The sequence below is a fragment of the Streptomyces sp. NPDC055239 genome (assembly GCF_053606205.1).
Window position 1 is genome coordinate 227287 of record NZ_JBSGRD010000003.1, and the last position, 461373, is coordinate 688659.

General features: G+C 69.8%; 368 protein-coding genes, 1 tRNA gene and 8 pseudogenes (2 of these 377 cut by a window edge). 166 read left to right on the plus strand and 211 right to left on the minus strand.

What is annotated here, in order from left to right:
* A protein-coding gene (gene qcrB, locus ACWFRJ_RS11975; protein ID WP_453527752.1) for a cytochrome bc1 complex cytochrome b subunit crosses the window boundary here: on the minus strand, positions 1 to 887 show its 5' portion. Its footprint begins 763 nt before the window's first position; only the first 887 of its 1650 coding nucleotides appear in the window; its start codon is at positions 885 to 887; its stop codon lies off the left edge, out of view.
* 159 nt (positions 888 to 1046) lie between these two features.
* On the opposite strand from qcrB, the gene ACWFRJ_RS11980 reads away from it, so the two are divergent.
* Entirely contained in the window at positions 1047 to 1190 is a 144-nt protein-coding gene (locus tag ACWFRJ_RS11980; protein ID WP_453527755.1) for a hypothetical protein, read from the plus strand.
* A 76-nt stretch (positions 1191 to 1266) separates the two neighbouring features.
* Positions 1267 to 2496 (plus strand): methyltransferase, encoded by a 1230-nt coding sequence (locus tag ACWFRJ_RS11985; protein ID WP_453527757.1) that lies wholly within the window; start codon positions 1267 to 1269, stop codon positions 2494 to 2496.
* On the opposite strand, the gene ACWFRJ_RS11990 is transcribed toward ACWFRJ_RS11985, so the two are convergent.
* The 3 genes from ACWFRJ_RS11990 to ACWFRJ_RS12000 all read right to left on the minus strand — a co-directional run bounded on the left by ACWFRJ_RS11990 (position 2402) and on the right by ACWFRJ_RS12000 (position 4673).
* Positions 2402 to 3496, minus strand: coding sequence for an LLM class flavin-dependent oxidoreductase (locus ACWFRJ_RS11990; protein WP_453527760.1), 1095 nt, complete (start codon positions 3494 to 3496; stop codon positions 2402 to 2404). The two genes, ACWFRJ_RS11985 and ACWFRJ_RS11990, sit on opposite strands and share 95 nt — an antisense overlap.
* Positions 3496 to 4071, minus strand: coding sequence for an SRPBCC family protein (locus tag ACWFRJ_RS11995; protein ID WP_453527762.1), 576 nt, complete (start codon positions 4069 to 4071; stop codon positions 3496 to 3498). Before ACWFRJ_RS11995 ends, ACWFRJ_RS11990 begins: the two co-directional genes overlap by 1 nt.
* A gap of 104 nt (positions 4072 to 4175) precedes the next feature.
* Positions 4176 to 4673 carry a winged helix-turn-helix transcriptional regulator gene (locus ACWFRJ_RS12000; RefSeq protein WP_453527765.1) on the minus strand — a complete coding sequence of 166 codons (498 nt, stop codon included), beginning with the start codon at positions 4671 to 4673 and terminating at the stop codon, positions 4176 to 4178.
* Between the two features lie 247 nt (positions 4674 to 4920).
* Here ACWFRJ_RS12000 and ACWFRJ_RS12005 point away from each other — a divergent pair, with 247 nt between their 5' ends.
* Both ACWFRJ_RS12005 and ACWFRJ_RS12010 read left to right on the plus strand, forming a co-directional pair.
* Positions 4921 to 5781: an AAA family ATPase gene (locus ACWFRJ_RS12005; RefSeq protein WP_453527768.1), complete on the plus strand. Its 861-nt coding sequence runs from the start codon at positions 4921 to 4923 to the stop codon at positions 5779 to 5781.
* Positions 5778 to 7241 carry a VWA domain-containing protein gene (locus ACWFRJ_RS12010; RefSeq protein ID WP_453527771.1) on the plus strand — a complete coding sequence of 488 codons (1464 nt, stop codon included), beginning with the start codon at positions 5778 to 5780 and terminating at the stop codon, positions 7239 to 7241. Before ACWFRJ_RS12005 ends, ACWFRJ_RS12010 begins: the two co-directional genes overlap by 4 nt.
* Positions 7242 to 7344: 103 nt before the next feature.
* On the opposite strand, the gene ACWFRJ_RS12015 is transcribed toward ACWFRJ_RS12010, so the two are convergent.
* Genes ACWFRJ_RS12015 through ACWFRJ_RS12025 form a run of 3 tightly spaced genes read right to left on the minus strand, consistent with a single transcriptional unit; the run spans position 7345 to position 10350 of the window.
* Complete coding sequence (locus ACWFRJ_RS12015) at positions 7345 to 8169, minus strand: ABC transporter ATP-binding protein (RefSeq protein WP_453527775.1); 825 nt, start codon at positions 8167 to 8169, stop codon at positions 7345 to 7347.
* A 4-nt stretch (positions 8170 to 8173) separates the two neighbouring features.
* Positions 8174 to 9265, minus strand: a complete 1092-nt coding sequence (locus ACWFRJ_RS12020; protein ID WP_453527778.1) for a FecCD family ABC transporter permease — start codon at positions 9263 to 9265, stop codon at positions 8174 to 8176.
* On the minus strand, positions 9262 to 10350 hold the full coding sequence (locus ACWFRJ_RS12025) for a FecCD family ABC transporter permease (RefSeq protein WP_453527781.1): 1089 nt from the start codon (positions 10348 to 10350) through the stop codon (positions 9262 to 9264). Before ACWFRJ_RS12025 ends, ACWFRJ_RS12020 begins: the two co-directional genes overlap by 4 nt.
* A gap of 157 nt (positions 10351 to 10507) precedes the next feature.
* Between ACWFRJ_RS12025 and ACWFRJ_RS12030 the strand changes: the two genes are divergently transcribed.
* The 8 genes from ACWFRJ_RS12030 to ACWFRJ_RS12065 all read left to right on the plus strand — a co-directional run bounded on the left by ACWFRJ_RS12030 (position 10508) and on the right by ACWFRJ_RS12065 (position 20316).
* Positions 10508 to 11497 (plus strand): ABC transporter substrate-binding protein, encoded by a 990-nt coding sequence (locus ACWFRJ_RS12030; RefSeq protein WP_453527784.1) that lies wholly within the window; start codon positions 10508 to 10510, stop codon positions 11495 to 11497.
* Complete coding sequence (locus ACWFRJ_RS12035) at positions 11494 to 12294, plus strand: 2,3-dihydro-2,3-dihydroxybenzoate dehydrogenase (protein ID WP_453527787.1); 801 nt, start codon at positions 11494 to 11496, stop codon at positions 12292 to 12294. Before ACWFRJ_RS12030 ends, ACWFRJ_RS12035 begins: the two co-directional genes overlap by 4 nt.
* A 39-nt stretch (positions 12295 to 12333) precedes the next feature.
* Positions 12334 to 13554 carry an isochorismate synthase DhbC gene (dhbC, locus tag ACWFRJ_RS12040; protein ID WP_453527790.1) on the plus strand — a complete coding sequence of 407 codons (1221 nt, stop codon included), beginning with the start codon at positions 12334 to 12336 and terminating at the stop codon, positions 13552 to 13554.
* Positions 13551 to 15221 (plus strand): (2,3-dihydroxybenzoyl)adenylate synthase, encoded by a 1671-nt coding sequence (locus ACWFRJ_RS12045; RefSeq protein WP_453527792.1) that lies wholly within the window; start codon positions 13551 to 13553, stop codon positions 15219 to 15221. The genes dhbC and ACWFRJ_RS12045 overlap by 4 nt, the downstream gene beginning before the upstream one ends.
* Positions 15222 to 15352: 131 nt before the next feature.
* Positions 15353 to 15985, plus strand: a complete 633-nt coding sequence (locus ACWFRJ_RS12050) for an isochorismatase family protein (protein ID WP_453527795.1) — start codon at positions 15353 to 15355, stop codon at positions 15983 to 15985.
* A gap of 1 nt (position 15986) precedes the next feature.
* Positions 15987 to 16217 carry a phosphopantetheine-binding protein gene (locus ACWFRJ_RS12055; protein ID WP_453527800.1) on the plus strand — a complete coding sequence of 77 codons (231 nt, stop codon included), beginning with the start codon at positions 15987 to 15989 and terminating at the stop codon, positions 16215 to 16217.
* Entirely contained in the window at positions 16214 to 20116 is a 3903-nt protein-coding gene (locus ACWFRJ_RS12060; RefSeq protein ID WP_453527803.1) for an amino acid adenylation domain-containing protein, read from the plus strand. Before ACWFRJ_RS12055 ends, ACWFRJ_RS12060 begins: the two co-directional genes overlap by 4 nt.
* The gene (locus ACWFRJ_RS12065) at positions 20113 to 20316 is read left to right on the plus strand and encodes an MbtH family NRPS accessory protein (protein WP_453527806.1); all 204 of its coding nucleotides are present in this window, start codon (positions 20113 to 20115) and stop codon (positions 20314 to 20316) included. Before ACWFRJ_RS12060 ends, ACWFRJ_RS12065 begins: the two co-directional genes overlap by 4 nt.
* A gap of 76 nt (positions 20317 to 20392) precedes the next feature.
* Here the strand turns inward: ACWFRJ_RS12065 and fes are convergent, their stop codons facing one another.
* Positions 20393 to 21682 (minus strand): enterochelin esterase, encoded by a 1290-nt coding sequence (fes, locus tag ACWFRJ_RS12070; RefSeq protein ID WP_453527809.1) that lies wholly within the window; start codon positions 21680 to 21682, stop codon positions 20393 to 20395.
* A gap of 127 nt (positions 21683 to 21809) precedes the next feature.
* Between fes and ACWFRJ_RS12075 the strand changes: the two genes are divergently transcribed.
* Complete coding sequence (locus tag ACWFRJ_RS12075) at positions 21810 to 22691, plus strand: hypothetical protein (protein ID WP_453527812.1); 882 nt, start codon at positions 21810 to 21812, stop codon at positions 22689 to 22691.
* Between the two features lie 2 nt (positions 22692 to 22693).
* Here ACWFRJ_RS12075 and ACWFRJ_RS12080 read toward each other — a convergent pair whose 3' ends face one another.
* The 4 genes from ACWFRJ_RS12080 to ACWFRJ_RS12095 all read right to left on the minus strand — a co-directional run bounded on the left by ACWFRJ_RS12080 (position 22694) and on the right by ACWFRJ_RS12095 (position 27596).
* The gene (locus ACWFRJ_RS12080; RefSeq protein WP_453527815.1) at positions 22694 to 23359 is read right to left on the minus strand and encodes a response regulator transcription factor; all 666 of its coding nucleotides are present in this window, start codon (positions 23357 to 23359) and stop codon (positions 22694 to 22696) included.
* Between the two features lie 47 nt (positions 23360 to 23406).
* A complete protein-coding gene (locus ACWFRJ_RS12085; RefSeq protein WP_453527818.1) occupies positions 23407 to 24603 on the minus strand; it encodes a sensor histidine kinase in 1197 nt (398 codons plus the stop codon).
* Positions 24604 to 24709: 106 nt separating this feature from the next.
* Positions 24710 to 26953 (minus strand): MMPL family transporter, encoded by a 2244-nt coding sequence (locus ACWFRJ_RS12090; RefSeq protein WP_453527821.1) that lies wholly within the window; start codon positions 26951 to 26953, stop codon positions 24710 to 24712.
* A 166-nt stretch (positions 26954 to 27119) separates the two neighbouring features.
* A complete protein-coding gene (locus ACWFRJ_RS12095) occupies positions 27120 to 27596 on the minus strand; it encodes a MarR family winged helix-turn-helix transcriptional regulator (RefSeq protein WP_383285615.1) in 477 nt (158 codons plus the stop codon).
* A 181-nt stretch (positions 27597 to 27777) separates the two neighbouring features.
* Between ACWFRJ_RS12095 and ACWFRJ_RS12100 the strand changes: the two genes are divergently transcribed.
* Complete coding sequence (locus tag ACWFRJ_RS12100; protein WP_453527824.1) at positions 27778 to 28545, plus strand: SDR family NAD(P)-dependent oxidoreductase; 768 nt, start codon at positions 27778 to 27780, stop codon at positions 28543 to 28545.
* Positions 28546 to 28654: 109 nt separating this feature from the next.
* Here the strand turns inward: ACWFRJ_RS12100 and ACWFRJ_RS12105 are convergent.
* From ACWFRJ_RS12105 to sucC, 4 genes are all read right to left on the minus strand, one after another.
* Positions 28655 to 28739: transfer RNA gene (locus tag ACWFRJ_RS12105), tRNA-Leu, on the minus strand.
* A gap of 287 nt (positions 28740 to 29026) precedes the next feature.
* Positions 29027 to 30604, minus strand: coding sequence for an aldehyde dehydrogenase family protein (locus tag ACWFRJ_RS12110; RefSeq protein WP_453527827.1), 1578 nt, complete (start codon positions 30602 to 30604; stop codon positions 29027 to 29029).
* Between the two features lie 133 nt (positions 30605 to 30737).
* Positions 30738 to 31616, minus strand: coding sequence for a succinate--CoA ligase subunit alpha (gene sucD / locus ACWFRJ_RS12115; RefSeq protein ID WP_453527830.1), 879 nt, complete (start codon positions 31614 to 31616; stop codon positions 30738 to 30740).
* 11 nt (positions 31617 to 31627) lie between these two features.
* On the minus strand, positions 31628 to 32767 hold the full coding sequence (sucC, locus tag ACWFRJ_RS12120) for an ADP-forming succinate--CoA ligase subunit beta (protein WP_453527834.1): 1140 nt from the start codon (positions 32765 to 32767) through the stop codon (positions 31628 to 31630).
* A gap of 201 nt (positions 32768 to 32968) precedes the next feature.
* On the opposite strand from sucC, the gene ACWFRJ_RS12125 reads away from it, so the two are divergent.
* The 5 genes from ACWFRJ_RS12125 to ACWFRJ_RS12145 all read left to right on the plus strand — a co-directional run bounded on the left by ACWFRJ_RS12125 (position 32969) and on the right by ACWFRJ_RS12145 (position 40948).
* The gene (locus ACWFRJ_RS12125; RefSeq protein ID WP_453527837.1) at positions 32969 to 34663 is read left to right on the plus strand and encodes a thiamine pyrophosphate-binding protein; all 1695 of its coding nucleotides are present in this window, start codon (positions 32969 to 32971) and stop codon (positions 34661 to 34663) included.
* A 12-nt stretch (positions 34664 to 34675) separates the two neighbouring features.
* Complete coding sequence (gene frc, locus ACWFRJ_RS12130) at positions 34676 to 35908, plus strand: formyl-CoA transferase (protein ID WP_453527840.1); 1233 nt, start codon at positions 34676 to 34678, stop codon at positions 35906 to 35908.
* 3 nt (positions 35909 to 35911) lie between these two features.
* Positions 35912 to 38056, plus strand: a complete 2145-nt coding sequence (locus ACWFRJ_RS12135; RefSeq protein WP_453527843.1) for an acetate--CoA ligase family protein — start codon at positions 35912 to 35914, stop codon at positions 38054 to 38056.
* Between the two features lie 125 nt (positions 38057 to 38181).
* Entirely contained in the window at positions 38182 to 39570 is a 1389-nt protein-coding gene (locus ACWFRJ_RS12140; RefSeq protein WP_453527846.1) for an OFA family MFS transporter, read from the plus strand.
* Between the two features lies 1 nt (position 39571).
* Positions 39572 to 40948 (plus strand): OFA family MFS transporter, encoded by a 1377-nt coding sequence (locus tag ACWFRJ_RS12145; RefSeq protein ID WP_453527849.1) that lies wholly within the window; start codon positions 39572 to 39574, stop codon positions 40946 to 40948.
* A gap of 78 nt (positions 40949 to 41026) precedes the next feature.
* Here ACWFRJ_RS12145 and ACWFRJ_RS12150 read toward each other — a convergent pair whose 3' ends face one another.
* The 16 genes from ACWFRJ_RS12150 to ACWFRJ_RS12225 form a co-directional block, all read right to left on the minus strand.
* Entirely contained in the window at positions 41027 to 42190 is a 1164-nt protein-coding gene (locus tag ACWFRJ_RS12150; protein WP_453527852.1) for a sugar phosphate isomerase/epimerase family protein, read from the minus strand.
* Between the two features lie 150 nt (positions 42191 to 42340).
* Entirely contained in the window at positions 42341 to 43717 is a 1377-nt protein-coding gene (locus tag ACWFRJ_RS12155; RefSeq protein ID WP_453527855.1) for an alkaline phosphatase family protein, read from the minus strand.
* Entirely contained in the window at positions 43714 to 44883 is a 1170-nt protein-coding gene (gene eboE / locus ACWFRJ_RS12160; RefSeq protein ID WP_453527859.1) for a metabolite traffic protein EboE, read from the minus strand. The genes ACWFRJ_RS12155 and eboE overlap by 4 nt, the downstream gene beginning before the upstream one ends.
* Positions 44884 to 44886: 3 nt before the next feature.
* On the minus strand, positions 44887 to 45735 hold the full coding sequence (locus ACWFRJ_RS12165) for a TatD family hydrolase (RefSeq protein WP_453527863.1): 849 nt from the start codon (positions 45733 to 45735) through the stop codon (positions 44887 to 44889).
* Complete coding sequence (locus ACWFRJ_RS12170; RefSeq protein WP_453527866.1) at positions 45735 to 46418, minus strand: EboA domain-containing protein; 684 nt, start codon at positions 46416 to 46418, stop codon at positions 45735 to 45737. The genes ACWFRJ_RS12165 and ACWFRJ_RS12170 overlap by 1 nt, the downstream gene beginning before the upstream one ends.
* The gene (locus ACWFRJ_RS12175) at positions 46415 to 47347 is read right to left on the minus strand and encodes a sugar phosphate isomerase/epimerase family protein (RefSeq protein ID WP_453527869.1); all 933 of its coding nucleotides are present in this window, start codon (positions 47345 to 47347) and stop codon (positions 46415 to 46417) included. Before ACWFRJ_RS12175 ends, ACWFRJ_RS12170 begins: the two co-directional genes overlap by 4 nt.
* Positions 47344 to 48408 carry an SCO3242 family prenyltransferase gene (locus ACWFRJ_RS12180; RefSeq protein ID WP_453527872.1) on the minus strand — a complete coding sequence of 355 codons (1065 nt, stop codon included), beginning with the start codon at positions 48406 to 48408 and terminating at the stop codon, positions 47344 to 47346. Before ACWFRJ_RS12180 ends, ACWFRJ_RS12175 begins: the two co-directional genes overlap by 4 nt.
* Complete coding sequence (locus tag ACWFRJ_RS12185; protein ID WP_453527875.1) at positions 48405 to 49574, minus strand: inositol-3-phosphate synthase; 1170 nt, start codon at positions 49572 to 49574, stop codon at positions 48405 to 48407. The genes ACWFRJ_RS12180 and ACWFRJ_RS12185 overlap by 4 nt, the downstream gene beginning before the upstream one ends.
* 156 nt (positions 49575 to 49730) lie before the next feature.
* The gene (locus ACWFRJ_RS12190; RefSeq protein WP_453527877.1) at positions 49731 to 51113 is read right to left on the minus strand and encodes a ThuA domain-containing protein; all 1383 of its coding nucleotides are present in this window, start codon (positions 51111 to 51113) and stop codon (positions 49731 to 49733) included.
* A gap of 18 nt (positions 51114 to 51131) precedes the next feature.
* Positions 51132 to 53633, minus strand: coding sequence for a PQQ-dependent sugar dehydrogenase (locus ACWFRJ_RS12195; RefSeq protein WP_453527880.1), 2502 nt, complete (start codon positions 53631 to 53633; stop codon positions 51132 to 51134).
* Positions 53634 to 53873: 240 nt separating this feature from the next.
* Positions 53874 to 54875 carry a sugar phosphate isomerase/epimerase family protein gene (locus tag ACWFRJ_RS12200; RefSeq protein ID WP_453527883.1) on the minus strand — a complete coding sequence of 334 codons (1002 nt, stop codon included), beginning with the start codon at positions 54873 to 54875 and terminating at the stop codon, positions 53874 to 53876.
* Between the two features lie 12 nt (positions 54876 to 54887).
* On the minus strand, positions 54888 to 56105 hold the full coding sequence (locus ACWFRJ_RS12205) for a Gfo/Idh/MocA family protein (protein WP_453527886.1): 1218 nt from the start codon (positions 56103 to 56105) through the stop codon (positions 54888 to 54890).
* 48 nt (positions 56106 to 56153) lie between these two features.
* Positions 56154 to 57194, minus strand: coding sequence for a substrate-binding domain-containing protein (locus ACWFRJ_RS12210; RefSeq protein ID WP_453527889.1), 1041 nt, complete (start codon positions 57192 to 57194; stop codon positions 56154 to 56156).
* Positions 57195 to 57212: 18 nt separating this feature from the next.
* On the minus strand, positions 57213 to 58232 hold the full coding sequence (locus ACWFRJ_RS12215; RefSeq protein WP_453527892.1) for an ABC transporter permease: 1020 nt from the start codon (positions 58230 to 58232) through the stop codon (positions 57213 to 57215).
* Positions 58229 to 59746, minus strand: a complete 1518-nt coding sequence (locus tag ACWFRJ_RS12220; RefSeq protein ID WP_453527895.1) for a sugar ABC transporter ATP-binding protein — start codon at positions 59744 to 59746, stop codon at positions 58229 to 58231. Before ACWFRJ_RS12220 ends, ACWFRJ_RS12215 begins: the two co-directional genes overlap by 4 nt.
* A gap of 176 nt (positions 59747 to 59922) precedes the next feature.
* Positions 59923 to 61104, minus strand: coding sequence for an ROK family transcriptional regulator (locus tag ACWFRJ_RS12225; protein WP_383274458.1), 1182 nt, complete (start codon positions 61102 to 61104; stop codon positions 59923 to 59925).
* 268 nt (positions 61105 to 61372) lie between these two features.
* On the opposite strand from ACWFRJ_RS12225, the gene ACWFRJ_RS12230 reads away from it, so the two are divergent.
* Positions 61373 to 61792 carry a PaaI family thioesterase gene (locus ACWFRJ_RS12230; protein ID WP_453527899.1) on the plus strand — a complete coding sequence of 140 codons (420 nt, stop codon included), beginning with the start codon at positions 61373 to 61375 and terminating at the stop codon, positions 61790 to 61792.
* Positions 61793 to 61804: 12 nt separating this feature from the next.
* Here the strand turns inward: ACWFRJ_RS12230 and ACWFRJ_RS12235 are convergent, their stop codons facing one another.
* The 4 genes from ACWFRJ_RS12235 to ACWFRJ_RS12250 all read right to left on the minus strand — a co-directional run bounded on the left by ACWFRJ_RS12235 (position 61805) and on the right by ACWFRJ_RS12250 (position 65092).
* Entirely contained in the window at positions 61805 to 62485 is a 681-nt protein-coding gene (locus ACWFRJ_RS12235; RefSeq protein WP_453527902.1) for a GntR family transcriptional regulator, read from the minus strand.
* 87 nt (positions 62486 to 62572) lie between these two features.
* Positions 62573 to 63520, minus strand: coding sequence for a beta-ketoacyl-ACP synthase III (locus ACWFRJ_RS12240; RefSeq protein WP_453527905.1), 948 nt, complete (start codon positions 63518 to 63520; stop codon positions 62573 to 62575).
* Between the two features lie 122 nt (positions 63521 to 63642).
* Positions 63643 to 63786 carry an MFS transporter small subunit gene (locus ACWFRJ_RS12245; protein WP_453527908.1) on the minus strand — a complete coding sequence of 48 codons (144 nt, stop codon included), beginning with the start codon at positions 63784 to 63786 and terminating at the stop codon, positions 63643 to 63645.
* On the minus strand, positions 63755 to 65092 hold the full coding sequence (locus tag ACWFRJ_RS12250) for an OFA family MFS transporter (RefSeq protein WP_453527911.1): 1338 nt from the start codon (positions 65090 to 65092) through the stop codon (positions 63755 to 63757). The genes ACWFRJ_RS12245 and ACWFRJ_RS12250 overlap by 32 nt, the downstream gene beginning before the upstream one ends.
* 217 nt (positions 65093 to 65309) lie before the next feature.
* On the opposite strand from ACWFRJ_RS12250, the gene ACWFRJ_RS12255 reads away from it, so the two are divergent.
* The 7 genes from ACWFRJ_RS12255 (at position 65310) to ACWFRJ_RS12285 (ending at position 75444) form a co-directional block, all read left to right on the plus strand.
* On the plus strand, positions 65310 to 66287 hold the full coding sequence (locus ACWFRJ_RS12255; RefSeq protein WP_453527914.1) for a 2-dehydropantoate 2-reductase: 978 nt from the start codon (positions 65310 to 65312) through the stop codon (positions 66285 to 66287).
* A gap of 22 nt (positions 66288 to 66309) precedes the next feature.
* Positions 66310 to 68232 carry a molybdopterin oxidoreductase family protein gene (locus ACWFRJ_RS12260; protein ID WP_453527917.1) on the plus strand — a complete coding sequence of 641 codons (1923 nt, stop codon included), beginning with the start codon at positions 66310 to 66312 and terminating at the stop codon, positions 68230 to 68232.
* 13 nt (positions 68233 to 68245) lie between these two features.
* Positions 68246 to 70309 (plus strand): NADH-ubiquinone oxidoreductase-F iron-sulfur binding region domain-containing protein, encoded by a 2064-nt coding sequence (locus tag ACWFRJ_RS12265; protein ID WP_453527919.1) that lies wholly within the window; start codon positions 68246 to 68248, stop codon positions 70307 to 70309.
* On the plus strand, positions 70306 to 71166 hold the full coding sequence (locus ACWFRJ_RS12270) for a 2Fe-2S iron-sulfur cluster-binding protein (protein ID WP_453527922.1): 861 nt from the start codon (positions 70306 to 70308) through the stop codon (positions 71164 to 71166). The genes ACWFRJ_RS12265 and ACWFRJ_RS12270 overlap by 4 nt, the downstream gene beginning before the upstream one ends.
* Positions 71167 to 71171: 5 nt before the next feature.
* Positions 71172 to 72035, plus strand: coding sequence for a formate dehydrogenase accessory sulfurtransferase FdhD (gene fdhD / locus ACWFRJ_RS12275; RefSeq protein ID WP_453527925.1), 864 nt, complete (start codon positions 71172 to 71174; stop codon positions 72033 to 72035).
* Between the two features lie 243 nt (positions 72036 to 72278).
* A complete protein-coding gene (locus tag ACWFRJ_RS12280) occupies positions 72279 to 74177 on the plus strand; it encodes an exo-alpha-sialidase (RefSeq protein WP_453527928.1) in 1899 nt (632 codons plus the stop codon).
* Between the two features lie 10 nt (positions 74178 to 74187).
* Positions 74188 to 75444, plus strand: a complete 1257-nt coding sequence (locus ACWFRJ_RS12285; protein WP_453527931.1) for a DUF4185 domain-containing protein — start codon at positions 74188 to 74190, stop codon at positions 75442 to 75444.
* On the opposite strand, the gene ACWFRJ_RS12290 is transcribed toward ACWFRJ_RS12285, so the two are convergent.
* On the minus strand, positions 75380 to 76438 hold the full coding sequence (locus ACWFRJ_RS12290; protein WP_453527934.1) for a bile acid:sodium symporter family protein: 1059 nt from the start codon (positions 76436 to 76438) through the stop codon (positions 75380 to 75382). The two genes, ACWFRJ_RS12285 and ACWFRJ_RS12290, sit on opposite strands and share 65 nt — an antisense overlap.
* A gap of 126 nt (positions 76439 to 76564) precedes the next feature.
* Here ACWFRJ_RS12290 and ACWFRJ_RS12295 point away from each other — a divergent pair, with 126 nt between their 5' ends.
* Positions 76565 to 77440 carry a LysR substrate-binding domain-containing protein gene (locus tag ACWFRJ_RS12295; RefSeq protein WP_453527937.1) on the plus strand — a complete coding sequence of 292 codons (876 nt, stop codon included), beginning with the start codon at positions 76565 to 76567 and terminating at the stop codon, positions 77438 to 77440.
* Here ACWFRJ_RS12295 and ACWFRJ_RS12300 read toward each other — a convergent pair.
* Entirely contained in the window at positions 77428 to 78441 is a 1014-nt protein-coding gene (locus tag ACWFRJ_RS12300; RefSeq protein ID WP_453527940.1) for an Lrp/AsnC family transcriptional regulator, read from the minus strand. The genes ACWFRJ_RS12295 and ACWFRJ_RS12300 overlap by 13 nt on opposite strands.
* A gap of 120 nt (positions 78442 to 78561) precedes the next feature.
* Between ACWFRJ_RS12300 and ACWFRJ_RS12305 the strand changes: the two genes are divergently transcribed.
* The 5 genes from ACWFRJ_RS12305 to ACWFRJ_RS12325 all read left to right on the plus strand — a co-directional run bounded on the left by ACWFRJ_RS12305 (position 78562) and on the right by ACWFRJ_RS12325 (position 87171).
* Positions 78562 to 80130, plus strand: a complete 1569-nt coding sequence (locus ACWFRJ_RS12305; protein WP_453527943.1) for an MFS transporter — start codon at positions 78562 to 78564, stop codon at positions 80128 to 80130.
* A gap of 204 nt (positions 80131 to 80334) precedes the next feature.
* Positions 80335 to 82158 carry an AMP-dependent synthetase/ligase gene (locus ACWFRJ_RS12310; protein ID WP_453527946.1) on the plus strand — a complete coding sequence of 608 codons (1824 nt, stop codon included), beginning with the start codon at positions 80335 to 80337 and terminating at the stop codon, positions 82156 to 82158.
* Between the two features lie 121 nt (positions 82159 to 82279).
* Positions 82280 to 83542, plus strand: a complete 1263-nt coding sequence (locus ACWFRJ_RS12315; protein WP_453527949.1) for an ABC transporter substrate-binding protein — start codon at positions 82280 to 82282, stop codon at positions 83540 to 83542.
* Positions 83543 to 83557: 15 nt separating this feature from the next.
* Positions 83558 to 86371, plus strand: coding sequence for an ABC transporter permease subunit (locus ACWFRJ_RS12320; RefSeq protein ID WP_453527952.1), 2814 nt, complete (start codon positions 83558 to 83560; stop codon positions 86369 to 86371).
* Complete coding sequence (locus ACWFRJ_RS12325) at positions 86368 to 87171, plus strand: ABC transporter ATP-binding protein (RefSeq protein WP_453527955.1); 804 nt, start codon at positions 86368 to 86370, stop codon at positions 87169 to 87171. The genes ACWFRJ_RS12320 and ACWFRJ_RS12325 overlap by 4 nt, the downstream gene beginning before the upstream one ends.
* A gap of 12 nt (positions 87172 to 87183) precedes the next feature.
* Here the strand turns inward: ACWFRJ_RS12325 and ACWFRJ_RS12330 are convergent, their stop codons facing one another.
* Positions 87184 to 88212: a chitinase gene (locus ACWFRJ_RS12330; protein ID WP_453527958.1), complete on the minus strand. Its 1029-nt coding sequence runs from the start codon at positions 88210 to 88212 to the stop codon at positions 87184 to 87186.
* Between the two features lie 330 nt (positions 88213 to 88542).
* Between ACWFRJ_RS12330 and ACWFRJ_RS12335 the strand changes: the two genes are divergently transcribed.
* A complete protein-coding gene (locus tag ACWFRJ_RS12335) occupies positions 88543 to 89334 on the plus strand; it encodes an aldo/keto reductase (RefSeq protein WP_453529592.1) in 792 nt (263 codons plus the stop codon).
* Between the two features lie 21 nt (positions 89335 to 89355).
* Here the strand turns inward: ACWFRJ_RS12335 and ACWFRJ_RS12340 are convergent, their stop codons facing one another.
* The 4 genes from ACWFRJ_RS12340 to ACWFRJ_RS12355 all read right to left on the minus strand — a co-directional run bounded on the left by ACWFRJ_RS12340 (position 89356) and on the right by ACWFRJ_RS12355 (position 91726).
* A complete protein-coding gene (locus ACWFRJ_RS12340) occupies positions 89356 to 89541 on the minus strand; it encodes a tetratricopeptide repeat protein (RefSeq protein WP_453527961.1) in 186 nt (61 codons plus the stop codon).
* 111 nt (positions 89542 to 89652) lie between these two features.
* On the minus strand, positions 89653 to 90558 hold the full coding sequence (locus tag ACWFRJ_RS12345; RefSeq protein ID WP_453527964.1) for a methyltransferase: 906 nt from the start codon (positions 90556 to 90558) through the stop codon (positions 89653 to 89655).
* Between the two features lie 82 nt (positions 90559 to 90640).
* Complete coding sequence (locus ACWFRJ_RS12350; RefSeq protein WP_453527967.1) at positions 90641 to 91414, minus strand: class I SAM-dependent methyltransferase; 774 nt, start codon at positions 91412 to 91414, stop codon at positions 90641 to 90643.
* A gap of 6 nt (positions 91415 to 91420) precedes the next feature.
* Entirely contained in the window at positions 91421 to 91726 is a 306-nt protein-coding gene (locus ACWFRJ_RS12355) for a 4a-hydroxytetrahydrobiopterin dehydratase (protein WP_453527970.1), read from the minus strand.
* Positions 91727 to 91905: 179 nt separating this feature from the next.
* On the opposite strand from ACWFRJ_RS12355, the gene ACWFRJ_RS12360 reads away from it, so the two are divergent.
* Complete coding sequence (locus ACWFRJ_RS12360; RefSeq protein WP_453527973.1) at positions 91906 to 92715, plus strand: helix-turn-helix domain-containing protein; 810 nt, start codon at positions 91906 to 91908, stop codon at positions 92713 to 92715.
* A gap of 20 nt (positions 92716 to 92735) precedes the next feature.
* A complete protein-coding gene (locus ACWFRJ_RS12365; protein ID WP_453527976.1) occupies positions 92736 to 93146 on the plus strand; it encodes a winged helix-turn-helix transcriptional regulator in 411 nt (136 codons plus the stop codon).
* Between the two features lie 12 nt (positions 93147 to 93158).
* Here ACWFRJ_RS12365 and ACWFRJ_RS12370 read toward each other — a convergent pair whose 3' ends face one another.
* Positions 93159 to 93584 carry a hypothetical protein gene (locus ACWFRJ_RS12370; protein ID WP_453527979.1) on the minus strand — a complete coding sequence of 142 codons (426 nt, stop codon included), beginning with the start codon at positions 93582 to 93584 and terminating at the stop codon, positions 93159 to 93161.
* 244 nt (positions 93585 to 93828) lie between these two features.
* Here ACWFRJ_RS12370 and ACWFRJ_RS12375 point away from each other — a divergent pair, with 244 nt between their 5' ends.
* The 4 genes from ACWFRJ_RS12375 to narI are packed head-to-tail and all read left to right on the plus strand — an operon-like array spanning position 93829 to position 100422.
* On the plus strand, positions 93829 to 97521 hold the full coding sequence (locus ACWFRJ_RS12375; RefSeq protein WP_453527984.1) for a nitrate reductase subunit alpha: 3693 nt from the start codon (positions 93829 to 93831) through the stop codon (positions 97519 to 97521).
* On the plus strand, positions 97521 to 99134 hold the full coding sequence (narH, locus tag ACWFRJ_RS12380) for a nitrate reductase subunit beta (protein WP_453527987.1): 1614 nt from the start codon (positions 97521 to 97523) through the stop codon (positions 99132 to 99134). Before ACWFRJ_RS12375 ends, narH begins: the two co-directional genes overlap by 1 nt.
* Positions 99131 to 99700 carry a nitrate reductase molybdenum cofactor assembly chaperone gene (narJ, locus tag ACWFRJ_RS12385; protein WP_453527990.1) on the plus strand — a complete coding sequence of 190 codons (570 nt, stop codon included), beginning with the start codon at positions 99131 to 99133 and terminating at the stop codon, positions 99698 to 99700. Before narH ends, narJ begins: the two co-directional genes overlap by 4 nt.
* Entirely contained in the window at positions 99700 to 100422 is a 723-nt protein-coding gene (narI, locus tag ACWFRJ_RS12390) for a respiratory nitrate reductase subunit gamma (RefSeq protein WP_453527993.1), read from the plus strand. Before narJ ends, narI begins: the two co-directional genes overlap by 1 nt.
* Before the next feature lie 39 nt (positions 100423 to 100461).
* Here narI and dnaK read toward each other — a convergent pair whose 3' ends face one another.
* Complete coding sequence (dnaK, locus tag ACWFRJ_RS12395; protein ID WP_453527996.1) at positions 100462 to 102339, minus strand: molecular chaperone DnaK; 1878 nt, start codon at positions 102337 to 102339, stop codon at positions 100462 to 100464.
* A 137-nt stretch (positions 102340 to 102476) separates the two neighbouring features.
* Positions 102477 to 102902 (minus strand): OsmC family peroxiredoxin, encoded by a 426-nt coding sequence (locus ACWFRJ_RS12400; protein ID WP_389900772.1) that lies wholly within the window; start codon positions 102900 to 102902, stop codon positions 102477 to 102479.
* A 248-nt stretch (positions 102903 to 103150) separates the two neighbouring features.
* On the opposite strand from ACWFRJ_RS12400, the gene ACWFRJ_RS12405 reads away from it, so the two are divergent.
* Complete coding sequence (locus ACWFRJ_RS12405) at positions 103151 to 104782, plus strand: DUF6345 domain-containing protein (RefSeq protein WP_453528000.1); 1632 nt, start codon at positions 103151 to 103153, stop codon at positions 104780 to 104782.
* Positions 104783 to 104869: 87 nt separating this feature from the next.
* Here ACWFRJ_RS12405 and ACWFRJ_RS12410 read toward each other — a convergent pair whose 3' ends face one another.
* Positions 104870 to 106957 (minus strand): phage holin family protein, encoded by a 2088-nt coding sequence (locus ACWFRJ_RS12410; protein ID WP_453528003.1) that lies wholly within the window; start codon positions 106955 to 106957, stop codon positions 104870 to 104872.
* Between the two features lie 78 nt (positions 106958 to 107035).
* Entirely contained in the window at positions 107036 to 107440 is a 405-nt protein-coding gene (locus ACWFRJ_RS12415) for a hypothetical protein (protein WP_453529595.1), read from the minus strand.
* 117 nt (positions 107441 to 107557) lie between these two features.
* Here ACWFRJ_RS12415 and ACWFRJ_RS12420 point away from each other — a divergent pair, with 117 nt between their 5' ends.
* Positions 107558 to 108346, plus strand: a complete 789-nt coding sequence (locus tag ACWFRJ_RS12420) for an MBL fold metallo-hydrolase (RefSeq protein ID WP_453528006.1) — start codon at positions 107558 to 107560, stop codon at positions 108344 to 108346.
* A complete protein-coding gene (locus tag ACWFRJ_RS12425) occupies positions 108343 to 108960 on the plus strand; it encodes a DedA family protein (protein WP_453528009.1) in 618 nt (205 codons plus the stop codon). Before ACWFRJ_RS12420 ends, ACWFRJ_RS12425 begins: the two co-directional genes overlap by 4 nt.
* Here the strand turns inward: ACWFRJ_RS12425 and ACWFRJ_RS12430 are convergent.
* From ACWFRJ_RS12430 to ACWFRJ_RS12440, 3 genes are all read right to left on the minus strand, one after another.
* On the minus strand, positions 108957 to 109994 hold the full coding sequence (locus ACWFRJ_RS12430) for an MBL fold metallo-hydrolase (protein ID WP_453529598.1): 1038 nt from the start codon (positions 109992 to 109994) through the stop codon (positions 108957 to 108959). The genes ACWFRJ_RS12425 and ACWFRJ_RS12430 overlap by 4 nt on opposite strands.
* Positions 109995 to 110143: 149 nt before the next feature.
* Complete coding sequence (locus ACWFRJ_RS12435) at positions 110144 to 111391, minus strand: aminotransferase class I/II-fold pyridoxal phosphate-dependent enzyme (RefSeq protein ID WP_453528012.1); 1248 nt, start codon at positions 111389 to 111391, stop codon at positions 110144 to 110146.
* Positions 111392 to 111417: 26 nt separating this feature from the next.
* Entirely contained in the window at positions 111418 to 112164 is a 747-nt protein-coding gene (locus ACWFRJ_RS12440) for an ANTAR domain-containing response regulator (RefSeq protein ID WP_453528015.1), read from the minus strand.
* A 124-nt stretch (positions 112165 to 112288) separates the two neighbouring features.
* On the opposite strand from ACWFRJ_RS12440, the gene ACWFRJ_RS12445 reads away from it, so the two are divergent.
* Positions 112289 to 113467 (plus strand): PAS domain-containing protein, encoded by a 1179-nt coding sequence (locus ACWFRJ_RS12445; RefSeq protein WP_453528018.1) that lies wholly within the window; start codon positions 112289 to 112291, stop codon positions 113465 to 113467.
* On the opposite strand, the gene ACWFRJ_RS12450 is transcribed toward ACWFRJ_RS12445, so the two are convergent.
* Entirely contained in the window at positions 113464 to 114261 is a 798-nt protein-coding gene (locus tag ACWFRJ_RS12450) for an RNA polymerase sigma factor SigF (protein ID WP_453528021.1), read from the minus strand. The genes ACWFRJ_RS12445 and ACWFRJ_RS12450 overlap by 4 nt on opposite strands.
* Before the next feature lie 286 nt (positions 114262 to 114547).
* On the opposite strand from ACWFRJ_RS12450, the gene ACWFRJ_RS12455 reads away from it, so the two are divergent.
* Complete coding sequence (locus ACWFRJ_RS12455) at positions 114548 to 114919, plus strand: CBS domain-containing protein (RefSeq protein ID WP_453528024.1); 372 nt, start codon at positions 114548 to 114550, stop codon at positions 114917 to 114919.
* A gap of 392 nt (positions 114920 to 115311) precedes the next feature.
* On the opposite strand, the gene ACWFRJ_RS12460 is transcribed toward ACWFRJ_RS12455, so the two are convergent.
* From ACWFRJ_RS12460 to ACWFRJ_RS12470, 3 genes are all read right to left on the minus strand, one after another.
* Entirely contained in the window at positions 115312 to 116304 is a 993-nt protein-coding gene (locus ACWFRJ_RS12460) for an AraC family transcriptional regulator (protein WP_453528027.1), read from the minus strand.
* A 45-nt stretch (positions 116305 to 116349) separates the two neighbouring features.
* Positions 116350 to 116961, minus strand: a complete 612-nt coding sequence (locus ACWFRJ_RS12465) for a TIGR03086 family metal-binding protein (protein WP_453528030.1) — start codon at positions 116959 to 116961, stop codon at positions 116350 to 116352.
* Between the two features lie 93 nt (positions 116962 to 117054).
* Positions 117055 to 118674 (minus strand): ABC-F family ATP-binding cassette domain-containing protein, encoded by a 1620-nt coding sequence (locus tag ACWFRJ_RS12470; RefSeq protein WP_453528033.1) that lies wholly within the window; start codon positions 118672 to 118674, stop codon positions 117055 to 117057.
* Positions 118675 to 118859: 185 nt separating this feature from the next.
* Between ACWFRJ_RS12470 and ACWFRJ_RS12475 the strand changes: the two genes are divergently transcribed.
* The 3 genes from ACWFRJ_RS12475 to ACWFRJ_RS12485 all read left to right on the plus strand — a co-directional run bounded on the left by ACWFRJ_RS12475 (position 118860) and on the right by ACWFRJ_RS12485 (position 121498).
* A complete protein-coding gene (locus ACWFRJ_RS12475; RefSeq protein ID WP_453528036.1) occupies positions 118860 to 120317 on the plus strand; it encodes a phosphatase PAP2 family protein in 1458 nt (485 codons plus the stop codon).
* 94 nt (positions 120318 to 120411) lie between these two features.
* Entirely contained in the window at positions 120412 to 121221 is an 810-nt protein-coding gene (locus tag ACWFRJ_RS12480) for a class I SAM-dependent methyltransferase (protein ID WP_453528039.1), read from the plus strand.
* A gap of 106 nt (positions 121222 to 121327) precedes the next feature.
* On the plus strand, positions 121328 to 121498 hold the full coding sequence (locus tag ACWFRJ_RS12485; RefSeq protein ID WP_453528042.1) for a hydrophobic protein: 171 nt from the start codon (positions 121328 to 121330) through the stop codon (positions 121496 to 121498).
* Positions 121499 to 121521: 23 nt separating this feature from the next.
* Here ACWFRJ_RS12485 and ligD read toward each other — a convergent pair whose 3' ends face one another.
* The gene (ligD, locus tag ACWFRJ_RS12490; RefSeq protein ID WP_453528045.1) at positions 121522 to 122487 is read right to left on the minus strand and encodes a non-homologous end-joining DNA ligase; all 966 of its coding nucleotides are present in this window, start codon (positions 122485 to 122487) and stop codon (positions 121522 to 121524) included.
* A gap of 207 nt (positions 122488 to 122694) precedes the next feature.
* On the opposite strand from ligD, the gene ACWFRJ_RS12495 reads away from it, so the two are divergent.
* Complete coding sequence (locus ACWFRJ_RS12495) at positions 122695 to 123234, plus strand: hypothetical protein (protein ID WP_453528047.1); 540 nt, start codon at positions 122695 to 122697, stop codon at positions 123232 to 123234.
* Between the two features lie 6 nt (positions 123235 to 123240).
* Here ACWFRJ_RS12495 and ACWFRJ_RS12500 read toward each other — a convergent pair whose 3' ends face one another.
* Entirely contained in the window at positions 123241 to 125088 is a 1848-nt protein-coding gene (locus ACWFRJ_RS12500; protein WP_453528050.1) for a transketolase, read from the minus strand.
* Between the two features lie 337 nt (positions 125089 to 125425).
* Between ACWFRJ_RS12500 and ACWFRJ_RS12505 the strand changes: the two genes are divergently transcribed.
* The 6 genes from ACWFRJ_RS12505 (at position 125426) to ACWFRJ_RS12530 (ending at position 130944) form a co-directional block, all read left to right on the plus strand.
* The gene (locus ACWFRJ_RS12505; RefSeq protein WP_453528053.1) at positions 125426 to 126526 is read left to right on the plus strand and encodes an enolase C-terminal domain-like protein; all 1101 of its coding nucleotides are present in this window, start codon (positions 125426 to 125428) and stop codon (positions 126524 to 126526) included.
* A complete protein-coding gene (locus ACWFRJ_RS12510) occupies positions 126523 to 127032 on the plus strand; it encodes a hypothetical protein (protein ID WP_453528056.1) in 510 nt (169 codons plus the stop codon). Before ACWFRJ_RS12505 ends, ACWFRJ_RS12510 begins: the two co-directional genes overlap by 4 nt.
* A gap of 10 nt (positions 127033 to 127042) precedes the next feature.
* A complete protein-coding gene (locus ACWFRJ_RS12515; protein WP_453528059.1) occupies positions 127043 to 127396 on the plus strand; it encodes a VOC family protein in 354 nt (117 codons plus the stop codon).
* Between the two features lie 67 nt (positions 127397 to 127463).
* Entirely contained in the window at positions 127464 to 128150 is a 687-nt protein-coding gene (locus tag ACWFRJ_RS12520; protein WP_453528062.1) for a GntR family transcriptional regulator, read from the plus strand.
* Between the two features lie 161 nt (positions 128151 to 128311).
* Positions 128312 to 129595, plus strand: coding sequence for an amidohydrolase family protein (locus tag ACWFRJ_RS12525; RefSeq protein WP_453528065.1), 1284 nt, complete (start codon positions 128312 to 128314; stop codon positions 129593 to 129595).
* A 53-nt stretch (positions 129596 to 129648) separates the two neighbouring features.
* Positions 129649 to 130944 (plus strand): amidohydrolase family protein, encoded by a 1296-nt coding sequence (locus tag ACWFRJ_RS12530; RefSeq protein ID WP_453528068.1) that lies wholly within the window; start codon positions 129649 to 129651, stop codon positions 130942 to 130944.
* A 54-nt stretch (positions 130945 to 130998) separates the two neighbouring features.
* Here the strand turns inward: ACWFRJ_RS12530 and ACWFRJ_RS12535 are convergent, their stop codons facing one another.
* The 9 genes from ACWFRJ_RS12535 to ACWFRJ_RS12575 all read right to left on the minus strand — a co-directional run bounded on the left by ACWFRJ_RS12535 (position 130999) and on the right by ACWFRJ_RS12575 (position 142783).
* Positions 130999 to 132978, minus strand: coding sequence for a DUF5107 domain-containing protein (locus tag ACWFRJ_RS12535; protein WP_453528071.1), 1980 nt, complete (start codon positions 132976 to 132978; stop codon positions 130999 to 131001).
* A gap of 40 nt (positions 132979 to 133018) precedes the next feature.
* Complete coding sequence (locus ACWFRJ_RS12540) at positions 133019 to 133639, minus strand: GNAT family N-acetyltransferase (protein WP_453528074.1); 621 nt, start codon at positions 133637 to 133639, stop codon at positions 133019 to 133021.
* A 52-nt stretch (positions 133640 to 133691) separates the two neighbouring features.
* Complete coding sequence (locus tag ACWFRJ_RS12545) at positions 133692 to 133937, minus strand: DUF1049 domain-containing protein (protein WP_453528077.1); 246 nt, start codon at positions 133935 to 133937, stop codon at positions 133692 to 133694.
* A gap of 132 nt (positions 133938 to 134069) precedes the next feature.
* Positions 134070 to 135878: a CocE/NonD family hydrolase gene (locus ACWFRJ_RS12550; RefSeq protein WP_453528080.1), complete on the minus strand. Its 1809-nt coding sequence runs from the start codon at positions 135876 to 135878 to the stop codon at positions 134070 to 134072.
* 164 nt (positions 135879 to 136042) lie between these two features.
* Complete coding sequence (locus ACWFRJ_RS12555) at positions 136043 to 136966, minus strand: S66 peptidase family protein (RefSeq protein WP_453528083.1); 924 nt, start codon at positions 136964 to 136966, stop codon at positions 136043 to 136045.
* The gene (locus ACWFRJ_RS12560; protein WP_453529601.1) at positions 136963 to 138948 is read right to left on the minus strand and encodes a prolyl oligopeptidase family serine peptidase; all 1986 of its coding nucleotides are present in this window, start codon (positions 138946 to 138948) and stop codon (positions 136963 to 136965) included. The genes ACWFRJ_RS12555 and ACWFRJ_RS12560 overlap by 4 nt, the downstream gene beginning before the upstream one ends.
* Before the next feature lie 36 nt (positions 138949 to 138984).
* Positions 138985 to 140337 (minus strand): M20/M25/M40 family metallo-hydrolase, encoded by a 1353-nt coding sequence (locus ACWFRJ_RS12565; RefSeq protein WP_453528086.1) that lies wholly within the window; start codon positions 140335 to 140337, stop codon positions 138985 to 138987.
* Positions 140330 to 141163, minus strand: coding sequence for a M55 family metallopeptidase (locus ACWFRJ_RS12570; RefSeq protein ID WP_453528089.1), 834 nt, complete (start codon positions 141161 to 141163; stop codon positions 140330 to 140332). Before ACWFRJ_RS12570 ends, ACWFRJ_RS12565 begins: the two co-directional genes overlap by 8 nt.
* 237 nt (positions 141164 to 141400) lie before the next feature.
* Positions 141401 to 142783 carry an MFS transporter gene (locus tag ACWFRJ_RS12575; protein ID WP_453529604.1) on the minus strand — a complete coding sequence of 461 codons (1383 nt, stop codon included), beginning with the start codon at positions 142781 to 142783 and terminating at the stop codon, positions 141401 to 141403.
* Between the two features lie 191 nt (positions 142784 to 142974).
* Between ACWFRJ_RS12575 and ACWFRJ_RS12580 the strand changes: the two genes are divergently transcribed.
* Positions 142975 to 143916, plus strand: coding sequence for a LysR family transcriptional regulator (locus tag ACWFRJ_RS12580; protein WP_453528092.1), 942 nt, complete (start codon positions 142975 to 142977; stop codon positions 143914 to 143916).
* Between the two features lie 45 nt (positions 143917 to 143961).
* Here the strand turns inward: ACWFRJ_RS12580 and ACWFRJ_RS12585 are convergent, their stop codons facing one another.
* The 4 genes from ACWFRJ_RS12585 to ACWFRJ_RS12600 form a co-directional block, all read right to left on the minus strand.
* A complete protein-coding gene (locus ACWFRJ_RS12585; protein ID WP_453528095.1) occupies positions 143962 to 144687 on the minus strand; it encodes a class I SAM-dependent methyltransferase in 726 nt (241 codons plus the stop codon).
* Positions 144688 to 144833: 146 nt separating this feature from the next.
* Positions 144834 to 147305 carry an ATP-binding SpoIIE family protein phosphatase gene (locus ACWFRJ_RS12590; protein ID WP_453528098.1) on the minus strand — a complete coding sequence of 824 codons (2472 nt, stop codon included), beginning with the start codon at positions 147303 to 147305 and terminating at the stop codon, positions 144834 to 144836.
* A gap of 107 nt (positions 147306 to 147412) precedes the next feature.
* On the minus strand, positions 147413 to 149827 hold the full coding sequence (locus ACWFRJ_RS12595; RefSeq protein WP_453528101.1) for an MFS transporter: 2415 nt from the start codon (positions 149825 to 149827) through the stop codon (positions 147413 to 147415).
* Positions 149828 to 150031: 204 nt separating this feature from the next.
* Positions 150032 to 150475 (minus strand): SRPBCC family protein, encoded by a 444-nt coding sequence (locus tag ACWFRJ_RS12600; protein WP_453528104.1) that lies wholly within the window; start codon positions 150473 to 150475, stop codon positions 150032 to 150034.
* 191 nt (positions 150476 to 150666) lie between these two features.
* Here ACWFRJ_RS12600 and ACWFRJ_RS12605 point away from each other — a divergent pair, with 191 nt between their 5' ends.
* Both ACWFRJ_RS12605 and ACWFRJ_RS12610 read left to right on the plus strand, forming a co-directional pair.
* Positions 150667 to 151719, plus strand: a complete 1053-nt coding sequence (locus ACWFRJ_RS12605) for an Rv2578c family radical SAM protein (RefSeq protein ID WP_453528107.1) — start codon at positions 150667 to 150669, stop codon at positions 151717 to 151719.
* Positions 151720 to 151733: 14 nt separating this feature from the next.
* Positions 151734 to 152126, plus strand: coding sequence for a RidA family protein (locus ACWFRJ_RS12610; protein ID WP_453528110.1), 393 nt, complete (start codon positions 151734 to 151736; stop codon positions 152124 to 152126).
* 36 nt (positions 152127 to 152162) lie between these two features.
* Here ACWFRJ_RS12610 and ACWFRJ_RS12615 read toward each other — a convergent pair whose 3' ends face one another.
* Entirely contained in the window at positions 152163 to 152732 is a 570-nt protein-coding gene (locus tag ACWFRJ_RS12615) for an adenylosuccinate lyase (RefSeq protein WP_383270603.1), read from the minus strand.
* A gap of 349 nt (positions 152733 to 153081) precedes the next feature.
* Between ACWFRJ_RS12615 and ACWFRJ_RS12620 the strand changes: the two genes are divergently transcribed.
* The 9 genes from ACWFRJ_RS12620 to pssA all read left to right on the plus strand — a co-directional run bounded on the left by ACWFRJ_RS12620 (position 153082) and on the right by pssA (position 163986).
* Entirely contained in the window at positions 153082 to 154863 is a 1782-nt protein-coding gene (locus ACWFRJ_RS12620) for a 3-hydroxyacyl-CoA dehydrogenase family protein (RefSeq protein ID WP_453528114.1), read from the plus strand.
* A gap of 124 nt (positions 154864 to 154987) precedes the next feature.
* The gene (locus ACWFRJ_RS12625) at positions 154988 to 155797 is read left to right on the plus strand and encodes a TetR family transcriptional regulator (RefSeq protein ID WP_453528117.1); all 810 of its coding nucleotides are present in this window, start codon (positions 154988 to 154990) and stop codon (positions 155795 to 155797) included.
* Between the two features lie 419 nt (positions 155798 to 156216).
* Positions 156217 to 157554: a crotonyl-CoA carboxylase/reductase gene (gene ccrA, locus ACWFRJ_RS12630; protein ID WP_453528120.1), complete on the plus strand. Its 1338-nt coding sequence runs from the start codon at positions 156217 to 156219 to the stop codon at positions 157552 to 157554.
* Positions 157555 to 157571: 17 nt separating this feature from the next.
* Entirely contained in the window at positions 157572 to 159611 is a 2040-nt protein-coding gene (locus ACWFRJ_RS12635) for a protein meaA (protein WP_453528123.1), read from the plus strand.
* A complete protein-coding gene (locus tag ACWFRJ_RS12640) occupies positions 159608 to 160582 on the plus strand; it encodes an HpcH/HpaI aldolase/citrate lyase family protein (RefSeq protein ID WP_453528126.1) in 975 nt (324 codons plus the stop codon). The genes ACWFRJ_RS12635 and ACWFRJ_RS12640 overlap by 4 nt, the downstream gene beginning before the upstream one ends.
* Position 160583: 1 nt before the next feature.
* A complete protein-coding gene (locus tag ACWFRJ_RS12645) occupies positions 160584 to 161111 on the plus strand; it encodes a MaoC family dehydratase (protein WP_451221791.1) in 528 nt (175 codons plus the stop codon).
* Between the two features lie 2 nt (positions 161112 to 161113).
* Entirely contained in the window at positions 161114 to 162319 is a 1206-nt protein-coding gene (locus tag ACWFRJ_RS12650) for an acyl-CoA dehydrogenase family protein (protein ID WP_453528129.1), read from the plus strand.
* 169 nt (positions 162320 to 162488) lie between these two features.
* The gene (locus tag ACWFRJ_RS12655) at positions 162489 to 163145 is read left to right on the plus strand and encodes a phosphatidylserine decarboxylase (RefSeq protein ID WP_453528132.1); all 657 of its coding nucleotides are present in this window, start codon (positions 162489 to 162491) and stop codon (positions 163143 to 163145) included.
* Complete coding sequence (gene pssA, locus ACWFRJ_RS12660; RefSeq protein ID WP_190080876.1) at positions 163132 to 163986, plus strand: CDP-diacylglycerol--serine O-phosphatidyltransferase; 855 nt, start codon at positions 163132 to 163134, stop codon at positions 163984 to 163986. Before ACWFRJ_RS12655 ends, pssA begins: the two co-directional genes overlap by 14 nt.
* Before the next feature lie 109 nt (positions 163987 to 164095).
* On the opposite strand, the gene ACWFRJ_RS12665 is transcribed toward pssA, so the two are convergent.
* From ACWFRJ_RS12665 to ACWFRJ_RS12685, 5 genes are all read right to left on the minus strand, one after another.
* On the minus strand, positions 164096 to 165385 hold the full coding sequence (locus ACWFRJ_RS12665) for an ABC transporter substrate-binding protein (RefSeq protein WP_453528134.1): 1290 nt from the start codon (positions 165383 to 165385) through the stop codon (positions 164096 to 164098).
* The gene (locus ACWFRJ_RS12670; protein WP_453529606.1) at positions 165382 to 166428 is read right to left on the minus strand and encodes a branched-chain amino acid ABC transporter permease; all 1047 of its coding nucleotides are present in this window, start codon (positions 166426 to 166428) and stop codon (positions 165382 to 165384) included. The genes ACWFRJ_RS12665 and ACWFRJ_RS12670 overlap by 4 nt, the downstream gene beginning before the upstream one ends.
* A 61-nt stretch (positions 166429 to 166489) precedes the next feature.
* On the minus strand, positions 166490 to 167380 hold the full coding sequence (locus tag ACWFRJ_RS12675) for a branched-chain amino acid ABC transporter permease (protein WP_453528137.1): 891 nt from the start codon (positions 167378 to 167380) through the stop codon (positions 166490 to 166492).
* Positions 167377 to 168225: an ABC transporter ATP-binding protein gene (locus tag ACWFRJ_RS12680; protein ID WP_453528140.1), complete on the minus strand. Its 849-nt coding sequence runs from the start codon at positions 168223 to 168225 to the stop codon at positions 167377 to 167379. The genes ACWFRJ_RS12675 and ACWFRJ_RS12680 overlap by 4 nt, the downstream gene beginning before the upstream one ends.
* Complete coding sequence (locus ACWFRJ_RS12685; RefSeq protein WP_453528143.1) at positions 168222 to 169034, minus strand: ABC transporter ATP-binding protein; 813 nt, start codon at positions 169032 to 169034, stop codon at positions 168222 to 168224. The genes ACWFRJ_RS12680 and ACWFRJ_RS12685 overlap by 4 nt, the downstream gene beginning before the upstream one ends.
* A gap of 223 nt (positions 169035 to 169257) precedes the next feature.
* Here ACWFRJ_RS12685 and ACWFRJ_RS12690 point away from each other — a divergent pair, with 223 nt between their 5' ends.
* Complete coding sequence (locus ACWFRJ_RS12690; RefSeq protein WP_453528146.1) at positions 169258 to 170457, plus strand: PucR family transcriptional regulator; 1200 nt, start codon at positions 169258 to 169260, stop codon at positions 170455 to 170457.
* A 156-nt stretch (positions 170458 to 170613) separates the two neighbouring features.
* Here the strand turns inward: ACWFRJ_RS12690 and ACWFRJ_RS12695 are convergent, their stop codons facing one another.
* Both ACWFRJ_RS12695 and ACWFRJ_RS12700 read right to left on the minus strand, forming a co-directional pair.
* Positions 170614 to 171765, minus strand: a complete 1152-nt coding sequence (locus tag ACWFRJ_RS12695; protein ID WP_453528148.1) for a glycerate kinase — start codon at positions 171763 to 171765, stop codon at positions 170614 to 170616.
* Positions 171766 to 171953: 188 nt separating this feature from the next.
* The gene (locus tag ACWFRJ_RS12700; RefSeq protein WP_453528151.1) at positions 171954 to 172166 is read right to left on the minus strand and encodes a hypothetical protein; all 213 of its coding nucleotides are present in this window, start codon (positions 172164 to 172166) and stop codon (positions 171954 to 171956) included.
* A gap of 131 nt (positions 172167 to 172297) precedes the next feature.
* Between ACWFRJ_RS12700 and ACWFRJ_RS12705 the strand changes: the two genes are divergently transcribed.
* Both ACWFRJ_RS12705 and ACWFRJ_RS12710 read left to right on the plus strand, forming a co-directional pair.
* On the plus strand, positions 172298 to 173359 hold the full coding sequence (locus tag ACWFRJ_RS12705) for an ADP-ribosylglycohydrolase family protein (RefSeq protein WP_453528154.1): 1062 nt from the start codon (positions 172298 to 172300) through the stop codon (positions 173357 to 173359).
* Positions 173360 to 173399: 40 nt separating this feature from the next.
* Positions 173400 to 173891 (plus strand): NUDIX domain-containing protein, encoded by a 492-nt coding sequence (locus ACWFRJ_RS12710; protein WP_453528156.1) that lies wholly within the window; start codon positions 173400 to 173402, stop codon positions 173889 to 173891.
* Positions 173892 to 173930: 39 nt separating this feature from the next.
* Here ACWFRJ_RS12710 and ACWFRJ_RS12715 read toward each other — a convergent pair whose 3' ends face one another.
* The 3 genes from ACWFRJ_RS12715 to ACWFRJ_RS12725 form a co-directional block, all read right to left on the minus strand.
* Positions 173931 to 174431: a methylated-DNA--[protein]-cysteine S-methyltransferase gene (locus ACWFRJ_RS12715; RefSeq protein WP_453528159.1), complete on the minus strand. Its 501-nt coding sequence runs from the start codon at positions 174429 to 174431 to the stop codon at positions 173931 to 173933.
* Between the two features lie 30 nt (positions 174432 to 174461).
* The gene (locus ACWFRJ_RS12720) at positions 174462 to 175943 is read right to left on the minus strand and encodes an AlkA N-terminal domain-containing protein (protein ID WP_453529609.1); all 1482 of its coding nucleotides are present in this window, start codon (positions 175941 to 175943) and stop codon (positions 174462 to 174464) included.
* 172 nt (positions 175944 to 176115) lie between these two features.
* Positions 176116 to 177525, minus strand: coding sequence for a phytoene desaturase family protein (locus ACWFRJ_RS12725; protein ID WP_453528162.1), 1410 nt, complete (start codon positions 177523 to 177525; stop codon positions 176116 to 176118).
* Positions 177526 to 177623: 98 nt separating this feature from the next.
* Here ACWFRJ_RS12725 and ACWFRJ_RS12730 point away from each other — a divergent pair, with 98 nt between their 5' ends.
* Positions 177624 to 178223: a hypothetical protein gene (locus ACWFRJ_RS12730; RefSeq protein WP_453528164.1), complete on the plus strand. Its 600-nt coding sequence runs from the start codon at positions 177624 to 177626 to the stop codon at positions 178221 to 178223.
* Here the strand turns inward: ACWFRJ_RS12730 and ACWFRJ_RS12735 are convergent.
* Complete coding sequence (locus ACWFRJ_RS12735; RefSeq protein WP_453528167.1) at positions 178159 to 178989, minus strand: inositol monophosphatase family protein; 831 nt, start codon at positions 178987 to 178989, stop codon at positions 178159 to 178161. The genes ACWFRJ_RS12730 and ACWFRJ_RS12735 overlap by 65 nt on opposite strands.
* A 231-nt stretch (positions 178990 to 179220) precedes the next feature.
* Here ACWFRJ_RS12735 and ACWFRJ_RS12740 point away from each other — a divergent pair, with 231 nt between their 5' ends.
* Both ACWFRJ_RS12740 and ACWFRJ_RS12745 read left to right on the plus strand, forming a co-directional pair.
* Complete coding sequence (locus tag ACWFRJ_RS12740) at positions 179221 to 180315, plus strand: baeRF3 domain-containing protein (protein ID WP_453528169.1); 1095 nt, start codon at positions 179221 to 179223, stop codon at positions 180313 to 180315.
* A 58-nt stretch (positions 180316 to 180373) separates the two neighbouring features.
* Positions 180374 to 181006 (plus strand): hypothetical protein, encoded by a 633-nt coding sequence (locus ACWFRJ_RS12745; RefSeq protein ID WP_453528172.1) that lies wholly within the window; start codon positions 180374 to 180376, stop codon positions 181004 to 181006.
* A 23-nt stretch (positions 181007 to 181029) separates the two neighbouring features.
* Here ACWFRJ_RS12745 and ACWFRJ_RS12750 read toward each other — a convergent pair whose 3' ends face one another.
* Positions 181030 to 182322, minus strand: coding sequence for an arginine deiminase (locus ACWFRJ_RS12750; RefSeq protein ID WP_453528175.1), 1293 nt, complete (start codon positions 182320 to 182322; stop codon positions 181030 to 181032).
* Positions 182323 to 182374: 52 nt separating this feature from the next.
* Entirely contained in the window at positions 182375 to 183844 is a 1470-nt protein-coding gene (locus tag ACWFRJ_RS12755; RefSeq protein ID WP_453528178.1) for a basic amino acid/polyamine antiporter, read from the minus strand.
* Positions 183845 to 184029: 185 nt separating this feature from the next.
* Here ACWFRJ_RS12755 and ACWFRJ_RS12760 point away from each other — a divergent pair, with 185 nt between their 5' ends.
* The gene (locus ACWFRJ_RS12760; RefSeq protein WP_453528180.1) at positions 184030 to 185085 is read left to right on the plus strand and encodes a lipoyl protein ligase domain-containing protein; all 1056 of its coding nucleotides are present in this window, start codon (positions 184030 to 184032) and stop codon (positions 185083 to 185085) included.
* On the opposite strand, the gene ACWFRJ_RS12765 is transcribed toward ACWFRJ_RS12760, so the two are convergent.
* The 3 genes from ACWFRJ_RS12765 to ACWFRJ_RS12775 are packed head-to-tail and all read right to left on the minus strand — an operon-like array spanning position 185051 to position 187737.
* Positions 185051 to 185800, minus strand: a complete 750-nt coding sequence (locus tag ACWFRJ_RS12765; protein ID WP_453528183.1) for a DUF4232 domain-containing protein — start codon at positions 185798 to 185800, stop codon at positions 185051 to 185053. The genes ACWFRJ_RS12760 and ACWFRJ_RS12765 overlap by 35 nt on opposite strands.
* A gap of 54 nt (positions 185801 to 185854) precedes the next feature.
* Positions 185855 to 186547 (minus strand): response regulator, encoded by a 693-nt coding sequence (locus ACWFRJ_RS12770; RefSeq protein WP_453528186.1) that lies wholly within the window; start codon positions 186545 to 186547, stop codon positions 185855 to 185857.
* Complete coding sequence (locus ACWFRJ_RS12775; protein ID WP_453528189.1) at positions 186544 to 187737, minus strand: sensor histidine kinase; 1194 nt, start codon at positions 187735 to 187737, stop codon at positions 186544 to 186546. Before ACWFRJ_RS12775 ends, ACWFRJ_RS12770 begins: the two co-directional genes overlap by 4 nt.
* A gap of 252 nt (positions 187738 to 187989) precedes the next feature.
* Here ACWFRJ_RS12775 and ACWFRJ_RS12780 point away from each other — a divergent pair, with 252 nt between their 5' ends.
* Positions 187990 to 189027, plus strand: coding sequence for a carboxymuconolactone decarboxylase family protein (locus ACWFRJ_RS12780; RefSeq protein WP_453528192.1), 1038 nt, complete (start codon positions 187990 to 187992; stop codon positions 189025 to 189027).
* A gap of 101 nt (positions 189028 to 189128) precedes the next feature.
* Here ACWFRJ_RS12780 and tatA read toward each other — a convergent pair whose 3' ends face one another.
* Complete coding sequence (gene tatA / locus ACWFRJ_RS12785) at positions 189129 to 189362, minus strand: Sec-independent protein translocase subunit TatA (RefSeq protein ID WP_453528195.1); 234 nt, start codon at positions 189360 to 189362, stop codon at positions 189129 to 189131.
* A gap of 154 nt (positions 189363 to 189516) precedes the next feature.
* Between tatA and ACWFRJ_RS12790 the strand changes: the two genes are divergently transcribed.
* Complete coding sequence (locus tag ACWFRJ_RS12790; RefSeq protein WP_453528198.1) at positions 189517 to 191028, plus strand: LCP family protein; 1512 nt, start codon at positions 189517 to 189519, stop codon at positions 191026 to 191028.
* Here ACWFRJ_RS12790 and mgtA read toward each other — a convergent pair whose 3' ends face one another.
* The 3 genes from mgtA to ACWFRJ_RS12805 all read right to left on the minus strand — a co-directional run bounded on the left by mgtA (position 191029) and on the right by ACWFRJ_RS12805 (position 195611).
* Entirely contained in the window at positions 191029 to 193665 is a 2637-nt protein-coding gene (gene mgtA / locus ACWFRJ_RS12795; RefSeq protein WP_453528201.1) for a magnesium-translocating P-type ATPase, read from the minus strand.
* Complete coding sequence (locus ACWFRJ_RS12800; protein ID WP_453528204.1) at positions 193619 to 194029, minus strand: ArsR/SmtB family transcription factor; 411 nt, start codon at positions 194027 to 194029, stop codon at positions 193619 to 193621. The genes mgtA and ACWFRJ_RS12800 overlap by 47 nt, the downstream gene beginning before the upstream one ends.
* 61 nt (positions 194030 to 194090) lie before the next feature.
* Entirely contained in the window at positions 194091 to 195611 is a 1521-nt protein-coding gene (locus tag ACWFRJ_RS12805) for an NCS1 family nucleobase:cation symporter-1 (protein WP_453528207.1), read from the minus strand.
* Between the two features lie 390 nt (positions 195612 to 196001).
* On the opposite strand from ACWFRJ_RS12805, the gene ACWFRJ_RS12810 reads away from it, so the two are divergent.
* The 3 genes from ACWFRJ_RS12810 to ACWFRJ_RS12820 all read left to right on the plus strand — a co-directional run bounded on the left by ACWFRJ_RS12810 (position 196002) and on the right by ACWFRJ_RS12820 (position 200100).
* The gene (locus ACWFRJ_RS12810; RefSeq protein WP_453529612.1) at positions 196002 to 197918 is read left to right on the plus strand and encodes an NAD-binding protein; all 1917 of its coding nucleotides are present in this window, start codon (positions 196002 to 196004) and stop codon (positions 197916 to 197918) included.
* Between the two features lie 150 nt (positions 197919 to 198068).
* The gene (locus ACWFRJ_RS12815) at positions 198069 to 198584 is read left to right on the plus strand and encodes a hypothetical protein (RefSeq protein WP_453528210.1); all 516 of its coding nucleotides are present in this window, start codon (positions 198069 to 198071) and stop codon (positions 198582 to 198584) included.
* Between the two features lie 85 nt (positions 198585 to 198669).
* The gene (locus tag ACWFRJ_RS12820; RefSeq protein WP_453528213.1) at positions 198670 to 200100 is read left to right on the plus strand and encodes a flotillin family protein; all 1431 of its coding nucleotides are present in this window, start codon (positions 198670 to 198672) and stop codon (positions 200098 to 200100) included.
* Between the two features lie 17 nt (positions 200101 to 200117).
* On the opposite strand, the gene ACWFRJ_RS12825 is transcribed toward ACWFRJ_RS12820, so the two are convergent.
* From ACWFRJ_RS12825 to ACWFRJ_RS12860, 8 genes are all read right to left on the minus strand, one after another.
* Positions 200118 to 201173, minus strand: coding sequence for a PucR family transcriptional regulator (locus ACWFRJ_RS12825; RefSeq protein WP_453528216.1), 1056 nt, complete (start codon positions 201171 to 201173; stop codon positions 200118 to 200120).
* Between the two features lie 178 nt (positions 201174 to 201351).
* Positions 201352 to 201507 carry a hypothetical protein gene (locus ACWFRJ_RS12830; RefSeq protein ID WP_453528219.1) on the minus strand — a complete coding sequence of 52 codons (156 nt, stop codon included), beginning with the start codon at positions 201505 to 201507 and terminating at the stop codon, positions 201352 to 201354.
* Between the two features lie 348 nt (positions 201508 to 201855).
* Positions 201856 to 202875, minus strand: a complete 1020-nt coding sequence (locus ACWFRJ_RS12835; protein ID WP_453528222.1) for a TIGR03842 family LLM class F420-dependent oxidoreductase — start codon at positions 202873 to 202875, stop codon at positions 201856 to 201858.
* A gap of 38 nt (positions 202876 to 202913) precedes the next feature.
* Positions 202914 to 204317: a dihydropyrimidinase gene (gene hydA, locus ACWFRJ_RS12840; RefSeq protein ID WP_453528225.1), complete on the minus strand. Its 1404-nt coding sequence runs from the start codon at positions 204315 to 204317 to the stop codon at positions 202914 to 202916.
* 66 nt (positions 204318 to 204383) lie between these two features.
* Positions 204384 to 205667 (minus strand): aspartate aminotransferase family protein, encoded by a 1284-nt coding sequence (locus ACWFRJ_RS12845; RefSeq protein ID WP_453528227.1) that lies wholly within the window; start codon positions 205665 to 205667, stop codon positions 204384 to 204386.
* A complete protein-coding gene (locus ACWFRJ_RS12850; protein ID WP_453528230.1) occupies positions 205664 to 206506 on the minus strand; it encodes a nitrilase-related carbon-nitrogen hydrolase in 843 nt (280 codons plus the stop codon). Before ACWFRJ_RS12850 ends, ACWFRJ_RS12845 begins: the two co-directional genes overlap by 4 nt.
* A gap of 182 nt (positions 206507 to 206688) precedes the next feature.
* The gene (locus tag ACWFRJ_RS12855; protein ID WP_453528233.1) at positions 206689 to 208485 is read right to left on the minus strand and encodes a hypothetical protein; all 1797 of its coding nucleotides are present in this window, start codon (positions 208483 to 208485) and stop codon (positions 206689 to 206691) included.
* Positions 208486 to 208593: 108 nt separating this feature from the next.
* A complete protein-coding gene (locus tag ACWFRJ_RS12860) occupies positions 208594 to 209253 on the minus strand; it encodes a TetR/AcrR family transcriptional regulator (protein WP_453528235.1) in 660 nt (219 codons plus the stop codon).
* Between the two features lie 59 nt (positions 209254 to 209312).
* Here ACWFRJ_RS12860 and ACWFRJ_RS12865 point away from each other — a divergent pair, with 59 nt between their 5' ends.
* Together ACWFRJ_RS12865 and ACWFRJ_RS12870 are read left to right on the plus strand one after the other, a co-directional pair.
* On the plus strand, positions 209313 to 209798 hold the full coding sequence (locus ACWFRJ_RS12865) for a nuclear transport factor 2 family protein (RefSeq protein WP_453528238.1): 486 nt from the start codon (positions 209313 to 209315) through the stop codon (positions 209796 to 209798).
* Positions 209795 to 210646 (plus strand): NmrA family NAD(P)-binding protein, encoded by an 852-nt coding sequence (locus ACWFRJ_RS12870; RefSeq protein ID WP_453528241.1) that lies wholly within the window; start codon positions 209795 to 209797, stop codon positions 210644 to 210646. Before ACWFRJ_RS12865 ends, ACWFRJ_RS12870 begins: the two co-directional genes overlap by 4 nt.
* Before the next feature lie 19 nt (positions 210647 to 210665).
* Here the strand turns inward: ACWFRJ_RS12870 and ACWFRJ_RS12875 are convergent, their stop codons facing one another.
* Positions 210666 to 210926: a helix-turn-helix domain-containing protein gene (locus ACWFRJ_RS12875; protein ID WP_389900916.1), complete on the minus strand. Its 261-nt coding sequence runs from the start codon at positions 210924 to 210926 to the stop codon at positions 210666 to 210668.
* 128 nt (positions 210927 to 211054) lie between these two features.
* Here ACWFRJ_RS12875 and ACWFRJ_RS12880 point away from each other — a divergent pair, with 128 nt between their 5' ends.
* Positions 211055 to 212896, plus strand: a complete 1842-nt coding sequence (locus ACWFRJ_RS12880) for a WD40 repeat domain-containing protein (protein ID WP_453528244.1) — start codon at positions 211055 to 211057, stop codon at positions 212894 to 212896.
* Between the two features lie 44 nt (positions 212897 to 212940).
* Here the strand turns inward: ACWFRJ_RS12880 and ggt are convergent, their stop codons facing one another.
* Positions 212941 to 214752: a gamma-glutamyltransferase gene (ggt, locus tag ACWFRJ_RS12885; RefSeq protein WP_453528247.1), complete on the minus strand. Its 1812-nt coding sequence runs from the start codon at positions 214750 to 214752 to the stop codon at positions 212941 to 212943.
* A 104-nt stretch (positions 214753 to 214856) separates the two neighbouring features.
* Here ggt and ACWFRJ_RS12890 point away from each other — a divergent pair, with 104 nt between their 5' ends.
* The 3 genes from ACWFRJ_RS12890 to ACWFRJ_RS12900 all read left to right on the plus strand — a co-directional run bounded on the left by ACWFRJ_RS12890 (position 214857) and on the right by ACWFRJ_RS12900 (position 218683).
* Positions 214857 to 215615 (plus strand): hypothetical protein, encoded by a 759-nt coding sequence (locus ACWFRJ_RS12890; RefSeq protein ID WP_453528250.1) that lies wholly within the window; start codon positions 214857 to 214859, stop codon positions 215613 to 215615.
* A gap of 145 nt (positions 215616 to 215760) precedes the next feature.
* Entirely contained in the window at positions 215761 to 216963 is a 1203-nt protein-coding gene (locus ACWFRJ_RS12895; protein WP_453528252.1) for an Ig-like domain-containing protein, read from the plus strand.
* Positions 216964 to 217075: 112 nt separating this feature from the next.
* Complete coding sequence (locus ACWFRJ_RS12900) at positions 217076 to 218683, plus strand: alpha/beta fold hydrolase (protein WP_453528255.1); 1608 nt, start codon at positions 217076 to 217078, stop codon at positions 218681 to 218683.
* 38 nt (positions 218684 to 218721) lie between these two features.
* Here ACWFRJ_RS12900 and ACWFRJ_RS12905 read toward each other — a convergent pair whose 3' ends face one another.
* From ACWFRJ_RS12905 to ACWFRJ_RS12925, 5 genes are all read right to left on the minus strand, one after another.
* Positions 218722 to 219591 (minus strand): amino acid ABC transporter permease, encoded by an 870-nt coding sequence (locus ACWFRJ_RS12905; protein WP_453528258.1) that lies wholly within the window; start codon positions 219589 to 219591, stop codon positions 218722 to 218724.
* Positions 219588 to 220232, minus strand: coding sequence for an amino acid ABC transporter permease (locus tag ACWFRJ_RS12910; protein ID WP_453528261.1), 645 nt, complete (start codon positions 220230 to 220232; stop codon positions 219588 to 219590). Before ACWFRJ_RS12910 ends, ACWFRJ_RS12905 begins: the two co-directional genes overlap by 4 nt.
* Positions 220233 to 220241: 9 nt before the next feature.
* Entirely contained in the window at positions 220242 to 221147 is a 906-nt protein-coding gene (locus tag ACWFRJ_RS12915; RefSeq protein ID WP_453529615.1) for a glutamate ABC transporter substrate-binding protein, read from the minus strand.
* Positions 221148 to 221163: 16 nt separating this feature from the next.
* A complete protein-coding gene (locus tag ACWFRJ_RS12920) occupies positions 221164 to 221907 on the minus strand; it encodes an amino acid ABC transporter ATP-binding protein (protein ID WP_453528264.1) in 744 nt (247 codons plus the stop codon).
* Positions 221908 to 222041: 134 nt separating this feature from the next.
* On the minus strand, positions 222042 to 222482 hold the full coding sequence (locus ACWFRJ_RS12925) for a DUF6278 family protein (RefSeq protein ID WP_453528267.1): 441 nt from the start codon (positions 222480 to 222482) through the stop codon (positions 222042 to 222044).
* A gap of 342 nt (positions 222483 to 222824) precedes the next feature.
* Here ACWFRJ_RS12925 and ACWFRJ_RS12930 point away from each other — a divergent pair, with 342 nt between their 5' ends.
* On the plus strand, positions 222825 to 224609 hold the full coding sequence (locus ACWFRJ_RS12930; protein WP_453528270.1) for an SGNH/GDSL hydrolase family protein: 1785 nt from the start codon (positions 222825 to 222827) through the stop codon (positions 224607 to 224609).
* A gap of 62 nt (positions 224610 to 224671) precedes the next feature.
* Here the strand turns inward: ACWFRJ_RS12930 and ACWFRJ_RS12935 are convergent, their stop codons facing one another.
* From ACWFRJ_RS12935 to ACWFRJ_RS13015, 17 genes and pseudogenes are all read right to left on the minus strand, one after another.
* On the minus strand, positions 224672 to 225451 hold the full coding sequence (locus tag ACWFRJ_RS12935) for an exodeoxyribonuclease III (protein WP_453528273.1): 780 nt from the start codon (positions 225449 to 225451) through the stop codon (positions 224672 to 224674).
* A 45-nt stretch (positions 225452 to 225496) separates the two neighbouring features.
* Positions 225497 to 226129, minus strand: coding sequence for an MBL fold metallo-hydrolase (locus ACWFRJ_RS12940; protein ID WP_453529618.1), 633 nt, complete (start codon positions 226127 to 226129; stop codon positions 225497 to 225499).
* Between the two features lie 33 nt (positions 226130 to 226162).
* Positions 226163 to 227461, minus strand: coding sequence for a bifunctional 3-oxoadipate enol-lactonase/4-carboxymuconolactone decarboxylase PcaDC (gene pcaDC / locus ACWFRJ_RS12945; RefSeq protein ID WP_453528276.1), 1299 nt, complete (start codon positions 227459 to 227461; stop codon positions 226163 to 226165).
* A gap of 151 nt (positions 227462 to 227612) precedes the next feature.
* On the minus strand, positions 227613 to 228641 hold the full coding sequence (locus tag ACWFRJ_RS12950) for a methyltransferase (protein WP_453528279.1): 1029 nt from the start codon (positions 228639 to 228641) through the stop codon (positions 227613 to 227615).
* A gap of 47 nt (positions 228642 to 228688) precedes the next feature.
* Positions 228689 to 229882 carry a cytochrome P450 gene (locus ACWFRJ_RS12955; protein ID WP_453528282.1) on the minus strand — a complete coding sequence of 398 codons (1194 nt, stop codon included), beginning with the start codon at positions 229880 to 229882 and terminating at the stop codon, positions 228689 to 228691.
* Positions 229883 to 229926: 44 nt separating this feature from the next.
* Positions 229927 to 230946 (minus strand): cytochrome P450, encoded by a 1020-nt coding sequence (locus tag ACWFRJ_RS12960; RefSeq protein WP_453528285.1) that lies wholly within the window; start codon positions 230944 to 230946, stop codon positions 229927 to 229929.
* Between the two features lie 430 nt (positions 230947 to 231376).
* On the minus strand, positions 231377 to 232219 hold the full coding sequence (locus tag ACWFRJ_RS12965; RefSeq protein WP_453528288.1) for an ABC transporter permease: 843 nt from the start codon (positions 232217 to 232219) through the stop codon (positions 231377 to 231379).
* On the minus strand, positions 232216 to 233175 hold the full coding sequence (locus ACWFRJ_RS12970; protein ID WP_453528291.1) for an ABC transporter ATP-binding protein: 960 nt from the start codon (positions 233173 to 233175) through the stop codon (positions 232216 to 232218). Before ACWFRJ_RS12970 ends, ACWFRJ_RS12965 begins: the two co-directional genes overlap by 4 nt.
* Positions 233176 to 233368: 193 nt before the next feature.
* A complete protein-coding gene (locus ACWFRJ_RS12975; protein ID WP_453528294.1) occupies positions 233369 to 234220 on the minus strand; it encodes a DUF4097 family beta strand repeat-containing protein in 852 nt (283 codons plus the stop codon).
* A 34-nt stretch (positions 234221 to 234254) separates the two neighbouring features.
* Positions 234255 to 234770 carry a toxin-antitoxin system HicB family antitoxin gene (locus ACWFRJ_RS12980; protein ID WP_453528297.1) on the minus strand — a complete coding sequence of 172 codons (516 nt, stop codon included), beginning with the start codon at positions 234768 to 234770 and terminating at the stop codon, positions 234255 to 234257.
* Between the two features lie 165 nt (positions 234771 to 234935).
* Positions 234936 to 236132, minus strand: a complete 1197-nt coding sequence (locus ACWFRJ_RS12985; protein WP_453528300.1) for a cytochrome P450 — start codon at positions 236130 to 236132, stop codon at positions 234936 to 234938.
* Positions 236133 to 236156: 24 nt separating this feature from the next.
* The gene (locus ACWFRJ_RS12990; protein WP_453528303.1) at positions 236157 to 236372 is read right to left on the minus strand and encodes an MbtH family protein; all 216 of its coding nucleotides are present in this window, start codon (positions 236370 to 236372) and stop codon (positions 236157 to 236159) included.
* Positions 236369 to 237676 carry a lysine N(6)-hydroxylase/L-ornithine N(5)-oxygenase family protein gene (locus tag ACWFRJ_RS12995; RefSeq protein ID WP_453528306.1) on the minus strand — a complete coding sequence of 436 codons (1308 nt, stop codon included), beginning with the start codon at positions 237674 to 237676 and terminating at the stop codon, positions 236369 to 236371. Before ACWFRJ_RS12995 ends, ACWFRJ_RS12990 begins: the two co-directional genes overlap by 4 nt.
* 58 nt (positions 237677 to 237734) lie before the next feature.
* Positions 237735 to 252731 (minus strand): annotated as a pseudogene (locus tag ACWFRJ_RS13000) (amino acid adenylation domain-containing protein); the annotation flags it as partial.
* A gap of 364 nt (positions 252732 to 253095) precedes the next feature.
* Complete coding sequence (locus ACWFRJ_RS13005; protein WP_453528308.1) at positions 253096 to 256899, minus strand: SDR family NAD(P)-dependent oxidoreductase; 3804 nt, start codon at positions 256897 to 256899, stop codon at positions 253096 to 253098.
* On the minus strand, positions 256896 to 257678 hold the full coding sequence (locus tag ACWFRJ_RS13010; RefSeq protein ID WP_453528311.1) for a thioesterase II family protein: 783 nt from the start codon (positions 257676 to 257678) through the stop codon (positions 256896 to 256898). The genes ACWFRJ_RS13005 and ACWFRJ_RS13010 overlap by 4 nt, the downstream gene beginning before the upstream one ends.
* Before the next feature lie 13 nt (positions 257679 to 257691).
* On the minus strand, positions 257692 to 263811 hold the full coding sequence (locus ACWFRJ_RS13015) for an amino acid adenylation domain-containing protein (RefSeq protein WP_453528314.1): 6120 nt from the start codon (positions 263809 to 263811) through the stop codon (positions 257692 to 257694).
* 486 nt (positions 263812 to 264297) lie between these two features.
* Here ACWFRJ_RS13015 and ACWFRJ_RS13020 point away from each other — a divergent pair, with 486 nt between their 5' ends.
* The 5 genes from ACWFRJ_RS13020 (at position 264298) to ACWFRJ_RS13040 (ending at position 270885) form a co-directional block, all read left to right on the plus strand.
* On the plus strand, positions 264298 to 264966 hold the full coding sequence (locus tag ACWFRJ_RS13020) for a thioesterase II family protein (protein WP_453528317.1): 669 nt from the start codon (positions 264298 to 264300) through the stop codon (positions 264964 to 264966).
* Between the two features lie 20 nt (positions 264967 to 264986).
* The gene (locus ACWFRJ_RS13025) at positions 264987 to 265817 is read left to right on the plus strand and encodes a mycofactocin-coupled SDR family oxidoreductase (RefSeq protein WP_453528320.1); all 831 of its coding nucleotides are present in this window, start codon (positions 264987 to 264989) and stop codon (positions 265815 to 265817) included.
* Between the two features lie 50 nt (positions 265818 to 265867).
* On the plus strand, positions 265868 to 268801 hold the full coding sequence (locus ACWFRJ_RS13030; RefSeq protein ID WP_453528323.1) for an amino acid adenylation domain-containing protein: 2934 nt from the start codon (positions 265868 to 265870) through the stop codon (positions 268799 to 268801).
* A gap of 67 nt (positions 268802 to 268868) precedes the next feature.
* Positions 268869 to 269414, plus strand: a complete 546-nt coding sequence (locus ACWFRJ_RS13035) for a hypothetical protein (RefSeq protein WP_453528326.1) — start codon at positions 268869 to 268871, stop codon at positions 269412 to 269414.
* A 790-nt stretch (positions 269415 to 270204) separates the two neighbouring features.
* A complete protein-coding gene (locus ACWFRJ_RS13040) occupies positions 270205 to 270885 on the plus strand; it encodes an LmbU family transcriptional regulator (protein WP_453528329.1) in 681 nt (226 codons plus the stop codon).
* A gap of 131 nt (positions 270886 to 271016) precedes the next feature.
* On the opposite strand, the gene ACWFRJ_RS13045 is transcribed toward ACWFRJ_RS13040, so the two are convergent.
* Positions 271017 to 271661 carry an FMN-binding negative transcriptional regulator gene (locus tag ACWFRJ_RS13045; protein WP_453529621.1) on the minus strand — a complete coding sequence of 215 codons (645 nt, stop codon included), beginning with the start codon at positions 271659 to 271661 and terminating at the stop codon, positions 271017 to 271019.
* Between the two features lie 326 nt (positions 271662 to 271987).
* Between ACWFRJ_RS13045 and argJ the strand changes: the two genes are divergently transcribed.
* From argJ to ACWFRJ_RS13085, 8 genes and pseudogenes are all read left to right on the plus strand, one after another.
* A complete protein-coding gene (gene argJ, locus ACWFRJ_RS13050) occupies positions 271988 to 273142 on the plus strand; it encodes a bifunctional glutamate N-acetyltransferase/amino-acid acetyltransferase ArgJ (protein WP_453528332.1) in 1155 nt (384 codons plus the stop codon).
* Positions 273139 to 274009 (plus strand): annotated as a pseudogene (argB, locus tag ACWFRJ_RS13055) (acetylglutamate kinase). Before argJ ends, argB begins: the two are co-directional and overlap by 4 nt.
* Entirely contained in the window at positions 274006 to 275244 is a 1239-nt protein-coding gene (locus ACWFRJ_RS13060) for an acetylornithine transaminase (RefSeq protein ID WP_453528335.1), read from the plus strand. The pseudogene argB and the gene ACWFRJ_RS13060 overlap by 4 nt, the downstream one beginning before the upstream one ends.
* Before the next feature lie 529 nt (positions 275245 to 275773).
* Entirely contained in the window at positions 275774 to 275986 is a 213-nt protein-coding gene (locus ACWFRJ_RS13065) for a hypothetical protein (RefSeq protein ID WP_453528338.1), read from the plus strand.
* Positions 275987 to 276119: 133 nt separating this feature from the next.
* Positions 276120 to 278366: an MMPL family transporter gene (locus tag ACWFRJ_RS13070; protein ID WP_453528341.1), complete on the plus strand. Its 2247-nt coding sequence runs from the start codon at positions 276120 to 276122 to the stop codon at positions 278364 to 278366.
* Between the two features lie 88 nt (positions 278367 to 278454).
* A pseudogene (locus ACWFRJ_RS13075) lies at positions 278455 to 278703 on the plus strand (TerD family protein); the annotation flags it as partial.
* A gap of 11 nt (positions 278704 to 278714) precedes the next feature.
* Positions 278715 to 279650, plus strand: coding sequence for an ornithine cyclodeaminase family protein (locus ACWFRJ_RS13080; protein WP_453528344.1), 936 nt, complete (start codon positions 278715 to 278717; stop codon positions 279648 to 279650).
* Positions 279651 to 280672: 1022 nt separating this feature from the next.
* Complete coding sequence (locus ACWFRJ_RS13085) at positions 280673 to 282685, plus strand: TerD family protein (protein ID WP_453529624.1); 2013 nt, start codon at positions 280673 to 280675, stop codon at positions 282683 to 282685.
* Here the strand turns inward: ACWFRJ_RS13085 and ACWFRJ_RS13090 are convergent.
* From ACWFRJ_RS13090 to ACWFRJ_RS13130, 9 genes are all read right to left on the minus strand, one after another.
* Entirely contained in the window at positions 282682 to 283674 is a 993-nt protein-coding gene (locus tag ACWFRJ_RS13090; protein WP_453528347.1) for a hypothetical protein, read from the minus strand. The two genes, ACWFRJ_RS13085 and ACWFRJ_RS13090, sit on opposite strands and share 4 nt — an antisense overlap.
* A 110-nt stretch (positions 283675 to 283784) precedes the next feature.
* On the minus strand, positions 283785 to 285098 hold the full coding sequence (locus ACWFRJ_RS13095) for a sulfite oxidase (RefSeq protein ID WP_453528350.1): 1314 nt from the start codon (positions 285096 to 285098) through the stop codon (positions 283785 to 283787).
* A gap of 53 nt (positions 285099 to 285151) precedes the next feature.
* A complete protein-coding gene (locus tag ACWFRJ_RS13100) occupies positions 285152 to 285763 on the minus strand; it encodes a sugar kinase (protein ID WP_453528353.1) in 612 nt (203 codons plus the stop codon).
* A gap of 3 nt (positions 285764 to 285766) precedes the next feature.
* The gene (locus tag ACWFRJ_RS13105; protein ID WP_453528356.1) at positions 285767 to 286924 is read right to left on the minus strand and encodes an ROK family glucokinase; all 1158 of its coding nucleotides are present in this window, start codon (positions 286922 to 286924) and stop codon (positions 285767 to 285769) included.
* Between the two features lie 196 nt (positions 286925 to 287120).
* Positions 287121 to 287954, minus strand: coding sequence for an ATP-binding cassette domain-containing protein (locus tag ACWFRJ_RS13110; RefSeq protein WP_453528359.1), 834 nt, complete (start codon positions 287952 to 287954; stop codon positions 287121 to 287123).
* On the minus strand, positions 287951 to 289021 hold the full coding sequence (locus tag ACWFRJ_RS13115; protein ID WP_453528362.1) for an ABC transporter permease: 1071 nt from the start codon (positions 289019 to 289021) through the stop codon (positions 287951 to 287953). Before ACWFRJ_RS13115 ends, ACWFRJ_RS13110 begins: the two co-directional genes overlap by 4 nt.
* Entirely contained in the window at positions 289018 to 290031 is a 1014-nt protein-coding gene (locus tag ACWFRJ_RS13120; RefSeq protein WP_453528365.1) for a sugar ABC transporter substrate-binding protein, read from the minus strand. Before ACWFRJ_RS13120 ends, ACWFRJ_RS13115 begins: the two co-directional genes overlap by 4 nt.
* A 95-nt stretch (positions 290032 to 290126) precedes the next feature.
* The gene (locus tag ACWFRJ_RS13125; RefSeq protein WP_453528368.1) at positions 290127 to 291149 is read right to left on the minus strand and encodes a sugar ABC transporter substrate-binding protein; all 1023 of its coding nucleotides are present in this window, start codon (positions 291147 to 291149) and stop codon (positions 290127 to 290129) included.
* A gap of 175 nt (positions 291150 to 291324) precedes the next feature.
* Positions 291325 to 291498 carry a CsbD family protein gene (locus tag ACWFRJ_RS13130; protein WP_453528371.1) on the minus strand — a complete coding sequence of 58 codons (174 nt, stop codon included), beginning with the start codon at positions 291496 to 291498 and terminating at the stop codon, positions 291325 to 291327.
* Between the two features lie 225 nt (positions 291499 to 291723).
* Between ACWFRJ_RS13130 and ACWFRJ_RS13135 the strand changes: the two genes are divergently transcribed.
* Positions 291724 to 291894 (plus strand): hydrophobic protein, encoded by a 171-nt coding sequence (locus ACWFRJ_RS13135; RefSeq protein ID WP_389901562.1) that lies wholly within the window; start codon positions 291724 to 291726, stop codon positions 291892 to 291894.
* A 54-nt stretch (positions 291895 to 291948) separates the two neighbouring features.
* On the opposite strand, the gene ACWFRJ_RS13140 is transcribed toward ACWFRJ_RS13135, so the two are convergent.
* On the minus strand, positions 291949 to 292698 hold the full coding sequence (locus ACWFRJ_RS13140) for a GntR family transcriptional regulator (RefSeq protein ID WP_389901564.1): 750 nt from the start codon (positions 292696 to 292698) through the stop codon (positions 291949 to 291951).
* 127 nt (positions 292699 to 292825) lie between these two features.
* Here ACWFRJ_RS13140 and ACWFRJ_RS13145 point away from each other — a divergent pair, with 127 nt between their 5' ends.
* Positions 292826 to 293845, plus strand: coding sequence for a Gfo/Idh/MocA family protein (locus ACWFRJ_RS13145; protein ID WP_453528376.1), 1020 nt, complete (start codon positions 292826 to 292828; stop codon positions 293843 to 293845).
* A 36-nt stretch (positions 293846 to 293881) separates the two neighbouring features.
* On the opposite strand, the gene ACWFRJ_RS13150 is transcribed toward ACWFRJ_RS13145, so the two are convergent.
* On the minus strand, positions 293882 to 294553 hold the full coding sequence (locus tag ACWFRJ_RS13150; RefSeq protein ID WP_453528379.1) for a response regulator: 672 nt from the start codon (positions 294551 to 294553) through the stop codon (positions 293882 to 293884).
* 10 nt (positions 294554 to 294563) lie between these two features.
* Positions 294564 to 295886 carry a sensor histidine kinase gene (locus tag ACWFRJ_RS13155; protein WP_453528382.1) on the minus strand — a complete coding sequence of 441 codons (1323 nt, stop codon included), beginning with the start codon at positions 295884 to 295886 and terminating at the stop codon, positions 294564 to 294566.
* A 159-nt stretch (positions 295887 to 296045) separates the two neighbouring features.
* Between ACWFRJ_RS13155 and ACWFRJ_RS13160 the strand changes: the two genes are divergently transcribed.
* Complete coding sequence (locus ACWFRJ_RS13160) at positions 296046 to 296252, plus strand: hypothetical protein (RefSeq protein ID WP_453528384.1); 207 nt, start codon at positions 296046 to 296048, stop codon at positions 296250 to 296252.
* 3 nt (positions 296253 to 296255) lie between these two features.
* Here the strand turns inward: ACWFRJ_RS13160 and ACWFRJ_RS13165 are convergent, their stop codons facing one another.
* The 4 genes from ACWFRJ_RS13165 to ACWFRJ_RS13180 all read right to left on the minus strand — a co-directional run bounded on the left by ACWFRJ_RS13165 (position 296256) and on the right by ACWFRJ_RS13180 (position 299001).
* Positions 296256 to 296675: a ribonuclease domain-containing protein gene (locus tag ACWFRJ_RS13165; protein ID WP_453528387.1), complete on the minus strand. Its 420-nt coding sequence runs from the start codon at positions 296673 to 296675 to the stop codon at positions 296256 to 296258.
* A gap of 92 nt (positions 296676 to 296767) precedes the next feature.
* Entirely contained in the window at positions 296768 to 297199 is a 432-nt protein-coding gene (locus ACWFRJ_RS13170) for a hypothetical protein (RefSeq protein ID WP_453528390.1), read from the minus strand.
* 102 nt (positions 297200 to 297301) lie between these two features.
* Positions 297302 to 298216 carry a DMT family transporter gene (locus tag ACWFRJ_RS13175; protein WP_453528393.1) on the minus strand — a complete coding sequence of 305 codons (915 nt, stop codon included), beginning with the start codon at positions 298214 to 298216 and terminating at the stop codon, positions 297302 to 297304.
* A gap of 176 nt (positions 298217 to 298392) precedes the next feature.
* Positions 298393 to 299001 (minus strand): dihydrofolate reductase family protein, encoded by a 609-nt coding sequence (locus tag ACWFRJ_RS13180; protein WP_453528396.1) that lies wholly within the window; start codon positions 298999 to 299001, stop codon positions 298393 to 298395.
* 222 nt (positions 299002 to 299223) lie between these two features.
* Between ACWFRJ_RS13180 and ACWFRJ_RS13185 the strand changes: the two genes are divergently transcribed.
* Positions 299224 to 299964 (plus strand): SDR family NAD(P)-dependent oxidoreductase, encoded by a 741-nt coding sequence (locus tag ACWFRJ_RS13185; protein WP_453528399.1) that lies wholly within the window; start codon positions 299224 to 299226, stop codon positions 299962 to 299964.
* A 111-nt stretch (positions 299965 to 300075) separates the two neighbouring features.
* Here ACWFRJ_RS13185 and alc read toward each other — a convergent pair whose 3' ends face one another.
* Both alc and allB read right to left on the minus strand, forming a co-directional pair.
* Positions 300076 to 301194, minus strand: coding sequence for an allantoicase (alc, locus tag ACWFRJ_RS13190; protein ID WP_453528402.1), 1119 nt, complete (start codon positions 301192 to 301194; stop codon positions 300076 to 300078).
* 5 nt (positions 301195 to 301199) lie between these two features.
* The gene (gene allB / locus ACWFRJ_RS13195; RefSeq protein ID WP_453528405.1) at positions 301200 to 302534 is read right to left on the minus strand and encodes an allantoinase AllB; all 1335 of its coding nucleotides are present in this window, start codon (positions 302532 to 302534) and stop codon (positions 301200 to 301202) included.
* Between the two features lie 381 nt (positions 302535 to 302915).
* Between allB and ACWFRJ_RS13200 the strand changes: the two genes are divergently transcribed.
* Positions 302916 to 303731 carry an IclR family transcriptional regulator gene (locus tag ACWFRJ_RS13200; protein ID WP_453528408.1) on the plus strand — a complete coding sequence of 272 codons (816 nt, stop codon included), beginning with the start codon at positions 302916 to 302918 and terminating at the stop codon, positions 303729 to 303731.
* Between the two features lie 97 nt (positions 303732 to 303828).
* Here ACWFRJ_RS13200 and ACWFRJ_RS13205 read toward each other — a convergent pair whose 3' ends face one another.
* Positions 303829 to 304488, minus strand: coding sequence for a response regulator (locus ACWFRJ_RS13205; protein WP_453528410.1), 660 nt, complete (start codon positions 304486 to 304488; stop codon positions 303829 to 303831).
* Positions 304485 to 305735: a sensor histidine kinase gene (locus ACWFRJ_RS13210; protein WP_453528413.1), complete on the minus strand. Its 1251-nt coding sequence runs from the start codon at positions 305733 to 305735 to the stop codon at positions 304485 to 304487. Before ACWFRJ_RS13210 ends, ACWFRJ_RS13205 begins: the two co-directional genes overlap by 4 nt.
* A gap of 342 nt (positions 305736 to 306077) precedes the next feature.
* On the opposite strand from ACWFRJ_RS13210, the gene ACWFRJ_RS13215 reads away from it, so the two are divergent.
* Together ACWFRJ_RS13215 and ACWFRJ_RS13220 are read left to right on the plus strand one after the other, a co-directional pair.
* Positions 306078 to 307163, plus strand: coding sequence for an ABC transporter permease (locus ACWFRJ_RS13215; RefSeq protein ID WP_453528416.1), 1086 nt, complete (start codon positions 306078 to 306080; stop codon positions 307161 to 307163).
* Positions 307160 to 307900, plus strand: coding sequence for an ABC transporter ATP-binding protein (locus ACWFRJ_RS13220; protein ID WP_453528419.1), 741 nt, complete (start codon positions 307160 to 307162; stop codon positions 307898 to 307900). Before ACWFRJ_RS13215 ends, ACWFRJ_RS13220 begins: the two co-directional genes overlap by 4 nt.
* A gap of 34 nt (positions 307901 to 307934) precedes the next feature.
* Here ACWFRJ_RS13220 and ACWFRJ_RS13225 read toward each other — a convergent pair whose 3' ends face one another.
* On the minus strand, positions 307935 to 308282 hold the full coding sequence (locus ACWFRJ_RS13225; RefSeq protein ID WP_453528421.1) for a DUF5955 family protein: 348 nt from the start codon (positions 308280 to 308282) through the stop codon (positions 307935 to 307937).
* Positions 308283 to 308472: 190 nt separating this feature from the next.
* Between ACWFRJ_RS13225 and ACWFRJ_RS13230 the strand changes: the two genes are divergently transcribed.
* Together ACWFRJ_RS13230 and aceB are read left to right on the plus strand one after the other, a co-directional pair.
* Positions 308473 to 309102, plus strand: coding sequence for a nucleotidyltransferase family protein (locus tag ACWFRJ_RS13230; RefSeq protein ID WP_453528424.1), 630 nt, complete (start codon positions 308473 to 308475; stop codon positions 309100 to 309102).
* A gap of 226 nt (positions 309103 to 309328) precedes the next feature.
* Positions 309329 to 310948, plus strand: a complete 1620-nt coding sequence (aceB, locus tag ACWFRJ_RS13235) for a malate synthase A (protein ID WP_453528427.1) — start codon at positions 309329 to 309331, stop codon at positions 310946 to 310948.
* A 113-nt stretch (positions 310949 to 311061) separates the two neighbouring features.
* On the opposite strand, the gene ACWFRJ_RS13240 is transcribed toward aceB, so the two are convergent.
* The 3 genes from ACWFRJ_RS13240 to ACWFRJ_RS13250 form a co-directional block, all read right to left on the minus strand.
* Positions 311062 to 311967 (minus strand): HipA family kinase, encoded by a 906-nt coding sequence (locus tag ACWFRJ_RS13240; RefSeq protein ID WP_453528430.1) that lies wholly within the window; start codon positions 311965 to 311967, stop codon positions 311062 to 311064.
* Positions 311968 to 312024: 57 nt separating this feature from the next.
* Positions 312025 to 312207: a hypothetical protein gene (locus ACWFRJ_RS13245; protein ID WP_453528433.1), complete on the minus strand. Its 183-nt coding sequence runs from the start codon at positions 312205 to 312207 to the stop codon at positions 312025 to 312027.
* Positions 312208 to 312395: 188 nt separating this feature from the next.
* Complete coding sequence (locus tag ACWFRJ_RS13250; protein ID WP_453529627.1) at positions 312396 to 315665, minus strand: S8 family peptidase; 3270 nt, start codon at positions 315663 to 315665, stop codon at positions 312396 to 312398.
* A gap of 288 nt (positions 315666 to 315953) precedes the next feature.
* Between ACWFRJ_RS13250 and ACWFRJ_RS13255 the strand changes: the two genes are divergently transcribed.
* Together ACWFRJ_RS13255 and ACWFRJ_RS13260 are read left to right on the plus strand one after the other, a co-directional pair.
* On the plus strand, positions 315954 to 316634 hold the full coding sequence (locus tag ACWFRJ_RS13255; protein ID WP_453528436.1) for a response regulator transcription factor: 681 nt from the start codon (positions 315954 to 315956) through the stop codon (positions 316632 to 316634).
* Positions 316621 to 318135: a sensor histidine kinase gene (locus ACWFRJ_RS13260; RefSeq protein ID WP_453528439.1), complete on the plus strand. Its 1515-nt coding sequence runs from the start codon at positions 316621 to 316623 to the stop codon at positions 318133 to 318135. The genes ACWFRJ_RS13255 and ACWFRJ_RS13260 overlap by 14 nt, the downstream gene beginning before the upstream one ends.
* 128 nt (positions 318136 to 318263) lie before the next feature.
* Here ACWFRJ_RS13260 and ACWFRJ_RS13265 read toward each other — a convergent pair whose 3' ends face one another.
* Together ACWFRJ_RS13265 and ACWFRJ_RS13270 are read right to left on the minus strand one after the other, a co-directional pair.
* Positions 318264 to 319766, minus strand: a complete 1503-nt coding sequence (locus ACWFRJ_RS13265; protein WP_453528442.1) for a cytochrome P450 — start codon at positions 319764 to 319766, stop codon at positions 318264 to 318266.
* The gene (locus ACWFRJ_RS13270; protein ID WP_453528445.1) at positions 319763 to 320737 is read right to left on the minus strand and encodes an SDR family NAD(P)-dependent oxidoreductase; all 975 of its coding nucleotides are present in this window, start codon (positions 320735 to 320737) and stop codon (positions 319763 to 319765) included. Before ACWFRJ_RS13270 ends, ACWFRJ_RS13265 begins: the two co-directional genes overlap by 4 nt.
* A gap of 134 nt (positions 320738 to 320871) precedes the next feature.
* On the opposite strand from ACWFRJ_RS13270, the gene ACWFRJ_RS13275 reads away from it, so the two are divergent.
* The gene (locus ACWFRJ_RS13275) at positions 320872 to 321351 is read left to right on the plus strand and encodes a nuclear transport factor 2 family protein (RefSeq protein ID WP_453528448.1); all 480 of its coding nucleotides are present in this window, start codon (positions 320872 to 320874) and stop codon (positions 321349 to 321351) included.
* Between the two features lie 46 nt (positions 321352 to 321397).
* Here ACWFRJ_RS13275 and ACWFRJ_RS13280 read toward each other — a convergent pair whose 3' ends face one another.
* The 12 genes from ACWFRJ_RS13280 to ACWFRJ_RS13335 form a co-directional block, all read right to left on the minus strand.
* Positions 321398 to 321817, minus strand: a complete 420-nt coding sequence (locus ACWFRJ_RS13280; protein ID WP_453528451.1) for an ester cyclase — start codon at positions 321815 to 321817, stop codon at positions 321398 to 321400.
* Between the two features lie 95 nt (positions 321818 to 321912).
* Positions 321913 to 324336 (minus strand): KR domain-containing protein, encoded by a 2424-nt coding sequence (locus ACWFRJ_RS13285; RefSeq protein WP_453528454.1) that lies wholly within the window; start codon positions 324334 to 324336, stop codon positions 321913 to 321915.
* Between the two features lie 42 nt (positions 324337 to 324378).
* Complete coding sequence (locus ACWFRJ_RS13290; protein ID WP_453528457.1) at positions 324379 to 330435, minus strand: SDR family oxidoreductase; 6057 nt, start codon at positions 330433 to 330435, stop codon at positions 324379 to 324381.
* A 60-nt stretch (positions 330436 to 330495) separates the two neighbouring features.
* Positions 330496 to 331986, minus strand: coding sequence for an acyltransferase domain-containing protein (locus tag ACWFRJ_RS13295; RefSeq protein WP_453528460.1), 1491 nt, complete (start codon positions 331984 to 331986; stop codon positions 330496 to 330498).
* A 65-nt stretch (positions 331987 to 332051) separates the two neighbouring features.
* The gene (locus tag ACWFRJ_RS13300; protein ID WP_453528463.1) at positions 332052 to 333401 is read right to left on the minus strand and encodes an NAD(P)/FAD-dependent oxidoreductase; all 1350 of its coding nucleotides are present in this window, start codon (positions 333399 to 333401) and stop codon (positions 332052 to 332054) included.
* A 65-nt stretch (positions 333402 to 333466) separates the two neighbouring features.
* Positions 333467 to 334930 (minus strand): MFS transporter, encoded by a 1464-nt coding sequence (locus tag ACWFRJ_RS13305; protein WP_453528466.1) that lies wholly within the window; start codon positions 334928 to 334930, stop codon positions 333467 to 333469.
* Between the two features lie 71 nt (positions 334931 to 335001).
* Positions 335002 to 336297, minus strand: a complete 1296-nt coding sequence (locus ACWFRJ_RS13310) for a wax ester/triacylglycerol synthase domain-containing protein (protein WP_453528469.1) — start codon at positions 336295 to 336297, stop codon at positions 335002 to 335004.
* Positions 336298 to 336346: 49 nt separating this feature from the next.
* On the minus strand, positions 336347 to 336601 hold the full coding sequence (locus ACWFRJ_RS13315; RefSeq protein WP_453528472.1) for an acyl-CoA carboxylase epsilon subunit: 255 nt from the start codon (positions 336599 to 336601) through the stop codon (positions 336347 to 336349).
* Positions 336598 to 338241, minus strand: coding sequence for an acyl-CoA carboxylase subunit beta (locus tag ACWFRJ_RS13320; RefSeq protein ID WP_453528475.1), 1644 nt, complete (start codon positions 338239 to 338241; stop codon positions 336598 to 336600). Before ACWFRJ_RS13320 ends, ACWFRJ_RS13315 begins: the two co-directional genes overlap by 4 nt.
* Positions 338242 to 338402: 161 nt before the next feature.
* On the minus strand, positions 338403 to 338603 hold the full coding sequence (locus ACWFRJ_RS13325; protein WP_453528478.1) for a helix-turn-helix domain-containing protein: 201 nt from the start codon (positions 338601 to 338603) through the stop codon (positions 338403 to 338405).
* A 454-nt stretch (positions 338604 to 339057) separates the two neighbouring features.
* The gene (locus ACWFRJ_RS13330; protein WP_453528481.1) at positions 339058 to 339876 is read right to left on the minus strand and encodes an IclR family transcriptional regulator; all 819 of its coding nucleotides are present in this window, start codon (positions 339874 to 339876) and stop codon (positions 339058 to 339060) included.
* Between the two features lie 238 nt (positions 339877 to 340114).
* Positions 340115 to 340759 (minus strand): winged helix-turn-helix transcriptional regulator, encoded by a 645-nt coding sequence (locus ACWFRJ_RS13335; RefSeq protein ID WP_453528484.1) that lies wholly within the window; start codon positions 340757 to 340759, stop codon positions 340115 to 340117.
* 84 nt (positions 340760 to 340843) lie between these two features.
* On the opposite strand from ACWFRJ_RS13335, the gene ACWFRJ_RS13340 reads away from it, so the two are divergent.
* The 11 genes from ACWFRJ_RS13340 to ACWFRJ_RS13390 all read left to right on the plus strand — a co-directional run bounded on the left by ACWFRJ_RS13340 (position 340844) and on the right by ACWFRJ_RS13390 (position 350621).
* Positions 340844 to 342055, plus strand: a complete 1212-nt coding sequence (locus ACWFRJ_RS13340; protein WP_453528487.1) for a pyridoxal phosphate-dependent aminotransferase — start codon at positions 340844 to 340846, stop codon at positions 342053 to 342055.
* Positions 342056 to 342096: 41 nt separating this feature from the next.
* Positions 342097 to 342705, plus strand: a complete 609-nt coding sequence (locus ACWFRJ_RS13345; protein WP_453528490.1) for a C39 family peptidase — start codon at positions 342097 to 342099, stop codon at positions 342703 to 342705.
* 35 nt (positions 342706 to 342740) lie between these two features.
* Complete coding sequence (locus ACWFRJ_RS13350) at positions 342741 to 343964, plus strand: FAD-dependent monooxygenase (protein ID WP_453528493.1); 1224 nt, start codon at positions 342741 to 342743, stop codon at positions 343962 to 343964.
* A 94-nt stretch (positions 343965 to 344058) separates the two neighbouring features.
* On the plus strand, positions 344059 to 345357 hold the full coding sequence (locus ACWFRJ_RS13355; protein ID WP_453528496.1) for a VWA domain-containing protein: 1299 nt from the start codon (positions 344059 to 344061) through the stop codon (positions 345355 to 345357).
* Positions 345357 to 346142 carry a hypothetical protein gene (locus ACWFRJ_RS13360; RefSeq protein WP_453528499.1) on the plus strand — a complete coding sequence of 262 codons (786 nt, stop codon included), beginning with the start codon at positions 345357 to 345359 and terminating at the stop codon, positions 346140 to 346142. The genes ACWFRJ_RS13355 and ACWFRJ_RS13360 overlap by 1 nt, the downstream gene beginning before the upstream one ends.
* Positions 346143 to 346208: 66 nt before the next feature.
* The gene (locus ACWFRJ_RS13365; protein ID WP_453528501.1) at positions 346209 to 346802 is read left to right on the plus strand and encodes a histidine phosphatase family protein; all 594 of its coding nucleotides are present in this window, start codon (positions 346209 to 346211) and stop codon (positions 346800 to 346802) included.
* A gap of 53 nt (positions 346803 to 346855) precedes the next feature.
* Complete coding sequence (locus ACWFRJ_RS13370) at positions 346856 to 347440, plus strand: TerD family protein (protein ID WP_453528504.1); 585 nt, start codon at positions 346856 to 346858, stop codon at positions 347438 to 347440.
* A gap of 103 nt (positions 347441 to 347543) precedes the next feature.
* Positions 347544 to 348449, plus strand: a complete 906-nt coding sequence (locus ACWFRJ_RS13375; protein ID WP_453528507.1) for a TIGR03619 family F420-dependent LLM class oxidoreductase — start codon at positions 347544 to 347546, stop codon at positions 348447 to 348449.
* Between the two features lie 104 nt (positions 348450 to 348553).
* On the plus strand, positions 348554 to 349201 hold the full coding sequence (locus ACWFRJ_RS13380; RefSeq protein ID WP_453528510.1) for a hypothetical protein: 648 nt from the start codon (positions 348554 to 348556) through the stop codon (positions 349199 to 349201).
* A 58-nt stretch (positions 349202 to 349259) separates the two neighbouring features.
* Positions 349260 to 349682, plus strand: a complete 423-nt coding sequence (locus ACWFRJ_RS13385; protein WP_453528513.1) for an acyl-CoA thioesterase — start codon at positions 349260 to 349262, stop codon at positions 349680 to 349682.
* Positions 349683 to 349808: 126 nt separating this feature from the next.
* Positions 349809 to 350621 (plus strand): SAM-dependent methyltransferase, encoded by an 813-nt coding sequence (locus ACWFRJ_RS13390; RefSeq protein ID WP_453528516.1) that lies wholly within the window; start codon positions 349809 to 349811, stop codon positions 350619 to 350621.
* A 35-nt stretch (positions 350622 to 350656) separates the two neighbouring features.
* Here ACWFRJ_RS13390 and ACWFRJ_RS13395 read toward each other — a convergent pair whose 3' ends face one another.
* Positions 350657 to 351046: a winged helix-turn-helix transcriptional regulator gene (locus ACWFRJ_RS13395; protein WP_453528519.1), complete on the minus strand. Its 390-nt coding sequence runs from the start codon at positions 351044 to 351046 to the stop codon at positions 350657 to 350659.
* A gap of 160 nt (positions 351047 to 351206) precedes the next feature.
* Between ACWFRJ_RS13395 and ACWFRJ_RS13400 the strand changes: the two genes are divergently transcribed.
* Positions 351207 to 352634 (plus strand): MFS transporter, encoded by a 1428-nt coding sequence (locus tag ACWFRJ_RS13400; RefSeq protein ID WP_453529630.1) that lies wholly within the window; start codon positions 351207 to 351209, stop codon positions 352632 to 352634.
* A gap of 115 nt (positions 352635 to 352749) precedes the next feature.
* Positions 352750 to 353682, plus strand: coding sequence for a hypothetical protein (locus ACWFRJ_RS13405; RefSeq protein WP_453528522.1), 933 nt, complete (start codon positions 352750 to 352752; stop codon positions 353680 to 353682).
* 33 nt (positions 353683 to 353715) lie between these two features.
* Here the strand turns inward: ACWFRJ_RS13405 and ACWFRJ_RS13410 are convergent, their stop codons facing one another.
* Together ACWFRJ_RS13410 and ACWFRJ_RS13415 are read right to left on the minus strand one after the other, a co-directional pair.
* Complete coding sequence (locus tag ACWFRJ_RS13410; protein ID WP_453528525.1) at positions 353716 to 354900, minus strand: glycosyltransferase family 4 protein; 1185 nt, start codon at positions 354898 to 354900, stop codon at positions 353716 to 353718.
* Entirely contained in the window at positions 354897 to 356069 is a 1173-nt protein-coding gene (locus ACWFRJ_RS13415) for a glycosyltransferase 87 family protein (RefSeq protein WP_453528528.1), read from the minus strand. Before ACWFRJ_RS13415 ends, ACWFRJ_RS13410 begins: the two co-directional genes overlap by 4 nt.
* A 142-nt stretch (positions 356070 to 356211) precedes the next feature.
* On the opposite strand from ACWFRJ_RS13415, the gene ACWFRJ_RS13420 reads away from it, so the two are divergent.
* From ACWFRJ_RS13420 to ACWFRJ_RS13430, 3 genes are all read left to right on the plus strand, one after another.
* A complete protein-coding gene (locus ACWFRJ_RS13420; protein ID WP_453528531.1) occupies positions 356212 to 357408 on the plus strand; it encodes a sensor histidine kinase in 1197 nt (398 codons plus the stop codon).
* Between the two features lie 14 nt (positions 357409 to 357422).
* On the plus strand, positions 357423 to 358160 hold the full coding sequence (locus ACWFRJ_RS13425; protein ID WP_453528534.1) for a response regulator: 738 nt from the start codon (positions 357423 to 357425) through the stop codon (positions 358158 to 358160).
* 183 nt (positions 358161 to 358343) lie between these two features.
* A complete protein-coding gene (locus tag ACWFRJ_RS13430) occupies positions 358344 to 359081 on the plus strand; it encodes a dienelactone hydrolase family protein (RefSeq protein ID WP_453528536.1) in 738 nt (245 codons plus the stop codon).
* Positions 359082 to 359139: 58 nt separating this feature from the next.
* On the opposite strand, the gene proP is transcribed toward ACWFRJ_RS13430, so the two are convergent.
* Positions 359140 to 360609, minus strand: coding sequence for a glycine betaine/L-proline transporter ProP (gene proP, locus ACWFRJ_RS13435; RefSeq protein WP_453528538.1), 1470 nt, complete (start codon positions 360607 to 360609; stop codon positions 359140 to 359142).
* 200 nt (positions 360610 to 360809) lie between these two features.
* On the minus strand, positions 360810 to 362702 hold the full coding sequence (locus ACWFRJ_RS13440; RefSeq protein WP_453528540.1) for an alpha-L-fucosidase: 1893 nt from the start codon (positions 362700 to 362702) through the stop codon (positions 360810 to 360812).
* 413 nt (positions 362703 to 363115) lie between these two features.
* On the opposite strand from ACWFRJ_RS13440, the gene ACWFRJ_RS13445 reads away from it, so the two are divergent.
* The gene (locus tag ACWFRJ_RS13445) at positions 363116 to 363781 is read left to right on the plus strand and encodes a response regulator (protein WP_453528543.1); all 666 of its coding nucleotides are present in this window, start codon (positions 363116 to 363118) and stop codon (positions 363779 to 363781) included.
* Positions 363782 to 363848: 67 nt separating this feature from the next.
* Here the strand turns inward: ACWFRJ_RS13445 and ACWFRJ_RS13450 are convergent, their stop codons facing one another.
* The 9 genes from ACWFRJ_RS13450 to ACWFRJ_RS13490 all read right to left on the minus strand — a co-directional run bounded on the left by ACWFRJ_RS13450 (position 363849) and on the right by ACWFRJ_RS13490 (position 370952).
* Positions 363849 to 364655, minus strand: coding sequence for a cyclase family protein (locus tag ACWFRJ_RS13450; protein WP_453528546.1), 807 nt, complete (start codon positions 364653 to 364655; stop codon positions 363849 to 363851).
* A gap of 50 nt (positions 364656 to 364705) precedes the next feature.
* Positions 364706 to 365698 carry a carbohydrate kinase family protein gene (locus ACWFRJ_RS13455; protein ID WP_453528548.1) on the minus strand — a complete coding sequence of 331 codons (993 nt, stop codon included), beginning with the start codon at positions 365696 to 365698 and terminating at the stop codon, positions 364706 to 364708.
* A gap of 7 nt (positions 365699 to 365705) precedes the next feature.
* Positions 365706 to 366149 (minus strand): SRPBCC family protein, encoded by a 444-nt coding sequence (locus ACWFRJ_RS13460; protein WP_453528551.1) that lies wholly within the window; start codon positions 366147 to 366149, stop codon positions 365706 to 365708.
* Between the two features lie 4 nt (positions 366150 to 366153).
* On the minus strand, positions 366154 to 366408 hold the full coding sequence (locus ACWFRJ_RS13465; protein ID WP_453529633.1) for an acyl carrier protein: 255 nt from the start codon (positions 366406 to 366408) through the stop codon (positions 366154 to 366156).
* Positions 366409 to 366489: 81 nt separating this feature from the next.
* Positions 366490 to 366918: a holo-ACP synthase gene (acpS, locus tag ACWFRJ_RS13470; protein ID WP_453528554.1), complete on the minus strand. Its 429-nt coding sequence runs from the start codon at positions 366916 to 366918 to the stop codon at positions 366490 to 366492.
* Positions 366897 to 368138, minus strand: coding sequence for a beta-ketoacyl-[acyl-carrier-protein] synthase family protein (locus tag ACWFRJ_RS13475; protein WP_453528557.1), 1242 nt, complete (start codon positions 368136 to 368138; stop codon positions 366897 to 366899). Before ACWFRJ_RS13475 ends, acpS begins: the two co-directional genes overlap by 22 nt.
* Entirely contained in the window at positions 368135 to 369439 is a 1305-nt protein-coding gene (locus ACWFRJ_RS13480) for a beta-ketoacyl-[acyl-carrier-protein] synthase family protein (RefSeq protein ID WP_453528560.1), read from the minus strand. The genes ACWFRJ_RS13475 and ACWFRJ_RS13480 overlap by 4 nt, the downstream gene beginning before the upstream one ends.
* A complete protein-coding gene (locus ACWFRJ_RS13485; RefSeq protein WP_453528563.1) occupies positions 369439 to 370521 on the minus strand; it encodes a methyltransferase domain-containing protein in 1083 nt (360 codons plus the stop codon). The genes ACWFRJ_RS13480 and ACWFRJ_RS13485 overlap by 1 nt, the downstream gene beginning before the upstream one ends.
* Positions 370518 to 370952 carry a cupin domain-containing protein gene (locus ACWFRJ_RS13490; RefSeq protein WP_453528566.1) on the minus strand — a complete coding sequence of 145 codons (435 nt, stop codon included), beginning with the start codon at positions 370950 to 370952 and terminating at the stop codon, positions 370518 to 370520. The genes ACWFRJ_RS13485 and ACWFRJ_RS13490 overlap by 4 nt, the downstream gene beginning before the upstream one ends.
* A gap of 232 nt (positions 370953 to 371184) precedes the next feature.
* Here ACWFRJ_RS13490 and ACWFRJ_RS13495 point away from each other — a divergent pair, with 232 nt between their 5' ends.
* The gene (locus ACWFRJ_RS13495; protein WP_453528569.1) at positions 371185 to 371598 is read left to right on the plus strand and encodes a hypothetical protein; all 414 of its coding nucleotides are present in this window, start codon (positions 371185 to 371187) and stop codon (positions 371596 to 371598) included.
* On the opposite strand, the gene ACWFRJ_RS13500 is transcribed toward ACWFRJ_RS13495, so the two are convergent.
* A complete protein-coding gene (locus tag ACWFRJ_RS13500; RefSeq protein ID WP_453528571.1) occupies positions 371567 to 371944 on the minus strand; it encodes a winged helix-turn-helix transcriptional regulator in 378 nt (125 codons plus the stop codon). The genes ACWFRJ_RS13495 and ACWFRJ_RS13500 overlap by 32 nt on opposite strands.
* A 182-nt stretch (positions 371945 to 372126) precedes the next feature.
* On the opposite strand from ACWFRJ_RS13500, the gene ACWFRJ_RS13505 reads away from it, so the two are divergent.
* From ACWFRJ_RS13505 to ACWFRJ_RS13520, 4 genes and pseudogenes are all read left to right on the plus strand, one after another.
* Complete coding sequence (locus ACWFRJ_RS13505) at positions 372127 to 374346, plus strand: alpha-N-acetylglucosaminidase (RefSeq protein ID WP_453528574.1); 2220 nt, start codon at positions 372127 to 372129, stop codon at positions 374344 to 374346.
* 149 nt (positions 374347 to 374495) lie between these two features.
* Positions 374496 to 375341: a chitosanase gene (locus tag ACWFRJ_RS13510; RefSeq protein WP_453528577.1), complete on the plus strand. Its 846-nt coding sequence runs from the start codon at positions 374496 to 374498 to the stop codon at positions 375339 to 375341.
* A gap of 114 nt (positions 375342 to 375455) precedes the next feature.
* A complete protein-coding gene (locus ACWFRJ_RS13515; RefSeq protein ID WP_453528580.1) occupies positions 375456 to 376100 on the plus strand; it encodes a LysE family translocator in 645 nt (214 codons plus the stop codon).
* 1885 nt (positions 376101 to 377985) lie between these two features.
* A pseudogene (locus ACWFRJ_RS13520) lies at positions 377986 to 378134 on the plus strand (transcriptional regulator); the annotation flags it as partial.
* 111 nt (positions 378135 to 378245) lie between these two features.
* On the opposite strand, the gene ACWFRJ_RS13525 reads toward ACWFRJ_RS13520, so the two are convergent.
* From ACWFRJ_RS13525 to ACWFRJ_RS13570, 10 genes are all read right to left on the minus strand, one after another.
* A complete protein-coding gene (locus ACWFRJ_RS13525) occupies positions 378246 to 379445 on the minus strand; it encodes an MFS transporter (RefSeq protein WP_453528582.1) in 1200 nt (399 codons plus the stop codon).
* Between the two features lie 112 nt (positions 379446 to 379557).
* The gene (locus tag ACWFRJ_RS13530; RefSeq protein ID WP_453528585.1) at positions 379558 to 380964 is read right to left on the minus strand and encodes a nucleobase:cation symporter-2 family protein; all 1407 of its coding nucleotides are present in this window, start codon (positions 380962 to 380964) and stop codon (positions 379558 to 379560) included.
* Positions 380965 to 381101: 137 nt separating this feature from the next.
* Positions 381102 to 382460 (minus strand): nucleobase:cation symporter-2 family protein, encoded by a 1359-nt coding sequence (locus ACWFRJ_RS13535; protein WP_453529636.1) that lies wholly within the window; start codon positions 382458 to 382460, stop codon positions 381102 to 381104.
* A 392-nt stretch (positions 382461 to 382852) separates the two neighbouring features.
* Positions 382853 to 384241: an 8-oxoguanine deaminase gene (locus tag ACWFRJ_RS13540; protein WP_453528588.1), complete on the minus strand. Its 1389-nt coding sequence runs from the start codon at positions 384239 to 384241 to the stop codon at positions 382853 to 382855.
* Positions 384242 to 384289: 48 nt separating this feature from the next.
* Complete coding sequence (locus ACWFRJ_RS13545) at positions 384290 to 385747, minus strand: nucleobase:cation symporter-2 family protein (protein ID WP_453528591.1); 1458 nt, start codon at positions 385745 to 385747, stop codon at positions 384290 to 384292.
* Positions 385748 to 385814: 67 nt separating this feature from the next.
* The gene (pucL, locus tag ACWFRJ_RS13550; RefSeq protein ID WP_453528594.1) at positions 385815 to 386738 is read right to left on the minus strand and encodes a factor-independent urate hydroxylase; all 924 of its coding nucleotides are present in this window, start codon (positions 386736 to 386738) and stop codon (positions 385815 to 385817) included.
* Between the two features lie 5 nt (positions 386739 to 386743).
* Positions 386744 to 387154, minus strand: coding sequence for a hydroxyisourate hydrolase (gene uraH, locus ACWFRJ_RS13555; RefSeq protein WP_453528597.1), 411 nt, complete (start codon positions 387152 to 387154; stop codon positions 386744 to 386746).
* Positions 387154 to 387672 (minus strand): 2-oxo-4-hydroxy-4-carboxy-5-ureidoimidazoline decarboxylase, encoded by a 519-nt coding sequence (uraD, locus tag ACWFRJ_RS13560; protein ID WP_453528600.1) that lies wholly within the window; start codon positions 387670 to 387672, stop codon positions 387154 to 387156. Before uraD ends, uraH begins: the two co-directional genes overlap by 1 nt.
* A 168-nt stretch (positions 387673 to 387840) precedes the next feature.
* On the minus strand, positions 387841 to 388215 hold the full coding sequence (locus ACWFRJ_RS13565) for a helix-turn-helix domain-containing protein (protein ID WP_453528603.1): 375 nt from the start codon (positions 388213 to 388215) through the stop codon (positions 387841 to 387843).
* Complete coding sequence (locus tag ACWFRJ_RS13570) at positions 388212 to 388472, minus strand: hypothetical protein (RefSeq protein WP_389901044.1); 261 nt, start codon at positions 388470 to 388472, stop codon at positions 388212 to 388214. Before ACWFRJ_RS13570 ends, ACWFRJ_RS13565 begins: the two co-directional genes overlap by 4 nt.
* A gap of 125 nt (positions 388473 to 388597) precedes the next feature.
* Between ACWFRJ_RS13570 and ACWFRJ_RS13575 the strand changes: the two genes are divergently transcribed.
* The 3 genes from ACWFRJ_RS13575 (at position 388598) to ACWFRJ_RS13585 (ending at position 392096) form a co-directional block, all read left to right on the plus strand.
* Positions 388598 to 389425, plus strand: a complete 828-nt coding sequence (locus tag ACWFRJ_RS13575; RefSeq protein WP_453528606.1) for a TIM barrel protein — start codon at positions 388598 to 388600, stop codon at positions 389423 to 389425.
* Between the two features lie 78 nt (positions 389426 to 389503).
* Positions 389504 to 390394, plus strand: coding sequence for a 2-hydroxy-3-oxopropionate reductase (locus tag ACWFRJ_RS13580; protein ID WP_453528609.1), 891 nt, complete (start codon positions 389504 to 389506; stop codon positions 390392 to 390394).
* Between the two features lie 244 nt (positions 390395 to 390638).
* Entirely contained in the window at positions 390639 to 392096 is a 1458-nt protein-coding gene (locus ACWFRJ_RS13585; RefSeq protein ID WP_453528611.1) for a catalase, read from the plus strand.
* Between the two features lie 326 nt (positions 392097 to 392422).
* Here ACWFRJ_RS13585 and ACWFRJ_RS13590 read toward each other — a convergent pair whose 3' ends face one another.
* Positions 392423 to 393001: a YdeI/OmpD-associated family protein gene (locus ACWFRJ_RS13590; RefSeq protein ID WP_453528614.1), complete on the minus strand. Its 579-nt coding sequence runs from the start codon at positions 392999 to 393001 to the stop codon at positions 392423 to 392425.
* Positions 393002 to 393082: 81 nt separating this feature from the next.
* On the minus strand, positions 393083 to 394870 hold the full coding sequence (gcl, locus tag ACWFRJ_RS13595; RefSeq protein ID WP_453528617.1) for a glyoxylate carboligase: 1788 nt from the start codon (positions 394868 to 394870) through the stop codon (positions 393083 to 393085).
* A gap of 643 nt (positions 394871 to 395513) precedes the next feature.
* Between gcl and ACWFRJ_RS13600 the strand changes: the two genes are divergently transcribed.
* The gene (locus ACWFRJ_RS13600) at positions 395514 to 396254 is read left to right on the plus strand and encodes a hypothetical protein (protein ID WP_453528620.1); all 741 of its coding nucleotides are present in this window, start codon (positions 395514 to 395516) and stop codon (positions 396252 to 396254) included.
* A gap of 118 nt (positions 396255 to 396372) precedes the next feature.
* On the opposite strand, the gene ACWFRJ_RS13605 is transcribed toward ACWFRJ_RS13600, so the two are convergent.
* The 5 genes and pseudogenes from ACWFRJ_RS13605 to ACWFRJ_RS13625 all read right to left on the minus strand — a co-directional run bounded on the left by ACWFRJ_RS13605 (position 396373) and on the right by ACWFRJ_RS13625 (position 400627).
* The gene (locus ACWFRJ_RS13605; protein WP_453528623.1) at positions 396373 to 397998 is read right to left on the minus strand and encodes an AMP-binding protein; all 1626 of its coding nucleotides are present in this window, start codon (positions 397996 to 397998) and stop codon (positions 396373 to 396375) included.
* A 128-nt stretch (positions 397999 to 398126) separates the two neighbouring features.
* Positions 398127 to 398390 carry a GlsB/YeaQ/YmgE family stress response membrane protein gene (locus tag ACWFRJ_RS13610; RefSeq protein WP_453528626.1) on the minus strand — a complete coding sequence of 88 codons (264 nt, stop codon included), beginning with the start codon at positions 398388 to 398390 and terminating at the stop codon, positions 398127 to 398129.
* A gap of 33 nt (positions 398391 to 398423) precedes the next feature.
* Positions 398424 to 399362, minus strand: a complete 939-nt coding sequence (locus ACWFRJ_RS13615) for an ion transporter (RefSeq protein ID WP_453529639.1) — start codon at positions 399360 to 399362, stop codon at positions 398424 to 398426.
* Between the two features lie 80 nt (positions 399363 to 399442).
* A pseudogene (locus tag ACWFRJ_RS13620) lies at positions 399443 to 399613 on the minus strand (alpha/beta fold hydrolase); the annotation flags it as partial.
* 282 nt (positions 399614 to 399895) lie between these two features.
* Positions 399896 to 400627 carry an HAD family hydrolase gene (locus ACWFRJ_RS13625; RefSeq protein WP_453528629.1) on the minus strand — a complete coding sequence of 244 codons (732 nt, stop codon included), beginning with the start codon at positions 400625 to 400627 and terminating at the stop codon, positions 399896 to 399898.
* A 520-nt stretch (positions 400628 to 401147) separates the two neighbouring features.
* Between ACWFRJ_RS13625 and ACWFRJ_RS13630 the strand changes: the two genes are divergently transcribed.
* On the plus strand, positions 401148 to 403073 hold the full coding sequence (locus tag ACWFRJ_RS13630; RefSeq protein ID WP_453528632.1) for a GmrSD restriction endonuclease domain-containing protein: 1926 nt from the start codon (positions 401148 to 401150) through the stop codon (positions 403071 to 403073).
* A gap of 308 nt (positions 403074 to 403381) precedes the next feature.
* Here the strand turns inward: ACWFRJ_RS13630 and ACWFRJ_RS13635 are convergent, their stop codons facing one another.
* Positions 403382 to 405067, minus strand: a complete 1686-nt coding sequence (locus ACWFRJ_RS13635) for an AMP-binding protein (RefSeq protein ID WP_453528635.1) — start codon at positions 405065 to 405067, stop codon at positions 403382 to 403384.
* A 193-nt stretch (positions 405068 to 405260) separates the two neighbouring features.
* On the opposite strand from ACWFRJ_RS13635, the gene ACWFRJ_RS13640 reads away from it, so the two are divergent.
* Complete coding sequence (locus ACWFRJ_RS13640; RefSeq protein WP_453529641.1) at positions 405261 to 406067, plus strand: response regulator transcription factor; 807 nt, start codon at positions 405261 to 405263, stop codon at positions 406065 to 406067.
* A gap of 15 nt (positions 406068 to 406082) precedes the next feature.
* Here the strand turns inward: ACWFRJ_RS13640 and ACWFRJ_RS13645 are convergent, their stop codons facing one another.
* Complete coding sequence (locus tag ACWFRJ_RS13645; protein ID WP_453529644.1) at positions 406083 to 407300, minus strand: winged helix DNA-binding domain-containing protein; 1218 nt, start codon at positions 407298 to 407300, stop codon at positions 406083 to 406085.
* A 170-nt stretch (positions 407301 to 407470) separates the two neighbouring features.
* On the opposite strand from ACWFRJ_RS13645, the gene ACWFRJ_RS13650 reads away from it, so the two are divergent.
* Complete coding sequence (locus tag ACWFRJ_RS13650; protein ID WP_453528638.1) at positions 407471 to 408646, plus strand: magnesium and cobalt transport protein CorA; 1176 nt, start codon at positions 407471 to 407473, stop codon at positions 408644 to 408646.
* A gap of 254 nt (positions 408647 to 408900) precedes the next feature.
* Here ACWFRJ_RS13650 and ACWFRJ_RS13655 read toward each other — a convergent pair whose 3' ends face one another.
* From ACWFRJ_RS13655 to ACWFRJ_RS13670, 4 genes are all read right to left on the minus strand, one after another.
* A complete protein-coding gene (locus ACWFRJ_RS13655) occupies positions 408901 to 413313 on the minus strand; it encodes a hypothetical protein (RefSeq protein ID WP_453528641.1) in 4413 nt (1470 codons plus the stop codon).
* Positions 413314 to 413770: 457 nt separating this feature from the next.
* Complete coding sequence (locus ACWFRJ_RS13660; protein WP_453528644.1) at positions 413771 to 415021, minus strand: tyrosine-type recombinase/integrase; 1251 nt, start codon at positions 415019 to 415021, stop codon at positions 413771 to 413773.
* A 46-nt stretch (positions 415022 to 415067) separates the two neighbouring features.
* Positions 415068 to 415385, minus strand: a complete 318-nt coding sequence (locus tag ACWFRJ_RS13665; protein ID WP_453528647.1) for a helix-turn-helix transcriptional regulator — start codon at positions 415383 to 415385, stop codon at positions 415068 to 415070.
* Between the two features lie 209 nt (positions 415386 to 415594).
* Positions 415595 to 415879 carry a helix-turn-helix domain-containing protein gene (locus ACWFRJ_RS13670; protein ID WP_453528650.1) on the minus strand — a complete coding sequence of 95 codons (285 nt, stop codon included), beginning with the start codon at positions 415877 to 415879 and terminating at the stop codon, positions 415595 to 415597.
* A 254-nt stretch (positions 415880 to 416133) separates the two neighbouring features.
* Here ACWFRJ_RS13670 and ACWFRJ_RS13675 point away from each other — a divergent pair, with 254 nt between their 5' ends.
* The 5 genes from ACWFRJ_RS13675 to ACWFRJ_RS13695 all read left to right on the plus strand — a co-directional run bounded on the left by ACWFRJ_RS13675 (position 416134) and on the right by ACWFRJ_RS13695 (position 421636).
* Positions 416134 to 417018 (plus strand): hypothetical protein, encoded by an 885-nt coding sequence (locus ACWFRJ_RS13675; RefSeq protein ID WP_453529647.1) that lies wholly within the window; start codon positions 416134 to 416136, stop codon positions 417016 to 417018.
* Positions 417015 to 417731 (plus strand): ATP-binding protein, encoded by a 717-nt coding sequence (locus ACWFRJ_RS13680; RefSeq protein ID WP_453528653.1) that lies wholly within the window; start codon positions 417015 to 417017, stop codon positions 417729 to 417731. Before ACWFRJ_RS13675 ends, ACWFRJ_RS13680 begins: the two co-directional genes overlap by 4 nt.
* A gap of 411 nt (positions 417732 to 418142) precedes the next feature.
* The gene (locus tag ACWFRJ_RS13685; RefSeq protein ID WP_453528656.1) at positions 418143 to 419165 is read left to right on the plus strand and encodes a DUF2637 domain-containing protein; all 1023 of its coding nucleotides are present in this window, start codon (positions 418143 to 418145) and stop codon (positions 419163 to 419165) included.
* A gap of 117 nt (positions 419166 to 419282) precedes the next feature.
* Positions 419283 to 419948 carry a plasmid mobilization relaxosome protein MobC gene (locus ACWFRJ_RS13690; RefSeq protein ID WP_453528659.1) on the plus strand — a complete coding sequence of 222 codons (666 nt, stop codon included), beginning with the start codon at positions 419283 to 419285 and terminating at the stop codon, positions 419946 to 419948.
* Positions 419945 to 421636: a relaxase/mobilization nuclease domain-containing protein gene (locus ACWFRJ_RS13695; RefSeq protein WP_453528662.1), complete on the plus strand. Its 1692-nt coding sequence runs from the start codon at positions 419945 to 419947 to the stop codon at positions 421634 to 421636. Before ACWFRJ_RS13690 ends, ACWFRJ_RS13695 begins: the two co-directional genes overlap by 4 nt.
* A gap of 25 nt (positions 421637 to 421661) precedes the next feature.
* On the opposite strand, the gene ACWFRJ_RS13700 is transcribed toward ACWFRJ_RS13695, so the two are convergent.
* The 4 genes from ACWFRJ_RS13700 to ACWFRJ_RS13715 all read right to left on the minus strand — a co-directional run bounded on the left by ACWFRJ_RS13700 (position 421662) and on the right by ACWFRJ_RS13715 (position 424710).
* Positions 421662 to 422246: an HAD domain-containing protein gene (locus tag ACWFRJ_RS13700; protein ID WP_453528665.1), complete on the minus strand. Its 585-nt coding sequence runs from the start codon at positions 422244 to 422246 to the stop codon at positions 421662 to 421664.
* A gap of 28 nt (positions 422247 to 422274) precedes the next feature.
* Positions 422275 to 422970 (minus strand): class I SAM-dependent methyltransferase, encoded by a 696-nt coding sequence (locus ACWFRJ_RS13705; protein ID WP_453528668.1) that lies wholly within the window; start codon positions 422968 to 422970, stop codon positions 422275 to 422277.
* Positions 422971 to 423885 carry an aminoglycoside phosphotransferase family protein gene (locus tag ACWFRJ_RS13710; protein WP_453528671.1) on the minus strand — a complete coding sequence of 305 codons (915 nt, stop codon included), beginning with the start codon at positions 423883 to 423885 and terminating at the stop codon, positions 422971 to 422973. It lies immediately after the preceding gene.
* A gap of 75 nt (positions 423886 to 423960) precedes the next feature.
* Positions 423961 to 424710, minus strand: coding sequence for a hypothetical protein (locus ACWFRJ_RS13715; protein WP_453528674.1), 750 nt, complete (start codon positions 424708 to 424710; stop codon positions 423961 to 423963).
* A 230-nt stretch (positions 424711 to 424940) separates the two neighbouring features.
* Here ACWFRJ_RS13715 and ACWFRJ_RS13720 point away from each other — a divergent pair, with 230 nt between their 5' ends.
* From ACWFRJ_RS13720 to ACWFRJ_RS13740, 5 genes and pseudogenes are all read left to right on the plus strand, one after another.
* Complete coding sequence (locus ACWFRJ_RS13720; protein ID WP_453528677.1) at positions 424941 to 426296, plus strand: helix-turn-helix domain-containing protein; 1356 nt, start codon at positions 424941 to 424943, stop codon at positions 426294 to 426296.
* Between the two features lie 24 nt (positions 426297 to 426320).
* Positions 426321 to 426842, plus strand: coding sequence for an NUDIX domain-containing protein (locus ACWFRJ_RS13725; RefSeq protein WP_453528680.1), 522 nt, complete (start codon positions 426321 to 426323; stop codon positions 426840 to 426842).
* A 79-nt stretch (positions 426843 to 426921) separates the two neighbouring features.
* The gene (locus ACWFRJ_RS13730; protein WP_453528683.1) at positions 426922 to 427266 is read left to right on the plus strand and encodes an effector-associated constant component EACC1; all 345 of its coding nucleotides are present in this window, start codon (positions 426922 to 426924) and stop codon (positions 427264 to 427266) included.
* A pseudogene (locus tag ACWFRJ_RS13735) lies at positions 427259 to 427915 on the plus strand (caspase family protein); the annotation flags it as partial. The gene ACWFRJ_RS13730 and the pseudogene ACWFRJ_RS13735, both read left to right, overlap by 8 nt.
* Positions 427916 to 428122: 207 nt before the next feature.
* A complete protein-coding gene (locus ACWFRJ_RS13740; protein WP_453529650.1) occupies positions 428123 to 429079 on the plus strand; it encodes a serine/threonine-protein kinase in 957 nt (318 codons plus the stop codon).
* Between the two features lie 189 nt (positions 429080 to 429268).
* On the opposite strand, the gene ACWFRJ_RS13745 is transcribed toward ACWFRJ_RS13740, so the two are convergent.
* Entirely contained in the window at positions 429269 to 429817 is a 549-nt protein-coding gene (locus ACWFRJ_RS13745) for a hypothetical protein (RefSeq protein WP_453528686.1), read from the minus strand.
* 156 nt (positions 429818 to 429973) lie between these two features.
* Here ACWFRJ_RS13745 and ACWFRJ_RS13750 point away from each other — a divergent pair, with 156 nt between their 5' ends.
* From ACWFRJ_RS13750 to ACWFRJ_RS13765, 4 genes are all read left to right on the plus strand, one after another.
* On the plus strand, positions 429974 to 431455 hold the full coding sequence (locus tag ACWFRJ_RS13750) for a 5'-methylthioadenosine/S-adenosylhomocysteine nucleosidase family protein (RefSeq protein ID WP_453528688.1): 1482 nt from the start codon (positions 429974 to 429976) through the stop codon (positions 431453 to 431455).
* A 719-nt stretch (positions 431456 to 432174) separates the two neighbouring features.
* A complete protein-coding gene (locus ACWFRJ_RS13755) occupies positions 432175 to 432702 on the plus strand; it encodes a hypothetical protein (RefSeq protein WP_453528691.1) in 528 nt (175 codons plus the stop codon).
* Between the two features lie 298 nt (positions 432703 to 433000).
* Positions 433001 to 435241 carry a hypothetical protein gene (locus ACWFRJ_RS13760; protein WP_453528694.1) on the plus strand — a complete coding sequence of 747 codons (2241 nt, stop codon included), beginning with the start codon at positions 433001 to 433003 and terminating at the stop codon, positions 435239 to 435241.
* A 299-nt stretch (positions 435242 to 435540) separates the two neighbouring features.
* A complete protein-coding gene (locus tag ACWFRJ_RS13765; RefSeq protein ID WP_453528697.1) occupies positions 435541 to 436020 on the plus strand; it encodes a hypothetical protein in 480 nt (159 codons plus the stop codon).
* 183 nt (positions 436021 to 436203) lie between these two features.
* Here the strand turns inward: ACWFRJ_RS13765 and ACWFRJ_RS13770 are convergent.
* The 3 genes and pseudogenes from ACWFRJ_RS13770 to ACWFRJ_RS13780 form a co-directional block, all read right to left on the minus strand.
* Positions 436204 to 436828: pseudogene (locus ACWFRJ_RS13770) on the minus strand (LacI family DNA-binding transcriptional regulator); the annotation flags it as partial.
* Entirely contained in the window at positions 436828 to 437496 is a 669-nt protein-coding gene (locus tag ACWFRJ_RS13775) for a hypothetical protein (protein ID WP_453528700.1), read from the minus strand. The pseudogene ACWFRJ_RS13770 and the gene ACWFRJ_RS13775, both read right to left, overlap by 1 nt.
* Positions 437493 to 441068 carry a CHAT domain-containing protein gene (locus ACWFRJ_RS13780; protein ID WP_453528703.1) on the minus strand — a complete coding sequence of 1192 codons (3576 nt, stop codon included), beginning with the start codon at positions 441066 to 441068 and terminating at the stop codon, positions 437493 to 437495. The genes ACWFRJ_RS13775 and ACWFRJ_RS13780 overlap by 4 nt, the downstream gene beginning before the upstream one ends.
* 260 nt (positions 441069 to 441328) lie before the next feature.
* Between ACWFRJ_RS13780 and ACWFRJ_RS13785 the strand changes: the two are divergent.
* Positions 441329 to 441514, plus strand: a pseudogene (locus ACWFRJ_RS13785) (CorA family divalent cation transporter); the annotation flags it as partial.
* A 567-nt stretch (positions 441515 to 442081) separates the two neighbouring features.
* Here the strand turns inward: ACWFRJ_RS13785 and ACWFRJ_RS13790 are convergent.
* Both ACWFRJ_RS13790 and ACWFRJ_RS13795 read right to left on the minus strand, forming a co-directional pair.
* Positions 442082 to 442927, minus strand: a complete 846-nt coding sequence (locus ACWFRJ_RS13790) for an SDR family oxidoreductase (protein ID WP_453528706.1) — start codon at positions 442925 to 442927, stop codon at positions 442082 to 442084.
* 43 nt (positions 442928 to 442970) lie between these two features.
* The gene (locus ACWFRJ_RS13795) at positions 442971 to 443417 is read right to left on the minus strand and encodes a MarR family winged helix-turn-helix transcriptional regulator (protein ID WP_453528709.1); all 447 of its coding nucleotides are present in this window, start codon (positions 443415 to 443417) and stop codon (positions 442971 to 442973) included.
* Between the two features lie 495 nt (positions 443418 to 443912).
* On the opposite strand from ACWFRJ_RS13795, the gene ACWFRJ_RS13800 reads away from it, so the two are divergent.
* The 6 genes from ACWFRJ_RS13800 (at position 443913) to ACWFRJ_RS13825 (ending at position 456012) form a co-directional block, all read left to right on the plus strand.
* Positions 443913 to 445790 carry a non-ribosomal peptide synthetase gene (locus ACWFRJ_RS13800; RefSeq protein WP_453528712.1) on the plus strand — a complete coding sequence of 626 codons (1878 nt, stop codon included), beginning with the start codon at positions 443913 to 443915 and terminating at the stop codon, positions 445788 to 445790.
* A gap of 66 nt (positions 445791 to 445856) precedes the next feature.
* Positions 445857 to 450506, plus strand: a complete 4650-nt coding sequence (locus tag ACWFRJ_RS13805) for a non-ribosomal peptide synthetase family protein (protein WP_453528715.1) — start codon at positions 445857 to 445859, stop codon at positions 450504 to 450506.
* A gap of 83 nt (positions 450507 to 450589) precedes the next feature.
* A complete protein-coding gene (locus ACWFRJ_RS13810; RefSeq protein ID WP_453528718.1) occupies positions 450590 to 451807 on the plus strand; it encodes a 3-deoxy-7-phosphoheptulonate synthase in 1218 nt (405 codons plus the stop codon).
* Entirely contained in the window at positions 451804 to 453828 is a 2025-nt protein-coding gene (locus ACWFRJ_RS13815; protein ID WP_453528721.1) for a chorismate-binding protein, read from the plus strand. Before ACWFRJ_RS13810 ends, ACWFRJ_RS13815 begins: the two co-directional genes overlap by 4 nt.
* Positions 453815 to 454423: a flavin reductase family protein gene (locus tag ACWFRJ_RS13820; protein WP_453528724.1), complete on the plus strand. Its 609-nt coding sequence runs from the start codon at positions 453815 to 453817 to the stop codon at positions 454421 to 454423. The genes ACWFRJ_RS13815 and ACWFRJ_RS13820 overlap by 14 nt, the downstream gene beginning before the upstream one ends.
* Positions 454424 to 454518: 95 nt before the next feature.
* Entirely contained in the window at positions 454519 to 456012 is a 1494-nt protein-coding gene (locus ACWFRJ_RS13825; protein WP_453529653.1) for a 4-hydroxyphenylacetate 3-hydroxylase family protein, read from the plus strand.
* Positions 456013 to 456095: 83 nt separating this feature from the next.
* Here ACWFRJ_RS13825 and ACWFRJ_RS13830 read toward each other — a convergent pair whose 3' ends face one another.
* Positions 456096 to 456800: an O-methyltransferase gene (locus ACWFRJ_RS13830; protein ID WP_453528726.1), complete on the minus strand. Its 705-nt coding sequence runs from the start codon at positions 456798 to 456800 to the stop codon at positions 456096 to 456098.
* Between the two features lie 202 nt (positions 456801 to 457002).
* Between ACWFRJ_RS13830 and ACWFRJ_RS13835 the strand changes: the two genes are divergently transcribed.
* The 5 genes from ACWFRJ_RS13835 to ACWFRJ_RS13855 all read left to right on the plus strand — a co-directional run.
* Positions 457003 to 457506, plus strand: a complete 504-nt coding sequence (locus ACWFRJ_RS13835) for a VOC family protein (RefSeq protein ID WP_453528729.1) — start codon at positions 457003 to 457005, stop codon at positions 457504 to 457506.
* Complete coding sequence (locus tag ACWFRJ_RS13840; RefSeq protein WP_453528732.1) at positions 457503 to 458459, plus strand: hypothetical protein; 957 nt, start codon at positions 457503 to 457505, stop codon at positions 458457 to 458459. The genes ACWFRJ_RS13835 and ACWFRJ_RS13840 overlap by 4 nt, the downstream gene beginning before the upstream one ends.
* A gap of 59 nt (positions 458460 to 458518) precedes the next feature.
* Positions 458519 to 459493: an LLM class flavin-dependent oxidoreductase gene (locus tag ACWFRJ_RS13845; protein ID WP_453528734.1), complete on the plus strand. Its 975-nt coding sequence runs from the start codon at positions 458519 to 458521 to the stop codon at positions 459491 to 459493.
* Positions 459490 to 460353: a PhzF family phenazine biosynthesis protein gene (locus ACWFRJ_RS13850; protein ID WP_453528737.1), complete on the plus strand. Its 864-nt coding sequence runs from the start codon at positions 459490 to 459492 to the stop codon at positions 460351 to 460353. Before ACWFRJ_RS13845 ends, ACWFRJ_RS13850 begins: the two co-directional genes overlap by 4 nt.
* 72 nt (positions 460354 to 460425) lie before the next feature.
* A protein-coding gene (locus tag ACWFRJ_RS13855; protein ID WP_453528740.1) for a gamma-glutamyltransferase family protein crosses the window boundary here: on the plus strand, positions 460426 to 461373 show its 5' portion. Its footprint extends 846 nt past the window's final position; 948 of the gene's 1794 nt are visible here — the first part of the coding sequence; its start codon is at positions 460426 to 460428; the stop codon falls past the right edge of the window.

Genomic DNA, 461373 nt, shown 5'->3' on the forward strand with positions numbered 1-461373 from the left:
GTCCACACGGGGTTGATGGTGGCGACCGCGCCCATGAGCGCGAGGACGCCGAAGACGAGGAAGAAGAAGCCGCCCGCCTTGGCGATGTAGATGGGCATGAAGGGCGCGCCCACCACGTTCTTCTCGGTCTTTCCCGGCCCGGCGAACTGTGTGTGCTTGTGGTAGAAGACCAGGATCAGGTGGGCGACGACGAGCCCCAGCATGATCCCCGGCAACAGCAGCACATGCACGCTGAAGAGCCGCGGAATGATGGCGTCGCCGGGGAACTGTCCGCCGAAGAGGAAGAGGGAGATGTACGTCCCCACCACCGGGATGGCCAGGATCGCGCCCTGCGCGAAGCGGATGCCGGTGCCCGAGAGCAGATCGTCGGGGAGCGAATATCCGGTGAGCCCGGTGATGAGGCCGAGGAACAGCAGTGTCCAGCCGAACACCCAGTTGAGCTCACGCGGCTTGCGGAACGCGCCGGTGAAGAACACCCGCATCATGTGCACGAGCATCCCGGCGACGAAGACGAGCGCGGCCCAGTGGTGGATCTGCCGGATCAGCAGACCGCCGCGCACCTCCATGCTGATGTCGACCGTCGACTCGTACGCCCTGGTCATCTGGATGCCCTTGAGCGGCGTGTAGACGCCGTCGTAGATGACTTCGGAGCCGCTCGGCTCGAAGAAGAACGTCAGATAGACCCCGGTGAGGATCAGGATCAGGAAGCTGTAGAGGCAGATCTCCCCGAACATGAAGGACCAGTGGTCCGGAAAGATCTTGCGCATCTGGGTCTTGGCCAGGGTGTGGATGCCGAGGCGGCCGTCCGCCCAGTCGGCGAGCCGCTCTCCCTTGCCGGCCGGAGCCCGCCTTGTGCTGTCCCGGGTGTGCTCGACGCTTTCGCTCATGCGACCCCCTCAGGCGGCTACCAGGTTAGATCGCGAGACCCCCTGAGCCAACAGGCCTTTCTGGACTGGTAGTTGACGATCAACGGGTGCGCTGGTCGGGCCCGGTGCGGGGTGGCCACGTCCGGGGCCGAGAAACGAATTGCCCGGCTGTGTCTTCCTATGAGAGATTCACTGTTCTCCGCGGCTCGTCTCTTCGCCGCCCCTCTCCTCAAGGAGCTCGCCATGACACTCGGCACGGTGCCCGGCCTGGTGCTCGGCGACGCCTCCCGCACTTCGACGCGGGAGCCGCTCCACCTGGCCTGAGCCGCACGGCTCCTGTTCCCGCTCCTCGTCGAAGTGCTGTTCGTGCCCCTGCACGTTCACTCTCTGAGGAGTCCTTATGTCCGACCTTGCGTCCGACCTTATGTCCGACCTTGTGTCCGAGATCCACTGGATCGACGGCGACGCCGAACACACCGCCCGCTGGCACTCCGAGACCGGAATGCCCGCACCCCGCCATGTCGTCCCCGCCGACGACCGCATGAACGCGTCCACCGCCCACCGCCTGGCCTGCGAAGGCACCGCCCTGCTGTGGCAGGGCGACTACCACCAGGCACGCCAGCTGCTGCGGGCGCTCGGCCGCCGGATCGACCGCAAGGCCCCTTCCGCGGCCTCGTCCCCGAACGCCGCCTTCCACCTCCAGCGCCGCGCAAGTGGCCACCGGGCCCGCGTGCTCGGCAGGATCCTCGTGCCCCTTGACGCGGACCACACGCTCGCCCTGCGCAGGGCGCCGGATGTCCGGGCCGCCTGCGAGGAGGCGTACGGCCCGCCACGGACGACCCCGTCGGTGGTGTCGCTGCGGGAGCTGCTCGGTGTGCTCGGCGCGCACCAGTGGCGCACGAAGGGCGTGGACGTCTCCGCGATCGGCGCCCGGATCCACCCGCACTACGGGGTGTTCTCACCGGTCAGGGGCGAGTACGTCGACCTGGTGGCACGGGCTCCCCTGCCCCGCCCCGCGTCGCACGGCGGCTCCGCCTTCGACCTGGGCACCGGCACCGGCGTCCTCGCCGCGGTCCTGGCCCACCGGGGCGTGAGCCGTGTCGTGGCCACCGACAACAACCGCCGCGCGGTGGACTGCGCCCTCGCCAACATGAGCCGCCTCGGCCTGACCGGGCAGGTGGAGATCACAGGCGGCGGCGAACTCTTCCCGCCCGGCCGCGCGGGGCTCGTCGTATGCAATCCGCCCTGGCTTCCCGCAAAGCCCAACTCGGCGCTCGAGCAAGGTGTGTACGACCCCAGGGGCGCCATGCTCCACGCCTTCCTGACGGGCCTGGCCGCGCATCTGCTGCCCGGCGGCGAGGGCTGGCTGATCATGTCGGACCTGGCTGAACACCTGGGCCTGCGTGCTCCCGGCGAACTCCGCGCGGCCATCGCGGCGGCGGGCCTGCGTGTCGCCGACCGCCTCGACACCCGGCCCGAACACCCCCGGGCCTCCGACACCGCGGACCCCCTGCACGCGGCACGCGCCGCCGAGGTCACATCACTGTGGCGCCTGACGCCCGAGCGGCCGGAGCACTCCCCTGCTCCTCCATGTCGCGCACAAGGTCGATCGCCCGTCCCAGAGTCGTGAGCCGCGCCTGAAGGCTCTCGCCCGCCGGGTAGAAACGGACCGTGTCCACACCCGCGTCACGCCACACCCTCAGCCGCTCGCGGACCATGTCCTCCGTGCCGATGAGGGTGGTGGCGAGGACCATGTCGTCGGTGATCAGGGAAGCCGCGCCGTCGCGGTCACCGGACTGCCAGCGGGTGTGGACCTCCGCTGCGATCTCTGCCCAACCCTGCCTGCTGTAGGCGTTGTTGTAGTAGTTGGTGGTGGCGGAGCCCATGCCGCCCAGACTGAAGGCGAGCTCCTTCTTGCGGGCCGCGACCATCGTGCGCAGCGCGTCCTCGTCGTCGGCGAAGGCCACTTCGGCGCCCTGACAGATGTTCAGGTCGCCGCGTACGCGGCCGGAGGCGGTAAGGCCCGCGTCGAGGTGGTCGAAGTAGGCCTCCTTCGCGCCTTCGGGGACGAAGCTGGTGCCCAGCCAGCCGTCGGCGATCTCGCCGGTCAGGCGCAGCATCTTGGGCGAGAGGGTGGCCAGGTAGACGGGGAGTTCGTGCTCGGCGCGCATGGACAGGCGCATGGGCTTCGCCTCGCCGCCGGGCAGGGGGATGGTGAACTCCCGCCCCTCGTACGAGATCTTCTCCCCGGTGGCCGCCAGACGGATGATCTCCACGGTCTCCCGCATCCGGGTGAGCGGCCGCGCGAACGGCACTCCGTGCAGGCCCTCGATCACCTGCGGCCCCGACGGTCCGAGCCCGAGGATGAAGCGGCCGTCGGAGATGTTCGAGAGGGTGATCGCCGCGCGGGCGATGGCCGCCGGGGTCCGGGTCGCGAGCTGGATGATGCCGGATCCGAGCAGCATGCGTTCGGTGCGGGCGGCCAAGTAGCCGAGCGGGGAGGGCGCTTCGGAGCCCCAGGCCTCGGCCACCCAGCAGATGTCCATCCCCAGCTTCTCGGCCTCGGTGACGAAGTCGACGGTCTCCCGCCAGTTCGCCCCGGACGCCTCGATGGTCGTCGACGTGCGCATCAGGCGTCCGCCTCTCCGGAGCCGGGAGCAGCGGGAGTGGCGGGAATGGCGGGAGCGGCTGGAGTGGCGCCCTCGGCCAGTTTCTTGATCGCGTCAAGCGTGGCCGCCATGTTCTGCTCGAACTCCCGCATCCGTACGTACACGATCTTCTGTTCCTTCTCGGGCATCCGGTCGATCGCGTACGACAGACCCGAGCGGCCGGGGCCCATCCGCATCCACTGGGTGAGCTCGGTGCCGCCGTCGTCCGTCGCGGTGAGGCTGAACCGCCAGAGCGCGCTGGGCCGTTCGGGGTCCTCGACCGCCCAGGCGAACACACCCGGGGCCTCGCACTCGACGACGTACGACGTGGTCTGCCACGCTCCGAACGACGCGTGCTCGCTGTGGCCGACGAACCGGGCGCCGAGCGCCGGCCAGGCCGCCTGGTCCAGCCACTCGACCGACTTGAGTTCCGTGCTCAGCGTGGGCATCAGGCCGATGTCGGAGACGAGCTCCCACACGCGTTCCGGTGACGCGGCGATCCGTGTGCGCACCTCGACCGTCGGCCTGTCCGCGTAGCGCGCGCCTGTCCACTCCATCGTGGGTTCGCCTCTCTGCAGTCGTTTTCGTAGCTGCTGACCACGAGAGTTGCGTAGATAGACTCACTCGTCAAGGGTGAGCGGGCGGTAGAAGGGCAGTGGGTTCAGCGGTTGAAGCGGTCCCGGACGTCAGGGCGTTCGGCGAGGCGTGCGGGGTAGCCGGGGCCGAGGCGCGGATGCGTGTCGGCGGCCGACATCGGCTCCTTGCAGTGACCGCAGACCACCTCGGCCTCTGCCTCGTGCCCGCAGCGTTCGTGCGCGAAGACGACAGGCGCCCCCTCGTCACCGCTCAGCCAGCGGTTGCCCCAGCTGTTCATCACGGCGAGCACGCCGAAGAAGTCGCGGCCCTTCTCGGTGAGCACGTAGTCGTAGCGGACCGGCTCGCTCTGGTAAGCGCGCTTCTCCATGAGGCCCTCGTCGACGAGGCGGCGCAGCCGGTCGGTCAGGGTGTTGCGCGCGATGCCGAGCTCCTGCTGGAAGACGTCGAACCGCTTGATCCCGTAGAACGCCTCGCGCAGCACGAGCGGGGTCCACCAGTCGCCCAGCAGGTCCATGGTGCGGGCGATGGAGCAGGGCCAGTCGGCAAAGGAGGTCCGCCTCATGCCGCAAGGATACGAGAAGGGACCACGGGCGCGGCGGGTCTCGGAACTGGACTCAGCAGACCGCGGCGGGTGCGCGGGTACCGACGCGCGCCCACGTGACGTTCGACGCAAACGCGGCGGCACCGTTGTGGAGGGGCCGGGCGGACTGATCGAGTGGCGGAAGTCGCTCTGCTCCACGCGTCCGCACGACCCGACTCACCCGCATAACCCGACGCACCCGACGCACCCGCACAAGCCGGAGGCCCCGTTGCTCTTCTCATCAGTGGACGATGTCGCCACGCGGCTCGCCGAGACGGGCTATCTGGCCTCGCCGGCCGTCGCCACCACCGTCTTCCTGGCCGACCGCCTGGGCAAACCGCTGCTCGTGGAGGGCCCGGCGGGCGTCGGCAAGACCGAGCTCGCCAAGGCCGTCGCCGAGGTCGCGGACGCCACGCTGGTCCGGCTCCAGTGCTACGAGGGCGTGGACGAGTCCCGCGCGCTCTACGAGTGGAACCACGGCAAACAGCTCCTGCGCATCACCGCGGGCCGCGACGAGTCGTGGGACGAGACGCGCACGGACATCTTCAGCGAGGAGTTCCTGCTCCCGCGCCCGCTGCTCACCGCCATCCGCGGCAACGAGCCGAAGGTGCTCCTGATCGACGAGACCGACAAGGCGGACGTCGAGGTGGAAGGGCTCCTCCTCGAAGTCCTGAGCGACTTCCAGGTCACGGTCCCCGAGCTGGGCACCATCACCGCGACGCGCCGCCCCTTCACCGTCCTCACCTCGAACGCGAGCCGCGAGCTCTCCGAGGCGCTGCGCCGTCGCTGCCTCTTCCTCCACATCGGTTTCCCCGAGGAGGAGTTGGAGCGCCGCATCGTGCGCCTGAAGGTGCCCGGACTCGACGAGGCGCTCGCCCGGTCCGTCGTCCGCGTGGTCGGCGCGCTGCGCGCGATGGATCTGCGCAAGGTGCCGTCGGTCGCCGAGACCATCGACTGGGCCCGTACGCTGCTCGCCCTCGGCGCCGACTCCCTCGACGAAGAGGTCGTACGCGACACTCTCGGCGTCGTCCTCAAGCATCAGGACGACGTACTGAAGGCGGCGGCCAAACTGGACCTGGACGCCGTGTGAGCGCGACGGCCACCGGAGCCGGAGTCCCGGAGCGTCTGACCGCACTCGTGCAGGCGCTGCGCTCGCACGGCATCCGGATCGGCACGGGCGAGACGGTGGACGCCGGTCTGGCCCTGGAGGCGCTCGGCCTGACCGACCGGGAGCGGGTACGGGAGGGACTCGCCGCCGCTCTGCTGCACAGCGAGGGGCAGCGCCCGGTGTTCGACCCCGTCTTCGATCTGTACTTTCCGCGCGCTGTCGGCGCTCCGGACGCGCTGGATGACTCCTGCGCCCCGGGCCGGGAGTTCGACAGGGACGACCTGCGCGATCGCCTGGCCGCCGCGCTCGCCGCCAATGACCAGGCGCTGCTCGCCCAGTTGGCGGCCGAGGCGGTCGACAGCATGGGCGGATACGGAACGCGTCCGGGCTCCGGAGGGACGGGCGGTTCGGGCGGGTCGGACGGGTCCAGCGGTTCGAGTGGGTCGAGTGGTTCGGACGGGTGGTCGTCGCACCAGACGCTCTCCCGGCTCCGCCCGGAGACCCTGCTTGCCCGGATCCTGGCCGGTATCCGCCAGGGAACCGGCGAAGCAGACGAAGCCGAGTTCACCGACCGCCTCACCGCCGACGAGATCCGCCGCCGCATCGAGAGCTTCCGCGACGCGGTACGCACCGAAGCGCGCCGCCGGGTCGCCGAGCGGCGCGGCGCGGACGAGATCGCCCGGCGCGCCATCGCCCCGACGGCCGACCGGGTCGACTTCCTCATCGCGGGCCGCGCCCAGCTCGACGAGCTGCGCCGGACGGTCCAGCCCCTTGCCCGCAAACTGGCGACGCGCCTGGCCGCACGCCGCCGCCGCGCCGCTCGCGGCCGGATCGACCTGCGCAGGACGCTGCGCGGCTCGCTCTCCACGGGCGGCATCCCGATGCGCCCGGTCCTGAAGCGGCGGCGCCCCGCACGTCCCGAACTGGTCCTCCTGTGCGACGTGTCCGGCTCGGTCGCGGGCTTCGCGAACTTCACGATGCTGCTCGTCCAGGCGCTGCACGACCAGTTCAGCAAGGTGCGGGTCTTCGCCTTCGTCAACCGCGTCGACGAGGTGACCGACCTGATCGCGCGGGGCACGGCCGACCCCGAGGGCCTCGGCAGCCGCATCATCTCCGGAGCGGCGGTCACCGGCTACCACGGCAGCAGCGACTACGGCTCCGCCCTGGGCGAGTTCGCCGAGCGCTACACGGAAGCGGTCACCTCGCGCTCCACGGTCTTCGTGCTCGGCGACGCCCGCACGAACATGAGCGACCCGAACGTCCACGCCCTGCGCACCATCGCCGCCCGCGCCCGCCGCGTGTACTGGCTCAACCCGGAGCGCCACGCCCAGTGGCAGACGGGCGACTCGGCGGCCGGCACCTACGCCGAGCTCGTGGAGATGTACGAGTGCCGCAACGCGCGGCAGCTCAGCGCGCTGATCGGACGGTTGCTGCCGGTCTGACACCGGGCCGACGCCGGTTCGACGCCGGTCCGACCCGGTTGGCTGCGGGCTCAAGGAGGAGATCCGGGCCTCACGAACGCCGGTCAGCCGGGCTCGGCTGCCTTCACGGGGCCGTGGTGGATTCCGCTTCGGCTGCCGGCTCGGGCGTCCTCGCGGTCATCGTCGGTACGACCACCGGGGAGCCGTCGCCCGGCGCCTGAAGGATGTCCGCGTCGATCCCGTACAGCTCCTTGACCAGCTCGGCGGTGACCACATCGCGGGCCGGGCCGTTCGCGACGATCTTGCCCGCGTTCATGGCGATGACGGTGTCGGCGTAACGGGCGGCGCTCGCCAGGTCGTGCAGGACCATGACGACGGTGCGGCCCGCGGCGGCCACCTCCCGTACCAGGGAGAGGACTTCGACGGCGTGCCCGAGGTCCAGGGCGCTTGTCGGTTCGTCGAGGAGCACGATCGGCGTCTGCTGCGCGAGGACCATCGCGAGCCAGCAGCGCTGGCGCTGACCGCCGGAGAGGTGGTCGAGGCGGCGCGTGGCGAGGTCCGTGGTGCCCGTGGCTTCGAGTGCCTCGCGCACGGCGTCCTCGTCCTCGCGCGACCACTGGCGGAACAGGCCCTGGTGGGGATGGCGGCCGTAGCGGACGAGTCCGGCGACCGTGACCGCCTCGGGGGCCTGCGGCGACTGCGCGAGCAGCGCGATGCGGTGGGCCGCGCGGCGCTGGGTGAGCTGCCACACGTCCTCGCCCCCGGCGCGTACCGTCCCCGAACTCGGCTTGTGGAGCCGGGCGATGGAGCGGAGCAGCGTCGACTTGCCGCAGCCATTGGGGCCGACGACGGCGGCGACCTGTCCACTTGCGATGGTCAGGTCGACGCCGTCCACGGCGGCCGTGTGGCCGGGGTAGCCGGAGGTGAGCGCCTCGACGGTCAGTTGCACGGGGTCAGGCCTTTCCGGTCTGCTCGGAGTTTTTGCCGAAGAGGACCCAGAGGAGGAAGGGTCCGCCGAGGACGCTGGTGATGACGCCCACCGGGATCTCCACGGGGGCGACGACGCGGCCCAGTGCGTCGGCGGCGCCCACGAGGGCCGCGCCGACCAGGGCCGAGCCGATGATCGGGACGCGGGTCGGGCCGCTGAGCCGGGTGGCGACGACGGGTGCGGCGAGCGCGACGAACGCGATCGGTCCTCCGATGCCGACGGCCACGCCGGACAGGGCGACGGCGAGCGCGAGGGTCACGGCGCGGACGCGGCGGACGTTGACGCCGAGGGTGGCCGCCATGTCGTCGTCGAACCGCAGGAGTTGGAGGCGGCTGCCCGCGACGAGGGAGAGCGGTACGAGGGCGAGCAGGATGAGTGAGAGGGGCGTGCCGACGCTCCAGTCGCGGCCGCTGAGCGAGCCGACGGTCCAGAGGAAGACGCCGCCCGCGGTGTTGTCGTTCTCGCGGGACATGACGAGGTCGGTGACGGCGCCGATGACGGTGGAGACGCCGATGCCCACGACGAGGATCCGGTATCCCCCGCTGCCCGCGCCGCCCGCGCAGGCGACGACGACCATGGCCGCGGCGGCGGCGCCGAGCGGCCCGAGCCACCAGTCGCCGATCATGCCGGTGGACGAGCCGACGACGGAGGCGACGACGGCCGCGGTGGCGCCTTCGTTGACGCCGATGATGTCGGGGGTGGCGAGCCGGTTGCCCGCGAGCGTCTGGGTCAGGCACCCGGCGATTCCGAGCGCCGCGCCCACCATGAGGCCCACGGCGATCCGCGGGAGCCGGAAGTCCCGCACCAGCATGACGGTGGCGGAGTCGCCGGTTCCGAGCAGCCCGGAGAGGCTGTCGGAGAAGCTCATCCCGGTGGAGCTCGCGAAGGTGGCGAGGGAGACGACGATCCCGATCACCAGCGTGAGTCCGACGGCGGCGAGGGCGCTGCGGTAGGGGAAGAGCCAGGAGAGGGTCCCGACGCGGACGGCGGTGGAGTCCGGCGGGGTGATGTCGGGCGAAGACGCGGGCCCGGAACCGGGCAGGCGATCCGTGCTCACGCGGCGACCCCCGCCGTGGACATCCGCTGCGACCGTGCGATCCAGATGAGCAAGGGGCCTCCGATGAAGGCGAGAAGCACGCTCACCGGGGTCTCCCAGGGGCGGATCACGATCCTGGCGAGGAGGTCGGCGGCGATCATCACGTTCGCGGCGACCAGCGCGGAGAGCACCAACTGGCCCGCCATACGGGGGCCGGTGACGGCCCGCGCCGCGTACGGAGCGAGCAGACCGAGGAAGGCGATGGGTCCCGCGAGGGCGACCGCCGACCCCGCGAGCAGGGTCACCGCCGCCGCGACGACCAGGCGGATCCGCCCCGGGTGGTGGCCGAGCGAGCGTGCGCTGTCGTCGCCGAGTGCGAGCGCGGAGAGCGGGCGTACACAGCAGAAGGCGATCAGGAGTCCGACCGCGATCAGCGGGATCAAGGGGTAGGTCTCCGACGTCTTGATGCCCGCGAGCGAACCGATGGTCCAGTAGCGGTAGGTGTCGAAGGTGGCCTGCTCGCCAAGGAGGACGTACGACGTCATGCCGTGGAACGTCGCTCCGAGCGCCGATCCGGCGAGGACGAGCCGCAGCGGCGAGCCCGCGGCACGCCCGGACGCGGCGAGCAGGAGTACCACCGCGCTCGCGGCCGTGCCGCCGACCAGGGCCCACACCAACACGCCGTAGGCCGAAGTCACTTGGAAGTACGTGAGGCCGATCACGACACCGAGCGCCGCACCCGAGTTGACCCCGAGGAGGCCCGTCTCGGCGAGCGGGTTGCGCGTGACGGCCTGAAGGAGGCAGCCCGCCGCGCCGAGAGCGACGCCGACCAGGGCGCCGGCGAGCGTACGCGGAAGGCGTACGTCCATGACGGCGAGCCGGATCTGCGCGTCGGCCCGCGCGGACGGATCCCCGGTGAGGAAGTCCCAGGCGCGGCCCATCGGCGTCGACCCGGACCCGACAAGGAGCGAGAGCAGTCCGAGCAGCAGGAGCAGGACGACGAGGGCGATGGCCGCCCACAGCGTGGGGCGGTGCGTGTTCGCCGAGCCCGGTATCGGAGGTCTGGATCCGGACGTTGGATCCCTGCCCTCTTGCGCAACCAACATGAGGTTAGCCTAACCTAAGCTCGACCTGGAGCCCCGAGTCGAGGCGTCGGCGAACTCCCTGCCCCGGCAGGGGTGATTCGTCATGCCTCGACACGGCCAGGGATGACCCTTATGTCCGGACTGACCCCCGGACGACAGAAGCATGGAGATCACGGACATGTCCTCGAACCACACCCCGCGTACCCGGCTGACCGCGGTTGCGGCCCTTGCTCTGGCCTCCGCGCTCGCCCTCTCCGCCTGCGGTTCCGACTCGTCCGACGACTCCGGCTCCAGTTCCGGCGACAAGGCGAAAAACGCCGCGAAGAACGTCACCGTCACCGACGCCTCCGGCGCGCAGGTGAAGGTTCCGGCCAACCCCGGGAAGGTCATCGCGCTGAGCGAGATGGACCTGGACTCCGCCCTCGCCCTGAAGGTCGAGCCCGTCGGCCTCTCCGCGGGCAGAGGCCAGAAGGGCGCCCCCGAGTATCTGACCGACCAGGCCAAGGACATCCCCGTCGTGGGCGCGGTCACCGGACCTGACATCGAGAAGGTCCTGCAGGCCAAGCCGGACGTCATCCTCGCAGGACAGCTCGCCGACCAGCAGGTGCTCAAGCAGCTCAAGGCGATAGCGCCGACGGTCGTCACGATCGACAGGACCAAGGACTGGAAGAAGTCCCTGGAGCTCACCGGCGAGGTGCTCGGCAAGTCCGACGAGGCGAGCGCGTTCCTGAAGGACTACGACACCAAGGCCGCCGCGGTGAAGAAGAACCTCGGCGCCAACGCGGGCGCGAGCGTCTCCGTGGCGCGCTACTCCGCCAAGGGCACCGCCGTGATGCAGCAGGGCGTGTTCATCTCCGACGTCCTGAAGGACCTGGGCTTCAAGCGGCCCGGCATCCAGAACAAGAAGGGCGAGGGTCACTCGACGCCGCTCAGCGACGAGGACCTGAAGCAGATCGACGCCGACTGGCTGTTCATCGGCACGCTCGGCTCCGCGGGTCCGGACGCCGACCTCTTCAAGGAGCTCAAGGGCAAGGCCGCGTACAAGCAGCTCGACGCGGTCGAGAAGGACCACACCACCGAGATCGACGGCTCGAAGTGGACCAGCCTCGGCGGCGCGCAGGCCGCCGTCTCCGTCCTTCAGGACGTGGAGAAGGCGATGGGCAAGTGACCTCCGGCATAACCGACTTGGAGCTCGAAGGCCGACTGGCCCTGGTCACCGGCGCGGGCCGGGGCATCGGACAGGCAGTGGCCCGCGCGCTCGCCGAACGCGGCGCCCGGGTCGTGGCCGCCGACCGGTCGCCCGACGTGAAGGAGCAGGACCTCACGGTGCAGGCCGAGGGCGGCCGCGTCACCGGCATGGTCCTCGACGTCACCGACGCGGCAGCCGTGGACGCGGCGTTCGAGGAAGTCGAGCGCACCGCGGGGCCGTTGGACATCCTCGTCAATGTCGCGGGCATCCTGCGGCCCGCCCCGGTCGTCGAACTCACCGACACCGACTGGGCGGAGACCTTCGCCGTCAACACGAACGGCGTCTTCCACACCTCGCGCGCCGCGGCCCGCCGCATGACCGCTCGGGGCAAAGGATCCATCGTGACGGTCGGCTCGAACGCCGCAGGGGTGCCCCGCACCCAGATGGCCGCGTACGCCGCGTCGAAAGCCGCCGCCACGATGTTCACCAAGTGTCTGGGCCTTGAGGTCGCCCGCGACGGCGTGCGCTGCAACGTCGTGTCGCCGGGCTCCACCCACACAGACATGCAGCGGCAGCTGTGGACGGACGACCACGAGCAGGCCGCGGCCAGGGTCATCGAGGGCGACTCCGCCTCGTACCGGGTCGGCATTCCGCTCGGCCGGATCGCCGACCCCTCCGACATCGCCGACGCGGTCGCCTTCCTGGTCTCCGACCGGGCCCGGCACATCACCCTGCACGACCTGTACGTGGACGGCGGCGCCACCCTGCGCGCCTGAAAGCCGCGCCGCCCTCCCTTACTTGACGAGGAGTCACCAGTGACACCCCCCAACGACGTGGTCGCACTCGCCGCCCCCACCACCCCCGGGGCCGTCGGCGCGGCAACCGCGCTGCTCGACGCCTACCGACCCGGCGACACCCGGTTCTTCGCGTCGCCCACCCGCACCCTCCTGGCCCATGGCACGGCCGCCGAAGTCCCGCACGACGAGCGGCCGTTGACGGAGCGGGTCGCCGCGACGCTCGACGCACAGCGGCGCGCGGGCAACAAGGCCCCCGTCGTGGTGGGCTCCATCCCCTTCGACCCCAGCGCACCCGCCGTGCTCGCCGTGCCCGAAGCGGCACGCTGGGCGCCCGCGCTGCGTACCGACCCGCTCGTCGCGCTGCCCACCGAGCCGCCCGCCACGGCCGGCGGCTGGCAGGTGCGTGAAGTGCCGTCGGGCGAGGAGTACGCCGCTTCGGTCGAGGCCGCGGTGGCGCGCATGAAGAGCGGTGAGTTCGACAAGGTCGTGCTCGCCCGCACGCTGGAGCTGTCCACGGAGGGACCGCTCGATCTGCCCGCCATGCTCCAGCGCCTGGCCCGCCGCGATCCGCGCGGCTACTCCTTCGCCGTGCCCACGGGCGCGGGCCGCACTCTCCTGGGCGCGAGCCCGGAGCTGCTCGTCTCGCGGCACGGAACCCGCCTGACCGCGAACCCCCTGGCAGGTTCGACGCCCCGCTCGGCGGATCTCGCCGAGGACGTGCGCCGGGCCGCCGCGCTGCTCGAATCGGCGAAGGACCTGCACGAGCACGCCGTCGTCGTGGACGCCGTGCACAAGGCACTCGCGCCGTTCTGCACCGACCTCGATGTGCCGGAGCGGCCCACCCTGGTCCGCACCGCCACCATGTGGCACCTGTCGACGACGGTCACCGGCGTACTCGCCGAACCGGCCGCATCCGCACTGGAGTTGGCCACCGCCCTGCACCCGACCCCGGCCGTGTGCGGCACCCCGACCGGGCACGCCCGTGACGTCATCGGCGAGCTTGAGCCGTTCGGCCGCGGGCACTACACCGGCATGGTCGGATGGAGCGACGCACGCGGCGACGGCGAGTGGGTCGTCACGATCCGCTGCGCGGAGGCCGAGGAGACGGAGAGCGGCAGCGGACGGCTACGGCTCTTCGCGGGCGCGGGCGTCGTGGCCGACTCCTCGCCGGAGGCCGAACGCGCCGAGACGGGCGCCAAGTTCCGTACGTTCCTGGATGCGGTGGGGGTCGACCGATGACGACGACAGACAGCCTCAGGGCGGACAGCCTCAGGGCGGGCGGCCTGAGGACGGACGGCCGCAGGGACGCACCACCCATCCCCGAGGTGTTCGCCGAGCGGTACCGCGCCGCCGGGTACTGGCGCGGCGAGACGTTCGGCGGCATGCTCCGCGAGCGCGCCGACGCGCACCCCGCCCGGGTCGCGATCACCGACGGGGACCGGTCCTGGACGTACGGCGAACTGGACGTACGCGCGGATCAGTTGGCCGCCGGATTCGCCGCACGCGGCATCACCAAGGGTGACCGGGTCGTCGTCCAGCTGCCGAACGTCGCGGAGTTCTTCGAGGTGATCTTCGCGCTCTTCCGGATCGGCGCCCTGCCGGTCTTCGCGCTGCCCGCGCACCGCGAGACGGAGATCCACTACTTCTGCGAGTTCACCGAGGCCGTCGCCTACGTCATCCCGGACCGCGTCGGCGGCTTCGACCACCGTGACCTCGCGTCGAAGGTCCGCGCCGAAGTACCCACGCTGCGCGACGTGTTCGTGGTGGGCGACCCCGGCGAGCACACGGCGCTGTCCGACGTGCCGTGCGAGCCGACCCCGATCGACGCCCCGGTGCCGTCCGACCTCGCCTTCCTCCAGCTGTCGGGCGGCAGTACGGGCGTACCGAAGCTGATCCCCCGCACCCACGACGACTACATGTACTCGCTGTGGGGCTCGAACGAGATCTGCGGTGTGACGGAGGACTCCGTCTTCCTGGTGGCGCTGCCCGCCGCCCACAACTTCCCGCTGTCGTCACCCGGTTCGCTGGGCGTGCTCTACGCGGGCGGCCGTGTCGTGATGTGCCCGCAGCCCGATCCGGACACCGCGTTCCCCCTCATCGAGCGGGAGCGGGTGACGATCACGGGTCTCGTTCCGCCGCTCGCCCTGGTGTGGACGGACGCGGGGCGCTCGACGCCGTACGACATCTCCAGCCTCGAGGTGCTCCTCGTGGGCGGCGCGAAGTTCAGCGAGTCGGCGGCGCGCCGGGTCACCCCGGCGCTCGGCTGCACGCTCCAGCAGGTCTTCGGCATGGCGGAGGGCCTGGTCAACTACACGCGTCTGGACGACCCGGCCGAGCTCGTCGTCACCACGCAGGGCCGTCCGATCTCCCCGGACGACGAGGTCCGCATCGTCGACGACCTCGACCAGGAGGTGCCGGAAGGGGAGGCGGGCCATCTGCTGACCCGCGGCCCGTACACCATCCGCGGCTACTGGCGCGCCCCCGATCACAACGCCCGCTCGTTCACCGCCGACGGCTTCTACCGCACCGGCGACATCGTGAGCCGCACCCCCACCGGGCATCTGGTGGTGGAGGGCAGGGCGAAGGACCAGATCAACCGAGGCGGCGAGAAGATCGCACCGGAGGAGGTCGAGAACATCATCCTCGGCCACCCCCACGTCCATGACGTGTCGGTCGTCGCCGTGCCCGACGATTACCTCGGCGAGCGGACCCTCGCGTACGTGATCCTGCGCGCGGACGCCGAGCCGCTGAAGCCCGTCGTCATCAAGAAGTTCGTACGGGAGCGCGGTCTCGCCGCGTACAAGGTCCCCGACCGGGTCGAGTTCGTGACCGTCTTCCCGCAGACCGGCATCGGCAAGATCAGCAAGAAGGACCAGCGGTCGACCGCCGCCGCTCCGGGCAACTGACCCGCCGCCCCGGGCAGCCGCCCCGGGCAGCCATCCCGGCGACTGCGCGACTGACCTCCGCGCGCTCTCCCCTGCCCGGCAGGCAGCCGCGATCCACCCAGCTTTCCTGAATTCCCCGAAAGGCCCCCACCATGGCGCTCCCCGCCGTCACGCCGTACGCGATGCCCTCGTCCGACGAGCTGCCCGACAACCGGGTCGCGTGGACCGTCGACCCGCAGCGGGCGGTACTGCTCGTCCACGACCTGCAGAACCACTTCCTGACCGCCTACACCCCCGACACGTCGCCGACCACCGAACTCCTCACCAATGTGGCCGAGTTGACGAAGTCAGCGCGCGCGGCCGGCATCCCCGTCCTGTACTCCGCGCAACCGGGCGGCCAGTCGCCCGCCGAGCGCGGCCTCCAGCAGGACTTCTGGGGTCCGGGCCTGCCCGACGACGAGCACGCGAAGGCGATCGCGGGCCCGGTCGCGCCGGAGCCCGGCGACACCGTGCTGACGAAGTGGAAGTACAGCGCGTACGTCCGTACCGACCTCGAGGAGCGTATGCGCGAGGCGGGCCGGGACCAGATCGTCATCGTCGGCGTGTACGCGCACATCGGCGTCCTGATGACGGCCTGCGACGCGTGGATGCGTGACGTGCAGGCGTTCGTCGTCGCGGACGCGGTGGCCGACTTCTCCCGCGACGGCCACGACATGGCGCTGCGCTACGCGGCCGGCCGGTGCGCGGTCGTCACCACCACCGACACGGTTCTGAAGGGCATCTGACATGGCGCTCAGCGTGGAACTCATACGGGCCGACGTGGCCGATGTCCTGGGCGAGGACCCTGCGGACATCCCTCTCGACGAGAACCTCGTCGACTACGGCCTCGACTCGGTGCGCATCATGTCGCTCATCGAGCGCTGGCGCCGCGAGCACGGCATCACGGCCACCTTCGTGGACCTGGCCGAGCAGCCCGCCATCGAGGCCTGGGCGCCGATTCTGGGAGCCTCGGCATGAGGCTCACCGCTGCCCAGTCGGGCATGTGGTTCGCGCAGGCGCTCGACCCCGGAAGCCCGGCCCAGAACACGGCCGAGTGCCTGGAGATCCACGGCCCCATCGACCCGTCCCTGTTCGCGCGGACGCTGCGTCAGGTGGTCTCCGAGGCCGATGCCCTGCGCGTACGGATCATCGAAGGGGCCGAAGGACCGAGCCAGTTGGAGGTCCCCGACCCGACGCTCCCGCTGAAGGTGCGCGATCTGCGGGCCGCGTCCGACCCGGACGCCGACGCGCAGGCGTGGATGCGCGAGGACCTTGCCACGCCGTTCGACCTGGCTGCCGGGCCGCTGTTCGCGCACGCGCTGTTCCGCGTCGGCGACGAGCGCTGGCTGTGGTACCAGCGGGTGCACCACATCGTGATGGACGGCTTCGGCTACTCGCTGCTCGCCCGCCGCACCGCCGAGATCTACACCGCGCTCGCAGCGGGCGAGACACCCGGGACGAGCCCCTTCGGACGACTTGAGGACCTGGTCGCCGAGGACACCGCGTACCGCGCCTCGCAGACGTACGACACGGACCGGCGCCACTGGGACGGCGCCTTCGCCGACCGCCCCGACGCCCCCAACCTGGCCGGGCGCACCGCGCTGCCGTCCCGCACCTTCCACCGCCGCAGCGCCCGCCTCTCCCCCGAGGCGACGTCCCGGCTGCGGGAGTCCGCGTCCTCGATGCGGGCGACCTGGCCGGAGGTCCTGATCGCCGCACAGGCGCTCTATGTATCCCGGGCCACCGGCTCCGCCGAGGTCGTGCTCGGCCTGCCGATGATGGGCCGCATGGGCTCGGTGGCGCTCCGCGTGCCCGGCATGGTGATGAACGTGCTTCCGCTGCGGCTCACCGTGACCCAGCAGGCGACGTTCGCCGAGCTGACCCGGCAGGTGGTGCTCGGCATCCGTGCCGCCCGCCGCCACCAGCGCTACCGCTACGAGGACATCCGCCGCGACCTGGGCCTGCTCGGTGATGGCCGGTCCCTGGTCGGGCCGCTGATCAACGTCATGCCGTTCGACTACGGCCTGACCTTCGCGGGCGCCCGCACCGACGCCCACAACCTGTCGGCGGGCCCGGTCGACGACCTGACGGTCAACGTCTACGACCGTGCCGACGGCAGCGGCCTGCGCATCGACTACGACGGCAATCCCGCCCTGTACGAGCCGGATGAACTCGGCGTCCACCAGGCACGGTTCATGGAACTCCTGGAGCGCATCGCCGATGCGGGTCCGCACACTCCGCTCGCCGAGCACACGATCGCCCGCCACGGTGAACTGACGCTGGTGGTCGACGAGTTCAACGCCACCGCGCACCCGGTGCCGCCCACCACGCTGATCGGCCCGATCGAGGGCCAGGTGGTCCGCACCCCGGACGCCACCGCCCTGGTCTTCGGCGACGAGGAGCTGACGTACGCCGAGCTGAACGCCCGCGCCAACCGGCTCGCCCACCATCTCATCGAGGTCGGCGTACGTCCGGGCGCGCTCGCGGCGGTCGCCGTGCCGCGCTCCCTGGACCTGGTGATCACGCTGCTCGCCGTGCTCAAGGCGGGCGGCGCCTATCTGCCCCTGGACCCGGACTATCCGGCGGACCGTCTCGCGTACATGCTCAAGGACGCGGGCCCGGCCTGCGTGATCGCCGACCGCGCCGACCGGGTGCCCGCGTCGGGTGTCCCGCTCGTCGCCCTCGACCGCCTGGACACGACGCCGTACGGCACGTACGACCCGCCGCGCGCACTCACCCCGCACCACGCCGCGTACGTCATCTACACGTCAGGGTCCACCGGCCGCCCCAAGGGCGTCGTCGTGCCGCACTCGGCGATCGACAACCGGCTGCGCTGGATGCAGGGCCAGTACGAACTCACTGCCGGTGACAGGGTGTTGCAGAAGACGCCGTCCGGGTTCGACGTGTCGGTGTGGGAGTTCTTCTGGGCGCTGCGGGTGGGCGCGACGCTCGTCGTCGCCGAGCCCGGCGGCCACAAGGACCCGGCGTACCTCGCGCGCGTCATCCGCGAACAGGACGTCACCGTCTGCCACTTCGTGCCGTCGATGCTCCAGGTGTTCCTTTCGGAACCGGCCGCGGCCGACAGTGCGGGACGGCTGAGGCACGTCTTCTGCAGCGGGGAGGCGTTGCCGCGCGAGACGGTACGGGAGTTCGGGCGCGTGCTCGACGGCGTACCGCTGCACAATCTGTACGGTCCGACCGAGGCCGCCGTCGACGTGACGTACCACCCGTGCTCCACCGACGGCACGGGCCCGGTGCCGATAGGCAAGCCCGTCTGGAACACGCGCCTGTACGTCCTGGACGCGGCGCTCCAGCCGTGCCCGCCCGGTGTGCAGGGCGAGCTGTATCTGGCGGGCACCCAGCTGGCAGCCGAGTACCTGGGGCGGCCCGAACTGACCGCGGCCCGTTTCGTCGCCGATCCCTACGGTCCGCCCGGCACCCGCATGTACCGCACGGGCGACCTGGCGCGGTGGACCGAGCACGGCGAGATCGAGTACCTGGGCCGCACCGACCACCAGGTGAAGCTGCGCGGTCTACGTATCGAACTGGGCGAGATAGAGGCCGAGTTGGCGGCAGATCCCGCGGTGGGCGCGGCCAGCGTCCTGGTCCGCGAGGACCGGCCCGGCGACCAGCGGCTCGTCGGGTACGTGACGCCCTGCGACACCGGAGCCGTCGCCGACCCCGAGGAGCTGCGCGCCCGGCTCGCCCGTACGCTGCCCGACTACATGGTTCCCGGCGCGATCCTCGTCCTCGACGACTTCCCGCTCAGCCCGAACGGCAAGCTGGACCGGCGCGCCCTGCCCGCCCCCGCCTTCGAGGGGTCGGGGGACGGTGGCCGGGTGCCGAGCGGCCACCGCGAGGAGACGCTCACCCGGCTCTTCGCCGAGATACTCGGCGTGCCCCAACTCGGCGTGCAAGACGCCTTCTTCGACCTCGGCGGCACCTCGCTCCTGGCGGCTCGTCTGGTCTCCAGGGTCCGCGACACGCTGGGCGCCGAGCTCACCATCGGCACGCTCTTCCAGGCGCAGACCCCGGCGGCGCTCGCCGCCCACCTGGACGCGGACCACAGCGAGGCCGACCGCTCCCTGGACGTGCTGCTCGCCCTGCGCGCGGGCGGCGACCGCACCCCGCTGTTCACCTTCCACCCGGCGGGGGGCATCAGCTGGTGCTACTCAGGGCTGCTCTCGCGGCTCGATCCGGGCCAGCCGGTGTACGGGCTCCAGGCACGTGGCCTGCACGGTTCGCACGACTCGCACAGCGAACTCCCCTCCACTATGGAGGAGATGGCGGCCGAGTACGTCGCCGCGTTGCGCGCCGTGCAACCGCACGGACCATACCGGCTGCTCGGCTGGTCGGTGGGTGGCGTCCTGGCCCACACGGTCGCCGTTCTCCTCCAAGAGGCTGGCGAGGAGGTCGAGTTGCTCGCGCTGCTCGACGCCTACCCGTCCGACCAGTGGCGCGATGCCGCTGTCCCGGCGGAGGCGGACGCCCTGAAGGCGCTGCTGCGGATGGCCGGTTACGACCTGACGGACGAGCTGACCCGCGAGGACGTCCTCGCCACCCTGCAACGCGAGGGCAGCGCCCTGGCAGGCCTTCCCGACCGGACGCTGTCGGCGGTGCTCGACATCGTCATCAACAACGCCCGCCTGATGCGCGAGCACGAGCACCGCCCCTTCGACGGCGACGCCCTGTTCTTCACGGCCTCCGCGCCACGCGCCGAGGACTGGCTGACGAGGGAGGCCTGGGCACCGTACGTCAGTGGCGCGATCGGCAACCACGACGTGGACTGCCTGCACCCGGAGCTGACGCAGCCGCGCCGCCTCGACGAGGTCTGTGCCGTCCTCGCCGCCCGCCTCAAGGAGCTGGACCACGCATGACGACCACGCCCGGCCCGTTCGACCCGGTCGACAGCGGCACCGACGCCGACACCGAGCCGACCCACCTGGTCCTGGAGAACGCGCTCGGGGAGTACTCCCTGTGGCCTGTCTTCCGCCGCGCCCCCGAGGGCTGGACCACGGTGTACGGCCCGGAGACGTACGGCCGTTGCGTGGCCCGCCTCCAGGATCCGCCCATGTGACGGAGATCCGGCTCGTCCGCCCGGCCCCGCTCGACCTTTCGCACTGGGGTGTGCGGGACGCGGCCGTCCCCGAGGGCTACGCGGCGGACTGATCGCCGAGCAGCCCTACGAGTCCGTCCGCGAGCTCGGTGCGCCAGCACAAGTAGTCGTGCCCGCCGTTGAACTCGCGGTACACGGCGTCGTCGTACCCCTTCTCCCGCAACGTGGCGCGCAGCCTGCGCATGGCGGGCAGCGCGACCCACTCCTGTTCACCGGCCGAGAGCCAGAACCGCACGGGCAGCTTCTCGCTCGCGGCGATGCGTCCGGTCAGCCACTCGGAGCGTTCCGGGTCGGGTCCGTCGGGCCACCAGAAGGAACCCGACTGCGCCAGGACGCGGCCGAACCTCCCCGGCGCGATCACGGCGGCGTACGCGGCGGTGAGGCCGCCGAGGCTCTGGCCCGCGACGACGGTCCGCGCGGGATCACCGGTCAGGGACAGCCGCTCGCCCGCCCAGGGCAGCAGCTCGGTCTCCAGGAACCGGACGAACCGCTCGTTGCAGGCGAGCTCTTCCCAGCGCTGGTCGGCGCTCAGGGATTCGGGCAGCAGGGCGGCCAGGGGCGGGATGCCGCCGTCGGCGATGAGGTTGTCGAGGAGGGTCGCGATGTCGAGCCCCGGCTGCCACATCTCACCGTCCATGAGCACCAGGACGGGCAGGTCGCGCCCGCCGCCCGGTGGCTCGTACAGGTGCACCTGCCGTTCGTTGCCGAGCAGTTCGCTGCGGACGGTGTGTGTGCTGACGGTGCCGCGCGCCACGCCGTCGCGGCGCCGCCAGTCGTCGCAGGTGGGAGCCTGCGGCAGCTCTACGTAAGAGACCGGGTCACCGCCCCAACGCCGGGTGAGCGTGCGCGAGTTGAGCGGGTCGGTCCGCTGCTGCTGCCGCAGCCAGGGCCAGTACGCGCCGTCCTCCGCCAGTGGGCCGTCCCCCTCGTCCACACACAGGCTGTAGGTCGCACGCCAGTCCTCGCGCATGCGGACCGACCAGTGCCAGATGTCCGTGCCCGGCACTCGTTCCATCAGGTTGGGGGCCATGTCACGCGGGTCGACGATCTTGTTCGGCATCACGAGGACGGCGCGGGTCGCGTCCGTGCCACGCCACAGGAAGGTGACGACCCGGTACTCGTCGTCGCCCTGCGGATCGGGCTCGACGAGCGGCGCCCCACCGGCCTCCCGTACGGCATCCCAGAAGTCACCGTGCCCCACGCCCCGCTCCACGCCCTGCTCCACGGCCCGGGCCACCCACGCACTGTCCACCGGCTCGACGGGCTGCGGCCGCGGGATGCGGGGCGGCCGGCGGGTCGCCCCCTCGGGAGGAGCGGTGAGCGGCATGAGGGAGCCTCCAGGGTTCACTACGTACACATATAGCTAAGGGTGACCTTACTTGAGCCGGTCACCCCTGGGACGACCAGGGCGGGGCCGCCTCCTCCTGGCCCAGGCCACCGGTACATTGCCGCCTATGTCGATACCGAACCCCCAGCCCAACCAGCCCAACCAGCCCAATCCGTACCAGCAGAACCCGAATCCCTACCAGCAGCCCCCGGGCGCGGTCCCGCCTCAGGGTTCACCTCAGGGTTCGCCTCAGCCCTACGGTCAGCAGCCCGGCCCGTACGGACAGCAGCCGGGCCCCTACGGCCAGCCGCCCGCCCCGCCCGCGCCCCCGGCCGGTCCGCGCAAGCCGACGCCGGGCTGGGTGTGGGGAATCGGCGGCGTAGTGGTCGCGTCGGCGCTGTGGGCGGGGGCGCTCTTCGCCACCGGCAACCTCGGTTCCGACAGCGGCGACGGCGCGAAGGCGGACCTCGCCGGATACCGGTACGCGAAGAACCTCTGCGACGTCTCCTCGCTGGACGCCTTCAAGAAGAAGTACGAGATCGACACGGACTCCACCTCGACGACCCACTACGGCTCGCAGCAGAAGGGGCTCGACCAGAGCTACTGCAGCCGCAAGCTCAAGGACCCGAAGGCGGCCAAGGACACCTACTCGAGCATCTACGTCTACTCCACCGCCCGGTGGCACAAGACGACGGCCCCGGAGGGCGAGTTCGCCTCGGAGTACAAGGCGTACGAGGACCAGTCGCAGAAGACGTACAGCTACAAGACCAAGGCCGTGAGCGGCATCGGCGACGAGGCGTACCTGGTGACCGAGACGAACGGCACGGACAATGACAACCTCGCGGGCATGACCCTTGCCGTGCGCGAGGGGTGGTTCACCGTCGAGACGCGCTGGAGCTATTTCGGCGGCGGCCCGGACGACAAGGTCGAGCCGCCGACCGCCTCGGAGGTCGAGGAGATGCTCACGTCGGACACCCGCGCGGAGATGGAAGGGCTCAAGAAGTCCTGAGCTCAAGGGCGGACGAGGCCCGACTGGTAGGCGATGACGACCAGTTGGGCGCGGTCACGGGCGTCGAGCTTGGTCATGGCGCGCTGGACGTGGGTACGCACGGTCAGCGGGCTGACGAAAAGGACGTCGGCGATCTCGGCGTTGGACTTCCCCTCGGCGGCCAGGGCCATCACCTCGCGCTCGCGGGCGGTGAGCGCGGTGAGGCGTTCGGGCGGCGCCAGGTGGCCGTCGCGGTCGGGGGCGGCGAGGAAGCGGGTGATGAGGGCGCGGGTGGCCGACGGCGAGAGCAGGGACTCGCCCGCGACCACGGTACGGATCCCGCCGAGGAGTTCGTCGACGCCCACGTCCTTGCCGAGGAAGCCGCTCGCGCCTGCGCGCAGAGCACGGGCCACGTACTCGTCGGTCTCGAAGGTCGTGAGGATGAGGACGCGGGTGGCCTGAAGGTCCGGGTCGGCGCAGAGGGCGGCCGTCGCGGCGAGGCCGTCGGTGCCGGGCATGCGGATGTCCATGAGGACGATGTCGGGGCGGTGGGTCCGGGTGAGGGCCACGGCATCCTCGCCGTCGGTGGCCTCGGCGACCACCTCCATGTCCTCGCAGGAGTCGATGAGGATGCGGAAGGTCGCCCGGAGGAGGGCCTGGTCGTCGGCGAGCAGGACGCGGATGGTCATCGGGTGCGGTTCTCTTCCGGTTTCTGTGGGTGCGGCTATGGGTGCGGCTATGGGTGTGGCGGCAGTACGGCGGTGACTTCGAAGCCGCCTTCGGGGCGGTGACCCGTGTGCAGGCTGCCGCCGACGGAGTGGGCGCGTTCGCGCATGCCGATGAGGCCGAAGCCGTGACCGGCGGCGGGCACGGTGGGGGTGGTGTGGTGTCCGTGGTCGGTGACTTTGAGAGTCAGGCCTTCGGGCGCGTAGGCGATGTGGACGTACGCCGTCTTCGTGTGGGCGTGCTTGCTGACGTTCGTGAGTGCTTCCTGCACGATCCGGAATGCTGTCAGATCGACCGCCGCCGAGAGCTCCTGCGGCTCGCCCTCCGTGGTGACGGTGACCGTGAGCCCGGTGGACGCGAACGACGCGGTGAGGTCGTCGAGCCGCGCTAGTCCGGGCGACGGTTGCAGCTGCAGTTCCTGTTCCTGTTCCGATTCCAGTTCCGATTCCGATTCCGATTCCGATTCCGGGGAGGTTTCGGTGTCGTTCGTCTGGCGCAGCAGTCCTACGGTGGCCTTGAGTTCACGCAGCGCCGACGCGGTGGTGCCCGTGAGCTCGGTGAGCATCTGCTGCGCCTGGTCGGGGTGGGTGCGGGCGAGGTGAGCCGCCGTACCGGCCTGGGCGTTGGCCAGGGTCAGGTGGTGGGCGACGACGTCGTGCAACTCGCGGGCGATGCGCATGCGTTCGGCGTGCGCGGCACGGGACTGCAGGGCTGCCAGATAGGCGCGGCGCAGCTGGACGCCGCTGCCGAACACGGCCGACAGCAGAATCCAGGCGATGGGGTTGAGCGTCTTGAGAAGTATCGAGTGGTTGACGGGGTCCGCGAACATCGCCGTGGCCCCCACCAGCACCGCGACGCTGAGGGTGTAGCGGCGGGTGGTCGTCCGGTCGGTTCCGGCGGCGAGCCAGTAGAGCGCCGACATGACCGGTCCGAGGAGCAGGGGCGTGAGCAGGAAGCCCATCGCGCTCGTACCCATGGCACAGACCGTGGTCACCACGACAACGGTGCGGGGACGGCCGCGCTGCCACGGCAGGGCCGCGCACGCGACGGCCGAGATCAGGACGCCGGTCCACCACGCGGGCCGTTCGGAGGGGGCGGTGGCCCTGAGGATGCTGCCGGAGAAGGAGACACCGAACAGCAGGACGGCCAAGGCCGCGTCGGCGGCTCGTGGGTGGGTCTGCGCGTAGCGCTGCCATCTGGTGAGCATCGAGTTCTCCGATCAGGGTGCTTGTTCCATGGTCCGTGACACGGCCGCCCCACGGACGTAGGGCCGCCCGTGTCCCGCACGGGCGGCCCTGCGTCGTGCGGGTCCGTCAGACGCCCACCGACTCGCGATCGGTGGTTTCGGGCTCGGGTGCGGCCCGAAGACCGGCGGACCGCTGACTCAGCGCCTCGCCCTCCACGTCGACGCGGGGCAGCAGCCGGTCGAGCGGACGGGGCAGCCACCACGCGGCCTTGCCGAGCAGGGCGAGGACGGCGGGAACGAGCGCCATGCGGACGACGAACGCGTCGAACAGGACGGCCACGGCAAGCCCGAACCCGATCGTCTTGATCATCGATTCACCGGCGCCGATGAACCCGGAGAACACCGCCATCATGATCAGCGCGGCCGCCACCACGACACGCGCGCTGTACCGGAAGCCGCTGACGACGGCCTGACCCGGCCGGTCCCCGTGCACGTACGCCTCCCGCATGCGCGCGACGAGGAACACCTCATAGTCCATGGCGAGTCCGAAGACGATGCCCACCATGAAGATCGGCATCATGCTCATGATCGGCCCGGTCTGCTCGACGCCGAGGAGTTCGGCGCCCCAGCCCCACTGGAAGACGGCGACGACCGAGCCGAGTGCGGCGCCGACCGACAGGAGGAAGCCGAGGGCCGCCTTGACCGGCACGAGCACGGAGCGGAAGACCACCATCAGGAGCAGCACGGCGAGGCCCACCACCACGGCGAGATACGGGATGAGCGCGTCCTGGACCTTCTGAGCCATGTCGATGTTCATCGCGGTGGTTCCGGTGACCTCGAAGGAGGCTCCCCCGATGGTGGACTCGATCGCGGGACGTTCGTCGCGGATGGTGTGGACGAGGTCCTTGGTCCGCTGATCGGTGGGGGCGTCGGCCGATACGGCGCTGAACATCGCGGTGTCACCGGCGGGATTGAACTGTGCCCCGGACACGGAGACGACCCCCTCCGTGGCGCCGATCTTCTGCTCGACGGTCGACACGGCGGCCTTCGGATCCGCGGCGCCCTTGGCGTCCACGACGATCGTCAGAGGCCCGTTGAAGCCGGGGCCGAAGCCGTCGGCGAGCGCGTCGTAGGCACGGCGTTCCGTGGTCGATGTGGGCTTGGCCTCGTCTCCCGGCATACCGAGCTGGAGGTCGAGCACGGGCAGGGCGAGTGCGCCGAGGCCCGCGACCGAGGCGAGCAGCACGGGGACGGGGCGGCGCAGGACGAACCTGGCCCAGCGGCTGCCGCCGTTGTGCTCGCCGCTGTCCTTGTCCCTGCCGCGCCTGCGGGTGGAGCGGGAGAGAACGGCGTTCGGCCAGAGACCGAGCAGGGCAGGGACGAGGGTGAGCGCGATGACGACGCAGACGACGACCGCCCCCGCTGCGGCGAGACCCATCTTGGTCAGCATCGGGATGCCGACCACCGAGAGTCCGGCGAGTGCGATGACGACCGTGAGCCCCGCGAAGACGACCGCCGAACCGGCCGTACCGACGGCCAGGCCCGCCGCTTCCTGGGGCGCGTGCCCCTTGGCCCTCTCCTCGCGGTAGCGGGAGACGATGAACAGGGCGTAGTCGATGCCGCACGCGAGACCGAGCATGGTGGCGAGGGTGCCGGTCGTCGCGGAAAGGCCGAGGGCGCTGCCCAGGGCGAGGATCGAGGCCATGCTCACGCCGACGCCGATGACGGCGGTGAGCAGCGGGAGCCCGGCTGCGGCCAGCGAGCCGAAGGTGATCAGCAGGACGACGGCCGCGATGGCGATGCCTATCCCCTCGGCCGCGCCGCCCGCGGCGGGCTGGCTCGCGAGGGCGTTTCCGCCGACGTCGACGGTCAGACCCGCGTCGCGGGCCGTTTCGATGGCACCCTCGAGGGTCGACTTGGTCCGGTCGGTGAGGTCGTCGGCCTTCACCTTGTACGTGACGGTCGCGTACGCCGTCGACGCGTCCTCGCTCACCGCCCGCGCCTTGAAGGGGTCGACGGCCTGGGTGACTTGGGACCCGTCGGCCGCCTCGCCCCCGGACTTCTCGGCGAATCTCTCGACGAACTTCTCGACGGCGGCGCGGTTCTCGGTCGCGGTGATCTTCTGGCCGTCCGGGGCGACGAAGACGATCCGCGCGCTCGCCCCGTCGGCCGCGGCCCCGGGGAAGCGCTGCTCCATCAGGTCGAACGCCTTCTGGGACTCGATGCCCGGCATGGAGCCCCCCTCGTCGGGGGCGGCGGTCGACGTGACCGCGCCGAAGCCGACGGCGCCCAGTACCGCCGCCCACAGCAGGGCGACGTACCAACGCCGCCGGAAGGCCAGACGGCCAAGGCGATAGAGAAAGGTAGCCACGGGCAGAGGTCTCCAGATCTTGTCTCGGGTACCTCCACAGGCTCTCCGGAAGGGGGGTGTCCGGTCGTCGTGCGCCTGCTGACAATCGGGCGTACTGACGTGGCAGTACGCGCGCCCGCCATGTCATCCGCAGGAATTACGCCCCGCCCCTGCGGATCGGCGCGGTTCAGGGGCGCGGCCAGGGGTGCCCCTCCAGGCTCTCGATGTCGCCGTTGAAGCGCTGGAGGAAGCCGGCGAACGTCGCCACGTCCTCCGCCGACCAGCCCGCCAGGACCTTCTCCAGACCCTGGGTGTATTCGGCACGGTCGGCGTCGAGTTGGCTCTCGCCCTCGGCGGAGATGCGGAACTTGCGGGCCATGCCGCCCTCGGGGTCGGGGATGCGCTCGACGAGTCCGGTGCGCAGCATGGCCGCGGTCTGCCGGTTGAGGGTGGAGGCGTCGAGGCCGAAGGCTTCGGTGAGCTGGCCGATGGACATCGGGCCATCCATCTGGATGCGGCTGAGCAGGACGTACGCGCTGCGGTCCAGGCGCCCGCCGGAGGAGCGCGTGCGGGGGTTGTAGAGGTGCGAGTGCCGTCCGAGCAGCATCGTCTCGAATTCGACCTGTCGAACGGGCTTGTCCGTTCGGCCAACGGGTGTGTCCATGCGACGACCGGGCTTTTCCATACACGCATTCTACCCATAACGTGCATCATGCACTTCGTATGTATAGTGCATATCGAGAGGGCCGACGTCAGGATCGGTCATCTCCAGCCCGAGACAGACCCGAGAAAAACCCGAGAAAAGCTCAAGACAAGCTCGGGACAAGCTCCAGAAAAGAGGAACCATGAGCAGCGTCATGGACTTCACCGACCGCAGCGTGATCGTGACCGGGGCCGGTTCGGGCATCGGAAGGGCCACCGCCCTCACCTTCGCCGAGCGCGGGGCCAAGGTGGTCGTCGCCGACCTGAACGCCCAGGGCGCCGCCGAGGTCACCGCCGAGATCGAGTCGGGCGGCGGCACGGCCGTCGCGGTCGTGGGCGACCTCAGCGAACAGGCGGTGGTCGACGAGGTCGTCGCGACCGCGCTGAAGACGTTCGGCGGCATCGACGTCCTGGTCAACAACGCCGGGATCATGGACAGCATGTCGGCCGCGGCGGACGTCACGGACACGGAGTGGGAGCGGGTGATCCGCATCAACCTCACCGCCCCGTTCCTCCTCGCCCGGGCCGTCCTGCCGCACATGCTCGAGGCCGGCCGGGGCTCCCTGGTCTTCACGGCGTCCGAGGCCTCACTGCGGGGCAGCGCCGCCGGAGCCGCCTACACCGCGTCCAAGCACGGCATCGTGGGCCTGACCAAGTCGCTTGCCGTGACCTACCGGGACAAGGGAATCCGCACCAACGCGATAGCCCCCGGCGGCACGATCACCAACATCCGGGTCGAGGCCGACAGGGACGCACTCGGCCCGCAGGCACTGGCCCCGTACATGGGCAACGTCGGCCGCCCCGCCGGAGCCGAGACGCAGGCGGCAGCCATCGTGTTCCTCGCGTCGGAGGCGGCGGGCAACATCAACGGGGTGATTCTGCCGGTGGACGGGGGTTGGTCGGCGGTCTGACCAGATTCACGCCTGACCGGCTTCACGCCTGACCGGCTTCGAGGTGGAACACGAGTGAGGGCCGCGACCTTTCGGTCACGGCCCTCACTCACACAAACTCACTGAAGAGTGTCCGAGGGGGGACTTGAACCCCCACGCCCGTTAAAGGGCACTAGCACCTCAAGCTAGCGCGTCTGCCATTCCGCCACCCGGACCAGGTGTCTGCCGTTCGCGGTGTGTTCCCCGCGGCGACATGGACAACAATACCAAGCTTTCGGAGTGCCTTTCACCTGCATATCCGTACGCCGACGGGCGGCTGTCCGACGGCTCGCGACACGGCATCCAGAGCCTCACCATGGGTGACGGATCGATTACGGGAGTGCCCTCCGGCGTGCGGGTGCGGAGCGCGCGTCCGCGCTGCTCTGCCCGACCGGCAGGGCATCGGTCAGGCCGCCGATGCCCTGCCGGTCAGATGGCTCTCATGAGCCGAACCCGGGGAGCCTCACGCCATCAGGTGATAGCTGGGGAAGTTCCCCGGCGGCCGTTCCATCGCCGGGCCATGTGTGACCGCCCGCACAAGGAGCTCTCCGCCGACGAACGCGCCGCGCCAGGACGCGCCGAATCCGCCGAACAGCTCGTCCCTGTCGCCGCGCGAGCGGGGCTTCCCGCGGCCCGTCTTGAAGGCGCGGATCTGCGGTGCGAGACGTTCGTACGTCGCGGTGTCGTCGGTCGACAGCGTGGCGACCAACGCTCCGTTCGACGCGTTCATGGCAGCGAGCAGCTCCGCCTCGGTGTCGACCAGGACGATGGTGTCGACCGGGCCGAAGGGCTCCGCGTGGTGCAGCGGTGAGGACGGGGGCGGGTTGAGGAGCGTGACGGGGTGGAGGTACGCGTCCGTGTCCTGGCCCGGCAGGAAGCGGTCCGCCGCCGGGGTGCCGCGGTACAGCGGCACGGCTCCGCGGTCGATCGCCTCCGTCACCTGGTCGCCCAGTTCCTTCGCCTTGGCGGCGTTGATCAACGGTCCGAAGTCCAGTTGCGGGAACGGGTCTTCGGGGCGCTCGACCGCCAGGGGGTGGCCGACGCGAAGGGTGCGCACGGCCGGGAGGTAGGCGGCGAGGAACTCGTCGAAGAGGCCGCGTTGGACGACGAAGCGCGGATACGCGGTGCAGCGCTGCTTGCCGTAGTCGAAGAGTTTGGGGATGACGGCGCCGAGCGCGTCCCAGTCGCTGTAGTTCCAGATGCCCCAGGTGTTGAGTCCTTCCTGTTCGAGGATGTGCCGCTTGCCCAGGTCGGCGACGGCGGTGGCTACGGCGGCGCCCGTGTCACGTCCGCCGACGAAGGAGACGCAGCCGATCTCCGGTGCGCGGACCAGCGCTTCGGACAGCTCTCCCCCGCTGCCGCTCACGAGGGTGACGGGGATCCCTTCGCGGACGGCGAGGGCGCATGCCAGGGTCAGACAGGCGACGCCGCCGTCGGTCGGGGTCTTGGCGATGACCGCGTTGCCCGTGAGTGCCTGTACCAACACTGCGTGAACGAGCACGCTCATCGGGTAGTTCCAGCTCGCGATGTTGGACACCGGACCGTCCAGCGGGGTCCGGCCCTCCATCATCGGCTCGATGCCGTCGACGTACCAGCGCACGCCGTCGATGGCCCGGTCGACGTCGGCCTGGGCGAGCCGCCAGGGCTTGCCGATCTCCCAGACGAGGAGGAGGGCGAGCAGTTCGCGGTGTTCGGTGAGGGCGTCGAGGGTGGCGGCGACGCGGGCGCGCCGTTCGGCCAAGGGGACGTGCCGCCAGGCCCGGTGCTGGTCGAGTGAGGCGCGTACGGCCTGGTGGGCGGTGGCGGCGTCGAGGCGCGGCGGGCCCGCGATGGGGCTGCCGTCGACGGGGGACGTGGCGGGCAGGGTCCGGCCGTCCGCATGCCAGGTCCCGTTCCAGAGGTTCAGGACGCGATCGTCGCGGAAGGCCTCGGGTGCGACGGCGAGGCAGCGTCGCCAGGCGTGGGTCCAGGCCGTATCGGCTTTGAGGACGAGAGGGTTGGTGAGGGTGGATGCGAGGGGGTTGGTGAGGTGGGGTGCCATTCGGGGTTCTCCGCTCACGGTGCACAAGTCGGGGCGGGAGGTGCATGGCTCGCACGGCGCCGCTCGGTTCGCGGTCCGCGCGTGTGTGCTGGGGGACGCTAGTGCAGCCGAGGTCTGCCACCTATGAGTGACATCACGCCCCGAGTTGGTTAAGAACGAGGCGGGCTGTTTCCGTCGGTGTGGCGCCGACCCGCACCCCGGCGGCCTCCAGCGCCTCCTGTTTCGCGCGTGCGGTGCCGGAGGAGCCCGAGACGATGGCTCCCGCGTGTCCCATGGTCTTGCCTTCGGGTGCGGTGAATCCGGCGATGTAGGCGACGACGGGTTTGGTGACGGCCCGTTGGATGTAGGCCGCCGCGCGTTCCTCCGCGTCGCCGCCGATCTCGCCGATGAGGACGATCAGTTCGGTGTCGGGGTCGTCCTCGAAGGCGGCGAGGCAGTCGATGTGCGTGGTGCCGACGACGGGGTCGCCGCCGATGCCCACGCAGGTGGAGAAGCCGATGTCGCGCAGCTCGTACATGAGTTGGTAGGTGAGTGTGCCGGACTTCGACACGAGGCCGACGCGTCCGGGCTTGGTGATGTCGGCGGGGATGATGCCCGCGTTGGCCTGCCCCGGTGTGATGAGCCCGGGGCAGTTGGGGCCGATCACGCGGGTGCCGCGCTCCTTGGCGTACGCGTGGAAGGCGACGGAGTCGTGTACGGGGATGCCCTCCGTGATGACCACGGCCAGGCCGATCCCGGCGTCGGCGGCTTCGGTGACCGCCGCCTTGGAGAACGCGGGTGGCACGAAGACCACGGTGACGTCGGCGCCCGTGGCCTCGATGCCGTCGCGGACGGAGCCGTAGACGGGGACGGCGCGGTCGTCGAAGTCGACGGTGCGGCCCGCCTTGCGGGGATTGACGCCGCCCACGACGTTCGTGCCCGCCGCGAGCATGCGGCGGGTGTGCTTCATGCCCTCGGCGCCGGTCATCCCCTGGACGAGGACCTTGCTCTCCTTGGTGAGGTAGATCGCCATGTCCCGGCTCCTTAGGCTGCGTTGGTGTGGCCCGCGAGTTCGGCGGCGCGGCGTGCGGCGCCGTCCATGGTGGTGGCCTGCTGGACGAGGGGATGGGAGCGCTCGTCGAGGATGGCGCGGCCGCGTACGGCGTTGTTGCCGTCGAGGCGGACGACGAGCGGCTTGGTCAACTGGACGGATTCCAGAGCCTGGACGATGCCGTCGGCGACGGCGTCACACGCGGTGATGCCGCCGAAGACATTGACGAAGACGGACTTGACGGCGGGGTCGGAGAGGATGACGGAGAGGCCGTCGGCCATGATCTGGGCGGAGGCGCCGCCTCCGATGTCGAGGAAGTTCGCGGGGCGCGCTCCGCAGCCCGCGACCACGTCGAGGGTGGACATGACGAGGCCCGCTCCGTTGCCGATGATGCCGACCTCGCCGTCGAGCTTGACGTAGTTGAGGCCCTTGGACGCGGCTTCGGACTCCAGCGGGTCGTCGTGCGCGGAGCCTTCGGCGCCCCAGCGTGCCTGGCGGAAGCGGGCGTTGTCGTCCAGGGTGACCTTGCCGTCGAGTGCGAGGATCTTCCCCTGGGCGGTGCGGACGAGGGGGTTCACTTCGACGAGGAGCGCGTCCTCGCGGATCAGTACCTGCCACAGCTTGACCAGTACGTCGGCGGCGGCTTCGGGGAGTCCCGCCGCCGCGGCGATCTCGGCCGCCTTCGCCTCGCCGACCCCCGCCGCCGGGTCGATCTCCACGCGCGCGACGGCCTCGGGCCGGCTCGCCGCCACCTCCTCGATGTCCATGCCGCCCTCGGCGGACGCGATCGCGAGGAAGCGCCCTGCCGCGCGGTCCAGTACGTACGAGACGTAGAACTCGCTGTCGATCTCGACGGGTTGGGCCAGCATCACCTTGTGCACGGTGTGACCCTTGATGTCCATGCCGAGGATCTGGCGTGCCGTGATCTCGGCCGCCGCCGGGTCCGCCGCGACCTTCACGCCGCCCGCCTTGCCGCGTCCGCCGGTCTTCACCTGAGCCTTGACGACGACGCGCCCACCCAGGCGTTCGGCGCCCGCGCGTGCCTCCTTCGCCGTGTCGGCGACCTCCGCTTGCGGCACCAAAATGCCGTATTCCTCGAAGAGTTCCCTTGCCTGGTGCTCGAACAGGTCCATTCCGGCTCCTGACGCCGTGTCGTTGCGGGGAGCGAACCCCCGCGCCTCCGAAAAGTGCCGCACGCCCCCTGGACACCACTGACCGGATGCGGGATAACAAGCTTCATACAGTATTCGTCGACTGTATGCAATCTACCGCGAGAGCACCTACGAGCAGCGTGTGAGCGCTCCAACTCCCCTACGAAGGGACAGGACTTCGCCATGCCCGACGGCAGCAGCGACACGAACCAAACCCACATCTCCGGTGGGCACCTGGTCGCCAAGGCACTCAAAGCAGAGGGTGTGGAAGTCATCTACACCTTGTGCGGCGGCCACATCATCGACATCTACGACGGCTGCGTCGACGAGGGGATCGATGTCGTCGACGTACGCCACGAGCAGGTCGCCGCCCACGCGGCCGACGGCTACGCGCGCCTGACCGGTAAGCCGGGATGCGCCGTAGTGACGGCGGGACCGGGAACCACGGACGCCGTCACGGGCGTCGCCAACGCCTTCCGCGCGGAGTCCCCCATGCTGCTCATCGGCGGCCAGGGAGCGCACACCCAGCACAAGATGGGGTCACTGCAGGACCTTCCGCACGTCGACATGATGACGCCCATCACCAAGTTCGCCGCGACCGTGCCGGACACGGCGCGCGCCGCGGACATGGTGTCGATGGCCTTCCGCGAGTGCTTCCACGGCGCTCCAGGACCGTCCTTCCTGGAGATCCCGCGCGATGTGCTCGACGCCAAGGTGCCGGTGGACAAGGCCCGGGTGCCGCAGGCCGGGCAGTACCGCGCCTCCACCCGCTCGGTCGGCGATCCCGAGGCCGTCGAGAAGCTCGCCGACCTGCTCGTGCACGCCGAGAAGCCCGCGATCCTCCTCGGCAGCCAGGTGTGGACGACGCGGGGCACCGCGTCCGCCATCGAGCTCGTACGGACCCTGAACGTGCCCGCCTACATGAACGGCGCGGGCCGCGGCACCCTGCCGCCCGGGGACCCGCACCACTTCCAGCTCTCGCGGCGGTACGCCTTCTCCAACGCCGACCTCATCGTCATCGTGGGGACGCCCTTCGACTTCCGCATGGGCTACGGGAAGCGGCTCTCGCCTGACGCCACCGTCGTACAGATCGACCTCGACTACCGCACCGTCGGCAAGAACAGGGACGTCGACCTGGGCATCGTCGGCGACGCGGGGCTGATCCTGAAGTCCGTCACCGAGGCCGCGTCCGGCCGTCTCAACGGAGGCGCGTCCCAGCGCAAGGAGTGGCTCGACGAGCTGCGCGCCGCCGAGCAGACGGCGATCGAGAAGCGGCTGCCGAGCCTGAAGTCCGACGCCTCACCGATCCATCCCTACCGTCTCGTCAGCGAAATCAACGACTTCCTTACCGAAGACTCGATCTACATCGGTGACGGCGGCGACATCGTCACCTTCTCCGGGCAGGTCGTGCAGCCCAAGTCCCCGGGCCACTGGATGGACCCCGGACCGCTCGGCACGCTCGGCGTCGGCATCCCCTTCGTGCTCGCCGCCAAGCAGGCCCGGCCCGACAAGGAGGTGGTGGCCCTCTTCGGAGACGGCGCCTTCTCGCTGACCGGGTGGGACTTCGAGACGCTGGTGCGCTACAACCTGCCCTTCGTCGGGATCGTCGGCAACAACTCCTCGATGAACCAGATCCGTTACGGCCAGAAGGCCAAGTACGGCGAGGAGCGCGAGCGCATCGGCAACACCCTCGGGGACGTCCACTACGACAAGTTCGCCCAGATGCTCGGCGGCTACGGCGAAGAGGTCCGCGACCCCGCCGACATCGGCCCCGCGCTGCAGCGGGCGCGCGAGTCGGGCAAGCCCTCGCTCATCAACGTATGGGTCGATCCGGACGCGTACGCCCCCGGAACCATGAACCAGACCATGTACAAGTGAGGAGCCCGTGCGATGACGACCAAGGCTCTTGAGGGCGTACGCGTCCTCGACATGACACACGTCCAGTCCGGTCCCTCCGCCACCCAGCTGCTCGCCTGGCTCGGTGCGGACGTGGTGAAGCTGGAGGCGCCCTCCGGGGACATCACGCGCAAGCAGCTGCGTGACCTGCCGGACGTCGACTCGCTCTACTTCACGATGCTCAACTGCAACAAGCGGAGCATCACCCTCAACACCAAGACCGAGCGCGGCAAGGAGCTCCTCACGGAGCTGATCCGGCGCTCGGACGTGATGGTCGAGAACTTCGGCCCGGGTGCCGTGGACCGGATGGGCTTCACCTGGGAGCGCATCCAGGAGATCAACCCGCGGATCGTCTACGCCTCCATCAAGGGCTTCGGAGACGGTCCCTACACCAACTTCAAGGCCTACGAAGTGGTCGCACAGGCCATGGGCGGCTCCATGTCGACCACGGGCTTCGAGGACGGTCCGCCGCTCGCCACGGGCGCCCAGATCGGTGATTCCGGGACCGGCATCCACGCCGTCGCCGGGATTCTCGCCGCCCTCTTCCAGAGGGAGAACACCGGTCGCGGTCAGCGCGTGAACGTGGCCATGCAGCACGCGGTGCTCAACCTGTGCCGGGTCAAGCTGCGCGACCAGCAGCGCCTGGCGCACGGGCCGCTCGCCGAGTACCCGAACGAGGACTTCGGCGACGAGGTGCCGCGCTCCGGCAACGCGAGCGGCGGTGGACAGCCGGGCTGGGCAGTCAAGTGCGCGCCCGGCGGCCCGAACGACTACGTGTACGTCATCGTGCAGCCCGTCGGCTGGCAGCCGCTCACCGATCTCATCGGGCGTCCGGAACTCGCGGAGGACCCGGAGTGGGCCTCTCCGGAGGCACGGCTTCCCAAGCTCGGCAAGATGTTCCAGCTGATCGAGGAGTGGTCGTCGACGCTTCCCAAGTGGGAGGTCCTCGAGCGGCTCAACGCACACAACATCCCGTGCGGCCCGATCCTCTCCACCAAGGAGATCATCGAGGACGCCTCCCTTGCCGCCAACGAGATGGTCGTCGAGGTCCCGCATCCCCAGCGCGGCTCCTTCACCACCGTCGGCTCCCCGCTGAAGCTGTCGGACTCCCCCGTGAACGTGGTCAGTTCGCCGCTGCTCGGCGAGCACAACGCGGAGGTCTTCGTCGGTGAGCTGGGCCTCGGCGACGAGGAACTGCGCCTGCTCAAGTCGAACGGAGTGATCTGATTGATGGCCGAAGACCGCGCACTGAGGGTGCGGGCACTCCTCGACAGCGTGCGCGCCGAGGGTCGGACCTCGCTCACGGCCCCGGAGGGCAAGATCCTCGCGGACGCGTACGGGATCGCCGTACCGGGCGAGGAGCTCGCGACGGACGTGGACGAGGCGGTGGCGCACGCGGCCCGCTTCGAAGGGCCCGTCGTCATGAAGATCGTCTCCCCCGACATCCTGCACAAGACCGACGCGGGCGGCGTCATGGTCGGGGTGGAGGGCGCCACCGACGTACGGGCCGCCTTCCACGAAATCGTCGGGAACGCGCGCGCGTACGCGCCGGAGGCACGTATCGAGGGCGTGCAGATTCAGGAGCTGCTGCCCTCCGGGCAGGAAGTGATCGTCGGGGCGGTGACCGATCCGACGTTCGGGAAGGTCGTCGCCTTCGGGCTCGGCGGCGTACTCGTCGAAGTCCTCAAGGACATCACGTTCCGCCTAGCGCCGGTCGACGCGGACGAGGCCGCCTCCATGCTCGACTCGATACGTGCCGCCGAGGTGCTGCGCGGGGTGCGGGGCGCCCCCGCGGTGGACCGCTGGGCCGTGGCCGAGCAGATTCGCCGGGTGTCCCAGCTGGTCACCGACTTCCCGGAGATCGCCGAGGTGGATCTCAACCCGGTGATCGCCACTCCGGAGGGGGCCATCGCCGCGGACATCCGCGTCATCCTCTCCGAAGGAGCCACGAAACAGCGCCGTACGTACACGCGCGAGGAGATGCTCACGTCGATGCGGCGGCTGATGGAGCCCCGCTCGGTGGCCGTGATCGGCGCGTCCAACGAACAGGGCAAGATCGGCAATTCGGTGATGCGCAACCTCATCGACGGCGGCTTCTCCGGCGAGATCCATCCGGTGAACCCCAAGGCCGATGACATCCTGGGCCGCAAGGCGTACAAGAGTGTCACGGACGTCCCCGGTGAGGTGGATGTGGCGGTCTTCGCGATCCCCGCCAAGTTCGTGGCGTCGGCCTTGGAGGAGGTGGGTCGCAAGGGCATCCCCAACGCGGTCCTGATCCCCTCCGGGTTCGCCGAGACCGGTGAACAGGCCCTCCAGGACGAGATCGTGGAGATCGGCGAGCGGCTCGGAGTGCGGCTGCTCGGACCGAACATCTACGGCTACTACTCGACGTGGCAGGACCTGTGCGCCACGTTCTGCACTCCGTACGACGTCAAGGGCGGGGTCGCGCTGACGAGTCAGTCCGGTGGCATCGGGATGGCCATCCTCGGTTTCGCGCGCACTACGAAGACAGGCGTTTCGGCGATCGTCGGGCTCGGCAACAAGTCGGACCTGGACGAGGACGATCTCCTCACGTGGTTCGGCGAGGACCCCCACACGAAGTGCATCGCGATGCACCTGGAGGACCTCAAGGACGGCCGCGCCTTCGTGGAGGCCGCGCGGGCGACCGTTCCGAAGAAGCCCGTCGTGGTCCTGAAGGCCGGACGCACGGCCGCCGGGGCGAAGGCCGCCGGATCGCACACGGGCGCTCTGGCGGGCGATGACGCCGTGTACGACGACATCCTCAGGCAGGCGGGCGTCATCAGGGCCCCTGGGCTCAACGAGATGCTGGAGTACGCGCGCGCGTTGCCCGTGCTTCCCACCCCGCAGGGCGACAACATCGTGATCATCACGGGTGCGGGCGGCTCCGGCGTGCTGCTCTCCGACGCGGTGACCGACAACGGGCTGCGCCTTATGGAGATCCCGGACGACCTGGACGCGTCCTTCCGGGCGTTCATCCCGCCCTTCGGGGCGGCGGGGAATCCCGTCGACATCACCGGGGGCGAGCCCCCGTCGACGTACGAGGCGACGATCAGGCTCGGTCTTGAGGACCCGCGCATCCACGCGCTCGTCCTGGGCTACTGGCACACCATCGTCACCCCTCCCATGGTCTTCGCCGAGCTCACGGCCCGTGTGGTCGCGGAGTTCCGTGAGCGCGGCATCGAGAAGCCCGTCGTGGCATCCCTGGCGGGCGATGTCGAGGTGGAGGAGGCCTGCCAGTACCTCTTCGAGCGGGGGGTCGTGGCCTACCCGTACACCACGGAGAAGCCGGTGGCCGCGCTCGGCGCGAAGTACCGGTGGGCCCGAGCGGCCGGTCTGTTGGGGGGCGGTCGATGAGGTGACCGGTGCAGGGGCCGGCCGGCGGTGCGCGTCGGCCGGGCCCGGGACCCGTGCGCACACGAAAGGAATTGGACAGGGGGCGCTGGCCAGGATCTTTTCGACGCAAGGGGTGCTGAATCAACATGACGACAACCGACATACACACAGCCGTCCCGTACAGGGAGGTGACGGACGCCAACGGCCGGATGTACCGCGTCGGCGAGACCGATGTCGACATCATGGGCCGCAAGCGCAAGTGGATGGTCATCCTGCCGTGGATCGGCATGATGGGCATCAGCTCGGCCGAGTACGCGTTCGCGTCTGCCGAGGACACCCTGCACACCGCACATTCCTGGGGCGACACCCACATCTTCTGGATGCTGGGGGTCTGGGTCTTCTTCCAGGCCGCGGTGGCCTTCCCTGCGGGCAAGCTGCGCGAGAGCGGAAAGCTTCCCGCGCGCTGGGCGATGATGTGCGGAGCTGTCGGCACACTTTTGGGCTATCTGTCACTGGCGTTCGCGCCACATGTCGTCGTCGCCTATATCGGCTTCGGCATGTTCAGCGGTATGGGCGCCGGCATGGTGTACGCGACCTGCGTGAACATGGTCGGCAAGTGGTATCCCGAGCGAAAGGGAGGAAAGACCGGATTCGTCAACGGCGGATTCGCCTACGGTTCGGTACCGTTCGTGTTCATCTTCACCGGCTTCATGGACCTGACGAACTTCCGCTGGGTGCTTGTGAGCGTCGGCCTCTTCCTGGCGGCGATGGTCGCCGTGGCCGGTTACTTCTTCCAGGACCCGCCGAAGAACTGGTGGCCGGCCGACGTGGACCCGCTGCGTCCGCCGGACGACCCACGGGCCAGGCGCGCGCTTGCGATGAACCCGCCCGCCGTGCGGCAGTACACGCCCAAGGAGGCGTGGCAGACCGGCCGGGTCGCGCTGATGTGGTTCTGCCTGCTGTGCACATCGGGCGTGAACATCTTCGGCATCGCGTTCCAGGTGGACATCGGGGATGAAGCCGGATTCGCCGGCGGAATCGTCGCCACGGCCATGTCCTTGAAGGCCATCGTCAACGGCACGGGCCGAGGTGTCATCGGCTGGCTTTCCGACCTCTACGGACGCAAACGCTGCCTGATCTTCGTCTGTATAGTCCTCGGCCTTTCGCAGTACGGGATCCTGTGGGCCGCGGACATGAAGAACCTCCCGCTGTTCCTGATCTTCTCCAGCATCTCCGGCTTCGGAGGCGGCGCCATCTTCCCGATGTTCGCGGCGATGACGGCGGACTACTTCGGCGAGAACAACAACGCCTCCAACTACGGCCTGGTCTACAGCTCCAAGCTGGTCTCCGGACTTCTGGGCTCCGGAATGGGAGCTGTCGTGGTGAGCAACTGGGGCCACACCGGGGCCTTCACCCTGGCCGGTTCCATTTCCCTGTTCGCCGGATTCATCGCGCTCTTCCTTTCTCAGCCGGGAAGGCCCAAGGACAAAGGCATCAAACCCAATCCGCAACCCCTCGGTGAGGAGATGGCCTGATATGACGGCGGAACCCATCGCCGCAAGGAACAAGGCGCCGGAGAACGGCACCCCGTATCGCGAGATAACCGACGAGCACGGCCGCGTCTATCGCATGGGCGAGACGGACCGGGACATCCTCGGCCACTCCCGCAAGATCATGGTGTATCTGCCGTGGCTGGCGATGATGGCCATCAGTGTCTTCGAGTACGCGTTCGGCTCGGCGGAGGACACCCTGTCCCACGCCCACGGCTGGACGCAGTCCAACACCTTCTGGATCCTGAGTGTCTGGGTCTTCTTCCAGGCAGGCGTGGCGTTCCCGGCGGGATGGATGCGTGAGAGGGGCATCCTGACGGCGCGGGGCGCCATGTTCATCGGGTCGTTCATGTGCCTGATCGGATTCCTCGCCCTGTCGCACCTGAACAACGTATGGCTCGCGATCATCGGGTTCGGTGTCATCGGCGGCGTGGGTTCCGGCTTCGTCTACGCGACCTGCATCAACATGGTCGCCAAATGGTTCCCCGAACGCCGCGGCGCGAAGACGGGATTCGTCAACGGCGGATTCGCCTACGGTTCGCTGCCGTTCATCTTCATCTTCAACTACGCCTTCGACACGGGCAATTACCACCGGGTCCTCGACCTGATCGGGGCCTACATCCTGGTCGTCGTGCTGGCCTGCGCCTTCTTCTTCAAGGACCCGCCGAAGAACTGGTGGCCCTCCGACGTCGACCCGCTGGAGAAGTCGGGCGTTTCGAAGGACGCGGTGAGCCTCGCCAAGAACCCGCCGGCGGTACGTCAGTTCACACCGAAGGAGGCCATCAGAACGGGAATGCTGCCCCTGATGTGGCTCACTCTCGTCATGACCGCGGGTGTGTCCATCTTCGGCATCTCCTTCCAGGTGGACTTCGCCAAGGAGGTGGGCTTCGGGCCCCTGGTCGCCGCGACGTCGATGGGTCTCATGGCCGTCATCAACGGCATCGGACGCGGCGTGGTCGGCTGGCTCTCCGACATCTGGGGCCGCAAGGCGACCCTGGTGTTCGTGATCCTGGTCCTCGGGCTCTCCCAGTTCGGCGTGATCTGGGCGGGCGACATCCACAGCGAGTGGCTGTTCCTGGTCTTCGCGTTCCTCTCGGGATTCGGTGGCGGTGCGTTCTACCCGATGTTCGCGGCGATGACCCCGGACTACTTCGGCGAGAACTACAACGCCACCAACTACGGGCTCGTCTACAGCGGCAAGCTGATCAGCGGCCTGTTCGGCGGCGGACTCGGCTCGATGGTGGTGGCCGCGTGGGGCTACAACGGCGCGTACGCACTCGCGGGCGGCATCTCCATGCTGGCCGCGGCCGTCGCGCTGCTGCTCCGCCAGCCGGGCCGCGAGAGGGCGCCGGCGCACGCGTGATCCGAATCGTCATACAGCTCTCGCCGCGCACCTTGTGCGCGGCGAGAGCTGTATGTGCGGGCGCTTCAGCGGTTCTTGTCAGTGCTTCTTACGGAGAGCCGCAAGGTTGTTGTAGCCGACCTTCGCGAGCTTCAGGGACTGGCCGAGATCGGTGCCGCTGGGCGCGTTGTCCTGCTCGACCATGGGGTTGTGGTAGTTCTTCTCGCCGACACGGCTGAAGAAGGTGCGGTAGTCGATGACGCCCTCACCGAAGGCCCCCATGTCGTAGCCCTCGCCACTGGTGTCGTTGCGGGTGCCGTCCTTGGCGTGGAACAGCGGGAAGCGCTTGTTGTTGCGGCTGACGAGCCCTGCCGGGTCGAAGACCTTCTCGCGCTGAGAGCCGTCGTGCGCGGTGTACGTGTGGAACTTGTACTGCGCGACGTGCGCCCAGAAGATGTCCATCTCCAGCCAGACCGTCCTCGGGTCGGTGCCCTTGAGGAAGTACTCCAGCCTGCGGATGCCGGAGCTGCGGGTCGGGCGGCCCTGCGCGTCGAGCGGACCGCCGTCGAGCAGGAAGCCGTACGCCGCGTCGTGGTTGTGGGTGTAGAGCTTGATGCCCGCCTTGCGCGCGATGGCGCCCAGGGCGTTCCACTTGTCGGCGGCGACGTCCCAATCGGCCTTGTACGAGCTGTTGGTGGGGTCACCGCCGGTGCCCATGTGGTCCATGCCGAGGATGTTGGCGATCTCCAGATGCTTCTTGAACGTGTCGAGGTCGGGCTGCGAGAGCGGCCATGACCCCGGTATGAAACCGTGGTTGCCCTGGGCGCGCAGGCCGTACTCGTCGAGCCATGAGCGCAGCAGCTTGGCGCCCTCGACGGACTCCAGGTTGGCGCCGCCGGGAGCGTTGGCGTGCTGGCCGTAGCCCGCGAACTCGACCTGCTTGTACCCATAGCGGGCCAGCTCCTTGAACACCTCGCGGAAACCGGAGGGCAGGGTGGAGGCGAGCGGGTCCCGGCCGGTGGCGTCACGCACCGTGTAGAGGATGATGCCGCGCTTCTTCGCCGGCACCAGCTCACGGCCGTGACCGTGACCATGGCCGTGGCCTGTCCGCGGCTGGGCGAAGGACGGTGCAGCGCCGAACACGGGCGCGGCGATCGCGCCCGCGCCGACGGCGGTGCACGTGCTGAGGAAGCGGCGGCGGTTGATGCCGAGACGCTGTCTGAGCGCTTCGTCGGCGGCGGGGGTGTCGTGGATGTCGGTCACGGGTGCCTCTCCTGGGCTCTTGGATTCTCGGGCTGTGGGACTCATGGGTTTTTCGACGTGCGGGCCGACGCCACTGGCGTGTTGTCAGTGACGCGTGATTCACTCTCTGTAACTGCTCCTGACCGGGCGGGTGGTGGGGCGAGGTGTGCCTCAGCCCAGGCCGGCCAGGTCGAGGAGGAGGGATTTCACGGCGGTGGCCGCGATCCGGTCGCCGAACGCATGGGGGGTGGAGCTGATGATGAGCGGACCGTCTTCGTCGCTCGTGGGGAGGCGGCCGTGGCTGCCTCGAATAGGTGAGGGGTCAAGGGGCACGACCGCCATGCGATAGCGCATGCCGAGTTTCTTTCGGGCCAGCGCCTTCGCCGCCTTGACCTTCACGTACGGGTCGAGCGGGTCCATGAAGAGCTCGACGGGGTCGTAGCCGGGTTTGCGGTGGATCTCGACGAGCTGCGCGAAGTCGGGCGCGCGGTCATCGTCGAGCCAGTAGTAGTACGTGAACCAGGCATCCGGCTCCGCGACGGCGACGAGTTCGCCGGAGCGCGGGTGGTCCAGGTGATTGGCCTTCTTGCCCTCGTCGTCGAGGAGTTGCTCGATGCCGGGCAGGTCGGCGAGTGCCTGCCGGGTGACCTCCAGGTCCTCGGGCCTGCGCACGTAGATGTGGGCGATCTGGTGGTCCACGACGGCGAAGGCGCGGGATGCCATCGGGTCGAGGTACTCCATGCCGTCCTGGGTGTGCACTTCGAGCAGCCCCGCACGGCGCAGGGCGCGGTTGATGTCGACGGGCCGGTCAACGCGCGTGATGCCGTACTCGGAAAGGGCGACGACGGTACGGCCCTCGGCCTTCGCCTCGTCGAGAAGGGGGGCGATGGTCTTGTCGAGTTCGGCGGCGGCCTGGTGGGAGCGCGGGTCGTCGGGGCCGAAGCGCTGCAGGTCGTAGTCGAGGTGAGGGAGGTAGCACAGGGCCAGGTCGGGGTGGCGGGTGCTGATGATGTGGCGCGTGGCGTCCGCGATCCAGCGGCTCGACACGATGTCGGCGCCGGGGCCCCAGAAGTGGAACAGGGGGAACGTGCCGAGTTTCTCGGTGAGTTCGTCGTGCAGGGCCGGGGGCCGGGTGTAGCAGTCGGGTTCTTTGCGGCCGTCGGCGTAGTAGACGGGACGGGGGGTGATGGTGATGTCGGTGTCGGCGCCCATGGCGTACCACCAGCAGATATTGGCGACGGTGTAGCCGGGGTGCGCACGGCGGGCGGCGTCCCACAGTTTGTCGCCGGAGACGAGGCCGTTGTGCTGGCGCCACAGGAGTACGTCACCGAGCTCACGGAAGTACCAGCCGTTGCCGACGATGCCGTGCTCGGCGGGGGTGGTGCCGGTGAGGAACGTGGACTGGGCGACGCAGGTGACGGCGGGCAGGACCGTGCCCAGTGGGGCCTGGGAGCCGGACTGGCCCAGGGACTTGAGGTGCGGCATGTGGTCCAGGAGACGGGGGGTGAGGCCGACGACGTCCAGGACGAGGAGGGGTGTGGGGCTCATGGGAGTTCCTTGAGGCCGAGGTCCGTCAGGAGGTCGCGGGCGAGGGTGAGCTCGGCGGCGATGCCGTCGGCGAGCTGGGGGCGGGAGCGGGGGCGCAGCTCGGGCGGCAGGGCCTGCCAGGTGTAGGTCTCGACCTCGAGGTGGTGGGTGCGGGGCTCTGGCCCGCCGACCAGGTGGGCGAGGGTGTCCTTGAGTACGGGAAGCGTGGAGGTGAGAGGCGGTGCGGGCGCCGCGTGCAGGGGGACGTGGAAGTGGGCGCGCCAGGGTGCGCTCTCGGGCAGGACGCCGCCGGCGAGGGATTCGCCGAGGTCGTCGGTGCCGTGCAGTCCGGCGGCGGTGCGGGTGCGGGTCTGGTGCAGGAAGCGGGGTTCGTCGAAGGCGGCGAGGGCCTCGCGGACTCCGGGGAGATGGGGGTGTTCGGCGTGCAGGGCGGCGGAGAGCTGGGATTTGACGACGGGGATGCCCGCGGCGGCGAGCGCGTCGAGCGCGGTCCGCGGGTCCTCGAAGGAGGTGGCGAGGTGGCAGGTGTCGACGCAGACACCGATGCGTTCGTGGCCGACCGCGGTGAGAGGGGCGATGGCGTCGGCCGTGGTCTCCACGGTGCAGCCCGGCTCCGGTTCGAGGCCGATGCGGATCGATTTGCCGGTCAGCTCCGCGAGCGCGTCCAGGCGTTGGGCGAGTGCGGTGAGGGCGGCTCGGGCGGACTCGGCGTGGGTGGTGTCGAAGGGGGTGCGCCAGGCGAGAGGAAGAGTGGAGATGGTGCCTTCGACGACGTCGTCCGGGAGGAGCGCGGCAAGGAGGCGGGCCAGGTCGGTCGTGTGGGAGAGGCGCTCGGGGTCGGTCCAGTCCGGCTTGTAGACCCGGTACTTGACCTCTTCCGCGCCGAACCCCTCGTACGGGAAGCCGTTGAGGGTGACGACCTCGAGGCCGCGCCGGTCGAGTTCGGTGCGCAGGCCGCGCAGCGCGGCGGGGTCGGTGACCAGGGCGTGCGCGGCGTCCTTGGCGAGCCACAGGCCGATGCCGAGGCGGTCCCTGCCGAGCCGCTTGCGTACGGGTTCGCAGTGGTCGCGGAGTTGCGCGAGGACGCCGTCGAGGGTCTCGGCCGGGTGGACGTTGGTGCAGTACGCGAGGTGGACGACGCTGCCGTCGGGGTGCCGGAAGCGCATGGCTCACGCCCCGCCGCGGAGGATGGAATTGCCCTCGTGGGTCGCCTCGGTGTCCGTGACATCGAGCGCGAGGCGGCCGCTGAGTCCATAGAAGGCGACCGGGTTGCGCCACAGGACCAGGTCTACGTCGTCCTCGCTGAACCCGGATGCGAGCATGGCGTCGGCGACCTTACGGGTCTTGAGCGGGTCGCTCTTGCCCCAGTCGGCGGCCGAGTTCACCAGGACCCGCTCCGGCCCGTGGTCGCGCAGGATGGCGACCATCCGGTCCTCGTCCATCTTGGTGTCGGGATAGACGGAGAAGCCGAGCCAGCAGCCGCTGTCCTTGGCTTCCTTGACCGTGGTCTCGTTGAGATGGTCGATGAGGACGCGGTCCAGGGGCAGCGCGGATTCCCGTACGACGTCGATGGTGCGGCGCAGCCCTGCGAGCTTGTCGCGGTGCGGGGTGTGGACGAGGGCGGGCAGCTCATGGTCGGCGGCCAGCTGGAGCTGGGCGGTGAATGCGGCGTCCTCGGCGGGAGTCATGGAGTCATAGCCGATCTCACCGACGGCGACGACGTTGTCCTTGACGAGATAGCGGGGCAGTTCATCGAGGACCGGGGTGCAGCGGGGGTCGTTCGCCTCTTTGGGGTTGAGGGCGATGGTGCAGTGGTGGGCTATGCCGTATTGGGCCGCGCGGAAGGGCTCCCAGCCGAGGAGGGAGTCGAAGTAGTCGAAGAAGGAGGCGGGTGAGGTGCGGGGCTGGCCCAGCCAGAACGCGGGCTCGACGACGGCACGGACGCCTGCGGCGTACATGGCCTGGTAGTCGTCGGTGGTGCGGGACGTCATGTGGATGTGGGGGTCGAAAATGCGCATCAGGACTCCTGTTCCTCGCCGGTGGAAGGGGTCGTGGGGGCCGGGGGCGCCGGTGCGGCCGAGGGGGCCGTAGGGGCGGTCAGGGCCAGGACGCGGTGCAGATCGCTGGGGACTGTGCGACCGGCGGCGGTGCGTTCGCCGGCGTAGTCGTCGAGCATGCGGGCGAGCTCGGCGTCGGCGTGGGCGCGGCGGTCGAGGTCGGCGACGGCGTCCAGGGGGACGCCGGTGAACAGGCACTTGAGGACCGCGTGGCGCCAGTCGTGCGGGGCGAGGTGCCGGGCGGCGTACGGACCGACGGCGGCGGCGACGAGCCGGGTGTCGTTGGTACGCAGGGCGTCCTCGACCAGGGGCAGCGCATCCGTGCCCTGGACCAGGTGGGGCAGGGCGCGCAGGACGGCGCGGCGCTCGGCTGCGGTGCCTTGTTCGTAGACGCGGGTGAGGGTGGCCGGGTCCGCTTCGGCAGCGTGCAGGAGCAGCACACGGGCGTCGTCGGCGTGGTCCTGGCCGCAGCGTCGCCCGGCTTCGGCGAAGCGCAACTCCCATACAGGGGTGGCTCTTTGCTCGGGTCGACCGCGGTGGGCGGCGGCTTCCGCGGTGGCCTGGTCGAGCCAGGCGCGGGCGGCCCCGGCGAGGGCCGCGTCGAGATGGGTGCGGAGGTCGTCGATGACGGGGGCGTCGGTCACGGGGTTCCTCCTCTGGCGGGGGTGGGGACGGGGGCGGCGGGAGCTGCGGCGGTGCGGGTCACTCCGGTCGCCGCCTTGGTCAGGAACTCGATCGAGTGGGCGGCGAGTTGGGGGCCCGCGTGGGAGTGGCGGGGCAGTTCTACGACGGTGAGGCCTTGGTAGCCGGTGGAGGCCAGGGCTTCGAGGACGGGCGGGAAGTCGATCTCTCCGTCCCCGAACGGGAGGTGTTCGTGGACGCCGCGGCGCATGTCCTCGATCTGGACGTGCCGTAGCCAGGGGGCGGCGGCACGTACGCAGTCGGCGGGGGACTGCGGTTCGAGGCACTGGCAGTGGCCGATGTCGAGGGTGAGGCCCAGGAGCTGGGGGTCGCCAAGGTCGTGACGGAGCCGGTGGAAGTCGGCGAGTGTGGAGAGGAGGTGGCCGGGTTCGGGTTCGATGGCCAGAGGTACGCCGACGCCGGACGCGGCGTCCAGGACGGGGCCGAGTGACTCCGCGAGCCGCTGCCAGGCGGTGTCCTCCGGGGTGCCCTCGGGAGTGATGCCGCTGAAGCAGTGCACGGCGTGGGCGCCCAGGTCGGCGGCGACCTGGACGGCACGGATCAGCAGGCGGACCCGGGCGGCGCGCGCGTCCGGGTCGAGGTCCAGGAGTGAGGGGCCGTGCTTGCGACGTGGGTCGAGGACGTAGCGGGCGCCGGTCTCGATGGTCGCCGTCAGACCGAGCCGTTCCAGGGTGCGGGCCACATGGCGGGTGCGGGCGGCGAGGTCGGGGGCGAGCGGATCGAGGTGCATGTGGTCGAGGGTGAGTCCGACGCCCGCGTAGCCGAGGTCGGCGAGGAGACCGAGGGCGTCGTCGAGCCTCAGGTCGGTGAGGCCGTTGGTGCCGTATCCGAAGCGGAAGGGGCCGCTCGCCCGGTTGCTCGTGCCCGTCATGTGACGCTCACCTTCCGGCCGAACTTGCGGGCCGCCGGGGCCAGAGCGGCGGTCAGTAGTGCGGGACCCAGGGCGCCCGTGCGGGCGGAGAGCGCGGCCTGGAGCGGGATCATGGCTCGGATGCCGCCGCCCACGGCACGCTGGGTGAGCTGGGGGGACGGGTTGAGCGCGGCGTGGAAGAGGGGGCGGGCCGCGGTGGCGGCGTAGGTGGCGGCGAGCGCGGCCTGGACGGCACCGCGGGCGCCGGTCCGCCAGGCACGGGCGCCGGGGCGCCCCGGGATGGACACCGGCAGGCCGCGGCTGGCTGTTGCCCGACGGCCTACCGGGAGTTGAGAGGTGGCGGCACCGGTGTCACTGCCGGTGCCGGTGACACTGCCACCGCCCCGGGCGAGTAGCCGCGTCAGCGCTGCTGTCGCGGCGAGCGCGCACAGGGGGGCCGCCGTGGAGCCGCCCTGTGCCTCGCGCCGGGAGACCGCGGTCACCGCGAGGGTGTGGGCGCCCAGGACGAGGGCGGTGGGCACCGCCGCACGGAGGCCAGGGCCGGAGCCCTCCCCCGAGATCGTCCCGCCCTTCGTCCCGACCCTCGTCCCGGCCGATGTGGCCGCCGCTCCCAGGAGCAGGTCGAGGGTGCGGGCAGCCGCCATGGCCGCCGGTCCTGCCGGAGTGTGCTTCAGGCCCAGGTCGTACGCCCATACCGTGGCCGCCAAGGCGCTCGCCACCGTCAGGGCGGGGCGGCCCGCGCCCGCGGCCAGGGCCAGGCCTCCCGCCGTCAGAGCCGCTGCCGCGCCCAGTGCGGCGGACGGCGCGATACGGCCGGACGGCAGCGGTCGGTGAGGGCGTTCGATCGCGTCCTCCTCCTGGTCCGCCCAGTCGTTGAGGGCCATGCCCGCCTCGTAGAGGGAGAGGGAGGCACCGATGGCGAGGAGTGTGCGGTGGTTGGGGCGCAGTCCCGTGGCCGCCGCGCCTGCGAGGGCGTCGCCGGGGACGGTGAACAGGGCGGAGACACGCAGCAGTTCGGCCCAGTCACGGCCGGTGCCGCCCTTCACACCTCCGCCGCTCACGCAGCCACCCCCCGCAGCCGCGACGCCAGGCCCACCAGCGCCTCGTACTGCTCGGCGAGTGCCGACGAGGAGCCGTCGTCCGGGTCCTTGAAGTAGAAGCCCAGTTCACCCAGGGGGCCCGAAAGGCCCTTCTCGTGGGCGCGGGCCACCAAGCGGGCCAGGTCCAGGATCAGCGGCGCCGCCAGTGCCGAGTCGCAGCCCTGCCAGGTCGTCTGCAGGACCATCCGCGCGCCGAGGAATCCGTCGAACGCGATGTGGTCCCAGGCGGTCTTCCAGTCACCGAGGGACGGCACGTCGTCGATGTGGACCTCACCCTCGGGGGCGGAGCCCAGCGTGTCCGCGAGGACCCGTTCCTTGCCCGCGTTCTTCGCAGCCGCCGCTGCCGGGTCCGCGAGGGCCGCGCCGTCACCGCCGCCCAGGAGGTTCGTGCCGGACCAGGCGCGGACCGCGAGGGCGCGCTGGGCGAACATCGGCCCGAGCACCGAGCGCAGGAGCGTCTGTCCCGTCTTGCCGTCCCGGCCCGCGTAGGGGAGCCCCGACGAGGCGGCCTCCGCAGCGAGCGCCGGGTGGTGCAACCCCGTCGACGGGGTGAAGTTCACGTACGGGCAGCCCGCCCGCAGTGCCGCAGCCGCGTAGAGGGAGCTGGCGGGCAGTCGTCCCTCGCCCTCCTCCGGGAGCGGTTCCGTCGAAGCCACGTTGACCACCACCGCACGGGCGAGCCCCCGGCGGCGTACGAAATCGCGGAGGTCGGCGGCGAAGGACTCGATCAGTTCCTCGTCCGTCCTGCTGTCGGAGTCCCCGCGGCGCGGTCCACCCAGGCGGATCTCCGCGTCCGCCGCGGCCAGTTCCGCGCCGACCGCGGACGGGACGCCGTGCGGGAGCACTCCCCCGGCGGCCAGCTCCTCCGCGCGTTTGGGCAGCGGGCACTCCACCGTGTCGTGGCCGCCGAAGACGAGCGACGACAACGTTGGCAGACCGCAGTCCGCGAACGGCGGGGTCTCCGTGACCATGCCGGTCGGCGGGTGCAGACCGGCCGTCACCGCCGCGCAGCCCGCGACAGCCGTCGTGGCGACCGAACCGCGCGCCCCGATCAGCCACACCCCCGTAAGACCGCCACCCGGAGCATCAGAAGAACCAGTAGAAGAGGAAGAAGGGGAATGGGGCACGGCTGCCTCCTGTCGTACACGCGGCGATCGCGCGGGGAGATAAGACGGCTGACGAAGATGGGACGGCGGACGGGCGGAGAGCGGACGGACAGAAATAGAACGGCGGACAGGGATAAGACGGCGGGCGGAGGTCCGGCGTCCTCCGCCCGCCGTCGTCTAGCGGCCCACGCCGGTGGCGTCGCGGGCCGGCAGGTCCTTCACCCGGATGTCGCGGAAGGAGACCTGGTCGTCGGCACCGTGGTTCTGGATGCCGATGTGACCGTCTTTCAGGCTCCTGGCCGGATCCTTGTTGGTGAAGTCGTTGATCTTCACTCCGTTGAGATAGATCCGAAGGCGCTCGCCCTCGACACGGAGTTCGTAGGTGTTCCACTCCCCCGCCGGATTCAGCGCCTTGTCGCGCTTCTTCAGGTCGGCGGACTTGAAGCCGTAGACGGAGCCGGTGGTCTTCTCCGGTACGTCGGTGGCGTCGATCTGGATCTCATAGCCGTTGTTCACGGCCGACCAGGGGTCGTCGGAGGGCGGGAAGCCCACGAAGATCCCGGAGTTGTCGTCGCCGTCCATGCGCCAGTCCAGTTTGAGGGAGTAGGAGCCGAGCTCCTTCTCCCCGTACCAGAGCATGCCCATGCCACCGACGGTCGTCAGGGTCCCGTCCTTCTCGTTCAGCTCGAAGGAGCCGGGGCCCGCCTGCTTCCAGGCGTCCAGCGACTTGGCCGTACCGTCGAAGACCGGCGTGTAGCCCTTCTCCGGGCGGCAGTCGGCCTGCACCGCACCCGTCGCCCAGCGGATCCCGCCGAGCAGATGCGTGCGGTAGGCGGGATCGGCGAAGGACTCCTTGGTGTGGCCGCTGCCCGTGTAGAAGGAGCGGCCTCCCTTGTAGTCCTGGCACCAGGCGATGGGATGGTCGCCGGACATCGAGCCGCCCGTGTACGACGACTCGTCGAGCGAGGCGAGGACGTGGGCGCGGTCCCGGGGGTTGGAGCGGTAGTTGTACCACTCGTCGGTCCGGTCCCAGACTCCCGGCAGATGCGCGGTGGACGGGTGCCCGTGGTCCTCGACCTGGACCTTCGCGGGCTGGATCGCGGGGTGCGACTGGAAGTACGCGCCCGCGAGCTCGCCGTAGAAGGGCCAGTCGTACTCGGTGTCGGCGGCGGCGTGCACGCCCACGTACCCGCCGCCCTGCTTGATGTAGCCCTCGAACGCGCTCTGCTGCTTGGCGTCGAGGACGTCGCCGGTCGTGGAGAGCCAGACCACGGCGTCGTACTTCGCGAGGTTCTTGGCCGTGAAGGCTTTGGCGTCCTCGGTGGCGTCGACGGTGAAGCCGTTCGCCGCGCCGAGTTCCTTGATGGCCGCGATGCCCTCGGGGATGGAGTCGTGCCGGAATCCGGCGGTCTTGGAGAAGACCAGGACCTTCTCGCCCGCTTTCGAGCCCGCCGACGACGAGCCCGAGGGCTCCGGTCTGGAGGCGGCCGGACCCGACACACAGCCGATGAGCAGGGCGGCCGTGGCGGTGGCGATGGTGATGCGTGCGGATGCCCGCATGGTGGCGTTGCCCCTTTCTCAGCTGGTGGTGAAGGTGAAGTCGTCCAGGTCGTACAGGGCTCCGGTGCCCTTGCCCTTGAAGACCAGGAAGAGCGTGGTGGTCGTCTTGGGTGCCTTGCTGATGGCGGTGCTCACGTCCGCGTACGTCTCCCACGAACCGGTCGGCGCGACCTTCGCCTTGCCCAGGAGCCTGCCGGTGGCCGATCCGCTGCGGACCTCGAGCGTGCCTCCGGCGCCGGCCGACGCGACGCGCGCGGTCAGCTTGGTGGCGTTGCCGAGGATGTAGGGCTTGAAGGAGATCCAGTCGCCGTTGTTGATGTCGCCGACCGTCTTGCCGCCGTGTGCCGGGGTGTGGTTGGCCACGGACACGCCCTTGGAGTCGTCGAAGTGCTCGCCCTGGCGCTTCTTGGGCTGGACGACGTTCTGGTCGTGGGTGGTCAGCGCGGGCTGTCCGTTGGCGCCCTTGTCGGTGTACTCAGCGTCGAAGACCCCGAAGATGTTGGCGTTCGGGTCGTGCTCGCCGTCAGCCGACGTCTGGATGGTGCCTTCGCAGCCGTTGGCCGAGGTGACCGGGTGGCCGTGGCTGTCGTGGCCGAGGATGTGCGTGACCTTGACCTTCGTGCAGTCGATCGGGCCGTCTTCCTTGTCGGTCACCTTCACCTTGAAGGGCACCTTGTCGCCGAAGGTGAACATCTGCCCGTCACCCGGGAGTTCCAGGGTCACCTTGGGCGCGGTGTTGCCGACGGTGAGGTGCGCGCTGGCCGAACCGGTGCGCCCGGTGGAGTCCTTGACGGTCACGGTCGCGGTGTAGACGCCGTTCTTCTTGTACGTGTACGAGGGGTTCTGCTGGGTCGACTTGCCGCCGTCGCCGAAGTCCCACGCGTAGGTCAGCGTCCCGCCGTCGGCGTCGGTGGCCTTCGCGGTGAACTTGGTCTTGAGCGGGGCCTGGCCGCTGGTCACGGAGGCGCTGGCCTCGGCGACCGGGGAGTGTCCCTCGGTGGCGTTCTCGATGCGGTAGAGACCGGTGTTCTCGTCGCCGCCGAACCAGGCCGTGCCGTAGTCGAGGACGTACAGCGCGCCGTCGGGGCCGAACTCCATGTCCATGACCTGTGTGCCGGTCCACGGGAACGGGTTGATGGACTGGACCGTGCCGTCCGCGCTCTGCTCGATGCGCTTGATCCAGCGCCGTCCGAACTCTCCGGCGAAGAAGTCGCCGTCGTACGCCTCAGGGAACTTCACCGGGGAGGTGTTGTCCGCGTCGTAGCGGTAGACGGGTCCGCCCATCGGGGACTCGGAGCCGGAGCCGAACTCGGGCACGGAGCCGCCGTCGTAGGGGATCCAGGCCTCCTGCGCGGGCGGCAGGTCGGTCAGGCCGGTGTTGTGCGGCGACTCGTTCTTCGGCGCGGCGCAGTCGAAGGCGGCGCCGGACGTCTTGGTCTCGAAGTCGTAGTCGACGTAGGCGTCGTTCTTGCCGGTGCAGAACGGCCAGCCGAAGTTGCCCGCCTTGGTCACGCGGGCGAACTCGACCTGCCCTGCGGGGCCGCGCTTGGGGTCGGCCGCTCCCGCGTCGGGCCCGTAGTCACCGACGTACACGACGCCGGTCGGCTTGTCGACGCTCAGGCGGAAGGGGTTGCGGAAGCCCATCGCGTAGATCTCGGGGCGGGTCTTCTCGGTGCCCGGTGCGAAGAGGTTGCCGTCCGGGACCGTGTACGAACCGTCGTCGGCGACCTTGACGCGGATGATCTTGCCGCGCAGGTCGTTGGTGTTGCCCGCGCTGCGCCGCGCGTCGAAGGCGGGGTTGCGGCTCGCGCGCTCGTCGATGGGCGTGAAGCCGTCGGAGGCGAAGGGGTTGGAGTCGTCGCCGGTCGAGAGGTAGAGGTTGCCGTCCTTGTCGAAGTCGATGTCGCCGCCCACGTGGCAGCAGGTGCCGCGGCTGGCGGGGACGTCGAGGACCTTCTTCTCGCTGGCGTTGTCCAGGGTGCCGTCGGCCTTCAGGACGAAGCGGGAGAGTCGGTTGACGCCGTCGAACTTCTTGAAGTCCTCGGCCGTGCCGTTCTCCGGGGCGTCGCCCGCGGGGGTGTCGAGCGGGGGCGCGTAGTAGAGGAAGATCGCGCGGTTCTCGCTGAACTTCGGGTCCAGGCCCACGCCCTGGAGGCCCTCTTCGTCGTGCGAGTAGACCGGTATCTTGCCCGCGATCTTGGTGTTGCCCGCGGCGTCCGTGAGGCGGAGCGTGCCGTCGCGGGAGGTGTGCAGGACCGAGCGGTCGGGCAGGACGGCGAGCGTCATCGGCTCGCCCGTCTCCTCCCCGCCCTTGGCGAGGGTCACTTGCTGGAAGTCCTCGGCGGCGGCCTTGCCGTCGGCCGCCTTGTCTGCCTTGTCCGCCTGCGCCTGGGCGGCGCGGACGGCCTCCGGGTCGGCGGCGTTCGCGAGGGGGGCGGCGAGGGTGAGGCTCGCGCCGGCCAGCAGGGTGCCGGTGAAGAGCGCGAGAGTCTTGCGGAGTCTCAGGCGTTTCCTGTGCACGGGGTTCCTCCGGAAGGGGGACGGTCGTACGCGGGTGTGGTGCGGGGGCGCCGGGCGCCGGGGTGCGCCGTCACCCCGGGGAAGATTCATGTCCTGTACACATCAGGGACGGTAGCCACGTTCGTCTTGGACGGAAAGCCCTTGCACAGCAATAGAGTTCAACTTTTCCCTTGGGCAGGACAAAGTGACTCCGAGCAGGGGCTTCCCGGCCAAGGGTTCTTCGGTAGAGGTCGGTAGAGGTCAGTTCCCGCCGAACGCCGCGTCGAACGACGCCGTCGGCGGCTCGAAGTCAAAAGCCTTCAGACGCTTCAGCGCCTCCGGCGCCCCCTGAAGGCGGTCCATCCCCGCGTCCTCCCACTCCACCGAGATCGGACCCTCGTACGCGATCGAGCGCAGCATCCGGAACACGTCCTCCCAGGGGACGTCCCCGTGGCCCGCCGACACGAAGTCCCAGCCGCGGCGCGGGTCGCCCCACGGCAGGTGCGAGCCCAGGCGGCCGTTGCGGCCGTCCAGACGGCGCCTGGCCTCCTTGCAGTCCACGTGGTAGATCCGGTCCCGGAAGTCGTAGAGGAAACCGACCGGGTCAAGGTCCTGCCACACGAAGTGCGAGGGATCGAAGTTCAGGCCGAAGGCCGGGCGGTGGTCGACCGCCTCCAGAGCACGCTTCGTCGTCCAGTAGTCGTACGCGATCTCCGAGGGATGCACCTCGTGGGCGAAGCGCACGCCCTGTACGTCGAAGACGTCGAGGATGGGGTTCCAGCGCTCGGCGAAGTCGTCGTAGCCGCGCTCGATCATCGCCTCCGGCACGGGCGGGAACATCGCCACCAGATGCCAGATCGCCGAGCCGGTGAAGCCGACGACCGTGTCGACGCCGAAGGCGGCCGCCGCGCGTGCCGTGTCCTCGATCTCGCGGGCGGCGCGCTGCCGGACCCCTTCCGCGTCGCCGTCGCCCCAGATGCGGGCCGGCAGGATCGCCTGATGCCGCTCGTCGATGATCGCGTCACAGACGGCCTGCCCGACCAGGTGGTTGGAGATGGCCCGGCACTTGAGGCCGTACTTGTCGAGCAGCTGGCGGCGCGAGTCCAGATAGGAACGGTCGTTCAGCGCCTTGTCGACCTCGAAGTGGTCTCCCCAACAGGCGAGTTCGAGTCCGTCGTAGCCGAAGTCGCGCGCGTGTCGGCAGACTTCCTCAAGGGGCAGGTCGGCCCACTGGCCGGTGAAGAGCGTGAAGTCGCGGGGCATGAACAGGCCTCCTCAGACCGTGACGGGGGTGGCAGCTATGTAGGTGTAGACCGAGTTCTTCGCCGCGCTCTCCTCCACCGCGGCGAGCACCCGCTGCACCGAGAGTCCCGCGGCGAAGGACGGTTCGGGCTGCTCGCCCGTGGCGATGGCGTGCAGCAGGTCGCGGGCCTGGTGCACGAACGTGTGCTCGTAGCCGAGTCCGTGACCCGGCGGCCACCAGGCCTCCAGGTATGGGTGGCCCGGCTCGGTGACCAGGATGCGGCGGAAGCCCGAGGACGTGGCGGGCTCCGTGTGATCGTGGAAGGAGAGCTCGTTCAGGCGTTCCAGATCGAAGGCCAACGAGCCCTCGGAGCCGTTGAGTTCGAGCCTCAGGGCGTTCTTGCGGCCCGCGGCGAACCGGGTCGCCTCGAAGGACGCGAGGGCGCCCGACGGGAAGCGCCCCGTGAAGACCGCAGCGTCGTCCACCGTCACCTGCCCGGCCGCGGCGCCCCCCTCCGCCGTGAGACCGCTCGACGCCCCTTCGAGCAGCGGCCGCTCCCGTACGAACGTCTCGGTGAGCGCCGAGACCCCCGCCACCGGCTCCCCCACCAGGAACTGCGCGAGGTCCACGATGTGCGCGCCCAGATCACCGAGCGCGCCCGAACCCGCGCGGTCCTTGCGCAGCCGCCACGTCAGCGGGAAGCCGGGGTCGACCAGCCAGTCCTGGAGGTAGGTGAGCCGCACGTGCCGCAGCGTGCCGAGCCGCCCATCGGCGACCATCTGCCGGGCGAGCGCGAGAGCGGGAACGCGGCGGTAGTTGAAGCCGACCATCGCCACCTGCCCCCGTACCCGGGCCCGCTCGGCGGCCTCGACCATCGCCTCGGCCTCCTCGACGGTGTTGGCGAGCGGCTTCTCGCACAGGACGTGCTTCCCCGCATCGAGCGCGGCGATCGCGATCTCCGCATGGCTGTCGCCGGGGGTGCAGATGTCGACGATGTCGACGTCGTCACGGGCCACGAGTGCGCGCCAGTCGGTCTCCGCGGCCGCCCACCCGAGGCGGTCCGCCGCGGCGCGCACGGCGGAGCCGTCACGTCCGCAGACCGCCGAGAGGACCGGCCGAAGGGGCAGATCGAAGACGCGTCCGACGGTTCGCCAGCCCTGGGAGTGGGCGGCGCCCATGAAGGAGTATCCGACCATGCCCACCCCCAATGGCCGCTTACCGGTCTCAGCCTCGTGTTCCGTCTCACGCATGCGGTACTCCTCCTCGTAAATGCTCGGTGGGGGGTGCGGACGCGCGCATCACTTGAAGCCGGTGGACATGTACTTGCCGACGTTTTCCTTGTCGACCACGGCCGAGTAGAGCGTGATGAAGGCCGGGATCTCGAACTCGGCCATGCCGCTGACGCCCTTGCCCTGCCCGAGGGCGCGCGCCAGGTCGATCGCGGACGCGGCCATGGTCGGCGGGTAGAGGACGGTGGCCTTGAGCACGCTGTCGTCGGACTCGATGGCCTGCATCGCGGAGAGCGCCCCGGCGCCGCCGACCATCAGGAAGTCGTCGCGTCCTGCCTGCTTGATGGCGCGCAGCGCGCCCACGCCCTGGTCGTCGTCGTGGTTCCACAGGGCGTCGAAGTTCTTCTGGGCCTGGAGGAGTTGGGACATCTTCGACTGTCCCGACTCGACGGTGAAGTCGGCGGCCTGCCGGGCGACCTTCTCGATGTTCGAGTAGTTCTTCAGGGCGTCGTCGAAGCCCTTCGAGCGCTGCTTGGTGAGTTCGAGGTTGTCGAGTCCCGCGAGTTCGACGACCTTGGCGCTCTTCTTGTCCTTGAGCTTCTCGCCGATGTAGTGGCCGGCACTGAGGCCCATGCCGTAGTTGTCCCCGCCGACCCAGCAGCGGTAGGCCTGCGGCGAGGCGAAGACCCGGTCGAGGTTGACGACGGGGATGCCCGCCTTCATGGCCTTCAGGCCGACCTGGGTGAGCGCCTTGCCGTCGGCCGGCAGGATCACCAGGACGTCGACCTTCTTGTTGATCAGCGTCTCGACCTGGCCGATCTGGGCGGCAGTGTCGTTCGAGCCCTCGGTGGCCTCGAGCGTGACGTCCGAGTACTTCTTCGCCCGCTCCTTGGCGTTGTCGTTGATCGCGTTGAGCCAGCCGTGGTCGGCCTGCGGGCCCGCGAAGCCGATGGTGACCTTCTTGCCGGGCTTGTCGTCGGCGACCGGCTGGTCCTTGGCGTCCGAGCCCTCGTCCTTGGCTTCATTGCTGGTGCACCCCGTGATGAGGGCACCGGTGGACAGGGCGGCGGCTCCGAAGAGCAGCCCTCTGCGACTCGTGATTTCTGGCATGGCGGTGAACCCTTCGGGTCAGGTGGTTGAGGCCGTACGTCGCTGGACGAGCACCGCGGCGACGATGATCGCCCCCTTGGCGATCTGCTGGACGGCGGTCTCCAGGTTGTTGAGCGCGAAGATGTTCTGGATCGTCGTGAAGATCAGCACGCCGAGCACGGAACCGATGATGGTGCCGCGGCCGCCGCTGAGCAGGGTTCCGCCGATGATCGCGGCGGCGATGGCGTCGAGCTCGTAGAGGTTGCCGTTGGTGTTCTGGCCCGACCCGGAGAGGATGATGAGGAGGAAGGCCGCGATGCCGCAGCAGAGGCCGGAGAGCAGGTAGAGGTAGAGACGCTGCCTGCGTACGTCGATGCCCGCGAGCCGCGCCGCTTCCGCGTTGCCGCCGACCGCGACCGAGCGGCGCCCGAAGGTGGTGCGGTTCAGGAGCAGCCAGCCGACGACGGTGACGGCCGCGAAGACGAGCACGAGCGGCGGTATGCCGAGGATGTACGAGTCGCGCTCACCGAGCTTCAACACCCCTTCCACGCTGACCATTTGGGTCTTGCCGTCGGTGATCTGGAGCGCGAGACCGCGGCCCGCGGCCAGCATCGCGAGCGTCGCGATGAACGGCACCATCGCGCCGTACGCGATGAGCATGCCGTTGACGAGGCCGCAGGCCATGCCGACGATCACCGCGGTGAAGAGGATGCCCGCGAAGCCGTACTCCTGTGTGGCGACCGTCGTCGCCCACACCGAGGCGAGTGCGACGATCGCGCCGACCGACAGGTCGATGCCGCCGGAGATGATCACGAAGGTCATGCCGACCGTCACGACGCCGATGACGGACGCCTGGGTGAGGATCAGCTGGACGTTGTCGGTGTCGAGGAACGAGTCGGGCTGGGTGATGCCGCCGATCAGGACGAGGACGGCGAGCACACCGAGCAGGGACAGCGTCCGCACGTCGGCGCGTGCGACGATCAACCGCAACGGGCTTGCGCCGTCCGCCGGTTGAGCCTTCGATGCGGCGGGCCGTGGCGGCGATGCGGGCTGCGTCATGACGCCGGGCTCCCTTCGAGTACGAGGTCGAGTACACGGTGTTCGTCGAGGTCACGGGCGGGCGCCGTATGGACGACGCGGCCTTCGCGGAGGACCAGGACACGGTCGGCGAGGCCCAGGACTTCGGGCACTTCACTGGAGACGAGCAGGACGGCGAGGCCGTCGTCGGCGAGGCGGCGGATCACGGCGTACAGCTCGGCGCGGGCGCCGACGTCCACACCGCGGGTCGGCTCGTCGAGCAGCAGGACGCGGCAGCCGCGGAGCAGCCAGCGGGCCAGGACGGCCTTTTGCTGGTTGCCGCCCGAGAGCGTGCGCACCGGCGCTGAGGGGTTGTCGGGCCGTAGGGAGAGCTCGCGGGTCGCGGCCTGCGCTGCCTTCTTCTCGGCACCCCTGTCGAGCCAACCGCCGCGCGAGAAGCGGGACATGGTGGAGACCGACACATTGTTGGTGACGGACTCCAGCATCAGCAGGGCCTGCGCCTTGCGCTCCTCGGGGGCGAGGCCGAGCCCCGCGCGCACGGCGGCGCGTACGCTGCCGGGCCGCAACGCCTGTCCGTCGACGATGACTTGACCGGCGGTCGGCTTGCGGGCCCCGTAGATCGTCTCCAGGATCTCGGAGCGTCCGGAGCCGACGAGTCCGGCCAGGCCGACGATCTCGCCGGGGCGAAGTTCGAGGTCGATGGGTTCGAACTCGCCCTCGCGGGCGAGGCCCGACGCCTTCAACACCGGTTCGGTCGTGGGCGGTTCGATGGGGCGGTCCGGGAAGACGTACTCGACGTTGCGGCCCGTCATCAGGGCGACGACCTCGCTGGTCGGGGTCTCCTTCGCGGGGAGTCCGCCCGCGACCGCCCGGCCGTCCTTCAGGACGGTGACGCGGTCGCCGATGCGGCGGATCTCTTCGAGGCGGTGGGAGATGTAGACGACGGCGACGCCGTCCGCCGTGAGGGCGGCGACGATACGGAAGAGGTTGTCGACCTCGTCCGGGTCGAGGGCGGCCGACGGCTCGTCCATGACGATGAGACGCACTTCGTGGGAGAGCGCGCGGGCCATGGAGACGATCTGCTGATGGGCGGCGGAGAGGTCGCCGACGAGCGTTCCCGGGTCGATCTCTCCGTGCCCAAGTCGCTTGAGGAGGGCGGCGGTCGAGGCCTTGGCTTCTCGTCCCTTGACGACGAAACCGGCGGCGGTCGGCTCATGCCCCAGGTGGACGTTCTCGGCGACGGACAGGCCCTCCACCAGGTCGAGCTCCTGGTAGATGGTGGCGATGCCCAGGCGCATGGCGGCGATGGGCGACTTGAGCGTGGTGCGTTCGCCGCGCCAGGTGATCTCGCCGTCGTCGGGCTGGTGGGCCCCGGCGAGGACCTTGATGAGCGTGGACTTCCCGGCGCCGTTCTGACCGAGGAGGCAGTGCACTTCACCGGCCTGGACCTGGAGGTCGACGCCGTCGAGGGCGCGGACTCCGGGGAACGACTTGGTGATGCCGGACATGGTGAGCAGCGGTGGTTCTGGTGCCATGACAGGTTCCCTAAGGCGGGTGCGGCCGGTTACAGGGCAGGGCGGGGCAGGGCAACGGCCCATGAGGGGCAGAGCCTGTTTCGGAGCAGGGCGAGGCAGCGCGCTGTACTGGGTGAGGTGGGGTGAGGTGCGTGACGTCGTACGGGGTCGTTGCTACGGGTCGTACTACGTGCCGGTCAGGCCGGTGAGAAGAGGTGGTCGCTGATGAGCCGGGCGCCGCCGATGACACCGGCGGTGGGTCCCAGCTCGCCCAGGACGATGGGGAGGTTGCCGGTCGCCAGAGGCAGCGACTGGCGGTAGACCTGCGTACGGATGGCGGCGAGCAGCGTGTGGCCGAGACCGGTCACACCGCCGCCGATCACCACGAGGCCCGGGTTGAAGAAGCTGACGAGGCCCGCGATGACCTGTCCTGTCCGGTTGCCGCCCGCGCGGATGAGGTCGAGTGCGGTGGCGTCCCCGGCGGCGGCCGCCGCGGCGACGTCGACCGCGCTGAGCTTCCCGGCGGTTTCGAGCCGGGTCGCGAGCTCCTGGAGGAGCCCTTGACCGACGGCGTCCTCCGCGTCGCGGGCGAGTGCCGCGCCGCTGAAGTACGCCTCGAGGCAGCCCTTGTTGCCGCAGGCGCAGGGCCGCCCGTCAGGTTCGACCTGGATGTGGCCGATGTCGCCCGCGCTGCCGGTCACCCCTCGGTAGACCTCACCGCCGACGACGATCCCGCAGCCGATGCCCGTACCGATCTTGACGCAGAGGAAGTCGCCCACGGAGCGTGCGACGCCCGCGTGCTGTTCCCCCATCGCCATCAGGTTCACGTCGTTGTCGACCATGACGGGGCAGCCCAGATCCTGACTGATGGCCTCCCGTACGGGAAAGCCGTCCCACCCCGGCATGATCGGCGGGGCGACCGGGACACCCTCGGGGAAGCGGACGGGACCCGGGACGCCGATTCCGGCGCCGTCGAACCCTTCCGCGAGCCCGGATGCCTTCAACTTGGCCGCCATGGCGAGGACTTGCTCGAAGACGGCAACGGGGCCTTCGCGCACGTCCATGGGCTGGTTGATGTGGCCGAGTACCTCCAGCTCGGCGTTGGTCACCGCTACGTCGACCGAGGTCGCGCCGATGTCCACGCCGAGGAAGCGGAGGCCGGGGGCCAGGCGGATGTTGTGGGAGCGGCGGCCGCCGCGCGAGGCGGCGAGTCCGTCGGCGACCACGAGTCCGGTCTCCAGGAGCCGGTCCACCTCGACGGCCAGTTTCGACCGCGAGAGGTCGACCTGATCGCCCAGCTGGGCACGGGAGTTGGGCCCTCCGTCACGCAGCAGCCGCAGCAGTCGCGCCTGGTGCGCATTGGCGGGTCGAGCCGTCATACGTCTCACGCGCCCCTCCCCGCCTCATTGGGCAACTCTTGTCGTCCCACTCGTCCCGCAGCGGCGGATTCTCGCCGTCGCGTCGGGCTTTCGAGGGGAACGTAGCAGCGCCTGCCGGGAGTGGGAAGAAGTTGCGCAGGAATTACCCATGACTTTCTCCAGTCACAGGACAAAGAAGCGGACAAGGCTCTGCCGCGAGGGGCACGCGCACGCCCCATTACCTCCGCGGTAATTGCCCGCTCCGCGCCATCGCGGGCACGGTGACCGCATGCCTTCCGACACCGCGAGTACAGCCGATCTCCTGGCCGCTCTGCCCTTCGCCGGGCACCTGGGCATCACCCTCGACGAAGCCGCGGCCGACCGCGTCACCGGCGCCCTGCCCTGGTCGGCTCAGCTGTGCACGGTGGGTGGTGTTCTGCACGGTGGGGCGCTCATGGCGCTCGCCGACACCGTGGGCGCGGTCTGCGCCTTCCTCAATCTGCCGGCGGGGGCGGGCACGTCAACGGTGGAGTCCAAGACGAACTTCTTCCGCGCCGTGCGCTCGGGCAGCGCCCGCGCCGTGGCCCGCCCGCTGCACGTGGGCCGCTCCTTCGTCGTCGTACAGACCGAGGTCTACGACGACGAGGGGCGCGCGGTCGGGCAGACGACGCAGACGCAGGCGGTCCTGGCTGCCCGGACCACGGACTGACGGGCTGACGCGTCAGGCTTCGCGCTCGCGCCGGTGGTACGTCTCCCGCGTGTGCTCCGTGTGCGCGCGCATGATCTCCGTGGCCCGGCGCTCGTCGCGCTCGGCGATCGCCGCGATCAGCGCACGGTGCTCGATCCAGGACTGCTTGCCGCGCCGACGGGCCACCGGCGTGTAGTACCAGCGCACCCGGCGGTCCACCTGACCGGCGAGTTCGGCGAGGACGACATTGCCCGCGAGCTCCATCACCTTGGCGTGGAAGGCCGCGTTGGTGGTCACCACCAGGTCCACCTCGCCGTCCGCGACGGCCTGTTCCCCCTTGGCGCACAGCTCTTCCAGGGCGGTGATCCCCGCGGTGCCCGTGTTGGCCGCGGCGAGCCGGGCGGCCTCCGCCTCCAGGAGCGTACGGACCGTGAGCAGCTGGTCCGCCTCCTCCTCGGTGGGCTCGTGCACGAACGCGCCCTGCGCGGGGCGCAGATCGACCCAGCCCTCGGTGTTGAGCCGCTGCAGCGCCTCGCGCACCGGCTGCCGCGACACCCCCAGGTGTCCGGCCAGTTCGCTCTCCACGAGGTGCTGGCCCGGCTGGAGCGCGCGGGTCGTGATGAGCTCGAGCAGCGCTTCGTAGACCCGCTCGCGGAGCGGACCTGGCCGTTCGAGCTTGGGCACCGCACCCTGCGGCAGTCCTGTGGACAACATCGCGGTCCCCTCGTCGACGATTGCCTTTTGTCTACAGTCTACTGAGCACAATGGCCAGCACCAGGGGGAGTTGGGCCCGTCACACGGCTACGCGCAGCGGATGACCTGGCCCGCGTACGACAGGTTCCCGCCGAAGCCGAAGAGCAGCACCGGATCACCGTGGACGATCTCGCCGCGCTCGACCAGCTTGGACAGGGCGAGCGGGATGCTGCCCGCCGAGGTGTTGCCCGAGTTCACGACGTCGCGCGCGACGACGGCGTTGACCGCGCCGATCCGCTCGGCGAGCGGCTCGATGATGCGCAGGTTGGCCTGGTGCAGCACGACCGCCGCCAGGTCCGCCGGGGTGAGACCGGCCCGCTCGCAGGCCTTGCGGGCGAGCGGCGGCAGCTGCGTGGTCGCCCAGCGGTAGACGCTCTGCCCCTCCTGGGCGAAGCGCGGGGGCGTGCCCTCGATACGGACGGCGTTGCCCATCTCGGGCACCGAGCCCCAGAGCACGGGGCCGATGGCGGGGATCTCGGTCGGTTCGCACGCCTCGACGACGGCCGCTCCTGCGCCGTCCCCGACCAGGACGCACGTGGTGCGGTCCGTCCAGTCGGCCACCTCGGACATCTTGTCCGCGCCGATCACCAGGGCACGGGTGGCGCCACCGGCCCGCACGGCGTGGTCGGCCGTGGCGAGCGCGTGCGTGAAGCCCGCGCACACGACGTTGATGTCCATGGCCGCCGGTGACGGGATGCCGAGGCGGGCCGCCACCCGCGCCGCCATGTTCGGCGAGCGGTCGATGGCCGTGGAGGTGGCGACGAGGACGAGGTCGATGTCGTCGGGCGCGAGGCCCGCGGCGGCGACGGCCTTGGCCCCCGCGTGCGCGGCGAGCTCGTCGACCGGCTCCTCGGGTCCCGCGATATGACGGGTGAGGATGCCCACGCGGGAGCGGATCCACTCGTCGCTGGTGTCGACCATGCCCGCCAGATCCTCGTTGGTGAGGATCTTGGCGGGCTGGTAGTGGCCGACGGCGGCGATGCGTGAGCCGTGCATGAACGGGTCCCCCTTGGTGCCGGAGATGCGGGACCGTCCAGTCTGGTCAGCGACTCACCAGTAACGAGACAGGTAAATCAACAGGAAACGAGCGCGGGGTTTGGACACTTCTCATCATCACGTCACCCGGTGAAGAGCTGAGTGGCCTTGTGTACGAGCTCATACACCCCATATGCGAGCGGAACCCCCACCCAGACCCAGGCGCCGACGATGAGCGCTCGACGGCGGGGCGGACTACTTTGCGGCGTGCTCGTCGATGTCGTCATGGGCGGCGGCCTCCTTCGGCGGGGCGATGTGATGACGGGCGTGGACGGGACGGACGAACTCGTTCGCGACAAATCCGACGATAAGGAGCCCGATCATGATCGAGAGCGAGAGTCCGTAGAGCCCCGCCCCGTGCTTGCCCGCCTCTTCCTGGCGGTCGGCGACCCAGTTGACGATCAGCGGCCCGAGGACGCCCGCCGTGGACCAGGCGGTGAGGAGACGCCCGTGGATCGCGCCGACCTGGTACGTCCCGAAGAGGTCCTTCAGGTACGCCGGGATCGTCGCGAAGCCGCCTCCGTAGAAGGAGAGGATCACAAGGGCGCAGACGACGAAGAGCGGTTTCGAGGTGTCCCCGAAGAGGGCGATCAGCAGATACATCAGCGCGCCGGCGCCCAGGTAGACGCGGTAGACGTTCTTGCGGCCGATCAGGTCGGACGCCGACGACCAGCCGATGCGTCCGGCCATGTTGGCGGCGGAGAGCAGGGCGACGAAGCCCGCCGCCGCAGCTGCCGAGACCGGCGTAGAGGTGTCGGAGAAGAAGTCGGTGATCATCGGCGCCGCCTTCTCCAGGATGCCGATGCCCGCCGTCACGTTCATGCAGAGCACGATCCACAGGCACCAGAACTGGGGGGTGCGCACGGCGGCCCGCGCGGACACCTGCGGCCCGTCGAGCACACCGGGAGCGCCGGGCGCCCGCGCCCCTTCCGTACGCGGCACCCGCACCAGGAACACGCCGAGCGCCATGAAGACGGCGTACGTGAGGCCGTGCACGAGGAAGGCGAGCGCGATGCCGTCGTTGTCGCTGCCGAAGGAGTCCAGCATCTGCGCCGACCACGGCGACGCGATGAGCGCACCGCCGCCGAAGCCCATGATCGCGATGCCGGTCGCCATGCCGGGGCGGTCGGGGAACCACTTGATCAGTGTCGATACGGGCGAGATGTAGCCGATGCCGAGGCCGATGCCGCCGACGAAGCCGTAGCCGAAGACGATCAGCCAGAACTGGCTGGTCGCCGCGCCCAGTGCCGCGATGAGGAAGCCGGACGAGAAGCAGACGAGGGCGACCGTCATCGCCCAGCGCGGCCCGTTGCGCTCGACGAGCGTGCCGCCGAAGGCCGCCGAGAGGCCGAGCATCACGATGCCGAGCTGGAAGGGGAGCGCGCTCTCCGTGCCGCTGAGGTGGAGCGCTGATTCCAGCGGGGGTTTGAAGACGCTCCAGGCGTAGGCCTGGCCGATGGAGAGGTGTACGGACAGGGCGGCGGGCGGTACGAGCCAGCGACTCCATCCCGGTGGTGCGACGGGAGGCTTCATGATCCCGAACAGTAGGAATCAAGTGAGGAGTTGTGAAGGGGGTCGAGCCGATTCCGTCGACGGTATGCAATCTGCCGCGCGACCTCTTGCTGGGTCAACTTCCATACTGTAGACAATATTCCATCGACAGTTCATGACGTGCGATGTCGATTCTGAGCTCCCTCCGAGTTTCTCTCGAGCCTTCTTCGGATCCCTCAACCGAACGGAGCGCGCCACCGTGAAAGTCGCAGTCCTCGGCGCCGGTGCGATCGGCGCCTACGTCGGAGCCGCGCTGCACCGCGCCGGTGCCGACGTCCATCTCGTCGCCCGTGGACCGCATCTCGCGGCCATGAGGCAGCACGGAGTACGTGTCCACAGCCCGCGCGGCGACTTCACCGCGCGGGCCCACGCCACCGACGACCCGGCCGACATCGGCCCCGTCGACTTCGTCTTCCTGGGCCTGAAGGCCAACTCGTACGCGGCGTGCGGGCCGCTGATCGAGCCTCTCCTGCACGAGCGGACGGCGGTGATCGCCGCCCAGAACGGCATCCCCTGGTGGTACTTCCACCGGCACGGCGGCCCGCACGACGGCCACCGCGTCTCGAGCGTGGACCCCGACGGCGCGGTCAGTGCGGTGATCGCGCCCGAGCGGGCCATCGGATGTGTGGTGTACGCGGCAACCGAACTGGAGGGGCCGGGAGTTGTCCGGCATCTGGAAGGAACCCGGTTCTCCATCGGGGAGCCCGACCGCTCGCGCTCGGCGCGCTGTCTCGCCTTCAGCGAGGCGATGCAGGCAGGCGGCCTGAAGTGCCCCGTCGAACCCGAACTGCGCGGCGACATCTGGATCAAGCTGCTCGGCAACATCTCCTTCAACCCGATCAGCGCGCTCGCCCGCGCCACGATGCGGGAGATGTGCCTGCACGGCGGCACGCGCCGCGTCATCGAGATCATGATGACCGAGACGCTCACCGTCGCGGCGGCCCTCGGCTGCCGCCCGGACATCTCCGTCGAGCGGCGCCTCGCGGGCGCCGAGCGCGTGGGCGACCACCGCACCTCGACACTCCAGGACCTGGAGCGCGGCAAACCGCTGGAACTCGACGTGCTGCTCGCGGCCGTCGTGGAGCTCGCGGAGATCACCGGAGTCCCGGTGCCGACGCTCCGTACCGTCCACGCCATCTCGGATCTGCTGGCCGACCGTATGAGGAGCGCGGCATGAGCGAGAACATGAGGAGCGCGGCATGAGCAGGAAACGGGACCGGGTGCCCAAGACGTACACCCGGCTCACCCACCCCCTCGTCCGCGACTCGCGCGACGAGCCGTTCCGCCGGGCCACCTGGGACGAGGCGCTGACCAGGACGGCAGCGGGGCTGCGGGCCGCGCGCGGCGCGTTCGGGCTGTTCTCCTGCGCCCGCGCGACCAACGAGATGAACTACGTGGCGCAGAAGTTCGCCCGCGTGGTGATGGGCACGAACAACGTCGACTCCTGCAACCGCACCTGCCACGCCCCGAGCGTCGCGGGCCTCTCCGCCGCCTTCGGATCGGGCGGCGGCACCTCTTCTTATGAAGAGGTCGAACACACCGACCTGATCGTGATGTGGGGCTCCAACGCCCGCTTCGCGCACCCGATCTTCTTCCAGCACGTCCTGAAGGGGATCAGGAACGGCGCCCGCATGTACGCCGTCGACCCGCGCCGCACCAAGACCGCCGAGTGGGCGGAGAGCTGGCTCGGCCTGAACGTCGGCACGGACATCCCGATGGCGCACGCGATCGGCCGCGAGATCATCCACGCGGGCCTGGCCAACCGGGCGTTCGTCGAGCGTGCGACGTCCGGCTTCGAGGAGTACGCGGCTCTGGTGGAGCCGTGGACGCTCTCGCTCGCCGAGAAGGTGACGGGCGTACCCGCCGCCGCCATCAAGGAGCTGGCGCACGCCTACGCGCGTGCCGAGCGGGCGCAGCTGTGCTGGACGCTCGGCATCACCGAGCACCACAACGGCACGGACAACGTCCGCGCGCTGATCAACCTCTCGCTCCTGACCGGCCACGTGGGGCGCTTCGGCTCGGGTCTGCAGCCCCTGCGCGGCCAGAACAACGTGCAGGGCGGCGGCGACATGGGCGCGATCCCCAACCGCCTGCCCGGCTTCCAGGACATCCTCGACCCGGAGTCGCGGCTGAAGTTCGAGACGGCCTGGGACACGTCCATCCAGCCGCACTACGGCCTGAACCTCACCGAGATGTTCGAGGCGATGGAGGAGGGCGCGCTCAAGGCCGTCTACTGCATAGGCGAGAACCCCGCCCAGTCGGAGGCGGACAGCGAGCAGGCGATGCGGCGGATGCGGGCCCTGGACTTCTTCGTCGTACAGGACATCTTCCTTACGAAGACGGCCGAGTTGGCCGATGTCGTCCTGCCGGCGACCGCCGCCTGGGCGGAGACCGACGGTACGACGACCAACAGCGAGCGGCGTGTGCAGCGGGTGCGCAAGGCCGTGCGGCCACCCGGTGAGGCGCGTGAGGACATCGACATCCTCTGCGATCTCGCCGAGCGGCTGGGCCACGACTGGAAGTACGCGGACGCGCAGGCGGTCTGGGACGAGCTGCGGTCGGTGTCGCCGGACCACTGGGGCATGACGTACGACCGTCTCGAATCCTTGCAGGGCATCCAGTGGCCCTGCCCGTCGGAGGACCGGGTCGAACCGACCTACCTGCACGGGCGGTTGTGGGACGCGGACCCGGCGCGGCGGGGCGTGCTCGCGCCCTTCGGGCTCGTCGCGCACGATCCGCCGGTGGACCTCACGGACGAGACGTATCCGATCCGGCTCACGACGGGGCGGCGGCTCGACTCCTACAACACCGGGGTGCAGAGCGGGAGTTTCGCCTCGCCGCTGCGGCGCGGTGAGTTCGTCGAGCTGTGCCCGGAGGACGCGGAGCGGTACGGGGTCGTGGTCGGCGAGCAGGTCCGCGTGTCGTCGCGGCGCGGTGCGGTGACGGCGCCCGTGTGGGTGGACACCGGGCTGCGCCCCGGTCTGGCCTTCATGACCATGCACTTTCCCGACGAGGTCGACACCAACCAGCTCACGATCGAGGCCAATTGCCCGATCGCGGGCACGGCGGAGTTCAAGGCGTCGGCGATACGTATCGACAAGCTGACCGTGCCCGCGACGTGAGGTGACGTGACGTATGGATCTGCACTTCGGTGACAGCAAGCCGACGGACGAGGAGCGGGAGGCCGTCGACGCGGTGCTCGGTCCGCCCGAGTCGGCGTGGGAAGGTGCCGACGATCGCAGCGACGCCGATCTCCGGTGGGCGCGGGGCGGTCGTGCGGCGCGGGAGCGGCGGGATGAGCTGTTGCCGGGGTTGCACGCGCTCAACGACCGCGTGGGGTGGGTGAGCGAGGGGGGCCTGGACTACCTCTGCCGACGGCTGATGGTGCCGCCGGCGGAGGGGTACGGGGTGGCCACGTTCTACTCGATGTTCTCGGTGCGGCCGCGTCCGGCGACTGTGGTGCGGGTGTGTACGGATCTGGCTTGTGGGGGTGGCTCTGAGCTGTGCGGGGCCGTGGGGGCACGGCTGGGGACGGAGTCCGGGGTCACCGTCGAACAGAGCCCCTGCCTGGGGTTGTGTGAGAGGGCTCCGGCTGCGTTGGTGGTGCGGGCCGGTGTGCCTGCGGCGCAATTTTCCTCAACCCCGCCCCTTCCCGAAAACTCGCTGGCGCGAGGGCCTAGTGTCACCGCCAATCGCCTTGACGGCTCGTCCTCAAACGCCGGACGGGCTGATAGATCACGGCCGGGCGAGGGGGGTTCAGCCCGTCCGGCGTTTGAGGACGAACTCGGCGGAGCCGGTGATCTACGGCCACTGGTGGCGGCGGAGCCGGGGGATTCGGGTAGGGGCGGGAGCGGGGAGAAGACCTATGTCACCGCAACCATCGCCCCCGCCGCACCCGACACCCTCACCCAAGCCGCCCTCGCCCCTGAATCCGCCCCCGCAGAGCCCCCAGCGGAGCTGGCCGTCCCCCAAGCAGGCCAAGAAGGCCTCCTGCTGCTCAGCAGAATCGGCTCCGTAGACCCGTCCTCCCTGGACGACTACCGTGCCCACGGCGGCTACACGGCCCTCCGCACCGCCTTCGCCATCGGCCCCGCCGCCGTCATCCGCGAAGTGACCGACTCCGGCCTGGTGGGCCGAGGAGGCGCCGCCTTCCCCACGGGAAGGAAATGGCAGGCCACCGCCTCGCAGCCCGACCACCCCCACTACCTCGTCTGCAACGCCGACGAATCCGAGCCCGGCACCTTCAAGGACCGGGTGATCATGGAGGGCGACCCGTACTCGCTCATCGAGTCGATGACCATCGCGGGGTACGCGACCGGCGCCCACCTCGGCTATCTCTATCTCCGCGGCGAGTACCCCCGCGCGCTGCGAAGGCTCGAGCACGCCATTGCGCAGGCCCGCGCTCGTGGCTTCCTCGGGGACGACGTCCTGGGGCAGGGGTACGCCTTCGACATCGAGATCCGGCGTGGCGCGGGCGCGTACATCTGCGGCGAGGAGACCGCCCTGTTCAACTCCATCGAGGGGTACAGAGGAGAGCCGCGGTCCAAGCCGCCCTTCCCCGTGGAGAAGGGGCTCTTCGGCAAGCCCACCGCCGAGAACAATGTCGAGACCCTCGTCAACGTGCTTCCCATCCTCACCATGGGCGCGCAGGCGTACGCCGCCATCGGCACGGAGAAGTCCACGGGACCCAAGCTCTTCTGCGTCTCCGGAAGCGTCGAACGCCCCGGCATCTACGAGCTCCCCTTCGGCGCCACCCTCGGCGAGCTCCTGGGCATCGCCGGGATGCCGGACAACCTCCGCGCGGTCCTCCTGGGCGGCGCGGCCGGAGGCTTCGTACGCCCCGACGAGCTGGACATCCCGCTCACCTTCGAGGGGACGAGGGAGGCGGGCGCCACGCTCGGCTCCGGCGTCGTACTCGCCCTGGACGACACCGTGCCGCTCCCCCGCGTCCTGTTGCGCATCGCCGAGTTCTTCAGGGACGAGTCCTGCGGACAGTGCGTGCCCTGCCGGGTCGGCACCGTCCGGCAGGAGGAGGCCCTGCACCGCATCGTCGACCGGACCGGGGCCGAGGCGACCGGTGACATCGCGCTCCTGCGCGAGGTGGGGCGGACCATGCGGGACGCCTCCATCTGCGGGCTCGGCCAGACCGCGTGGAACGCCGTGGAATCCGCCATCGACCGCCTGGGAGCGTACAAGTGACCGCCGTACCGCTGGGAATCCCGCGTCGACTCATTGAATTCACCCTTGACGGGCAGGACGCCAGAGTGCCCGAGGGGTCGACGATCCTGGACGCCTGCCGGGCCGCGGGCAAGGACGTTCCGACCCTCTGCGAGGGCGACACCCTCACCCCGAAGAACGCCTGCCGGGTGTGTGTCGTGGAGGTCGAGGGGGCCCGCACCCTGGCTCCCGCCTGCTCGCGCCGGGCCGAACCGGGCATGACCGTCCTCACCGACACCGAGCGCACGCGGCACAGCCGCAAAGTGGTGCTCGAACTCCTCGCCTCGTCCGTCGACATGTCGACGACCCCGAAGGTCGCGGGCTGGCTCAAGGAGTACGACGCCAAACCCGACCGTTTCGGCCCCGACGCCGCACGCCTCAATGAGGAGCCCAAGGTCGACAACGACCTCTACGTGCGCGACTACGACAAGTGCATCCTCTGCTACAAGTGCGTCGACGCCTGCGGCGACCAGTGGCAGAACACGTTCGCCATCTCCGTGACGGGCCGCGGCTTCGACGCCCGGATCGCCGTCGAGCACGACGGACCGCTGACCGACTCCGCGTGCGTGTACTGCGGGAACTGCATCGAGGTCTGCCCGACCGGAGCGCTCAGCTTCAAGTCCGAGTTCGACATGCGGGCGGCGGGGACCTGGGACGAGGAGCGGCAGACCGAGACGACGACGGTGTGCGCGTACTGCGGAGTCGGCTGCAACCTGACTCTGCACGTGCAGGACAATGACATCGTGAAGGTCACCTCACCGCACGACAATCCGGTGACCCACGGCAACCTCTGCATCAAGGGCCGTTTCGGCTACCAGCACGTACAGAACCGGGACTGATCGACATGGGACGAGTCACGGAGCGCCGCCGCGTCATCCGCATCAGGGACGGGGCCGTCAGCGAGCGGCCCGACACCCTCGTCGCGGAGGAACCGCTGGAGATCCGGCTCAACGGGAAACCCCTCGCCATCACCATGCGCACGCCGGGTGACGACTTCGCGCTCGCGGCGGGCTTCCTCGTGAGCGAGGGGGTGCTCGGCTCGGCGGACGAGCTCCAGTCCATCGTCTACTGCGCCGGGGCGACGGCGGACGGCTCGAACACGTACAACGTGGTCGACGTGAAGACCGCCCCGGGGCTCGTCCTGCCCGACATCACCCTCGAACGCAACGTCTACACCACCTCGTCCTGCGGCCTGTGCGGCAAGGCGAGCCTGGACGCGGTCCGTACGACGGCCCGCTGGGCCATCGACGACACGGACGGCGGCACCACTCCCCCGGTCCGGCTCGGGACCGAGCTGCTCGCATGCCTCCCCGACCGGCTGCGCGCGGCGCAGCGGGTCTTCGACCGGACCGGGGGCCTGCACGGGGCGGCGCTCTTCTCCGAGGACGGTGAACTCCTCGACATACGGGAGGACGTGGGCCGGCACAACGCGGTCGACAAGCTCGTCGGGCGGGCCCTCCAGGACGGCCGTCTGCCGCTGTCGCGTGCCGTGCTCCTCGTCTCGGGGCGCGCCTCGTTCGAGCTGGCGCAGAAGGCGGTGATGGCGGGCATTCCGGTGCTCGCCGCCGTCTCCGCGCCCTCCTCCCTCGCCGTCGACCTGGCCGCCGAGACGGGCCTGACCCTGGTCGGCTTCCTGCGCGGCTCCTCCATGAACGTGTACGCGGGCGAGCACCGGATCGCCGTGCGGGCCACGGCCTCCCAGGGCTGACCGGCCGCTCCCCGCTGCACGGCGGCGGGACCCCGACCGGCGGGGAGCGCCCCCTGCGCCGGCGGGGTCCCTGTCCCGACCTACTGGTTCCGGCCTTCTGGTTCCGGCCTTCTGACCAGGCCACACCCATTCGTGCCACGCACGCTTCTTGTGAGGTGTCGAGCCGTCCCAGTAGCGTCTGAGGCGCGAACGTTGGACGTGGGATGTCAGGATGTCCAGTCACCTCGAAGGGTGGACCGCGCCATGCCATCAGCTCTCCGTGTACGCCTCAGATCCTTACGCGCCGCCGTGGCCGCGCTGACCGTCGTGACCGTCGGGGCGCTGCTCCCCGGCCCTTCGGCGCAGGCGGCGCCGGACACCCGCGCCACCGGGTTCGAGCAGCAGGTGCTCTTCAAGGCCTCGCAGGACCCCGGGTACGCCTGCTACCGCATCCCCGCCGTCGTCAAGACGGTCAAGGGCACGCTCCTCGCCTTCGCCGAGGGGCGGACGAACGACTGCAGCGACGCGGGCGACATAGACATCGTGGTCAAGCGCTCGCAGGACGGCGGCCGCACCTGGAGCCCGCTCCAAGTCGTCAACGAGGGCGCGGGCGACACGCACGGCAACCCCGCGCCGATCGTGGACCGCAGGACCGGCCGCATCCTCCTTGCGGAGACGTACAACACGGGCCGCACGGACGGGCAGAACTGCGCCATACCCTGCGACCGCACCCCGCACCTCCAGTACAGCGACGACGACGGCCGCAGCTGGTCGGCGCCGCGCGACATGAGCGACCAGATCCTGCCGGAGAACTGGAACTCCTGGTATGCGACAGGCCCCGTGCACGGGCTCCAGCTGACCCGTGGCCGGCACGCGGGGCGGCTCGTCTTCACCGTCAACACCGAGACGTGGAACGGCAGTCGGGTCACCGCGAACCACGCGGCGCTGATCGTCAGCGACGACGGCGGCGACAACTGGAGGATCGGCGCGACGGACTCGTATCCGATACCGGCCGACGGCACCTTCCGGCAGAAGCCGTCGGAGATGACCGTCACGGAGCGCCCGGACGGGGCCCTCTACGTCAGCGGGCGCGAGCAGGACGGCACCGATCTCGGGCACCGCACCCACACGGTCAGCCGCGACGGGGGCGAGAGTTTCGTCGCACCGTTCAAGGCCATACCCGATCTCTACACGCCCCAAGTGCAGGGCTCCACTCTCCAGTTCGGCAAGCGCATGCTGCTCGCCTGCCCCGGCGACCCCGACCGCCGCCGCACGATGCAGATCCGCTCCTCCTACGACGGCGGTCGCACCTGGGACAGCGTGGACCGCGGCACCACGGTGACCACGGACTGGTCCGGCTACTCCGACCTGGTGCGGGCCGACGGCGAACACGTGGGCCTGATGTACGAGGGCGGGGCGGTCGACGCCCGCGACGAGATCCGCTTCGCCCGCTTCACCGAGGACTGGCTGCAGCCGCGCCGTGGCCCCGACCCGGCGACCACCGACCGCGCGCCGCGCGCGAAGCCCGCGGCCGTGCTCGGCGGGGCGTCCACGACCGAAGGCCGGTTCGGCAAGGCCCTCTCCTTCGACGGGACGAACGACGCCGTACGCCTGCCCTTCAGCCGAGAACTCCCGCTCGGGACAAAGGACTTCACCGCATCCCTGTGGTTCCGATACTCCGCGACGAGCGGGGAGCAGCCGCTGCTGTGGATGGGCGGCATAGGCACCAACCAGCCCCAGGTGTGGCTGCGCGGCGAGCCCGCGAGCAACCGCGTCACGGGCCTGATCACCACGCGCGACGGCGCCTCGGCCCCGAAGTCCGCGTCCGTGCGCACCACGGGCGCGTACAACGACGGCCAGTGGCACCACATCGCGCTGCGTCGGGGCGGCGGGCAGCTGACGCTGTCCGTCGACGGCACGCGGATCACCACCGCCGACGTCCCCGGCTCGGTCACCCGCAACTCCGGGTACGGCTTCCATGTCGGTCAACGGGTCGACAGTCGGGCGCACTTCACCGGTTCTATCGATGAAGTGCGCGTCTACGAACGGGCGTTGAGCGACGCCGAGCTGACACAGCTGGGAGGGGACGGCGGGGCCAAGAGCCCTGTGACGCGGGACACCGTGGCGTGGCTCCCCATGGACCACGTGCGCGCGAGCAACTAACGTCCCGCACGTGCCCGCCGACCAAGGTCCACGCGGCGGCCCGAGCGCGCGCAGGATCTGGATCGTCCTGCTGCTCGCCCTGGCCTGCGCGGCCGTGCTGCTCACCGCCCTCCCGGACGACCGGGAGGGCGGTGACGCATGCGAGGCGCGCACCGTCTCGTCCTGGACCGCCGACGACAAGGTCACCGGGGTGTTCGCCCGCTACGGCGACGACACCGCGCGGACCGACGACTGGACCGGCGGGGACGGCACGCATTCGGTGCGCCTGCCGGACGGGCGGCTGCTCTGGCTGTTCTCCGACACCTTCCTCGGCCAGGTGCACGCGCCACCCAACCTGGTCGGCCAGCCCCACACTTGGCGGGACGCCACCGCGCCCATGGTCCGCAACTCAGGTGTGGTGATGTCGCGTTCGGGCACCCTGCAGAGCACTCTGCCCGCCCCGCTCTTCCCCGACCCCGCGCCGCAGCAGTGGCGCTGGCCGGTCGCCGCGAAGGTGGAGCCCCGCTCCCCCGGTTCGTCCGAGGACGTCGTACGTGTCCTGCTGTGGACCCGCGCCACCGGGACGGGCCCGTGGATCTACGGCGTCCCGATCGCGACCGAGGTCGCCACGCTCTCCCTGCCCGATCTGCGCGTCGAGGGCATCGTCAAGGTCTCCGACCAGAGTTCCGTGCCGGACCCGGACAAGCGCGTCCTGTACGGCACGACGACGGTCGACGACGGCGACTGGACGTACGTCTTCGGCGGCAACGACGGCAAGGCCGCGGCCCGCCCCGCCTCCCACGCCTATGTGGCACGCGTCCCCAAGGGCAGGCTCGCGGAGCCCGGCGCGTGGCGGTACTGGGACGGCGAGGGCTGGACGGAGTCCGGGAAGCCGCGCCATGTGCTGGGTGACGGCGAGCGCAAGGGCGTCGGCAGCGCGTTCACGGTGGTGCGCGTGAAGGGGACGTACGTCCTGTTCACCATGGCCGCGGGCACCGAAGGCCTGACCGACGTGACCTCCTACTGGGCGTGTTCGCCCACAGGACCCTGGCACGGCCCCGCGAAAGGCTTCTCGCCGCCGCTGCCGAAGGACGGCTCGGCCCAGCAGGACATGGCCGCGTACAACCCCCAGGCCCATCCGGCGCTCAGCGGGAACGGGCGGCTGCTGCTCAGCTACGACGTCAACTGGCTGGACGCGGCGCCCGCGAGCGCGCAGGCGAACGTCAGCCGGAACGTGTCCCTGTACCGACCGCGGTTCGTGTCTCTTCGACTGGCGACGGCTCGCTGACGGACTCCTCCGCGTCCCCGAAGTCCACGATGTCGCGCGAGCGCCGCTTGGCGATCACCGCGCAGACCATCAGCTGCATCTGGTGGAAGAGCATCAGGGGCAGCACGGCCAGGGAGGCCTGCGCCCCGAACAGGACGCTCGCCATGGGAAGCCCGGCCGCGAGGGACTTCTTCGACCCGGCGAACTGGATGGCGACACGGTCCCCGCGGTCGAAGCCCATCCGCTTGGCCCCGTACCAGGTCAGGGCGAGCATCGCGGCGAGCAGCACCGCCTCCACACCGAGCAGCGCGCCGAGCCGCAGCGGCGTCACCTGGTGCCAGATGCCCTCCACCATGCCCTCGCTGAACGCGGTGTAGACGACGAGCAGGATCGAGCCACGGTCGACGTAGCCGAGCACCTTCTTGTGGCGTGCGATGAAGCCGCCGAGCCACCGGCGCAGGAACTGACCGGCCAGGAACGGCACGAGGAGCTGCGCCACGATCTTCACGAGCGAGTCCGCGGAGAACCCGCCCCCGCTGTTGCCGAGCAGGGCGGCAGCGAGCAGCGGGGTGATGACGATGCCCGCGAGCGAGGAGAAGGAGCCCGCGCAGATCGCCGCCGGTACGTTGCCGCGCGCCATGGAGGTGAAGGCGATCGACGACTGGATCGTGGAGGGCACGAGCGTCAGGAAGAGGAACCCGCTGTAGAGGGCGGGCGTCAGGACGTACGGAACGAGTCCCTTGGCCGCGAGACCGAGCAGCGGGAAGGCGACGAACGTACAGGCCAGGACGGTGACGTGGAGCCGCCAGTGCTTGAGCCCGTCGAGGGCCTCGCGGGTGGAGAGCCGCATCCCGTAGAGGAAGAAGAGGAACGCGACGGCCGCGGTGGACGCCCCGCCCGCGATGTCGGCGCCGACGCCGCGCGCGGGCAGCAGCGCGGCGACACCTACTGTGCCGAGCAACGCCAGGATGTAGGGGTCGATCGGCATCCAGGTGGGCCAGCTCGGGCGTTTCACTTCGCTCCATCGGTTCGGTTCATGTCGTGCCCTCTCGATGATCCTCCTGATCACCGCAATCGGGAATCCCGGATACCGCACTGACTGTCATCACGTACCGCGATAACCTGCGCTAGCCTCGTGACCATGTACGACCCCGCCCAGCTCCGTACGTTCCTCGCCGTGGCCCAGACGTTGAGCTTCACGCAGGCCGCCCGGCGCCTGGGGCTGCGCCAGTCCACGGTGAGCCAGCACGTGCGCCGCCTGGAGGACGCCACCGGACGCCAGCTCTTCGCACGCGACACGCACTCGGTGGAGGTGACGGAGGACGGCGAGGCGATGCTCGGCTTCGCGCGGCGGATCCTGGAGGTGCACGAGCAGGCGTCGGCGTTCTTCACCGGGACGCGGCTCGGCGGGCGGCTGCGGTTCGGGGCGTCGGAGGACTTCGTCCTGACCCGGCTCACCGACATCCTGGAGTCGTTCCGGCACGACCACCCGGACGTCGATCTGGAGCTGACGGTCGAGCTGTCCGGCACGCTGCACGAGAAGCTGGACGCGGGCAAGCTCGATCTGGTCCTTGCCAAGCGGCGCCCGGAGGACCCGCGCGGGGAGCTTGTCTGGCACGACGAGCTGGTCTGGATCGGCGCCGAGCGGCTGCGGCTCGACCCCGATGAGCCGGTGCCGCTCATCGTGTTCCCGCCGCCGGGCATCAGCCGCGCCCTCGCTCTGGAGGCCCTGGAGCGGCGCGGCCGTGCGTGGCGGATCGCCTGTACGAGCGGCAGCCTGAACGGCCTGGTCGCCGCGGCCCGCGCGGGACTCGGCGTGATGGCGCACTCGCACGGCCTGATCCCGCCGGGCCTGGTCCGCGTCCCGGAGCGTGCGGGCCTGCCTGAGCTCGGCGCGGTCGACTTCGTGCTCCTGCACGGTGAGCGGCGGGCTTCGGCGCAAGGCGCTGCGGACGCGCTCGCCGCGTCGATCCTGGCGGGCGGCGACCGGCTCCACCGGAGGCGTCAGCGGAGGTAGGGCCGGTACGTGAGCTGCTTGACGCGGCGCATGAACGGCGCGCTCTCGACGTGCTGGACGCCGTCGAGCCGGCCGAGCTTTCCGCTGAGGTAGGCGTAGAGCGCGGGGATGTCGCGGGCCACGGCGGTCGCCATGATGTTGGAGGGTCCCGCCACCGCGGTGGCGTGGGCGATCTCGGCGTGCGACGCGAGTGCCTTGCCCACCGTGTCCAGGGCCCAGGGAGCGGTGGTGATCCAGAGCATCGCCCCGACGTGCAGGCCGATGAGTTCGTTGGCGTACTCGATGTCGATGTAGATCGCGCCGGAGGCCAGGAGAGCGCCGAGGCGGCGCTTGACCGCGGACTCCGAACGCCCGGTGGCCCGCTGGAGCTCCGGGTATGTCGCGCGGCCGTCCTCCTCGAGCGCGCCGACGAGCGGTTCGTCCTCCGGCTCGATCCGCAGGGGTTCATCGGCACGGACGGCGGAGGCGGGCAGTGCGGGGCGCAGGGCCGCGGACTGCTCCTCGCTGAGCGGCCCGTGTTTCATCAGCCATCCGTCCGGACCGCCGAAGAAGCGGTGCAGCACCTGCTGGGCGCGGATGTCGATGATGTGCGGGGTGCGCGGGAGCTTGCCGAGCAGCAGGTCGTCCTGGTCGGTGCGGGTGCGGGGACGGGTGCAGCAGACCACCTCGGTGCCGCCGGAGGTGAGGCCGATCCACGCGGTGTCGGGGCGGCGGGCCAAGGCGCCCGCGATGGCCTCGGCGCCGTCGGGGGCGCAGCGCAGCCGCAGCATCCACTGGTCCTGGCCGAGCTTCCCGTGGTCCCGGACGGCGACGATCCGCAGGCTGCCGTCGGAGACCAGCTTGCGGTAGCGCCGTGCCACGGTCTGGTCGGAGACGCCGAGGACGGCGGCGATCTTGCTGAAGGACGCGCGCCCGTCGATCTCCAAGGCCTGGAGGAGTTTGACGTCGAGCGAGTCTCGCGCCGCCGCCGGGATGATGGATTCCGTTGCCGCACTGCCCATCACTGTCGGATTCCTTCGATCTGTCGCGGCTGATGATTCGGATCGTCCGGTCGGCCTCCATCGTACGAGGAACGCACACGCGTCGTACAAGTCGCGTAAGTCGCACGAGGAGAGATGAAGATGCGTACATGGGGGCCGCTCACAGCGGTATGCCTGGGGACGTTCATGCTGCTGCTGGACGTGACCATCGTGGTCGTGGCACTGCCCGACATGGCGAGGGCGCTGAACGCCTCGCTGAGCGATCTGCAATGGGTGATCGACGGCTACGCGCTCGCGCTTGCCGCGCTGCTGCTCGGGGTCGGGGCCGCGGCGGACGTGCTCGGCCGACGGCGGCTCAACGTGGCGGGCACCGCGCTCTTCGCGCTCGCCTCGCTCGGCTGCGGGCTCGCCACGAACGCGGAGGTCCTTGTGGCCGCCCGCGCCCTTCAGGGGCTCGGCGCCGCAGCGATGTTCGCGACGACCCTGCCGCTGCTCGGCGCCGCCTACCAGGGGCGGGACCGGTCGGTCGCGCTCGGTGTCTGGGGTGCGGTCAGCGGGGCCGCGGCGGCGATGGGGCCGATCGTGGGCGGGCTGCTCACCGAGGGTCCCGGCTGGCGGTGGATCTTCTTCGTGAACCTGCCGGTGAGCGTCGCCTCCATGTGGCTGACGCTGCGCGTGGTGCCGGAGTCGAAGGGGCAGGCGGGACGGCGGGTCGACTGGGCGGGCACGGTGACGTTCGCGCTCTTCGCGGGCGGCCTCACGTACGGAGTGGTGCGGGCCGGTTCGGAGGGCTGGACGTCGACGCCCACCGTGCTGACCCTGACGGTCGCGGTACTCGCGCTCGCCGCCTTCGTGGCCGTCGAACGCCGGGTCGCTCACCCGCTGCTCGACCTGAAGCTCCTGCGGATGCCCGCCTTCACGGGCGTTCTGGTCGGCGCGATCGGCTACAACGCCGCCGCGTTCGGCCTGATGCCCTACCTCTCGATCTGGCTCCAGACGGTGCTCGGCATGAGCCCGGTGCACGGCAGCCTCGTCATGCTGCCGCTGGCCGCGACCTCGTTCGTCGTCGCAGCGCTGGGCGGGCGCCTGCTTCACGGGGTGCCCGCGCGGCTGACCATCGGCGTGGGTCTGCTCCTGATCGGCGCGGGCGGGGTCGCACTCGCGGTGCTCGACGCCGGGTCGTCATGGGGCGCGCTCGTTCCCGGGCTCACCCTCGCGGGCGTCGGCACCGGCCTGGTCTCGCCGGCGCTCGGGGGCGCGGCCCTCGCTGCGGTGCCGCCGGCGAACTCCGGGATGGCGGGCGGCGCGGTCAACACGTTCCGACAGCTCGGGTACGCGCTCGGGGTCGCCGTCTTCGGCACGGTGATGACCTCGCGCATGCAGGACACGCTCGGTCATGACGCGGCTCACACCGTCGCGGGCGGTGGTGCGTCGGCGATGCGTGGCACGCTTTCCGATCATGCGGTGCGGACGGCGTTCGCCTCCGGTCTGAACTCGGCGGCTGTCGTCGCGGGTGTGGTGGGTCTGGCGGCGGGGGCGGCGGTGCTCGTCATGGTGCGGTCCGCGCGCTCGAGTACGGGTACGGGCAACTCGGGTACGGGTACGGGTACTGCTGGTGCTACTACGGGTACGGGTACTGCTGGTGCTACTGCGGAAGCGAAGATTCCGGCACCCGTCGAGCGAGTATCCGAAGGGGCGTCACAGCCGTAACCGCTGCGTACAGATTCGGTGGAGATTACGCCACCGAAACTTACTCAACCGTAAGTAATCTGTCCCGCCTCTCCCCTTGTGGCCGGATTTACTCGGCTGACCAGCGTGAATGGTACGTACCGAGGGGTAGTTCACCCCTCTCCCGCCCGGCTCCGCGGTGGGGTACCGTCACCGGCGCTGTGCGGAGCGCCACAAGGAGCATCATTGCGCGAGTTCACGAACCCTCCGATGGCGTCGGCGCCGCTGGTGGGCGGCCTTGCCGACGTCGTGTTCGACCATGCCCTTGAGGATCCGCTCCACATCGCCTTCGGCCGCAAGACCGACGACGTGTGGCGCGACGTCACTTCGGCGGAGTTCCGCGACCAGGTGATGTCGCTCGCCAAGGGGCTGCTCGCCCAGGGCGTGCGCTTCGGTGACCGCGTCGCCATCATGTGCCGCACCCGCTACGAGTGGACGCTCTTCGACTACGCGCTCTGGACGGTCGGCGCCCAAGTGGTTCCGGTCTACCCCACGTCCTCCGCCGAGCAGGTCTTCTGGATGCTGCACGACGCGCAGGTGTCGGCCGCCATGGTCGAGCACGAGGACCACGCGATGACGATCGGCTCGGTGATCGACCGGCTGCCGCAGCTGCGCAGGCTGTGGCAGCTGGACGCCGACGCCGTGGACGAACTGAACCGCGCGGGCATGGACGTCGACGACGAGGTGGTCAACCGCCACCGCCGCGCCGTCACCCCCGACTCGATCGCCACCATCATCTACACCTCGGGCACCACGGGCCGCCCCAAGGGCTGTCTCATCTCCCACGCGAACTTCATGTTCGAGGCGGAGACGGTCATCCGCCGCTGGGAGCCGGTCTTCCACTCCCGGCGCGGCGACGAGGCCACGACGCTGCTCTTCCTGCCGCTTGCCCACGTCTTCGGGCGCATGGTGCAGGTCGCCGCGGTCTGCGGCCGGGTCAAGCTCGGCCACCAGCCGAGCCTGAACGCGGCGGCGCTCATCCCGGACCTGGCGGCGTTCCGCCCGTCCTTCATCCTGGCCGTGCCGTACATCTTCGAGAAGGTCTTCAACGCGGCACGGCGCAAGGCCGAGAAGGACGGCAAGTCGGGTCCTTTCGACAAGGCCGTGGAGTGCGCCGTGCGGTACGCGGACGCGATGGAGGCCAAGGCCTTCGGCACGGGGCCCGGACCTTCGGCGGCCCTGCGCATGCAGCACTCGCTCTTCGAGAAGCTCGTCTACGCCAAGGTGCGCGACGCCATGGGCGGCCGTGTGCGCCACGCGATGTCGGGCGGCTCCGGAATGGACCGGCGCCTCGGCCTCTTCTTCGCGGGCGCGGGCGTCGAGGTCTACGAGGGCTACGGCCTGACGGAGTCCACGGCGGCCGCGACCGCCAACCCGCCCGAGCGCACCCGCTACGGCACGGTGGGCCAGGCGATCCCCGGCACCACCGTGCACATCGCGGACGACGGCGAGATCTGGCTGAACGGCGGCAACGTCTTCCAGGGCTACCTCAACGACCCCAAGGCCACCGACGCCACCCTGTACGAGGGCTGGCTCGCCACCGGCGACCTGGGCTCACTCGACGAGGACGGCTACCTCACGATCACCGGGCGCAAGAAGGAGATCCTGGTGACGTCCGGCGGCAAGAGTGTCTCGCCGGGGCAGCTCGAGGAGCGGGTGCGCGACCATCCGCTGGTCGCGCAGTGCATCGTCGTCGGCAACGACCGCCCCTACATCGCGGCGCTCGTCACCCTCGACGGAGAGGCCGTCGAGCACTGGCTGACCATGCGCCGCAAGCCGTCGATGTCCCCCACGGACCTGGTGCGCGACCCGGATCTGGAGACCGAGGTGCGGCGGGCCGTGGTGGCCGCCAACACACTTGTCTCGCAGGCCGAGTCGATCCGTACGTTCCGGATACTGGCTCACCAGTTCTCCGAAGAACACGGGCTGCTGACCCCCTCGCTGAAGTTGAAGCGTAAGGCGATCGAGACTGCTTACTCGGCCGAGGTCGAGGCTCTGTACCGCGCTTGAGGTGCCCCGGAAAGGGCCCTGACAGGTTTCTGACGGTTCATCAATTACCGCCGCGCCGGTTATTGACGGTTCATCAGGTCGCGCACAGAATCACCCTCACTTCGTCGGAGGGGGCTCGCCCGTGTCGCGATCGATCCGCACCATCACCGCCACCGTGGCCGCACTACTGCTCGCCACCGCCTGCAACTCCGCCTCCAACAGCAGCGGTTCGAGCGGCGACGGCAAGGACGGCGGCTCCGTACGCGGAGTGAGCGCCGACTCCATCAAGGTCGGCGGCATCGTCTCCATGACGACCGCGAGCGGCTACAGCAAGAAGGACACCGACCTCGGCGCCAAGGCCCGCTTCGACCGCGCGAACGCCGAAGGCGGCGTACACGGAAGGAAGATCGACTACCTGGGCGCGGAGGACGACGGCCAGGACCCCGGCAAGAACCTCGCGGCGGCGCGCAAGCTCGTCCAGCGGGACAAGGTGTTCGCGGTCTCCCCGATGAGCTCGGTCACCTTCTCCGGGGCCGACTTCCTCCAGAAGCAGAAGGTGCCGACGTTCGGCTGGGGCACCATCCCGCCCTTCTGCGGGCCGAGTTACCTGTACGGCTTCGGCGGCTGCATGGTGCCGATGCCGGGCGGCACCATCACACAGAGCTGGCCCGAGGGCCTGAAGAAGGTGACGGACGGCTCGAAGGGCAAGTCGGTCGCGATCCTCGCCAACGACAACGACGCGGGCACCTTCGCCATCCGCACCTACAAGCAGAGCTTCGCGGCGGCCGGTTACAAGGTGACGTACGCCAAGTCGACCGTGCCCGCGACCTCCGTGCCGAGCGACTGGTCGGCGTACACGAAGGAGATCCTGCGCTCCGACGGCGGCAAGGCGCCGGACGTCGTCGTCTCCGTGATGCAGACCCCGTACAACATCGGCCTGTTCACGGCCGTCAAGCGCTCCGGCTTCAAGGGCGTGATCACGGATCCGACCGACTACGACCCAGGGCTGCTCGCCAAGAGCGCGACGAAGAGGGCGCTCGACGGCGTGCACATCCTCCTGTCCTTCCAGCCGTTCGAGCAGAACACCGCGGCGATGAAGCAGTTCAAGGCGGACATCAGGAAGGCGGCGGGCAAGGACGTCCCGCTCAACATGCACATGATGACCGGCTACATGTCGGCGGACCTCTTCCTGTCGATCGCCGAGAAGGCGGGCAAGGACCTCGACGTCGACTCCTTCCAGCAGGCGGCGAACGGCTTCTCCGACAAGGACACGCTGGTCGGCGACCGCAGCCTGCCCAAGGGGCAGAAGGAGTCGTTCGGCTGCGGCGCCCTGGTCCAGCTGAAGGACGGGAAGTACGCGGTGTCCTCGCCCTTCACGTGCTACGAACCCATCCCCTTCAAGTAGAAGGGCGGGGCAGCAATGTCCGACCTGCTGGGATTCGTGCTGAGCGGTCTCGTCTCCGGCGCCCTGTACGCGCTGCTCGCGACGGGCCTCGTCCTGTCCTACTCCGCATCCGGACTCTTCAACTTCGCGCACGGCGCGACCGCCTACCTCTGCGCGCTCGCCTTCTACGAACTCCACTCCGGCTTCGGCTGGCCCGCCGTGCCGACGGCGCTGCTTCTCGTCTGTGTCGTGGCACCCGCGCTCGGCTGGGGCCTGGACCGGCTGATGTTCCGCAAGCTGGCGAGGGTGGGCGAGACCGCGCAGATCGTGGCGACGATCGGGCTGCTCGTCGCGCTGCCCGCGCTCGGCCTGTGGGCGGTGGAGCTCCTTGAGGACGCGGGCGCGTCCGTCAAACCCGCCGAGAACCAGTTCGGCCTGCCGGGCGTCGGGCCCAGCCCCGCCAAGAACTGGCAGCTGATGGACGGCGTCGGCATCGACTCCGACCAGCTGATCACGTGGGTCGCGACGGCCGTGGTCGCGGTGGGCCTGTGGATCCTGATGCGGCACACGCCGCTGGGGCTACGGCTGCGGGCCGCGGTGGACAACCGCTCCCTCGTGGAGCTGCGGGGCATGAGCGCGGACCGGCTCTCGTCGGTGGCGTGGATGCTGTCGTCGGGTCTCGCGGGCCTTGCGGGTGTCCTTGCCACTCCCTTGCTGGGGTTGTCGTCACACGACTTCACCCTCTTCCTGTTCGTGTCCGCAACGGCGGCCGTCCTCGGGCGCTTCATGTCGATTCCGCTGGCGTTCGCGGGCGGGCTCGGCCTCGGCGTCCTGCAGAATCTGGTCGCCGGGTACGCGGATTTCGCGGAGAAGATCACCGGGTTCCGTACGGCGGTACCGTTCCTGATCCTCTTCGCCGGGCTGCTCCTGATGACGCGGCGGCAGCGGACCGCGGGCACGGCGGCGGTGGACGCCCCGCCGATCGACTATCTCGCCGGGAAGTCGTGGATGCGCAGGTGGGGCCCGTGGGCAGTGGGTGGCGTGCTGCTCGCGCTGTCCTTCTACACGGTCACCACGCCCTTCTGGAGCGGCATCCTCGCGCAGGGGCTCGCGATCTCACTGGTCTTCATCTCCTTCACCGTGGTGACGGGGCTCGGCGCGATGGTGTCTCTGGCGCAGGCGACGTTCGTGACGGGCGCGGCCCTTGTGGCGGGGCTCCTGATGAGCCATGGGTGGCCGTTCATCGCCGCGGCCCTTGTCGGGACGTGCGGGGCAGCGGTGCTCGGCGCCCTTGTCGCGCTGCCGGCGCTGCGTCTGGGCGGCCGGTCACTCGCGCTTGCCACGCTCGCCCTTGCCTTTCTCGCCGATCAGGTCCTCTTCCAGATGGGCTGGTTGAGGAACGGAGACACCGGGTGGGAGATCCCCCGCGCCGTCTTCGGCCCCGTCGATCTGGGCGACGACCGCGCGATGGGCGTGGCGATGGTCGTCCTGGTGGCGGTGGCCGTGGCCGCGTTGAGCGCGCTGCGGGGCTCCGCGACGGGGCGGGCGATGCTGGCGGTGCGGTCAGCTCCGGCCGCCGCGATGGCCTCCGGGGTCTCGGTGGTACGGACGAAGCTGCTCCTCTTCACCCTGTCGGCGGGGCTGGCGGGGTTCGGCGGCGTGATGTACGCGTCGTTCAACACGCGGATCACGGCCACGGACTTCACCGCGATGACGGGGCTCATCTGGTTGGCGGTGGTGGTGGCCGCGGGGGTGCGCAGGCCGCAGTTCGCGGTGGTGGCGGGGCTCGTCTTCGCGATCGTGCCGCACCTGGTGGCCGACTATGTGACGGAGTCCGTGCAGTTGCCGGTGATCCTGTTCGGACTGGCGGGGCTGGCGCTGGCCAATGATCCCGATGGGTACTGTGCGGCGGTTTCGGTGCGGTTGCATCGGCGGAGGGTACGGGTGGTGGGGGCTGGCGCGTCCATGGGCGGCTCCGCCGCGGATGGCGCTCCTCAGCCCGTCCGGCGTTTGAGGACGAACTCGGCGAAGCCGGTGATGACGGCCACCAAGACCCCCGCGCCGAGCGGCCCGCGGCGGAGCCGCAAATTGATACAGCCGGGAAGGGGCGGGCTCGGGGAAGATTCCCCGCCCTCACTCGCCTTGCGCGACGTCCACGCAGGCTACGACGGCACCCCCGTACTCCACGGAGTGACTCTCGCCGTCCACCCCGGCGAGATACTCGCCCTCCTGGGCCCCAACGGGGCCGGTAAGTCCACGACATGCCGGGTCGCGGCAGGGCTGATCACCCCCGCCAAGGGGGAGATCCACATCGCCGGGGCGGACGCCACGCGCAACGGCCCCGTCCACCGCTCCCGGGCGGGAGTCGTCCTCGCCCCCGAAGGCCGCGGCATCTTCCCCTCCCTCACCATCGAGGAGAACCTCACCCTGCACCTCCCCGAGGGACACGCCCGCGAGGCCGTCTACGACCGCTTCCCCGGCCTCGCCGCACGGCGAAGGGTCACCGCGGGCTCCCTCTCCGGAGGAGAACAGCAGCTGCTCGCCCTCGCACCCCTCCTCCAGCGCCCGCCCAAGGTACTGATCGCGGACGAGCCGTCCCTCGGCCTCGCACCCCGAGTGGTCGACGAGGTCTTCCGTCTCCTCGCCGAACTCCGCGACGCGGGAACGGGGTTGCTCCTGGTGGAGGAGAAGGCCGCCGAGATCCTCGGCATCGCCGACACCGTCGCCTACCTCGCGCAGGGCCGGGTCTCCTGGTGCGGCCCGCGCTCCAAGGTCCGTGCGGACCAGCTGACCGAGGCCTATCTGGGCATAGCCGCGACGGGCCGCACCGAAGGGGCGGGCAAGGCATGAGCGACGACCGCGAACTCGAAGCCACGAGCGACCATGTACTCGAAGCCACCGGAATCGGCGTCCGCTTCGGCGGTGTCCACGCCCTCACCCACGTGGACCTGAGCCTGCGCCCCGGCGAGGTCTGCGGTCTCATCGGCCCCAACGGAGCAGGAAAGACGACTCTGTTCGACGTCGTATCCGGCATACGCCGCCCCGACCAGGGACGTGTCCTGCTGGACGGTACGGACGTCACCCGCCGCTCCCCCGTCTGGCGCGCCCGGCACGGCATGCGCCGTACCTTCCAGCGTCAGCAGCTCTTCGGGCAGCTCACGGTGGCCGACAATCTCCTCGTCGCGCAGGAGTGGCGGGGCGGCGGTGGCGGGTTCGCCGCCGATCTGCTCGCGGCGCCCACCCGGCGCACCCATGAGCAGGAGAGGCGGTCCCGCGCCTCAACTGTGCTGCGAGATTGCGGACTTGAGGGAATCTCGGAGGACTACGCGGGAGCTCTCCCCGTCGGCAGGGCCCGCATGGTGGAACTGGCGCGCGCGGTGGCGGACCCGCCCAGGGTGCTGCTCCTGGACGAGCCCGCCTCCGGAATGACGGCCGACGAGCGAGGCCACCTGTCGGCCGTCATCCGGCATCTCGCGGACGAGGAAGGCTGCGCCGTGCTTCTCGTCGAGCACAACGTCGCCTTCGTGATGGAGCTCTGCGCCCGCGTGGTCGTCCTCGACCTGGGCGAGGTCCTGGCCCAGGGCACGGCCGCCGAGGTGCGCGCGGATCCGAGAGTGCGGGACGCGTACCTCGGCACCACCACGTCCTAGCGGCAGGCGCGCTCAACCTCCGTACTGGGCGACGATTTTGGTGAAGTCGTACGGAGCCTGCGACACGCCGCTGCACGAGTCACCGGCGCTTCCGCCGGACGAGCAGTCGCGGTCGCGGTTGACGGCCCAGAAGGAGAACCGCGCGATGTGATGCTGCTGCGCGTAGGCCAGGATCTTCTTGAAGTCGCCCGTGGTGACGGTCTCGCCCGCCACGTCGGTCTTGCCGTTCATCGAGGAGATGCCGATGCGTTTGTACGCGTCGGCGTCGCTGTAGCCGTAGGCACTCTTGACCGCGCCCTTCAGGCCTTCAAGGGCGCTGACCGAGGCGTCACCCATGGAACCGCTGTGACTGCCGAAGTCGAACGGCATGACCACCCAGGCGTTGTTGTCGAGACCGGCCGCGGCGCCGCGCTTGATCAGGTCCTTGCCGGTGGCGTCAGGGCCGCTCGGGGTCGTCCCCATGGTCACGTAGGTGACGATTCCGGGGTTCTTCTGCTTCACGATCTTGAGGGCGTCGACCACGCGCTGGCGCACGGTCGCATTGCTGAACTCGGTGTCCTCGATGTCGATGTCGAACGCCTTGAGCTTGTAGGCGTCGATGACCTTCTGGTACGCCCCGGCGAGTGCGGTGGCGTTACTGCACTTCTCGCCGAGCTTGGCACCGCTCCAGCCGCCGACGGAGACGACGATGTCCCCGCCGGCGCCGCGTATGGACTTGATGGCGGACTCGTCGGAGCCGCCCTTCAGCGGGCGGCTGCCGTCCCAGGCCGGGTTGCAGCCGCCGTCGGACAGGATGAAGGCGAGCGTGAACCACTTGACGCCGGTCGCGGCCATCACGTCGGTGGGCTTCTGAGGGCTGCCCCAGCCGAGGTACTCGTACGGGGCGGCGTGGATGGTGCCGGACGCGGACGCCTTGGCCGTGTCCGCCTTGGCCTGCGGAGGTGCGGCCGACGACTGCGCGGCCAGGGCTAGGGACGCCGTCGTCGCGAGGACTCCGGCCACGGCCAGTGCGGTGGCCGTCTTGCGGGGGGTGGGTGACATGGGGGGTGTGTTCTCCTTTGCGTTGTTAGGAAGGGTTCCTAACGATCTGAAAACGCGGGAGGCCCCGGTGAAGGGGATGGAGCGGGGGTGCGGTGACGAGTTCACCAGGCGTTCACATGAGTGTTCTGCGTTCAGTGACGTGCAATAGAGTCGCGGCATGACGGAACGCGGTCAATGGTGCGGACCAAAAAACACCCGGGCTTCACCCGGGAGTGGTCAAGGAATGCAGCACCGCATCTGATCGTTGACCATGGGAGCACCACCCGACGACTTAAGGATCGAGAGCTCGTGAGCAAGGTCCCCCCGATCATCCTGAACAATGGCGTCGAGATGCCGCAGCTCGGTTTCGGCGTCTGGCAAGTCCCGGACGACGAGGCCGAGTCGGCCGTCGCGACGGCGCTGGAGGCCGGGTACCGCAGCATCGACACCGCGACCCTCTACGCCAACGAAAAGGGCACCGGAAAGGCCATCGCCGCTTCCGGCATCGCCCGCGAAGAGCTCTTCGTCACGACCAAGGTCTGGAATTCCGACCAGGGCTACGACTCGACGCTCCGCGCCTTCGACCTGTCCCTGGAGAAGCTCGGCCTCGACCATGTGGACCTGTACCTGATCCACTGGCCGCTGCCCTCCAAGGGCCTCGCCGTCGACACGTACAAGGCGCTCGAGAAGATCCACGCCGACGGCCGCGCGAAGTCCATCGGCGTCTCGAACTTCCTGCCCCAGCACCTGGAGCAGCTGCTCGCCGAGACGTCGGTCGTCCCTGCGGTCAACCAGATCGAACTCCACCCGCACCTCCAGCAGCGCGTCTCCCGCGAGTTCCACGCGGAACAGGGCATCGCCACGGAGGCCTGGTCCCCGCTCGGCCAGGGCAAGGGCCTCCTGGACGTCCCGGCGATCGTCGCGATCGCCCGGAAGCACGGACGCACGCCCGCGCAGGTCGTCCTGCGCTGGCACATCCAGCTGGGCAACGTCGTGATCCCCAAGTCCGTGACCCCGTCGCGGATCAAGGAGAACATCGACGTCTTCGGCTTCGAGCTCGACCCCGAGGACATGGCGGCGATCAGCGCGCTGAACGAGGACCGGCGGTTGGGTGCGGATCCGGCTGAGTTCGACGTGGTCTGAGCCCGCGTCCGCAGGCTGAAGTCACCTTGGGGCGTCCCCGTCCGGTTCAGGCCGGGCGGGGGCGCCGCTCTGTCGTTCCAGCGCGTCGGCACGCTCGTGCTGGCCGGACTCGCGCAGAGCCGTGGCAAGTCCGGCGTACGACCGCCGGGTGTCGCGGTGGTTCTCCCCCAGCACTCTGATCCGGGCTTCAAGTGTCCGCTCGCGCAAGGAGATCGCCTTGCCTGACCAAGCAATGTCCGGGTTGGCTCGCTCCTTCGGTCGCTGCGGCCAACTTATCGTCAACAGCACCCCTGAGCACCGGTAGTTGAAAGATGCGCTCTAGCTCTTGACCCCCACATGCACCGTCTGCACCGACAGCAGAAACACATCAGGCCGGTGGTGCAGGCTCTGCTCGTCGTTCGCGTTCAGGAGGCGGTCGACGGTGGTCAGGTCGTCGGCTTCGAGAGTGTCCTCGTGCATCTCGCGGCGGCGGGCGAGCTCGGAGATGATCTGGGCGCGGGCGGCGTCGGAGACCGGGGCCGGCAGGTCCAGGAGGAACGAGCGGGTGCCCGCGTGGCGCAGGCCCGCCTCGGTGAGGAGCGTGGGCCAGTCCTCCGTGACCGCCTTCGCGCCCGGCAGCTCCGCGCGCATCCGCGTGAACCACTTCTCGTCCGCCAGGTCGAAGCGGGTCTGGAGACCCGGGCGGCCGAAGCCGATGTCGCGGGGCAGGCTGCGCTGGTTCAGGCCGCCCTCCAGGAGTGAGATCGCGCCGCCCTGCGCCAGGCGGTCCGCGAGGGCGGCGAGGGCTGCTTCCTGGTCGCCCACGTGGTGCAGGGCGCGGCCGATCCAGAGGAGATCCGTCAGTGGCAACTCGCCGATTCCCTCGGGGAGTTCCGCCTGGAACGTCCTGAACCTGTCTTTCAGGCCCTCCCGGGCGGCCCGCTCCCGTGCGCGCTCCAGTAGCGGCTCCGCCGGGTCCACCGCGATCACCTCGGCCTTGGGGAAGGTCTCGGCGAGAAGGAAGGAGACGGAGCCTGAACCGCTGCCCACGTCCGCGATCAGCGTGGGCTCCGGCTGCCAGGTGCGCAGCCACGCGGCGATCTCGCGGTTCTGCGGGGCCGCGAGCTGCGCGTTCCGCTCCAGCATCGGGCCCATCGTGGCCCAGTCGATGTCCTCGTGGCTGTGACTGTGCTGGTGGCTGTGGCTGTGCTTGTGGCCGTGCTCGTGGTCGTCGTCGTGGGCCATCGTCTCTGCCGCCGCCTTCGTGTGTTCGGGAGTGAGGTCGGAGCCGTCTCCCAGCGTGCGCCGCCGACTCCGCCCTGGCCAATCACCTTGCGGTTTCGGCAAACGCGGTGGTCCGTCGCGCGGGCGGCCTCCGGAACGACCGGAGTGTGAACCGTGGGTCGGGGCGCGGTACTTCCTGGTCGGGCAGGGACGCCAGGCTCGCCGTGATGCGTTCGGCCAGGGGGCCGTCGGGCGGGATCTGCGTGAACCATCCCCGGGCGATGTCGTCGACCGTGGAGCGGGGCGAGCGCCCCTGACCGTGGCCGCGGAACCAGGTCTCGCCGACCGGGGTCAGGCCCCGCGCCGCCGCGTACGCCTCGACGGCCTGGGAGCGGTCGACCGCCGGGCCCACCGGGCGCGGGGCGAGAGCGGCGTCGATGTCGCTGCCCACGTCGTGCGCGGCGGCCTTGTCGACGGTCGTGACGAACACACCGCCGGGCCGCAGCACCCGTGCGCACTCGGCGACGACCGCAGCCGCCTCCTCGGGGCCGGACAGCAGATGCAGCAGCCACACCGCGGACACGGCGTCGAACGAGGCGTCAAAGAAAGGGAGTTGGCGGCTGTCGCCGAGGATGATCGCGCCCGGCAGTCGCCCCGACGCCATGCGCGCCATGTTGTGCGCCGAGTCCACTCCGGTCACCCGCAGGCCCGCCCCGGCGAGGCGCCGGGTGACCAGGCCCGTGCCGCAGGCGACGTCCAGGAGTGTGCGGGCGTCCGGCGGCAGCAGGTCGCGGACCGCCCCGGCAGCCGCGTCGGCGCGGGGCTCGCCGCCCCGAGACGCGTCATAGCGGTCTGCTTCCCTGCCGTAGTCCAGCATCGGCGCTCAGATCGCTCCGTGACCGACCGCCGACTCCTCGACCCGGTGGGCCAGGTCGAAGTCGAGCGTGGTGAGCGCGCCGCCCGCGCTGTGGGTGTTCGCCGAAAGGGAGACAGTGTTGTACCCGAGCGTCAGCTCGGAGTGGTGGCCAAGATCCTCCTGGATCTGCGCGATGTGGACGACCATCGCGGTCGCCGCGAAGTGCGAGCCGAGCTGGAAGGAGCGGGTGATCCGGCCGCCTTCGAGCGACCAGCCGGGCAGCTCCGCGAGCCGCTCCTCGACGTCCTTCTGCGACAGCGGTTCGAGTGACATGGCCGCGCTCCTTCACGTGCGTAGGGAGTACGTATGTACGTACGGCTCTCAGGCTGTGTACGTACAGCCCTCAGCCTGCCACAGCGCCTCCCGCACGGCTCCGATCGGGCCACGGACGCGGACCATGTGCCCCGCGGATCGCGAACCCTTTCGATTACTGTCTGGGTATGACAACTGCCGTGACCACCAGGGAAAGCCACGGCGTCGGTCCGCTCCTGCGCGGCTGGCGCGAGCGGCGCAAGGTGAGCCAGCTGGAACTGGCCCTGCGCGCCGACTCCTCGTCACGGCACATCAGCTTCATCGAGACCGGCAGGTCACGCCCGAGCGAGGAGATCGTGCTTCGCCTCGCCGAGCACCTCGACGTACCCGTGCGGGAGCGCAACTCCCTCCTCCTCGCGGCCGGTTACGCGCCCCGCTTCCGCGAGACCCCGTTGGACGACCCCTCGATGGGGGCCCTGCGGGAAGGCCTTGAGCAGCTCCTGCGCGGCTACGAGCCCTATCCCGCCCTGGTCGTCGACGCGACGTACGACGTGATCGCGGCGAACGGCGGCATCGCGATGATCCTCGAAGGCGTCCCCGAGCACCTCCTGCAACCGCCGCTGAACGCCATGCGGCTCACGCTCCACCCCGAGGGCCTCGCCCCCAAGATCCGCAATCTGCGTGAGTGGCGGGGGCATCTGCTGCACCAGATGGAGCGGCAGATCGCGTTGCAGCGCTCCGACGCGCTGCGTGCGGTGTACGAGGAGGTGGCGGCGTATCCGGTGGAGGATCCCGGTGTCGACGTCTTCGAGGCCGACGGGTCGCAGAGCGGAGCGCCCTACTTCGCGCTGCCCCTGCGCATCGAGCACGACGGTCACCTGCTCTCGTTCATCTCGTCGATCTCGACGTTCAACACACCCATGGACGTGACGGTCGCCGAGCTGGCCATCGAGACGCTGCTCCCTGCCGACCCGGCGACGGTCAAATATCTTCAGTCGCCGACGTCCTAGCAGCTGGTGAAAGGGAAAGCATGGGGACCAAGCAGAGAAGCAGCGGCCATTCCGACGACGCCGACCTGACGCGCGCCGACTCGCTGGCCCGCGAGATCTTCGCCGGCGTGGCCAACAAGTGGGCGCTGCTGATCATCAACGCCCTGGCCGACCGGACGCTGCGCTTCACCGAGCTGCGCACCGCGGTGGACGGCATCAGCCACAAGATGCTCACCCAGACCCTGCGCGGCCTGGAGCGCGACGGCGTCGTGCACCGGACGGTGTACGCCACCGTGCCGCCACGCGTCGAGTACCGCCTGACCGAGGCGGGCGAGGGGCTGCTCGCCACGGTCGACGGCATGTGCGCCTGGACCCACAAGTACCTCGCCGAGATCGATGCCGCCCGCACCCGCTTCGACGCGCGCGGCACCGAGGCGCCCCCGCAGGCCTAGGACGCTGGGACCCTAGCTCCGCAGGGCCCGCAGCGCCGCGTACTGCAGCGCGGCGAAGCCACCCACGGTCACGGCCTGGAGCGGGATCCACACCGCGCCCGCCGTGCTTGGCGCGAGCCAGGCGACCAGGGCGACGACGCTGAGCACCGCCCAGGCCGCGTTCGCCTCGATCACCGCGCGCACGGGCAGCGTGGGCGGGCTCTTGCGTGACGCGAGGTAGCCGACGCCCGCCCCGTACAGCGTGAGGAAGACGCCGAGGCCGAGCAGGAGCCCCGCGTCGACCCCGAGGAAGCGCCCGAGCGGGCCCGAAGCGGCGGCGTACGCGATGCCGTTCCCGGCCGTCACGACCGCGTCGAGAGCGAGAAATCGGCGCAGCATCGCCTTGGGGTCGTCCGTGCGGGCCAATACGGTGAGCGGGTGCGCGGAATACGTCGACATGAGAGACCTGCCTCCAGGAGCGGAAGGGAAAAGGGGGAAGGGAGGCCGGATCCGGGCCGGAGTGCGCCGGACCGGATCCGGTACGACCACTTTGGCGGGCCCCCGTGCGGGGGTCGATTACCTCAGGGGTAAGGACGGCGCCCCGCAGCGCCGGGCGCCCCACAACCCGTACGGCCGTCGCCGCCGTGTGCCCCCGCCGCACCGCACCTAGGTTCGTTGAAAGGCAGACTTAGGGAGCTCAAGGGTGACAGACACGACCGAGCCCGGCGCCGCGCTGCTGCGCGCGGGAAAGTTCTTCCGCCGGGGCACCGCCGCCCCCGACCTGCACAGCATCGGACTCGTCGGCGGCCGGGACGCGGACGCCTTCTACCGGGACCGGTGGAGCCACGACAAGGTCGTGAACTCGACGCACGGCGTGAACTGCACGGGATCCTGCCGCTGGAAGGTGTACGTCAAGGACGGCATCATCACCTGGGAGACCCAGCAGACCGACTATCCCTCCGTCGGCCCCGACCGCCCCGAGTACGAGCCGCGCGGCTGCCCGCGCGGCGCCGCGTTCTCCTGGTACACGTACTCGCCGACCCGCGTGCGCTACCCGTACCTGCGCGGCGTGCTCCTGGAGATGTACCGCGAGGCGAAGTCCCGGCTGCGGGACCCGGTGCTCGCCTGGGCGGACATCCAGGGCGACCCGGAGCGGCGCAGGACGTACCAACAGGCGCGCGGCAAGGGCGGGTTGGTGCGGGCGACGTGGGACGAGGCCGTCGAGATCATCGCGGCTGCGCACGTCCACACGATCAAGACGCACGGCCCCGACCGGGTGGCGGGCTTCTCCCCCATCCCCGCGATGTCGATGGTGTCGCACGCGGCGGGCGCCCGCTTCATGTCGCTGATCGGCGCGCCCATGCTCTCCTTCTACGACTGGTACGCGGACCTGCCGGTGGCCTCGCCGCAGGTGTTCGGCGACCAGACCGACGTACCGGAGTCGGGCGACTGGTGGGACGCCGCGTATCTGATGATGTGGGGCTCGAACGTCCCGGTGACGCGTACCCCGGACGCCCACTGGATGGCCGAGGCGCGCTACCGCGGCCAGAAGGTCGTCGCCGTGTCACCGGACTACGCGGACAACACCAAATTCGCCGACGAGTGGCTGCACCCGCACCCCGGCACGGACGGGGCCCTCGCCATCGCGATGGGCCACGTCATCCTCAAGGAGTTCTTCGTCGACCGGCGGACGGACTTCTTCACCGACTACGTACGCAAGTTCACCGACCTGCCCTTCCTGGTGACGCTGACCGAGCGCGACGGCGCGTACGTCCCGTCGAAGTTCCTGCGCGCCACCGACCTCGGGCAGAGCGGCGAGGGCGGCGACTGGAAGACGGCCGTCCTGGACGAGAACACCGGGCAGCCCGCCGTACCGAACGGCTCGCTCGGCTTCCGCTGGACCGAGTCCGGCAAGGGCAAGTGGAATCTGGAGCTCGGCGACATCAAGCCGCAGCTCTCCCTGCACGACTCCGACGTCGCGACGGGCGTCGAGGTGCTGCTCCCCCGCTTCGACACCGAGGGCGGCACGCACGGCCAGGGCCGCGGTGAGATCGTCCGCCGCGGGGTGCCCGCCACGCGGCTCGGCGGGCAGGACGGGCCGCTTGTCACGACGGTCTTCGACCTGCTGCTCGCGCAGTACGGCGTCGGCCGCGAGGGGCTGCCGGGCGACTGGCCTTCTTCGTACGAGGATGCCGACGCACCCGGCACCCCGGCCTGGCAGGAGGCGCACACCTCGGTCCCCGCCGCGAAGGCCGTGAAGATCGCGCGGGAGTTCGCGCAGACCGCCGAGAAGTCCCAGGGCCGCTGCATGATCCTCATGGGGGCGGGGACCAACCACTGGTTCCACTCCGAGACGATCTACCGTGCCTTCCTCGCGCTGCTCCAGCTGACCGGCTGCCAGGGCCGCAACGGCGGCGGTTGGGCGCACTACGTGGGGCAGGAGAAGTGCCGCCCCGCGACGGGCTGGGCGACGCTCGCCAGCGCGAACGACTGGAGCAGGCCGCCGCGGCAGATGATCGGCGCCGCCTACTGGTTCCTGAACACCGATCAGTGGCGCTACGACAAGTTCGCGGCGGACGTGCTCGCCTCGCCGCTCGGTGAGGGCCGGTTCGCGGGGATGACGGGCGCCGACTGCCTCGCGCTCTCGGCACGCACCGGATGGATGCCCTCCTACCCGACCTTCGACCGCAACTCCCTTGATCTTGGCGAGACTTCAGGCGCGTCGGGCGACCCGGTGACCAATGTCGTCGACGAGCTCAAGGCGGGCACCCTCAACTTCGCCTGCGAGGACCCGGACGCACCGGAGAACTGGCCGCGCGTCCTGACGCTGTGGCGCGCCAACCTGCTCGGCTCCTCGGCCAAGGGCGCGGAGTACTTCACCAAACACCTGCTCGGCACGCACTCCTCGCTGCGGGCCGAGGAGGCGGAGCCAGACGAGCGTCCTTCGACCGTGAAGTGGCACGACGAGGCCCCCGAGGGCAAGCTCGACCTGCTCGTCTCGCTGGACTTCCGCCAGACCTCGTCGACGCTGCTCTCGGACGTGGTCCTGCCCGCGGCGACCTGGTACGAGAAGCACGACCTGTCCTCCACGGACATGCACCCCTACGTCCACTCCTTCACCCCGGCCGTCGACCCGCCCTGGCAGGCGCGCACCGACTTCGACACGTTCAAGGCGATCGCGGAGCGGCTCAGCGAGCTGTCCGTGGACCATCTCGGCGTACGCAAGGACCTCGTCGCCACCGCGCTCCAGCACGACACCCCCGGCGAGACGGCGCAGCCCGGCGGTGTCGTCCTGGACTGGCGCAAGGGCGAGTGCGAGGCGATCCCGGGCAAGACGATGCCGGGCCTGACGGTGGTCGAGCGGGACTACACCGCGATCGGCGCGAAGTTCGCGGCGCTCGGCCCGCTCGCGGAGAAGCTGGGCCTGCCCGCGAAGGGCATCGCGTTCCGTCCGGACCAGGAGGTCGACGAGCTGCGCGAGCGCAACGGCGTCGTACGCGGCGGCCCCGCGGACGGCCGCCCCGCCCTGGACACGGCCATCAAGGCGGCGAACACCATCCTGGCCCTGTCCGGCACGACCAACGGCCGCCTCGCCACCCAGGGCTTCCACACTCTGGAGGAGCGCACGGGTCAGGAGATGGCACACCTGGCAGCAGAGCACGAGGGCAAGCGCGTCACGTACGCCGACACCCAGGCGGCCCCCGTCCCCGTGATCACCTCGCCCGAGTGGTCGGGCAGCGAGGCCGGCGGGCGCCGCTACACGGCGTTCACGCTCAACACCGAGCATCTGAAGCCCTGGCACACGCTCACCGGGCGCCAGCACTTCTTCCTCGACCACGACTGGATCCACGAGCTGGGCGAGGCGATGCCCGTCTACCGGCCGCCCCTGGACATGAACCGCCTCTTCGGAGAGCCACGGCTCGGCCCTGACGGCGAGAAGGAAGTGACGGTCCGCTATCTCACCCCGCACAACAAGTGGTCCATCCACTCCGAGTACCAGGACAACCTCTTCATGCTGTCGCTCTCCCGGGGCGGCCAGTGCATCTGGATGGCGCCGCAGGACGCGGACGCGATCGGCGTGAAGGACAACGACTGGATCGAGGCGGTCAACCGCAACGGCGTGGTGGTGGCGCGAGCCGTCGTCTCGCACCGGATGCCGGCCGGCACGGTCTACATGCACCACGCGCAGGAACGCACGGTCAACGTCCCCAAGACGGAGACCACAGGCAAGCGCGGCGGCATCCACAACTCCCTGACCCGCCTCATCCTCAAGCCGTCCCATCTCATCGGCGGTTACGCCCAGTTGTCGTGGGCGTTCAACTACCTGGGCCCGACGGGAAACCAGCGCGACGAAGTCACAGTCATCCGCCGCCGCAGCCAGGAGGTTCAGTACTGATGCGCGTTATGGCTCAGATCGCCATGGTCATGAATCTCGACAAGTGCATCGGCTGCCACACCTGCTCCGTCACCTGCAAGCAGGCGTGGACCAACCGCGACGGCATGGAGTACGTCTGGTTCAACAACGTCGAGACCCGTCCGGGCCAGGGCTATCCGCGCCGCTACGAGGACCAGGAGAAGTGGCGCGGCGGCTGGGAGCTGAACAAGCGCGGCGCCCTGAAGCTCAAGAGCGGCGGCCGGTTCAAGGCCCTCCTCGAGATCTTCTCCAACCCCAAGCTGCCGGAGATCAAGGACTACTACGAGCCCTGGACGTACGAGTACAAGAACCTCACCGACGCCCCTCTCGGCGACGACTACCCGGTCGCCGAACCGCGCTCGCTGATCAGCGGCAAGCCCATGAAGATCGAGTGGTCCTCGAACTGGGACGACAACCTGGGCGGCGCGACGGAGTACGGCGACCTCGACCCGATGGTGGCCAAGACCCGCGAGAAGGCCGCGGAGAAGGTCAAGTTCGCCTTCGAACAGACCTTCATGTTCTATCTGCCACGGATCTGCGAGCACTGCCTGAACCCGTCGTGCGTGGCGGCCTGCCCCTCCGGGGCAATGTACAAGCGCGAGGAGGACGGCATCGTCCTGGTCGACCAGGACAGCTGCCGCGGCTGGCGCAAGTGCGTGACGGGATGCCCGTACAAGAAGGTGTACTTCAACCATCGCACCGGCAAGGCCGAGAAGTGCACGATGTGTTACCCGCGCCTGGAGGTGGGCCTGCCCACGGTCTGCTCGGAGACGTGCGTGGGCCGCCTGCGCTACCTCGGTGTGATCCTCTACGACGCCGACAAGGTGACGGAGGCGGCGTCGGTACAGGACGACACGGCGCTGTACGAGTCCCAGCTGGGGGTGTTCCTCGATCCGGAGGACCCCGATGTGCGGCGCGAGGCCGAGCGGGCCGGGATCGGCCACGACTGGGTCGAGGCGGCACGCCGCTCCCCCGTGCACGCGCTGATCAGCAAGTACAAGGTGGCGCTCCCGCTGCATCCGGAGTACCGGACGATGCCGATGGTCTGGTACATCCCGCCGCTCTCGCCGGTCGTGGACGCGCTGAGCGAGACCGGGCACGACGGCGAGGACCTGGACAACCTGTTCGGCGCGATCGACACCCTGCGCATCCCGCTCGAATACCTCGCGGAGATCTTCACCGCCGGTGACGTGGGTCCGGTGCGGTCCTCCCTCGAGAAGCTGGCGGCGATGCGGGCACACATGCGGGCAATCAACCTCGGGGATTCTCCCGACAGTTCGGTCGCCGACTCCGTGGGCATGTCGGGCCAGGAGATCGAGGAGATGTACCGGCTGCTCGCCATCGCCAAGTACGAGGACCGCTACGTCATCCCGACCGCCGCGGTCGGCGACGCGCAGCGCCTTGAGGAGTCGGCGCTTCCGGACTCGTGCAGCCTCGACCACGAGGGTGGTCCCGGCATGGGCGGGGACGGGCCGTTCGGCCAGGACTCGGGCCGCAAGCAGCTCCCCCTGGTGACCATCGAGAACTTCCACGCGCTGCGGAACCGGCAGACCGCCGACGAGCAGCCGTCCGCCGCCGACAAGGACACACCGTGAGCGACAACGCCGTGCTCTACCAGGCAGCCGCGCACTGCCTGTCCTACCCGGACGACGAGTTCCGTGGTCTGCTGCCGCAATTGCGAGCCGCCGCAACCGAGTTGGACGGATTCCTGACGCACGCGGCGGCGACCGACGCGTCCGAACTCGCCGCGCACTACGTCCAGGTCTTCGACTTCAAGAACCGCCACAGCCTCTACCTGAGCTGGTGGCGCGACGGTGACACGCGGCGGCGCGGGATGGCCCTGGTCCGCTTCAAGGAGGTCTACAGGGAGCACGGGATGGAGTTCACCGGCGAGGAGCTGCCCGACTTCCTGCCCGCGGTCCTGGAGTTCTCCGCGCACGCCGGTCCTGTCCTCCTCCAGGAGCACCGGCCGGGCCTCGAACTGCTGCGGCTCGCCCTCACCGACTTCGGCACGCCGTACGCGTCCGTGCTCCAGGCGGTGTGCGCGACGCTGCCGGGGCCCTCGCCGAAGGACAGGGCCGAGGCGCAGGCCCTTGCCCGGTCGGGGCCGCCGCGGGAGGACGTCGGCCTCGAACCCTTCGCAATGATCGGGGAGCACTGATGAGAACGCTGCTGTGGGGCGTCATCCCGTACGTGGCCGTCGTCCTCCTGGCTGCGGGCCTGGCCTGGCGCTACCGCTACGACAAGTTCGGCTGGACGACACGTTCGTCGCAGGTGTACGAGTCGAAGCTCCTGAACATCGCGTCGCCGATGTTCCACTACGGCATCCTCTTCGTGCTCGTCGGGCATCTGGTGGGTCTCTTCGTACCGGAGTCGTGGACGGAGAAGACGGGCGTGAGCGAGCACACGTACCACCTGTTCTCGCTGTACGGCGGCACGGCGGCGGGAATCATGCTGGTGCTCGGCATCCTGCTGCTGCTCTACCGGCGGCGCACCAACGCGCCGGTGTTCCGGGCCACGACCGCCAACGACAAGCTGATGTACCTGGTGCTGTTCGCGGCGATCGTGCTCGGCATGGTGGCCAAGCTGACGCACGCTTCCGGCGACGGCTACAACTACCGTGAGTCCATCGCCCCTTGGGCGCGCAGCCTGTTCACCCTCCAGCCGGACACGGGAATGATGGCGGGGGTCCCGGTCCTGTACCAGATCCACGCGGTGGTCGGGATGGCGCTGTTCGCGCTGATTCCGTTCACGCGGCTCGTGCACATGTTCAGCGCGCCGGTGCAGTACCTGTTCCGGCCGTACGTGGTCTACCGGAGCAAGGACCCGAGCAGGGTCGGGCCTCGTCCGGAGCGGCGGGGCTGGGAGAAGACGGGGTCGTGAGCTCCCAGGGTTGATCCCCCGCCGCTGCCGGGGCGGGGGCTAGCCCTGGGAACCCTTCTCCTTGCCCTGATCCCCCGGCTTCTCGTCGTCCACGATCTCGGCGTCCACCACGCCCTCCTCGGCAGAGGCGCCCGGGGCCCCCTGTTCCTGCTGGGCGCCCTCGCCGGAAGCCGCGTACATCGCCTGGCCCATCCGCTGGCTGACGGTCGCCAGTTTCTCCGCAGCCACGCGCAGCGCCGCCGTGTCGTCGGCCTTGTCCTTCAGGAGGGCCTTCAACTCCGTGGCCGCGGACTCCACTTCGGTCCTGGTCTCCGCGGGGATCCGCTCCTCGTTCTCCTGGAGGAACCGCTCCGTCTGGTAGACGAGCTGCTCCGCCTGGTTGCGGGTCTCCGCGGCCTCGCGCCGCTTGCGGTCCTCCTCCGCGTGCTCTTCCGCCTCCCGCACCATGCGGTTGATGTCGTCCTTGGGCAGCGCGGAACCGCCCGTCACCGTCATGCGCTGCTCGCGCCCGGTCGCCTCGTCCTTCGCGGAGACGTGCATGATGCCGTTGGCGTCGATGTCGAAGGTGACCTCGATCTTGGGGACGCCGCGGGGAGCAGGGGGCAGCCCGGTGAGGTCGAAGACGCCCAGCTTCTTGTTGTACGCGGCTATCTCCCGCTCGCCCTGGAAGACCTGGATGCCGACCGACGGCTGGTTGTCCTCTGCTGTCGAGAAGGTCTCCGAACGCCGGGTGGGAATGGTCGTGTTGCGTTCGATGAGCTTGGTCATGATGCCGCCCTTGGTCTCGATCCCGAGAGACAGCGGCGTCACGTCCAGGAGTAGTACGTCCTTCACGTCACCCCTGATCACACCCGCCTGGAGCGCCGCGCCGAGCGCCACCACCTCGTCGGGGTTGACCCCCTTGTGCGGCTCGCTCCCGGTGAGTTCCTTGACCAGGCCGGTCACCGCGGGCATCCGCGTCGAGCCACCCACCAGGATCACGTGGTCGACGGCCGAGAGCTTCACGCCCGCGTCCTTCACCGCCTGGTGGAAGGGGCCGCGACAGCGCTCCAGCAAGTCCGCCGTCAGCTCCTGGAACTGAGCGCGGGTCAGCTTCTCCGCCAGGTGCAGCGGGCCTTCCGCCGACGCGGTGACGTACGGCAGGTTGATGTCCGTCTCGCTCGACGACGACAGCTCGATCTTCGCCTTCTCGGCGGCCTCGCGCAGGCGTTGCAGCGCCATCTTGTCCTTGCCGAGGTCCACCCCGTGCCCGTTCTTGAACTGGCGCACCAGGTGCTCGACGATGCGCTGGTCCCAGTCGTCGCCGCCCAGCTGCGTGTCGCCGTTGGTGGCCTTCACCTCGATGACGCCGTCGCCCATCTCCAGGAGCGAGACGTCGAAGGTGCCGCCGCCCAGGTCGAAGACGAGGACCGTCTGGTCGTCGCCCTTGTCGAGGCCGTACGCGAGGGCCGCGGCCGTCGGTTCGTTGATGATGCGGAGCACCTTCAGGCCCGCGATCTCGCCGGCTTCCTTGGTGGCCTGGCGCTGTGTGTCGTCGAAGTACGCGGGGACGGTGACGACCGCGTCCGTGACGTCCTCGCCCAGATAGGACTCCGCGTCTCGCTTGAGCTTCTGCAGGACGCGGGCGGAGAGCTCCTGGGCGGTGTACCGGGTACCGTCCACGGACCCGTCCTCAGGGAAACGCCAACTGCCGTCGCCCATATAGCGCTTGACGGAGCGTGCGGTGCGCTCCACATTGGTGACCGCCTGCCGCTTGGCGACCTCTCCGACGAGGACGTCGCCGTTCTTCGCGAAGGCGATGACCGAGGGTGTGGTGCGCGCTCCCTCCGCGTTGGCCACGACCGTGGGATCACCGCCCTCCAGGACGGCCACCACCGAGTTCGTCGTACCGAGGTCGATCCCGACTGCACGTGCCATGTCCAGTCCCCTTCCACCGCGAGCCCGTTGACCGACGTACTTCGACCTCCATCACAAAACTTGAGCGGCATATTGTCAATGCCGCATATGGCTGTGCCGCCGCCCCCAGAAGGGACGGCGGCACGGTCCGAACCGCGTCAGGCCAGCTTCGCCGTCAGCGTGATGGTCGTGCCCGTCAGCGCCTGGCTCACGGGGCAGTTCTTCTTGGCGTCCTCGGCGGCGGCGGTGAACGCGGCCTCGTCGATGCCCGGCACCGTGCCCTCGACGGTGAGGTGGATGCCGGTGATGCCGGTACCCGGCTGGAACGTCACGTCGGCGGACGTGACCAGGCGGGTCGGCGGGGTGCCGGCCTGGGCGAGGCCGTTGGAGAAGGCCATGGAGAAGCAGCTGGAGTGCGCGGCGGCGATGAGCTCCTCCGGGCTGGTCTTGCCGTTGGCCTGCTCGGCGCGGGACGGCCAGGACACGGCCTGCTCCCCGATCCCGGAGGAGTCGAAGGTGACGGTGCCGGAGCCCTCCAGCAGGTTGCCTTCCCAGACCGTGTGCGCGGAGCGCGTGGTAGCCACGATGTAGATCCCTTCAGTGCGGTTCCGTGATGCGTTCCGGAACATCCGTGCGCCCATCCGATCACACCCCGGCCCGGAGCACGTGAAGACCGGCCCACGGGTGGCGGTCACTGAGGCGTCCGAGGCGCGACGAGAGCCCAGGTGCGCAGTAGCTATGGCCGGAATGGCAACTGGGCAAGGCAGTCGGGCGGTGACACTTTGAGGCCCCCTCGCGCACGGAACGAGGAGATCACTCAGGGGGTTTGGCCATGCGCATGAACTACTCGGACCGCGGTCCGTCCCCGCTGGAAGGGGCGAAGCCGGGGGCCGCCACTCCACGCGACTCGACGTTCGGCTGGTGGGGAGCCTTCAGCATCCAGAAGTTCGTCAACCAGAACACTCTCTTCCACACCCACGAGGACGCCACCGGGTGGCTGGCGTACCTCCAGCAGTTCTACGACCGCAACTTCTGGTTCGCGGACGCCGGGGCGCAGGTATGGGCGTACGAGGAGACGTACGACAACTGGCAGGACCGGTACGGGATGGACGCGGTGGTCGCCGTGTACCACTCGGGCCACGGCGGTATGGACGGCAACGGCGTCTTCTTCGCGCCACTGGGCGCGGTCTGGGACGGCCGCAGTGACGCGGTGTCCAACCGGATGGCGCTGGGCAACGAGAAGGCGAACTACGTCTTCTGGTCCACCTGCAACTCTCTCAGGGTGCTCGGCGGGCACTCCCCGATCCGCACCTGGGCCGGGCCCAACATCGGCTTCCGCATGATCTTCGGGTTCGAGAGCGTCAGCATCGACAGCCCGGACTACGGAAAGAAGTTCTGGGAGAAGTGGCGGGCCGGGCAGACGTTCACCGACGCCTGGCTGAACGCGAGCTGGGACATCTACAAGGGCCAGGCGCCCTCGGTCGCCGCCGTCGGCAACACCCAGGCCGAGGCCACCGCACGGCTCAACGGCGAGCGCACCCTCTACCGCGAGCACGTGCCGGACAACTGGTACGCGTGGTGCTGGTACTACGCCCGCGACAGCCTCAGGGAGCCGCTGACTCTCGCGCCGAGCAGCCCGCAGATCGTCCAGCTCGCGCCGCGCGACCCCGGCGAGGAGCTCACCAAGCTGGGCCGCATCGCCGACTTCCCGTCGGCGGCGCTGCAAGAGGTGCAGGTCGAGCGGCAGGGCGTGCTCAACGCGACCTCCGGTGACCGGGTCATCTCCACGGCACCGCACGCCGTCCGGTGGGTCAAGCTCGCCGAGGCCAACCACCGCAACCTGCGCCAGCTGCCCACGGAGCGGGCGGTCGAGGCGGCGCGCGCGTTCGCGGAGCAGCACGCCGACGGCGCCGAGCTCGTCGTGGACAGCGTGCACGACCTGATGCAGAACTCCGGGGCGAAGGACGGCTCGGAACTCGGGCAGCCGGTGTCTCTCGAGACCCATGTGACGTTCCGGCAGGTCTTCGACGGCGTACCGGTCATCACGCCCGACCGCGGCATCCTCCGCGTGGTCCTGGACAACGACGCGACCGTCGTCCAGGCGCAGATCTCCACGCGCGAGGCCACCGGCACGACGCGCGAGCCGAGCACCGACATCTCGCCGCCTCCCCAGGGCGGCAAGGCGACGGCGGCGCCGCGGGCACGCGACCCGCGCCAGGCCCTCGCCGCGGCACAGCAGAGGCTGCTGGCCGAGCTCGCCGCCGTCACGGCGGGCGATTCGGGCGGCAAGGGTGCGAAGGCGCAGCAGGAACCGCAGGTCAGGGACGTGCCGGGCACGTTCGACGTCGGCTATGAGATCGAGGGCAACGAGGCCTACCCGGCCGCCCGCAAGCTGATCGAGATCGGCCCGCCCGACGGCATGTTCACCACCCGCCGCTGGGTGGTCGCACCGCTCGCCAGGTAGCGAGCAACCGGGCCCGAGGGGGGAATTCCCGGACCGGCGGGGGTCGGGGAATCAGTGGGTGGCGGTCCGCTCTTCGCGGGCCGCCATTCACGCGTTCAGCGTGCCCTGGGCGGCGCCCCCTCCGGCCAGCGGAACCTCGGGGCCCTGATACTCGCCGAGCCAGCGCCGGAGCACTCCGTGGACGCGCTCGGCGCCGACCAGTTCCTGCCCCTCGCCGACCGGCGCGGAGAGCACGAGGGGCGCGAGGAGGAACGGGTGGGCCTGGTCCCCGCCGAGTCCGCCGTGCGAGCCGATCTGCTCCTCGAAGGCGAGGACTTCGCCGTCCTGGGGGTCGTACCAGGAGTTGACCATGATGTCGGCGACGTGCGGGAAACCGTCCGTGCGGCGCACGGCGTCGGCGGCGCCGGGCCCGAAGTCCGTGAGCGGCCCCAGGTCGCCGGGGTCCTCTTCGAGGTACACCTCGCTGCCGCGCGCGCCCAGGACGACCGCGCCGCGCTCCTGACTGCGTACCAGGAGGAAGCCGATACCCGGGTGGTTGGCGAGGGTGGGCAGGAGCGCCGGGTTGCGCTCGTCGATCTCCTCCCGGGTCATGCGGTGCGGGACGTCGGGGAAGGAGACGAGGCCGAGGTTGCCGGAGGCGAGCACGATGGGCTCCGCCTCACGGGCCGGGCGGTGCTGCCCCGCACCCTCCTCGACGGGGCGGCGCAGCGCGGCGCGCACCGCCGAGCGGGCCTCGGCGCCGCTGTGCGTGCGGCGCGCCTTGCGCGGCACGGGCAGGCCGCAGCCGGCCTTGACGAGGTCGCCGAGAGTGAGGCCGTAGCGGGCGCGGAAGGTCTCGCCCGGGCTCTGGCCGTGGTCGGAGAGGACCACGATGCGGTAGGCGCGGGGCGCGTGTTCGGCGACTTTCGCGATCAGCGCCAGGGACCGGTCGAGCCGCTGGAGCACCTTGTCGGTGTCGCTGCCGCTCGGCCCCGAGTGGTGGGCCACTTCGTCGTACGCGACGAGGTCAGCGTAGACCGCGGTGCGCCCGACGAGCATGTCCCCGACGACCGCCGTGACGACGACATCGCGCTCGACGACGGTCGCGAAGGCGCGGATGAAGGGGTAGAGCCCGCCGCGCCCGATGCGCGGGCGCCGCTTCTTGATCCGGGCGCGGGTCGACTCGCCGATCTCGCGGCCCACCTCGGCGACGAAGGACAGAGCGGTGCGGACGGCGTTGGCGGGATCGGAGAAGTAGGCGAAGTACCCGGCGCGCGAGCGGTTCTCCTTGCCCCGGCGTGCGGCCATGGAGAGCACGAGGGCGATCTGCTCGGCGCCGCCGCTGAAGAGGTTGCCGCGGCTGGCGCCGTCGACGGTGAGGAGACCGCCGTCGCCGGTGTGCTCGATGGCGCGGCGCTGGAGTTCGACGGCGGAAGCGGGCCGGTTGGAGACCATGACCTCGCCGGTGTCCTTCTCGTACCAGCGGAAGGCGGGGACGTCGTGGTTGGAGCCGTGCAGGATGCCGAGCTGGCTCGCCCCGGTCTGGCTCGACCAGTCGGTGCGCCAGGGGGTGAGGCGGTGGCTCGGCTCACCCTCCTGGCCGAGCCAGCCCGCGATCGTCGGCATCAGGCCCTTCTCCGCCGCGGCGCGCAGGACGTCGTGTCCCACGCCGTCGAGCTGGATGAAGACCGTGCCGGGCGGGACGGGGCCGGTCTGTCCTTCGGCACGGCGTCGTCGGCGGCGGCGGTCGGCGAGGCGGTAGAGACGGCGGCGGTAGGCATCGTCGTCGCGGACGGCGAGCGCGCCGCCGGTGGCGGAGGCCACGGCGGACATGACGGCGGCCACGACGACGGCGGTCTCGGGGTTGGCGTCACCTCGGCCGTCGGGGATGAGTCTCAGGGCGAGCAGCAGCAGCGAGCCGTTGAGGAAGAAGGCGAGAAGGCCAAGGACGAGCGCGGGCACGAGCAGCAGGGCCCGTACGAGCAGGGGCCAGACCAGCGAGGAGAGCAGTCCGAAGGCACCGGCGCCCAGGGCGGCCGTGATGGCGATGCGGGTGGCGCTGTCACCGTTGTCGGACTGCAGCTTGAAGTCGGGCAGGATCCCGGCGAGCGCGAGCATGGTGAGCGTACTGACCAACCAGACGGCGACGGAGCGCCACAGAGCACTGCCGACCGCCCGCCATCGCCCTCGCCCCACGCCGCGCCGCCTCACGTTTCATGACAGATCCGGACACCAGCGTGTCACAGGGGGAAGGGGCCGGTGGGCGGGGCCGGGTCAGCGGCCGTCGTACCCGGCTGTCGGCATGGAGAGCCGCCGGTGGACATGGGCCTTCATCACCGCGTCGTACGACGGTTCCGCGAGGCCCGCCGTCTCGATCCGCACGCCGCGCCGCACGCACTCCGCGGTGAACTCGTCCGGCGAGCGCAGCGCCCGGTCGAGGACCCGGCGGCTCGGCACGACGAAGAGGTCCACGAGTCCCTCGTCCACGTCGGCCCAGAGCACGGCGTGGTCGGCGGGCAGCCCGCGGACGACGAGCTCACGGACGACGACGTACCCCCGGGCGGCGGCCCACCGCGTGCACATCGCGTGCTGGCTGCGGGAATCCACCAGGAAGGGGTCGGCTTCCAGTTCCTCAAGGGGTGTCAGGCTGGCGATCGCCGCGACCCGCACCACTCTCACGCTCGTGGCATCTCCCATCGCGTCTCCCTCACCTCTGGCGTCCTCACCACTGGCGTCAGCCGAAGACCCTACTCCTGGCCGTAGGCTCGTAAACAGTCGCGCGAAGGAGGAACCGGAGTGCCGGTGGAGATCACCTGGTGGGGTCATGCCACCTGCACGGTCGAGGATTCGGGGGTGAGGGTGCTCACCGACCCGCTTTTCGCCCCTCGCCTCGCCCATCTGCGCCGGCGCAGAGGCGCGCTCCCCCCGCCCGAGGCCGCCGTGGCCGACGCCGTGCTCCTCTCCCATCTGCACGCCGATCATCTGCATCTGCCCTCCCTGGCGCGGATCGCCCCCGGTACCCGTGTGCTGCTCCCGCGCGGCTCGCGCCGGCATGTGCCGGGGCTCGCGCGCAGGCTCTCCCATCTGCATCTCGTCGAAGTGGTGCCGGGGGACGAGGTGCGGGTCGGCGACCTCGTCGTACGTGTGGTGACGGCGCGGCACGACGGGCGGCGGCTGCCCGTCGGACCGCACGGGACGCCCGCCCTGGGCTTCGTGGTGCGGGGTGAGGCGCGGACGTACTTCGCCGGGGACACCGGGCTCTTCGACTCGATGGCCGAGGAGGTCGGGGACGTCGATGTGGCGCTCCTTCCGGTGGGCGGCTGGGGCCCGTATCTCGGCCATGGTCACCTCGACGCGGGGCGCGCGGCGGTCGCCCTGGCGAGGATCACGCCGCGCAGCGCGGTGCCGGTGCACTACGGGACGTACTGGCCGATCGGCATGGACGCCGTACGGCCGCATGAATTCCATGCTCCGGGCGAGGAGTTCGTGCGCCAGGCGGCGCGGCTCGCGCCCGACGTGGCGGTGCACCGCCTGGGGCACGGCGAGAGCGTGCGTCCCGAGACCTCCAGAGGTGAGCCCCAGTGATCCTCTCCCTGACGGCGCAGGTGACGCCGGAGTCGACGCAGCAGGCGGTCGGCTATCCGTCGTTGTTCCTGCTCATCCTGGTGGGCGCCCTTGTGCCCGTGGTGCCCACGGGCGCCCTTGTCAGCTCGGCCGCGGTGGTCGCCCTGCACCAGACGGCGCCCCTCACGCTGCTCGTGGTGTTCGGGGTGTCCTCGCTCGCCGCGTTCCTCGGGGACATCGCGCTGTACTGGCTCGGCCGGCGCGGAATGCACTCGAAGAACGGCTCGCGCTGGCTCGCGGCGATCCGTGACCGCGCGCCCGAGGAGCGTCTCGCGCAGGCGCAGAGGAAGCTCGCGGAACACGGCGTCATGGTGCTCGTCCTCTCCCGGCTCGTCCCCGCCGGGCGCATTCCGGTGATGCTGGCCTGCCTGATGGCGAAGATGCCGCTGCGCGAGTTCGCCCGCGGGGACGTGCCCGCGTGCCTCGCCTGGGCCCTGACGTACCAGCTGATCGGCATTCTCGGCGGCTCGCTCTTCGACGAGCCGTGGGAGGGCGTGGTGGTGGCGGTCGGTCTGACGGTGCTTGTCAGCACGGCGCCGATGCTGTGGCGCAAGGTCCGGCGGGTCGCGCCCTAGGGCTCCTCGCCGAGCACCCGGGATGCGCCGACCGGAAGGTCCCACAGGTCCTCGCGGGGCAGTCCCGCCTTCTCCCATGCCCCGCGCACCCGGGTCAGCGGTTCGAGGACGGGCTCGCCCGACAGCAGGAACGTCCCCCAGTGCATCGGGGCGAGGCGGCGCGCCCCGACGTCGGCCGCCGCCCGCACCGCCTCCTCCGGATCGCAGTGGACGTCGCTGAGCCACCATCTCGGGTGGTAGGCGCCGATGGGCAGGAGCGCGAGGTCGATGCCGGGATAGCGGGCGCCGATGCGCTCGAACCAGTGGCCGTATCCGGTGTCGCCCGCGAAGTAGACGCGCTGCCCCTCTCCATCGGTGATGACCCACCCGCCCCACAGCGTCCGGCAGGTGTCGACGAGACTCCGCTTGGACCAGTGATGGGCGGGCACGAAGTCGAAGCGCACCCCGGCGAGTTCGGCCGCCTCCCACCAGTCCAGCTCGGCAACCCGGCTGAACCGGCGGCGCGTGAACCACCGGCCGAGCCCGGCGGGCACGAACACGGGGGTGTCCCTGGGGAGGCGGGCGAGGGTCGGGGCGTCCAGGTGGTCGTAGTGGTTGTGGCTGATGACGACCGCGTCGACGCGCGGCAGCGCGCTCCAGGCCACCCCGGGGGGCGTGACACGGGCCGGGGTGCCGAGGATCTTGCGGGACCAGACGGGATCGGTGAGCACGGTGAGCCCGCCGATCCGTACGACCCAGCTCGCGTGCCCGACCCAGGTGACGGCCACGGTGCGGGCGTCCACGCTCGGCAGCGGCCCCGGCTCGAACGGCAGCCGCTGGATGTCGGCGAGGCCCTCGGGAGCGGGCCGCAGGGCCCCCTCCCGCGCGAACCGCGCGAAGGCACGCAGCCCGGGCAACGGCGCGGTGAGCCGATCGGCGAACGACTTCGGCCAGAGGCGGGGGGTGCCGGGGGTGCGGGGTGGGGCGAGGGGGCTTGGGGTCGGTCGGTCCCGATCGAGCGGGGCGGGGGAGTCGGGGGTCGGGAGGCTGCGCACGGCGTGCGTGGATCTGGCGCCTGCGGACCCGGCGTCCGTAGCTCTCGCCTCCGCGGGCACGGTGTCCTGCTCTCCCTGCTCCGCCTGGCCGTCCCGCTCCGTACGGCCGTCCTGCTGCGCCTGCGGCGCCTGCGTCTCCGTCTGTTGCGTCACCGAGGAGGCTCCATTCGCTGTGCCGCTGTGCGGAGATCGCCGAAAGCTGATCCGAGCATGCTCAACGCCCTTTCCACGTGCGGCAGTTCCAGTGCGTCCGGTGCGGTGAGAGACGTCAGGCGCTCCTCGCGGGTTGAGCCGAGGAATGGTCCGGTGGACAGGCGTACGCGCAGTGCCCCCAGTTCGTCGCCGAAACGGTGGCCGCCGGGCGCGGGCATGGCGAGGCGTTCGCCGAGGAAGTCCTCCAGGTCCTGCGAGTCGCCGACGCCGCGCGCGGCGAGGGCCGGGCGGAGCGGGTCGAGGTCCACGTAGAAATGGCGGCCCGCCCGTGGGGGCCGGGCCAGCGCGCCCGCAGCGAGTACCACACGGTGCGCCGCGGCGGCCACGCGTGCGTGCAGGGCCGTCGCACGGGCGAGGCGGCCGGTCACCTCGTCAGGCTCGCCCAGGGCGTACGACGCCACCGCCCCGACCGGCGCCGCCACGCACGCGCCGAGCGCGGTGAGGACGTCCAGGGTGCGGGCCCGCAGCGCGGCGCCCCGCGCGTCGGGAGGGAACCGGGCGACCGCGGCGGGCCAGCCCGGCGGCAGGAAGGCTCCGGAGAGGTCGGTAAGCACCGTGACCCGTTCGGGGGCCATCTCGGCGGGCCCGATGAGCAAGGTGTCGTGCGGCCGGTGCAGGGTGTCGCGCCAGGTCTCGTCGCTGACGATGTGCAGCCCCTCGTCCGCCGCCGCCTCCACCGCTTCGTGCAGCACGTCCGGCGGCGGCACGGTGGCGGTGGGGTCGTCGGCGACGGAGAGCACGAGGAGGCGCGGGGTGCCTCCCTCGGCGCGGATGCGGCGGACGGTCTCCAGGAGGGCGTACGGATCGGGGACGCCGCCGCATTCGGCGGGCGTGGGCACGTGGTACACCGACCGGCCGAGCAGCCGTACCTGCGGCGCCCACCAGGCCGGGCAGGGACGCGGCAGCAGGACGTCACCGCCGCCGAGCGCGGCGGTCAGCGCGAGCAGCAGAGGCGCGGCCCCCGACGCGGCCACGACCTGGCCGCGCTCCACCGGGAGGCCGCGCCGGGCCCAGTAGCCGCTCGCGGCGTCCAGGAGGGCGGGGCTGCCGCCGGGCGGTTCGGCGTGGGCGCGGCCCGCGGCGCCGGCGAGCACGGCGGACAGCTCGGGCAGGACAGGCAGGCCCGCCTCCGGCAGGGGAGGTCCGTACCGGACAGGCCCACGGCCTTCGGATTCCGTCCGCATGAACCCATCGAAACGCGGTGGGCCGCTCAGCGCGCGCGGGAGCCTCCGGCCGAGTGGTTTCCCCCGTCGGCTGCGAGCCCCGCGAGCTCGCGCTCAAGGCCCTTCCCCCGCTTCTCCACGACCGCCGCCGCGACATCGGCCAGCTTGCGGTTCGTGGTCTGGGAGATGCGGCGCAGCATCGTGAAGGCCTTGTCCGCGTCGCAGGTCAGGACATGCATGATGATGCCGCAGGCCTGGTCGACCACGGGGCGGGTGCGCAGGGCCGTACCGAGGTGGTCAAGTTCGGTGAGGGCCGCGCGGTAGCGGCGGTCGCGGACCAGGCCGGTCGTGGCGAGGTCGCCGAGCGCCTGGGCGGGGCCGTGCCTGACGTCGTCCAGGGTGTCGGGGCGGAAGCTGAACAGGGTCAGGGTCACCGTGAGCCCGGCGCACTGGAAGGGGAGCGTGACGCTGGAGCGTACGCCGGAGTCGAGCGCGACGGCGCGGTACTCGGGCCACCGTTCGTCACGCAGCAGGTCACCGCTCTCCACCGGCCCGCCCCGCTCGTGCGCGGCCGGTATGGGTCCCTCGCCCGAACTCAACTGGACGGAGACGAGACCGGCCAGGTCGGGGTGGGTCACCGACGCGGGGCGCTCGCTGCCGCCCTCCGACACGGTCGTCCCCGCGCCGCAGCACGCGGTGGTGCAGCGCACGGCCTGTTCGGCCAGTTCGGAGAGCCTGCGTCCCGGCATGGCCGACTCCGGTCCTGCCAGGTCCGGTTCCGGTAAGAGGGGCATGGTGTTTTCCTCCTCCTTCTCCTTCTCCTTCTTCGCTCTTCTTCCCTCTTCATTCTCCGTGAGTCTCCCCTCCGCCTTCCCTTGAGGCCCCACGAAAAACGGTCGCAACGGATACGTTCAACACATGGCCAAAACGGAGGAGTTCGGTGAAGACATTGCGGATTTCATGCGCCGCGTCACCGAGTTGAAATCAGCCCGCTCCGTACCGACGGACGATCTCGGCACGGTCCTTGACGCGGCGATTTTCGAACTCGACCATGTCACGAGCCGGTTGATGCCCCTCTATGAACAGCTCGCCGCGGACGGCCACCTGGGCGGCGGAGTACCCGACCGGGACGAGCAGCGGCTGCTGCGGGCCCTCTTCCAGCGTCTCCCCCTGCCCGTCGCCCTGATCGACCGGGAGTCGGTGGTCCGGCGGATGAACTTCGCGGCGACGGGCTTCACGGGCGTACGCGCCGGATACGCGACCGGCAGGCCGCTCACCGGATTCCTGCTGCACGCGGACCGGGTCGCGTTCCGCTCGCAGACCGCGGCGGTCGCCCGCGGCGACGGCGACCGCAGCCTCACCGTCCACCTCCAGCGCGATCCGCGCCTCCCGGTCCGCGCGACGCTCACCGCGCTGCGGCCGGGGACGGAGCCGCGCACGGCGGTCCTGGTGGTGCTGCAACCCGGCGCGCACCCCGGCGCTCAGCCAGGCACGCAGCCCACAGGCTCCCGGACAGCGCCGCACGAGGCGCCGGCTCCCGCCCCCGACCTCGTCGAGACGACCCGGCACGCGGCCCGCCTCGACCTCGCGGACGCCATGACCACCGCCCTGCTCACCGCTCCCGCCGGGGACCGCGCGGCCGTACTCGAACGGGCGGCCGGCGTCCTGCACCCGCGGTTCGCGGACTGGGTGATAGCCGACGAGGGCGCCGCGCGACAGCGGCGTACGACCGTCCTGGGACCGCAGGACGCGCCGGTCGACGAGGTCCTCGCGCAGGCACCCGCCGCGTGTCCCCTCGTCGCCGAGGCGGCACGCGGCGGGGCCCCCATGCTCCAGGTCCGTCCGGAGGACCCGGAGGCCTTCGGTTCCGACTCGTCCGGCGCCCCCGTCCTCGTACGCGCGCAGGTGACGTCCCTGCTCTGCGTGCCGCTGAGGGCGCGCTCGGACGGGCCGGTGGAGGGTGTCCTCACGCTGTTCAGGAGTGGTGCGCGGCTCGCCTTCTCGATGGCCGAGGCGCAGGCGGTCGACGTGATGTCACGTCACATCGCGCTGGCCATGACCCGCCGGACGGGCACCCGGGTCCCCGGCGGCGACTAGGCGGCGTCCTGCATGACCTGGTCGCGAAGGCGGTCGCAGCAGCGGCTGATCAGGCGGGAGACGTGCATCTGGGAGATGCCGAGCTGCTCGGCGATGCGGCCCTGCGTCATGTCGCCGAAGAACCGCATGTAGAGGATGTCGCGTTCCCGCTCGGGCAGCGCCGCGATGCGCGGCTTGACGGCCTCGCGGTCGATGACGACATCGAGCGCGGGGTCGGGCGCGCCGAGTGCGTCCCGCAGCGCGTATCCGTCCTCGCTGCCCGGGAGTTCGGCGTCCAGGGAGAGCGCGGTGAAGCTTTCGAGCGCCTCGAGTCCGGCGGTCGCGTCCTCCTGGGACAGCTGCGCCTTCTCGGCGATCTCGGCGAGGGTCGGTGCGCGCCCGGGGACGGTCTGCGTCAGCTCCTGGCGGGCGAACCGGACCCGGTTGCGCAAGTCCTGTACACGGCGCGGCACATGGAGGCTCCACATGTGATCACGGAAGTGACGCTTGATCTCACCGGTGACGGTCGGCACGGCGTAGCTCTCGAAGGCGCTTCCGCGCTCGGGGTCGTACCGGTCGACGGCCTTGACCAGACCGAGGGCCGCGACCTGACGCAAGTCGTCAAGCGCTTCGCCGCGGTTGCGGAACCGACCCGCGAGCCGCTCGGCCATCGGCAGCCAGGCCTTGACCAACTCCTGTCGCAGTGCGTCACGCTCGGGACCGTGCGGCATCTCGGTGAGCCTGCGGAAGGCGGCTGCGGTGTCGGGGGCGTCGTCGTGCGGATGGCGCTTCGTCTGTCGCGCGTCGGATCGCATGATGCCTCGCAACTCCCTTGTGGGTGCCTTGGGTTGAAGAGTCACCGTGGGATGCGCGCGAGATCGCGACGGGGCACACCCGGGGCGAGCACAAGCCGCACCCACGGACGTGCCTCCGTTCCGAAGCACTGTCCACTTCGCCTGCCCCGAGGCCCTGGGGACAAACACGGGCCGCGACCAGGCACCGCATCGGTCGCCTCACATTCCTCCGGACGAACCCGCATGGACCGGTCCCACACGGGTACTGCGGCGAGACCAGTCACCCCCGCAGTGAAAGGCCCCCATCATGGCTGTTGTCGTAAGGGACGTCATGACACCGGGCGTCGTGGCGGTAGGCCCCGATGCCTCGCTGGTCGAAGCGGCTCAGCTGATGCGCGCGCAGGACATCGGCCATGTTCTGGTGGCCACGGCGGGCCGGGTGATCGGTGTGCTCACCGACCGGGACATCACGCTGCGCGCCGTCGCCGACGGCGCCGATCCCCTCACCGTCAGCGCGCAGGCCGTCTGTACCCCGAACCCGGTGATGGTCGCCCCGGATGACGCCGTGGCGTCGGCCGTCAGTCTGATGCTCGAGTACGCCGTGCGCAGGCTGCCGGTCGTCGAGAACGGACAGCCGGTGGGGATGGTGACCCTCGGGGATCTCGCCGCGTCGGCCTGAGCCGGACGGGTACGGCCCGTCGCCGCTGTTCGCACTCCAGTTCACTCCGCGGACCCGGCCCTCGGGCCGGGCGGGGTCCTGGCCCGGTCCGGAGGGAGCGGGTCCGGTTGCACAGGTGGTGCAGGGGGGAGCGACCGGACCCGCGGCGCGGGCCCGGCCCGGCCTGAGGCCGGGCCGGAACATCCCCGGTGGTCCGTCACGGCCGCGCCCTGGGGCGGGTTGAGGACCCGTGGGCAGCGACCGGCCCAACCGGTGACAAGTGAAACGATAAATCAGCCACCGGGCGGTCACGATCCGCTGAGCGCGGCCAGTGTCCGCATAGCGCACGGTTCAGCTTGGCGACGGTTCAACTCGAAGGCGATTCAGCTCGACGGCGGTTCAGCCGTGGCCGTTCAGCTCCGCAGCGTCTGGGACGGCAGCTCCCCGAACCGGGCGTGGTACTGCTCGGCGAACCTCCCCAGATGGCTGAAGCCCCACCGGTGCGCCACCTCACTCACACTGACCTCGCCGGGCTCCGCCGTCCGCAGTTCGTCGCGCACGCGGGTCAGCCGTACATCCCGTACGTACGCCATGGGTGACATCCCCACGTAGCGCCGGAAGGCCTCCTGGAGCCAGCGCACCCCGACCCGCGCCTCGGCGGCGAGCCCGGCGGGCGTGAACGGATGCTCGGGCCGCTCCTCGACGGCGTCCATCGCGCGTTTCACCGGCGCCGGGCGCAGCCTCTGTGCCGGGGCGGCGAGTTCGTCACGGTAGGGATGCTCGACGGCGAGCAGCAGCCCGTTCAGGATCGCCTCCTGGAGGGGCGCGGCGACCAGCGGTGACGTACAGAGCGACGGCTCGGCCTGCGACGCGCCGGGCTCCTCGCGCAGGTCCTCCATCACCGTCGCGACGAGCCGGGCCCAACTCCGGCCCGGACCACGGGTGGTGTCGAGTTCGGGGGCGAGCGTCAGCGGGGCCCGGACGGGCCGCCCGATGAGCTGCTCCAGGCGCTGGTCGAGCGTGTCGCGGTCGATCTTCACCGCAAGGATCCGGCAGTCGCCCGTCCAGCGCTCCACCACCGTGTCACCGACGGGCTGGAACACCCCGGCCCGCTCCGCCGTCGCGACGGTGCGCGCGCCGCCGCCCTGCCGGAAGTGCATCTGCCCGCCGAGCGGGATGTTCACGTGGTACGCGCCCAGTTCGCCGACCCGGATCCGCACATCGGCGCCGCAGCTCAGCTCGCCGACGGTGAGCGCGCCGAGCTGCCCGATGACGAACTCGGCCCGGAAGTCGCCAGGACCGCCGATGACATCCATGAAGTTGCTGTAGAACGCGGCAGTGATCATCTGCCGTGCCGCGTCCACGTCCGCCGTCCTGAAGAACGTCCTCGACGCCTCGCCGCTCACGCGTGACTCACCCGCTCCCCCGACCTCACTCGCTCTGCCCCGCGGCTACACCCGGCGCCCCAGCAGATTCAGCAGCTCCGTCTGCGCGTCGGCGCCCTGTGGTGGTTCCACCGCGGGGGCGAAGACCCCGCTCTTCGCCAAGTCCGCAGCGTACGGCTTGGTTTCCCGCAGGGAGAAGGTAACGAGATCATCCGGAAGCTTTTCGTCCGCGCCGATCGCCCGGGACAGATCCCAGGCGTGCACGACGAGGTCGGTGATCATCTGCCCGAGGTAGAACTCCGCCGCGCTGTCGCCGAAGGAGAGGTGGACCGTGCGGTCGATGGCGCCCGGCTCGCGGAACGCCTCGCGCGATGCGGCGGCCGCCGTGTCCCAGGAGGCGACCGGGTCGGGGCCGAGCATGTCGCCGTCGAAGGCGTCGCCGACGGATTCCATGGTGGCGCCGTCGCGGACGAGCGAGGGCACCCAGAGCTGCTCGGTGGTGAGGTGGTTGACGAGGTCGTGCACGGACCAGTCGGTGCACGGCGTCGACGCGTCCCACTGGTCGGCCCCGACCGCGTGCACGCGGTCGGTGAACAGTTCGAGGGCGGCCGAGTGCCGGGCGAGAAGCGGGTGGCCCGCCGGGTCGGACGGGCCCGCTGTACCAGTCGTGTCTGCCATACCCGCCATTGTCCTCCTGGAGGCGGCAGGCGCTACCGCTTGCGGTTCTTCCGGAAGGCGGAAAGCGGAAGGCGGCAGAAGCCGACAGAGCCGCTACCGCTTGCGCTCCACCCGCCGCTCGTCCCACACCGGCTCCTGCGTCTCGCGCACGAGGCCGTCGCTGCCGAAGACGAGGTAGCGGTCGAAGGAGCGTGCGAACCAGCGGTCGTGCGTCACGGCGAGCACAGTTCCCTCGTACGCCTCGAGACCCTCTTGGAGCGCCTCGGCCGACTCCAGGTCGAGGTTGTCGGTGGGCTCGTCGAGCAGCAGCGCCGTGGAGCCCTCCAGCTCCAGGAGCAGGATCTGGAAGCGCGCCTGCTGGCCGCCCGAGAGCCGCTCGAAACGCTGCTCGGCCTGGCCGGTGAGCTCGTACCGGCGAAGGCGTGACATGGCGGGCCCCTTGGCCTGGGCGTGCTCGCGCCACAGGATGTCGAGGAGCGTGCGGCCAAAAAGCTCCGGGTGGGCGTGGGTCTGCGCGAAGTGTCCCGCCACGACGCGCGCGCCGAGCTTCCAGTCGCCGCTGTGCGAGACGTCGCCGCCGGCGAGGAGACGCAGGAAGTGCGACTTTCCGGAGCCGTTCGAGCCGAGGACGGCGACGCGCTCGCCGTAGAAGACCTCCAGGTCGAAGGGCTTCATGAGGCCGGTCAGCTCAAGACCCTTGCAGGTGATGGCCCGGATGCCGGTGCGCCCGCCGTGCAGCCGCATGGTGATGTCCTGCTCGCGCGGCGGCTCGGGCGGCGGTCCCGCCTCCTCGAACTTACGCAGGCGGGTCTGCGCGGCTGCGTACCGCGAGGCGAGCTCATGGCTGATCGATGCGGCCTGCCGCAGGCTCAGCACGAGCTTCTTCAGCTGGGCGTGCTTCTCGTCCCAGCGCCTGCGCAGCTCCTCGAAGCGCGCGAACCGCTCGCGCCGGGCCTCGTGGAAGGTGGAGAAGCCGCCGCCGTGCACCCAGGCGTCGGCGCCCGCGGGCCCCGGCTCGACGCTGACGATCTTCTCGGCGGCGCGGGCGAGGAGCTCGCGGTCGTGGGACACGAAGAGGACGGTCTTGCGGGTCTCCCCGAGCCGCTCCTCCAGCCAGCGCTTTCCGGGCACGTCGAGATAGTTGTCCGGCTCGTCGAGGAGCAGCACCTCGTCTCCGCCGCGCAGCAGGGCTTCGAGCACCAGGCGCTTCTGCTCACCGCCGGAGAGGGTGCGGACCTCGCGGAACTGCGCCTTGTCGTACGGGATGCCGAGCGCGGCGGTGGTGCACATGTCCCAGAGCGTCTCGGCCTCGTAGCCGTGTGCCTCGGCCCAGTCGGAGAGCGCCTGGGCGTACTGGAGCTGGGCGGCCTCGTCGTCGACGGTCATGATCAGGTGTTCGGCGACGTCCACGGCCTTCGCGGTCTCGCGGATACGGGGGTTCGACACGGAGACGAGCAGGTCGCGCACGGTCGTCTCGTCGCGCACGGAGCCCACGAACTGCGGCATGACGCCGAGGCCGCCGCTGACGGTGACGGAGCCGCCGTGCGGCTGGATCTCGCCCGAGATGAGGCGGAGCAGGGTCGTCTTGCCCGCGCCGTTCGCCCCGACCAGGGCGACGATCGAACCCTCGCCGACACGGAAGGAGACATCACCGAGCAGGGCTCGGCCGTCCGGCAGGTAGTACTCGATGTGCGCGGCTTCCAGATGTCCCATGCGGAGATTGTCTGTGGGGGGTGCACGTTGCTGCAAATGCGTTTCGTCTCCCCCGTCCCGGGCCACTTCCTGGGCCCGCTGTCCCGGCCCGCGGTTCAGGGTCGCATTCCGACGGTTTCCCGACGGTTTTCCGACGCTTCCGGCGACGAGGGAGAGTGAATCGCCCTCCGGGGTACCCGCGCCCCATGCCTCTGCGAACCCGCCTCATCGCCCTGGACCACCGCACCTTCGACGCGGTCGCCACCCGGCACTGGCCGGGCGCCGACCGGCTCCTGCCCCGCCTCAGCCGCAGCGCGAACCACGGTCTCCTATGGTTCGGCGTGGCCGCCGGGATCGCCTCGACCCGTACGCCCCGCGCACGGCGTGCCGCGCTGCGCGGGACCATGTCGCTCTCGCTCGCGTCCGCCGCAGTCAACACCCTCGGCAAGCGCTCGGTGCGCCGGGCCAGGCCGCTGCTCGACGGGGTGCCGCTGATGCGCCAGCTGAAGCGGCAGCCGATCACCACCTCCTTCCCCTCGGGGCACTCCGCGTCGGCTGCCGCCTTCGCCACCGGGGTGGCGCTGGAGTCGCGGCGCTGGGGTGCGGGCGTCGCGCCGGTCGCCGGCGCCGTCGCGCTGTCCCGGGTCTATACCGGTGTGCACTTCCCGAGCGACGTCCTCGCGGGGGCGGCGCTCGGTGCGGGCGCGGCCTTCGCGGTGCGTGGCCTGGTGCCGACCCGCGATCTGCTGCCGCCGCCGGGCAGGCCCCGCGTCGACGCCCCCGCCCTGCCCGGCGGCAAGGGCCTGGTGCTCGTGGTCAACTCCGCCGCCCGCGCCCCCGAACGTACGGATGCGTTACGGGAGGCACTGCCGCTCGCCGAGGTCGTGGAGTGCCGACCGGAGTATCTGGAGGTGGAGTTGGAGAAGGCCGCCGCGCGGGCACGGGTGCTCGGCGTGTGCGGCGGGGACGGCACCGCGAACGCGGCGGTGCCCGTCGCCCTGCGTCACCGGCTGCCGCTCGCGGTCCTGCCGGGCGGCACGCTCAACCACTTCGCGTACGACATCGGGGTCGAGGAGCCGCGTGATCTCTGCCGGGCCGTCGAGGCGGGGGACGCGGTCGCCGTCGACGTCGGGCGTTTTTGCACCGACAGCGGTTCGCGGGGCTACTTCCTCAACACCTTCAGCCTCGGCGTCTACCCCGAGCTCGTGCGGCTGCGCGACCACTGGGCCCACCGCGTCGGCAGCCGGGCCGCCGCCGTCCTCGCCGCCACCCGCCTTCTCCGCTCCGAGCGGCAGCCCCTGAGCGCCGAATTCGGTGGCAGGCAAAGGGCGTTGTGGCTGCTCTTCGCGGGCAACTGCACGTATCACCGGCTCGGGTTCACGCCCGGCCGCAGGCTGGATCTGGCCGACGGACTGCTCGACGTACGCCTCGTGCACGGTGGCCGCAGGCCCGGCGCGCGGCTGCTCGCCGCGGCGCTCGCGGGGCCGCTCAGGCGCTCACCGGCGCAGGCCGCCGCGCGGCTTTCCAGGCTGCGGGTGGACGGCCTGGAGCCGGGGACCGTGGTGGCGTACGACGGTGAGGTGACCGTCGTCCACGACGGGCTGCTCATCGACAAGCTGCCCGAGTCGCTGACCGTGTACCGGCCGTTCCCACTTGGCCGGTGACCACATAGTGATACATGGGTCTCATTATTCGACATGGCGGCGTACCGTTCGATCCACCGCAGCGAGCGGCAGCGAACGTGAAGGAGTTCCCGTCATGCCGGAGGAGACCGCCGTCTACACGCACGGACACCACGAGTCCGTCCTGCGCTCCCACACCTGGCGGACCGCCGCCAACTCGGCCGCCTACCTCGTAGATTCGCTCAAGCCGCACATGCGGATCCTGGACATCGGCTGCGGCCCCGGCACGATCACCGCCGACCTGGCCGAGCTCGTCCCCGAGGGACATGTCACGGGCGTCGACCACGCGCCCGGCATCCTGGACCGCGCCCGCGCGACGGCGGCCGAACGGGGCCTTGAGAACGTGGAGTTCGCCGTCGCCGACGTGCACGCCCTGGACTACCCGGACGACTCCTTCTGCGTGGTGCACGCGCATCAGGTGCTCCAGCACGTCGGCGACCCGGTGCGCGCCCTGAGCGAGATGCGGCGCGTCTGCGCGCCGGGCGGCATCGTAGCCGCCCGGGACGCGGACTACTCGGCGATGAGCTGGTACCCGAACTCCCCCGCCATGGACGGCTGGCTGGACCTGTACCGGCGGGTGGCCCGCGCCAACGGCGGCGAGCCGGACGCGGGCCCCCGCCTCAAGTCCTGGGCGCTGGAGGCCGGTTTCGACGACGTCACCGCGAGCGCGAGCACCTGGTGCTACAGCTCGGCGCAGGAGCGCGCCTGGTGGAGCGGGCTCTGGGCGGACCGCACGGTCGCCTCCGCGTACGCCGGACGCGCGGTGGACGGCGGGCACGCCGACGCCGGTGAGCTGCGGGCGATCGCCGACGCGTGGCGGGAGTGGGGAGAGCGCGACGACGGCTGGTTCGCCGTGCTGCACGGAGAGATCCTCTGCCGGAAGTGACGTACCGCGCTTGCGGGAGGTGACGCGTGGCGTCACTCACAGGTCCTCACATCCCTGCGTAGAGCGGCTGGTTGGGGATACCCGGGGCAGCAGGAGGTAAGACACTATGGTTCCTGTTCTGCTCGTCCTTCTGCTGGCCCTGCTGCTCTTCGGCGCGGGGTTCGCCCTGAAGATCCTGTGGTGGGTCGCCATCGTCGTGCTGGTCGTCTGGCTGGTCGGGTTCCTGATGCGCAGCACGACGGCGACCGGAACGAGGTCCCGCTGGTACCGGTGGTAGCCGTCGAGCGGTGGTAGCCGTACTCATCCGCTCAGCGCACGCAGCTTGCGGCGCGCCGGTCCCAGTGCCCGCCCCGAGCGCAGCAGGCCCGCCCAGGGATTGGTGCGGGCCTGCTCTACCGCGTCCGCGATGGTCCAGCGCCGCGCCCCGAGCGCGGGGTCGTCGAGGTCCTCCCAGGCGACGGGCACGGCGACCGGGGCCCCTGGCTTGGCACGGACGGAGAAGGGGGCGACGGCGGTCTGCGCGTACGCGTTGCGCTGCACGTCGAGGTAGAGGCGGTCGCCGCGGTCCTTCTTGCGGGCGGCCGTGGTGAGCTGCTCGGGGCGGGCCCGCGCGAGGGTCTCGGCGACGTCCTTGGCGAAGGCGCGTACGTCGTCGAAGTCGTGGCGACCGTTGAGCGGCACGATGACGTGCAGGCCGCGTGAGCCCGTGGTCATCAGGGCGGACGGCAGGCCGATGTGGTCGAGCAGTTCACCCACGAGCCGCGCCGCCTCGCGCACCTGGCCGAAGTCGTCCTCGGCCGGGTCGAGGTCGAAGACGAGCCGGTCGGGATGGGTGACACCGCCGACGCCGCCGACCCGGGACGTCCAGCGGTGCAGGGTGAGGCAGGCCTGGTCGGCGAGGTAGAGGAGCGTGGCGGTGTCGTCGCACACGGTGTGGGTGACGGTGCCGCCCTCCTTGGCGACCTCGGCGCGAGTGATCCAGTCCGGGTAGTGGTCGGGGGTGTCCTTCTGCATGAAGCGTGGCCCGCCGACGCCGTCCGGGTGCCGCTCCAGCATCAGGGGTCGGCCGCGCAGGTGGGGCAGCATGAACGGGGCGACGGCCCGGTAGTAGTCGGCGAGGTCCCCCTTCGTATAGCCCGCCGAGCCGCCTCCGCCTCCGTCTCCGTCTCCGTCTCCGCCCTCACTCTCGGCAGGGAAGAGAACCTTGTCGGGACGGTGCAGCTCTACGGTGCGGCGTCCCGCCCGCAGCGTTCGTGCGCTGGTCATGTGGGGTTCCTTTCATGCTGCACAGGGGTGCTGACAACACCTGAGGACGGGGGCCGACAGGCGTGCCCCGGGCCGCGTACGCCGGAAGGATTCGACAAGACGGTTCAGGTCGGACCGTAGTGAGCGAGGCGCGCCATGGCGAACGGAACGCGGAGATATCCCGGACACCCGGCAAGGGACCCGGTGAGGGACCCGGCAAGGGACCCGGTGAGGGAGCGGCCGGGCGGTGGCGAACCCGCCGCTCCCCCGCCCGTCCACGCCGCGTTCGCGCTCTGGATCACCGCGGTCGTGGCGGGCTTCTTCGAGACGGTGCTCATGGTCGGTCGTCTCATCGCCGAAGACGGCACCTCCGCCGGGGAGATCGCGGGCGGCCTGCTGCTGCGGATGACCGTGTTCTCGGCGGCCGTCCTGCTCGCCGTCCAACTGCGCCGCGGCAGGAACTGGGCCCGCCTGACGCTCGCCGCGGGGCTCGGCGTCATCGGCACGCTGTCCCTGGTGATCGAGCCCGTGCGGTGGCTGGCCGACGGGCACACCCTGGGGGACGCCTTCCGGGATCTGGGGGCGGTGGACGTGCTGCTCGGGGCGAGCCGCGTGCTGCATCTGAGCGCGGTGCTCGGGGCGATGGTCCTGATGTTCCTGCCCACGGCCAACGCATGGTTCCGGACGCGCCCCACGTTCGTGGCGCGGCCCACGTTCAGAGCGCGCTCCACGTCCGGGGCGCGCTCCACGGATCCCGAGCAGCACTGACCGGACCTACCGTACGACCGCCTGCTCCACGAGCAGCCGCGCCGCCGTCGCGATGGACTCGGCGTCGATGCCGGCCGCGTGCAGTTGCTCGTCGGGGGACGCCGAGCCCGGCATCGTCCTCACCGCGAGCCGCACCAGGCGCGGCACCGGGCCCCCGTCGCCGAAGGCCTCGAACACGGCGTCGCCGATGCCGCCCTCCGGGCGATGGTCCTCGACGGTGAGCAGGCAGCCGGTGCGCGCGGCGGCCTCACGCAGGGTCGCGCGGTCGACGGGCTTGACGGAGTACAGGTCGATGACCCGCACCTGGATCCCCTCGCGGTCCAGGAACTCGGCGGCGGTCAGCGCCTCGTGCAGGGTCACGCCCGCCGCGACGAGCGTGAGCCGGTCGGCGTCGGAAGAACGCAGGACCTTGGAGCCGCCGACGGGGAACTCCTCGCCGGGCCCGTAGATGACGGGCGTGTCCCCACGCGACGTACGCAGGTACCGCACGCCGTCCAGGCCCGCCATCTGCGCGACGAGCTGCCCCGTCTGGTGGGCGTCGCACGGATACAGGACCGTCGAGCCGTGCACCGCGCGGAACATCGCCAGGTCTTCGAGGCCCATCTGGGAAGGACCGTCCTGGCCGATGGCGACGCCCGCGTGGGATCCCACGAGGTTGATGCCCGCGCCGCTGATCGCCGCCATGCGGATGAAGTCGTGGGCGCGGGTGAGGAAGGCGGCGAACGTCGACGCGTACGGGACCCAGCCGCGGGCCGCCAACCCCACTGCGGCGGCGACGAGTTGCTGTTCGGCGATGTAGCACTCGAAGTAGCGCTCGGGGTGCTCCTTGCCGAAGTACTCGGTCCGCGTCGAGTCACCGACCTCCCCGTCGAGGGCCACGACGTCGCCGCGCGCGGTGCCGAGCGCGGCGAGCGCCTGGCCATAGGCGGTGCGGGTGGCGACGGAGTCGCCGACCTCGTGGCGCGGCAGCTCCAGATGGCCGCTGCGCGTCGCGTGCAGTGCCCGCGCGGCGGCGGGCTTGCGCACCTCGACACGTACGTCGTGTACGCCGCCGAGCTCCTCGATCGCCGCTTCCGCGTCCGGCAGCGGCTTGCCGTGCATGCCCTCGCGGTCCTCGACGGAGGCGACGCCCTTGCCCTTGACGGTGCGGGCCAGGATGGCGGTGGGCCGCCCGGTGGTGGAGCGTGCCTCCCCGAAGGCGCGCTCGGCCTCGTCCAGGTCGTGGCCGTCGATCTCGACGACGTGCCAGCCGAAGGCGGTCAGACGGCGGGCGTAGGCGTCGAGATCCCACGCGTGGCGGGTGGGGCCGCGCTGTCCGAGGCGGTTGACGTCGACGATGGCGGTCAGATTGTCCAGGTGCTCGTACCCCGCGTGCTCGGCGGCCTCCCACACCGAGCCCTCCGCCAGTTCGCTGTCGCCGCACAGCACCCAGACCCGGTAGGGGATCCGTTCGAGCCGCTTGCCCGAAAGGGCCATGCCGACGCCGACGGGGAGCCCCTGGCCGAGGGAGCCGGTGGCGGTCTCGACCCACGGAACGCGGCGCGGCGTCGGATGCCCTTCCAGGCGGCTGCCCTGCTTGCGGAAGGTCAGCAGCTCGCTGTCGGTGACCACGCCCGCCGCCTTGTACGCCGCGTACAGGAGGGGAGAGGCGTGTCCCTTGGAGAGGATGAAGCGGTCGTTGCCGGGGTGGTCGGGCCGGTCGAAGTCGTAGTGCAGGTGGCGCGCGAGGAGCACCGCCATCAGGTCGGCCGCGGACATCGAGGAGGTGGGGTGCCCGGATCCCGCCGCATCCGCGGCCCGGACGGAGTCGACCCGCAACTGCCTTGCGAGCGGGGCGAGTTCATTGCTTGTCATGGCTGGGCCTCCTTGGGTGCGGGCTCGCGTCCGGCGGTCCACCGGTCGCGTCGGCCGTCGGTTCCTTCCGTGCGTGACCTCCCAACGACCCTGGCACGCGGGACCTCCCGATTGCCCCGGCGAACCGCCGTCAAACTCAGCCGAACCCCAACGAACTCCCCCTGGATTCCGACGGCCCGGACCGGCGCGGACGCCGTTTGACCGGCGGGCCCGGGGATACCCGTACGGGGCGCCGCCGCAGGTGGTCGCAGGTGAACGGGGCGCGATCCGATGCCGCTCCTCCCCCGCGGCCCCACCTCCATCTCCCACCCCTCGCACGCGATCCAGGACGGTTCCGATGAAGGACGCAGTGCCCATCGAAATCCCGGCCATGTCCGCCTATCTGGTGCCCGCTGACGCCCCCGAGGCGGACGGCACCCTCGCCTGGGAGAGCACGAGCATCGTGATCGTCGAGGTGACCGCGGGCGACGCGACGGGCACGGGCTGGACCTACGCCCCCGCGGCCACCGTGCCGCTGATGGCCGAGCAGCTCGTCCCTGCCGTCACGGGCCTGGACGCGCTCGACATCCCCGCCGCGCACACGGCGATGACGAAGGCGATCCGCGACACCGGCCGCCCCGGTGCGGCGTCGTGCGCCATGTCGGCGATCGACATCGCCCTGTGGGACCTGAAGGCACGCCTTCTGGAGATCCCGCTCGTACGTCTCCTGGGCGCGGCCCGCGACGAGGTCCCCGTCTATGGGAGCGGGGGCTTCACGACGTACCACGACACGCATCTGGCGGCCCAGCTCAACGGCTGGGTGCACGGCCAGGGCATACCCCGCGTGAAGATCAAGATCGGTGAGGCCTGGGGACGGGCGGCGGCCCGCGACGTGCTGCGGGTGCGCACCGCGCGTGACGTCATCGGCACGCAGGCCGAGTTGTACGTCGACGCGAGCGGCGGCTACACCCGCAAGCAGGCGATCCGGGTGGGCCGGGCGCTCGCCGAGCACGGTGTGGGCTGGTTCGAGGAGCCGGTGCCGTCGGACGACCTGCGGGGGCTCGCCCTCGCGCGGGACGCGCTGGTCTGCGACGTGGCGGCCGGCGGGTACGGCTACGACCTCTCGTACTTCGCGCGGATGATCCCCTCCGTGGACTGCCTCCAGCTGGACGCGACCCGCTGCGGCGGCCTGACCGAGTGGCTGCGCGCGGCGGCACTCGCGCAGGCGCACGGGATCGAGGTCTCGGCCCGCTGCGCCCCGCACGCACATGCCGCGGTCGCCGCGTGCGTACCGAATCTGCGGCACATCGAGTGGCTGCACGACCATGTGCGGGTCGAGTCGATGTTCTTCGACGGCGCCCTCGACCCGACGGGCGGCGTCGTCCGACCCGACGGCGGCATCGGCCACGGTCTGGAGCTGCGGCGCACGGAGGAGGTCGAGGAATACCGGGTCGCGTGAGGGAGCACGGGATCGGGGGCCGGTCAGGGGCCGGCAAGTCCTCGGTGGGCCTGGAGGTCGCGGCGCTGCTGCGGGCGGCGGACGTGGGGCACGCGTACATCGAGGGCGACGCCCTGGACGCGGTCCATCCGGCGCCGGACGGCGACCCCGACCGCTCCCGGACCACCGGGCGCAATCTCGCGGCGCTCTGGGCGAACTACACGGACCTCGGCTGCCACCGTCTCGTCCACACGAACACGGCGAGCGTCCTGGCGAGCGAGGAGCGGCTGTTCACCGGCGCCCTGCGCCGCCCGCGCATCGTCCACGTACTCCTCACGGCGTCGGACGCCAGCGTCGAGGAGCGTCTGACGACCCGCGAGCTGGGCTCGGAGCTCGAACAGCAGCTGCGCAGAAGCGCGTTCATGGCCCGGCGCCTGGAGGAGCGCGCGGCCGATGTGGTCGCCGCCACGGGGTGGAAGTCCCGGAAGTCCCCGGAAAAGATCACGGATAGGGGCCCGGCCAACTAGGCTCGCCGGTATGGAAATCCTGGGAACCACGCTGCGCATCTGCGTCGAGGACCTGGAGTCCTCGGTCGCCTTCTACGAACGTCTCGCGGGCGCTCCCGCACAGCGTTTCGAGCGTGAGGGCGTGTCGGTCGCGGCGATCGGCTGCTTCCTGTTGATGAGCGGGCCGGAGAAGGAGATCGAGATCCTCCGGAAGATCTCCGCGACGATCGCCGTGGAGAACGTCGACGAGGCGTACGCCGTCCTGAACGCGTCCGGCGCCAAGGTCATCGCGGGCCCCATCGCGACCCCGGCGGGTCGCAACCTCATCGCGATGCACCCGGACGGCACGGTCTTCGAGTACGTGGACCGGCACGCCGAGAGCTGAACCGCGAGGACCTGTATGCCCCGTATCCTCCACGGCAGGCAAGCAGGCCGAACGGAGGACGGTGCACGTGGCGGACAGTACGGCGTCGGGCGGTGCGGAACGGGTGTCGTTGAGCGCCCAGGCGCGCGAGGCCGTCCGGCAGCGCATCGTGGACCGCCGCTATCCGCTGGGCGCGCGCCTGGTGGAGCGCGAGGTCGCCGAGGAGCTGCGGATGTCGCGGGTCCCCGTGCGGGAGGCGATGCGCGCGCTGGTCGCCGAGGGCCTGCTCGAGCTGCTCCCGCACAGCGGGGTGCGGGTCCGCCGCCTGGAACCCGCCGATGTGCGGCACTTGTACGAGGTGTGGGAGCCGCTCGCGGTCCAGGCGTCCCGGCTCTCCGCGCGCCGGGTGGCAGCGAGCGCGCCGGACGAGCCACCGGGGCTCGCCGCGCTGCGGGCCACACTCGGCCAGGCGGAACAGGCGTCGGACGTGGACGACGGGCCGCGCGAGGTCGCCGCGCACACGGCGTTCCACGAGGGCATCGTGACCCTCTCCGGCAATCCCCTCCTCGCCCGCACGATGGAGCAGCTGAGCTGGCAGCTCCAGCTCCTGTTCGGCATGCGCGTCGAGCCCGACCACATGCGGGCCCAGCACGACCTCATCTACCGGCAGATCGCGTCGGGCGACGAGGAGACGGCGGCGGCGAGCACGCTGCTGCACGTACGGGACAGCCAGGTGGTGGCGCTGCGGTCGCTCTTCGAGGAGAGCACTTCTTAACAGCGGAACCCGCTGTATACCAAAAACCCCGTACCTCACCATCACTCCGAGTTCCGCCCTGTACAAACCCGCACATTCCCTTACCCCTCCTTGCGAGCCACTCCGGCTTGGTATACAAACTGCGGACGCGTTCCCTCCGCAACCCGTCCTGGAGCAGCCCCATGTGCGTCGAGTCCATCCCTCCGCCCTCCTCCCGGCTCACCCGGCGTGGTGTCCTCGCGGGTGCGGCCGCGCTCGCCGGGACCACGGCCGTGCTGACCGCCACCGCGCCCCAGGCGAACGCCGCCCCGCGCGAGGGGCAGGGTCACCGTCAGGCCGGTGGCGATCTGGTCATCGAGGGCGGCACGCTCCTCGACCCCGCGACCGGTGAGGTGACCGAGGACGCGGTGGTCGTCATCGTGGACGGCGTCGTCCGCTCGGCGGGCAGGCGCGGCCGGGCCGATGTGCCCGAAGGCGCCGAGGTGCTCGACGCGCACGGGCGCTGGATCCTGCCGGGGCTCGTCGAGGCGCACATCCATCTCAACACCGCCGCCGAGGCGCGCGACGCGGTGCTGCTCGGTGCGACCAGCGCCCGCAGCGGCTCGACCAACTTCTACCAGGACATCGCCGTACGGCAGTTGGCCCGTGAGGCACCCGAGCAGGCGCCCCGGCTTCGCGCCGCCGGAATCTTCGTCTCGCCGGACCTGGGCGACACGATCCTCGCCGACCCGGAGCTGACCCCGCTGGCCAGGCTGCGCGACGGCGTGCGCTCGCCCGAGGCGCTGCGCCGCGTCGTCGAGGTCAACCTCGCCCGTGGCGCCGACGTCATCAAGACCCGGGTCAACGAGCGGGCGGGCCTGCCCGAGCAGGATCCGCTGGCCCAGGTGTACGACCGCGAGCAGTTGTCCGCCGTGGTCGCGGCGGCCCGGCGCGGCGGCAAGGGCGTGCTCTGCCACAGCTACAGCGAGAAGGGCTGCCACGACGCCGTCATGGCGGGCATCCGCTCCCTTGAGCACGGCGCCTTCGTCGGCGAACACACGCTGCACGAGATGCGGCGCAGGGGAACGTACTTCACGCCGACCCTCACCGCGATCGCCGGGCTCGCCGACTCGTCGGACCCGGTGCTCGCGGAGCGCGGGCGCCAGTACCTGCCGGTCCTGAAGCGGGCCGTGCTCGCCGCGCACGAGATGGGTGTGCCGCTCGCGGCGGGCACGGACTCGTCCGGCGGGAAGATCAAGCCCATCGGCCGCGAGGTGGAGCTGATGCACGCGGCGGGGCTCTCCGCGCTCGACGCGATCCGCACGGCCACCACGGGCGCCGCGAAGCTGCTCGGCCTCGACCGCACCGCGGGCCGCCTCGCGCGCGGCTTCGCAGGCGACGTGCTCCTCGTGGACGGCGACCCGCTGTCCGACGTGACGGTCCTCAAGAAGCCCGTACGCGTGGTCCGTTCGGGCATCGCGCTCTGAACCCCACCGAGCCACCGAGCCACCGAGTCCCCCCACCCCTGAAGGAGACCTCCATGACGCCCCTCTCCCGTCGCGGCGTACTCGCCGGTGCCGCAGCCCTCGCGGGTACCGGCGCCGCTCTTTCGGCCGCCGGCCCGGCCGCCGCCGCTCCCCACGGCGACGGCAAGCGCCCCAAGGCCGTCGTGTTCCGCAACGTCCGCCCCTTCGGCGCGAAGAACACCGTGGACCTGACGGTGGTCGACGGCCGGATCACGGACGAGCGGGCGCCCAAGGGCGCCAAGGTGATCGACGGCGGCGGGCGCGTCGCCCTGCCCTCGCTCGTGGACGCCCACATCCACCCGGACAAGACGACGTGGGGCAGTTCCTGGGTCTCGCGGAAGCCCGCGAGCGGCATCGCCGACTACTGCGCCCAGGACGTGGAGATCTTCAAGAGCCAGAAGCGGCCCGTCGGCGAGCGCGCGTACGGCCTGATGTCCCACGCCGTGACCCGCGGCACCCGCGCGATGCGCGCCCACGTGGATGTGGCGCCCGCCTACGACCTGGCCGGGGTCGAGGGCGTGAACGCGGCCCGCGAGCGGCTGCGCGACGCGCTCGACGTGCAGATCGTGGCCTTCCCGCAGCACGGCGTGGTCCGGACCCCCGGGACGGCGGAACTCCTGGAGGAGGCGGCCCGTTCCGGCTCGATCGACCTGGTCGGCGGCATCGATCCGATCAGCTTCGACCACGCGATGGACGAGCAGCTCGACCTCGTCTTCGGTCTCGCCGACCGCCACGGGGTCGGCGTGGACATCCACCTGCACGACCGCGACGAGAAGGGCACGGAGGTCCTGCGGGCGATCATCGACCGCACCAAGGCGCTCTCCCTGCGCGGCAAGGTCACGGTCAGCCACGTCTTCTGCCTGCCGAACCTCTCCGACACCGACCTGGGCAGGATGGCGGCCGACCTGGGCGAGCAGGACATCTCCCTGACGACGGTCGCGCCGAACGAGTCCCTCGTCCTGCCGATCGCGAAGCTGCGCGAGCACGGAGTGCGGGTCGGGCTCGGCTCGGACGGGGTGCGCGACGCGTGGAGCCCGTTCGGCAACGCGGACATGCTGCACCGCGCGCACATCCTCGGCTGGGTCACCGACGTCCGCCTGGACGACGAACTGACCGACTGCTACAACGTGGGCGCGCACGGCGGCGCCGATGTGATGGGCCTCGACCACGCGGACCTGAAGCCAGGCGCCCCGGCCGACTTCATCCTCGTACGCGGGGAGTGCCTGCCGCAGGTCCTTGTGGACATGCCGCAGCGGGACATGGTCGTGCACGGCGGTCGTGTCGTGGCCAGGAACGGCGAGTTGGCGTAACCGGCCCCTGGAGGGGGCTGCTGCCCCGCCCCCTCCAGGTCTCCCCAGGCACTTTCACTCCTCCGGAGCGGCCCGCATCCGGTAGTCGTACCGGGCGGGCACCTCCTCGTCGGTCACCGCGCGCCACAGTTCGCCGAGGATCTCGGCGCCCTCGCGCAGGTCGGCCACCTCGAAGCCCTCGTCGAAGACCGCCCGCGCCGCGGCCGTCTCTCCCTCCGCCAGGAGCAGTTGGACCTCGACGAGGCGGAAGCGGCCCTCCGCGCGCGTCGACGGGTGCAGGCGTTCCCACACTCCGCGTGCCACCGCCTGGCGTCCGGCCGCGAGCAGGACGCCTATGGCCTCCCTGCCGAGGGCGGCGCCCACGGACGTCCACAGGACACCGTCGTCGCGCCGTTCCTGGCACAGGTCGTCGAAGGCTTCCGCGTACCGGTCGGCGGCGCGCTCGATGTGATCCTCGTCCTGATCGGCGACCGCCAGGCAGCGCAGCAACGGCCATCGTGACGGGGCGAGTTCGAGCCCGCGCTCCCAACTTCGCACGGCCTGCGCACGGTCGCCCGCATGCCACTGGGCCACTCCCAGGTGGTACTCGGCGACCGGCCGCGCGGGCGCCGTCTCCAGCATGTCCCGCCAGTGCGGAGCGACCAGGGTCGGCCCCGGCGGCACCACGCGGCGCGGCTCGGGCACGGCCCCGGAGTGCAACAGCTCCAGCCACGGCGTCTGTTCGGGGCCAAGGGTGGACTCGGCGAACGGCGTGCCCGGCAACTTGTAGTTCGCGCGCAGGACTTCGAGCGCGCCCCACCCGGACCCGGTGGCGAGCACCTCACCCGGCTCGGTGTCGGCGCACGGCCGCCACGCGTCGAACGCCGTCTCCACCGCGGCCCGCGGCAGCGCGTCGGTGAGCCGCGCCTGAACCTCCTCGCGCGCGGCCAGCCAGTCGTCGCCGTGCACCGGGCCGGGCTCCGCCGACAGCGGCCCGTACGTCTCCAGCCACGCGAACTCACTCTCGGCGTCCAGGCGTACGTGCTCGAGCTGGGTCCGGGCGAGGCCCGCCTGGATCTCCGCGTACCCGCCGGTGCCCGGCTCCGTCAGCCACTCCTGCCAGCGCTGCCCGCCCGTGCCGGAACCCCACACGAAGAGCTTGCGGCCGCGAAGGAGGTCGGTCGACGTCTGGACGAGGCCGTGTCCTTCGTCGTCGAGCGCGGCGATCCACCGGCGCGCCCGGTCCGGTACGTCGTAGAAGTAGTCGGCGGCGTACTCGCTGCGGGGTGGATACGTCCGGTCCACCCCGTCGGTCTGAGGCACCGGCACCTTGCGCAGACCGCCCGCGTACCCGAAGTGCCAGGCCTCGTCGGCCGGGGCGATGACCCGGCGCTCCTGGGGCACGGCGATGTTGGACCACCAGTAGACCGGCACCGCCTTCTCGTGCGGATTGCGGATCCGCACCCCGACGTGCAGGAAGTCGGAGTCTTCGGGGAGCCACAGATCCACCTGGAACGGCACGTCGCGCAGCCGCTCCCACTCCCAGAGCCGCAGCATCTCGCCGCCGTCGGGCGCCGTCACGCGTGCGGCGTGCAGCGGCGCGCAGGACAGGGTCGTATGACCGGTGGCGCCTATGTTCCACTCGATGCCGCCGGAGAACCAGGCGCCGTTGAGCGCGAAGGCCGCGGGCTGCAACACCGGGTTGCGGTAGAGGAGTTCGCGGCCTGTCGGCTTGTGGAAGAGGGAGTGGACCCGGCCGCCGAAGCCCGGCAGGACGGTGGCGCGCAGCCGGTCGTTCTCGATGACCAGGGTGTCGAGCGTCGTGTCGGTGCGCTCGCGTCCGTACCCGTCGAGCACGCGCGTGGGCAGGATGCCGCGCAGCGGCTCGTACCCCAGCTGCCGCGCCATGTCGCGTGGCAGCCCCTCTCTGCCGCGCTCGTCCAGGGTGTGCACTTCGCGCAGCGGCCGCAGGGGCGGCAGGGGGTTCTCGGGGCCCAACGGGGCGGCGGGCAGCGTCAGTACGTCACGTCGCACGGTGGTCGTCACGATCACCATGGAACACGGTCGACGCCGTCCCGACCAGGGGCTATCCCGGTCAGGATTGCGCAAAGCCACGCTGTCCGTCCGAGCGGCACGGCTGATCCGTGGCGGTCAGCGCCCATCGTTCGTGGTCGCGCCAGGCCCCGTCGATGTGGAGGAAGTCCGGCGAGAAGCCCTCAAGGCGGTAGCCGCAGCGGCGGGCGAGCGCGATCGACGCGGTGTTGCCGGGCTGGACGTTGATCTCCAGGCGGTGCAGCTTCAGTACGTCGAAGGCGTACCGCGTGACGAGTCCGAGCCCCTCGCTCATCAGGCCACGGCCCGCCGCGTGCGCGAAGGCGCCGTATCCCAGCGCACCGCACAGGAAGGCGCCCTCGACGATGTTGTTGATGTTGATGAACCCGGCGATGGATCCACCGGCACCGCTCCCCCGCTCCCGCTCGCAGACCAGGAACCCGGCCCTGGCCCCGCCCTCGATGAGCGCGCCCGCGTACGTGGCGTACGCCTCGTCCGTGACGGGCGGGAAGAGCCAGGGGCTGTGCAGCTCCCGGCTCTCGCGCGCACGCCTGGTGAACTCGGGGCCGTCGGCGTAGGTGAAGGGGCGTATGCCTACGCGAGGTCCCTCGGCGAGGTGAGCGGTGCGGTTGGTGCTGTCGGTGCTGTCGGTGCTGTCGGGCATCCGGACACGCTAGCCGTTCGCCTTGCGGGGCAGCTCCCTCATGTACGTCCCCTCACTTGCGCCGCCGCATGAAGTACGCCCCGCACAGCGCGCCGATCAGGCCGGTGCCGAGCAGCGCCACCCACAGAGGCATGGTCACCTCGGGGATCAGCAGCCTGATCTTGGTGTGCCGGGTGTTCTCGAAGATGAAGACCAGCGTGAGGACGGCGAGCACGGCGACGGCGATCCTGCCGGGCGTGATGACGCCCCCGCCGCCCGAGCCGCTCTTGGAGCCGCCCGTGGAGGTGTTGGGACTCATACGTGGACACCCTTCCGTCGGAGCTTCGACCGGCCTCCCCCGTCCAGCATGGGCAGCTGGACGGGGGTTCGCGCGCGGTGGACGCCCCTCCGGGTTGGGGGTGTGGGCCGTACGGGTGAGTCTCGGGAGAGGTCAGCGCACGACAGGCAGCTGGAGCACCCCGGTGTCGTCGGGCGCGCTGGTGACGGTCACCGGCTTCACGCCCCGGTTCCCCGCGTACGCGTCGTCGCTCGCCGCCACCACGAACTGCAGCTTGTGCCCCGCCTCGTACCGGTGCACGATCCCCGGCAGCGACACGGTGAACGGCTTCGTCACGTCCGGCGCGCGCACGGGCGACACGAGCCGGTGAACCAGCGTCTTCTTGCCGTCGGGCGCGACGTCGTACAGCTTGGCGAAGAGGACCAGCTTGTCGGCCGCGTCGCCGGAGTTCTGCACCCTCTCGGTCCTCGGCGATACGACCTTGAGGGTGGCCTTCGCGGAGCCGACGACATCCACAGGTCCTGTCAGCGGTTCGCTCGTCCAGTCGAGGTAGGTGCCCTTGGTGTCGTGCGGCGCGGGGTCGGGCAGGCCGATGAGGCCGGCGAGGGAGCTCTCGGAGTGGCTCGTGGGGATCAGCCAGTTCCGGTACTCACGGCTGCCGCGCGCGACCTTCTCGCGGTTGTCGACGAGCTTGCCGTCGCCGGACAGGTACAGCTTCTGGCTCAGGGACGGCACCTTCGCGGCGGTCGCGTAGGAGCCGTTCGGTCCGCTGTCGGCGGGGACCCAGTCCTGGTGGTAGGCGAAGGCGGGCCCGGTGTCGGCGCCCTTGTTCTTCCGGAGGTAGCGGTCGAACCACGACAGGACGCGCTTGCCGACGTAGCTCGTCTCCAGGTTGCCCTCGGCCATGTTGAGTTCACCGGACGCCGCGTCGGTGAGACCGCCGCTGTGGCCCGCGGACTGCCAGATCATCTTCGTCGTGGTGCCCTGCGCCTTGAGCGTCTCGTACGTCGCCTGCGCCTCGCTGAGGTTGAACAGGCTGTCGACCTGCCCCTGCACAAGGAGCGTCGGCGTCTTGACCTGCGGCAGGTACGAGACGGGCGAGACGCTGCGTGCGTACTCCTGGAGGGCCTCGGTCTTGTCGGCGGGATAGCGGCCCGAGTTGAGCGTACGGATCGTCTCGCAGGCCTTCGTGACGAAGTGCAGGCAGGTGAGGGAGTTGATGCGGGAGGGGTCCAGGCTCGGTTCGAGGAGCGGCTGGCCCTCGCCGATGAGGTAGAAGCCGTTCATCCACTGCCACTTGGAAGCGCCGGGGACACTGCGGTCGGACGCGTTGTTCGGGTCGAGCGAGTAGCTCAGGTCGTTCCAGGTGATCATCGGTACGAGGGCGTCGACCCGGCGGTCCACGGCGGCCGTCGCCATTTGGACCGCCCCTCCGTACGAACCGCCGATCATGCCGACGCGTGGATCGGCCTTGGCGTCCTTGGTGACGTAGTCGATGGTCGTGCCGTCGTCGGCCGCGCGCTTGCCCGCGAGGAAGTCGACGAGCCCCGATGCCGCCTTGCCGTCGATCTTCGGGTCGTCGAGGGAGATCAGGCAGCCGGACTTGCCGAAGCCGAGCCCGGAGTAGACGAGCCCGACATAGCCGCGCTCGGCGAAGGCCTTCCCGGTGGCCGCCGTCCCGCCGTCCGACTTGCTGCCGCCGAAGCCGTTGGTGGTCAGGACGGCGGGCGCGGGGTGCGCGGCGTCCACTGAGGCGGGGCGGTAGAGGTCGGCGTCGACGGTACAGCTCCTGCCGCCCGCTTCGACGGTGAACTTCAGCGGGGTGACCGTGAACTGACCGGTCGCGCTCGCGGGCGCCGGTGCCGCGAGCGCCAGGGGTGCGGCAAGCGCGGCTCCCACGGCGAGGGCCAGCGGCGCGCGGGAGCGGGAGAGGGCACGACGGGGTGCGGTACGACGGGACACGAGACCTCCACGCTGAGGACAACCGACTACCGACCGGTAAGTAGCCGGTCAGAGGTCATGTTGTGACACGTGTCAGGTGCTGGTCAACGCTCGTGACAGGAGTTTCTCGCAGCGAATTGACGGAAATTCAGCCAGGAAGGACGACGGTCATCCGGGCAGGGCCCTCACGTCAGCGCGGGCACGTCCAGTGTCAACGTCACCGCTTCCACGTCCAGTTCAGCCGCAACCCCGAACGGAATCGTCAGCGCCCCGTCGCAGTGCCCGAACCCGAACTCCTCGACGATCGGCACCCCGAGCCCGCCGAGCCGGTCGAGCAGCAGCTCCCGCACCGTTTCGTACGGATCGCAGTTCACCCACGAGCCGAGCGCGATCCCGTTCACCCCTTCCAGCCATCCCGCGCGCACGAGTTGGGTGAGATAGCCGTCGAGGCGGTAGGGCTCCTCGCCGATGTCCTCCAGGAAGAGAAGGCCGCCCCGCGCCGACGCGCGTCCCCCGGGAGCGCCGATGTCCGAGGCGAGCAGGGAGAGGCAGCCGCCGAGCGTGACGCCCCGCGCGCGGCCCGGCACGAGAGCGGTACCGGCCGAGGCGATCACCTGGACCTGCTCCGGTTCGAAGAGCGTGGCCCTCAAGTGCTCCTGCGCGCGGGTGTTCTTGAGGAAGTCGAGGGCCGCGACCATCGGGCCGTGCAGTGTCGCAAGGCCAAGCCGTGCCGCGAACGCCTCGTGCAGGGTGGTGATGTCGCTGTAGCCGACGAAGACCTTGGGTCCCGCCGCCCGCATCGCCGTCCAGTCGAGCGACTCCACCATCCGCATCGCACCGTAGCCGCCGCGCGCGCAGATCACCGCCGAGACGGAAGGGTCGCACCACGCCTCCTGGAGGTCACGGGCGCGGTCGGCGTCCGTGCCCGCGAGGTAGTCGAACCGCGGGTGCCGTTCCAAGGTGTGAGGGGCGACGACCGGTTCCAGGTCCCAGGCGCGCAGGATGTCGAGGCCCGCCTGGAGCCGGTCCTCCGGGAGGGGCCCGCTGGGCGCGACGACGGCGACCCGCGCGCCGGGGGTCAGCCGGGCGGGCCGTATCAGGGGGTTCACTTGGAGAGCTCCAGGATGGGGGTTTCACCGGACAGGCCAAGGCGGAAAACCTGGGCGTACAGGGAGAGTTCGGACTCAAGTGCCCGGATCAGGGTGTCCGCGCGGCGGAATCCGTGCCCCTCGCCCTCGAAGGCGATGTAGGCGTACGGCACGTCCCGCCCTTCGAGCTCGGAGACGAACCTCTCGGCCTGCTCGGGCGGACAGATCACGTCGTCGAGTCCCTGGAGCAGCAGGAAGGGCGCGCTGACCTGGTCGGCGTGCTCCGCGGGCGAGCGCTCCACGTACCGCGTCGGCACCTCGTCGAACGGCCCGATCATCGAGTCCAGGTACCGGGACTCGAAGTCGTGGGTTCCGCCCGCCGCCCATTCCGTGAGGTCGAGGACCGGATAGATGATCGTGCCGCAGGCGTACACGTCCGTCGTGGTCAGTGAGGCCGCAGTGGTCCAGCCGCCCGCACTGCCGCCGCGGATCGCGAGGCGGTCGCGGTCGGCGGTGCCCTCGTCGGCCAGGGCGAGGGCGACGGCCGCGCAGTCCTCCACGTCGACGACGCCCCACTGCTCGCGCAGGCGGTTGCGGTACGCGCGGCCGTAGCCCGTGGAGCCGCCGTAGTTGACCTCGGCGACGCCGATGCCGCGCGAGGTGAAGTAGGCGATCTCCAGGTCGAGCACGAGCGGGGAGCGGCTTGTGGGGCCGCCGTGCACCCACATCACGTACGGCGGGAGTTCGTCGTCGGGGGCGACGTGGGTCGGGTGGTGCGGGGGGTAGACGTGCGCGTGGATCTCGCGGCCCGCCGGGCCGCTGAAGGTGCGGATGCGCGGCTCGGGGTAGTACGCGGCGTCCACCGGGTCGTCGTGCGCGGCGCCTATCACGCGGGCGCGGCCGGTGCTGGTGTCCAGCTCCACGACCTCGTACGCGCTGCGGGGGCTGGCCGCGACGCCGACGGCGCGTGTGCCGTTCACGGCGACGGTCGCCGACCACTCGGTCCAGGGGCCCGCCGCGTCGACGACTTCGCCGGTCTCCGGGTCGAGCACACCGAGCGCGGTGGCTCCTTTGCCGTGCACGACGGCGATCAGTCCGCTGTCCAGGGGCGCGAACCAGCCGGAGCCGACCTGCCACAGAGGTCCGCCGAACTCCTCCTCGCGCGGACAGAGCGGCGTTCCGTTCCCGCCGTCGGCGGGATCACCGCGGTAGAGATTCCACCACCCGGTCCGGTCGCTCACGTAGAGGAGCCGCCCGTCGGGTGCCCACTCCACCTGCGCGACGGACTCCTCCGGGCCGCCCGCGAACACCCGCGGGGCGCCGAACGTGCCGTCCTCACGGACCCCGGCGACAAGGAGTTCCGTGCCGTCCCACGGCATCCGGGGGTGGTCCCACGCGATCCAGGCCACGTGGGCGCCGTCCGGCGAGAGGCGGGGTCCGGTGATGAACCGATGCCGGTCGTCGGAGAGTTCGCGCACAGCCGCGCGGTCGCCGGCCGCCGAGCCGTCGAGCGGTACGGCGACGGCGACCCGCCGTACGTCGGTGGGTCCCTCGCCGGTGAACTCCTCCAGGACGCACCAGACCTCGCGCCGGTCCAGGTGCACGCACAGATCGATGTACCGCAGGCCGCCGCCCACGTCGGAGAGCGGGGTCAGCGGGCGCGGCGCGGACCCGGGTGCGTCGGGCTCGTACGCGTACAGCCGCTGGTCGGAGAAGTTGGCGAACACGACGAGCGGCCCGTCCGGCGCGTCGGCCCCGGCCCATGAACGCCCCCCGTACTCCATGACCCGGCTGCGTACGTTCCACGGCTCGGGCAGCACGGACTCCTCCGCGCCGCCCGGACGCCGCCGCACCAGGGCGCGCCTGCCGCCTTCGGCGGGCCTCGGCTCGGTCCACCACGCCTCGTCCCCGACGAAGCCCACATGGGCCGGGGACCCGTCGTGGGCCGCGGCGAGCGCCGCGTCGATGGGCGACGGCCATGATCCGTAAGCCTGGGTCTGCATCATGTCCTTCTCTTCCCCCATGATCGGTTGTCTTCCCTAGGCCGTTCTCAGATAGCGGTCGAGGACGCGGACGCCGAAGTGCAGCGCGTCGACCGGCACACGTTCGTCGACTCCGTGGAAGAGCGCTTGGTAGTCGAAGCCCTCCGGTGTCCTCAGTGGCGAGAAGCCGTAGCCGGTGATGCCGAGTCGCGAGAACTGCTTGGCGTCCGTACCGCCGGACATGCAGTACGGAACGACATGTCCCTCGGGCGCGAACTCCTCGACGGCTGCTCGCATCTTCGCGTACGTCGACGAGTTGACCGGTGCCTGCAGGGCCACCTCGCGGTGGTGGAACTCCCAGTCGACGTCCGGTCCGGTGAGCCGGTCAAGGGTGGCGGCGAACTCTTCCTCGCCGCCGGGCAGAAAGCGGCCGTCCACGTAGGCGGCGGCCTCTCCGGGGATCACGTTGACCTTGTAACCGGCCTGCAGCATCGTCGGGTTGGCGCTGCCCCGGACGGTGGGCGCGACGAGGTCGGCGGCCGGGCCGAGCTTCTCCAGGAGCGCGTCCACGTCGAACCCGGGCACCTCCAGGTCGGCCTGCTGTCCGTACAGCGCGGCCAGTTCGGTCAGGGCGGCCCGGACCGTCGGAGTGAGCCGCACAGGCCAGCGGTGGTCCCCGATACGGGCGATCGCGGCCGCCAGCTTGCTCACGGCGTTGTCGGGGTTCACCTTCGAGCCGTGGCCCGCCTTGCCGCGCGCGGTCAGCTTGAGCCAGCCGGTGCCGCGCTCCCCCGCGGCGATGGCGTAGAGCTGATTGCCGCGCCCGTCGTGGAAGGTGAAGGCACCGGACTCGCTGATGCCTTCCGTGCATCCCTCGAAGAGGGACGCGTGCTGATCGGCGAGGAACCCGGATCCGTCCTCGGCGCTCGCCTCCTCGTCGGCGGTGAACGCGATCACGATGTCCCGCCGGGGGCGCACGCCCGCGCGCGCCCAGCCGCGCACCACGGACAGGATCATCGCGTCCATGTTCTTCATGTCGATGGCACCACGGCCCCATACGACGCCGTCGCGGATCTCCCCGGAGAACGGGTCCACGCTCCAGTCGGCGGCCTCGGCGGGCACGACGTCCAGATGGCCGTGCACGAGCAGCGCGTCGGCCGAGGGGTCCGTGCCCTCGATGCGCGCGACGACGTTCGTACGCCCCGGTGTGCGCTCCAGGAGCCGTGGTTCGAGTCCGGCTCCGGCGAGGCACTCGGCGACGTACTCGGCGGCGGGCCGCTCACGGCAGTCGCCGCCACCCCGGTTGGTGGTGTCGATGCGGATGAGATCGGAGGTGTACCGGACGACTTCGTCGAGCGCTTGCCCGTCGACGTGTCCGGTGGCCTGATGCCCCGGCTGCTCCTCAGCCATACTGCTCCTCCACAGCCGCAGATGCGATCGTCGTGACCGCCTTGAACGTACGAATACCCTCGTACATGGTGTCGCTGGTGTACGCGATCTTGCGCTCCCCGGTGCGCCGCACGCCCGGCACGACGGTGGACGCCATGGACAGATGCTCGGCGTCGAACTCGAGCTCCACGGTGAACGGACCGCCCCGGACCGGATCGTGTCGCACGGCGAGGGGCGTCGCCTCCTTCGCCGCGGCCCGGATGTCGGATGCGGTCCGACGCGGGGTGCGGCACACGGCCGCGTACCGCGACACGTGGTCCTTGACGGCGACCTTCAGCGCGCCGGGGGCGTAGCCGAGCGCGTCCTCGCAGGCCAGGTCGTCGCCGGTGACGAGAACGACCGGCACCCCGTACTCGGCGACGACGTGGGAGTTGAGCAGTCCTTCGCTCGCCCGGTCGCCGTTGACCCACACGCCGGTGATCGAGTTGGCGAGATAGGTGTGCGCGAGCACACCCTCCATGCCGGCACCCGCGTGGTAGCCGATGAACGCGACGCCGTCCACGTCGTCGTGCTGGACGCCCTCGACCATGGAGAGGGCCTTGTGCCGCCCGGTGAGCATCTCGGCCCGCTCGTCGAGCTCCTCGAGGAGCAGATTGCGCATGGTCCAGTGCGCCTCGTTGATGAGTACCTCGTCGGCGCCGCCGTCGAAGAAGCCGAGCACGGCGGCGTTGACGTCCGAGGTGAACATCGAACGGCACCTCTCCCACTGCGGGGTGCCGGGCAGCACGTCGGCCGGCCAGGTCACGCCCGTGGCGCCCTCCATGTCGGCGCTGATCAGAATTTTCATGACGGTCCGTCTCCTCGCAGGTCAGCGGCGTGCTGTCGGGCCGCTGACAGCAGTTTGCGACACCGTTCGGTCGTGACGGGGATCTTCATGCCTCGAAACCGTACGCGCTGCCCCGCCGACTCGGCCAGGCCTGTGGATATCTATCGGTGGTCCAGACCACTCAACCTCCCTCGCACAGCCTGCGACCAGCCCTTTCCACGGAATCGGATGATCGTAGGAACGACTGACTGCCACGGCTCACGCCGTCGCGGCGCCCGGCCGTGAGCGGAGCCCGGAGGCGCTGATCAGCGCGGCGAGCAGGGCCGCGGCCAGCGGGATCCACAGGGCCGCGCGGTAGCCGTCGAGGAGGGCGGAGGGTGAGTTCGACGTGGTGGCCCAGACGTTGACCGTGGTGACCGTGGAGAGGCCGAGCGCGGCGCCGAACTGGAAGGCGGTGTAGAGCAGCCCGCCTGCCAGGCCCTGCTCCTCCTCCTTGACGCCCTCGGTGGCGACGATGGTGAGCGGTCCGTAGGCAAGGGCGAAGCCGAGGCCGAGGATGATCAGGCTCGGGAACATCGCCAGGTACGTCCAGTCGGCGCCGACCGGCAGGAACAGGGCGTAGGAGAGCGCGGCGAGCAGCAGACCGCCGAAGATCACCCGCGCGTTGCCGAAGCGCTCGACGAGCTTGGGGGTGACGGTGGGCGAGAGGACCGCGTCGACGCCCATGGCGATCATCGCGAAGCTGGTCTGGAGCGTGGACCAGCCCCGCAGCTCCTGGAGGTAGAGGACGACCAGGAACGTGAATCCGAAGAAGCCGCCCGCGAAGAAGAGCCCCGAGAGGTTGGCGCGGACCAGGGCGCCGCTGCGGAAGATCCCCAGGCGGACGAGCGGTGCGGCCGAGCGGCGCTCGACGGCGACGAAGAGGGCGATGAGGGCGAGACCCGCGGCGAGAGTGCCGGTCGTGGCGGCGGCGCTCGCGTGCGACGCGCGCTCCACCCCCAGGACGAGCAGCACGATCGCGGCGGTGACCGTGAGGGCACCCACCAGATCGACGCTCTGCCCGGCGCGGTCGGGGCGCGGCGACCTGGGGACGAAGGCGAGTGCGGCGACGAGGATCAGGGCGGAGAGCACCACCGGCACGAAGAAGACCCAGCGCCACCCGAGCGCGGTGAGCAGCCCGCCGACGACCAGGCCGATCGAGAAGCCGCCCGCGGCGGTGCCGGAGTAGAAGAGCAGTGCCTTGTTGCGGCGCGGTCCCTCCGCGAAGCCCGTGGTGATGATGGAGAGGCCCGCCGGAGTCATGAAGGCCGCGGCGACACCGGTCACGAAGCGCGCGACGATCAGCATCCAGCCGTCGGTGGCGAAACCGCCGAGCCCGGAGAAGACCAGGAAAACGGAGAGCCAGAGGACGAACATCTGGCGGCGTCCGAAGAGGTCGGCCGCTCGGCCGCCGAGCAGCATGAAGCCGCCGTATCCGAGGACGTAGGCGCTCATGACCCACTGCAGGGACCCGGTGGACAGACCCAGGTCGGCGCGGATGGACGGCAGGGCCACGTTGAGCATGGCCACATCGATGCCCTCGAGGAAGATCGCGCCGCACAGGACGAGCAGGACGCGCCACTCCCGGGGCTCGAAGACCACCGGTGAGGTGCTCGGCACCCCGGCTGATGATTGTGTCTGCGTACTCACGTCAGTTCTCCGCCAATTGACCGCTGATGCGGGGGATTTCCCGGCTCGATCACCATCGATCAGGCGCGGGGACGGAACAACGGCGAAGATCGCAACGTTCGTTCAACCAGGCTTACCGATCCGAGCTGCCTGGGGGGACGTCGATGGAACGCGATGAACTGGAGTGCTTTCTGCTGCTCGCCGAGGAGCTGCACTTCGGCAGGACGGCCGAGCGCATGCGGCTCTCCCGCGCCCGGGTGAGCCAGCTGATCCAGCGCACCGAACGCCGGGTCGGCGCCCCGCTGTTCATCCGCACGAGCCGCCGCGTCGCCCTCACCGCGCTCGGCCGCCAGCTCCGCGCCGACCTTGAACCGCACCACCGGGCCATCGACGCCGCCGTCGAGCGGGCCGCGGCCACCGCGCGCGGCATCGACAGCGTGCTGCACGTCGGCTTCGCCAATCCGCTGGCAGGCGAGATCGTGATGCGGGCGACGGAGGCGCTGCGCGTGAGCCACCCGGGGCTCGCGGTGGAGATCTGCGAGGTGCCGCTAGGTGATCCGTACGGGCCGCTGCGCAAGGGCGAGTTCGACGTGCAGCTCACGGAGTTCCCGGTGCGCGAAGACGACCTCGGCGGGGGCCCGGCGCTGCTCGCGGAGGAGCGGGTCCTCGCGATCGCGTCGGCGCATCCGCTGTCGGCGAGGGACTCGGTGTCGCTCGAGGACCTGGCCGACGTGCCGCTCCTGACGATCGACGGCGAGGTGCCCGACTACTGGCTCGAACACCACGTCCCTTCGCGCACCCCCTCCGGCAGGCCGATCGGCCGCGGTCCGGGGGTGACCAACATGCAGGAGGCGCTGATGCTGGTCGCGGGCGGCAAGGGCGCGTTCCTCGCTCCGGCGCACACCGGGACGTACTTCACCCGGCCAGGTGTCGCGTACGTCCCCTTCGCCGACGCCGAGCCGATCGGGTACGGCCTGGTGTGGCGGGCCGGTCACGGCACGGGGACGATCAAGGCCTTCGCGAGCACCGCCCGCGAGGTGGCCCGTGACGTGGTGCGGGGAGATCCCCGGAGTGTGGTGCCGGGGGGCGTCACGGCGGCGGGCTGACGGCCATGGGCCCTCACCCATCGGGTCAGCCTATGGACCATGAGCTCACCCCGCCCGCCCCACCACCAGCCACTTCGACGGCAGCTCGATCTGCGTGCCGTCAGGGGTGAACTCGGTCGTGATGAGCGGGAGTTCACCCCCTGCCAGCACCGTGAGGCCCGCCGCAGCCACGTACTCCGGCACCGCCGCGTCCGCGACCTCGCCCGGAGCGATGCCGTGCGCGAAGATCGGCGCCAGCTTCGGTGGCGGGCCATCGGGGCTCTGGACGAGGTCCCTCAGTACCGTCCCTGCGGCCTCCGCCAGCTCGACGACGAATGCTCTGCCGCGCTCGCCGGTCAGTGCCGCGATGCCGTCGACGAGCGGCTGGCGGTCGGCGGGATCGCACTGGTGCAGCACCCCGCGCATATAGACGTTCACGTCGCCGAGTTCCGCGTGCAGTTGCTCGGCCTCGGCCCTCTCCACGGCGTCCACCTGCCGGAACTCGACCTGTTCCGCCGGGTCGGCCCGCCGTGCGTGTTCGAGGGCGGCGGCGGACAGGTCGACGCCCAGGACGCGCAGGTAGCGGTGGGCCAGGAAACGGGTCTGGGTGCCGTTGCCGCAGCCGACGTCCACCACGGGGAGTCCCGCGGCCCTCATGTGCGGTTCGAAGAGGGCGAGATGGATGCCGACCGTGAGCGCGGGTTCGGCGTCCCAGAGGACGGCCCCCTCTTCGTCGGGGGCTTCCCGCCAGAACCCCTCCCAGGCCTCCTTGTACCGACTCGTGACGCTCATGCCCAGCTCCCTAGGATGCGACGACGACCGCCGAAGCCGACGGCAAGATCGGTCTACCGCGCCAAGGGTGCACGGACAAGTCACCGGCGCACGCATTCACCGCGCCTTCGATGTGTTCCCGCCGAGCGCGCGCCCCCGAGAGCCCCTCAGACCCTTCCCTTACGCGGCGGCACCAGCTCGAACCAGACCGTCTTGCCTGAGGAGGTGCGGCTGGTCCCCCACTCCTTGGCGAGCGCGCTGACGATCCGAAGGCCGCGTCCGAACTCGTCGCCGGGGCCCGCGCTCAGGAGCGTGGGCAGGGTGTGATCGTCGTCCTCGACCTCGCAGATCAGCGTGGTCCCGGAGCGGACGAGGCGGAGTTCGGCGCGGCGGCCGCGCGAGTGCCGTACGGCATTGGTGACGAGCTCGCTGACCAGGAGCTCCGCCGTCTCGGAGAGGGCCTCGCGGGACCAGGTGATCAGCTGGCCGCGCACCAGGTCGCGGGCCCTGCTCACCTCGCTCGGGTCGAGCGCGAGACGCCAGCTCGCGACGTCCTCGTCCGCGACGCCGTTCAGGCGTGCCATCAGGAGGGCCACGTCGTCCTTGCGTCCGCCGCGCCCCGCGTCAGCAAATGTCACAGCGAGCGCCCTGATGATGGTGTCGCAGGCGTCGTCCATGGAGGCCGCCGGGTGGGCCGCGGACTCGGTGAGGGTGGCGAGGCCGACGCCGATGTCCTCGCCGCGCACTTCGACGAGGCCGTCGGTGCACATCAGGAGCCGGTCGCCGGGCGCCACACGCACGGTGACCGCCTCGAAGGGCACACCGCCGACGCCGATGGGCGCCCCGGTCGGCAGCTCGAGGAGTTCGCTGCGGCCGTCTTCGGCACGGACGAGGACGGGCGGGATGTGTCCCGCGTTGGCGAGGTGCAACTCGCTCGCGATGGGGTCGTAGACCGCGTACAGGCACGTCGCGAGATAGTGCTCGCCGAGCCGCTGTGCCAGGTCGTCGAGGTTGCGCAGGAGCTGCGCGGGCGGCAGGTCGAGGGCGGCCATGGTCTGCACGGCCGTACGCAACTGGCCCATCATCGCGGCCGAGTTGAGCCCGTGGCCCATCACGTCGCCGACGACCAGCGCCGTACGTGACCCGGGGAGCTTCACCGAGTCGAACCAGTCGCCGCCGACCCTGCCGAGGAGCGTGCCCTGCAGATAGCGCGTGGCGATGTCGCAGCCGGTCATGCGCGGCTCGATGTGCGGCAGCATGCTGTCCTGGAGGGTGTCGGCGACGCTCTCCTGGTAGGTGTACATGCGGGCGTTGTCGAGCACGAGGCCCGCGCGGGCCGCCAGTTCGGCACCGGTGACGCGGTCCATGTCGTTGAAGACGGGCCGCTCGCGGTGGCGCAGCAGGATCATGAATCCGAGCACCACATTGCGGGCCTTCAGCGGTACGACGAGCATCGAGCGGTGATTGATGAGCGGGCGGATGTCTCGCTTCTCGAACTGCGAGGCGATCGCGTTGCCCATCTCCTCCGTGATGCGCGGTACGAGGACCGGATCGCCGGAGGTCATGCACTGGAAGAACGGCGTGTGCGAGGGAAAGGGCATGGATTCGCCGACGGGCACGACGTCGTCCCAGCGTCCCGGCTCGTCCGTGTGCTCCACGGCCACGCGGTGCCACATCGTCGTCTCGTCCGGCGGCCCCTCGGGAAACCCCTCCCCCGCGACGACCTGTTCGCGCAGGTACGTGCCCGCCACGTCCGTGAACCGGGGCACGACGGCCCGGCTGACCTCGATGATCGTCCGCGAGAGGTCGAGCGAGGAGCCGATGCGCCCGCTGACCTCGTTCAGGAACTCCAGGCGCTCGCGCACCGCCGCGTACTCGAGGTCCTCGCTCTCCTCGGGCGTTGCGGGCTCCGGGGAAACACCGTCGGTAGTCGCCCGCAGGGCGCGCAGCCTGCGCGCCCTGCGTTCGGCGCGCCGGGGCACGCCCCAGTCCGGGGTGACGGGCACACGGTCCTGCTTGCTGAACTCCAGAACGGGATAGCCCAGTTCGAGGATCTGCGCCACGATGCGGGAGCTCTCGCCCACGCTCATGCTGGGCAGGATCTCGGGAAGGCGGCGTGCCAGGTCGTCCGCTCCGGGGAAGTCCGTGTGCAGGGCGAACCCGGGTGCTATGCGCTCCACTTGGCCCGGGTCGCGGCCCTCCTCGTCGGCGAGGCGGTCGGCGTCGGCCGCGAGCACGAGCAGCCGCTCGGGTCCGGGGCCGACGAGCGGATACGCCCACCACAGGACGTCCACGCGGCGGAGTTCACCATCGGGCGCGGAGCGAGAGCCGGGCACGGAGAGCCGCGCGCGCCCTGCCGCGGGGTACGAGATGCGTCCGTCGAGGGAGGTCTCCAGGTCCGGCCCCAGACCGTCGTACACACCGAAGTTCGCGTGCCCCTCCGATATCGCGCCGGACACCGGAAGCAGGTCGCCCGCCGGGCTGCCGACGGCTTCCTCCCTGGAGTACCCGAACAGCCTGCGCGCGCCGGTGCTCCAGTGCGAGACGGCGCCGGCGCCGTCGACGACGACCACGGCGAGGGGGATCCGGCCGACCGTGGCAGGCTGCGCCACCGGCCCGTCCGGGGTGCCAGGTTCCATGGCCAACGCTCCTTCCGGCGGCACCGCGAAGGCGTGCGCCGCCCCGACCACCGTACGACCGGCGCAGGTTGCCGTGCGGTGCAATAGGGGAATTGGGCGGCCTGGGCCTAGTCCTCGTGTCCCAGCTGGAGGTCCCGCTCCGTACGCCCGCCGCCCGCGACCTGGAGCACGGTGGCCACCGGGGGGTAGCCCGCGGCGATGACCGTGTACTCGCCGGACGACAGATCGATGAACCGGAACGTGCCGTCCTCCCGGGTCGTGAGGGTGTCCACGACATTGCCCGCGGCGTCGAGCAGCGTCACGCGCGCGTCCTCCACCGGCCGCCCGCCGCTGGCCCGCACGGTCCCGCGCAGGACGGCGCCGCCCGCGAGCTCGACGTCCTGGCGGGTCTCGCGGGAGGCCTGCACGGTGACGGGCATGGCCGCGGGGCGGAAGGCGGGTGCGCTGGCGGCCAGGGTGTACTCGCCCGCCACCAGCTCCGTGATGACGTAGCCGCCCTCGCGCCCGCTGCGCGTACTGGAGACGACCTCTCCGCGTACGTCGGTGAGGGTCACCGCGGCGTCCCTGACCGGGGTTCCGTCGGCGGTGACCACGCTGCCTGCCAGGCGTCCCGCGCCGCCGAGCACCACGTCGAGCTCCACGGGGCGCTCTCCGACGGTCACGGTGACCGCCTGCGGCTGGTGGCCGCCCGCTGCCGCGATCAGGACGTACGACCCGGAGCCCGGCGTGGAGAGCGCGTACCGCCCGTCCTCACCGCTCGCGCCACGGCCGATCTGCTGCCCCCCGACGTCGATGAGGGTCAGGGCGGCACGGGGCACCACGGTGCCGTCCGGGTGCTGCACGGTGCCGCAGACGGGCACTCCTGCGGCGTACGAAGAGGCGCGGGCCTGGGGAAGGGGCGTGGTTTCTGTCGAGGGGGCGTCCGGGGACGCTGCTGCGCTGGACAGGGGAGTCTCCTTGAGGAAGAAGGTGATCAGCATGCCGAGGACGAGCACCGGCACCAGATAGAGGAAGATCCGCGGCATCGCGTCGGCGTACGCCTGGATGTAGCCGTCGCGCAGCGGGGCGGGCATCGCGTGGACGAGCTGCGGGGTGATGGCCTCGGGGTCCGCGAGGCCCGCGCCTGCCGGAACGCGGTCGGCGAGCGAGTCCGCGAGACGGTCGGCGAAGAGCGTGCCGAAGATCGCGGCGCCGACGCTGCCGCCGATCTGCCGGAAGTAGTTGTTGGCGCTGGTGGCCGTGCCGAGGTCGGCGGGGCGCACCGCGTTCTGCACGGCGAGGATGAGCACCGGCATCACGAGGCCGACTCCCGCGCCCAGTACGGCCATCCAGATGCTGTAGTGCAGCCGGGGCGTGTCGACTTCGAGGCGCGAGAGCAGCCACATGCCGATGACGGACAGGATGCCGCCGATGACCGGGTAGATCTTGTAGCGCCCGGTGTGGCTGATGAGCTGTCCGGAGAGGATCGAGGCGCCGACGACGCCGCCCATCATCGGCAGCATGAGCAGTCCGGACTCGGTGGCGCTCGCGCCGTCGACCATCTGCAGGAACGTCGGCAGATAACTGGCCGCTCCGAAGAGGGCCACGCCGACCACCATGCCCACCAGGCCGGTGATGTTGAAGACCGAATCGCGGAACAGGCGCAGCGGGATGATCGGTTCTGCGGCGAAGCGTTCGGCGACCGCGAAGAGCACGACCGAGGCGAACGCCCCGGCGGCGAGACCCAGGATGACGCGCGAGCCCCACTCGTACTCGGTGCCGCCCCAACTGGTCAGAAGCACCAGGCAGGTGGAGGCCGAGGCGAGCAACAGCGCGCCGGTCACGTCGAGTCGGGCCTTCCTCGTGCGCTTGGGAAGCTTCAGTACGAAGCTGACGACAGCGAGGGTAACGAGCCCGAAGGGTACGTTGAAGTAGAAGCACCAGCGCCAGGTGACATGGTCGGTGAAGAACCCGCCGAGCAGCGGTCCCGCGACCGACGCGAGGCCGAACGCGGCGCCGATGAGGCCCATGTAACGGCCGCGTTCCCGGGGCGGCACGATGTCCGCGATGATCGCCTGTACGCCGATCATGAGGCCGCCCGCGCCGATGCCCTGGATGGCGCGGAAGGCGATGAGCTGGTCCATCGTCCGGGACCAACCGGCGAGCGCGGAGCCGATGATGAAGATGACGATCGCGAACTGGAAGACGCCCTTACGTCCGAAGAGGTCCCCGAGCTTGCCGTAGATGGGCAGCCCGATCGTGGACGTGAGGAGATAGGCGGTGATCGCCCAGGACATCCTGTCCAGGCCGTGCAGCTCGCCGACGATCTTCGGGAGCGCGGTGGCGACGATCATCTGCTCTAGGGCGGCGAGCAGCAGGGCGAGCATGAGCCCGACGAAGACCATGCGGACGCGGGCCGGGCTGAGCCCCTCCGTCGCCGACACGTGTTCCTGGGGCGGTGGCGCCTCCTGAGGGTCCTCGGGCGCCACGACTGCCGCCGGGTCCTCCCGTTCGGCGCCCTTCACCAGCGTCGTGCCACCCACGTCCTGCTCCCCTCGTCGCGCCTGCGCCGCACATTTCTCGCATTACGCGATAACTACGAGCAAGCGCGACGAGTCGCCCTCATATGGGGTCCGGCGGACGTAAGTGCCGGTGGGAGCCCTACGGCGTACAAGTGGCCCGAACAGAAAACCACTCGAAACGGTGAGCGTGACAACAACCCTGATGGGCTACCGGAGTTGGGAGTCCTACTTCTCGACGTGGGAGGCGAGCTTGCCGAGCACCTCGTCGTAGATCCGCCCGAGCCCCTTGGGGGCGAAGGTCTTCTCGAAGAAGCCGCCGATGCCGCCCGCGCCGTTCCACACGGTGGAGACGACCACGCGCGCCTTGCCCTCGCCCGCCGGGGTCACGGTCCAGGTGGTGACCATGGAGGAGTTGCGGTCCTTCTCGACGAGCTGCCCGTCTGTCGGCTCGGAGACCTCGAGGAGGCAGTCCCTGATCCGCTTGCTGGTCGCCTGGAGCTTCCAGTGGACGAGCGTCCCGTCGCCGTCGCCGCCCTCACGCACCTCGAACTCGCTGAAGTGCTCCGACAGGATCTTCGGGCGCGTGTCCGCGTAGTCGGCGAGTGCGTCGAAGACGTCCTCCGGCCGCGCCGCGATGATCCGCTCCGTGGTCGCCTCGACCTGCGCCATGGCACTTCCTCCAGCACTCGGTTATTCGGGGGTGGTACTCGGGGGGTGGTTCACGGAGAGCCAACCACCCTGCGTACCGGCCTCTCAAATCGGGGTCGCCTCTAGATCACATCGGGCTGATCGAGGTATCGGGTCGCATGATCAAGGGAACGTATGTTCTATTCTGTGGTCAGTGCTACCGAGGAGGCGTCATGCGCTGGGAGAACCTCACCGACGGCCCGTCACGGGGTGCCGCGGATGCCGCGCTGTTCGGCGCGGACGCGGTCACCACGAGGACCTTCAACACACCTGAGTTCGCTGGAATCACGTTCCACGAGATCCGGGCAAGAACGATCGTGAACCGGGTGCCCGGGGCGTCCCGCATGCCCTTCGAGTGGACGGTCAATCCGTATCGTGGCTGCTCACACGCGTGCGTCTACTGTTTCGCGCGCAAGACGCACAGCTATCTGGACCTCGACACGGGGCTCGGCTTCGACAGCCAGATCGTGGTCAAGGTCAACGCCCCCGACCTGCTGCGCCGCCAGCTCGCCTCGCCCCGCTGGCACGGCGAGCACATCGCGATGGGCACGAACGTCGACTGCTACCAGCGGGCCGAGGGGCGCTACGGCCTCATGCCGGGGATCATCGCCGCCCTGCGCGATCACGCGAACCCCTTCTCCATCCTCACGAAGGGCACGCTGATCCTGCGCGACCTCGATCTGCTGCGGCAGGCCGCCGCCGTCACCGACGTCGGGATCTCCGTGTCCGTCGGTTTCGTCGACCGGGAGCTGTGGCGCACCGTCGAGCCGGGCACGCCCGCTCCGGAGCGGCGCCTCGAAGTCGTACGGACGCTGACCGATCACGGGATCGGGTGCGGGGTGCTCATGGCGCCCGTGATCCCGTTCCTCGGGGACAGGCCCGAACAGCTGCGGGCGACCGTGCGGGCCATCGCCGCCTCGGGGGCCACTTCGGTGACGCCGCTCGTGCTGCACCTGCGGCCAGGAGCACGCGAGTGGTTCATGACGTGGCTCGAGCAGCACCACCCGTATCTCGTACGGCGCTACGAGCGGCTGTACGCGGAAGGCGCCTACGCACCCAAGTGGTACCAGCGCCGGATCACCCGCCAAGTGCACGAGCTGGCCGAGGAGTTCGGCATCGGACCCACGCGCGCAGACGCCGCTCGCCGCATCCGCGCGCCTCAGGAGCCCGAGACCGTACCCGCCTCACCCGCTGCACCCGGCGGCACCCAGCTCACCCTGCTCTGATCCAGGATGGACTCATGAACAGACTGACCCACATCAACGCCCCCGAGGGCGTCTTCCCCGCCACCGCGTACACGCACGTCGTCATGGGCACAGGACGCTTCGTCGCGATATCCGGGCAGCTCCCGCTCGACCAGGAAGGGGAGTTGGTCGGCGAGGGCGATCCGGCCGCCCAGGCGCGGCAGGTCTTCGACAATCTGCGGCGCTGCCTGCTTGCCGCGGGCGGCGGCTTCGGTGACATCGTGAAACTGACCTACTACGTCACGGACATGGCGCACATGCCGGCGATCCGGGCCGCACGGGACGTCCACATGGACCCGGCACGACTCCCGGCATCCTCCGCCGTGCAGGTCGCCGGGCTCGTCTCGCCTCAGTTCATGATGGAGATCGAGGCGTACGCCGTCCTGTAACCCCCGCCCGACCAGCCAGCCAACCCGCGCGACCAGCTACCCGGGCAGACGCGCCAGAGCCGCGGACGCCGCCGCCGCGAGCCGCGGAAAGCCGCACGCCTGCGTCAGGACGGGCCGGGCCCGCGGGTCCCCGAGCGCCCCCAGACCCTCGACGCACGCCAGCGCGATCTTCCCGTACGGATCCGCCGGGGCGAGCCTGCGCCCCAGCGTGGTGATGAGGGCGGGCGCCGACTCGGGGGCACGCAGCTCGGTGAGCAGACGCACCGGGTACAAGGCGTAGGCGATGCGCAGCTCATTGGTGGCCAGGGCCGCTGCCGCCCGCGCCGTACGCGGGTCGCGCAGTCTGGCCAGGGCGTACGCTGCGGCCGCGCACCGAGAGGGGTCCCGGTGGTTGAGGAGCAGCACCAAAGACTCGAAGGCCCGGCGGTCACCGGCCATACCGAGCCGGACCGCCGCCAGTTCTCGCGCCCACAACGGCTGGCCCGCCCCGACGAGCGCCTCCGCGAGTTCCTCCACATCGCCGGTCGCGACCAGCCTCTCGTAACTCTCCGAGACCCCCGCCTCGCGGCGTAAGCGTTCCGTCACCGTGCGCAACTCCACGTCCATGACGGGAGCCTATCCGCGATGCAGATCACAAACCCTGAGGACTGGCGCGCTCGTTACTCGCCGGTTAATCTCATGTGAGCGGGGCACACTCCTCGTTAAGCAGTTTCTCCCTCATGGCGGCCTGGTGACGCAGCCGTCGTGAGTGCATGTGTCTGTCGGTTCGGTACTTCGAGTACCTAGCTCCATCCAGTACGGCGCGGCTTCGGGACAGAGCCGGTCGACTTCTCACGGGCGCGCGCTCTTCGCCGCCCGGTCACGACACGCAGCAGCTCATCTTCCGTACGCCGCGCCGCCGTTGCCGCGCTCCGCGTGCGCCCCTCAGTCGTCACTCACTTCCTGGAGTCCACGCATGGACACTCCCTTGAACACCGTCGCCGTGATAGGTCTCGGCACGATGGGCACCGGCATCGCCGAGGTCCTGGCCCGCGCAGGACGCGAGGTCATCGGCATCGACATCAGCGAGGCCGCGGGCGCCCAGGCGGTGGCCGCCATCGAGTCGTCGACCGCGCGTGCCGTGCGCCGCGAGCAGCTCACCGAGGACGAGCGGCGTGACGCGCTCGCCCGCATCCGCACCTTCACCGGCCTTCAGGCCGCGGCCGACGCCGATCTGGTGATCGAGGTCGCCCCGGAGTCGTACGAGATCAAGCAGCAGCTCATCCGCGAGCTCGACGGCGTCGTGCGCCCCGAGACGATCATCGCGACCGGCACGAACGCGCTGTCCGTGACCCGTCTCGCCGCCGAGTCGGCGCGCCCCGAGCGCGTCCTCGGCCTGCACTTCTTCAACCCGGCACCGGCGATGAAGCTGGTCGAGGTGGTCTCGTCCGTGCTGACCGCGCCCGCCGCGGTCGCTTCCGTCACGGACCTCGCGTACGCGCTCGGCAAGGAGCCCGTCGCGGTCGGCGACCGGCCCGGGTTCGTCGCCGACGGCCTGCTCTTCGGCTACCTCAACCAGGCCGCGGCGATGTACGAGGCGAAGTACGCGTCCCGCGAGGACATCGACGCCGCGATGAAGCTGGGCTGCGGCCTGCCGATGGGCCCCCTGGCCCTGCTCGACCTGATCGGCGTCGACACCGCCCGCACCGTCCTCGACGCGATGTACTCCGAGTCGCACGACCGGCTGCACGCGCCCGCCCCGATCCTCAAGCAGCTCAGCGAGGCGGGCCTGACCGGCCGCAAGTCGGGGCGTGGGTTCTACTCGTACGAGGAGCCGGGCAGTTCGGCCGTCGTGCGCGACGCGCTGACACCGTCGCAGGACGGTCGGCAGACCGGCGGGCGCACCGTCCGCTCGGTCGGTGTCGCGGGATCCGGGACCATGGCGTCCGGCATCGCCGAGGTCTTCGCCAAGGCCGGTTACGACGTGGTGCTCGCCGCGCGCAGCGAGGAGAAGGCGCAGAAGGCCAAGTCCCGTATCGGCAAGTCGCTCTCGCGCTCCGTCGACAAGGGTCGGATGACGGCGGAGACCGCGGCCAAGACCCTGGACCGGATCACTCCGGCGGGTACGTACGACGCGTTCGCCGACGTCGATCTTGCCCTTGAGGCGGTCGCCGAGGACCTGGAGGTCAAGCGGCAGCTGTTCGCGGCGTTCGACAAGGTGTGCAAGCCGGGCGCGATCCTGGCGACCACCACCTCGTCGCTGCCGGTCGTCGCCTGCGCCCGCGCCACCTCGCGTCCCGGCGACGTGATCGGCATGCACTTCTTCAACCCGGCACCGGCGATGAAGCTGGTCGAGGTGGTCCGCACGGTCCTCACGGACGACGACGTGCACGCGACGGTCCGCCAGGTCTGCGCGACCATCAAGAAGCACCCGGTGGACTGCGGCGACCGCGCGGGCTTCATCGTGAACGCGCTCCTGTTCCCCTACCTCAACAACGCGATCAAGATGGTCCAGGAGCACTACGCGACGCTCGACGACATCGACGCCGCGATGAAGCTCGGCGGCGGCTACCCCATGGGCCCCTTCGAGCTCCTTGACGTCGTCGGCCTCGATGTCTCGCTCGCCATCGAGAAGGTCCTGCACCGTGAGTTCCGCGACCCGGGCCTGGCCCCCGCTCCCCTGCTCGAACACCTGGTGGCCGCGGGCTGCCTCGGCCGCAAGACCGGCCGCGGCTTCCGCGAATATGCCCGGCGCTGAGCCGGAATCGGACGGGGGCGCGCCTGGGAGAGGACCGCGCACGGACTGGGGCGGGCTGCTCGGACCGCCGGGCGGCCCCGTCCCGCAGGAGCGATCGGCTGCGCACATGCAGTACGTTCGGGTCATGCCCAAGGCCGCCAAGTCCTCACGTACGCCCGCTACGCCCGACGCTCCCGAGAGCGCGGCCGGCAGCCGCGCCGCCGCCCAACGGCTCAAGATGCGCCGGGAGCTGGCGGCGGCGGCGATGGAGCTCTTCGCTTCCAAGGGGTACGAGGCGACGACGGTCGACGAGATCGCCGCGCAGGCCGGGGTCGCCCGCCGGACCTTCTTCCGGCACTTCCGCTCCAAGGAAGAGGCGATCTTCCCGGACCACGACGACACCTTGACCCGTGCCGAGTCGGTGCTCAACGCCGCGCCGCCGCACGAGCACCCGCTCGACACGGTGTGCCGGGGCATCAAGGAAGTCATGAAGATGTACGCGGCGTCGCCCGCGGTGTCCGTCGAGCGCTACCGCCTGACGCGCGAGGTGCCCACCCTGCGCGAGCGCGAGATCGCTTCGGTGGCCCGCTACGAGCGGCTCTTCACGCGCTATCTCCTCGGCCACTTCGACGAGCAGGCCCACCACGACGGCAACGACGACCCGCTCCTCGCGGAGGTGGCGGCGTCGGCGGTGGTGACGGCGCACAACCACGTCCTTCGCCGGTGGCTGCGTGCGGGCGGCCAGGGCGACGTGGAGACCCAACTGGACCATGCCTTCGCCATCGTCCGCAGGACGTTCGGTTCGGGCATCGGGGCGGGGCGCGACACCACCACCGCTCCGGCGGCCTCGGTGAGCACCGGGGGCGATGTCCTTGTCACCGTGGCACGGACGGACGCACCGCTCGACGAGATCATGCGGACGATCGAGAAGGCGCTGCGGGAGCGGGATTCGTAGATCCAGACCTCCGAAAGGTCACGTTTTCCACCCTTTCGTCCTTGACATTCGAGGGGGCGCTACCCACCGGTAGCGCCCCCTCTGTCATGCCGTCACACCCTCTGACCTGCACTGATCGATCATCGGTCAAAAATTGATGGCACTCAGTGTCTTGCCCACTGGCACGCGGTGTCATACGTTGATGTTGTCCGGGCGGCCGGCGTGCAGAGAACTTCCGTACGCCGGCTGTCCCCACAAGCCACGGCTCGTGTGCCCGGACGCCTGCGTCACAGGCAACCTCCCGCGCCACACCAAGCGCTGCCGAGCCACACCCTTCGCCGAACCGACGGCATCCCCTCACAAGCACCAGCAGCACCCGACGTAACCCTCAAGAGCGTGTTCCCCTCAGAGGGGGCACGTACTTCGCCGGAGGCATCACCGTGAAGGAAATCCTGGACGCGATCCAGTCGCCGGACTCCACTCCCGCCGACTTCGCCGCTCTTCCCCTCCCCGACTCGTACCGCGCGATCACCGTGCACAAGGACGAGGCGGAGATGTTCGCCGGGCTCGAAACCCGCGACAAGGACCCCCGCAAGTCGCTGCACCTGGACGACGTGCCGGTTCCCGAACTCGGCCCTGGCGAGGCCCTGGTGGCCGTCATGGCCTCCTCGGTCAACTACAACTCCGTGTGGACCTCGATCTTCGAGCCGGTCTCCACCTTCAGCTTCCTGGAGCGCTACGGCCGTCTGAGCGAGCTCACCAAGCGCCACGACCTGCCCTACCACGTCATCGGCTCCGACCTCGCGGGCGTCGTGCTGCGCACCGGACCCGGCGTGAACGCCTGGCACCCGGGCGACGAGGTCGTCGCGCACTGTCTGAGCGTCGAGCTGGAGTCGTCGGACGGCCACAACGACACGATGCTCGACCCCGAGCAGCGCATCTGGGGCTTCGAGACGAACTTCGGCGGCCTCGCCGAGATCGCCCTGGTCAAGTCCAACCAGCTCATGCCGAAGCCGGACCACTTGAGCTGGGAAGAGGCCGCATCACCGGGCCTGGTGAACTCCACCGCGTACCGCCAGCTGGTCTCCCGCAACGGCGCCGGGATGAAGCAGGGCGACAACGTCCTGATCTGGGGCGCGAGCGGCGGCCTCGGCTCGTACGCCACCCAGTTCGCGCTGGCCGGCGGCGCCAACCCCATCTGTGTCGTCTCCAACGAGCAGAAGGCGGACATCTGCCGTGCGATGGGCGCCGACGCGATCATCGACCGCAACGCCGAGGGCTACAAGTTCTGGAAGGACGAGCACACCCAGGACCCCAAGGAGTGGAAGCGCTTCGGCAAGCGCATCCGCGAGCTGACCGGCGGCGAGGACGTGGACATCGTCTTCGAGCACCCGGGCCGCGAGACCTTCGGCGCCTCGGTCTACGTCACGCGCAAGGGCGGCACGATCGTCACCTGCGCGTCGACATCGGGCTACAACCACGAGTACGACAACCGCTACCTGTGGATGTCCCTGAAGAAGATCGTGGGCTCGCACTTCGCGAACTACCGCGAGGCGTGGGAGGCCAACCGCCTCATCGCCAAGGGCAAGATCCACCCCACCCTCTCCCGCGTCTACTCCCTCGAGGACACCGGCCAGGCCGCCCACGACGTGCACCGCAACGTCCACCAGGGCAAGGTCGGCGTCCTCGCGCTCGCGCCGCGTGAAGGCCTCGGCGTGCGCGACCCGGAGATGCGGGCCAAGCACGTCGACGCGATCAACCGCTTCCGTAACGTCTGAGGGTCGAGGGTTCGCACATGACAGAGCGTCAGAAGGACCGGCCGTGGCTCATGCGGACGTACGCCGGTCACTCCACGGCCGAGGCGTCCAACGAGCTGTACCGGCGCAACCTCGCCAAGGGTCAGACGGGCCTCTCGGTCGCGTTCGACCTGCCCACGCAGACCGGCTACGACCCGGACCACATCCTCGCCCGCGGCGAGGTCGGCCGGGTCGGCGTCCCCGTCTCGCACGTCGGCGACATGCGGCGCCTGTTCCAGGACATCCCCCTGGACCAGATGAACACCTCGATGACGATCAACGCCACGGCCATGTGGCTCCTGGCGCTCTATCAGGTGGTCGCGGAGGAGCAGGGCGTGGACATCACGCAGCTCCAGGGGACGACGCAGAACGACATCGTCAAGGAGTACCTCTCGCGCGGGACGCACGTCTTCCCGCCGGTGCCCTCCCTCCGCCTCACCACCGACATGATCACGTACACGGTGGCGAAGATCCCCAAGTGGAACCCGATCAACATCTGCAGCTACCACCTGCAGGAAGCCGGGGCCACTCCGGTGCAGGAGATCGCGTACGCGATGTCCACCGCCGTCGCCGTCCTGGACGCCGTGCGCGACTCCGGGCAGGTGCCGGAAGAGAAGTTCGGTGATGTGGTCGCCCGTATCTCCTTCTTCGTGAACGCGGGCGTCCGCTTCGTCGAGGAGATGTGCAAGATGCGCGCGTTCGGCCGCATCTGGGACCGGATCACGCGCGAGCGGTACGGCATCACCAACCCCAAGCAGCGCCGGTTCCGCTACGGCGTGCAGGTCAACTCGCTCGGTCTGACCGAGGCGCAGCCGGAGAACAACGTCCAGCGCATCGTCCTGGAGATGCTGGCCGTCACGCTCTCCAAGGACGCACGCGCGCGTGCCGTGCAGCTGCCCGCCTGGAACGAGGCGCTCGGTCTGCCAAGGCCGTGGGACCAGCAGTGGTCGCTGCGCATCCAGCAGGTGCTCGCCCTGGAGAGCGATCTCCTGGAGTACGAGGACATCTTCGAGGGCTCGCACGTCATCGAGGCCAAGGTCGAGTCCCTCGTCGAGGAGTCCCTCGCGGAGATCGACCGCATCGAGCAGATGGGCGGCGCGATGGCCGCCGTCGAGTCCGGCTACCTGAAGTCGCAGCTTGTCTCCTCGCACGCCGAGCGCAGGGCGCGCATCGAGTCGGGCGAGGAGAAGATCGTCGGCGTCAACGCCTACGAGTCGACCGAGCCGAACCCGCTCACCGCCGACCTGGACACCGCGATCATGACGGTCGACCCGGCGGTCGAGAACCGCGTCGTGACCGCCCTGGGGCGCTGGCGCGACACCCGCTACCAGCCGCCGTTCAACCACCCGCGCCCCTGCAAGGCCCTGGAGAAGCTCAAGGAGGTCGCCGCAGGGACGGGCAACCTCATGGAAGCCACCCTGGAGTGCGCACGCGCCGGTGTGACGACCGGAGAGTGGTCCGGGGCCCTGCGGGAGGTCTTCGGGGAGTTCCGGGCGCCCACGGGCGTCTCCAGCGCCCCGGTGGCCGTCACGGCGGAGGCGGGCACGCCGCTCGCCATCGTCCGCGACAAGGTCGCCAAGACCGCCGCCGACCTCGGCACGGGCAAGCTCCGCTTCCTGGTCGGCAAGCCGGGCCTGGACGGGCACTCCAACGGGGCCGAGCAGATCGCGGTGCGCGCCCGTGACGCCGGTTTCGAGGTGGTCTACCAGGGCATCAGGCTCACGCCCGAGGAGATCGTCGCCGCCGCCCTCGCCGAGGACGTACATGCCGTGGGCCTCTCGATCCTCTCCGGCTCCCACGCGCAGCTCGTGCCGGACGTCCTCGTGCGCCTGCGCGAGGCGGGCGCGCCCGACATCCCCGTCATCGCGGGCGGCATCATCCCCAACAGCGACGCCGAGGACCTGAAGGCGGCGGGCGTGGCCGCCGTGTTCACGCCCAAGGACTTCGGCATCACCGAGATCATCGGCCGTATCGTCGACGAGATCCGGAAAGCGAACAAGCTCGACCCTCTGCTCGACCCTCTGGAGGTCCCCGCATGACCGCGCCCACCGCGCCCATCAACCGCCTGCGCCCCCGCCGTTCCTGTCTGGCGGTGCCCGGTTCGAACCCGCGCTTCCTGGAGAAGGCCCAGGGCCTCCCCGCCGACCAGGTCTTCCTCGACCTGGAGGACGCCTGCGCGCCGCTCGCCAAGCCGGAGGCCCGGCACACCATCGTCAAGTTCCTCAACGAGGGCGACTGGACGGGCAAGACGCGGGTGGTGCGCGTCAACGACTGGACGACCGAGTGGACGTACCGCGACGTCGTCACGGTCGTCGAGGGCGCGGGCCAGAACCTCGACTGCATCATGCTGCCGAAGGTGCAGAGCGCCGACCAGGTGGTCGCGCTCGACTTCCTGCTCACCCAGATCGAGAAGACGATGGGCTTCGAGGTCGGCAAGATCGGCATCGAGGCTCAGATCGAGAACGCGCAGGGCCTGAACAACGTCAACGCGATCGCGCAGGCTTCCCCGCGCGTCGAGACGATCATCTTCGGCCCGGCCGACTTCATGGCCTCCATCAACATGAAGTCCCTGGTCGTGGGCGAGCAGCCGCCCGGCTACCCGGCGGACGCCTACCACTTCATCCTGATGAAGATCCTGATGGCGGCGCGCGCCAACAACCTCCAGGCGATCGACGGCCCCTACCTCCAGATCAAGAACGTCGACGGGTACCGCGAGGTCGCGAACCGCGCCGCCGCGCTCGGCTTCGACGGCAAGTGGGTCCTGCACCCCGGCCAGGTCGAGGCCGCCAACGAGGTCTTCTCGCCCTCCCAGGAGGACTACGACCACGCCGAGCTGATCCTGGACGCGTACGACTACTGCACCTCCGAGGCGGGCGGCAAGAAGGGCTCCGCGATGCTCGGCGACGAGATGATCGACGAGGCGAGCCGCAAGATGGCCCTCGTCATCTCGGGCAAGGGGCGCGCCGCGGGCATGACCCGCACCTCCAAGTTCGAGATCCCGGGGGCCTGACATGCAGTTCGGCCGCACCTACGAAGAGTTCACCGTCGGGGACGTCTACAAGCACTGGCCGGGAAAGACGGTCACCGAGTACGACGACCACCTCTTCTGCCTCCTGACGATGAACCACCACCCCCTCCACATGGACAGCAACTATGCGGAGAAGACGACGGACTTCGGGAAGAACGTCGTCGTGGGCAACTACATCTACTCGCTGCTTCTGGGCATGTCCGTGCCGGACGTCTCGGGCAAGGCGATCGCCAACCTGGAGGTCGAGTCGCTCAAGCACGTCGCGCCGACCTTCCACGGCGACACGATCTACGGCGAGACCACGGTCCTGGACAAGACTCCGTCGAAGTCCAAGTCGGACCGCGGGATCGTCTACGTGGAGACCAAGGGCTACAAGCAGGACGGCACACTGGTCTGCGTGTTCCGCCGCAAGGTGATGGTCCCCACCGAGACGTACATCAAGGAGCGCGGCGGCGAGCAGCCCGGCCGCCCGGAGCTCCTGGACACTCCCAAGAAGACGCAGGAGAAGTAGCCATGAGCCGACTCGCGCAGACCGCAGGTCTCACCGACATCCAGCGAGAGATCCTGTCCACCGTCCGGGAGTTCGTCGACAAGGAGATCATTCCGGTCGCGACGGAACTCGAACACCGTGACGAGTACCCCCAGAAAATCGTCGACGGCCTCAAGGAGTTGGGCCTCTTCGGGCTCATGATCCCGGAGGAGTACGGCGGTCTGGGCGAGTCGCTGCTCACGTACGCGCTGTGTGTCGAGGAGATAGCGCGTGGCTGGATGTCGGTCTCCGGCATCATCAACACCCACTTCATCGTCGCCTACATGCTCAAGCAGCACGGGACGCAGGAGCAGAAGGACACCTTCCTGCCGCGCATGGCGGCCGGCGAGGTGCGCGGCGCGTTCTCCATGTCGGAGCCCGCGCTCGGCTCCGACGTGTCGGCGATCACGTCCAAGGGCGTCAAGGACGGCGACGAGTACGTCCTCAACGGTCAGAAGATGTGGCTCACCAACGGCGGCACGTCGACGCTGGTGGCCGTTCTGTGCCGGAGTGATGAAGGACACCCCGAGGGCACGGCGCCCCACAAGTCGATGACGACCTTCCTCGTGGAGAAGGAGCCCGGTTTCGGAGAGGTCCGCCCCGGCCTCACCATCCCCGGCAAGATCGACAAGATGGGTTACAAGGGCGTCGACACGACCGAACTCATCATGGATGGGCTACGAATTCCGGCCAATCGTGTGCTCGGCGGGGAAACCGGTCGCGGTTTTTACCAAATGATGGACGGCGTCGAGGTCGGTCGTGTAAATGTCGCGGCGCGTGGCTGCGGAGTCGCTCAGCGTGCATTTGAGCTTGGTGTCTCATATGCCCAGCAACGTCACACTTTCGGCAAGGCGATCGCCCATCACCAGGCGATCCAGTTCAAGCTCGCCGAGATGGCTACCAAGGTCGAGGCCGCCCATGCGATGATGGTGAATGCCGCACGCAAAAAGGACTCCGGGGAACGAAACGACCTGGAAGCAGGGATGGCGAAGTACCTGGCATCCGAATACTGCAAAGAAGTCGTAGAGGACGCGTTCCGGATTCATGGCGGTTACGGCTTCTCGAAGGAGTATGAGATCGAGCGCCTGTACCGTGAAGCTCCGATGTTGTTGATCGGTGAAGGTACCGCCGAGATCCAGAAGATGATCATCGGGCGCCGACTGCTCGAAGAGTATCGACTCCAGGGCTAGATGCCCGATTTGGGGTGATTTAACCGAGAAGAAGGTCACACCCTGTCAGCACTCTTCGGCCGTCGACTCCGCTTCCTGGCTTGCCCAGTTGTGGCTCGCAACCGATACCATCCGGAAAAAGCCGCCGTCCCCCGTCAGTGCGCGGCATCATCCGCTACGAAGGTCATCCATGCCCCACAGCCAAACCTCTGCACCACGCGACAGCCTCGCTGGCGTACGCCTTGCGCGCGGAGCATCGCCGTGGCTCCTGCCGACTGTCGCCACCGCGGCTCTCAGCCTCGTCCGCGCGCGCCGCTCCAAGGGCGCCGCTGCCGTCGCCGTGCCTGCCACCGCCTTGGCGGCGGGCATGCTGTGGTTCTTCCGCGACCCCGAGCGTGAGATCACCCAGGGCCGGGTCATCTCGCCGGCCGACGGTGTGGTGCAGAGCATCATGCCGTGGAAGGACGGACGCACGCGCGTCGCGATCTTCATGAGCCCGCTGAACGTCCACGTCAACCGCGCGCCCCTCGCGGGCACGGTGACGTCCGTGGAGCACATCCCCGGCGGGTTCGTCCCGGCGTTCAACAAGGAGAGCGAGAACAACGAGCGCGTTGTCTGGCACTTCGACACCGAGCTCGGTGACATCGAGATGATCCAGATCGCGGGCGCGGTGGCCCGACGCATCGTTCCTTACGTGCCGCAGGGCACGAAGGTGGAGCAAGGTGAACGGATCGGCCTGATCCGCTTCGGCTCCCGCGTGGACATCTACCTCCCCGAGGGTGTCGACGTGGATGTCGAGGTCGGTCAGAAGACCGTGGCTGGGGTGACTCGAATTGACCGTGGTTGATCCTGAGACACAAGCGGGCTGGGTGCCCGAGGCGGCCGAGGACGAGGCCGACGAGGAGATGCCTCTCTCACTCCGCCTCTCGATAGCGGACACCCTCACGCTCGGTAACGCCACGTGCGGGTTCATGGCGGTGTACTTCACCACCACCGGCATCCTCATCCCGCACCTCCAGGGCAGCAACGAGAGCGGCATGGCGCGGCACTCCGCCGCGACCGCCGTGATCCTGATGCTCTGCGCGGCCGTCTTCGACCTCTTCGACGGGCTCGTGGCGCGCAAGCTGCGGTCCTCGCCGATGGGCGCGGAGCTCGACAACCTGTCGGACCTGATCAGCTTCGGTCTGGCCCCCGCGTACTTCGTGCTCGTCTACGGCATGGTCGCTGACGACGCACACCAGAGAGTGGCCGCGGTCGGAGCGATCGTCGTGCTGTTGGCGGTGGTGCTGAGGCTTGCGCGGTTCAGTTGCGTGACCGTGAAGGACGGCACCTTCCAGGGCATGCCCTCGCCCTTCGGTGCTCTCACGGTCGTCTCGATCGTTCTCCTTGAGCTGCCCTTCGTGGCGACGCTCCTCGCGATCATCGGTACGGCGTGGCTCATGGTGAGCCGGGTCGAGTACCCCAAGCCGAGGGGTCCGCTCGCGGTGGCGATGCTCGCGTGGATCGTCGCGGCGATGGGTCTGCTCGCGGCCTGGGCCTTCGAGGCGCCGGGCGGACAGCTGCTGCTGCAGACGGGCTGCGCGCTGCAGCTGGTGCTCGGCGCGGTGATCCCGCTCTTCGCCACGGCCCGCCGGGTGAACAACTTCCGGGGCAACCGGCGCGAGGCGCGGGCAGCACAGCTGCCGTAGCGGCGCTTGAGCGGTGTGAAGGGGGCCCGAACCAGATGGTTCGGGCCCCCTTCGCGTGCCGTCTATCGCCCTTCGGGCTCGTCCTCAAACGCCGGACGGGCTGGACATCTCAGCCGCCCGCCGTGTAGCCCTGTGCCGCCTCCGCGGCGCCCGGCTCCCTGGCCACCTTCATGCCGCCCGTCACGCCCTTGTCGGGGCGCAGGATGACGCTCTCCTTCGAGGAGGGCGCGTTGGGGTCGGTGAAGTTCTGGGAGACGCCGAAGCCCGTGTCGTAGGAGTCGATGGTCAGGAGCGCCTTGTCGACGCCCTGGCGGGTGAGGTCCTTGCTCTCGCACGCCTTCTTCAGGGCCTCGCCGAAGACGGAGGCCGCGGTCCATCCTGCCGTCACGCCGTTGTCCAGGGAGTCCTTGGGATAGGCCTTCTTGTAGTCGGCGACCAGCTTCTTGGCGGCGGGGGTGTCGGCGCCGATCGGGAGGGTCGGTGAGGCCACGTAGTAGTTCTTCGCCAGGGCCGGACCCGCCTGGGTGCCAAGGAGCTGGGGCGCGAACGCCGAGTTGTTGCCGATGACCGGGACGTCGAACTTGCCCGCCGCCGCGACACCCACGAGCGAGGCCGCCTGGCGCGGGCCCGCGCTGATCACCACGGCCTTCACCCCGGCCTTCTTGAGGGCCGCGACCTGCGCCGTCATGTCGTTGTCGGTCGCCTTGATCTTCTGTTCCACGACGGTGAGGCCCGATTTCTTCGCCATGTACTGCGAGCCCTTCAGGGCGTTCTCGCCGTAGTCGCCCTCGAAGTAGACATGACCGAGCTTGTCGCCCTTCTTGAGGCCCTTCTCCTTCATCAGGAAGTCGATCGCGTTGATCGTCTCCAGGTCGTACGTCGAGCCGACGACCCGGACGTACGAGCTGCCGAGCAGGTTCGCCGACCAGGCCTGCGGCAGCACGAGACCCTTGTTGGACTCGACCCGCTGCTCGACAGCGGCGACGAACGGGGAGCCGATGAACTGGGCGAAGCCGAGGACCTCGGGCTCAAGCTCCGTGTACGCGGCGACCGCCTTCTGGGGGTCGTAGCCGTGGTCGCGGACGGTCAGCTTCAGCTTGCGGCCGCAGATGCCGCCGTCGGCGTTGGTCTGCTTGACGTAGAGCTGCTGTGCCTGGGTGACGCTCTTGCCGAGGGTCGCGTAGACACCGGTCATGTCGGTGAGCACGCCGAGGGTGATCGTGTCGGCGGAGACGCCGATGCCGGTCTTGACCCCGCCGGCGCCCTCCTTGTCGCCCTTGTCGTCGTTCGCCTTGGAGCTGCAACCGGCCACCGCGAGCAGGGCTGCGAGCGCCGTAGCCGTCGCGGCGGTCCTTCGCGTGGTCGTTCTCGTGGTCCTTCTCAATGTGCGTGAACTCATTGTTCCTCCCCTGGAGTTGGGCCGGACGCCGGCCTGGAGCGCCGGGCGGCGATGCTGGCCAGGCCGCCGGGCAGGAACAGCACCACCGCCACGACGGCGGCGCCGTACAGATACCGGGATGCCTCACCCGGTGTGATCCCGCCGGTCCCGGGGGCCGAGACCAGGGGCAGCGCGTCGCTGTACCGGGTCAGGAGCTGCGGAAGCAGGGACACGACGGCCGCACCGGCCACCGCGCCCGCCACCGAGCCGAGGCCGCCGATGACGATCATGGCGAGGTATTCGAGGGACAGCGTGATGCCGAAGTAGTCAGGCACGGTCCGCTGGAAGACGAGGGCGAGCAGGACCCCTGCCAGGCCCGCGTACATCGACGACAGGACGAAGACGCCCGCACGGTAGCGGGCGACGGGCACCCCGATGACGCCCGCGGCGACGCGGTGGTCTCGGATGGCGTTCATCGCGCGGCCAGGGCGCCCGCGCAGCACGCCACGGGCGAAGAGCCCACAGCCGACGAGGAGGACGAGCCCCGCGTACCAGAGCTTCTCCGAAGCCCCGAACGGCACGGCGGCGACGACGAGTTCACTGTCGTCGAAGGTGATGCCGAAGACGCTCAGGGGCGGTACGTCGCGTCCGTTGGAGCCGCCGGTCAGGTCATGGGCGTTGAAGAGCACGTGCTGCCCGATGAAGATGAGGGCGAGCGTCGCGATGCCGAGGTACGCGCCCTGCAGGCGTCCCGCGATGGGGCTGAAGAGGCCGCCCGCGATCCCCGCGACGCCGACGGCAAGAGCGGCGGCGATCCAGGTGGGAAGCCCGAGCCCGGTCAGGCCTCCATCACCGTCCCCGGCGAAGACGCAGTATCCGTACGCGCCGATCGCGAGGAAGAAGGCGTGCCCCATGGAGAGCTGGCCTGTCGCGCCGGTGAGGAGGTTGAGGCCGATCGCGCCGATGGCGGCCGCCATGGCGAACAGGCCCGCCTGGAGCCAGAACCGGTCGAGGTAGAAGGGCAGGGCGAGCAGGAGCACGGCGCCCGCGATCCATACGTACATCCGCGGTCGCGTCAGCCTCGTACGGTTCCGGGAGCGCAGCTCCCGTCCACGGGCCAGGACTTCAGACACGGGTGAGCTCCTTCGTGCCGAAGAGTCCGGCGGGCCGGATGAGGAGGATGACGGTCATCACGAGGTAGGGCGCGAGATCGCCCAACCCGCGCCCCAGGAAGGTGAGTTCACTCTGATAGCCGGTGGCGAGGGACTCGGTGACCCCGACGACGAGTCCCCCGACGAGCGCGCCCGTGGTGGAGTCGAGACCGCCGAGGATCGCGGCCGGGAACGCCTTCAACGCAGCCAGTGAGGTGGCCCGTTCGAGCCCCGGGGTCGGGAAGACCGTCAGGAAGAGGGCGGCCACGGCGGCGAGTCCCCCCGCGACCGCCCAGGCGCCGAGGGAGACCCGGCCCAGGCGCACGCCCATCAGGGCTGCGGTCTCCGGGCTCTCCGCCGCTGCCCGCATCGCCACGCCCCAGGAGGTGTAGCGGAAGGCGAGCAGGAAGGTGGAGATGAGGAGCGCGGCGGCGACGAACGCGGCGATCCGCGTGTAGGCGATGGAGACGGAGCCGATGGTGAGCACCGAGTCGCCCCAGGGGTCGCCGAGGGCGAGCACATCGGTGCCGAGGCGGCGGGTGAGTTCGGTGGTGAGCAGGATGTCGACGCCGATGGTGACGATGGCGAGGACGCTGTGGTCGGAGCCCCGGTAGCGCCGCATGACAAGGAACTCGATGGCGGCACCCACGACGGCGGCCCCCGCGATGCCGACGAGCAGCGCTGCCCAGAAGCCGATGTCGTCATGGAGGGACGCGGTGATGTAGCCGCCCGCGAGGAGCAGCGAGGCGTGCGCGAAGTTCACGACTTCGGTGGCCCGGAAGATGACGACGAAACCGAGCGCGATGAGGGCGTAGACGGAGCCCATCGAGAGACCGTTGAGCAGCAGCTCGACGAAGGTGTTCATGAGGTGGCCTCCTCTCCCAGGTACGCCCGCACGACGGCCGGGTCGTTCTGTACGGCCGCCGGTGTGCCGTCCGCTATGCGCCGGCCGAAGTCAAGTACGGTCACCGCGTCCGCGAGCCGCATCACCACCCCCATGTCGTGTTCCACCAGGACGATCGAGATTCCGAGGCTGTCGCGCACACCCGCGATGACGGCCGCCGTGCGTTGCCGCTCGTCCGCGGTCATGCCCGCGACGGGTTCGTCGAGCAGGAGCAGCCGGGGCTCCATGCACAGGGCGCGGGCCAGCTCGGCGAGCTTCTGCTGCCCGTACGGCAAGGAGCCCGCCGGGGTGTGGAGCTGATGCTCGATGCCGACGAACTCCGCTATCTCACGCACGCGTTCGCGGTGTTCACGCTCCTCGCGCGCCGCCGACGGGAGGCGGAGCCCCGCGGCGACGAACCCTGTGCGGGTCAGCCTGTGGCGCCCCAGCATCAGACTGTCGGCGACCGTCGCGCGCGGCGGCAGGGCGAGGTTCTGGAAGATGCGTGCGACGCCGAGGTCGGCGATGCGGTGCGGAGGCATCGTCGTCAGCTCGTGCTCGCCGAGGCGGACGCTGCCGCCGGTGGCGCGGTACACGCCGGACAGGACGTTGAAGCAGGTGGACTTGCCCGCGCCGTTGGGTCCGATGACGGCGTGCACGGTGCCGGGCCTGACGGTGAAGCTGACGGCGTCGAGGGCGGTGAGGCCCGCGAACCGGACGGTCAGGTCCCGCACTTCCAGGGCGGGTACGCCCGCCTCCGGTGCTCCTTGGTCCTGTACTCCTTGGCCCTGTACTTCGTGGTCCTCTACTCCTTGGTCCTCGTTCATCGTCGGCCCGCCCAGCGTCGCAGCACCGGCAGCGCGCCGGCGCCGCGCGAGGCATCGGCGGCGGCGGTCTCGTCCACCACACCGAGGTAGCGGCGGCGCACCTCGTCGGAGGCGGACAGCTCTTCCGCCGCTCCGGCGAGAGCCACTTCGCCCACGTCGAGGACGTACGCCCGTGAGGCCAGGCGCAGCGCGAGTGCGGCGTTCTGCTCGACGAGGAGGACCGCGGTGCCCTGGGTGTTGATCTCCTGGATGGTGTCGGCGATGCGCGCCGCCATCAACGGGGCGAGCCCCAGGGACGGTTCGTCCAGGAGCAGCAGCTTGGGTGAGGCCATCAGCGCCCTCGCCACCGCGAGCATCTGCTGTTCGCCGCCCGAGAGGAGCCCGGCCCGCTGGCCCGCGCGCTCGGCGAGCACGGGGAACAGTTCATGGACGCGGTCCAGGGCCTTGGCCTTCGCGCCACGGCTTCCCGCGGAGCCGAGCGCGCCCGCCCGCAGGTTGTCGGCGACGGTCATCCGGGCGAACACCCTTCTGCCTTCCGGCACTTGGGAGACCCCGGCGGCGACCACGCGGTCCGCGTGCAGTCCGTCGATGCGCCGCCCGCCGAAGTGGATGGAGCCGGTGGTGAGCGCCCCCCGGTGAAAGCCGAGGGTGCGTGAAATGGCGCGCAGGAGCGTCGACTTGCCCGCGCCGTTGCCGCCGAGCACGGCGACGACGGCGCCGTCCGGCACTTCGAGCGACACCTGGCGCAGTGCGCGCACCGGCCCGTATCCGACCGACGCGTCCTGTACGACCAGTCCGGAACCGCCCACCTGGGACCCCCTGTTCTCCGCTTGCCCTGTACGTGGCGCTCACCCCAGCACCGCCGCGCCCGCCCCGTCCACGGCCCGTGTCCGAATCGCTGCGGGTGACCAGCGGGACCGGCCGCCTGTTGTGCACGGGCACAACACCGCGTGTCAGGGGCCTGTCAGGGCGGTCGAGCGATGGCATCCTCCGCAGCACGGAGTCACGGCGGGCGGCGGCGATGGAGGTTCCATGAGCGGACGCAGACCTCGGACGGGCCAGGACTGGAAGGTGCTCGAGGAGGCGTGCGTGGCGCTGCTCCCCCGCGTCCCCGAGCTGGTGGACGAACATCTGCGGCAGCTCTTCGAGCACTCGCCGGTGTACGCGCGGGTCCTTCCGCACGATCAGCAGTGGCGAGAGGCGGAAGAGGCGATGCGGATCGGCATCGAGACCATCTCGGCGCCGCGTGCGTCACCGCGCCGCGATCTGGAGTACGCGGAGGAGGCGGGGCGCCGCCGGGCGCAGCAGGGGCTGCCCCTCGACCTGGTCGTGCACTCGTACCGCAACGCGGGCTATCTGGTCTGGGACTCGCTGCTCGAAGACACCGAGGGGCAGGCGCCGGAGAAGCTCGCGGTCCTGATGCGGTCGGCAACGATGGTGTGGTCGGCGGTCGACGCCCAGGCTCAGTCCGCGTCCGACGCGTATCGGGCGACGGAGATGGAGCTGCGGCGGCGCACCGACGAGCAGTTGCAGGCACTGCTCGACGCGCTCCTGGAGGGCCAGTCAGGACCCGGGCTCGCCGCGCAGGTGGCCGCGGGGCTCGATCTGCCGGAGCGCGGACCGTACGCGGTGGTGGTGCTGCGCGCCGAGCGGCGGGACGGGAGGGCCGCGTTCCACCGGCAGATCCAGCGGGCCGGGTTCCGCTTCGTCTGGCGGATGCGGACGGACCGGGAGGTGGGGGTGGTGGCGCTCGGGGCGGAGGAGGGCCTGGACGAGCTGGCCGCCGCGCTCGACGGACGGTGCCCCGGCCCCGGCGGCATCAGCCCCGTGGTGGCGGGACTCTCCGAACTGGGCCACGCGCGGCGTCTCGCCGAACTGGCCCTGCGTACGTGTCCCCCGGACGCGACCGGGATCGTACGGCTCGACCAGCGGATGCCGACAGCCCTGGTGGTGAGCCAGCCGGAACTGGCGGGGCGCCTTGTGTCGGACGTCTTCGGCGAGGTCCTTGCCCTTGAGCCGGGGGATCGGGCGGTGCTGCTCGAGACGCTGGACGCGTGGCTGCTGTGCGAAGGGTCCGCGGGGCGGGCTGCGGGGCGCTTGTACTGCCACCGGAACACGGTGTTCAACCGCCTGCGGCGACTTGAGCAGCTGACCTCGCGGTCGCTTGCGCGGCCCCGGGATCTGATGGAGATGACGCTGGCCCTCGATGCGTATCGGCTGGCGCCGGGCTAGGGCGTTCATCACCGGCTTCGCCGAGTTCGTCCTCAATCGCCGGACGGGCTGAGAATCAGCCCGTCCGGCGATCCGGGGACCCGTAAGGGGCGCGGGGAACTGCGCGACCAGCCCCCACCGGCCCCAGGTGTAGCAACCGCACTACCAGCGGAGCGCCTAGCTCAGGAAGTCCCTGGCGATACCCTCCGCCACCGTCTCCAGGATGGGCCCCGCCTCGGCAATGCACCGGGCGACATCCGGCTCCACGTCAGTGAGCGCGTACGCGCGCCGGATGCCCGCCTTTCCCAGGGCCTCCGCCGGAAGGGCCAGGCGTCCGCAGACCGCGACGACCTCGACGCCCGCATCCCGCGCCGCCGCAGCAACGCCCGCGGGAGCCTTGCCGTGGAGGGTCTGCTCGTCGAGGGAGCCCTCCCCCGTGATCACGAGGGACGCCCGCGCGAGCGCGGGGGCGAAGCCGAGGACGTCCAGCATGACCTCGATCCCGGGGCGGAAACTCGCCCCGAGCCCGACGAGAGCGCCGTAGCCGATGCCACCTGCCGCTCCGGCTCCCGGGGACTCGGCGTACTCCAGGGCGGAGGAACCCACCGACTCGGAGAGCACCTGCGCGAAGTGCGCGAGGGCCGCGTCAAGCTCGGCCACGTCCTCGGGGGAAGCCCCCTTCTGCGGCCCGTAGACCGCCGGGGCGCCCTTGGGGCCCGTCAGCGGGTTGTCCACGTCGCTGGCCAGGACCAGGTCCACCGAGGCGAACCGCTCGTCGAGCCCGGACAGGTCAGCCGTGGCAAGGGAGGCGAGCGGGCCGCCTCCGGGAGCCACCGGCGCCCCTTCCGCGTCCAGGAACACAGCGCCGAGCGCGGCCAGCATCCCGGCCCCGCCGTCCGTCGTCGCACTGCCCCCGACGCCGAAGACGATCGTGCGCGCGCCCGCGTCGAGCGCGGCGCGCAGCAGCTCCCCGGAGCCGTACGTCGTGGACGTGAGCGGGGCGAAGACGCCGTCGGGCAGCAGCTGGAGGCCCGACGCCTCCGCCATCTCCACCACGGCGGTCCCGTCCAGCAGCGCGTACGCGGCGGTGACCTCGTCACCGAGCGGTCCCGTGACCCGCGCCTCACGGCGTTCGAAACCGGCCGCGACCGCCGCGGCGACCGTGCCGTCGCCGCCGTCGGCCACCGGCAGAGCCTCGACCTCCGCGTGCGGGGCGACGCGGCGGAGCCCGGCCGTCACCCGCTCCGCGACCTGCACGGCCGTGAGTGATCCCTTGAACTTGTCCGCGGCGATGAGCACATGCCCCGCCGTCCCAGCAGCGTCCGCCACCTTGCATCCCCTTGCTTTCCGGGCCTTGCTCGCGTCAAGGCAGTCGCGCCGCTGCGACCATAACCGCAGGAGGGGGCGCCTGCCCATGGGCGTCCGCATTTCAGAGCCCCGAACCTCTCCCTTAAATCGCACTAAAGAGAGCGATAAGGGTGCACTGAGGTCTCAGGAATGATCGATCAATGGTCGGTTCAGTCCGAGCCGCCCGCCCCACGCGAGTCGTACAGCTGGTGCACCGTGGGCCCTTCGCCACCCATGGACACGCTGATGTGCTCCAGGACATCCTCGAGGACGTCGATGTCCCCGGTGCGGATCAGCGGCTCGGACGCCGCCGCCTGGGCGGGTCCCGCACCGGCCAGCACTCCCAGGACCGCGGCGGCCAGCACGGTCGTACGACGCTTCATGGGCACTCCCGAGCATGTGCATCCAGCAAGAATGTGTGCGTCCGATCGAAATCCAGACAAACGTCTCATGATCCACGCCGAACCGGTCGCGTTGACCGCGCGAGGCGCACCGAATTCGGTAGACCGGACGCATGACCCCAGTGCATACGGAACTCGCCGACCGCGTGCTCGGCGGCTGGATCGGGCGGATCGCGGGCAACATGCTCGGCAAACCCATCGAGCGGGGCGACTACTGGACGCGCGAGCGCATCGAGCGCTATCTGCGGCAGGCCGACGCGCTGCCGCTCACCGACTATCTGCCCGAACCCCCCTCCTGGGTGGAGGAGTTCCAGCTGCGGCCCGAGTGGCAGCAGTGTGTGCGCGGCGGGGTGCGCGGAAGCTGCCGTGACGACGACGTCGACTACGCGATCCTCGGACTGCATCTCCTGGAGACGCACGGGTTCGCGTTCAGCACCGAACAGGTCGGCGAGCTGTGGCTGCTCCGCCTTCCCTATCTGCAGACGTTCACCGCGGAGCGCGCCGCGTACCGGAATCTGGCGAACGGTCTCAAGCCGCCGCTCACCGCGACGTACGAGAACCCCTGCCAGGAGTGGATAGGCGCCCTCATCCGCGCCGACATCTTCGGCTGGACGAACCCCGGCGCCCCGCGCCGCGCCGCCTTTCTCGCCCGCCGCGACGCCGTGCTCTCGCACACCGGCAACGGCGTGTACGGGTCGATGTGGGCTGCGGCGCTCGTCGCGGCCGCGTTCACGGTGGCCACGCCGCGCGGCGCGCTCGATGCGGCGTTCGGGGTGATCCCGTCGAGCTGCCGGCTCGCGCGTACGGTGCGCCGGGTCGTCACGCTGCACGAGGCCGGGCTCAGCTGGGAGGAGACGCTGGCCACCGCCGAGGAGGAGACCTCCGGACTCGGCTGGATCCACGCGGTGCCGAACTCGGCCGTCCTGACCGCCGGGCTCCTCTACGGTGACGGCGACTTCACCCGCACGATCACCCTGACGGTGCGCGGCGGCCTCGACACCGACTCGAACGGTGCGACCGCCGGGTCCGTCGCGGGGGTGCTCTGCGGGGCCAAGGCGATCCCCGCGCAGTGGCGGGATCCCCTCGAAGACCGGGTGCGCAGTGCGGTGTTCGGTTTCGACGGCGCGAGGATCAGCGAACTTGCGGCAAGGACGGTCGAGTTGGCCGAGGCCTAGCACGGCGCTTCTCCTGCCTCCCCGCGCCTACCCTTTCCAGGTGACCACTCAGGATTACGCCACGTACATCGCAGGCCTCCCGCGCATCATCGCCGGAGCCGCCGCGCTCTTCCGGGACTCCCGGGGGCGTGTGCTGCTCGTCGAGCCGAACTACCGCGACGGGTGGGCCCTGCCCGGCGGCACCATCGAGTCCGACGAAGGCGAGACACCGCGGCAGGGGGCACGGCGTGAGACCGCCGAGGAGATCGGCCTGGACGTCGAGCTGGGAGCCCTCCTCGCGGTGGACTGGGTGCCGGGTTCGGCGCGGCCTCCGCTGGTCGCCTATCTGTACGACGGCGGGGTGCTCAGTGACGACCAGCTGAAGTCGATCAGACTCCAGGAGGAGGAGCTGCTCTCCTGGCGCCTTGTGGCCCGCGAGGACCTCGCGGGGTTCCTGCCGGGCGAGCTGGGGCTGCGGGTGGGGGCCGGGCTCGCGGCACTCGACGCGGGGACGGGGACGGCGGAGTTGGAGAACGGGGTACGGGTCGGCTGAACCTGGTCGAGCCTCGCTGAGTCTTCAGGAGCTGAGTCTTCAGAAGAGGGCGTCCTCGCTGCCCCCGGTCGCTCCCTCGAAGGCAAGGAGCCGCTGCTTGCGGTCGAGTCCGCCGCCGTAGCCCGTCAGGGAGCCGCCCGCGCCGATCACCCGGTGGCAGGGCACGATGACCCCGATCGGATTCTTGCCGTTGGCCAGGCCGACGGCGCGTGAGGCGTTGGGCTTGCCGAGGGCGGCCGCGAGCTCGCCGTACGTGCGGGTCTCGCCGTACGGGATCAGCTGGAGCTGCTGCCAGACGGTGCGCTGGAACGGTGTGCCTTCGAGGCGCATCGGCAGGTCGAACTCCGTCAACTCGCCCGTGAAGTACGCCTCAAGCTGGCTGGTCGTCTCCCCGAAGGGCCCTGCGTCGCGGTCGCCGAACGTCTCCTCGGGCGGCCGGTGACGCTGCTCTGTCATGTAGAGGCCGCTGAGGGTGCCGTCGGTGGCCACGAGGGTCAGGGGGCCGTAGGGGCTGTCGATGAGGGTGTGCTGGCGGTACATGGGGCTTCGTCCTCTTTCGCTGGAACTCTCTTATGCCGGGATGCTGTTGATGGGATGGTCGTCGATCGCCCACAAGTACTGGACCGCGTACGCCCGCCAGGGGCGCCAGGCCGCGGCCCGTGCGGTCAGCGCCGCCGGGGTGTGCGGGAGCCCGAGTTCCTGTGCCGCGCGGCGGATCCCCAGGTCGGTGGGGAGGAAGGCGTCGGGGTCGCCGAGTGCCCGCATCGCGATGACGTCGACCGTCCAGGGGCCGAAACCGGGCAGTTCGGTGAGCCGTGCGCGGGCCTCCTCCCAGCCGCTCTCCACACCTAGGCGGAGTGTTCCGTCGGCGAGGTGGCGTACGAGCGTGGTCAGGGTGGTGCGGCGGCTGCGCGGCAGGGCGAGTGCCTCCGGGTCGAGCGCGGCGAGGGCTTCCGGTGCCGGGAAGAGGTGGGTGAGGCCGCCATCGGGGTCTTCGACAGGATCACCGTGCGCGGCGACCAGGCGTGCGGCGTGGGTGCGGGCCGCGGCTGTGGAGACCTGCTGGCCGAGTACCGCGCGTACGGCGAACTCCGCCTCGTCGACGGTGCGCGGCACGCGACGGCCGGGCGCTTTGGCCACGAGGGGTGCGAGCAGCGGGTCGGCGCTCAGCTGGGCGTCCACCGCGACCGGGTCCGCGTCCAGATCGAGCATGCGGCGGCAGCGGCTGATGGCGATCGTGAGGTCGCGCATGTCGGTGAGGCTGAGGCGGCAGGCGATGTGGTCAGGGGTGGGGGTGAGGGCGACGACTCCGTGGCCGTACGGGAGACGGAGCGTGCGGCGGTACGCGCCGTCGCGCCACTCCTCGACTCCGGGTACGGCGGTGGCGATGAGGTGGCCGAAGAGGTTGTCGGGGTTGAGCGGGGCGCGGAAGGGGAGGCGGAGCGAGAGGACGCCGGGGGTGGCGGGGGCGGCCGTTCTCCTCGTGCTCTTCGGGGCGCGCTCCCGCAGTTCGCCGGGGGCCAGGGCGAAGACTTCGCGGACCGTGTCGTTGAAGGTGCGGATCGAGGAGAAACCCGCGGCGAAGGCGATCTCCGCCATGGGCAGGGTGGTCGTCTCGATGAGCAGCCGGGCGGTCTGGGCGCGCTGGGCCCTGGCCAGGGCGAGGGGTCCCGCGCCGAGTTCCGCGAGGAGCTGGCGTTCCACCTGGCGGGTGCTGTAGCCGAGGCGGGTGGCGAGGCCGGGGACTCCGTCGCGGTCCACCACGCCGTCCGCGATGAGGCGCATCGCGCGGGCCACGAGGTCGGCGCGCTGATTCCACTCGGGCGAGCCAGGGCTGCTGTCGGGGCGGCATCGCTTGCAGGCCCGGAACCCTTCCTGCTGGCAGGCCGCCGCGCTCGGATAGAAGCTCATGTTCTCGGGCTTCGGAGGGACGACCGGGCAGCTGGGGCGGCAGTAGATGCGGGTGGTCAGAACCGCGGTGTAGAACCACCCGTCGAACCGGGCGTCCTTCGACTGCACGGCACGTACGCAGCGCTCGGCGTCGGCATGCATCGAGGGGGGCGGCGTGGTGGTGGCCGCGGCGTGCGGGTCGGTGGACATGCCTCAAGGATCGTCCACGCAGGGTGGCGATGGCTGGCGGGAATCCGACATGGGCGTTGGCGCGGGGCGCCGGTCCCGAGCCCGGAACGACGCACCGGATCCCGGAAGGACGCACCCGTACCCGTCAGGACGCGCGGAACCTGCGCCAGACCGCCTTCGCGGCGTTGTGCCCCGACATCCCGTGCACACCGGGCCCAGGCGGCGTGGCGGACGAGCAGATGAACACGGCCGGGTGCGCGGTGCCGTACGGGAAGAGGGAGAGCTTGGGGCGGAGCAGCAGCTGGATACCGCTCGCGGCGCCGCAGGCGATGTCACCGCCGACGTAATTCGCGTTGCGCGTGGCCAGCGCGGCGGGCCCCGCGGTGGCGCGGGCGAGGACGCGGTCGCGGAACCCGGGGGCGAAACGCTCCAGCTGCCGCTCGATCGCGTCGGTGAGATCCCCGTCCCAGCCGTTCGGCACATGCCCGTACGCCCAGAAGACCTGCTTGCCCGCGGGCGCGCGGGAGGGATCGACGACGCTGGGCTGCACGGTGATCAGGAACGGCGGGTCGGGCGCGCGGTTCTCGCGCGAGGCGGCGCGCAGCGCGGCGCCGATCTCCCCGCTGTCGGCCCCGACCTGCACGGTCCCCGCGACCTGGGCCTCTTTCGCCGTCCAGGGGACGGGCCCGTCCAGGGCGTAATCGACCTTGAAGACGCTCGCGCCGTACCGATAGTTCTCATAGCTCCGCCCCAGACCCGCGATCCGGGCGAGGGCGGTGGGTGACGTGTCGAAGATGTACGCGCGCGCGGGCGGCAGATCGTCGAGCCGCTTGACCTCGTAGTCCGTGTGGACCGCGCCGCCGAGGTCCTTCAGATACGCGGTGAGCGCGTCCGAGATCGACTGTGAGCCGCCCCGGGCGACCGGCCAGCCGCGGGCGTGCGCTGCCAGCGCGAAGACCATGCCGACCGCGCCGGTGGCGACTCCGCCGAGCGGGGCGATGACGTGGGCGACGAGTCCGGCGAACAGGGCGCGGGCCCGGTCGTCGCGGAAGCGCCGCATCAGCCAGGTGGAGGGCGGCAGGCCCGCGAGGCCGAAGCGCGCGAGGGTCACGGGGTCGCGCGGCAGGGCGGTCGAAGGCAGCGCCATGAAGTCCTGGAGGAGGGTGTCCCACTTGTCGACGAAGGGCTCGATGAGGCGTCGGTACGCCCCCGCGTCACGCGGCCCGAACGAGGCGGCGGTCTCGGCGACGGACCGGGAGAGCACGGCGGCGCTTCCGTCCAAGAAGGGGTGCGCCATGGGCAGCTGCGGCTGGAGCCACTCGAGGCCGTACCGGTCGAGGGGCATGGTGCGGAACACGGGCGAGTTGATGCCGAGGGGGTGTGCGGCGGAACAGGGGTCGTGCCGGAACCCGGGAAGTGTCAGCTCCTCGGTCCGCGCACCGCCGCCGACGGTGTCCTTGGCCTCGAACACGGCCACCGAGAATCCGCGGCGGGCCAGCTCGACGGCAGCGGTGAGACCGTTCGGTCCCGCCCCCACGATGACGGCATCAAGCATCGACGGCACCTTCGGACTCCTTTGTCAGCCGATGGCCTCTGCCGCCCAGGATAGGCCGGACCACCGACAGCGCCGTGGGCGCGGGTAGCCTCTGACGGGTGACGTACTGGTTTCGCCAGGCTGACGCGGGTTCCGAGGACTGGTTCGAGACGGGGGACGACGCGATCGCCGTACGTCAGGCGTCCTTCCGCGGCCCGGACGGTTCTGCTTCCGTGGCGGCCTCGCGCTCCGAACTGGCCTGGGTTCTCGACAAGTTCGAGCCGCTGGGGGCGCGGCTGTACGAGGCGAGGTACGGCGTACTTGCGAACGGACCCGTCAGCGGCGGGGAGCCTGTCTCCGAGGTGGATTTCGAGGCCGCGTGGCAGTGTGCCCGCCACAGTCGGAACGTCTCGGCACCGGAAACGGGTGGCCCGCTCCCTCGAGGCACCCGCCTGACCGGCACGGTCAGCGTCCTGCCGTGGGGCCCGGGGACGGTCGGGCTCTTCGTCGACCTGGGGCTGCCGCTCACCGGTTTCGTGGACATGGTGCGGCTCCCGCTCGACCCCGAGGACTGGCCGGACGTCGGCACCGTCACCGAGTTCGAGGTCACCGCCGTGGCATTCCACCTCGAGCCGCCGCGCAGTGCCCCGCAGATCAGGCTGCGGCCGACAGCAACCCCACCACCCGGTCGACCGTGGCGGCGTCCCGGCCGGCCGTGAACGGCAGCGCGTTCCCGCCCTCTATACGGAAGGGCTCCCCGGCGGCGGTCAGATTGCAGCCCCCGGCCTCGGCGACGAGGAGCAGCCCCGCCGCGTGGTCCCAGGCGAGCTCCCAGGAGAACGCGACCGCGTCCAACTCACCGCGGGCGATGGCCAGATACTCAAGGCCTGCCGAACCGCAGGGCCGGGGCGCGACGCCCTCCACGCGCAGGCCGAGCAGCGCGTGCTTCTGCTCCGGCGTGGTGAAGTCCGGGTGTGAGGTCGCCACTTCGATGGCCTCCCCCGGTGAACCGGCCACGAGGCGCTCCCCGTCGAGCCAGGCGCCCTTGCCGCGCACCGCGACGGCCATCTCGTCGAGCGCAGGGGCGTACGTCCAGGAGGCGAGCACCTCTCCGCGCCACGCCAGCGCGATCAGCATGCAGAATCCGGGGTCGCCGTGCACGAACTGCCGTGTGCCGTCGACCGGGTCGACTATCCACACCGGCGCGTCGGCGCCTATCGCCTCGTAGATCGAGGGGTCCGCGTGCACCGCTTCTTCTCCCACGACGACGGAGCCGGGGAGCAGGGTGATGAGGGCTGCCGTCAGGTGCTCCTCGGCGAGCCGGTCGGCGACGGTCACCAGGTCGTGCGGTCCGCTCTTCTGGACGACGTCGTCGTCGGCGAGCTGCCGGAACCGCGGCATGACCTCGGCTGCGGCGGCCTTGCGGAGTGCTTCTTCGACATCGGGAACGCCACGTACAAGAAAGTCTTCGATCTCTTCGATCATGTCTCCATGAGAGCACGCCGGACTGACAATCCGTACGGCTCCGCTGTACGGCGGCTGGATACGAGATGAATCCCCCGTGAACCGGCCCCGGGGTCCGGGCCCGGGGGCGCTGAAGTGACCACCTCCGGGCGATATGCCCCGATCATGGAACCGGCATAGGGTGCATCTCATGGCGTAACGACCTCTCCTGAGGTCCCTCATCCGCCGCCCCGCCCCGAAAGGGTGACGTCCATGCACCCCTCCCTCAACCCGGCCACGCTGGCCGGGCTGCGTCAGCCGCGCCCCTACCCCGCCGTCACGGTCCTGCTGCCCACCCACCGCAGGGAGCCGGACAACGCCCAGGATCCGGTGCGGCTCCGCAACCTCGTCGCCGAGGCCAAGGAGCGGCTGAAGTCCGACCCCGCCGTGGCCAGGGAGCAGCGGACCGAGGTGGCCGCGCAGCTCGACAAGGCGGTGGCGGAGATCGACCTCGTGCACGCCGAGGACGGGCTCGCCGTCTTCGCCGCTCCCGGGGAGCACCAGGTGTGGTCGCTTGCCAGGACGGTGCCGTCGAGGGTGGTGCTCTCGGACACCTTCCTGACGCGCAACGTCGTCGCGGCCCAGGCCGCCGAGCGCCCTTACTGGGTCCTCGCCGTCTCGGCCGACCGCGTCACGCTGTGGAGCGGCACCCCCGAGCGGGTCACCCAGCACAAGACGGACGGGTTCCCGCTGACCCGGAGCCTCGACGACCCGGACGCCGAGCGCAAGGAGCGGATCGGCGACCTGCCGAGCACCTTCCGCGACGAGCAGACCCGCAAGTTCCTGCGCGAGGCGGACTCAGCAGCGGCCGGGGTGCTCCGCGCCCATCCGCGTCCCCTGTTCGTGGCCGGGGAGGCCGCGGCGCTCTCCCTCCTCGACGACGCCGGGACGGTCACCAAGGGAGCCACGCGGGTGCCGCACGGCGGCCTGGCTCATGGCCCGGCGCAAGCGGTGTGGCAGACGGTACGCCCCTTCCTCGTGGCCCAGGACAAGGCCGAACTCGGCTCCACGCTGCATGAGCTGGAAGCGGCGCAGGGCCGGCACCAGTACGCCGCGGGCCTCGACGAGGTCTGGCAGAACGTGACGACGGACCGGGTCCGCCTCCTCGCCGTGGAGGACACCTACCAGGCGACCGTGCGCGACGACGGCGGACATCTGGTGCCCGCGGAGTCCGACGACCTCGACGCGGTGGACGACGTGGTCGACGACATCGTCGAGCGGGCCCTGGACACCGGCGCCGAGGTCCGTTTCGTACCCGAAGGCACGCTCGCCGACCGGGGCCGGATCGCCTGCGCCCTGCGGTACTGAAGCCGACCCCGGCAGTCCGCAGGGACAACCAACAGCAACAGGGAAAGGAGCGCACCGGATGTCTCCCATGTCGCGCCGCGGGCCCGTGGTGTCCGCCGCCCTCACGCTCGCCGCCACGGTGACGGCCGCCGCCGCCCTCGTCTCGTGCAGCACCGACAGCGACGCCCCCTCGGCCGAGGGCAGCCGGAAGGTCAGCGAGCGGCCGACCGCCCCCGACTCGTCGTCGTTCTCGCAGAAGACCGCGTCGCCGATGGAGTCGAAGGCCTCCGAGGCCGCCGAGTCGGCCCGCGCCTCGGCATCCGAGGCACAGGCCTCCGCGTCGGAGCGCGCGGACGAGTTCGAGGCGTCCGTGTCGGCCGATACGGAGCGCGCCAACCAGGCCGCGAAGAACGCGCTGAAGGACGTCGACGGGCGGGGCAACGCGATGTCCGACGTCTCCATGACGGGCAAGCCGCGCTCCGACACCGGCGGTGTGCTCGCCTCCGTGGTGACCTTCACCAACAGGACCGACAAGACGGCGGACTTCGCCGTACAGGTCGACTTCCGGGACTCCTCCGGCAAGACCGTGGAGACCCGCTACGTGGGCACGGAGAACCTCGAACCGGGCAAGCGGGCCCAGCGGTACGCCATCAGCCACGAGCCCCCGGAGCCGAAGCTCTCCGCGAAGCTGGTCAAGGCCCAGCGGTACTGAGCGACATCACGCGCCCACGCACCTCAGAAGTCGACGGCGTCGCGGATGAGCGGGCACGTCATGCAGTGCCCGCCGCCGCGACCGCGGCCGAGTTCGGCGCCGACGATGGTGATGACCTCGACCCCCGCCTTGCGCAGCAGGGTGTTGGTCTGGGTGTTGCGGTCGTAGGTGAAGACCACGCCGGGCTCCAGGGCGACGGCGTTGTTGCCGCTGTCCCACTGCTGCCGCTCGGAGGCGTAGACGTCCCCGCCCGTCTCGATCACGCGCAGCTCGGGAAGACCGAGTGACCTTGCGACCACGTCGACGAACGCACGCGAGCCCTCGTCCGTGATCTCGACGCCCGCCGTCTTGTCGCCCGCTGCCTTGCCGCCCGTTGCCTTGCCGCCGGGCCGCAGCGTGAAGGTGTGCACGGCGTCCATGATCTTCGGGTAGAGCGTGACGATGTCGCGGTCGGCGAAGGTGAAGACGGTGTCGAGGTGCATCGCGGCCCGCAGCTTGGGCATGCCGGCGACGATGACCTGCTCGGCCGCGCCGTTCTCGAACAGCGCGGAGGCGACCTGGGTGACGGCCTGGCGCGAGGTGCGCTCGCTCATGCCCATCAGGACGACGCCGTTGCCGACGGGCATGATGTCGCCGCCCTCGAACGTCGCCTGGCCCCAGTCGAGTTCGGGGTCGCCCCACCACACCGTGGCGCCGGTGAAGTCGGGGTGGAACCGGTAGACGGCCTTCATCAGGAGCGTCTCGTCGTGCCGGGCCGGCCAGTACAGCGGGTTGAGCGTGACACCCCCGTACAGCCAGCACGTCGTGTCGCGGGTGTAGAGCGTGTTCGGCAGCGGCGGCATCAGGTATTCGCGTACGCCGGTGGATTCGCGTACGAGCGCGACGTAGCCGGAGCGGAACTCGTCCGGCAGATCCGCGGTAGCAAGGCCCCCGATGAGGTATTCGGCGAGCTGCCGGGGCTCCAGCGTCTCCAGGAAGGCGCGTGTGCCGTCGATGAGCCCGAGGCCGACCTCGTTCGCCGTGATCTTCCGGTCGAGGAGCCAGTCCTTCGCCCCGGGGACCGCCATGGTCTGGGCGAGCAGGTCGTGCAGCTCGACGACCTCGACGCCGCGCTGCTGCAGCTTGATGACGAAGTCCGCGTGGTCGCGCTGGGCGTTCTCCACCCACATGACGTCGTCGAAGAGCAGGTCGTCGGCGTTGGTGGGGGTCAGTCTGCGGTGCGCGAGTCCCGGCGAGCAGACAAGGACCTTGCGCAGCCTGCCGACCTCGGAGTGGACACCGAAGGTCGGTGCGGCGGGGGTGTCGAGGCTTGTCACGGTGCGCCTTTCGTCGGTCGGTGGCCACCAGGGGCCGGGGTGTCGGGGCCGGTCAGAGGTGGATCCAGCCCGCCGCGAGAGCGATCACGCCCACGACGGCGCCCGCGATCGAGACCCCGCAGATGACGGCCTCGCGCGGGGAGAACAGACGCCGGTTCTGTTCCCGCCGGGCCTTGATGAACAGAAGGGTCGCGGGGGCGTAGAGGATGAAGGAGACCAGGACGAACTTGAGCCCCGCGGCGTACAGCAGGAACGCCGTGTACAGCGTGGCGATCACCGCGATCACGAGCTCCCTGCGGGTGCTCTTCCCGGCTACCGCCACGTCCTGGCCCTGGCGGCCGGACCCGAGGGCGATCTTGACGGCGAAACCGGCGGCGAGCAGGAACGGGATGAGGCTCAGCGCGCTGGTCAGGTCGAGCGCGAAGTTGAACGCGTCGTCGGAGAACATCGTGACGATCAGGACGACCTGGCTCAGCGCGGTGGTCATGAGGAGCGCGGGGACCGGCACGTCCTCGGAGGTGGCCTTCCGCAGGAAGCGGGGCATGTCGTCGTCCTTCGCGGCGACGAAGAGCACCTCGGCGGCCATCAGCGTCCAGGCGAGGTAGGCGCCGAGCACGGAGACGATGAGTCCGACGCTGACGAAGACCTTGCCCCAGGTGCCGACGGCCTCTTCCAGGACGCCCGCCATGGAGGGCTGGCGCAGCTCGGCGATCTCGGCCATCGGCATGATCCCGTAACTGACGATGGTGACCGAGGCGAAGACGGCGAAGACGCTGAGGAAGCCCAGGATCGTGGCCCTGCCCACGTCCTCGCGGCGCTTGGCGTGCCGGGAGTAGACGCTCGCGCCCTCGACGCCGAGGAAGACGAAGACGGTGGCCAGCATGGTGCCGCGCACCTGGTTGAAGAGCGATCCCGCGTAGTCGGCGCCGCCGAAGTTGTCCGCGAACACGGACGGCTTGAAGAAGAACAGGGCCAGGATCACGAAGACGAGGATGGGCACGATCTTGGCGACGGTCACGATCCGGTTGATCGCCGCCGCCTCCTTGACCCCACGGCGGATCAGCAGGAAGAAGGCCCACAGGCCGAACGAGGAGAGGACGACGGCGATGAGGGTGTCGCCGTCGCCGAGGCTCGGCCAGATGGCGCCGATCGTCGACATGATGAGCACCCAGTAGGTGACGTTGCCGACGCAGGCGCTGGCCCAGTACCCGAAGGCGGAGAAGAAGCCGAGGTACTCGCCGAACCCTGCCTTGGCGTAGGCGTAGACACCGGCGTCGAGATCGGGTCTGCGGACGGCGAGGGTCTGGAAGACGAACGCGAGCATCAGCATGCCCGTACCGGCGACGGCCCAGGCGATCAACGCGCCCGCGACCCCGGTCTCCTGCGCGAACCGGCGTGGCAGCGAGAACACTCCCGCGCCGACCATCGAGCCGACGACCATCATCGTCAGGGTCGTGAGCGTCAGTTTGACGGCCGGTGACGCTCCGGCGTTGGTCTGATCGGTCGTCTCGGCGTGGCTCATGGATTCCCGTCAGCTCCCGTCGGGGCGGAAGCCGAGGGACGACTGGCCACCCTGTGCGGGAATCTATCCCTAGTGGGTCGAGTTGTCCTGATATGAAATCGCAGGCTGACGGTGTTCGCGATTCGGCAAGTTCATGATTCGGCATGTTCGCGATTCGGCAAGGCCCGGAGCCCGGAGGAAGCACAGTGCACGGTGAGTACAAGGTCCCCGGCGGCAAGCTCGTCGTCGTGGATCTGGAGGTCGAGGACGGCGTGCTGCGCCGTGTGCGGGTGGCGGGGGACTTCTTCCTCGAACCTGACGAGGCGTTCGACGCCCTGAGCCACGCGCTGGAAGGCGCCCCCGCCGACACCGACGCGGCGGGCCTCGCCGCTCGCATCGACGCGGCGCTCCCGGAGGGCTCCGTCCTTTACGGGCTCACGTCGGAGGGTGTGGGCGTGGCGGTGCGCCGCGCCCTCGCGCACGCCACCGACTGGACCGACTACGACTGGCAGCTGATCCACGAGGCCCCGCAGTCCCCCGCCCTGCTCATGGCCCTGGACGAGGTGCTCACCGAGGAGGTAGCCGCCGGACGCCGCCCGCCCACGCTGCGCGTGTGGGAGTGGGAGTCCCCCGCGGTCGTCATCGGCAGCTTCCAGTCGCTGCGCAATGAAGTGGACCAGGAGGGTGTCGAGCGGCACGGCGTGCAGGTGGTGCGCCGGATCAGTGGCGGCGGCGCCATGTTCTGCGAGCCGGGCAACGCCATCACGTACTCGCTCTCGGTCCCTGACTCCCTCGTACAGGGCCTGTCCTTCGCCGACAGCTACGCCTATCTGGACGACTGGGTGCTCGAAGCCCTGGGCGACATGGGCATCAAGGCCTGGTACCAACCGCTCAACGACATCGCCACCGATGCCGGGAAGGTCGCGGGCGCCGCCCAGAAGAGGGTCGCGGGCGGGCACGGCGCGGTGCTGCACCACGTGACGATGTCGTACGACATCGACGCGGACAAGATGGTCGAGGTGCTCCGCATCGGCCGCGAGAAGCTCTCGGACAAGGGCACGAGGAGCGCGAAGAAGCGCGTGGACCCGCTGCGCCGCCAGACGGGGCTGCCCCGCGAGGCCGTGATCGAGCGGATGCTCGACTCCTTCCGCACGCGGTACGGCCTGACGGCGGGCAAGGCCACGGAGGAGGAGATGGCGAGGGCACGGGAGCTCGCCCGGACGAAGTTCAGCTCGCCGGAGTGGACGGCACGGGTGCCGTAGGCCTGGACGGGTCAGCGTCGTCCGCAGGCTCTCTCTGCCAGGCGGTCGTGCCGATGCGGCCTGTGTTGCCGAGGTCGATGCGGCCCTCCGGGGTCACGGTCCCGGAGCGGGCCCCCGGCATCGGGGTGACCTTCACGTAGGTGCCGCTGACGGCCGTCGTGGTCGTGTCGGTGACGGTGTTGCGCCAGACGAGCACGGTGTAGGCCGCCTCGCCCTTCTTGAGCGAGACGCGGTGGTCAGGGCCGGGGTCGTCGTCTCTGGTCATGATGGGCGCGGTGCCTTCGAGGATCTGTACGTCGAGGGGCTCGCGGTGCTCGTCGAGTACCCGCAGCTTCGGGTAGCCCTTCAGGCGGTAGACGTCCTTGCCGCAGTTGGTGAGGGTCACGCTCATCGCGCGCAGCCCCATGGCGGCGCTGACGACGCCCGACTCGATGCGGACGCCGGAGGCGGGGCAGGAGGCCGAGGGCGCGACGGGTACCTCCGGCGGTCCCGTCTCGACGGGACTGCCGGTCGGCGTGTCCGGAAGAGCCGTCGTCGGGTCGGACCATCCGTCCCCCGCGTCGGACCGGTCGCTCTCGGCAGGCGCCGTACGTCCAGGATCCCTCTCCCGCTCCAGCTCCTCCGAAAGCCCACATCCGGAGGCGAGCAGGACCACGGCCGAGAGGGCGGCTACGCGTCTGAGCCGGGCGACATGTCTGAACGGTATGACGGTCACGCGGAGATCATGCCATGGCCAAGGTTTCCCCTTTCCGGCCTGACGTTTCCGACCTCACGGAGTTGCGTTTCCGACCCCCTGCGGAGTTGCGTTGCGAGCGGCGACGAGCCCTGACTCGTAGGCGAAGACGACCAGTTGGGCCCGGTCACGCGCGCCGAGCTTCGTCATCGCCCGGCTCACATGCGTCTTCGCCGTGAACGGGCTGATCACCATGTGTGCGGCGATCTCCTCGTTCGTCAGCCCGCGCGCGGCCAGCGCGGTGACCTCCCGCTCGCGGCGGGTGAGATTCTCCAGGCCCGGCGCGGTGGCCCGGTCCGGGGGCCGCGAGACGAACTCACCGATCAGTCTGCTGGTCACCGAGGGCGAGAGGAGGGAGTCCCCGCGCGCAACGATCTCGATGCCGTGCAGCAGGTCGGCGGGCTCCGTGTCCTTGAGCAGAAACCCGCTGGCACCGGCACGCAGTGCGTCGAAGACGTACTCATCGAGGCCGTAGTTGGTGAGGATCACGACGCGTACGCCGTCGAGGCGGGGGTCGGCGGCGATCCGCCGCGTCGCCTCGATCCCGGTCATCACCGGCATCTGTACGTCTATGAGCGCCACGTCCGGCACGCACTCCCGCACGAGAGCGACCCCGCGCTCCCCGTCGGCGGCCTCCCCGACCACCTCGATACCGTCCTCGGCCTCGAGCAGCGCACGGAACCCGGCCCGCATCAACGCCTGATCGTCGATGAGCGCCACCCGGATCACCGCCCCTCCCCCTGCCCGGCAGGCTGACGCGCTTCCCCCACGGGCGCCCCGGACATCAACTCGGCTTTCTCCAAAGGCAGTTCGGCCCACACCAGGAATCCCCCGTCGACCCGCGGCCCCGCCCGCAGCGTCCCGCCGAGGGAGGTGACGCGCTCCCGCATCCCCGTGAGCCCGATCCCCTCCACCGGTGGCCGCCCCGCGTCGGCGACCCCGTCGTCCTCCACCCGCACCCCCAGCACCCGCTCCCCGTAGTCGAGGCCGACCGTCACCTTGGCGGAGCCGCCCGCATGGCGTGCCGCGTTGGTGAGGCCCTCCTGCACGATCCGGTACGCGGCCCGCTCCAAGTCACCGGCCAGAGTCTGCTCCCGGCCCCGCACCGCCAGCTCCACGGCGAGCCCTGCCGCCCGCGCGCGCTCGACGAGCAGCGCGGGGCTCCCCGTCGGCTCGTCCGTGCGCAACACGGTCAGCGTGGACCGCAGTTCACGCATGGCCTCACCGCTCGCCTCCTGAATGGCGAGCAGCGCGGGCGGTATGTCCTCGCCCCGCTTGCGGGCGAGATGCACGGCGACACCCGCCTGGAGCTTGACTATCGAGATGCTGTGCGTCAGCGAGTCGTGCAGTTCGCGCGCGATCCGCAGCCGCTCCTCGCCCGCCCTGCGCAGCGCCGCCTCCTCGCGGGTCCGCTCGGCCTCCAGGGCCCGCTGCTCGGTCTGGCGCAGATACGCCTGCCAGTTCCTGTCCGCGAGGCCCGTGACCAGGGCGCACAGGAACCAGCCGGCCAGCAGCAGTGTTCGCTGCACGGCGTCGCCCGATGCCTCGCCGGCCTCCCCCGCCACCGCGAAGCCCACGAGGAACACCCCGGCGGCACCGGCGGCAACGCCTCGGTGGCCTGCGCGTGCGGCCGTGTGTGCGGCCGCCACCACCGGGATCGCCGCGACACTGCTCGAGCCCCCGTACAGCACCTCGCCGAGCAGGAACGCCGTGGTGACCGCGAGCACGGCGCGCGGCGCCTTCCGATGGGCGCAGAGAGCCAGCGAACCGGCCCCGATCAGGACGTAGTCGAAGAACCCCGCGCCGCCGTCCCCCAGGCCCGCCGCCACCCCGACGATCACGCCCACCACGACCGCGAGGACCGCGTCACCGACCCACGCCTGCCGCACCCGATTCCGCACCCGGTCGCGCACGTTCACCTGCCCCGCCGCTCTCCCCGCCCCATCCCCCGCCATCTCCGCCCCCGTGTCCCTCGCATCCCCCACATCGGCGCATCCCCCGCCGTGTTCAGAACCATAGAGGCCGCCACTGACAACCGCGTCACCCCAGCAGACTGCTCCCGCGCTACTCCCCACGTAGTAGAAACAGACCCGCACCACACCGGCGACGTACCTCCAACTGCCTTCCGCCGGACGACGACCCGAGGCACCCGGCGCCCGGACCATCGGGCCATGGCAACCTTCCGATACACCGATCCTGTCCTCCCGAAATCCGCGACCGGCAGGACCGCCGATGCCTATGCGCAGATGGCCGACGACTTCGGCATCGCGGAGCCCGCGCCGCTCGTCGCCCTCTCCCCGGCGCCCGAACTGTTCACCGCCACCTGGGCGTTGCTCCGCGAGTCACTGCTGGTCGGCGGCGACGGCGCCTTCGGCAGCGGCGGTACCACCCGCACCGGCCGGGAGCTGGTCGCCCTGGGCGTCTCGCTCGCCAACCGCTGCCCGTTCTGCGTGAGCGCGCACACGGTGATGCTGCACGCCACCGGCGACCACCGGGTCGCCGAGCGGGTGCTGCGCGGCGAGCAGCCCGAGGATCCGGACCAGGCGCGGCTGCTCGCCTGGGCCCGGGCCACCCGGACGCCGCAGGCACCCGAGCTCGTCCAGCCGCCGTTCCCCCGCGCGCATGCCCCGGCCCACATCGGCACCGCGCTCTCGTTCCACTTCATCAACCGCGTCGCGTCTTCCCTGATCACCGAGGACATGCTGCCGTGCAACGCACAGCGCTTCCGGGCGGTGCGCTCGCTCGGGGGACGCACGCTCCAGAAGGCGGTCCGCCGCACCGTCGCCCCCGGCGACGCGCTGTCCCTGCTCGACGATCCTCAGCCCGGTCCTGCCTGGGCCGCGGGCACGCCCATCGGTTCCGCGTACGCCGCACTCCGTGCCGCGGCGACGAGCGGCGCGGGCCTCCTCGACGAGGCCGACCAAACCCTGGTGCGGGCGACGTTGGCGGCATGGGACGGCGCGCATCCGCCGCTGTCCTGGGACGCCTTGCCCGACCGCGCGTCCCGCCCGGGGGCACGGCTCGCGCTGCTCGCCGCGCTCGCTCCGTACCGCATCACCGACGAGGACGTGGCGGCCTGGAAGAAGCCGCCGTTCAGCGACCACTGCCTCACGCACCTGATCGCGTACGGCGCGTTCGCGGCGGTCGACCGCATCGAGAGCGCCCTCGCGTCGCGCCACCCCGCCCCCCAGGCCAAGGAGGCGTCATGACCGCTGACGCAGTCGTCTTCGTCCTGTCGCTCCGTCGCGCACTGCGCGCTGGACGGTGACCGCGTCGACGCGGGCCTGCCCGGAGAAGACGTTCCGGCCGCTCAGCGCTCTCCCGGCTGCTCGGCCCTCTCCCCGGCCCGCTCGGCGCTCTCCCCGGCCCGCTCGACCTTCCCCCGCTCCCCGTCGTCCTTCATCGCCTTGGTCTCGCTCTTGAGGATCCGCAGGGACTTGCCCACCGCGCGGGCGGTGTCCGGCAGCTTCTTCGAGCCGAACAGCACGATGACCACGATCCCCACGATGAGCAGATGCCAGGGTTCCAGTCCGTTACGAATCATCGTCGTCCGCCCTTCGCCGTAGATGTCTCAGCCGCCGATCGGCTGCCGGTAGCCTCAGAAAAGATTGCTACATTGCGCAACTGTACAACCATGGGGCGGGCCGGGAGGTCCCTCTCCATGAAGGCGGAACGACTCGGACGGATAGGGCGCACCCATGACCACCAGCCACCGTGCAGCTGTACGCGGCCGTCGGCGCAAGCGCAGCCGTGCGCGGCTCATGCTCTGCATCGGCCTGTCGCTCCTTGTCCTCGTGACGGCCGGCGCCGGGTGGGTGTACTTCAGACTGAACGGCAACATCGACACCTTCGCGGCGGACGGCGTATCCGGCGACCGGCCCGACGCGGACGACTCCAAGGGCGAGAACGTCCTGGTCATCGGCTCGGATGCCCGCACCGACGGGAACAGCGCGCTCGGCGGAGGCGACAAGAGCGACATCGGGCGCTCCGACACCGCCTTCCTGCTTCACGTCTACGCCGACCACCGGCACGCCGTCGCCGTCTCGATCCCCCGCGACACCCTCGTGGACCTCCCGCCCTGCAAGCTGCCGGACGGAAGCTGGACCAAGGAACAGTCGAACGCCATGTTCAACGCCGCGTACTCCGTCGGCGAGACCGCCAAGGGCAACCCCGCCTGCACCCAGAACACCGTCGAACACCTCACCGGACTGCGCGTCGACCACACCGTCGTCGTCGACTTCAAGGGGTTCTCGGAGCTGACGGACGTGGTGGGCGGGGTGAAGGTGTGCCTGCCGCAGGACATCTATCAGCGCGACCTCAATCCCAACCGCGCCACCCAAGGGAAGCGCCTCTTCGCCGAGGGTGAGCAGGAGGTGTCGGGCCAGAAGGCCCTCGATTACGTACGCATCCGGCACGGCATCGGCGACGGCTCCGACATAGGCCGGATCAAGCGCCAACAGGCCTTCGTTGCAAGCCTGTTGAAGAAGGTCAAGAGTGACGGCCTCACTCCCACCAAGCTGCTTCCGCTCGCGGACGCCGCGACGAATTCGATGACCGTCGACCCCGGCCTCGGCTCCGCCGACAAGCTCATCTCGTTCGCGATGTCCCTGAAGGACATCGACCTGAGCAACACCAAGTTCGTCACCATCCCCTGGCGGTACAAGGGTTCGCGGGTCGCCATCGTCCAGCCGGACGCCGACGCGCTGTGGGCGTCGCTCAAGAACGACCGCACGCTGGACGGGACGGACGCCAGCGGAAAGAACGGCAAGACCGGCAAGGACGGCAAGAAGAAGACGCCCTCCGGAGATGCGACGGCCACCGCGCCGGTCTCCGGTGACGGCGCCGCCGTGGCCGTGCAGAACGGCACCACCGTCACCGGACTCGCCGCCCGCGCGGCCGAGACCCTCACCGAGCACGACTTCGAGGTCACCGGCACCGCGACGGCCGGCACCCAGGACCACGCCACCACCGTGATCGCGTACGGCCCCGGCGAGCAGGCCAGGGCCAAGTCCGTGGCCCGCCTGTTCCCGGGCGCGGAACTGGAGTCCGCGACGGCGTCCGGCCTCACCGTCACTCTCGGCCAGTCGTACGCCGACGCCCCCTCCCCTTCCGCCTCCGCATCCGGTAGGCCGGAGTCCGTTCCCTCCAAGGTCGCCGACGACGCCCGTTCCGCCGACGACAACCCGTGCTCCGACCTCTCCTACGGCTGACTACGGCTGAACGTCCCAGCGCCGCCGAGCTGCCGCGAGCGCGGCCGCGTAGAGACCGAGCACGACCGCGAGAAGCAGGTAGTACGGGCCCGGCAGAGCCGTCATGCCCAGGAGCGGGCCAAGTGGCGACAGCGGGAGGAGCAGTCCGACGGCGGCGAGCGCGGCCACCGACAGGACGACCGGGCCCGGCGTCCTGCCCTCGGCCCGGCGGCGGCCGGTGCGCAGGAGCAGCATCACGAGGCCCTGGGTCAGCAGGTTCTCGGTGAACCACCCGGAGTGGAACATCGCCTGGTCGTCCACGGCGCCGGGGCCGTGCAGGGCGAGCGCGAGAAGGAGGAAGGTGGCGAGGTCGGCGAGGGCGTTGAGCGCGCCGAAGCCGGTGATGAAGCGCAGGAAGGCGCGGGGCCGCAGCACGGTGGGGCGGCGCAGGACCGCCGGATGCGGACGCTCGTAGGCGAAGGAGAGCTGCGCGGCGTCGAAGCACAGGTTCTGCACGAGGACCTGCGCGGGGAGCATCGGCAGGAACGGCAGCAGGAGTCCCGCGCAGAGCATCCCGATGACGTTGCCGAGGTTCGAGGAGAGCGTGACGCGCAGATACGTGGCGATGTTTCCGCTGCTGTGGCGTCCCGCGAGGACCGCGTGGCCGATCGCGGTGAGGTCCTTGTCGGCGAGCACCACGTCGGCGCTCTCGCGTACGACGTCCACGGCGGCCTGCGGAGCGATGCCGACGTCGGCGGCCCGCAGCGCGGGCATGTCGTTGACGCCGTCGCCGAGAAACCCCGTGGTGTGCCCGCGGGACCGCAGCGCCTCGGTGATGCGTGCCTTGTGCTCGGGGGTGCAGCGGGCGAAGACGGTGGTGCGCCCGGCGGTGTCGGCGAGTTCCTCGTCGGTGAGGGTGTCGATGCGGTCGGCGGTGAGGACTCCGCCCGCACCGATTCCCGCGCCAATTCCTGCACCGATTCCCGCGCCGATCCCCAGTTCGCGGCAGGCCCGCTCCGCCGTCCCCGGGTGGTCACCGGTGAGGATCTTGACGGTGATGCCGCTCTCCGCGAGGTCCCGCAGGGCGGTGGCGGCGGTCGGGGCGAGTGTGTCCCGCAGGGTGAGGAAGCCGCGGAAGGTCAGGCCGCGCTCGTCGGCCGGGGTGTAGGCGCGGGTGCGGGCGGGCCGCTCCGCGGTGGCCACCGCGAGGAGGCGCAGGCCGCCGTCCGCCTCGTGGGCGGCGAGGGACAGGAGCCGCTCGCGCTCGGAGTCGTCGAGCACGCAGCGTTCAAGGACGGCCTCGACGGCACCTTTGACGACGAGCGTGTGGGTGCCGAGGCTTCCGGGGCCGCGTACGACGGCGGTGGCGAGGCGGCGTACGGGATCGAAGGGGAGCGCCGCAATGCCGTCGTAGCGCATCGCCCCGTCACCGCCGTCGTCCGCGGCGTCGAGGACCGCGTCGTCGAGCGGATCGGCGGCGGGCAGCTCGGCGAGCTGGAGTGTCCACCAGGAGTTGACGGCGGCCCAGTGCAGCGCTTCGGGGGCGGCCCTGCCGTCGGCGCCAAGGGTGCGGTCGAGGACGGGGCGGTCCTCGGTGAGCGTGCCGGTCTTGTCCAGGCACAGGACGTCGACGGCGCCGAGGTCGTGCAGTGCGGGCAGCCTTTTGACGATCACCCCGTGCGTACGGGCCAGGAGCGAGGCCCCGCGCGCCAGGCAGATGGTGACGATGACCGGCAGCATCTCCGGCGTCAGGCCGACCGCCACGGCGACCGCGAACGGCAGGGTCTCCAGGCCGCGCCCGCGCAGGGCGGCGTTGGCCATCAGGACGAGCGGCGGGGTCAGCAGCATGAACCGGATGAGGACCCAGGAGATGCCGTGCACGGAGCGGTCGAAGGCGCTCGGCCCGCGCCGCCGTCCGTGCCTGCCGTGCGCGGCGGCGAACCGCGTCCGCGCCCCGGTCGCGACGACCACCGCGGTGCCGCTGCCCGAGGCGACGCTGCTGCCCTGGAAGCAGAGATGAGGCTGCTCGAAGGCTCCCTCGGGAAGGTGCGGGCCCGGCACGTCGGAGGCGGCCTTGGGCACCGGCGCCGACTCCCCCGTCAGCGCCGCCTGCCGCACGCTCAGGCCGCTCGCGCGCAGCAGTCGTACGTCGGCGGGGACGAGGTCGCCGGGGCCGAGCCGCACCACGTCTCCCGGCACGAGATCCTCGACCCGGATCTCCCGCTCCTCGGGGCTCTCGTCCCGCTCCGCGCGGCGCAGCACGGTCGCGGTGGTGGCCACCAGTGCGCGCAGTGCGGTCATGGACCGGTCGGCGCGGTGCTCACCGGACGTCCGCAGCACTCCGCTGACGACGACCAGGCACAGGATCACGCAGGCGGTGCCCCAGGAGGCGACGGTGGCCGACACCAGGCCGAGGCAGAGCAGCACCGCGGTGAACGGATCCCGCAGGCTGCGGCCGAAGAGCCGCGGCCACGACACCGCACGCCGGTCGGGAAGGGTGTTCTCGCCGAAGCGGGCACCGCGCCGCTCGGCCTCCGCGTCGGTCAGGCCGCGCGGGCCGCTGTCCACATGGCGCAGCACCTCCAGTGAGGTGAGCCCACCGGCAGCGGCCTCAGGCGCCAAGGCCGCGGAGCCGGCGTCCGGGAGACTGCGCGGCATGATCGGCACCGTCGGCCTGGTCGACGCGGTCGGCCCGGTCGGTCAGCTGGCCGACCATCAGGCGCACCACGGTCACCACGTCCGCGTCGTCGACGAAGTAGACCTGGCGTCGGCCCTCGCGCCGGGAGCGGACGAGACCGGCGAGCTTCAGCTTGGTCAGATGCTGGCTGACCGCGGGCAGCGCACCGCCGACCCGGTCCGCGAGACCGGTCACGTCGCTCTCGCCCTGCGCGAGCGCCCACACGATGTGCAGCCGCGCGGAGGAGGCGAGCAGACCGAATGCCGCGGCCGCCTCGGCGAGGACATCGGCCGATGGATCACTGAAGCCGGTGCCGTCCACTCCGACTGCTCCGTCTGCTTCCACGGTCGTCCTCCCTCCGCGCCCGGACTCACGCGTACGAGGGTCTCGTACGCAAGAATCCAGTCTAGGCCGCCGACCGGCCTGCTCCGGAGCCTTCGCGCCTGCCCACCGCCATCAGCCCCACATAAACGACAAGCGCCGACGCGAGCCCGATCGCCCACCCGTAGTCCGCGAGCGGCTTGAGGACCGGGATCAACCCGTCCTCGGGGAAGGGTCCCTTCCCCGGTGCCGAATGCGATCCGCCCACGGCGAGCAGGCCCCCGACCGTGAAGGCCGCGACGGCCCGCAGATTCCACCCGCCGGTGTACCAGTAGCGCCCTTCGGGCCGGTACAGGTCGGCGAGGTCGAGGACCGTCCGCCGCACCACCCAGTAGTCGGCGATCAGGATCCCGGCGACCGTGCCGAGCAGGCCGCCCACGACGCCAAGCCAGACGAAGATGTAGAGCTCGGGCGTCTCGATCAGCTTCCACGGGAAGATGAGGACGCCCACGACGCCGGTGATGAGCGCGCCCGTGCGGAAGTTGATGAACTTCGGGGCGAGGTTCGCGAGGTCGTACGCGGGTGAGACCACGTTGGCCGCGATGTTCACGGAGACCGTGGCGACCAGGACCGTCACCAGGGCGTAGAGCAGCCCGAAGACGTTGTCGGCCTTGGCGGCCAGGTCGACGGGCTCCCAGATCGGCTCCCCGTACACCGCCTGCGAGCCGGAGGTGACCAGGACGGACAGGAGCGCGAACGCGGTCATGGTGGTCGGAAGGCCGAGCGTCTGCCCCCACACCTGCGCCCGCTGCCCCTTCCCGAACCGGGTGAAGTCGGGGATGTTCAGGGACAGCGTGGACCAGAAGCCGATCATGCCCATCAGCGCCGGGAAGAACACCGGCCAGAAGTCGGCGCCCCAGCCCAGTGTGGAGGGCTGGTCCAGCAGCGGGCCGAAGCCGCCCGCCTTGTCGGCCATCCACACGAGCAGCACGACGGCGCCGACGAGGACGAAGGGCGCGGCCCAGTTCTCGAAGCGCCGCAGCGCCTCCATGCCCCGGTGGATGATGGCGAGTTGGAGGGCCCAGAACAGCACGAAGCAGAGCCACAGCGGCCACGGGTAGCCGCCGATCTGCGACTCGTCGCTCCACGCGCCGTCGAAGGCCTTGTTGAGCAGGACGTAGATCCCCTGGCCGCCGATCCAGGTCTGGATGCCGAACCAGCCGCAGGCCACGGCCGCCCGGATCAGCGCGGGCAGGTTCGCGCCGCGCAGGCCGAAGGAGGCTCGGGCGAGGACGGGGAACGGGATGCCGTACTTCGGGCCCGCGTGTCCCGTCAGGAGCATCGGCACGAGCACGATCACGTTGGCCGCCGCGATGGTGAAGACGGCCTGGCGCCAGTCCATACCGAGGGCGACCAGGCCCGAAGCGAGCGTCCAGGAAGGGATGTTGTGGGCCATGCCTACCCACAGGGCGGCGAAGTTGTACGTGCTCCAGTGGCGTTCGGAGAGGGGGATGGGCCTGAGGTCGTCGTTGGCGAAGCGGCTGTGCTCCGGAAAGGCGCCGGGGAGCAGTTCGACGCGGCCGTCGTCGGCGACGGTCTGTGACATCGCGCCGGGCTCCGAGGCGGGCGGCCCCGTGGGGACGATGCCGGTCACCAGGCGGCCGGATCGGTCTGCGGAACACGTCTGAGATCCATGCCGGACTCCTTAAGCCCTCGCCGCTTTCCCCGACTTGTTGCGGCGACAATCATGCTCCCGGTCGGCCTGATCGCGACAGCGCCGTACGCCAACTACCTTGGTTCTCATGATCAATCGTGGTTCGCTGCTGCCATCGGGCGTCGGCACAGAGTCCGGCGTGGGCACCGGCACAGGAGAGGACGAGCAGTGAGCCACGGGAACCCGCAGCCTGTCCGCCGCCATCCGGATCGCCGCCATCCGGATCCGGACGACGGCACACCGCTCCCCCGTCAGGCTCAGCGGCCGGCGCAGAGCGGCCACATGATCGTGTGCGGTGACGACGCCCTCGCCGAGCGTCTCGCCGCCGAACTGCGCGCGGTGTACCGCGAGCGGGTGACGGTCGTCGTCCCCTCCACGCCGCCGGTCGACGGCCAACGATCGGGACCGGCCGGACGGGCGCGGGCCACCGCCCTCCTGGGCCGGATGCAGGCCGTCATGGCGCGCGCGGCCGGTACGCCCGGCGGCGCGGACGGGGCGACGCGGCCCGAGGTCCCCCGCGTCATGGAGGCGCCGGAGCCCGACGAGGCGGCCCTCATGGACGCGGGCGTGCACGACGCCGCCGCCCTTGCCCTCGTGTACGACGACGATGAGACCAACATCCACGCCGCGCTCGTCTCCCGCCGTCTCAATCCCCGTCTGCGGATCGTGATCAGGCTCTACAACCGCAAGCTGGGACAGCACTTGGAGGATCTCCTCGACCAGGCCGCATCGGTCGCCTTCCCCGGCCTGGACCCGACCGAGGTGAACGCCTCCACCACCGTCCTCTCCGACGCCGACACCGCGGCCCCCGCCCTTGCGGCCACCGCCGTCGCGGGCACCAGCAAGGTCGTCCAGGCCGACGGACTGCTCCTGCGCGCCGTGGAACGCGACCCGCAGGGCCGCGAGGCGACCGCCGACCCCGGCCTGTGCACGCTCGCCGTGCTCTCGTCGACCACCAACGACCCCGCGGGCTCGGAGGGTTCGGACGACGGCGGCCAGGACGGGCCGCTGCTGCTGCCCGACGACAGCACCGTCAGCTCCTCCACGGGCAGGGGAACCGTGGTCCTGAAGGCCGTCTCGTACGCCGGGCCCGACCGGCCGACCGGCCGCCTGGCCGCGCGCGGACTTCCGTTCGGCTCGCTCTTCTCGCCCCGCCTGCGCTGGTCGGTGGCCGGGCTCCTGGCCTGTGTGCTCGGCCTCGCGGTGGCGAACTGGCTGACCAGCAACGCCCATCCGCTGGCCGCCGCCTATCTGACCCTGCTCGACCTGTTCGCCATCGACGACCCCGCGATCGGCGAGTCCACCGCCCGCCAGGTGCTTCAACTCCTGTCCGGTCTGGCCGGGTTGCTCCTCCTGCCGGTACTGTTCGCCGCCGTCCTGGAGGCTCTCGGAACCTTCCGCACGGCCTCTTCCCTGCGCCGTCCTCCGCGCGGCCTCTCCGGCCACGTGGTCCTGCTCGGCCTCGGCAAGGTCGGCACCCGCGTCCTGGCCCGCCTGCGCGAACTCGGCATCCCCGTCGTGTGCGTGGAGGAGGACCCCGAGGCGCGCGGCATCCCGCTCGCCCGCCGCCTGCGCGTGCCCACGGTCGTCGGCGACGTCACGGACGAGGGTGTACTGGAAGCCGCCAAGATCCACCGCGCACACGCGCTGCTCGCCCTCACCAGCGTCGACACCACGAATCTCGAAGCCGCCCTGTACGCCCGCTCGATCAAGCCCAATGTGCGCGTGGCCCTTCGGCTGTACGACGACACCTTCGCCACCGCCGTCTACCGCACCCTGCGCACCGCCCACCCGCAGGCCCTCACGCGCAGCCGCAGCGTCTCCACCCTCGCCGCCCCCGCCTTCGCGGGAGCCATGATGGGGCGGCAGATCCTGGGCGCGATCCCCGTCGAGCGGCGGGTGCTCCTGTTCGCCGCCCTGGACGTCGCCGGACTCCGTCAGCTGGAGGGGCGGACCATCGCCGAATCGTTCAGGCCCGGGGTCTGGCGGGTCATCGCCCTGGATTCCACCGCACCGGACGAGCGGCTCCCCGACCTGACGGCCACCCGGCCCGACGAGGACACCGACCGCCCGGCGGGCCTCGTCTGGGACCTCCACCCCGGATACGTACTGCGCTCCCAGGACCGCGTCGTCCTGGCCGCGACACGCCAGGGCCTGGCGGAACTCCTCGGTCGGCGCGCCCAGAGCCGGACCGGCTGAGGCGAGACACGGACCGGCGCACGGGACGGGAACACGGACCGGCATGAAAGAAGGCTGATCATTGCCGGATCGTGGCAATGTGCGCGATCTCCCCCGCATGCGACGATCCCGACCACACCGAGACATCCGGCAAGTTGGGGAGGTGCTCCGGTGACTGTCTTCCTGGGCCTTGGCATCGCGGGAATCGCCCTGCTGGTCTTCTCCCTCGTCTTCGGCGGGGTTCTTGAAGGACTCTTCGACGGCATCGGATTCCTCGACGGGCTCTTCGAGGGGCTGCTGTCCCTTCCCGTCATCGCGGGGTTCGTGTCCATGCTCGGCTTCGGCGGCGCGATCGTGCTCGGCACGACCGGGCTCGGCGCGGGCGGCGCCACCGCTGTCGGAGCCGTCGTCGGCGTGGCAGCGGCCTTACTGACCTGGAAGTTCAGCCGCGCCCTGATGCGGGATCAGACCGCTGCCACTCCACGGGGCGACGACCTCGTGGGCACCGCGGGGGCCGTGGTCACCGCGATCCCGGTCGACGGGTACGGCGAGGTGCTGCTCCAACTGGGCGGTCAGCCAGTGAAGTTCTCCGCCAGGAGCGCCGCGGCCGTCACGCGCGGCACGGAGATCTGGGTGGAGTCGGCGCTCTCGCCGACATCGGTCGCGGTCCGCCCCGTGCAGCGCTGAGCACCGCTCGCGCCCACGTACACACCCGGCCCCACGTACCACATCACCGATCTGCCGCCCTCCGGGAGGCAGGGGGGAATTCACCATGAGTCCAGTTCTGATCGCCGTCATCGGAGTCGTCGTACTCCTCGTGCTGCTCGCACTCGTCGTCGTGACCCGCTACAAGGTCGCCGGGCCCAGCGAGGCCTTCATCGTGACCGGGCGGCGCGGCAAGAAGTCCACCGACCCCGACACCGGCCGCATCGCATTCGACAACAGCGGCCAGAAGGTCGTGGTCGGCGGCGGCGTCTTCGTCGTCCCGTTCGTCCAGCAGAAGTTCACGCTCGAACTCTCCTCGCGACACATCCCCATCGCGGTGCGCGGCGCCGTCACGCTGCGCGGGGTGAAGGCCAACCTGGAGGGCGTCGCGATCGTCAAGGTCGGCGGCACCGAGGACTCCATACGCGCCGCGGCCCAGCGCTTCCTCGCCCAGCAGGGCGGGATCGTCGGCTTCACCCAGGAAGTGCTCTCCGGCGCGCTGCGCTCCATCGTGGGCCGGATGTCGGTGGAGGACATCATCCGCGACCGGGCCGCCTTCGCAGGGCAGGTCGCCGAGGAGGCCGAGGCGAGCCTGTCGGGGCAGGGCCTGGTGCTCGACGCCTTCCAGATCCAGGACATCACCACCGAGGGCTCCTACCTGGAGGACCTGGGCCGTCCCGAGGCCGCCCGTGCCCGGCAGGAGGCGGACATCGCCGAGGCCGTCGCCCGCCGTGCCGCCGAGCAGGCCCGCCTCAAGGCCGCGGAGGAGATCGCCGTCGCGGAGCGGACGTTCTACCTCAAGCAGGCCGAGATCAAGGCCGAGACCGACGAGGCGTCCGCACGTGCCGGGGCCGCGGGGCCCCTCGCCGAGGCCGCCCGCCAGCAGGAGGTCCTCACCGAGCAGGAGAAGGTCGCCCAGCGGCAGGCAGCCCTGACCGACCGCGAGCTCGACACCAAGGTCCGCAAGCCCGCCGACGCCGCCCGCTACCAGGCCGAGCAGGAGGCGGAGGCCCGCCGCGTCTCCATGGTCAAGCAGGCAGAGGCCGACGCCGACCGGGCGCGTCTGACCGGTGAGGGCGAGAAGGCCCAGCGTGCCGCGCTCGCCGACGCCGTACGTCTGGAGGGCGAGGCCGATGCCGCCGCGATCGGCGCCAAGGGTGCCGCCGAGGCGGAGGCGATGCGCAAGAAGGCCGACGCGTTCGACCGGTACGGCGACGCGGCGGTCCTTCAGATGCTCGTCGAGGTCCTGCCCAGCGTGGTGGCCAAGGCGTCCGAACCGCTCAGCGCGATCGACAAGATGACCGTGATCTCCACGGACGGCGCGAGCCAGCTCTCCCGCACGGTCGCCGACAACGTCGCCCAGGGCGTCGAACTCCTCAGCTCCACCACGGGCGTCGACGTCGCCGAACTCCTCAAGGGCATCACCGGCGGAAAGTCCCCCGCACCGGCGGGTACGACCTCCACCAAGCTGAACGGCAAGATCGACGTCACCGACTGACCCTCACGCCGGCCGCCTCACAGGGAGGTGGCCGGCCAGCCGAGGAGCCGCGCGCCGATGACCGCCGTCTGCAGGGTGTAGCGGTCAAGGGGGTCGGCGGGGTCGGACCCCGTGAGGGTGCGGATGCGCTCCAGGCGGTACGTCAGAGCTCGTACGCTCAGCGACAACTGCCGCGCCGCCTGGGCCGCCACGCACCCCGTGTCGAAGTAGGCGAACAGGGTCTCGAGCAGGGGGACGGCTCCGCCCCGCGCCTCTTCCAGCGGGCCGAGGGTGTTGAGCACCAGGTCCACAAGTGCCTGCCGGTCACGGGCGAGTACGGGGAAGACCAGGAGGTCGGCGGCGCGCAGCACGGGCTCGTCGAATCCCATGCGCGTCGCGAGCTCAAGGGTGCTCACGGCTTCTTCGTAGCTGTGGGCGATGCCCGTGGACCCGGGCTGGGGCCGCCCGATGGCGATGCGGCCGCCGTCGGTGGCGGCGTGCGCCCGCTTGGCGAAGTAGGCGAGCACCTCGTCCTGGCCGGCGGGGGCGATGCACACGAGGCGGCCGTCCTTGGTGGTGAGCAGGATGTCGCGGTCGCCGAAGCGGCCGACCAGTTCGCTCTCCACGTCACGCGCCACGGGATCGGTCTCGTCGTAGGGGGAAAGGCCCTCCGCCACGGCCACGGCGTGCGCGTGGGAGAGCCGGAGACCGAATCGCTCGGCACGTGCGGCGAGGTGGCCCAAGTCCCCACGCCCGTAAAGGAGATCGTCGATCAGCTCGCGCCGGGCGACCTCCTCCTGGCGTACGACCTGGCGCTGTGCGTGTTCGTAGCCTTCGGCGAAGGCGTCGATGGCCTGCTCGGCGGTGGCGAGCAGGTGGTCGGGGTCGCCGGTCGCAGGACGGTGGATCCGGGTGGCGTTGAGGTGTTCGCGTATGAGGACGCGCCACGCGTATCCGGCGTTGGCGGCCTGCGCGCCGAGCGCCCGGCGCGACGTCAGCTCCTCGCGGGTCAGACGGCGGCCGGTAGCCGCCGCCCCCGTGAGAATGTCGGCGTAGCCGTGGAGGAGTTGCTCGGGAATCTCCTGGGTGGTCATCTGCTCTCCCTCGTCGGGTCGATGGCCTACGGCCCGGCGCGGGTCGCCGACAGTTCGGCGGCTCGCCGGCAGGATGCGGACACGGCAGCGCGACACGGGCGCGCGACACTCATGCCGTAGGGCAGGCGGGATGACAACAACTGGGCGCGGGACGTACGGAGTTGAGACTCCGGATGCGTCAGCGGCGCGGGCTGCTCGTCGTGGTGCCGTCGGTATCGGGCACGCTGTCGCGGGGCGTGTTGTCCACGCGTACGACCCTGGCGGCACGCACCTCGGCGCCGTCGCGGGAGATACCGGTCACGGGGATCCAGGCGGCGCGAACACTGCGACCCATCTCCTGCCCCACCCCATCCGACCGTCGGCGATCATCGTCGCCCGCTTGAATATTGAGCAACTACGTGCTCAAGAGAGCGCCTTGGCTCACTTCGTTAGTTTACCGCACGACAAAGACCGCAAAATACCCTTCGCGCGATATAAGCAGCGAAACCGGCGACGAAGCGGAGCCATGCGCGTCAGTCGTCAGCACGTCGTCCAGGGCCGCAGCTTCTCGGGGTTCCGTACCGCCCAGCAGCGCTTGATCCTCTCACCTGCGATCTCGAAGGCGATCACCGACGTGATGACACCGTCGTGCTGGACCACCAGGCCGGGCGGCCTGGATGACCTGACGGGACCCGGAGGGGCATCAGCCCCGCAGGGCCGGGATGACGGTGGTGCCGTATCCGTCGATGACGTCCTCGCGGGCGTCATGCATCGCGTACAGCGCGAACTGATCCACTCCCAGCAGCTTCAACTCCCTCAGTTTCGTGATGTGTTGCTCGGCCGTGCCGATGACGCAGAAGCGGTCCACGATGTCGTCGGGGACGAAGGCCGTGTCGGGGTTGTCGGCGCGGCCGTGGTGGGAGTAGTCGTAGCCCTCGCGGGCCTTGATGTACTCGGTCAGGGCCTCGGGGACCAGGTCCGAGTGTTCGCCGTACTTCGCCACCAGGTCGGCCACGTGGTTGCCGACCATCCCGCCGAACCAGCGGCACTGCTCGCGGGCGTGCGCCAAGGACGCCGGTGAGTCGTCCTCCGTCAGGTACGCGGGGGCCGCGACGCAGATCTTCACCGACGCCGGGTCGCGGCCCGCCGCCTTGGCCGCGTCCCGGACCGCTTTCACCATCGACTCCGTGAGATACGGGTCGGCCAGCTGGAGGATGAAGCCGTCGGCCTCCTCACCCGCCATCTTCAGCGCCTTGGGTCCGTACGCGGCCATCCAGACCGGGAGCTGGGCGTCGGGGCCGATCCACGGGAAGCGGATCGTGGTGCCGCCCAGGTCCGCTTCCTCGCCCGATGCCAGCGAGCGGATGACCTTCATCGACTCGCTGATCCGGGCGAGGGTGTTGGGCGTACGGCCCGCCACCCGCATCGCGCTGTCGCCGCGGCCGATGCCGCACACGGTGCGGTTGCCGTACATGTCGTTGAGCGTGGCGAACGTGGAGGCCGTCACCTCCCAGGTGCGGGTGCCCGGGTTGGTGACCATCGGGCCGACGATCAGCCGGTCGGTGTGGGCCAGGATCTGGCTGTAGATGACGAAGGGCTCCTGCCAGAGCACCGCCGAGTCGAAGGTCCAACCGTAGCCGAATCCGTTGCGCTCGGCCCGCTTCATCAGGCTGATGACCTGCGCGGCCGGCGGGTCGGTCTGCAGGACGAGTCCGAAGTCCATGGTGTGCGTCGCCTCTCTGACCGAGGTACTGCGTGTCACTAACCGAGGTACTGGGTGGTGCCGCGCGGGACATAGGCGCCGTGCCCGGCCCGGCCGGTGAACTTCCGCCCGTCGATGACCACTTCGCCCCGCGAGAGGACCGTCTCCACCTGGCCGGTGACGTGCTTTCCCTCGTACGCGGAGTAGTCCACGTTCATGTGGTGGGTGTCCGCCGACATGACCTGCTCGGCGGCCGGGTCGTAGATGACGACGTCGGCGTCCGCGCCCGGCGCGATCGTGCCCTTCTTGCCGTACAGGCCGAACATCCGGGCCGGGCTCGCGCAGGCGATCTCGATCCAGCGCCGACGGCTGATGTGTCCGTCGACCACGGCCTGGTGGAGAAGGTCCATGCGGTTCTCGACACCCGGCAGGCCGTTCGGGATCTTGGAGAAGTCGCCGCGGCCCAGCTCCTTCTGCCCCACGAAGCAGAACGGGCAGTGGTCGGTCGACACCACCTGGAGGTCGTTCGTGCGAAGCCCTCGCCAGAGCGCTGCCTGGTGCTCGCGTGGCCGCAGCGGTGTCGAGCAGACGTACTTGGAACCCTCGAAGTCGGGCTCCGCGAGGTTGTCCGTGGACAGGAACAGATACTGCGGACATGTCTCACCGAACACCGGCAGACCCTCGTCGCGGGCCTTGGCGAGCTCGGCCACGGCCTCCTGTGCCGAGACATGCACCACGTACACCGGCGCACCGGCCACCTGGGCGAGCTTGATCACCCGGTGCGTCGCCTCCGCCTCCAGGAGCGCCTTGCGCACCTCTCCGTGGTAGCGCGGGTCCGTCTCGCCCCGGGCGAGGGCCTGCTCCACCAGGACATCGATGGCGAGCCCGTTCTCCGCGTGCGTCATGATCAGGCCGCCGTTGCCCGCGGCCTTCTGCATCGCCCGCAGGATCTGCCCGTCGTCACTGAAGAAGACGCCCGGATACGCGGTGAAGAGCTTGAACGAGCTGACCCCTTCCTCGATGAGGAGGTCCATCTCCTTCAGGGACTTCTCGTTGACGTCCGAGAGGATCATGTGGAAGCCGTAGTCGATCGCGCACTTGCCGTCCGCCTTGGCGTACCAGGTGTCGAGGCCCGCGCGCAGCGCCTGCCCCCGGCTCTGCACCGCGAAGTCCACGATCGTGGTGGTGCCGCCCCAGGCCGCGGCCCGGGTGCCCGTCTCGAAGTCGTCGGAGGAGAACGTGCCGCCGAACGGGAAGTCCATGTGCGTGTGCGCGTCGACTCCCCCCGGAATCACGTACTTGTGGGAGGCGTCGAAGACGCGGTCAGCGGTCCACGCCTGTGCGGCGCCCGAGCCGTGTGCGGCGAGCGCGGCGATCCGGCCGTCCTCGATCAGCACATCGGCATGGATCTCTTCGGCGGCGGTGACGACGAGTCCGCCACGGATCAGGGTGCGGGTACTCATGATGGGGCGCTCCCTTTCATGCTCGTACGTTTCATGCTCGTACGTTCCTGTTGGCAGGCTCGTGAACTAGGCGCTCCGCAGGGCCTGTTCGAGGATCGACGCCCCTTCTTCCGCCTCCGTGACGGTCAGCGAGAGGGGCGGGGCGATGCGCAGGACGCTGGTGTCGTGGCCGCCGCCCTTGCCGATCAGGAGTCCGCCTTCGCGGGCCGCTTCGAGCACGGCGGCGGCCGCCCGCGGATTGGCCCCGCCCGTCTCGGGGTCGACAAGATCGACACCGATCATCAGGCCCCGGCCGCGCACTTCGCGTACGACGGGGAGCTGGGCGCAGATGGCGCGCAGCCGCTCGATGAGCAGACCGCCGACGCGCCGCGCGTTGCCCTGGAGATCGTGTTCCAGGAGATACGTGAGGTTGGCGAGGCCCGCCGCCATGGTGACCGGTGAGCCGCCGAAGGTGGAGATGGAGTTGGAGTCGAGGGAGTTCATGACCTCGGCGCTCGCCACGACGCCGCCGATGGACATGCCGTTGCCGATCCCCTTGGCGAAGGTGAGGATGTCCGGCGGCCCCTCGGCGGCATGCGCCTGCCAGCCCCAGAAGTGGTCGCCCGTGCGCCCCCAGCCGGTCTGCACCTCGTCCGAGATCCACAGGACGCCGTGCTCCCGCAGGACCTCGCGGAAGGCGGCGTACAGACCGTCCGGAGGCGAGGTGAAGCCGCCGACCCCCTGGACGGGCTCGGCGATCAGCGCCGCCACTCCCCCGCGCGTCTGGCCGAGCATGTCCTTCAGATCGGCGACGCAGGCCTCGATGAACTCGGCGTCGCTCAGTGCCGCGTACGGCCCTCGGCTGCGCACGCCCCCGTGGACGTACAGCGTCTGGAGCGGCGAGAGGCTGGTCGGCGACCAGGCGTTGTTGCCGGTGATGCCGACGGCCGTGAAGGAGCGGCCGTGGTAGCTGTTGCGCATCGCCAGGATCTGGTTGGAGCGGCGGTGCGTGGTGGCCAGGAGCAGGGCCGTGTCGTTGGCCTCGGTCCCCGACGTGGTGAAGAAGACGCGGGCGTCCGGGATGCCGGAGAGGCCCGCGACCCGCTCGGCGAGGTCGATCATCGGCCGGTTGAGATAGAGCGTGGACGAGTGGATGATCCGCCCGGCCTGCTCGCTGACCGCCTTGGTGACCTCGGGCAGGGCGTGGGCGGTCATGGTGGTGAGGATGCCGCCGAAGAAGTCGAGGTACTGCTTGCCGTTCGCGTCCCAGACGTGGCGGCCCTCGCCGTGGGTGATCTCCAGCGGGTCGGCGTAGTAGAGCGCGAGCCACTCCGGCAGGACGGCCCGGTGGCGGGTGTGGAGGTCCTTCACGGCTGTACCAGCCCTTCGTACGCGTCGGGGCGGCGGTCCCGGTAGAACGCCCACTGCTGGCGTACTTCCTCGATGAGGCCCAGGTCCAGGTCCCTGACGACGAGTTCCTCGGCCTTGTCGCTCGCCGTCTCGCCGACGAACTGTCCGCGCGGGTCGACGAAGTACGACGTTCCGTAGAAGTCGTTGTCGCCGTACTCCTCGACGCCCACGCGGTTGATCGCGGCGATGAAGTACTCGTTGGCGACGGCCGCTGCGGGCTGTTCGAGCTGCCAGAGGTAGGCGGAGAGGCCGCGGGATGTCGCCGAGGGGTTGTAGACGATCTGGGCGCCGTTCAGGCCCAGCTGCCGCCAGCCCTCGGGGAAGTGGCGGTCGTAGCAGATGTAGACGCCGACCTTGCCGACCGCCGTGTCGAAGACGGGCCAGCCCGCGTTGCCCGGCTTGAAGTAGTACTTCTCCCAGAATCCCTTGACCTGGGGGATGTGGTGCTTGCGGTACTTCCCGAGGTACGAGCCGTCGGAGTCGATCACGGCTGCGGTGTTGAAGTAGAACCCGGACTGCTCGACCTCGAAGACCGGGACGACGATGACCATGCCGGTCTCGCGCGCCAGTTCCCGCATCCGCGTCACGGTGGGCCCGTCGGGCACGGGTTCGGCCCACCGGTAGTGCTCGGCCTCCTGCACCTGGCAGAAGTAGGGGGCGTTGAACACTTCCTGGAAACCGATGATCTTCGCACCCTGGCGGGCCGCCTCGCGGGCATGCTCCTCGTGCTTGGCAATCATGGATTCGGTGTCGCCTGTCCAGGTTGCCTGGACCAGTGCGGCGCGTACGACGTTGGCCATGAGCTGCTCCTTCGACGGGACGTCAGAGAGCTTCTACGCCCGTAGACTTGATGCGTAGAGCAGAAAACGTAAGCCTCGTCGCCGGGCGGGGCAAGACCATCGCCGTTAACCGGCGCAGTCGATCATGTTTCGCACCCGAGCGGACGAGAACCGGGCAGGAAAGCACAGACGAGACCAGCCCGTCAGGCGTTGAATCCGGCGACGCGCAGCGCGTGCACGAGATCCCAGTGACGCTCGTCCGACACTCCCTGGGCAGCCTGGAGGAGCAGCGGGATCAGGCGGTACGGATCGGTGTGCGCGCAGATGGCCACGTCCTCGGGGGCGCGGACGCGGAGATAGGCGTCGAGCAGGGCGCGGGCCTCGCGCTCGCGTCCCTCGTCCATCAGCGCGAGCACGGCCTGCGCGATCTCCGGGGCGGGCCGTGCGACACCCTGCCGCAGCAACTTGCGGCAGTCGTCGGCGCGGCCGGCCATGGCGAGGGCGTCGGCCAGCGAGACGAGCGGCTCGGGCGGCAGCGATGCGGCCTCCCAGAGCAGCGTCGACCAGTCGACGCCGAGGCCCGCGCGATGCAGCTCACCGGCGAGCGTGGGGAGGCGGGACGCGGGCCAGCCCGCCGCCTCGACGAGTACGCCGTGCGCCTCGCCGCTGCGGCCCTCGGCGCGGAGACGCACCAGGGTGGCGACGGTTTCGGCGGTGGCCTGCTCGGCCTCGCGGTCCGGTGCGACGACTGCACGGCTCACGGCCTCATCGGCGCCGTCCGGCCCGTCGGCGGCGTGCGCGAACCGTGCGCCGCGCGGTCTGCTCGCGGCACGCGGCCGCACAGCCGTGTCCGGCTCGGGGACGGCGCCGGTCGCGTGCCCGTCCTCGTCCCCGTCGTCGTCCGCACCGGAGAATCCCGCGAAACGGGCCCCTCGGGGGCGGCGCGAGCGGCGGAACGCGTCGCGTGACTTGCGGCCCAGCTTCGGGACGCGCGGGGTGTCGCGGGGCTGCGGCGTGACGTCGGGGTCCGAGGCGGATTCGGGTCCTGAGCCGGAACCTGAGTCGGAGTCGGAGTCGGAGTCGGCCGAGCTGGAGTTCGAGCCGGGCTCGGAGTCGACGGAGAGCGTGCGGGAGTCGGGAGCTGAGGCGCTCTGATCGGCCGGGGACGTCCCGAACTCCCGCGTCCGGGGCTCACGTTCCGACGCGCGAACGCCGGGGTCACCCCCCGCGGCCCCCGAGATCCCTGCGCCTGCGCCTGCGAAGCCGTCCGCACTCCGCGCCCTGAAGGAGCGCGACACCCCGAACGGGGTCGCCTCATGCTCGTCGGGGTCGTAGAACTCCTCGGCTCCGAAGTCCCCCACCGACCGGCCCCTGAGGCCGCCCGACGCGAGCGCGTCGAAGCCACCGGCCGTCCGGGCCTCGAAGTCGTCCACCTCCTCCCCCGCGAAGTCGTCCGACAGCGGAGTGCCGAAGTCGACCCACTGCGGGCGATCCGCCCGGTCCAACCGCTCGATGCGCTCCCGGAGTTCCGCGCACCGCGCCGTCGCCCGCTCGTGATCGTCGCGCGACCAGGCCAGATCACGGCTGAGCCGCTCCACCTCGTCCGGCACGACCGCCGCCGCGAGCGAGCGGCCCAGTTCCGTCTGCCGCTCCACGGCGAACCGCTGCTCGGTGAGCATCATGTCGAGGCGCTCACCGAGCTGCCCGCGCCCACCGGGCCGCGCGTCGTACGCGGCAAGGGACGCACCGTGCAGCTCCCGCGCGAGGCCCGCCTCGCGTTCGGCGGCCTGCGCCCCGCAGCCCGCGGCCAGGTCGCGCAGCAACGCCTCCATCACGTCCCAGGGAGGCACTTCCGCGCCGTCCAGACAGGCCTGCATCCCCGCGGGGTCGCGGGACCAGAACACGCCACACCATCCGGCGCCCGGATCCAGCTGCGCCTGGAGGTTCTTCAAGTAACTCGCGAACTCCCGAACATGATCGGGGAGTTGTCCTACCGCCATCCGAGCCAGCACCGCCCCATGAAGACAGGGAGACTTCCGGTCCGGAAGATAACACCAGTCGTGTTACGGGACGACTACACGGAGTTTTCCCGGCCACTCCACGACGCCTCACGCCTCACCTTCCGCCCCTTCCGCACCATCCGCACCACGGGCGAGAACCGTGGCACACAGCCGCCGCAGCCCCGCGTGCAACTGTCCGGGACTCGCCCCCTGGCTGCTCAGATGCTCGACCAGGTCGCTGCGGACGGCGGCGAGCAGGACGTGCGCGAGGTAGTCGGCACCCTCAGGCCCCTGCGCGCCGACCAGCATCCCGGCCACTTCGGAGTGCCACAGGTCGTAGGCCGGATTGAGATAGGGGCTGCCGGTCCCCGCCCGGTCGAGGGCGAGCATCAGCGCTCGCTGGCTCAACTTGAGGTCGAGGAGTGCGGCCATGAGCGCGGGCAGCCGCTCGGCCACCGGCGTGCCGGGACCCAGCGGCGGCGGCCCGCCCACGACTTGCTCGCGCAACTCCTGGGTCTCCTCGACGACCAGGGCCCTGACCAGGCCGAGACGGTCGGAGAAGTGCCGGAAGACCGTGCCTTTACCGGCTCCTGCGGCCTGGGCGATATCGGCCATCTTGACGCTGTCGGGGTCCTCGGCGTCCCGGAAGAGCCGGGTGGCGGCGGCCAGCAGCGCGGCCCTGTTGCGGACGGAGTCGGCTCTCTCCTTGCGGGCGGCGATGGTTCCTCCTCGATAGGCGGTACGGGCGGGACGAGCTGACCCCAGCATAAGTCGACCCGGGGTCCGGTACTTGTAAACGGACCCGGGGTCAGGTTAACGTCGAGAGCATGACGACTCACCCCGCGGCACCTCCCACTCCCACGCCTCCCACCCCGCACTCTTCGGCGACCGACGTGTTCACCCACTCCCTCGACCTCCTCCTCGCCAAGGACATCGACGGCTGGGTAGCCCTCTGGGCATCGGACGGAGTCTTCGAGTTCCCCTTCGCGCTCCCCGGCGCCCCGCGCCGACTGGTGGGCCGCGATGCCGTGCGCGACTACATGGCCGACTACCCCGACCACATCGACCTGCGGAGCTTCGAGGACCGATCCATCCACCGCACCGACAACCCGGAGACCATCGTCGTCGAGCTGCGCGGCACAGGCCGTGCGGTCGCCACGGGCCGCCCCTTCGACATGCCGTACATCCAGGTCGTCACCGTCCACGACGGGCGGATCACACGCTTTCGCGACTACTGGAACGGCGCCCTTGCCGCAGACGCCTTCGACGGCGGCATCCCCGTCGGCGCCACCCACTCCGGAGAGACCCGATGACCATGCGCTTCCTCATCACCGGCGGCACCGGCACCACAGGCCGCCGTGTGGCGACCGCACTGGCCGACCACGGCATGTCCGTCGGCGCCGGCAGCCGCACCCCCACACCGGGGACCCATCAGACCCGCTTCGACTGGGCCGACCCCACCACCCACGGCCACGCCCTCACGGACACGGACGGCGTCTACCTGGTGCCGCCCATCGGGGACGCCGAGCCCGCCCGCCTCATGCTGCCGTTCCTGGAGCGCGCACTGGACGCAGGCGTGCGCCGCTTCGTGCTCCTGAGCTCATCCGCCCTCACCGAGGGCGGGCCCGGCGCCGGCGAGATACACGGCGCACTGCGTCAACTTGCCCCTGAATGGGCGGTGTTGCGCCCTTCGTGGTTCATGCAGAACTTCGTCACGCCCGGCCACCCTCACATCGAGAACATCCGCGCCGCGGACGAGATCGTGACGGCCACCGGGCAGGGGCGGGTGGCGTTCGTCGACGCGGACGACATCGCCGCCGTCGCCGTACGGGCCCTGACGGACGAGCGGCCGCACAACGCGGCACACCTGATCACCGGCCCGCAAGCACTCAGCTACGCGGACATCGCGGAGGCCGTCTCCAAGGTCTCGGGGCGCGAGATCCGCCATCGCTCCGTCCCGGTGGCGGACCTCCACGAGCGGTTCGTCGCCGCCGGGATACCGGAGGCGTTCGCCCGCGCGCTCGCCGCCATGGACGACGACATCGCGCACGGGTCCGAGGACCGGGTGGACCCCACCGTCGAGCGGGTCACCGGCCGGCCGGCCCGCAGCTTCGCGGACTTCGCCGCCGAGCACGCCGCCGAGTGGTCCCCGACGCCATGACGCATGACGTCGGCAGCCCTCACACGGGGGCGAGCGGCATCAGGACGCACGCCTGAGCCACCTCGTCCAGCGAGAGACCCAGCGTCACCGCCAGCGCCGACACGGTGAAGAAAGCGGGCGTCGGGGCCCGCCCCGTCTCGATCTTCCGGAGCGTCTCCGCGGAGAGCCCGGCGCTCGCGGCCACCTCCACCATGCTCCGCTCACCGCGCGCAGCACGCAGCAGCCGGCCGAGCCGCTCGCCGCGTTCGTGCTCTTCTGGGGTCAAGGGGGTGCGCACCATGGCGTCAGTCTAGTCCGAACCCCGGCCAAAAACCTATTCTCATACCGGTACAGTAATTGGCGTAACTCCGTACAGCTCTGTGACTCCGCGAAGACATCCGTGACGTAGATCATCCGTACGATGCCTCGGTGACACACGAGATCATTGATTACGGACAGTTCGCGGACCGGCTCGAGCGCCAACAGGAGCGCTCCCGATGGTCGTTGCTCGACGAGGTGCAGCGGGAGTGGGGATACGAGGACCCGGGCGGTGAGCCCGGCCACTCCCGCTGGGGCGGCGAGAACGAGGAGCACGGCGTCGACTGGGACCTGCCGGTCCCCCAGGCGCTCAACGAATGGTGGGAATCGCCACTCAACTCCTTCTCCTTCAACCCCCGCCTGTACTGGGTCCACACGCAGTGGCCGCCCAAGATCTCCGAGCTCGAAATGGACGGGGAAGGCGACACGCGCGTGTGCGTGTTCATGTCCGAGTACCACTACTCCCACGAGTGGGGCTATCTCGCCGCCGATGCCGAACTCCCCGACCCCCGGGTCGTCGTGAGCACCGGCGGCGAGTGGGTGGTGCAGAGCCGCTCGCTCTCCGAGTTCCTGATGCAGCTCGCCTTCGAGCGGATGCCGGCGCACTACGGCTGGACGCTGCGGTTCGGCCGCGACACCGTAGACGCCGACCCCGGCATCGTGCGCCGCCTCGAGGCTTCGTACCGCGAACTTGGCCTGCTGCCCTGGCAGGAGATGGGCACCGACGCGCTCTCGTACGGTGCTCCGGACGCGGTCGTACGTCACGGCCGCGGCCCCGGTGCCGACTTCAAGATCGTGATCAATGCCCGGACCCGCGAGGCGCTGCTCGACGTCGCCCGGACGCTCGGCGTCGTGTGGACGGACAAGGACATACGTCCGCCGTCCGAAGTCCCCGTTCCTCTCGAGGACTTGGGACCGGTCTCGCTCTCCGCGGGCGACACCGACCCGCGTGGCAGGTGGACGGTCCTCACCCGCGAGTACCCGCAGCCGCCCGTCGTCGCCGGAGCGGCGGCCTCGCTCGTCGAAGCCCCGGGCACGCTCAGGGCGGTGGCCTCGCTCCACGGGCCGACGCTGCTCGTCGCCGGTGACACGGAAGGCTCCGTACACGTCCGCGAGACGGACGACGAGGACCCGGAGACCATCACTCTCACCCTGCACCGCGCCCCGGTGACCTCCGTGGCCTGCCTGGAGACGGAAGGGGGCGGCCCGCGTCTGGTCCTCAGCGGCGACGCGCACGGCGTGATCCGCTACTGGTCGACCCGCCGCAAGCCGCTGCGCACGCCGTTCGCCCGCAGGAGCACCCCGGTCAGCTCACTCGCCGCCGCGGTCCTGCCGACCGGGCCCGCGCTCGCCGCGGCCTGGGCCGACGGCCTGGTGCGCGTCTGGGACCTGGCATCCGACGCGGTCGCCGATCTCCGCCTGGGCACCGGCATCAAGTTCCTCGGCCTCGACACGGACGGCACCCTGCGCGTGACCGACGCGGACTCCACGGCCGCACTCCGTCTCGACCTGGCCAGGCTGTGGCCGCACCGCGACCTCCAACTGCGCCTGGAGAGCGTCGACTGGGGTGCGCTGTGGACCGCGCGCGGCCCCGGCCACATGGTCCCCGAGCTGATCAGCAAGGTGACGTCGGACCACAAGCAGACGGCCGTGGACGCGGTCCACGACCTCTACCGCCTCCTCGTGCACAAGGAGGCGGCATCAACCGCCGCGGTCCCGGCCATTCCCTTCCTGGTCGAGCTCATGACGGACCCGGACAACCGCTCCCGCAGCACACTGCTCCTCCTCATCGCGGACCTGGCGGATGTCCACCAGGCCCGCGGCGGCAGAGGCGACGCCCAACTGGCGGCGGTGCGCGCCGCGTTGCCGACACTGCGCTACCTGCACGACGACCCGGAGGGGGCGATCCGCTGGGCGGCCAACGAGCTGGAGCAGAACTGCGCGGCGCGCTGAGCGTGCCTGCCGGGCGGACCGCACGGCCCGCCCGGCCCTTACTCCTACTGCGGCCGCACCACCATCGCCGACCCGCCGCCCCGGCGTACCTTCTCCGCCGCGGCGAGCCACTTGCCGCCCGGCAGCCGCTGCACTCCGGTGGCCGCCCCGATCTCGGGGTTCTGCTTGAAGGAGTGCCCGATCGCCTCGAGGTCGGCCCGCACCGGGCTGTCCCACAGGCCGGGCTCCAACTCGGTCTGCGCCGCGTTGCGTTGGCTCGCGCGCGGCGCGGCGATCGCGTCGACGAGCGGAAGACCCCGGTCGACGAAGCCCGTGAGGGTCTGCAGGACCGTCGTGATGATCGTCGCGCCGCCCGGTGAGCCGAGGGCGACCACCGGCTTCCCCTTCTCCAGGACGATCGTCGGCGCGATCGAGGACCGGGGCCGCTTGCCCGGACCCGGCAGGTTCGGGTCGTGCACGGCCGGGTCGGCCGGTGCGAAGGAGAAGTCGGTCAGTTCGTTGTTGAGCAGGAAGCCGCGTCCGGGCACGGTGATCGCGCTGCCGCCGGTCGACTCGATGGTCAGGGTGTAGGCGACGACGTTGCCCCACTTGTCGGCGACCGTGAGGTGCGTCGTGTTCTCCCCCTCGTACGTGGTCGGGGCGGCCTTGTCGCCGGACTTGCAGGCGGCCGGGTTCCGCGGGTCCCCCGGCGCGAGCGGGCTCTTGAGGACCGCGTCGTCGCGGATCAGGCACTCCCGCGAGTCGGCGAACTTCTGCGAGAGCAGTTCCTTCGTCGGTACGTCCTCGAAGGCGGGGTCCCCCACCCAGCGCCCGCGGTCGGCGAAGGCGACGCGGCTCGCCTCGATGTAGCGGTGCAGGTACTTCTTCTTCGAGGCCTTCGAGAGGTCGGTGCGCTCGAGGATGTTGAGCGCCTCGCCGACACTCGTGCCGCCGGAGGACGAGGGAGCCATCGAGTAGACGTCGAGCCCTCGGTACGAGGTCTTCGTCGGCGCCTGCCGCTTCGCCCCGTAGGCCTTCAGGTCCTTCGCGGACAGATCGCCGCGCCGCACCACGCGCCCCGACGCCGGGTCGACGGGCGGCTTGTTCACGGTCCGTACGACGTCCTTGCCGATGCCGCCCCGGTACATCGCCCCGACGCCCTTGCTCCCCAGCTCCGCGTACGTACGCGCGAGATCGGGGTTCTTGAACGTCGAGCCGACCACGGGCAGCGCGCCGCCGGGCAGGAAGAGCTCGGCCGTGTCCGGGAAGTCGGCGAACCGCTTCTGGTTCGACTCGGTCTGCGAGCGGAAGGTCCCGTCCACCGTGAATCCGTCGCGCGCGAGCCGCTCGGCGGGCTTCAGGAGCGTACCGAGCCGCTTGCTGCCCCACGCGTCGAGCGCGGACTGCCAGGTCGCGGGGGTGCCGGGCGTGCCCACGCCCAGGCCGCTGGTGACGGCGTCGGCGAAGGGGATCGGCTTGCCGTTCTCCAGGAAGAGGCCGGAGTCGGCGGTGCGCGGGGCCGTCTCGCGGCCGTCGACCGTGCTCACCTTGTGGGTCTTGGCGTCGTAGTGGACGAAGTACCCGCCGCCCCCGACACCCGAGGAGTAGGGCTCGGTCACGCCGAGGGCCGCCGCGGTGGCGACCGCCGCGTCCACCGCGTTGCCGCCCTTCTTGAGCACCTCGATCCCGGCGGCCGACGCGTCCGCGTCGACGCTGGAGACGGCACCGCCGTAGCCGACGGCCAGCGGCGTCTTCTCCGGGGACGGCGAGGCCGGTTCAGCCGAGCGCGGAGACGAAGCGGGCACAGCCGCTCCGACCGACACCAACACGCCTCCGACCGCCAATAGCGTCAGATTCCGTACGACAGCACGACGCATTCGTACCTCCAGTCAACAACCGTCCGCGCAGCGTAACTTCGCGACCCCCGCCACGTCAGGACCACCTCGAACACCGGTCCTAAAGACCGCTAGCATGCGCCCCCATGACTGAAGACGTGCGCAATATCGTCCTCGGCCTGATCGCGGCCGGCCTCGGTGCCGTGCTGGGCTGGCTCGCCCGTACCTACCTCTGGCGGCGGGGGCTCCGCCGCAAGCAGGCCTTCTTCGGGCTGCCCGACAACTCCGAGTCGCTGCTCGTGGTGAACCGCGAGGCCGGCGGGCCCGAGCTCACCGTCGTACGCCACGACGTGTCCGCGCTCCTCGAACTCTCCGCGCTGATCAAGGACTGCGGGGCGCACGCCCAGCTCGTCGCGCACGACGCCGCCCAGCAGAGCTTCGGCGAACGCACCGAGTTCTGCGTGGGCTCCCCGGCGGTCAACCGCCGCATGGCCGCGCACATGCACTCCCTGCTGCCCGGCGTCCGCGTCAACACCGACCCGGAGCCAGGACCGGACCGCGGCGCGTTCCAGATCGGCAGCGAGCGGTACCGCATGGAGGGCGGCCTCACGGAGTACGTGATCCTCGCGCGGCTCACGGCGGGGCAGGACCAGGAGGCGAGACCCGTGTTCGTCTTCTGCGGCCAGCGCGCGATCACCAACCAGGCGGCCACCCGCTACCTCGCCCGGCACCACGTGCGCCTCGCCCGCAAGCACGGCGCCAACACGTTCGTCCTGCTCCTGAAGGTCGTCAACTCCCAGGCGTACGGTCCCGACGTCGTCGAGCTCGTCGGGGACGTCACCCGCGCCGCCCAGGCCCCGGCCCCCGCGATCACGCCGCCGCGCGCGACCCATCGCGCCAAGTAGCGGATCGATCACCGAGCGCCGACGTACACGCCGGTCCATAACCCGCTTCTGTGACCTAGTCGGCAAAATCGGGGCAAGAGGCAACCCACCGGGACCTTTGGCCCTCTCACCGTGCAGTTCCACATTCGCACGGAGGTACGTTCCCTTGAGGTCCCAGAGCTCGTCGAGTCGCCGCCACTCCATACGTCCCCGCCGCACCGGGGCCGCGACCACGGCCGCGGGCCTCGCGGCCCTTGCCGCCGCCCTGACCGCCTGCTCGGGCGGCACGTCGTCCGCCGCCGCCGATCTGGCCGCGGACAAGCCCGAGATCTCCGTGACCCCGCACGGCAAGCAGGCCGAGGCGGGCTCACCGGTCGAGGTGACGCTGGCCGACGGCAAGCTGAAGCAGGTCACGGTCGCCGACGCGAAGGGCGCGAAGCTCACCGGGAAGGTCGCCGCGAACGGCACCACCTGGACCTCGGACCGCAAGGCGGCGCCCGGCACCTCGTACAAGGTGAAGGCGACGACCGACGAGGGCGGCAGCGCGCGGACCTCGTTCAGGACGGCCGCCCCGGAGCAGGTGAACAAGCTCTCCCTGACACCCGGCAAGGACACCACGGTCGGCGTCGCGCAGCCCCTGTCGGTCGTCTTCGACCACGCGGTGAAGAACAAGGCCGAGGTCGAGAAGCACCTGAAGGTGACGACCTCGAACGACACCACCGGATCCTGGGGCTGGATCAAGAACTACGACGGCAAGGACCGCGTCGACTGGCGTCCGAAGGACTACTGGAAGTCCGGCACCAAGGTGAAGCTCGACGCCCAGCTCAACGGCATCGACTCGGGCACGGACGGCGGCTGGTTCGTCCGCGACTACTCGACCGGCTTCACCGTCGGCAAGAGCCAGAAGGTCAAGGTCGACCTGGACAGCAAGCGGGCGACGCTCGTGCGCGACGGGCAGAGCGTCAGGACGGTGCCGATGTCGGCGGGCACCCCCGGCGGCGAGAAGGCGTCCTGGGGCGGCACGTCCGTCCTGATGGCCAAGGAGGGCACGATCAACATGCGCTCCGAGACGGTCGGCCTCGGCGACGCCTACGACAAGATGGTCGACAACTCGATGCGTCTGACCTGGTCGGGCATGTACGCGCACGCGGCGCCCTGGAACGCCTCGTACTTCGGCAACACCAACCACAGCTCGGGCTGCATCGGCATGAGCGACGGCGACGCGTCCTGGCTCTACGGGCAGGTCCAGGTCGGCGACCCCTTCGAAATCTCCGGCAGCGGCTCGAAGGGCGTCCCCGACCCGGGCAACGGCTACGGCGAGTGGAACCTCTCGTGGGCCGACTGGCAGACGAAGAGCGCGCTGAACTGACGGTCAAGCGCTCAACAATCGTTACCGGCGCGTAACTTACCGACGGGTTACCACCGGTAAGCACCCGAGGTTACCGTCGGGTCACTTTGCTTGCACGAGTAAGGAGTGACCCGTGGGACAACCGCGCAAGGCGCTGCGTACGACCACCGTGGGCGCCGTGTCGGCGACTCTCGTCGCCGGCGCCGCCTTCGGCCTAGCCCCGTCCGCACAGGCGGCTCCGGCGACCGCTCCAGCGGCGGCTCCATCGGCGGCGAGCTCCGCGGACGTGCGCTTCGTCGACATCCACGGTGACGGCGGCACGATCCTCAAGGCCAACGTCTTCACCCCCAAGGGGGCGAAGGCGGGCGACAAGTACCCCGCGATCGTGCTGCCCACCAGCTGGGCCATGCCGCAGATCGAGTACGTCGCCCAGGCGCAGAAGCTCGCGAACTCCGGCTATGTCGTGGTCAGTTACAACTCGCGCGGCTTCTGGCAGTCCGGCGGCGAGATCGAGACCGGTGGCCCCAAGGACATCGCCGACGCGTCCAAGGTCATCGACTGGACCCTGGAGAACACCCCGGCCGACCCGGAGAAGATCGGCATGGGCGGCGTCTCGTACGGCGCGGGCATCAGCCTGCTCGCCGCCGGGCACGACAAGCGGATCAAGGCCGTGGCCGCGCTCAGCGGCTGGGGAGATCTGATCGACTCGATCTACAGCGGCCGCACCCAGCACCAGCAGGCCGCCGGTCTCCTCGGCGGCGCGGGTGTCCTCACGGGCCGCCCCGGCCCCGAACTCCAGCAGACCCTCAAGGACTTCCTCGGGTCCAACCTGGAGAAGGAGGACGAGATGATCGCGTGGGGCAAGAAGCGCTCCCCCGCGACCTACATCGACCAGATCAACAAGAACGGCGCGGCCGTCATGCTGGGCAACGCCTGGGGCGACACCATCTTCCCGCCCAACCAATACGCCAAGTTCTACGAGCAGTTGACGGGCCCCAAGCGCCTGGAGTTCCGCCCCGGCGACCACGCGACCTCCGAGTTGACCGGCCTGCTCGGCCTTCCCAACGACACCTGGACCTCCACCCAGCGCTGGTTCGACCACTACCTCAAGGGCGAGAAGAACGGCGTCGAGGACGAGCAGCCCGTCCAGCTCAAGTCCCGTTCCACGGGCGGCTACGAGGGCTACCCCGACTGGAAGTCCGTCGGTGCCACGAAGAAGAAGATCGACCTGGCGGGTTCCACCACGATCCGCGCGAACGTCGACTCGGGCGCCAACGGCGGCACCGTACTGCTCTCGAACGCCCTCGACCAGTTCCTCAAGATCCCGCCGGTGGCCTCGGTGCCACTGCTTCCGCGGCGCTACGCGGGCGTCTGGCAGTCGGAGAAGTACGACACGGCGCAGAAGGTGCGCGGGACGGCGAAACTGCACACCACGCTCACCAGTACCAAGGAGAGCGGCACCCTCGTCGCGTACCTCTACGACGTGGGCCCGCTCGGCCTCGGCAAGCTGGTCAGCAACGCGCCGTACACCTTCCACGGCAAGACTCCCGGCCGGCCGTTCGGCGTGGACCTGGAGTTGTTCTCCACGGCCTACGACGTTCCGGCAGGACACAAGCTCGCCCTGGTGGTCGACACGGTCGACCCGCTCTACATCGAGCACAACCCGTCCGGCGCGCAGCTGACCTTCTCCTCGCCCGCGTCCGACCCGTCATACGTGTCGGTCCCGTTGCGCGAGAAGTGATCACCGGCTGCTGCCGGGTCGGGCCCTGGCCCCTTTAGCTACTGCTGACCCGGCAGCAGCGTCCCTGGTTCGGCCGGTGCCACGTCCGCGGCCTCGGTCTTGGGATTGCGCCGCTGTCGTCTGGACACCCACTGGGCGAACCACGAGAGCAGCATGCACATCCCGATGTAGATCGGCGAGATCACCAGAACCACGGGGATGAAAGGTAGATCGTAGTCGAGGTTCGACGCGATCAGCTTCCCGGCGTGGAGGAACTCCTCATAGGTGATCAGATAGCCGAGTGAGGTGTCCTTGAGGGCGACCACCAACTGGCTGATGATGGCGGGCAGCATGGCGCGTACGGCCTGCGGTACGAGGACGTGCGTCATCACCTGCGTCTTGCGCATCCCAAGCGCGTACGCCGCCTCCCGCTGTCCGCGCTCCACGGAGTTCACGCCCGAGCGGAAGACCTCGGCGAGCACCGAGCCGTTGTAGAGCGTGAGCCCGGTGACCAGGGCCGGCAGCGGCTGGACCTTCAGCGCCACGAAGACGAAGAAGATCATCACCAGGACCGGCATCGCGCGGAAGAACTCCACGAGGAGCGTGGCGAGCCAGCGCACCGGACGGTGATCGGAGAGCCGCCCCATGGCGAGCAGGCCGCCGAGCGCGAGCGCGAGCACCGCGGAGATGGCGAAGGCCTTGAGGGTGTTCCCCAGGCCCTTCAGGAGGAGTTCCTGGATGCCCTTGTACTCGAAGGGCGTCCACTTGGTCGCGGTGAACTGGTCTGTGTCGAAGAGCAGATAGATCAGCCAGCCGACCAGGGCGAGCAGGATCACGGTGGAGAGAAGACCGTAGAGCTTGTGCCTGCGTTCGGTCTTCGGTCCCGGTACGTCGTAGAGGGCGGTGGATTCGTGGGAGAGGGCGTTCATCGGGCGACTCCCCAGCGCTTCTCGAGGACATTGAAGACGGCGCTGATGGCGAGGGTGATGATCAGGTAGCCGACGGCGATCCAGACGAACGTCCAGATGATGTTGTAGCCGAGCTCACTGAGCGTCTTGTACGTGCCGAGCAGTTCGGTGACGCTGAACGCGCCCGCGATGGCCGAGTTCTTGGCGAGTGCGATGAGAGTGGAGCCGACCGGCGGGATGACGGACCGGAAGGCCTGCGGGAGCACCACCACGGACAGTGTCTGCCCGAAGGTCATCCCCAGGCTGCGGGCCGCCTCGCCCTGGCCCTTGGGGACGGTGTTGATGCCCGAGCGCAGTGCCTCGCAGATGAAGGCGGAGGTGTAGCAGCCGAGCGCGAGGACGGCGAACACCTTGAAGGGCAGGACGAGTCCGAAGCGCGGGAGCCCGAGCAGCACCGCGAAGAAGAGCAGCGTGAGCGGGGTGTTGCGCAGGACCGTCACCCAGGCGGTGCCGAACGCCCGGAAGGAGCCGACGGGCGCCACCCGGAACGACGCCATCACGAAGCCGAGCACGAGGGCCAGGATCGAGGCGTAGACGGTGAGTTCGACGGTGCCGACGAACCCCTTGCCGAAGGTGGAGAAGTTGTCTGTCAGTACGTCCACGACGCCTCCTCAGCTCGCCGGGTAGCGGTCGATGGCGGGCGGCTTCGGCGCCGGGACTCCGGAGAGGCCGAGCGTGGCGTCGTAGGCCTTCTTCCAGTCGCCGTTCTTCTCCCGGGCGGCGAGTGCGTCGTCGACGGCGAAGCGCAGGGCGGTGTCGCCCTTGGGGACGCCGATGCCGTAGGGCTCCTCGGAGAACGGCTTGCCGACCACCTTGAGCTCGTCGGGCACCTTGGCCGCGTACCCGATGAGGATCGCGTCGTCGGTGGTGACGGCGTCGACCTGGTAGGTCAGCAGGTTGTCGACGCAGACCGAGTACGTGTCGTACGCGATGAGTGTGGCCTTGGGGTAGTCCTTCTGGATGCGCTGGTAGGGGGTCGAACCCGCCGCCGAGCAGACCTTCTTGCCGTCCAGGTCCTGCGGCCCCTTGATGTCGTCCTCGTCGGAGCGCACGAGCAGCCCCTGCCCTGCCATGTAGTAGGGGCCGCCGAAGCCGACGAGCTTCTTGCGGAGGTCGTTGACGGTGTAGGTGCCGACGTAGTAGTCGATCTGCCCGTTCTGCAGGGCGGTCTCGCGGTTCGCCGACGCGATCGTCTTGAACGTGATCGACTTCGGGTCGAGGCCGAGCGAGGCCGAGACCATCTTGGCGATCTCGATGTCGAAGCCGGAGTACGCCCCTGTGGCGGGGTTCTTCTCGCCGAGGAACGGCTGGTCCTCCTTGGCCCCGACGACGAGGTGGCCGCGCCTCTTGGCCTTCTTCCAGGTGCCGGAGTCCGGCAGCGTGAATCCCGTCGCGACCTGGTACTTGGGCAGTTCGTCGGGCTGCGGCCCCTTCACCGGGGGGCTGCCCTCCTTGCCGCAGGCGGTCGCGGCGCAGGCGGCGATGACGAGCGCCGCGAGCAGACGTGTCGTACGCATCATGCCTGGCCCCCCGTCAGTGCTTGAGGATCTTGGAGAGGAAGTCCTTGGCGCGGTCGCTCTCCGGGTTGCTGAAGAACTCCTCGGGGGCCCGGTCCTCGACGACGCGGCCCGCGTCCATGAAGACGACGCGGTTGGCGGCCGAGCGGGCGAAGCCCATCTCGTGGGTGACGACGACCATGGTCATGCCGTCGCGTGCGAGACCCTGCATGACCTCGAGCACTTCATTGATCATCTCGGGGTCGAGGGCCGATGTCGGCTCGTCGAAGAGCATCACCTTGGGCTCCATGGCGAGCGCGCGTGCGATGGCCACACGCTGCTGCTGGCCGCCCGAGAGCTGCGCGGGGTACTTGTCGGCCTGCGATGCGAGGCCCACCCGTTCCAGGAGCTCGCGGGAGCGGTGCTCGGCCTCGTCCTTCTTGCGGCCCCGCACCTTGACCGGCGCCAGGGAGACGTTCTGCAGCACCGTCTTGTGCGCGAAGAGGTTGAAGGACTGGAACACCATGCCGACGTCGGCGCGGAGCGTGGCGAGTGCCTTGCCCTCGCTCGGAAGCGGCTGCCCGTCCAGTGCGATGGCTCCCGACTGGATCGTCTCGAGCCGGTTGATCGTCCTGCAGAGCGTTGATTTCCCCGACCCTGACGGGCCGATGACCACAACCACCTCCCCCTTGCCGACGGTGAGGTTGATGTCCCGGAGGACATGCAACTCCCCGTAGTACTTGTTCACATCACGCAGCTCGATCAGCGGATCGACGGCCATGCCCTGCCCTGCCCACTCTCGGCGGTGTCGGTCCGCGCAAACTATCCACGCGAAAACGGGACTTACTGGACGACACGCACGTATGGGCATTAACCGTACTTGTAGTTACGTCATCCTGATCCAGGCGGAAGGCCCTACGCCTCCGACGCCTCCGCGTAGACCTGGGACAGCTCGGGAGCTCCCTGCACCGCCCAGTCGAGGCCCGCCTCCACCACCTGGATCTCCCGCCCCGACGCGAGCCGCACGACGGCACTGCCGCCGGGCCAGACGTGCCAGGTGGTGCCGGGCACCGTACGCACGATGACCGAACCGAGGTACAGACCCGCGTCGTTGCCGAGCCAGGGCAGCATCTCGGGGTCGTCGCGCCAGCGCGGCAGCAACTGGTCGAGGGCGCTCAACGAGGCCGGTGAGTCGTCGAGTTCGAGACCGGCGGCGGCGGCCTGGGAGCGCAGCAGCTCACATTCGGAGAGGAGTTCGGCAACCCCCTGCGGATCACCCTCGAACGCGGCTGCGAGCCCTGAGGCCGGGTCGGTGGACTCCTGGCGGCGCCACCTGCCGAAGAAGGAGATGTTCATGATCGGCCTCTCCATTGATTGTCCGCGCCAGATGCATGGCCGCACAAGATCATCTGCCATCCGCCTGTCCACTTCCGGGCCGCGAATGTCCGTATCTCCAGAAATGTATCCTGCATCAGTTGATCACGGAATCAGGTGAATCGCGCCATGCACGGCGCGACGTGTGCATGGGCATATGCCGCGAGGGCCCAGACCCGAACGGCCCCACCGCGCCCATCGCGATCACCCTGGCATCCCGGCGAGTTCGGGTCATGTTCACGCGCACCTCATTGACGCTTCTCTCCGGTCTCCTTAGCTTCATGCGCACCTGTCGTCACGTCAGCTACAGCCATGGGGGTCTACATGCTCCACCGTCCAGGCCGGCGTTCATGGGGAGCGGCAGCCGTACTCGCGGTGCTCGCCACTGTCGTACCCGTGGCGTCGGCGCAGGCCGCCCCGCACAGACCCGGGCCGCTCCCTCTGGAGCGGCTCTTCGACAACAGGGCGATCAGTGACGACGCGCGGCCCGGTGACGCGGACTTCGACGGTTCGGGCGGCTCGCTCTCCGCGCGGGACCTGGCGGCGGCGGGCTGGACTCCGGGGCGTTCGCTCGCCGTGGACGGGGCACGCCTGACCTGGCCCCGCACGGGCGCGGGCAGGGCGGACAACGTCCGTGCCGACGGGCAGTCCGTGCGGGTGCGCGGGCGCGGGGACGCTCTGGCGTTCCTGGTCGCGGGCACGGGCGGCGAGGCGAGCGGCACGGGGACGGTGCGCTACCGGGACGGATCGAAGGGGACGTACCGCCTGACGGCGCCCGACTGGCGCTCGGGTCCGCTCGCCACCAAGGCCGTCGCCCTGCCGCATGTGAACACCCCGGGCGGCCAACTCGCCGAGAAGGCACGGCTGTACGTCGTGACGGTACCGGTGGCGCGCGGGCGCGAGGTCGCCTCGGTGACCCTGCCGAAGGACCCCGGCGCCCCTGATCTGCATATCTTCTCGCTCTCCGTGCGGCAGGCGACGAAGGGGTGGACCGGCAGCTGGTCGGCGTCGACGGCCGGGTACACCGCGGTGGGCCCGTGGGCCGACCGGACCGTGCGTCTTGTCGTCCACACGAGCACGGGCGGGCCGCGGGTGCGGATCCGGCTCGACAACACGTTCGCCTCGGCGCCGGTGCGGATCGGAAGCGCGACGGTGGCCGTGCAGGAGTCAGGGGCGGCGGCGCGGGGCGAGCCGCGGCCACTGCCCTTCGGGGGCAAGGCCGGTACCCAACTCCCCGCGGGCGCACAGGCGTTCAGCGACCCGCTCGACTTCGACGTGCCCGAGGACACGAACCTCCTGGTGAGCTTCCACCTCCCGGAGACGGTGACCACCGCGCCCGTCCACAGCCAGGCCATCCAGACCTCGTACGTGAGCGGCCCCGGCGATCACGCCGCGGAGGGCTCCCCGGCGGCGTACACGTCCACGATCTCGACCTGGCCGCTGCTCACGGGAGTCGATGTGTCGGGCGGGCCCGGCTCCGTGCTGCTGCTCGGCGACTCCATCACGGACGGGGTGAAGTCGACGCAGGACGCGAATCACCGCTGGCCCAACGTGCTCGCGACCCGACTGCTTCAGCAGGACGAGGTCCCGCGCTTCGGGGTGCTCAACCAGGGGATCTCGGCGAATCGCGTGATCGCGGACCGCTATCCCGGCGACGGCGTCTCCACCGACACGGGCGGCGTGAGTGCGCTGCACCGCCTGGACCGTGATGTGTTCGCCCAGACGTCGGCCCGTACGGTCGTCGTCTTCGAGGGCGTCAACGACGTCCGCTGGGGCGCGTCGGCGGATCAGGTGACGGCCGGTATGCGGGAGCTGGCCGAGCGGGCACACGCGCGGGGCCTGCGGGTGGTCGCGGCGACGATCGCGCCGTGCCAGGGCGAGTCCCTGTGCACGGCTGCGGCGGACGCGGAGCGGATGAAGATCAACAGCTATCTGCGGGACGGCGCCGACTTCGACGCCGTCCTGGACTTCGACGCCGTGCTGCGGGATCCGGGGAATCCGGCGCGGATCCTCGCCGCGTACGACAGCGGGGACCATCTGCATCCCGGGGACGCGGGGCTCGCCGCCCTGGCGGAGTCGGTGGATCTGGGGGCGCTGGTTCCGCGGTAGCGGCTGCGAAGGGGCAGGTATGCGAGAGGGCAGACGCCGGAAGGTCTGCCCCCTCCCCCTGCCTAGAGCTCCAGGTCCACCACGACCGGGGCGTGGTCGGAAGCGCCCTTGCCCTTGCGCTCCTCGCGGTCGACGTACGCATCCGTCACCGCCTTCGTGAACGGCTCGTTCCCGTACACCAGGTCGATGCGCATGCCCTTGTTCTTGGGGAAGCCGAGCTCGCGATAGTCCCAGAACGTGAAGGGGTGCGCGTACTTGAGAGGCCGCGGCATGACGTCGGAGAGCCCCGCGTCCCGCAGCGCCGCGAGGGCCGCGCGCTCGGCGGGGGTCACATGGGTGGCGCCCTCGAACAGGGCGGGGTCCCACACGTCCTCGTCGGTCGGGGCGACATTGAAGTCCCCGAGCACCGCGAACGGCCGCGCGCCCACGGAGTCGTCGGCGACCGCGGCCTTCAGGGCCTCGAACCACTGGAGCTTGTACGCGTAGTGCGCGTGCTCCACCTCGCGGCCGTTCGGCACGTACACCGACCAGACCCGTGCGGGACCGCAGGTCGCGGAGATGGCACGCGGCTCCTGCACCCCGTCGTACTCCGGGCCGCCGGGCAGGCCGACCGTCACGTCATCGAGGCCCACGCGGGAGACAAGCGCGACGCCGTTCCACCGTCCTGTGGCGTTCACCGCCGACTCGTACCCGAGCTCGCGCAGCGCCTCGGTGGGGAAGCCATCTGCGGTGGTCTTGGTCTCCTGGATGCACAGCACATCCGTACCGCTGCTCTCCAGCCAGGCGAGCAGCCTCGGCAGACGAGCGGTGATCGAGTTCACGTTCCAGGTGGCAATGCGCATGCTTCACAACCTACCGGCCGCCACTGACACTCTCGGTCCGGCCGGTCAGAGTTCGGCGGACTCCCCCGGCGTGAGCCGCAGGTGCTCGGCGCCGCCGAGGGACCCGATCTGCGAGTCGTAGATCGGCCGGGCCAGATCGGTGAGCAGCGCGTCGTGGACGTCGTAGGCGCGCTGCGGCTTGACCTCGCGCACATAGTCGATGACCTCGGAGATCTTGCTCCAGGGCGCCATCACCGGCAGCATCAGCGTCTCCACCGGCTGATCGGGAACGGTCAGCGCGTCGCCCGGGTGGAAGACCGAGCCGTCGACCAGATAGCCGACGTTGGTGATCCGCGGGATGTCCGGGTGGATCACGGCGTGCAGCTCGCCGTGCACCTGCACGTCGAACCCGGCGGCCGTGAAGGTGTCGCCGTGCCCGACGGTGTGCACCCGGCCCGGGAAGGCGGCCGAGATCTTCTCCGCGACGGAGCGCAGGGTCCAGATCTCGGCGGCCGGGTTGGCCTCCATGCCGGCGCGCAGCCGGTCCTCGCTGAAATGATCGGGGTGCTCGTGCGTGACGAGGATCGCGTCGGCGCCGAGCGCCGCGTCCTCCTCGCTGAAGGCGCCGGGGTCGATGACGAGCCTCTGGCCGTCCCGCTCCAGGCGGACACAGGCGTGCGTCTTCTTCGTGAGCTTGATGCGCTTCGCGGCGGTCGTCATCACCCCATCCTGCTACTCCTGGGGCGTGGTTTCCTCTCGGATCACTTCCTGGGCGACCTTGAAGGCGGAGTTCGCCGCGGGGACACCGCAGTAGACGGCCGCCTGGAGGAGCACTTCCTTGATCTCCTGCGGGGTGAGGCCGTTGCGCAGGGCGGCGCGGGTGTGGAAGGCGAGCTCTTCCAGGTGGCCGCCCGCGACGAGCGCGGTGAGCGTGACGCAGCTGCGGGAGCGCCGGTCGAGACCGGGCCGGTTCCAGACCTCACCCCAGGCGTAGCGCGTGATGAGCTCCTGGAAGTCCGTGGAGAAGTCCTCCGCCGCGGCGAGCGCGCGGTCGACGTGCGCGTCGCCGAGCACCTCGCGACGGACCTTGATCCCCGCCTCGTACGGGTCGGGGCGACCGCCGCCGACGGCTTCGGGCTGCTCCGTGGGGCCGATCTCGGCAACGGGGAAGACGGGCAGCGGCGGGGCGAGCACCGGCTTGACGGGCGGTGCGCTGATCGCCGCGTGCGTACCGGTGCCGTCGGTGGCGAGCTGCCAGGCGGTGGAGAAGTGCCGTACGAGCAGGTCGGTGACGGCGGCGGGCTGCTCGACGGGAGCGAGGTGAGAGGCGCCCGGCACGACGGCGAGGCGGGCGTCAGGGATGCCGGCGACGAGCGTACGGGCCTCGCCCTGCCCGGTGACCTGGTCCTCCGACCCCACCAGGACGAGCGTGGGCGCCCCGATCCGCCCCAGCTCGGCACGCACGTCGAAGGCGGCGAGAGCCTCACAGGCGGCGATGTAGCAGCCCGGGTCGGTCGTACGCACCATCTGTACGGCCCAGTCGGTGATCGCGGGCTGCGCTGCGGCGAAGCCGGGCGTGAACCAGCGCTCGGGGGACGTACGCGCGATGGGGTCGAGCCCGTTGCTCCGCACGATGACCCCGCGCTGGCGGAACTCGTCGGCGCTGCCGAAGCGCGGAGAGGCGGATATCAGCGCCAGGGAGGCGACGCGCTGGGGGTGCCGCAGGGCGAGCTCGGCGCCGATCGCGCCGCCGAACGCGCAGCCCGCGTAGCCGAAGCGCTGCACGCCGACCTCGTCGAGGGTGGCGAGCAGCCGCTGGGCGATCTCGCCGACGGACCCGCAGGGGTGCGCGGGTGCACCGCCGTGTCCGGGCATGTCGAAACGGAACACCCGCCACTGCTTGACCAGCTCGGGCACCTGCCGGTCCCACATGTGCCAGGTGGTACCGAGGGAGGGCCCAAGGATCAGCACAGGGGCGTCTTCGGGGCCGTCGAAGCGGTACTGCAGGGCGGCAATCGTCGTCTCACTCACCTGCTCACGCTCCCACATCTCGCGAGATCTCACGGACGCGGGTACTGGCCTGCACCAAACCACCCCAGCTTTTCGCCACGGGACAAACCACCAGAAGAGCCGCCCATCCTCCCCGTCGATCCGGTGGGGAGGACGGGCGGCTCCGCGACGGTCAGGCGAGGGTGCCCTCGATCACGTGGTAGTCCGGCATACCCGTGGGGACCGGCACGGCCACGGTCGCCGAGAGGGTGAAGCCCGCCGCGTCGAGCAACTCGGCGTATTCGTCCCGGGTGCGTTCCCGTCCGCCCGTGAAGACCAGGTTGTTGAGATCCGTCAGGCCGTACGCGGCGGACTCCTCCGGGGCCAGAACCGGCGGCATGAGTGTCTCCACCAGGAGCAGCCGCCCCTCAGGGGCCAGTCCCGCACGGCAGTTGCGCAGCAGCGCGGTCGCCCTCTCGTCGCCCCAGTCGCGGACGATGTTGTTCAGGACCAGCGCGTCGGCTCCACTCGGCACCGGCACCGGCTCGGCGAGGTCGCAGGCCACGACCTCGCACCGGTCCGCGACACCCGCGGCGCCCAGTACGGCCCGAGCCCGCTCCAGAGCCTGTGGCCGGTCGTGGAGCACGCCCCGAAGGCCGGGCACCGCACCCAGGATCGCCGCGATCAAGGTGCCCTCGTCGCCGCCGAAGTCGGCCACCGTGCCGAACCGGGAGAAGTCGTACGCTCCGACGACGCCGGACGCGAACTCCCGCGTCGCCTGCGCCATGCCCGCACGCAGCTTCACCGACAGTTCCGGGTGCCGCAGCATCGCCTCGTGGGCCGTCAGACCGGTGGCCGGGTCGTGGGCGGGCCCTCCGCTCCGTACGACGGCCGACAGCTCGCCCCAGGCCCGCCACAGCTCCGGGGCGGTGGAGAGCACGATGTCGTCCCGCTCGGAGTCCGGCGCGTCGGCGCGCAGTCGGCCGCCGAGCTCGGTGAGCGAGAAGCGTTCGGCGTCGTGCTGGGTGACCACGCCAAGTCCGGCGAGGGCCCTGAGCAGCCTGCGCAGCGCCGCCGGGTCCGTACCCGTCTCCTTGGCGAGACTGCCGAAATCACGCGGCGGGCCGTCTCCAAGGGCCTCGGCCACGCCCAGTTCCGCTGCGGCGTGGAGCACCTGCGCCGGCACGTAGCCGAGGGTCATCTGGGTCAACGACTGTTCCATGGGGGCGGTTTCCGCTTCCCCTCCGTTGGCGGACAAGCCATTTCCTCTCAGGAGGTGCGCAGGGTCAGCGTGTTGACGCCGATCATGTCGGGTGTCGGGAAGAACGTGGGCGGCGTGGCCGGGTCGGTCCTGAGCACCGGGAAGCGGTCGAACAGCGCGTTCAGCGCGATACGGCCCTCGAGCCGGGCAAGACCGGCGCCGATGCAGAAGTGGATGCCGCGGCCGAAGCCGAAGTGCGGGTTGGGGTCCCGGGCGGGGTTGTACGTCTCGGGGTCCTCGAACTGGCGGGGATCACGGTTGCCCGCACCCAGCCAGAGCATGACGATCTGGTCCTTGGGAATGACCTTCCCGGCTATCTCCACTTCGGCGCTGGTTCCCCGTGCGAGCGCCGCCGACGGGGACAGCAGCCGCAGCGCCTCCTCGATGGCGCCGGGCACCAGCGACCTGTCGGCACGGACCTTCGCGGCCACCTCGGGGTAGGCGTCCAGGCACAGGGCCGTGTTGCCGAGCAGCATGGTGGTGGTGATGTGGCCCGTGATCAGCAGGATGTTCGCGACGTTCACGATCTCGTTGTCGGTGAGGCTCTCACCGTCGACCTCGGCAAGGGCCAGATGCGTGAGCAGGTCCTCGCGGGGGTGGCGCCGACGGTCGGTGACGTGCTCGGCCATGTAGTCGAGCAGCGGCCGCAGTCGCTCCGTCGCGTCACGGACGTCCTGCTCGCCCTGCCCGCTGTCGTCGAGGAACGAGAACCCGCTGAAGCCCTCGATGATGTCGTCCGCCCACTTTTTGAACAGGTCGCGATCGCTGGCCGGGACTCCGAGAAGTTCGGCGATGACGATGACCGGCAGCGGGTACGCGAGGTCGGCGGCGATCTCGATCTCGGGCTTGCCCTCCACCGCGTCGAGCAGTTCACCGGTGATCGTCTCGATCCGCGATTCCATGGCGGCGACAAGCTTGGGGGTGAAGGCCCGGCTGACGAGCTGGCGGTACTTGCGGTGGATGGGCGGGTCCATCTGCGACATGTCGCCCTCGAGCAGCGGGGCGTCGACGGAGACGGGAAGGAGATGCGCCAGGTTGGACGTGAACGTCCCGTGGTTGTTGAGCATTTCCAGCGCTTCGGGGTATCCGTAGACGTTCCACACCCCCTGCGCCTCGTCGAACTCCACCGGGGATGCGGGCCGCTTCCCCCGCAGCCAGAGATGGTCGGGGTGAATGTTCCAGCGGTCGACGACCGTCGTCATCACACTTCTCCTTACCGGGATCCAACGGATTACTGGGTGACGACCTACTGGACGACAGGGAGTGTGGCGACGCCGCTGGCATCCACCACCTGAAGGAACGACGGGGCGTTCGCCGGGTCGGTCCGCAGGGTGGGCAAGCGGTCCAGCAGGATTTCCACTGCCGCCTTGCTTTCCATACGGGCCAGTTGCCGGCCCACACAGAAATGGATGCCGCGCCCCAGACCCAGGTGCGCGTTGGGGGATCGCCCCGCGTCGAACATGTCCGGGTTCTCGAATTGCCGCTCGTCACGGTTGGCCGCCCCGGTCCACACGAGCAGCAACTGATCCTTGGGGATGACCTGTCCGGCCACTTCCACCTCGACGTTGGTCGCCCGGCCCACTCCGCAGATCGGGCTCATGTACCGCATGGATTCCTCGAGCAGCGGCGGCACCAGCGAACGGTCCGCCCGCACGCGGGCCCCCTGGTCGGGGAAGGCGTCCATGCACAGCACGGTGTTGGCGATCAGCATGGCCGTGGTGAGGTGACCGTTGACCAGCAGCCGGTTGGCGATGTTGGAGATCTGGCTGTCGTTCAGCCGCTCACCGTCCACCTCGGCGTGCACGAGCTGGCTGATCAGGTCCTCGCGGGGGTGCTTTCTGCTCTCGGCCGCCCGCTGATGCCAGTAGTCGCGCATCTCCCACAGCAGTTCCAGCTCCTTCTCGAGCTCCTTCTCCTGCTCCAGGACGGTCTCGGGCGACTCGAACTTCTCCGAGCCGTCGAGCATCTTGTCCATCCACTGCCGGAACAGGGCCCGGTCGCTCGCCGGGACGCCCAGCAGATCGGAGATCATGATCAGCGGCAGTGGCGCGGCGAAGTCCGCCACCAGATCGAACTGGCTCTTCCCCTCGATGCCGTCGATCAGCTCGTGGACGATCCCGTGCACCTGGGACTCGAGCTTGGCCACGAGGCCCGGGGTGAACGCGTGGTCGACAAGTCCGCGCAGCTTGCGGTGTTTCGGCGGGTCCGTGTGGCTGAAGTCGCCCTCGACTATCGACTCGTCGAGCTTGATGGGGTCAAGACGCATGGTGTCACTTGAAAAGGTCTTGGGGTTTCCGAGTATCGCAGCACACTCGGGATATCCGTAGACATTCCACAGCTGCAACTCTTCGTCGTAGTCAACAATCTTCTCCGGCCGCTTTCCACGCATCCAGAAATGGCCGGGGTGAAACTCCCACTGATCGACGGGCGAGGTCACAGTCGTGTCCTTCCGTGAAAGAGTCATGAATGCCTAGGAGAATGGGCGCCGAATTCAGCAGGCTGCCTCAGTGTTCAAGCGAGGCCTTGCCGATGTCAAGGTTCGCCCGGCTCTCCATGACCCTTTACCGTCCTGTTCCTGTCCTGGCGACGGGACAGGGTTCACGGCGTACAATTCAGTGCCCCCGAAGGCGCAACTTCCCTTTATCACAGCCGAATTCCGCTGTCGCGCCATCGTGCCGAACAGGACGCGGACCAATTCAGCCGACTCGCTGCAGGGCCTTCTCGCGACGCTCGGCCATGGTCGAGCCGGACTCCCGCCGGGCCATGCGGCGCAGCACGATGGGCGCGAGGACAAGACCGAGGACGGCCCAGGCCCCAAGGACGCCGACGGTCTCCAGATGGCGCCAGGAATCGCCGATCTCGACGGTGACCGCACTGTCGGGCAGCAGCGCGGAGCGCATGCCGAGCCCGAGCCAGTAGATGGGGAAGACCTGGGCGATCCACTGCACCCAGTCGGGCATGGAGGTGACCGGGTAGAAGATCCCGGAGGTTCCGATCATCGCGAGGATCGGGAGCGTGAGGAGTCCCTGGCTGCGTGCGCTGCTGAACACCGATCCCAGGACCGCGCCGATCGGCAGGGTGGCCACCAGGCCGAGCACCAGTACCCAGCCCAGGGTGAGCCAGGAGCTCAGGCTGCTGATCGTGAGGCCGGGAATGATGAACAGGCCGGGTACGAGGAAGATCGCGAGGTCGACGATGACGCCGCCCGCCACCGAGATGATCTTTCCGATCAAGTAGGCCGGCATGCCGTTCGGGGTCGCCTTGGCCCGCAGCAGGGTCCCGTCCTCGCGCTCGGCGGTGAGCAGTTGGCTCATGGACACCATGGCCATCGCGGCGTTCATACCGAGGATGCCGGGCAGCACCAGGGTGCCGAGTTCGAATCCGCTGTCACCGAAGGACACGTCCCGCAGGAAGAACGTCACGATCAGCATCAGCACGGGCCAGAAGAAGTGATTGAACAGGTCGCCACCGTTGGTGAACGACTGTCGCAGTTCGATCAGGCCGCGGGACCAGCCCGCTCGCAGTGCAGTCTCGTTCATCGGGTCACTTCCCCCAGCTCGCTCACTGCTTCTGGTTCTGTCTCTGTTTCTTTTTCTGGTTCTTCTTCGGGTTCATCGGACGGCTGTCGCACCAGCGAGAGATACGTGTCCTCCAGCGTGGCCTTCCGGACTTCGAGATCCGTGATGTCCTCGCCGTACTGCCGGAACAACTCGAAGGCGAACTTGGTCGAATCCCTTGTCGAGCGGACGAAGTCGCGGCCGTCACGGGACCAGCGCACCGTGTCCTCGCCGACGATCCGCTCGGCGAGCTCCTGAGCCGTACCGTCGGCGACGATCCGCCCGCCGTTGAGGATCATGATGCGGTCCGCGAGCTTCTGGGCCTCGTGCAGATCGTGGGTGGTGAGCACGATCGTGGTGTCCTGCTCGTCGGCGAGACGGTCGACGAGGTCGTGGAACTCGCGCCGGGCCACCGGGTCGAGACCGGCCGTGGGCTCGTCGAGGAAGAGCAGTTCGGGGCGGCCCACGATGCCCACCGCGACATCCAGCCTGCGGCGCTGCCCGCCGGAGAGCATCCGGACCTTTTTGTCCGCCTGCGCGGTCAGGCCCACCGCGGCGATGAGTTCGTCCGGGTCCCACGGCCGCTTGATCTGCTCGGTGGAGTAACGGGCGTAGTACATGCCGAGGTGCGCGAGGAGCTCGCGCACCCGCCACCTGCCGTGGTCCCGCCACGACTGGAGCACCACACCGACCCGTGCCCGCCAGTTCTCGTCGCCGTGCGCCGGATCGGCGCCGAGGACCTCGACCCGGCCTGCCGACCGCATACGGAAGCCTTCGAGGATCTCGAGCGTGGTGGTCTTGCCCGCCCCGTTCGGTCCGAGCAGGCACACCACTTCACCGTGGCGTACCTGGAGATTCACATCCTTGAGGACGTCGGTCGTGCCGTAGCGCATGCGGAGGCCATCGACATCCAGCACGATCGTCTCGCGCGTCGTCATAATTGATCCCTCATCTTCACACGTGTCTCTCCGGGTGTGGGCCTGGTTCGGGTGGCGGCCCGGGCCCCCGCGGGGGATGAAGGAACCCGGGCCGCCTGGGCCACCGGCGGGCTCTTGAGCTCTACGCCCGCCGGGGCCTGTCTCTCGTCGGCGGCGACCCGTGGACCGGGCACCGCCGAGTTCACGGAAATGGTCAGGAACGTCGGATGACGACGTCGCCGCTGTAGGTGCGGACGCGCAGTTCCACGATCTCGTCGGACTTCGCCGGACCCCCGACGACCTTCAGGGAGTTGCGGACCCTGCCCGACAGCGTGCTCACGTCCAGCTTCGCCGCGGTCCCTTCCTTGATACCGATCTCGATCTCGGCCGAGGATGCCGTCACCACGACCGAACCGCGGATGATCTCGGCGATCCGGACGCTGCCATGGGCCGTCTTGGCCTCGACACTCGCGTGCGCCCTCTCGACGTGGAAGTCGCCGTTCATCCCGGTCAGGCGCAGGTTCCCGGTGACGTCGCCGATTCTGGCCTCGCCCTGGTCGTTGCCGATCAGGGCAGCTCCGTCGATCTCGTCGACACGTACGTCCCCCGAGCCGTTGACGATCTTGGCGTTGCCGACCACCCGGACCACGTTGATCTCGCCACGTGATGTGGTGAGGCGGAGCGGGCCGGTCTCCTCGAGGCGGATGTCGCTCTGCGCGGACTCGAACCGGCACTCACCGAGGCGGCCTTCGCCGCGCAGGGTCACCGAGGACGAACTACCGCGCACATGGGAGCCTTCGGGCAGCTCGATCGCCACGTCGACAGAGCCGTGGCGACGCGAAGAGCCGGGCCAGGGGAGCATCTGTGTCGGCGCCTTGATCTGCAACTTGCCCTGCGCGTAGTCGATCCGTGCCTGTTCGGCGGCCTTCACGTCGGCGGCATTGGAGCTGTCGGTCGGACGGACCTCGACCACCGTGTCGTCCCGTCGGCTCGCCGTGACGGAGATACTGCCCGCGGAGAACTCGATGGTGGCGGAGATCGGTTCAGGAGTGTCGAAAGTGGGCATGTCAGCCTTCCCTGATGAGCCGCTTGCGTGTGCGCTACCGCACCCAGCCGACGTTGTACTGGTCCCCGGGTGGCACCCGCCACTCGGAGCGGCCGACGCCGTTGAGGTTCGCGGTGATGGCCCGTACGAGCCAGGCGTTGACCGAGAGCCCTTCCCGCCCAGCGGCTTCCTCGATCCGCGCCTTGAGGTGCTCGGGCAGGCGGAAGTTGATGCGAGCCGGGGTGCCTTCCTCCTCGGCCGCCGGGATCACCGTGCCGTTCGCGGCGGACGGGCCCGCGGCCGGGAAATTCTCGGCACCGAATCCGGGCGCCGCCGCCGTCACCACGAAATTCGGTTCGAGGCCACGCAGGCGGACGTCGACCGCCCCGGGCGCGAGATCACGGGAGATCTCGTCCGCGGCGGTCGACAGCGCGTTCAGCAGGGTGAGCCTGGCCGACGCGTCGAGCGAGGGCGCGAGGCGCTCCGCCACGAGGAGATTCTCCTCGCCCGTGGCCTCCGCCGCGAGGAGGAACTCGCGGCGGAGACTGTCGACGTACGGCGTCAGGTTCATAACGCCATAGTGGCACAACAATGGCGCCATATACAAGCGCTGGTCGCCACGGACAGTCCGTGACAGGCGATCCGCGCGCTCACCAGCCAGTACTCCGTGGCTACAAACTGCGCCATGATGGCGTCATCGTGGCCACGGCCGACTCTCCCGAAGCGCGGACCGTGACTACGGCGAGGTGCGCAGCGGGAGCGTGCTGACGCCGGTGGTGTCGAAGCCCGGCATGAACGTCGGCGGCCTGTCCGGGTCCGTGAGGAGCTTCGGGAAGCGGTCGAAGAGGATGTTGAGCGCGACCCTGCCCTCCATCCTGGCCAGCGGCCCGCCGAGGCAGAAGTGGATTCCGCGGCCGAATCCGAGGTGCGGGTTGGGCCCGCGTGTCATGTCGAACACGTCAGGATCGGCGAACTGCCGGGCGTCGCGGTTCGCCGCCCCGTACCAGACCATGACCATCTGGTCGGCCTCGATCCGCTGCCCGGCGATCTCCACCTTCTTGGTGGTGGCCCGGTACGTGGCCGCCACCGGGCTCATGAACCGCATCGACTCCTCGAGCAGACCCGGCACGAGGAGACGGTCGTCGCGGACTCGCGCCGCCTGGTCCGGATAGCTGTCCAGGCACAGCACCGTGTTGCCGATCAGCATCGTGGTCGTCAGATACCCCGCGATCAGGAGCATCTTGGCGAAATTGACGATGTGGTTGTCGGTCAGTCGCTGCCCGTTCAGATCCGCCTGGATGAGCGTGCCGAGCAGATCCTCCGCCGGCCGCCGCCTGCACTCGGCCGTGTGCTCGCGCAGATAGTCGAGCATCTTGCGCATCGGCGCCATGCTGGCCTCGAAGATGCGCTCCTGCTCCTCGGCGTCGTCCTCCATCGAGACATCGCCGAGGCTGTGGACCATCTCCGTCATCCACCGCTCGAACAGATGACGGTCACTGCTCGGAATGCTCAGCAGTTCTGCCACCACGGTCACGGGGAGCGGATACGCCAGACCGGCCATCAGGTCGAACTCGTCCCGGTCGGCCAGCGCGTCGAGCAGCTCGTGGGTGAGCGCGCTGATCCGCGGTTCGAGGTCGGCCACGATCTTCGGGGTGAAGGCGCGGCTGACCAGCTTGCGCAGCTCGCGGTGGTCCGGCGGATCCGTCTGCAGCAGATCGCCTTCCGTGAACGATTCGTCCGCGCCCATGGGAAGCAGGCGCGCCATGTGGGACGAGAACGTCCCCGGGTCGCTGAGGACCTCGATCGCCTCGGGATAGCCGTAGACGTTCCACGCGTTCATCTTCTCGTCGAACTCAACCGGCTGCTCCGGTCGGCGCCCGTACAGCCAGAAGTGCTCGGGGTGAATACCCCATCGCTCGGCCGGAGTTGTCATGCCATTCCCTTTCAACGCGCTCTGTCAGTCCCCGGCCATGGCCTCGCGAAGGCTCCTCGGCCGCATGTCGACCCAGTTCGCCTCCACGTAGTCGAGGCACTCCGTCCGGCTGCTCTCGCCGAATACCGCCCGCCAGCCGTCCGGGACCGGGGAGAAGGCCGGCCACAGGGAGTGCTGACCCTCCTCGTTCACCAGCACGTGGAACCGGCCGTTGTCGTCGTCGAACGGGTTGGTGCTCATGCGTTGATTCCCTTCTCCTGGGCCCTGGATCGTCGGGCCGTGATCGAGTGCGCGATCTCTCCGCTGCGGGTGGCTATGTTCGACAGGAGCGACGACGCCAGACCGTGCGTGTGCTCCGTGCCGCCCTGCAGATAGATCCCGCAGTCGAGTTCAGGGGTCGTGACCAGCCGGTAGTCACGGCCGATGCTGTGCCGGCCGTCCGCGTCGCGTACGCAGTAGGCGTCGAGCTTGCCGAGGATCTCGGCGGGGTCCATCGGGTCGTAGCCGGTGGCGCAGACCAGGACGTCGACATCCAGGTCGTACGACTCCTCGGTCTCGAGGGAGTGCACAGTGATGCGGGTGTCGTTGCCGACGCGCTTGACGTCGACCACGCGGGCCAGATTGAGGAACCGCAGCCGGTCGCCCTTGCTGAACTCCTCCTCGTAGGCCCGCTCGTACAGGCCCCGGATCACCTCGTCGTCCACCACGGAGTAGTTCGTGTTCTTGTGGTACTGCCACACGGCGTCCTTGGACCGCTGCGAGCCGTGGTAGTAGCTGTCCACGGCATCGGGGTCGAACACCTGGTTCGCGAAGGGGGTGTCGTCGGCGATGGAGTACCCGTAGGACGGGATGATCGCGGACACCTTTGCGTTCGGCAGGTGATCGTAGAGGTACCTGACGATCTCGGCCGCGCTCTGGCCGCCCCCGACGACCGCGACCCGTTTCAGGTCGGAGTCCTTCCGCTCGCGGAAGTTGTGCAGGAACTGCGAGCTGTGCCAGACGAATTCGTCGGGTTCCAAGCCGACCGGCATCCTGGGGACCAGCCCTGTGGAGATGACGACGTTATGCGTGTCGACCTCGCGCGAACCACCGGCCGCGTCGCGCACGGTGACCCGTACGCGGTCGATGGCCCCCTGTGCGGCTGTCGGCGCCGGGCCGATCGCGGTCACCTCCGAGTTGTAGGCGACCGGCTGCGTGAGCTTCGACTCGGCCCATTCGAGGTAGTCGTGGAACTCCCGCCGGGTGGGGAAGAAGTCCTGGTTGTTCACGAACCTCGTGAGGCGCCCCACATCGTGCAGGTAGCAGATGAAGCTGAACCGCGACGCCGGATTGCGGAACGTGGCCAGGTCCTTCAGGAACGAGACCTGCATCTTCGCCGACGGCAGCAGCATGCCGCGGTGCCAGCCGAGAGACTGCTGGCGCTCGAAGAAGGCGGTCGTGACAGGGTCCGGGCTCTCCTCCAGCGCGACGGCGAGTGACAGGTTGGACGGTCCGAACCCGATGCCCACCACGTCATAGATGTCTGGTTCACGCGACGATTCCATTGCTGTGTCCCCTCAGTGAAAAGCCGAACTGAACTGGCCCGCCTGTGCAGTCGTCCCCTCAGTCCCCGGCGAGTTCTTGGCTGATGATGTGGCAGATCTCGGCTGCCGGTCCCGGCAGGTACAGGTCCTCGTGGGCACTGTGGATGTCGTGCGGGCGCAGGGCGCCGAGGATGTACGGACGCCACAGGTCCGCGTACGAACCTTCCGGTTTCGGCACCGCGTTGAAGAGCAGGGCGTCACCGCGGTAGGTGGGTACGGCGAACTCGGGCATGAGAGCGGTGTAGTTGACGCCGATCGCCACCGCGTTGTCCACGAAGGACTCGTAGTCGTCCTCGCCCGCCAGGCTGGTCAGATGCTCCGCGAAGTAGTCACGGAACTCGGTCTCGGTGGGCAGCGGCCGACCGGCCAGATAGCTGCTGGGAACGCTGTCAAGCAGGGCCAGCAGGGCCACTTCGTGCCCGCGTCGCTGGAGTTCGGCGGCCATGGCGTGCGCGAGCGTGCCACCGCTCGAGAGCCCCATGAGGAAGTACGGACCCTCGGGCTGGACGGCAAGCACCTCCGCCACGTAGTCCGCGATCATCGCATCGACCGACTCGGGCAGCGCGGTCGTCCCGTCGAAGCCCTTCGCCTGGATCCCGAGGACCGGCCTGTCCTCGGGGAGCAGGTTGGCGAAGCCCAGATAAGGCCAGCTCAATCCGCCGCCGGGGTGGATCCACCACAGCGGCTCCTTGTCCCCCTCGCTCTTGAGGGTCAGCACCGGAGCGAAGGGATCCGCGCCCTCGGCCGGGCCGTCGCCCGATTCCAGGTACGCGGCGAGCTCGGCGACGGTGGGCGACCGGAAGACGACGCGAAGCGGCAGCTCGGCCCCGAGGACCGCGCGAATGCGGGTGATGAGCCGGTTGACGAGGAGGGAGTGACCGCCGCGGGCGAAGAAGCTGTCGGCGACGCCCACCTGGTCGAGGCCGAGTACCTCGGCGAACAGACCGCACAGGATGGCTTCCCGCGTGGTCCGCGGCCCCTGACCGGTGGACGTGCCCGCGTAGTCAGGAGCCGGCAGCGCACGCCGGTCCAGCTTCTTGCTCGCGGTCAGCGGCACCTCATCGATGATCATGATCGTGGACGGCACCATGTGCTGCGGCAGCCGTTCGCGCAGGGCGCCGCGCAGCTCGGCCGGGTCGGCACCGTCCGCGCCCGCCACCACGTACCCGGCAAGACGCCGGTCGCCCGGCCGGTCGTCGACCACGACGACGGCCTCCTGGACCGCGGGGAGCGCGCGCAGCGCCGATTCGATCTCACCGAGCTCGATCCGGAATCCACGGATCTTCACCTGCTCGTCCGTCCGCCCCCGGAAGACCAGGTCGCCTTCCGGCGTCCAGGCGACCACATCGCCCGTCCGGTACATCCGTTCGCCGGACTCGCCGAACGGGCAGGCCACGAAACGTCCGGCCGTCAGATCCGGCCGTGCGACATAGCCGCGCGCCACGCCAGGACCCGCGATGTACAGCTCTCCGGGCACCCCGGGCGGTACCGGCCGCAGGGCGTCGTCGAGTACGTACACCCGGGTGTTCGCGACGGGTCGGCCGATCGGGCGGGCACCGCCGTCCCCCACGAGCGGCGTGCTCATGGTGGCGCAGACGGTGATCTCCGTCGGCCCGTAGACGTTGACCATGCGCCGGCCGAAGGACCAGGTGGCGACCAGCTCCGCGGGCGCCACCTCGCCGCCGATCACGAGGCAGGACACGGTGGAGAACGAATCGGCGGGCATCGCCGCGAGCATGGTGGGCGTGAGCTGCACGTGCGTCACCCGGTGCGCTTCCGCCGTCTCGGCCAGGGGCAGGCCGGGCACGAGCCGCTCGGTGTCGGCAAGCACCACGCTCGCTCCCGAAAGGAGCGCGGTGAACACCTCGCACAGCGACACGTCGAAGCTGGGCGAGACGAGCTGGAGCATGCGGCTGTCCGCGGTCATCCGGAGCCGGTCGACGTGCGATTCCACCAGGGACGCCATTCCGCGGTGCGTGACGGCGACTCCCTTGGGGCGGCCCGTCGAGCCTGAGGTGTAGATGACATAGGCGGTGTTGTCGACCAGCGCGGCGCTGCCGACCGCGCTGGTGTCGGCCTCCGGCAGCGGCTCGTCCACCCGCAGCCGGGGCACGGGCAGCTCGGACAGGGCCGCCTCGGTCGTCGCGTCCACGAGGGACAGGCACGCCCCGGAGTCCGACATCATGAGCGCGATCCGCTCCGCGGGAACGGCGGCATCGACGGGCAGGTACACACCACCGGCCTTCAGTACGGCAAGGAGTGCGACCACCAGGTCCGGCGATCGCCGTACCGACACCGCCACCACCGACTCCGGTCCCACCGCGCGCCGGATCAGTTCGTGGGCCAGCTCGTTCGACCGGGTGTCGATCTCCGCGTAGGTCAGCGCCGTGTCCTCGAAGTACACCGCGACCGCGTCCGGTGTCGCGGTGACCTGGCGCGCGAACTGTTCGGGGACGGTTCCCTCGGGTACGGGCACCGCGGTGTCGTTGGCCTCGGTCAGGATCCGGTCCCGTTCGGCGGGCAGCAGCACGTCGACAAGGCCGAGCGGGACATCCGGGTCCGCCGCGATCTGCCGCAGGACGCGCGCGAAGCGTTCGGCGATGCCCTCGGCGGCGGCCTGGTCGAACAGGGACCGCTGGTACTGCATGGCCACCCGGAGATGGGGATCGGCCGTGGCCGCGATGCCGAGCGGGTAGTGGGTGCCGTTCTCCGCGCTGACCCGCGTGACGGAGATGCCTGCGGCCGTGTTCGCCTCCGTGATGGCCGTACGGTCGACCGGGAAGGACTCGAAGACGACGACGCTGTCGAAGAGAACGGGCAGCCCGGTCGCGCGCTGGATGTCGGCCAGCCCGTGGTGGTGATGGTCCAGGAGCGCGGCCTGACGGCTCTGCAGCGTGTTGAGCATCTGGCCGAGGGTGTCCCAGGGGGACAGCGGAACGCGTACCGGCAGGGTGTTGATGAAAAGACCGACCATCGAGTCCGCGTCCGGCAGGTCCGACGGCCTTCCCGACACGGTCGTGCCGAACACCACGTCCCGCCGCCCGGTCAGACCGGCGAGCACCATCGCCCACGCACCCTGCACGAGCGTGTTCAGCGTGACGCCCGACTCGGCTGCCCGTCGCGACAGTTCCTGGGAGACCTCCGAGGCCAGCGGGATCTCCAGGTGCCCGACGCCGCTCTGCTCGGCGTCGGCCGGGGTCTTGGGGGCGATGAGGGTCGGTTCGTCGACTCCTTCGAGCTCGGCGGCCCACACCCGCTCGGACGCGGCACGGTCCTGCTGGGACAGCCAGGTCAGGAAGTCCCGGTACCCGCGTACCCGCGGCAGTACGGAGGCATCGCCCCCGGAGCCGTAGAGGTGCAGCAGATCCTGTGTCAGCAGCGGCAGCGACCATCCGTCGAACAGCACGTGGTGGGCGGTGAGGACCAGTTCGGCCTCGGCCGGGCCGGTGAGTACCAGCGACATCCGCAGCAGCGGCGGTGCGGCCGGGTCGAAGTGGACGGCCTGGTCCTCGGCCAGGAACCGCTCGAACGCCGCTTCTCGCAGCTCCTCGTCCAGGTCCCGCAGATCGATCTCCCGCCACGGCAGCTCGACACCGTCCTGGAGGAGCTGCACGCGGTCGCCGGCCAGATCGCTGACGAACGCGGTGCGCAGGTTGGCGTACCGGTCCAGCAGGGCCTGTCCTGCCGTGCGCAGCCGGGCCGGGTCCACCTCGCCGGTCAGATGGTGCACGAGCTGTACGTGGTAGGCGTCGTAGCCGGAGTCGGCGAGCTGGGACTGGAACAGCAGACCCGACTGCAGATCCGTGAGCGGCCATACGTCCACAAGACCCGGGTACTGCCTCTCCCAGGCTTCTATCTCGCTCTGCCGCACCGATACCAGCGGCACGTCGGACGGGGTGAGCCCGCCCGCGCCCGGCGCCGCGGCGTACCGGGCGATGCCTTCGAGGCCATCGCTCCAGAGGTCCGCGAGCTCCTGGACCTCGTCGCGGGTGAGCAGCCCCGCGGGGAAGTCGAACCGGGCTTCCAGCTCGGGACCCTGCGGCCGGTCGGTGACGTACGCGTTGATGTCGACGGTCGCCATGGCGGGCATGCCCGGATCGGTCGCCGTGGCGAGACCGGCCGCGTCGGCCGCCTCCGTCCAGCCGAGGCCCTGGAGGTGTTCGGGCATGTCGGAGGAGGAGAAGCGGCCCAGGTAGTTGAAGGCGATCTGACCGGTCGAATAGGGCGCGAGCACCGCACCCGTCTCGTCGTTGAGATACCTCAACAGCCCATAGCCAAGCCCCTTGTCAGGGATGGCGAGCAGCTGCTCCTTGACCGCCTTGACCACCACACCCGCAGCAGACCCACCCGCGAACGCCTCATCCACATCCGCCTCCCCGACATCAAGACGCACCGGAAAAGCACTCGTGAACCAACCCACCGTCCGAGACAGATCCGCCCCCGCAACCACCCCCTCCTCCCGGCCATGCCCCTCCAACCGGAACAACACCGACGACTCCTCCACACCCCGCACCCGCCGCCACCGCGCCACCGCCAACGCAAGCCCCGCCAACAGACCATCATTGACCCCACCACGGAACACCGCAGGCACCTCACCCAACAACACCCGCGTCACCGCCACCGGCAGTCTCAGGGACACGCTTTCGACCGTGGAGCGGACGTCGAGCCAGGGATCAAGGGCACGCGTCCCCAGCAGCGGGTCCGGGCCCTCCAGAACGGCCTGCCACACCGGCAGTTCGGCGACGCGGTCGGCGCCCGCCGCCTCGTCGCGCAGGGCGTGCGCCCAGCGCCTGACCGACGTCACCGGCGCGGTCAGCTCGGGCGCCTCACCCTCACGTATCCGACCCCACGCCTCAGCCAGATCCGGCAGCAGAATCCGCCACGACACCCCGTCCACCACCAAGTGATGCAACACGATCAACAACCGCCCCGCACCCACGCACCACACGAACTGCGCCATCACCCCCGCCACCGGATCCAACCGACCCGCCGCCGCATCCAACTCCCCCTGCACATCAACACCCGACCCCACACGGCGGATCAGCCGCGCGGCGTCGACCGACCCCGGGGCGGCGACCCGCAGCCCGTCGTCCGCAAGCCGGGAGCGCAGCGCGTCGTGGCGGTCGATGACGGCGCCGAGCGTCGCCGCGAGTCCGGCCTCGTCGATGCCGTCCGGCAGCTCCACGACGGTCGACATCGCGAACCGGTCGATGTCCCCGCCCAGTTCGATGAGGTACTGCGCGATGGGCAGCAGCGGCATCCAGCCCTCGCCCGCTCCTTCGAGCTCCGCCAGAACCGTGCCCATACCGTTCTGGGCGCTCGCCGCCGCTGCCAGTTCGGCCACCGTGCGCAGTTCGAAGATCTGCCGGGGGCTGATCTCGACGCCCTGGGCCCGCGCCCGCGCCACCACCTGGATGGAGCGGATGCTGTCGCCGCCCACCAGGAAGTAGTCGTCGTCGACCCCGACCCGGTCAAGGCCAAGGACCTCGGCGTAGACCCCGGCGAGGACGGACTCCACCACGGTTCGCGGCGCCCGGTAGTCGCCGCCTGTGAACACCGGCTGGGGCAGGGCATCGAAGTCCGTCAGCCCGTCCGGCGTCAGGGGCAGCCTGGCCAGTACGACGAAGACCGAGGGGACCATCGCGTCCGGCACGCGGCCCGTCAGGAACTCCCGCAGCTGCACCGCGGAGACGCCGGATGTGAAGTCCATGCTCTCGCCGGTGCCCCCGGCACCGTCCGGGACGACGTAGGCGACAAGGCGTCGGCCGGTGCCTCCGCCGTCGTGCGTCACGGCGACCGCTTCGGCCACCGCGGGATGCCCGGTCAGGGCGGCCTCGACCTCGGTCAGGTCGATGCGGGTGCCCTGGACGGTCGCCTGCCGTCCGGCACCCGTCCGTACCGGTTCGGCCTCGCCGACCGGGGCGTCGGGCTCCGAGACGAGCTGCCGCAGGGTCCGTACGAAGCGGGAGGTGATCTCTTCGGCAGTGGCCCTGTCAAAGAGGTCGGTGGCGTACTCGAGGCCGCCCAGCACACCGGTCCCGGGGACGTCGGCCATCGTGAGGAACAGGTCGAACTTGGCGGTCCGAGTGGCGACCGTGTTCAGCGCCACCCGCAGGCCACTCAGCTCGAAGTCCTCGCGCACGATGTTCTGCCAGCCGAACATGACTTGGAACAGCGGGTGGTACGCGGTGGAGCGGTCCGGGTTGAGCAGCTCCACCAGCCGTTCGAAGGGGACGTCCTGATGGTCGTACGCCGTCAGTGCCTTGTGCCTCACCTGGTCGAGGACCTCGGTGAACGAGGGGTTGTCCGACGTCCGGACGCGCAGCACCCAGGTGTTGACGAAGAACCCGACCAGATCCGCGAGGGAGTCCTCGGTGCGGTTAGCGATGGGGGAACCGATGGCGATGTCGTCCCCGCCGCCGAGCTGCCGCAGCAGGACCGCGAACGCCGACTGCAGCACCATGGAGACGGTCGCTCCACGAGCCGTCGCCAACTCCGCGACGGCCGAGGCCAGTTCGGCGTCGAGTGCGAAGTCCACCATGTCACCGCCGTGGCTCGACCTCGCGGGCCTCGGACGGTCGGTCGGCAGCCGCAGCGGCTGCGGCACGTCGGCGAGCTCGTCCCGCCAGTAGGCGGACTGGACGGCCACCACGCTCGAAGGATCGGCCTCGTCGCCGAGCAGTTCGCGCTGCCACAGCGTGTAGTCCGCGTACTGCACCGGCAGCTCGGGCCATCGAGGTGCCTCGTTCTCGCTGCGCGCCGCGTAGGCGGTGCCCAGATCGCGCATCAGCGGCGGGATCGACTCGCCGTCACCGGCGATGTGGTGGATCACGAGGACCAGGACGTGGTCGTGCGCGCCGCGACGCAGCACGCTCGCCCGTACGGGGAGTTCGGCGGAGATGTCGAACGTGTGGGCCACCGCTTCGGCCACCGCACCGTCCACACCGGCCGGATCGCTGTCGACGACGGACACCGAGAGCGGCATCTCGTCGGCCGGCACGACGCGCTGGAACGGCACACCGTTCTCGTCCTCGTCGATGAGCGTGCGCAGCGTCTCGTGGCGGGCCACCACGTCGCGCAGGGCGCTCCGGAGAGTCGGCACGTCGAGATCGCCGGTCAGCCGGAGCACGAGAGGCAGGTTGTACGTGGCCGACGGCCCTTCGAAGCGGTCGACGAACCACAGGCGGCGCTGCGCGTACGACAGCGGTGTCCGCGGCGGCAGCTGTGCGCGGCGCCGCAGCTCGGGCCTGGCCGATGTTCCGCCCGACAGGTGCTCGACCATCTTCGCGACGGAGGGCGAGTCGAAGACGGCCCGTACCGAAACCTCCTCCCCGACGGTCGTACGGATGCGGCTGACGAGCCTGGTGGCCAGCAGCGAGTGCCCGCCAAGCCTGAAGAAGTCGTCGTCGATGCCGACGCGCTCCACTCCGAGGACCTCGGCGAACAAGGTGCACAGGAGCTCCTCGCGAGGATTCCGCGGTCCCCTGCCCTCGTCCGCCGCGCCGAACTCCGGTGCGGGCAGCGCCGATCGGTCCAGCTTGCCGCTGGACGTCATCGGCAGTGAGTCGAGGAGCACGAAGGCCGAGGGGACCATGTGGCCGGGCAGCCCCTCCTCGGCGTGCGCGCGCAGGGCGGCCGTGAGCCCGTCGGTGGCGTCGGTGGCGGGGACCGCGTAGGCCGCAAGGAGCCGTCCGCCCGCCGCCGATTCGCGCACGACCACCACGACCTGCTCGACGTCCGGGTGGCCGCCCAGCACGCTCTCGATCTCGCCGAGTTCGATGCGGAAACCGCGGATCTTCACCTGGTCGTCGGAGCGGCCCAGGTATTCGATGCTGCCGTCGGCGCGCCAGCGTGCCACGTCACCGGAGCGGTACATCCGGCTGCCGGGTGCGTCGTACGGGTTGGCGACGAAGCGTTCGGCCGTCAGACCGGCCTGCCCGTGGTAGCCGCGGGCCAGGTGAGGTCCCGCGATGTGGAGGTCGCCCGCGCTCCCGACGGGCACCGGGCGCAGCGCGTCGTCGAGGAGATACACCTGGGTATTGGGGAGCGGGCTGCCGATGGGCGGCACGGCCGAACCGCTGAGCGGTGCGCTCAGCGTCGCCACGATGGTGCTCTCGGTCGGCCCGTACGCGTTGATCATGCGGCGGCCCTCGGACCACCGCGCCACCAGGTCCCCGCCGGTGGCCTCGGCGCCCACCACGAGGGTGCGCAGCTCGTCGAGCCCTTCGGGGTCGAGGGTGGCCACCAGGGAAGGCACAAGGAGCGTATGGCTGATGCGCCGTTCGCTCAGGAAGCGCTGAAGTGCTTCGCCTACGACGGGGCCGTGCGGCGGCATGACGAGCGTCGCGCCGTTGGGGAGCGCCATCAGCACCTCCATGACGGCGCCGTCGAAGCTGGAGGAGGCGAACTGCAGGACGCGACTGTCGGGGGTGACGCGGAGACGGTCGGCCATCGCGGCGGCCAGGTTGGCGACGCCGGCATGGGTCACGAGAACGCCCTTGGGTCGGCCGGTCGAGCCCGAGGTGTAGATGACGTAGGCGAGGTCGTCGGTGCCGGGACCGCCGGTGACCGGGGTGGCCGGCTGCCGCGCGATCCGGTCACGGTCCTCGGTGAGGTCGACGACGACGGCGTCGGTGGGGCCGAGGCCGCCGCGCGTCCGCCGCTCGCTCACCACGAGGCGGGCGCCCGAGTCGCTCAGCATGTACGCGAGCCGGTCGGCGGGATACCCCGGGTCGAGGGGAACGTAGGCCGCGCCCGCCTTCATGATGCCGAGCAGCCCGACGACGAGGTCGGCTCCGCGTTCGACGCACAGGCCGACCACGGAGTCCCGGCCCACGCCCAGTGCGCGCAGATGGTGAGCGAGCCGGTTGGCGTGCTCCTCCAGCTCCCGGTAGCCGAGCCTGACCTGTTCGTCCTCGACGGCGAGGGCGTCGGGGCGTTCGGCTGCCTGCGCCCGGACGAGTTCGGGGAAGGTGGCGGGCGGGACGTGGCGCGTGGTGGCGTTCCACTCCACGAGGACCTGGTGCAGTTCCGCCGTGTCGAGCACGTCGAGCTGCCCGGCCACGAGTGCGGGGTCCGAGGCCAGTTGTCGCAGCACGCGCTCGAAGCGGCCTGCGAGGGCGGAGACCGTTTCGTGGTCGAAGACATGGTGGTGGTACTGCAGCGCCAGCCGCAGATGGGGGTCGGCGTCGGCCGTCACTACCAGCGGGTAGTGGCTTCCGGTGAACGGGGTGATGCCGGTGATCGCGACCCCGGCCTCGCCGTGCGCCGCGCTGATCCCGGCCCGGTCGACCGGGTAGGACTCGAAGACGACGACGGTGTCGAAGAGCGTGGACAGCCCGGCGGCCTGCTGGATGTCGGCCAGTCCGTGGTGGTGGTGGTCGAGCAGCGCGGCTTGCCGCTCCTGCAGTCCGGTCAGCAGGCCCGCGAGAGAGTCCCCGGGTGCGCAACTGACTCGTACGGGAAGGGTGTTGATGAAGAGGCCCACCATCGTGTCCACGCCGGTGACCTCGGGCGGGCGGCCCGAGACGGTCGTGCCGAACACCACGTCACGCCGGCCGGTGAGACGGCTGAGGAGCAGCCCCCAGCTGCCCTGCACCAGCGTGTTGAGGGTGATGCCCAGTTCCGCGGCGCGCCTGGTCAGGGTCCGCGCCAGTTCGGCGGGTACCGGGACGGCGACCTGTCCCACTTCGGTGTGGAGTTCCGAACCGGCGCCGGGGGCAAGAAGGGTGGGTTCGTCGATGCCGTCGAGTTCGTCGGCCCAGGCGTCGGCGGCCGCCGTACGGTCCTGCCGTGACAGCCAGGTCAGGAAGTCCCGGTACCCGCGCACCCTCGGCAGTACGGAGGCATCGCCCCCGGAGCCGTACAGCCGCAGCAGGTCCTGCATCAGGAGCGGAACGGACCAGCCGTCGATCAGCACGTGGTGGGCAGTGAGGACGAGTTCCGACCGTTCCGGTCCGGTCGTCACCAGCGTCATGCGCAGCAGCGGGGGTTCGGCGGGATCGAAGTGGCGCGCTTGGTCCTCCGCCAGGAACCTGCTCATCGCCTGTGCGCGCTCGTCATCTCCGGCACCGCTCATGTCGAGGAGCTGCCACGGCAGCTCCACTCCGTCGAGCACCAGCTGGACCTGGTCTCCGGCGGCGTCCGCCGTGAACGCGGTGCGCAGGTTGGCGTAGCGGTCGAGCAGCGCCTGCCCGGCGGCCCGCATCCGGTCCGGGTCCACCCTTCCGGACAGGTGGTGGACCATCTGCATGTGGTACGCGTCGAACGTGGTGTCGGCCAGGAGCGCGTGGAAGAGCAGCCCCGACTGCAGAGCGGTCAGCGGCCATACGTCCACAAGACCCGGATACCGCTTCTCCCAGGCCTCGATGTCGCTCTGCCGCACCGGCACCAGCGGCACGTCGGACGGGGTGAGCCCGCCCGCGCCCGGCGCCGCGGCATGCCGGGCGATGCCCTCGAGGGCGGTGCACCACAGATCGGCAAGTTCTTGTACGTCCTCGCGGGACAGCACCCCGGTGGGGAAGGCGAACCGGGCGCTGAGCTGCGGCCCCTGCCCGTCGTCCGTCACCAGCGCGTTCACGTCGAGCAGGGACAGCGCCGGCATGTCGGCGTCCATCTCCGGGATCAGCTCGCCCGTGCCCGGGGAGCGGGTCCAGCCGAGGCCCTGGAGGTGTTCGGGCATGTCGGAGGAGGAGAAGCGGCCCAGGTAGTTGAAGGCGATCTGACCGGTGGAATAGGGCGCGAGCACCGCACCCGTCTCGTCGTTGAGATACCTCAGCAGACCGTAGCCAAGCCCCTTGTCAGGGATGGCGAGCAGTTGCTCCTTGACCGCCTTGACCACCACACCCGCAGCAGACCCACCCGCGAACGCCTCATCCACATCCGCCTCCCCGACATCAAGACGCACCGGAAAAGCACTCGTGAACCAACCCACCGTCCGAGACAGATCCGCCCCCGCAACCACCCCCTCCTCCCGGCCATGCCCCTCCAGCCGGAACAACACCGACGACTCCTCCACACCCCGCACCCGCCGCCACCGCGCCACCGCCAACGCAAGCCCCGCCAACAGACCGTCATTGACCCCACCACGAAACGCCCCTGGCACCTCACCCAACAACGCCCCCGTCACCGCCACCGGCAGCCGTACCCACAGGCTCTCCAGCGTGGACTGGACATCGACGGCGGGGTCCAGGGCACGCGCCCCGAGCAGCGGGTCAGGGCCCTCGACGACCGAGCGCCACAGGGCGAGCTCCGCCACTCGCTCCGGACCGGCGGCGTCGTCCGCCAGGGCGTGCGCCCAGCGCCTCGCCGATGTCACCGGCGGAGTCAGCTCGGGCGCCTCACCCTCACGTATCCGATCCCACGCCTCAGCAAGATCCGGCAGCAGAATCCGCCACGACACCCCGTCCACCACCAAGTGATGCAACACGATCAACAACCGCCCCGCACCCACGAACCACACGAACTGCGCCATCACCCCCGCCACCGGATCCAACCGACCCGCCGCCGCATCCAACTCCCCCTGCACATCCACACCCGACCCCACACGGCGCAGGAGTGCCCGTATGTCCGTGGAGCCCGGGGGGTCCACCTCCATGGCGCCGTCCGCAAGCCGGGAGCGCAGCATGTCGTGACGGTCGAGGACGGCGGCCAGCGTGTCCACGATCCCGTCCTCGTCGATGCCGTCCGGCAGATCCACCACGGCGGACATCGCGAACCTGCCGGTGCCGCCCCCCAGTTCGTTCAGGTAGCGGGCGATCGGCATCAGCGGCATGCGTCCGACGCCACCGCCTTCGAGCTCCTGCAGCGTGGTGGCGTCGGCGGTGCGCTCGCCGACCACCACGGCCAGCTCGGCCACGGTCCGGCACTGGAAGATCTCCCGCGGGGAGACCTCCACGCCCCGCGCACGGGCCCGCGACACCACCTGGATGGAACGGATGCTGTCCCCGCCGACGGCGAAGAAGTCGTCGTCGACCCCGATCCGCTCCAGACCGAGCACCTCGGCATAGACCGCGGCGAGTATCTCCTCCCGCTCGGAGCTCGGTGCCCGGTAGGTCTCGCCCGTGAACTCCGGCACCGGCAGCGCGGCCTTGTCCAGCTTGCCGTTCGGGGCGAGCGGCAGCTGGTCCAGCATCACGAAGGCGGACGGGACCATGAACTCCGGCAACCGCTCGGAGACGAAGGCCCGCAGCTCCGCCACCGACACCCCGGCGGTCAGGTCGACCTGGAGATGCCCGAGGCTCTCGACGGTGCCGCCGCTCGCGCCCGTGGAGACCACGTAGCCCACCAGTTGCCTGCCGCCGGGACGGTCGTAGGTGGTCACCACCGCCTGCGCCACACCGGAGTGGGCGGTCAGCGCGGCCTCGACCTCGCCCGCCTCGATCCGGAAGCCCCTGACCTTCATCTGCGCGTCGTCACGGCCCGCGAACTCCAGTTGCCCATCAGCGTTCCAGCGCGCGAGGTCCCCGGTGCGGTACATGCGCTCCCCGGGCGGCCCGAAGGGGTCGGCCACGAAGCGCTCCGACGTCAGTCCGGCCCTGCCGTGGTAGCCCCGGCCCACCGCGCCCGCGACGTACAGCTCCCCCACTACGCCCGGAGGTACCAAGGTCAGTCCCGGCCCCAGGACATAGGTCCGCATGTTGCCCAGCGGCACGCCGATCGGCGCGCTTCCGGAGCTGTCGGGTCCGGAGCTGTCGGGTCCGGAGCTGTCGGGTCCGGAGCTGTCGGGTCCGGAGCTGTCGGGTCCGGTCTCCTGAGGGGCGACGTAGGTGGTGGCGTAGAAGCTCTCGCTCTGCCCGTAGGCGTTGATGACCCGTACGCCGGGGAAGGCGTCCCGCACCCGTCGGACGAGGGACGCGGGCAGTGCCTCACCGGCGAACACCACGCTGTCGACCGTGGTCTTGCCCGCGATGTGCTCGATGAGCTCGCTGAAGACCGAGGGAACCGTGCTGATCACACTGCCCGCCCAGCCGCCCTCCTCGCCCAGTGTCAATACGTCGCGGACGACCTCGACGGTGCCGCCGTTGGCCAGGGTGGTGACGATCTCGAACACCGACACGTCGAAGTTGACGGACGTCCCGGCGAGCATTCGCGATCCGGGCACCAGACCCACGGACGACGCAAGGCGGGTCACACCGTTGACCACACCGTGGTGGGTGATCGCGACCCCCTTGGGCGTCCCCGTGGAACCCGAGGTGTACATCACGTACGCCACGTTGTCCGGCCGGGGCGGCACGCCGGGGTGCTCTGCCGGGCCGCTCGTCAGATCGATGTCGTCGAGGTGCACGCGGGGAGTTCCGGAGTCCGGCAGCACGCCCGCGGTGCTCGCCTCGGTCAGGATCAGCTGCGGCCTGGCCTCGGAGAGGATGAGGCCGAGTCGTGCGCTGGGGTAGCGGGGGTCGATGGGCAGATACGCGGCACCGCACTTGAGGATGCCGAGCAGCCCGGTCACCAGGTCCGCCGAGCGGGGCAGCGCCAGGCCGACGAGCGTCTCCGGTCCTGCGCCGCTGCGGGCGAGTACGTGGGCGATCCTGTCGGCACGCGCGTCGAGCTCCGCGTACGTCAGTTCCTGCGAACCGGACACGACCGCTATCGCGTCCGGCGACAGGGCGGCCCGGTGTGCGAAGAGTTCGGGAACGGTCATGTCGGGCGTGTGGGCCGCCGTGTCGTTGCGCCCCGCGAGCAGCTCGTACTCGGCCGGTGCCAGGACGTCCACCGCGCCGAGCCGCGCGTCCGGCTCGGCCACCAGCTGCCTCAGCACCCGTACGAAGCGCTCGCCCGTCCGCACCACGGTCGCCCGGTCGAAGAGATCGGTCGCGTACTCCAGGGTGCAGCGCAGGCCCTGCTCGACGACCGCGAAGTTGAACTCCAGGTCGAACTTCGCCGTCTGCGTGGGAACGGCCTCGAGTCGCGCGCTCAGGCCCGGCAGATCCAGATCGAGGTGGGCGCTGCCCTGCCAGCTGAACATCACCTGGAAGAAGGGGTGGTAGGCCGTGGAGCGCTCGGGGTTCAGTGCCTCGACGAGCCGCTCGAACGGCACCGCCTGGTTGTCGTAGGCGTTCAGCGCCTTGTCCTGCACCTGTTCGAGCACCTGGCCGAGAGACGGGTTGCCCGACAGGTCGGTCCGCAGCACCCAGGTGTTGACGAAGAAGCCGACCAGGTCCGTCAGCGCCTCGTCGGTGCGCCCGGCGATGGTGGATCCGATCGTGATGTCCTGACCCGCGCCCAGGTGGTGCAGCAGTACGGCCAGAGCCGACTGCATCGCCATCGACAGCGTCAGTCCCCGTGCGCGGGCCAGTTCCCCGACCGCCGCGGTGAGTTCGGCGTCGATCGTGAACTCGACCGCGTCGCCGCGGTGGCTGGCCTCCGACGGCCGCGGATGGTCCGTCGGCAGCCTCAGCTGCTGCGGCGCCCCCGCGAGCTCGTCGCGCCAGTAGCCGAGCTGGGTGGAGAGCACGCTTCCCGGATCGTCGCTCTCCCCGAGCACCTCCCGCTGCCACAGCGTGTAGTCGCCGTACTGCACGGGCAGTTCGGGCCACTGCGGCTCCTGGGACCGCAGCCGGGCCGCGTAGGCGGTGGCCAGGTCCCGGCCGAGCGGCGCCATCGACTCGCCGTCGGCGGCGGCATGGTGCACGACGAGCACCAGTGCGTGCTCCTCGGGCCCGCTGCGCAGCACCTGTGCCCGCACCGGGATCTCGGTGGAGAGGTCGAACCGGTGGGAGGCCGCCCGGGCCACCAGGACATCGATGCCGGCAGATCCCACCTCGACGACCGGCACGGCCGCCAACAGGCCCTCGACCGGCTGGACCAGCTGCACGGGCATGCCGAAGGCGTCCTCGACGAACAGCGTGCGCAGGCTCTCGTGCCGGGCGACGACATCGCGCAGCGCGGCAGAGAGCGCGCTCACGTCCAGCGCCCCGCCCAGACGCAGCACGAACGGGATGTTGTACGTCGCTGAAGGCCCCTCGAACCGGTCGATGAACCACAACCGCCGCTGCGCAAAGGACAGAGGGATCATTTCGCGTCTACTCCTCGATCGATCATCCTGCGCGGACATGGACGGCGGCCGGATCACGCTCGGGCCTCAGCGCCAATCGCGCATGACAGTTCGGCGGTCGTGGGTTATGGAAGCTCGGCTCTGGAAGATCGGCTATGGAAGCTCGAAGGAATGCAATCCGGATTCCCGTTTCACATCGCACTGCGCCGCATTCTTGATTTCACGGGCGGCAGCGGGATTCCCACGTCGAATACTGTCCGGGCTGCATGCTGCGGGGTCAAGCAAATACGCGGCCGGTGAGCACCCCGCCCGGCCGGATCATGTCCTGTCGACAGGACGCCGGTCCCCGGCAGGGCAGCTCACCCGCGGTGGTCCCGCGCTTCGGTCAGTTCGCTCCCTGCCGCTCGATGATCTCCGCCATCCCGGCCACGGTCGGGTTCTCGTAGAGTTCTTGCGTCGCGACACGGACCGCGAACATGTCATCGACAAGGGTGAGCAGACGGGTTGCCCGGATCGAATTGCCTCCGAGGTCGAAGAAGGAATCGTCCCTGCCGATTTCCGGCCGGTTGAGGGAGTCCGACCAGAGGGCCGCGACACGGCGCTCCAGATCGGTCCCGGGCGCCGTGAACCGCCTGCTCTTCCTGTCGGGCGCGGCGTCCAGGAGCAGTCGGGCGGCGTCCACGTCACCGCTCATGTCCCGCGGAATGTAGGGCACTTCGACCAGGCGCACCGGCACCTGACTGTCACGTATGCTCGACGCGACAGCCGCGCGGACCGTCTCAGGTGCGACCCCGTCGGCGGTGTAGGCGACGAGAATCTCGCTGGCCCGCAGCTGCTCGGGAACCAATTCTTCGACGATGGACGGATTCGTCAGGTCGAGGCCGACGATCAGCGAGTGATGGGGCGTCGCGACCGCGTCGAGAAACAACCTCAGTCCGTCGGCAGGTTCGATGGAGCGGAATCCACGGCTGCGGGCCGGCGCGTCCGACTGTGTGCGGTTCATTCCTATTCCGGTCCACATGCTCCAGGACAGACAGTGCACTGCCCGGCGGCGTTCGTGGTACCAGTGGTCGGCAAATCCGATGAGGAATCCGTTGGCCGCGGAATAGGCGCCGAAGGAATGCCCGCCGAATTGCCCGTTGACGGAACCGAAAAGCACGAGCGAGGCGTCCGGGCGTGCGGCGAGGACATCTGCCACGGCCAGTGTTCCCGCGACCTTGGCGCGGTACTGGACGGCGAAGCCCTCCGTCGACTCGCGGGCGACCGTGTGCTGTTCGAGGTCGGCCCACTGGCCGGTCGGGTCGGCTCCCGCCAGATGCAGCGCGCCGTCGAGCGGCCGTCCCCAGCGTGCTTCGGCCTCGGCGACCGCCCCTGCCAGGGCTGCCGTGTCGGCGACATCGACCTGCCGGTACACGACATCGCCGAGTGCGGCCACTTCGGCGAGGCGGCCGGACTTCCCGCCATCGGCCGGCGAACGGCCCACGAGCAGCAGCCGGGCCCCGTAGGCGGCGACGAGGTAGGACGCGATGTCCTGTGCGATGCCGCCGAGCCCGCCGGTGACCAGATACGTTCCGCCCGCGGTCACGGGCGGCGCCACGGTGTCCGGCACGCTGTCCTGCCCGCTGTCCTGCCCGACGGGGGACAGCCGCGGTTGCCACCGTCGTCCTTGCCGTGCGGCGATGACCCCCGCGTGCTGCCGATCGGCGAGTTCGGTGCGTACGGCCTGGGCCCACGCGCCGGTGTCGGCCGGCAGGTCGAGCTGGCGGATCACCAGCGACGTACTCTCACCGGCCGCGGTCCGTACGAGTGCGGGCAGGGCGCAGGTACCGAGGTCGACGCTGTCGCCGTCGTGCACATGGACCGAGCCCGCGGTGAGGACGAGCAGCAGCGGATGGTCCGACTCCGCATCGGTGAGCGCCCCGACCAGGGAGGTCAGCTCGGCGGTCGCCGCCGTGAGCCGGGAGAGGGGATCTTTGCCGGGCGTCAGCGGCAGGGCATGCACGACCGTCGACACCGGACCGTGCGCCGATGTCACCGCGGTGAGCAGCCGCCGCAGTTCCGCCCGGTCGTCCGTCCTGACGCGGTAGCGGTCCGGCGCCTCCTCGGTGAACGCCTCACCGCGGCGTACGGTGACGTACGGCCCGTCGATGTCCAGGCGGCGCAGGTCGTCGTCATCGGCGAGCACGATCCGCACCCCGAAGTCGCCGCCCCTCGCCCCGGCGGCCGTGGGTGCTTCGGCCCACTGCCGCCGGAAGAACCAGGTGTCCGGCTGTTCCTGCTCCGCCTGACCACCGACCACCCGGCCGACGTAGGTTCCGGCGCGCAACTCGTCGACGAGAGCGCCCCGCTGGATCTTTCCGCTCCCCGTCTTCGGGAACTCCGCCTCGGTGACGGGGACCAACAGGTCCGGTGCGATGCCGACTTCGCGTACGAGGGTGGCCCGTACGGTTTCGGTGGTCGCGGCGAGCGCGTCGCTGTCCCACTGGAGCGGCACGAAGAAGACCACGAGCTGATCGGAGCCCGCGCCGGGCTCGCGCACACCGGCCGCGGCGGCGAAGGTGACGCGCACTCCGTCGACCTGCTCGACGACGCTCTCGATCTCGTGCGCCATGTAGTTGATGCCGCGCACGATGATCTGGTCCTTCTTGCGGCCCGCGATCACGACCTCGCCCCGGTGCACGAACGCGAGGTCACCGGTGCGGAACCAACCGTCCTCGTCGTACGACTCGCGGTTGGCGTCCTCGTTCGCGAAGTAGCCGTGCATCATCGTCAGGCCGCGGATGCGCAGCTCGCCGAGGCGCCCCTCGGGCACCACCGCGCCGGTGTCGTCCACGACGCGGATCCGCACCCCGGGGAGGGGCCGTCCCACCGAGGAGAGCACCACGGCGTCCTTGTCGAGCGGGTCGACGTGACGGATGTTCCCGCTCAGCGAGGAAGGGTCGACGGAGACGGTGCCCGCGCCCCTGTCGTCGAGGTGCTGGCGGGCGTACGTGACTCCCGAGCACGTCTCCGACATGCCCCATACCGGCCGCATGGCGTCGGCGGGCAGTCCGTGCGGAGCCAGCAGCTCCAGGAACCGGTGGCTGGTCGAAGCGACCACCGGTTCACCGGCGTTGGTGATCTCGCGCAGACAGGACAGGTCCCACGAGCGCTGTGTGCGGATCTCCTCGGCGCGTTCGTTGGCCATGGCGAAGGCGAAGTTCGGCGCCCAGGTGTTCGTCGCGCGGTAGCGGTCGACCCAGTCGAGCCAGAGCAGCGGGTCGCCCAGGGAATGCTCGATCTTGGCGTTGATGTGCAGACACCGCAGGAACACGTCGCGGACGTTGTACATGGCGACCGTGACATGGTCGAACGGCATCCAGATGAGGCTGATGTCGTCACCGGTCAGGCCGCAGTGCTCGGCGACGGCCAGCGACCTGGCGACGACGCTCGCGTTGGTGTGCTGCACACACTTGGGCACACCCGTGCTCCCCGAGGTGAGGAGGTTGAGCACGGGCGATTCGGGGGTGGCATCGAACCACGCGGTGTCGGGTGCGTGAGTGGCGAGCTCGCCGACGGTCAGGATGCGCACATCGGGCTCGCTCCAGAGCTCCCGCACCCCGGCGAGCGCGCCCGCGGTGGCGTCGTCGGTGAGGAGCACGGGGCGGCCGAGCAGGTGCCAGGCGTTGTGCAGTTTGCGGTTGGTCTCGTTCGGCGTCCGGTACGTCGTGGCGATGCCGACCGGGGTCGGCACGAATCCGCCGAGCACACAGGCCCAGAAGGCGGTGAGGTAGGCCTTGTTGTCGTCGAACTGGAACAGTGCCGCGTCGCCCGGGCGCAGACCGGCGGCGCGGAGTCCGGCCAGCACGCGTTGGGCTTCGGCGAGCAGCGCGGGATAGGTCTGCAGCACGTCTTCATTGCCCTTGGTGATGAAGATCGTGCCCTTGTCCGGCGCGAGTTCGGCCGCCGCGCGCAGGGCCTCCTGCAAGGTGCGGGGTGCGTCGTCCGGGATGCTCAGGTGGCCGCCGTCGAGATCGGCCGGTGCCGCGTCCGTGAGGGCCGGCTCCCGCGGGGCCGGTTCGGCGGCGCGCCGCGGCGCCGCTGTCCGCACGCCCTTGCGGACCACGGCGACCGCGTCGTCGACGCCGGGGACCTTCAGGGCTGCCGCGGCGATGTCGTCGAGAGCGCCGCTCGCGTCCGGGGCCGTCATGCGGTCCTCCCGTTCACCGCGGGGGCCAGCATCTTCCCGGCGATGAGGGAGATCACTTCCGCGGGCTTCTCCAGGAAGTAGAAATGACCGCCCGGATAGAAGTGCGTGCTGCATCCGGCGTTCGTCTGCCTGCTCCACTCACCCGCCGTCTCCTTCGGCGCCCGGGGGTCGCGGTCGCCCGCCAGGACGGTGATCGGGCAGTCGAGCGGGGCCTGGGGGGTCGTGGTGTGGCGCTCCCAGAGGCCGAAGTCGCCGCGGAGCACGGGGAGGAGGGAGGCCATGACGAATTCGTCACGGGCGATCTCTTCGTCGATGCCGCCGAGTCCGACCATCTCGGCATGGAACTCGTCCTCGGGGAGGTCGTGCAGCTGACGGATCCCGGTCACGCCCGGGGCCGGCTGTGCGGAGAGGAACAGCTGCTCCGGGCCCTGACGCCCCTGGGCACGCAGCGCCTTGGCCAGTTCGAAGGCGAGTGCCGCGCCGCAGGAATGGCCGAAGAAGGAGAACGAGCCGCTCAGGACGGGGCGCAGTGCGTGGGTGAGCACGTTCACGAGCGGCCCGACCTCGGTGAACGGCTCCTCGGCGATGCGGTTCTGGCGGCCGGGCAGCTGCACGGCGACCAGTTCGATCTCCTCCGGAAGCGCGGGGGCCCAGTCGGTGTACGTGGTCGCGCCCGCTCCCGCGTGCGGGAAGCAGATCAGCCGGTGGCGGCTCCGGGGTTGCCTGGCACGCCAGATGTACGGGGTTTCGGAGACAAGTTCCGTGCTCTGTACGGTCATTGCTTGAGGCTTCCTAACTCCTCTTGCGCAAGCGGGGACCGCTCGCTGTGGCGATGTCGTCCCAGTGCGAGGCCAGTTCGGCGATGGTCGAGTGGAGGAACACGGACCGAATGGAGACCTCCGTCCCGAGCTCGTTGCGAATCCGGCCGATCAGCCGTGTCGCGAGCAGGGAATTTCCGCCCAGCGCGAAGAAGTCGTCGTCGACACCGACCTGGTCGCGTCCCAGGACGTCGGAGAACAGCCGGGTCAGGAGTTCCTCGCGCTCGTTGCCCGCCGTACGGCGTTGTTCGCCTGCGGCTTCGGGCAGAAGCTTGTGATCGAGCCGTCCGTTCGCGGTCGTGGGCAGCCGGTCCAGGACCATGACCGCCAACGGCACGATGTGGTGGGGCAGTTGCCCTGCGACGAACATCCGCAGCACGTCGGGGGCGATCTCCGCGGTGCCGGTGGCCACCACGTAGCCGACGTTTCCCTCGCCGGCCGCGACGACCGCGGCACTGGCCACGTCGGGATGGGTCAGCAGGACGGCCTCCACCGCCCGCCGTGCGGCCGTCGCGCCAGGGTCGTCCAGTTGCTGCGGCAGGCCGTCGGCGGTGAGCCGCGCACGCACACCGGTCCGGTACATGCGCGAGCCCGTCGCGCCGAACGGATCGGCGACGAACCGCGTCGCCGTGTCGCCGCCGTGCCCCGGTCGGCCGCGCCCGAACTCCCCTGCCACGTACAACTCGCCCACGGCGCCGGGCACGGCCGGTGCGAGGGAGGGGCTGAGCACATGGACGCGCAGGGGTTCGACGGGTGTGCCGTGCACTTCCAGGGCCCCCTTGCGCACCTCTGCCGTGCGTCCGGCGCAGAGTGCGAGCAGGAGGTCCGTCGGCCTCGTTCGGGGGCCGCTCTCCAGCGGTGCGGCGAATACAGGGCCGGGGACACCGGCGGCAAGGCCACCATGGGTGACCGCCACGCCGTACGGCCGCGCCGACGCGTCCGGTACGTAGTCGATGAGAGCCAGGTGACCGGGCAGCGGGCGGCCCCGGATGCCACCGTCGGCGGGGGCGCTGTCCACGGCGTCGGACGCGATCATGATCCGGGGCAGATCTCCCCACAGCGGGCCGTCCGCCGCCTTGTCGATCAGCACCGCCATCGGTTCGGCGTCGCGCAGGACCGCCTCCGACCACTGCGGCGGGTCCTTCGGGTCGATGGGCAGCGCACAGGCGCCCGCCTTCAGGACGGCGAGCAGCGCCGCGGCCTGATCGACCGGGTCGGAACAGCAGACCGCCACCACGGAGTCCGGGCCACAGGCATTTCTGACGAGTGCGTCGGCGAGGCGGTCCGCCCGGGAGTTCAGCTCCCGCCGGAGGGTCGGCACGTCGTCGACGAGGAGTGCCACGGCATCCGGGGCCGCCTCCGTCAGCCGGGTGAACAACGCAGGGATCAGCTCGTCGGGGATGCGCGGACCGGTCGTGGACACGGACCGTTCCTCCTGCGTGAGCACCGCCGCCTCGCCGACCCTGCCGTGCGGATCGGCGAGGAAGGCTCGCAGCACCCGGAGCAGCCTGGCACCGGTACGGGCCGCCGTGTCCCGGTCGGCGGCACTGCGCTTGTACTGCAGGCGCAGCCGGAGGCAGGGGTCCTGCTCCGCCATCACGACGAACGGGTAGTGCGATCCTGCGATGTTGCGGAAGGCGGGGACGGACAGCCCGGCGGCGGCGCTCGCCGCTGCTATTCCGGCATGGTCGAACGGATAGGACTGGAACACGACGAGGGTGTCGAAGAGCGCTCCGAGCCCGGTCGCCTCGTGGATGCCCGCCAGAGCGCAGTGGTGGTGCTCCAGCAGGTCGGCCTGTGAGGTCTGCAGTTCGGTCACGACGTCGGTGAGAGTCTTCCACGGTGCGCAACTGACGCGTACGGGCACGGTGTTGATGAAGAGACCGACGCTCGTGTCCACACCGCCGAGCGCGGGCGGACGGCCGGAGACAGTGGTGCCGAACAGGACGTCGGTGCTTCCGGTGAGTTCGGCGAGCACGATCGCCCACGCCGCCTGCACGACGCTGTTGAGCGTGCTGCCCGCCGCCACCGCCCGGGCGGCGAGGTCCCGCGCCTCATCGGGAGTGAGGTCCAGGTCCAGCTCTCCGAAACCGACGGCCCCGCCCGCCGCTCCGTCCACGGCCGCGGCCGGAGCGAGCAGGGTCGGCTCGGTGACGCCTTCGAGGGCGCGCGCGTGCACGCGGACCGACTCTTCGCGGTCGCGCAGGGCGAGCCAGGAGAGGAAGTCCTTGAAGGAGCGCGGCTTCGGCAGGGCGTGGGCGTCGTCGGCGGCGTACAGCTCGAGGAGTTCGCGCAGCAGGACGGGTTCGGACCAGCCGTCGAAGAGGATGTGATGCGCGCTGAGGACCAGTTCGGTGCGGTCGGTGCCGATGCGGACCAGGGTCATCCGCAGCAGCGGAGGCGTCGCCGTGTCGAACGGCACGGTCCGGTCCTCGGCGAGGAAGCGTTCGAACTCCTCGTCGGAGAGCCGGATCTCGCGCCAGGGCAGCGCCACATGATCGACGACCAGCTGTACGACGTCTCCGTCGGCGTTGGACACGTAGGCGGTGCGCTGGCTCGCGTGCCGGTCGAGCAGGGCCTGCCCCGCGGCCCGCATCCGCGAGGCGTCGACGGCTCCCTCGAAACCGAAGACCAGCTGCACCTGGTAGGTGTCGGCGTCGGTGTCCGCCAGCATCGTGTGATGCAGCAGGCCGGACTGCAGCGGGGTCAGCGGCCATGCGTCCACCAGGCCCGGATACTGCTTCTCCCACGCCTCGAGCTCGCTCTGCCCGACGCGGACCAGCGGCACGTCCGAGGGCGTCAGACCCCCTGCTCCCGGCGTTGCGGTGTGCCGGGCGAGGCCTTCCAGCGCGTCCTGCCACAGTCCGGCAAGTTCGCTGACCTCGGCCGGGGACAGTACTCCGGTGGGGGCGCCGAACACCGCGCCGAGGCGGGGCCCTTCGGCGGTGTCGGTCACCGTCGCGTTGATGTCCACCTCGCAGAGCGCGGACATGGCCGCGTCGTGTCCCGCGTCCAGCTCGGCCAGTTCGGTGAACTCGGTCAGCTCGGCCGTCTGGGTCCAGCCGAGGCCTCGTAGCTCCTCCGGCATGTCGGCGGCCGAGAAACGCCCCAGGTAGTTGAACCCGATCTGGCCGATCGCGTGCCCCCGCAGCGCCTCGGAGGTCTCGGGGTTCAGATACCGGAGCAGCCCGTATCCGAGGCCTCTGCCGGGTACGGCGAGCAGCTGCTCCTTGACCGCTTTGACCACGGCCCCAGCTGCGGGACCACCCGCGAACGCCTCGTCGAGGTCGATGCCTGCCAGGTCGAGGCGGACCGGGAACACGCTCGTGAACCAGCCCACAGTGTGGGAGAGGTCCGCGCCGGGCACGGCGTCCTCCTCGCGGCCGTGGCCCTCCAGCCTCAGCAGCGTCGAAGGCTCGTCCACTCCCCTGCCGCGGCGCCACTTGGCGACCGCGAGGGCCAGTGCGGCCAGGAGCGCGTCGTTGACTCCGCCTCGGAAGGCCGCGGGCACGGCGGTCAGTACTGCCTCGGTCACCGGCACCGGCAGTTGTACCCGCACCTTCTCCACCGTCGACTGCACGTCCACGGCCGGGTCGAGCCTGCGTGCCCCGAGGACCGGGTCCGGCCCGTCGACGATGGAGCCCCACTGCGCCAGCTCCGCCACCCGTTCCGGTCGCGACGCCTCGTCGACCATGGCGTGCGCCCAGCGCCGCACCGAGGTCGCGGGCCGCGGCAGCCCGGGGGGCCGCCCGGCCCTCACCGCCTGCCAGGCAGCGGCGAGGTCGGGCATCAGGATCCGCCACGACACCCCGTCGATCACCATGTGGTGGAAGCCGACCAGCAACCTGCCAGGGCCGGTCGGCGGCCGGAACCACACGAACTGCGCGACGATCCCGGCCGCCGGGTCCAACCGCCCTGCCAGCGCGTCGAGTTCCCCCACGAGCGTGTCCCGCCAGGACTCGCCCGTCCACCGGCCGTCGCAGGCCACGGACCGGATCAGCGGTTTCACGTCCACCGAGCCCGGCTGTCCCACGAGCATCCCGTCGGGCAGCAGCCTCGCGCGCAGCAGGTCGTGCCGGTCGAGCACGGCGGTGAGGGTCGCGGCAAGGCCGTCGTGGTCGATGCCGTCGGGGAGTTCGAGGACCACTGCCTGCAGCAGCCGGTCGAAGCCCGGCCCCGCTTCCTGGATCCAGTGCGCCACCGGCATCAGCGGCAGCTGCCCGACGCCTCCGCCGGCGAGCTCGGCCAGTACCGGCCCCCGGCCCGCCACCGCGTTGACGGCGGCGGCCTCGGCCAGCTCGGCCACGGTCCGGTGCTGGAAGATCTCCCGTGAGCTGACGTGCACGCCCTGGGCCCTGGCTCGCGACACCACCTGGATGGACTGGATGCTGTCGCCGCCGAGGGTGAAGAAGTCGTCGTCGATACCGACGCGGGACCGGCCGAGCACCTCGGCGAAGACCCCCGCGAGGATCTCCTCGTCGGGCGTCAGAGGCGCCCGGTAGTCGGTGCCCGTGAACTCGGGTGCGGGCAGCGCCGCGCGGTCCAGCTTGCCGTTCGCCGTCAGCGGCAGCCTGTCGAGGACAACGACGGCAGCGGGGACCATGAACTCCGGCAGTCGCTCCGCCACGAACTCCCGCAGCTCGCCCGGCAGGACGTCGGAGCCGGGCGTCGTGCCGCGGTCCTGGGCGGGCACCACATAGCCGACCAGTTGCTTGGCCGTGCCGGTACCGCCGTCCTCGCGGGCGATCACGGCCGCGTGCGAGACCCCAGGGTGCGCCAGCAGTGCCGTCTCGATCTCGCCCGGTTCGATCCGGAAGCCGCGCACCTTCACCTGCGCGTCCGCGCGGCCCTGATAGACGAGATCGCCGTCGGCGTCGCGCACCACCAGGTCCCCGGTCCGGTACATCCGTTCACCGGCGGCTCCGAAGGGGCAGGCGACGAAGCGCTCCGCCGTCTGCGCCGACCGGTGCAGATAGCCGCGCGCCACTCCCGTACCTGCGACGTACAGCTCCCCCGGCGCGTGAGGCGCGACGGGCCGCAGCCGCGCATCGAGCACATAGCCACGCATGGCGTCCAGGGGGCGCCCGATGGGGACCTCCGCGGTCGCGGGGGCGGCGGGATCGATCCGGTGGCTCGTGGCGAAGACCGTGGTCTCCGTGGGGCCGTAGCCGTTCACGAACACCGTGTCCGGGCAGGCCGCGACGGCCTCGTTGACCGCGGTCGGTGAGACACGGTCGCCGCCGACCCACACTTCCCGGAGCCCGGTCAGGCAGTGTGCGTCCTCCTCGACAAGGAGGTTGAACAGCGCGCTCGTAAGCCAGAGCGCGGTGACATCGTGGCGTGCCACCTGCCCCGCCAGGACGTCCGGGGTCAGATCCTCGGGCGGGCCCACGACGACCCGGCCGCCGTTCAGGAGCGGCACCCACAGTTCGTAGACCGAGGCGTCGAAGGCCAACGGCGAGTGCAGAAGCACCCGTTCGTGGGCGCCGCCCTGCCAGCGGCCGTCCGTCGCGAGACCCACCACATCACGGTGGGTGGCTCCGATGCCCTTGGGGGTGCCGGTAGATCCGGAGGTGTAGATCACGTACGCGAGTCGGGACGGGTGCTGCGCGGGAGCGGGCTCCGGGGCGTCGGCCCCGAGCTCTTCCAGCTCCTTCGGCTCCACGGCGGGGCAGGAACCGGGCAGGCCGTCGGCTGCGCCGGCCGTGGTCAGCAGCAGGACAGGCCGCGCGTCGCGGAGCATGAACTCGACCCGCTCGGCCGGGTAGTCGGAGTCCATCGGCAGATAGGCGGCACCGGCCTTCAGTACGCCGAGGAGGGCGACGACGGCATCGGGAGATCGCGGCAGGGCGATCGCGACGACCGACTCCGGGCCGACGCCGCGCAGGGCCAGGCCACGCGCCAACCGGCGCGCCCTGACGTCGAGTTCGCGGTAGGTGAGCGAGCTGTCGTCGGACCCCACCGCGATGGCGTCCGGGGTCAGCCGGACCTGCCGCCCGAACAACGCGGTAATGGTCGCTTCATGGACACGTTCACCCATGTCGACCATCGCCGTCAGCGACCGGTCCCGCTCCAACGGATTGTGCACATCCATCACCCCACGCGAACAAGCGGATCGGAGAATCGGTTCACATCGCCAAGCTGTCCACGGCATGAATTGCCGGACAGGAAAGTCTCTGGTCGTACCGCCGATGTAATTAATGAGGCGTGCCGTTCAATCCCAGGACTTCCCACACCTTCATACGAGCGGGCTGCCGGGTCAAGCGTGACGTGGGCGGGGACGCCGTGGCCGCGACGGCATGGTGTCCCGTCGACAGGACACCTGAATCCCTTTACGGTGTGGCGGGCGAGGTAATGGCCCTCGTATTTTCGAGTTCACACGGACAGTCGGTGGTCACCGACGCCGAACAGCCAGGGCAGCCCCCTGGTCCGCTGGTCCGCCTGCCCCTCCGCCCTGCCGACGGGACAGGTGTCACCTCTGCTCACCTCCTCGCTGCTCGCCTCCTCGCACAGGGCGCAGTCAACAGCTCGCGAAAGAACGGGGAATCCATTGCTGTCACATGCTTTTCCGCTGATTTGCTTGCCCTTTGCCGGGAGCGGCGCGGGATTTTACCGCGCGTGGACGGAAGTCCAGGGGCAGGACGTCAAGGTGCTCCCGGTGCAACTTCCGGGACGCGAAGAGCTTTTCCTCGATGCGCCATTCACCGACGCGATCGACGCCGCCAAGCAACTCGCGCCGCAGATCATGGAGATCACATCGGAATTTCCGGCCTTCGGGCTCTTCGGTCACAGCCTGGGCGCCGTTCTGTGCTATGAAATCGCGCGGGAACTCCTGCGGCTCGGGCATCCCGGACTCACGCATCTCTATGTGAGCGGCTCTCCCGGCCCTTGGAACGGACGCGATTCCAGGGCAACGGGTCTGAACGACGACGAATTCGTCGAGCGGGTACAGGAGTTCGCCGGGTACCGGCACGCGGCGTTCGACAATCCGGACCTGAGGGAGCTGCTGCTTCCCGTGCTCCGCGCGGACGTGGCCATGCACGAGAACTACAAGCCGTCCTCGAACGAACCCCTCGGCGTTCCCGTCACGTCTCTGCGGGGCGAGGACGACGCCCTGGTCTCCAGGGAGCACGCACAGCAGTGGCACGAGATCACCGGGGCCGAGTTCCGCTATGTCGAACTGCCGGGCGGACACATGTATTTGGCCGATTCCGCCGAGGCGCTGCTGCGCATCGTCGCGGGGAGCTGAACGGAACGGGGCAGGGAGCCATGAGCACGTCACTGGAAGGCAAGACCGTCGTGATCACCGGAGCGGCCCGCGGTCTCGGCCGGGAGTGCGCTGTCCGGTTCGCGCGCGAGGGAGCCGATCTGGCGCTCCTCGACATCGCGGGCGACCTCGACGGTGTGGGATATCCGCTCGGCAGCCGGAGCCAGCTGGCGCACACCGCGGAGCTGTGCGAACAGCAGGGCAGCGCCGTGACGGCCGCTGCGGTCGACGTGCGCGACACGGCTCAGGTCGAGACCGCCGTCAAGGAGGCCCTGGCCCGGTTCGACACCGTCGACGTCCTCGTCAACAACGCCGGAATCGCGGCCCCGTCGGGCGTGGTGCTGCACGAGATCAGCGAGCCCGACTGGTCACTCATGCTGGACGTCGACCTCTCGGGCGCCTGGAGGATGATCAAGGCTGTGGCGCCGGCCATGACCGAGCAGAAGTCCGGCAGCATCATCAACATCTCGTCGACGGCCGGTCTGGTCGGCTACCGCAACTTCAGCGGCTACGTCACCGCGAAGCACGGCCTCATCGGCCTCACGAAGGCGGCGGCGCTGGACTACGCGCCCCACCGGATCCGGGTCAACGCACTGTGCCCCGGCTCCGTGCGCGACAACCCGCTGGTCGAGGGGCGGATGCTGGTGGAGATCGCGCGCTCGCTCGATGTCCCGACCGGCGAGTACGAAGGCCTCTTCCTGCGCGATCAGCCGATGAACGCGCTCATCGAGTCCTCGGACATCGCGGGCGCCGCCCTCTGGCTGGCCGGTGACGACTCCCGCCAGGTCACAGGATCTGTGATCACCGTCGACGGAGGGTTCACGAGCAGGTGAACGGGCCTTTCGCACACGAGACCGCTCCGACACCGGCAGGAGACCGGATCATGGCGACACATCGCGAGTACACGGCTGAGAACACGGCCGAGAACACGGCTGACGCCAAGAGGCTCGGCGCGCCTTCGGCATCCGGGCCAGGGCACGTCGTGCTGCCGCATCAGCAGCGCCTGACGGGACGAGGCCGCCGCTGCCACGCTCTGATCGCGGGCCTGCCCGCGCCCCTGGACACCACGGCGGTTCGCCGCCGCCTCGACGAGGCAGCTCGGCAAGGGGGAGCCGCGGAGACGTGCGAGCTGTGGGAGACAGCGGTGCCCGCGCCGCGGGACGCCCTCACGGCGCGGGAACGGCTGCGGAAGGAAGCACTCCGGCCGGTTCGTGACGATGCCGCCCCCGTACGAGCTGTCCTGCTGCGGTACAGCGACGGCACCGGGCATCTCGTGCTCGTGGCCGACCGTCGGCGCGTCACGCGCAACGCCCTCGGCCGACTGGCCGATGCCGCTCTGTCCGGCGCCGACCTGGCCGAGGGCACGCCCTTCTCCGTCGCCGATGGAGTGACGGCACCTTCCGTGGCATCGGCACCGGTCGACTGGGGTCTCGGCGATCCGGGCCGCCGCGGGATCGTCACCGGCCGCCCGCTCGCCCTGCCGCGCGGCGCGGTGAGCGGAGGGCTGCTCCTTGCCGCTGTCGCGCTGACCACGGCCAGATATCGGGGCGAGCGGACCGTGGAGATCGGGCATCTCGACACGGAGTCCGGCGGCCCGGTCGCCCTGCTGCGGGTCGGAGAGATCGACGAGGAGCAGGGGCCGGACCGTCTGCTCGCGCTGCTGGACAGGACACAGCCGTCCCCGGTGGGGGCGGAGCTGCCCGGGGTCGGCCTTGTGGTGTCCGGTGCGGACGACCACGTGTACGTGGCCGGTCTGGCGCCGGTCTTCCCGCTCACCGTGTTCTGCGCGGAGCGGTCCGACGGCACGGTCGACGCGTCGCTCTGGTTCGACGCGGGTGCGGTCTCGCCGGGCGTGGCCGAGATGTTCTGCTCGTCCGTGGAGCGGCTGGCCGCCCTACCGATGGCGGAAGTCGGCGAGTCCCCGCTGACGGGGGTGCCCCTGATGACCCCTCAGGCCACGGCGGAGGTCCTGAGGCTGGGCGGCGCGGGCCGCGGGCTCGGCGACGGCGGGCGGATCGACCGCCGCTTCGACGACGTGGCCCGCCGCTTCCCCGACGCGGTGGCCCTCGTCGACGAGGACGGTGAGCTGACGTACCGCCGGCTCAGTGAGCGCGCCGACGCCGTGGCGGCGGGACTGCGCGACCTCGGCGTCGCTCCGGCGACCAAGGTGGGTGTCTGTCTGGACCGCGGCATCCCCCTCGTCGTCGCGCTCCTCGGCGTCCTCAAGGCGGGCTGCGCCTACGTGCCGATGGACTTCCGCTATCCGGCCGACCGGCTGACGTACATCGTCGAGGACGCTCAACTCCCCGTCGTCATCGGGGACAAGACGCAGATGCCCGATATTCCGGATGTACGTGTCGTCGGCCTCGACGAGTTGGGCAGGCCCGGCGACACCCGCCGGGCCACGGAGGCCGAGCGGGACAGAAGCCCGGACGACGCGGCCTACGTGATCTACACATCGGGGTCCACCGGCCGCCCGAAGGGGGTGGTTGTCCCCCACCGGAACGTGACCGCCCTCCTGGAGGCCACCTCCACGGACTTCGCCCTTGGCCCGGACGATGTGTGGACTCTCTTCCATTCGAGTGCGTTCGACTTCTCGGTGTGGGAGCTCTGGGGCTGTCTGCTGACCGGGGGACGGCTCGTCGTCGTCTCGTACTGGACTGCACGGGACACCGATGAGTTCCACCGGCTGCTCGCCGACCAGCGGGTCACGGTGCTCAACCAGACCCCGTCCGCCTTCGCCCAGCTCGTACGCGCGGACCAGTCGGCGACGAGTGAACTCTGCGTACGCCTGCTGGTGTTCGGCGGCGAACCGCTCGACGTGCGGCTGCTCGGCCCGTGGTTCGCCCGGTACTCGCCCACCTGGTGCCGGGTGGTGAACATGTTCGGCATCACGGAGACCACCGTCCATGTGACCGCGAAAACGATCACCCCGGCCGATCTCGTCGCCGGGTCCCGCTCGGTCGGCCGCGCGCTGCCGGGCTGGTCGCTTTCCGTACGGGACACGAGGGGACGTGTCCTTCCCCCGGGCGCCGCCGGGGAGATCTACGTCGGCGGCGCCGGTGTGGCGGACGGCTATCTCGGTCGGCCCGAGCTGACGGCACAGCGGTTCGTCATCGACGAGGAGAGCGGTGAACGCCTGTACCGCAGCGGCGACAAGGGGCGGCTGCGGCCGGACGGGCTGCTCGACCATCTCGGTCGCCTCGACAACCAGGTCAAGATCCGCGGCCACCGCATCGAACTGGACGAGATCCGGTCCGTGCTGGCCGGCGACCCGGCGGTGACCGCCGCGGTGGTGGTCGCCGACCAGGCGCCTCCCGGCGACTCCGCGAGCAGCCGTATCGACGCGTACGTCGTGCTGGACCCGGACCACGCGCAGCACAGCGGCACCCGCCAGGTGCTCGCCAACGCCCGCCGCATCCTGCCGGACTACATGGTCCCGTCCACGCTCACAGAGATCACTGCCGTGCCGCTCACCGCCAACGGCAAGCCGGACGTGACACAGCTCCCGCCCCCCGCGCCCGCCGGGCCCACGGTCCACGGGCACCTGACCGAGGTGAGAACCGAGGAACCGTCGGGCCGCATCGGCGAGGAGATTCTGGACATCTGGCGGACGAGCCTGAACACGGACGTGCGCCAGGACGACAACTTCTTCGAGCTCGGCGGCAATTCCCTGCTCGTGGTCCATGTCCTCACCACCATGCGCGAGCGTGGGCTGCCCAAGATCGCGCTCCGCGACTTCTACGCCCACTCGACCGCCGGCGAGTTCATCGGCCTCGTCGAAAGGGCGCGCCCGGATCACTCGGTCATGCCATAGGGCGGGCGGCCACCACGGTCGGCGGACTGACTTGCACATCGCGCCACGTCAGCGTGAGGATGACGCCATGGAACTCATGCAGTATGTCGACAATCTGCGGCAAGAACTGCTCGCCGCGGCGGAGGCCGGAGACTCTCAGTCCCGCGAACTCGCCGAGCGTCTCGTCACGCCGCTGTCGTCCGCCGTCCGGCTCGTTCTGCTCGATGCCCTTTCGGCCGCCACGGACGAGATCACCCGCGAGCTGGCTCCGGGTGCCGTCGAGATCCGCCTGCGCGGCCTCGACCCCAGCTTCGTCGTCACACTGCCGCCGTCCGAGTACGCATCCGACGACGCCGAGGACCATGCACGCGCACGCAATGGCGCCCCGGCGACGCCGTCGGCCGTCCAGCCGCCCGCGCTAGGCGCCAAGGAAGGCGCCACATCGCGCATCAACTTCCGGCCGCCCGAGCACCTGAAGGCCCGGATCGAGGAGGCCGCGGGCCGTGAGGGGTTGTCGGTCAACGCGTGGCTGGTCCGGGCGGCCTCCGCCACGCTGACCTACGACGAGCCCACCCGCCGCCCCGAGCGACGCACCCAGCAGGGCGGCCAGAGCTTTACCGGCTGGGTGAACTGATCCCGTCGGACAGGCACCCGACAGTTCACGAACATAACCGCGCGTTCCACAACAAGAACGCGTTGCAGCTTTCCCCACGGCTGACTCGTGCACCCGGACACAAGTCGGCCGGATGATCTCCCCCCGACCAAGATCGAGTGGCGGCTCGCACCCCATACCCGGAATCAAGCGGAATGCAGTCCTCCGAAAGAGGAATTCCGACAGCGGCAGTGTCATGATCTTTGACACCCGAAAATTCACGCCCGGCAGCGACTTCCTGCTTGAATCATCTGAGGGTCCTGGGTTTTACTTGATCGACCTTGAAAGAGGATCCCTTGGGATCCTCGCAACGCCGGCGGTCGCACGCGCCGGCAACTGCCGCGTCTAGGGGGACTTGTGGTAGAGGCGTACGGGGCGACTGGTTGGGCACATTCCTGCAGATGCCGACCTGAGCGACGCCCCCACAGATTCGAAGCACATGGCAAGCGGCCGGGGATTTCCCCATGCCGCTTGCGGCCGATTGCCGCGCTCTGTGACAGCTGCCCGCAGGCCGAACGCGATCTCGCGCACGCAGCCCTCGGTCAGCAGCTTACTGGAATCAGGCACGTTCGAATTCGGTGAGCGGCCGGAACACTCATTGCCCGACCGTCCGGCGATAAATGAACTCCCGTTCCCGTATCGCCGTGCGCCAGGGAAATGAATGCCGCACCGATTCCAGTTGCCACTGTCAAATCCCTCTGTATTTGCTCCTGTTCGGGAGCGGGCCGACATGCCCTCATCCCGTGACGTACATGCACTTGGAGGAATGATGATGAACCAGGCCGGCGACCTCGACGGATCCAAGGTCGTAATGTTCCGCAAGACCCCGGACTGCGCGGCACGGCAGCGAAGAGCCGACGGCGACGGGCCGCGCGGTCAGGTGCTCACGACGAACGTGGGGCTGCAGATACCCACGGGGCTGAAGTTCGACGACTGGGAACGGGCGGGGCGGCAGCTCTCCGGAATAGTGAATTCCTCGTCCTGGTGGCTGGGCGACTGGCTGGTATACGGGAAGGACCACTACACCGACCGGTATCAGCGCGGAATCCGGGCCGCCGGTCTGCAGTATCAGACCTTGCGGAACTACGCCTGGGTCTCGCGGCGCTTCGCCTTACACCGCCGTCGTGCCGGACTCACCTTCCAGCATCACGCGGAACTCGCCTCTCTGTCGGTCGAGGAACAGGACTTGTGGCTCGACCGGGCCGAGGGGATGGGGTGGACCACGAAGCAGTTGCGCAGTGCCATTCGACAGACCCGTGAGGCCGAGCGACAACGGGGAACCCAGGTCGAGCCCATCCGGCAACTCGCCGTACCCGGAAATCGCTTCCAGTGGTGGCACAAGGCCGCGGAGCAGTCAGGAATCGACTTCGAGCAGTGGGTGCTCGCCACGCTCGACGTCGCGGCCGAACGAGCCCTGGAGAAGATGGAGGAACAGGCCGAGCTCAGCGCCTGATCCGGCGAGCCGGCTCTCGGAAGCGGAACCTCCTGGACGGAGCGCTCGCAGGGCGGCATGAGACACAGGGCCCGCACGCCTGACGGCGTGCGGGCCCTCGCTGTCGCCCCACTGCTCAGGTGCACGGCCCGTCACGGGAGTTGGCGCATGAACGCCGCGGTCTCGCGGTGCCGACCGCACTCCCGCCCGCTGAACTCCTTCTGCACGCGGTCGCGAACCTCGGGCTTCTGCTCCTGGCTGAGCTTGAACATTCCCTCGGCCCCCGACACCGTGAGCCGGAACGCCCCGACGCCGGGCACGATGCGGCGGAAGTAGTCGAGCGATTCGGCCATGTCCCAGTCGGCACCGAAATCAGCCTCAAAAGCACGGACAGTGGACTGGACCACTTCCAGGGTCTCCTCCGTGGAATCGATTTTCTCCACCACGCCTCGCACATGCACCGAGGTGAAGTTCCACGTCGGCGCGGCCGGTGTCACCTCGTACACCGTCGGCGAGACATAGGCGTGCGGCCCTGTGAATGTCAGCAGGGCGGCACTGCCGGTTTCCAGCGCCTTCCAGTGAGGATTGGCCCTGTTCATATGCCCAAGGAGTGTGGCACCCGAAAGATCCGCGGACCATTCGTTGGCCGCCGCAGGGTCCGGAATGACGGGAAGATGCGTGGCAAACGGCGCTTCAGCCACAGCTCCGTTACTCACCATCAGCGCCAGAGGATTGTTGCGGAGCAGATCGACCATCCATGAACTGTCCGGTTCGCGATATTGACTGGGAACGAACATACGAAACTCGCCCTTTCGGTGATCCGGCAGGTAGGACACGGCCTCAGTTCGGGGACGCTATCAGTGAATTGAGCGTCGAAGTCAATTTCAGTGAACCATCGCACCGCTGTCCTGTCGGCGGGACACCGATCCTCCATCATCCGGTGCCGTAAAACGCACTACCGGCACTTCCGGTATGGCGCCAAGGACTTATTGGGCGTAATACTGAATTGCCCTTGCACGGGAGGTGAGCTGTTCGACGGCGGAACCCTCCGGACTGACATTCACGCCACACACAGGGGCGCTCCGAGTAACCAACTGTGGCCTTTCGGCCGAGGAGTTGCATCATGAGTGTCACGGCAGCACGCGGATTCTCTGCTGCGGGTGTCGCCGCCGGGATCAAGGTCCACGGCGGCCTGGATCTGGCGCTGGTGGTGAACAACGGCCCGCTCAGAGCGGCGGCCGGAGTCTTCACTTCCAACCGCGTCAGGGCAGCCCCCGTGCTGTGGTGCGAACGCGTCATCGCGGATGGCACCTTGAGCGGCGTCGTACTCAACTCCGGTGGCGCCAACGCCTGTACGGGACCGGCCGGCCTGGAGGATGTGCGCGCCACCGCGGAGAAGGTGGCCGACGTCATCGGCGGCCATGACGCGGCGGATGTCGCCGTCGTGTCCACGGGACTCATCGGTGTCCGGCTGCCGATGGACAAACTGCTCGCGGGTGTCGAGAAGGCGGCCGCGGACCTGTCCACGGACGGCGGCGAGAGAGCGGCGATCGCCATCAAGACCACCGACAGCGTGCACAAGACCGCGGTGGCCGAGGCCGGCGGCTGGACCGTCGGCGGCATGGCCAAGGGTGCGGGCATGCTGGCGCCCGGACTCGCCACCATGCTGGTCGTTCTGACCACCGACGCGGACATCGACGGCGAAGTCCTCGACAGCGCCCTGCGGACAGCGACCCGCGGCACCTTCGACCGCGTCGACTCCGACGGCTGCATGTCCACCAACGACACCGTGCTGCTGCTCGCCTCCGGGGCGTCCCGGATCGTCCCCTCGTCCGAGGAGTTCGCGACGGCCGTGCACGCGGTCTGCGAGGACCTCGCGCGACAGCTCGTCGCCGACGCCGAAGGCGCCAGCAAGGACATCCGGATCGACGTCGTCAACGCGGCATCGGAGGACGATGCCGTCGAGGTCGGCCGGTCCGTGGCCCGCAACAATCTGCTCAAGTGCGCCCTGCACGGCGAGGATCCCAACTGGGGCCGGGTGCTCGCCGCGATAGGCACCACCTCCGCCGCTTTCGAGCCGGACCGGCTCAACGTCGCCATCAACGGTGTCTGGGTCTGCGAGGGCGGATCGATCGGCGCGGACCGGGCCACCGTGGACATGCGCGGCCGGGAGGTCGTGATCACCGCCGACCTCGCGGCGGGCCACGACGCGGCGACTGTCTGGACCAACGACCTGACCGCGTCATACGTCCACGAGAACAGTGCGTACTCCTCATGAGGGCGCACCGGGACAGCGCTCCGGCCGCTCCTCGGCCCGGCACCGGGCGGTGCCGAACAGTCGTGATCAAGCTGGGCGGCAACGCCATGGTGGACGAGGAGCTGAAGGCTTCCTTCGCCCATGACGTCACGCGGGTGCGCGACGCCGGGTTCCGTCCGGTCGTCGTGCACGGCGGCGGCCCGCAGATCAATGCGGAGCTCGAACGGCACGGACTCGCCTCGGAGTTCAGAGCAGGCCTGCGGGTCACCTCTCCCCCGGCGATGGACGTGGTCCGTATGGTGCTCACCGGCCGCGTGCAACGCGAACTGGTCGGACTGATCAACCGGCACGGCCCGTACGCGGTCGGTATGACCGGCGAGGACGCGGACACCATCACGGCGGTCAGACATCTGCCGGTGGTCGACGGCGAACCCCTGGACATCGGGCGGGTCGGCGAGATCAGCGCGGTGGACACCGGCGTTCTCGACGCGCTGCTCGCGGACGGCCGCATACCGGTGGTCTCGTCGGTCGCCCGCAGTGCCGACGACGGCCACGTCTACAACGTCAACGCCGATACGGCCGCCGCCGCGCTGGCCACCGCGCTCGGCGCCGGAGAACTGCTCCTGCTCACCGACGTGGCGGGCCTCTATGCCGACTGGCCGAACAGCGACCAGGTGATCGAAAGTCTCACGGCCATCGAACTCGAGAAGCTGCTGCACCCACGGAATGGTCCCGAAAATGGCGGCCTGCCTGCACGCGGTGCGTCATGGAGTCCCCCGGGCGCGGGTGCTCGACGGACGCGTACGGCATTCGGCCCTCACCGCGATGCTCACCGACGAGGCGTCCGGCACCACGGTCACGGCGGACGAGGAAGGGGGGCTGCGATGAGCGGCACGACGAACAACGGGCTCACCGAGCGCTGGCGAGCGTCGCTGATGGACACCTACGGGACGCCGCGCGTGCCGATCGTGCGCGGTGAGGGTGCCGTGTACTGGGACGCCGACGGCAAAGAGTACGTGGACTTCCTCGGCGGTATCGCGGTCAACTCCCTGGGCACCGCGCATCCGGCGGTGGTCGACGCGGTCCGCGGGCAGATCGGCCGGCTCGGCCATGTCTCGAATCTCTTCGTCGCCGAACCGCAGGTCCTGCTCGCCGAACGGCTGTTGAAGCTCGCGGGGCGACCTGGACGGGTCTTCTTCGCCAACTCGGGCGCCGAGGCGAACGAAGCCGCGTTCAAGATCGGCAGGCTGACCGGGCGCGGCAATGTCGTCGCCGCGCAGGGAGCCTTCCACGGCCGCACCATGGGCGCTCTCGCCCTCACGGGTCAGCCCGCGAAGCGGGACCCGTTCCTGCCGCTGCCCGGCGGGGTCACCCATGTGCCGTTCGGGGACGCGGAGGCCCTGCGGGCGGTTGTCGACAGCGATACGGCGCTGGTGATCCTGGAGCCGGTGCAGGGCGAGAACGGCGTCGTCGTACCCCCGTCCGGATATCTGGCCGCGGCGCGCGAGATCACCCGGGCGACGGGAGCCCTGCTCGTCCTTGACGAGGTGCAGACCGGCATCGGCCGCAGCGGCCACTGGTTCGAGCATCAGGCCCACGGCGTGGAGCCGGACCTCGTCACGCTGGGCAAGGGCCTCGGCGGTGGCCTCCCGATCGGTGCGGCCCTCGCCTTCGGTACGGCGGCGGAGCTGCTGACGCCTGGCTCGCACGGCACGACGTTCGGGGGCAATCCGGTGGTGTGCGCGGCCGCGCTCGCGGTCCTCGACACGATCGCCGGCGAGCACCTTCTGTCGCATGTCACGCGGCAGGGCGCGACCCTGCGCCGGGGGATCGAAGGGGCGGCGCACCCGCTGGTCGACCAGGTGCGGGGAGCCGGCCTGCTGCTCGCGGTCGTTCTCACCGAGCCGCTGGCCGGCGCCGCGGAACGAGCACTCGAGGATGCGGGCTTCCTGGTGAACGCCGTCACGCCGAGCGTGCTCCGCCTCGCCCCGCCCCTGATCATCGGCGACGACGAAGTGGCGGCGTTCCTCCGGGCACTGCCGGGCGTACTGGACCAGGTGCAGGAGGAAGGGGCGGGAAGGGACGTCCGGCCGATCGCGACACCCCGCCAATGGCGCCATTAATGGCGTCAATCATCACGAGCCACTGACGCCATCCGGCCCCGCTTTTCGGACTGCCGAGCGGCTCGCCGCAACCGCGTACGCGAACCATCTGCAACACATAACCACAGGTAGAAGGCCTATCTCCACGCGTTGGCCAGCCACCTGAACCCTCAGGTGCACCCTGTGCCCCGCGGGCGGGTTTCGGTCAAGCTTGCCAGCCCCACCATCATCGCCACTTTATGGCGCCACGCTTGTGCCATCATGGCGTCATGAATTTCACGGCGTACGTCGACCACTTCTTACGACAAGAGCTCGTGGCCGTCGCCGACGCGGGCGGCGAAGAGACCCGTGCCAGGCCGAGTTCGTGGTGACACCGCCCATGGGCCGGCCGGGACGTGAGAACCGCGGGAGCCGTGAGAGCTGCGGGAGCCGTGGGAGCGACAGCCCCACGAGGGCGCCGGAACCCGACGTTCCAGCCCCCAGCGGTTACATCCGGCTTCAGTTCGCGGACGCACGCGGATTAGAAGCGGCCGCCGCCACCTTCGATGCCGTGACGAGGGACGACGACGCGCTGGCCCTCTACATCCCCACGGACGGCGGCATCCCCACGCTCAAGGCCGTCCTGGAGGTTCTGGACACCCAGTCCATCGAGGCCGAGGCGCTCACCATCCACACCCCCGACCTCGGCGATGTCTTTCTCGCCTGCACCGTCCGGTTCCAGGCCGACGACGGCTTCGACCGACGGAAGGAGGACCTCCCCTAGCGGCCCGGCCCCACGGGGGCCCGACCGCTTCTCCCCGACGACCTGTGCCGTCGTCACCCGTCAACAGCCATCCCCAACCCCCACCGTTCACCGTTCACCGTTCACCGGCGAATCCGATAGGAGCTCTTTCGCTGTGGCTACCCTGCTCTACAAACTTGGCCGCCTCGCGTTCCGACGCAGGGGCACGATGGCCCTGCTGTGGGTGCTTGTCTTCATCGGCGCGATCTTTGCCGCCGCCTCGGCCCCGCCTCTTCCCGCCGACACGTTCACCATGCCAGGCACCGAAACGCAGAAGGCGTACGACCTGCTCAAGGACAAGTTCCCTTCCCTGAGCGCCGACGGGGCCAAGGCCCGGGTGGTCGTGCGCGCCCCTGACGGCAAGGAACTCGCCGAGCCCGCCGAGAAGCGGAAGGTCGCCACCCTCGTCGCCGACCTGCGACGGGCACCCGAAGTGGTCAGCGTCGTCGACCCGTTCAAGGGACAGGCCGTCAGCAAGGACGGCACCACCGGCTACGCGTCGGTCGCCTACGACGTCGGCGCCACCCGGGTGAGCCCCCAGGCGCACGAGGCGCTCACGAAGGCGGTGGACGACGCCCGCGACAGCGGCCTCACGGTCGAGATGGGCGGCGACGCCGTCCCGCCGTCGCAGACGATGGGCTCGGGCGAGGTCATCGGCATCGCCGTCTCCGCCGTCGTGCTGCTCATCACCTTCGGCTCCCTGGTGGCCGCCGGAATGCCGCTGCTCACCGCCATCATGGGCGTCGGTATCGGCATCTGCGGCATCGTCACGCTCGGCAGCACGCTCGGCCTGTCCTCCACGACCTCGACGCTGGCACTCATGCTCGGCCTCGCGGTCGGCATCGACTACGCGCTGTTCATCCTCTCCCGCTACCGAGCCGAGATCGCCGCGGGCAGGGAGCGCCAAGAGGCGGCCGGGCGAGCAGTGGGCACGGCGGGCTCCGCGGTCGTCTTCGCGGGCCTCACCGTCGTGGTCGCCCTCGCGGGTCTCGCCGTCGTCAACATCCCCATGCTGACCAAGATGGGGCTGGCCGGCGCGGGAACCGTGGTCGTCGCCGTACTCATCGCGATCACCCTCGTCCCCGCGCTGCTCGGCTTCGCCCCCGTCAAGGTCCTGCGCCGCGGGGATCGCGCACAGCAGTACGGCAAGCCTCTGTCGGCCCGCCGGCAGCGCAAGGCCCAGAAGCACGAGGGCCCGCAGAAGCCGAACCTCGGCACCCGCTGGGCCCGGCTCGTCCTGCGCCACCCCGTGGCCGTTCTGCTGGTCGGCGTGGTGGGTCTCGGTGCCGTGGCCGTACCCGCAGCGAGCCTGGAGCTCGGACTGCCGTCCGAGGGGACGATGGCGGCCGAGACCACCCAGCGCAAGGCGTACGACATGGTGTCCGACTCCTTCGGCTCCGGCTACAACGGCCCTCTGATGGTGACCGTCGAGGCCAAGGACGCGGCGCCCGCCGCCGAGAGGGTGGGCAAGGAGCTGGGCGAGGAGAAGGGTGTCGTCTCCGTGAGCCCGGCGGAGGCCAACAAGTCCGGCGACACCGCGATCGTGAACATCATGCCGTCCACGGGACCGGCCGATCCGAGGACCGAGGATCTGGTCAAGTTGCTGCGGGGCAAGGCGAAAGACATCCAGACGGACACCGGCACCCCCATCCTGGTGGCCGGCCAGACAGCGATGTTCATCGACTTCTCCAAGACGCTCGACGAAGCGCTGTTCCCCTATCTCGGTCTCGTCGTCGGCCTCGCGTTCCTGCTCCTGATGCTCGTCTTCCGGTCGGTTCTCGTGCCGCTCAAGGCCGCTCTGGGCTTCCTGCTGTCCGTGTCCGCGGCCCTCGGCGCCGTGGTGGCGGTCTTCCAATGGGGCTGGCTGGCAAACGTGTTCGGCGTCGACGAGCCGGGCCCCGTGATGAGCACGATGCCGATCTTCATGATCGGCGTGGTCTTCGGTCTCGCCATGGACTACGAGGTCTTCCTGGTGACCCGGATGCGCGAGGCGTACATGCACGGCGAAACCACGGGCGACGCGGTCGTCACCGGATTCCAGCACGGCGGCCGGGTGGTCGCGGCCGCGGCGCTCATCATGATCAGCGTGTTCTCCGGCTTCATCATGGAGGACAACGACTTCATCCAGATGATCGGGTTCGGCCTCGCGATCGCGGTCCTGTTCGACGCGTTCGTCGTCCGCATGGCCATCGTGCCCGCTCTGTTCGCCCTGCTCGGCAACGCGGCCTGGTGGATGCCGAAGTGGCTCGACCGCCTGCTGCCGAACATGGACGTCGAGGGCGAGCGCCTGTCCCGGCTCCCCGCCCCCGAACCTCAGCTGCCGCAGCGCCGTCGGGAGGTACAGCCGCACTTCTCGGAGTGACCGTCGGCCTATGGCGGGGCACCCTCTTGCTCACACGTGAGCAAGAGGGTGCCAAAGCTCTTGTCAGGATGGCTGTTCGGCCTCCGCCGCCCCCGCCGATCTCCACGTCCAGACGCTGCTCCGCGGCGAGGCTCCGGGCCCACGCGGCACGCTGGAGAAGCTCCGCCCGGAACCGGCGGACCTGCTCCCCTCTCCCGGAAGCCCGATCACCGGCTTCCGTCTTTCCCTCTCGCGCGGCCTGGGGAGCACGCGCGGCAACGCGGAGTCGGGTTTCATCCGCAGTGTCGACCAGGCCGTGGAGGTGTTCTATAAGGGAGTGATCATGAGCGTGAAGTGAAAGGAACAGGCATGAGCGAGGCCCCGCCCTACATCGACGCCGATGCGATGGCCCGGATCGTCACGATGTCCGCGGCGATCGAGGCGGTGGAAGCCGCCCTTAAGGCGGGCCTGGATCCGGAGGCCGAACCTCCGCGGTCAGTCGTGGGCGTGCCGGGCGGTCAGCTTCTGCTGATGCCGTCGTCGACGACGTCGTACACGGGCGTGAAGATCGCCACGGTCACTCCGGGGAACCCGGCCCGCGGCCTTCCCCGCATCCAGGGCGTGTACCTCCTCCTGGACGGCGCGACCCACAAGCCCCTTGCCCTCCTCGACGGCATCGCGCTGACGTCCCTGCGCACCCCCGCGGTCTCGGGGGCGGCGATCAACCACCTGGCGGTCCCGGACGCCGGTCGCCTCCTGGTCTTCGGTACCGGTCCGCAGGCCTGGGGCCATGTGGAGGCGGTCCGCGCGGTGCGGCCGACCCTGGCCCACGTGGACGTGGTGGCGCGCAGCCCTGAGCGAGTGGCGGCCTTCGTGGAGCGGTGCCGTGACGCGGGTCTCTCGGCGGCGCCCGCGACCCCGGCGGACGTCGCGACCGCCGACGTGGTCTGCTGCTGCACCACGGCCCGCGAACCGCTCTTCGACAGCGCGCTGCTCCCCGCCCACGCGACGGTCGCGGCGGTGGGCTCGCACGAACCGGACGCGCGCGAGGTGGACGAGGGGCTCCTGAGGCGCGGTCTGGTGGTGGCGGAGTCGCACGGCGTCGCGCTGCGGGAGTGCGGGGACATCGTGCTCGCGGTGGACGCCGGCGCTTTTGACCTCGGGCGGCTGCGGACTCTGGGTGAGTTGGTGCGGGGCGAGGTGGAAGTGGCCGAGGGGCGGCCTCGGTTGTTCAAGTCGGCGGGGATGGCTTGGGAGGACCTGGGGGTGGGGGCTGCTGTCTATGAGGGGTGGAGGGCTGTCTAGGGACCGCCCCGACGGCACCCCCTCGCTGAGGGCGCCCTCGCCGATGGCAACTCGGAGAGGTAACGGCGCTCGGCCAGGTTTCGTCGGATGCGCTGTCAGCGATGGAGCGTCTGCCTCCGGGGCTGCCTCTGTTGACTGCACGGCGATCACGGAGCGTCGGAGGCTCTGGACCACATGGCGCCGCCTGTTGTTGGGGCACCACGTCAGGATCAACTCTCCCACCGGAACCCTCCGCACGGCTGGCGAGCGGGCCCGGCAGCACGAGACGAGCGTGGGATTGGGCCGTAATTCTGCATGGCGACAGCTGGGCACACTCCTCAAGGAAACGCGGCTGGACTGCGAGGAAGCAGAGGTGCTCATCGACGCCGGTTCCATGAATTCGGGCGACGACGCCAACAGGCATGCACCGCACATCTCCGAGATCCTCGATTTCACTGACCCTCTTTGCCCGACACACGCTCGCCGTCGGCACAGGCTCATTTCTGGCGACCTGGACAATATCTGATTTCCACCTGGCCACATCACCTCCGATGCGCCGTCCTGATGCCATCCCATGGCGGGAAGTCAGTTCGTCTTGCCACAATCATCCTGCGGATCTTGCGGGATACGGAATCCCCGACCCGAGTCTCCGGTACACGGCCGAGAACGGGCTGGCAGTTCTACGTGCATCGTCGTCGCCACCAAGGCGAAGACGGCCCTTCTCGCCCTGTGAGCGGCCCATGGCCTCCCCTCGCTGACCCCCGTCGGCCTGACGGGGGTCAGCGAGGGGAGGCCACTTTGTGGCAGGCCCGGGCATCTTCCCAGCATCCGGCAGTGGTCGCTCAACGGCTCTCGTCAGGCGATCGCTGACACAGGAACGTTGAGAGTTCGCCTTTCTCCTCGGACAGGCTGAGCGCCACATCCAGTGCGAGTAGGCTTCACCTCAAGCTCTTGGGGAGAGCTTCATCTCGTGTCCAACAAGGGCAGTTCGGCCGTGGCCTAACAGCCTTGCCATCCCGTGGGGGGATCTCGCCTTGCATGAAATCGTCAAAGGCGCCAATGCGACCCTGTCCGCTCTCAGCGACAATGCGGACTCCGTCATCATCAGCCTGAGCTGGAGCAGTCCGAGCGGTCAGGGCGATGCCGATGTCTCCGTACTACTACTGAGCGAGAAAGGGAAAGTCCGCAGCAACTCTGACTTCTTCTTCTACAACAACCCTGCCGCAGCGGACGGCAGTGTGCAGCTCCTGGGCCTCACTCCTACGGAGAACGGCAGCGAGGACCGGATCCAACTGGACCTCAGTGCTCTCCCGACCGATGTCGACAGCATCGTCATCGCTGCAAGCCGGCATCAGCGGGCCCGGTTCGGTGAGTTGGAGAGCCTGCGCCTCACGCTGACAGACGGATCTGGCGACGCTGTACTCGGCTTTGCCATCACGGACGCAAGCGTGGAGAGCGCCTTCGTCTTCGGTGAGATCTACCGGCGCAACGACGAGTGGAAGTTCCGGGCCGTGGGGCAGGGCTACGACACGGGCCTTGCGGGGCTGGCCACCGACTACGGCATCGACATCGACGAGGATGACGACCAAGAGGCCGAAGTCGAGACAGTGGGCGAGCCGGTTGAATCCCCGGCGACGCAGGCGACAGCCGAAGCCGATCCGGTTGCCGAGGCGCCTCCGGTCCTCCCTGCTCACTCCATGCCCGAACCGCCCGCTCCTGCCCCTGCGCGCCGCCTGCGTACAGCCAAGAAGAAGGTCACTCTTCCCAAGGCTCCGAAGGCCTCCCTCGCGGAGAACGACTCGTGGCGGACGTCTCGGCTGTTCCCGGCCACATCGCTGAAGAGCGACAGGGAACGCGAGACGAGGGCCACATCGATCCTGCTGTCCGTGATGACTCAGGTACCGGAGTTCGGGCGTCGTCTCACCGCTGCCTTCGGAGCCCCCGCGGGCCGTATGGAGACTTTCACCGAAGTCACTCTCCCGCACGGCGAGAATCCGAAGCGGCCGGACGGAGTCATTCGCGTCGAACGCGCCGGGAGACTGTGGACGGCTCTGGTGGAGACCAAGACCAACGGCAACTCCCTCAAGGGCGAGCAGATCCAGGACTATATGGACATCGCCGCCCGACGTGGATACGAAGCCGTCATCACCCTCTCCAACGACGTCGCCTTGGAAGGAAGCCCACTTGTCGACGTCAAGATCGACGGTCGCCGCAAGCACAAGGTCGCGCTCTGGCACCTCTCCTGGGCCGAAGTGACACACCAGGCCCAGATGCTGATCCGCCACGAAGGCGTACGTCACCAAGCCCATGCCTGGCTACTGCAGGAGTTGCTCCACTACCTCCAGCACGAGAACTCCGGGTGCCACGGCTTCCAGAACATGGGTCCGGCCTGGGTCCCCGTGCGCAAGGGCATCGACGACGAGACGCTTTCCCCCGGCGATCCGCGCACTGTGCTCGTCGTGGAGAGCTGGGAGCGCCTGATCCGGCAGGTCTGCCTGCGACTCGGCGGTGAACTCGGCACGAAGGTCGTACCGGTGCAGCGCGCCAAGCGTGGGACCGGCCCTCAGGCACGTCGCGCTCTGCTGGCCGACCAGCTCAGTGAGGAAGGGCGGCTGCACGCCGAGATCCGTGTCGACGGAGCGGCCGGAGTTCTGGCGATCGGCGCCGATCTGCGGCTCGGCAAGCTGAGGACGTCCGTCGAGGTCCCGGCACCGGACCAGGGGTACCCACTCACCTGGGTGAAGCGCCTGATGAAGCAGCTCAGTGAAGCTCCGGCGGACCTGCATGTCCAGACCCTCCTCGAGGACCAGGGCACAGGCCCACGAGGCACCTTGGAGCGACTCCGTCCCGAACCCGGTGATCTGATCCCGACGGGATCGCAGCGCATCAGCGGATTCCGGCTCTCGCTCTCGAAGAGCGTGGGAAACACACGGGGGAACGCGGAGTCCGGCTTCATTCGCAGTGTGGACTCCGCCGTCGATCGTTTCCATTCGACCGTGGTCATTCCTCTGGGACAGCTCCAGGCCGGACGTACGAAGCCCGCCGACGCCGGCTAGCCGATCCGGCTCAGTCCTATCGGCCGGGCCTCCCTGGCCTCACCCGACCACATCTCACGCATCCGGTCCCGGCGCCCTTGCGGTGCCGGCGACTTCTCGAAGACCCCCTGAGCCACGCGGTGGACGCAATCGACTCCATAGCGATGCAGCAGAGCGACGTCTCCCGTGGCCGGGCGGGTCGGGAACAGTGCGCTGAGGCGGTCGGCTCCCTGTGGGCTGTGCGGTGCGTAATCGAGCAGCTGCCCCAGCGCTTCACGGACGTACCTGTGGCTGGAGTTGCTCTTGGCCTCTATCAATTCGGCCCCGTTGCCGTCAGTCACGTAGAGATCGCTGATGCCTCCAGGGCAGTAGAAGCGAGCCGCTGTTCGTCCCTCGGTCAGGAGCATCTGCCGGAACTCGCTGACGAGGCTGGACTCGTGGCGATTTACGACGATGAGGCGCCTACTTCGGTTATACGAAGTCTGCCGCGTGCGCTGTTCCTCCAGCGCCGCAGTGCGGGTGGCTTGTCGGGTCTGTTCATCGACAGGCGGCACGATGTCCCGGGACCGCCGGCTCCATTCCGTCCCCGGGGTGATCATGAATTCTTCGAGTACCGAGCGCGCTTTGTCGCCCTTCAGTACCATCTGGCCCGGGAAGTTGTGCGCCGGTTTGTAACCGATCGCCATGTTGAGGTCGGCGTAAGGGATCGACACGTCGGCGAGATCCAGCAATGAGTAGACGGTGTGCCAACTCTTGCCGTCCTGGGACGGGGGCCACAGGCGGTCGGCCAACTCACGGTTACGGAATATCGCTCCCACTTCGCCCACAGCCCGCACCCGGTTCTCACCCGTGAAGAGCACCACGTCCCCGGTATCGACGTCCTGCATCTTTCTGTCGTGGCTGGGCGTCGCTCCCCAGAACCGGGCCTTGCCTTCCGGGTGCAACTCCAGAAGCCGGTTCTGCTGTTGAGCGGCGAGCACCTCCGCGTACCGACTTTCGGTGAAGTCCACTTGCTGAGCGAGGGTGTCAGCCCAATGGCGACGCGTCTCGGTGCTTCCGTAGGACGGTGAGATCAGGACGCGCACCTGAAGTGCCCCCTAGGTTTGTCGGGTCAGCGGTCTCACACCACTGTCACCGCATGCCGCACCACGGCATCGAACAGATATCCCTGAGCATTGTGCACCGTCGCCTCCGGCTGAGTGCGCCCCGTGGTGTCCGTGGCGCGGGCCAGGAGTGTTGTCGGGCCCGGAGTTCTGGGGTGCCACGGGGTGGTCCAGCGGGTCCAAGTGGCGCGGTGGGGTGTGTCCTTGAGGTGGGCGCGGTGCCATGTCGTGCCCTCGTCCGTGCTGATGTCCACGCGGGTGATCCCGCCTGTCGCCGACCATGAGCGGCCGGTGAGGTGGTGGGTCGTGGATGCCTCGATGTCTGCGTTCCAAGGGAGTTCGAAGGCGGACTTCAGGGTCTGGTGGGTCAGGGGGGTGCTGCCCCCCGGCGGGTACGCCTCGCCGAACAAGCGGTAGAACTGTGTGTTCCACGGGGAGTAGAGGGGCTCCGCGGAGACCTCGATGTCGCCGACCCATTTGATCGACGCGATGCCCACCCACGCCGGGACAAGGACCCTCACCGGGTAACCGTGATCCGCGGGGAGCGGGGCGCCGTTCATCTCGTAGGCGAGGATGACGTCGTCCAGCGCCTTGGAGAGCGGGAGCGGGCGGCGGACCTTGCCCAGGTTCGTGCCGTCGTCCGTGATGTACTCCGCGTCAAGACCTCTCGGCATCACGTCCACCGCGTGGCGCGAGACGCCTGCCAGGCGCAGGACTTCGGAGAGACGCACGCCGCGCCAGCGGGCGTTGCCGATCGCGCCCAGGGTCCAGGCCGTGCCCGAGGCCGACTGGCCCTGCTGGGTCGTGAAGAAGCTTCTGCCGTTGCCCGCGCATTCGACGAAGGCGGTACGTGACGTCGACGGGAGGCGCTTGAGGTCCGCGAGCGTGAACTCGCGCCCCTTGCCGTTCTTCAGGCCGTCACCCCAGATCGTCAGCTTCCACGTCTTCGCGTCCAGGCTCGGCGTCGCCGTGTGGTTGCGTACGAAGAAGTGGGATGCGGGGGTGTGGTAACCCGTCTCGGCGAGCGCCTCGAACTTGGTCTCCGCGTTCGTGCCACGGATCGTGAAGCGGTCCGCCGGGAGGGGTTTCACGATTCCGGGGGCGGCTGCGGCCGTGGGTGCGGGTGCAGTTGTGGCGGTGGCGGTCGCCGCCGTCGCCCGGGGTGCGCCGAGGGCCGAGGCGCCGCCCACGGCCCCCGCCGCGGCCAGCAGCCGCAGCATGTCCCTGCGCGCGACCCCGTCCGCCCGCGCCTCCCCCGACAGCCACTGGGCACGTCGGCGTCTGTCGTACTCCTCTTCGGACGCCCCGTCGGACTTCTCTATGGAGATCATGGGCGTCATCGTACGAGCCGCCCCCTTGGCAACTCGCTGATGAAACACGCCAGTTACGGGGTTGTCGTAGACACTACATACACCATCGGGTGGTCGGGATTGACGCGGTTCACCACCACGTCGAGTGTCGGCGCAGGGTCCTTCTTCTTGTGGGTGAGACCCAGCCAGGGGCCCGGGTCCGTGAACTCCCAGCCGACCACCTTGCGGTCGCGCTTGCTGATCGTGATGTCGTTCCTCTTCAGCTCGGTCGTGTTCGTGCCGATCTGCTTGAGGAACGTGTCCAGGCCCTTGTTGCTCGTCAGGAACTGGGCGTACAGGCGGCTCGTGCGCCAGTTGTTCGTCTCGTAGTAGGCGACTTCCCTGGAGTACGGGGCGATCGGCACGTCGTAGAGGCGGCGCTGCACCTTGGACGGCCAGCCCGCGGTGAGGCCGGTCGCGGAGTACTTGGCTTCCTTGTCGCGTCCGCTGTTGCGGCTCTGGTTCGCGGAGATCACCAGATAGCCGGCCGGTACGCCGATCAGGAGCACGATGATCGTGGCCGTCAGCCAGCGGCGGCGGATCATGTGGCGGCGGCCCTCACGGGGGCCACCGCTCTCGCCGGCGGGATCCGGGGAGCCCTGAGATTCCGGAGAGTCCGGGGACGAGGGTTGGCGGGGCACGGTCATCGCTTACTGAGTCCCCTGTGAGGTGCTGTCGTTGGTGCGGCGCGCTTCCACGTAGCGCTCGTAACGTTCGTGGCGCTCCACCCGGCGGCGGTTCGCCCGGCGGAAGCGGCGGGCCACCAGGCGGGCCAGGTCGGCCGCGCCCACCATGCCCGCCTCGGGGCCCAGCTGCGCGCGGGCGATACGGGCCTCGGGGCGGTAGCCGCGCCCCGTCAGCTGGCGGCGGAACGCGTCACGCGCCGGGCCGATCAGAAGGTCGTCGGCGGCCGATACGCCGCCGCCGATCACGAAGCAGGAGGGGTCGAGGGCCGCCGCGAGGTTCGCGATGCCGACGCCCAGCCACTGGCCGATGTCCTGGAGCAGCTCCACGCACATCGCGTCGCCGTCGCGGGCCAGCTCGGTGATCAGGGGGCCCGTGATGTCGGGGATGTTGCCCTTGACCCGCTCGATGATCCCGTACGCGACCGGGGAGTCGGCAGCCGCCAGCTCGCGGGCCTCCCTGACCAGGGCGTTTCCCGAGCTGTACTGCTCCCAGCAGCCGCGGTTTCCGCACGGGCAGCGGTGGCCGCCGGGGACCACCTGCATATGGCCGAACTCACCCGCCACGCCGAACTTGCCGCGCTTGACCTGACCGTCCTCCAGGATCGCGCCGCCGATGCCCGTGCCGAGGGTGATCATGACCAGGTGGTCCTCGCCGCGGGCCGCGCCGAAGCGCCACTCCGCCCACGCGGCCGTGTTCGCGTCGTTGTCCACGAGCACGGGAACCGCGAGGCGGCCCGAGATGCGGTCGCGCAGGGGTTCGTTGCGCCAGGAGAGGTGCGGGGCGAACAAGACGCGGTTGCGGTCCGCGTCGACCCAGCCCGCCGCGCCGATGCCCACCGCGTGCACGTCGTGCCGGTCGGAGAGGTCGAGGACCAGCTCGACGATGGTGTCCTCGACGACCTTGGGGCTCTTGGACTTGTCCGGGGTCTCCGCGCGGAGCGTCTCCAGGATGTTGCCGTCGGCGTCGACGACGCCCGCCATCACCTTCGTGCCGCCGATGTCGATGCCGACGGTGGGGACGCGGGGCGCCGTCAGATGGGATCGGCGCTCACGCGTGCCCACGGTCCGCAGAACGGTGGCTCGGGCGGAGCCGCGGTGCGCGAGGTCGCGGTAGGTGCTCATTGCGGCGATTCTGCCTCACACTCGCGTGGGCGCGCACAACGGGACTCGGGGTGCGGAGCGCCCCGTAGGGGCGCGGGGAACTGCGCGACAAGCCACGAAGACGCCGCAGTCGCGTCTGCTGGGTGACCGAGCAGACGCGACTGCGGCTCTTCCCGGGCTGAGCGCGCAGTTCCCCGCGCCCCTACGGGCGCTTCCCCTACGGGGCCTTGTCCTCCAGCTCGTGACGCAAGTCGTCCAGCTCGGAGCCGCCCGCCATCTGGCGGGTCAGTTCATCCAGAGTGACCTCGTCGCGGGCGTAGCTGCCGAACATCGTGCCGCGCTTGAGGAGGACGAAGCGGTTGCCGACCAGGTAGGCGTGGTGGGGGTTGTGGGTGATCAAAACCACTCCGAGGCCCGCGTCCCTGGCAGCGGCCACGTACTTCAGGACGACGCCCGACTGCTTGACGCCGAGCGCCGCCGTCGGCTCGTCGAGGACCAGGACCTTGGCGCCGAAGTAGACGGCGCGCGCGATCGCCACGCACTGGCGCTCACCGCCCGACAGGGTGCCGATGGGCTGGTCGACGTCCCGCAGATCGATGCCCATGCGCAGCAGCTCCGCGCGGGTCGTCCTGCGCATGAGGTCGACGTCCAGGCGCTTGAAGGGGCCCACGCCCTTCGTCGGCTCGGAGCCGAGGAAGAAGTTGCGCCAGACCGGCATCAGCGGGACCACGGCGAGGTCCTGGTAGACCGTGGCGATGCCGCGGTCGAGGGCCTCGCGCGGCGAGCCGAGCTTCGCGTCCTCTCCGTCGATGCGGAAGTCTCCCGCGTCGTGCCGGTGCAGGCCCGCGATGATCTTGATGAGGGTCGACTTGCCCGCGCCGTTGTCGCCGAGGACGCAGGAGATCTCACCCGCGTGGACCTCCAGGGAGACGCCTTCGAGGGCGCGGATGTTGCCGTAGTACTTACTGACGTCGTCGAGCTCGACGAGCGGGGTGCGGCCGGGCTCCGGGTCCGGCACCGCGTCGGTGGCGTTGGTCGTGTCGGTGGTCACTTCGTCGCCTCCGCGCGCTTGCGGACCCAGTGGTTGAGCAGGGTCGCCAGGAGCAGCATCACTCCGAGGAAGAACTTGAACCAGTCCGGGTTCCACTCGGCGAACACGATGCCCTTGCTGACCATGCCGAAGATCAGGGCGCCGACGGCCGCGCCGACCGCGGAGCCGTAGCCGCCGGTGATCAGACAGCCGCCGATGACGGCCGCGATGATGTAGATCAGCTCGTTGCCGACACCCTCGCCCGACTGGACGACGTCGTACGAGAAGAGCAGGTGCTGGCCCGAGATCCAGGCGCCGAAGGCGACGCCCATGTACAGACCGATCTTGGTGATGGCGACCGGCACTCCGACCGCGCGGGCCGCCTCCTCGCCGCCGCCGACCGCGAAGATCCAGTTGCCGACGCGGGTGCGGAGCAGGATCCAGGTGGCGACCGCGATCAGGCCCAGCCACCAGAGAATCGTGATCTTGAAGTCGACGCCGCCGATGGTGAGCGTCGAGGCGAAGACGTTCTTGGCGGAGGAGAAGCCCTCCATGTCGGCGATCGACTTCGTGGAGACCGTGTCGCTGATCAGCTTGGTGAAGCCGAGGTTCATGCCGGTCAGCATCAGGAACGTACCGAGCGTGATGATGAAGCTCGGCGGGTCGGTGCGTGTCAGCATCACGCCGTTGAAGACGCCGATCGCGAGCGTGACGACCAGCGAGACGAGCACGCCGACCCAGACGTTGGCCGTCATCTGGTAGCTGAACATCGACGAGATCAGCGCCGAGGTCGTCACCATGACGCCCGCCGACAGGTCGAACTCGCCGCCGATCATCAGCAGGGCCACCGGCACCGCCATGATGCCGAGCGTCGATGCCGCGTAGAGCACCGTGGCGAGGCTGTTGGCCTGCAGGAAGCTGTCTGCGGCGACCGCGAAGAAGATGAAGACGGCGATGGCGCCGACGACGGAGCCGAGCTCGGGGCGGCCCATCAGCTTCTTCAGCGGCGAGGCCTTCAGGAGGCGCTCGTCCGTCTTGGTGTCCGCAGGGCCCGGGGAAGGCGCGGGCGCCGGAGCTGTCGCTGTCATCGGGTCCCTCGCTTCGCGTATTCCTCCAGCTCGGCGGCCTGATCCTTGGTGATGATCTGCGGTCCGGTCAGGACCGGCTTGCCGCCGCCGAGCACATCGGCGTTGTACTTGTAGAGCCAGAGCAGGTCCACGGCCTCGTAGCCCTGGAGGTAGGGCTGCTGGTCGACGGCGAAGCCGAGCGTGCCGGACTTCAGGCCCGCGGCGACCTTCTCGTTCAGGTCGAAGGTGTCGACCTCCGCCTTGCTGCCCGCGCTGTCCTTGGCCTTGACCGCGGCGTCAGCGAAGGGCGCGCCGAGCGTGACGACCGAGTCGATGGACTTGTCGGACTGGAGGCGGGCCTCGATGGAGGACTGCACGTCGGGCATGTTCGTGCCGGTCACGTACAGGTTCTGCAGCTTGCCGTCGAAGGTCTTCTTGGCGCCGTCGCAGCGCTGCTCGTGCCCGACGTTGCCCTGCTCGTGCAGGATGCAGAGCGCCTTCTTCTTGCCGCGCTTGTTGAGCTCGTCGCCGACGGCCTCGCCCGCGATCGTCTCGTCCTGCCCGATGTGCGTGAGCGCGCCGAACTCCTTGGACTCCGCGGAGCCGGAGTTCACGGTGATCACCGGGATGCCGGCCTTCTTGGCGCGGGCCAGGGCGCCCTTCATCGCGGCGGGCTTGGCGAGGCTGACGATGATGCCGTCGACCTTCTTGTCGATGTACGAGTCCACGAGCTGGGCCTGCTGCTGGGCCTCGGCGTTGTGGGCGTAGAGGAACTTGATGTTGTCCTTGACGGCGGCCTGCTCGGCGCCGCTCTGGACGATGTCCCAGAACGTGTCGCCGTCACCCGAGTGGGTCACCATCCCGAACGTCCAGTTGGGCGTGTTCACCGCCGCCTTGCCCTGTGCCGTTGCCGCCTTGCGTGCGTCCTCGGCGCGCTTGCCGCCGGTGCTGCTGCACCCCGCGAGGGATACCCCGAGCACCGCGACCAGCACGGCGCCCACCGCACGTACCCCTGTCTGAACCCTTGCCACGACGCCGTGCCCTTCTAGCTCTGCTCTTCGATGAGGCCGGTCCGGATCCCCGGCCCCAGCCGCCCAAGTATCGACCACGCGGATCACGCGTGTGTTCATCGGGTACCGCGGGCCGTGTACTTCTCCAGCTTCGGCACGTCCTTCCCGGTGACGATCGCGGGTCCGGTGAGGACGGGCTTGCCGCCGCCGAGGACGTTCGCGTTGGTCTTGTAGAGCCACAGCTCGTCTATGGCGAGATAGCCCTGGAGGTAGGGCTGCTGGTCGACGGCGAAGCCGACCTCCTTGGCCTTGAGGCGCTTGACGACCTCGGCGTTCAGGTCGAAGGTGTCGACTTCCGCCTTGCTCTTCGCGTCTTCTTTGGCCTTCACCGAAATGGCCGCGACGGGCGCGCCGAGAGCGACCACCGCGTCGATGTCCTTGGTGGCCTGGAGGTTGGCACTGATGGAGGACTGGGCGCCGGGCGCGTTGGTCCCCTCGACGTTGAGGTTCGCCACCGAGCCCTTGAAGGTCTTCTTCACGCCCGCGCAGCGCTCCTCGAGCGAGACGTTGCCCTGTTCGTGGATGACGCAGAGAGCCTTCTTCTTGCCGCGCTTGTTCAGCTCTTCGCCCACGGCCTCGCCCGCCACCGACTCGTCCTGCCCGATGTGGCTCAGCGCGCCGAAGTCGGCGGAGAACTCGCCGCCGGAGTTGATCGTGACGACCGGTATCCCGGCGGCCTCGGCTTTACCGAGTACCGCCTTCATCGCCTCGGGCTTGGCCAGGGTGACGACGATGCCGTCGACCTTCTTGTCGATCGCCGACTGGACGAGCTCGGCCTGCCCCTTGGCCTCTTTGTCGTTGGAGTAGAGGAAATCGACGTTGTCCTTGCGGGCCGCCTGCTTGGCGCCGCTCTGGACGATGTCCCAGAAGGTGTCGCCCTCGCCGGAGTGCGTGACCATCGCGATCTTGAGACGGGGCGTGTCCACGCCTTTGCCGCCTCCACCGCTGTCTCCCGACTTGTCCTCGTCGCCCTTGCCGCCGGAGCTGCTGCACCCGGCCGCGAGCGCGATCACCGCTATGAGAGCTGCTGCCGTGCGGGCGCTATGCCGCGGGGTACGCGGGGTACGCGGGGTACGCATGGTGGGACCACCTCTTCTCCCGGCCGCTCGAATGCGGCTGGGGGAGTTCTAGCGGCGGGCGCGCGGCAGCGTCAATGGATTTGTCAGAACATTCTGACGACTGTTGGCGAGTTGGTATACGCACGCAGGGGCCGCCCCGGCTCTCGGGGCGGCCCCTGCGCTGTTGCCGTGGTCGTCAGTGCTTGCCGATGTCCTTGGTCTTTTCCTTGGCCTGGCGTGCGTCGCCCTTCACCTGCTGGGCGCGGCCTTCGGCGGTGAGGCGTTCGTTGCCCACGGCCCGTCCGGCGGCTTCCTTGGCAGCACCGGTGACCTGCTCGGTCTTCGCCTTGGCCTTCTCGTTGGCGGTCATGTCCGCTCACGCTCCCTTGGCATCGACTTCATGTGCTGCCGGTTCGGGTAGCCGCTCAGTCGCCCGGCAAACATCATCGACGCGATCGGATCAAGAGGCCGCAAGTGCCCTTCCGGGCTCCCTGTCGGACGGCCGCGCGTGCCCTTCAACCCCTGAAAGAAACACACCTTTTGTGTGTTTGTAGGTCAGGTCCAGGAGCACCTGGTGGCCAGGAGGTTGATAACAATGGTTCCCCTGATTCTGGTTCTTCTTCTGGCTCTGATCCTCTTCGGTGCGGGTTTCGCGCTCAAGGCCCTGTGGTGGGTCGCGGTGATCCTGCTCGTGGTGTGGCTGCTGGGCTTCGTGATCCGCCCGGCTGCGAGCGGAGGCAGAAAGGGGCGCTGGTACCGATGGTGACGCGTCCATGAGACCCGTAGGGGCGGGCCCGGCCTGGGACGGCCGGGCCCGCCCCTACGGCCGTACGAGGAGCTGGAACTCGAAGGAGTAGCGCGAGGCCCGGTAGATGTGCGAGCCGAACTCGACCGCGCGGCCCGTGTCGTCGAAGGTCGTGCGCTGCATCGTGAGCAGCGGGGCCCCCTCGGGCTCACCGAGGCGTTCGCCCTCGTCGGCGGTGGCGGCGCGGGCGCCCACGGACTGGCGCGCGCTGTGCAGGGTGATGCTCGCGGCACGCATCAGACGGTAGAGGCCGGTGGCTTCGAGCCGAGCGGTGTCGAGGGCGATCAGGCCGGACGGCAGGCGGTTGCGCAGGAACGCCATGGGCTCCCCGTGGGCCAGACGGAGCCGCTCGACCAGGTGTACTTCCTCGCCCTCCGCGACACCGAGCGCGGCGGCCACCTCGGCGGACGCGGGCTCGACGGTGTTGCGCAGTACGCGGGTCTCGGGGCGCTGGCCCGCCGCCTCCAGGTCGTCGTAGAGGCTGCTGAGCTCGAGGGGGCGCTTGACCTGGCTGTGCACGACCTGGGTGCCGACTCCCCTGCGGCGCACGAGCAGCCCCTTGTCGACGAGCGACTGGATGGCCTGGCGGACGGTCGGCCGGGAGAGACCGAGTCGCCCCGCCAGCTCGATCTCGTTGCCGAGCAGGGTGCCCGGTGTCAGGGCGCCGCGCTCGATCGCCGCCTCCAGCTGCTGGGACAGCTGGAAGTACAGCGGGACCGGGCTGCTGCGGTCGACGCCGAGCTGGAGGGAGACGGTCGGGTCCACGGCTGGTTTGGCGGCTGATTTGGGCACATGGGGAGCGTAGTCGCAGGGAATGATGACGGGAAGTTCTGAAGTTCTGTTGTCCGGACAAAGGATTGACAGGATCGCGGGGCGTGGCGAGGGTGGGTCCATGCGCATCGGACTGATCGGAACGGGCCGTATCGGCACATTTCACTCTGCGGCTCTTCATCGGCATCCCGAGGTGGACGCACTGGTCGTCGCCGACGCCGATGTCGGACGCGCGGCGGGGCTCGCGGCACGGATCGGCGCCGCGTCGGCGGCTTCGGTGGACGACATCTTCACGGGGAGCGGCCGGTCGGGGGCCATAGACGCGGTGGTGATCACGGCGGCGACCTCCGCGCACGCCGAGCTGATCGGCAAGGCGGCGCGTGCGGGGCTTCCGGTCTTCTGCGAGAAGCCCATCGCCCTCGATCTGCCCGGCACGCTGACCGCGCTCCAGGAGGTCGAATCCGCGGGCACGGTGCTCCAGCTCGGCTTCCAGCGGAGGTTCGACGCGGGGTACGTGGCGGCGCGCGAGGCCGTGCGGTCGGGGCGGCTCGGGCGGCTGCACACGGTCCGGGCGATGACCTCCGACCCCGCGCCGCCGCCTGCCGCGTATCTCCCGCTCTCCGGCGGCCTCTACCGCGACTGTCTGGTCCACGACTTCGACATGGTGCGGTGGGTGACGGGGCGCGAGGTGACGGAGGTGTACGCGACCGGGTCGGACGCCGGGCCCGCGATGTTCCGCGAGGCGGACGACGTCGACACGGCAGCGGCGCTCCTCACCCTCGACGACGGCACCCTCGCCACGGCGACGGCCACGCGGTGCAACGGCGCGGGCTACGACGTACGGATGGAGCTGGCCGGAGAGGACGACCAGATCGCGGCCGGCTTCGACGACCGCACGCCCCTGTCGTCCGTGGAGCCCGGGGGCCCGCCACCGCCCGAGAAGCCGTGGCCCGGCTTCCTTGAACGGTTCGCTCCCGCGTACGAGGCGGAGCTCGCGGCGTTCGTCGACGTCGTACGCGGCGAACGCCCGAACCCCTGCGACGGGCGGGAGGCCCTTGAGGCGCTGCGGATCGCCGAGGCGTGTGAACTGTCGCGACGGGAACGGCGGTTGGTGCGGGTGGAAGAGATCGCCGGGGTGTGAACTCCGGGGACAGGGTGGCCCGGGGGCGGTCCGGGTCTACTCCACCCCGTCCAGCAGCCCCGCGTCATGCGCCAACAGTGCGATCTGCACCCGGTTGTTGAGGTCCAGCTTCGTCAGGACTCGGGAGACGTGGGCCTTTACGGTGGCCACGCTGAGGTAGAGCTCTGCCGCGATGTCCGCGTTCGACGCGCCACGGCCCACCGCGACCGCCACCTCCCTCTCCCGCTCCCCGAGGAGCGCGAGCCGCTCCAACGCACGCTCGCGGCGGCCCTGTTGGGGGTCCACGCCCGTCACCTGGGTGATCAACTGCTGTGTCACCGTGGGCGAGAGCACCGGCTCCCCCGCCGCGACCGCCCGTACCGCCGCGACGATCTCGGCGGGCGGGGTGTCCTTGAGGACGAACCCGGCCGCCCCGGCCCGCAGCGCCCGCAGCACCTGTTCGTCGGCGTGGAACGTCGTGAGGACGATGACCTCGGGGGCGTCGGGGCGCCCCCGCAGGGCCTCCGTCGCCGCGAGGCCGTCCATCGTGGGCATGCGGATGTCCATCAGTACGACGTCGGGGCGGAGTTCGGCGACCAGTGGGGGCACCTGGGTTCCGTCCGCCGCCTCGCCGACGATCTCGATGTCGTCCGCGCCGCCCAGCATGAAGGACAGACCTGCGCGGACCAGCGGATCGTCGTCGACGAGGAGCACGCGGATCGGGTTCATGGAGCCCACACTAACGAGCCTCGCCGCCCCGGCCGGAGGGCGCGTCCCAGGGCAGCCAGGCGTCGACGCGGAACCCGCCGTCCCCCGCGGACCCGTGCTCGATGCGGCCGCCCGCGAGCATGGCCCGCTCCGTGAGGCCGATGAGCCCCTGGCCGGAACCGGGAACGGCCGGCACGTCGCCGGGCGGCGGCGGGTTGCGTACCGAGAGGGTGAGGCCTTCGCCGGGGGCGCCGGACACCAGGACCGTCACCTCGGCGCCCGGCGCGTGCTTGCGGGCGTTGGTCAGGCCCTCCTGTGCGATGCGGTAGGCGGTGCGGCCGACGGCGGCGGGCACGGCGGCCGAGTCGGCGACGCGGTGGTCGAGCACGACCTTCATGCCCGCGTCACGGGACTCGGCGACCAGGGTCTCCAGGGCGGCGAGGGTCGGCTGCGGGCGGCCGGACGCCTCGCCGTCGGCGCCGCCACTGCCACCGCGCAGCACCCCGATCACCTCGCGCAGATCCTGCAGCGCTTCGTGCGCGCTCTCCCGGATGACACCGGCCGCGCGGACGATCTCCTGACGGGGTGCGTCCGGGCGGAACTCCAGGGCTCCGGCGTGCACGCTGAGCAGGGTCAGGCGGTGGGCGAGCACGTCGTGCATCTCGCGGGCGATGGACTCGCGGGCCAGGCGCTGGGCCTGTTCGGCACGGAGCGCCGCCTCGTTCTCGGCGCGGATCGCGCGGTCGCGCAGGCTCAGCAGGAGCTGGCGGCGTGAGCGCACGAACATGCCCCAGCCGATGACGCCGACACTGAGCAGCGTCCCGAAGAGTACTGCTACCAGATACGGCACGTCGGCGTCGGGCCGCAGCCAGTAGGTGAGCGGAAGGACCGCGATCGAGAGCCCGCCGATCCAGCCGACGTACCGGAAGGGGCGGTGCACCGCGAGGGTGAACAGGGCGACCGCGGCAGCGCCGCCCGCGGTGTCCGAGAGCACACTGATCGGCACCATGGCGATGGCGAGGCCGACCGGCCAGCGCCTGCGCAGCCAGACAGCGGCGCAGGCGAGCGCGCCGATGACCTGGTCGGCCTCCACGAAGCCCGGGGAGACGTGCGGGTTGCCGCTGACCGCGTCCGCGCCCACCATGCCGATGCCGACGGCCACGAAGAAGCAGGCGAAGTCGACCAGCCAGTCGCGCAGGGTCCGCCGGGCCCTGCGCTTGCCCTTGCCCGGCGTGCGGTCCGGGTCGAATTCGGCGGCGAGGGCCGAAGGCAGCGCCCATGGGCGCCTGGCCAGGGGAGCCGGGACTGCCGAGGGTGCCGACGGGGGTGCCGACGGGGGCTCATTGCCGCTCATGGTCGATAAATCTACGCACTGTCGGGGGCATCGGGCGCCGTCCGCACATGATCATCGACCAAAGTCGCGCACGCGCAGACTTTGGGAGGGTGCCGGAGGGAAGAAGCCTCGCCCCGTGGCCGATGTGCGTGGGGAGTCCACGGGGCGAGGCTCTTCGGTATGAAGCAGCTACTTGAGGTCTTGGGCGTCCTTCTCCTGATCCAGGGCGTGGCCGCCCTGGTGCACGAGCTGACCGGCCGGTTGCGCGGCTGGGGCATCGTGCAGCGGATCGGGTTCCTCGACGGCTACGAGATCTACGCGGGCGTCACTCTCATCGTGCTCGCGCTCGCGCTGTTCGCCCTCGCGGAGAGCCGAAAGCCCCGTTAGGTCTCAGCAGGAGCGGTCGACCAGGTCGAAGGACTCGTAGTGGTCGGCCGTGTAGTAGTCCTCCTCGTTCTTCTCACCGGTCACGATGCGGCGCGCGCCGCGGTCCGGTGAGCCCGGCGTCACCACGGTGTACTCGTGGTAGTAGCCCGAGCTCTGGGAGGGCAGGATGCCTTCCCTGTTCGAGAAGACGGTGTTGTCCTGCGGATACGGGTAGGGGCCGCCCGCCTCGATCAGGTCCAGGGTGTCGTGCGCCTGGTCGGGCAGCTTGGAGTAGCAGATGTCACCGACGGCGGTGATGGAGTACGCCGTCGAGGTGGGGGCGTGGTGGTCGGGGGCCGGGCTCGCTGAGGCGGCGACGGGGCCGCCGATGAGCAGGGCGGCGGCGAGGGCGGTGACGCTCACGATTCGTGGGGGGATTCGCATGCGACCAGTGTGACGCGCGTAGAGGTTGTTGTGTCAACGTCAAGTTCGGTGAATTTTCCGGGAGTTAACCGAGCGCCATCGGTTCGCCGCCGTCAGTCCTTCTCGTCGGCGCCCTTCTCGACGGCGCTCTTCTCGTCGGCGGCCTTCTCGGCAACGGCCTCCGCTGCGGCCTCCGCTGCGGCCTCCGCTGCGGCGTCCTTGGCCGCGGCATCCTTGGCCGCGGCGATGCGGTGCTCCGCCATGTACTCACGCAGCTGCCGACTGGTGGCCCCGTTGGTGTAGAGCGCCGCGCCCACCACCGAGAGCGGCACCGAAAGCCCCAGCCAGCCCAGCATTTCGGGCCACCGGCGCTGCGCACGGCAGTCGTCCCACGTGTCGTCCTGCCACGTCGGGTCGTCGCCCTCGTAGAACAGCATCGACTCGCACTTACGGCTGCTGGGGTACTCGTCGTCCCCGTCGCTGAACGGCATCATCAGCTGCCACGCGAGCACGAACCAGATCGCGGCGGCCGCGGCGAGAAGCACAGCACCCCAATTGCGGCGGTTTTCAGCGCTTCTGGCAAATTTCTGCTCGAAGTCCCCCATGGACGTTCCTCCTTGATCGATCTTGATCGACCACGGAACGTATCACCGCGCCCGACGCCCCCAACTGGTCCCCACCAGAACCAGCACACCTCCCACCAGACCCACCACACCCAGCCGCTCCCCGCCCACCGCGATCCCCACCGCGGCCGCCCACAACGGCTCCGTGCCGAGGAGCAGGCTCACCCGCGAAGGAGACGTCCTGCGCACCGCCCACATCTGTACGAAGAAGGCGAAGAGCGTGCAGAACACGGAGAGGAAGAGCAGCCCTGCCCACTCCCGCGCCCCGAAGCCGGCGGCGACGGACCAGGGCGAGGCCCCCGTACCGGCGGCGGCGAGCACCGCGAACACGACCACCGCTGAGCCCAGTTGCACGGTCGTGAGCGACAGCGAATCCGCGTCTCCGGCGTCCTTGACCGCCTTGATCCGGGACATCGCGAGGACGTGCACCGTGCGCGCGAGAGCCGCCAGAAGGATCAGGCCGTCCCCCAGCGACGGCCGGGTGAAACCGGCGCCCTGGGTCAGCAGGACCACCCCGAGGACGGAGAGTCCGGCCGCCGCGAGGAACGCGCGCGGCGGGCTCTTCCGCGTCACCGCGGCCTCGGCGAGCGGGGTGAAGATCATGGTGAGGCTGATGATGAGGCCCGCGTTGGTCGCCGATGTGTGGACGACGCCGTACGTCTCCAGGAGGAAGATCCCGCTGAGGATCAGGCCGAGCGTTCCCGCCCCGCGCCACTGCGGCGCCGTGAGGGCGCGCAGGCCGCGCCATCCGGCCACCACGAGCGCGGGCAGCACGACGGCGAACCGCAGCACCAGGACGGCGACGACCGTGTGCGTCGTCGTGATGCCCTTCGCCGCCAGATAGCTGGCGCCCCAGACCACGGCGACGAGCAGGACGGGCAGATCGGTGAGCCAGGCGCGGCGCGCTGCGGGCGCGGCGGGAGCGGCGAGCGTCGACACGGGGCGCGATCTCCAACGGATGCGGCGGTGTGGAGACTTCGGCGGCTCTCACGTGGGTCGATCACCGTATCCGGCGGAGATCGCGCCGGGAAGGGACGGCGGCGGCCGTCTCACCGTGCGGTCCTGGCCAGTGGCCTGTGCGGTCCGGGCCAGCGGTCCGTGCGGTCCTGGCCGCGTCAGAAACTGCCGTACTCGGGGCGGCCCGCGCGCTCGTAGGAGCTGATGACGACGCCCTTGGACGTCATCCGCGACGCGGTGGTCCTGAACGCCGTGGGCAGGCCGCCCTCGGCGAAGAGGCGCTTGCCGGTGCCGAGCGCCACGGGGAACGTCAGCAGGTGCACGGTGTCGATCAGGTCGTGCGCCAGCAGGGACTGGGCGAGGCCCGCACTGCCGTGCAACTGGAGTTCACGCCCCGGCTGCTCCTTGAGGAGCGTGACGTCCTTGACCAGGTCGTCACGGCCGATGAACCGCGTGCCCGGCCAGTCGCTGCTGGTGAGCGTGGTGCTCGCCACGTACTTGGGCAGCGAGTTGAGCCGCGATGCCACCGGGTCCGCGGGGTCGGTCTTCTTCGGCCAGTACGAGGCGAAGATCTCGTACGTACGCCGCCCGAGCAGGAAGGCGTCGACCCGGTCGAAGTTCTCGGTGACGAAGGCGCCGAAGTCCTCGTCGTCGAAGGGGAACGACCAGCCGCCGTGCTCGAAGCCGCTGCTGCGGTCCTCCTCAGGGCCGCCCGGGGCCTGGATGACGCCGTCCAGGGTCTGGAACTGGGTGAGCGTGACCTTCATGGCGAGTGCCTCTCTGCTCCACGTTCTTGCCGGGTCTTTTCGCTTCTCTCACCTACTCAGACCCCGCGCCCGCCCGGAAGTCATCGCACTCCCCCACGGACCTCCCCCACGGACGTCGCTGTCCATTTCCCGCCAGCCACAGCGCACGCCGACGGCTTTCATTGAACCCGCAAGCACTTCTCACGCATTACGGAACATAACCACGCGAATGAGGTTCGAAGAATGTCTTCTCTGACCGACAAGACGGCCCTGGTCACCGGCGGCAGCCGCGGCATAGGCGCGGCGATCGCGTTGCGGCTCGCGCAGGAGGGTGCCGATGTGGCGATCACGTACGTCAACGGGGAGGCCGCCGCTCAGGACGTCGTCGCCAAGATCGAGGCGTCCGGGCGGCGCGGCTTCGCCATCAGGGCCGACGCGGCCGACCCCGGGGACGCGGCGGGCGCGGTGGAGCGCGCGGCGGACGATCTGGGCCGCCTGGACATCCTGGTGAACAACGCGGGCATCGGAGTACTGGGCCCCATCGGTGACTTGGCGCTCTCCGACGTCGACCGGGTGCTCGCCGTCAACGTGCGTTCGGTCTTCCTGGCCTCGCAGGCAGCGGCCGGGCGGCTGGCCGACGGGGGCCGGATCATCTCCACCGGGTCCGGACTCGCGCGGTTCGCGGGTGGCCCCGGCGCGACGCTGTACGCCATGAGCAAGGCGGCACTCGTCGGCATGACCAAGCCGCTGGCCCGGGAGCTCGCCGGGCGGCGCATCACCGTGAACGTCGTGCACCCGGGCTCGGTCGACACGGACATGAACCCGGCCGACGGCCCGTTCGCCGAGCCGCAGAAGGCGGCGACGGCGCTCGCCCGCTTCGGCTCCGCGGACGAGATCGCCTCGCTCGTCGCCTACCTGGCCGGGGACGACGCGGCGTTCATCACGGGCACGGAGCTTGTGGTGGACGGCGGGTACGGGGCCTGAGTCACGCGGGCATGGTGATCACGCGGGCGTGGTGATGGGGCGCACCGGGGATTCCCACCCGGCGCGCCCCACGTCTTTCAGCGGGCTCCAGCGAGCCCGGCCCGGCCCGGATCAGCCGCCGAGCTCCTGGTGACGCGCCGCGAGACGGCTCGCGCCCGCCTCGGTCAGCGAACCGAAGAGGTGCAGGCGGGAGATGCCGCCGTCCGGGAAGATGTCGATGCGCACGTGCGTGCCGACGACCGGGGCGTCCAGGACGAAGCGGTGGTTGGTGTCGGGCTGCAGGCGGGTACGGGGCAGCGCCTCGACCCACTCGCCACTCTCGCCGTCACGGACGGAGAGGGCGGCCCAGCCGGCCGAGTTGCCCTTGAGGTACGCCGTGTCGATCTCGACGGAGCGGATCTCGGACTGGCCCACCAGCTGGTAGCGGATCCAGTCGTTGCCGGTGTCGCGGCGCCGCCGCGTCTCCCAGCCGTCGTCCATCTTGCGGGAGCGGCCCGGCTGGATGGTGTTGGTGGCCGGGGAGTAGAAGCGGTCGGACGCGTCCTCGACCTGGCCGCCGTTCTCCAGGGCGAGCACGTCGAACGTGCCGAGCGCGGCGAGCCACTTGGGGTCGGCGACGACCTCGCCGTACACCCGCAGGCGCGCGATGCCGCCGTCCGGGTGCTGGTTGACGCGCAGGTGCGTGAAGCGCTGCTCGACGTCGACGGCGAAGCCGTTGGCCGCGTGTCCGCCGACTGCCGTGCGCGGCACGAGAGTCGTCCACTTCACGTCGTCCGAGAGGAGTTCCTCGGGGGTCGGCGAACCGTCGACGCTCGTGCCCTCGACGGAGACGGCCTGCGGGTAGTTGCCGCGGAAGTGGGCGGTGTCGATGACGATGCCGCGTACGACGCCGGGGGCGCCGAGGCGTACGAGCGCCCAGTCGTGGTCGTCGGCGGTGGGCCACGGGTGCTCACCCGAGACACCACGGCGGCGGCGGGTCTCCCAGCCGTCCATGACCTTGCCCTTGTGACCGAAGTGCTCCGGGTCGAACACGGCGGCGTGCGCGAGGAGCAGGTTCTCGCGCATCGCGAAGAACTCGTCGTTGGCGGCGATGACGCCCGCGCCGAGCTGGCGGTCCGCGAGGTTCGCGTACTGGGTGAAGGGGAAGTCGGCGGTGCGGTAGTCCGCGAAGGGGTCGCCGCCGCCGTAGGGGCTCGCGTCGCCGGTGAAGGTGGGTATCGCCGTCGTCACAGTGATCAGTTGTTCCTTTCCAGAAGTCGGCCTGCGGGTTCACTGAACTCGCCGCCGTGCAGGATGCGTTCGCCGCGCAGCCAGGTGGACTTCACGACGCCGCTGAGGGTCTTGCCCGCGTACGCCGTGACTCGGTTCCGGTGCTGCAGCTCCGCGGGGTCCACGGTGAAGGTCTCGTCGGGCGCGAGGACCGCGAAGTCGGCGTCGCGGCCGGCCTCGATGGCGCCCTTCTGGTCGAGTCCGACCAGTTCCGATGTGCGCGTCGACATCCAGCGCACCACGTCGTCGAGGCTGTGGCCGCGCTTTCGGGCCTCGGTCCAGATCGCGGGGAGGCTGAGCTGGAGCCCGGAGATGCCGCCCCACGCGGTCGCGAAGTCGTCGGTCTTGAGTTCCGCGGTGGACGGCGAGTGGTCCGTCACGACGCAGTCGATGGTGCCGTCGGCGAGCGCGTCCCAGAGCAGGTCCTGGTTGGCGGCCTCGCGGATGGGCGGGCAGCACTTGAACTCGCTCGCGCCGTCCGGGACTTCCTCCGCGGTGAGCGTGAGGTAGTGGGGACAGGTCTCGACGGTGAGCTTGACGCCCTCGCGCTTGGCGGCGGCGATCAGGGGCAGCGCGTTCGACGACGACAGGTGCAGTACGTGGACACGGGCGCCGAGCCGCTTGGCGAGTGCGATGAGGCCCTCGATCGCGGCGTCCTCGGAGACGCGCGGCCGGGTGTCCAGGTAGTCCGTGTACTTGGGACCGCTCTTGTGCGGGGCGGCGTCAAGCTCGTGCGGGTCCTCGGCGTGCACGATGAGCAGTCCGCCGAAGCCGGCGATCTCCGCCATGGAGGTGGCGAGGTGGTCCTGGTCCAGGTGCGGGAACTCGTCCACGCCGGACGGCGAGAGGAAGCACTTGAAGCCGTAGACACCGGCGTCGTGCAGCGGCTTGAGGTCGCCGACGTTGTCGGGCAGGGCGCCGCCCCAGAAGCCGACGTCGATGTGCGCCTTGGTGCGGGCCACTTCCTGCTTCGTGCGCAGATTGTCGACCGTCGTGGTCGGCGGAAGGGAGTTGAGCGGCATGTCGACGAGGGTGGTGATGCCGCCCGCGGCGGCGGCACGGGTGGCGGTCCAGAAGCCTTCCCACTCCGTGCGGCCCGGGTCGTTCACATGGACGTGCGTGTCGACGAGCCCCGGCAGCAGGACGTCGTCACCGAAGTCCTCGATGCGGGCCCCCGCCGGTACGTCGGCGTCGTACGCCAGTACGGCCGCGATCTTCCCTCCGGAGACCGTGACCGACGCGGCGCGGGTTCCCTGCGGGGTGATCACGCGGGTCGAGCGCAGCACCAGTTCTACGTCCACGTCCTCAACGCCCTCTCTTCGCTTCTTCGCTTGACTGCCTGTTCGTTCTTTTCCGCTACACAGACCATTCGTTTCCGCTAAACGGAATTCAACGTTCTGTTGAATGAGTCTTCACGGCCGACCCCGAGCCGTCAAGAGGTCACCTGGGGCACACTGGACGTTTCCACAAAGTGGAATTAGAATTCCACAGACCAGAACGTAGTTACGCACAACCCGGCCGTCAATCGATCACTGGGCGTGACGGCGAAGAAGCGGACAAAGGCGCCCCGACCGGTCCCTGACCGGCCCTGACCGGCAGATACGCGAGGGCCGCCAAGGGACCCGGCGAGGAACCGCCCGGTAGGCTGCTGACTTGCCCGTCAGCCCCGAAAGGACTGCGCCGTGCCGACGTCAAGCGCCAGCGACGCCTCCACTGAGGTCGCCGCCTCCAAGCCGCCCGCTGCCAGCGGTGGTGTCCAGTCCCTCGAGCGCGCCTTCGACCTCCTCGAACGGATGGCGGACGCCGGAGGCGAGGTCGGCCTCAGCGAGCTCTCCGCCAGCAGCGGCCTTCCGCTGCCCACGATCCACCGCCTGATGCGCACGCTGGTCGCCTGCGGCTACGTACGCCAGCAGCCCAACCGCCGCTACTCCCTGGGCCCGCGCCTGATCCGCCTCGGCGAATCGGCCTCGCGCCTCCTCGGCACCTGGGCCCGCCCCTACCTCGCGCGCCTGGTTGAGGAGACCGGCGAGACCGCGAACATGGCGCTGCTCGACGGGGACGAGATCGTGTACGTCGCACAGGTGCCGTCCAAGCACTCCATGCGGATGTTCACCGAGGTGGGCCGCCGAGTCCTCCCCCACTCCACGGGCGTCGGCAAGGCACTCCTCGCCCACACCCCGCCGGAGGAGGTGCGCGCGCTCCTCGCCCGTACCGGAATGCCCGCGGCCACGGAGAAGACGATCACCACGCCGGAGGGTTTCCTCGCCGCGCTCGACGAGGTCCGCAGCGCGGGCTTCGCCGTCGACGACAACGAGCAGGAGATCGGGGTGCGCTGCCTGGCGGTTTCGGTCCCCAACTCCCCCACCGCGGCGGCCATTTCGATCTCAGGACCGGCGGGCCGGGTCACGGAGGCCGCGGTGGAGAAGATCGTGCCGGTGCTGCAGGAGGTGGCGGTGGAGCTGTCGGCCGCGCTTGCCAGTTCGGGTCCCGCTGCGTAGACGCCGGGTCGTTCACGAGCGCCGGACGGGCTGGAGCATCCAGCCCGTCCGGCGCTTTCGTACGAGTCCCGTCCGGAGCTTTCGTACGAGTAGGGAACTACTGCCCCGCGCCGCCCCTGATCAGCCCACGCCCCGTCGCCACAGCCACCGCCGCCGTACGCGAGTCGACCCCCAGCTTCGCGTAGATGTGCACCAGATGGGACTTCACGGTGGCCTGGCTCAGGAAGAGCCGCTTGCTGACCTCCTGGTTGGACAAGCCCTCCCGCACCAGCCTGAGCACCTCCAGCTCCCGCCCGGTCAGCGCCTCACCGGGCGCCCGCATCCGGTCCATAAGACGGTGCGCGATCGCGGGCGCGAGCGCGGACTGCCCCGCTGCCGCGGTACGCACCGCCGACGCCAGTTCCTCCGGCGGCGCGTCCTTGAGGAGATATCCCGCCGCGCCCGCCTCGACCGCGGCGAGGATGTCGGCGTCCGTGTCGTACGTCGTCAGGACCAGCACCCGCGGCGCTCCCCGCACGGCGGTGATCGCGGCCGTGGCCTGCGCCCCGTGCATCCCCGCCCCGAACTGGAGATCCATCAGGACGACGTCGAACGCGCCGGTCGCGGCGAGCGACACCGCTGCCTCGGCCGTCGCCGCCTCCCCCACCACGGCGAAGTCCGGCTCGGTGTCAAGGACGGCACGCAGTCCGGCGCGTACGACGGGGTGATCGTCGGCGAGGAGCAGCCGGATGGGCTGCTCCCGCGCTTCGGCGCTCACAGCGCGGCCCCCGCCCGAACCGCCCCCGTCGGAAGCGGCAGCGTGACCGCGACGGCCGTCCCCTGCCCCGGCGCCGACTCCACGCTCAGCGTCCCGCCGAGCGACCGGGCCCGCGCCCGCATGGCGGGCAGCCCGAACCCTCCGTCGCCTCCGCGCTCCGGTGGCGCGGACGCCGCCGGATCGAAGCCCCGCCCGTCGTCGACCACGTCCAGGGACACTGACGTGTCCATGAAGCTGAGCGTGATCTCGGCGCGCCCCGCACCCGCGTGCCGGACGGTGTTCGCGAGGGCGGACTGGGCGGTGCGGAGCAGGGCGACTTCGTACGGCGTCGGCAGCTCGGTGGGCGTGCCGCTCACCGTGAACTGGACGTCGACGTGCGAGCCGTCCGAGCCCGGCGACGCGGACGCGGAGAGCCGCTCGAGCGCTCCGGCCAGCGAGCCGTGCTCCAGGTCTGGCGGGCTGAGGGCACGCACGAAGCGCCGCGCCTCCGCGAGGTTGTCCTGCGCCGCGCCACGGGCCTGCTCGATGTGCGGCGCCGCGGGGGATCCGGCGGGCAGCGCGCGTTGCGCGGCCCGCAGCAGGAGCTGGATGGAGGAGAGTCCCTGGGCGAGGGTGTCGTGGATCTCGCGGGCAAGGCGCTCGCGCTCGGCGAGGGTGCCCGCGGTCCGTTCGGCGGCGGCGAGCTCGGCACGCGTGGCCATGAGTTCGTCGATCAGCTGACGGCGCCGTTCGCTCTCCCGGTACAGCGCCTCGTACCCGAGAACGGTGGCGACCGCCATGGCCGCGCCGAGCAGCGGCCCGATGAAGCTGCCCGGCGATATGGGCGAGCCGTGCAGCAGGAAGCTGGCGATGGCGGCGGCGGCGGTGAGCGCGACGGCGGGCAGGGCCCAGCGCAACGGCAGCAGGTGCAGTTGCAGGAAGTACAGGGGGAAGGCCGTCCACAGCCCGTCGGGCGAGAGGACGAGCAGCACCACCCAGCACACACCGAGCGCCGCGAGCCACACGGCTGCCGCACGCTGCGAGCGCGCGACGGCCGGGGTGAGCGTGCCCGCCGCGTAGACACCGCCCATGACGACCACGGCCGCGACGACGGCACCACCGCGCGGCGCACCGTCGGCCACGGCCCGCACGGCGGCGAGCGCGAGCAGCCCAGCGAGCAGCGCGTGCAGACACAGCCGCAGGGTCAGGGCGACGGGGGTGGTCCGGGAGGGGGCAAGGGCGGGGGCCAGGGAGTCGGCGGAGAGCATCGGGGCCTCGGTCGGGGGCTGATTCGGGGGCAGGAGTGGGCGTCGGGGCCCGGCGCCCTCCTCGGACCACAGTCTCGACACGGGCTCGGCCTCGCACCGCAGTCTCGGCCTGGGCCCGGCATGCGGTGCAGGCCGGAAGGCAGCCGGGCGGGGAGACGGAGGAGGCTCGGCCCGGTCCGGAGGCGGAGGCTCGGTGGAGGTGTTCATCGGACCCTCCAGCGTAGGCGCAGCCGCCCCCGCTTTCGTCAACCGAAAGGTTGACCGCCGGCTCCCCCCTTCGATTCGGGTGAAGCGTGCTGTGGCGCGATGCCGTGGAGGTGTGCGCGGACGGAGGGTGGGGGCATGTTCGTCGCATGGAGAGACCTTCGGTTCGCCAAGGGGCGGTTCGCCCTGATGGGAGCCGTCGTCGTACTCATCACTCTGCTCGTGGGGCTGCTTTCCGGGCTCACGGCCGGGCTCGCCAGGGAGAACACCTCCGCGATCACCGGCCTGCCCGCCGACCACCTCGCCTTCGCCGCGCCACCGGACGGCCAGTCCGTCTCCTTCACCGGCTCCCAGGTGGAACAGCGCGCCTGGGAGGCCTGGGCGGCACAGCCGGGCGTACGGTCCGCCGAGCCGATCGGCATCAGCACCCTCAACGCCACCGCGGGCGAGCGCTCGGCCGCCGTGTCCGCCTTCGGCGTGGAGCCGGAGTCCGGGATCGCGCCGGACGGCGTCGCACCGGGCGAGGCCGTGCTCTCCGAGAAGGCGGCGGCGGACCTCGGCGTCGGCCCCGGGGACACCGTGCGGCTCGGCGGGGGCGGAGTCCAGGAGCGGGTGGCGCGGGTCGCGTCGGACGCCTCGTACAGCCATACCCCTGTCGTATGGACCGCGCTCGACGACTGGCAGGGGCTCGGCCACCGGGGCACGTCGATGGACGACCAGGCCACGGTCGTCGCGCTGCGGACCGGGGACGGGGCCGATCTCGCCGCCGGGGACAAGGCGGCGGGCACGGAGACGAAGTCCCTCGACGGCGCGCTCTCGGCCATCGGCTCCTACCAGGCGGAGAACGGCTCGCTGCAGCTCATGCGCGGCTTCCTCTTCGTCATCTCGGCCCTCGTCATAGGGGCGTTCTTCACGGTGTGGACGATCCAGCGCGCCGGTGACATCGCGGTGTTGAAGGCGCTCGGCGCCTCCACTCCGTACCTGCTCAGGGACGCTCTCGGGCAGGCCGTGCTGATGCTGGCCGCCGGGACGGCCCTGGGGACGGGGATCGCGGCGCTCGTCGGTTCCGCGATCAGCGGCGGCGATGTGCCCTTCGTCCTCGATCCGCCGACCGTGCTGTGGCCCGCCGCCGTGATGATCGCCCTCGGGGCGCTGGGCGCGGGCCTGTCCGTACGGCGGATCACCGCCGTCGATCCGCTGACCGCACTGGGGAGTGCCCGATGAGCCTGTCCCTCGAAGACATCACGCTGACGTACCCGGACGGGGAGGGGCGCCTGACGGCACTCGACGGGGTCGGGCTCGACGTCCCCGCCGGGACGCTGACGGCGATCGTCGGCCCGTCCGGCTCCGGCAAGTCCAGTCTGCTCGCCGTGGCGGCGACGCTGGTGACCCCCGATCGGGGCCGGGTGGTGGTCGGGGGTACGGAGACGGGGGCGCTGTCGGCTGCCGAGCGGGCGGAGCTGCGGCGGCGCAGGATGGGGATCGTCTTCCAGCAGCCGAATCTCCTCGCGTCGCTGACCGCGCTCGAACAGGTGGAACTGATGGCACGCATCGACGGACGCGGACGTTCCGCCGAGGTGCGGGAGCGAGCACGGGGGCTCCTCGACACCGTGGGCCTGGCGGACCTCGCGCACCGGCGCCCGCATCAGCTGTCGGGCGGTCAGCGCCAACGGGTCGGTATCGCACGGGCGTTGATGAACGCGCCCGCGGTGCTCCTGGTGGACGAGCCGACCAGCGCCCTTGATCACGAGCGGGGCGCGTTGGTCCTCGAACTCCTCGGGCGGCTCACGCGGGAGTGGGGGACGGCGACGGTCCTGGTCACGCACGACCGGGCGAGGTTGGCCGTGGCCGACCGGGTGGTGGAGCTGGTGGACGGGAGGGTGGGGGTTTTCAGCCCGTCGGGCACGCCGAAGCCTGTGACCAACGGCGTACGGGGAGGACCCAGCCCGTCCGGCGTTTGAGGACGAACTCGGCGAAGCCGGTGATCAACACCGCTCAAGGCCCCGGGGCCCGCCCCGGCTCCCCGAAGATCTCCACCGCGCCCCGGACCGCCGCGAGCCCCGCGCCAAGGGCGCTGACGGAGCCGATCGCTCCCGCGACGAGCAGCAGCGACCGCCGCAGCCGAGGCACCTCGGGCGCACCGCTCAGTGCCATGGCGGCCAGCGCCGCGAGCTCGTCCTCGGCGATGCCCCGGTCGGGGAACTCGACCGGATGCGCTGCCAGCTCACGGCGCAGCCGGGACACCGCGGCGCCCAACTCCGCGACGCGCGGATCCTCATCACTGCCGGCCTCACTGCCGGTGTCACTGCCGGTCACTTGTCTCTGCCCTACGCTCTGCGACACAGCTCTCCCCCTCGCACGATGTCGTGCGCACGTTCTCTCGTGCAGATCTTGCCGACCCCGCACAGCGCTGGTCAGACACCAGGGGGACGCGGGCCAGTAAACGCCACGGGAACCGGGACGCGCCACTTTCCGGCCGGAAGACACCGCTCGATCGCGACAGGCTCCGGGCAGGGTGCGGTATGCAGGAGCCATGACGAATCCGATGATCGCCGGGCTCCTTCTCGCGGCGGGCGGCGGGCGACGCCTCGGCGGCCGGCCGAAGGCCCTCCTCGACCACCAGGGGCGGCCCCTCGTGGAGCACGCGGTCCGCGTACTGCGCGAGGGCGGGTGCACGCGCGTGCACGTGGTGCTCGGCGCGGACGCCGATGTCGTACGAGAGAAGGCCTCGCTCCCCGGCTGCGTACTGATCGACAATCCGGAGTGGGCGCAGGGGATGGGTTCGTCGCTGCGGGCCGGGCTCGCCTCCCTGCGCGGCACCGAGGCCGACGCCGAAACCGGCACCGAAACCGGCAGCGAAGCCGCCGCCGCGCTCGTCTCGCTCGTCGATCAGCCCGGCATCGGCCCGGCCGCGATGGCCCGCGTGTACGCCGCCTACCGCTCCCCCGCCACCCTCGCCGCCGCCGCGTACGACGGAGAGCGCGGCCACCCCGTGCTCTTCGGCGCGGATCACTGGGCGGGCATCGCGGCGAGCGCGGTGGGTGATCGCGGGGCGCGCGCCTATCTGAAGGAACACGCCAGTGAGATCGCTCTCGTCGAGTGCGGGGACGTGGCCCGGGCGTACGACATCGACACCCCCGCCGACCTGGTCCACCTTGAGTGACCGGCATGGCACTCAGCGACACGTTCTGTCGACGAAGAGAATCTCGACATCAACAGACGATTGAACTTCCACTATGAGGAAACTAGTATCCACTGTTCAGAAGCACCCGTTCCCTCAAGTGGGGCCCACGGCCGTATCTCGGCTCCCGTGGCACTGAGTGTCACTGCGAATGCCCGGCGGCCGCCAAGGCACCACTCGTGAAGCTCGCTGAAGGAAGTGACAGCTCATGTCCGCACCAGCGCAGTCCCCGCTGGCCATCGTCGACGCGGAGCCTCTGCCGCGGCAGGAGGAGGTCCTCACCGACGCGGCCCTCGCCTTTGTGGCCGAGCTGCACCGGCTCTTCACGCCCCGCCGTGACGAGCTCCTCAGCCGCCGCTCCGAGCGCCGCGCCGAGATCGCAAGCACCTCCTCGCTCGACTTCCTTCCCGAGACCGCGGCGATCCGCGCGGACGACTCCTGGAAGGTGGCGCCCGCCCCGGCCGCCCTGAACGACCGCCGCGTCGAGATCACCGGTCCTACCGACCGCAAGATGACCATCAACGCCCTGAACTCGGGCGCCAAGGTCTGGCTCGCGGACTTCGAGGACGCTTCGGCGCCCACCTGGGAGAACGTGGTCCTCGGCCAGCTCAACCTGACCGACGCCTACGAGCGCCGCATCGACTTCACGGACGACCGCAGCGGCAAGTCGTACGCCCTCAAGGACGCCGACGAGCTCGCCACCGTCGTCATGCGCCCGCGCGGCTGGCACCTGGACGAGCGCCACCTGCAGCTCGAAGGCACCCCGGTCCCCGGCGCGCTCGTCGACTTCGGCCTGTACTTCTTCCACAACGCCAAGCGCCTCATCGAGCTCGGCAAGGGCCCGTACTTCTACCTCCCGAAGACGGAGTCGTACCTGGAGGCCCGCCTCTGGAACGACATCTTCGTCTTCGCGCAGGACTACGTCGGCGTCCCGCAGGGCACCGTCCGCGCCACGGTCCTCATCGAGACGATCACGGCCGCGTACGAGATGGAGGAGATCCTCTACGAGCTCCGCGACCACGCGTCCGGCCTGAACGCGGGCCGCTGGGACTACCTCTTCTCCATCGTCAAGAACTTCCGTGACGGCGGCTCGAAGTTCGTCCTGCCGGACCGCAACCTCGTGACGATGACGGCCCCCTTCATGCGGGCGTACACCGAACTCCTCGTCCGTACCTGCCACAAGCGCGGCGCGCACGCGATCGGCGGCATGGCGGCGTTCATCCCGTCCCGCAGGGACGCGGAGGTCAACAAGGTCGCCTTCGAGAAGGTCAAGAACGACAAGGACCGCGAGGCGGGCGACGGCTTCGACGGCTCCTGGGTCGCGCACCCGGACCTGGTCCCGATCGCGATGGAGTCGTTCGACGCGGTCCTGGGCGACAAGCCCAACCAGAAGGAGCGCCTTCGCGAGGACGTGCGGGTCGCCCCCGGTGACCTGATCGCCATCGACTCCCTCGACGCGAAGCCCACGTACGACGGTCTGGTCAACGCAGTCCAGGTCGGCATCCGCTACATCGAGGCCTGGCTGCGCGGCCTCGGCGCCGTCGCCATCTTCAACCTGATGGAGGACGCGGCCACCGCCGAGATCTCGCGCTCGCAGATCTGGCAGTGGATCAACGCGGGCGTCGTCTTCGAGAACGGCCGGACGGCGACCGCCGACCTGGCCCGCGAGGTCGCCGCCGCCGAACTGGTCGCCATCCGCGCCGAGATCGGCGACGAGGCGTTCGCGGCCGGCAAGTGGCAGCAGGCCCACGACCTCCTCCTCCAGGTCTCCCTGGACGCGGACTACGCGGACTTCCTGACGCTCCCGGCGTACGAGCAGCTGCGCTGACCCGTACCTCGGATTCGGCCAGGCCCCCCGGCATCGCACAGCGCCGGGGGGCCTGGCCCCGTCAGGGGCGCGGGGAACTGCGCGCCCAGCCACATACGGCCCGCAGATCCCCCTCACTCAAGGTGAACGGACCAGTCCTGCTCAGCCGCAGGCTTCCCGTGCAGATCCGGGACCCGCTTCAACCAGGCCGGACGCCCCTTCTCAGTAACGGCGGCACGCCTCGCGTCGGCAGCGGCAAGCTCTCCCCGGCTGGGGAAGTCCGTCGGCAGCCAAGCCGCTGAGGCACGGACACGGGCCAGCAGAAAAGCGATGTACGCCTCCCGCACCTCGTCGGGTGACGAGAATCCCGGCTCATCGGCCAGCCACGCGTCCGGCACGAGACCGACGATCTCGCGAAGCACGGCCTCCGTGACGAGGGGCGCAAGTTCGGCGTCGGCGGCCGGCGTGTCCGGGCCGTACCCCCCGAGAGCGTGATGGCGGAAGTCGTACACCTTGTCAGGCGCGGACGCGCCCCAGCGGTGGTGGAAGACCAGGGCCGCCCCGTGGTCGATGAGCCACAGCCTCGGCGGCTGGAGGCCGAACGTGGGCCAGACCATCAGGTTCGAGCTGTGCACCGTGCGGTCGACGTTCGCGGTGAGGGCGTCGAGCCACACCACCTTGCCCGCTTCGAGCGGGTCCACGTCCAGCGCCTCGGGGGTGAAGTCCGCCGCGCCCGGCAGGAGGTCCATGCCCAGGTTGAGCCCCGCGCTGGCGTGCAGCAGGTCCTGCACCTCCTGATGGGGCTCGTCCGCCGCGACCGCCGGGTCGAAGTGGACCAGGACGAGCTCGGGGAAGCGCAGGCCGAGGTGGCGGGCAAGTTCGCCGACGATGATCTCGGCGACCAGCGCCTTGCGGCCCTGCGCGGAGCCGGTGAACTTGACGACGTACGTACCCAGGTCGTCGGCCTCGACGACGCCGGGCACGGAGCCCCCGGTCCGCAAGGGCTCGATGTAGCGGGTCGCGGTGACCTCTCTCAGCATTTTCCCAGGCCACCCATCTCTTCAACCATGTAATCCACAGCCCCCGTCGGACGGGCGCTACAGCGGGGCGATGGCGGTTCGCCCCTTGCCTCCGACCTCCGGCACGAAGTGCGCATAGTAACCGGGGGCGATCGCGGGCGAGGAGCGCCCGAGCCACCGCACCAAGGTCACGACGGACTCTCCGGCTTCCACCACCTCGGCCAACGCGGGCTTCCATGTGTAGGTGCTCCACCTATTCACCGTGGGAAGGCTTGCAACAACCCACCCTCGCCGGTCGGTTGCGGCCCCTCGTTCCGTGCCCGGTCCACCAGCATCGCGACGAGCTCCACTCCCCTCATACACGGATGGCCCGCCGGAAGCTCTGCTTCCGGCGGGCCATCCGTGCGTGTCAGCGTTCAGCGAACCTGTCGGTGATCCACCGGATCATGTCACTTCCCGTAGTACGCGTTGTAGATCGAGATCGTCGATTTGTTGTCCTTCTTGTCGGCGATCTTGGCGTGGAACGAGATGCCCTTGCCCTTGGCCGGGTTCGTGACCGCGATCTTGCCGTTCTTCACGGTGACCTTCTTCCAGGTCTGGCCGTAGTCGTACGACACGTACACCGCGAGCGACTTGAGGTTGCTGCCTGCGGCCGAACCCTGGACGGTCACCGGGACGGAGACCTTCTTGCCCGCCGGAGCCCTGCTGTCCAGGCCGACGGCCGCGTTGAACCGGACCGAGGAAGCGGGCAGCTTCGCCCGGTCGGCCTTCTTGGAGCGGAAGGTCCAGCTGGCGTCGACGCGGGTGGAGGCCGCGGCGACCTTGACGCTGCGCTTGACCGAGGTGGTCAGCTTGTACGCGGCGTCACCGGCCGGGACCTTGAAGGTGCCCTGCCCTTCCAGCGGGTCGCTGTTCGAGCCGACCTTGGCGCCGTTGCGGTAGAGGGTCGTGGTGGCCGACGAGTAGAGCGACGAGCCGGCGTGGGTCTTGCCGTCGGCGAACAGCGGCAGGGAGCCGTAGATGCCGTTGCCCTCGCGGTAGATGCCGAGGCTTGAGTCGATGCGCGGGCCGAAGACCGCCGTGTGGAAGGTCTTCTCGTAGGTCTTGGCGGCCTTGAAGGTCTGCGGGGTGCCGAGCGTGTAGAAGGCCTCGACGATCGGGAAGCCGTTCTCGTCGAGCCCGCCGTGCTGCTCGAAGTCGAGTTTCCACGTTGTCCCGCTCGCGGTGGACAGGCGCAGCGTGCGCGTGCCGGGCAGCTTCTGCTGGACCCCGGGCGCGAAGGTGTCCGTACTGCCGGGCACCTCGCCCCAGGCGTAGATCACGCCCTGCTTGCCGCTCGACGAGGCGCCCAGGCCGGTCTTCACCGTGGCCAGTTCACTCGCCTTGTAGTGCTTGGTGTAACCGGTGGCGAGCTGCTTGACCTTGCCGCCGGCGAGGGTGTCGTACTCCTCGGCGGGCTTGACCCAGTGACCGCCCCACTGCTGGTACAGGCTGCCGTCGGTGACCTGCGGGCCGGCGTGCGCGGTACGGAAGTTGGCGTACGAGTCCAGCCACCAGCCGTACGAGCTGCTGCCGGTCGGCGTGCCGACGGTGTACATCGGCTGAGCGACCTCCGACTTCGCCCCCGCGTCGGGCACGGTGATGTCCACCGGCTTCGCTGTCCGCGCGTCCACCGTGATCGTGGCCTTCTTGGTGATGCTCAGCTTCGGCTGCGCCACCCAGTCGAAGCCCTTGGCGAGGTCGTCCGGGTCGACGTAGATCGCCGAGTCGAAGATGTAACCGCCCTTGGGAACACGGACCTTGACGGTGCCGGACTCGTCGTAGGGCGAATACCACTTGTCCTGGGCGAGCCCGGTGACACCGTCCAGGTCGGCGCCGTAGTACTTCGCCGGGTTGCCGTCACGTCCGAGGAACTTGAACGTGACGTCGTACGACTCCACCTCGCGCTGCACCGTCGCCGCCGTGCGTACGCTCTGGCCGCCGCCGGTCGCGGTCACGTACGCGGAGTAGGCGCCGTCGAGCGTGCCGCCCAGCTTGGTGTTGACCGTGAGGTCGGCGGAGGCCGAGCCGCCCGCCGGGACGTTCAGCGTCTTGGTGCCGAGCGTGAAGAAGCCGGCCGGTGCGGCCTGCCCCTTCGGGTTGGTGCCCGCCACCGCGAGGTTCAGCGTGACATCGGTCTTCCCGAGGTTCTTGTACGTGACCTTGTCGGTGACCGGCTTGTCGTCGGTGTGCGGCCACTGCTGGAGGCCGAAGCTCACCGACGTCGGGTCGGCGATCACGGTCTGCTTGATGGCCTTGTCGACCTGGACGCGTCCCGAACCCTGCTGGAACGGCGTGTACTTGCCGCCCTTGGTGGAGCCGGTCAGCGCGCCCTTGAGCTGGGTGTACGTCCAGTCGGGGTGCTGCTGCTTCAGGATCGCCGCGGCGCCCGCGACATGCGGGGTGGCCATCGACGTACCCGAGATGCTCACGTAGCCGGGCGGCTTCTCGCCGACCTCCTGGGCGATGACGCTGCCCGGGGCCGAGGCGGCCGTGATGTCCACGCCGGGTGCGGTCACGTCGGGCTTGATCTGCCCGTCGAGGCCGGGGCCCGTGCTGGAGAAGTCGGCCAGCTTGTCCAAGTCGTCGACGGCGCCCACGGTGAGCGCGGCCTCCGCGCTGCCCGGGGAGCCGATCGTCTGCTCGCCGCCGTCGTTGCCCGCGGCGATCGCGAAGAGGACGCCCTTCTCCTTGGACAACTTGTTGACCTGGGCCTCAAGCGGATCGATGTCGGGTGTGTCCCCGCCGCCGAGGCTGAGGTTCACGACGTCGGCGCCCTGCTCGACCGCCCACTCCATCCCGGCGAGGATGCCGGAGTCGTCGCCGGAGCCGTCGTCGCCGAGCACCTTGCCGTTGAGCAGCTTGGCGCCGGGCGCGACGCCCTTGTACTTGCCCGCCGACTTGGCGCCCGTACCGGCCGCGATGGACGCGACGTGCGTGCCGTGGCCGTACTTGTCGGTCGCGTCGGGGGACGTGGAGAAGTTCTTCTCCCCGACCACCTGCTCCTTGAGGTCCGGGTGGGTCGCGTCGACACCGGTGTCGAGGACAGCGATCTTGACGCCCTTGCCGTTGTACCCGGCGGCCCACGCCTTGTCGGCGCCGATCTGCGGAACGGACTTGTCGAGGCTGGCCTTGCGGACCCCGTCGAGCCACACATGGGCGATGCCCGAGGCGGTCTTCGCGCCGCCGGACCGCGTGTCGGTGAGCGCGGCCCACAGGTCGGGCGCGTCCCCCCTGGGCGTCAGCACCGCGTCCGCGTTCAGCGACGTGAGGGTCCTGCGGACCTTGGTGTCGCCGGCGTCGCGGACGTCCGCCTTCGCCGCCGCGGCCGCGCCGCGGTAGCCGACGATCAGCTTGAGGCCCTGCTTCTGGGCCTTGCGGCCGGCCGACTTGTTGAGCTCGGTGACGTCGAAGAGCCGCTGGTCGAGCTTGCCGTCGGCTATCAGCCGCGCGGCGTCGGCCGGTACGACGAGGGTGTGTCCGTCGGCCTTGCGGATCTGGACGGGTATCCCCTCGCGGCCCTTGGCCCGCTCCAGGCCGGTGACACGGCCCTTGGCGTCGACGACGACGCGGTCGCCGGTGATCAGGGTGATGCGGTGCTTGGGCGTGATCTGTACGGTCTGGTCAGCGGCCGAGTCACTGGTTGTGCGCTCGGCCTCCGCCGACGCCGGGCCGGTCATGCTCGCCGCCAGAGCCACGGCTGCCGCCGTGGCGATCGTGGCCGTGCACGCTCTTTTCGCTTGTCTGCGCAAGTCTCCCCCTGGAGGCTCTCTGAGAACTTGTTGTCTTCCGGGTGTAACCACTGGGTTTCTGCTGGTCAGGCGTAAATCTCCCGCCGACCGCTTCGCCATCGACGCGGTGTTCCTCGGCGAGGACCGCCAGCGTGCCCGAACCTCGTTGACCGGATGCTGATCCAACCTGACCGGCCGATCAGGAAGGCGGGCCGGCACTGTGCGAGGCTGCACCGCATGCGCATCCTGGTGGTCGAAGACGAGGTGGACCTTGCCCACACCCTGCGCACCGGTCTGACCGCCGAGGGCTACAGCGTCGACCTCGCCCATGACGGGCGGCAGGGACTGTGGATGGCCCGGACCGGCGAATACGCCCTGGTCGTACTGGACTTGATGCTGCCCGGACTCAACGGCTACAAGGTCTGCGCCCAGCTGCGCCGGGAGGGCAACGCGACCCCCATCCTGGTACTCACCGCCAAGGACGGGGACTGGGATCAGACAGAGGCCCTGGACACGGGGGCCGATGACTACCTGGCCAAACCCTTCTCCTACATGGTGCTCGTCGCACGGCTGCGGGCCCTGGTCAGACGAGCCGCCACGGTCGCACCGCCCGTCCTCGCCGTGGGCGACCTCTCGTTGGATGTCGCCGGCCGGGTCTGCCGCCGGGCCGGGGCCCGGGTGGAACTCACACCCCGGGAGTTCGCCGTGCTGGAGCTGCTGGCCCGCAGGGCGGGCCAGGCGGTCTCCAAAACGGATCTGCTCTATCACGCGTGGCCCGACGAAGCCCTCGATCCCAACCTGGTGGAGGCGCGCGTCAGCGCCCTGCGCAAGAAGGTGGACGCCGCGTTCGGCCGACGGTCCCTGCAGACCGTGCGGGGTACCGGTTACCGGCTGGTGGACGACCGTGAACGCGACTGAGCCGCGACGCCGCTGGTGGCCGCGTTCGGTACGGGCCCGCACGGCTCTGGCCGCCGCCTCGGCGGCCGCCGTCATCCTGGTCGGCATCGGCTGGTGGGTACACCGCGACGTCTACCACGAGAGCACAAAGATCGCCGATGTGCAGGCGCGGGAACAGCTCTTGGCTCTCGTCGATCAGGTGGAGGAGGGTGTGGTTCCCGCTCGCCGAAGCACTGTGCCGTACGAGGTCGTCGCGACCGGCCGCCGTGCCGCTGTCGCCTACGGCGGAGGCATGGAGGAGTTCGATCCCGGCACCCGCCATGTGCTGCCCGCCCCACCGAAGGCCGAGTTGCCCGCTCCACCGGCGGATGACGGGACAGGATGGGGCTATACGACCGAACCCATGCGTATACCGGGGCGCCACGACTCCGAGCCCATGGACCGGTTCGGCAAGGACGGTGGGACCTACCCGGTCATGTACGACGATGTCAGGGCCGATGAACTGAGCAACGACAGAGTCGCCGCTCTGGGTGTCGCCGCCGACGCCCAGCTGCGGGTCTATGTGGTGGTGCTTCCGCACGCAGGCGAGGACATCGCCGAGGAAATCACCGAGGCCACCGACCGCCGGCTGCTGCGGGCCGGGCTCGTCGGCCTCGTACTGATCGCCGCCGTCGCCTACTTCGCCGTCCGCATCGCGCTGCGGCCGGTCGAAGCCATTCGCGTCCTCACCGCCTCAGTCACCGCGAGCGACCCCCGCGAACGCGTTACCGTGCCCGCCGCGGGACACGAGATCGCCGCCCTGGCCACCACCATCAACACCACCCTCCAACGCCTCGACGACGCCGCCACCCAGCAGCGCCGCTTCGTCGCGGACGCCGCCCACGAACTGCGCAGCCCCCTCACCACGCTGCTGGCCAGCCTTGAAGTCGCGCTCGCCTACCCGGAACGCACCGACTGGCCCGCCGCGGCCACCACCGCCGCACGACAGACCCGCCGCCTCCAGGCACTCACCGAAGACCTGCTGCTCCTCGCCCGCCTCGACACCCGCACCCCCACAGCCGGTCCCGACACCGTCGACCTGACAGCCCTCGCCTCCCGGCTGACCGAGCAATACCCCCGCACCGAACGGCCGTTGAACCTCACCTGCGACAGCACCGCCCCCGCACACGCACCCGGAAACCCCGACGAATACGAACGGCTGCTGCGCAACCTCATCGACAACGCCGCCCGCCACGCCGCACACCGCATCCAGATCACCGTCCGGAGCCAGGACGGCTGGGTCGTCCTCACGGTGCACGACGACGGACCGGGCGTGCCCGCCGAGGACGCCGAGCGCATCTTCGAACGCTTCGTCCGGCTCGACGACGCCCGCTCCCGCGACCAGGGCGGCACCGGCCTGGGCCTCGCCATCGCCCGCGACCTGGCCCACCGCCACCAAGGCACCCTCACCCTCACCCCCCAGGCCCTCGGAGCATGCTTCCAACTCCGTCTCCCCCAAGCCCCGACCTCAGCCGAGGAATAGCGCGCTTCACCCGGGCAGCACTGGCCACCCGAGCGACAGTTGCTGTGTCGGCACCGGCGAGGGCGGACAACACCTCAAAGAAGCCTCGACGACGCCGGGCACGGAGCCTGGGCGCCGTCACCTCGTCATCAGCCGCCCGAGCTGCCGGTGACCGGGCACTTCTGCGCGGCCTCGGCGGTGTCGTGCCCGACCGGGGCCGTGGATGCGGGCGAGGGTGCGGGCGTGGGTGCGGTGCGGCTCCCGGGCGCCGTGCGCTCGCGTGCCGTCACGCGCACCATGACGTCCTGCAAGGGGCGCAGCGAGATCACCGGTGAGCCGTACTGCAGGGAGTGGCCCGGGATCATGCTCAGCTTGAACCGTTGGTTGATCATCGTGACGATGGTCCGCAGTTCGAGCAGCGCCATGGTGTTGCCGATGCACTGGCGCGGTCCCGCGCCGAACGGGAAGTAGGCCATGCGCGGGCGTTCCCTGACGGCCTGCTCGGTGAAGCGGTTCGGGTCGAAGGCCAGCGGGTTGTCCCAGTGCAGCGGGTTGTGGTGGGAGACGAGCGGTGACAGGAGGATCGACGAGCCGGCCTCGATGTCGTATCCACCCAGGCTGTCCGCGTCGACGGCGGCCCGGGGGAAGATCCAGATCGGCGGGTGCATCCGCAGGCTCTCGTCCACCACCATCCTGGTGTACGTCAGCGCGTCCGTGTTCTGCCTGTCCGGCAGGCCGCCGCCCATGACCTGGGCGATCTCCGCGTCCAACTCCTCCTGCACGGGAGGGTGGTTGGCGATCGAGAGGAGGGTCCAGCACAGCGACACCGCGGTCGTCTCGTGTCCTGCCAGGTAGATGGTCAGGAGCTCGTCGCGCAGCTCCTGATCCGTCCAGGGCTCGCCGGTGACGGGGTCCTCGGCCTGCTCCATCAGGGCGATCAGCGAACCCTCGCCGGTGCGCCCGTAGCTCTCCCGTACATCGGCGACGATCTTGTCGAAGACGCGGTGGATGCGGGCGATCTTGTGCTTGCGGTCGGTCGGCAGCCAGGACGGCAGCATCTCGGACGGCGTACCGCGCCGGAACATCACCTCGACCACGTCGTCGACGATGTGCTTGAGCACCTTGGACGAGGGCTTGATGTCGTAGGCGAACAGCGAGCGGCTGAGCGTGATCAGGGTGAGCCTGAGCATCTCGGTCATCAGGTCGACGGGCTCGTCGCGCGCGGCCTTGGCCTCCCACTCGTCGAGCATCTCGTTCGTGGCGGTGACGATGTTCGGGACGATGTCGAGGATGGTGTTCTTCTGGAACGCGGGCTGGACCGCCCTGCGGTGCCCGCGCCAGTAGTCGCCGTCCGTGGTGAGAAGGCCCTTGCCCATGACGACGCTGAACTGCTCGTACAGCGGGCCGCGCACGTAGTTCCCGTTGTTCTTCACCAGGACCTGCTGCACCGCTTCGGGCCCCGTGACCTGATGGACCGTCATCGGGCCGAGCCTCATGCGCACGGTCTCGCCGTAGTCGCGCTGCAGGCCGAGGAGGAACTCGGCGGTGTTGCGGCGCCAGGAACCGAGGCTGCCCAGCAGCGGGACTCCCTTGGGGCCGGGAGCGCGGGCGGCGCCGCGGGGCGTGGTGGCGGGGGCTGTGGTGGCGGTCATCGGCGTTCTCCTTCGTGGCGGGGCTGCGATCCTTCGTGGCGGGGCTGCGGGGACGGCGGCGTTGTCCGGCGGACTTCGCCGATCGGGGTGGCCCCGCGGGCGCCGCGCCGGGCCTCGTCGCGGGGCACCGGGAACACCCGCCGCACGAAGAGGTTGTCGAAGACGACGTCCGGGGCGAGGCGGCGCAGGACGAGGGTGCTGCGGGCGAGGAATCCGACGGGCCTGCGGGCGCCGGGGCGGGCACTGCGGACCGTCCGCTCCACCACCCGGGCGACGTCGTCGGCCTGGATGGCGAAGGTTCCGGCCAGACTGCGGCGGCTGCCCGTGTAGATGGCGTCGAAGTACTCGGCCGTGCGCTGGCGGAACGCGTCGTAGTCCTTGCCCGCGGACTTGAAGTTGGCCACGTAGGTGGCGCCGAAGTCGGTCGTGCGCACCGGCCCCGGCTCGATGAGGACGACCCGGACGCCGAAGTCCGCCACTTCGAGGCGCAGGGCGTCGCTCAGTGCCTCGACCGCGTGCTTGGACGCCTGGTAGAAGCCGCCGCCGGGCACCGCGTAACGCCCGAAGATCGACGAGATGTTGACGATGGTTCCGCGCCGCGCGGCCCGCATCGCGGGCAGCACCAGCTGACTGAGGCGGGCGAGCCCGAACACATTGGTCTCGAACTGCCGCCGCATGTCGTCGAGTCCGGCTTCCTCCACGACGCCCGACATCGCGTATCCGGCGCTGTTGACCAGGGCGCCGACCGAGCCGTGTTCGGCCTCGATGAGGTCGACGACCTCTCGCATGCTCGCTTCGTCGGTGACGTCCAGGCGCAGCGTCCGGATGCCTTCGGCCGCCAGGGGGGCAAGGGTTTCCGGCCTGCGCGCCGTGGCGTACACGGTCAGGCCGGACCGGTGCATCCGCAGGGCGCAGGCGCGGCCGATCCCGGAGGAACAGCCGGTGATGAGCACGGGCAGGGGTGTCGTCATCCCACTCTCCTATTCTCTGCCCCGATCATCGGGGTATATCTCCGTACGGGGCGCCGTGGTATCAATTGAAGCGTCAGCGGAAAATAATTCTGAGGGCTGTGAAAAAAGCGGCCCGAATGTTCGGGAGGCAGTTTATGTATCACCGAATCGTCACCGCCAAGCTCCGCAGTGCTTTTGCCGATATCAACGCCGGGAACTGGCAGTCCATGGTGGACACGCTGGCACCGGATTTCACTTACGTGTTCTACGGCGAGCACGCGCTCTCCGGCGAGCGGCACACGGTCGAGGCGATGAGCCTGTGGTGGCAGCGGGTGTTCAGGCTGATTCCCGACGCCGGTTTCGAGCCGCTGGAGATCATCGTTTCCGGCGGCCCCTGGATGACCAAGGTGGCGACCCGCGTGCGCATCGGCGGGCCACTGCCCGACGGCACGCGCTACGACAACGTGATGACCCAGTTCATGTATCTGAAGTGGGGCAAAATCACCGAGATCCACACCCTGGAGGACACCGTCGTCCTCCAGCGGGCGCTGGACTCCCTCGCCGCATCCGGCAACGCGGAGGCACACGCCGAACCCATCACCGACGCGTACGCGCGCTCCGTCCGCCAGGGCTGACGTCGCGCGCGGGCCCCGGCACCGTCGGGTGCCGGGGCCTGCGGCTTCACCCCAGGGCGCCCAGCTGCTTGGCGAGGTCGAGTCCGTCGAGGGAGAACCAGCTCTCGACGATCTTGCCGCCGTCGAAGGCGTCGATCACGATGCCGCTGACGGCGAACTCCCGCCCGATGGCGGGCACGCCCTCGTAGGGCTCCCCGGTGTGGGTGCCGCGCGCGGTGAACCGGCTGACGACCTTCTCGTCCTCCAGGATCCAGTCGTCGACCGTCACGTGGAGGTCGGGGAAGGACGCGCGCTGGAGCCGCACCCACTCCTTGAGGTGCTCGACGCCCTCCTTGCCGTTCGGAGCCGTTCCGTGGCTGATGTGCTCGTCACCGGCGCCCTCGTAGATGACATCGAGGTTGCCCTTGTTGAGGCACTCCTCGTAGTAGCGCTCGAGTACGGCCTTGTTCTCCAGCAGATTCGACATGTGTACCTTCCCTGATTTATGCGTGCTGTATTTATGTGTGCTGTGTTTCTGTACGGCGCATTTCTGTACGGCGTATTTCCGTGCAGTATTGAGGGTCAACCGTTTCCGACCGGACCGCGCAGGCCAGAGACGGTCATGACAGGAGCCCCGGATTCCGAATTCTTCACTCTCCATACGCCGAGGGCCGGATCCCCTTCGATGAGGGAATCTCCGTGCTCATCGGAATGGAGCGCGATACGGCCGATGACCAAGGGGTTCTTCGCGACCGAAACTCCCTCGCCCTGACGGGCGCAGGCCCGGACCACGTTCTCGAGCGCGGAGACGGAGAGGGCCGTGCGCGGCGCGTGGAGCGTCGCCCACAGATCGTTCGGAACGCAGGGCCGCACCACGGCGGTCAGGCGGCTGTCCTGGCCCTCGGACCAGACGGCGGCGGGCACCACCGACGCACGCCAGCTCAGCAGTGGCGGTCCTGAGCGCCAGACGGTCGTCGGCTTCACGTCCCGCCGCGGCGGGGTGGGTGAGCGGGTGTCGGCCGAATCGTGGACGACGCGCAGGGTCGCCTCGCCGGCCTCGGGCCCGCCCCCGGCGTCCGACACCCGCCGGAACCTCACCGTGACCACCCAGGTGTCCCCCTCGAAGGCGCCGCTCACCTCCCGCTCCCACACGGTCGGTCCCGCGTCGAGCCGCAGCAGGTCCAGCGGTACGACGACCTCCTCGAGGCAGCCGGCCCGCAGCACCCGGTAGTCCTCGGGGACGATCCACTCCGCGCCGCGCACCGCACTCTCCAGGAGAATGCTCACGGGGACGGCAGCCGTGCCGTCCACCAGGAAGTCGCCAAGGACCGGTGCCCGGTCGGGGTCGAACGTCACCCGCGACACCATGCGGACGTGCGGCTCGTACGTGCTCACCTCTCCGAGGTGGAAGATCCGCGGATAGGTGCCGGTGAAGCCGGGCAGGTCGGGCACGACGGGGTAGTCGGTCGCCTGGCCGGGGCTCATCGCCCTGCCGAGCGGCCCCACGAAGGTGACCTCCCCCTCGGATCCCGCCCGCAGCTCGGCCTGCCACTTGGCGAGGCCCTCGGTGATGTCGATGGCCGCCATGTAGCGCAGCGTCGCCGAGAAGTTGGAGATCAGACCGATGCGGTCCCAGGTCGGCCAGGCGAGCGTCATCACGGGGAAGTCCGCACGGCGTCCCGCCCACCGGCCGAGCCGGGCAAGCCCCTCGTTGGCCGCCGCGTACTCGAGCTGGCCGACCATCCCGCCGAGCCGCCCGGTGAGGGAGCCGACGCTGCAGAAGAACTTGAGCCGGTTCTCCCGCAGTTCCCGCACTCCCTCGAAGAGGTTGAGGAAGCCCCCGATCTTGGTGCGGACGGTCCGCAGGATCTCGTCGTCGGTCTTCTTGGGCAGCCTCGCCGCGGTGTCCACGCCCGCGTTGTGCACGACCCCGGTCAGCGCGGCGCCCTCACGCGCCAGGAGGGCGCGCACCTGCTCCACGTCCGTGAAGTCGCAGCGGGCGTAGTCGACGCGCAGCCCGCCGGCCCTGGCTTCGGTGATGTTGGTGGAGAGTTCCCACAGGCGGCGGACACGGGCGATGTCCCTCCTGATCCCGGTCGGCGTCGCCCCCTGCCGAAGACCGGCCCACAACTCCTTCTCGTACGCCTTGCGTTCGCTCTCGCCGACGCCGAACCACGGTTCGTCGCCGGTGGGGAAGTCCTCCCGGCCCGTCACCACGACCCGCAGGCCGTAGGTGGCGGCCAGCGAACGGGCCAGTTCCCAGCCGATGCCCCGGCCGCCGCCCGAGATCAGCACACAGTCGTCGGGGCCCAGCGGGACGGCGGGCTCCCCTGCGTCCTTGGCGACGGGGGTGAGGGTCAGCCGTTGTCCGTCGCGGTGACCGACCTCCAGTTCGCCGGGCCTGCCAAGTTCGGCTGCGACGATGCCCGGCAGGTCCTGCGCGGCGGTCAGGCTCGTGTCGACGACGCGTGCGTTGCAGTTCGGCAGTTCGCGGTGCAGCGTCTTCGCGAGACCCGCCCAGATGCCACCGAGCGGCTGAGTCAGATCGTCCTGCGGGTGGTGGCCCATCCCGCCGCCCAGATAGGTCACGGCCAGGTAGTACAGGCGTCGCGCCGATGTCTCGGCGGACCAGTCGTCGTAGTGCTCGCGCAGCGCGGCGACCGTCTCCAGGAGCGGCTCGCGCCAGGCTTCGTCCACGTCCGGGGACGTGGAGCCCACGGTCAGGTCGACGATCGCGTCCACAGCGCCGCCACCGGCTGCCCCGGATGCCGCCGGGTGGCGGCGCACCAGGGCTCCGTGTCCGGCCAGTTCGCGCTCCACGGCTGCGGCGGTCTCCCGGTCGCCGCCGAGCAGCAGGACCCGCATCCCACTGAGCCGCGCGGGGTCGGCGGTGGGCGCCGGCAGGGTGGTGAGCTGCCATTCCATCCGGCTCACCGCCTGTACCGGGGCGTTGCCCGCGTCGTCGGCGGACACCGGCGGGGGCGGCTGTTCGCGTACGGATGTCATGCTGCGATTCCTTCCTCGTCGGTCACGGTCGGCCCCGTCCCGTCAGTCACGGTCGGCCGCGACGGCTTCGCCGGTCCGGGCGTCGACATAGCCGATCAGCGTCGCCTGCATGTCCTTCATCTGCAGGACCATCCGGCCGTCAGGACGGGACGCGACGAACCGGTTGTCGACCAGGTCCGCGGACAGGTCGAAGCCGGGCGGCGTGGCGTACAGCTCGATGTCCTCGTCGGATCCGGACAGGGACAGGTCGTTCGTGTCCTCGTACAGATCGATGCGACGGATCGACAGCGGCGCCGCGACGGGGATCAGATGGCCGTCGACGAGGTCGAGGACCCCGACCCGGGCCAGGCCGTCGAGCAGGATGCTGGGGACGGTGAACCGCTGCCACGTCGGGTCGTCGGCGGGCAGCGACAGGGCGTAGCGGCCCCGCTTGCCGTTGGGGTGGATGCGGGTGTCCGTGGTCGAGATGAACGGCCCGGTGAGCTGCACCGGTGAGCCGTGCTGGTGGTAGGGATCGGGTACGGGGGTGTCGTCCGCGGTGTCCCACGCCTCCCAGTGCGGGGCGGCGGGGAGCGCGTCGGCGAGCAGGACCCTGGCCGTGAAGTGCACCCGGTCCTTGACGAGTACGACGCCGGTCGGTGAGACCACGTCCTCGGTGATCCGCACCTCGACGGCGGTCGAGGAGCCGTCGGACGCGGCGATCCGCGCGTACAGCCGCTTGGGTGCCGTCGGCAGGTCGCGGTAGACGCGCAGGAAGTGCTCGAACCGCAGGTCCTCGAAGGCGACGACGTGCTGGTCCGGGACCAGATGCCGGGCGGCCTCCGCAGCTATTTCCGTGACGAACGTACCCGGCAGGGTCGGCTCGCCGCGCACCGTGTGGTGTTCCAGATAGCCGTCGGTGTCCAGGTCGAAGCGGCACTCGAACTCGGCGGACGTCGCCGTCGACTCGACGACCCGGCGCAGGAAGAAGCCGGGCTCCGGCACGGCGGGAGCCGCGTCACCGGTGGCCGGGTCGGCGGCCGGGTCCTCCGTGAGGTAGCCGGGGTAGAACTCCTCGACCGTGGCGCGTTCGGCGTCCCCCAGGTGCACGAGGGATGCCCGCCGGACGGGCGCGTGCAGTTCCTGCACGAAGTGGTGGACGCCTTCGGGGACGGCCATGCTGCTGTAGGAACCGGCCCGCTCGTAGTACGCCTTGGTCAGTTCGTTGGCGCCCATGCCGACACCGGCCCACAGCGTCCAGCCGACGGTGAACTCGTCGAGCTCCGTGGTGGCGGCCGCGTAAGTGGCCGCGCTGCCCAGGAAGTCGTTGGCCGAGGCGTAGTCGGACTCGCCCAGCTGCCCGAAGTACCCGAGCAGCGAACCGAAGTTGCACCAGGTGCGGGGCGGGGCGTCGCGCAGCGCGTACTTGAGGTTGAGGTACGACTCGACCTTCAGGTCACGGATGGAGGTGAACTCCGCGAAGTCCTTGTCCTTGATGAGCGCCGAGCGCTGCAGCCCGGCGGCGTTCACCAACAGGTCGATCCGCCCGTGCTCCTGGAGCACCGCGCCGACGGCCTTCTCCACCTGGGCGCCGTCGCGCATGTCGCACTGCACGTAGCTGACCCGGCCAGCGCCGCTGTGCTGCGCCATCGCGTCGAGGTTGTTGCGGGCGTCCCTGGCGTTGAGCATCCGGTCGAAGGACTTGTTGAGGTCCGCGACCGACGGGGGCCTGCCCGCGCTCGCGCTCCTGCCCTTGCCCTTCGTCTTTCCCTTGCCCCCGCCCTTGCCCTTGGCCTTGGCGAGTTCCGCCTTGATGTAGGCCGCCCGGCCCGCCGCGAACTCCTCGTCGCTGCCTTCGAAGACCGACGGCGGGTAGCTGTCCAGGTCGTTGCTGCCGAACACGTGGATACGGGGGCCGAACTCGGCGGCCACCGCCTTGAGCACCTCGGCGGTGATGCCCCGGGCGCCGCCCGCGACGACGACCACGGAGTCCCGGTCGAGCACGGCCGGGGTGGAGGCGTCCAGGGCGACCGGCTCGTCGTGCAGCCGGGGAGTGCGGCGCACCCCGTCGGCGTCGACGACGACGGGGAAGTCCCGGTGCGCCCTGCTCTCCTCCTCCACGAGACGTACCCCGTCGGCCACTTCGGCGGCCGAGGTGAGGAGCGCGAAGCTGGTGCTGTCGGTCAGTTCCCGTCCCGCGCTCTTGAGCAGGCCGGTGAAAAGGCCGGAGTAGGGATGCGGGGTGCCGCCGGGTACCGCGTCGAGGAACAGCATGACGAGCGTGGACTCGGCGGTGGAGAGACCGGCGTGGGTCTGCTGGAGTGCCAGGTACGTCGCGTCGTGCAGGGCGAGCACCGGCGCCGAGCCCTCGGTCAGCGGCTGCCCGGCGGGTGCGGAGCGGCCGAGACCTGACAGGACCCGCAGGTGTGTGACCGGCTGCCCGGAGTCCGCGAGGGCCGCGCGGACGGTGTCGGGGGTGATCTCGGGCAGGTGGTGCCAGCCGGGCCGGGGGGCCGCGAGCGGGGTGGTGGACAGCACGGTCAGCGCGGTGTCGGGGTCCACCGCCTCGGCCAGCGGACCCGGGATGTCGGTGACGACGAGGGCGCCGTCCGGCAGGAACGCGATCGGCTCCCGCACCTGCCGTGCCGGTGTCTCCTCGAGCACCGGAATCTGACGGCGCACCCGCAGAGGGACGCCATCGCCGGTGTGGGTGTCCGACACGAAGCTCGCCGGAAGGGTCCCGGTGACGCCTGCCCCACGTTCCTTGCCACCTTCCTTGCCCTGTTCCGGGCCGGGGTCGGCGGGGCCGGGGACGGTGAGCCGCAGCCGGGCGCCCGGTGCGCCGCCGGTCTGGTCGCAGGAGACCTCCACCGTGCCCGCGGGCCCGTGCAGGGCCTTCAGTACGGCAAGACCCCCGGCGGCGCCCAGGTAGCGGGCGTGCTCGGGATCCGTGCACCGCACGGAGTCCCCCTCGTGCGCGGCACCGGTCTGCGCGGCGGCGCTGCCGAGGGGCTCGTCGACGTACGCCAGGATCGGCAGGCCCTCGCGCTCGGCCCGCTCCTCGGTGGCGAGGGCGAACAGGAAGGCGCCCTCGGCGAGCTCCTGCTCCTGCTCCGGGAGCAGGCCGCCGATCAGGGAGCGGTACTCGGGGAGGCTGTTGCCGTTGATGCCGCCGGCCAGCGCGAAGTCCAGTTCGCCGGTGCGCAGGTAGCGTCCGGCCGACGTGATCGACGACAGCGCGGAGGCGAATCCGGAGTCCATCGTCATGTTCGGGCCGTGGAGGTCGAAGTAGTTCGCCACGCGGGCGGAGATGATGTTGGGCATCTGTCCCGGAAACGCGTCCTCGTTGGACTCCGGGATCATCGACCGGACCTGCTCGCGCAGCCGCTCGAGGACCTGCCCGGCGGCCGGTGAACCGGCGAGGGGCGAGTCGGCGACGGCCTGCCCGATGTCGTCGAGGTAGCAGCGGTTCGCGTACAGCATGGCGGCCCGGGTCGGGCCCATGTGCCCCACGAACACACCGGTCTTGTCGGCCTGCTTGCCCCAGAACTCGGGCATCTGGTCACGGAGGCGGTGGGCGCACTGCAGGATCATCAGCTGGCACCGGTCAAGGGCCCTGATGGTCTTGGGCGGCAGCCTGACCTCGTTGAACGGCGGCGACGGGTAGGCGGCGCCGAAGCTGTCGAGCGGCGGCTTCCCGCCGGCCAGCCAGCCCGACACCTCGTCGCGGTCCGTCAGACCCGGCAGGTGCGACGACCAGCCGACGATCACCACCCGGCTGTCGGGGTCCGGCTTCTTGGTCGCGGGGATCGTCCCGGCGGGCGCCTCCGCCTGCGGTTCTTCCACGAGAGGGGCCTCTACGCGGGGCTGGTTCTCGGCGACGATCAGGTGCGCGTTGGTACCACCGAAGCCGAACCCGGAGACGGCGGCGAGCCGGGGCCTGTCACTGCGCCCGGACCACTGCTCGGCCTTGGACGGGATGTCCAGCTGTGTCTCGTCGAGGCGGAAGTCCGCACGGGGGTTGGTGAAGCGGAACTGGCCGGGGATGGTCTGCTTCTCCAGGCCCTTGAGGTTCTCGATGAGCGAGACGACACCGGCCGCCCAACCCGTGTGCCCGATGAGGGACTTGTTGGAGGTGACGGCCGTCGCCCGTGCCGTGCCGAAGTGCTCCCGCAGGGTGGAGAACTCCGCGAGGTCACCGGCGGGGGTGCCGGTCGCGTGCGCGTTGATCCAGTCCACGTCGTCGCCGTCGACGTCGCCGTTCTCCAGCGCGCGCCGCACGGCGAGGCTCTGGCCTGCCGAGTTCGGCGCGTAGATCGCCTTGCCCTTGCCGTCCGACGACGAACCGAACGCCCGCAGCACGCCGAGCACTTGGTCGCCGTCCTCCTGCGCCTTGCTCAGCCGCTTGAGTACGACGAGGGCGGCGCCGTCCGCGAAGATCACGCCGTCGGCCGCCTCGTCCAGGGCGTGCACCTCGCCGCTCTTGGACAGTCCCTGGAGCTTGGAGAAGAGCACGGTGCCGCGCGGCGCGAGGGCGAAGGCCCCGCCGCACACCGCGATGTCCTGCTTGCCCATCAGCAGGCCCTTGGCCGCGATGTCGATGGCGTACAGGGACGAGGAGCACGCGGTGTCGACCATGTGGAGTTCTGTGGACGACGGCAGGATGCCCTGCATGGCAAGCTCTCCGACCCGGTGCGGCAGGAACCGGGAGGGGTTCTGGCCGCCGCGCCGGTAGCGGTCGGCGAGGGACGTGTCGATGCCCCCGCGCAGCTCCTGCCGCTCGTCGTCGGACAGCGCAAGGTCGTCGATGATGTCGTGCGTCATCCTGCTGACGCTGTCGAGGACCCCGGCCTCCTCAAGGTGCTGGCTGCCGTCCGGGGTGTAGCCGACGACGAAGGAGCAGTTGTCGGTGTCGGTGCGGCGGACCCCGTCGAGTGCCTGGACCAGGCTGTGGCGCAGCCACTGGGTGGTGAGCTCCTGGTCGTCGGCGCTCCCCTCCATGCCGTCGAGGGCGCCCTCCGCGGGCTCGAAGCCGGTGATGAACACGCAGCGGTCGGCGTACGCCTTGTCCTCGGCGGCGGTGTCCGCCGAGTGGAAGCTCTCGTGCTGCCAGCGGTCCTCGGGGACCTTGACGAACAGCTCGTCCCCCGTCATGCGGAGCTTCCAGAACTCCTCGGGGCTGTTCGCCCCGGCGACGGCGAGACCCATGCCGACGACGGCGATCGAGTCGTCCCCGAACTCCGCCTCCGAGAACTCCGCCTCTGAGAGCTCGGTCTCCGAGGACTCTGTCTCTGAGAACTCCGTCACTGCCAGGGGCACTTCGGCTGTCGGCGCTTCCTCCGCGGGAGGCGAGAGCAGCGCCGCGCCGAGCGTGAGGCCCCCATCGGCGAGGACGACCTGGCCGGTGATCCAGCGGGCGTCGTCGGAGGCGAGGAAGGCCACCACGGTGGCGAACTCCTCCGGCGTGCCGAGCCGCCCCCACGGCGTGGCACGGGCGATGACGTCCTGCATCCGGGCCGCGTCGGGGAACTTGTCCGCCACCTCGCTGCTCAGCATGGCCGCGGACGCCGTGTTGACCCGGATCCCCAGCGGAGCCAGCTCCACGGCCAGGTACCGGGACGCCGCCTCGGCCGCTGCCTTCGCCGGTGCGCAGGCCAGGTAGTTGGCCATCACCATCTGGGAGCCGCCGAGTGCGGAGACCGTGACGATCGAGCCGCCACCGCCCCTTGCCATCAGCGGCGCGGCGGCGCGCGCGCAGCGCAGCCCGCCCTTGTAGTTGATCTCGATGGCCTTGTCGAGGTGTTCGTCGGTGACCGAGTCCACCGGCAGCAACGCGCCGTCGGCGGCACTGTTGACGAGGATGTCGAGCCGGCCGTGCAACCGGTCGATCTCCGCGAACATCCGGTCGACCTGCTCCTGCCTGGCCACGGAGGCGCGGACCAGGTCGACCCGGTGGCCCTCGGCGGTCAGTTCGTCGCGGGTGGCCTTGGCCTGGTCGTGGGAGTGGAAGTAGTTGAGGACGATCGCGGCGCCGCGCGTGGCGAGTTCACGCGCGATCGCCTTGCCTATCCCCTTCGATCCGCCGGTGACCAGGGCCACCTTGCCTGCGAGGTCGTTCATGGAACACGTGCCCTTCTGGAGCCGGGAGGACGAGCGGAAGCAGCGGTACGGGAAGGCCCCTCAGCCCGCCGCGACCGCCTCCCGGCCGGACAGCTCCGAGACCACGAAGTCGACGATCTTGTCCATGGTGTTGTAGTTCTCCAGGCGGAAACCGGCCTCCCGCGTGGGCAGGCCGTACTGCTTGGACGCGCGGGCGAGCAGCTCGACCTGCTTGACCGAGTCGACTCCCAGTTCGGCCTCCAGCTGGACGCCGTCCTCGAAGACCTCCTCGGGGTACTCGAGGGCCTCGGCGTAAAGGGTCCGCAGCTCGGCGTGGATCTCGGCACGGTCCGGCACCCCGGCGGACGGAGCCGGTGCGGAGGACGTGACGGGGGCAGCGGGAGCAGCCGCGGGCGACGGTGTCTGCCGTGTCTGCGGTGTGAAGGAGCCCAGGTCGTCGGCGATACGCCGGAGCACCTCGTCGCCGTGCTCGGTCCAGTACGCCTCGAAGACGTCGGTGGGCACCGTGGGGGCGAGGAGTTCGGCGAGGCCCGGGGCCCCGGTCGCACCGGCGAGGCCCGCGTCCCGCAGGATCCGCAGGGTGGCGTCGAGCGCGAGTCCGCCGTCACCGTCGATCGAGAGCGAGGGCAGGGCGCGTACGTCCGAGCCCTTGGTCAGCCGGACGACGAGCTTGGACAGGGCGGCCCGTCCGCCCGCTTCCACGAACGTCGTGACTCCGGCGGCCTGGAGATGGCGCACGGCGGCCGCGAACCGCACCGGGGTGACGAAGTGCTCGGCGAGGCGGTCGGCCAGCGCGTCGTCGGGCTCGTAGTACCGCTGGAGGATCGGCGAGTACACCAGGTGCTGCAGCGGGTGCTGGTCCAACTTGCCTACGTAGGCGGCGAATTCGGGTACGGCGGGAGCGAGCGCCGGGGTGTGGAAGGGGAAGGGGGCGTCGATCTCGATGGCGCCGATGCCCAGCTGTCCGGCGATCGCGATCACCCGGTCGAGCGCGTCGCCGGGACCGCTCACCACGGTCTGCTCGTCGTGGTTCTCGGTGGCGACGGCAAGCAGCGGGTCATCGAGCAGGTCGAGGAGACGGCTGGCCCGGTCGGCGCCCGCCGAAAGGGCCACCATGCGGCCCTCGATGCCGTTCTGCCGCTGGATGACCGCCACCCGCTGGGCGACGATCCGCACACCGTCCTCGACGGAGAACGCCCCGGCGGCGACGAGTGCGGTGATCTCGCCGAGGCTGTGTCCCGCGAGGACGTCCGGACGCACGCCCTGGGCGTCCAGGATCTCGTACGAGGCCAGACCGGCGGCGTAGATGGCCACCTGGGAGGCCCATGCGTCGTCGTCGAGGAGTTCTCGCAGATCGGTGTCGTGGTCCCCGAAGAGCACGTCGGTTATTCGGCGCGAGAACAGGTTCATGGTCTCCGCATCGATACGCTCGAAGACCTGCCTGACCTGCGGGTACTTGTCCTTGGCCAGACGCAGGGCCGCGCCGTCGAAGCCGCCTTGGCCGGGGAAGAGGAAGGTGGTGCGCAGGTCGGTAGAGGTGTGGACGGTCATGGTCGTGCCTCCATGCTGGTGGTGAGGGAGAGGGATGAGCGCTCGGGACGCGGGGCGCGGGTGGCTCAGGCCAGGTACTGCCCCATGGGCCCGAGGTTCTTCGCCACGAGGCGGTCGGCCGTGCGGGTCGCGCCGGGCAGGTGCCGGGGCACCCCGCGCGCCAGCCAGCGCACCATGCGCAGCTTCCAGCCGGGACCGGCGCCGGGCTCCAGGTGGTCGAGGAGGGCGTGGATGCTGGCAGGTGAGTAGAACTCCGCCGGGTGGACCATCGTGGCGAACATGCCGACCATGTCGCGGCCGTGCGTGGGGCTGCGGTTCATGGCCTGGATGAACGCCAGTTCCTCCCGCGAGTGGTTCGCGATCGTCGCGTGGTCGCGGGTGTAGCGGTAGTGCCCTGTGACCAGGGCGTCGCGGTCACGGGCGTACCCGGCGAGTGCGGCCTCCAGCGGTTGTCCGCCGGACAGGCCCGACTCGATTGCGGCGGCGAGGAGTTCGGCGCCGCGAAGCCCGTCGGTGATCCCGGCGGCGGTGATCGGGTCCCGGGTGTAGCCGGCGTCCCCTGCCAGGGCCCAGCCGGGGCCGTGCGAGCGGCGCAGGAAGTTGGGTACGGACCCGGTCATCCAGCGGTCGACCCGCTTGGTCGCGCGCAGCAGCTCGGCCCGCTCGGGGTCCACCTCGTCGAACGCGGAGATGACCGTACGGTCGCGGTCCTCGTCGCTCGTGGCCTTGAAGTCGGCCACCGGCAGGGCCACTCCCACGATGGTGAGCCCGTCGTGGGTCGGCCAGGTGAACGCGTGCTTGCCCGCGTGGCGGTAGGTGCGGACCCGCCCGTCGTGCGGCAGGCCCTCCCAGTACGACCAGTGGCTCTTGTTGAGCACCGGGTGCGCCTCGTACTTCGGTGCGTCGAGGAGTCGGGCCACGGTCGAGTTGGAGCCGTCGGCCCCGACCACGACGCGGGCGTGTTCGACGACGGGGGTACGGTCCGACGTCTCCCCCCGCACACCGGTCACCGTGCCCGCGTCGTCGGTGATCAGCTCCCGCACGGAGACGCCGGAGCGCAGTTCCGCACCGGCCTTGACCGCGGCGTCGAGCAGGATCTGGTCGAGCCTGCTGCGCTCCGGCGAGTACGCCTCGCCCACTCCGTCGGCGGTGGGCAGCCGGGCCATCAGCTCCACCGGTCCGCTGCGCAGCCCGTACTCGGTGATGGGCGGGCAGCCGGTGGCGGTCAACTCGTCGAGGAGGCCCCAGCGTTTGAGGCGCAGGATGCCCGGCGGGTGGACGAGGTTGGTCGCGGCTGCCTTGCCGCCGGGGAACACGGCCCGGTCCAGCAGCAGGACCTTGTGGCCCGCCCGGGAGAGCAGCATGGCCGTGGAGGCGCCACTGATCCGTGCGCCGACAACTATTGCGTCGTACATCTCGACTCCCTGCCACTGGCTGGTCGACTGCGGGCGATTGCGTGCCGGGGGTTTTACGGGAGGAGTCAGCGCTGCGAGGGCTCGAGCAGGTCCGCCGGGTCCGTCCTGCCGGTGTCCGGGCGCTCCTCCTCCTGCCACGCGGAGTTGTTCTCCTTGGACCGGCGCGGTGCGGTGAGGATGGCGACGAAGCCGAGGGCGGCGATCCCGGCGCCGATCCAGGTGGCGGGGACCAGGCCGTCCACGAAGTTCTGCGGCGACGCGTATCCGCCCTGCGCGGTGAACACCGACGTCAGTACGGCCACGCCGAGCACACCGCCGAGCTCCCGGAAGGTGTTGTTGGCTCCGGAGGCGATGCCCTGGTCGCGCGGGGCGACGATGTTCATCGCCATCTCGGCGACGGGCGCGAAGAAGAGTCCGAGCCCGATGCCGCCGAGCACGAGGCCGGGGACCTGGTCGGCGTATTCGGTGTGCACCTCGGTCACCATGGCGAGCCAGCCGAGACCGACGGCTTCGAAGAGCAGCCCCGCGGCGACCACGAGCCGGTTGCCCAGACGCGCGGAGAGCAGGGCGGTGAGCGGGGCGACGAGGACCGGCATCGCGGTCCAGGGCAGCATCCGCACACCCGCTTCGAGCGGCGAGAAGCCCTGGATGTTCTGCATGAACTGGGTCAGCAGGAACACCAGGCCGAACATGGCGGCGAACATCAGCAGGCTGGTGGAGTTGACGGCGCTGAACGACCGGTTGCGGAAGAGCCGCATCGGCAGCATCGGATGGCGGGTGCGCAGCTCCCAGAGGACGAAGGCCGCGAGGATCACCGCTCCGCCGATCAGGTAGGGCAGTACCTCGCTGCCGCCCCAGCCGTACTCGGTGGTCCGTACGAGGGCGAACACCACTCCGAACATGCCGAGGCTCACCAGGACGGTGCCCACCGGGTCGAGCGTGCTCTCGGGATGCTTGCTCTCGGCGAGCTTCCACAGGCTGAGGGCGAGGACCACCACGCCGATCGGCACATTGACCCAGAAGATCCACTCCCAGGAGATCTTCTCGACGACGGCGCCGCCGATGAGCGGCCCGAGCGCGACAGCGAGGCCGCTCAGCGCGCCCCAGATGCCAAGGGCGATGGCGCGCCGTTTGGGCGGCACGGCGACGGTCAGGAGGGTCAGCGTCAGCGGCATGACGATGGCGGCGCCGAAGCCCTGCACGGCGCGGGCGATGATCAGCTGCTGGGAGCTGTCCGCGAGGGCGCATCCCGCCGACGCCGCGGTGAAGACGACGAGCCCCACCACGAACATGCGGCGGCGGCCGAACCGGTCACCGGCCGCCGCACCGGCCATCAGGAAGACCGCGAAGGACAGGGTGTAGGCGTTCACCGTCCATTCCAGGTCCTGGAGGCTCGTGTCGAGGGACTCCTGAATGGCGGGCAGGGCGGTGATGACGACCAGGTTGTCCAGCGCCGCCATGAAGACGGCGAGGCCGGTCACGATCAGGGTCCACACGGCATGACCGCGTGAACTGGACCGACTCGACATAGAAATCCCTCCGAAGAGTGGAAGAGTGCGTGGCTGGGGGGGGAAGAGCGGGTGGCAGGGGGAGCGGCCGTTCAGGCGGCCGGAAGTGCGTCCATCGTGTTGAGGTGGCCGAGCTCGTCGAGGGCCTCGCGCCACAGCGCCGCCAGCCGCTGGGCGCCCGGCAGCCTGCGGTCGTACAGGAAACTCACCTGCACCCGGGATCCACAGGACAGCAGCGTCACCGACAGGGCGTTGCCCGGAAGCAGCACACCGAGCGGCACGGCGTCCACGACCGGGTCGTCGCGGAAGGAAAGACAGGAGGGAAGCGCGTAGTTGGAGGCGTACAGCGGTGACGAGTGAGGGCTGAGCAGACGCCTGACCGTCCAGCGGATCAGGGCCTTGGGCAGCAGGGCGACCAGTGCCCTGCTTGCAGGACGCAGACCGTTGGACCGCATCCGCTGGGTGCTGCCGACGAGTTGCGCGAACGCCTCGGCGGGCGGCACCCCCTGCCCGGGCAGGGTGACCACGGTCGTCGTGAGGTGGTTGCCGACGGCGCCCTCCTCGCCCTCGTGCCGGGTGCTCAGCGGCATCCGGACCGGTACGGGCGACGTGCGGAACACCGAGCGCACATCGTGGTGGCCGTCGCCCGTCGCGCTCCAGGCGGACAGCGCGCCCCACAGCGCCATGAGGAAGGCGTCGTTGACCGTGCCGCCGAACCCCCGTCCCAGTTCGCTCAGTTCACGCCGGGTCGCGCTGACGCTGCACATGGCCAGGTGTTCCGGAGCGGGAGACTGCGCCTTGGGCCAGAGCCTGCCGGGCGCGAGACCGCGCGTCATTCCGGCGCCCACGCTGAGCGCGCCGTGCAGCAGCTCACGGGGTCCCGCCGTGAACAGCGGTCCGGTGCGCCCGTTCCGCTCCCCGTTCCCGGGGGTTCGGTCCTGGTGCGGGGTGCCGAACAGGACGGTGGCGACATGGGCCGCCCCCATTCCGTCCTCCAGGCCGTGGTGGACCCGGTAGCAGACGGCGTACTCGTCGTCGGAGTAGCCGTGCACGAGGTGGATCGTCCACAGGGGGCCGCTCTCGCACAGCGGCCTGCGCACCATGGCCGTGAGCACCTCGTCCAGTGGGGTCCCGGCCGGGAGGCTCAACTCCTGCACGTGGTCACGCAGAGCGAAGCCGGAGCTGGGGGCACGGAACGCGCCGCGCCTGCCCGTCACCGCCCGGTGGGTGAGCCGGGGCAGGCCGGGCAGCCGCTCGGCCAGGTGGTCGTGGAGCTGCTCCAGCGAGGGGGCCTGTCCGCGGAACCGCAGGAACTGCCCCTGGACCAGGCCGATGTCCTGGTCCATGTCCAGGAAGACCTCGTCGATCGGGTTGAGTGGATGTTTCACTATCCGCTCCCAGTCGAGTGTGTGGGGAATCCGGCGTCGGTACGGCGGCTCACGCCGTGGCTCGGGCGCGGCCCGCGGGGCCCGGCCGGTGTATGCCGGCGGAGCGCCAGGAGCCGGCGGGACGGGTACGGCCATCGCTTTCCCAGCGGGCGTGCACGGGGTCCGGCGTAGGCGGTGCGGGCATGTCCGCCTGCTGGGAGGCCTGTTGGGCCATCGCCCTCAGGACGGCGGTGACGGCGGCGAGTTCGAGGTCGTCGGGTCGTCCTCGTACCACCGTGAGCGCGGTGTTCCGCGTGCCCGTCACGCCGGCGGGTTGCCGTGCTTGCGCGACGGCAGGTCGATGTCCTTGGCACCCAGGACACGCAGCGCCTCGATGAGGGACGAGCGGGTCAGGGCGGGGTCTATGACGTCGTCGACGAGTCCGCGTTCCGCGGCGTAGTAGGGGTGCATCAGCTCTGTCCTGTACTCCTTGACCAGCTGGGTCCGGGTCGCCTCCGGGTCGTCGGAGGCGGCGATCTCCCGGCGGAAGACGACGTTCGCGGCGCCCTCGGCGCCCATCACGGCGATCTCGTTCGTCGGCCAGGCGTACGTCAGGTCGGCGCCGATGGACTGGGAGTCCATGACGATGTACGCCCCGCCGTAGGCCTTGCGCAGCACCAGGGAGACGCGCGGCACGGTCGCGTTGCAGTACGCGTAGAGGAGCTTCGCGCCGTGCCGGATGATGCCGTTGTGCTCCTGGTCCACGCCGGGCAGGAATCCCGGCACGTCCACGAGGGTGACCAGCGGGATGTTGAAGGCGTCGCAGGTGGTGATGAACCGGGCGGCCTTCTCCGATGCGTGGATGTCCAGGGCGCCCGCCAGTTGGGACGGCTGGTTGGCGATCACGCCGACGGGCCGCCCGTCCATCCGGGCGAGGGCGCAGATGATGTTGCCCGCCCAGCCCGCGTGCGTCTCCAGGAGTTCACCGTCGTCGACGATCTCCTGGATCACCGCGCGCATGTCGTAGGGCCGGTTCCCCTCGGCGGGGACCAGTTCGGCGAGCGTGTCGGTCCGGCGGTCGGCGGGGTCGTCCGTCGCGTGGGACGGCGGCATCTCCCGGTTGTTGGAGGGCAGCAGCGACAGCAGGTAGCGCACTTCCTCCAGGCATTCGGCCTCGTCGTCGTAGACGAAGGCGGCGACGCCGGAGACCGTGCCGTGGACGTCGGCGCCGCCAAGGCCGTTCTGCGTGATCTCCTCGCCGGTCACCGCCTGGACCACGTCGGGTCCTGTGATGAACATCTGCGAGGTCTCGCGGACCATGAACACGAAGTCCGTCAGGGCGGGGCTGTAGGCGGCGCCGCCCGCGCACGGGCCGAGCATGACCGAGATCTGCGGGATGACGCCGGAGGCCCTGGTGTTGCGCCGGAAGATGCCGCCGTACCCGGCGAGCGCGGAGACGCCCTCCTGGATACGGGCCCCCGCGCCGTCGTTGAGCGACACCAGCGGGGCACCCGCCTTGACGGCCATGTCCATGATCTTGTGGATCTTCGTGGCGTGGGCCTCACCGAGGGAGCCGCCGAAGATGCGGAAGTCGTGGGCGTAGGCGAAGACGGTGCGACCGTGGACCGTTCCCCAGCCGGTGACGACTCCGTCGGTGTAGGGCCTCTTGGCCTCCAGGCCGAAGCCGGTGGCGCGGTGTCGGCGCAACTGCTCGACTTCGGTGAACGACCCCTCGTCGAAGAGGAGTTCCAGACGTTCACGGACGGTCAGCTTGCCCCGGGCGTGCTGCTGTTCGGTGGCGTGTGCGCCGGGCCCCTCTTCGGCGGAGAGGCGGATGGCGCGCAGGGTGCCGATGCTGTCCGGCGTGCCGGTGCTGTCCGGCGTGCCGGGCCGGGCGGGCTCGGACGGATGCGCCGTGAGGGGCTTCGTCGGGCTCTCGTCGAGAGCGGCGGTCTTGGCCGGCATGGGCGTGTCCTTTCTCCGTCACCACGAAGGGGGGAGCGGCGAGTCCTCGGGAACCGGGGTTTGCGCGGAGCGCGTCTCCGGAAAGCCTGGAGAGTATGGAGACTCTGGAGAAAAACCGGGCCCGCGGCCTCGCGCTTTTCCTTCAAGTCCTTCCAGGAAAACTATCCGGCATTCTTCCGGCGGGGAACTGCACTTTGGTACAGGCGCCGACCGGAGAAGGCGACAAGACCTGCTTGCAATCTGGATTCAACGTCCAATTTACTCAGCACCTGCGCCACATGAAACTTGACCGTTCGCTCGGCGATGTCGAGTCGCCGGGCGATGCTGCGGTTGGAACAGCCCTCACCCAGGAGCTGGAACACTTCTGCCTCGCGCGCGGAGAGCAGCGGAACTCTCCTCAACTCGGCTTGCCAAGAGCCCTGTTCACCTGTGGCATATTCACCCGAGGCCTGTTCACCACAGCCCTCGCGGACAGGACAAGCACCTCCCGCCCCGTCTTGCGACGCGTGCGGACGGACAGCGACTGCGCGGACCAAGGCAACCCCCCCTGACGGCGAATCCGGAACACGAGCACTCCGGCTTTCCGGCTCCGAGTATTGGCCACGGGCACCTCAGTTTGTCAAGAAAGACCAACCCTCTCCCGCAGGGTGAGAATACGAGCGAGGTGAATCCCGGCACGTGAGAAACGGCAGCCGTTTCTCACGTGCCGAGATGCGAATATCGCGTGAACACCGCGACACCAGCGGGATACCCGCGCGGCTATATTATTGCGGCGGGATGACGCGGGGGTTTCGGCGACCAGGAGGAGCGATGCGATCAGAAAGAGCTGGGAGTCCGCGCCGACCAGGCGCCGCCACCCGTCTCGGTGAACACGCCGGCGGCCTCCTTCATGGCTATCAGAACGCCGACCGGCCACTGCGGCATGGCGTCCTTGGGCTTGAGCACCGCGACGGAGCCCATGATCAGCCCGTCCCAGCGGACCGGCACGGCAAGTCCGTTCCAGCCGGCGGCGCACTCCTCCGAGTCGGTGGCCACCCCTTGCTCGCGCACGGCCTTGAGGGAAGCGAGCAGGGCGCCTTCGTCCCGGAACACCCCCGGGCCCGCCTCCACGGGAGGCGGCTCCGCAAGGACGCCCTCCTGGATGACCTCCGGCAAGTGGGCGAGGATCGCCCGCCCGCAGGCGCCCGTACGCAACGACTGAAAGACCGTGAGGAGGGCACGCCTGCTGACGCCGAGCTCCGCCAGGTCGGAGTCACCGACGGCCATGTCCAGGCACTGCTTCCTGGCCCCGCCGAAGGGGGCGAGGCCGAAGAGGAACACGAGGCCCCCGTCGGTGGTCTTGCGCAGGCTCTCCAGCACCTCGTGCGTCACATCGGTGTTGGGCGCGTGCGTGAGGGCTTTCAGACCCAGCCGCGCGGCACCGGGGCCGAGCCGGTACAGGCCGCGCCCCTCACGGACGAAGATGCCGTCGTGAATACCGGACTGCAGAATGCGATGCACCGTCGAGTCGTCTAGGCCGGTCGCCTCGGCCAATTCCCCGGGGCCGTGCACCTGCCCCTCGAGCTCGGTGAAGGCACTCTGGACCCGGAAGACCCGGACGGCGTGATTACTTCCTTGATTACCGTTCTTTGCCATGTTCCCCGTTCCCCTGTTGGGGCGCCCTGGCTGACGCCACCGCCCACGCCAAAAGACGACATGGACCCTTACGACCCTAGTACCGCCCGCCCGGAATGTTCGACTGGCCGATCATGAACACTGCGGCACGCGCGTTAGGACGTTCGGAGGAGACACACGGGACCAACCAGGTCTGGCCGAAACCCGGTTGCCGCCAAGGGGATCAGGAGCCTCAGCGGGATCAGGAGACCCAGCGGGATCAGGACGCGCGCAGCGCCTTCGCGAGGACTCCCTCGCCCATGAGATCGATGCGGCCCGCCCGTACGCCATCGCCCACCGTAAGGACTCCCCCGCTCACCGCCACGCACGTCTCGGCGTCCATGACCATGCGGGCGTCCGGTTCCACGGGCGCCGGGCCGTCCCCGTACGACTCCCCCGCGCCCCCGAGTCGCACGTGGAACTCCCCCTCATCCAGGCGCACTTCCACCACTCCCTCCACCCCGAGCCCCGCGAGGCCGCGCAACAGAGGCAGCGCGAACCAGTGGGCGCGGACCGCGTCCGTCGGCGCCCGCTCCTGGAGAGCGGGCGCGCCCCAGGCGGCGAGGGCCTGCAGAACCGGCAGCAACTCACGGCCCCGCTCGGTCAGTTCATAGACGTACGCCGCCGACGGCGGGAGGAGGCGGCGGCGGGTGGCCAGGGCCTCGCGCTCCATGTCCTTGAGCCTGGAGGCCAGGACGTCCGTGCTCACGCCGGGCAGATCGGCGTGCAGGTCGGTGTAGCGGCGGGGGCCTATCAGGAGCTCCCGGACGATCAGCAGGGTCCAGCGGTCACCCACGGTGTCGAGGGCACGGGCGGCAGCGCAGTACTGGTCATAGCTTCGGCGAGGCCTGGGTGCAGGTGGCATGCGACTCAGTCTATGCAAGTTGTTGGACTTTCCAAGCCCCAGCTTGGTAAAACCAAGTAACTCACGTCACGGGAGGCACAGCGCATGGAGTTCCGGCAGTCCAGCAAGCTCAGCGAGGTCTGTTACGAGATCCGGGGGCCTGTCATCGAGCACGCCAACGCCCTGGAGGAGGCGGGCCACAGCGTCCTGCGCCTGAACACCGGCAACCCCGCGCTCTTCGGCTTCGAGGCGCCCGAGGAGATCGTCCAGGACATGATCCGGATGCTCCCCCAGGCACACGGCTACACGGACTCGCGCGGCATCCTCTCGGCCCGCCGCGCCGTCGCCCAGCGCTACCAGGCGCTCGGCCTCGACGGCGTCTCCGTGGACGACGTCTTCCTCGGCAACGGCGTCTCCGAGCTGGTCACCATGGCCGTCCAGGCACTCCTCGAAGACGGCGACGAAGTCCTCATCCCCGCCCCGGACTTCCCCCTGTGGACCGCCGTGACGACCCTCTCCGGAGGCAAGGCCGTCCACTACGTGTGCGACGAGTCCGCCGACTGGTACCCGGACCTGGACGACATGGCATCGAAGATCACCGACCGGACGAAGGCCGTCGTGATCATCAACCCGAACAACCCCACGGGCGCCGTGTATCCCAAGGAGATCCTGGAAGGCATCCTCGACCTCGCGCGCCGCCACGGCCTGATGGTCTTCGCCGACGAGATCTACGACCAGATCCTGTACGACGACGCCGTGCACCACAGCGTCGCGGCCCTCGCCCCCGACCTCGTCGTCCTGACCTTCTGCGGGCTCTCCAAGACCTACCGCGTGGCGGGCTTCCGCTCGGGCTGGCTGGTCGTCACGGGCCCGCAGCAGCACGCGAAGAGCTACCTGGAGGGGCTTACCATGCTCGCCTCCATGCGTCTGTGCCCGAACGCCCCCGCGCAGTACGCCATCCAGGCCGCGCTCGGCGGCAGGCAGTCCATCCACGAGCTCACCGCTCCGGGCGGCAGGCTGTACGAGCAGCGCGACATGGCGTGGCGGAAGCTGAACGAGATCCCCGGTGTCTCGTGCGTGAAGCCGAAGGGCGCCCTCTACGCCTTCGCGCGCCTGGACCCCAAGGTCCACCCCATCCACGACGACGAGAAGTTCGTCCTCGACCTGCTCCTCCAGGAGAAGATCCAGGTCGTCCAGGGCACCGGCTTCAACTGGCCGCGCCCCGACCACTTCCGCATCCTGACCCTCCCTTACGCTGACGACCTCGACGCGGCGATCAGCCGCATCGGCCGCTTTCTCAGCGGATACCGCCAGTGAAGTCACCGCACGAAGTGATGTCACCGTACGACGGGGGTCGTGTGTCTCTCTGTTCCGCCTGCCGGGTCCCTTCGCTCACCCAGTTCGCCTCGCCCGACCTGGTCGAGGCCATCGTGTACGGCGAACTGGACCGTGCGGCCGATCCGGCCTGGGCGGAGTCGGGCGCCGTCACCCTGGAGGACTACGCGCGCTGGTGCGGCCACCTGTGCGGTCTGACGTGCCTGCGGATGGCGCTCGGCCCGTCGGCGCCCTCGCTCTTCGAGCTGCGGGACGGCGCGCTGAAGTACGGCGCGTACACAGAGGACGCCGACGGAGAGATCCGCGGACTGATCTACGCCCCGTTCGCGGAGTACGTGCGCGAGGTCCACGGCGTCAACGCCACGGTGCACCGGCACCTCACGGTGGAGGAGATCGTCGGGCTGCTCGACGAGGGCCGCTCGGTCATGGTCTCGGTCCACTTCGAGATCCGCCGCCCGCACCGTCCTTCGCCCGGCCGTGGCGGCCACCTGGTCCTGGTCACCGGGCGTTCCGCGGACGGGGGCCTGCACTTGCACAACCCGTCCGGGATCGACGCGGGGACGCGGATGGCGGACATGCCACTTTCGGACTTCGAGCCGTTCTTCGCCGGACGCGGAGTGTCACTTCACTGACAGAGGGTCATTCTTCCTGCCAGGATGGCGCGATGATGCGTGGAGGCAGAGTCGCTGTTGTGGGCGGGAGCATCGCAGGATGCGCCGCCGCACTCGCCGCGTACCGCGGGGGCGCCGACGAGATCACGGTGTACGAGCGGGCCGCGGGTCACCTCGCGGACCGCGGTGTCGGGCTCGCGGTGCACAACTCGCGTTACGTGGAGCTGGACTCCGCCGGGTACCTGGACGCGGACATGCCGTGGGTGCAGTTGGAGCGGCGCCGCTGGTACGTGCGGGACGGGTCGGCCGCGGGGCCGCTCGGTCACGAGATCGGGGCGATGCCGTTCCCTTTTCGTACGTACAACTGGGGTCCTCTGTGGCGTGAGTTGCGCGGCCGTGTGCCGGACTCCGTGGTCTTCCGGTCGGGCGTGGCGGTGGAGGAGGTGCGTCCAGGGCGCGAGGACGCCGAGGTGGTCACCGCCGAGGGCACCGAGCGCGTCGACCTCGTGATCGGCGCCGACGGCTACCGCTCCGTGGTCCGTTCGGCGGCGTTCGCCTCCGTGCGTCCCGCGTACGCCGGGTATCTCGCCTGGCGCGGCGCCTTCCCCGCCGACCGGCTCGCGGACCCGGAGCTGTGGGCTCAGGAGGACTGCGCGTACGTCGTCTTCCCCGGCGGCCACGTCATCGTCTACCGCATCCCGGACGGCGTCGGCGGCCACCGCGTCAACTGGGTCCTGTACACGTCGCCGCCGCCGGACCTCGATCTGGGGCTCGGCGTCGACCTGCGGCTCACCGGCCCCACGAGCCTGCCTCCGGGCGGGCTCACGGAGGCGCTCTCCTCGCATCTCACCTACGTGTGCGACGAGTTGCTGCCGCCCTACTGGGGCGACCTCATCCGCGCGACCACCCCCGACGAGCTCTTCCTCCAGCCGATGTACGACTTCACCGCGCCCCGCTACACCACGGGCCGCGTGCTCCTGATGGGCGACGCGGCCACTGTCGCCCGGCCGCACACCGGGGCGGGCGCGGTCAAGGCGCTGCAGGACGCGACGGTTCTGGAGTCCGCCTTCGCCACGGCCACGACCTGGCCCGACGCGCTCGACACGTACGACACCGACCGCACCGTCGCCGGCGGCGCGATGGTCGAGCTCGGGCGCCGCCTCGGCCGCGCGCTCGTCGAGGAGACGCCGCTCTGGCGATCCATGGACCAGACGGCCCTAGAGACGTGGTGGAAACAGGCCGACGGGAGCGGGGCGTTCGGCGGACGTCAGCTGAGGTAGTGAAGTGCATCAGGGAGCCGGGGCCGTGACGGGGCGTCGGCTGATACCCACCTGCGGGTTTGGGTATGCACGCCAAGATCAATAAGATTCCGCGATGATCACAAGACAACGGCTGGCGGCCGGGGCCTTCGCCCTGCTCGCCGCCATGACCGCCGGGCTCGGCACGGCGGGCCCCGCGGCCGCCGAGGCCGATGAACCGGCACAGCCCTCACCCAAGGTCGAGCTGGTGCTCGACGTCAGCGGTTCGATGCGGGCCCGCGACATCGACGGCAAGTCCCGGATGGCTGCGGCGAAGCAGGCGTTCAACGAGGTGCTCGACGGCACGCCGGACGAAGTCCAGCTCGGCATAAGGACGTTGGGCGCCAACTACCACGGCGACGACCGCAAGACGGGCTGCAAGGACACCGAGCTCCTCTACCCGGTCGCGGAGCTCGACCGCGACAAGCGCACCGAGGCGAAGACCGCGGTGGCCACGCTCGCGCCCACCGGCTGGACGCCGATCGGCCCCACGCTCCTGAAGGCCGCCGACGACCTCAAGGACGACAACACCGAGCGCAGCCGCCGCATCGTCCTCATCTCCGACGGCGAGGACACCTGCCAGCCGCTCGACCCCTGCGAAGTGGCCCGCAAGATCGCCGCCGAGGGCATCCACCTCACGGTCGACACGCTCGGCCTGGTGCCGGACGCCAAGACCCGCGACCAGCTGAGCTGCATCGCGGAGGCCACCGGCGGTACGTACACCTCGGTGCGGCACACCGATGAGCTCTCCGGCCGCGTCAAGCAGCTGGTGGACCGCGCGGCGGACCCCGTCGCCACCCCGGTGGCGGCGAAGGGCGCCGCCCAGTGCACCGACGCACCGCAGCTCAAGGCGGGCGTCTACACCGACCGTGAGAAGTTCGGCGAGCACCGCTGGTACCGCGTCGACGTCAAGCCCGGCCAGGAGCTGCGCGCTTCCGTCAGCGTCGGCGCCGACCGCGCGGTCAACCAGGACTACGGCGTACTCCTTCGGGCCTCGACCGTGCACGGACGCGAGATCGTACGGGGCTCCGATGCGGGTGACGGACGTACGGACGTGATCTCGACCGGCCTGCGCTATCCCAAGCCCGAGGCGGACGACGAGGAGACGGACGGGGGTGAGCCCGCCGCGGAGACCGTGTGCCTCCAGGTGAGCAACTCCTTCTCGGCGCCCGCCTCCGTCAAGACGACTCCGGGCCTGCCCGTCGAACTGGCCGTCGACCTGGTGGACGCGCCCGACGAGGCGTCGGACGTGGCGTCCTTCGGCCTGGGCAACGGCTGGTGGCTGCTCGGCACTCTGATTCTCGTCGGCTTCATCGCCGGTCTGGTCTGGGGCTGGGTCTCACGCTGGCGCTTCGCGGTCTGGAGGGCCAACTGATGAATGCGACACGTGTGTTGAGACGAGCCGGTGTGCTGGTGGGGGCCGCGCTGCTCGCCCTGTGCGGGACGGCGGGGGCGGCCGTGGCCGACTCCGACGACGACAAGCCCGCCGAGCCGACCGAGGCCGGTACGTCCTTCCGTACGGCGACGGCGATCCAGCTGGACCAGGAGGCCACCGCCGAGGCGTCCACCGGCGACTACCTGTACTGGTCGTTCCCGGCGGACGTCGGACAGCGCCCCACCGTGCACGCCAAGGTGAAGCTGCCCGACGGCACCACCCGGAACGGCGACTCCACCTGGCAGGTGGACGTCTACGACGGGCTGCGGCGCCATCAGGCGTGCCGGTTCGGCGCGCAGACCAGGACGGCTGCGCAGGACGCCGCCACGGTCGAGCTGTCCTGCACCCTGCGCACGGTGCGGGGCTGGGCGGAGCCGTGGGCGAACGACCCGTTGCCCGGCACGTACTACGCGCGCCTGACGGTCACCGGCCTCAAGGCGGACGACCTGGGTCTGCCGATGCAGGCTGCGACGAAGGTCACGTCGAGCGACGCGGGCGGCGCGATGGCCGTGGACGGCTCGCTTGCGAAGCCGTTGGTGCCGGGGATCGGCACGAAGATGGAGGCGGCTTCCAGTGAGCCGGAGGACGGCTGGGCGTCCGGGTGGTGGTCGTCCCGCTGGCTGTGGACGGCGGCCGGTGGCGTGCTCGGTGCCCTCGCGGGCATCGGGGGGTACTGCCTGACGCGCGGCTCGGGCCGCCCGGCGCGCGTACCTGCGGGGATCTAACCTCGGTGGTGGCCGGACCGGGCCTTCCGGACCGGCCACAACCGACAGAACAGGAAGTTCCGCACCATGGGTGACCTGCTCCTCGTCCGGCACGGCGAGACCCAGTGGTCGCTGTCCGGGCAGCACACCAGCTGGACGGACATCCCGCTCACCGAGAACGGCAGGGAGCAGGCGCGGGGGCTCGCTCCACTCGTGGGGAGATTCCGGATCGGGGCGGCGTTCGTGAGCCCCCGGGAGCGGGCCAGGGACACCGCGGAGCTGGCCGGGTTCCCGAACGCCTTCGTCGACGCCGACCTGAGCGAGTGGGACTACGGGGCGTACGAGGGAGTCACGACGGTGGAGATCCACCGCACCCACCCCGACTGGTACCTGTTCACGGACGGAGTGGCCGCGGGCCCCGCCGAGCACCCCGGTGAGACTCCGGAGCAGGTCGGTGAGCGGGCCGACCGGATGCTGGCCAAGGTCGACGCGGCTCTGGGCAACAACGAGGGCAGTGTGGTGCTCTTCGCCCACTCCCACTTCCTGCGGGTCCTGACGGCTCGGCGCCTCGGACTCCCGGCGTCCGGTGGGGCGTTGTTCCAGTTGGCGACGGGGACGGTATGCCGCCTCAGCACGGAGCACGGCCGCCCGGTGGTGGCGAGCTGGAACATCCGCCCGTGAAACCAGGCAGACTCTGTCTCATATAGCTCTCTCACCATTAAGAAGGATCACGAATGATCACGCTCAAGAAGGAAGACGGACCGGCTGATCTCGGCGGAGTGACCCACCTGACCATAGGGGTGTCCTGGGACCCGACCGTGGGCAGCAGCGGCGGCCTGATGGGCAAGCTCCGCCAGAAGACCGGCACCGACCTCGACCTGATCGCCATCGCGATGGCGGGTGCGGACCCGGTGCGCCTCGCCGGTCTCGACTCGCTCGACCCGCTGGGCAACGGCTCGCTGGTGCACAGCGGGGACAACCAGACCGGCAAGGGCGACGGCGACGACGAGACGGTGACCGTCGAGTTCCAGCGCGTGCCGGACAACATCACGTCCATCGTGTTCGTCGCCGCCGCGTACAAGAAGCGCAGCGCCTTCCAGAACGCGCGCAACATCAGCTTCAAGGTGTACGACGCCACGGGCGGCAGCACCCAGCAGGTCGCCGACATCTGGCCGAGCCTGCTCACCAACGACAACGGTTGCGCCGTGGCCAAGGCGATGCGGGACGGTGGGAGCTGGAAGCTCCAGGTCATCAACGAGACCGGGAAGATCAAGCAGGGCGACGAGCAGGCCCTGATGCGTTTCGCGATGAGCAAGTAGCGGGTGTAGCAGCGAGCGATCCGGGTCGGCCGGTCTCCGCGGCCGACCCGGAGGTCACTTCCCGGTTCGACACGCACCCCGAAGATCATCAAGACTTGCCGCCATGCGATACGGCGTTAACCTCCTCAATTTCGGCTCCGGCACCACCCCCGACTCCCTCGTCCGGCAGGCCACGGGCGCCCGTGACATCGGGTTCGGCTTCGCGATGATCTCCGACCACATCACGGTCACCCCTGACGTGCACTCGGTCTATCCGGCGCCGTTCTACGACCAGTTCGTCCTCGCCGCGCACCTCGCGGGCCGCGTACCGGGGCTCAGGCTCGGCACGACGATCACGGTGATCCCCTACCGCCACCCGCTCCAGACCGCCCGCCTCGCCGCCAACATCGACCAGCTGAACGACGCCGGGTTCATCCTGGGCGCCGGTGTCGGCTGGTCCCGCGCCGAGTACGAGGCCCTCGGCGTTCCCTTCGACGAGCGCGGTGCCATCACGGACGAGTACCTCGCGGCGATCCGCGCGTCTTGGGCCGAGGAGACGACCTCGTTCCAGGGGCGGTACGTCGCCTACGAAGGCATCCACAACGCTCCCCTCCCCCAGGCACAGCTGCCCGTCTGGGTCGGCGGCAACTCCCCCGCGGCCCAGCGCCGCGCGGCCCGCCTCGGCGAGGGCTGGCACCCGTTCATGCCGACGCTCGACGTCCTGCGGACGGCGCTGCCCCGGATCGCGGCGGAGGCCGAGGTCGCGGGGCGCCCCGCCCCTGACCTCGTGCCCCGCCTCCAGCTCCGGCTCGCCCCGCAGCCGGACACGGCGGAGCGCCCCCTCGGGCACGGCAGCGTCGACCAGCTCCGCGCCGACCTGGAGACACTGGCCGGGCTCGGCGCCACGGACGTCCTGCTCGACACCTACCCCGGTACGCCCGCCGAGCGCGGCACCGCCGACGACGACCGGCGCACGCTCGACCTCGTCGCCGAGAAGGTGGTCGACCTCGCCACGGGAACAGTTCGCTGAGTCGGCAGGCGGCGGACAGCTGACGTCCCGCGGCCGTTGTCAGTGGCACGAGGCACTATCGGAACCAGGCGAAGAAGACCTGAGGACCTGGGGAAGAGGTGGCTATGACGAAGCCTCCGACGGCGGCTCAGCGGCGCATCATCGAGGCCGCCGACCCGGCGACGGGCCGCCTCACCGGCAGCGAGGCGCAGCTGGCGGGACTCGTGCGGCACCGCCTCGCCTTCCGGCACCCCCGGCCGCCGCACGCCTATTTCCTGACCCCCACAGGCCATCGCGTACGGGAAGAGGCCTGGCCCGGTCCCACTGCCGAGGCCCCCGCCCCTCCCCCGGCCGCCCCAGCCGCCTCCGGCCTCTTCGCCGCCCGCACCGGCGCCGAGCCCATACCCCCGCGGGACTCCGGGAGCCCGGCCCGCGCCCGCGACGTACGCAGCGCCTGGGAAGGCCTCCTGGAGATGCGCCGCATGACCAATCAGGACGGCGCGCGGGACCGCCCCTGCGCCTGGGAGCGGACGCATCTGGTGCAGGCCGCGGCCCTTGCCCTGGAGGCGGCGGGCTGTGCGCCGGGGCCCGAGGGTTATCGGGTGAGCGAGACTCCGCAGCCCGAGGCCGTCTCCGTGCGCGATGTGGCACCCGACGGCCTGCGGGCGTGCGCGAGCGCGCTTGAGGCCGCGGGGTGGCAGGTCAGCGAACACGCCGAGCGGCCGAACGGCGCCCGCTATCTCCTTGCGTCGCCGCGGAGGGGACGGCGGTAGGGAGGGCCGAGGGGCAGTGACAGGGAAGTATCCGTATTGAACCGTCGAAGGGAATGTCGTGGCGGAGCCGTTTTCCGTGAGCATCAGTGTCCGTGGGTACGAGACGGACGCACAGGGTCACGTCAACCAGGCCGTCTACCTCCAGTACGCCGAGCACGCCCGCTGGTCGGTGCTGCGCGCGGCGGGCATCGAACAGGCCGATCTGCTGGCCAAGGGGGTGGGTCCGGTCGCCCTGGAGAACACCATCCGCTACTTCAGCGAGCTGCGCGCGGGCGACGAGGTGGAGGTGACCTGCGTGTTCGTGTGGGGCGAGCGCAAGACGTTCCGCATCGAGCAGTCGATCCGCAAGGCGGACGGCACGGAGGCAGCCGAGTTGCGCTCCGTCGGCGGCCTCCTGGACCTCAATGAACGGCAGATGGTGCGGGATCCCCGCGAGTACTTCAGGGCGCTGGCCGACGACCCGACGGTGATCGGCCTCTGACCGGCTGTCGACCGCCGTCGGCGAAAGGTGAGTTGGGGGGTGCTGGTCGGGGCCGCGGGAACTAGATTGGCAGGTGATCGTTCTTTCAATTAACAAGCAGGCCCGTTCACCCACAGGAGGACCCTCGTGTCGGATCGCGACCCCCAAGCCGACGCCGCAGCGGACATACGCGCGCGCATCGACACCAGCACGCCGCACTCCGCGCGCTTCTGGAACTACTTCGTGGGCGGCAAGGACAACTACGAGAAGGACCGCGAACTCGGCGACCACATCAAGGGCATCCACCCCGGCCTCGTCGACGTGGCGCGCCTGAGCCGGCAGTTCCTCGGCCGCGCGGTCCGCCATCTGGCGACGGAACAGGGCGTCCGCCAGTTCCTGGACATCGGCACGGGCCTGCCGACCGCCGACAACACGCACGAGGTCGCCCAGCGCGTGGCCCCGGACTCCCGGATCGTCTACGTGGACAACGACCCGCTCGTCCTGGCCCACGCCCGCGCGCTGCTCACCAGTACGCCCGAGGGCGTCACCGCGTACATCGACGCCGACCTCTACGACCCCAAGGCGATCCTGGAGTCCGCGAGCGCGACCCTGGATCTCTCCAAGCCGGTCGCGTTGATGATCCTCAACACCCTTGGCCACGTGGCCGATTACCAGCAGGCGCGTGATCTGGTGTCACAGCTCATGGCGGGCCTGCCGTCCGGCAGTTACCTCGTGATCAGCGACAGCACCGCCACCAGCGAGGGCATGATCGCGGCGTCGAACGCGTACAACAAGAGCGGCGCCATCCCTTACCACGTACGCAGCGTCGAGGAGATCGGCGGCTTCTTCGACGGCCTGGACCTCGTGGAGCCCGGTGTCTCCCAGGTCACCCGCTGGCGCCCGGAGGCCGAGGACGCGACGCCGGTCGACGCGTACGGCGCGGTGGCGCGCAAGCCGTAGCCCATGTGCAGGCCCGAGGCTCGGTGGCCTCGGGCCTACACCAGCCCCCGCTTCTCGTCATAGTCCGCGCGCGACTGCGCGATCGTCACCCGGTGCCGCTCCGCCCACCCCGTCAGGGTCAGGAGCGTGCCGTGCAATTCCTGGGCGACCGGCGTCAGTTCGTACTCGACCTTCGGCGGAACCGTCGGATACACCGTGCGCGTGAGCAGGCCGTCGCGCTCCAGGTTCCGCAGGGTCAGGGTCAGCATGCGGCGGCTGATGCCCTCGATGCTGCGCTCCAATTCGGTGAAGCGGATGGGGCCGTGAGCCGCCGCGACCAGGATCGGGATGCTCCATTTCCCCACCACCCTGTCAAGAACTTCCCGCAGCGGGCACGCCTGCGCGTTCACCACCTGCGCCGTAACACCGATGTTCCCTTGGGACATTGAAGTTCCTCCTTCTCCCGGCCTCCATGGTCACGCACGATGAACCCCGTTACAAGTCGTGCACCTATGCAGTTCATGGAGGTTTTTCACCGTGTCCGATGCCACCACTTCCCCACGCTCCCGCAGGGCGTCGCTCGCCGTTCTGTCCTCGGGCCTGCTGATGACGATCATCGACGGCAACATCGTGACCGTCGCGATGCCCGCCATCCAGAGCGACCTCGGCTTCTCGGCGCCGGGCCTCGCCTGGGTCGTGAACGCCTATCTCATCGCCTTCGGCGGCCTGCTGCTCCTGGCGGGGCGGCTCGGCGATCTCGTCGGCCGCAAGCGGATGTTCGTCTCGGGCCTCGCCGTGTTCACCGCGGCGTCCGTGCTGTGCGGAGTCGCCACCGACCAGGGTCTGCTGATCGCGGCACGCGCCGTGCAGGGTGTCGGCGGGGCGATGACATCGGCGGTCGTGCTCAGCATGCTGGTGGCGCTCTTTCCCGAGCCGCGCGAACAGGCCAAGGCCATCGCGGTGTTCAGCGCGGTCGGCGCGGCGGGCGGCGCGCTCGGCACGTTCCTGGGCGGCGCGCTCACCGAGACCCTCAGCTGGCACTGGATCTTCCTGATCAACCTGCCGATCGGGGCCGTCGCGCTCATGGCTGCGGTACGCGTCCTCGGAGACGACCGCGGCACGGGCCTCGCCGGGGGCGCGGACTACCCGGGGGCCGCGCTCATCACCGGCGCGCTGATGCTCACCGTCTACACGATCGTCGGCTCCGCCGGGCACGGCACACCGGCCACCCTCGCGCTCGCCGCACTCTCCCTCGCCCTGTACGCCGCCTTCGCCGTACGCCAGGCCCGTACGGCCCGTCCCCTGCTGCGTCTGCGCGTCTTCCGCTCCCGCACGCTGACCGGCGCCAACGCCGTGCAGATCCTGATGATCGCGGGCATGTTCGGCTTCCAGTACATCGGCGCGCTCTACTTCCAGCGCGTGCTCGGATACGGCGAGTTGAAGACCGGCTTCGCGTTCCTGCCCGCACCCATCATCATCGGCGTCCTGATGCTGGGCCTCTCCGCCAGGGTCATCGGCCGCTTCGGCCCCTACCGTGCGCTGCTCGCGGGCCTCGTCCTCATCACGGGCGGCCTCGCTCTCCTGGGCCGCCTGCCCGCCGACGGTTCGTACGTCGTCGACGTACTCCCCGCCATGCTGCTGCTCGGCGCCGGATTCGCCGCGGCGATGCCCGCGGTGACGGGGCTCGCGATGTCCGGGGCGCGCGCGGAGGACGCGGGTCTTGCCTCCGGGCTCTTCAACACCACGCAGGTGGTCGGTGGTTCACTGGGCCTCGCCGTCCTGACCACGCTGGCGGCGAGCCGCACCGAGACCCTGCTCGCGGACGGCGAGCGGACCGTGGCGGCCACGGCCGACGGCTACCGCCTCGCCTTCTGGGTGGCCACGGGCATCGCGGCGGCGGGCCTCGCCCTGGCGGCGACGCTGCTGCGGCCGGAGCGCGGGACGACCGCCTCCGACGCGACCGCCGCCGAGCAGGCGCAGAGCGAGCAGGCACAGGCCGAGCAGCAGCACCGCGCCCCTGCCCCGGCGGCATGAGCCCGTCCGTTAGACCAGTTCAGGTAACGCCCTTGCCCTCACGGCGGCCGGACCACTACGGTCCGGCCAGCCGTGAATCTACGCGCGTCGCACATCGAGCGAGAGGTCCCTGACCATGCGTAAGACCGTTCTGACCGCATTCACCGTTATCGGCACGGGAGTTGCCGTGGCGCTCAGCACCGGACTTTCCACGGCTCAGCCGAAGGCCGCGTCGTGGCAGCAGGTCGGGGACGACATCAAGTCGGGCATCAGCGGCCTCACCGTCGCCTCACGTTCGGGTGACAACCTGCGCACCCTCGTCGTGCGCGACAACAAGGAGCCCGGCGAGAACCGCATCGCCGAAGTCACCTACCGCCCGGGCCAGGTGGCCGAGGTCGCGCCGATCTCCTGGCACGGCGGCGCCGAGCCCGTCGACCTGGAGGCGCTCGACGCGGTGCCGGGGACGTCCGACGAGTATGTGGCCCTGGCCAGCCGCGGGCTCGCCTATCACCTCAAGCTGACCGACGCCGGGGAGTCCGTGCAGGTCCTGGACATCGCCCCGCTGCCCGCGATCGGCACGGACGACAACTTCGAGAGCTTCTCGCTGACCTCGCGGCACGGGGAGACGGTGGCGGTCTGGGCGGACCGGGGCGAGGGCGAGGACCGCCCCGCGACGCTGTACGCGGCGCCGTTCTCGATCAATTCCTACGATGAGGCGCAGTTCGGGCCGGTGGAGAAGGCGACGTTCCGTGCGCCGTATCCGGAGGGTGACGTGCGCCATGCCTCCGACATCGAGGTGACCAAGTCGGGCCGTCTGCTGATCAGTTCGGCGTCCGATGCCGGAGACGACGGTCCTTTCGACTCCGCGGTGAGCGACGCGGGCAAGCTGTCCGTCTCCTCCGAGGGGAACGTACGGCTGTCCGTCGCCAAGTCGCCCGAGGTCCTGGAGAAGTTCGACGGCCACAAGATCGAGGCACTGCGCTGCGTACCCGGCTCGCACCTCGCGGCCCTGGGCACGGACAACGAGAACACGGGCGGCGCCCTCACCACGCGCCGCCTCTGCGACTGACCTCGGCCCACACCGTCTTGCCCCGGAATTCGTTCAGGGCCGGGTCGTCGGTGCGTATGCCGAGGAGGTCGCGGAAGCGAGCAGCCCCGCCAGAGTTGCGTAGGAGCGGCTCCAGGTCCATTCCGCCTGGACCCAGTGGCGGCCCTTCTCGCCCATCCCGTGGGCGAGTTCGGGGTTGCGGAGGAGTCTGATCAGGCGGTCCGCCGTCGCCGCCACCGAGCGACCGTCGACGACATGGCCGGTCTCGCCCTCGCGTACGGCGTCGGGGGCGCCGCCCGAGTCGCCCGCAAGGACGGGGAGTCCGGACGCGGCGGCCTCCAGGTAGACGATGCCGAGCCCCTCCACCTCCAGGCCGCGTCGGCGTGTGCGGCAGGGCATGGCGAAGGTGTCTGCGGCGGCGTAGAAGGAGGGGAGGGTGTGGTGGGGGTGACCGCCTGCAAAGACGACCGAGTCCAAGACACCCTCGGTCACCGCGAGTTGACGTAGTTCAGCGGCGTACGGTCCGTCGCCCACCAGGAGGAGCATGGCGTCCGGGACGACCCTGCGGATCCAGGGCAGCGCCCTGATCAGCGTGTCCTGGCCCTTGCGCGGGACCAGTCTGGCCGCGCAGAGGATCACCGGGCGGCGGCCAAGGCCGTAGCGGGACCGCACCGGGCCGCCGTCCAGGGAAGGGCGGAAGACCGTGGTGTCCACGCCGGGGGCCAGACGTGCGGTGCGGGTCCCGGGAGCGAGGGCCGCCTCGATCGGCCGCCGGGTGCTCGCGCCCAGCCAGGTAAGGGTGTCGACCTCCGTGCCGACGCGGCGCAGCAGCGCCCTGGCCCCGGGGGTGCGGGCCCACCACACCTCGTGGCCGTGCGTGGTGGCGACGGCGGTACGGATGTCCGTCGTCTGCCGCAGTCGGCCCGCCATCAGGCCGAGCGGCGCCGCCGCGCCGAACCACACCCGGTCGCAGCCGTACCGGCGGGCCACGGACGCGGCGTGCGCGGTGGCCCGGGGGGTGGGCAGGAGGGTGCTTGCCCGGTGGCGGATCACTGGGTACGGAAGGGACTCGTCAGGCGCTGACGCCGCGATGGCAGGGCTCAGCGCCGAGGTGAAGACGACCACCTCGTCGGGCGGGAAACGGTCGGCCAGTTCACGGACGAACGTCTCGATGCCGCCCTGCCTGGGCGGGAAGTCATTGGTGACGATCAGTGTGCGAGGGCGGGAGTTGTTCGTCATACGAGGGCCTTCTCCCTGGAAGGGGCGACAGGAGTGGGAGGGGTGAGCGGGTGGACGGGGGTGCTGCCGCGCTGTGGCATTCCGTAGGCCAGCGCCCCGAGCACCAGCGGATAGACCAGGTAGCCGAAACGGGTCGCGGGCATCAGGGCCATCGCAAGGACCAGGCCGAGCGCGAGCCGCGCCGCCGCCGCCCGTGCCGTCCCCGGCGGCCGCACCACAAGCGAAAGCGCGATCAGCAGTGCGCTCACCGCGAGGAGCGCGAGCACGATCACCCTGCCGCCGGGGACGTACGTCGCGAGCAGATGGCCGGGCAGCGGGCTCTCGGCCGGCGACGTGGTGTCGGTGAGGCCAAGCGGGAAGGCGATGACGCTCCGGTAGAAGCCGCAGGGGTTGGCGAGGGCGAAGGGCAGCACCGCCGCTGTCGCGGTGGGCAGGGCAACGGCCGCGTACCGCAGGGCGGGTCGGCCGCCCCGGCGTACCGCGATCAGCGCGAGGGCCACGGGCAGCGCGGGCCACGCCGTCCACTTGAGCGCGGCGGCGGCGCCGAGCACCAGGCCCGCCCGGCCCGAATGCCCCTGCCCGGCGAGTACGACGCCGAGGCACATCAGGCCGACCACCGGCAGGTCGATCCCGCCCACCGCGAGGGGCAGCGCGACCAAGGGGCAGGCGAGCAGCCGGGCCCGGTGCAGACCGGCCGCCGCGAGGGCCGCCACGAAGGCGCCGCCCAGCCACCAGCGCGCATCCCCGGGCAGCACACCGAAGAGCGCCATCCCGGGCAGATAGGGGTTGAAGTCGGCGACGGCCGAGGGGTCGGTGACGTACGGACTGCCGGTCGCGAGCAGCAGCTGCCCCGACCGCTCGACGACCGTGACCTCCAACTGCCCTTGCCCGGCCGTCACCAGCAGGACGAGAGGCGCCACGACGGCCCCCGCCACCGCGACCACCGGGACGGCGGGGCGGGAGCGCGCGCCGCACGCCAGAACCGCCACGACCGCGTAGCCCACCCCCGCGACCACCCCCCACACCCGGTGCGGTCTCAGATCCGAGGCCAGGGCGAGCCACAGCGCGACGACCGCGCAGCCGGCCCACGCGTACGGCTCGTACCGCTCGATCCGGATGTGGCGGATGTACCGGATGTGGCGCGCGTACCGTTCAAGAGTCTTCGTCATGTCCACCGACGGTAGAAATCCGCAGGTCGGAGCGCGTCAACCGAGGATCTGGACCTGGGACTCAACCCGTGGCATGACATGCGAGCCCAGGCTCAACCCGTGAGGCGACGCGCGCACCCGCGCCGGCCCGGATCATGGACGTATGAGTACGTCCCTTCAGCAGCGGTTCCGCGCCTGGATCGCCGCGCCCGCCTACCCCTGGCTCACCGGCGGCGCCTTGACCGCCGGTGCCGTGGCGGAGCTGATCGCCTTTCCCGGATCCACGACGACCATCATCGGGGTCCTCGTCTCCGCCGCCTCGCTGGTGTGGCGGCGGTCGTTCCCGCCCGTCGCGGTGCTCACGGTCGCCGCGGGGCTGCTCGGGTTCGCCGGGGACGTCAACCTGTACGTCTCGATCATGGTGAGCGGTCTTGTCGGCTGCTACACCCTGGGCCGCAACCGGGTACTGCACCCCGCGGTGACCGTCGCGGGCGCCGCGCTCGGGGCCCTGTGCGTGAACCTGGTGCACATCAACACCTGGTCGCGGATGGACCTGCCGGTGCCCGTGCTCTGGGAGAAGAGCTCACTCAGTCTGTTCGCCGAGTCGTTCCTGCTGACCGTGGTCATCTTCGGGGCCGTGATGATGGGTGACGCGGTACGTTCCCGGGAGGAGACCCGCACTGAACGGGACGCGGCGCAGGCCCAGTTGATCGCCATGGAGCGGCAGCAGGCCGCCGAGGCCGAGCGGGCCGCCATCGCCCGTGAGCTGCACGACATCGTCTCGCACTCGGTGTCGATGATCGCCGTGCAGGCCGAGAGCGCCACGTACACCACCCCCGGACTCACCCCCGAGGCCCGCGACGGCTTCCAGCAGATCGCCGGCACCGCCCGCTCGTCGATGGCCGAACTGCGCCGCCTCCTCGGTGTCCTGCGCACTCCCCAGGGCCAGCGGGACACGGCCCTCACCGCACCGCAGCCGACCCTCGACCATCTCGCCGAACTGGTCGAGCAGCACCGGGCGGTGGGCGGCGATGCCGAGTTGAGGGTCACCGGGGAGCGGGTGTCGCTGCCCGCCGCATGGGAGCTGTCCGCCTACCGGATCACCCAGGAGGCGCTGACCAACGCGCGCAAGCATGCGCCCGGCGCCCGTACCGTGGTGGAGATCGCGTACGGCGCCGACCGGCTGCTCACACTGCGCATCCAGGACGACGGACCTGGCCCCGGCTCAGGCCCCGGCGCGGGTCACGGCCTGACCGGGATGCGGGAGCGGGCGGCCCTGGTCGGGGGCCAGCTCAGCGCGGGCGCGGGCACGGACGGCGGTTTCCTGGTCGAGGCGGAGCTTCCGTGGGGGACCGGGTGATCACCACGGAGCCCATGAATTCCACGGACTCCATAGGGAAGGAGTTGCACGTGATCAGGGCACTGGTCGCCGACGATCAGGCGGTCGTACGCACCGGCTTTGTGAACCTCCTGGGCACGCAGGAGGACATCGAGGTCGTGGGCGAGGCCGAGGACGGTGTGCAGGCGGTACGCGTCGCCGCCGAGACACGGCCCGATCTCGCGCTCCTCGACATCCGGATGCCGCACAAGAACGGCATCGAAGCGGCCCGCGAGATCCTGGCCGCGTCCGGGGGCGCGACGAAGGTGCTGATGCTGACGACCTTCGGCCTCGACGAGTACGTGTACGACGCGCTGGCGGCCGGGGCCGGCGGCTTTCTGCTCAAGGACGCGACCTTTCCCGAACTGCTGCATGCGGTACGCGTGGTGGCGGCCGGGAACGCGCTGCTCTCCCCCGAGATCACCAAGCGGGTGATCGGCGAGTTCGTGCACGCGCGGGCGTCGCGGCTGCCGGTGCACTCCATGGGTGAGCTCACGGCGCGTGAGGCGGAGGTGCTCACGCTGATCGCTCGGGGCCTGTCCAATGCGGAGATCGCGATCCGGCTCACCATCACGGACCACACCGTGAAGACCCATATCAACCGGCTGTTCGCGAAGCTGGAGCTGCGGGATCGTGCGCAGGCCGTGATTGCGGCTTACGAGTTGGGCCTTGTGCAGGTGGGAGGCGCCGCTAACGGAAACGGCGCTACCGGAAACGGACTCGGCGCCCTCTGAGACTCCGCGAAAACCCGTTGGCGGGCCGTGGCGGCCCCTGCTACTTTTCCGGAGGCCGTGCGAGAGAACGAGGAGGTGGTACCCGTGAACGCAGTATCGACATGGGTGCTCCCCTCCGGGGTCACGGTCGGGCGATAGGTCGTCCGGGAGCGCCGTCTGTGAGCCCTCCCGAAAGGCACGATCATGCACTTCACTTCCGAGCAGCGCCTCGACGACGGCGTCCTCGAACGCGAATTCACCCTCGGCGAGATCCCCGGCACCCTGTGGACGCCTGGCTCCGCTGGATCTTCCGGGGCCGCACCGGCCCCGCTGGTCCTGATGGCCCACAACAACGGCCTGCCCAAGTCGGAACCCCGGCTTGTGGCGCGGGCCCGGCACTCCGCGGCGCGCGGCTACGCGGTGGCCTCCATCGACGCCCCCGGGTGCGGTGACCGGCCCCGGTCCGCCGCCGACGATCAGGCCCGCGCCGACATCCGCCGGGCGATGCAGGCCGGTGAGCAGGTCGACGAGATCTTCGAGTCCTTCATCGGCCCGCTGGTCGAAAGGGCCGTCCCGGAATGGCGGACCGCCCTGGACGCCCTCCTCGCGCTGCCCGAGATCGGCGGCCCGGTCGGGTACTCGGGGTGGACGGCCGTCGGCATCCGCCTCGCGGCGGTCGAGCCGCGCATCGCTGCCGCCGGTTTCTTCGCCGGGGGTTACGTGCCCCGCGCCCAGCGCGAGGAGGCCCGGCAGGTCACCGTTCCGCTGCTGTTCCTGCTGCAGTGGGACGACGAGGGGAACCCCCGGCAGCGGGCCCTCGACCTGTTCGACGCCTTCGGCAGCAAGGAGAAGACGCTGCACGCCAATCTGGGCGGGCACACCGGTACCCCGTGGTTCGAGGTGGAGGACGGGGGCCGGTTCTACGACCGGCACCTGAGGTGAGGTGAGGCCTGGACGCGGCCTGCCTCTACAGCGGGCCGCGTCCACGTCGGCGTTGGCGTCAGGGACGCTGCGCCGCCACCAGTTCCCGCGCCTCCTCGTCCGTCGCGACCGACGGCGGGGAGCCCTCCAGGGGCTGGCGGGCCGTCTCCTTCATCGCGGCGACCGCGATGATGCCGACCAGGCCCGCAAGCATCGTGTAGAACGCGGGCATCAAGTCGTTGCCGGTCACGCCGATCAACCCCGCGACCACCAGCGGTGTCGTACCGCCGAAGAGCGAGACCGAGATGTTGAAGCCGATGGAGAGCGAGCCGTAGCGGACGTCGGTCGGGAAGAGCGCCGGCAGCGACGACGACATCACGCCCAGGTAGCAGACCAGGGACAGACCCAGGATGAGCAGGCCGGTGAAGACCGCCACCGTGCCGCCCTGCTTGATGAGGAGGAAGGCCGGGATGGCGAGGACGAAGAAGCCCACCGAGCCCGCCATCAGGACCGGCTTGCGGCCGATGCGGTCGGAGAGGCGGCCGACGGAGTTGATGAGCGCCATCAGGATCAGCATGACGACCACGATGGACATCAGGCCGCCCGTCTCGCCGAAGCCGAGCTGCGTCAGATACGTCGGCATGTAGGACAGCAGCATGTAGTCGGTGATGTTGAACGCGGCGACCAGGGCGATGCAGAGCAGCATCGCGCGCCACTGACCGAAGAAGGAGTCCCTGAAGGACTTCTTCTGGCGTTCGGCGGCGGGGCCGCTCTCCGCTTCCGCCATCTTCTGGAAGGCGGGCGACTCGTCGAGCTTCAGCCGCAGGTAGAGGCCGATGAGACCGAGCGGCGCCGCCACCAGGAACGGGATGCGCCAGCCCCAGGACTGCATGGCGTCGTCGCTCAGCCCGATGGTCAGGGCTGTGACGAGGACGGCGGCGACGGTGTAGCCGATCAGGGTGCCGAACTCCAGGAAGGAACCCCAGAATCCGCGGCGCTTGTCGGGCGCGTACTCGGCGATGAACGTCGCGGCGCCACCGTACTCACCGCCCGTGGAGAAGCCCTGCACCATGCGGCAGAGGACGAGGAGGACCGGGGCCCAGACGCCGATGGTGGTGTAGCTGGGGATCAGGCCGATGGCCAGGGTCGCCGACGCCATCATGATCATGGTCAGCGCGAGGATCTTCTTGCGGCCGACCTTGTCGCCGAGGGGGCCGAAGACCATGCCGCCGATGGGGCGCACCAGGAAGGCCGCAGCAAAGGTGGCCAGGGAGGAGAGGGTCTGCGCGGTGTCGTTGCCGGAGGGGAAGAACTCCTTGCCGATGATCACCGCGAGGTAGGCGTAGACGCCGAAGTCGTACCACTCCATGGCGTTGCCGAGCGCGGTCGCCTTGACCGCCCGCCTGACCTGCACCTCTTCGGTGACGGTGATGTCCGACTGGCGCAGGCGCGGGTTCTTGCGGCGGTGGATCGCGCGGAAGAGCGCGCGGTGGCGCGCTATGGCCTCCGGAGCGGGTGCCGGTGTTTCAGGTGCTTCGGGCGCGCTCACGGGGTAGTCACTCTCTCGGTCGGCAATAGGCGTTCATCGATGCCCTGACCTGGGTGGCCGGACAACGACAATCCGTCGTCTGCCCTGTTGGGCGAGATCAACACTCCCAATTCCGGAGAACGGAAAGTGCCCGCCATTGGTCCCGACAGCGGAGGCCCCAAGTCCTGACTCCGCAGGACTTGGGGCCCGACCGCCTGAGGTCAGTGGGCGTACAGCTGGGTCGCCGGGACGATCCGCTGTTCCTGGCCGGGGCTGGACCAGAGCAGCTTCATGTGGGCCTCGCCGGTCTGTTCCGCGTACTCGACCTTGATCGAGTGCCGCTTCCCTGCGGTGAGGGCGACCTGAGCCTTGTCGATCTTCGGCTCGTGCGGCGTCCAGGAGTCGATGACCAGCTTGCCGTCGATCCACACCCGTGCCATGTCGTCCGAGACGGTCGTCAGGGTGTAGGTCTCCGAGCGGCGCGGCTCCAGGCTGCCGCTCCAGCGGATGCTGAACTTGTCGGAGGGGATGCTCGCGGCCGGTGAACCCTCGTACTTCCAGGCGTGGTTGAGGGTGCGGTCGGTGCGGGTGATCTTCGGAGTGCCGGTCAGGTCCGCGTTGTCGAAGATCTCCTGCTTCAGGCCCTTGCCCTTGCCGGGGCGGGCCGTCGGGCCCGGGTCCACCTTCAGCTCGATGACCGTGGCGGTGTCGTTGGTCGCCCCGCCGGACGGCTTCACGTCGATGCCGTCGCCGGACTTGGTGACCGTCACCTTCTGGCCGCTGCCGAGCACGCGTGCCGCCGTGACCTCAAAGGCGGTACGTGCCTTCAGATGCAGGGCGGCACCGGACGCGGGCCACTGGGTGACCGCCGCGTACAGCTTGTCGCCCTTGCGGCTGACCGAGCCCCAGGACGGCTCCTCGACGAGTCCGCCGTAGCGCGCGCCGAACACCGCGTCGCCCTGGCCCGACGTACGCAGCCAGTCGCCCATCTGCTTCAGGCGGTCGACGGAGGGCTGCGGGACGCGGCCGCGGGCGTCGGGGCCGACGTTCAGGAGGTAGTTGCCGCTGCGGGACGTCGTGGAGAGGAGGTTCCTGACCAGGGTGGACGAAGATTTCCAGTCCGTGTCGTAGCGGGCGAAGCCCCAGTGGCCGTTGAGGGTCATGCAGGACTCCCAGAGCTGGCCGTCGACCGGTGCGCCGGGGATCTCCTGCTCGGGGGTGCCGTAGTCGCCGTCGACCACGCGGCGCTTGCCGACGCGGTTGTTGATGACCAGGTCCGGGTCGAGGCCGCGGAGGTAGGCCTCGAGGTTCTCGCCGTCCTTCGCCGTCCAGGGGTTGTGGGGCTTGTCCGTGTCCCACTCGCCGTCGAACCACAGGAGCGCCGGGTCGTAGTTGTCGACCAGCTCCTTGAGCTGGGCGCGCATCCGCTTCTCGTACTTGGGGAAGGTGGCCGGGTCCGGGAAGTCCGGGTCGTGCCAGTCCCAGATCGAGTAGTAGAAGCCGAGCTTGAGGCCCGCGTCGTCCGATGCCTTCTTCAGCTCGGCGAGGATGTCGCGCTTCTTGTCGAAGGACGAGTGGTCGCGCAGGTTCCAGTCGTTGACCTTCGTGGGCCACATCGCGTACCCCTCGTGGTGCTTCGAGGTGATGACGATGTAGCGCATTCCGGCGTCCTTGGCCGCCTTGACCACGGCCTTCGCGTCGAAGTCGGCCGGGTTGAACGTCGCGGCCTGCTTCTCGTACTCGGCCTTCGGGATGTCGCACTGGCGCTGGATCCACTCGGCGTCACGGCAGAGCGAGCCATCGGCCTTCTTGTACTCGCCCTCCAGGTTGGAGTAAGCGCCGAAGTGGATGAACATGCCGAAGCGGTCCTGCCGGAACCAGTTGGTGCGGTCGGCGGTGAAGGGGTCGTCGGCCGCGTGGTCGGTTCCCGGGCCGGCGGCTTCGGTTGCAGCTGCGGCTTCGGTTACAGCTGCGGATGCGGATGCGGATGCGGATGCGGGGGGTTCCGTCGGGGCCGCCACCGCTGCGGGGACGGCGGTGGCGGCGAGGGCCGAGGCGAGGAGCAGGGCTATCCCGGCGACTCTTCGCCGGGTGCGGCTGAACTGTGTGCGCATGGGGGCGGCTCCCTGAGGTTGACGGGTCGCTCGGGAACGTAGGGTCGAATACATCGGATGTCAATGCGCCCAACTGAGCCCGATGGGGCTGATGTTGGCGGGATCATGCGACATCGCTCCGATGACTGGGGATACGCCACCTCGGAGGCGCCCACACCGCGCGGCCCTACTGATTTCCATCGAATTCCGATCAGCGCGCGAAAGGAATCTGTGACTCCAACAAACCACCGAGCAACGCCGATCCGATAATTTACTATTCACCGAAAGAGACTTTGCGAGAGGGGTGTAGCATCACCTCAGGCAGATAATTCGTCGACGATGAAAATCAGCCAACGGGGGCGCGGAGCACAACACTTGATGTCCCTCTGTTCTGATCTTTCACAGTCGTGAATGCGGAACCCTGGGGGATATCAGTGTCATCGATAAAGATCCTGCTCGTCGACAGCGAACAACTCGTGCTCGAAGGTTTCCGAAAGCTTCTGGACGGCTTTACGGAATTCTCCGTGGTGTCCATCGCCCATGACGCCGCCGCGGCGGTGGAGCATTTACGCGGGCACCGCCCGCAGATCGTCGTGATGGGGCTCGGCGTGCCCGGAACGGGCGGTGTGGACGCGATTCGGGCCATTCGCCGGGAGTCCGGCCACGTGCGCATCGTCATCCTCTCCTCCAACCAGCAGCCGGTCTATATGCGAGAGGCCTTCGTGGCCGGCGCCAACGCCTACCTCTCCCGCAGCATCGACGCGGACGAACTGCACGGCACGCTCCTCGCCGTACACCGCGACGGCGCCGCGTTCACCGCGGCCACCGCGGGGCCGATCCTGCAGCTCATGGCGGGCCGCCACCGCGGCGACGACGCGGCGCTCTCGACACTGACCGAGCGCGAGCGGCAGATCCTGTCCCTGGTCGCCGACGACCACGAGACCGCCTGCATCGCCACTGCCCTAGGCATTCGCCCGAAGACCGTGCGCAACTATCTGAGCCGTATCTACGCCAAATTGGGCACCCCCAACCGCGTACAGACCGTCCTGTACGCGAAACGCTCTCTGGGCCACCAAGGCGGACTCGTGACGGACCCGTGACGCACGGGTCCGTCATCTTCCTGACACCACACAGGGACAGCATTCCATTGCCCGTGCAATTGCCCATTCAATGTACGTCGGCCACCGCCCTGCACCATGCCGCGCCCGCGTCGGCAAGGGCTATGGGGAAGGCCATGAAGGTGAACGAGCCGCCTTGCGGGAGATCCCGCAATCGGGCCAGGCCCTCAATCTGGATGAACTCCCGTTTCCTGCCGTGGAGATGCGTGGGCCACAGAGCCGCGGGGTCACGCGTTCCGTAGAAGGACTCCACCATCGCTCGGGCGGGGCCGTCGAAACTCCAGCAGTCCGTGCCGAGCACCTTCACGCCGAGATCCAGCAGATGGTCGACGGCCTCGGGGGTGATGGCGGTGGACTCCGTGTAGTACGCGGGAGTGCCCAGACGCAGATCCGAGTCGGTGCGGAAGAGCACCACCGTCCCAGGGCCGACCGCCGCACCGGCCGCGTGCAGCGCCTCCTTCACGTCCGATGCCGTGACGCGTCCCCCGCACTCCCGTACGTCGAGGACGACGCCGGGCCCGCGGAACCAGTCGAGCGGCAGGTCGAGGACCTTCTTCGCGGGCCTGCCCGCGCACTCGGGGCCGTAGTGGAAGGGCGCGTCCACGTGCGTGCCCTGGTGCACGGACATCCGGTAGAACTCGTTGGAGAGGAAGCAGCCGCCGGGCAGGTCGCGTGCGTGCAGGCGCCTGGCCCCGGTCAGCCAGCGCAAGTAGTTGCGCCGCCGGTCCTTGCGGCTGTCCCCCGGTAACGCCCGGATCCTGCGCGACAGGTGGCGTATGCCGTCCCGGTGGAGCCATTGCTCGAACTCGACGCCGGGCGCACGGCGGCTGATGGGGATGCTCAGGTCTACGTACATGGTCGGGTTTCCCTCTCTGTCGGTGACGTCTCACGCCTGTCGGTGACGTCTCACGCGGCGTAGGTGACCAGACGGCGGATCGACACCGCCGCCGTGTGGCCGTACGCCTCCCGGACCCGGTTGAGGAGGCGTCGTACGTCCATCGCGTACTCCTGTGTCCCGGTCGTCTCCAGCGCGAACGAGGCCATTACGCAACCCAGTTGGGCGGCGCGCTCGTGCGGCGCCCCCTTGGTGAACCCGGCGAGGAAGCCCGCCCGGAACGCGTCCCCCGCCCCGCTCGGCTCGGCCACGGTGACCGAGCCGAGGGAGGGGACGAGGGACGGCTCATGGCCGAAGCGCTCGATCCGCGCCCCGGCGGGACCGAGCGTGGTCACCCACGCTCCGACCCGGCCGAGGATCTGCGGACGGGTCAGGCCGGTGGACTCCCTCAGCCGCACCGATTCGTCCTCGTCGGTGAAGAGGCAACTCGCCCCGGAGATGAGGTACTTGAGGTCCGCGCGGTCCATCTCACCGATCTGCCAGGAAGGGTGGGCCACGAACGGCAGCCCCAGCGCCCGGCACTCCTCGGTGTGCCGGAGCATCGCGGACCGCTCGCCCGGCGCGACCACCACCAGCCCCAGACCACCGGCGCGCTCCGCGACGGAACGCAGCGAGGGAAGCGAGTCAGCGGCGGCGGCCCGCATGGCACCCGGCCGGAAGGTGCTCACCCGCTCCCCCTCGATGTCGGTCGTGCACACGTGGCGCGCGGTGTGCTCACCCGGCACGACGAGGACGGATTCGGTGTCGACCCCGTGCTGCTTGAGCCACACCTGGTAGTCGGCGAAGTCGGAGCCGACCGCACCGACCAGGACCGGATCGAGACCGAGCCTGCCGAGGCCGAAGGCGATGTTGGCACCGCCCCCGCCCCGGCGTATCTCGAGCCGCTCGGCGAGGAAGGCCAGGGACGCGGCGTGCAGCCTGCCCCCGACCAACCGCTCCGGGAACCGGCCCGGAAAGGTCATGAGGTGGTCCATCGCGATGACCCCCGTGACGGCGATGGGCACGGAGAACTCAGACCCCGGACTCGATCTTCCGCTTGATGCCCGCCTGGTTCTGCCGGGTGTGCAGCTGCATGCGCTCCACGACGGTCGGCAGCGGGACATCAAAGCCTTCATCGACCTCGAAGTCCTGGACCCAGGTCATCAAGGTCCCCTCGGGCACCTGCTGATAGCTCCACTTGAGGTGCATGTAGCGGAACGGGAAGAGCGGATCGCGCCGCTCGGCGACCGCCGTCAGCTCACGGTGGTCCAGGAGCCGCCAGGAACTCCAGGTCGAGCCCTCGGGGTTGGTCAGCTCGAAGAGGATCTCGGTCCAGCGCCCCTCGCGCTCCTCGGAGACCACCTTGGCGTGGTTGTACTCGTCGAAGAGGTCGGGCCAGCGGCCGATGTCGTTGGTGACCTCGAAGACGCGCTGGGCGTCCGCCTCGATGACGACGCTGTTCTCGATCCTGGGCATCGTCTCAGCTCCCCACCGCGGCGACGCCGGCCGACAGCAGGCGCTCCACACAGTCGACGAGGTCACCGAAGGTGCGGAAGCCGCCCTCGGCGTCGGCGTCGATGCTGACGCCGAAGTGCTGTTCGAGGGCGACGACGACCTCGACCAGCTCGGTCGAGTCGATGTCGAGGTCCTCTGCCAGGCGCTGATCGTCGGTCAGCTCCTCGTTCTTGAAGCCGGCACCGCGCATGACGGTGACCACGTTCTCGCGGATGTCCATGGAACTCACTTACTCCTTCAGGTAATTGGTGTTGAGCTGGTGCGACGGTGATGGCCAGTCGGCGATCGCGATCGCCACCGCTCAGTCGGCGACCGCGATCGCCACCGCCACGCCCGCCTCGTGCGAGATGCTCACGTGAAGGCCGCTGTAGCCCGCGCGCCGGAACGCCTCGTCGGCCCGGCCGACAAGGCGGGGCACCGGTGCGCCCGACGCGTCGCGGCCGATCTCGACGTCGCGCCAGGCAAGGCCTTCGCCGTAGCCGCCGAGCGCCTTGCGCACGGCCTCCTTGGCGGCCAGGCGGCCCGCCATGCGGTACGCACGGTGGCGGGGCGACGCGTCGTCGCACAGGGCCTGTTCATTGACCGTGAAGAGCCGCTCCAGGAGCCGCTGTCCACGCCGTTCGGCCATGGCGCGCAGGCGTTCCACGTCGACGATGTCGATGCCCACCGCGCGGATGCCGACCGACTGGGGCACAACTGCCCGCGCTGTCAACGCCTCAGCAACAGACATGCGTTGACACCTCCAAGGCCACGTGAGACCACCAGCGTGTGCTCGCATTCGGCCGCGGGGCGCGCTTGCCCCGTGACCAGGTCGAGGTCGATGCCGGGAGCCCGGCAGTCCAGGTTCACGGTCGGCGGGATCACCCCGTCGCGCATCGCCCGCAGAGCGAGCGCCGCGTCGGCGGGCGCGGCCGCCCCCAAGAGATGGCCGAACCCGGACTTGGGTGCGGTGACCGGGAGTTGGCGTGCGGTGGCGGAGCCGAACGCCTCGTGCAGCGCGTACCCCTCCGTCACGTCCTCGAAGGGGATGCCCGAGCCGTGCGCGAAGACCGCTCCGATGTCGCCGCCGGAGATCCCGGCGCGTTCCGTCGCGGACCGCATGGCGCGGCCGAGTACCTCTCCGGTCGGTTCGACCGTGTAGTACGGCATGTAGCCGTCGGTGCTCACGCCCCAGCCTGCAAGCTCGCCCAGGATCCGCGCGCCGCGCCGCTCGGCGTGCTCACGCCGCTCCATGACGAGGAACACTGCTCCCTCGCCGAAGACGCTGCCGCCGTGGCCCGCGTCGAACGGCCGGTACAGCTCGTGCGGCGCGAGCGAGCCACGTGACTTGGCGCCGAGCCCGCTGGTCTCCATGCAGAGCCAGCCGTACGGCGAAAGGGGCGCCTCCACGCCGCCCGCGATCACGACGTCCGCGCGGTCGCGCAGGAGCGCCTCGGCCCCGCCGATCAGCGCGTACGCACCGCTGGCCCGGTCGGCGACGAACGTGCGCGCCGGGCCCTTGATCCCCTGGTCGATGCAGATGTTGCCCTGCGGCGCCGCAGGGAACCAGGCGGTCGCCTGATAGGGGCTGACCGCGCGCGGCCCGTCGGTCCACAGGTGGCGCAGCTCGCGCTCGGCGAACTCCCAGCCGCCCAGGATGTTGCCGACCATGACGCCGGTGCGTTCGGCCGATGCCTCTTCGCCCACGGTGACGCGGGCGTCCGCGAGGGCCTGGCGCACGGCGTGCACGGACAGGTGCGTGAAGCGGTCGGTGCGCTTGACGAAACGGGACGGCAGTTCCGCCTCGGCGTCGAAGTCCGACTGTCCTGCCGCCGAAGTGGCGTACTCCGAGGCGTCGAAGCGGTCGATGGCGGTGACCTGTGGGATGCCTGCGCGCGCACTGTCCCAGAGCGGGTCGATGCCGATGCCCGCGGGCGTGACCGCGCCGATTCCGGTGATGACGATACTCATCGGCGCGCACCTTCCCGTACGGCCCGCGTGACGAGCGCGGCGTGCAGCCCCGCGAATCCGCTGGCGCCCTTGAGGATCGCCTCGCCGTGCCACGGGCGGCCTTCGCCCGGGACGTAGTCGAGGTCGCAAGTGGGGTCGGGATTCTCGTAGTTGGCGGTCGGATGGACGAAGGAGTGCTTGCCCGCGAGGGCGCAGAGCACGATCTCCATGGCGCTCGCAGCGGACAGGGCGTGGCCGACCATCGACTTCGCCGAGTTCACCGGGATCTCGTGGGCCCGCTCGCCGAGGGCGAGCTTGAGGGCGCTTGTCTCGCAGGTGTCGTTCTGCGGCGTCGAGCTGCCGTGCGAGCTGACGTGGTCGATGTCCTCCGGACGCAGGCCGGCCTCCGCTACGGCCTGTGTCATGGCGCGGGTCAGATCCTCGCCGTCGGAGAGCAGGTCGGTCATGTGCGCCGCGTTGGAGGTGTTCGAGAACCCGTCGACCGTCAGGTACGGCGTGGCTCCCCTGCGCTCCGCGTGCTCACGCGACTCCAGTACGACCACTCCGCAGCCCTCGCCGAGCACGAAGCCGTCACGGCCCGCGTCGTATGGGCGTGACGCCGCCTCGGGACGGTCGCCGTGGGAGCGCGAGAGGCAGTTGATGATCTCGAAGGACGCCACCGTCACCGGAGTGATGGGCGCCTCCGTGGCCCCCGCGATCATCACGTCCGCCTCCCCGTGGCGGATCGCCTCGAAGGCGTGGCCGACCGCGTCGACGCCGCCGATGCAGCCGGTCGACAGGGTGACGCACGGGCCCTGCATGCCGAAGAGCGCCGAGAGGATCGTGCCCGGGGTGTTCGACATGGACGCGAGGTACAGGTCGCGGCCCGCCTTGGCCGGGTCGATGGGCCCCCGCCCCTCGTCGGTGACCCGCAGGAACTCCTCCTCCATCTTCGGGGTGCCGCAGACCGCCGTGGACAGCGAGAGTCCGGCGCGCTCCGGTTCGTACGTGCCCGGGGCGAGCCCCGCGTCCCGTACGGCCTGGTAGGCGGCCGCGACGGCGAACTGCGTGTACCGGTCGAGCCTTTGCACCTCGGGCGGGAGGCCCGGTATCTGCTCCTCGAATCCGGAGACCTCAGCGATCGAGTCCGACACGAAGTCGAAGCCTTTGAAGAGCGCCGAACTCGTGATGTCGGAAAGAGGTTTCGTCACGCTCCTTCCCCCGGAGATCGTTTCCCATAACGCTTCTGTTCCTATCCCGGCCGGACTTACCACGCCCAAACCGGTGACCACCACTTCTTGCACGTGAACCACGTGAACCACTAACGCCTTTCTCCTGTGAGGACGGTGATGAGGCCGGATGTGACGGACTCCTTTGCCGTCACCCCGTATTTCTGCATGACCGCGCGGTACGCGGATTCCTCCTGGATCCCGCCCGCCTCGGTGTTCACCAGGAGGCTGAGCGCGATCATCGAGCGGTGCGGGGCGGGCTTCCCCGGCGCCTGACGCATGACGTCGACGACCAGCAGGGTGCCGCCGGGACGCAGCAGCCGTGCGCACTCCTGTACGAGGCGCTCCGTCGCGTCAGGGCCCACGAAGCGCCCCAGGTGCGACAGGACGACGGTGTCGAAACAGCCGTCGGGGAAGGGCGCCTTGGTGAAGTCGCCCGCGTAGTCCCTGGTCAAGTCGGCGGGGACGAAGCGGAACCGTTCCGCGACGCCGAACTCCGCCGCCCGCTCGCGTGCGGTGTTCAGCAGCTCCGGGGAGTCATGGGCCACCACCCTCGCCTCGGGGTCGGCGGCGGCCAGGGCGATGCCCCACTCGCCGGAACCCGCAGCGAAGTCCAGGACACGCCCCGCCTCCCCCGGCAGCGGGAGCCCTCGCAGGGAGAGCTCCCGCACCACGTGGAAGGCGGCGCGCACCGACACCGGGAACATCCCGGCGAACATCCCCGGGTACAGGCCCCGGCTCTCCGGAGCCCCCAGCTCTCCGCCGCCGTGCCCGCCGGCCCGCACCAGTTCGGTGAGGCCGCTCCACTGGTCCCACTCCGCGAGTACGTCGTCGAAGTGCCGGCCGAGGTAGCCGCGGCCGCCCTCGACCAGATAGGCGCGGGACAGGTCGGTGAGCGTCCAGCTCTCCTCGGCGCCGCCCGTGACCAGGCCGAACTCCTCGAGCGCCGCGAGCAGCAGGCGTAGCGCCTCGGTGTCGCATGCCAGCTCGGCGGCGAGGCCGTGGGTGCCGCGCGGGCCCCGGACGAGGCCGGTGAACACGCCGAGGTCCAGGGCCGTGCCGAGCACCCTGGCGCGGGCGAAGCCGAAGTTCAGGGCGAGGAGCGGGCCGGGGTCCGGTCCGTCCTCGTACGGAGCGAGGGCGCGGCTGGGGGCCGCGGCCGTCGGGGCACTCACTTGCCGCCCTCCAGGAGGCTCACGTACTCGGGGTTCTGGGTGTACTCGTACGGGTCCTCGGAGAGGAAGACGTTCCGTACCGGGGGCCGCTCGCAGGGCGCCACGACCAGGAACCGGCAGGTCTGGTCCGGCCCCGTGACGAAGCCGTGGGGCTCGTTACGGGGAATGAAGACGGCGTCGCCGGGGCCGACTTCCTCGGTCTTTCCGAGCTCGGGCATGACGAGTCCCATCGAGCCTTCGAGCACATAGATCTCGTGCTCCCACTCGTGGTAATGCGGCGGTGTGGAGCCGTTGGGCGAGACCTCGAATTCGGTGAGGACGAAGCGGTCGGCGCCGTCCGGTGTGTCGATGAGCTTCCGGTGGGTGGTCTCTTTCGCTCCCGGCTCGCGGACTATTTCAGCCTTGACCGCGGTCCTGTGTACGCGCTTCATTTACGGCCTCTCTCGGGATTCTCTCCGGATGGGGGCGCTTTCGACTGCGCCGAAATCGAAAGTAGGTCAGCGCCGGTGGGCTCATCTATGGGCATAGACCGCCTCTGACGTCGGGACATGGAGCCGGACTTGCCTGGGATGCGGGCCCACGGGGGTGGGACAAAGTCCCGGTGCCTGGGCTAGGCTCCGAAGAGCGCTTCGGAAATCGAAGCAGACAGGGAGAGCGGTACTGATGAGCCTCGACATACGTGACTTACTGGCACCCGACGTGCCCGAACGGACCCGGCTCCTGCTCGCGAGGGAGGTCGTCTTCCACAGCCCGGTCGCCGACTACAGCGGGCGGGACGACGTGGCGCACCTGTTCCCGAAGATCGGGCAGTGCCTGACGGGGATCGAACCGCTGGGGGAGTTCACCGATCCGGGGATGGCTGGGCAGGGGCAGCCAGGGCAGGGGCAGCAGTGCGTGACGACCTTCACGGGCAAGGTGGGTGCGGAGTCCGTGTACGGCACGTTCGTGCAACAGGCAGACGCTGAGGGTCAGTTGACGGAGGCGACCTTGCTGCTCCGGCCGCTCAGCACGCTGACGACCGCCGTCCAGCAGATGCGTGACGCTCTCATCGCCGATCCTCTGCCGAGTCGGCGTTGACGTCCTTACTGGCCTCCTTGCCGACCTCCGTCGCCCAGCGTCCGGCCCAGGCGTCCAGGGGGCGCAGGGCCTCGTGGGCCTCGCGGCCGAGCTCGGTCAGGGCGTAGGAGCTGTCGGGCAGCTGCCGCACCAGGCGGGCTTCGAGCAGCTCGGTCAGGCGCTGGCGCAGCACACTGGACGACATCGCGTCGCACCGCTCCTGCAGTGCGCGGAACCCCAGCGGCTCGGCCCGCAACTCCCAGACGATCCGCAGGCTCCAGCGCCGCCCGAACAGGTCGAGGGCGGCCATCAGAGGGCGTCCCGTGGTGGAGGCGCGGGTCGGCTTGCCGGGCAGGGGTGCGGTCATCCGCTGACGCTAACACCGGGACTTCGGGCGTCGGAGCTGTGCGGGAGCGGTGCAGGACGACCGGGGTTCATCTGGCCAGGGCATCTTGACCATGGTTCGTGGGCGGTTCATCGTGGTGCGCCGTCCAGCACTGCCCGGGCGCCCGCCCGGGCATCGCCGAACCGGGAGGGTATCCCCACGTCATGCCCCTTGCCCGCCGCACCTTCCTCACCGCCATCGCCGGAACGACCGGCGCCGCCGTCGCCTGTTCCGGATCCACCGCCGACGGCGCACCGGTCTCCGGTGCACCTTCGGCCTCCGGATCGCCCGCCACCTCCGACTCGCCCGCGGTCGAGGCCGCCGGGCGTCTGCTGCCCCGGCACTTCAAGCAGCTGACGTTCAGAACCGCGGGCCCCGCCGACGCCTTCCAGGTCTCCGGGCGGCGCGGACACATCACCATCACCGGACCGACTCCAGCCGTCCAACTAACAGGCCTACGGCACTACTTGAAGCACACCGCGCACGCGAACATCACCTGGGCCGGCGACCAACTGGACCTGCCCGACCGGCTCCCCGGCCTCGCCGAGCCGGTGACCGGACGCGCCAACGCCCCGCACCGCTTCGTCCTCAACGACACGAACGACGGCTACACAGGGGCGTACAACGACTGGTCGTACTGGGAGCACGAGATCGACGTGCTCGCGCTGCACGGCTACAACGAAGTGCTCGTGTACGTCGGCGCCGACGCCCTGTACCACCGCGTGTTCCAGGAGTTCGGTTACTCCGATGGCGAGCTGCGCGAGTGGATCCCGGCCCCGGCACACCAGCCGTGGTGGCTGCTCCAGAACATGTCCGCCTTCCCGTACCCCGTCTCGCGTCAACTCCTCACCCAACGGGCTGCGTTGGGACGTCGCATCGCGGACCGGCTGCGCGACCTCGGTATGACGCCGGTACTCCCCGGCTACTTCGGCACGGTGCCGCCCGGCTTCGCGGCGAAGAATCCCGGCGCGAGGACCGTGCCGCAGGGCGACTGGGTCGGCTTCGCACGGCCCGACTGGCTGGACCCGCGCACCGAGGCGTTCAGGCGGGTGGCCGCCGCCTTCTACCAGGCCCAGGACGAACTGTTCGGTGCCTCAACGATGTACAAGATGGACCTCCTCCACGAGGGCGGAAAACCGGGCGACGTACCGGTCCCGGATGCGGCCAAGGCCGTCGAGAAGACCCTCCAGGCCGCGCACCCCGGCGCCACCTGGGTGATCCTCGGCTGGCAGAGCAATCCGCCCAAGGCCATCGTCGACGCCGTCGACAAGTCCAGGATGCTGGTGGTCGACGGCCTCTCCGACCGCTTCCCGAAGGTCACCGACCGCGAGTCCGACTGGAACCGGACCCCGTACACCTTCGGCTCGATCTGGAACTTCGGCGGGCACACGACTCTCGGCGCCAACACCCCCGACTGGGCGGCGCTCTACGAGAAGTGGCGCACCAAGGAAGGCAGCATGCAGCGCGGCATCTCCCTGATGCCGGAGGCGGCCGACAACAACCCGGCCGCCTTCGAGCTCTTCTCCGAACTGGCCTGGCGGACGCGAGACTTGGATCTGGCGGCCTGGTTCGCCGACTGGTCCGTATCGCGGTACGGAGCGGCCGATCCGCACGCTGCCGCCGCCTGGGACATCCTGCGCCGCACCGCGTACGGCACGACTCGCGCCGACGAGTGGGCCGAGGGCGCGGACGGCCTCTTCGGCGCACGGCCCGACCTGTCGGCGAAGTCGGCGGCGGCCTGGTCACCGAAGGCGTTGCGGTACGAGCCGTCGGACTTCGAGCCCGCACTCGCCGAACTCTTGGCTGTGCGGCCCGGGTTGCGCGGGTCCTCCGCCTACCGACGTGACGTACTGGACGTCGCGCGCCAAGCACTCTCCAACCGCAGCCGGGTACTGCTCCCTCGGATCAAGCAGGCGTACGACGACGGGGACACCGCCCACTTCGACCGGCTGACCCGGGTCTGGCTCGACCTCATGGACCTGCTCGACAAGCTGGTGTCCACCGACTCCCGCCACCTGCTGGGCCGCTGGGTCGCCGACGCCCGCTCGTGGGGCGCCGACGCGAAGGAGCGGGACCGGCTCGCGTACGACCAACTGTCGCTGCTCACCGTGTGGGGCACGCGGTCCGGGGCGGACGCGGGGCTGCGCGACTACGCCAATCGCGAGTGGGCCGGACTCGTCGGTGGGCTCTACCGGCTGCGCTGGGAAACGTACTTCAAGGAGCTGCGGGCGGCACTCGGGGAAGGGCGCGCCCCGAAGGCCATCGACTGGTTCACCCTCGAAGACGGATGGATTCGTAACCCGGGGAAACTGGCCACCCGGCCGACCGGAGACACGTACAAAATCGCTGTTCAGGTGCGCGAACGGCTGACCGTGACACGGTAGCCGGTCGCTCCGGGACCTCCAAGATCACCAACTCGCCCTTCCTTGACGGGTATACGTCATCCGCAAACTCTGGTAGGAAACCTTCCTAACAGTACGCGGAAGAGCCCAAGCGTCATCGGAACGACGAACTCCCCCACCTTGGAGGCCCCGTGCCCACCCCCCATCGCGCCCCCGCACCCCGCACCCTCACCTCACGCCGCACCCTGCTCGCCTTCATCGGCGCCTCGCTCGTCGCGGGCCCGGTCATCGCGTCCCAGACGGCAGGCGCCGCCCCCACCCCCAGGGCTGGCGGACTCGACGATCCGGCGAAGAAGGAGATCGCCATGAAGATCGTCTGCAGCGCCGAGAACTCCGACCTCACCTGGAAGGAGTACTACCGCTACTGCGAGGACATAGGCGACGGCCGCGGCTACACCGCCGGGATCATCGGCTTCTGTTCAGGCACCGGCGACATGCTCGACCTGGTCGAGCTCTACACCCAGCGCAAGCCGAACAACGTCCTCGCCAAGTACCTGCCCGCGCTGCGCGAGGTGGACGGCACCGACTCCCACGACGGTCTCGACCCCAACTACAAGCGCGACTGGGAGAAGGCCGCCGAGGACCCCGAGTTCCAGAAGGCGCAGAACGACGAGCGTGACCGCGTCTACTTCAACCCGGCCGTCAAGCAGGGCAAGGCCGACGGCATCGGCGTCCTCGGGCAGTTCGCGTACTACGACGCGATCGTCATGCACGGCAACGGCGGCGACAGCACCAGCTTCGGCAGCATCCGCAAGCGCGCCCTCAACAAGGCAAAGCCGCCGTCGCAGGGCGGCGACGAGACGGCCTACCTGAACGCGTTCCTCGACGCGCGTGTCTGGGCGATGAAGCAGGAGGAGGCCCACAGCGACACCAGCCGCGTCGACACGGCACAGCGGGTGTTCCTGAAGAAGGGCAACCTGAACCTGAACACGCCGCTGGAGTGGAAGGTGTACGGGGACCCGTACCGGATCGGCTGAGCCGTCCGCATCGGCGCGGGGTGCTGTTGCCCCGCGCCGATGTAGCAGCGCTTACGTGTTGTGTGAAGAACTCTTCGCTGGTGCTTGACGGTGCCGCCGTTCGATCCTTGCTCCATGATCGGAATGAACGCGGTCCTCGGCGTCGCAGTGGTCTCTCTCGGCATGGTGCTCACGCCCGGCCCCAACATGATGTACCTCGTCTCACGGAGCATCACCCAGGGCAGGCGGGCCGGAGCGATCTCCCTGGCCGGGGTCGCCGTCGGATTCGTCGTCTATCTGACCGCCGCCAACCTCGGTCTGTCGGTGGTGTTCCTGGCGGTCCCCCAGCTGTACCTGGCCGTGAAGCTGGCGGGCGCCGGGTATCTGGCGTGGCTGGCCTGGAAGGCCCTGAAGCCGGGCGGCACCTCGGTCTTCACCCACCAGGAGCTTGCGCCCGACTCGCCTTGGCGGCTCTTCTCCATGGGAGCTCTCACGAACCTCCTGAACCCGAAGGTCGCCATCATGTACATCTCGCTGATACCGCAGTTCATCGACCCGGCGGCCGGTCACACTCTGGCGCAGGGCTTCGTGCTCGGCGGCATACAGATCTCCATCAGCCTGGCCGTGAACCTGGCCATCGTCATGGCGGCGGGCACCATCGCGGTGTTCCTGGCCCGCCGCCCGTCGTGGCTGCAGGTCCAGCGCTACGTGATGGGGACGGTACTCGGCGCCCTCGCGGTCAAACTGGCGACGGACCGGACGCCGGCTGCGGCCAGCTGAGACGGGGCTGTACCGAAGCGGCGTTCGGATTGGCGCCGGGGCCGTCCGGTTGACCCGAGATTGGCGGTTACGGGCCGGGCGTCAAGGGCGCTCCTACGTCGCGTCGGCTACGCCGATTCCGCTTCGCTCCACCCTTGACTCCCGTCCCTCCACCGCGCGAGGGAAGACATCCGGACGGCCCAGGGGCGGGACTCTCGGGACGGCTGCCTGGGGGCTTCGGCTTTGCTGCCGGGTGCGGACTGGTTCGTCGGGGGCGGCGGGGCGTGGGTGAGGTGCGCGGTTGCTGCGGGGGTGGGTGCGGGTCTCGTCAAGCGTCCGGCGACTGGTTCGTCAGGGGTGGCCGCCAGCGGATGAGGTGCGCGGCCGGTCGGGGGTGGGTGCCGGTTTCGTCAAGCGACTGCCGACTGGCTTGTCGGGGGTGGCCGCCAGGGGTAGCGCGTGTACCCACTCCGGGGTGAGTGCCGGTGTCGTCAGGCGGCTGCGGGCCGGATCTTCCGGGGTGAGCGTCGAGGGCGAGGCGTGCGATTGCTCCGGGGGCGGACGCCGGTTTCGGCTGGCGGCTGCCGGTCGGCTCGTCGGGGCGACCGTCAGGGGACGGGGGCGCGGGCGGGGGGGCGGTCCGTGGCGGCGGGGGCTGACTGGTACCCGACAGCCCGGCTGCCCGACGCGGGGAAGGGTGGTCCGGCGGCCGGTCGCAGAGCGGATTGCAGGGAAGTCCCACGATTTACGCCTCTGAGGGCCCGTACGGCGGGACTTTTCTGCAATCCGCGCGGAGGGGCACGGGCGGGGCACCTACTTTGGCGAAGTTGCGTTCGGGGAGAAGGGGGGCGCGCGGAGTGCGCGATGCGCCTCCCGGGAAAAGGTCCCGGACCCCCTGCCCCACCCCAGCCACCGATCACCAGGCGCCTCCCGCCAACACAGGCCACCGACACCGCCCCTACCCCGCCCGATCACGCCAGAAGACCCGATCAACAGCTGCTCGACGGCACACCGGGACCCAGCCCCGGAGCGATCGCGCGCCTCTCCCGAGCGACCGCACACCCGCTTCCCGACATGGCCGCCACAGAGAGGGCGGCTCCCGTCCTACCGAGGGGCGCATTGGTGCGCTCGCGCGCCCCTCTCCCACCGGAACGCAACTTCGCCAAAGTAGGTGCCCCACGGCACGCCACCCCACATCCCGGGCCGAGTGGTGTAGAGATCCGGACTACCTGGGCCCGGCCCGGATGCGGTACACGGCGACCGGCAATTCGAGCACCCACTTCGCGGGACGTGCCCCTGCCCGGAAAAGGGTGGATTGCAAGAAAGTCCCACCCCAGCCCCGCCCCTGGGCCCCTCTCGTGGGACTTTCCTGCAATCCCCCTCGTCCGCGCCCCTTCTGCGGCCACCCCAAACGATCCGGTCGCCGGACGCTTGACGAGACCCGCACCCACCCCCTGAGCAGCCGCGCGCCTCCCTCACTGACGGCCGACCCCAACGAACCAGTCCGCACCCGGCGTCAAAACCGCTCGGCCCGACGGGAGTGGTCGAGAGTCCCGCCCCTGGGCCGTCCGGATGTCTTCCCTCGCGCGGTGGAGGGACGGGAGTCAAGGGTGGAGCGAAGCGGAATCGGCGCAGCCGACGCGACGTAGGAGCGCCCTTTACGCCCGGCCCGTAACCGCCAATCTCGGGTCAACCGGACGGCCCCGGCGCCCAGACCAACACCGGCCCACCACAGCCCCCTCCCGGGCAACCCCACACCGCCGCCGAGCTCCAGTTGGCCCCGATGGCCACCGGACCAGGCCGCATGATCCGGCGTCGGGGCGTCGGGGCGTGGGGCAGTGGGCAGTGGGCCCGCACCTTACCGGGCGAGCCGTGCCCGTACCGTCTTGCCGACCGGCCATATCAACTCTCGCGCCAGCGAGGCCTGGCGTCGTGGTTCCGCCGCTGGGCCCAGCTCGAACAGGCGGCGCTGAACCTCTATTCACCAACCAGCTCCCGCCGCTCGGCGACGAGCAGATCGAGGCTCAGCTCGCGGCCCGCCAGGAACGGCAGAGGCCGAGGAGCATGATGAGTACCCCCGAGCTGGCTTGGTTCAAGAGCAGTTACAGCGGCGGATCCGCGACGACTGCGTAGAAGTAGCCCCCTCCCCCACCGCCAAGCGAGACTTCACCCCCTACGCCGCCAGCGACGCACCGGCGCAGTAACCACCGCCGCCAACACCGCAACGATCCCCCCGAGGGCCATCACCACGGTGGTGGACGTCGCGTCCACCACCGTTCCGCCGGCCAGCGCGCCGAGCGCGAACGTCGCTTGGAACGACGACGTGAACAGCACCGACGCGGCCTCGGGCGCACCCGGTGCCGCCGTCACGAACCACGTCTGCGAGCAGACCGGCACCGCCCCGTACGCGGCGCCCCAGATCAGGAGCAGCACCAGCGCGCCGGGCCTCCCCGTGCCGAGCACCGGCAGCAGCAACGTCGCGGCGGCGAGCAGACAGGCGGCCACCGTGAACGTAGGGCGCAGCGAGCGTCTCGCCCACGCCCCCGCGAGGAAGTTGCCGACGATGCCCGCGACGCCGTACGCCAGCAGGAAAACGGTGATCGACCGCGGGCCCGCATGCGTCACCTCCGCCAGGAACGGCGTGACGTAGGTGTACGTGCCGAAGTGGGCCGTCACGATGAGGAACGTCGCTGCCAGGCCGACCCTGACGCGGGGCGTGCCGAGCAGGTCGCGCAGGACGGTCAGGCGGGTGACCTGCACCGGGGGCAGGGGCGGTACGGAGACCACGAGCGCGGCGAACACGGCCAGTGTCAGGACGCCCATCACGACGAACACCGCTCGCCAGCCCGCCAGTTGAGCGATCCACGTACCCGCGGGCACACCGAGCACCGAGCCGAGCGGGACCGCGGAGAAGATCACGGCGGTCGCCCGCCCTACCTGCGCCTCGGGGACCAGGCGGGCCGCGAGCCCCGACCCCATGGACCAGAAGGCGCCGATGACCGTTCCCACCAAGACCCGGCTGACCAGCATCAGCCAGTAGCCGGGCGCCACCGCGGCGAGGAAGTTCGCAAGGGCCAGCACCAGGATCAGGGCGCAGAGCATGTGGCGGCGGTCTGCGCGGGCGGTGGTGACCGTCACGGTGGGGGCGGCGACGGCGGCGAGGATGCCGGGCAGGGTCATCATGAGCCCTGCCGTACCGTCCGAGATGCCGAAGCTGTCGCCTATGGGGGTCAGTAGGCCGATCGGCAGGATCTCGGTGGTGACGATGGAGAAGATCCCCAGCGTCACGGCGATGACGGCAGGCCAGCCGCCCAACGGTGAGTGGGTGGAGGCGGGCGGCAGGAGTGACTTAGTCGGTGCGGGCATGCCGCCGAGTTCAGCAGCGCCACCCACCACCGGTCTGGCACGTCTGCGACATCAATGTGCCGGGTGAGGGTGATGTCGGATTCCCGCGTGGCGTCCTCGCCGGTCACTCGGGTCAGTGCGTGATCGCGGGCTCCGGGTCAGACGTCGAACTCGCCTTGCTGCCAAGGTGGTTGAAGACCAGGTTCAGGGCCACTGCGAGCAGACAGCCCGTCGAGATGCCGGAGCCCAGGACGATCTGGGCCCAGGCCGGGAACGCGTCGTAGAAGCCGTCCGAGAGTGCGGGAGCCAGGCCCGCGCCGAGGGTGACCACGACGATCAGGGCGTTGTCGCCCCTGTGCAGGTCCGCCTGGAGCAGTGTCTGGATGCCGCTGACCGCGATGGAGCCGAAGAGGAAGAGGCTGACGGCCGCCAGGACCGGCATGGGGACGACCGAGATCAGCGCCGCCGCTGCGGGGCTGAGGCCGATCAGGACCAGGATGGCGCCGCTGAGTGCTACGACGAAGCGGCTGCGCACCTTGGAGATGACTACCAGGCCGATGTTCTGGGCGAACGCGCTCGCGTGGAAGGCGTTGAAGAGGGGGCTCAGGGCGGAGCCAAGTGCGTCGGCTCGTAGGCCGCGGGCGATTGTCTTCTCGTCGACCTCCCTGTCGACGATCTTGCCCAGGGCGATCATGTCGGCGGTCGACTCGGTGAGGATCACCAGCATCACGACGCACATCGAGATGATGGCCGGGATGTTGAACTCCGGTGCGCCGAAGTGGAGCGGGGAGGGGATGCCCACCAGGGCCGCGTCATCGAGCTTGGAGAAGTCCGCCAGGCCCATCGGGATGGCGAGCAGCGTTCCGAAGATCATGGCGAAGAGCATGCTGATCTGTTTGAGGAAGCCTCGCGTGAAGCGCTGGAGCAGGAGCATGACCAGGACCGTTGCGCCCGCCAGGCCGATGCTGCCGGGTTGCGGGGTGCCCGTCGAGGAATCGTCCACTATCCAGTCGTATGCGACGGGGATGAGTGAGACGCCGATCAGGGTGATGACCGAACCCGTCACCACCGGCGGGAAGAAGCGGACCAGGCGTGAGAAGTATGAGCTGACCAGGAAGCCGAAGAGGCTTGAGATGATGATCGCGCCGAAGACGACCGGCATCCCCGCCTCCACGCCGCCCTGTGTCGTGATGATCGTCAGCATCACGCCGACGCCCGCGAACGACACTCCGTTGACGAACGGCAGGCGGGAGCCGATGAAGTTGCCGATGCCGAGGGTCTGGAGCAGCGTCGCTATGCCCGCCATCAGGAGGCTGCCGCCCATGAGTACGGCCGTGTCCCCCGGCGACATCTTGGCGGCGACGGCCACGACCAGGGGGACCGAGACGGCGCCCGCGTACATGGAGGCGACGTGCTGGAGGCTTGCGACGAGCATCCGGCCCGGCGGCAGGATCTCGTCGACCGGATGAACCTCGGGATGAACCTCAGGGGCCGGGGTGGCCGGTGCGGCCTTTTCGGCGGGGCTGGGCTGAGAACTCATGGGTGGCGCTTCTTCCGTGTGCGTGACGCCGGAAGTCGGGCCCGTCGCGCGGGAGTTCACGAGGCGCGCGGCGGGACCGACCGTTAGTCCGACTGGAAAGTAACTTCCGCGATGCGGGCGGCGTCACGCACGTTACGTCAGTGGGCCCCCGCCGGGGAAGACCCTTCGTGCACCCTCTGTTCAGCGATTTCTCCCCCGGGCTCCATCGGGTTGGTCACGTCGTCGTCCTCGCCCCTCTTGCCGATGTGGTTGAAGACGAGGTTGAGCAGCACGGCCGCGACACAGCCCGTGGAGATGCCCGAGTCGAGGATGATCTTCGCGGTCTCCGGGAACGCGTGGTAGAACTCCGGCGCCGCGATCGGGATGAGGCCCACGGCGAGGGATACGGCCACGATCAGGACGTTGTTGTCGCGCTCCAGGTTGGCCTTGACCAGGGTCTGGATGCCGCTCGCCGCGACCGATCCGAACAGGACGACACCCGCGCCGCCGAGCACGGGACGCGGTACGACGGCGATGAGCGAGGCGGCCATCGGGCACAGGCCCATCAGGACCAGGAAACCGCCGCCCACGGCGACGACGTACCGGCTGCGGATCTTCGTCATCGCGACAAGGCCGATGTTCTGTGCGAAGGCGCTGCACATGAAGCCGTTGAAGAGCGGGCTGAGCGCCGAGCCGAGGGTGTCGGCGCGCAGGCCTGCCGCGATGGTCTTCTCGTCGGCGGGACGGTCGACGATCTCGCCGAGCGCCAGCATGTCGGCTGTGGACTCGGTCATCGAGACCACCATGACGACACAGAGGGAGACGATCGCCGCCGCCGCGAACTGCGGGGCGCCGAAGTGGAACGGCGTCGGGAAGCCGACGATGTCCGCGTCGCCTACCGGGCTGAAGTCCGTCACTCCGAACGGGATCGCGATGAGCGTGCCGACGACCAGGCCCAGGAGCACGGCGATCTGCTTGACGAAGCCCGTGGTGAAGCGGCGCAGGAGCAGAACGATCACTAGCGTGATGCCCGCCAGGCCCAGGTTCTTCATCGAACCGTAGTCGTCGGCGCCCGGTACCGGGCCCTGTGCCCAGCCGAACGCGACCGGCATGAGCGAGATGCCGATGAGCGTGATGACCGTGCCGGTCACCACCGGCGGGAAGAAGCGGACCAGCTTCGAGAAGAACGGCGCCGCGATGAAGCCGAGTACGCCCGCGACGATGACCGCGCCGAAGATGATCGGTAGCGCGTCGTCCTTGTTGTCGGTCGAGTCGACGACCGCGAGCATGGGGGCGACACCCGCGAAGGTGACGCCGTTGACGAAGGGCAGACGGGCGCCGATCTTCCAGATGCCGAGCGTCTGGAGGAAGGTGGCGAGGCCCGCGGTGAACAGACAGGCGCCGGTCAGGAAGGTGAGTTCCTTCGGCGAGAGGCCGATCGCCGCGCCGACGATGAGCGGCGGGGCGACGACGCCCGCGTACATGGCCGCCACGTGCTGGAGGCCGGTCGTCGCCATCTTGAGGGGCGGGAGTTTCTGGTCGACGGGGTGAGTCTCGCCCGTCGTTCCTATGGCGCTTTCGCCGTCGGATTCGGATGGGTCTGGGGTGGTGCCTGGGGTGGTGCCTTGCTTGGTGAACCTGGGCTGAGTGGCCACTGTGGCTCCTCCGGTTGTTTTCCAGTACGGGCCGCATTGCCGGCACTTTTCGCTTCTGGGAGGTGGTGCGTGGTGCAAGGACTTGCTCGGTATGAAGTTGTGGTGATGGTGGTGGTGCTGGTGGTGCGCCCAGGTAGTACTGACCGCCCCGGGAACGTGAAGCTTTGGGCCACGTTCCGGGGCGGCACTTGAGCAACCCGCTCGGCTGCTCAAGTCCGGTCAAGGGCCGTCCCCCCTGACCGGAGTTCTTGGAGTCAGGCCTCCGCGGAGATCCGCGCGAGGCGCTGCGCCTCGTCCCGCGCGGAGCGGGCGATGGCGTCCTCGTCGACGTGCAGCAGGCGGCTGTCCTCGACGATCGGCCGGCCGTTGACGAGGGAGAGCGTGACCGGGGCCGCCGCGCCGAAGACGATGGCGGTCACCGGGTCGGCGATCGAGGAGTGCCCGATGCCATCGATCTTCCAGAGGACCAGGTCGGCGAGCTTGCCCGGCTCGAGCGACCCGATCTGCGTGGAGCGGCCGAGGACTTGGGCGCCGCCGAACGTTCCCAGGCGCAGGGCCTGACGGGCGTTCAGGGCTGCTTCGCGGTGTGCGCCGAGGCGGTTGATGAGGAGTGCGTTGCGCAGCTCGGTGTGCAGTTCGCCCGACTCGTTGGACGCGGTGCCGTCGACACCGAGGCCGACCGGGACGCCCGCCTTGAGCATGTCGGGGACGCGGGCGATGCCTGCGGCCAGACGTGCGTTGGAGGACGGGCAGTGCGCGACTCCCGTGCCTGTACGGGCGAACGCGGCGATGTCGGAGTCGTTCATGTGGACGCAGTGCGCCATCCACACGTCGTCACCGAGCCAGCCCGTCGACTCGAAGTAGTCGGTGGGACCCATGCCGAACAGTTCCTTGCAGAACTGCTCCTCCTCGACGGTCTCACTGCCGTGGGTGTGCAGACGTACACCCTTGGCACGCGCCAACTCCGCGCCTTGCTTCATGAGTTCGGTCGATACCGAGAACGGGGAGCAGGGGGCGACGGCGACCTGGGTCATCGCGTCGAAGGAGGCGTCGTGGTGCTTGTCGACCGTGGCGGCCGTCGCGGCGAGCGCGCCTTCGAGCGTCTCGACGGCGAAGTCCGGCGGCAGGCCGCCGTCCTTGACGCTGCGGTCCATGGAGCCGCGGGCGAGGGTGAAGCGGACACCCATGTCGCTGGCCGCGCCGATGATGGCGCCGGAGAGGTCACCGGAGTTCTTCGGGAAGACGTAGTGGTGGTCCATCGCGGTGGTGACACCGCCGCGAGCCATCATGCCGAGCGAACCCTGGGCCGCCGCCTTCACCATCTGCTCGTCGATGCGCGCCCACGTCGGGTAGAGCGCGACGAGCCAGTTGAAGAGGTTGTGGTCGGTGGCGAGGCCACGGGTGATCCACTGGTAGAAGTGGTGGTGCGTGTTGACCAGGCCGGGGGTCACGAGGTGACCGGTCCCGTCCACGCGGCGTACGACGTTGGCCAGGCCCTCGGGGGCCTTTCCGGAGCCGATGGACTCGATCTTGTTGCCCGCGACGACGACGTATCCCGATGCGTACTCGGTGTCGTCGGCGTCGACGGTCGCGATGGCACAGTTCTCGATGACGATGCGCTGAAGGTCTGCCGGTGCTGCCATGGTGCTTCTTCCTTCTTCGGTGAGTGGCGATGTGGGCACGGCATGACCCTAGGAAGATTTGAGTGCCGCGGCCGCGGGGCTACGGGTGCCGAGATGGTTGAAGAACAGGTTGAGCAGGACCGCGGTCAGCGCTCCCGCACTGATTCCTGAGCCCAGGACGGTCTGCGCCCAGGCCGGGAATTCGGCGTAGAAGGTGGGCGCGGCGAGCGGGATGATGCCCGCTCCGAGCGCGACGGCCACCAGGATGATGTTGGAGCTGTCGTCGAGGCCCGCCTCGGAGAGCGTACGGATGCCGCTGACCGCGATGGAGCCGAAGAGGACGATGCCCGCGCCGCCGAGGACCGGCATCGGTACGAGGCTGACGACCGCGCCCAGCATCGGGAAGGCGCCGAGCACGATGAGCGCGCCGCCAGCGACGGCCACTACATAGCGGCTGCGTACACGTGTCAAGGAGACTACGCCGACGTTCTGTGCGAAGGCCGAGGTGGGGAAGCCGCCGAAGACCGGGCCGATGAGTGTCGCGATACCGTCGGTGCGCAGGCCGCGGGTGATGGTCCTGCCGTCGCTCTTGCGGTCGCAGATCTCGCCGAGGGCCAGCATGCCGGCCGACGACTCGGTCATCAGGACCAGCATCACGATGCAGAGCGAGAGGATCGCGGCGGGCTGGAACTCCGGGGCACCGAAGGCGAAGGGTGTCGGGAGTGCCGCCACCGGCGCCGACTTGATGGCGCTGAAGTCGGCCATACCGAACGGGATCGCGGCGAGCGTTCCGATGAACAGGCCAAGAAGCAGGGCGACTTGCTTGAGGAAGCCGCGTCCGAACCGCTGGAAGACAAGTATCACGGCGAGCGTGAAGGCGGCGAGCGCGAGGTACTTCATGGCGCCGAAGTCGGCGGCGGTCTTGTCGCCGCCCTGCGCCCAGGTGACGGGCACGGGCATCAGCGTCACGCCGATGAGCGTGATGACGACGCCGGTGACGAGCGGCGGGAAGAAGCGCAGGAGGCGCCCGAAGAAGGGGCCGACGGCGAGGCAGAAGACGCCCGCGACCATCACCGCGCCGTAGATGGCCGGGAGTTGATGACCTGTGGCGCTGTTCTCGGCGATGGCGAGGATGGGTGCGATGCCCGCGGACGAGGCGGCGTTCACGAAGGGGAGCCGGTTGCCGACGAAGCCCTTGACGCCGAGCGTCTGCAGGATCGTGGCGAGTCCGGCGATCAGCAGGCTCGCGGCGATGAGGCGCGTCTGCGCGACCGTGTCCAGACCACAGGCCTGGCCGATGATCAGCGGCGGAGTGACGACGCCCGCGTACATGGCGGCGATGTGCTGGAGTGCGGCGGGGACGAGCCGCGAGGGGTGGAGCTTCTCATCCACCGGGTGGCAGGCGGCAGTTGACTCGACGGTAGTTGCGTCGCCGGCAGTTGAGTCGCCGTTAGTCGAGTCGCCGTCGGCTATGTCCGATGGGGTGGAACACGGGCCCTTCTCAGACCCTTTTGCAGGCTGTGCCATTGCTGCTGTTCCCTCCGGTGTGGCGCGCCCCCGTCCGCTGCGGACGGGCGGGGGCGCGCGTCCCGTATCAGAGGTTGGTCATGTCGACCGGGATCTTCGGCTGGACCCCGTCCCTGAGAACCGTGGCCTCGATCAGGCCGTAGGGGCGGTCCGCCGCGAAGTAGACCTCGTTGTCGTTCTTGAGACCGAAGGGCTCGAGGTCCACCAGGAAGTGGTGGTTGTTCGGCAGCGAGAAGCGGATCTCGTCGATCTCGCTCCGGCTGTTGATGACGCGCGAACCCATTTGGTAGAGGGTCTGCTGCAGCGAGAGGGAGTACGTCTCGGCGAAGGCCTGCAGGATGTGCTTCTTGGCCTGCGCGTACGACTTCTCCCAGTTGGGCATCCGGTCCGCGTCGCTGGTCCAGTTGTAACGCCAGGCGGCGGAGACGTCGGTGCACAGGATGCGGTCGTACGCCTCCTTCAGCGTCGTGTACTTGTCCTTGACGTAGCCCCAGAACTCCGAGTTGGTGGAGTTCATGACCGTGAGGTCCTTGAGCCCGGAGATGATCTCCCAGTTCTCACCGTCGAAGGTGATCTGCGTGGTGCGCAGCTCCTGGCCCTTGCGGGCGAAGGAGTGGTTGACCTCGTCCGAGCCGATGAACCTGGAGTTGTTGTCCGAGGTCGCGATGCGCTCCCAGGTGTACTCCTGGATGCGGATCCGCGCGACCTTGATCGGCTCCTGGGACGTCACGAAGTGCCTGGCCAGGTGGATGCCGAACTGCTCGGCGGACTCTATGCCGTACTCCTTGGCGAACGCGTACACCGTGTTCTTGGTGGTGTCCGTCGGCAGGACGTTGGCGTTCGAGCCGGAGTAGTGCACGTCCTCCATGTCGCCGGAGAGCGCGACCGAGACGTTCAGGTCCTTGATGTGGTGGGTGTCGCCGTCCCGCGTGATCTTGACGACGCGGTTCTCTGCTTTGCCGTACTGGTTCTGGCCGAGAATCGTGGGCATGTCTGCTAGCTCCCTCGGTAAACGGAGTAGCCGAACGGGTTGAGCAGCAGCGGTACGTGATAGTGCTCGCCCGGGTCGACGGCGAAAGTGATCGCCACCTCCGGGAAGAACGCACCGCTGTCCCTTACGCGGGGGGCGTCCTGCTGCGCCTCGGCTTGCTTCTTCGTGTCACTGTGCTGGTTTGTGGAGAAGTACTGCTCGACCTCGAAGTCGAGTCGTACGTGGGTCGTGCCCTCCGGCAGAGCCGGGAGGTCCTTGCAGCGCCCGTCCGCGTCGGTCGCGGAGCCGCCGAGCGCCACCCACTCCGCGTCACGGCCACTGCGGGCGGTGAGCGAGATGGTGACGCCCTCGGCGGGGCGTCCGACGCTGGTGTCCAGGATGTGCGTGGACACCGAGGCGGTGGTGTCAGTGCTCATCAGTCGTTTTCCTCTTCTGCTTCTACGAGACGGTTCAGCCGGATGCGGTTGATCTTCCCGAGTTCGGTGCGCACGATTTCGCGCTCCGCCTCGGCCGTGTTGCCGATCCGTGCCTTCATCGCGTCGCGCATCTGCTCACCGGTGGCCCCGGTGGCGCAGATCAGAAAGACATGTCCGAACCGGTCCTGGTAGGCCAGGTTCAGTTCGAGCATCTCGGCCTTGAGCTCCTCGGAGGCCCCCGCCATGCCGCGCTGTTCGCGGGACGACGTGGGGTCCCCGGGCTTCGGGCGGCCGATCGGCGGGTGCCCGGCCATCGCCTCGGCCAGATCCTCGGCGGTCAGCTCGGCCATGGCGGCGTCACTTGCGGCGAAGAGGGCTTCGACGGTGGGGAAAGGGCGCTGGGAGAGCAGTTTGCTTCCCCAGGCCGATGAGGCGCAGGCCTCGTGGAGGGCGGCGGTGGCCGCGCTCTCCGTCAAGGCGTTGAACCGGGCTGGGCCCGGCGTCGAGCTCGAAGTCACGGGTGCCTCCGTGGCCATACGGCCTTGTGCTGGACGGGCTGCGGATAGCTAACGCCAGCCGAAACACCACGTCAACACTTTGTTGAAAACTTCGAGTAACAAAGGCCACCGTCCGGTTAACGGACGGTGGCCTTCAGTAGCGCTCTGACCTGGGGCTTACCCAGCAGGTCAGGTGGAGCGGTTGAGGTAGTTGTACACAGTGAAGCGTGAGACGCCGAGCGCGCCGGCCACCGTCTCCACTCCGTGACGCACGGCGAAGGCGCCTCGCGCCTCGAGTATCCGTACGACTTCCTGCTTGGCCTTGCGGTCGAGATCCGACAGCGGCATCCCGCGCTTGCGCTCCAGGGCGATCAGGATGTGATCGAGGGAGTCGGCGAGCTGCGGCAGGCGTACGGCGACCACGTCCTGCCCCTCCCAGGCGAGGACGACGTCGTCGGCACCCGCCTGGTCGGGGGGCACCATCTCGCCGCCCATGGCGTCCACCAGCGGCTTGACGGCGGCCACGAAGGGATCGCGGGCGTCCCCGGGTCCGGATCCGGTCATTCGATGACCTCCCCCGACTCTCCGAGCACGTTCACCTGGAGCGAGACACGGGTCGCGCCCGCCTCCAGGGCCTGGCGCAGCAGCGCGTCGACGGCGGTGAGCACCTCGTCGGCGCCGCCCTCCGCCGTGTTGCCGAAGGGACCGACGTCCACGGCGTCGAGGTCGGCCCCCTGGATGACGTCACGGGCCACCACGGCGTGGGCGGGCGCCTCGTCCAGGTCGAAGGGTTCGGTCGTGAACTCCACTCTCAATCGCACGCGCTCAACCTACTGCCGCGTGGTGATTTTCCGGCAGCCCCCTCTTGACAAGGGCGGATCCTCGACGGCAATCTTCCATCAGACAGAAATTAACTTCCGCTATACGGAAGGAGCGCGGAAGCCCCATGGGATACTCCGACCAGCGCTTCAATGTGAACCTGTCGATCCTCTTCACGGAACTCCCGCTCCTGGAGCGCCCCGCGGCTGCCGCCGCGGCGGGCTTCACGGCGGTCGAGCTGTGGTGGCCCTGGGTCGACGCCCCCACCCCCGAGCAGTCCGAGCTCGACGCCCTTCGGGCCGCGATCACGGACGCCGGCGTAGAGCTGGTGGGTCTGAACTTCTACGCCGGTCAGCTGCCGGGACCGGACCGCGGCGCCCTGTCGATCCCGGGCGAGGAGAGCGAGAAGTTCCGCGCGAACCTCCCGGTGGCGGCGGACTTCGCCAAGTCCCTCGGCTGCAAGGCGCTCAACGCGCTCTACGGCAACCGGGTGGAGGGCGTGACCCCCGCGGTCCAGGACGAACTCGCCCTGGAGAACCTGGCGCTCGCGGCCCGCGAGGCCGACCGCGTGGGTGCGGTGCTGCTTATCGAGGCCCTGAACAAGCCCGAGTCGCCGCGCTGCCCGATCGTCAGCGCGGACGCCGCGATCGCCGTGGTGGACAAGGTGAACTCCGCCACCGGACTCGGTAACGCGAAGTTCCTCATGGACCTGTACCACCTGTCCATGAACGGTGAGGACCTGCCGGCCGTCATCGATCGCTACGTGGCCCAGACCGCGCACGTGCAGATCGCCGACAATCCTGGCCGCGGGGCCCCGGGCACGGGGTCGCTGCCGCTGGAGGAGCTGCTCGATCAGCTCCGGAAGGCGGGTTACGAGGGGTACGTCGGGCTGGAGTACAAGGCGGGCGACCGGCCCAGCGCCGAGGCCTTCGGCTGGCTGCCGGCTGCGGACTAGCCCGCCGCTTCGCGGCGGATGTTTCCCGCCCACCCACCCGATTACCCCGCATCACCCCGTAGCTAGAAAGGCTCCCTCATGAGCAACCTTCCCAAGATCGCGTGGATCGGACTCGGCATCATGGGGTCCCCCATGTCCGAGAACCTGATCAAGGCTGGTTACTCCGTCACCGGCTTCACCCTTGAGCAGGACAAGCTGGACCGTCTCGCCGCCGCCGGCGGCAGCGTCGCGAAGTCGATCGCCGAGGCCGTCAAGGACGCCGACGTCATCGTGACGATGGTGCCCGCGTCCCCGCAGGTCGAGGCCATCGCGTACGGCGAGAACGGCATCCTGGAGAACGCGAGGTCCGGCGCGCTGATCGTCGACATGTCGTCGATCACCCCGCAGACCTCCGTGGACCTGGCCAAGGCCGCCAAGGACAAGGGCATCCGCGTCCTCGACGCCCCCGTCTCGGGTGGCGAGGCCGGTGCCATCGAGGCTGTTCTCTCCATCATGGTCGGCGGCGAGAAGGCCGACTTCGACGAGGCCAAGCCGCTCCTTGACGCCCTCGGCAAGACCATCGTGCTGTGCGGTCCGCACGGCTCGGGGCAGACCGTGAAGGCCGCCAACCAGCTGATCGTCGCCGTGAACATCCAGGCGTGCGCCGAGGCAGTCGTCTTCCTGGAGAAGTCCGGGGTGGACCTGACCGCCGCCCTCGACGTCCTGAACGGGGGGCTTGCGGGCTCGACCGTCCTGACCCGCAAGAAGGACAACTTCCTCAACCGCGACTTCAAGCCCGGATTCCGGATCGACCTGCACCACAAGGACATGGGCATCGTCACCGACGCCGCCCGCAATGTCGGTGCCTCGCTCCCGGTCGGCGCCGTGGTCGCGCAGCTCGTCGCCTCACTGCGTACGCAGGGCGACGGCGGCCTCGACCACTCCGCGCTGCTTCGCGGCGTCGAGCGCCTCTCGGGCGCCGAGCTCTAAGCCGAGCCCTCAGAAGCCCTACGAGGCTCCGAGAGCTCCCTCATCTTCCGGGCCGCGGCGGCGCTGACACCTGTCCTGTCGCGCCCAGGCGTCGCCGCGGCCCGGAACTCAAATCCCCACCCGCAAGTCGCATCAAGCCCCACCCAAAACTTCAACAAACTGTTGACGTAGCTGTTCAGGCGTACTTACGCTCGCGTCACCTCAGCAGTTTCAGTAGTCCGTACGGAAGGTCAACCCCGCCACCATGTCGAAGCGTGTGCTCACGACCGAGTCCGGCGCCCCCGTCGCCGACAATCAGAACTCCGCCACCGCCGGCGTCGGTGGCCCGCTTCTCCTCCAGGACCAGCACCTCCTCGAGAAGCTCGCGCGCTTCAACCGCGAGCGCATCCCGGAGCGTGTGGTCCACGCCCGCGGTTCTGGTGCCTACGGCTACTTCGAGGTGACCGACGACGTCACCGCGTACACCTCGGCCGACTTCCTGAACACCGTCGGCAAGCGCACCGAGACGTTCCTGCGCTTCTCCACGGTGGCCGACAGCCTCGGCGGCGCGGACGCGGTCCGTGACCCGCGCGGCTTCGCGCTGAAGTTCTACACCGAGGACGGCAACTACGACCTCGTCGGCAACAACACCCCGGTCTTCTTCATCAAGGACCCGATCAAGTTCCCCGACTTCATCCACTCCCAGAAGCGCGACCCCTTCACGGGCAAGCAGGAGCCGGACAACGTCTGGGACTTCTGGGCGCACGCCCCCGAGGCGACGCACCAGGTGACGTGGCTGATGGGTGACCGCGGCATCCCCGCGTCGTACCGCCACATGAACGGCTACGGCTCGCACACCTACCAGTGGACGAACGAGGCGGGCGAGGCCTTCTTCGTGAAGTACCACTTCAAGACGAACCAGGGCGTACGCAGCCTGTCGGCCGAGCAGGGCGCCGAACTCGCGGGCAAGGACGCCAACTCGCACCAGACGGACCTGCTCCAGGCCATCGAGCGCGGCGTGAACCCGTCCTGGACGCTGCACGTGCAGATCATGCCGGCGGCGGACGCGGCCGACTACCGCTTCAACCCCTTCGACCTGACGAAGGTGTGGCCGCACAGCGACTACCCGCTGCAGCGCGTGGGCCGTCTGGTCCTGGACCGCAACCCCGACAACGTCTTCGCCGAGGTCGAGCAGGCCGCCTTCTCCCCGAACAACTTCGTTCCGGGCATCGGCCCTTCCCCCGACAAGATGCTGCAGGGCCGCCTGTTCGCCTACGCGGACGCGCACCGCTACCGCCTGGGCGTCAACCACACCCTGCTCGCGGTGAACGCCCCCAAGGCGACCAAGGCCGACAACTACGGCCGCGACGGCCTGATGGCGTCCAACGCGTACGGCCGCGACCGCAAGAACTACGAGCCCAACTCGTACGACGGCCCCGCCGAGACCGGCCAGGCCCTCTCCGCGCCGCTCGCCGTCAACGGCCACACCGGCACGCACGAGGCTCCGCTGCACACCAAGGACGACCACTTCTTCCAGGCGGGTGAGCTCTACCGCCTGATGTCGGCCGAGGAGCAGTCCCGCCTGGTGGCGAACATCGCGGGCGGCCTCTCGCAGGTCAGCCGTGACGACGTCATCGAGAAGAACCTGGCCCACTTCCACGCCGCCGACGCCGAGTACGGCAAGCGCGTGGAGGAGGCTGTCCGCGCCCTGCGCGAGGACTAGAACTCCCTAGCTGCGCCGGGGAATTGACGGGAGGTCAACTCCCCGGTGCTGTGCCCGCGCCATCACGGAACCCGGATGAGGGGTGGTCCCGTGGTGTACCGGGCGCCGGACGAGGACCGCGGCGGCTCTGCGAGCCAGTGCGGTGGTAAAGGCCCTGTGGCCCTCTTCTCGACATGAGGGAAGAGGCACCCCGGAGCCATTCGCAGCCGCCGCGGTCCCAGCCGAAAACAGCCGAAAACATCAGAGCCAGAGCGCCGAGTACGGACGGTCCCGTACTCGGCGCTCTTCTGTGTGCGGGCCCCGGTGTTCCGTGGCCCGCCCGCCGCTCAGCGCACCTTCTCGCCCGCCGCCAGCTTCGCCAGCATCCGTTCGAGCCTTGCGGCGCGCGTAGCCGGTGTCCTTGCCGTCATCAGGCGGTGCAGAACGACGTACTGGTCCGACTTGGTGAGGCCCTCGAAGGTCTCACGGGCCACCGGACTGACCGCCAGGGCCGCCGCCAGGTCGTCCGGGACCGTGGCGTTGCGCTGCGACTCGTAGGCCGCCTCCCAGCGCCCGTCGGCCTTGGCCGCCGTCACCTCCGCGAGGCCCGCCTCGCGCATGCGGCCGGCGTCGATCAGGGCCTGTGCCTTCTGGACGTTCACCTTCGACCAGAGGCCGCGCGGCCGGCGCCGGGTGATCTTCTGCAGGAAGTACACGTCGTCGTGCGACCTGCGCTGGCCGTCGATCCAGCCGTGGCAGAGCACGACGTCGACGACTTCGCCCCACGTCACCGATGCCACGCCCGTCGCCTTCTTGGCGATCAGCAGCCACGCACCCGGTTCACTGCTGTGGTGTTCGTCCAGCCAGGCGTCGAGTTCCGCGACGTCCGCGCAGGTCATGACCCGCAGCCCCTCCAGCGATTCCATCCGCACACACTAATCCGCACGCGCCAAAGGGGCGGCCCACCCCACCGGGTGGACCGCCTCTCCAGGGCTGCGTCAGGCGATTCAGACCTTCAGCGGCCGGATGGCGGTGGGCGCGTGGCCCGGCTCCGTGGCGATCTCCTCGAACTCCTTCACCGCGCTGATGTCGGCGGTCGGGCTCATGGAGATGTTCGTGATGCGCTCCAGGATCGCCTCGACGACGACCGGGACCTGGTGCTCCTGGGCCAGCTTCTTGGCCTGCTCGAAGGCCGCGGCAAGGTCGTTCGGGTCGGTGACGCGGATGGCCTTGCAGCCCAGGCCCTCGGCGACCTTGACGTGGTCGACGCCGTAGACGCCGAGCTCGGGACTGTTCTGGTTCTCGAACTCCAGGTTGACCTGGAAGTTGATGTCCAGGCCGATCTGGGCCTGGCGGATCAGGCCCAGGTAGGCGTTGTTCACCAGGACGTGGACGTACGGGATGCGGTGCTGCGCGCCGACCGCCAGTTCCTCGATCATGAACTGGAAGTCGTAGTCGCCGGAGAGGGCGACGACGGGGGTGTCACGGTCGGCGGTGGCGACACCGAGCGCGGCCGGGATCGTCCAGCCGAGGGGGCCCGCCTGGCCGCAGTTGATCCAGTGGCGCGGCTTGTAGACGTGCAGCATCTGGGCGCCCGCGATCTGCGAGAGGCCGATGGTGGTCACGTAGCGCGTGTCCGGGCCGAAGGCCTTGTTCATCTCCTCGTAGACGCGCTGCGGCTTCATGGGGATGTTGTCGAAGTGCGTGCGGCGCTGGAGCGTCTCCTTGCGCTCCAGGTGGGATGCGACCCACTGGGAGCGGTCGGGCAGCTTGCCCGCGGCCTTGAGCTCCTTGGCCACCTCGACGAAGAGTTCGAGGGCGACCTTGGCGTCGGAGGCGATCCCGTAGTCCGGCGCGAAGATCTTGCCGATCTGGGTCGGCTCGATGTCGACGTGCACGAACTTGCGGCCCTGGGTGTACACGTCCAGCTTGTAGCCGGTGTGACGGTTGGCCCAGCGGTTGCCGATGCCGAGGACGAAGTCCGACTCCAGGAACGTCGCGTTGCCGTAGCGGTGGCCGGTCTGCTGGCCGACCATGCCCGCGTTCAGGTCGTGGTCGTCGGGGATGGTGCCCCAGCCCATCAGGGTCGGGACGACCGGGGTGTTGGTGATCTCGGCGAACTCGACCAGGAGGTCGGAGGCGTCGGCGTTGATGATGCCGCCGCCCGCGACGATCAGCGGACGCTCGGACTCGACCAGGAAGGTGATGGCCTTCTCGATCTGGGCACGGGTCGCGGTCGGCTTGTAGACCGGCAGCGGCTCGTACGTGTCGATGTCGAACTCGATCTCGGTCTGCTGGACGTCGATCGGCAGGTCGATGAGGACCGGACCCGGACGGCCCGAGCGCATCAGGTGGAACGCCTGCTGGAAGACGCCGGGGACCTGCGCGGCCTCAAGGACCGTGACGGCCATCTTCGTGACCGGCGTGGCGATCGACGCGATGTCGACGGCCTGGAAGTCCTCCTTGTGGAGCAGGTGCGTCGGCGCCTGGCCCGTGATGCAGAGGATCGGGATCGAGTCGCCGGTCGCGGAGTACAGACCGGTGATCATGTCGGTGCCCGCAGGGCCCGACGTACCGATGCAGACGCCGATGTTGCCGGGGTTGGCCCGGGTGTATCCCTCGGCCATGTGCGAGGCACCCTCGACGTGCCGGGCGAGCGTGTGGTCGATGCCACCGCCCTGCTGGAGCGCCTTGTAGAACGGGTTGATCGCCGCGCCGGGCACACCGAACGCGTTGGTGACGCCCTCGCGCTTGAGGATCTCGACTGCCGCGCGGACAGCGGTCATACGTGCCATGGGGTTCTCCTGCTTCGACAACAGCTTCGACAGCTTCATCAGCTATTCGGCTGACGGATACGGCTGGCGGATCCGGCTCCCGTCGCGCCCCGCGGTGAGCTTCTGTTTCCGCATTGTGGAAAGTATGTTCTGCTATATGGAAGCAATGTAGGCCGGTGCGGTGGAGACCGTCAAGAGATGTCCGGGAACCGGCCCGCCCGAAGGGCGCGTCCCAGTCGTTGAATTCGGGCCGACTATCGGGGGGCGCGCGTGGCCACTGCACCGGACACGGCGTCACCGGGCACGTCACCCGCCCAACAGGGCCGGCGGAGGTACGGCCGCTCGGTGCGGTCTCGCCTTCGCGGCGACGGGGCGCGAACCCTTCACCGCCGGAGGCGGGGGCCCGGACCTGACGGACGTACCGAGGGAGCTGCTGCCCCTGGTCACGGCCTGCCTCGCCACGCACCCCGCGGCGAGGCCCGCGCCGCGCACCGTCGCCCGCATGGCGGGCCTCCCCTGCCGGGCAGCCGCCGCCGGGATTTGACCCTGGCAAAGGCACTGTTCTTGGCTCAACTAGCTGCCGCGGCAAGCTCACTTGGTGGACGATGGACATAACGAACCGGTGAGCGGTGACGGTGAGCGGTAACGGTGACGGGTGAGGGTGATGACGGACAGCGACGTCCCGGTACGGTGCCCGGCCTGTCGGCGCGAACATGCGTACGCTCCACCGTCCTACCCCTGCGCGTGCGGTGCCCCGGTGGTTCCGCCGGTGGCACGCGGAGCGACCGTGACTCCGGTGACGGACCGGACGTGGGCGGACGAGTGGGTGATCGTGCGGTGCCGGATGTGCGGGCGCCGGGACCAGTGGCCGCAGCCTGAGCTGGAGTGCGAGTGCGGGGCGGTGCTGCGGATTCCGGTACGGGCGGTGCAGGCGCCGTCAGCCGCTCCCCCACCTCCGACGACGCCGAGCACCCCCACTCCCACTCCCCCGGCGCACATACCCCCACCCCCGACGGCTCCGACTCCGCGACCCGCCTTCCAGCCCGTGCCGGTCCGTACGGCGCAGGACGCGGTGACGGTGGCGGCGCTGTACCTGCGGTGGCTCGGGTACACGGACATCCGGGGAGCGGTCAAGCGGGCGCCTTCCGGGGTGCGGGTGGCGGCGCGAGGCGTGATCGCCCTGATCGAGCCGTCCGTGAAACCGTCGTCGCTGCGTGACGTGGAGTGCGTATGGCTCAGCGCGATGGCCGAGTCCGTCAGCTGCGTCTGCTTCAGCCTCGCGGGCTACGAGGAGGCCGCCCGCACCCGCGCGGACGCCTTGTCCATCCCGCTGTTCGTCATCGACCTCACGGGCACACCACAGCCGGTGAACGGCGCGGCGGACGAGCTGATGTCGGCGGGGTGACGCGGCCCTGCGGGGCGGCGGGGCGCGGCGGGGCCGGCGGACGCATGCAGGGAACGCGCCCGACCGGGCACGCCACTGCCTGCCGCCCCCTGCGCGGCAAAGCTCACCGGCAACGGGACTACACCCCGTACCGCTCCCTGAGTTCGATCTTCCGCACCTTCCCCGACACCGTCATGGGGAAGCTCTCCAGGATCCGCAGCCCGGCCGGGATCTTGTAGCGCGCCAACTGCCCCTCGCAGAAGGCCCGCAGCTCCTCCAGCGTCAGGGGATCCTCCGCGTCCCGCAGGATCACGCACGCCAGCGGCACCTCCCCGTAGCGCTCGTCGGGAACGCCCACCACCTGGACGTCCGCGATCTTCGGGTGGCCGTACAGAAACTCCTCGATCTCACGCGGGTAGATGTTCTCGCCACCCCGAATGATCATGTCCTTGATGCGGCCGACGATCTGGACGTAGCCGTCATCGCGCATGACCGCCAGGTCCCCCGTGTGCATCCAGCGCCCCGCGTCGATCACCTCCGTCGTACGCGAAGGCTCGTTCCAGTAGCCGAGCATCACGCTGTAGCCCCGCGTGCACAGCTCGCCCGACGTACCCCGTGGCAGCGTCACACCGCTGACGGGATCGACCACCTTCACCTCGATGTGCGGCAACACCCGGCCCACCGTGCCCGTCCGCCTCTCCAGGTCGTCCGTGCGGCGGGTCTGTGTCGAGACCGGGGAGGTCTCCGTCATGCCGTAACAGATGGAGACTTCCTCCATGTGCATCTCGGCGACCACCCGCTTCATCACCTCGACCGGGCAGGGAGAGCCCGCCATGATGCCGGTGCGCAGCGAACTCAGGTCGTACGTGGCGAAGTCGGAGAGGTTCAGCTCCGCGATGAACATCGTCGGCACCCCGTACAGCGACGTACAGCGCTCGCGCTCCACCGCGTGCAACGTGGCGACCGGGTCGAAGGACGGCGCCGGGATGACGATGCAGGCGCCGTGGGACGTGGCGCCCAAGTTGCCCATCACCATCCCGAAGCAGTGATAGAAGGGCACGGGCAGGCACACCCGGTCCTGCTCCGTGTAGCCGACCGTACGGCCCACCCAGTAGCCGTTGTTGAGGATGTTGTGGTGGGAGAGGGTCGCCCCCTTGGGGAAGCCGGTCGTGCCCGACGTGTACTGGATGTTGACCGGATCGTCACAGCTCAATTCGGCTTCACGCGCGCCCAGTTGTCCGGACCCCACCGCCCCCGCCGCACCGAGCAGCTCGTCCCACGAGCTGTCCTCGATGTAGTGGACGGACCTCAGCTCGGGACAACCGGGCCGCACCTGATCCACCAGCGCCCGGTAGTCGCTCGACTTGTGCGACCGCGTGGCGACAAGAACCGTCACCCCGGCCTGCTTGAGCACGTACTCCAACTCATGCGCACGGTAAGCCGGGTTGATGTTCACCATGATCGCGCCGATCCGCGCGGTGGCGTACTGCACGAGCACCCACTCGGCGCAGTTCACCGCCCAGATGCCGACCCGGTCACCCTTGCCGACCCCGACCCCCATGAATCCCCGGGCCAACTGCTCTACGGCCGCACCGAATTCGGCATACGTCCACCGCTTCCCGGCCGCCACGTCCACCAGCGCGTCCCGCTCCGGCCAGGCCTCGATCGCCCGGTCCAGATTGCGCCCGATGGTGTCACCGAGCAAAGGCGTCTTACTGACACCGTGGGCATACGACAGTTCACCCGCACGGAGACTCGCGCTCACCGGACTCACTGGAACTCCCCTTCGCGGTACTGGGCGGCGTCAAGTGTCACCCGCGGATCAGTACCGCGTCGAGCCTTGCGCGTCTGAAAGAGCGGCGCGACCTGCGACCGCGCGGCGGCGGGCGCCGGTCAGCGGCGGGCCTTGACCCGCTCCAGACCGGTGACCCCCAGCGCGGCCAGACCGATCTGGATGGCAAGCTCGATCCAGTCGATGCCCTTGGTGTCGGCGACGCCGAACGCGACCGCGACGGCCGTGCCGACGAACGCCGCCACGATGCCGACCAGGATCGTCCACAGCACGCCGATGCGCTGGCGGCCCGGAAGGACAAGGCGGCCGAGTACACCGATGACGATGCCGATCACGACGGCGCTGATGATGCCCGAGATCTCCATGCCCGCTCGCCTCTCTTCGACAGAGCCTTCACGTCACAGGTTCAGGTTCCCATGCCCTGACCGGACAGTCCTCTCCCCTTCCGGTGCGCGGGGCGCGGGGAAGCTCCGGAGGCTCTCTTCCAGGTCGTCGAGGGCTCTGCGCGCCGTCACGATGCGGGTCCGCAAGTCGCTCTCGGCGGCGGTGGGCGCGGCCTCGTCGCTCTCCTCAGTCTCCTCGGTCTCCTCCTGCTCCATGGTGCGGGCCTCGTCGAGGGACGTGATGACGACGCCGATGAGGACATTGACGAGGACGAAGGAGGCGAGGAGGACGTACGAGGCGTAGTAGACGATGCTCCAGCGGGAGATCTCCAGGCCCGCGCGGACCGCGTCGCCGAGACCGTCGAGCGTCATGAGCAGGAACAGTGTCAGGATCGCGCGGCCGATCGAGCCGAAGTGTTCGGGGTTTTCATCGGCGAAGAAGACCCAGCCCACCATCGCGTACACGTACAGAAGCAGTCCGCCGACGAACAGGAAGCTCACCGTGCCGGGCAGGCTGCGGCCCACCGCCACGAGGACGATGCGCAGTTGGGGCAGGAAGCGGGCGGCGCGCAGCACGCGCGCCAGCCGGAGCAGCCTGAGCACGGTGGCGTTCTCACGGACGACGGGCAGGAACGCGCACAGGACCACGGCCAGGTCGAAGAGGTTCCACGGGTCCCGGAAGAACTCCTTGGGACGGTCGGCGTGGGCGGCGATGCGGAGCAGCATCTCCAGCGTGAAGACCGCCAGGAACCCGTGCTCGACCAGTTTCAGCTGGTCGTCCCAGCGGTCTGTGACACCCGCGTACGTCTCGACGCCCAGCACGGTGGCGTTGGCCAGGATCAAGGTGAATACCGTGACGGCGAACCAGCGTGCCTCTATGAGGGTTCGACAGCGTGCGGCCAGGGCCTGTCGGGGTCGCTCGGGTAAGTGAATCGCGTTACTGCTCACGGGGATTGGATCTTACAGGCGCAGATGTGCGGCCAGTCCGGTACGGGAGCCGGGGGACCGACGCCCGGTACCGGAACCGTCCGCCTCCGGAGGAAGTCCAGAAGATCCGCGTTGAAGGTCTCCTTGTCGCCCGGCACGAGCGCGATGCCGTGCGAGCCGCCCTCGTAGACCTTCAGCTCCGCTTCGGCGATGAGTTCCGCGGCCTTGCGGCCGGTCGCGTCGATCGGTACGACCTGGTCGTCGTCGTGGGCGATGAGGTACACGCTGCTCCGCGATCCCGTGAGGTGTTGGACGACCGGAACGCCGTCACAGCTCACGGTCGAGCGTGAACCCCATCGCTGACACGCTCGAGGCCGGACTCCACAAGCGAGGGACCGCTGTCGTCGACCCCCGTGCCCAGCGCTTTCTCCACACGGCCGCCCAACTTCTACTCTCCCCCACCGACGAGACCACCGGCGGCAAGCACGTCAGCATCCGCCTCTCCGGCCCCCCGCGCCCCGGAGTCCAGCGACAACTCGTGGCCTGCCCGCGTCAGCTTCCTAATCGACCCTGCCGGTAGTACCGGTGAGCGAATCGATGGCGTCGACGAGCCGGGGGACGTCCGTCAGGTCGGGAAGGACGAGGTCGGCCCCAGCATCCTCCAAGGCGCGGGCGGTGGTCGTGCCGGAGGCCACCGCGATCACGGGTGCGCCACCTTCCCGTCCCGTGCGTACGTCTTCGAGCGAGTCCCCGATGATCACGGTGCTGCCGCGGTCGAAACGCTGACCGGTCACCGCCTCCGCACGTCTCTGGGCAACGGCAACCAGGGCAGGCCGGTGGGCATCGTCCGATGAGTAACCGCCGATGTCGGGGGCGACGTACTGGGTGAGGTCGAATGCATCGAGCTTCACCCGGGCGCTGGCCTTGAGATTGCCCGTGACGACGGTGGGCAGGAATCGCGGATCACGGTGCACGGCGTCGAGTGCAGCGACGGCGCCCGGCATGAGGGTGCCTTCACCACGCAGAGCGTCGGTGCGGCGGCGCAGGCTGTCCGGCAGAAGCGTGACCATGCGCGGGAGGTACGTGGCGACGTCGTCTTCGGCGACGCCGTTGGCCAGGAGCAGGCCACGGATGGCGAGCGGCATCGTCATACCGGTTCCGCGCTCGGGGAGGTTGACGGCCTCTCGCCCCGTCACCTGCTTGAAGGTCTCGCGGTAGACCTGTCGGTCGATGTTCCCGACGTACAGCAGGGTCCGGTCGATGTCCCACAGCACGAGGACCTGTTCGCTCATCTCACGTCACCTCTCCGCTTTCCGTCCGGGTCGTGGCCGCGATCGCGTCCCTGAGATCTTGAGCGTACGGGGGCGGGGTCGGCATCGAGTTCGGCCGCCAGGGTTCGAGCGCCTTTGCGCGTTGAAGCCGCTGGTCTGACGGCCGCAGAAGGAAGCTGCGGCCGCGCTGTGCGAACGCCTGCGGCACAGGCTCGAAGTCGCGATGGAAGCACCATCGGACGGAGCGCCCCGGGTATCTGCACGACGGTGCCGATCATGCGCTTGGTGCCGAAGCTGTGCACCATCTGGTTCGACAAGAAGAAGTCGGCATGAGGAGATCGGGGCTGAGCCAGGGGCCGAGCGCGTGGCGGTGCCTCACCGGTGGGGTGAGGCGCCGACGCATGTTCCGCCCTCTGCCGTGCGCCAATTGGTCTTGACAAGCTGCTCAGGGACCCGGCCTGGAAGCCCTTCCCGATCTCCTGATGGTGCGTCACTGGCGATCGATATGATGCCCTGCAGACGCACGCGATTCGGGGGAACTATGGGTCTGGCGAACGAAAAGATCATCTGTCAGGTGGAGGACCTACTGGCCGGCCGGGTCGTCGTCCCTTCCATCCAGCGTGACTTCGTGTGGATGCGTCCCGATGTTCGTGACCTCTTCGACTCCCTCTACCGAGGGTATCCAGTGGGCGCCCTGCTGCTGTGGAAGACCAATTTGACGGTCCCCTTCAAGACCGCCGCCGTGGTCCAGACCGCCGAGTCGCAGCATCAGCCTCTCTATCTGTTGGACGGCCAGCAGCGTCTGACCTCCCTGGCATGGGTGTATCGACCAGATTCGAAAGCCGACGGACGCCTCATCGACCTGCGTTTCGACGTACGGACCGAGGAGTTCGTCAATCCCAGCGCGATCCAGCGCAAGGACCCGCTGCTCTTTCCCGTCTCGCTGCTGTTGCAGGAGAACGTGCAGTTCTACCAAGTCCTTCGCGACGCCGGACTATCCCTCGAAGACCCCAGTTTCGCCGCGTGGACGCAGCGGTTGCAAAAGGTGAACAACATCCGGAGCCACCAGATCGCCGTCATCACCTATGAGTCCGATGACTACGAGGAGGTGGCTGAGCTCTTCGCTCGACTGAACAAGGGCGGACGGCGGCTGTCCAAGGGTGATCTCGTGTATAGCGCCATCGCAGCACGATGGTCCGACGGCCTGGAAACCATGGACGCCTTTCACCAGGAACTGGAGGACAGCAACTTCGCGCTGAACAGGGAGGCTGTTCTGCGCCTCATGAGCCTTCTTGCGGGAACCGGAGCGCATCACATCAAGCTGATCGGCGGGGAGGTGGACGAAGCCGCGCTGAAGGACGCCTGGCAGGCCACCGAGGCAGCTCTTCGTCTCGCCATCGACTTCTTGCGGTCGGAGTGCTCGATTCCCCGCTCCGATATCCTCTCGTCACCGAACCTCGCCATCGTGCCCGCCCTCTTGCTGCACGGACGATCCGGTCATTTGCGCCCGGGTGAGGCTCAATTGCTGCGCCGATGGGTTTACACGGCGATGGCGTTCAGCCACTACTCGCTACAGGTCGAAGGCAAGCTGGATGCGGAAGCCCGGTTGATCCGCGAGCGTGGCGGCGAGGAACTGTTCGTGGAACTGATCCGCCGGGCCTCCGGCCCCCGCTCCGCAGACAGCCCGCTTCACCCCAGGGACATGGAGCAGAAGTACTCCACGCATCCGTTCTTCAGGCTGCTCTACATCGCCGCCCTACAGGCAAGAGTGCGAGACTGGGCGACCAACATCGCCATCACCGACCAGCCGCTGAGCACCGGAGCAAAGATCGAATTCCACCATGTCTTCCCGCGCGCCCAGGTCCAGACGATCTACGCGAAGGAAGAGTGGAACAGCCTTGCCAACCTGGCGTTCATCGCCGGCCAGACGAACAAGATGATCTCGTCCAGGCTGCCTGACTCCTACATGACGGGCATCGCCGGTGAGCGGCTGGCTGAACAGTGGATCCCCGAGGACACGGAGCTGCGAACCCTCGACCGTTTCCCCGACTTCCTGGCGGCACGCAGATGCTTGCTTGCCAACACCCTCAACGAACTGCTGGGGCTTCCCGCCTATGCCGGGCAGGTCACCCGTCGGGAAACCGATGAACTGCCCGCTGACGAGGCGGTGATCGCAGAGGACCAGGCTGCTCCCACGCTCGTCGGAGCGGAGATTCAGAAACTCCGCACGGAACAAGGCATCGAGATCCACGCGTCCTACGAAGGCCAACGTACCCAGGCCTACTATGACCCCTCCTCTCGCAGCGTGACGATCCCCTCGGGCCCCGGCCGAGGCGAGCACGAATCACCCAGTGGGGCGGCAGTGGCGGTGGTGAGGGCGCGCAACCCGCAGGTCAATCCGAACCGCAACGGATGGTCGTTCTGGACGGTCACCGCGACGGGCAACCTGCTGCAGAGCATTCGCTAACGGAGTGCCGGTGCGGGGCTCCGGCTACGTTGCCCGCGCTTGTGAGGCCCCTTGCCGTCAACTGGTGCCAGGCGTGGGCGCATCCGTCAGCGCAGATCCGCTGGAGGTTGATGATCTTTGTCAGCTGCCCGGCCAACTACCCACGCGTGATCAGCACCGCCGGGGTATGCGTCGGCCGGACACCGGCGAGCCGCACACTCCCGGGTCCGTCATCCACGGTCAGCCGGGAACACGCGCACGCACACACGTCGGCTGGATCTCACCCCGAAGACGGCATCGGAGTTCAGGCACTCCGCTCCAGCCAAAGCTCAGCCCTTACCCCGCTCCGTCCACTCGTCCCCCACCCCCTCCGCCGTCCGCTCCCGCAGATCGACCCGCCGGATCTTGCCGGAGATGGTCTTGGGGAGTTCCTCCGTGAACTCGATGCGTCGGATGCGCTTGTAGGGGGCCAGCACCGACCGGGTGTACTCGAAGATCGCCTCCGACGTCTCCTCGCCCGGCTCCCAGCCCTTCGCCAGCACGACGTACGCCTTGGGGACGGCGAGCCGCAGCGCGTCCGGCGCGGGCACGACCGCAGCCTCCACCACCGCCTCGTGTTCAAGGAGCACGCTCTCCAGCTCGAAGGGCGAGATCTTGTAGTCGGAGGCCTTGAAGACGTCGTCGCTCCGACCCACGTAGGTGAGGTACCCGTCGGCGTCGCGGGAGCCGATGTCGCCGGTGCGGTAGTAGCCGCCGGCCATGGCCTCGGCTGTGCGCTCCGGGTCGCCGTGGTAGCCGACCATCAGGCCGACCGGGTTCGCCGCGAGGTCGAGGGAGATCTCGCCCTCCTGCGCTCCCGGCTCTCCGGTCACCGGGTCGAGGAGTTCGACGGCGAAGCCCGGCGTGGGCCGTCCCATCGAGCCCACCTTCAGCTTCTGGCCCGGCGAGTTGGCGACCTGCACGGCGGTCTCGGTCTGCCCGAAGCCGTCCCTGATGGTGACGCCCCAGTCGCGCCGCACCTGGTCGATGACCTCAGGGTTCAGCGGCTCCCCCGCCGCGACGACCTCGCGCGGAGGTGTCCGCAGCTGGGTCAGATCGGCCTGGATGAGCATGCGCCACACCGTCGGCGGCGCGCAGAACGACGTCACCCCGGCCCGGTCCATCTCGGCCATCAACCGACTCGCGTCGAAGCGCGTGTAGTTGTGGATGAAGACGGTCGCCTCCGCGTTCCACGGGGCGAAGAGGTTGGACCACGCGTGCTTGGCCCAGCCCGGAGAGGAGATGTTCAGGTGGACGTCGCCGGGCTTGAGGCCGATCCAGTACATCGTCGCCAAGTGGCCCACCGGATAGGACACATGAGTGTGCTCGACCAGCTTCGGGCGGGCCGTCGTGCCCGAGGTGAAGTAGAGCATCAGGGCGTCGTCCGCGCGGGTGACGCCGTCCGGCTCGAAGGCATCAGAGGCGTCGGCGGCAGCCTCGTACGAGATCCAGCCGGACTGGCTCCCGCCCACCACGATGCGGGTGTAGTCGCCGGGTACGGCGTCGAACTTCGCCGTGTCCTCGGGGCGTACGACCACATGGCGTGCGCGCCCGCGCCGGATCCGGTCGCGCAGGTCGACGGGGCCGAGAAGCGGGGTCGACGGGATGACGACCGCGCGCAGCTTCATCGCGGCGAGGGCGATCTCCCACAGCTCGACCTGGTTGCCGAGCATCACGACGACGCGGTCACCGGCGCGCACCCCCTGGGCACGGAGCCAGTTGGCGACCTGGTCGGAGCGGGTGGACAGATGTGCGAAGGAGAAGCGGGTGGTGGGCCCGTCCTCCTCGACGATGTGCAGCGCGGTCCTGTCGTTGCCGCGGGCGATGACGTCGAACCAGTCGAGCGCCCAGTTGAACCGCTCGGGCCGCGGCCAGGCGAACCCCTCGTAGGCTGCGGCGTAGTCCTCACGATGCCGCAGCAGGAAGTCCCGAGCCGTCCGGAACTGGTCCGTGCCACTGGTGCCCGTCGTCGTCATTGCGCTCTCCTCGTCGCCGGTCCGGTGCCCGGCGCCTCTGCCGGGCTCTTCGCCGGGGTCATTGCCGGACGCTACGTAACATCGTGTAATTCGTGATGCGGGTATCACCACCCCCGTACGGGGGTGTCCCGAAGGGAATATCCCGAAGTGGAAGGACTGACACGTGACGGCTGACGGAGGCGAGGCGGTCGAGATGCGGGCCGCGCTGCTGCGGCTGCGTCGCGGCACGGGTCTTCCGGTGGCCTTCGGGGGCCTCGTCGAAGGGCAGCGGCACGTGAGGATCGGCGAGCTGACGGGCACCGGCACGCGTGCGCTTTCCGGGCTCGCGGTGTCGTCAGGGAACGGTCTGGGCGGCAAGGCGGTCGCGCTCTCGCGCCCCTGCGCGGTCACGGATTACCACGTCTCGCGACACATCAGCCATGAGTACGACTCCGCCGTGGCCGCGGAGGGCCTGCGCTCGGTGCTCGCGGTGCCGGTGGTGGTACGGCGACGGGTGCGAGGCGTGCTCTACGGGGCCCTGCGCTCGGCCCAGCCTCTGGGCGACAAGACGCTCTCGGCCGCGGTGGCGGCGGCGCGGGACGTGGAGCAGGCCCTTGTCGTACGTGACGAGGTGCGGGCGCTCCTGGTGGCGGCGCGGGAGCCGCAGGCGGGGGCCGGGCCCGCCTGGGAGCAGGTCCGCGAGGCGCACGGCGCGCTGCGGGAGCTGGCACCGCGGATCGTCGATCCGGCGCTGCGGGCGGAGATCCTGGCGGTGTGCGGCCGGTTGGCCTCGGCGGGCACGCTGCCGCCGGGACGGGAGCGTGCGGTGTCCCTCGCCCCGCGCGAGGTGGACGTACTCGCGTGCGTGGCCGGGGGCGTGACGAACGCGGTGGCGGCGGAGCGGCTCGGGCTGCGCCCGGAGACGGTGAAGGGGTATCTGCGGGCGGCGATGCGGAAGTTGGGGGCGCATACGAGGCTGGAGGCGGTGGTGGCGGCGCGGAGGGCGGGGCTGCTGCCGTAACGCCTCCCACGCCGTTCAGCGCTCGATGACCGTGCCGAAGCGGATGTCGTACGTGGTGGTGGCGGCCGGGCTCATCGGGCCGCGCAACAGCCGCTCGGCCTCGTCGGTCAGTTCGTGGCGCTGCGCCTTGGTCAGGGCGCCGAACGGCTCGAAGGTGAGGACGACGGAGTCCTTGCCACCCCTTACTTCCTTGCCACCTTTGCCCCCCTTGGCTTCTCCCCCGCCCTCCTCGACCCGCCACACACCCGCGAGGAAGCCGTCGACCAGGAAGACGCTGTAGGAGAAGTTCCCTTTCCAGGTACGGCCCTTGTACTCGGGCGGCACGACCCGGCTGCGGTCGGCGTGCGAAAGCAGGAGGTTGTCGTACTCCGGAAGGAGACGTGCCGGAGCCGGGGTGTCCGCGTCGGGGCGGGACGCGTCGGGGAGGTCGAAGAGTTCGACGCCGCTGTTCTCGTCACGGAACGTACGCAGCTGGGGCCGCAGTCGCTCGAAGACCTCCCGCAGCCGCGTCAGGCCCGCCCAGGTCTGCATGTCCTTGACGGACGCGGGCCCGAAGGCGGCGAGGTAGCGCAGAACGGTGGCGTCGGGCGCGGGCACCGGCTCGCTCGGGCGGCCGAGCCAGTGCTCGGCGGTGGTGAGCACGACCTGTCCGCTGCGGCGCCACAGACCACGCGGGGTGACCTGGACCAGCGGCAGCGAGCAGCGTGCGGCGACGGCGAGTGACTGGGGGTCGGCGTCGGGCCAGCGGGGCAGCAGGACCTCCCGCAGCTGTTTCATGGTCCTGGGCTCCTCCTCGACGGCGGCGCGGGCGAGCGAGGCGAGCTCCTCCAGATCGACGCCGACAAGACCCTTGCGGAAGGCGTGCAGTTCACGGTCGCGCGCGCCCTGCACCAGCGGGCGCAGGGTGAGGGCGTCGTCGGCGGTGTGCAGGTGGATGGTGGAGCGCATGCTGACGATGCGTACGAGGTCGCGCGCGGCCAGCAGCCCGGACAGATCCTCCGGGTCGAACCCTTCGAGCCGGGCGGCGAGCGCGAAGTAGGGCGGCTTCACGTTCTGCGCCTGGAGGCCGAGGAGGTGGGTGACGGCGGCCTCGACGGAGAGGCCGGCCGAGCGGCGCAGGAGGAGTTGACGGTCGAGGGTGGCGCGGTTGAGGGCGCGGGTGCCGAGTACGGGGGCGGTGAGCTTCTGGCCACCCGCCGCCCTCGGCGTGCCCGGCGTGCCCGGCGTACTCATCTGCGTGCCCGTCGTCCCCGGCGTCTTCGTCATGCTTCGCACGCTAGCGAGGCTTGCGGACATCCACGGTCCGCAAGCGCACCGAGATGTCGACACGCTCGCGACTTTTGGGACGTATATCCTGCTTCGGAGCTAACCAAGACACACGTTCGACCTCGGAGGCAGCCAGCATGGCGGAGCGCCGGATCCGGCCCGTACCGGGCGCAAAGAGGCACGGCTGGCGGCGCACGGACCCGGCCAGGACCGCTTCGGCCTCGGGAAACGGGAACTCCGGAAACCCCGACGCCGCCCCGCCCGCGTCCTCCTCCCCCACCCCGGCGGACGCCGTGAGCGTCGTACAGGCCGCGCTCTACCGGGACGGGGTCCGCGTCGCGACGCCTTCCTCCCTGGCCGACACCTTCCGGGAGCTGCGCGAGCAGCAGGACGGCATGGCATGGATCGGCCTGGCGCGCCCCACGGAGGCCGAACTCCTTTCGCTGGCCGCCGAGTTCGACCTGCACGAGCTCGCCGTGGAGGACGCGATGGAGGCCCACCAGAGGCCGAAGCTCGAACGCTACGGGGAGACCCTCTTCGTCGTCCTGCGCGCGGCCCGCTACCTGGATGCCCAGGAGGAGGTCGACTTCGGGGAGCTGCACGTGTTCGTGGGACCCGACTTCGTCATCACGGTGCGCCACGGCGCCGCCCCGGACCTGACCGCCGTACGCCGCCGCATGGAGGAGAGCCCGGAGCTGCTCAAGCTCGGCCCGGAGGCGGTCCTCTACGCGATCCTGGACGCGGTGGTCGACGGATACGCCCCTGTCGTGGCCGGCGTCCAGAACGACATCGACGAGATCGAGACCGAGGTCTTCGGCGGCGACCCGGCGGTATCGCGCCGCATCTACGAACTCTCCCGCGAGATGGTCGAGTTCCAGCGCGCGACCCGCCCCCTCGTGGCCATGCTGCACTCCCTGATGGCGGGCTTCGCGAAGTACCGCACCGACGAGGAACTCCAGCGTTACCTGCGTGACGTGGCCGACCACGTCACGCACACCAGCGAACGCGTAGACGGCTTCCGCCAGGCCCTCGCCGACATCCTCACGGTCAACTCCACGCTCGTCACACAGCAGCAGAACGCGGAGATGCGGGCGCTGGCGGAGGCGGGGTTCGAGCAGAACGAGGAGATCAAGAAGATCTCCTCTTGGGCGGCGATTCTGTTCGCTCCCACGCTGGTGGGAACGATTTACGGCATGAACTTCGAGACGATGCCCGAGCTCAAGTGGGCGGCCGGGTATCCGTTCGCGATCCTGCTGATGGCGGCGGTGTGCGTGAGTCTGTACTTCATCTTCAAGCGGCGGGACTGGCTGTAGAGTGCAAGCCACTCAGGCCATTGAAGTTCGCAGTAGCGAAATGCTCTTGGGGTCTGTTTCGGCGGCCTGGGGAGAATCTGGGGAGAATGCGCCGCACTGCGGAGCGGTCGTCGCGCTGCGTCCGCGCTCGGCGTCTACTGCACGGCCATGCTCCTTCTGCTCTGCCGTACGAACCGTGGTTCGCAGGCAGTGTTTCTCCTGAACTCGGTCAACAGGTGCAGCCAGCCTGGAGTTACCGAGTCCGCGGGAAGGAATTAGCGTTCGCCTTCCAAAGCCGTGTTGAGACCTGGAGCGTCAGCTCGGGAAAGGCTGTCAATGATGTCTAGACAGCGGGTACGCATACTGGGTGGGCTCTGTCGGTACAGGCGCAGGACTGCTGTGACCACGTAATGCCCGTGAGCTGCGTGGCTGGTCCGGATGTCGGACAGGCTGCTGCCCGCCTGCCAGATGATGTGCTCGCAAGCGTCCAACGCCGTCTGCGGCAATGGGCCGGTCGGATCGTGGAGCGCGAAGGCAAGCTGCCCGAGGTTGTCTGGGAACGCCTGGCTGGTGAGGAAGGTCTGCACGAGCTCCTCGGTTTGGGAGGGAAGCAAATCGAAAGCGTGCCTCATTACGACGGAGGCGTTGTTGCGGACATCTTCGTCGGAGTCGTTGAACAGGGGCAGCAGACGCGGGTAGTGCTCGGGGTTGCGGGCGAGGACTGCGGCAGCACCACGCCGGGCGATGGTGTTCAGTTGCTGTGCGGTGACGGGCAGGTCCGCCGTGAGGTTGCCTTGGAGGGCCGCCACGGCCCAAGTCTGACCTGCGAGTTCCGCGGCCTGTCGAGGACCGTTGAGCGCCTGGGCGAGGTGGGGAGCGAATCGGGCGGGGTCGCGGGCCAAAGCGTGGATGAGCAACCGCTGGGTGGTCTGTGCGTTGTGGACGTTGAGGTCCTGATGTGTCATCAGCTGGCTGGCTGTCTCCAGGGCAGCTTGCGGATCGTGGTTCATCAGGGCGCGTACGGCCTCGGCGGCGCAGACACGGACGGCGATTACGGGGTCGGTCGCCAGCCGGAGGATGAGCGGTCTGAGCGCGGACAGGTGCTGAGCATCGTGGAAGAGGAGGGCTGCGTAGGTGAGGGCGGCTTGGCCACGGGTGGAATTGAGGCCAGCCGTCAGCAGATCAGTGCGTGTGCCTTCGTCGTCTAGCTCGCAGGTCTCCCCCTCGGGTTGGGCGGCCGTCGTGTAGGTCGCGAGCATGGGAAGCAGGGCAGGCGTGTAGTGGTCCGGGGCCGACTGCAAGGCTCGGCAGAGCGTGAAGGCAGCTTCTTGGCCGAGGTTCCGGTGAGCATGGAGGACCAGCCGCTCCCATTGGTCAGTGTCCAGGTGGGTTGCGACTGCGTCCACGATCGCGCACAGATACGCTCCGGGCTCGTCGGGGCCGAGAGTGAGACCGAAAGCAGCGAAGCGGGCAGGCTCCTGTTGTGCGCGTGAGCCGAGTGTGCCGGCAAGCTCGTGTACACCGCCCTGGGGCGGCCAGAATCGATCGGGCTGGGGGCAAGCGTATTTGTCGAGGGCCCGGTGCCATTGGTCATCCGTCATGTGCTGCGCTGCGTGGTCGCTGATCGGAGAGGCGACCCATTCGGTGAGGATCTCGGAAGGCGGGGATGGGCTGAATCCGGGGAACTTCCGTTCCAGCTCAGCGAGCCTCCGTCGAACCTTGTCACTGTGGCGCGGAGAGCAGACCGCTGACAGTAGCTCGTACTGGGCCAAACCCCACCGGTTGGGCTGGCCCTTCTCCCTCCGGAGCTCCCGTGGGGGGTAGTGGGCAAGCAGCATGGCTGTCAGACGGTCGAGTGCGCCGGCGCTGCAGTGGGGTGTGGCGGCCTCGATGAGTTCACGGGATGCCCAACGGGGGCTGTCCACCCAGCCCAGGCTGAGGTTCCGTTCGTTGCCACACAACCAAGTGATCGCCTCGTCAGCTGCGCCATAGGCGGTGAGAAGGCGGCAGGTGAGGAAGCGTGAGATCTCCGTCGTGGAGTCGCTCAGCATCCGAAGGATGCTGACGGCCGAGGCCGGGTCGGCGGCAGGCAATGCGCGCAATGCGGTGTCGAGGGCGGAGAGCAGCTCAGCATCGACGCTGCTGCCGCCCAAGCGGCGATATCCCCAAGCTCTGTCCGGCTGCCCGTCAGGGACACTGCCGGATTCGGCGATGCCAATGACGAACGGCAGGACGTGGTCCACGTACGCCTTGGGTGCGCCGCCGGCGATCTTGGACAGAACGGTGGAGGCGGTCTGCGAATGATTCGACAGGTACGGACCGGCGAACGGATCGTCGAGGCCGTCGTCGTGTGCTCGGTTCAGTTGCCGATCGAGGTAGGCGCCGACGAGTCGGGCTGATGGAGCGGGATCCGTTTCGGCGAGGGTGTAGAGCAGGGACCAGAAGTCACTGTTGACTGCGATGCGGCTACGAACCTCATCGACGTGACCGCTATGGATCAATTCGACAGCCAAGTCCACGAGCCCAGGAGTGAGTGCCCACTCCGTCAGCGCCAGCAGGCGCTGACGCCACTGGGGCGTGGTGCCGATGTGAGGACGTACCAGTTCTGCGGCTCTCTGCGGCCTGTCCCGTGCCGCAACTAGCAGTTCGGCAAACGCGGCATCGACGGTCGCGGAGGCGCCCAGCCAGCGTTCCCACCTGCCGTCGTGGTCGGCGGCATCGAACCAGGCGGGCCGCGCCAGCAGGCGACGTACCTTAGTGGCTGCCGGAGTCGGACCCCAGGCGATGGGTTCAACGGCGTGCCAGTCCGCAAGAGTGGCGTCAAGCTGCCCGAGGACGGCCGTGATCACATCGTGCAGGTGGGAGCGGATCCTGGTGGAGTCGAGCAGCCGCACTGTGGTGCTACGGAACCGGTCACGGTCTGTCCCGGCGAGGTGCTCGAGGATCTGACGGGTCTGGGCTCTCCTGAACAGGTGCTGTCCGGAATCCGCCAGGAAGTCGTGGACGTCCTTTCCGGTGGTTAGGAAAGACCGGGCGAAGAGATAGTCGAAGTAGGTCTCGTGGAAAAATCCGGTGGCCTCTTCGTCGCCCACCAGGAGACCGTGTGACTCCAAGGCCCGGACCTCCTTGCTGGCGAACCCGTCAAGGAGGGCGCAGGGTGCCTGCAGGCTCTCACGCTCACTCATGAAGGCACACAGGGTTCCCGTGATCCCCTTCCAGTCGAGACTTCCGAGCTGCAGCTCAATGCGCTCTCGCAGGTCCTTGGTGTACCGGTCGTAGAGCTGCTGCAGCGTCCGGTAGGGCACTGCTCGAGCTGCAGGTGAGAGGCTGCCGAAGACGGCAAGGTGCAAGGGGGTACGCAGCAGCTCCAGCGTCACGGGGCCCAGACGCTCAGGATCATTCCCACCAGCAGCGAGGACGGTCCGCACCGCCTCCTCGGCCAGTTTCCCAACGGGAAATCTCGACACTCGGGCAGTGTCGGCAGCCAGCCGTGTGAGCCTGCTGTCTTGGTCGATGTCGACGGTGCGAGCCACCAGGAGCACTTTGACGTTCGGCGTGACGGATAGTTGCTCGAGAAGGTCCTCTACAGCCTCGAAAGCGTCCGACATCCGACCGCTGTAGAGGCTCACGGCATCCAGTTGATCGATAAGGAGGAGCCCTGGCCCTCCGCTCGCGACTCCGGGCAGCAGAATCCCCGGCGAGTCCGGCAGATTCATTCTGGCACCGAGGCCACTTGCGGTCTGCACCGTCTGGTCCGCACCGTCCATGCGGACGGCAGCGACCGGCCATCCCTGCCCTGTAAGGCGCACCAGTACATCCGCAGCGACTGTCGACTTACCCGAGCCGGCCTGCCCCTCGCACAGCATGATCTGCGGACCACCGTCTGCCACCAGCCGGTCGTACAGCTGCTCAGCATGGGGGCGCGCAGCCAGTCCGAAAGCGGGCCTGCTGCGGTGCACACGTCGCAAGAACCTGTCGGCAGTGTTTGCCAAGGCGGTCAGGGTGTTGCTGTCTCCCGCCAGCAAACGGGGCCGGACTCCGTCCAGAGACAGCAGGTGACTACGGATCTCCGAACCCGTGAGCCACTGGTGCAGGCGGCTGTCCAGGTATCCACTCAGCTGTCTGACGATGGCTTCGGGCGCACCTACGAACAAATGCTCATAGGTGAGGTGGACCAGCCGTCGCAGGTTCTCCGGCGAATACTGCTCCACGTACACGGCCTGCAAATACCGCCAGGCAACTTCCCGAGCAACGGGCTTGCCGTTCACAGCCCAGCACCCGAGCACTGTTGCGAAGTGAGGCTCCTGAGCTTGGGTGAGGATCTCCTCGAACTCTGCGAGCGTGACAGCGGCCCTGGCGCGCTCGGCGAGTCCGTGCAGTTCGGGCGATCCAGTCGAGAGAACGAGGCGCACCTTCTTGCCGTCCGCAAGATGGCCGGCGACAGCCTTGAGGATCCTCCCCACCGCACGCAGATTCCACGGTCCTCTGGAAGGCACGTCCTTCACCTGATCGCACCAGGTGCTGTCATTGGCCTCGAGCTCAAACTCGATGCCCTCGCCAGCCTGCCCGGGAGGCTCAAGGCGAATCCGGGACGCTTCCCCACGCAGAAGTTCCGCCACTCTCAGCGCCGTCCACCAGTCCTCGTACCGGTTGCCAGCCTTGTCCGCTGTTCCGCCCGACAGTCCCATTGCGCATCACTTCTCCAGGGCACGGCAGCGGACTCCCAGCCCTCAGGGAGTCCACCGAGCAAACCTATCTGCGTCCGTCTATTCTCCTACGTGGCTCGGTACATCATGTCGCTGCTCAACTGGCATACGGCAACTGGTTGGCGGCAGGCTGCAATGACATCACCGCGCTTGAAGTGGAACCCTCGGCCGTCCTGGCTCCCACCGCCAAACCACCTCTGGCAGGCGCCGAATGCCGTCCAGGCAAGCACCCGCATCAATGCCCAGTCCCATGCACCAACGCTGCTCGACACCGCATACATCGTGTCTGTCCGGGCGTCGCCCACGTCCCGGCGCCCAAGGTCCCGCTCAGCTCCCCGCTCAGCAACGTCAACTACGACGGCCCCCTTCGGCCACCCACCTGCGGCCGGAGCCGCACAGCACAAACGGGTGGCACATCACGCACTGTGCCACCCGCCGTTCAGGCAGCAGCAGAGTCTTCAGGGACGTACACGGGTCGTCCCGGACCAAGCAGTGCGTCGACGGCCGCCCGCCCCTTCCCGCCGGCCTCCGGCATGAAGTGGGCGTAGTGGTCGAGGGTGATGGTCGGGCTGGAGTGGCCGAGCCAGCGGGCCAGGGTGACGACGGACTCGCCCGCTTCGAGGATCATCGAGGCGAAGGTGTGCCGGAGCACGTGGAAGCCGTCCTTGCGGGACGCCTGCCAGCGTTTGCCCTTCTCCCGCATGGGGATGACCCCGGCTGCGGCGAGGGCGGGCTTCCAGACCTCGTCGTTGAAGATGTTGGCCCGCAGCGCGTTCCCGTACGTCGTCGTCAGGACGAGCGGGAACGTCTGCTTCTCCCGCTCCGGCTCCGGGCCGCCCCACGGCAACTCGACCTCCACGGCCGGGTGCTGCAGGAAGTGCGCGGCCAGCTCGGCAGCGACGGAGCCGGGCATGTCCACGATGCGCGTCTTCCCGCCCTTGGGCAGGGTGAAGTACAAGCGACCGTTGAGCAGTTGGACCTGTCTGCGCACGCGGATGATCCCGCGCTGGGAGTCGACGTCCTCCGGTGAGAGGCCGAAGACCTCCCCCTGCCGCAGCCCGCAACCAAGGGCGACCACGACCGCGATGCGGTAGCGCGCTTTGATCGCGTCCCGCATGCGCTGCGCGGTCTCCAGCGGCCATGCCTCCCGCTGGTCCTCCGGCACCTTGGGCCAGCGCACCGACTTGGCGCGCATCGGGTTGCGTACGAGGCGCTTGTCGTCGATGGCCGTCTCGAAGATGTTCGAGAGGGTGGTCAGGATCTGGCGGGCGTAGCGCGGCGCGCACTCGCCTTCGAGCGTGGCGATGTAGCTGCGCAGGACGGTCGCGGAGACGTCCCTCAGGCCCACCGTGCCGAGGTGCGGAAGGATGTGGAGACGTACGCGCTCGTCGACGCGCTTGATCGTGGCCGGTGCGCCCCTCACGCCGTCCTTCCAGAAGCGGGTGACGTAGTCGGCCAGCGTGATGGAGCCGTCACGCGGGTCGACGAACTCGCCGCGCTCGCTGTCGGTCCCGGCCCTGCGCAGCCACGCCTTGGCGTCCTCCAGCATGTCGAACGACATGTTCCGGACGCCGGGGATTCCGGCGCCGCGGTACCGCGAGCCCTTCCCGTACCGAGCGGTGCGCTCCCGCTTGCCGCTGGTGGGGTCCTTCTTCTTGTTGATCCAACGGTCTTCGATGTAGCCGGCCAAGTACGTCCTCAGGATCGGGGGTGGGAGTGCCGTTGACGCTGGGACGTCAGGCCGTGGCCGAGTAGTCGGCGCGGCGCTGCGGGGCCGCGCTCACGGGATCCAGGGCCGGATTTGAGCGCGAGTCGGCCTGCTCCTGCTCGCGTATCCAGGCATCGAGCGCATCGAGCCGGTACGTCACACGCCCACGGGCGCCCAGCCGGAAACTCGGCGGCCCCTGCCGGCGGTGCCGCCAGACGTAGAGCGTGCGAGGCGAAAGGCCGAGGTAGGCAGCCGCTTCCCGCACGCCAAGAAATGCGCGGTCGACGGCGGAGGAATCCGAGAGGGCGGACGAATGGACGGAGGAATGCGAGGCGACTTCAGGCAAGAGGGATCCTTCAATAGGGGACAGGATGAGGAATGGCTTGTCGCGGCGACTGCAACTGTGCGTCGCCACAGGTTTTCCCGGAGGCCCTCTGTTTCCACTCGCCGGAGATCCTGCTGCGCAAGGATTCACGGAGAACTTGGAGACGGTGGTCTCGCTGGGAGGTTCAATGATGCGGAGAATCGCCGGTTTGGGTAACCGGCGATCGTCGGCTATGTTGCGCCCGCGCTGACCGACTCCAGGGGCTCGGCGGGACCGCCGAGGAGCGCGCAGGGGGAGACACCGAGGGCGACGGCGATGGCGACGAGATCGTCGATGTCGCAGCGTCGGACCCTGCGTTCGATGCGAGAGAGCGCGGTGAAGGTCATGCGCCGGCCCTGAGCGGTGACGCGAGTGGCGAGCTGACGCTGGGAGTAGCCACGGGCGGTGCGGGTGCGCACGAGGGCGCGGGCGGCGGCCTGTCCCGCGGATCCTATTTGAAGAGGATGTGGGGGCATGGTTGTGTTGTAGCTTCCTCTCGCCCCTTTACGGAAGCGCTATTCGTCTGCCGTGAGCGATGCGCCGATCGACAGATTTCGGCAACCGGGGTTCCGGGGCTACGGTATTGGCCCCGCACGGAAGTAGTACAGAGTTTGTGAACCAACTCTGGACTTTCGCGCCCTGGGTGTGGCTGTGTTGTCCACGCCCCAGCACAACCCTCCCCCGCTTTCGAATTCCCTGACCCGATTTACGACGAAGGTGGTCGAACGACATCGCCCGAATCCGCACCATCAAGCCCGAGGCGTTCGCGTCCGAATCCTTGGCAGCCGTCACCCTCTCCGCCGAGCGGACCTTCTTCGGCCTGCTCACCCAGGCCGACGACCACGGCCGGTATCGCGACCAGGCCGCCGTCATAGCCGGCCTGCTGTGGTCCCTGCGCCCCGAGCACGGGCCCATGGGCGTCGAGGACGACCTCAACCAGCTCGACACCGCCGGCCTGATCTGCCGGTACGAGGGCGTGGACGGGAAGCGGTACCTGCACGTCGTCACCTTCGCCCGGCACCAGAAGGTCAACCGGCCCAGCGGCGTCCGACATCCCGATTGCCCGCACCACGATCTCGGCCTGACGCGTGAGTCCGCACCGCCTACGCGCGGAGCCCTCACCGAGCCCTCCGCGCAGGCTCTCGGAGGAGGTAAGGAAGGCTCCGTGAGCCACCAAGGCGCAGGTCAGAACGGGTTCCTTGAGCCCTCACCACGAACGCGGAAGCAAGCGGTGAGCACTCACGGTCCGGATCTAGGACCTAGGAACAGGGATCTAGGATCTACTCCGTTGGGGGACGCAAGCGCCCACGCACCCGAGACCGTCTCGGCCAAGACCCTCATAGGCGAGTACGCCGCCGCCTGCCCCAATCGGCCTCCCAGCAGCTTCCTGGGGCATCTCGGCAAACAGACCGCCCAGTTGCTCGCCGATGGCATCGACGCGGCGCACGTGCGCGCCGGGCTTGAGCGGCTGCGTTCCAAGGGCCTGCACCCCAGCGTGCTGCCGAGCCTGGTCAACGAGGCCATGAACCCGCCCACGGCGAGCGCCACGTCCGCAGGGCACCGGCCGTGGACCAACCCGATCGACGCACAGTCCGCGTACGGGGGTGAGCTGTGAGCACGAAGACATCTGCCCGCGAGCCACGCCAACTGGGCGGCGCCGTGGCCAAGCTGGAGGCGATCCTGGCCTCCCGCGACATCGACCTCACCGCCGTGGTCGACGCCACGCCATCGCCGGAACCTGTGACCGCTCTGGAGCTGGCCGCCGCCCGCATCCCGCGCCGCTACCGCGACGCCCTGGCCGACCACCCCGACGTATCGCCCTGGGTCGAGGAGATCGCGGCTGCCGGACGACCGGGGCCGGGCGGCGCACCGGGCATCGCCTACGGGCCCTCGCTGCTGATCGCGGGGCCGACCGGCACCGGCAAGACCTATCAGGCGTACGGCGCCATCCGCTCACTGCTCGGCGCCGGAGTCCGGCTGCGCTGGGAGGCCATCACCACCGCCGAACTGCACGCCACCCTGCGGCCACGCCAGGGCCACGACGGCGAACGCCGCTTCCAGGAACTGGCCCGCAGCCCGCTGCTGCTGCTCGACGACCTCGGCGCCGCCAAGGCATCGGAGTGGACCGAGGAGCTGGCCTACCGGCTCATCGACCACCGGTACGTCCACGAGCTGCCCACCCTCATCACCACCAACGTCCCCATCGCCGACCTGCGGACCGCCGTAGGCGACCGCGTCGCCTCCCGCCTCGCCGAGATGACCCGCCGCGTCATCCTCGACGGCCCCGACCGCAGGCGCGGCATAAGCACCGGTACGCACGGGTGTTAACAGGCCCTTGCTCCCGGCGCCGCCTGAGCCGCCTCGTCGACAGCAACCTGGCCACCAGGTCGGCTGCGTCACCGGAGGGCCGAGGGCGGGCAGCAGACCCGCTTCTGCGCCTCCTCCCGCCGCCTGACCGCCGTCGGCTGAGCCCTGACCGGCCCGCGTGGAGCGATCACGCCCGCGTGTACGCCCCTCCGTGCCCCCTCACTCCCACCCCGCAAGTCACGCTTCCCCCTGGAGCCCTTCGCCTTGCACTCCCCTACCCCGAGCGCCCGGGCAGCCGTACACGGAAGCCGCAGCGTCCGCGCCGGCATCACCCTGCTCCCGCTCTCCCCCGGCCGCCGAGGACGAGACCCTCGCCAACGTGGTGATGCTGGCGATGCTCGCCGAGCACCCACGCCAGCTGAGGGCCCTGGCGTGAACCGCAAGGGACACATCACCCTTGTCATCGGCCTGGTGGCCGTCGTCCTCATGGCCTTCCGCGTCTCATGGAACGCGCTGTCCGACGTGGCCAGCGCCATCGGCGCAGACTCCACCGCCGCTCTGCTCTATCCGATCGTGGTCGACGGGCTGATGGCCCTCGCGCTCATCGCCACGCTCGTGCTGACCGGTCCCGGCCGGAAGTTCGCGCTGCGGGTCCTGGCGGCCTACGCGATCGCCAGCCTGCTGCTGAACTACGTGCACGGCCTCATTCCAGCCCTGCACACCACATCGATCCAGCAGGGCCGACTGACCGACTGGGACCCCGCGAACTGGGCCCTCGTCCTGCTGGCGACCTCGCTCCCGGTCGGGTCGATCTACTTCGGATCGGATCTCGTGGCGAAGGTGCTGCACCACACCCCCGAGTCGGCCGACCCAGCCGAAACGGCCTCCGCCCAGCCGGTTGGCCAGCAAGCTGACGAGTCAGCTGGTCGGCAAGCCAACGAGCAGGCTGCCCGGTCGGCATCTGACCAGGTTGAATCTGCCCCCGAGCAGCAGACTGAGTCGACCCCTCTGAAGGTCGCCGAGGCGCCCGTGACGAGGCCGACCGAGACCGACGAGTCGGCCCCCGCTTCCGCTACCCGACCGTCCCGGTCGGCTGCTGTAGCGGAGTCGACCGGAACCGTCCCGCGTCGGGCGACCGGTCGGCTCCCCGCCACCAGGTCGACCACCGACCGCACCCGCACCCGCACCCGCACCAACGCCGAAGTCCTCGACGAGGCCCGACTCCTGACCGCGGGCTGGAGCGAAGACCAGCTGACCGCCGAGCGTCTGCGCAACGAACTACGGATCGGCCAGAAGCGAGCCCGCGTCCTGCGTGACCAACTGCAGGCCGAGCGCCGCACCGGCCGGGCCGAGCCCGTCGCGTACTCCGGCTTCGCCGCCGAGTCTCTCGACGGACTCGACGAGGCCGCCTCCCAGCAACAGGGCGAACCCAACGCGCCTGGCGACGACGTCTGATTCCCCACGTTCACCTCATCCTCGCGGTCCACCCCGCGACCCTCGGAATGCAGCGCGGGACACCGAAGCCAGACGCAGCGAGGCCCTCAACACCATCACCCCACGGAGATCCGACCCATGCACGACCCGCACTACGAACCCCTAACGGCTAAGCAGCAGACGACCTCCACCCCCGTCACACGCGCAGCAAGGTATGCCGCTGGACCGTCCACGGGCCGGTCCAGCAGGGAAGCCTCCGCCCCAGGGGTAGCGGAGGCACTCGGGCACCAGGGGGTGCCCGAGGAGGAGAAGCAACACCCTGACGTCGAGCCCGTCGCCGTTGCCGTGCCCCTACCGCGCGCCGCCGAAGCAGCCGCTCTGCACCGAGTCGCCCAACGTCGCAAGCCCGACCCAGGCGGCCGGCGCAAGAAGCGCGTCGATGCCCGCTACAGCGTTGAAGAGAGGGCCGCCATCCGCGCCAAGGCCACGTCGCTGAACCTCAGCGGCGCCCACTACGTCGCCACCGTGACGCTGGCCCACGTCGAGGGGGATCTCACCGTGCCCGGCCAGCGCACCCAGCTGGACGACTACATCGACGAACTGAACGCCCTCCGCGAGCAGGTCGCCACCATCGGACGCAACGTCAACCAGATCGCCAAGAAGCTCAACTCCGGCGGCCATCCGCACCCTGGGGACAGTGTTCTCCTCGCCCAGACCGACCGGACCCTAGACGCGGTCGGTAAGGCGGTGGGCCACATCGCGGCCGCCGCGAACCAGGCCGTCAGCCACAAGGCGGCCCGATGATCGCGAAGATCACCGGCGGCCAGACCACCGCCGACCTCATCCGCTACCTGTACGACACGAAGAAGAAGGGCCACACCGACCCGCATCTGGTCGCCTCCTGGGACGGCTTCGCTCCGGACCCCGGCCGCGCGGACGACTTCGACGCCACGAAGAGGGCTCTCGTCGCCGACCTCGACCTGCACGTCAAACAGGCCGCGCGGCTCGGCAGGGCGCCCGAGAAGCACGTGTGGCACTGCTCGATCCGCGCCGCCGAAACCGACCGCCACCTCAGCGATGACGATTGGGCCGACATCGCCCGCCGCGTCGTCGCCGCCACCGGCATCGCCCCTGACGGCGACCCGGACGGTTGCCGCTGGGTCGCCGTCCGCCACGCCGACGACCACATCCACATCGCCGCCACCAAGGTCCGCGCCGATCTGCGCACCGCCCGGCACTGGAACGACTACCTCACCGCCGACCGCGAACTCGCAGCTATCGAAAAGGAGTACGACCTTTTCCAGGTCGTACGCGGGGATCGCACCGCCGCCAAGCGGCCCACCCGCGCCGAGCAGGAGAAGGCCAAGCGCGCCGGCCAAGCACGCACCGCCCGCGAACGACTGCGCACCACCGTGCGTACCGCCGTGGCCGCCGCCACCAGCACCGAGGAGTTCATAAGCCTCCTCCAGCACACCGACGGCGTCCTCGTCGACGTCAAGCACTTCCCTACCGGCGACGTACGCGGCTACACCGTTGCTCTCCAGGACGACACCAACGGCAAGCAGGAGCCCATCTGGTACTCCGGCTCAGCACTCGCCCCCGACCTGTCCCTCCCCAAGATCCGCCAGCGCATCGACGCCACCGAACGGCAGCCGAGCCCACGCAGGACCAACCCCTGGCACCAAGCAACCGCCGCCGCCGAACGCATCCCCCACCACCTCGACCGCGAGGATGACGGAGCCGCCCAGGCCCACCTGGCTGCCTTCGGTGAAACCCTCGACGTGCTCCCGCTCCTCGCGCCCCAGGGCGTACAGCCTCAGCTCCGTCAGGCAGCGGAAGCCTTCGAACGCGCCACCCGCTCCCGCATCCAGGCCGATCACCAGCACGCCCGTGCCCTGCGCGGCGCGGTACGGGCGATGGTCCACGAGCCCGCACCAAGGGACGGTGCCCTGCTGGCGATGCTGTTGGGCGCAGCGCTCCTCGTCGTCATGGCCGCCACTCGCTGGCACCAGCTCCACCAGCACGACCAGCAAGTGGTCGCCGCCCACCAGACCCTGCTGCACCTCCAGGCCGCCTACGAGCAGACCGCAGCCTCGCCGCTCACCGCACGCGCCCAGCGCCGGCCACCCCAGCGGGTCGTGGAGCGGCACATCCTGCTCATCCGGCAGTACGTACCCGAGCATGCGGAACAGGTACTGGAGGACCCGGCCTTCGACGCGCTCGCCGCCGTTCTCGCGGTCGCAGAGGAGGAAGGACACGATCCGAAGGAGCTCCTGCAGCTGGCTGCCGACCAGCGAGCGTTGGACGATGCTCGCCGCCCCGCGCGTGTTCTGACCTGGCGCGTCGAACGCCTCAGCGCCAGGCCGGTGCCGAGCGACCGCGCCCGTGCGGCGCAGGCCCGGAGCGCGGCACAGCGTCCGAGCATGCCGACACGACCGACACCGGCTGCCCCGGCCACTCAGGCACAGCCTCCGCAGACACGGCGACGCTAGCGACCGGCAGAGCCGCACTTGGGCGCTAGGCGGCTACGACTCCAGGTACAGCATCGGGTGGACCAGTTGTCACGATTCGACGCAACTGGTCCACCCACCCGATGGCTAAGTCCAGGTGCTGGGCCTGCAGTCCGGCATGAGGGTCCGGCTCGATCAGGAGGGTCGCCGCGCCACGGGCGGTGCGCGCGGCAGCCCAGTCATGGTCAAGGCTGGTGAAGTCGTCGTCGATCCAGATGGCGGGTGCGTCGCCCAGCCAGGTGTCGACGTAGTCGCGTTTCCAGAGGTAGCCATCGGGGTGGCTGGTCGTGATCTGTGGCCGCGGGAGGTCGACGTACGGCAGTGGCGGGAGGCCGAGAAGTGGGCCGATCAAGGTTGCAGCGTCTCGGCGCCAGCTGGTGCACCAGACCAGGTTGACCAGGCCGGTTCGAAACACGTCCATCAGTAGGGGGCCGTGTTCGGGGTTGAGCCAGACAGCGACGGGGTCGTCGGCACGTCGGCCGGCAGGGACGACGTCGTGTCGGACATGCGAGGCCGGGGTGGACCCGTCGTCCGCCGGGAACGGTATGAGGACGCCGTCGACGTCGAGGAGCAGGTAGGGCGTGGTGCGCATCGGTTCCTCCAGAGGGCTGGAGCAGAGGTCAGAGCTTGCGGGCAGTGATCAGCAAGGTCGCGGGCCAGCGGCCGAGGCGGGCGTCGTGGCACTCCTGGGCCGAGGTGACCCAGAGGCCCGCCCGGCGGAGGTGTGTCTCCCAGCGGCCCGCGTCGAAGTCCCAGCGCGCGACGGGTAGTCGAGTGCGGTCGGGGAGCATGACGTGGTCGCGGCGCGGCCGGTCCTCCTGTGACGGGTGGCGACCGCCGCGCTCGGGGTGAGGCACGGTGAAGGCCAGAGTGCGGCCGGGTTTCAGATGCTGGGCGATGGCCGGGAGCAGGAGCTCGGGAGCTACGAGGCCAATGGCGCCGAAGACCGAGTAGATGGCGTCGAACTGTTCGTCGCTTGCTTGCAGGTAGTGCAGGGCGTGGCCGGCGACGAAAGTGAGGTTGGCGAGTCGACCGTAGTGGGAGCGGGCTCGGCGGATTTGAAGGCCGACGAGGTCGAGGCCGGTGACGCGTGCTCCGTGCCGGGTGGCGAGGTGGGCGACGTTGTGGCCGGGGCCGCAGCCGAGTTCGAGCACCCGTTTCCCTCGGAGGTCGGGCCCGAGGATCTCGGCACCTGGACCGCTGCCGGGCCTGACGGTCCATTCCATGCGGGCCGGTACAGCAAGTGCTCGGGCGGGGCCCGCGGCGGTTCGCTGGAGTGCGTGTGCGTGCCAGGGGGATACCTGAGCGAGTGGCATCTAGACCTCCAGGAGCCGGAGGGCGTCTGTGAGGTGGCGGCGTACGACCTTGATGTACGTGGGGTCGGTGGCCGGGTCGTTGATCCACCGGATGGCCTGCTCCATGAACCACTCCACCGCCCACATGCGGTGCCATCCCAGCGCCCACTTCTCCGCAGCGAGACCGCCGCGCTCGGCGAGCGCATCAGGGGTGCCGCCCTCGGCGACGTAGGTCTCCAGGAATACGCGCAGGCGTACGGGGTCGGGCTCCTCAAGGGTGCCGTGCCAGCTGGCGAGGTCGAGCAGACCGGGGCCGGTGAAGGAACGGGCGAAGTCCAGCAGACGCCAGCCGCGTTGGCCGATGTGGAGGCTGGTGGGGTGGAACTCGGAATGCACCCAGCCGAACGGCGCCACCGTGGCCTCGGTCGAGCGTGCTTCGGCGGCCTGGACGAGCCGGTCGAGTGCCGCCTCAATGTCGTCCGCGTCCTGCCATCGCTCGGCTTTGCGGAGCCGGTCGAGGTGGTCCAGTGCCTGGCCGGGCAGGGAGCGCAGGGCCTCTTGATCCAGGATGGGCAGGGACGCTGCCCTACGAGTGGAGTGCAGGACAACGGCTGCGGCGGCACCGTCAAGGTCGTCGGCGTCGCGGATGGGGGCGCCGAGGTCTTCCAGCAGCATCCCGAGCCAGCCGTCCAGTACCGCGGAGGCGTGGATCTTCGGGACCGGGACGCCGAGGGTGTGCGCCAGGCGGAGGGCCTGGTCTTCGCTGTCGAAGGGCTTCTTGGCGTACTTGAAGATGGCGGTGGCCCCGTCGGAGAAGGTCAGGCGTTCGACGCCGGACATGGACCAGACGCGCACCTCTTCGCGCGCTACGGCGGAGGGGCGACCGGCAGCGGTCAGCACACTGGCCAAGAGATCGGCATTGAGCGACGCGTCCATGAAGGACTCCTGTGATTGAGGGCGTCCGGGGCGGGCGACGGTGCCGGCCCGCCCCGGAGCCGGGTGGGGCGCTGGCTATGCGGCGGGGGCTACGCGGTGGGCGTAGACCTGCTTGATCCATCCGGCCTTGAACTCGGCAAGGTCGTCGCGGAAGGTGGCCATCGAGGCACCGTAGGGTGCGACCACGCCGCCGGACTGGTCCGGCACGGACTGGCAGCCGTGCACGAGGCGTCCGCCGAGCGCGGCGTGGGCCTTGATGGACTCGATGCGGCGGTGCTCGTTGAACCAGCCGCCGTGGTAGACCTCGTCGAGCAGGCCGCCCATCTCATCGTTCAGGTCGAAGACGACGGAGGTGGCGGCGGGGAAGAACCAACACGGGCCCACGTTCGAGATGTGCCCGTCCAGCTCGACTTTGTTCAGTGCCATCAGGGTGGCGGCCTCACGCAGCATCCGCAGGTGGTCGGTGGTGATCCGCGGCAGGCCGAGGCTTGCGAGGTGTTCCTCGCGGAACAGGTAGGCGTACACCTCGTACGCGATGGCCAGCACCTGGGCCGCATCCGAAGTGGGCCAGCTGTGCTGCTTGATGAAGTCGAGCGCGAGCTGCTCGACCGCGCTCTCGGTCGTCTCGTCCACGTCCAGGAGCTGTGACTTGACCAGCTCCCAGTCGGCGACGAGCCAGGTGTGGGACTCGAAGCGGAAGAAGTACTCGGCCGGGCCGATGGTGATGCGCCGGCCGTCGACCTGGATGCCGGGCAGGCGGCTCCAGCGCGTGTCGAACGCCTCGGGCAACTCGACTGTGATGGTCGTGGTCTCGATGGTGGTCACCGTGTCTCCGTCTCTGAAGGGCCGGGAGCGGGCATAGGAATGCCCGGACCCCCTGCGGGTGTACGGAACTTCGGGAGCCGCCCGGACCAAGGGGGAGGCTGGATCACGGTCGGAACCTGAAACCGTGCCGGGCGGCTGCGATTAAGTGAACCGTTCGTCACGCAGCGTGGGTACGGTGAGAGCCAGGCAAAGCGGTATACGCGGTTTACAGCTCCTGATCGGAGGCGGTCATGGCAGCCCAGCGAGCATCCAACTCCCGCCTGCGCGAGGTCATCGAAACGATCGGCTGCACGTACGAGGCCCTGGCGAATGATGTACGGCGCATCGCCGCCGAGAACGGCGAGATCATCCAGACCAACAAGTCGGCCATCTCCCACTGGGCCAACGGAACTCGCCGGCCGAGCGGCCGAACGAGTCAGTACCTTGCCGAAGCGCTGTCCCGCCGAGTTGGCCGCATCGTCACACCGACCGAGATCGGCGCGGGCACGTCTGACGGCAACGAGCAGGACGAAGCCGACCCGGTCTTGGCGGTGACCGATCTGGGCCGCGCCGACGTCGAGCGCCGCCGCTTCCTCGCGGTCGCCGCCTTCACCACCGCAGGCGTCGCCATGCCGCTCGCTTACGATCACGAAGCCACCGCCCGCATGCTCCGTGCCCGTACCGGCACCGGGCTGGTCGGTGCGCAGGACGTGGACGTCGTACGCGAGATCACCGCCGCGTTCAGCGCGGCTGACGAACGCCTCGGCGGCGGCCACGGCCTGACCACCGTCACTGCCTACCTGGCCGACACCGCCGCTCCCCTGCTCCGCGGACGATTCACCGCAGAGCCCTTACGCCAGGCCGCATTCGGCGCAGTTGCCGAACTCGCCTACCTGGCAGGCTGGAAGCACCACGACCTTGGCCAGGAAGGCGCTGCCCAGCGCTACTACCGAGTCGGCTACCAGCTCGCCTGCGAGGCTGACCCGCACGGCCACGCCGCCTGGATGATGCGTGCCCTTGCCCACCAAGCCCTCAGCCTCAAGCAGCCCCACTACTGCATTGCCCTGGCCGAGGCTGCGCTCGCCCAGGGGGACGGCCACATCGACGGCCAGACCGAGGCCCTGCTCCACATCACCCACGCTCGCGCGTACGCCGCCACCAGCGAGAAGCCCGCCGCCGCCCGCGCTCTGCTCGCCGCCGAGGACGCTCTCCTGCGCGGGGACGGCCCTCAGCCCAGTTACTCCCGCGTCAGCGGCCCTGCCGCCGGCACTGTGGCCAGCCACACCGCGCGCACGCTGACCGACCTCGCCGACCACGTAGGTACCGAACAACAGCACCGCGACGCCTTGGTCCGCTGGGACCCCGTGAAGTACAAGCGGGTCCACGCCCTCACCTACGCCGACCTGGGCGACAACCTCGCGGCCCAGGCACGAGCCGACGAGGCCGTCGCCGCCTGGTCGCAGGCGCTGACTCTCATGGAGGGCATGACCTCCGACCGCACCCGTAAAGCGATCACGTCACTGCGATCCACCCTCGCGATCTACCAGCGGCGCAAAGTCCCCGGAGCCACCGAACTCGCCCGCCGCGCACGTGAAGCACTCGCCTAACATGCCCACCACCCGGCCGATGAGATGAAGGGACGCACAGTGGCTCAACCGACCACCGACGACCAGCCCAAGGCCCTCAAGCCCGCCCTCGAATCTATGACCCTGCTGGTCGCCGCCGTCATCGTCCACGACCAAGCCACCAACCGCGTAGTGCTCCTCCAGCGCAGCGAGAACGCGAAGTTCGCCCATGGCATGTGGGATCTACCCGTCGGCAAGAGCGAACCCGGCGAGCCCATCACCGAAACCGCGGTGCGCGAGCTCTACGAGGAGACCGGCCTGACGGTGAAGGCCGGGTCCCTCAAGGTCGCCCACATCATCCATGGTGCATGGGGAGTTGAAGCCCCCAACGGCTTCCTGACCGTCGTCTTCGTCGCCCACGAATGGACGGGCGAGCCCGAGAATCGCGAGCCGCGCAAGCACGCCCAGGTCCGCTGGGTCGACGCCGCCGCCATCCCAGAGGAGTTCGTGGACACCACTGCCAGTGCTCTCCACCGCTATCTGACTGGCGGTCCGGAGGTGTCACTCGATGGCTGGCCCCAGCCGTGATCCATGACCGCAGTTGGGTCGTGGAAAGGTCCGCACCCTAGAATCTTGGACGCCACATAGCGCCTACCACGGGGGATACATGGCCGAGTACCGAGTTGCGATCGAGGGTCGGTTCATAGGTGAAGACCTACGCCGTCTCACGCAGTGGTTGCGTGACGACGAGCTCGTGGGCGATGAAGCCCATGTTTCCCTCTCGTCAGCATCCTCATCGCCAGCAGACATGGGGACTGCTTTCGACGCAATCCAGCTGACGGTGGACAGTGGGTTCCAGGTGGCGAACCTGGTGCTAGCCATCGCAGTGTGGCGCGGCAGTAGATCGAACCCGCCGACTGTTGCGATCGAACGTAACGGCACACGAGTCACGGTTGACAGTGACGACCCCGCGGCCATTGCTCGTATCGCCGCTGCTCTGACCGATGAATAACGTGGTGGATTCGCTGCCTGACCCAGCACGGACTCGTGCAGTTTTGATTGGCGTATCCTCTTATGACCACTTCGAAGACCTTCCCGCGGTACACAACAATATTGAGGCACTGCAGCAGTTCCTGACTTCAGCAGATGGCTGGGGACTACCGTCCAGCCACTGCTCAGTTTTGGCGCACCCTCGAACCCCCTCAGACATCATGACCGCGCTACAGGAGGCGTCTTCGGGGGCGCGGGACACACTTCTTGTGTATTACGCCGGACATGGCGTTCTTGACGAAGAACTACGTTTTTATGTCTCGCTAGAGAGTTCCAAGGCCGAAGAGCCCTGGAGTTGCGTCTCATACGAATGGCTAGGCCGGTCCCTGGCCCACTCACCTGCGCGCCGTCGGATTGCAATATTGGACAGCTGTTTCAGTGGCAGAGTGCACCGCGGCACGATGTCGGCAGCCTCAGACGCAGTACGGGCCCAGACAGCGGCTCGCGGCGCGGTAGTACTCACCTCGGCCAGAGACGATCGAGTTGCGCTGGCCCCGCCAGGCGAAAAGTACACGGCCTTCACAGGTGAGCTCCTGGCAGTCCTCCTCGAGGGCATCCCGGATGGGCCTCCCGTAATCTCGGTGGACAGAGCATATGAGCATGTGAAATACGCACTTACCACGAGAGGAAGACCCCGTCCGGACCGTACAGGAAGCGACACTGCGGGCAGGCTCATTCTGGCCCGCAACCGAGCGTTCACTCCCAGTCGGACCGCGTCAGTGCGAATATCATTCACTGAAGTGCTACGGAAATTGGCCCTTCGCCTGGACATTGACTCGGTAGCTGAACCTTCCAGTCCCGGACCGCATGATCCCCTTATGATCGGCGGCAGATACGCAGTAGACGGTTTGGTCGGCTCTGGAGGGATGGGGTCCGTCTACCGAGCGAAAGATCAACTGCTTGGGCGCGTCGTTGCCATCAAGTCACTTCGACGAGACCTCTCGGATGATTCAAGACTTCCGCTAATTCTTCACGATGAGGCGAGGGCCGTTGCAGCGCTTAACCATCCCGCGATCGCAGGAGTACACGACTTCGTTGAGAGCGATGAAGGAAATTTCATCGTCATGGAGTACATCTGCGGCAGGGATCTCATGTCTGTACTCCGGGAAGGGCGGGTTAGCCCGCTGGAAGGCGTCGCATTGCTGCGAGTGGTTCTCGATGCCCTAAAGCATGCACACGAGTCAGGGGTCATCAACTGCGACATCAAGCCCGGCAACATTATGTTGAGCCCTGACGGAAGAGTAAAGGTGCTCGATTTTGGCGTTGCAAGCCTCGTCGAGAACCCACGCCAGGGAGTACACAGCACGGAAGGGTCCATCGTTGGAACGCCGAGCTACATGTCCCCCGAGGCCGTCCGAGGGGAAGCACCGACCTTGCACCAGGATCTCTATGGGGCTGGCGTAACCCTCTACGAACTGCTCACAGGAAGGCTGCCCTTCCATGGCAGGGGATCAGCGTTCGAGATTTTCCATGCGATAACGTCACTTCCGATACCGCCACCGTCATCCGTAAACCCGCTACTCGACCCCACCTGCGATTCCGTACTGCTAAAGGCCCTCGCACAGAATCCTGAAGATCGCTTCCAGGATGCAGCAGGGATGAAGGCAGCGCTAGAGGCGGTCTCGTGGCCACCCCATGTCTATGAGGATTCGACCGTTGTGTCCGACGAACCCCGGCCGTCTTCGCATCCTGAGCAGACACAGGACTCTCTCTCGCGCGAGGTGCGAACCGACGGTGGCACACGAGTTGGGTCACACACAATCAGGCGCCACTAAGCGCGCCATATGCCGTCCGTACCACGCCCCCTTGGGAGCCATTTGGGAGCCGTCTCGCTCCCGCTGCCCCTTCCAGACCACCCGGGGCCAACTGGCGCATTGTCCCTGACCAGGGAAGGCGCCATCCATGCAGGCAAGCTCTCAAACCGAACCTCATTCGGGACGAAGAGGTCGTGGGTCAGCCCTGTTCTAGCGCTCGGCGTAGCACAGGAACTGCCAGCCCAGAGCGGTTAGGGATACTGTCTGCATGATAGAAGCGACCAAGAGCACCGGATGAACTGCGCGCGAGCACCAGAATGCGATCACGCAAGTCATCGGCAAGGCCAAAAATGTGAACAGATCGACAGCTATTTGCAATCGTTTGCGGGTTCTGCGGTTCACGTCACCACGGTGATAGATCTCCCACCTGAAAATGGCACCACTAGGCGTACCACTGATCTCGGCCAGCCTTGGCCCCAGTTGGTCGCGAATGTAGCGACCGATCGCTGATATCTTTTCGTCATTTACCAGGTAAGTCCATCCTAGGACTAGGCAGACAACGGGGACAGCGAGCAAGAGTTGAGCGTGCTTGTTCTGGACGGTGATCGCCAGTACTGCAGTCGAAGCAGCAAGCGTGAAGTAGAGCAGGTTGTCGCGAAACCCGATCCGCGCCTTCTGCTCCTCTTTGATGCGGTCATACTCTGCCAACAGCAGTCTGCTTTCGGTGACATCCTCCGCCTCAGCCACGGCATCCCCCATTCGAAAATCCGAGCGACAGCCCTACTTGGGTGCGACTCTCCCACTCCCGAACAGCGTTGTCACACCGCAGAGTTAAGCTGGGACCACGTCCCAGGCGCATCGGTGCAGGACCTCACGATCGCTCGGGTAGGCAAGCCATTTTTCGCGAGGTGCTACGTGCGTTCGTCCAGCGGAAAGATCGTTGTCTTCACCGCGCTTCTCCTGGAGTACCGAGCTATGCGGGCGCAGGTGATGGACCCAGAGCGTATCGACCATGAGTCGGGAACGATCTTCGAGCGCTGCCGTATCCCGGGAACGAGCTGGGAGGTATACCTCGCTCGAGTCGGTCAGGGAAATCAGGGCGCAGCCGTTCTAACTGAGCGCGCCATCCACATGATCGCCCCGGACGCCGTCTTCTTCACGGGCATCGCTGGCGGCATGAAGCACGACGTTGCGCTGGGCGATGTGATCGTTGCGACCCGAGTACTCGCCTATCAAGGTGGCAAGCAGGAAGAAACTTTCAAGACACGGCCCGAGACATGGCCTGCGTCGCATCGCTTGGAGCAAGCAGCCCACTTCGCCGTGCTGGATCCTGACTGGTCCCAATCTCTACTGCCTAACGACCGAGAGACGCCCGAAGTCCACTTCAAACCGATCGCTGCCGGTGAGGTGGTGGTGAACGCCCCGAGCTCCGCGCTTCAAGATCTCCTGGATGTGCACTACAACGGTGTCGCAGCGATCGAGACTGAGGGAGCGGGCTTCGCTAGCGCCGCGTCCATGGCCGGTCAAGTTCCGGCACTGGTCATCCGAGGTATCAGCGATCGGGCCGACGGCAGCAAGCAACACACGGATGGCGGCGGCTTCCAGCTCATCGCCGCCGACAACGCCGCGGCTCTGACTATTGCCACCATCAAGGCGCTGCCCTTCCCAAGAGCAACCGACGCCAAGCTGCCGAGTTCACGCTCGGACGCAGCAGACGCCTCTCCCATCGCTAACTCCCTCGTCGAAGAGCCTCTGCCGATCTCCTGGCGCAAAGACCTACTTCCACCATGGTCCAGCGAGAGCGCCACGATGGAAGTGCATCTACTCCCGGAGAGCGGCCTGCGGTTGCCTGTTCGCCGGTTGAACCGGCTGCCGGATGAGCTCGTTTCCCTGGGCCGAGCAGAGGGGTTCTTCACAGCGGCCGAAGAGGTATCCAGCATTTTCGAAAGCAACTTTGCCGCTGCGTGCGTCCGCGACTCGCGGCGGGGGCGCTGCCGCGGTCTGGTCATTACTCGATCTGGCCAGCGAAGCTGCTGGGAGTCGCTGCCTCGATCCAGCAGCATGCACATGCCGGTACTCGACCCAGAACACACACAGCAGCGTGTTGCTGAACTGCTGCATCTGCTACTGCGTCTCGGTGATGTCCCGGGAACCCGCTTCGCCCCCGCGATGGCCCTCGATCCCGCCGATCTCGTGACCGTAATGAGCCTGGAAGCCGCCAGGACCTCCACCAGCGCTGTCCTGGCACGAAACGGACGCGGTGGGCCAGTGCAGGTCCTGCCCGACGAGGTCTGGGACGCCTCGAACATCAGCGACGCGGTACCGACGATCGCTGAGGAGCTCACCCTGCGGCTCATGCACCACTTCGCAAGCCCGCGCGACGCCCGGCAGTTCTGAGTCGGACTCCATCCCTGCCGGACGAGATTCCACCTGTCTCGTCGGCAACCTTCAACACTCCGCGGGAGCCGTTTTAAATCCCCTGCGAAGCCATGCCACACCAACCGACACCAGCACTCTGACCTGCGAAAACACTGTCCAAGCCGGTCATGATCTCCACCGAACCTCATTCGGAAAGAAGAGGTCGTGGGTTTGAATCTCGCCACCCCGACAGCTGAAATACCAGGTCAGGATCGGTATTCAGGAATCAGCGCTGGTCCTGATTTGCTATTCGGGCCCTTAGAGATCTGACTCCCAGGAGTGCGGTCCGAACCCGGGCCTGTACAAGTCGGCACGGAACCCTTGCCTCATCGGCTGATCCGCCGACGAAGATCACCGGATCCCGCTCTCGATCGTCTCCGCGCCCGACGGCGACAGGAACCAGACAGTGGTGCCCTGCGAACGAATTTCGAACATCGATCGCTTCGAGCCATCGGCCGACGGCTGTGCTGTAGGCGAAGCCGACCACCCATGCAATCACCCCTTGTCAGATACCATGCACCCTGCGTCAACACCACCTTGTTAGCCATCCCGCGCTTCGACCAGTTCTCACCCTGCCCTCCGCAATGATCCCCCTCATAGGGTGAACATCGCTTTTGTCTGCGCAAGTGCCAATCGCATCTACCAGCGGAAGGTGCGGTCACCTCGCAGACCCACGGGGCACGGGGAGGAAGCACCACATGGATCCGTTGGCATTTCCTGTACTGGCCGGGACGCTCCTGACCGAGGCAGTCAAGTTTCTCTTCGACCGAGCGAGTGCGGTGCTGGACCGGCGAGCTGGTCGAGTGCCAGTGGAAGAGCCGGAGCAGGTGTCGGGACAACCGCAGCCCTTGCTGGTCAGGGCCCCCGCACTCACTGACGAGCGCGTGGCTCGTATCAATGGAGATCACGGCGCACTCCGCGTCTACCTCTCACGCCCCGAATTCCTTCTGGGCGATGACACCGAGCTGAGAGGAGTTCTGGGGCGTCTTCGCCGGGACTTGGAGGAGGTATACGGACGCCGCTTGCCGTTCGGTGATGAGAAGGAGACAGATCGGCCGGGCGTCGAGGTCTCCCAGCGGACCGATTCCCTCCACGGCAAGCAGGTCGGGATGCGCGTTGGGGGCGACATCACGGAACGCGGACGAGCACGCGTCGACCAAGAGGCCGAGACCATCGAAGAGACGGGTGAACAGGTCGGCATCGAAGTAGAAGGCACCATCGGCTGAGGCGGGCGGCAGCATGAATTTCGATAACGGACGCCCCGCAGAAGGGCCGCAGCAGCCTTTGTCTCTGATCAAGAGTGACGAAATACATGAGGGCGAGCAGCCAACGGCCCAAATGCAGCCCGCGTCGGCACCACAGAATCCAGGTCCCGAACCGGGGGCCCCACAGGGACTACCATCGCCACCTCCCGAGCCGCCCAACACGGCTACGTCGACCGCAGCGGCAGACGGAACGTCGGGAGCCACGGATGCCGCCAGACACACCGCCGGCACTAGCTTCCCGCGGCCTCCCGGGTCAGGGGTGCCGACGCGTGAATCGGTGGAAGCGGTCGGGCAAGCCGCCGTGCTGCAGTGGGCCTCCAACAACTACGGCGAGCAGATCGGCACGAAGTACGTATACGAGCAGACGCTTGACTCGCACGCCCCGATCTCGCCCGAGTACCTGGCTGTAGCCCGCGAGGTGTATGCCGAGCCCCACGGTGAAGACCGACTGGCACCGAGCCCTTTCCAGCAGGCTCTTGAAGCTCTGCGGGCGGCAGGCTCCGTACTGGTCATCAATCGCCGACCGAACAACAGCCGAACCTTCACCGCCTACGCGCTGCTCGCGCATCTCCTGGGCACCGGCGTCATCACCGAAGTACGGCCGCTGTCGTTCGGTGGCTCCAAGCACTTTCCCACCAAACGGCTGCCTCACGACGTCAATTGCGGCTTTCTGCTGGAACTCCCGCCTGATGAGGATGACTTCGCCGTCGATGACTCTTTCGGCGGCAGTCTCAACAAACTCGTCGAGCGTCTACAGAAGCGTAATTGCCGACTGATCGTTCTCACCCGCCCCGAGCAATGGAGGCGCATTAGCCACGGAGCGCCAGACAGCATCGCGCCTGATCTGGGATCGGTGCGACCGCGGGACATCGCCAATCGGTGGTTGGTCGGGCAGGAGCCCAGCTTCCCGACGGGCCGTTGGCTTGAGCACAAGGACATCAAGCCCCTCCTCGCCGGCCAGCACCCAACCGACGTGCTGAACCTCGTGTATCTCATGCTGGAACAGCATCGGGCAGCGCAGTCCGCTGTAGCGGATGCCGATGCCGCCGATCAGGCGCTCAGGCACCAGCGCGGAGCAGTGTCTCGGCTGACGTTCGAAGAGCAGGTCGCCAACGTCGTCGCGGCCCGCAGCAACTGGGAGGACGAACTCTACGCATGGCACGAGCCCGAGAACCGATCTCGTACAAGTTTCGAGCGCAACTTCCTGCTCACTGCGGCTGTTCTCCGTGATGATCCAGTCGGGCATGTGTATGCGAAGGCCGCTGAACTAACCGGGCAGCTCGACGACTCAGAAGTCGAAATTGATGGACAGCGGGAGCCCGGGGTCATCGCTATGACAAGGGCTATCGACGCGCGACGTGAGGCTGACGGCACGCTCACCTTCACCCGCCCGAACTGGGATAACGCCGTCATCGAGTATTTCTGGAATGACCGTCCCCTGGCCCGTACAACCTTCCTGAAGTGGCTCGCGCAGGCACCGGTCGTCGATACCAGTGCGAGCAGAGAAGCGCTAGAAATCATCAGCAAGGACGGTCGACTTGCCCTGGCGAGGCGCGTAGGTCAGTTCGCTCTGCGATGGGCAATTCGGCACCGTCGCCAGACGCCACTGGAGCGGATCGTTGAGGAGTGGTACAAGCCTGGAGCCGCAAAGGAACTTTGGCCCTTAGCCGTTGAGCTCTTGGACTCAGCAGCCATCCACGCCGCCAGCGCGCCCTACATCCATTCCATGCTGCTGGCCTGGTCGAGCCGGACCCAGCCTCACCTACAAAGAGCCGTTGTAGAGGTGTGTACGGGCGAGTTCGGTCGAAGGCATACGGCTAAGGCGCTGCGCCGACTCAGAAATGTGGCCGCGCAAGGTCATCCTGACGTGATCGACGCGCTGCGCGACGCGGTACGCGTTTTATGGGAGGACGCCACCGTGCGGCAGATGTTGTTCGGGTACATCGTCGATTGGTGCAAGTCAGAGACGGTCAGCCAGAGCGTCGGTCACCGGACGTTCACCGCGCTAGCGCTCAATTCCCCGCCCGATGGGGCCAGTCTGCCACCTCTCCTCCAAGCCATGATCGAGGAGAATCCCGCTGAGGAGGACACCTTCCGTCCGCCCTTGCAAGGGCTCGTAGCTGGCTGGCGGACTCTACTGCGCCAGGCAGCAGGGCCGACTGGGGAGCGAGACCTCGACAAAGCCGTCTTCACATGGCTCGATGCAGCACTGCAACGCCGCGAACTCAAGCCCCTCGTCTTCGACACCCTGCGCCAGGCCGTGAACATTCCCGGGGCTGCGGGCCCCCCTCTTCGCGAGGCTCTACGCACCTCCGCCCAGTGGTGGGTGCAGGGGCAAGATCGCCCCTACTCCGCAGAGAGGGAGGGGCTCAAGATCGAGTTGTCCGCCCTGCTTGACCAGGACCTCACAACGCGCCGAAGCCAGCCGCCCGCGCAGCAGGAGGCCCTGAACGTTCCAGGTGAGAAGCCATCGGCCACAGCGAAGGTCGATGCCGCATGAGGCGCCAGGCCGCCAAGGGGCGTCTCCTCGGGACAGAAGACATGCCCAGCTGGACATCCGTCTTCACGGACCGCCCCAAAAGCATGGACCCAACTCTGTCCTTCACAGCCGAGATCCGCGTGACGTGGCGGCGCCATATCGACTCCACTGCGCTTACAAGTCCGCACACGGCGCCGCTCCTCACGAGGCAAGAGATCGAGCAAGCGGCAAGACACTGTGATGCCCTACGGCCGGCAGCCGCAGAGCAAAATATTGCCGATGCCGTCCGACAACGGCTCCCTCTCACCGGCTGCGGCGTCATGGTGACTGACGTCCAAGTACGCATCAGCGTGGACAACGCTACGCGCGAGGCCGCGTTACTCGCAGAACGCCTGCAGCAGGAGTACCAACGTAAGAAGGAACGCCTCAAGCGCGAACACGAGTTAGACGACCTGGCACGACGGCAGGCCCAGGCTCGCGAGGCGTTCCTACGGGAGGAAATCCTCGCTGATCCTGCGACTGCCCGCCTATACGGGCTCCTGGAAGGGGCGTCGAAACACTGGCCTCGACTGGGCGGGCCACCGGCCGGCACCAATCTCGAAGAGCTGGTACGCGAAGTCCGTCAATGGCAGCCAGGACAGCAGTGGGTAACCATCGCGCAGCTTCTCCACGACTTCGTTGCCAACCTGACGGAAGCGGGGCGCAAAGAACTACTCATTATTCTCACCGACGCTGTCCGCGCGTTCGGCGACGAGAACACGGCCCACCGCCTCGCCTTGCTGTCGAGCGAGACGCAGTGAAGATCGCTGCGCTGCGCTGGGCACTAGACCCCCTCACCAGCATGCTGGCCTTACGGTTACGCGTCCGGGAGCACGGTCGCCTCTCCTACGATGCCGCTTGGCGCTTGGCACGGGTAATGCGTCACCCTGACGAGATGGGTTATCGCCTGCACGGACACCGCAGCGACGACACATAGCGACACGTCAGCGTGTTGAACGGGCTCGCAGGAGGTCGTTGAGCACAGGTACTGGCGACGTGGGGCACCTCTCGAGCCGGGCGCCGGACGCCGCTTCTCGCTGCTCGGCGAGCCATGAGGCGCTTGCGCATGCCCGGCCTAGCGTGGGCGTAGCAGGCGGAGACTGGGCCGTTCGATACGGCCCATGCACTCGTTCATGAGGACCTCCTCCATGCCGAGGTCCTCCATCATCGTCCGGTGAGTGTGATGCCGGCTGCGAGTTGTGAGGCCCTTGACGATCGGGAGCCAGCGGGCGTCGGCCCGGTCGGCGGCGCCGAGGCCCTGGCCGGGATGCCGGGCCGCCGCTCACGGAGGATCGGCACTGGGCGGGCCTCCTGTGGCGCGTTCTTCGGGTACCAGCCGGAGACTTCCGCAGTGAACAACCAGGTGGAGAACCCGTTTCGGCGCCGGTGGGCCGCATGCTCCGACGTGACACTTTCGCGCACGAACCCCAGCTTTGCGATGCCGAGTTCGACGCCGCGGGTGCCCTCCCGTACGCGGTCGGGGTGGTTGAGGAGGTTCGAGACCGTGCCCGTGGAGACTCCGGCGCTGCGTGCGACATCGGCAAGCTTCGCACCCTGGCGACCGAGGGTCACTCGGCCAACACGATGATGTGCGGTGTGGGGGCTAGCCGTGCGCGGTAGCGGCGGACGCCCCAACTACGGTGCTCCAACTCCGCAGCAACCAGCACCTCGGCCGTGTTCATGCGGCCGGGCACGAGCTCCACCAGCGCGGCCACCGGGTGATCCCCTACCAGGGGGAAACCCTTGACTCGGCGGAACTCCCACTGCGGGTTCGGCTGGGAAGCGCCGTGGCCCCGAACGATCCACTCCTCCCTCGCCGGTCCGACTCCTGGTGCCTTCTCCACCCCCACATCCAGCACGCCGGTCGTGACCGTGAAGGTCACGCCAGTCCCAGGGCCGGCGACCGGGCGGGTGCGTTCACCGGGATCGATCAGGCGCGCGATCGGCTGTACATCACGCTCCGGTGTCGACAGCGCGACGCCCAGCGAAGCGTGGCGGAACACGCCTTTGCTCTCCGGCATCTCGGGGCGAAACGAGCACACCATCAGCAGTTGCCGGAACTGCCGGTCAGGTGTGGCCCTGAGGTAGGACGGCCAGCCCGATGGCGCGCTCTCGTGGTCAGCGGGCAGTAGGTCCCAGCCGAACGTGAGCCTGCCGCGCAGGGGTCCGTCATCCGCCGGGCTGCCGAGCGTACGCTCCGGCACGAGTTCGACATCGTGCAGCCGAATCTCTGTCATGCGGCGGCTCCCTTGTTCCGGCCGTGCACATAGGTGAACGCTCCCCAGTCACGGTAGTGGGGGTACACGGCACGCGTAGCGAGTTGGGCGCCTCGGAAGGCATGCTCCGGGTCCGCGCCGCGCGCGACCCCATGGTGCAGATGGTGGTAAAAGTACGTGGCTGGCTCCGGACGCACGGCCCACAGGCACCCGATGACGGCCTGCGCTCCGGCGGTGATCAGTGCCGAAGGGATGCCACGGATGTTGTCCCCGCGGTCGAATCGGCCAAGCGCTGACTCGCAAGCGGCGAGTGTGACAAGGCGAACGCCGCGCAGGTCGACAGGCAAGAAGTCGTAGGCGAATACACGGCCGTCGTCGTCTCCGTCCGGCGTGAGGTAGAGGCAGTGCATCCACGGTGCGTCCTCGTCCAGCGTCCCGTGTACGGCAATGTGGACGACGTCCGCCGTGGACATCTCTGCGAGCAGCCTGTCGCGAGTGGCCGCGAGACCGGTGAGGGCATCGGCACCTACCGCCTCGGCAACATTCCGCGCGTGCTCCTCCAGCGCCGGTTCGGCATGCAGCCCGAAGGGAACGCCCCCGACAGCAGAGGCCAGTACAACGGAGCGAGGCGCACGCACAGCAACTTCGATGGGTGCCAGGGCTTCAAGGCCAGCGATCGTGGTGACCGTCCAGTCGTCGGCGATCATGCGGTTACCCGTGCGGCAAAGCGGGATCGGCAGGTAGTGTAGAGCTCCGTGCGGCCAGGCCAGGATTCGGTCCTTGCCCTGGGCACGCCACTTGTCCCACTGGTCGCCGCCGCCGAGCGGTAGGCCCGCCGACCTCAGCAGCCGACTGCCCTCCGGCGTCACGGCGGCGAACAGCGGGTCGCGTTCGATCTCCGTCCGGATCGCCTCGACCCGGTCCGCGTCCGGGTGCCGGTCGTCGTTCTCGTCCGCGCCCTCGCCGAGGTGCACCGTGAGCTCCCGGCCCTGTCTGGTGACCGCGAGCAGCACGGCCGCGCCGCTCATCGCCGCGGGCAGGAACCACGTCAACAACACCGTTCGCTCGTCAAGCAGTTCATGCGCCTTGGCCCATATGTGTTGGTCATCGATGAGCGGTGCCGAGCGGCGACGTAGCTCGTCATCGATGAGCGACGAGACGCGCCACCGGAGGTTCCGGGCAATCTGCGCGTTGTCGTGGCCGCCAGGACGATGGTCGGCGTCCATGACATCGAGCAGGTTCGACAAGGCACCACCGGAGGCAGAGGGCTCCTCCAGGTCGCGCAGCTTGCCGATGAAATGCTGGATGTGGGCAGGCAAGTCGAGCGGGCCTTCGATGCGCCACCACGCGCCCAGCTGCGATCCCTTGCCAGCCTGATGCAGGCCGAGTACAAGCCCCATCGGTAGCGTCTCGCTTTCCGCGGTGAGCTGCCACACCGCTGAGTGCACGAGGTCGCGCAGTATCCCGCCGAGTTCGGACGCGCCGCTCGGGTCAAAGTTCGGTACATCCACGATGATTGCGCGCAGTGCGTCCCGCAGGTCGTCGCCGTGGAGATTTCCCAGGTGCTGCACGAACGGCACCAGGCTCGCCCGCGCCAATTCCTCGAAGCCGAGCGACGCGTAGGCAAGTGCCGCGTACGTGTAGTAGCCCCATGGGAACGGGACAGAACCGGAGACCGGCTCACCTGCCTCCGCCGACTGGTAGTACAGATCCGCAGTGAGCAGCCGGGCTTCTTCGTCCTGGCTGTCGCCCGCCTGCCGTAGGAAGGTGAGCCCCAACGCCGGCTGCCGCCGGTCGCGGGCGTGTGCGGCGGCGTGCAGCAGAACCGCAGACCGCTGTGCTGGTGTCCAGGTCTCCGGGAACGACAGCGAGAGCGCCTGATTGAGACCCGGGCACTCACTCGGGTCGTCGGGCAGCACGTGAAGTCGGGCCTCGATGAGCTGCCTGCGGTGGGCAGAGGCCCACTGGATGTCGAGCTGCCCCGCCCAATCCAATACGGTGCGCAGCAATGGCCGGTCGACGCGCTCCCGGGCCAGGTTGATGCCTTGGCTGATCACCTTCGCGGTCACTGCGCTGCCGTGAGCCGCCAGGAAATCGGCCGGTGGCGTCCCGAACACACCCGTAAGCAGCCCGTCGGCCGTCTCAGGGGAGATCCCACCCACCGTCCTGAGAAGGAACAGCGCTAGGTCCGGTTCGTCGGCGGCGGACGAGTCGCGCCATGCCGATAGCGCAGCGCCTGCAGCACCATGGTGAAGTCCCGCCTCGTCCGCGAGGATCTGCGCCAGTACCGCCAATAGCCGGGGCTTCCTCGACCCACCGTTCAACTCCAGCGCCCGCACCACCAGGTGTCCCGCTTCCGCCACCAGCCGGTGGGACTCCGTCTGGAAGGGCTCCTCTTCGGTGAACCATGTGCGGTACAGGTCTGCGGTCAGCCGAGCGGACCAGGTGGTCAGCAGTTCACGAGCGTATTCGTCGGTGGCCAAGTCCTCTGGTCCTCGGCTGGCCAGCCGTAACCGAGCGGCAGCCAGCAGCGCGGCTTCCAGGTCGGCGGGGTCGCTCAGCCCGTGTATCAGCCGGGCCGACAGCGCTTCGGACTCCTCGAACACCGCGCGGTCGCACCGGTCCGCCACCAGTTGGACGCCCAATTCGACGGTCTGAAAAGCCGCGACCCGCCAGGGAGCCTCCAGCGCACAGGCATCGGCGACCTCAGCAACCAGTCGCCAGTAGACGTACATGAACTCAACCAAGCCACGGTGTTCGAGGAATACGTCCCGGAACAATGGATCCGCTATCGCCTCGACGGACATTGCGTGGTGCTCCGCCAGGGCCTGCAGCGTCTCCTCTATTCCGCGTGCCCGTCGCTTCGCCTCGTCCAACGACATGATCCGATCGCAGACGTAATGTGCCAGCTCCATAAGCACGCCGACGGGGTCTATGACGAACTTGACTGCCGGTTGGCCGTCCTCCTCATAAGCAAGCTCGCCGAAGCGCACAGCGCCAGCGCACACCATCCCTCGCTGCGTTTCGAAGGTCAGAGCGCCGAGCGGATCGTCTGTGGCAGGCAGCACGTGGGACACGACCAACATGACCGAACCCGAGACGTCCGCCGCTTCCCGCCACCCTGGCGGCACTTCCAGGTCGAGGTCGTACACGAAGGGCGTACCGTCGGGGCCGAGAACAGACAGCGCATCTCCTGCGTCCTGCGAGACACACCACTGGGGTGCGACAGGATGGCTGAACGGCAATTCGTCCAGTGAGAGAAGCGCCGGGAGGCCCCGGGCGTATGCACGCGTAAACAGGCTGCCTCCCTCCCCGCCTCCAGTGGTGAACGGGCTGATGCTGGCCAGTCCGATGGCCAGACCGGCATGCCAGGCCCCCTCAACATCAGCGATGAACGCCCACCCCGTGACGTCCCTCGACAGTCGCACGCCATCCCCCTTTGCGCCGCCGGTCACCGACAGGTGCAACGGTGGCACAGACAACGGCCGGACCAGCCCGCTTCCCGGGCATGGGGTGGTGATCTCAACGGAACTGGACGGAGGCGGAAAGTCCGATTCGTTCACGCAGCCTTCGTCCACGAAACCGAACGCCATCGCTGCTCCGACTCGCTTCCAACTAACGGTGCGTAGCCGGCCCCGACACTTGGAGCCGTCGCCTGGCCAGCAGCGACCCGCCGCCCCCAGCAGCCACCGCTGGGGAGAATCTGGGGAGAATGAAGCCGCTCTGGGGAGCGCCTGGGGAGAATCGACCCTGCAAATCGACGTCAGAGTGAAAGCACCGGAAACCCTCATCTCCGCAGGTCAACACGCTCCGGATCGCGATTCCTGCAGGTAAACGCCGCGAGGACGACACCTTCAAGAAGATCTCCTCGTGGGCCGCCATCCTGTTCGCGCCCACGCTGGTGGGAACGATCTACGGGATGAACTTCGAGACGATGCCCGAGCTCAAGTGGGCGGCCGGGTATCCGTTCGCGATCCTGCTGATGGCGGCGGTGTGCGTGAGTCTGTACTTCATCTTCAAGCGGCGGGACTGGCTGTAGTCACGGGCCCCAGCGTATTGATCAACTTGGCGTACGCGGAGTCCCTTTGGAGCCGCTACCGACCCCCTAGGGAGAATCTGGGGAGGATGCGCCGCACTGGGGATTACGCCATCACCTCCCCCATCGGCCGAAAACCCGTTGTCTGCCGGTCGCGCGGGAGGGGACGACTTGGCCGTGTTCGGGTGTGCGGGTTGCGGTGCAGTGCTGACGGCGGAGGTGTCGGAGGTGGCACTGCCGATCCACCTGAGCGACACGCACGGGGACAGGCTGCACCCGCCACTCCTGGAGGCGGGGGCCTACGCCGTCGACCCCGAACCGTACGGTCCACCCTGGCGGCCTTGGCAAGAGATCGGAACGCAGGAGGCGGCAGCGCGAGGGATCTTCGCCCCGTCCGGCAACCTGTCCGACGGACCACCGGACACCGTCCTGCTCGCGCCCGGCGACATACGCGGACTGTTCTGGCACCCTGCCCCCGGCACCACGCCCACCGAAGACGTCCGGGTCCACTACGGCTTCACCGCGGTGTGTGCGGTGTACGCGAGACGGCCTCTCCTTCCTGCCCGACTCTCATTCCTTGCCCGACCACGCGCCCATCGCCGCTGCCTCCTTCGCGTAGATGGCGAAGCGCTTCGAGGGGTGGCCGGTGAGGCGGTGGACGGTATCCGTGGGGTGGGCGTCCCCGAGAGCGGTGAGGGCGGCGAAGGCGCTGATCTCGCGTTCGACGTCCTCCACAGGGCGGCCCTCGGCGCGGCCGGTGGCGCGGTAGGTGTCCTGGTCTCCGTGGAATGCGACGGAGAGATCGGCGGCGCGGCCGATCGTCGCCAGCGCATCCGCGAAGGAGAGGGCCTCGGGGCCGGTCACCTCGTACGTGCGGCTGGTATGGCCGTCCTCGGTGAGGGCGGCGACGGCCACCGCGGCGATGTCGTCCGCGTCGACGAACGTCTGACGGCACTCGCCCAGCGGCAGCGCCAGCGAGCCGTCGAGGACGGCCTCCCGGAAGATGCCTTCGTCGAAGTTCTGGTTGAACCAGTCGGCCCGTACGACTGTCCAGTCCGCCCCGGAGTCACGGACGAGGCGCTCGGCGGCCATCAGCCGCTCGTCGCCCATCTCCTCGATGGCGCGGCTGGACAGCAGGACCAACCGCCGCACGCCGGTCGCGAGCGCCCGCTGGACGAAGTCCGGTGCCAGCGGCAGTTCGTGAGGGAGCATCAGGTAGATGCGTTCGGCGCCGGCGAGCGCCGGTTCCCAGGTGGTGTCGTCGTGCCAGTCGAAGGGGACGTCGGAGTTTCGGGAGGCGGCCCGGACCGGGTGGTGGGCCTCGCGCAGCCGGGCGGCGACCCGGCGGCCGGTGGTGCCGCGGGCGCCGAGGACGAGAACCGGGGCGTGGGGGGTGGTGGGGGGAGCGTCATTCATGCCCGGTGCAACGAGAGAAGTCCCGGCGAGGCACCGGGGCCCGTCACCGTGCCTGGTCGGACTCCATGGCCGCGGACACCTTCTCGCAGAGTTCCGCGAAAAGGGCGCTCTCGCCCTCGGTGAGAACCGCGGCGGCGAGCTGTCCGATGTCGTGGTGGCCGCGGGCGATCCGGGCGAGGAACAGGTGGCCCTCGGGGGTGAGGGAGGTGCTCAGTTCGCGCCGGTCCTCTCCGGCCGCCACCTGCTTCACCAGGTTCAGGTCCTTCAGCACGCGCAGGGCCTTCGACGTGGTCTGCCGGGAGACCTCCAGCACGTCGCTCAGTTCGGAGGGCCGCATGGAACCGCGCGCCCGCAGAAGTTCGAGCGTGTCGTACTGGTGCCAGTTGACGCCCTCGGGGTTGACGCGGGACCGGCGCGCGACGAACAGGCACTGAAGGTGGGTCAGGGCCGCCTGCAGAACGGTCGGCTCCGGATGATGGGTGGGGGTCAAGCCGTCTCGTGGAGTCATGTGCGCTTCCGGTACGGGGTAACCGGTGGGGGGGAACCCCAAGATATCAAGGGGTCGCGGGCCTGGGCCATCGCGGTGGCCGGGAACTGTTTTCCCTGAGGACACCATCTGGGGGCGTAATCGCGCCAACCAGGGGTACCGGAGTGCGAGGGCCGGTCGCGGACGCGCACCGGTCGACCCGCACCGGACGGTCAGATCAGACGATACGGCGACGGGGCTGTACTTCATGCCCTATTCCGTCGGCCGACGTACGCGCGTAAAGCACGGAAAAACCCACTCAACCTGCGGAAAAGCATGGACGTTTGACATCGACGCGAAATCGTGGTTAGCATCGATTTCCATAAGGAAATTACATTTTTTCCCTTCTCCGCTGACAATGCACAAGCCCGAATCAGGTTCTGCACGGAATGCGCGGTGCGCATCCGTGGAACTGCGGGAGCCCTCCCTCCGGACCCCCACCCGAGGAGATCAGCGATCATGGAAAAGAACGTGAATGTCCCGTCCTTATTACGGACGGGAAGTCCACCGACCTCGGCACCTCCTCTCGTCCTGACGACCCTCTTCGAACAGATCGTCCGCGCACACGGCGGGTCCGTCGCCCTTGCGGACGGCACGGAACGGGTCACGTACGACCGCCTCAACCGGCGGGCCAACCGGATGGCTCGGCACCTCCAGGACCGAGGTGTCACCAGAGGCGACCGCGTCGGAGTGCACATGCGCCGGTCCCCCGACCTCTACGCGGTCCTCCTGGCGGTCCTCAAGGCCGGGGGCTGCGTGGTTCCGCTCGACCCCGCGTATCCCCCGGAGTACCTCGCCCGCATCCTCCGCGAGGCCCGCCCGTCGCCGGTGATCTGCGACGACCCCGACGTTCTGCCCCCCGACGTCCGCGACGGCGCGCTCGCCCGGGACGACCTCGTCAGGGGCAGCGAGGGCCTCCTCGACGGCGACCCGGACCCCGGCACCGGCCCGGAGGACACCGCGTTCCTCATGTACACCTCGGGCTCCACGGGCCGGCCCAAGGGCGTACGGATCGCGCACCGCGGACTGGCGCGTCTTGGACCGCACAGCGGTCCCCTCGACATCACCCCCGAGGACGGACTGACCCAGTCGGCCGCGTTCTCGTTCGCCGCATCGACCATCGAGATCTGGCTGGCGTTCCTGCACGGCGCCACCCTGCTGCCCATGCCCCCCGGACTGCCCTCGCTGCCGGACTTGCGCGAGGCCGTCGAGAAACGCGGCGCGACCGTGCTCAGCCTCCCCTGCGGCCTGTTCAACGCCCTGGTCGACCAGGAACCCGAATGCCTGCGTTCGGTGCGGATCGTCCTGCTCAGCGGCGACTTCCCCTCCCCCGACCACCTGCGACGGGCCCTGGCGCACACCGACGCGGTCCTCTACAACGGCTACGGCTGCACCGAGAACTCCTCCATCACCGCCCTGCACCCGCTGACCTCGCCCGCAGACGTCGACGGCGCCGGCGTCGTCCCGATCGGACGGCCACTGCCGGCGGTCGCGCTGGACGTCTACGACCCGCTGATGCGCCCCTGCGCCACCGACGAGGTGGGCGAACTCTGCGTGGGCGGCACCGGTGTGGCGCTCGGGTACGCCGACCAGCCGGAGCTGACCGCCGAGAAGTTCACCCAGGACCCGAACGGTGACGGGCCGCTCTACCGCACCGGAGACCTCGCACGGCGGAACAAGAACGGCGACATCGTGCTGGTCGGGCGGTCCGACAGCATGGTGAAGATCCGCGGGTTCCGGGTGGAGACCAGCGCCGTGACGCTGGCGATGCGCGCCCTCGACGGGATCGCGGACGCCGCCGTGAAGGCGTTCGAGGACGACGACACCCGCGAGAAGCACCTCGTCGCCTTCTACACCACCCCCGACGGCCGCCCGGCCGCCCCGGGGGACCTGGTCCGGGGGCTCTCGGCGGACCTGCCCTCCCACATGGTCCCCTCCACGTTCCGGCATCTGGAGAAAATGCCGACGAACGTGAACGGGAAGATCGACCGCACCGCGCTCACCGTGGGATCCCAGAAGAAAAAGAAAGTCCAGAAGAACCAGAACGAGAATTCAGAGAAAGGCAAGAAGACCATGCAGAACCCCCTCGAAAGTGTCGTCCTCCAGGCCTGGATCGAAATCTCCGGAATGGACGAGTTCTCGACCACCGACTCATTCCTGGGACACGGCGGGAATTCCCTGCACTTCGTGCAGCTGGCCTCCCGCCTCCAGAAGATATTCGGAATCGAGATCACCACCGAGTCGGTCTTCCGGCACGGCACGGTCGAGCAGCTCGCGCGCTTCATCGACGAGTCCCGCGACCAGGCAGCCACCACCTCTTCGTCGTCGCAGGGCTGACGGAGCGCCGGACAGCGACCGGCACGTCGGGCCGGTCGCCCGACGTCCGAGGAGGGTGGCAAACCCGTGAACAACCCCTTGATCACGGCAATTCTGAACCTGGCACGGAGAACACTCCGGGCTCCCGGCCTGGGACCGGACGAGCCCTTCTTGGACCACTGCGACGATCCCGCGCTGCTGGACGAACTGGGCGCGGTGCTGCGGTCCGTGTTCGGCGTCGACCCGCCATCCGACGGTGGCCTTGGCGGGCAGAGCGCGGCGGCGGTGGCCGATCGGCTCACACAGAGCCGGTCAGGCTCCGCCGGGCAGGACGGGCAGGAGGTGACGGCCGGGTCCGCGCCGCGCAGCGGCGGCACGGCGGAGGCCTCGTTCGGCCAGAGCGGCATCTGGCTCATCGACCAGTACCTGCCGACCCCCCAGGCGTACAACGGGCCGTTCCTGGCGCGGCTGCCGTTCCGGCTCGACGGGGACCGGCTGCGCCGGGCCGTCGCGGGGGTGCTGCGGCGCCAGGAAGTCCTGCGCACCACCTACGCGTTACGTGACGCCCGGCTCCTCCAGGTCGTCTCCGACGACGACACGGCCTTCCACTACGGCATCGAGCACTACGGCGACGACAAGGAACTCGACGCGCTCGCCCAGCGGGTGGCGAACACCCGCCTCGACCTGGAGCACGGGCCGGTGCTCTCCGTGACCTGCGCGCTCGGTCCTGGCGGGGAGAGCGCGATCGTCTGCAACATCCACCACATCGCCTCCGACGCCGCCTCGGCCGGTGTCTTCCTGCGCGAACTCCTCGACGCCTACGACCGCATCGGACGGGGCCTGCCGGTGGAGGCCGTGCCGGGACGCCCGCAGTACGCCGACTTCGCGCACTGGCACCGCACGCACCTCACGCCCGAACGCACCACGCGCCTGCTCGACGAGTGGGCCGACCGGCTCGCCGGGGAGCTGCCCGTACTCGCCCTGCCCGCGGACCGGCCCCGGCCCGCCACGCAGGAACACCGGGGCGGCACCGTCCCGTTGCACGTTCCGGCCCCCGTGACCGAGAAGCTGGAACGGCTCGCGGAACGCGAGGGCGTCACGCTGTTCATGTCGCTGCTCGCGGTGTACGGCACGTTCCTCGCCAAGCTGACCCGTCAGGAACGGGTCCTGATCGGCTCGCCCGTCTCCCTGCGGGACGACCCGCAGACCAAGGACCTGGTCGGCTACTTCGTCAACATGGTCGTGCTGCGCCAGAACGTGGCGGGCTCGATGACCGTGCGCGAGGTGCTGGGGCGGGCGCGCGAGGAGGTGGCCGACGCGCTGCGGCTGAAGTGGGCCCCCTTCGACAAGGTCGTCGAGCGGCTGCGGCCCGACCGCGGTGGCGGTCACACGCCCGTCGTCCAGACGATGCTCGTCCTCACCGACCCCGGCTCCGCCCAGGTCACCTACGACGGAACGCCGTTGAGCATCCGGCGGGACATGGCGCACGGCGCCAAGTACGACCTGTCGGTGGTGTTCGCCCGGGAGGCGGACGGGCTGCACGGCAGCCTGGAGTACGACGCGCACCTCTTCGACGAGGCGACTGCGCGGAGCATGGGCGAGCGGCTCGGCCGACTGCTGTCCCGGTTCGCCGAGGCCTCGCCGGACACTCCGGTCCGCGAACTCGGTCTGCTCGCCGCCGACGAGGAGCGGGAGGTGCTGGCCCACGACGACCGCGTGGACCGCTCCGCGCCCCCGGTGCCGGTGGCCGAGCTCTTCGAGCGGCAGGCCACGGCCGCCCCGGACGCCGTGGCCGTCACCGACGGCGGCCGCCGGTGGACGTACCGGGAACTCGACGAGCGGGCCGGACGGCTCGCTCGGGTCCTGCGCGAGGAGGGCGCGGCGGCGGGCCGCCGGGTCGCCATCGCGCTGCCCCGCTCGGTCGACATGGTCGCGGGACTGCTCGCGGTCGTGAAGTCCGGGGCGTCCTACGTCCCGCTGGACCCGTCCCACCCGCCGGAGCGGGTGGCGTACGTCCTCGACGACACCGAGGCACTCCTCGTCCTCACCGACAGCGCCACCGGTGCACAACTCCCGCCCGGGACAAGACTGCTGGAGACCGACCGACAGGCGGAGAGGATCGCAGCGGCCGACCCCGCGCCGCTCGGCCCCGCCCGCACGCCCGACGACGAGATCTATGTGATCCACACCTCCGGGTCGACCGGCGCCCCCAAGGGCGTCGTCATCAAGGACCGCACGGTCGGCAACCTGGTCGCCGCACAGGACCGGGTCTCCCCGTGCGGGGCGACCGGCACCACCCTCCAGTACATGACGCTCTCCTTCGACGTCTCCGTGATGGAGATCCTGGGGACGCTCTGCGTCGGCGGAACGCTCGCCCTGATCCCGGGCGAACTCCAGAAGGACCTGCACCGGCTGGCCGCCTTCGTCGCCGAGCACGACGTCACCCGCCTGTACCTGCCATACATCGCGCTCCAGAGGTTCGCGGCCCTCGCCGTCGCGGAGGACCTGCGCTGCGACGCGCTGCGCGAGGTGACCTCGGTGGGCGAGGCGCTGGTCGTCTCCCCGCAGATCCGGGAGTTCTTCACCCGGCACCCCCGGGCGCGGCTGCTCAACATGTACGGCCCGTCCGAGACCCACCTCGCCACCTGGCACGAGCTGTCCGGCGAACCCGCCGACTGGCCCGAGGCTCCGCCGATCGGGCGGGCGGTCGACGGGATGCGGCTGCGCGTCCTCGGCCCGGACCGCGAACTCCTCCCGCCGGGCGTCACGGGTGAGCTGTACATCGGCGGCCCCCACCTGTCGCCGGGATACCGGGGCCGCCCCGAGGAGACGGCGCGCCGCTTCCTGCCCGACCCCTACGGCGCCGAGGGCGAGCTGGTCTACCGTACGGGCGACCTCGTGCGGTGGAACTCGCGCGGCGACCTGGAGTACCTGGGCCGCGCCGACGACCAGATCAAGATCCGCGGCTACCGCGTGGAGCCGAGCGAGGTGGAGGCCCGCCTCGACGCCCTCGACGGGGTGCGCGACTCGGCGGTGGTCGCGGTGGAGTTCGGGCCCGGCGACCGGCGGCTGGTGGCCGCCGTCACGGGCGACGGCGCCGACGACGGCATACGGCTGCGGGCCGCACTGGCCGAGCGGCTGCCCGAGTACCTGGTGCCCGCGCACCTCGTCCGCCTTGACCGGCTGCCGACCACGCCGAGCGGGAAGATCGACCGGGCCGGGCTGGCCGGGCGACTGGCCCAGGAGGTGCGCGACCGGCGCGCGGACGAAGGATCGGGCACGGCCCAGCCGCCGCGGGCCGGCACCGAACGCGCGATCGCCGAAGCCTGGTCGGACGTCCTGGGCAGCGGCTCCCCCGGGCGCGACGGCGACTTCTTCGCACTGGGCGGCAACAGCATCATCGCTACCGAACTCGTCTACCGGCTGCGGACGTTGTTCGAGGTCGACATCCCGCTGCGCGCTTTGTTCGACAGCCCCACGGTCGCCGGAATGGCCGCGCGGATCGACGAGCGCCGGGCGGGCGGCACTCATGCGTTCACGGAGCCCGCGGCCGACCTGCGCGCCGACGTGACCCTGCCGGACGCCGTCCGGCCCGGCAACCGTGAACCGGTCGCGCCGAACGCCGCGACCCGGATCCTGCTCACCGGGGCGACCGGCTTCCTCGGCAGCTGGCTGCTGCGCGAACTCGCGGCCGTCCCCGGGCACACGGTCACCTGCCTGGTGCGCGCCGACGACGCGGACGCCGCCCTGGCCCGGCTGCACACCACGGCCGACCGGTACGGCATCGCCGGCGGCATCGCCTGGGACCGGGTGCGCGCCGTCCCCGGCGACCTCGCCCGGGACCGGATGGGACTGTCCGACGCGGACCACGCCGACCTGGCCGAGTCGGTCGAGGCGGTCCACCACGCGGCGGCGCACATCAACTTCGTGCTGCCGTACGCCTCGGTGAAGCCGACCAACGTCGACGGGCTGCGTTCCGTCCTTGAGTTCGCCGCCGCGGGACGGCTCAAGCACGTGCACCACATGTCGACCGTCGCCGTGTTCGCCCCCGGCCGCGAGGGCGGGCCGATCACCGAGGAGGCGGTGCCCGGCACGTGTGAGGGGCTCGGCATCGGCTACACGCAGAGCAAGTGGGTGGCCGAGGGCATCGCCCGTCTTGCCCGCGAGCGCGGAATGCCGATGACCGTCTACCGCATCGGCCGGATCTCCGGCGACAGCGTCACCGGCGCCTGCCAGGCCGACGACTTCCTGTGGCGGCAGATCAAGAGCTTCATCGAACTCGGTTCGGCCCCTCCCGCCGAGGAGCTGACCACCGACCTGCTGCCGGTGGACTTCGTCGGCAGGGCCGTGCACGCCCTGTCCCGCGAGCCGTCCGCCGACGGCGCCACGTACCACCTGTTCCACCCGCGCGGCTCCGACTTCACGCCTGTGCACGCCGCCGTCCGCGACTGCGGCCACCCGCTCGACACGGTTCCGGCCGAGGAGTGGCTGACCCGTCTGGAGGACTCGGCCCGTCGCCCCGGGGGCAACGCCCTCGCCGCGGCCGTGCCGCTGTTCCGGGAGGGTGCGCTGGAACTCGGCGACAACACCTACGCCAACGAGCGGACGACCCGGCTCCTCGACCGGCTCGGACTGCACTGGCCCGACATCGAGCGCCGCTCCCTGACCCGCATGATCCGCTGGTTCGAAGCGGCCGGTGAGCTGGACCGCCGGCCCCCCGGGCGCCAGAGCGCGTAGACCGGGCCGCCCAGCGGCTCCCCCCACCCAGACATCCGCAGGCGTCCACCCCCACGTGCCGCCTCCGAACGAAGGCCGACAGCATGCCTCGATACCCCGTTCCGGGTGCCGGACACGACCCGTTGATCGCCTCGATGGTGGCCGGGCTCCCCGCCCGCCAGCAGCCCCGGTGGCCCGACCGTTCCCTGCTGCCCCCGGTCCACGACCGGCTGGCCCGTGAGTCCCCGCTGGTGTCGTACGCGAGCGTCCGCGAGCTGCACACGCTCCTCGCGCGGGCCGCCGAGGGCGAGTTCTGCCTCATCCAGGCCGGTGACTGCGTGGAGCTGACCACCGAGTGCGAACCGCGCGACGTCGCACGCAAGGTGGAGATGCTGGACGTCCTCGGCGACGTCATGCGCACCGGCTCCGGGCTGCCCGTGGTACGCGTCGGGCGGATGGCCGGGCAGTTCGCCAAGCCCCGCTCCGACGACTGGGAGACCGTGCCCGGCGGGCGGCTCCCGGTGTTCCGGGGCCCGGTCGTCAACGCGCCGGACGCCTGCGAGGAGGACCGCACCCCCGACCCGTCCCGCGTCGTCACCGGCCTGGAGGCCGCCCGCTGCGCCGTCACCGCCCTCGACCGGCTCGGCCGCGGCGAGGGCGCCGCACCCGAGGACCGGGTGTGGACCAGTCACGAGGCACTCCTGCTCGACTACGAACTCCCCCAGGTACGGCGGCACGCGGACAGCGGCAGCTATCTGGCGTCGACGCACTGGCCCTGGATCGGCGAGCGCACCCGGCAGACCGACTCCGCGCACGTGCGGCTGATGGCCGAGCTGGACAACCCGGTGGCGTGCAAGATCGGGCCCGAGGCCACGGCCGACGAGGTCCTTGACCTGTGCGCGGTGCTCGACCCGCACCGCACCCCGGGCCGGCTGACCCTGATCGCCCGGTTCGGAGCGGGTCGGGTCGCCGAACTGGCCCCGGTGGTACGGGCGGTCCGGCAAGCCGGGCACCCGGTGCTGTGGATGTGCGACCCGATGCACGGCAACACCGTGAAGACGCCCGACGGGCTCAAGACGCGCCGCCTCGACGCGATCATGTCCGAGATCCGGCAGTGCGTGGACGTCCTGGCCGAGAACTCGGGGCGGTGCGCGGGCCTCCATCTGGAGGCCTCCCCCGACGACATCTCCGAGTGCGAGGGCGCGGGCCGCAGGCCGGCCCGCGGGCCGGGCTACCGCAGTCTGTGCGATCCCCGGCTGAGCCTCGTCCAGGCCGTCGCCGCCGCCGCGCACTGGCGGCTTCCCGTGGGGGCTGTGGCATGACCACTACCCTCACCACCGCTCCGGCGCAGGCCCACGACGTGCTGCTGCCACCGCCGGGCCGGCCCTTCGCGGTGCTGCACCGCCCCGGCGCCGACCGCGCGGCACCGGTGGAGATCCTCAGTGGCCCGGTACGGCGCGCGGGCGACCTGGACACTCTCGAACTGGACCTGGACGGCGGCCCGGACGGCACTCAGACCCTGGTCCTGGCCCCCTACCGGCAGATCCGGGAGCGCGGCTTCGCGCACCCCGACGACGGCGAGCCGCTGCTCGCCATGGAGGTGCGCGAGCACCGGCGCGTCCCGCTCGACCGGCTGCTGGCCTGCCTGCCGGACCGGGCGCCGCAAGTGGAGGAGACCCGCTTCGACGTCGACGACGACGGCTACGCGGCGGCGGTGGACGGCATCGTCCACCGCGAGATCCACCGCGGCGAGGGCTCCAACTTCGTACTGGCCCGCAGTCTGTACGGCAGGATCCGCGCCTTCGACCGCACCGCCGCCCTCGCGGTGCTGCGCGGCCTTATGACGGCGGAGACCGGTGCGTACTGGACGTTTCTGATCTTCACCGGCGACCGGTACTTCATCGGCTCCACCCCGGAGCAGCAGGTGCGCGTGCGGGGCGACCGGGTGGAGATGAACCCGATCAGTGGAACCTACCGGTACCCGCGGACCGGCGCCGACCTGCCGGGGCTGCTGCGCTTCCTGCGCGACCCCAAGGAGACCGACGAGCTCTACATGGTCGTCGACGAGGAACTCAAGATGATGGCGTCCCTGTGCGGCGACGGCGTACGGGTCAGCGGACCGTCCCTGAAGTGGATGTCCCGCCTCGCGCACACCGAGTACTACCTCTCCGGCCACTCGGATCGCCCGCTCACCGAGATCCTGCGCACCACGATGCCCGCGCCGACCGTGACGGGCAGCCCGGTGGAGAACGCCTGCCGGGTGATCGAACGGTACGAGCCGCACGGCCGGGGCTACTACAGCGGGGTCATCGCACTGCTGGGCCGCGCGGACGGGCAGCGGCAGCTGGACGCGGCGCTGACGCTGCGCACGGCGGACCTCGGGGCGGACGGCACCGTGCGGCTGACGGCGGGCGCCAGTGTCGTGCGGGAGTCGGTGCCGGCGCACGAGACGGCGGAGACCACCGCCAAGCTGTCGGGCCTGCTGGACGCCCTGTCGGGGCGGCGGTCGGCGAGGGTCCCCGTCCCGGCGTCCGCCGCCGGTCTTGCCGAGGCAGGTCCGGTGCGCGGCGCGCTGGCCGCCCGCAACGACGGTCTTGCGGCCTTCTGGCTGCGGGGGACCGCTGACGCACCCGCCGCCCGGTCCGTCGCGGGCACCGAGGTCACCATCGTCGACGCCGAGGACGGCTTCACCTCGATGCTCGCCCACCAACTGCGGGCGCTGGGCTGCGCGGTGCGGCTGGTGCCCTGGGCCCGGGCAGCGCGTGCGGGCGCCGCCGGAACGCCGGGCGTGGTTCTGCTCGGTCCGGGCCCGGGCGACCCGCGGGACGAGGCGAACCCCCGGGTGCGCGCCCTGCGGGCCACGGCCGCCGAACGACTCGCGGCCGGTCTGCCGCTGGCGGCGGTCTGCCTGGGGCACCAGGCGGTGTGCACCCTGCTGGGGCTGCGGGTCACCCGGCTGCCCGACCCGGCACAGGGCAGGCGGCTGCGGGTCCCGCTGTGGGGCAAGCCGCGCATGGCCGGTTTCTACAACAGCTACGTCGCGCGGGCCGACGAGGACTGGCTGCGCCCGCAGTTCGGCGGCGGCCCGGTCCAGGTGCAGCTCGTCGGCGACGAGGTGATCGCGCTGCGCGGGCCTGCCCTGTCCACGATCCAGTTTCACGCGGAGTCGTTCCTGACCCAGGACGGCCCCTGCATCCTGGCCGAGTTGCTGACCGGCGCCCTGGCACCGGCCGCGGCGCACCGGCCGGGCGTCCACGACAGCTACGGGGCCGGTGTACCCGGTGTACCCGGCGTACACAGCACCGGCCCCCGGGAGTCCAGGGGGACCCATGAGCATGCCTGAGCGAGGGGGCGTGGACACCGCGCCCCGCCCCATCGACCCTCGTGCCCTGCGCAGTTGCATGGGCCAGTTCGCGACCGGGGTGACGGTGATCACCTGCCGCCGCGGCGACCTCGTACACGGCACGACGGTCAACGCCTTCACCTCGGTGTCCCTTGACCCGCCGCTGGCCCTGGTGGCGCTGGACCGGCGCAGCCGGGCGGGCGCGCTGCTGCGGGAGGACGGCGACTACGTCGTCAACATCCTCGACGCCTCGCAGCGCGACCTGGCGATGCACTTCGCCGGACGGCCCATGGCGGAGCCGGTGCCGTGGGTGGACGAGCAGGGGCCGCACCCGCGGCTTGCGGGCACGGTGGCCCATCTGGTCTGCCGGCCCTGGCAGATCCACGACGGCGGCGACCACACGCTGCACATCGGGAGCGTCGAGGAGTTCGAAAGCCGCCCGGGGCGGCCGCTGTTGTTCCACGGTGGCGCCTTCCCGGAGCTGGTGCCGGACGACTCGCTCGGCGCCTGGTCACTGTGCCTGGACGGCATGGACCCGGTGGCGCACCTCCCACTACACGACGAGCCCAGCAGGGCGGACAGGACAGGGGACTGACGCACATGACGGACACGACGCACAGCACGGACACGGCCGGCGCCCCCGGCCCCGACACCACCGGGGACACCGGACCGCGCCGCAAGACGCGGCCGATGACCGGCGACGAGTACCTGGAGAGCATCCGTGACGGCCGGGAGATATGGGCGTACGGGGAGCGGGTCGACGACGTCACCAAGCATCCGGCGTTCCGCAACACGGCCCGGATGACCGCGCGGTTGTACGACGCGCTGCACGACCCGGAGCACCACGACACGCTGACCACACCGACGGACACCGGCAGCGACGGTTACACGCACAAGTTCTTCCGGGTGCCGCGCAGTGTGGAGGACATGGTCGGCGACCGGGACGCGATCGCCAAGTGGGCCCGGATGACGTACGGCTGGATGGGCCGGAGCCCGGACTACAAGGCGAGCTTCCTCGTCACGCTGGGCGCGAACCCGGAGTACTACGGGGAGTTCGCGGACAACGCCCGCCGCTGGTACACGGAGGCGCAGGAGCGGGTGCTGTTCTGGAACCACGCGGTGATCAACCCCCCGGTGGACCGCGACCGGGCGCCGGACGAGGTCGGCGACGTGTTCGTGCACGTCGAGAAGGAGTGCGACGACGGCCTGGTGGTCAGCGGCGCGAAGGTGGTGGCGACAGGGTCGGCGCTGACCCACTTCAACTTCGTGGCGCACTACGGACTGCCGGTGAAGAAGAAGGAGTTCGCGCTCGTCGCGACGCTGCCGATGGACGCGCCGGGGGTAAAGCTGATCTGCCGTCAGTCCTACGAGCTGGCCGCGAACCGGATGGGCAGCCCGTTCGACTACCCGCTGTCGAGCCGCCTCGACGAGAACGACACCGTCTTCATCCTCGACAAGGTGAAGATCCCCTGGGAGAACGTCTTCATCTACGGCGACACCGCCAAGGCCGGCACCTTCCTGAACACCTCCGGGTTCACGCACCGGCTGACCTTCCACGGAGTGACCCGGCTCGCGGTGAAACTCGACTTCCTGGCCGGCCTGCTGCTCAAGGGTCTGGACGTGACCGGGACGAAGGACTTCCGGGGCATTCAGACCCGGGTGGGCGAAGTGCTCGCCTGGCGGAACATGTTCTGGGGTCTCAGCGACGCGATGGCGCGCAATCCGAACGGCTGGCACGACGGCGGACTGCTGCCGAACCTGGATTACGGAATGGCGTACCGCTGGTTCATGACGATCGGATATCCGCGGGTCCGCGAGATCATTCTCCAGGACCTCAGCAGCGGCCTCATCTACTTGAATTCACACGCCAAGGACTTCAAGAACCCCGAACTGCGGCCGCATCTGGACCGGTACATGCGCGGGTCGAACGGATACGACTCGGTGGAGCGGGTCAAGCTGATGAAGCTGATCTGGGACTCGGTGGGCACGGAGTTCGCGGGCCGCCACGAGCTGTACGAGCGCAACTACTCGGGCAGCCACGAGAACGTGCGTATCGAGCTCTTGATGGCGCAGACGGCGTCCGGCCTTGTCGACGACTACCGGGGTTTCGCCGAGGAGTGCATGGCGGAGTACGACCTGGACGGCTGGACGGCGCCGGACCTGATCGGGCCCGACCAGGCATGAGCGCCGGGGCCGCACGGCGACGGGGGCGGCGGGCGGCAGGTGTCCGCGCCGCCGCCCCCGCGGGGCCGGCTTCCCGCCGGGCGTCAGGGCAGGTCGGGCGCCTCGGGCCGGGTGCCAGGGACGGGCAGGATCACGGCCAGGGTGAAGCCGTCGTAGCCCTTGGCGCCCACCGTCTGGATCGTGGTGGCGCTCACCCGGGGCTCTGCGGCCACCTTCTCGTGGAAGCGCCGCATTCCGCGGACGCCGCCGTCCGGGTTGTCGGCGTCGGCGACCGCGCCGCCGAGCACCACGTTGTCGACGACGATCACGCCGCCGGGCCGGGAGAGTTCGAGAGCCCAGTCGAAGTACTCCGGGGTGTCGGGCTTGTTGGCGTCGATGAAGACCAGGTCGAAGGGCTGCTCCGCGGTCTTCGCGAGGTCGGGCAGGATGTCGAGCGCCCGGCCCACCTTCTGCTCGACACGGTCGGCGACGCCTGCCCGCTCCAGGTGGCCGGCGGCGGTCTCGGCGAACGAGCGCTCCCACTCGATGGTGACCAGCCGTCCGCCGGGCGGCAGGGCGCGGGCGAGCCAGATGGAGCTGTACCCGCCGAAGGTGCCTATCTCCAGAATGCGCTCGGCGCGCTGGACGAGGGCCAGCAGATGCAGCAGCTTTCCCTGGGAGCGGGAGACCCCGATATCGGGAAGATCGAATCCGATGTGCGCCTGGGCGGCGGCGGCAAGCGCGGAATCCTCGTCACCGAGAACCGCGTCGAAGTAGCCGTCCACCGCACTCCATTGATTTTGTGTCATGACTCCACTGTTCCCTGTGCGGAGAACATTCGGTACCCGGACGGAAAAAATTCTGGAAAATCTACGGATTCACTCGGTCCACTTATCTCCGTCGGTTAGCCGCGGTTAGTCGACGGATTTCCGGGAAATCGCCTGCCTGAACGAGAAAAAAGAAAGCCCTTTGATCCCTCTGGCATGACCGCAATGAGAGGAGCGCAGTATCTTGCCGCGAACCGGGACCACGAAAGAGCGGCCGACGGACCTCCGCCTCGTACCGGAACTGCACCACGTGGGCGTGCAGACGGACGACCTCGACAACTGCGTCGCCTGGTACGAGGAGTTCTTCGGCTGCCGGACCAACTGGACGCTGGACACCTTCTGCGACCTGACGCTGAGCCGCCTGCCCGGCATCACCCGGCTGACCGAGGTGATGGTGGCCGGTCTGCGCTTCCACCTCTTCGAACGCACCGGGCACGACGACGCCGTCCCCGGCGCCAACACCCGCCAGTTCCAGCACATCTGCCTGGCCACCGGCTCCCCGGAAGAGCTGCGGGCCTGGCGCGAGCGCTGGTTTCGGCTGTACGAATCCGGCCGCTTCAGCTTCGCCGGCGACGAGTTGCCCACCGACATCGTCATCGACGCGGACGGCGTCCAGAGCTGCTACGTCCTGGACGTCAACGGCCTGGAGTTCGAGTTCGCCTACACACCACCAGGAGGAGACCGATGAACACGCGCGTTCACCGCACCGTCACCGAACTGCCGGTGCCCGACGACTGGGACTTCGGGGACTTCCCCTACGGCCTGGAGCCGCTGACGCTGCCCGAGCCGCCGGCACCGGGTACCGAGACCGCGATATCCGACGTGCGGCCCGCCGACCCCTCCCGCGTGGACCGCAGCGGACCGGGCCCGCGGACCGGCCCTGCCCTCGCCGCCGACGAGATCTCCCACCAGCTGTTCTGGTTCCGCTGGATCACGGGCCACCAGGCGACCTTCGCCATCTGGCAGTTGACCGCGCACGCCCTGCACCAGGCCCGCTCCCACTCCGATCCCGCCCCCTCCCTGCGGGCGATGACGGACCTCACCGACGCCTACACCGCGATGCTGCTGTACACCAGCTCCTGCCCCGCCGACGTCTACGGCACCGTCATCCGGCCCAGCATGTACCTCCAGCACCGCAGCTTCAGCGGCACCTGGGCCCCCGACTTCGTGCCCGTGCGCTCGCTGTTGCGGGGGAAGAAGACCGAGTGGGAGGGAACGCCCGAGGCAGAGCGGCTGAAGAAGGCGGTGCGGATGTACCACGCGGTGCACGCGGGGGTGGCGGCCAAGCTGGTGCCGGGCGGCCGGTCGCTGCTCCAGGAGTCGGCCGCGGAGATCACGCCGACTCGTCCCGAGACCCAGGCGCTCATCTACGACCACTACTTCCTGACCCTGCGGGCGCCGGTCGACGCGACGGAGCTGGTCGACCAGTTGCGGTCCCGGCTGCGCGCGATCACGCAGGACGTGGCGGCCAACGGCCTCTATCCCGGCCTCACCCCGCAGGAGGACGCCGCCTTCCCCGAAGAGCTGCGCTGTGAAGAGGTCCGGCGGGGCTACGAGGAGGGTTTCGCGACCGTCCTGGGCCGGATCGACGCCTCCGCCGGGCAGCTCAGGCCGAGAGTGCTGCACCACAGCGCGCCCTGACCGGACAGCGTGGGACACGGCCAAGCACGACACGACGAAGGAACGAAGGAGGAGTACGCGTGCGGCACGGAGTGGTGATCCTGCCCGAGCGGCGCTGGTCGCGGGCGCGCGAACAGTGGGTCCTGGCCGAGCAACTGGGCTTCGACCACGTCTGGACGTACGACCAGTTGATGTGGCGGTGGCTACGGGACGAGCCCTGGTTCGCCGGCGTCCCCACCCTGGCCGCCGCGGCGGCCGTCACCTCGCGGATCACTCTGGGCACGATGGTCGCCACGCCCACCTATCGCCACCCGGTGACGCTGGCCAAGGAGGTGATGTCGCTGGAGGACATCGCCGGGGGTCGCTTCGTCTGCGGTCTTGGCGCGGGGGCGGGCGGCCTGGACGACCGGGTGGTGGACCCCACCGAGCGGACCCCGCGCCAACGCGCCGACCGTTTTGCCGAGTTCGTCGAGGCCCTGGACCGGCTGCTGACCGAGCGGAGCACCTCGTACGCGGGCGAGCACTACGCCTTCGACGACGTGCCGGTGAATCCCGGGTGCCTGACGCGGCCCCGGGTGCCGTTCGCCGTCGCCGCGACCGGCCCGCGCGGCATGCGGCTCGCGGCCCGACGGGCGGACACCTGGGTCACCGCCGGTCCCCCGGGCCGCTTCGACGCCCTGCCCTACGAGAAGGCGCTGCCGGACATCGCCCGGCAACTGGACCGCCTTGACACGGCGTGCGAGGCGACCGGCCGGGACCCGGCCACGCTGAACCGGCTGCTGCTGACCGGCGCCCTGGTCGGCGGGGTCCTCGACTCCGTCGAGTCCTACCGGGACGCGGTGGGCCGCTTCGGCGAACTGGGCATCACCGACGTGGTGGTGCACTGGCCGCGCGCGTCCTTCCCGTACCAGGGGGACCCACGGGTGCTGGAGGCCGTGGCGGAGGAAGTGCTGCTCAGCCCCGGGCGCCGGACGGCGCCACGGACCGTACCCGTGACGGCCCCGCCGGGCGGCGGAGCGGGCGGTGACCCCTACGGCGAAGGAGAGGGACGTTGATCGCGTACGAGATCGTCGACATGTTCACGGAAACCCCGTACAACGGCTGCGCCCTCGGGGTGGTCCCCGACGCCGCGGATCTCTCGGCAGCGGACATGCTCGCCGTCGCCCGGGAGACCGCCCTGACCGAGACGGTCTTCGTGGTGCCGCCCCGCCTGCCGGGGTCGACGTACGGGGTGCGGGTGATGACCCCGTCAGGCGAGTCGCCGTTCGGCGGCCACAGCGCGGTGGGCACCGCGAGCACGCTGGTGCGCGCCGGACGGCTGGCGGCCGGGGAGGCGGTGCAGGAGTGCGGCGGGCGGCAGCTCACCGTGATCGCGGGGGCCGACGGCTCCACCGTGTCCGTCGCGGGCGAGCCGCTCCTGCGGCCGGAGTGGGACCCCGCCCCGCTGCTGGCGGCGTGCGGTCTGACGGACGCCGACCTGGCGGGCACCCCGCACCTGACCGGCTTCGGGCCGGCGTTCCACGTCCTGCCGGTGGGCGCAAAGGCCCTGGCCCGCGCGGCAGCCGACCTGAGGGACCCGGTCTGGGAGGACTGCCCGGACGCGGTGCTCCTCGCGTGGGACCCCGCGAACCGCACCGCCCGCGTCCGTGTGTTCGCCCCCGGCTACGGCATGCCCGAGGACCCCGCCTGCGCCTCCGCCGCGCTGGGTCTTGGCGTCTGGCTCGGCCGGGAGAAGGCGTTGCCCGGCACCGACGGCCGCCACAGCTTCCAGGTCCGCCAGGGCGAGGACCTGGGCCGCCCTGCCACTCTCTCCTGCACCGTCGACCTCATCGAGGGCCAGGCCCACGCCGCCACGGTCCACGGCCGAGTCACCGCCACCGCGTCCGGCCGGATGACACCCCCCGGACGGCCCTGAGCCGCCAGGGGCCCCACGCGGTACGACCCCGTACGACCCGTACGGCCCTGCGACGAGAAAGGATCCTCCCAGGTGCTCTTCCGACCAGAACTGCACGGCGCTCGCGGCGCCGTGGCCTCCACCCACTGGCTGGCCTCCACAGCGGGCATGTCCATGCTGAACCGCGGCGGCAACGCCTTCGACGCCGCGACCGCCGCCGCCTTCGTCATCCAGGTGGTGGAACCGCATCTCAACGGGCCGGGCGGCGACGTGCCGATCCTCGCCCACCGCTCCGGAAGCGGCTCGGTCGACGTCGTCTGCGGGCAGGGCCCGATGCCGGCGGCGGCGACCGTGGAGGCCTTCACCGAACGGGGTCTGGCCGTCGTTCCCGGTTCCGGACTGCTGCCCGCCGTCGTTCCCGGCGCCGTCGGTGCCTGGCTCCGTCTGCTGAAGGAGTACGGCACGCTGCCTCTGGAGGACGTACTGGAACCGGCGATCGGCTACGCGCAGGACGGCTATCCGGTGCTGCCCAAGTGCGCCGCCATGATCGGCGCGCTCACGGAGCTGTTCCGCGACACCTGGACGGAGTCGGGCCGTACCTACCTGCGCGACGGGGTCGCCCCGCGTGCCGGGGAGCGGGTCACCAACCCGGCCCTTGCGCGCACCTACCGGCGGCTGGTCGCCGAGGCGAAGGCGTCCGGCCCAGGCCGCGAGGGACAGATCGACGCGGCGACGGAGGCGTTCTACGGCGGCTTCGTGGCGGAGGCGATCGACACCTATCTCACCAAGGCCGAGGAGATGGACTCCACCGGCCGCCGCAACAGCGGCCTGCTCACCGGCGCGGACCTCGCGGCGTGGCGGCCGCACGTGGAGCGTCCGCTGACCCTCGATCACCGCTCTCTCACCGTGCACAAGGCGGGGCCCTGGTCGCAGGGCCCGGTCTTCCTCCAGCAGCTCGCCCTGCTGGCCGACGCCGATCTCGCCGCGACGGGTCCGCAGAGCGCGGAGTACGTCCACACGGTGGTCGAGGCCGCCAAGCTC

Coding starts and splice junctions, on each gene's coding strand:
- ACWFRJ_RS11980 (WP_453527755.1), top strand. CDS start 1,047: ATGAGAGATTCACTGTTCTCCGCGGCTCGTCTCTTCGCCGCCCCTCTC.
- ACWFRJ_RS11985 (WP_453527757.1), top strand. CDS start 1,267: ATGTCCGACCTTGCGTCCGACCTTATGTCCGACCTTGTGTCCGAGATC.
- ACWFRJ_RS11990 (WP_453527760.1), bottom strand. CDS start 3,496: ATGCGCACGTCGACGACCATCGAGGCGTCCGGGGCGAACTGGCGGGAG.
- ACWFRJ_RS11995 (WP_453527762.1), bottom strand. CDS start 4,071: ATGGAGTGGACAGGCGCGCGCTACGCGGACAGGCCGACGGTCGAGGTG.
- ACWFRJ_RS12000 (WP_453527765.1), bottom strand. CDS start 4,673: ATGAGGCGGACCTCCTTTGCCGACTGGCCCTGCTCCATCGCCCGCACC.
- ACWFRJ_RS12025 (WP_453527781.1), bottom strand. CDS start 10,350: ATGTTGGTTGCGCAAGAGGGCAGGGATCCAACGTCCGGATCCAGACCT.
- ACWFRJ_RS12030 (WP_453527784.1), top strand. CDS start 10,508: ATGTCCTCGAACCACACCCCGCGTACCCGGCTGACCGCGGTTGCGGCC.
- ACWFRJ_RS12045 (WP_453527792.1), top strand. CDS start 13,551: ATGACGACGACAGACAGCCTCAGGGCGGACAGCCTCAGGGCGGGCGGC.
- ACWFRJ_RS12050 (WP_453527795.1), top strand. CDS start 15,353: ATGGCGCTCCCCGCCGTCACGCCGTACGCGATGCCCTCGTCCGACGAG.
- ACWFRJ_RS12055 (WP_453527800.1), top strand. CDS start 15,987: ATGGCGCTCAGCGTGGAACTCATACGGGCCGACGTGGCCGATGTCCTG.
- ACWFRJ_RS12060 (WP_453527803.1), top strand. CDS start 16,214: ATGAGGCTCACCGCTGCCCAGTCGGGCATGTGGTTCGCGCAGGCGCTC.
- ACWFRJ_RS12065 (WP_453527806.1), top strand. CDS start 20,113: ATGACGACCACGCCCGGCCCGTTCGACCCGGTCGACAGCGGCACCGAC.
- fes (WP_453527809.1), bottom strand. CDS start 21,682: ATGCCGCTCACCGCTCCTCCCGAGGGGGCGACCCGCCGGCCGCCCCGC.
- ACWFRJ_RS12075 (WP_453527812.1), top strand. CDS start 21,810: ATGTCGATACCGAACCCCCAGCCCAACCAGCCCAACCAGCCCAATCCG.
- ACWFRJ_RS12080 (WP_453527815.1), bottom strand. CDS start 23,359: ATGACCATCCGCGTCCTGCTCGCCGACGACCAGGCCCTCCTCCGGGCG.
- ACWFRJ_RS12085 (WP_453527818.1), bottom strand. CDS start 24,603: ATGCTCACCAGATGGCAGCGCTACGCGCAGACCCACCCACGAGCCGCC.
- ACWFRJ_RS12095 (WP_383285615.1), bottom strand. CDS start 27,596: ATGGACACACCCGTTGGCCGAACGGACAAGCCCGTTCGACAGGTCGAA.
- ACWFRJ_RS12100 (WP_453527824.1), top strand. CDS start 27,778: ATGAGCAGCGTCATGGACTTCACCGACCGCAGCGTGATCGTGACCGGG.
- ACWFRJ_RS12110 (WP_453527827.1), bottom strand. CDS start 30,604: ATGGCACCCCACCTCACCAACCCCCTCGCATCCACCCTCACCAACCCT.
- sucD (WP_453527830.1), bottom strand. CDS start 31,616: ATGGCGATCTACCTCACCAAGGAGAGCAAGGTCCTCGTCCAGGGGATG.
- sucC (WP_453527834.1), bottom strand. CDS start 32,767: ATGGACCTGTTCGAGCACCAGGCAAGGGAACTCTTCGAGGAATACGGC.
- ACWFRJ_RS12125 (WP_453527837.1), top strand. CDS start 32,969: ATGCCCGACGGCAGCAGCGACACGAACCAAACCCACATCTCCGGTGGG.
- frc (WP_453527840.1), top strand. CDS start 34,676: ATGACGACCAAGGCTCTTGAGGGCGTACGCGTCCTCGACATGACACAC.
- ACWFRJ_RS12135 (WP_453527843.1), top strand. CDS start 35,912: ATGGCCGAAGACCGCGCACTGAGGGTGCGGGCACTCCTCGACAGCGTG.
- ACWFRJ_RS12140 (WP_453527846.1), top strand. CDS start 38,182: ATGACGACAACCGACATACACACAGCCGTCCCGTACAGGGAGGTGACG.
- ACWFRJ_RS12145 (WP_453527849.1), top strand. CDS start 39,572: ATGACGGCGGAACCCATCGCCGCAAGGAACAAGGCGCCGGAGAACGGC.
- ACWFRJ_RS12155 (WP_453527855.1), bottom strand. CDS start 43,717: ATGAGCCCCACACCCCTCCTCGTCCTGGACGTCGTCGGCCTCACCCCC.
- eboE (WP_453527859.1), bottom strand. CDS start 44,883: ATGCGCTTCCGGCACCCCGACGGCAGCGTCGTCCACCTCGCGTACTGC.
- ACWFRJ_RS12165 (WP_453527863.1), bottom strand. CDS start 45,735: ATGCGCATTTTCGACCCCCACATCCACATGACGTCCCGCACCACCGAC.
- ACWFRJ_RS12175 (WP_453527869.1), bottom strand. CDS start 47,347: ATGACGGGCACGAGCAACCGGGCGAGCGGCCCCTTCCGCTTCGGATAC.
- ACWFRJ_RS12190 (WP_453527877.1), bottom strand. CDS start 51,113: ATGCGGGCATCCGCACGCATCACCATCGCCACCGCCACGGCCGCCCTG.
- ACWFRJ_RS12200 (WP_453527883.1), bottom strand. CDS start 54,875: ATGCCCCGCGACTTCACGCTCTTCACCGGCCAGTGGGCCGACCTGCCC.
- ACWFRJ_RS12205 (WP_453527886.1), bottom strand. CDS start 56,105: ATGCGTGAGACGGAACACGAGGCTGAGACCGGTAAGCGGCCATTGGGG.
- ACWFRJ_RS12210 (WP_453527889.1), bottom strand. CDS start 57,194: ATGCCAGAAATCACGAGTCGCAGAGGGCTGCTCTTCGGAGCCGCCGCC.
- ACWFRJ_RS12215 (WP_453527892.1), bottom strand. CDS start 58,232: ATGACGCAGCCCGCATCGCCGCCACGGCCCGCCGCATCGAAGGCTCAA.
- ACWFRJ_RS12220 (WP_453527895.1), bottom strand. CDS start 59,746: ATGGCACCAGAACCACCGCTGCTCACCATGTCCGGCATCACCAAGTCG.
- ACWFRJ_RS12225 (WP_383274458.1), bottom strand. CDS start 61,104: ATGACGGCTCGACCCGCCAATGCGCACCAGGCGCGACTGCTGCGGCTG.
- ACWFRJ_RS12230 (WP_453527899.1), top strand. CDS start 61,373: ATGCCTTCCGACACCGCGAGTACAGCCGATCTCCTGGCCGCTCTGCCC.
- ACWFRJ_RS12235 (WP_453527902.1), bottom strand. CDS start 62,485: ATGTTGTCCACAGGACTGCCGCAGGGTGCGGTGCCCAAGCTCGAACGG.
- ACWFRJ_RS12240 (WP_453527905.1), bottom strand. CDS start 63,520: ATGCACGGCTCACGCATCGCCGCCGTCGGCCACTACCAGCCCGCCAAG.
- ACWFRJ_RS12245 (WP_453527908.1), bottom strand. CDS start 63,786: ATGACGACATCGACGAGCACGCCGCAAAGTAGTCCGCCCCGCCGTCGA.
- ACWFRJ_RS12250 (WP_453527911.1), bottom strand. CDS start 65,092: ATGAAGCCTCCCGTCGCACCACCGGGATGGAGTCGCTGGCTCGTACCG.
- ACWFRJ_RS12260 (WP_453527917.1), top strand. CDS start 66,310: ATGAGCAGGAAACGGGACCGGGTGCCCAAGACGTACACCCGGCTCACC.
- ACWFRJ_RS12265 (WP_453527919.1), top strand. CDS start 68,246: ATGGATCTGCACTTCGGTGACAGCAAGCCGACGGACGAGGAGCGGGAG.
- fdhD (WP_453527925.1), top strand. CDS start 71,172: ATGGGACGAGTCACGGAGCGCCGCCGCGTCATCCGCATCAGGGACGGG.
- ACWFRJ_RS12280 (WP_453527928.1), top strand. CDS start 72,279: ATGCCATCAGCTCTCCGTGTACGCCTCAGATCCTTACGCGCCGCCGTG.
- ACWFRJ_RS12295 (WP_453527937.1), top strand. CDS start 76,565: ATGTACGACCCCGCCCAGCTCCGTACGTTCCTCGCCGTGGCCCAGACG.
- ACWFRJ_RS12300 (WP_453527940.1), bottom strand. CDS start 78,441: ATGGGCAGTGCGGCAACGGAATCCATCATCCCGGCGGCGGCGCGAGAC.
- ACWFRJ_RS12305 (WP_453527943.1), top strand. CDS start 78,562: ATGCGTACATGGGGGCCGCTCACAGCGGTATGCCTGGGGACGTTCATG.
- ACWFRJ_RS12320 (WP_453527952.1), top strand. CDS start 83,558: ATGTCCGACCTGCTGGGATTCGTGCTGAGCGGTCTCGTCTCCGGCGCC.
- ACWFRJ_RS12325 (WP_453527955.1), top strand. CDS start 86,368: ATGAGCGACGACCGCGAACTCGAAGCCACGAGCGACCATGTACTCGAA.
- ACWFRJ_RS12330 (WP_453527958.1), bottom strand. CDS start 88,212: ATGTCACCCACCCCCCGCAAGACGGCCACCGCACTGGCCGTGGCCGGA.
- ACWFRJ_RS12335 (WP_453529592.1), top strand. CDS start 88,543: ATGCCGCAGCTCGGTTTCGGCGTCTGGCAAGTCCCGGACGACGAGGCC.
- ACWFRJ_RS12345 (WP_453527964.1), bottom strand. CDS start 90,558: ATGGCCCACGACGACGACCACGAGCACGGCCACAAGCACAGCCACAGC.
- ACWFRJ_RS12350 (WP_453527967.1), bottom strand. CDS start 91,414: ATGCTGGACTACGGCAGGGAAGCAGACCGCTATGACGCGTCTCGGGGC.
- ACWFRJ_RS12355 (WP_453527970.1), bottom strand. CDS start 91,726: ATGTCACTCGAACCGCTGTCGCAGAAGGACGTCGAGGAGCGGCTCGCG.
- ACWFRJ_RS12365 (WP_453527976.1), top strand. CDS start 92,736: ATGGGGACCAAGCAGAGAAGCAGCGGCCATTCCGACGACGCCGACCTG.
- ACWFRJ_RS12370 (WP_453527979.1), bottom strand. CDS start 93,584: ATGTCGACGTATTCCGCGCACCCGCTCACCGTATTGGCCCGCACGGAC.
- narH (WP_453527987.1), top strand. CDS start 97,521: ATGCGCGTTATGGCTCAGATCGCCATGGTCATGAATCTCGACAAGTGC.
- narI (WP_453527993.1), top strand. CDS start 99,700: ATGAGAACGCTGCTGTGGGGCGTCATCCCGTACGTGGCCGTCGTCCTC.
- dnaK (WP_453527996.1), bottom strand. CDS start 102,339: ATGGCACGTGCAGTCGGGATCGACCTCGGTACGACGAACTCGGTGGTG.
- ACWFRJ_RS12405 (WP_453528000.1), top strand. CDS start 103,151: ATGCGCATGAACTACTCGGACCGCGGTCCGTCCCCGCTGGAAGGGGCG.
- ACWFRJ_RS12435 (WP_453528012.1), bottom strand. CDS start 111,391: ATGCGGACGGAATCCGAAGGCCGTGGGCCTGTCCGGTACGGACCTCCC.
- ACWFRJ_RS12440 (WP_453528015.1), bottom strand. CDS start 112,164: ATGCCCCTCTTACCGGAACCGGACCTGGCAGGACCGGAGTCGGCCATG.
- ACWFRJ_RS12445 (WP_453528018.1), top strand. CDS start 112,289: ATGGCCAAAACGGAGGAGTTCGGTGAAGACATTGCGGATTTCATGCGC.
- ACWFRJ_RS12450 (WP_453528021.1), bottom strand. CDS start 114,261: ATGCGATCCGACGCGCGACAGACGAAGCGCCATCCGCACGACGACGCC.
- ACWFRJ_RS12455 (WP_453528024.1), top strand. CDS start 114,548: ATGGCTGTTGTCGTAAGGGACGTCATGACACCGGGCGTCGTGGCGGTA.
- ACWFRJ_RS12465 (WP_453528030.1), bottom strand. CDS start 116,961: ATGGCAGACACGACTGGTACAGCGGGCCCGTCCGACCCGGCGGGCCAC.
- ACWFRJ_RS12470 (WP_453528033.1), bottom strand. CDS start 118,674: ATGGGACATCTGGAAGCCGCGCACATCGAGTACTACCTGCCGGACGGC.
- ACWFRJ_RS12475 (WP_453528036.1), top strand. CDS start 118,860: ATGCCTCTGCGAACCCGCCTCATCGCCCTGGACCACCGCACCTTCGAC.
- ACWFRJ_RS12480 (WP_453528039.1), top strand. CDS start 120,412: ATGCCGGAGGAGACCGCCGTCTACACGCACGGACACCACGAGTCCGTC.
- ACWFRJ_RS12485 (WP_453528042.1), top strand. CDS start 121,328: ATGGTTCCTGTTCTGCTCGTCCTTCTGCTGGCCCTGCTGCTCTTCGGC.
- ligD (WP_453528045.1), bottom strand. CDS start 122,487: ATGACCAGCGCACGAACGCTGCGGGCGGGACGCCGCACCGTAGAGCTG.
- ACWFRJ_RS12500 (WP_453528050.1), bottom strand. CDS start 125,088: ATGACAAGCAATGAACTCGCCCCGCTCGCAAGGCAGTTGCGGGTCGAC.
- ACWFRJ_RS12505 (WP_453528053.1), top strand. CDS start 125,426: ATGAAGGACGCAGTGCCCATCGAAATCCCGGCCATGTCCGCCTATCTG.
- ACWFRJ_RS12515 (WP_453528059.1), top strand. CDS start 127,043: ATGGAAATCCTGGGAACCACGCTGCGCATCTGCGTCGAGGACCTGGAG.
- ACWFRJ_RS12525 (WP_453528065.1), top strand. CDS start 128,312: ATGTGCGTCGAGTCCATCCCTCCGCCCTCCTCCCGGCTCACCCGGCGT.
- ACWFRJ_RS12530 (WP_453528068.1), top strand. CDS start 129,649: ATGACGCCCCTCTCCCGTCGCGGCGTACTCGCCGGTGCCGCAGCCCTC.
- ACWFRJ_RS12535 (WP_453528071.1), bottom strand. CDS start 132,978: ATGGTGATCGTGACGACCACCGTGCGACGTGACGTACTGACGCTGCCC.
- ACWFRJ_RS12540 (WP_453528074.1), bottom strand. CDS start 133,639: ATGCCCGACAGCACCGACAGCACCGACAGCACCAACCGCACCGCTCAC.
- ACWFRJ_RS12545 (WP_453528077.1), bottom strand. CDS start 133,937: ATGAGTCCCAACACCTCCACGGGCGGCTCCAAGAGCGGCTCGGGCGGC.
- ACWFRJ_RS12560 (WP_453529601.1), bottom strand. CDS start 138,948: ATGCAGACCCAGGCTTACGGATCATGGCCGTCGCCCATCGACGCGGCG.
- ACWFRJ_RS12565 (WP_453528086.1), bottom strand. CDS start 140,337: ATGGCTGAGGAGCAGCCGGGGCATCAGGCCACCGGACACGTCGACGGG.
- ACWFRJ_RS12570 (WP_453528089.1), bottom strand. CDS start 141,163: ATGAAAATTCTGATCAGCGCCGACATGGAGGGCGCCACGGGCGTGACC.
- ACWFRJ_RS12580 (WP_453528092.1), top strand. CDS start 142,975: ATGGAACGCGATGAACTGGAGTGCTTTCTGCTGCTCGCCGAGGAGCTG.
- ACWFRJ_RS12585 (WP_453528095.1), bottom strand. CDS start 144,687: ATGAGCGTCACGAGTCGGTACAAGGAGGCCTGGGAGGGGTTCTGGCGG.
- ACWFRJ_RS12590 (WP_453528098.1), bottom strand. CDS start 147,305: ATGGAACCTGGCACCCCGGACGGGCCGGTGGCGCAGCCTGCCACGGTC.
- ACWFRJ_RS12600 (WP_453528104.1), bottom strand. CDS start 150,475: ATGGCGCAGGTCGAGGCGACCACGGAGCGGATCATCGCGGCGCGGCCG.
- ACWFRJ_RS12605 (WP_453528107.1), top strand. CDS start 150,667: ATGCGCTGGGAGAACCTCACCGACGGCCCGTCACGGGGTGCCGCGGAT.
- ACWFRJ_RS12610 (WP_453528110.1), top strand. CDS start 151,734: ATGAACAGACTGACCCACATCAACGCCCCCGAGGGCGTCTTCCCCGCC.
- ACWFRJ_RS12615 (WP_383270603.1), bottom strand. CDS start 152,732: ATGGACGTGGAGTTGCGCACGGTGACGGAACGCTTACGCCGCGAGGCG.
- ACWFRJ_RS12620 (WP_453528114.1), top strand. CDS start 153,082: ATGGACACTCCCTTGAACACCGTCGCCGTGATAGGTCTCGGCACGATG.
- ACWFRJ_RS12625 (WP_453528117.1), top strand. CDS start 154,988: ATGCCCAAGGCCGCCAAGTCCTCACGTACGCCCGCTACGCCCGACGCT.
- ACWFRJ_RS12635 (WP_453528123.1), top strand. CDS start 157,572: ATGACAGAGCGTCAGAAGGACCGGCCGTGGCTCATGCGGACGTACGCC.
- ACWFRJ_RS12640 (WP_453528126.1), top strand. CDS start 159,608: ATGACCGCGCCCACCGCGCCCATCAACCGCCTGCGCCCCCGCCGTTCC.
- ACWFRJ_RS12645 (WP_451221791.1), top strand. CDS start 160,584: ATGCAGTTCGGCCGCACCTACGAAGAGTTCACCGTCGGGGACGTCTAC.
- ACWFRJ_RS12650 (WP_453528129.1), top strand. CDS start 161,114: ATGAGCCGACTCGCGCAGACCGCAGGTCTCACCGACATCCAGCGAGAG.
- ACWFRJ_RS12655 (WP_453528132.1), top strand. CDS start 162,489: ATGCCCCACAGCCAAACCTCTGCACCACGCGACAGCCTCGCTGGCGTA.
- ACWFRJ_RS12665 (WP_453528134.1), bottom strand. CDS start 165,385: ATGAGTTCACGCACATTGAGAAGGACCACGAGAACGACCACGCGAAGG.
- ACWFRJ_RS12670 (WP_453529606.1), bottom strand. CDS start 166,428: ATGTACGTATGGATCGCGGGCGCCGTGCTCCTGCTCGCCCTGCCCTTC.
- ACWFRJ_RS12675 (WP_453528137.1), bottom strand. CDS start 167,380: ATGAACACCTTCGTCGAGCTGCTGCTCAACGGTCTCTCGATGGGCTCC.
- ACWFRJ_RS12680 (WP_453528140.1), bottom strand. CDS start 168,225: ATGAACGAGGACCAAGGAGTAGAGGACCACGAAGTACAGGGCCAAGGA.
- ACWFRJ_RS12690 (WP_453528146.1), top strand. CDS start 169,258: ATGAGCGGACGCAGACCTCGGACGGGCCAGGACTGGAAGGTGCTCGAG.
- ACWFRJ_RS12700 (WP_453528151.1), bottom strand. CDS start 172,166: ATGAAGCGTCGTACGACCGTGCTGGCCGCCGCGGTCCTGGGAGTGCTG.
- ACWFRJ_RS12705 (WP_453528154.1), top strand. CDS start 172,298: ATGACCCCAGTGCATACGGAACTCGCCGACCGCGTGCTCGGCGGCTGG.
- ACWFRJ_RS12715 (WP_453528159.1), bottom strand. CDS start 174,431: ATGTACCGCCAGCACACCCTCATCGACAGCCCCTACGGCCCCCTGACC.
- ACWFRJ_RS12720 (WP_453529609.1), bottom strand. CDS start 175,943: ATGCATGCCGACGCCGAGCGCTGCGTACGTGCCGTGCAGTCGAAGGAC.
- ACWFRJ_RS12725 (WP_453528162.1), bottom strand. CDS start 177,525: ATGCTTGATGCCGTCATCGTGGGGGCGGGACCGAACGGTCTCACCGCT.
- ACWFRJ_RS12735 (WP_453528167.1), bottom strand. CDS start 178,989: ATGATCGAAGAGATCGAAGACTTTCTTGTACGTGGCGTTCCCGATGTC.
- ACWFRJ_RS12740 (WP_453528169.1), top strand. CDS start 179,221: ATGCACCCCTCCCTCAACCCGGCCACGCTGGCCGGGCTGCGTCAGCCG.
- ACWFRJ_RS12745 (WP_453528172.1), top strand. CDS start 180,374: ATGTCTCCCATGTCGCGCCGCGGGCCCGTGGTGTCCGCCGCCCTCACG.
- ACWFRJ_RS12755 (WP_453528178.1), bottom strand. CDS start 183,844: ATGAGCCACGCCGAGACGACCGATCAGACCAACGCCGGAGCGTCACCG.
- ACWFRJ_RS12780 (WP_453528192.1), top strand. CDS start 187,990: ATGGCAACCTTCCGATACACCGATCCTGTCCTCCCGAAATCCGCGACC.
- tatA (WP_453528195.1), bottom strand. CDS start 189,362: ATGATTCGTAACGGACTGGAACCCTGGCATCTGCTCATCGTGGGGATC.
- ACWFRJ_RS12790 (WP_453528198.1), top strand. CDS start 189,517: ATGACCACCAGCCACCGTGCAGCTGTACGCGGCCGTCGGCGCAAGCGC.
- mgtA (WP_453528201.1), bottom strand. CDS start 193,665: ATGCCGCGCAGTCTCCCGGACGCCGGCTCCGCGGCCTTGGCGCCTGAG.
- ACWFRJ_RS12805 (WP_453528207.1), bottom strand. CDS start 195,611: ATGTCACAGACCGTCGCCGACGACGGCCGCGTCGAACTGCTCCCCGGC.
- ACWFRJ_RS12810 (WP_453529612.1), top strand. CDS start 196,002: ATGATCGTGTGCGGTGACGACGCCCTCGCCGAGCGTCTCGCCGCCGAA.
- ACWFRJ_RS12820 (WP_453528213.1), top strand. CDS start 198,670: ATGAGTCCAGTTCTGATCGCCGTCATCGGAGTCGTCGTACTCCTCGTG.
- ACWFRJ_RS12825 (WP_453528216.1), bottom strand. CDS start 201,173: ATGACCACCCAGGAGATTCCCGAGCAACTCCTCCACGGCTACGCCGAC.
- ACWFRJ_RS12830 (WP_453528219.1), bottom strand. CDS start 201,507: ATGGGTCGCAGTGTTCGCGCCGCCTGGATCCCCGTGACCGGTATCTCC.
- ACWFRJ_RS12835 (WP_453528222.1), bottom strand. CDS start 202,875: ATGGACTTCGGACTCGTCCTGCAGACCGACCCGCCGGCCGCGCAGGTC.
- hydA (WP_453528225.1), bottom strand. CDS start 204,317: ATGAGTACCCGCACCCTGATCCGTGGCGGACTCGTCGTCACCGCCGCC.
- ACWFRJ_RS12850 (WP_453528230.1), bottom strand. CDS start 206,506: ATGGCCAACGTCGTACGCGCCGCACTGGTCCAGGCAACCTGGACAGGC.
- ACWFRJ_RS12855 (WP_453528233.1), bottom strand. CDS start 208,485: ATGGCGGTAGGACAACTCCCCGATCATGTTCGGGAGTTCGCGAGTTAC.
- ACWFRJ_RS12860 (WP_453528235.1), bottom strand. CDS start 209,253: ATGCTGGGGTCAGCTCGTCCCGCCCGTACCGCCTATCGAGGAGGAACC.
- ACWFRJ_RS12865 (WP_453528238.1), top strand. CDS start 209,313: ATGACGACTCACCCCGCGGCACCTCCCACTCCCACGCCTCCCACCCCG.
- ACWFRJ_RS12870 (WP_453528241.1), top strand. CDS start 209,795: ATGACCATGCGCTTCCTCATCACCGGCGGCACCGGCACCACAGGCCGC.
- ACWFRJ_RS12875 (WP_389900916.1), bottom strand. CDS start 210,926: ATGGTGCGCACCCCCTTGACCCCAGAAGAGCACGAACGCGGCGAGCGG.
- ggt (WP_453528247.1), bottom strand. CDS start 214,752: ATGCGTCGTGCTGTCGTACGGAATCTGACGCTATTGGCGGTCGGAGGC.
- ACWFRJ_RS12890 (WP_453528250.1), top strand. CDS start 214,857: ATGACTGAAGACGTGCGCAATATCGTCCTCGGCCTGATCGCGGCCGGC.
- ACWFRJ_RS12905 (WP_453528258.1), bottom strand. CDS start 219,591: ATGAACGCCCTCTCCCACGAATCCACCGCCCTCTACGACGTACCGGGA.
- ACWFRJ_RS12915 (WP_453529615.1), bottom strand. CDS start 221,147: ATGCGTACGACACGTCTGCTCGCGGCGCTCGTCATCGCCGCCTGCGCC.
- ACWFRJ_RS12920 (WP_453528264.1), bottom strand. CDS start 221,907: ATGGCCGTCGATCCGCTGATCGAGCTGCGTGATGTGAACAAGTACTAC.
- ACWFRJ_RS12925 (WP_453528267.1), bottom strand. CDS start 222,482: ATGAACATCTCCTTCTTCGGCAGGTGGCGCCGCCAGGAGTCCACCGAC.
- ACWFRJ_RS12930 (WP_453528270.1), top strand. CDS start 222,825: ATGCTCCACCGTCCAGGCCGGCGTTCATGGGGAGCGGCAGCCGTACTC.
- ACWFRJ_RS12935 (WP_453528273.1), bottom strand. CDS start 225,451: ATGCGCATTGCCACCTGGAACGTGAACTCGATCACCGCTCGTCTGCCG.
- ACWFRJ_RS12950 (WP_453528279.1), bottom strand. CDS start 228,641: ATGGAACAGTCGTTGACCCAGATGACCCTCGGCTACGTGCCGGCGCAG.
- ACWFRJ_RS12955 (WP_453528282.1), bottom strand. CDS start 229,882: ATGACGACGGTCGTCGACCGCTGGAACATTCACCCCGACCATCTCTGG.
- ACWFRJ_RS12960 (WP_453528285.1), bottom strand. CDS start 230,946: ATGCGTCTTGACCCCATCAAGCTCGACGAGTCGATAGTCGAGGGCGAC.
- ACWFRJ_RS12965 (WP_453528288.1), bottom strand. CDS start 232,219: ATGAACGAGACTGCACTGCGAGCGGGCTGGTCCCGCGGCCTGATCGAA.
- ACWFRJ_RS12970 (WP_453528291.1), bottom strand. CDS start 233,175: ATGACGACGCGCGAGACGATCGTGCTGGATGTCGATGGCCTCCGCATG.
- ACWFRJ_RS12975 (WP_453528294.1), bottom strand. CDS start 234,220: ATGCCCACTTTCGACACTCCTGAACCGATCTCCGCCACCATCGAGTTC.
- ACWFRJ_RS12980 (WP_453528297.1), bottom strand. CDS start 234,770: ATGAACCTGACGCCGTACGTCGACAGTCTCCGCCGCGAGTTCCTCCTC.
- ACWFRJ_RS12985 (WP_453528300.1), bottom strand. CDS start 236,132: ATGACAACTCCGGCCGAGCGATGGGGTATTCACCCCGAGCACTTCTGG.
- ACWFRJ_RS12990 (WP_453528303.1), bottom strand. CDS start 236,372: ATGAGCACCAACCCGTTCGACGACGACAACGGCCGGTTCCACGTGCTG.
- ACWFRJ_RS12995 (WP_453528306.1), bottom strand. CDS start 237,676: ATGGAATCGTCGCGTGAACCAGACATCTATGACGTGGTGGGCATCGGG.
- ACWFRJ_RS13005 (WP_453528308.1), bottom strand. CDS start 256,899: ATGACGGCCCCGGACGCGAGCGGCGCTCTCGACGACATCGCCGCGGCA.
- ACWFRJ_RS13010 (WP_453528311.1), bottom strand. CDS start 257,678: ATGACCGTACAGAGCACGGAACTTGTCTCCGAAACCCCGTACATCTGG.
- ACWFRJ_RS13015 (WP_453528314.1), bottom strand. CDS start 263,811: ATGGATGTGCACAATCCGTTGGAGCGGGACCGGTCGCTGACGGCGATG.
- ACWFRJ_RS13025 (WP_453528320.1), top strand. CDS start 264,987: ATGAGCACGTCACTGGAAGGCAAGACCGTCGTGATCACCGGAGCGGCC.
- ACWFRJ_RS13030 (WP_453528323.1), top strand. CDS start 265,868: ATGGCGACACATCGCGAGTACACGGCTGAGAACACGGCCGAGAACACG.
- ACWFRJ_RS13035 (WP_453528326.1), top strand. CDS start 268,869: ATGGAACTCATGCAGTATGTCGACAATCTGCGGCAAGAACTGCTCGCC.
- ACWFRJ_RS13040 (WP_453528329.1), top strand. CDS start 270,205: ATGAACCAGGCCGGCGACCTCGACGGATCCAAGGTCGTAATGTTCCGC.
- ACWFRJ_RS13045 (WP_453529621.1), bottom strand. CDS start 271,661: ATGTTCGTTCCCAGTCAATATCGCGAACCGGACAGTTCATGGATGGTC.
- argJ (WP_453528332.1), top strand. CDS start 271,988: ATGAGTGTCACGGCAGCACGCGGATTCTCTGCTGCGGGTGTCGCCGCC.
- ACWFRJ_RS13060 (WP_453528335.1), top strand. CDS start 274,006: ATGAGCGGCACGACGAACAACGGGCTCACCGAGCGCTGGCGAGCGTCG.
- ACWFRJ_RS13080 (WP_453528344.1), top strand. CDS start 278,715: ATGAGCGAGGCCCCGCCCTACATCGACGCCGATGCGATGGCCCGGATC.
- ACWFRJ_RS13095 (WP_453528350.1), bottom strand. CDS start 285,098: ATGATCTCCATAGAGAAGTCCGACGGGGCGTCCGAAGAGGAGTACGAC.
- ACWFRJ_RS13100 (WP_453528353.1), bottom strand. CDS start 285,763: ATGACCGTGCCCCGCCAACCCTCGTCCCCGGACTCTCCGGAATCTCAG.
- ACWFRJ_RS13105 (WP_453528356.1), bottom strand. CDS start 286,924: ATGAGCACCTACCGCGACCTCGCGCACCGCGGCTCCGCCCGAGCCACC.
- ACWFRJ_RS13115 (WP_453528362.1), bottom strand. CDS start 289,021: ATGACAGCGACAGCTCCGGCGCCCGCGCCTTCCCCGGGCCCTGCGGAC.
- ACWFRJ_RS13125 (WP_453528368.1), bottom strand. CDS start 291,149: ATGCGTACCCCGCGTACCCCGCGTACCCCGCGGCATAGCGCCCGCACG.
- ACWFRJ_RS13130 (WP_453528371.1), bottom strand. CDS start 291,498: ATGACCGCCAACGAGAAGGCCAAGGCGAAGACCGAGCAGGTCACCGGT.
- ACWFRJ_RS13135 (WP_389901562.1), top strand. CDS start 291,724: ATGGTTCCCCTGATTCTGGTTCTTCTTCTGGCTCTGATCCTCTTCGGT.
- ACWFRJ_RS13145 (WP_453528376.1), top strand. CDS start 292,826: ATGCGCATCGGACTGATCGGAACGGGCCGTATCGGCACATTTCACTCT.
- ACWFRJ_RS13150 (WP_453528379.1), bottom strand. CDS start 294,553: ATGAACCCGATCCGCGTGCTCCTCGTCGACGACGATCCGCTGGTCCGC.
- ACWFRJ_RS13155 (WP_453528382.1), bottom strand. CDS start 295,886: ATGAGCGGCAATGAGCCCCCGTCGGCACCCCCGTCGGCACCCTCGGCA.
- ACWFRJ_RS13160 (WP_453528384.1), top strand. CDS start 296,046: ATGAAGCAGCTACTTGAGGTCTTGGGCGTCCTTCTCCTGATCCAGGGC.
- ACWFRJ_RS13165 (WP_453528387.1), bottom strand. CDS start 296,675: ATGCGAATCCCCCCACGAATCGTGAGCGTCACCGCCCTCGCCGCCGCC.
- ACWFRJ_RS13180 (WP_453528396.1), bottom strand. CDS start 299,001: ATGAAGGTCACGCTCACCCAGTTCCAGACCCTGGACGGCGTCATCCAG.
- ACWFRJ_RS13185 (WP_453528399.1), top strand. CDS start 299,224: ATGTCTTCTCTGACCGACAAGACGGCCCTGGTCACCGGCGGCAGCCGC.
- ACWFRJ_RS13210 (WP_453528413.1), bottom strand. CDS start 305,735: ATGCTCTCCGCCGACTCCCTGGCCCCCGCCCTTGCCCCCTCCCGGACC.
- ACWFRJ_RS13215 (WP_453528416.1), top strand. CDS start 306,078: ATGTTCGTCGCATGGAGAGACCTTCGGTTCGCCAAGGGGCGGTTCGCC.
- ACWFRJ_RS13220 (WP_453528419.1), top strand. CDS start 307,160: ATGAGCCTGTCCCTCGAAGACATCACGCTGACGTACCCGGACGGGGAG.
- ACWFRJ_RS13230 (WP_453528424.1), top strand. CDS start 308,473: ATGACGAATCCGATGATCGCCGGGCTCCTTCTCGCGGCGGGCGGCGGG.
- aceB (WP_453528427.1), top strand. CDS start 309,329: ATGTCCGCACCAGCGCAGTCCCCGCTGGCCATCGTCGACGCGGAGCCT.
- ACWFRJ_RS13240 (WP_453528430.1), bottom strand. CDS start 311,967: ATGCTGAGAGAGGTCACCGCGACCCGCTACATCGAGCCCTTGCGGACC.
- ACWFRJ_RS13250 (WP_453529627.1), bottom strand. CDS start 315,665: ATGACCGGCCCGGCGTCGGCGGAGGCCGAGCGCACAACCAGTGACTCG.
- ACWFRJ_RS13255 (WP_453528436.1), top strand. CDS start 315,954: ATGCGCATCCTGGTGGTCGAAGACGAGGTGGACCTTGCCCACACCCTG.
- ACWFRJ_RS13265 (WP_453528442.1), bottom strand. CDS start 319,766: ATGACCGCCACCACAGCCCCCGCCACCACGCCCCGCGGCGCCGCCCGC.
- ACWFRJ_RS13270 (WP_453528445.1), bottom strand. CDS start 320,737: ATGACGACACCCCTGCCCGTGCTCATCACCGGCTGTTCCTCCGGGATC.
- ACWFRJ_RS13275 (WP_453528448.1), top strand. CDS start 320,872: ATGTATCACCGAATCGTCACCGCCAAGCTCCGCAGTGCTTTTGCCGAT.
- ACWFRJ_RS13280 (WP_453528451.1), bottom strand. CDS start 321,817: ATGTCGAATCTGCTGGAGAACAAGGCCGTACTCGAGCGCTACTACGAG.
- ACWFRJ_RS13285 (WP_453528454.1), bottom strand. CDS start 324,336: ATGACATCCGTACGCGAACAGCCGCCCCCGCCGGTGTCCGCCGACGAC.
- ACWFRJ_RS13290 (WP_453528457.1), bottom strand. CDS start 330,435: ATGAACGACCTCGCAGGCAAGGTGGCCCTGGTCACCGGCGGATCGAAG.
- ACWFRJ_RS13295 (WP_453528460.1), bottom strand. CDS start 331,986: ATGACCGTCCACACCTCTACCGACCTGCGCACCACCTTCCTCTTCCCC.
- ACWFRJ_RS13300 (WP_453528463.1), bottom strand. CDS start 333,401: ATGTACGACGCAATAGTTGTCGGCGCACGGATCAGTGGCGCCTCCACG.
- ACWFRJ_RS13305 (WP_453528466.1), bottom strand. CDS start 334,930: ATGTCGAGTCGGTCCAGTTCACGCGGTCATGCCGTGTGGACCCTGATC.
- ACWFRJ_RS13320 (WP_453528475.1), bottom strand. CDS start 338,241: ATGCCGGCCAAGACCGCCGCTCTCGACGAGAGCCCGACGAAGCCCCTC.
- ACWFRJ_RS13330 (WP_453528481.1), bottom strand. CDS start 339,876: ATGGCAAAGAACGGTAATCAAGGAAGTAATCACGCCGTCCGGGTCTTC.
- ACWFRJ_RS13335 (WP_453528484.1), bottom strand. CDS start 340,759: ATGCCACCTGCACCCAGGCCTCGCCGAAGCTATGACCAGTACTGCGCT.
- ACWFRJ_RS13340 (WP_453528487.1), top strand. CDS start 340,844: ATGGAGTTCCGGCAGTCCAGCAAGCTCAGCGAGGTCTGTTACGAGATC.
- ACWFRJ_RS13350 (WP_453528493.1), top strand. CDS start 342,741: ATGCGTGGAGGCAGAGTCGCTGTTGTGGGCGGGAGCATCGCAGGATGC.
- ACWFRJ_RS13355 (WP_453528496.1), top strand. CDS start 344,059: ATGATCACAAGACAACGGCTGGCGGCCGGGGCCTTCGCCCTGCTCGCC.
- ACWFRJ_RS13360 (WP_453528499.1), top strand. CDS start 345,357: ATGAATGCGACACGTGTGTTGAGACGAGCCGGTGTGCTGGTGGGGGCC.
- ACWFRJ_RS13365 (WP_453528501.1), top strand. CDS start 346,209: ATGGGTGACCTGCTCCTCGTCCGGCACGGCGAGACCCAGTGGTCGCTG.
- ACWFRJ_RS13370 (WP_453528504.1), top strand. CDS start 346,856: ATGATCACGCTCAAGAAGGAAGACGGACCGGCTGATCTCGGCGGAGTG.
- ACWFRJ_RS13375 (WP_453528507.1), top strand. CDS start 347,544: ATGCGATACGGCGTTAACCTCCTCAATTTCGGCTCCGGCACCACCCCC.
- ACWFRJ_RS13380 (WP_453528510.1), top strand. CDS start 348,554: ATGACGAAGCCTCCGACGGCGGCTCAGCGGCGCATCATCGAGGCCGCC.
- ACWFRJ_RS13395 (WP_453528519.1), bottom strand. CDS start 351,046: ATGTCCCAAGGGAACATCGGTGTTACGGCGCAGGTGGTGAACGCGCAG.
- ACWFRJ_RS13400 (WP_453529630.1), top strand. CDS start 351,207: ATGACGATCATCGACGGCAACATCGTGACCGTCGCGATGCCCGCCATC.
- ACWFRJ_RS13405 (WP_453528522.1), top strand. CDS start 352,750: ATGCGTAAGACCGTTCTGACCGCATTCACCGTTATCGGCACGGGAGTT.
- ACWFRJ_RS13410 (WP_453528525.1), bottom strand. CDS start 354,900: ATGACGAACAACTCCCGCCCTCGCACACTGATCGTCACCAATGACTTC.
- ACWFRJ_RS13415 (WP_453528528.1), bottom strand. CDS start 356,069: ATGACGAAGACTCTTGAACGGTACGCGCGCCACATCCGGTACATCCGC.
- ACWFRJ_RS13420 (WP_453528531.1), top strand. CDS start 356,212: ATGAGTACGTCCCTTCAGCAGCGGTTCCGCGCCTGGATCGCCGCGCCC.
- ACWFRJ_RS13425 (WP_453528534.1), top strand. CDS start 357,423: ATGAATTCCACGGACTCCATAGGGAAGGAGTTGCACGTGATCAGGGCA.
- ACWFRJ_RS13430 (WP_453528536.1), top strand. CDS start 358,344: ATGCACTTCACTTCCGAGCAGCGCCTCGACGACGGCGTCCTCGAACGC.
- ACWFRJ_RS13440 (WP_453528540.1), bottom strand. CDS start 362,702: ATGCGCACACAGTTCAGCCGCACCCGGCGAAGAGTCGCCGGGATAGCC.
- ACWFRJ_RS13450 (WP_453528546.1), bottom strand. CDS start 364,655: ATGTACGTAGACCTGAGCATCCCCATCAGCCGCCGTGCGCCCGGCGTC.
- ACWFRJ_RS13460 (WP_453528551.1), bottom strand. CDS start 366,149: ATGCCCAGGATCGAGAACAGCGTCGTCATCGAGGCGGACGCCCAGCGC.
- ACWFRJ_RS13465 (WP_453529633.1), bottom strand. CDS start 366,408: ATGGACATCCGCGAGAACGTGGTCACCGTCATGCGCGGTGCCGGCTTC.
- acpS (WP_453528554.1), bottom strand. CDS start 366,918: ATGTCTGTTGCTGAGGCGTTGACAGCGCGGGCAGTTGTGCCCCAGTCG.
- ACWFRJ_RS13475 (WP_453528557.1), bottom strand. CDS start 368,138: ATGAGTATCGTCATCACCGGAATCGGCGCGGTCACGCCCGCGGGCATC.
- ACWFRJ_RS13490 (WP_453528566.1), bottom strand. CDS start 370,952: ATGAAGCGCGTACACAGGACCGCGGTCAAGGCTGAAATAGTCCGCGAG.
- ACWFRJ_RS13495 (WP_453528569.1), top strand. CDS start 371,185: ATGAGCCTCGACATACGTGACTTACTGGCACCCGACGTGCCCGAACGG.
- ACWFRJ_RS13500 (WP_453528571.1), bottom strand. CDS start 371,944: ATGACCGCACCCCTGCCCGGCAAGCCGACCCGCGCCTCCACCACGGGA.
- ACWFRJ_RS13505 (WP_453528574.1), top strand. CDS start 372,127: ATGCCCCTTGCCCGCCGCACCTTCCTCACCGCCATCGCCGGAACGACC.
- ACWFRJ_RS13515 (WP_453528580.1), top strand. CDS start 375,456: ATGATCGGAATGAACGCGGTCCTCGGCGTCGCAGTGGTCTCTCTCGGC.
- ACWFRJ_RS13525 (WP_453528582.1), bottom strand. CDS start 379,445: ATGCCCGCACCGACTAAGTCACTCCTGCCGCCCGCCTCCACCCACTCA.
- ACWFRJ_RS13530 (WP_453528585.1), bottom strand. CDS start 380,964: ATGAGTTCTCAGCCCAGCCCCGCCGAAAAGGCCGCACCGGCCACCCCG.
- ACWFRJ_RS13535 (WP_453529636.1), bottom strand. CDS start 382,460: ATGGCGACGACCGGCCTCCAGCACGTGGCGGCCATGTACGCGGGCGTC.
- ACWFRJ_RS13540 (WP_453528588.1), bottom strand. CDS start 384,241: ATGGCAGCACCGGCAGACCTTCAGCGCATCGTCATCGAGAACTGTGCC.
- ACWFRJ_RS13545 (WP_453528591.1), bottom strand. CDS start 385,747: ATGGCACAGCCTGCAAAAGGGTCTGAGAAGGGCCCGTGTTCCACCCCA.
- pucL (WP_453528594.1), bottom strand. CDS start 386,738: ATGCCCACGATTCTCGGCCAGAACCAGTACGGCAAAGCAGAGAACCGC.
- uraH (WP_453528597.1), bottom strand. CDS start 387,154: ATGAGCACTGACACCACCGCCTCGGTGTCCACGCACATCCTGGACACC.
- ACWFRJ_RS13565 (WP_453528603.1), bottom strand. CDS start 388,215: ATGACCGGATCCGGACCCGGGGACGCCCGCGATCCCTTCGTGGCCGCC.
- ACWFRJ_RS13575 (WP_453528606.1), top strand. CDS start 388,598: ATGGGATACTCCGACCAGCGCTTCAATGTGAACCTGTCGATCCTCTTC.
- ACWFRJ_RS13580 (WP_453528609.1), top strand. CDS start 389,504: ATGAGCAACCTTCCCAAGATCGCGTGGATCGGACTCGGCATCATGGGG.
- ACWFRJ_RS13585 (WP_453528611.1), top strand. CDS start 390,639: ATGTCGAAGCGTGTGCTCACGACCGAGTCCGGCGCCCCCGTCGCCGAC.
- ACWFRJ_RS13590 (WP_453528614.1), bottom strand. CDS start 393,001: ATGGAATCGCTGGAGGGGCTGCGGGTCATGACCTGCGCGGACGTCGCG.
- gcl (WP_453528617.1), bottom strand. CDS start 394,870: ATGGCACGTATGACCGCTGTCCGCGCGGCAGTCGAGATCCTCAAGCGC.
- ACWFRJ_RS13600 (WP_453528620.1), top strand. CDS start 395,514: ATGACGGACAGCGACGTCCCGGTACGGTGCCCGGCCTGTCGGCGCGAA.
- ACWFRJ_RS13610 (WP_453528626.1), bottom strand. CDS start 398,390: ATGGAGATCTCGGGCATCATCAGCGCCGTCGTGATCGGCATCGTCATC.
- ACWFRJ_RS13625 (WP_453528629.1), bottom strand. CDS start 400,627: ATGAGCGAACAGGTCCTCGTGCTGTGGGACATCGACCGGACCCTGCTG.
- ACWFRJ_RS13630 (WP_453528632.1), top strand. CDS start 401,148: ATGGGTCTGGCGAACGAAAAGATCATCTGTCAGGTGGAGGACCTACTG.
- ACWFRJ_RS13635 (WP_453528635.1), bottom strand. CDS start 405,067: ATGACGACGACGGGCACCAGTGGCACGGACCAGTTCCGGACGGCTCGG.
- ACWFRJ_RS13640 (WP_453529641.1), top strand. CDS start 405,261: ATGCGGGCCGCGCTGCTGCGGCTGCGTCGCGGCACGGGTCTTCCGGTG.
- ACWFRJ_RS13645 (WP_453529644.1), bottom strand. CDS start 407,300: ATGAGTACGCCGGGCACGCCGGGCACGCCGAGGGCGGCGGGTGGCCAG.
- ACWFRJ_RS13650 (WP_453528638.1), top strand. CDS start 407,471: ATGGCGGAGCGCCGGATCCGGCCCGTACCGGGCGCAAAGAGGCACGGC.
- ACWFRJ_RS13655 (WP_453528641.1), bottom strand. CDS start 413,313: ATGGGACTGTCGGGCGGAACAGCGGACAAGGCTGGCAACCGGTACGAG.
- ACWFRJ_RS13670 (WP_453528650.1), bottom strand. CDS start 415,879: ATGCCCCCACATCCTCTTCAAATAGGATCCGCGGGACAGGCCGCCGCC.
- ACWFRJ_RS13690 (WP_453528659.1), top strand. CDS start 419,283: ATGCACGACCCGCACTACGAACCCCTAACGGCTAAGCAGCAGACGACC.
- ACWFRJ_RS13695 (WP_453528662.1), top strand. CDS start 419,945: ATGATCGCGAAGATCACCGGCGGCCAGACCACCGCCGACCTCATCCGC.
- ACWFRJ_RS13700 (WP_453528665.1), bottom strand. CDS start 422,246: ATGCGCACCACGCCCTACCTGCTCCTCGACGTCGACGGCGTCCTCATA.
- ACWFRJ_RS13705 (WP_453528668.1), bottom strand. CDS start 422,970: ATGCCACTCGCTCAGGTATCCCCCTGGCACGCACACGCACTCCAGCGA.
- ACWFRJ_RS13710 (WP_453528671.1), bottom strand. CDS start 423,885: ATGGACGCGTCGCTCAATGCCGATCTCTTGGCCAGTGTGCTGACCGCT.
- ACWFRJ_RS13720 (WP_453528677.1), top strand. CDS start 424,941: ATGGCAGCCCAGCGAGCATCCAACTCCCGCCTGCGCGAGGTCATCGAA.
- ACWFRJ_RS13725 (WP_453528680.1), top strand. CDS start 426,321: ATGAAGGGACGCACAGTGGCTCAACCGACCACCGACGACCAGCCCAAG.
- ACWFRJ_RS13730 (WP_453528683.1), top strand. CDS start 426,922: ATGGCCGAGTACCGAGTTGCGATCGAGGGTCGGTTCATAGGTGAAGAC.
- ACWFRJ_RS13740 (WP_453529650.1), top strand. CDS start 428,123: ATGATCGGCGGCAGATACGCAGTAGACGGTTTGGTCGGCTCTGGAGGG.
- ACWFRJ_RS13745 (WP_453528686.1), bottom strand. CDS start 429,817: ATGGGGGATGCCGTGGCTGAGGCGGAGGATGTCACCGAAAGCAGACTG.
- ACWFRJ_RS13755 (WP_453528691.1), top strand. CDS start 432,175: ATGGATCCGTTGGCATTTCCTGTACTGGCCGGGACGCTCCTGACCGAG.
- ACWFRJ_RS13765 (WP_453528697.1), top strand. CDS start 435,541: ATGGTGACTGACGTCCAAGTACGCATCAGCGTGGACAACGCTACGCGC.
- ACWFRJ_RS13775 (WP_453528700.1), bottom strand. CDS start 437,496: ATGACAGAGATTCGGCTGCACGATGTCGAACTCGTGCCGGAGCGTACG.
- ACWFRJ_RS13780 (WP_453528703.1), bottom strand. CDS start 441,068: ATGGCGTTCGGTTTCGTGGACGAAGGCTGCGTGAACGAATCGGACTTT.
- ACWFRJ_RS13790 (WP_453528706.1), bottom strand. CDS start 442,927: ATGAATGACGCTCCCCCCACCACCCCCCACGCCCCGGTTCTCGTCCTC.
- ACWFRJ_RS13800 (WP_453528712.1), top strand. CDS start 443,913: ATGGAAAAGAACGTGAATGTCCCGTCCTTATTACGGACGGGAAGTCCA.
- ACWFRJ_RS13810 (WP_453528718.1), top strand. CDS start 450,590: ATGCCTCGATACCCCGTTCCGGGTGCCGGACACGACCCGTTGATCGCC.
- ACWFRJ_RS13815 (WP_453528721.1), top strand. CDS start 451,804: ATGACCACTACCCTCACCACCGCTCCGGCGCAGGCCCACGACGTGCTG.
- ACWFRJ_RS13820 (WP_453528724.1), top strand. CDS start 453,815: ATGAGCATGCCTGAGCGAGGGGGCGTGGACACCGCGCCCCGCCCCATC.
- ACWFRJ_RS13825 (WP_453529653.1), top strand. CDS start 454,519: ATGACCGGCGACGAGTACCTGGAGAGCATCCGTGACGGCCGGGAGATA.
- ACWFRJ_RS13830 (WP_453528726.1), bottom strand. CDS start 456,800: ATGACACAAAATCAATGGAGTGCGGTGGACGGCTACTTCGACGCGGTT.
- ACWFRJ_RS13840 (WP_453528732.1), top strand. CDS start 457,503: ATGAACACGCGCGTTCACCGCACCGTCACCGAACTGCCGGTGCCCGAC.